General features: G+C 57.7%; 428 protein-coding genes, 4 tRNA genes and 6 pseudogenes. 253 read left to right on the forward strand and 185 right to left on the reverse strand.

All coding sequences use genetic code 11. The features are described from left to right. The 3 genes from ACR3EQ_RS00005 to ACR3EQ_RS00015 form a co-directional block, all read right to left on the reverse strand. On the reverse strand, positions 1-829 hold an 829-nt coding region (locus tag ACR3EQ_RS00005), incomplete at its 3' end, for an efflux RND transporter permease subunit (protein ID WP_480489527.1). Positions 830-832: 3 nt separating this feature from the next. Beyond that, positions 833-1,675 carry an efflux RND transporter periplasmic adaptor subunit gene (locus tag ACR3EQ_RS00010; protein ID WP_480491716.1) on the reverse strand — a complete coding sequence of 281 codons (843 nt, stop codon included), beginning with the start codon at positions 1,673-1,675 and terminating at the stop codon, positions 833-835. Beyond that, complete coding sequence (locus ACR3EQ_RS00015) at positions 1,596-1,853, reverse strand: hypothetical protein (RefSeq protein ID WP_480489528.1); 258 nt, start codon at positions 1,851-1,853, stop codon at positions 1,596-1,598. Before ACR3EQ_RS00015 ends, ACR3EQ_RS00010 begins: the two co-directional genes overlap by 80 nt. Positions 1,854-2,630: 777 nt before the next feature. Between ACR3EQ_RS00015 and ACR3EQ_RS00020 the strand changes: the two genes are divergently transcribed. The 6 genes from ACR3EQ_RS00020 to ACR3EQ_RS00045 all read left to right on the forward strand — a co-directional run bounded on the left by ACR3EQ_RS00020 (position 2,631) and on the right by ACR3EQ_RS00045 (position 7,077). Next, positions 2,631-3,731 (forward strand): MFS transporter, encoded by a 1,101-nt coding sequence (locus tag ACR3EQ_RS00020; RefSeq protein ID WP_480491717.1) that lies wholly within the window; start codon positions 2,631-2,633, stop codon positions 3,729-3,731. 388 nt (positions 3,732-4,119) lie between these two features. Further along, positions 4,120-5,031: a patatin-like phospholipase family protein gene (locus ACR3EQ_RS00025; RefSeq protein ID WP_480491719.1), complete on the forward strand. Its 912-nt coding sequence runs from the start codon at positions 4,120-4,122 to the stop codon at positions 5,029-5,031. Between the two features lie 88 nt (positions 5,032-5,119). After that, entirely contained in the window at positions 5,120-5,560 is a 441-nt protein-coding gene (locus ACR3EQ_RS00030) for a hypothetical protein (protein WP_170682580.1), read from the forward strand. 184 nt (positions 5,561-5,744) lie between these two features. Further along, entirely contained in the window at positions 5,745-5,858 is a 114-nt protein-coding gene (locus ACR3EQ_RS00035) for a hypothetical protein (RefSeq protein ID WP_480442377.1), read from the forward strand. Next, positions 5,843-6,523: a sodium/glutamate symporter gene (locus ACR3EQ_RS00040; protein ID WP_480489529.1), complete on the forward strand. Its 681-nt coding sequence runs from the start codon at positions 5,843-5,845 to the stop codon at positions 6,521-6,523. Before ACR3EQ_RS00035 ends, ACR3EQ_RS00040 begins: the two co-directional genes overlap by 16 nt. Next, the gene (locus tag ACR3EQ_RS00045) at positions 6,520-7,077 is read left to right on the forward strand and encodes a sodium/glutamate symporter (RefSeq protein ID WP_480489530.1); all 558 of its coding nucleotides are present in this window, start codon (positions 6,520-6,522) and stop codon (positions 7,075-7,077) included. The genes ACR3EQ_RS00040 and ACR3EQ_RS00045 overlap by 4 nt, the downstream gene beginning before the upstream one ends. An 82-nt stretch (positions 7,078-7,159) precedes the next feature. Here the strand turns inward: ACR3EQ_RS00045 and ACR3EQ_RS00050 are convergent, their stop codons facing one another. From ACR3EQ_RS00050 to ACR3EQ_RS00065, 4 genes are read right to left on the reverse strand one after another with little or no spacing between them, the layout of a single operon-like run. Further along, positions 7,160-7,519: a hypothetical protein gene (locus ACR3EQ_RS00050; RefSeq protein WP_480489531.1), complete on the reverse strand. Its 360-nt coding sequence runs from the start codon at positions 7,517-7,519 to the stop codon at positions 7,160-7,162. Beyond that, positions 7,507-8,385: a GntP family permease gene (locus ACR3EQ_RS00055; protein WP_480489532.1), complete on the reverse strand. Its 879-nt coding sequence runs from the start codon at positions 8,383-8,385 to the stop codon at positions 7,507-7,509. Before ACR3EQ_RS00055 ends, ACR3EQ_RS00050 begins: the two co-directional genes overlap by 13 nt. Then, positions 8,385-8,612 carry a hypothetical protein gene (locus ACR3EQ_RS00060; protein ID WP_480489533.1) on the reverse strand — a complete coding sequence of 76 codons (228 nt, stop codon included), beginning with the start codon at positions 8,610-8,612 and terminating at the stop codon, positions 8,385-8,387. The genes ACR3EQ_RS00055 and ACR3EQ_RS00060 overlap by 1 nt, the downstream gene beginning before the upstream one ends. Then, positions 8,609-9,676 carry a patatin-like phospholipase family protein gene (locus ACR3EQ_RS00065; RefSeq protein ID WP_480489534.1) on the reverse strand — a complete coding sequence of 356 codons (1,068 nt, stop codon included), beginning with the start codon at positions 9,674-9,676 and terminating at the stop codon, positions 8,609-8,611. The genes ACR3EQ_RS00060 and ACR3EQ_RS00065 overlap by 4 nt, the downstream gene beginning before the upstream one ends. A gap of 29 nt (positions 9,677-9,705) precedes the next feature. Here ACR3EQ_RS00065 and ACR3EQ_RS00070 point away from each other — a divergent pair, with 29 nt between their 5' ends. The 5 genes from ACR3EQ_RS00070 to ACR3EQ_RS00090 all read left to right on the forward strand — a co-directional run bounded on the left by ACR3EQ_RS00070 (position 9,706) and on the right by ACR3EQ_RS00090 (position 14,095). After that, the gene (locus ACR3EQ_RS00070; RefSeq protein WP_480489535.1) at positions 9,706-9,870 is read left to right on the forward strand and encodes a hypothetical protein; all 165 of its coding nucleotides are present in this window, start codon (positions 9,706-9,708) and stop codon (positions 9,868-9,870) included. Positions 9,871-9,922: 52 nt separating this feature from the next. Continuing rightward, positions 9,923-10,210: an ankyrin repeat domain-containing protein gene (locus tag ACR3EQ_RS00075; protein WP_170617665.1), complete on the forward strand. Its 288-nt coding sequence runs from the start codon at positions 9,923-9,925 to the stop codon at positions 10,208-10,210. Between the two features lie 21 nt (positions 10,211-10,231). Next, positions 10,232-10,771: an ankyrin repeat domain-containing protein gene (locus ACR3EQ_RS00080; RefSeq protein WP_480491721.1), complete on the forward strand. Its 540-nt coding sequence runs from the start codon at positions 10,232-10,234 to the stop codon at positions 10,769-10,771. Between the two features lie 174 nt (positions 10,772-10,945). Then, on the forward strand, positions 10,946-11,929 hold the full coding sequence (locus ACR3EQ_RS00085) for an adenylate/guanylate cyclase domain-containing protein (RefSeq protein WP_480489536.1): 984 nt from the start codon (positions 10,946-10,948) through the stop codon (positions 11,927-11,929). 63 nt (positions 11,930-11,992) lie between these two features. After that, entirely contained in the window at positions 11,993-14,095 is a 2,103-nt protein-coding gene (locus ACR3EQ_RS00090; RefSeq protein ID WP_480489537.1) for an ATP-binding protein, read from the forward strand. 195 nt (positions 14,096-14,290) lie between these two features. Here ACR3EQ_RS00090 and ACR3EQ_RS00095 read toward each other — a convergent pair whose 3' ends face one another. Continuing rightward, the gene (locus tag ACR3EQ_RS00095) at positions 14,291-15,223 is read right to left on the reverse strand and encodes a LysR family transcriptional regulator (protein WP_170615136.1); all 933 of its coding nucleotides are present in this window, start codon (positions 15,221-15,223) and stop codon (positions 14,291-14,293) included. 112 nt (positions 15,224-15,335) lie between these two features. Between ACR3EQ_RS00095 and ACR3EQ_RS00100 the strand changes: the two genes are divergently transcribed. The 4 genes from ACR3EQ_RS00100 to ACR3EQ_RS00115 all read left to right on the forward strand — a co-directional run bounded on the left by ACR3EQ_RS00100 (position 15,336) and on the right by ACR3EQ_RS00115 (position 17,301). Beyond that, on the forward strand, positions 15,336-15,458 hold the full coding sequence (locus ACR3EQ_RS00100) for a hypothetical protein (RefSeq protein ID WP_480489538.1): 123 nt from the start codon (positions 15,336-15,338) through the stop codon (positions 15,456-15,458). A 16-nt stretch (positions 15,459-15,474) separates the two neighbouring features. Continuing rightward, positions 15,475-15,777 (forward strand): cupin domain-containing protein, encoded by a 303-nt coding sequence (locus tag ACR3EQ_RS00105; protein ID WP_480489539.1) that lies wholly within the window; start codon positions 15,475-15,477, stop codon positions 15,775-15,777. Between the two features lie 4 nt (positions 15,778-15,781). After that, entirely contained in the window at positions 15,782-16,582 is an 801-nt protein-coding gene (locus tag ACR3EQ_RS00110; RefSeq protein ID WP_170615139.1) for a glutathione S-transferase family protein, read from the forward strand. Between the two features lie 407 nt (positions 16,583-16,989). After that, positions 16,990-17,301, forward strand: a complete 312-nt coding sequence (locus tag ACR3EQ_RS00115) for an ankyrin repeat domain-containing protein (protein WP_480441412.1) — start codon at positions 16,990-16,992, stop codon at positions 17,299-17,301. Between the two features lie 116 nt (positions 17,302-17,417). Here the strand turns inward: ACR3EQ_RS00115 and ACR3EQ_RS00120 are convergent, their stop codons facing one another. Together ACR3EQ_RS00120 and ACR3EQ_RS00125 are read right to left on the reverse strand one after the other, a co-directional pair. Next, the gene (locus ACR3EQ_RS00120) at positions 17,418-17,744 is read right to left on the reverse strand and encodes a hypothetical protein (RefSeq protein ID WP_170615141.1); all 327 of its coding nucleotides are present in this window, start codon (positions 17,742-17,744) and stop codon (positions 17,418-17,420) included. Positions 17,745-17,888: 144 nt separating this feature from the next. Next, complete coding sequence (locus tag ACR3EQ_RS00125; protein ID WP_170615143.1) at positions 17,889-18,809, reverse strand: LysR substrate-binding domain-containing protein; 921 nt, start codon at positions 18,807-18,809, stop codon at positions 17,889-17,891. 132 nt (positions 18,810-18,941) lie between these two features. On the opposite strand from ACR3EQ_RS00125, the gene ACR3EQ_RS00130 reads away from it, so the two are divergent. Together ACR3EQ_RS00130 and ACR3EQ_RS00135 are read left to right on the forward strand one after the other, a co-directional pair. Beyond that, on the forward strand, positions 18,942-20,099 hold the full coding sequence (locus ACR3EQ_RS00130; RefSeq protein WP_170615146.1) for an SRPBCC family protein: 1,158 nt from the start codon (positions 18,942-18,944) through the stop codon (positions 20,097-20,099). A gap of 43 nt (positions 20,100-20,142) precedes the next feature. Then, positions 20,143-21,156, forward strand: a pseudogene (locus ACR3EQ_RS00135) (aromatic ring-hydroxylating oxygenase subunit alpha); the annotation flags it as partial. Here ACR3EQ_RS00135 and ACR3EQ_RS00140 read toward each other — a convergent pair. Further along, positions 21,070-21,842 (reverse strand): annotated as a pseudogene (locus tag ACR3EQ_RS00140) (transposase). The pseudogenes ACR3EQ_RS00135 and ACR3EQ_RS00140 overlap by 87 nt on opposite strands. Positions 21,843-22,257: 415 nt before the next feature. On the opposite strand from ACR3EQ_RS00140, the gene ACR3EQ_RS00145 reads away from it, so the two are divergent. Continuing rightward, on the forward strand, positions 22,258-22,677 hold the full coding sequence (locus tag ACR3EQ_RS00145) for a hypothetical protein (protein WP_170615150.1): 420 nt from the start codon (positions 22,258-22,260) through the stop codon (positions 22,675-22,677). Positions 22,678-23,057: 380 nt separating this feature from the next. Continuing rightward, the gene (locus ACR3EQ_RS00150; protein ID WP_480489540.1) at positions 23,058-24,038 is read left to right on the forward strand and encodes a hypothetical protein; all 981 of its coding nucleotides are present in this window, start codon (positions 23,058-23,060) and stop codon (positions 24,036-24,038) included. Positions 24,039-24,237: 199 nt separating this feature from the next. Here the strand turns inward: ACR3EQ_RS00150 and ACR3EQ_RS00155 are convergent, their stop codons facing one another. Both ACR3EQ_RS00155 and ACR3EQ_RS00160 read right to left on the reverse strand, forming a co-directional pair. Further along, complete coding sequence (locus tag ACR3EQ_RS00155) at positions 24,238-25,128, reverse strand: DUF2950 family protein (protein WP_480489541.1); 891 nt, start codon at positions 25,126-25,128, stop codon at positions 24,238-24,240. 206 nt (positions 25,129-25,334) lie between these two features. Next, entirely contained in the window at positions 25,335-26,465 is a 1,131-nt protein-coding gene (locus ACR3EQ_RS00160) for a DUF3300 domain-containing protein (protein WP_480489542.1), read from the reverse strand. Between the two features lie 393 nt (positions 26,466-26,858). On the opposite strand from ACR3EQ_RS00160, the gene ACR3EQ_RS00165 reads away from it, so the two are divergent. The 6 genes from ACR3EQ_RS00165 (at position 26,859) to ACR3EQ_RS00190 (ending at position 30,689) form a co-directional block, all read left to right on the forward strand. Then, the gene (locus ACR3EQ_RS00165) at positions 26,859-27,185 is read left to right on the forward strand and encodes a hypothetical protein (protein WP_170615156.1); all 327 of its coding nucleotides are present in this window, start codon (positions 26,859-26,861) and stop codon (positions 27,183-27,185) included. Between the two features lie 95 nt (positions 27,186-27,280). Beyond that, positions 27,281-27,712: a c-type cytochrome gene (locus ACR3EQ_RS00170; RefSeq protein ID WP_170615158.1), complete on the forward strand. Its 432-nt coding sequence runs from the start codon at positions 27,281-27,283 to the stop codon at positions 27,710-27,712. A gap of 10 nt (positions 27,713-27,722) precedes the next feature. Next, the gene (locus ACR3EQ_RS00175) at positions 27,723-28,064 is read left to right on the forward strand and encodes a copper resistance CopC family protein (protein WP_480489543.1); all 342 of its coding nucleotides are present in this window, start codon (positions 27,723-27,725) and stop codon (positions 28,062-28,064) included. A 2-nt stretch (positions 28,065-28,066) separates the two neighbouring features. After that, entirely contained in the window at positions 28,067-28,933 is an 867-nt protein-coding gene (locus ACR3EQ_RS00180) for a CopD family protein (protein ID WP_170619695.1), read from the forward strand. A gap of 8 nt (positions 28,934-28,941) precedes the next feature. Then, positions 28,942-30,261 carry a multicopper oxidase family protein gene (locus ACR3EQ_RS00185; RefSeq protein ID WP_170615163.1) on the forward strand — a complete coding sequence of 440 codons (1,320 nt, stop codon included), beginning with the start codon at positions 28,942-28,944 and terminating at the stop codon, positions 30,259-30,261. Beyond that, positions 30,258-30,689, forward strand: coding sequence for a c-type cytochrome (locus ACR3EQ_RS00190; RefSeq protein WP_170615165.1), 432 nt, complete (start codon positions 30,258-30,260; stop codon positions 30,687-30,689). The genes ACR3EQ_RS00185 and ACR3EQ_RS00190 overlap by 4 nt, the downstream gene beginning before the upstream one ends. 85 nt (positions 30,690-30,774) lie before the next feature. Here the strand turns inward: ACR3EQ_RS00190 and ACR3EQ_RS00195 are convergent. After that, positions 30,775-30,858, reverse strand: a tRNA-Tyr gene (locus ACR3EQ_RS00195). A gap of 116 nt (positions 30,859-30,974) precedes the next feature. On the opposite strand from ACR3EQ_RS00195, the gene rlmB reads away from it, so the two are divergent. The 4 genes from rlmB to ACR3EQ_RS00215 all read left to right on the forward strand — a co-directional run bounded on the left by rlmB (position 30,975) and on the right by ACR3EQ_RS00215 (position 33,274). Next, positions 30,975-31,748, forward strand: a complete 774-nt coding sequence (gene rlmB, locus ACR3EQ_RS00200) for a 23S rRNA (guanosine(2251)-2'-O)-methyltransferase RlmB (protein ID WP_170615167.1) — start codon at positions 30,975-30,977, stop codon at positions 31,746-31,748. A gap of 12 nt (positions 31,749-31,760) precedes the next feature. Next, the gene (locus tag ACR3EQ_RS00205; RefSeq protein WP_170615442.1) at positions 31,761-32,042 is read left to right on the forward strand and encodes a hypothetical protein; all 282 of its coding nucleotides are present in this window, start codon (positions 31,761-31,763) and stop codon (positions 32,040-32,042) included. 107 nt (positions 32,043-32,149) lie between these two features. Then, complete coding sequence (locus tag ACR3EQ_RS00210) at positions 32,150-32,599, forward strand: YHS domain-containing (seleno)protein (RefSeq protein WP_170615169.1); 450 nt, start codon at positions 32,150-32,152, stop codon at positions 32,597-32,599. A 204-nt stretch (positions 32,600-32,803) separates the two neighbouring features. Then, positions 32,804-33,274, forward strand: a complete 471-nt coding sequence (locus tag ACR3EQ_RS00215; RefSeq protein ID WP_170615171.1) for a CoA-binding protein — start codon at positions 32,804-32,806, stop codon at positions 33,272-33,274. 3 nt (positions 33,275-33,277) lie between these two features. On the opposite strand, the gene ACR3EQ_RS00220 is transcribed toward ACR3EQ_RS00215, so the two are convergent. The 3 genes from ACR3EQ_RS00220 to hisF all read right to left on the reverse strand — a co-directional run bounded on the left by ACR3EQ_RS00220 (position 33,278) and on the right by hisF (position 34,993). Next, entirely contained in the window at positions 33,278-33,844 is a 567-nt protein-coding gene (locus ACR3EQ_RS00220; RefSeq protein ID WP_170615173.1) for a hypothetical protein, read from the reverse strand. Between the two features lie 73 nt (positions 33,845-33,917). Beyond that, positions 33,918-34,235, reverse strand: coding sequence for a phosphoribosyl-ATP diphosphatase (locus ACR3EQ_RS00225; protein ID WP_480489544.1), 318 nt, complete (start codon positions 34,233-34,235; stop codon positions 33,918-33,920). Continuing rightward, positions 34,232-34,993 (reverse strand): imidazole glycerol phosphate synthase subunit HisF, encoded by a 762-nt coding sequence (gene hisF / locus ACR3EQ_RS00230; protein ID WP_170615177.1) that lies wholly within the window; start codon positions 34,991-34,993, stop codon positions 34,232-34,234. The genes ACR3EQ_RS00225 and hisF overlap by 4 nt, the downstream gene beginning before the upstream one ends. Before the next feature lie 171 nt (positions 34,994-35,164). On the opposite strand from hisF, the gene ACR3EQ_RS00235 reads away from it, so the two are divergent. After that, positions 35,165-35,557 (forward strand): DUF302 domain-containing protein, encoded by a 393-nt coding sequence (locus ACR3EQ_RS00235; RefSeq protein WP_170615444.1) that lies wholly within the window; start codon positions 35,165-35,167, stop codon positions 35,555-35,557. Here the strand turns inward: ACR3EQ_RS00235 and hisA are convergent, their stop codons facing one another. Continuing rightward, positions 35,558-36,277, reverse strand: a complete 720-nt coding sequence (gene hisA / locus ACR3EQ_RS00240) for a 1-(5-phosphoribosyl)-5-[(5-phosphoribosylamino)methylideneamino]imidazole-4-carboxamide isomerase (RefSeq protein WP_170615179.1) — start codon at positions 36,275-36,277, stop codon at positions 35,558-35,560. Positions 36,278-36,411: 134 nt separating this feature from the next. Between hisA and ACR3EQ_RS00245 the strand changes: the two genes are divergently transcribed. Further along, entirely contained in the window at positions 36,412-36,813 is a 402-nt protein-coding gene (locus tag ACR3EQ_RS00245; RefSeq protein WP_170615181.1) for a DUF2147 domain-containing protein, read from the forward strand. Positions 36,814-36,817: 4 nt separating this feature from the next. Here the strand turns inward: ACR3EQ_RS00245 and hisH are convergent, their stop codons facing one another. Continuing rightward, on the reverse strand, positions 36,818-37,456 hold the full coding sequence (gene hisH / locus ACR3EQ_RS00250; protein WP_170817077.1) for an imidazole glycerol phosphate synthase subunit HisH: 639 nt from the start codon (positions 37,454-37,456) through the stop codon (positions 36,818-36,820). Further along, positions 37,457-38,044: an imidazoleglycerol-phosphate dehydratase HisB gene (hisB, locus tag ACR3EQ_RS00255; protein ID WP_170619696.1), complete on the reverse strand. Its 588-nt coding sequence runs from the start codon at positions 38,042-38,044 to the stop codon at positions 37,457-37,459. A 154-nt stretch (positions 38,045-38,198) separates the two neighbouring features. On the opposite strand from hisB, the gene ACR3EQ_RS00260 reads away from it, so the two are divergent. Next, positions 38,199-38,438: an Lrp/AsnC ligand binding domain-containing protein gene (locus ACR3EQ_RS00260; RefSeq protein ID WP_170615187.1), complete on the forward strand. Its 240-nt coding sequence runs from the start codon at positions 38,199-38,201 to the stop codon at positions 38,436-38,438. Positions 38,439-38,441: 3 nt separating this feature from the next. Here the strand turns inward: ACR3EQ_RS00260 and ACR3EQ_RS00265 are convergent, their stop codons facing one another. The 3 genes from ACR3EQ_RS00265 to ACR3EQ_RS00275 all read right to left on the reverse strand — a co-directional run bounded on the left by ACR3EQ_RS00265 (position 38,442) and on the right by ACR3EQ_RS00275 (position 39,575). Next, positions 38,442-39,308: a GNAT family N-acetyltransferase gene (locus ACR3EQ_RS00265; RefSeq protein WP_170677974.1), complete on the reverse strand. Its 867-nt coding sequence runs from the start codon at positions 39,306-39,308 to the stop codon at positions 38,442-38,444. Positions 39,309-39,392: 84 nt separating this feature from the next. After that, a tRNA-Gly gene (locus tag ACR3EQ_RS00270) sits at positions 39,393-39,467 on the reverse strand. Between the two features lie 33 nt (positions 39,468-39,500). Further along, a tRNA-Gly gene (locus ACR3EQ_RS00275) sits at positions 39,501-39,575 on the reverse strand. Between the two features lie 151 nt (positions 39,576-39,726). On the opposite strand from ACR3EQ_RS00275, the gene ACR3EQ_RS00280 reads away from it, so the two are divergent. Further along, the gene (locus ACR3EQ_RS00280; protein ID WP_170615191.1) at positions 39,727-39,879 is read left to right on the forward strand and encodes a hypothetical protein; all 153 of its coding nucleotides are present in this window, start codon (positions 39,727-39,729) and stop codon (positions 39,877-39,879) included. A 2-nt stretch (positions 39,880-39,881) separates the two neighbouring features. On the opposite strand, the gene ACR3EQ_RS00285 is transcribed toward ACR3EQ_RS00280, so the two are convergent. The 4 genes from ACR3EQ_RS00285 to ACR3EQ_RS00300 all read right to left on the reverse strand — a co-directional run bounded on the left by ACR3EQ_RS00285 (position 39,882) and on the right by ACR3EQ_RS00300 (position 45,450). After that, positions 39,882-40,265 carry an MAPEG family protein gene (locus ACR3EQ_RS00285; protein ID WP_170615194.1) on the reverse strand — a complete coding sequence of 128 codons (384 nt, stop codon included), beginning with the start codon at positions 40,263-40,265 and terminating at the stop codon, positions 39,882-39,884. Between the two features lie 78 nt (positions 40,266-40,343). Then, positions 40,344-43,781 (reverse strand): pyruvate carboxylase, encoded by a 3,438-nt coding sequence (locus tag ACR3EQ_RS00290; protein ID WP_170615196.1) that lies wholly within the window; start codon positions 43,779-43,781, stop codon positions 40,344-40,346. 124 nt (positions 43,782-43,905) lie between these two features. Next, entirely contained in the window at positions 43,906-45,063 is a 1,158-nt protein-coding gene (locus tag ACR3EQ_RS00295) for an alpha-hydroxy acid oxidase (protein ID WP_170615198.1), read from the reverse strand. Positions 45,064-45,222: 159 nt separating this feature from the next. Beyond that, a complete protein-coding gene (locus tag ACR3EQ_RS00300) occupies positions 45,223-45,450 on the reverse strand; it encodes a diguanylate cyclase domain-containing protein (RefSeq protein ID WP_170615200.1) in 228 nt (75 codons plus the stop codon). A 302-nt stretch (positions 45,451-45,752) separates the two neighbouring features. On the opposite strand from ACR3EQ_RS00300, the gene ACR3EQ_RS00305 reads away from it, so the two are divergent. Next, entirely contained in the window at positions 45,753-48,149 is a 2,397-nt protein-coding gene (locus tag ACR3EQ_RS00305; protein ID WP_170615202.1) for a UvrD-helicase domain-containing protein, read from the forward strand. On the opposite strand, the gene ACR3EQ_RS00310 is transcribed toward ACR3EQ_RS00305, so the two are convergent. Continuing rightward, positions 48,146-48,436: a DUF1330 domain-containing protein gene (locus ACR3EQ_RS00310; protein WP_170615204.1), complete on the reverse strand. Its 291-nt coding sequence runs from the start codon at positions 48,434-48,436 to the stop codon at positions 48,146-48,148. The genes ACR3EQ_RS00305 and ACR3EQ_RS00310 overlap by 4 nt on opposite strands. Before the next feature lie 375 nt (positions 48,437-48,811). After that, the gene (locus ACR3EQ_RS00315) at positions 48,812-49,036 is read right to left on the reverse strand and encodes a DUF1127 domain-containing protein (protein WP_170615206.1); all 225 of its coding nucleotides are present in this window, start codon (positions 49,034-49,036) and stop codon (positions 48,812-48,814) included. A gap of 896 nt (positions 49,037-49,932) precedes the next feature. Between ACR3EQ_RS00315 and mraZ the strand changes: the two genes are divergently transcribed. The 9 genes from mraZ (at position 49,933) to ACR3EQ_RS00360 (ending at position 59,629) form a co-directional block, all read left to right on the forward strand. Then, positions 49,933-50,436 carry a division/cell wall cluster transcriptional repressor MraZ gene (gene mraZ / locus ACR3EQ_RS00320; RefSeq protein WP_170615208.1) on the forward strand — a complete coding sequence of 168 codons (504 nt, stop codon included), beginning with the start codon at positions 49,933-49,935 and terminating at the stop codon, positions 50,434-50,436. Positions 50,437-50,440: 4 nt separating this feature from the next. Further along, positions 50,441-51,433, forward strand: a complete 993-nt coding sequence (gene rsmH, locus ACR3EQ_RS00325; protein ID WP_170615210.1) for a 16S rRNA (cytosine(1402)-N(4))-methyltransferase RsmH — start codon at positions 50,441-50,443, stop codon at positions 51,431-51,433. Further along, positions 51,430-51,798, forward strand: a complete 369-nt coding sequence (gene ftsL / locus ACR3EQ_RS00330) for a cell division protein FtsL (protein ID WP_170615212.1) — start codon at positions 51,430-51,432, stop codon at positions 51,796-51,798. Before rsmH ends, ftsL begins: the two co-directional genes overlap by 4 nt. Beyond that, positions 51,795-53,582 (forward strand): peptidoglycan D,D-transpeptidase FtsI family protein, encoded by a 1,788-nt coding sequence (locus tag ACR3EQ_RS00335; RefSeq protein ID WP_170817076.1) that lies wholly within the window; start codon positions 51,795-51,797, stop codon positions 53,580-53,582. Before ftsL ends, ACR3EQ_RS00335 begins: the two co-directional genes overlap by 4 nt. A gap of 22 nt (positions 53,583-53,604) precedes the next feature. Beyond that, on the forward strand, positions 53,605-55,086 hold the full coding sequence (locus tag ACR3EQ_RS00340; protein WP_480489545.1) for a UDP-N-acetylmuramoyl-L-alanyl-D-glutamate--2,6-diaminopimelate ligase: 1,482 nt from the start codon (positions 53,605-53,607) through the stop codon (positions 55,084-55,086). Continuing rightward, entirely contained in the window at positions 55,083-56,477 is a 1,395-nt protein-coding gene (locus tag ACR3EQ_RS00345) for a UDP-N-acetylmuramoyl-tripeptide--D-alanyl-D-alanine ligase (RefSeq protein WP_170615218.1), read from the forward strand. Before ACR3EQ_RS00340 ends, ACR3EQ_RS00345 begins: the two co-directional genes overlap by 4 nt. Before the next feature lie 40 nt (positions 56,478-56,517). Further along, positions 56,518-57,600, forward strand: coding sequence for a phospho-N-acetylmuramoyl-pentapeptide-transferase (gene mraY / locus ACR3EQ_RS00350; RefSeq protein ID WP_170615220.1), 1,083 nt, complete (start codon positions 56,518-56,520; stop codon positions 57,598-57,600). Positions 57,601-57,750: 150 nt separating this feature from the next. Further along, entirely contained in the window at positions 57,751-59,148 is a 1,398-nt protein-coding gene (gene murD / locus ACR3EQ_RS00355) for a UDP-N-acetylmuramoyl-L-alanine--D-glutamate ligase (RefSeq protein ID WP_170615222.1), read from the forward strand. A gap of 106 nt (positions 59,149-59,254) precedes the next feature. Next, positions 59,255-59,629, forward strand: a complete 375-nt coding sequence (locus tag ACR3EQ_RS00360) for a glycine zipper family protein (RefSeq protein WP_170615224.1) — start codon at positions 59,255-59,257, stop codon at positions 59,627-59,629. On the opposite strand, the gene ACR3EQ_RS00365 is transcribed toward ACR3EQ_RS00360, so the two are convergent. After that, a complete protein-coding gene (locus tag ACR3EQ_RS00365; protein ID WP_170615446.1) occupies positions 59,626-60,804 on the reverse strand; it encodes a BaiN/RdsA family NAD(P)/FAD-dependent oxidoreductase in 1,179 nt (392 codons plus the stop codon). The genes ACR3EQ_RS00360 and ACR3EQ_RS00365 overlap by 4 nt on opposite strands. Before the next feature lie 235 nt (positions 60,805-61,039). Between ACR3EQ_RS00365 and ACR3EQ_RS00370 the strand changes: the two genes are divergently transcribed. From ACR3EQ_RS00370 to ACR3EQ_RS00450, 17 genes are all read left to right on the forward strand, one after another. Beyond that, positions 61,040-62,092, forward strand: a complete 1,053-nt coding sequence (locus ACR3EQ_RS00370) for a Hint domain-containing protein (RefSeq protein WP_170615226.1) — start codon at positions 61,040-61,042, stop codon at positions 62,090-62,092. 165 nt (positions 62,093-62,257) lie between these two features. Next, complete coding sequence (ftsW, locus tag ACR3EQ_RS00375) at positions 62,258-63,421, forward strand: putative lipid II flippase FtsW (protein ID WP_170615228.1); 1,164 nt, start codon at positions 62,258-62,260, stop codon at positions 63,419-63,421. Continuing rightward, entirely contained in the window at positions 63,421-64,518 is a 1,098-nt protein-coding gene (locus tag ACR3EQ_RS00380; protein WP_170615230.1) for a UDP-N-acetylglucosamine--N-acetylmuramyl-(pentapeptide) pyrophosphoryl-undecaprenol N-acetylglucosamine transferase, read from the forward strand. The genes ftsW and ACR3EQ_RS00380 overlap by 1 nt, the downstream gene beginning before the upstream one ends. Beyond that, positions 64,515-65,924, forward strand: a complete 1,410-nt coding sequence (gene murC, locus ACR3EQ_RS00385) for a UDP-N-acetylmuramate--L-alanine ligase (protein ID WP_170615232.1) — start codon at positions 64,515-64,517, stop codon at positions 65,922-65,924. Before ACR3EQ_RS00380 ends, murC begins: the two co-directional genes overlap by 4 nt. Positions 65,925-66,000: 76 nt before the next feature. Further along, complete coding sequence (locus ACR3EQ_RS00390) at positions 66,001-66,249, forward strand: DUF2484 family protein (RefSeq protein ID WP_170615234.1); 249 nt, start codon at positions 66,001-66,003, stop codon at positions 66,247-66,249. Further along, entirely contained in the window at positions 66,246-66,512 is a 267-nt protein-coding gene (locus ACR3EQ_RS00395) for a DUF2484 family protein (RefSeq protein WP_170615236.1), read from the forward strand. The genes ACR3EQ_RS00390 and ACR3EQ_RS00395 overlap by 4 nt, the downstream gene beginning before the upstream one ends. 24 nt (positions 66,513-66,536) lie before the next feature. Next, entirely contained in the window at positions 66,537-66,830 is a 294-nt protein-coding gene (locus ACR3EQ_RS00400) for a hypothetical protein (protein ID WP_170615238.1), read from the forward strand. Next, positions 66,827-67,753 carry a UDP-N-acetylmuramate dehydrogenase gene (gene murB / locus ACR3EQ_RS00405; RefSeq protein ID WP_170615240.1) on the forward strand — a complete coding sequence of 309 codons (927 nt, stop codon included), beginning with the start codon at positions 66,827-66,829 and terminating at the stop codon, positions 67,751-67,753. Before ACR3EQ_RS00400 ends, murB begins: the two co-directional genes overlap by 4 nt. 104 nt (positions 67,754-67,857) lie before the next feature. Beyond that, positions 67,858-68,778 (forward strand): D-alanine--D-alanine ligase, encoded by a 921-nt coding sequence (locus ACR3EQ_RS00410; protein WP_170615242.1) that lies wholly within the window; start codon positions 67,858-67,860, stop codon positions 68,776-68,778. Next, positions 68,766-69,770 (forward strand): cell division protein FtsQ/DivIB, encoded by a 1,005-nt coding sequence (locus ACR3EQ_RS00415; RefSeq protein WP_170619697.1) that lies wholly within the window; start codon positions 68,766-68,768, stop codon positions 69,768-69,770. Before ACR3EQ_RS00410 ends, ACR3EQ_RS00415 begins: the two co-directional genes overlap by 13 nt. Before the next feature lie 8 nt (positions 69,771-69,778). Beyond that, the gene (gene ftsA / locus ACR3EQ_RS00420; RefSeq protein ID WP_170615246.1) at positions 69,779-71,113 is read left to right on the forward strand and encodes a cell division protein FtsA; all 1,335 of its coding nucleotides are present in this window, start codon (positions 69,779-69,781) and stop codon (positions 71,111-71,113) included. After that, positions 71,100-71,519: a hypothetical protein gene (locus ACR3EQ_RS00425; RefSeq protein ID WP_480489546.1), complete on the forward strand. Its 420-nt coding sequence runs from the start codon at positions 71,100-71,102 to the stop codon at positions 71,517-71,519. The genes ftsA and ACR3EQ_RS00425 overlap by 14 nt, the downstream gene beginning before the upstream one ends. Before the next feature lie 345 nt (positions 71,520-71,864). After that, positions 71,865-73,481: a cell division protein FtsZ gene (gene ftsZ, locus ACR3EQ_RS00430; protein WP_170615248.1), complete on the forward strand. Its 1,617-nt coding sequence runs from the start codon at positions 71,865-71,867 to the stop codon at positions 73,479-73,481. A gap of 213 nt (positions 73,482-73,694) precedes the next feature. After that, positions 73,695-74,615, forward strand: a complete 921-nt coding sequence (gene lpxC, locus ACR3EQ_RS00435; protein ID WP_170615250.1) for a UDP-3-O-acyl-N-acetylglucosamine deacetylase — start codon at positions 73,695-73,697, stop codon at positions 74,613-74,615. A gap of 148 nt (positions 74,616-74,763) precedes the next feature. After that, entirely contained in the window at positions 74,764-75,624 is an 861-nt protein-coding gene (locus ACR3EQ_RS00440; protein WP_170615252.1) for an outer membrane protein assembly factor BamD, read from the forward strand. Positions 75,625-75,659: 35 nt separating this feature from the next. Next, on the forward strand, positions 75,660-77,309 hold the full coding sequence (gene recN, locus ACR3EQ_RS00445; protein ID WP_480489547.1) for a DNA repair protein RecN: 1,650 nt from the start codon (positions 75,660-75,662) through the stop codon (positions 77,307-77,309). 100 nt (positions 77,310-77,409) lie between these two features. Continuing rightward, entirely contained in the window at positions 77,410-79,095 is a 1,686-nt protein-coding gene (locus tag ACR3EQ_RS00450) for a chloride channel protein (RefSeq protein WP_170615256.1), read from the forward strand. A 49-nt stretch (positions 79,096-79,144) separates the two neighbouring features. Here the strand turns inward: ACR3EQ_RS00450 and ACR3EQ_RS00455 are convergent, their stop codons facing one another. Further along, positions 79,145-80,062 carry a LysR family transcriptional regulator gene (locus ACR3EQ_RS00455; RefSeq protein ID WP_170615258.1) on the reverse strand — a complete coding sequence of 306 codons (918 nt, stop codon included), beginning with the start codon at positions 80,060-80,062 and terminating at the stop codon, positions 79,145-79,147. 137 nt (positions 80,063-80,199) lie between these two features. On the opposite strand from ACR3EQ_RS00455, the gene ACR3EQ_RS00460 reads away from it, so the two are divergent. Both ACR3EQ_RS00460 and ACR3EQ_RS00465 read left to right on the forward strand, forming a co-directional pair. Further along, positions 80,200-80,793 carry a sulfotransferase family protein gene (locus ACR3EQ_RS00460; protein WP_480489548.1) on the forward strand — a complete coding sequence of 198 codons (594 nt, stop codon included), beginning with the start codon at positions 80,200-80,202 and terminating at the stop codon, positions 80,791-80,793. 214 nt (positions 80,794-81,007) lie between these two features. Then, on the forward strand, positions 81,008-81,826 hold the full coding sequence (locus ACR3EQ_RS00465) for a DUF2189 domain-containing protein (protein ID WP_170615262.1): 819 nt from the start codon (positions 81,008-81,010) through the stop codon (positions 81,824-81,826). Between the two features lie 62 nt (positions 81,827-81,888). Here ACR3EQ_RS00465 and ACR3EQ_RS00470 read toward each other — a convergent pair whose 3' ends face one another. The 9 genes from ACR3EQ_RS00470 to ACR3EQ_RS00510 form a co-directional block, all read right to left on the reverse strand. Next, positions 81,889-82,233 carry a DUF427 domain-containing protein gene (locus ACR3EQ_RS00470; protein ID WP_480489549.1) on the reverse strand — a complete coding sequence of 115 codons (345 nt, stop codon included), beginning with the start codon at positions 82,231-82,233 and terminating at the stop codon, positions 81,889-81,891. A gap of 63 nt (positions 82,234-82,296) precedes the next feature. Then, positions 82,297-84,087: an aminopeptidase P family protein gene (locus tag ACR3EQ_RS00475; RefSeq protein WP_480489550.1), complete on the reverse strand. Its 1,791-nt coding sequence runs from the start codon at positions 84,085-84,087 to the stop codon at positions 82,297-82,299. A gap of 77 nt (positions 84,088-84,164) precedes the next feature. Further along, positions 84,165-85,379 carry an alpha/beta hydrolase gene (locus ACR3EQ_RS00480; RefSeq protein ID WP_170615268.1) on the reverse strand — a complete coding sequence of 405 codons (1,215 nt, stop codon included), beginning with the start codon at positions 85,377-85,379 and terminating at the stop codon, positions 84,165-84,167. Between the two features lie 246 nt (positions 85,380-85,625). Then, positions 85,626-87,503: a cobaltochelatase subunit CobT gene (gene cobT / locus ACR3EQ_RS00485; RefSeq protein ID WP_480489551.1), complete on the reverse strand. Its 1,878-nt coding sequence runs from the start codon at positions 87,501-87,503 to the stop codon at positions 85,626-85,628. A 121-nt stretch (positions 87,504-87,624) separates the two neighbouring features. Further along, positions 87,625-88,611 (reverse strand): cobaltochelatase subunit CobS, encoded by a 987-nt coding sequence (cobS, locus tag ACR3EQ_RS00490; protein ID WP_170615271.1) that lies wholly within the window; start codon positions 88,609-88,611, stop codon positions 87,625-87,627. 180 nt (positions 88,612-88,791) lie between these two features. Beyond that, complete coding sequence (locus ACR3EQ_RS00495; RefSeq protein WP_170615273.1) at positions 88,792-89,868, reverse strand: alginate O-acetyltransferase AlgX-related protein; 1,077 nt, start codon at positions 89,866-89,868, stop codon at positions 88,792-88,794. 12 nt (positions 89,869-89,880) lie between these two features. Continuing rightward, positions 89,881-91,272 (reverse strand): MBOAT family O-acyltransferase, encoded by a 1,392-nt coding sequence (locus tag ACR3EQ_RS00500; protein ID WP_480489552.1) that lies wholly within the window; start codon positions 91,270-91,272, stop codon positions 89,881-89,883. A gap of 175 nt (positions 91,273-91,447) precedes the next feature. Next, positions 91,448-92,041 (reverse strand): dimethylsulfonioproprionate lyase family protein, encoded by a 594-nt coding sequence (locus ACR3EQ_RS00505; protein ID WP_170615275.1) that lies wholly within the window; start codon positions 92,039-92,041, stop codon positions 91,448-91,450. 81 nt (positions 92,042-92,122) lie between these two features. Beyond that, the gene (locus ACR3EQ_RS00510; RefSeq protein WP_170615277.1) at positions 92,123-92,542 is read right to left on the reverse strand and encodes an Lrp/AsnC family transcriptional regulator; all 420 of its coding nucleotides are present in this window, start codon (positions 92,540-92,542) and stop codon (positions 92,123-92,125) included. Between the two features lie 137 nt (positions 92,543-92,679). Between ACR3EQ_RS00510 and ACR3EQ_RS00515 the strand changes: the two genes are divergently transcribed. After that, positions 92,680-93,456, forward strand: coding sequence for a carbon-nitrogen hydrolase family protein (locus tag ACR3EQ_RS00515; RefSeq protein WP_170615279.1), 777 nt, complete (start codon positions 92,680-92,682; stop codon positions 93,454-93,456). Positions 93,457-93,525: 69 nt separating this feature from the next. Here the strand turns inward: ACR3EQ_RS00515 and ACR3EQ_RS00520 are convergent, their stop codons facing one another. After that, positions 93,526-94,152 carry a J domain-containing protein gene (locus ACR3EQ_RS00520; RefSeq protein WP_170615281.1) on the reverse strand — a complete coding sequence of 209 codons (627 nt, stop codon included), beginning with the start codon at positions 94,150-94,152 and terminating at the stop codon, positions 93,526-93,528. A gap of 107 nt (positions 94,153-94,259) precedes the next feature. Between ACR3EQ_RS00520 and ACR3EQ_RS00525 the strand changes: the two genes are divergently transcribed. Then, the gene (locus tag ACR3EQ_RS00525; protein WP_170615283.1) at positions 94,260-94,514 is read left to right on the forward strand and encodes a BolA family protein; all 255 of its coding nucleotides are present in this window, start codon (positions 94,260-94,262) and stop codon (positions 94,512-94,514) included. Positions 94,515-94,520: 6 nt separating this feature from the next. On the opposite strand, the gene ACR3EQ_RS00530 is transcribed toward ACR3EQ_RS00525, so the two are convergent. The 7 genes from ACR3EQ_RS00530 to pepN form a co-directional block, all read right to left on the reverse strand. After that, positions 94,521-95,420, reverse strand: a complete 900-nt coding sequence (locus tag ACR3EQ_RS00530) for a hypothetical protein (RefSeq protein ID WP_480441381.1) — start codon at positions 95,418-95,420, stop codon at positions 94,521-94,523. A 144-nt stretch (positions 95,421-95,564) separates the two neighbouring features. Then, complete coding sequence (locus tag ACR3EQ_RS00535) at positions 95,565-95,999, reverse strand: DUF4177 domain-containing protein (protein ID WP_170615285.1); 435 nt, start codon at positions 95,997-95,999, stop codon at positions 95,565-95,567. An 81-nt stretch (positions 96,000-96,080) separates the two neighbouring features. After that, the gene (pepT, locus tag ACR3EQ_RS00540; RefSeq protein ID WP_480489553.1) at positions 96,081-97,337 is read right to left on the reverse strand and encodes a peptidase T; all 1,257 of its coding nucleotides are present in this window, start codon (positions 97,335-97,337) and stop codon (positions 96,081-96,083) included. Between the two features lie 149 nt (positions 97,338-97,486). After that, the gene (gatB, locus tag ACR3EQ_RS00545; protein ID WP_170615289.1) at positions 97,487-98,998 is read right to left on the reverse strand and encodes an Asp-tRNA(Asn)/Glu-tRNA(Gln) amidotransferase subunit GatB; all 1,512 of its coding nucleotides are present in this window, start codon (positions 98,996-98,998) and stop codon (positions 97,487-97,489) included. A 98-nt stretch (positions 98,999-99,096) separates the two neighbouring features. After that, the gene (locus tag ACR3EQ_RS00550; protein ID WP_480489554.1) at positions 99,097-100,284 is read right to left on the reverse strand and encodes a hypothetical protein; all 1,188 of its coding nucleotides are present in this window, start codon (positions 100,282-100,284) and stop codon (positions 99,097-99,099) included. Between the two features lie 204 nt (positions 100,285-100,488). Next, on the reverse strand, positions 100,489-100,917 hold the full coding sequence (locus ACR3EQ_RS00555) for a hypothetical protein (protein WP_170615291.1): 429 nt from the start codon (positions 100,915-100,917) through the stop codon (positions 100,489-100,491). Then, entirely contained in the window at positions 100,914-103,466 is a 2,553-nt protein-coding gene (gene pepN, locus ACR3EQ_RS00560) for an aminopeptidase N (protein WP_480489555.1), read from the reverse strand. The genes ACR3EQ_RS00555 and pepN overlap by 4 nt, the downstream gene beginning before the upstream one ends. A 223-nt stretch (positions 103,467-103,689) precedes the next feature. Between pepN and ACR3EQ_RS00565 the strand changes: the two genes are divergently transcribed. The 3 genes from ACR3EQ_RS00565 (at position 103,690) to ACR3EQ_RS00575 (ending at position 107,344) form a co-directional block, all read left to right on the forward strand. Next, complete coding sequence (locus ACR3EQ_RS00565) at positions 103,690-105,825, forward strand: malate synthase G (protein ID WP_170619699.1); 2,136 nt, start codon at positions 103,690-103,692, stop codon at positions 105,823-105,825. An 82-nt stretch (positions 105,826-105,907) separates the two neighbouring features. After that, a complete protein-coding gene (locus tag ACR3EQ_RS00570) occupies positions 105,908-106,333 on the forward strand; it encodes a GlcG/HbpS family heme-binding protein (RefSeq protein ID WP_170615294.1) in 426 nt (141 codons plus the stop codon). Between the two features lie 231 nt (positions 106,334-106,564). After that, positions 106,565-107,344: a gamma-glutamyl-gamma-aminobutyrate hydrolase family protein gene (locus tag ACR3EQ_RS00575; RefSeq protein ID WP_170615295.1), complete on the forward strand. Its 780-nt coding sequence runs from the start codon at positions 106,565-106,567 to the stop codon at positions 107,342-107,344. A gap of 39 nt (positions 107,345-107,383) precedes the next feature. On the opposite strand, the gene ACR3EQ_RS00580 is transcribed toward ACR3EQ_RS00575, so the two are convergent. Together ACR3EQ_RS00580 and ACR3EQ_RS00585 are read right to left on the reverse strand one after the other, a co-directional pair. Further along, positions 107,384-109,624, reverse strand: coding sequence for a molybdopterin cofactor-binding domain-containing protein (locus ACR3EQ_RS00580; protein ID WP_170619700.1), 2,241 nt, complete (start codon positions 109,622-109,624; stop codon positions 107,384-107,386). Positions 109,625-109,627: 3 nt separating this feature from the next. Then, on the reverse strand, positions 109,628-110,092 hold the full coding sequence (locus tag ACR3EQ_RS00585; protein ID WP_170615297.1) for a (2Fe-2S)-binding protein: 465 nt from the start codon (positions 110,090-110,092) through the stop codon (positions 109,628-109,630). Positions 110,093-110,190: 98 nt separating this feature from the next. On the opposite strand from ACR3EQ_RS00585, the gene ACR3EQ_RS00590 reads away from it, so the two are divergent. Beyond that, positions 110,191-110,769 (forward strand): TetR/AcrR family transcriptional regulator, encoded by a 579-nt coding sequence (locus ACR3EQ_RS00590; RefSeq protein WP_170615298.1) that lies wholly within the window; start codon positions 110,191-110,193, stop codon positions 110,767-110,769. Here ACR3EQ_RS00590 and kynU read toward each other — a convergent pair. Beyond that, complete coding sequence (gene kynU / locus ACR3EQ_RS00595; RefSeq protein ID WP_170615299.1) at positions 110,762-111,955, reverse strand: kynureninase; 1,194 nt, start codon at positions 111,953-111,955, stop codon at positions 110,762-110,764. The two genes, ACR3EQ_RS00590 and kynU, sit on opposite strands and share 8 nt — an antisense overlap. Positions 111,956-112,125: 170 nt before the next feature. Between kynU and ACR3EQ_RS00600 the strand changes: the two genes are divergently transcribed. The 6 genes from ACR3EQ_RS00600 to ACR3EQ_RS00625 all read left to right on the forward strand — a co-directional run bounded on the left by ACR3EQ_RS00600 (position 112,126) and on the right by ACR3EQ_RS00625 (position 118,855). Then, positions 112,126-112,575, forward strand: a complete 450-nt coding sequence (locus tag ACR3EQ_RS00600; RefSeq protein ID WP_480441370.1) for a methyltransferase family protein — start codon at positions 112,126-112,128, stop codon at positions 112,573-112,575. Positions 112,576-112,706: 131 nt separating this feature from the next. After that, positions 112,707-114,278 (forward strand): Re/Si-specific NAD(P)(+) transhydrogenase subunit alpha, encoded by a 1,572-nt coding sequence (locus tag ACR3EQ_RS00605; protein WP_170615301.1) that lies wholly within the window; start codon positions 112,707-112,709, stop codon positions 114,276-114,278. Between the two features lie 13 nt (positions 114,279-114,291). Beyond that, entirely contained in the window at positions 114,292-115,746 is a 1,455-nt protein-coding gene (locus tag ACR3EQ_RS00610) for an NAD(P)(+) transhydrogenase (Re/Si-specific) subunit beta (protein WP_170615302.1), read from the forward strand. A 160-nt stretch (positions 115,747-115,906) separates the two neighbouring features. Then, positions 115,907-116,263 carry a VOC family protein gene (locus ACR3EQ_RS00615; RefSeq protein WP_170615303.1) on the forward strand — a complete coding sequence of 119 codons (357 nt, stop codon included), beginning with the start codon at positions 115,907-115,909 and terminating at the stop codon, positions 116,261-116,263. Positions 116,264-116,369: 106 nt separating this feature from the next. Continuing rightward, positions 116,370-117,647, forward strand: coding sequence for a DUF3422 domain-containing protein (locus ACR3EQ_RS00620; protein WP_170615304.1), 1,278 nt, complete (start codon positions 116,370-116,372; stop codon positions 117,645-117,647). A gap of 71 nt (positions 117,648-117,718) precedes the next feature. Further along, positions 117,719-118,855, forward strand: a complete 1,137-nt coding sequence (locus ACR3EQ_RS00625) for an MFS transporter (protein ID WP_480489556.1) — start codon at positions 117,719-117,721, stop codon at positions 118,853-118,855. A gap of 6 nt (positions 118,856-118,861) precedes the next feature. On the opposite strand, the gene ACR3EQ_RS00630 is transcribed toward ACR3EQ_RS00625, so the two are convergent. The 3 genes from ACR3EQ_RS00630 to ACR3EQ_RS00640 all read right to left on the reverse strand — a co-directional run bounded on the left by ACR3EQ_RS00630 (position 118,862) and on the right by ACR3EQ_RS00640 (position 122,643). Continuing rightward, a complete protein-coding gene (locus tag ACR3EQ_RS00630; protein WP_170615305.1) occupies positions 118,862-119,842 on the reverse strand; it encodes an ABC transporter permease in 981 nt (326 codons plus the stop codon). After that, the gene (locus ACR3EQ_RS00635; protein ID WP_170615306.1) at positions 119,835-120,842 is read right to left on the reverse strand and encodes an ABC transporter permease; all 1,008 of its coding nucleotides are present in this window, start codon (positions 120,840-120,842) and stop codon (positions 119,835-119,837) included. The genes ACR3EQ_RS00630 and ACR3EQ_RS00635 overlap by 8 nt, the downstream gene beginning before the upstream one ends. A 94-nt stretch (positions 120,843-120,936) precedes the next feature. After that, entirely contained in the window at positions 120,937-122,643 is a 1,707-nt protein-coding gene (locus tag ACR3EQ_RS00640; RefSeq protein ID WP_170615308.1) for a peptide ABC transporter substrate-binding protein, read from the reverse strand. 285 nt (positions 122,644-122,928) lie between these two features. On the opposite strand from ACR3EQ_RS00640, the gene ACR3EQ_RS00645 reads away from it, so the two are divergent. Genes ACR3EQ_RS00645 through ACR3EQ_RS00660 form a run of 4 tightly spaced genes read left to right on the forward strand, consistent with a single transcriptional unit; the run spans position 122,929 to position 128,321 of the window. Next, positions 122,929-124,749: an ABC transporter ATP-binding protein gene (locus tag ACR3EQ_RS00645; protein ID WP_480489557.1), complete on the forward strand. Its 1,821-nt coding sequence runs from the start codon at positions 122,929-122,931 to the stop codon at positions 124,747-124,749. Between the two features lie 5 nt (positions 124,750-124,754). Beyond that, entirely contained in the window at positions 124,755-125,921 is a 1,167-nt protein-coding gene (argE, locus tag ACR3EQ_RS00650) for an acetylornithine deacetylase (protein ID WP_170615312.1), read from the forward strand. Positions 125,922-125,972: 51 nt separating this feature from the next. Further along, the gene (locus ACR3EQ_RS00655; protein ID WP_170615314.1) at positions 125,973-127,139 is read left to right on the forward strand and encodes a M20 aminoacylase family protein; all 1,167 of its coding nucleotides are present in this window, start codon (positions 125,973-125,975) and stop codon (positions 127,137-127,139) included. A gap of 18 nt (positions 127,140-127,157) precedes the next feature. Beyond that, on the forward strand, positions 127,158-128,321 hold the full coding sequence (locus ACR3EQ_RS00660; protein WP_170677864.1) for a M20 aminoacylase family protein: 1,164 nt from the start codon (positions 127,158-127,160) through the stop codon (positions 128,319-128,321). 94 nt (positions 128,322-128,415) lie between these two features. Here the strand turns inward: ACR3EQ_RS00660 and ACR3EQ_RS00665 are convergent, their stop codons facing one another. After that, positions 128,416-129,711: a 3-deoxy-D-manno-octulosonic acid transferase gene (locus tag ACR3EQ_RS00665; RefSeq protein ID WP_170615318.1), complete on the reverse strand. Its 1,296-nt coding sequence runs from the start codon at positions 129,709-129,711 to the stop codon at positions 128,416-128,418. 1 nt (position 129,712) lies between these two features. After that, positions 129,713-130,720, reverse strand: coding sequence for a GTP 3',8-cyclase MoaA (gene moaA / locus ACR3EQ_RS00670; protein WP_170817066.1), 1,008 nt, complete (start codon positions 130,718-130,720; stop codon positions 129,713-129,715). Between the two features lie 90 nt (positions 130,721-130,810). Here moaA and ACR3EQ_RS00675 point away from each other — a divergent pair, with 90 nt between their 5' ends. Next, the gene (locus tag ACR3EQ_RS00675) at positions 130,811-131,227 is read left to right on the forward strand and encodes a hypothetical protein (RefSeq protein ID WP_170615322.1); all 417 of its coding nucleotides are present in this window, start codon (positions 130,811-130,813) and stop codon (positions 131,225-131,227) included. Here ACR3EQ_RS00675 and ACR3EQ_RS00680 read toward each other — a convergent pair. Genes ACR3EQ_RS00680 through glmU form a run of 4 tightly spaced genes read right to left on the reverse strand, consistent with a single transcriptional unit; the run spans position 131,215 to position 135,634 of the window. Further along, entirely contained in the window at positions 131,215-131,901 is a 687-nt protein-coding gene (locus ACR3EQ_RS00680; RefSeq protein ID WP_170615324.1) for a DNA alkylation repair protein, read from the reverse strand. The two genes, ACR3EQ_RS00675 and ACR3EQ_RS00680, sit on opposite strands and share 13 nt — an antisense overlap. Beyond that, on the reverse strand, positions 131,891-132,451 hold the full coding sequence (locus tag ACR3EQ_RS00685) for a pyridoxamine 5'-phosphate oxidase family protein (RefSeq protein WP_170615326.1): 561 nt from the start codon (positions 132,449-132,451) through the stop codon (positions 131,891-131,893). The genes ACR3EQ_RS00680 and ACR3EQ_RS00685 overlap by 11 nt, the downstream gene beginning before the upstream one ends. 3 nt (positions 132,452-132,454) lie before the next feature. Then, positions 132,455-134,278 (reverse strand): glutamine--fructose-6-phosphate transaminase (isomerizing), encoded by a 1,824-nt coding sequence (gene glmS / locus ACR3EQ_RS00690; protein ID WP_480489558.1) that lies wholly within the window; start codon positions 134,276-134,278, stop codon positions 132,455-132,457. Positions 134,279-134,281: 3 nt separating this feature from the next. Continuing rightward, positions 134,282-135,634: a bifunctional UDP-N-acetylglucosamine diphosphorylase/glucosamine-1-phosphate N-acetyltransferase GlmU gene (glmU, locus tag ACR3EQ_RS00695; RefSeq protein WP_480489559.1), complete on the reverse strand. Its 1,353-nt coding sequence runs from the start codon at positions 135,632-135,634 to the stop codon at positions 134,282-134,284. Between the two features lie 134 nt (positions 135,635-135,768). On the opposite strand from glmU, the gene ACR3EQ_RS00700 reads away from it, so the two are divergent. From ACR3EQ_RS00700 to ACR3EQ_RS00710, 3 genes are all read left to right on the forward strand, one after another. Continuing rightward, positions 135,769-136,440 carry an HAD-IA family hydrolase gene (locus ACR3EQ_RS00700; protein ID WP_170615332.1) on the forward strand — a complete coding sequence of 224 codons (672 nt, stop codon included), beginning with the start codon at positions 135,769-135,771 and terminating at the stop codon, positions 136,438-136,440. 39 nt (positions 136,441-136,479) lie between these two features. Next, on the forward strand, positions 136,480-137,679 hold the full coding sequence (locus ACR3EQ_RS00705) for a DegT/DnrJ/EryC1/StrS family aminotransferase (protein WP_480489560.1): 1,200 nt from the start codon (positions 136,480-136,482) through the stop codon (positions 137,677-137,679). Positions 137,680-137,845: 166 nt separating this feature from the next. Further along, positions 137,846-139,009, forward strand: a complete 1,164-nt coding sequence (locus ACR3EQ_RS00710; protein WP_170615336.1) for an isovaleryl-CoA dehydrogenase — start codon at positions 137,846-137,848, stop codon at positions 139,007-139,009. Between the two features lie 51 nt (positions 139,010-139,060). Here ACR3EQ_RS00710 and ACR3EQ_RS00715 read toward each other — a convergent pair whose 3' ends face one another. Then, on the reverse strand, positions 139,061-139,663 hold the full coding sequence (locus ACR3EQ_RS00715; protein WP_170806557.1) for an OmpW family outer membrane protein: 603 nt from the start codon (positions 139,661-139,663) through the stop codon (positions 139,061-139,063). Between the two features lie 136 nt (positions 139,664-139,799). Here ACR3EQ_RS00715 and ACR3EQ_RS00720 point away from each other — a divergent pair, with 136 nt between their 5' ends. The 30 genes from ACR3EQ_RS00720 to ACR3EQ_RS00865 all read left to right on the forward strand — a co-directional run bounded on the left by ACR3EQ_RS00720 (position 139,800) and on the right by ACR3EQ_RS00865 (position 168,294). Next, on the forward strand, positions 139,800-141,326 hold the full coding sequence (locus tag ACR3EQ_RS00720; protein WP_480489561.1) for an AMP-binding protein: 1,527 nt from the start codon (positions 139,800-139,802) through the stop codon (positions 141,324-141,326). A gap of 379 nt (positions 141,327-141,705) precedes the next feature. Next, positions 141,706-143,310, forward strand: a complete 1,605-nt coding sequence (locus ACR3EQ_RS00725; RefSeq protein WP_170615342.1) for a carboxyl transferase domain-containing protein — start codon at positions 141,706-141,708, stop codon at positions 143,308-143,310. Positions 143,311-143,388: 78 nt separating this feature from the next. After that, on the forward strand, positions 143,389-145,320 hold the full coding sequence (locus tag ACR3EQ_RS00730; RefSeq protein ID WP_170619704.1) for an acetyl-CoA carboxylase biotin carboxylase subunit: 1,932 nt from the start codon (positions 143,389-143,391) through the stop codon (positions 145,318-145,320). Between the two features lie 79 nt (positions 145,321-145,399). Beyond that, positions 145,400-146,254, forward strand: a complete 855-nt coding sequence (locus ACR3EQ_RS00735) for a hydroxymethylglutaryl-CoA lyase (protein ID WP_170615346.1) — start codon at positions 145,400-145,402, stop codon at positions 146,252-146,254. Beyond that, positions 146,255-146,785 (forward strand): P-loop nucleotide/nucleoside kinase family protein, encoded by a 531-nt coding sequence (locus tag ACR3EQ_RS00740; protein WP_480489562.1) that lies wholly within the window; start codon positions 146,255-146,257, stop codon positions 146,783-146,785. After that, the gene (locus tag ACR3EQ_RS00745) at positions 146,778-147,566 is read left to right on the forward strand and encodes a crotonase/enoyl-CoA hydratase family protein (protein ID WP_170677832.1); all 789 of its coding nucleotides are present in this window, start codon (positions 146,778-146,780) and stop codon (positions 147,564-147,566) included. Before ACR3EQ_RS00740 ends, ACR3EQ_RS00745 begins: the two co-directional genes overlap by 8 nt. 186 nt (positions 147,567-147,752) lie before the next feature. Beyond that, positions 147,753-148,118, forward strand: coding sequence for an NADH-quinone oxidoreductase subunit A (locus ACR3EQ_RS00750; RefSeq protein WP_170615352.1), 366 nt, complete (start codon positions 147,753-147,755; stop codon positions 148,116-148,118). Then, positions 148,109-148,642, forward strand: a complete 534-nt coding sequence (locus ACR3EQ_RS00755; RefSeq protein WP_170615354.1) for a NuoB/complex I 20 kDa subunit family protein — start codon at positions 148,109-148,111, stop codon at positions 148,640-148,642. Before ACR3EQ_RS00750 ends, ACR3EQ_RS00755 begins: the two co-directional genes overlap by 10 nt. A gap of 11 nt (positions 148,643-148,653) precedes the next feature. After that, positions 148,654-149,256: an NADH-quinone oxidoreductase subunit C gene (locus ACR3EQ_RS00760; protein WP_170817061.1), complete on the forward strand. Its 603-nt coding sequence runs from the start codon at positions 148,654-148,656 to the stop codon at positions 149,254-149,256. Positions 149,257-149,258: 2 nt separating this feature from the next. Next, complete coding sequence (locus ACR3EQ_RS00765; protein ID WP_170615358.1) at positions 149,259-149,432, forward strand: hypothetical protein; 174 nt, start codon at positions 149,259-149,261, stop codon at positions 149,430-149,432. 1 nt (position 149,433) lies between these two features. After that, entirely contained in the window at positions 149,434-149,559 is a 126-nt protein-coding gene (locus tag ACR3EQ_RS00770) for a hypothetical protein (protein WP_475159136.1), read from the forward strand. Further along, positions 149,559-150,782 carry an NADH-quinone oxidoreductase subunit D gene (locus ACR3EQ_RS00775; protein WP_170817060.1) on the forward strand — a complete coding sequence of 408 codons (1,224 nt, stop codon included), beginning with the start codon at positions 149,559-149,561 and terminating at the stop codon, positions 150,780-150,782. The genes ACR3EQ_RS00770 and ACR3EQ_RS00775 overlap by 1 nt, the downstream gene beginning before the upstream one ends. After that, a complete protein-coding gene (gene nuoE, locus ACR3EQ_RS00780) occupies positions 150,782-151,879 on the forward strand; it encodes an NADH-quinone oxidoreductase subunit NuoE (protein WP_170615362.1) in 1,098 nt (365 codons plus the stop codon). The genes ACR3EQ_RS00775 and nuoE overlap by 1 nt, the downstream gene beginning before the upstream one ends. Before the next feature lie 32 nt (positions 151,880-151,911). Beyond that, positions 151,912-152,133 (forward strand): DUF5337 domain-containing protein, encoded by a 222-nt coding sequence (locus ACR3EQ_RS00785; protein ID WP_170615364.1) that lies wholly within the window; start codon positions 151,912-151,914, stop codon positions 152,131-152,133. A gap of 12 nt (positions 152,134-152,145) precedes the next feature. Beyond that, a complete protein-coding gene (gene nuoF / locus ACR3EQ_RS00790; protein WP_480491724.1) occupies positions 152,146-153,444 on the forward strand; it encodes an NADH-quinone oxidoreductase subunit NuoF in 1,299 nt (432 codons plus the stop codon). A 5-nt stretch (positions 153,445-153,449) separates the two neighbouring features. Continuing rightward, positions 153,450-153,866: an MAPEG family protein gene (locus tag ACR3EQ_RS00795; protein WP_170806545.1), complete on the forward strand. Its 417-nt coding sequence runs from the start codon at positions 153,450-153,452 to the stop codon at positions 153,864-153,866. Beyond that, a complete protein-coding gene (locus ACR3EQ_RS00800; RefSeq protein WP_480489563.1) occupies positions 153,866-154,255 on the forward strand; it encodes a hypothetical protein in 390 nt (129 codons plus the stop codon). Before ACR3EQ_RS00795 ends, ACR3EQ_RS00800 begins: the two co-directional genes overlap by 1 nt. Before the next feature lie 98 nt (positions 154,256-154,353). Further along, entirely contained in the window at positions 154,354-154,758 is a 405-nt protein-coding gene (locus ACR3EQ_RS00805; protein WP_480489564.1) for a DUF5333 domain-containing protein, read from the forward strand. Positions 154,759-154,761: 3 nt separating this feature from the next. Further along, positions 154,762-156,783, forward strand: a complete 2,022-nt coding sequence (gene nuoG / locus ACR3EQ_RS00810) for an NADH-quinone oxidoreductase subunit NuoG (protein ID WP_480489565.1) — start codon at positions 154,762-154,764, stop codon at positions 156,781-156,783. 204 nt (positions 156,784-156,987) lie between these two features. Continuing rightward, the gene (nuoH, locus tag ACR3EQ_RS00815; RefSeq protein WP_170615372.1) at positions 156,988-158,025 is read left to right on the forward strand and encodes an NADH-quinone oxidoreductase subunit NuoH; all 1,038 of its coding nucleotides are present in this window, start codon (positions 156,988-156,990) and stop codon (positions 158,023-158,025) included. Between the two features lies 1 nt (position 158,026). Continuing rightward, the gene (gene nuoI / locus ACR3EQ_RS00820) at positions 158,027-158,521 is read left to right on the forward strand and encodes an NADH-quinone oxidoreductase subunit NuoI (protein ID WP_480489566.1); all 495 of its coding nucleotides are present in this window, start codon (positions 158,027-158,029) and stop codon (positions 158,519-158,521) included. Then, positions 158,518-158,928 (forward strand): carboxymuconolactone decarboxylase family protein, encoded by a 411-nt coding sequence (locus ACR3EQ_RS00825; protein WP_480489567.1) that lies wholly within the window; start codon positions 158,518-158,520, stop codon positions 158,926-158,928. The genes nuoI and ACR3EQ_RS00825 overlap by 4 nt, the downstream gene beginning before the upstream one ends. After that, positions 158,925-159,527 carry an NADH-quinone oxidoreductase subunit J gene (locus tag ACR3EQ_RS00830; RefSeq protein ID WP_480489568.1) on the forward strand — a complete coding sequence of 201 codons (603 nt, stop codon included), beginning with the start codon at positions 158,925-158,927 and terminating at the stop codon, positions 159,525-159,527. The genes ACR3EQ_RS00825 and ACR3EQ_RS00830 overlap by 4 nt, the downstream gene beginning before the upstream one ends. A gap of 4 nt (positions 159,528-159,531) precedes the next feature. Next, complete coding sequence (nuoK, locus tag ACR3EQ_RS00835; protein WP_005984024.1) at positions 159,532-159,837, forward strand: NADH-quinone oxidoreductase subunit NuoK; 306 nt, start codon at positions 159,532-159,534, stop codon at positions 159,835-159,837. Between the two features lie 6 nt (positions 159,838-159,843). Next, a complete protein-coding gene (gene nuoL, locus ACR3EQ_RS00840; RefSeq protein WP_480489569.1) occupies positions 159,844-162,033 on the forward strand; it encodes an NADH-quinone oxidoreductase subunit L in 2,190 nt (729 codons plus the stop codon). Continuing rightward, positions 162,033-163,577, forward strand: coding sequence for an NADH-quinone oxidoreductase subunit M (locus ACR3EQ_RS00845; RefSeq protein ID WP_480489570.1), 1,545 nt, complete (start codon positions 162,033-162,035; stop codon positions 163,575-163,577). Before nuoL ends, ACR3EQ_RS00845 begins: the two co-directional genes overlap by 1 nt. Before the next feature lie 15 nt (positions 163,578-163,592). Beyond that, a complete protein-coding gene (gene nuoN / locus ACR3EQ_RS00850) occupies positions 163,593-165,035 on the forward strand; it encodes an NADH-quinone oxidoreductase subunit NuoN (protein WP_170615382.1) in 1,443 nt (480 codons plus the stop codon). A gap of 54 nt (positions 165,036-165,089) precedes the next feature. Next, positions 165,090-165,839 (forward strand): biotin--[acetyl-CoA-carboxylase] ligase, encoded by a 750-nt coding sequence (locus tag ACR3EQ_RS00855; RefSeq protein WP_480489571.1) that lies wholly within the window; start codon positions 165,090-165,092, stop codon positions 165,837-165,839. Between the two features lie 11 nt (positions 165,840-165,850). Further along, the gene (locus tag ACR3EQ_RS00860; RefSeq protein ID WP_170615386.1) at positions 165,851-166,630 is read left to right on the forward strand and encodes a type III pantothenate kinase; all 780 of its coding nucleotides are present in this window, start codon (positions 165,851-165,853) and stop codon (positions 166,628-166,630) included. After that, positions 166,627-168,294 (forward strand): ribonuclease J, encoded by a 1,668-nt coding sequence (locus ACR3EQ_RS00865; protein WP_170615388.1) that lies wholly within the window; start codon positions 166,627-166,629, stop codon positions 168,292-168,294. Before ACR3EQ_RS00860 ends, ACR3EQ_RS00865 begins: the two co-directional genes overlap by 4 nt. 9 nt (positions 168,295-168,303) lie before the next feature. Here ACR3EQ_RS00865 and ACR3EQ_RS00870 read toward each other — a convergent pair whose 3' ends face one another. Together ACR3EQ_RS00870 and ACR3EQ_RS00875 are read right to left on the reverse strand one after the other, a co-directional pair. Beyond that, on the reverse strand, positions 168,304-169,005 hold the full coding sequence (locus ACR3EQ_RS00870) for an NUDIX hydrolase (RefSeq protein ID WP_170615390.1): 702 nt from the start codon (positions 169,003-169,005) through the stop codon (positions 168,304-168,306). 9 nt (positions 169,006-169,014) lie between these two features. Beyond that, on the reverse strand, positions 169,015-169,413 hold the full coding sequence (locus tag ACR3EQ_RS00875) for a DUF983 domain-containing protein (protein WP_170615392.1): 399 nt from the start codon (positions 169,411-169,413) through the stop codon (positions 169,015-169,017). A 199-nt stretch (positions 169,414-169,612) separates the two neighbouring features. Here ACR3EQ_RS00875 and ACR3EQ_RS00880 point away from each other — a divergent pair, with 199 nt between their 5' ends. From ACR3EQ_RS00880 to ACR3EQ_RS00895, 4 genes are read left to right on the forward strand one after another with little or no spacing between them, the layout of a single operon-like run. Beyond that, positions 169,613-170,080 (forward strand): EF-hand domain-containing protein, encoded by a 468-nt coding sequence (locus ACR3EQ_RS00880; RefSeq protein ID WP_170615393.1) that lies wholly within the window; start codon positions 169,613-169,615, stop codon positions 170,078-170,080. Between the two features lie 6 nt (positions 170,081-170,086). Beyond that, positions 170,087-170,701 carry an RNA polymerase sigma factor gene (locus ACR3EQ_RS00885; protein ID WP_170615395.1) on the forward strand — a complete coding sequence of 205 codons (615 nt, stop codon included), beginning with the start codon at positions 170,087-170,089 and terminating at the stop codon, positions 170,699-170,701. Then, positions 170,694-171,041, forward strand: coding sequence for a hypothetical protein (locus ACR3EQ_RS00890; RefSeq protein ID WP_170615397.1), 348 nt, complete (start codon positions 170,694-170,696; stop codon positions 171,039-171,041). Before ACR3EQ_RS00885 ends, ACR3EQ_RS00890 begins: the two co-directional genes overlap by 8 nt. Continuing rightward, positions 171,038-171,511: a periplasmic heavy metal sensor gene (locus tag ACR3EQ_RS00895; RefSeq protein WP_170615399.1), complete on the forward strand. Its 474-nt coding sequence runs from the start codon at positions 171,038-171,040 to the stop codon at positions 171,509-171,511. Before ACR3EQ_RS00890 ends, ACR3EQ_RS00895 begins: the two co-directional genes overlap by 4 nt. Positions 171,512-171,529: 18 nt before the next feature. Here the strand turns inward: ACR3EQ_RS00895 and ACR3EQ_RS00900 are convergent, their stop codons facing one another. Further along, positions 171,530-172,930, reverse strand: a complete 1,401-nt coding sequence (locus ACR3EQ_RS00900) for a diguanylate cyclase (protein WP_480489572.1) — start codon at positions 172,928-172,930, stop codon at positions 171,530-171,532. A gap of 88 nt (positions 172,931-173,018) precedes the next feature. On the opposite strand from ACR3EQ_RS00900, the gene ACR3EQ_RS00905 reads away from it, so the two are divergent. From ACR3EQ_RS00905 to ACR3EQ_RS00925, 5 genes are all read left to right on the forward strand, one after another. Beyond that, complete coding sequence (locus ACR3EQ_RS00905; protein ID WP_170615403.1) at positions 173,019-173,303, forward strand: DUF3572 domain-containing protein; 285 nt, start codon at positions 173,019-173,021, stop codon at positions 173,301-173,303. Between the two features lie 24 nt (positions 173,304-173,327). After that, positions 173,328-174,029: an HAD family hydrolase gene (locus tag ACR3EQ_RS00910; protein WP_170615405.1), complete on the forward strand. Its 702-nt coding sequence runs from the start codon at positions 173,328-173,330 to the stop codon at positions 174,027-174,029. Between the two features lie 105 nt (positions 174,030-174,134). Further along, entirely contained in the window at positions 174,135-175,694 is a 1,560-nt protein-coding gene (locus ACR3EQ_RS00915; RefSeq protein ID WP_170615407.1) for a trimethylamine methyltransferase family protein, read from the forward strand. Positions 175,695-175,795: 101 nt separating this feature from the next. Then, positions 175,796-176,383 carry a heme NO-binding domain-containing protein gene (locus ACR3EQ_RS00920; RefSeq protein WP_480489573.1) on the forward strand — a complete coding sequence of 196 codons (588 nt, stop codon included), beginning with the start codon at positions 175,796-175,798 and terminating at the stop codon, positions 176,381-176,383. Next, the gene (locus ACR3EQ_RS00925) at positions 176,380-177,396 is read left to right on the forward strand and encodes a GGDEF domain-containing protein (RefSeq protein ID WP_170615411.1); all 1,017 of its coding nucleotides are present in this window, start codon (positions 176,380-176,382) and stop codon (positions 177,394-177,396) included. Before ACR3EQ_RS00920 ends, ACR3EQ_RS00925 begins: the two co-directional genes overlap by 4 nt. 99 nt (positions 177,397-177,495) lie before the next feature. Here ACR3EQ_RS00925 and ACR3EQ_RS00930 read toward each other — a convergent pair whose 3' ends face one another. The 8 genes from ACR3EQ_RS00930 to ACR3EQ_RS00965 form a co-directional block, all read right to left on the reverse strand. Next, positions 177,496-178,191, reverse strand: coding sequence for a CbiX/SirB N-terminal domain-containing protein (locus ACR3EQ_RS00930; RefSeq protein ID WP_170615413.1), 696 nt, complete (start codon positions 178,189-178,191; stop codon positions 177,496-177,498). A gap of 62 nt (positions 178,192-178,253) precedes the next feature. Next, positions 178,254-179,186: an AEC family transporter gene (locus ACR3EQ_RS00935; protein WP_170615415.1), complete on the reverse strand. Its 933-nt coding sequence runs from the start codon at positions 179,184-179,186 to the stop codon at positions 178,254-178,256. A 66-nt stretch (positions 179,187-179,252) separates the two neighbouring features. After that, complete coding sequence (locus ACR3EQ_RS00940; RefSeq protein ID WP_170615417.1) at positions 179,253-180,050, reverse strand: MBL fold metallo-hydrolase; 798 nt, start codon at positions 180,048-180,050, stop codon at positions 179,253-179,255. Then, positions 180,047-180,853, reverse strand: a complete 807-nt coding sequence (locus ACR3EQ_RS00945; RefSeq protein ID WP_170615419.1) for a TatD family hydrolase — start codon at positions 180,851-180,853, stop codon at positions 180,047-180,049. Before ACR3EQ_RS00945 ends, ACR3EQ_RS00940 begins: the two co-directional genes overlap by 4 nt. After that, positions 180,850-181,971 (reverse strand): DNA polymerase III subunit delta', encoded by a 1,122-nt coding sequence (locus ACR3EQ_RS00950; protein ID WP_480489574.1) that lies wholly within the window; start codon positions 181,969-181,971, stop codon positions 180,850-180,852. Before ACR3EQ_RS00950 ends, ACR3EQ_RS00945 begins: the two co-directional genes overlap by 4 nt. Positions 181,972-181,978: 7 nt before the next feature. Then, positions 181,979-182,605 (reverse strand): dTMP kinase, encoded by a 627-nt coding sequence (tmk, locus tag ACR3EQ_RS00955; protein WP_170615423.1) that lies wholly within the window; start codon positions 182,603-182,605, stop codon positions 181,979-181,981. Further along, positions 182,602-183,768 (reverse strand): D-alanyl-D-alanine carboxypeptidase family protein, encoded by a 1,167-nt coding sequence (locus tag ACR3EQ_RS00960; RefSeq protein WP_480489575.1) that lies wholly within the window; start codon positions 183,766-183,768, stop codon positions 182,602-182,604. The genes tmk and ACR3EQ_RS00960 overlap by 4 nt, the downstream gene beginning before the upstream one ends. Positions 183,769-183,787: 19 nt before the next feature. Beyond that, a complete protein-coding gene (locus ACR3EQ_RS00965; protein ID WP_170615427.1) occupies positions 183,788-184,969 on the reverse strand; it encodes an SPOR domain-containing protein in 1,182 nt (393 codons plus the stop codon). A 203-nt stretch (positions 184,970-185,172) separates the two neighbouring features. On the opposite strand from ACR3EQ_RS00965, the gene ACR3EQ_RS00970 reads away from it, so the two are divergent. From ACR3EQ_RS00970 to ACR3EQ_RS01000, 7 genes and pseudogenes are all read left to right on the forward strand, one after another. Beyond that, positions 185,173-185,262, forward strand: a tRNA-Ser gene (locus ACR3EQ_RS00970). 62 nt (positions 185,263-185,324) lie between these two features. Beyond that, a complete protein-coding gene (locus tag ACR3EQ_RS00975) occupies positions 185,325-185,438 on the forward strand; it encodes an aminopeptidase P family N-terminal domain-containing protein (RefSeq protein ID WP_170615429.1) in 114 nt (37 codons plus the stop codon). Beyond that, the gene (locus ACR3EQ_RS00980) at positions 185,428-186,090 is read left to right on the forward strand and encodes an MmgE/PrpD family protein (RefSeq protein ID WP_480489576.1); all 663 of its coding nucleotides are present in this window, start codon (positions 185,428-185,430) and stop codon (positions 186,088-186,090) included. The genes ACR3EQ_RS00975 and ACR3EQ_RS00980 overlap by 11 nt, the downstream gene beginning before the upstream one ends. A gap of 51 nt (positions 186,091-186,141) precedes the next feature. Continuing rightward, entirely contained in the window at positions 186,142-186,687 is a 546-nt protein-coding gene (locus ACR3EQ_RS00985) for a hypothetical protein (RefSeq protein ID WP_480489577.1), read from the forward strand. A 516-nt stretch (positions 186,688-187,203) separates the two neighbouring features. Next, positions 187,204-188,124 (forward strand): transcriptional regulator GcvA, encoded by a 921-nt coding sequence (gcvA, locus tag ACR3EQ_RS00990; protein ID WP_170615434.1) that lies wholly within the window; start codon positions 187,204-187,206, stop codon positions 188,122-188,124. A gap of 292 nt (positions 188,125-188,416) precedes the next feature. Beyond that, a complete protein-coding gene (locus ACR3EQ_RS00995) occupies positions 188,417-189,076 on the forward strand; it encodes an NAD(P)H-dependent oxidoreductase (RefSeq protein WP_170615436.1) in 660 nt (219 codons plus the stop codon). A 188-nt stretch (positions 189,077-189,264) separates the two neighbouring features. Beyond that, a pseudogene (locus ACR3EQ_RS01000) lies at positions 189,265-189,972 on the forward strand (IS6 family transposase). Positions 189,973-190,025: 53 nt separating this feature from the next. Here the strand turns inward: ACR3EQ_RS01000 and ACR3EQ_RS01005 are convergent. The 5 genes from ACR3EQ_RS01005 to ACR3EQ_RS01025 all read right to left on the reverse strand — a co-directional run bounded on the left by ACR3EQ_RS01005 (position 190,026) and on the right by ACR3EQ_RS01025 (position 196,270). Then, positions 190,026-191,114 carry an adenylate/guanylate cyclase domain-containing response regulator gene (locus tag ACR3EQ_RS01005; protein WP_170614461.1) on the reverse strand — a complete coding sequence of 363 codons (1,089 nt, stop codon included), beginning with the start codon at positions 191,112-191,114 and terminating at the stop codon, positions 190,026-190,028. Between the two features lie 8 nt (positions 191,115-191,122). Further along, positions 191,123-191,494, reverse strand: coding sequence for a response regulator (locus ACR3EQ_RS01010; RefSeq protein ID WP_170614462.1), 372 nt, complete (start codon positions 191,492-191,494; stop codon positions 191,123-191,125). 2 nt (positions 191,495-191,496) lie between these two features. Next, positions 191,497-193,074 carry a sensor histidine kinase gene (locus tag ACR3EQ_RS01015; RefSeq protein WP_480489578.1) on the reverse strand — a complete coding sequence of 526 codons (1,578 nt, stop codon included), beginning with the start codon at positions 193,072-193,074 and terminating at the stop codon, positions 191,497-191,499. A gap of 459 nt (positions 193,075-193,533) precedes the next feature. Then, a complete protein-coding gene (locus ACR3EQ_RS01020; protein WP_170614464.1) occupies positions 193,534-195,159 on the reverse strand; it encodes a GMC family oxidoreductase N-terminal domain-containing protein in 1,626 nt (541 codons plus the stop codon). A 10-nt stretch (positions 195,160-195,169) separates the two neighbouring features. Continuing rightward, positions 195,170-196,270: a LacI family DNA-binding transcriptional regulator gene (locus ACR3EQ_RS01025; RefSeq protein ID WP_480489579.1), complete on the reverse strand. Its 1,101-nt coding sequence runs from the start codon at positions 196,268-196,270 to the stop codon at positions 195,170-195,172. A gap of 165 nt (positions 196,271-196,435) precedes the next feature. Here ACR3EQ_RS01025 and ACR3EQ_RS01030 point away from each other — a divergent pair, with 165 nt between their 5' ends. The 8 genes from ACR3EQ_RS01030 (at position 196,436) to ACR3EQ_RS01065 (ending at position 205,399) form a co-directional block, all read left to right on the forward strand. Further along, positions 196,436-197,902 (forward strand): aldehyde dehydrogenase family protein, encoded by a 1,467-nt coding sequence (locus tag ACR3EQ_RS01030; protein ID WP_480489580.1) that lies wholly within the window; start codon positions 196,436-196,438, stop codon positions 197,900-197,902. A gap of 54 nt (positions 197,903-197,956) precedes the next feature. Beyond that, entirely contained in the window at positions 197,957-198,931 is a 975-nt protein-coding gene (locus ACR3EQ_RS01035) for an ABC transporter substrate-binding protein (RefSeq protein ID WP_480489581.1), read from the forward strand. A 67-nt stretch (positions 198,932-198,998) separates the two neighbouring features. Continuing rightward, entirely contained in the window at positions 198,999-200,534 is a 1,536-nt protein-coding gene (locus tag ACR3EQ_RS01040; protein WP_480489582.1) for a sugar ABC transporter ATP-binding protein, read from the forward strand. Further along, positions 200,519-201,496, forward strand: a complete 978-nt coding sequence (locus tag ACR3EQ_RS01045; RefSeq protein WP_170614466.1) for an ABC transporter permease — start codon at positions 200,519-200,521, stop codon at positions 201,494-201,496. The genes ACR3EQ_RS01040 and ACR3EQ_RS01045 overlap by 16 nt, the downstream gene beginning before the upstream one ends. Positions 201,497-201,499: 3 nt before the next feature. Then, positions 201,500-202,498 carry an ABC transporter permease gene (locus ACR3EQ_RS01050; protein ID WP_170815683.1) on the forward strand — a complete coding sequence of 333 codons (999 nt, stop codon included), beginning with the start codon at positions 201,500-201,502 and terminating at the stop codon, positions 202,496-202,498. Beyond that, positions 202,495-203,595 carry a mandelate racemase/muconate lactonizing enzyme family protein gene (locus ACR3EQ_RS01055; protein WP_170614468.1) on the forward strand — a complete coding sequence of 367 codons (1,101 nt, stop codon included), beginning with the start codon at positions 202,495-202,497 and terminating at the stop codon, positions 203,593-203,595. Before ACR3EQ_RS01050 ends, ACR3EQ_RS01055 begins: the two co-directional genes overlap by 4 nt. Next, on the forward strand, positions 203,592-204,632 hold the full coding sequence (locus ACR3EQ_RS01060; protein WP_170614469.1) for an alcohol dehydrogenase catalytic domain-containing protein: 1,041 nt from the start codon (positions 203,592-203,594) through the stop codon (positions 204,630-204,632). The genes ACR3EQ_RS01055 and ACR3EQ_RS01060 overlap by 4 nt, the downstream gene beginning before the upstream one ends. A gap of 2 nt (positions 204,633-204,634) precedes the next feature. Then, positions 204,635-205,399: an SDR family oxidoreductase gene (locus ACR3EQ_RS01065; protein ID WP_480491726.1), complete on the forward strand. Its 765-nt coding sequence runs from the start codon at positions 204,635-204,637 to the stop codon at positions 205,397-205,399. Between the two features lie 30 nt (positions 205,400-205,429). On the opposite strand, the gene ACR3EQ_RS01070 is transcribed toward ACR3EQ_RS01065, so the two are convergent. The 7 genes from ACR3EQ_RS01070 to ACR3EQ_RS01100 form a co-directional block, all read right to left on the reverse strand. Beyond that, on the reverse strand, positions 205,430-205,849 hold the full coding sequence (locus ACR3EQ_RS01070; RefSeq protein WP_170614470.1) for a secondary thiamine-phosphate synthase enzyme YjbQ: 420 nt from the start codon (positions 205,847-205,849) through the stop codon (positions 205,430-205,432). A 112-nt stretch (positions 205,850-205,961) separates the two neighbouring features. Next, positions 205,962-206,825, reverse strand: coding sequence for a sugar phosphate isomerase/epimerase family protein (locus tag ACR3EQ_RS01075; RefSeq protein ID WP_170614471.1), 864 nt, complete (start codon positions 206,823-206,825; stop codon positions 205,962-205,964). An 11-nt stretch (positions 206,826-206,836) separates the two neighbouring features. Beyond that, positions 206,837-207,727: an NAD(P)-dependent oxidoreductase gene (locus ACR3EQ_RS01080; protein ID WP_170614472.1), complete on the reverse strand. Its 891-nt coding sequence runs from the start codon at positions 207,725-207,727 to the stop codon at positions 206,837-206,839. A 223-nt stretch (positions 207,728-207,950) separates the two neighbouring features. Beyond that, on the reverse strand, positions 207,951-209,132 hold the full coding sequence (gene uxuA, locus ACR3EQ_RS01085; protein WP_170614473.1) for a mannonate dehydratase: 1,182 nt from the start codon (positions 209,130-209,132) through the stop codon (positions 207,951-207,953). Beyond that, entirely contained in the window at positions 209,129-210,181 is a 1,053-nt protein-coding gene (locus tag ACR3EQ_RS01090; RefSeq protein WP_170614474.1) for a Gfo/Idh/MocA family protein, read from the reverse strand. The genes uxuA and ACR3EQ_RS01090 overlap by 4 nt, the downstream gene beginning before the upstream one ends. Beyond that, positions 210,178-211,179, reverse strand: a complete 1,002-nt coding sequence (locus tag ACR3EQ_RS01095; RefSeq protein ID WP_480489583.1) for a Gfo/Idh/MocA family protein — start codon at positions 211,177-211,179, stop codon at positions 210,178-210,180. The genes ACR3EQ_RS01090 and ACR3EQ_RS01095 overlap by 4 nt, the downstream gene beginning before the upstream one ends. Further along, positions 211,176-212,192: a Gfo/Idh/MocA family protein gene (locus tag ACR3EQ_RS01100; protein ID WP_170614476.1), complete on the reverse strand. Its 1,017-nt coding sequence runs from the start codon at positions 212,190-212,192 to the stop codon at positions 211,176-211,178. Before ACR3EQ_RS01100 ends, ACR3EQ_RS01095 begins: the two co-directional genes overlap by 4 nt. A 123-nt stretch (positions 212,193-212,315) precedes the next feature. Here ACR3EQ_RS01100 and uxaC point away from each other — a divergent pair, with 123 nt between their 5' ends. Both uxaC and ACR3EQ_RS01110 read left to right on the forward strand, forming a co-directional pair. Then, the gene (uxaC, locus tag ACR3EQ_RS01105) at positions 212,316-213,659 is read left to right on the forward strand and encodes a glucuronate isomerase (protein ID WP_170614668.1); all 1,344 of its coding nucleotides are present in this window, start codon (positions 212,316-212,318) and stop codon (positions 213,657-213,659) included. Beyond that, the gene (locus tag ACR3EQ_RS01110; RefSeq protein WP_170614477.1) at positions 213,660-214,853 is read left to right on the forward strand and encodes a mannitol dehydrogenase family protein; all 1,194 of its coding nucleotides are present in this window, start codon (positions 213,660-213,662) and stop codon (positions 214,851-214,853) included. It begins immediately after the preceding gene. On the opposite strand, the gene ACR3EQ_RS01115 is transcribed toward ACR3EQ_RS01110, so the two are convergent. From ACR3EQ_RS01115 to ACR3EQ_RS01160, 10 genes and pseudogenes are all read right to left on the reverse strand, one after another. After that, positions 214,843-215,706: a sugar kinase gene (locus ACR3EQ_RS01115; protein WP_170614478.1), complete on the reverse strand. Its 864-nt coding sequence runs from the start codon at positions 215,704-215,706 to the stop codon at positions 214,843-214,845. The genes ACR3EQ_RS01110 and ACR3EQ_RS01115 overlap by 11 nt on opposite strands. Continuing rightward, a complete protein-coding gene (locus ACR3EQ_RS01120) occupies positions 215,703-216,584 on the reverse strand; it encodes a DMT family transporter (protein WP_170614479.1) in 882 nt (293 codons plus the stop codon). The genes ACR3EQ_RS01115 and ACR3EQ_RS01120 overlap by 4 nt, the downstream gene beginning before the upstream one ends. A 3-nt stretch (positions 216,585-216,587) precedes the next feature. Then, a pseudogene (locus ACR3EQ_RS01125) lies at positions 216,588-217,514 on the reverse strand (NAD(P)-dependent oxidoreductase); the annotation flags it as partial. A 100-nt stretch (positions 217,515-217,614) separates the two neighbouring features. Then, positions 217,615-218,619 (reverse strand): Gfo/Idh/MocA family protein, encoded by a 1,005-nt coding sequence (locus ACR3EQ_RS01130; protein WP_170614480.1) that lies wholly within the window; start codon positions 218,617-218,619, stop codon positions 217,615-217,617. Further along, a complete protein-coding gene (locus tag ACR3EQ_RS01135; protein ID WP_480489584.1) occupies positions 218,616-220,118 on the reverse strand; it encodes a UxaA family hydrolase in 1,503 nt (500 codons plus the stop codon). Before ACR3EQ_RS01135 ends, ACR3EQ_RS01130 begins: the two co-directional genes overlap by 4 nt. A gap of 24 nt (positions 220,119-220,142) precedes the next feature. Further along, positions 220,143-221,093 carry a phytanoyl-CoA dioxygenase family protein gene (locus tag ACR3EQ_RS01140; RefSeq protein ID WP_480489585.1) on the reverse strand — a complete coding sequence of 317 codons (951 nt, stop codon included), beginning with the start codon at positions 221,091-221,093 and terminating at the stop codon, positions 220,143-220,145. Between the two features lie 10 nt (positions 221,094-221,103). Continuing rightward, a complete protein-coding gene (locus ACR3EQ_RS01145) occupies positions 221,104-222,726 on the reverse strand; it encodes a TRAP transporter large permease subunit (RefSeq protein ID WP_170614483.1) in 1,623 nt (540 codons plus the stop codon). After that, complete coding sequence (locus tag ACR3EQ_RS01150) at positions 222,726-223,568, reverse strand: TRAP transporter small permease subunit (RefSeq protein WP_480489586.1); 843 nt, start codon at positions 223,566-223,568, stop codon at positions 222,726-222,728. The genes ACR3EQ_RS01145 and ACR3EQ_RS01150 overlap by 1 nt, the downstream gene beginning before the upstream one ends. A gap of 16 nt (positions 223,569-223,584) precedes the next feature. Further along, complete coding sequence (locus tag ACR3EQ_RS01155; RefSeq protein WP_170614484.1) at positions 223,585-224,754, reverse strand: mandelate racemase/muconate lactonizing enzyme family protein; 1,170 nt, start codon at positions 224,752-224,754, stop codon at positions 223,585-223,587. A gap of 79 nt (positions 224,755-224,833) precedes the next feature. Continuing rightward, positions 224,834-225,847 (reverse strand): TRAP transporter substrate-binding protein, encoded by a 1,014-nt coding sequence (locus ACR3EQ_RS01160; RefSeq protein ID WP_170376099.1) that lies wholly within the window; start codon positions 225,845-225,847, stop codon positions 224,834-224,836. A 198-nt stretch (positions 225,848-226,045) separates the two neighbouring features. Here ACR3EQ_RS01160 and ACR3EQ_RS01165 point away from each other — a divergent pair, with 198 nt between their 5' ends. Continuing rightward, positions 226,046-226,696, forward strand: a complete 651-nt coding sequence (locus ACR3EQ_RS01165) for a GntR family transcriptional regulator (protein WP_170815678.1) — start codon at positions 226,046-226,048, stop codon at positions 226,694-226,696. Here the strand turns inward: ACR3EQ_RS01165 and denD are convergent. Then, on the reverse strand, positions 226,693-227,628 hold the full coding sequence (gene denD, locus ACR3EQ_RS01170) for a D-erythronate dehydrogenase (protein ID WP_480489587.1): 936 nt from the start codon (positions 227,626-227,628) through the stop codon (positions 226,693-226,695). The genes ACR3EQ_RS01165 and denD overlap by 4 nt on opposite strands. 29 nt (positions 227,629-227,657) lie before the next feature. Further along, on the reverse strand, positions 227,658-228,545 hold the full coding sequence (locus ACR3EQ_RS01175; RefSeq protein WP_480489588.1) for an NAD(P)-dependent oxidoreductase: 888 nt from the start codon (positions 228,543-228,545) through the stop codon (positions 227,658-227,660). Between the two features lie 407 nt (positions 228,546-228,952). On the opposite strand from ACR3EQ_RS01175, the gene ACR3EQ_RS01180 reads away from it, so the two are divergent. Genes ACR3EQ_RS01180 through ACR3EQ_RS01200 form a run of 5 tightly spaced genes read left to right on the forward strand, consistent with a single transcriptional unit; the run spans position 228,953 to position 233,554 of the window. Continuing rightward, positions 228,953-229,378: an SDR family oxidoreductase gene (locus ACR3EQ_RS01180; RefSeq protein ID WP_480489589.1), complete on the forward strand. Its 426-nt coding sequence runs from the start codon at positions 228,953-228,955 to the stop codon at positions 229,376-229,378. Then, positions 229,375-231,171, forward strand: a complete 1,797-nt coding sequence (locus ACR3EQ_RS01185; protein ID WP_170614488.1) for an IlvD/Edd family dehydratase — start codon at positions 229,375-229,377, stop codon at positions 231,169-231,171. Before ACR3EQ_RS01180 ends, ACR3EQ_RS01185 begins: the two co-directional genes overlap by 4 nt. Before the next feature lie 11 nt (positions 231,172-231,182). Further along, positions 231,183-232,031, forward strand: a complete 849-nt coding sequence (locus tag ACR3EQ_RS01190) for a fumarylacetoacetate hydrolase family protein (protein ID WP_480489590.1) — start codon at positions 231,183-231,185, stop codon at positions 232,029-232,031. Beyond that, positions 232,024-232,947: a 2-hydroxyacid dehydrogenase gene (locus ACR3EQ_RS01195; protein ID WP_170417324.1), complete on the forward strand. Its 924-nt coding sequence runs from the start codon at positions 232,024-232,026 to the stop codon at positions 232,945-232,947. Before ACR3EQ_RS01190 ends, ACR3EQ_RS01195 begins: the two co-directional genes overlap by 8 nt. Positions 232,948-232,963: 16 nt before the next feature. Continuing rightward, a complete protein-coding gene (locus ACR3EQ_RS01200; RefSeq protein ID WP_170614491.1) occupies positions 232,964-233,554 on the forward strand; it encodes a LysE family translocator in 591 nt (196 codons plus the stop codon). 46 nt (positions 233,555-233,600) lie between these two features. Here ACR3EQ_RS01200 and ACR3EQ_RS01205 read toward each other — a convergent pair whose 3' ends face one another. After that, the gene (locus ACR3EQ_RS01205; protein WP_170815676.1) at positions 233,601-234,368 is read right to left on the reverse strand and encodes an SDR family oxidoreductase; all 768 of its coding nucleotides are present in this window, start codon (positions 234,366-234,368) and stop codon (positions 233,601-233,603) included. 69 nt (positions 234,369-234,437) lie between these two features. Here ACR3EQ_RS01205 and ACR3EQ_RS01210 point away from each other — a divergent pair, with 69 nt between their 5' ends. From ACR3EQ_RS01210 to ACR3EQ_RS01225, 4 genes and pseudogenes are all read left to right on the forward strand, one after another. Next, positions 234,438-235,496, forward strand: a complete 1,059-nt coding sequence (locus ACR3EQ_RS01210) for an L-idonate 5-dehydrogenase (protein ID WP_170614493.1) — start codon at positions 234,438-234,440, stop codon at positions 235,494-235,496. Further along, a complete protein-coding gene (locus ACR3EQ_RS01215; RefSeq protein WP_480489591.1) occupies positions 235,489-236,310 on the forward strand; it encodes a phytanoyl-CoA dioxygenase family protein in 822 nt (273 codons plus the stop codon). The genes ACR3EQ_RS01210 and ACR3EQ_RS01215 overlap by 8 nt, the downstream gene beginning before the upstream one ends. Before the next feature lie 78 nt (positions 236,311-236,388). Beyond that, positions 236,389-237,096: an IS6 family transposase gene (locus tag ACR3EQ_RS01220; RefSeq protein WP_480489592.1), complete on the forward strand. Its 708-nt coding sequence runs from the start codon at positions 236,389-236,391 to the stop codon at positions 237,094-237,096. Positions 237,097-237,546: 450 nt separating this feature from the next. Continuing rightward, positions 237,547-238,217, forward strand: a pseudogene (locus tag ACR3EQ_RS01225) (IS6 family transposase). 63 nt (positions 238,218-238,280) lie between these two features. Here the strand turns inward: ACR3EQ_RS01225 and ACR3EQ_RS01230 are convergent. Both ACR3EQ_RS01230 and ACR3EQ_RS01235 read right to left on the reverse strand, forming a co-directional pair. Then, positions 238,281-239,000 (reverse strand): glutathione S-transferase family protein, encoded by a 720-nt coding sequence (locus ACR3EQ_RS01230; protein WP_480489593.1) that lies wholly within the window; start codon positions 238,998-239,000, stop codon positions 238,281-238,283. After that, positions 238,987-239,595: an NAD(P)H-dependent oxidoreductase gene (locus ACR3EQ_RS01235; protein ID WP_170614497.1), complete on the reverse strand. Its 609-nt coding sequence runs from the start codon at positions 239,593-239,595 to the stop codon at positions 238,987-238,989. The genes ACR3EQ_RS01230 and ACR3EQ_RS01235 overlap by 14 nt, the downstream gene beginning before the upstream one ends. A gap of 214 nt (positions 239,596-239,809) precedes the next feature. Between ACR3EQ_RS01235 and ACR3EQ_RS01240 the strand changes: the two genes are divergently transcribed. The 18 genes and pseudogenes from ACR3EQ_RS01240 to ACR3EQ_RS01325 all read left to right on the forward strand — a co-directional run bounded on the left by ACR3EQ_RS01240 (position 239,810) and on the right by ACR3EQ_RS01325 (position 257,924). After that, positions 239,810-240,100, forward strand: coding sequence for a winged helix-turn-helix transcriptional regulator (locus ACR3EQ_RS01240; protein ID WP_480489594.1), 291 nt, complete (start codon positions 239,810-239,812; stop codon positions 240,098-240,100). 20 nt (positions 240,101-240,120) lie between these two features. After that, entirely contained in the window at positions 240,121-240,528 is a 408-nt protein-coding gene (gene gloA2 / locus ACR3EQ_RS01245) for an SMU1112c/YaeR family gloxylase I-like metalloprotein (RefSeq protein WP_480489595.1), read from the forward strand. A 43-nt stretch (positions 240,529-240,571) separates the two neighbouring features. Further along, on the forward strand, positions 240,572-241,396 hold the full coding sequence (locus tag ACR3EQ_RS01250) for a TauD/TfdA family dioxygenase (RefSeq protein ID WP_170614499.1): 825 nt from the start codon (positions 240,572-240,574) through the stop codon (positions 241,394-241,396). A gap of 218 nt (positions 241,397-241,614) precedes the next feature. Then, the gene (locus ACR3EQ_RS01255; RefSeq protein ID WP_170806518.1) at positions 241,615-242,616 is read left to right on the forward strand and encodes a Gfo/Idh/MocA family protein; all 1,002 of its coding nucleotides are present in this window, start codon (positions 241,615-241,617) and stop codon (positions 242,614-242,616) included. After that, on the forward strand, positions 242,616-244,187 hold the full coding sequence (locus ACR3EQ_RS01260) for an acyl CoA:acetate/3-ketoacid CoA transferase (protein WP_480489596.1): 1,572 nt from the start codon (positions 242,616-242,618) through the stop codon (positions 244,185-244,187). The genes ACR3EQ_RS01255 and ACR3EQ_RS01260 overlap by 1 nt, the downstream gene beginning before the upstream one ends. Further along, positions 244,184-244,951 (forward strand): enoyl-CoA hydratase/isomerase family protein, encoded by a 768-nt coding sequence (locus ACR3EQ_RS01265; RefSeq protein ID WP_480489597.1) that lies wholly within the window; start codon positions 244,184-244,186, stop codon positions 244,949-244,951. The genes ACR3EQ_RS01260 and ACR3EQ_RS01265 overlap by 4 nt, the downstream gene beginning before the upstream one ends. Positions 244,952-244,955: 4 nt before the next feature. After that, complete coding sequence (locus ACR3EQ_RS01270; RefSeq protein ID WP_480489598.1) at positions 244,956-246,479, forward strand: aldehyde dehydrogenase family protein; 1,524 nt, start codon at positions 244,956-244,958, stop codon at positions 246,477-246,479. Between the two features lie 56 nt (positions 246,480-246,535). Then, positions 246,536-247,786 carry an ABC transporter substrate-binding protein gene (locus ACR3EQ_RS01275; protein WP_170614504.1) on the forward strand — a complete coding sequence of 417 codons (1,251 nt, stop codon included), beginning with the start codon at positions 246,536-246,538 and terminating at the stop codon, positions 247,784-247,786. Between the two features lie 101 nt (positions 247,787-247,887). Then, on the forward strand, positions 247,888-248,781 hold the full coding sequence (locus tag ACR3EQ_RS01280; RefSeq protein WP_170614505.1) for a carbohydrate ABC transporter permease: 894 nt from the start codon (positions 247,888-247,890) through the stop codon (positions 248,779-248,781). Next, entirely contained in the window at positions 248,781-249,662 is an 882-nt protein-coding gene (locus ACR3EQ_RS01285; RefSeq protein ID WP_170614506.1) for a carbohydrate ABC transporter permease, read from the forward strand. The genes ACR3EQ_RS01280 and ACR3EQ_RS01285 overlap by 1 nt, the downstream gene beginning before the upstream one ends. A 6-nt stretch (positions 249,663-249,668) precedes the next feature. Continuing rightward, positions 249,669-250,781 (forward strand): sn-glycerol-3-phosphate ABC transporter ATP-binding protein UgpC, encoded by a 1,113-nt coding sequence (locus ACR3EQ_RS01290; RefSeq protein ID WP_170614507.1) that lies wholly within the window; start codon positions 249,669-249,671, stop codon positions 250,779-250,781. Continuing rightward, positions 250,778-252,268, forward strand: a complete 1,491-nt coding sequence (locus ACR3EQ_RS01295) for a GMC oxidoreductase (RefSeq protein WP_480489599.1) — start codon at positions 250,778-250,780, stop codon at positions 252,266-252,268. Before ACR3EQ_RS01290 ends, ACR3EQ_RS01295 begins: the two co-directional genes overlap by 4 nt. Continuing rightward, positions 252,265-253,023, forward strand: a complete 759-nt coding sequence (locus tag ACR3EQ_RS01300) for a 3-ketoacyl-ACP reductase (RefSeq protein WP_170614509.1) — start codon at positions 252,265-252,267, stop codon at positions 253,021-253,023. The genes ACR3EQ_RS01295 and ACR3EQ_RS01300 overlap by 4 nt, the downstream gene beginning before the upstream one ends. A gap of 16 nt (positions 253,024-253,039) precedes the next feature. Continuing rightward, positions 253,040-254,626 (forward strand): GMC family oxidoreductase, encoded by a 1,587-nt coding sequence (locus tag ACR3EQ_RS01305; protein WP_480489600.1) that lies wholly within the window; start codon positions 253,040-253,042, stop codon positions 254,624-254,626. A 2-nt stretch (positions 254,627-254,628) separates the two neighbouring features. Continuing rightward, the gene (locus ACR3EQ_RS01310) at positions 254,629-254,937 is read left to right on the forward strand and encodes a Dabb family protein (RefSeq protein ID WP_170614511.1); all 309 of its coding nucleotides are present in this window, start codon (positions 254,629-254,631) and stop codon (positions 254,935-254,937) included. Positions 254,938-254,941: 4 nt separating this feature from the next. Continuing rightward, complete coding sequence (locus ACR3EQ_RS01315; RefSeq protein WP_480489601.1) at positions 254,942-256,111, forward strand: dihydrodipicolinate synthase family protein; 1,170 nt, start codon at positions 254,942-254,944, stop codon at positions 256,109-256,111. A gap of 5 nt (positions 256,112-256,116) precedes the next feature. Next, positions 256,117-257,124, forward strand: a complete 1,008-nt coding sequence (locus ACR3EQ_RS01320; RefSeq protein WP_480441284.1) for a LacI family DNA-binding transcriptional regulator — start codon at positions 256,117-256,119, stop codon at positions 257,122-257,124. Between the two features lie 94 nt (positions 257,125-257,218). Next, positions 257,219-257,924: pseudogene (locus tag ACR3EQ_RS01325) on the forward strand (IS6 family transposase). A gap of 293 nt (positions 257,925-258,217) precedes the next feature. Here the strand turns inward: ACR3EQ_RS01325 and ACR3EQ_RS01330 are convergent. The 5 genes from ACR3EQ_RS01330 to ACR3EQ_RS01350 are packed head-to-tail and all read right to left on the reverse strand — an operon-like array spanning position 258,218 to position 263,017. Further along, positions 258,218-259,696 carry an aldehyde dehydrogenase gene (locus ACR3EQ_RS01330; protein ID WP_480489602.1) on the reverse strand — a complete coding sequence of 493 codons (1,479 nt, stop codon included), beginning with the start codon at positions 259,694-259,696 and terminating at the stop codon, positions 258,218-258,220. Positions 259,697-259,705: 9 nt separating this feature from the next. Then, positions 259,706-260,740, reverse strand: a complete 1,035-nt coding sequence (locus ACR3EQ_RS01335) for an LLM class flavin-dependent oxidoreductase (RefSeq protein ID WP_480491728.1) — start codon at positions 260,738-260,740, stop codon at positions 259,706-259,708. Between the two features lie 3 nt (positions 260,741-260,743). Continuing rightward, on the reverse strand, positions 260,744-261,661 hold the full coding sequence (locus ACR3EQ_RS01340; RefSeq protein WP_170614515.1) for a flavin reductase family protein: 918 nt from the start codon (positions 261,659-261,661) through the stop codon (positions 260,744-260,746). Beyond that, positions 261,658-262,446 carry an alpha/beta fold hydrolase gene (locus tag ACR3EQ_RS01345; RefSeq protein WP_170614516.1) on the reverse strand — a complete coding sequence of 263 codons (789 nt, stop codon included), beginning with the start codon at positions 262,444-262,446 and terminating at the stop codon, positions 261,658-261,660. The genes ACR3EQ_RS01340 and ACR3EQ_RS01345 overlap by 4 nt, the downstream gene beginning before the upstream one ends. Further along, the gene (locus tag ACR3EQ_RS01350; RefSeq protein WP_480489603.1) at positions 262,418-263,017 is read right to left on the reverse strand and encodes an amino acid synthesis family protein; all 600 of its coding nucleotides are present in this window, start codon (positions 263,015-263,017) and stop codon (positions 262,418-262,420) included. Before ACR3EQ_RS01350 ends, ACR3EQ_RS01345 begins: the two co-directional genes overlap by 29 nt. Positions 263,018-263,123: 106 nt before the next feature. Here ACR3EQ_RS01350 and ACR3EQ_RS01355 point away from each other — a divergent pair, with 106 nt between their 5' ends. Then, positions 263,124-263,966, forward strand: a complete 843-nt coding sequence (locus ACR3EQ_RS01355) for a LysR family transcriptional regulator (RefSeq protein ID WP_480489604.1) — start codon at positions 263,124-263,126, stop codon at positions 263,964-263,966. 33 nt (positions 263,967-263,999) lie between these two features. Here ACR3EQ_RS01355 and ACR3EQ_RS01360 read toward each other — a convergent pair whose 3' ends face one another. Continuing rightward, positions 264,000-265,184, reverse strand: coding sequence for a M24 family metallopeptidase (locus tag ACR3EQ_RS01360; RefSeq protein ID WP_170614519.1), 1,185 nt, complete (start codon positions 265,182-265,184; stop codon positions 264,000-264,002). Between the two features lie 192 nt (positions 265,185-265,376). On the opposite strand from ACR3EQ_RS01360, the gene ACR3EQ_RS01365 reads away from it, so the two are divergent. The 7 genes from ACR3EQ_RS01365 (at position 265,377) to ACR3EQ_RS01395 (ending at position 273,608) form a co-directional block, all read left to right on the forward strand. Then, on the forward strand, positions 265,377-266,522 hold the full coding sequence (locus ACR3EQ_RS01365; RefSeq protein WP_480489605.1) for a M24 family metallopeptidase: 1,146 nt from the start codon (positions 265,377-265,379) through the stop codon (positions 266,520-266,522). Beyond that, on the forward strand, positions 266,519-267,229 hold the full coding sequence (locus ACR3EQ_RS01370; RefSeq protein ID WP_170614521.1) for an aspartate racemase/maleate isomerase family protein: 711 nt from the start codon (positions 266,519-266,521) through the stop codon (positions 267,227-267,229). Before ACR3EQ_RS01365 ends, ACR3EQ_RS01370 begins: the two co-directional genes overlap by 4 nt. Positions 267,230-267,365: 136 nt before the next feature. Then, the gene (locus ACR3EQ_RS01375; protein ID WP_170614522.1) at positions 267,366-268,466 is read left to right on the forward strand and encodes an ABC transporter ATP-binding protein; all 1,101 of its coding nucleotides are present in this window, start codon (positions 267,366-267,368) and stop codon (positions 268,464-268,466) included. Positions 268,467-268,569: 103 nt separating this feature from the next. Next, a complete protein-coding gene (locus ACR3EQ_RS01380) occupies positions 268,570-269,661 on the forward strand; it encodes an extracellular solute-binding protein (RefSeq protein ID WP_170614523.1) in 1,092 nt (363 codons plus the stop codon). A gap of 72 nt (positions 269,662-269,733) precedes the next feature. Continuing rightward, a complete protein-coding gene (locus tag ACR3EQ_RS01385) occupies positions 269,734-271,008 on the forward strand; it encodes an ABC transporter permease (protein ID WP_170614524.1) in 1,275 nt (424 codons plus the stop codon). 5 nt (positions 271,009-271,013) lie between these two features. Continuing rightward, the gene (locus ACR3EQ_RS01390; RefSeq protein ID WP_170614525.1) at positions 271,014-272,225 is read left to right on the forward strand and encodes an ABC transporter permease; all 1,212 of its coding nucleotides are present in this window, start codon (positions 271,014-271,016) and stop codon (positions 272,223-272,225) included. Between the two features lie 162 nt (positions 272,226-272,387). Then, positions 272,388-273,608 (forward strand): aminopeptidase P family protein, encoded by a 1,221-nt coding sequence (locus ACR3EQ_RS01395; RefSeq protein WP_170614526.1) that lies wholly within the window; start codon positions 272,388-272,390, stop codon positions 273,606-273,608. A 218-nt stretch (positions 273,609-273,826) separates the two neighbouring features. On the opposite strand, the gene ACR3EQ_RS01400 is transcribed toward ACR3EQ_RS01395, so the two are convergent. The 6 genes from ACR3EQ_RS01400 to ACR3EQ_RS01425 are packed head-to-tail and all read right to left on the reverse strand — an operon-like array spanning position 273,827 to position 279,442. Continuing rightward, complete coding sequence (locus ACR3EQ_RS01400; protein WP_480489606.1) at positions 273,827-274,603, reverse strand: SDR family NAD(P)-dependent oxidoreductase; 777 nt, start codon at positions 274,601-274,603, stop codon at positions 273,827-273,829. Between the two features lie 16 nt (positions 274,604-274,619). Then, positions 274,620-275,378, reverse strand: coding sequence for an SDR family oxidoreductase (locus tag ACR3EQ_RS01405; RefSeq protein WP_170614672.1), 759 nt, complete (start codon positions 275,376-275,378; stop codon positions 274,620-274,622). 35 nt (positions 275,379-275,413) lie between these two features. Beyond that, positions 275,414-276,229 carry an ABC transporter permease gene (locus ACR3EQ_RS01410; protein WP_170614528.1) on the reverse strand — a complete coding sequence of 272 codons (816 nt, stop codon included), beginning with the start codon at positions 276,227-276,229 and terminating at the stop codon, positions 275,414-275,416. Between the two features lie 9 nt (positions 276,230-276,238). Then, positions 276,239-277,090 carry an ABC transporter permease gene (locus ACR3EQ_RS01415; RefSeq protein ID WP_170614529.1) on the reverse strand — a complete coding sequence of 284 codons (852 nt, stop codon included), beginning with the start codon at positions 277,088-277,090 and terminating at the stop codon, positions 276,239-276,241. Positions 277,091-277,117: 27 nt separating this feature from the next. After that, entirely contained in the window at positions 277,118-278,281 is a 1,164-nt protein-coding gene (locus tag ACR3EQ_RS01420; protein WP_170614530.1) for an extracellular solute-binding protein, read from the reverse strand. Between the two features lie 30 nt (positions 278,282-278,311). Beyond that, positions 278,312-279,442 (reverse strand): ABC transporter ATP-binding protein, encoded by a 1,131-nt coding sequence (locus ACR3EQ_RS01425; RefSeq protein ID WP_170614531.1) that lies wholly within the window; start codon positions 279,440-279,442, stop codon positions 278,312-278,314. A gap of 117 nt (positions 279,443-279,559) precedes the next feature. Here ACR3EQ_RS01425 and ACR3EQ_RS01430 point away from each other — a divergent pair, with 117 nt between their 5' ends. Beyond that, positions 279,560-280,354 (forward strand): helix-turn-helix transcriptional regulator, encoded by a 795-nt coding sequence (locus ACR3EQ_RS01430; protein ID WP_170680549.1) that lies wholly within the window; start codon positions 279,560-279,562, stop codon positions 280,352-280,354. A 108-nt stretch (positions 280,355-280,462) separates the two neighbouring features. Here the strand turns inward: ACR3EQ_RS01430 and ACR3EQ_RS01435 are convergent, their stop codons facing one another. The 3 genes from ACR3EQ_RS01435 to ACR3EQ_RS01445 all read right to left on the reverse strand — a co-directional run bounded on the left by ACR3EQ_RS01435 (position 280,463) and on the right by ACR3EQ_RS01445 (position 283,319). Then, positions 280,463-281,728, reverse strand: a complete 1,266-nt coding sequence (locus ACR3EQ_RS01435) for a flavin monoamine oxidase family protein (protein WP_480489607.1) — start codon at positions 281,726-281,728, stop codon at positions 280,463-280,465. 127 nt (positions 281,729-281,855) lie between these two features. Next, a complete protein-coding gene (locus ACR3EQ_RS01440; RefSeq protein WP_480489608.1) occupies positions 281,856-282,098 on the reverse strand; it encodes a hypothetical protein in 243 nt (80 codons plus the stop codon). A gap of 15 nt (positions 282,099-282,113) precedes the next feature. After that, positions 282,114-283,319, reverse strand: a complete 1,206-nt coding sequence (locus tag ACR3EQ_RS01445; RefSeq protein ID WP_480489609.1) for an aromatic ring-hydroxylating oxygenase subunit alpha — start codon at positions 283,317-283,319, stop codon at positions 282,114-282,116. Between the two features lie 471 nt (positions 283,320-283,790). Between ACR3EQ_RS01445 and ACR3EQ_RS01450 the strand changes: the two genes are divergently transcribed. From ACR3EQ_RS01450 to ACR3EQ_RS01470, 5 genes are all read left to right on the forward strand, one after another. Further along, positions 283,791-284,900 carry an extracellular solute-binding protein gene (locus tag ACR3EQ_RS01450; RefSeq protein WP_170614535.1) on the forward strand — a complete coding sequence of 370 codons (1,110 nt, stop codon included), beginning with the start codon at positions 283,791-283,793 and terminating at the stop codon, positions 284,898-284,900. A 164-nt stretch (positions 284,901-285,064) separates the two neighbouring features. After that, the gene (locus ACR3EQ_RS01455; protein WP_480489610.1) at positions 285,065-286,129 is read left to right on the forward strand and encodes an ABC transporter ATP-binding protein; all 1,065 of its coding nucleotides are present in this window, start codon (positions 285,065-285,067) and stop codon (positions 286,127-286,129) included. A 50-nt stretch (positions 286,130-286,179) separates the two neighbouring features. Continuing rightward, positions 286,180-287,088, forward strand: a complete 909-nt coding sequence (locus ACR3EQ_RS01460) for an ABC transporter permease subunit (protein ID WP_480489611.1) — start codon at positions 286,180-286,182, stop codon at positions 287,086-287,088. Continuing rightward, a complete protein-coding gene (locus tag ACR3EQ_RS01465; RefSeq protein WP_480489612.1) occupies positions 287,089-287,931 on the forward strand; it encodes an ABC transporter permease subunit in 843 nt (280 codons plus the stop codon). It abuts the gene before it with no gap. A gap of 70 nt (positions 287,932-288,001) precedes the next feature. After that, the gene (locus ACR3EQ_RS01470) at positions 288,002-288,565 is read left to right on the forward strand and encodes a TetR/AcrR family transcriptional regulator (RefSeq protein ID WP_170619664.1); all 564 of its coding nucleotides are present in this window, start codon (positions 288,002-288,004) and stop codon (positions 288,563-288,565) included. A gap of 24 nt (positions 288,566-288,589) precedes the next feature. Here the strand turns inward: ACR3EQ_RS01470 and ACR3EQ_RS01475 are convergent, their stop codons facing one another. Continuing rightward, positions 288,590-291,049 carry a GcvT family protein gene (locus ACR3EQ_RS01475; protein ID WP_480489613.1) on the reverse strand — a complete coding sequence of 820 codons (2,460 nt, stop codon included), beginning with the start codon at positions 291,047-291,049 and terminating at the stop codon, positions 288,590-288,592. 188 nt (positions 291,050-291,237) lie between these two features. Here ACR3EQ_RS01475 and ACR3EQ_RS01480 point away from each other — a divergent pair, with 188 nt between their 5' ends. Next, positions 291,238-292,017, forward strand: coding sequence for a class I SAM-dependent methyltransferase (locus ACR3EQ_RS01480; protein ID WP_480489614.1), 780 nt, complete (start codon positions 291,238-291,240; stop codon positions 292,015-292,017). A gap of 33 nt (positions 292,018-292,050) precedes the next feature. Here ACR3EQ_RS01480 and ACR3EQ_RS01485 read toward each other — a convergent pair whose 3' ends face one another. From ACR3EQ_RS01485 to ACR3EQ_RS01500, 4 genes are read right to left on the reverse strand one after another with little or no spacing between them, the layout of a single operon-like run. After that, a complete protein-coding gene (locus ACR3EQ_RS01485) occupies positions 292,051-293,430 on the reverse strand; it encodes an aminotransferase (RefSeq protein ID WP_480489615.1) in 1,380 nt (459 codons plus the stop codon). Positions 293,431-293,443: 13 nt separating this feature from the next. After that, positions 293,444-294,619 (reverse strand): aminomethyl transferase family protein, encoded by a 1,176-nt coding sequence (locus ACR3EQ_RS01490; RefSeq protein ID WP_170614543.1) that lies wholly within the window; start codon positions 294,617-294,619, stop codon positions 293,444-293,446. Next, positions 294,616-296,148 carry a phytoene desaturase family protein gene (locus ACR3EQ_RS01495; protein ID WP_170614544.1) on the reverse strand — a complete coding sequence of 511 codons (1,533 nt, stop codon included), beginning with the start codon at positions 296,146-296,148 and terminating at the stop codon, positions 294,616-294,618. Before ACR3EQ_RS01495 ends, ACR3EQ_RS01490 begins: the two co-directional genes overlap by 4 nt. After that, positions 296,145-297,791, reverse strand: coding sequence for a phytoene desaturase family protein (locus ACR3EQ_RS01500; RefSeq protein WP_170614545.1), 1,647 nt, complete (start codon positions 297,789-297,791; stop codon positions 296,145-296,147). The genes ACR3EQ_RS01495 and ACR3EQ_RS01500 overlap by 4 nt, the downstream gene beginning before the upstream one ends. Before the next feature lie 129 nt (positions 297,792-297,920). Here ACR3EQ_RS01500 and ACR3EQ_RS01505 point away from each other — a divergent pair, with 129 nt between their 5' ends. Further along, positions 297,921-298,559 (forward strand): TetR family transcriptional regulator C-terminal domain-containing protein, encoded by a 639-nt coding sequence (locus tag ACR3EQ_RS01505; protein WP_170614546.1) that lies wholly within the window; start codon positions 297,921-297,923, stop codon positions 298,557-298,559. A 79-nt stretch (positions 298,560-298,638) separates the two neighbouring features. Then, positions 298,639-299,940 (forward strand): MATE family efflux transporter, encoded by a 1,302-nt coding sequence (locus ACR3EQ_RS01510; RefSeq protein WP_480489616.1) that lies wholly within the window; start codon positions 298,639-298,641, stop codon positions 299,938-299,940. Between the two features lie 18 nt (positions 299,941-299,958). Here the strand turns inward: ACR3EQ_RS01510 and ACR3EQ_RS01515 are convergent, their stop codons facing one another. Continuing rightward, a complete protein-coding gene (locus ACR3EQ_RS01515) occupies positions 299,959-301,251 on the reverse strand; it encodes an NAD(P)/FAD-dependent oxidoreductase (RefSeq protein WP_480489617.1) in 1,293 nt (430 codons plus the stop codon). An 80-nt stretch (positions 301,252-301,331) separates the two neighbouring features. Between ACR3EQ_RS01515 and ACR3EQ_RS01520 the strand changes: the two genes are divergently transcribed. The 11 genes from ACR3EQ_RS01520 to ACR3EQ_RS01570 all read left to right on the forward strand — a co-directional run bounded on the left by ACR3EQ_RS01520 (position 301,332) and on the right by ACR3EQ_RS01570 (position 312,850). Next, on the forward strand, positions 301,332-301,661 hold the full coding sequence (locus ACR3EQ_RS01520; protein ID WP_480489618.1) for a DUF6614 family protein: 330 nt from the start codon (positions 301,332-301,334) through the stop codon (positions 301,659-301,661). A 169-nt stretch (positions 301,662-301,830) separates the two neighbouring features. Beyond that, positions 301,831-302,499 carry a TetR/AcrR family transcriptional regulator gene (locus tag ACR3EQ_RS01525; RefSeq protein ID WP_480489619.1) on the forward strand — a complete coding sequence of 223 codons (669 nt, stop codon included), beginning with the start codon at positions 301,831-301,833 and terminating at the stop codon, positions 302,497-302,499. Positions 302,500-302,574: 75 nt separating this feature from the next. After that, a complete protein-coding gene (locus tag ACR3EQ_RS01530) occupies positions 302,575-304,641 on the forward strand; it encodes an oxidoreductase (RefSeq protein WP_480489620.1) in 2,067 nt (688 codons plus the stop codon). 35 nt (positions 304,642-304,676) lie between these two features. Then, positions 304,677-305,147 (forward strand): N-acetyltransferase family protein, encoded by a 471-nt coding sequence (locus tag ACR3EQ_RS01535; RefSeq protein ID WP_480489621.1) that lies wholly within the window; start codon positions 304,677-304,679, stop codon positions 305,145-305,147. A gap of 201 nt (positions 305,148-305,348) precedes the next feature. Next, on the forward strand, positions 305,349-306,371 hold the full coding sequence (locus tag ACR3EQ_RS01540; RefSeq protein ID WP_480441254.1) for a BMP family protein: 1,023 nt from the start codon (positions 305,349-305,351) through the stop codon (positions 306,369-306,371). Next, positions 306,371-307,909 (forward strand): ABC transporter ATP-binding protein, encoded by a 1,539-nt coding sequence (locus ACR3EQ_RS01545; protein ID WP_480489622.1) that lies wholly within the window; start codon positions 306,371-306,373, stop codon positions 307,907-307,909. Before ACR3EQ_RS01540 ends, ACR3EQ_RS01545 begins: the two co-directional genes overlap by 1 nt. Continuing rightward, the gene (locus ACR3EQ_RS01550) at positions 307,899-308,948 is read left to right on the forward strand and encodes an ABC transporter permease (RefSeq protein ID WP_480489623.1); all 1,050 of its coding nucleotides are present in this window, start codon (positions 307,899-307,901) and stop codon (positions 308,946-308,948) included. The genes ACR3EQ_RS01545 and ACR3EQ_RS01550 overlap by 11 nt, the downstream gene beginning before the upstream one ends. Further along, positions 308,948-309,892 carry an ABC transporter permease gene (locus ACR3EQ_RS01555; protein WP_480489624.1) on the forward strand — a complete coding sequence of 315 codons (945 nt, stop codon included), beginning with the start codon at positions 308,948-308,950 and terminating at the stop codon, positions 309,890-309,892. Before ACR3EQ_RS01550 ends, ACR3EQ_RS01555 begins: the two co-directional genes overlap by 1 nt. After that, positions 309,892-311,166 carry an amidohydrolase family protein gene (locus ACR3EQ_RS01560; RefSeq protein WP_170614556.1) on the forward strand — a complete coding sequence of 425 codons (1,275 nt, stop codon included), beginning with the start codon at positions 309,892-309,894 and terminating at the stop codon, positions 311,164-311,166. The genes ACR3EQ_RS01555 and ACR3EQ_RS01560 overlap by 1 nt, the downstream gene beginning before the upstream one ends. Before the next feature lie 367 nt (positions 311,167-311,533). Then, positions 311,534-311,911 carry a nuclear transport factor 2 family protein gene (locus ACR3EQ_RS01565; protein ID WP_170614557.1) on the forward strand — a complete coding sequence of 126 codons (378 nt, stop codon included), beginning with the start codon at positions 311,534-311,536 and terminating at the stop codon, positions 311,909-311,911. Between the two features lie 93 nt (positions 311,912-312,004). Continuing rightward, positions 312,005-312,850, forward strand: coding sequence for a universal stress protein (locus tag ACR3EQ_RS01570; RefSeq protein ID WP_170614558.1), 846 nt, complete (start codon positions 312,005-312,007; stop codon positions 312,848-312,850). 83 nt (positions 312,851-312,933) lie between these two features. Here ACR3EQ_RS01570 and ACR3EQ_RS01575 read toward each other — a convergent pair whose 3' ends face one another. Together ACR3EQ_RS01575 and ACR3EQ_RS01580 are read right to left on the reverse strand one after the other, a co-directional pair. Further along, a complete protein-coding gene (locus tag ACR3EQ_RS01575; RefSeq protein ID WP_170614559.1) occupies positions 312,934-313,485 on the reverse strand; it encodes a flavodoxin domain-containing protein in 552 nt (183 codons plus the stop codon). 310 nt (positions 313,486-313,795) lie between these two features. Beyond that, the gene (locus ACR3EQ_RS01580; protein ID WP_480489625.1) at positions 313,796-315,100 is read right to left on the reverse strand and encodes a ferredoxin reductase family protein; all 1,305 of its coding nucleotides are present in this window, start codon (positions 315,098-315,100) and stop codon (positions 313,796-313,798) included. A 292-nt stretch (positions 315,101-315,392) separates the two neighbouring features. On the opposite strand from ACR3EQ_RS01580, the gene ACR3EQ_RS01585 reads away from it, so the two are divergent. Beyond that, the gene (locus ACR3EQ_RS01585) at positions 315,393-315,896 is read left to right on the forward strand and encodes an Hsp20/alpha crystallin family protein (RefSeq protein ID WP_480489626.1); all 504 of its coding nucleotides are present in this window, start codon (positions 315,393-315,395) and stop codon (positions 315,894-315,896) included. A gap of 276 nt (positions 315,897-316,172) precedes the next feature. Further along, positions 316,173-317,708, forward strand: coding sequence for a trypsin-like peptidase domain-containing protein (locus tag ACR3EQ_RS01590; protein ID WP_480489627.1), 1,536 nt, complete (start codon positions 316,173-316,175; stop codon positions 317,706-317,708). Here the strand turns inward: ACR3EQ_RS01590 and ACR3EQ_RS01595 are convergent, their stop codons facing one another. Both ACR3EQ_RS01595 and ACR3EQ_RS01600 read right to left on the reverse strand, forming a co-directional pair. Then, positions 317,709-319,325, reverse strand: coding sequence for an MFS transporter (locus tag ACR3EQ_RS01595; RefSeq protein ID WP_480489628.1), 1,617 nt, complete (start codon positions 319,323-319,325; stop codon positions 317,709-317,711). Between the two features lie 45 nt (positions 319,326-319,370). Next, positions 319,371-320,591, reverse strand: coding sequence for an amino acid permease (locus ACR3EQ_RS01600; protein ID WP_170614564.1), 1,221 nt, complete (start codon positions 320,589-320,591; stop codon positions 319,371-319,373). A 607-nt stretch (positions 320,592-321,198) separates the two neighbouring features. On the opposite strand from ACR3EQ_RS01600, the gene ACR3EQ_RS01605 reads away from it, so the two are divergent. From ACR3EQ_RS01605 to ACR3EQ_RS01640, 8 genes are all read left to right on the forward strand, one after another. Continuing rightward, positions 321,199-322,299, forward strand: a complete 1,101-nt coding sequence (locus tag ACR3EQ_RS01605; RefSeq protein ID WP_170614565.1) for an MHYT domain-containing protein — start codon at positions 321,199-321,201, stop codon at positions 322,297-322,299. A 140-nt stretch (positions 322,300-322,439) separates the two neighbouring features. Continuing rightward, complete coding sequence (locus ACR3EQ_RS01610; RefSeq protein ID WP_170614566.1) at positions 322,440-323,273, forward strand: FAD binding domain-containing protein; 834 nt, start codon at positions 322,440-322,442, stop codon at positions 323,271-323,273. A gap of 13 nt (positions 323,274-323,286) precedes the next feature. Then, entirely contained in the window at positions 323,287-323,781 is a 495-nt protein-coding gene (locus ACR3EQ_RS01615; RefSeq protein WP_093963851.1) for a (2Fe-2S)-binding protein, read from the forward strand. Beyond that, positions 323,778-326,195, forward strand: a complete 2,418-nt coding sequence (locus ACR3EQ_RS01620) for an aerobic carbon-monoxide dehydrogenase large subunit (protein WP_170614567.1) — start codon at positions 323,778-323,780, stop codon at positions 326,193-326,195. The genes ACR3EQ_RS01615 and ACR3EQ_RS01620 overlap by 4 nt, the downstream gene beginning before the upstream one ends. A gap of 53 nt (positions 326,196-326,248) precedes the next feature. Then, complete coding sequence (locus tag ACR3EQ_RS01625) at positions 326,249-327,115, forward strand: AAA family ATPase (protein WP_170614568.1); 867 nt, start codon at positions 326,249-326,251, stop codon at positions 327,113-327,115. Continuing rightward, complete coding sequence (locus ACR3EQ_RS01630) at positions 327,115-328,302, forward strand: VWA domain-containing protein (RefSeq protein ID WP_170614675.1); 1,188 nt, start codon at positions 327,115-327,117, stop codon at positions 328,300-328,302. Before ACR3EQ_RS01625 ends, ACR3EQ_RS01630 begins: the two co-directional genes overlap by 1 nt. A gap of 12 nt (positions 328,303-328,314) precedes the next feature. Beyond that, the gene (locus tag ACR3EQ_RS01635; protein WP_170614569.1) at positions 328,315-329,127 is read left to right on the forward strand and encodes an XdhC family protein; all 813 of its coding nucleotides are present in this window, start codon (positions 328,315-328,317) and stop codon (positions 329,125-329,127) included. A gap of 106 nt (positions 329,128-329,233) precedes the next feature. Continuing rightward, positions 329,234-329,686 (forward strand): SRPBCC family protein, encoded by a 453-nt coding sequence (locus tag ACR3EQ_RS01640; protein WP_170614570.1) that lies wholly within the window; start codon positions 329,234-329,236, stop codon positions 329,684-329,686. Between the two features lie 146 nt (positions 329,687-329,832). Here the strand turns inward: ACR3EQ_RS01640 and ACR3EQ_RS01645 are convergent, their stop codons facing one another. The 13 genes from ACR3EQ_RS01645 to ACR3EQ_RS01705 form a co-directional block, all read right to left on the reverse strand. Then, entirely contained in the window at positions 329,833-331,722 is a 1,890-nt protein-coding gene (locus ACR3EQ_RS01645; protein ID WP_480489629.1) for an amidohydrolase, read from the reverse strand. A 75-nt stretch (positions 331,723-331,797) separates the two neighbouring features. Next, complete coding sequence (locus ACR3EQ_RS01650; protein WP_170619667.1) at positions 331,798-333,192, reverse strand: alpha/beta fold hydrolase; 1,395 nt, start codon at positions 333,190-333,192, stop codon at positions 331,798-331,800. A gap of 168 nt (positions 333,193-333,360) precedes the next feature. Continuing rightward, the gene (locus ACR3EQ_RS01655; protein WP_170614573.1) at positions 333,361-333,726 is read right to left on the reverse strand and encodes a cupin domain-containing protein; all 366 of its coding nucleotides are present in this window, start codon (positions 333,724-333,726) and stop codon (positions 333,361-333,363) included. A 57-nt stretch (positions 333,727-333,783) separates the two neighbouring features. Further along, positions 333,784-335,316: a phospholipase D family protein gene (locus ACR3EQ_RS01660; RefSeq protein ID WP_170614574.1), complete on the reverse strand. Its 1,533-nt coding sequence runs from the start codon at positions 335,314-335,316 to the stop codon at positions 333,784-333,786. 232 nt (positions 335,317-335,548) lie between these two features. Further along, the gene (locus ACR3EQ_RS01665) at positions 335,549-336,664 is read right to left on the reverse strand and encodes a Gfo/Idh/MocA family protein (protein ID WP_480489630.1); all 1,116 of its coding nucleotides are present in this window, start codon (positions 336,662-336,664) and stop codon (positions 335,549-335,551) included. After that, positions 336,661-337,737 (reverse strand): Gfo/Idh/MocA family protein, encoded by a 1,077-nt coding sequence (locus tag ACR3EQ_RS01670; RefSeq protein ID WP_170614576.1) that lies wholly within the window; start codon positions 337,735-337,737, stop codon positions 336,661-336,663. The genes ACR3EQ_RS01665 and ACR3EQ_RS01670 overlap by 4 nt, the downstream gene beginning before the upstream one ends. Before the next feature lie 12 nt (positions 337,738-337,749). After that, positions 337,750-338,757 carry an ABC transporter permease gene (locus ACR3EQ_RS01675; RefSeq protein WP_170614577.1) on the reverse strand — a complete coding sequence of 336 codons (1,008 nt, stop codon included), beginning with the start codon at positions 338,755-338,757 and terminating at the stop codon, positions 337,750-337,752. Further along, entirely contained in the window at positions 338,754-339,695 is a 942-nt protein-coding gene (locus ACR3EQ_RS01680; protein ID WP_170614578.1) for an ABC transporter permease, read from the reverse strand. The genes ACR3EQ_RS01675 and ACR3EQ_RS01680 overlap by 4 nt, the downstream gene beginning before the upstream one ends. Next, a complete protein-coding gene (locus ACR3EQ_RS01685) occupies positions 339,692-341,176 on the reverse strand; it encodes a sugar ABC transporter ATP-binding protein (protein ID WP_170614579.1) in 1,485 nt (494 codons plus the stop codon). The genes ACR3EQ_RS01680 and ACR3EQ_RS01685 overlap by 4 nt, the downstream gene beginning before the upstream one ends. 75 nt (positions 341,177-341,251) lie before the next feature. Then, positions 341,252-342,289: an ABC transporter substrate-binding protein gene (locus ACR3EQ_RS01690; protein WP_480489631.1), complete on the reverse strand. Its 1,038-nt coding sequence runs from the start codon at positions 342,287-342,289 to the stop codon at positions 341,252-341,254. Between the two features lie 45 nt (positions 342,290-342,334). After that, the gene (locus tag ACR3EQ_RS01695) at positions 342,335-343,249 is read right to left on the reverse strand and encodes a sugar phosphate isomerase/epimerase family protein (RefSeq protein WP_480489632.1); all 915 of its coding nucleotides are present in this window, start codon (positions 343,247-343,249) and stop codon (positions 342,335-342,337) included. 10 nt (positions 343,250-343,259) lie between these two features. Beyond that, positions 343,260-344,414, reverse strand: coding sequence for a Gfo/Idh/MocA family protein (locus tag ACR3EQ_RS01700; protein WP_170614582.1), 1,155 nt, complete (start codon positions 344,412-344,414; stop codon positions 343,260-343,262). Positions 344,415-344,426: 12 nt separating this feature from the next. Then, a complete protein-coding gene (locus ACR3EQ_RS01705; protein ID WP_170614583.1) occupies positions 344,427-345,155 on the reverse strand; it encodes an SDR family oxidoreductase in 729 nt (242 codons plus the stop codon). A gap of 175 nt (positions 345,156-345,330) precedes the next feature. Here ACR3EQ_RS01705 and ACR3EQ_RS01710 point away from each other — a divergent pair, with 175 nt between their 5' ends. The 4 genes from ACR3EQ_RS01710 to ACR3EQ_RS01725 all read left to right on the forward strand — a co-directional run bounded on the left by ACR3EQ_RS01710 (position 345,331) and on the right by ACR3EQ_RS01725 (position 348,981). Further along, complete coding sequence (locus tag ACR3EQ_RS01710) at positions 345,331-346,359, forward strand: LacI family DNA-binding transcriptional regulator (RefSeq protein WP_170614584.1); 1,029 nt, start codon at positions 345,331-345,333, stop codon at positions 346,357-346,359. A gap of 78 nt (positions 346,360-346,437) precedes the next feature. Beyond that, the gene (locus tag ACR3EQ_RS01715; RefSeq protein WP_170614585.1) at positions 346,438-347,598 is read left to right on the forward strand and encodes a fatty acid desaturase family protein; all 1,161 of its coding nucleotides are present in this window, start codon (positions 346,438-346,440) and stop codon (positions 347,596-347,598) included. Further along, positions 347,598-347,909 carry a MocE family 2Fe-2S type ferredoxin gene (locus tag ACR3EQ_RS01720; protein WP_170614586.1) on the forward strand — a complete coding sequence of 104 codons (312 nt, stop codon included), beginning with the start codon at positions 347,598-347,600 and terminating at the stop codon, positions 347,907-347,909. Before ACR3EQ_RS01715 ends, ACR3EQ_RS01720 begins: the two co-directional genes overlap by 1 nt. A 22-nt stretch (positions 347,910-347,931) precedes the next feature. Beyond that, complete coding sequence (locus ACR3EQ_RS01725) at positions 347,932-348,981, forward strand: hypothetical protein (RefSeq protein ID WP_170619670.1); 1,050 nt, start codon at positions 347,932-347,934, stop codon at positions 348,979-348,981. A 504-nt stretch (positions 348,982-349,485) separates the two neighbouring features. Here ACR3EQ_RS01725 and ACR3EQ_RS01730 read toward each other — a convergent pair. Beyond that, entirely contained in the window at positions 349,486-350,520 is a 1,035-nt protein-coding gene (locus ACR3EQ_RS01730) for a LacI family DNA-binding transcriptional regulator (RefSeq protein ID WP_480489633.1), read from the reverse strand. Positions 350,521-350,650: 130 nt separating this feature from the next. On the opposite strand from ACR3EQ_RS01730, the gene ACR3EQ_RS01735 reads away from it, so the two are divergent. The 14 genes from ACR3EQ_RS01735 to ACR3EQ_RS01800 all read left to right on the forward strand — a co-directional run bounded on the left by ACR3EQ_RS01735 (position 350,651) and on the right by ACR3EQ_RS01800 (position 363,641). After that, complete coding sequence (locus ACR3EQ_RS01735; protein WP_170614589.1) at positions 350,651-350,836, forward strand: hypothetical protein; 186 nt, start codon at positions 350,651-350,653, stop codon at positions 350,834-350,836. A 22-nt stretch (positions 350,837-350,858) separates the two neighbouring features. Then, positions 350,859-352,004 carry a TRAP transporter substrate-binding protein gene (locus ACR3EQ_RS01740; RefSeq protein WP_170614590.1) on the forward strand — a complete coding sequence of 382 codons (1,146 nt, stop codon included), beginning with the start codon at positions 350,859-350,861 and terminating at the stop codon, positions 352,002-352,004. A 112-nt stretch (positions 352,005-352,116) separates the two neighbouring features. Further along, positions 352,117-352,629: a TRAP transporter small permease gene (locus ACR3EQ_RS01745; protein WP_170614591.1), complete on the forward strand. Its 513-nt coding sequence runs from the start codon at positions 352,117-352,119 to the stop codon at positions 352,627-352,629. Positions 352,630-352,640: 11 nt separating this feature from the next. Then, complete coding sequence (locus ACR3EQ_RS01750; protein WP_170614592.1) at positions 352,641-353,969, forward strand: TRAP transporter large permease; 1,329 nt, start codon at positions 352,641-352,643, stop codon at positions 353,967-353,969. Positions 353,970-353,981: 12 nt separating this feature from the next. Beyond that, positions 353,982-355,289 (forward strand): histidinol dehydrogenase, encoded by a 1,308-nt coding sequence (gene hisD, locus ACR3EQ_RS01755; protein WP_170614593.1) that lies wholly within the window; start codon positions 353,982-353,984, stop codon positions 355,287-355,289. Then, positions 355,282-356,043, forward strand: coding sequence for an SDR family oxidoreductase (locus ACR3EQ_RS01760; RefSeq protein ID WP_170614594.1), 762 nt, complete (start codon positions 355,282-355,284; stop codon positions 356,041-356,043). Before hisD ends, ACR3EQ_RS01760 begins: the two co-directional genes overlap by 8 nt. Further along, positions 356,040-357,020: an alcohol dehydrogenase catalytic domain-containing protein gene (locus ACR3EQ_RS01765; RefSeq protein ID WP_170614595.1), complete on the forward strand. Its 981-nt coding sequence runs from the start codon at positions 356,040-356,042 to the stop codon at positions 357,018-357,020. The genes ACR3EQ_RS01760 and ACR3EQ_RS01765 overlap by 4 nt, the downstream gene beginning before the upstream one ends. A gap of 27 nt (positions 357,021-357,047) precedes the next feature. Then, the gene (locus tag ACR3EQ_RS01770) at positions 357,048-357,458 is read left to right on the forward strand and encodes a universal stress protein (protein WP_170619671.1); all 411 of its coding nucleotides are present in this window, start codon (positions 357,048-357,050) and stop codon (positions 357,456-357,458) included. Positions 357,459-357,520: 62 nt separating this feature from the next. Further along, the gene (comD, locus tag ACR3EQ_RS01775; RefSeq protein ID WP_170614597.1) at positions 357,521-358,027 is read left to right on the forward strand and encodes a sulfopyruvate decarboxylase subunit alpha; all 507 of its coding nucleotides are present in this window, start codon (positions 357,521-357,523) and stop codon (positions 358,025-358,027) included. Further along, positions 358,024-358,578 carry a sulfopyruvate decarboxylase subunit beta gene (gene comE, locus ACR3EQ_RS01780; RefSeq protein WP_170614598.1) on the forward strand — a complete coding sequence of 185 codons (555 nt, stop codon included), beginning with the start codon at positions 358,024-358,026 and terminating at the stop codon, positions 358,576-358,578. Before comD ends, comE begins: the two co-directional genes overlap by 4 nt. Continuing rightward, complete coding sequence (locus ACR3EQ_RS01785; RefSeq protein ID WP_170614599.1) at positions 358,578-359,672, forward strand: alpha-hydroxy acid oxidase; 1,095 nt, start codon at positions 358,578-358,580, stop codon at positions 359,670-359,672. Before comE ends, ACR3EQ_RS01785 begins: the two co-directional genes overlap by 1 nt. Before the next feature lie 264 nt (positions 359,673-359,936). Beyond that, positions 359,937-361,394: a xylulokinase gene (gene xylB, locus ACR3EQ_RS01790; protein ID WP_480489634.1), complete on the forward strand. Its 1,458-nt coding sequence runs from the start codon at positions 359,937-359,939 to the stop codon at positions 361,392-361,394. Next, entirely contained in the window at positions 361,391-362,350 is a 960-nt protein-coding gene (locus ACR3EQ_RS01795; protein ID WP_170614601.1) for an aldose epimerase family protein, read from the forward strand. The genes xylB and ACR3EQ_RS01795 overlap by 4 nt, the downstream gene beginning before the upstream one ends. Further along, a complete protein-coding gene (locus ACR3EQ_RS01800) occupies positions 362,340-363,641 on the forward strand; it encodes a cytochrome c peroxidase (protein ID WP_170614602.1) in 1,302 nt (433 codons plus the stop codon). Before ACR3EQ_RS01795 ends, ACR3EQ_RS01800 begins: the two co-directional genes overlap by 11 nt. On the opposite strand, the gene ACR3EQ_RS01805 is transcribed toward ACR3EQ_RS01800, so the two are convergent. Then, positions 363,642-365,153: a CRTAC1 family protein gene (locus ACR3EQ_RS01805; protein ID WP_170816022.1), complete on the reverse strand. Its 1,512-nt coding sequence runs from the start codon at positions 365,151-365,153 to the stop codon at positions 363,642-363,644. Continuing rightward, complete coding sequence (locus tag ACR3EQ_RS01810; protein WP_170614604.1) at positions 365,143-366,360, reverse strand: ROK family transcriptional regulator; 1,218 nt, start codon at positions 366,358-366,360, stop codon at positions 365,143-365,145. The genes ACR3EQ_RS01805 and ACR3EQ_RS01810 overlap by 11 nt, the downstream gene beginning before the upstream one ends. Before the next feature lie 187 nt (positions 366,361-366,547). Here ACR3EQ_RS01810 and xylF point away from each other — a divergent pair, with 187 nt between their 5' ends. From xylF to ACR3EQ_RS01870, 12 genes are all read left to right on the forward strand, one after another. Next, positions 366,548-367,531: a D-xylose ABC transporter substrate-binding protein gene (xylF, locus tag ACR3EQ_RS01815; protein ID WP_480441309.1), complete on the forward strand. Its 984-nt coding sequence runs from the start codon at positions 366,548-366,550 to the stop codon at positions 367,529-367,531. A 62-nt stretch (positions 367,532-367,593) separates the two neighbouring features. Beyond that, positions 367,594-368,892: a sugar ABC transporter permease gene (locus ACR3EQ_RS01820; protein WP_170614606.1), complete on the forward strand. Its 1,299-nt coding sequence runs from the start codon at positions 367,594-367,596 to the stop codon at positions 368,890-368,892. Continuing rightward, on the forward strand, positions 368,892-369,695 hold the full coding sequence (locus ACR3EQ_RS01825) for an ATP-binding cassette domain-containing protein (RefSeq protein WP_170614607.1): 804 nt from the start codon (positions 368,892-368,894) through the stop codon (positions 369,693-369,695). Before ACR3EQ_RS01820 ends, ACR3EQ_RS01825 begins: the two co-directional genes overlap by 1 nt. Before the next feature lie 9 nt (positions 369,696-369,704). After that, on the forward strand, positions 369,705-371,012 hold the full coding sequence (gene xylA, locus ACR3EQ_RS01830; protein ID WP_170614608.1) for a xylose isomerase: 1,308 nt from the start codon (positions 369,705-369,707) through the stop codon (positions 371,010-371,012). A gap of 245 nt (positions 371,013-371,257) precedes the next feature. After that, complete coding sequence (locus tag ACR3EQ_RS01835; RefSeq protein ID WP_170614609.1) at positions 371,258-371,842, forward strand: ANTAR domain-containing protein; 585 nt, start codon at positions 371,258-371,260, stop codon at positions 371,840-371,842. Then, positions 371,839-373,008 (forward strand): ABC transporter substrate-binding protein, encoded by a 1,170-nt coding sequence (locus ACR3EQ_RS01840; protein ID WP_170614610.1) that lies wholly within the window; start codon positions 371,839-371,841, stop codon positions 373,006-373,008. The genes ACR3EQ_RS01835 and ACR3EQ_RS01840 overlap by 4 nt, the downstream gene beginning before the upstream one ends. Positions 373,009-373,300: 292 nt before the next feature. Beyond that, the gene (locus ACR3EQ_RS01845) at positions 373,301-374,665 is read left to right on the forward strand and encodes a CmpA/NrtA family ABC transporter substrate-binding protein (RefSeq protein WP_480489635.1); all 1,365 of its coding nucleotides are present in this window, start codon (positions 373,301-373,303) and stop codon (positions 374,663-374,665) included. A 73-nt stretch (positions 374,666-374,738) separates the two neighbouring features. Then, positions 374,739-375,821 carry an ABC transporter permease gene (locus ACR3EQ_RS01850; protein WP_170614612.1) on the forward strand — a complete coding sequence of 361 codons (1,083 nt, stop codon included), beginning with the start codon at positions 374,739-374,741 and terminating at the stop codon, positions 375,819-375,821. A gap of 5 nt (positions 375,822-375,826) precedes the next feature. Further along, complete coding sequence (locus ACR3EQ_RS01855; protein ID WP_170614613.1) at positions 375,827-377,506, forward strand: ABC transporter ATP-binding protein; 1,680 nt, start codon at positions 375,827-375,829, stop codon at positions 377,504-377,506. Positions 377,507-377,510: 4 nt separating this feature from the next. Further along, positions 377,511-379,946 carry a nitrite reductase large subunit NirB gene (nirB, locus tag ACR3EQ_RS01860; protein WP_170614614.1) on the forward strand — a complete coding sequence of 812 codons (2,436 nt, stop codon included), beginning with the start codon at positions 377,511-377,513 and terminating at the stop codon, positions 379,944-379,946. Next, positions 379,943-380,275, forward strand: coding sequence for a nitrite reductase small subunit NirD (gene nirD, locus ACR3EQ_RS01865; protein ID WP_170614615.1), 333 nt, complete (start codon positions 379,943-379,945; stop codon positions 380,273-380,275). The genes nirB and nirD overlap by 4 nt, the downstream gene beginning before the upstream one ends. Further along, the gene (locus ACR3EQ_RS01870) at positions 380,275-382,914 is read left to right on the forward strand and encodes a nitrate reductase (RefSeq protein WP_170614616.1); all 2,640 of its coding nucleotides are present in this window, start codon (positions 380,275-380,277) and stop codon (positions 382,912-382,914) included. The genes nirD and ACR3EQ_RS01870 overlap by 1 nt, the downstream gene beginning before the upstream one ends. Before the next feature lie 100 nt (positions 382,915-383,014). Here ACR3EQ_RS01870 and ACR3EQ_RS01875 read toward each other — a convergent pair whose 3' ends face one another. The 7 genes from ACR3EQ_RS01875 to ACR3EQ_RS01905 all read right to left on the reverse strand — a co-directional run bounded on the left by ACR3EQ_RS01875 (position 383,015) and on the right by ACR3EQ_RS01905 (position 390,556). Beyond that, positions 383,015-384,526: a mannitol dehydrogenase family protein gene (locus tag ACR3EQ_RS01875; RefSeq protein WP_170614617.1), complete on the reverse strand. Its 1,512-nt coding sequence runs from the start codon at positions 384,524-384,526 to the stop codon at positions 383,015-383,017. Further along, entirely contained in the window at positions 384,526-385,299 is a 774-nt protein-coding gene (locus ACR3EQ_RS01880) for an L-iditol 2-dehydrogenase (RefSeq protein ID WP_170806423.1), read from the reverse strand. The genes ACR3EQ_RS01875 and ACR3EQ_RS01880 overlap by 1 nt, the downstream gene beginning before the upstream one ends. Further along, on the reverse strand, positions 385,296-386,300 hold the full coding sequence (locus ACR3EQ_RS01885) for an ABC transporter ATP-binding protein (RefSeq protein ID WP_480489636.1): 1,005 nt from the start codon (positions 386,298-386,300) through the stop codon (positions 385,296-385,298). Before ACR3EQ_RS01885 ends, ACR3EQ_RS01880 begins: the two co-directional genes overlap by 4 nt. A gap of 12 nt (positions 386,301-386,312) precedes the next feature. Further along, the gene (locus tag ACR3EQ_RS01890; protein ID WP_170614620.1) at positions 386,313-387,143 is read right to left on the reverse strand and encodes a carbohydrate ABC transporter permease; all 831 of its coding nucleotides are present in this window, start codon (positions 387,141-387,143) and stop codon (positions 386,313-386,315) included. A 12-nt stretch (positions 387,144-387,155) separates the two neighbouring features. Beyond that, positions 387,156-388,022 carry a carbohydrate ABC transporter permease gene (locus ACR3EQ_RS01895; protein ID WP_170375757.1) on the reverse strand — a complete coding sequence of 289 codons (867 nt, stop codon included), beginning with the start codon at positions 388,020-388,022 and terminating at the stop codon, positions 387,156-387,158. Positions 388,023-388,130: 108 nt separating this feature from the next. Then, positions 388,131-389,435 (reverse strand): ABC transporter substrate-binding protein, encoded by a 1,305-nt coding sequence (locus tag ACR3EQ_RS01900; RefSeq protein ID WP_170614621.1) that lies wholly within the window; start codon positions 389,433-389,435, stop codon positions 388,131-388,133. A 95-nt stretch (positions 389,436-389,530) separates the two neighbouring features. Further along, positions 389,531-390,556, reverse strand: coding sequence for a LacI family DNA-binding transcriptional regulator (locus tag ACR3EQ_RS01905; protein ID WP_480489637.1), 1,026 nt, complete (start codon positions 390,554-390,556; stop codon positions 389,531-389,533). A gap of 161 nt (positions 390,557-390,717) precedes the next feature. Between ACR3EQ_RS01905 and ACR3EQ_RS01910 the strand changes: the two genes are divergently transcribed. Further along, positions 390,718-391,509 (forward strand): inositol monophosphatase family protein, encoded by a 792-nt coding sequence (locus ACR3EQ_RS01910; RefSeq protein ID WP_480489638.1) that lies wholly within the window; start codon positions 390,718-390,720, stop codon positions 391,507-391,509. Positions 391,510-391,512: 3 nt separating this feature from the next. On the opposite strand, the gene ACR3EQ_RS01915 is transcribed toward ACR3EQ_RS01910, so the two are convergent. The 5 genes from ACR3EQ_RS01915 to ACR3EQ_RS01935 all read right to left on the reverse strand — a co-directional run bounded on the left by ACR3EQ_RS01915 (position 391,513) and on the right by ACR3EQ_RS01935 (position 397,501). Continuing rightward, complete coding sequence (locus ACR3EQ_RS01915) at positions 391,513-392,079, reverse strand: histidine phosphatase family protein (protein ID WP_480489639.1); 567 nt, start codon at positions 392,077-392,079, stop codon at positions 391,513-391,515. Further along, entirely contained in the window at positions 392,080-393,141 is a 1,062-nt protein-coding gene (locus ACR3EQ_RS01920) for an ABC transporter ATP-binding protein (RefSeq protein ID WP_170614625.1), read from the reverse strand. A gap of 11 nt (positions 393,142-393,152) precedes the next feature. Then, entirely contained in the window at positions 393,153-395,366 is a 2,214-nt protein-coding gene (locus ACR3EQ_RS01925) for an ABC transporter permease (protein WP_170619676.1), read from the reverse strand. Further along, complete coding sequence (locus ACR3EQ_RS01930) at positions 395,367-396,392, reverse strand: ABC transporter substrate-binding protein (protein WP_170619677.1); 1,026 nt, start codon at positions 396,390-396,392, stop codon at positions 395,367-395,369. A gap of 680 nt (positions 396,393-397,072) precedes the next feature. Beyond that, a complete protein-coding gene (locus ACR3EQ_RS01935; protein ID WP_170614628.1) occupies positions 397,073-397,501 on the reverse strand; it encodes a VOC family protein in 429 nt (142 codons plus the stop codon). A 177-nt stretch (positions 397,502-397,678) separates the two neighbouring features. Between ACR3EQ_RS01935 and thyX the strand changes: the two genes are divergently transcribed. After that, positions 397,679-398,590, forward strand: coding sequence for an FAD-dependent thymidylate synthase (gene thyX / locus ACR3EQ_RS01940; protein WP_170614629.1), 912 nt, complete (start codon positions 397,679-397,681; stop codon positions 398,588-398,590). Between the two features lie 442 nt (positions 398,591-399,032). On the opposite strand, the gene ACR3EQ_RS01945 is transcribed toward thyX, so the two are convergent. Next, positions 399,033-399,239 (reverse strand): cold-shock protein, encoded by a 207-nt coding sequence (locus ACR3EQ_RS01945; protein WP_008758035.1) that lies wholly within the window; start codon positions 399,237-399,239, stop codon positions 399,033-399,035. A gap of 215 nt (positions 399,240-399,454) precedes the next feature. Here ACR3EQ_RS01945 and ACR3EQ_RS01950 point away from each other — a divergent pair, with 215 nt between their 5' ends. Together ACR3EQ_RS01950 and ACR3EQ_RS01955 are read left to right on the forward strand one after the other, a co-directional pair. Further along, the gene (locus ACR3EQ_RS01950; protein ID WP_170614630.1) at positions 399,455-399,772 is read left to right on the forward strand and encodes an ArsC/Spx/MgsR family protein; all 318 of its coding nucleotides are present in this window, start codon (positions 399,455-399,457) and stop codon (positions 399,770-399,772) included. 41 nt (positions 399,773-399,813) lie between these two features. After that, positions 399,814-400,182, forward strand: coding sequence for a hypothetical protein (locus tag ACR3EQ_RS01955; protein ID WP_170614631.1), 369 nt, complete (start codon positions 399,814-399,816; stop codon positions 400,180-400,182). A gap of 1 nt (position 400,183) precedes the next feature. On the opposite strand, the gene ACR3EQ_RS01960 is transcribed toward ACR3EQ_RS01955, so the two are convergent. From ACR3EQ_RS01960 to thrS, 5 genes are all read right to left on the reverse strand, one after another. Further along, complete coding sequence (locus ACR3EQ_RS01960) at positions 400,184-400,702, reverse strand: DoxX family protein (RefSeq protein WP_170614632.1); 519 nt, start codon at positions 400,700-400,702, stop codon at positions 400,184-400,186. Further along, positions 400,699-401,460, reverse strand: coding sequence for an HvfC/BufC family peptide modification chaperone (locus tag ACR3EQ_RS01965; protein WP_170614633.1), 762 nt, complete (start codon positions 401,458-401,460; stop codon positions 400,699-400,701). The genes ACR3EQ_RS01960 and ACR3EQ_RS01965 overlap by 4 nt, the downstream gene beginning before the upstream one ends. Next, entirely contained in the window at positions 401,457-402,314 is an 858-nt protein-coding gene (bufB, locus tag ACR3EQ_RS01970) for an MNIO family bufferin maturase (RefSeq protein ID WP_170614634.1), read from the reverse strand. The genes ACR3EQ_RS01965 and bufB overlap by 4 nt, the downstream gene beginning before the upstream one ends. Positions 402,315-402,385: 71 nt before the next feature. Continuing rightward, positions 402,386-402,688 (reverse strand): BufA1 family periplasmic bufferin-type metallophore, encoded by a 303-nt coding sequence (locus ACR3EQ_RS01975; RefSeq protein WP_170614635.1) that lies wholly within the window; start codon positions 402,686-402,688, stop codon positions 402,386-402,388. 221 nt (positions 402,689-402,909) lie between these two features. After that, entirely contained in the window at positions 402,910-404,868 is a 1,959-nt protein-coding gene (gene thrS, locus ACR3EQ_RS01980; RefSeq protein ID WP_170614636.1) for a threonine--tRNA ligase, read from the reverse strand. Positions 404,869-405,086: 218 nt separating this feature from the next. Here thrS and ACR3EQ_RS01985 point away from each other — a divergent pair, with 218 nt between their 5' ends. The 4 genes from ACR3EQ_RS01985 to ACR3EQ_RS02000 all read left to right on the forward strand — a co-directional run bounded on the left by ACR3EQ_RS01985 (position 405,087) and on the right by ACR3EQ_RS02000 (position 408,316). After that, positions 405,087-405,836: an alpha/beta hydrolase gene (locus ACR3EQ_RS01985; protein ID WP_480489640.1), complete on the forward strand. Its 750-nt coding sequence runs from the start codon at positions 405,087-405,089 to the stop codon at positions 405,834-405,836. After that, entirely contained in the window at positions 405,836-406,828 is a 993-nt protein-coding gene (locus ACR3EQ_RS01990) for an alpha/beta hydrolase (protein WP_480489641.1), read from the forward strand. The genes ACR3EQ_RS01985 and ACR3EQ_RS01990 overlap by 1 nt, the downstream gene beginning before the upstream one ends. Positions 406,829-406,901: 73 nt before the next feature. Then, positions 406,902-407,516 (forward strand): hypothetical protein, encoded by a 615-nt coding sequence (locus tag ACR3EQ_RS01995; protein ID WP_170614676.1) that lies wholly within the window; start codon positions 406,902-406,904, stop codon positions 407,514-407,516. An 83-nt stretch (positions 407,517-407,599) separates the two neighbouring features. Then, on the forward strand, positions 407,600-408,316 hold the full coding sequence (locus tag ACR3EQ_RS02000; protein ID WP_170614639.1) for an alpha/beta fold hydrolase: 717 nt from the start codon (positions 407,600-407,602) through the stop codon (positions 408,314-408,316). Positions 408,317-408,354: 38 nt separating this feature from the next. Here the strand turns inward: ACR3EQ_RS02000 and phaZ are convergent, their stop codons facing one another. After that, the gene (phaZ, locus tag ACR3EQ_RS02005; RefSeq protein ID WP_480489642.1) at positions 408,355-409,626 is read right to left on the reverse strand and encodes a polyhydroxyalkanoate depolymerase; all 1,272 of its coding nucleotides are present in this window, start codon (positions 409,624-409,626) and stop codon (positions 408,355-408,357) included. A gap of 111 nt (positions 409,627-409,737) precedes the next feature. On the opposite strand from phaZ, the gene ACR3EQ_RS02010 reads away from it, so the two are divergent. From ACR3EQ_RS02010 to phaR, 3 genes are all read left to right on the forward strand, one after another. Continuing rightward, entirely contained in the window at positions 409,738-411,540 is a 1,803-nt protein-coding gene (locus tag ACR3EQ_RS02010; protein WP_170614641.1) for a class I poly(R)-hydroxyalkanoic acid synthase, read from the forward strand. Positions 411,541-411,670: 130 nt separating this feature from the next. After that, the gene (locus ACR3EQ_RS02015) at positions 411,671-412,117 is read left to right on the forward strand and encodes a phasin family protein (protein WP_170614642.1); all 447 of its coding nucleotides are present in this window, start codon (positions 411,671-411,673) and stop codon (positions 412,115-412,117) included. Between the two features lie 134 nt (positions 412,118-412,251). Beyond that, a complete protein-coding gene (gene phaR / locus ACR3EQ_RS02020; RefSeq protein WP_170614643.1) occupies positions 412,252-412,806 on the forward strand; it encodes a polyhydroxyalkanoate synthesis repressor PhaR in 555 nt (184 codons plus the stop codon). Positions 412,807-412,858: 52 nt separating this feature from the next. Here phaR and ACR3EQ_RS02025 read toward each other — a convergent pair whose 3' ends face one another. The 7 genes from ACR3EQ_RS02025 to ACR3EQ_RS02055 all read right to left on the reverse strand — a co-directional run bounded on the left by ACR3EQ_RS02025 (position 412,859) and on the right by ACR3EQ_RS02055 (position 421,732). Beyond that, positions 412,859-414,073: an aminotransferase class I/II-fold pyridoxal phosphate-dependent enzyme gene (locus tag ACR3EQ_RS02025; protein ID WP_170614644.1), complete on the reverse strand. Its 1,215-nt coding sequence runs from the start codon at positions 414,071-414,073 to the stop codon at positions 412,859-412,861. A 131-nt stretch (positions 414,074-414,204) separates the two neighbouring features. Next, positions 414,205-415,509 carry an NAD(P)/FAD-dependent oxidoreductase gene (locus tag ACR3EQ_RS02030; protein WP_170614645.1) on the reverse strand — a complete coding sequence of 435 codons (1,305 nt, stop codon included), beginning with the start codon at positions 415,507-415,509 and terminating at the stop codon, positions 414,205-414,207. A gap of 12 nt (positions 415,510-415,521) precedes the next feature. Next, positions 415,522-416,880, reverse strand: coding sequence for a glutamine synthetase family protein (locus tag ACR3EQ_RS02035; protein WP_170614646.1), 1,359 nt, complete (start codon positions 416,878-416,880; stop codon positions 415,522-415,524). Then, positions 416,880-417,560 carry a type 1 glutamine amidotransferase gene (locus ACR3EQ_RS02040; protein WP_480489643.1) on the reverse strand — a complete coding sequence of 227 codons (681 nt, stop codon included), beginning with the start codon at positions 417,558-417,560 and terminating at the stop codon, positions 416,880-416,882. Before ACR3EQ_RS02040 ends, ACR3EQ_RS02035 begins: the two co-directional genes overlap by 1 nt. Before the next feature lie 59 nt (positions 417,561-417,619). Next, positions 417,620-418,939 (reverse strand): glutamine synthetase family protein, encoded by a 1,320-nt coding sequence (locus tag ACR3EQ_RS02045; RefSeq protein WP_170614648.1) that lies wholly within the window; start codon positions 418,937-418,939, stop codon positions 417,620-417,622. A gap of 138 nt (positions 418,940-419,077) precedes the next feature. After that, positions 419,078-421,264, reverse strand: a complete 2,187-nt coding sequence (locus tag ACR3EQ_RS02050; protein ID WP_170619681.1) for a xanthine dehydrogenase family protein molybdopterin-binding subunit — start codon at positions 421,262-421,264, stop codon at positions 419,078-419,080. A gap of 3 nt (positions 421,265-421,267) precedes the next feature. Next, on the reverse strand, positions 421,268-421,732 hold the full coding sequence (locus ACR3EQ_RS02055; RefSeq protein ID WP_170680341.1) for a (2Fe-2S)-binding protein: 465 nt from the start codon (positions 421,730-421,732) through the stop codon (positions 421,268-421,270). A gap of 137 nt (positions 421,733-421,869) precedes the next feature. Here ACR3EQ_RS02055 and ACR3EQ_RS02060 point away from each other — a divergent pair, with 137 nt between their 5' ends. Then, positions 421,870-422,493 (forward strand): TetR/AcrR family transcriptional regulator, encoded by a 624-nt coding sequence (locus tag ACR3EQ_RS02060; RefSeq protein WP_170614651.1) that lies wholly within the window; start codon positions 421,870-421,872, stop codon positions 422,491-422,493. Between the two features lie 30 nt (positions 422,494-422,523). On the opposite strand, the gene ACR3EQ_RS02065 is transcribed toward ACR3EQ_RS02060, so the two are convergent. Beyond that, positions 422,524-423,783, reverse strand: a complete 1,260-nt coding sequence (locus ACR3EQ_RS02065; RefSeq protein ID WP_170619687.1) for a cytochrome c peroxidase — start codon at positions 423,781-423,783, stop codon at positions 422,524-422,526. Positions 423,784-423,810: 27 nt separating this feature from the next. Here ACR3EQ_RS02065 and ACR3EQ_RS02070 point away from each other — a divergent pair, with 27 nt between their 5' ends. Then, entirely contained in the window at positions 423,811-424,281 is a 471-nt protein-coding gene (locus tag ACR3EQ_RS02070; protein WP_170614652.1) for a tetratricopeptide repeat protein, read from the forward strand. Positions 424,282-424,312: 31 nt separating this feature from the next. Here ACR3EQ_RS02070 and ACR3EQ_RS02075 read toward each other — a convergent pair whose 3' ends face one another. From ACR3EQ_RS02075 to ACR3EQ_RS02100, 6 genes are read right to left on the reverse strand one after another with little or no spacing between them, the layout of a single operon-like run. Beyond that, entirely contained in the window at positions 424,313-425,374 is a 1,062-nt protein-coding gene (locus tag ACR3EQ_RS02075; protein ID WP_170614653.1) for a TRAP transporter substrate-binding protein, read from the reverse strand. A 24-nt stretch (positions 425,375-425,398) separates the two neighbouring features. Beyond that, positions 425,399-426,688 carry a TRAP transporter large permease gene (locus ACR3EQ_RS02080; protein WP_170614654.1) on the reverse strand — a complete coding sequence of 430 codons (1,290 nt, stop codon included), beginning with the start codon at positions 426,686-426,688 and terminating at the stop codon, positions 425,399-425,401. Then, positions 426,689-427,276, reverse strand: a complete 588-nt coding sequence (locus tag ACR3EQ_RS02085; protein WP_170614655.1) for a TRAP transporter small permease — start codon at positions 427,274-427,276, stop codon at positions 426,689-426,691. 53 nt (positions 427,277-427,329) lie between these two features. Beyond that, positions 427,330-427,845: a flavin reductase family protein gene (locus ACR3EQ_RS02090; protein ID WP_170614656.1), complete on the reverse strand. Its 516-nt coding sequence runs from the start codon at positions 427,843-427,845 to the stop codon at positions 427,330-427,332. Further along, on the reverse strand, positions 427,845-428,735 hold the full coding sequence (locus tag ACR3EQ_RS02095) for an aldo/keto reductase (protein WP_170614657.1): 891 nt from the start codon (positions 428,733-428,735) through the stop codon (positions 427,845-427,847). Before ACR3EQ_RS02095 ends, ACR3EQ_RS02090 begins: the two co-directional genes overlap by 1 nt. After that, positions 428,735-429,889, reverse strand: coding sequence for an LLM class flavin-dependent oxidoreductase (locus tag ACR3EQ_RS02100; RefSeq protein ID WP_480489644.1), 1,155 nt, complete (start codon positions 429,887-429,889; stop codon positions 428,735-428,737). The genes ACR3EQ_RS02095 and ACR3EQ_RS02100 overlap by 1 nt, the downstream gene beginning before the upstream one ends. 91 nt (positions 429,890-429,980) lie before the next feature. Between ACR3EQ_RS02100 and ACR3EQ_RS02105 the strand changes: the two genes are divergently transcribed. Together ACR3EQ_RS02105 and ACR3EQ_RS02110 are read left to right on the forward strand one after the other, a co-directional pair. Then, positions 429,981-430,706, forward strand: a complete 726-nt coding sequence (locus tag ACR3EQ_RS02105; protein ID WP_170614659.1) for a GntR family transcriptional regulator — start codon at positions 429,981-429,983, stop codon at positions 430,704-430,706. A gap of 12 nt (positions 430,707-430,718) precedes the next feature. Continuing rightward, positions 430,719-431,816 (forward strand): Gfo/Idh/MocA family protein, encoded by a 1,098-nt coding sequence (locus ACR3EQ_RS02110; protein WP_480489645.1) that lies wholly within the window; start codon positions 430,719-430,721, stop codon positions 431,814-431,816. 310 nt (positions 431,817-432,126) lie between these two features. Here ACR3EQ_RS02110 and ACR3EQ_RS02115 read toward each other — a convergent pair whose 3' ends face one another. Next, positions 432,127-433,992, reverse strand: coding sequence for a CHASE2 domain-containing protein (locus ACR3EQ_RS02115; RefSeq protein ID WP_480489646.1), 1,866 nt, complete (start codon positions 433,990-433,992; stop codon positions 432,127-432,129). 38 nt (positions 433,993-434,030) lie between these two features. Beyond that, entirely contained in the window at positions 434,031-434,684 is a 654-nt protein-coding gene (locus tag ACR3EQ_RS02120; RefSeq protein WP_170614662.1) for a DUF928 domain-containing protein, read from the reverse strand. Between the two features lie 180 nt (positions 434,685-434,864). Between ACR3EQ_RS02120 and ACR3EQ_RS02125 the strand changes: the two genes are divergently transcribed. Then, on the forward strand, positions 434,865-436,673 hold the full coding sequence (locus tag ACR3EQ_RS02125) for a caspase family protein (protein WP_480441206.1): 1,809 nt from the start codon (positions 434,865-434,867) through the stop codon (positions 436,671-436,673). A gap of 208 nt (positions 436,674-436,881) precedes the next feature. On the opposite strand, the gene ACR3EQ_RS02130 is transcribed toward ACR3EQ_RS02125, so the two are convergent. The 6 genes from ACR3EQ_RS02130 to ACR3EQ_RS02155 all read right to left on the reverse strand — a co-directional run bounded on the left by ACR3EQ_RS02130 (position 436,882) and on the right by ACR3EQ_RS02155 (position 443,563). Further along, a complete protein-coding gene (locus ACR3EQ_RS02130; protein ID WP_170614663.1) occupies positions 436,882-437,859 on the reverse strand; it encodes an HpcH/HpaI aldolase/citrate lyase family protein in 978 nt (325 codons plus the stop codon). A gap of 18 nt (positions 437,860-437,877) precedes the next feature. Further along, positions 437,878-439,173 carry a serine hydroxymethyltransferase gene (glyA, locus tag ACR3EQ_RS02135; RefSeq protein WP_480489647.1) on the reverse strand — a complete coding sequence of 432 codons (1,296 nt, stop codon included), beginning with the start codon at positions 439,171-439,173 and terminating at the stop codon, positions 437,878-437,880. Positions 439,174-439,235: 62 nt separating this feature from the next. Then, positions 439,236-440,207 carry a 2-hydroxyacid dehydrogenase gene (locus ACR3EQ_RS02140; protein ID WP_480489648.1) on the reverse strand — a complete coding sequence of 324 codons (972 nt, stop codon included), beginning with the start codon at positions 440,205-440,207 and terminating at the stop codon, positions 439,236-439,238. Continuing rightward, positions 440,207-441,097, reverse strand: a complete 891-nt coding sequence (gene sucD, locus ACR3EQ_RS02145) for a succinate--CoA ligase subunit alpha (RefSeq protein ID WP_170616669.1) — start codon at positions 441,095-441,097, stop codon at positions 440,207-440,209. The genes ACR3EQ_RS02140 and sucD overlap by 1 nt, the downstream gene beginning before the upstream one ends. After that, positions 441,097-442,293: a malate--CoA ligase subunit beta gene (locus ACR3EQ_RS02150; RefSeq protein WP_170616667.1), complete on the reverse strand. Its 1,197-nt coding sequence runs from the start codon at positions 442,291-442,293 to the stop codon at positions 441,097-441,099. The genes sucD and ACR3EQ_RS02150 overlap by 1 nt, the downstream gene beginning before the upstream one ends. A gap of 28 nt (positions 442,294-442,321) precedes the next feature. After that, complete coding sequence (locus ACR3EQ_RS02155) at positions 442,322-443,563, reverse strand: pyridoxal-phosphate-dependent aminotransferase family protein (RefSeq protein WP_170619745.1); 1,242 nt, start codon at positions 443,561-443,563, stop codon at positions 442,322-442,324. A gap of 221 nt (positions 443,564-443,784) precedes the next feature. Here ACR3EQ_RS02155 and ACR3EQ_RS02160 point away from each other — a divergent pair, with 221 nt between their 5' ends. Further along, a complete protein-coding gene (locus ACR3EQ_RS02160) occupies positions 443,785-444,414 on the forward strand; it encodes a response regulator transcription factor (protein ID WP_321253760.1) in 630 nt (209 codons plus the stop codon). A gap of 154 nt (positions 444,415-444,568) precedes the next feature. On the opposite strand, the gene ACR3EQ_RS02165 is transcribed toward ACR3EQ_RS02160, so the two are convergent. Continuing rightward, positions 444,569-447,037, reverse strand: a complete 2,469-nt coding sequence (locus tag ACR3EQ_RS02165) for a GcvT family protein (protein WP_480489649.1) — start codon at positions 447,035-447,037, stop codon at positions 444,569-444,571. A gap of 134 nt (positions 447,038-447,171) precedes the next feature. After that, a complete protein-coding gene (locus ACR3EQ_RS02170; RefSeq protein ID WP_170616661.1) occupies positions 447,172-448,692 on the reverse strand; it encodes a trimethylamine methyltransferase family protein in 1,521 nt (506 codons plus the stop codon). A 94-nt stretch (positions 448,693-448,786) separates the two neighbouring features. On the opposite strand from ACR3EQ_RS02170, the gene ACR3EQ_RS02175 reads away from it, so the two are divergent. Continuing rightward, the gene (locus ACR3EQ_RS02175) at positions 448,787-449,695 is read left to right on the forward strand and encodes a LysR substrate-binding domain-containing protein (protein ID WP_170616659.1); all 909 of its coding nucleotides are present in this window, start codon (positions 448,787-448,789) and stop codon (positions 449,693-449,695) included. Positions 449,696-449,879: 184 nt separating this feature from the next. Further along, positions 449,880-451,283: an MATE family efflux transporter gene (locus tag ACR3EQ_RS02180; RefSeq protein WP_480489650.1), complete on the forward strand. Its 1,404-nt coding sequence runs from the start codon at positions 449,880-449,882 to the stop codon at positions 451,281-451,283. Between the two features lie 9 nt (positions 451,284-451,292). Here ACR3EQ_RS02180 and ACR3EQ_RS02185 read toward each other — a convergent pair whose 3' ends face one another. Both ACR3EQ_RS02185 and ACR3EQ_RS02190 read right to left on the reverse strand, forming a co-directional pair. Then, positions 451,293-452,390, reverse strand: a complete 1,098-nt coding sequence (locus tag ACR3EQ_RS02185; protein WP_170616656.1) for a M56 family metallopeptidase — start codon at positions 452,388-452,390, stop codon at positions 451,293-451,295. Next, a complete protein-coding gene (locus ACR3EQ_RS02190) occupies positions 452,377-452,772 on the reverse strand; it encodes a BlaI/MecI/CopY family transcriptional regulator (protein WP_170616654.1) in 396 nt (131 codons plus the stop codon). Before ACR3EQ_RS02190 ends, ACR3EQ_RS02185 begins: the two co-directional genes overlap by 14 nt. Between the last annotated feature and the right edge of the window lie 41 nt (positions 452,773-452,813).

Raw genomic sequence — 452,813 nt, forward strand, 5'->3', positions numbered from 1 at the left:
GTAGGGGGCTTGCGGGTTCAACGTAACCGCGGGACACGGTTGCGATATCTGAAAGTCGAAATGATGCACCGCTACTCGGCACAGAAACGACTAGGTCTTTGATAGCGTCAATTGAGTCGACTGCCGCCGACGGCCGTATCTCTATGCGACGCGAGTTGGACTTGATGGAACCCGCCGGCGCTACGAGGTTTTGCCCCTCCAGAACTTGCCCAATTTTTTGTGGTGATATTCCAAGTTCTATTAACCTTGCTGGTGCGTATTCTACAAAGATTGCTTCATTCTGTTCACCACTTAAGACCACCTTGGAAACACCGCTGACGGCAACCAACTCCCTCTGGAGCTCCTTCGCGTACTCGTGGAGCTCGGCTATAGAATAGCCATCACCAACAATCGCGAAATACAAGGCATACACATCGCCGAAGTCATCGTAGACTTGCGATTGGAGTGAGTTCGGCGGCAGGCTAGTTTGAGCGTCAAGTATCTTTGCGCGCAATTGGGCAAATCTTGCGTGAAGTGACGGAAAATCAGGAGTTGTGGGGATTGTAAATTCGACCGTCACAGTGCTGAGTCCGGGTGATGAAACTGACTTCACCTCTTTTACCCCTAGGAGCTCTTGTAGAGCATTCTCAATCACCTCGGTGACTTCTTCTGCGACTTCTTCTGCAGTGGCACCCGGATAAGGTGTTATGACCTGAGCTTGCCTGATGATAAACTCAGGATCTTCGAAACGAGGAAGAGTTAAGTATGCAAAATAGCCAGCGACCAAGATGAGAATAGTCACCAACGCCGAAATTAGGCGCTTCTCAATTGCAAACCTAGCGAGATCCATTTGCTACTCACCAACTTTTGAAATCGGGCGAACTACCATGTCATCCAGCAGTTCGCTCAAGCCTGCGGTTACAACCATGTGTCCTTCTTCAAGGCCATCTTTTACGACCACGAAGTCGTCAGATATTTCTCCCAATTCAACTGGTTGGCGCTTAACGGTGTTGCTGGATCCATCCAACAGCCAGACATAAGGGGAACCGTCGGGGCTTGCCGCTAATGCTGAAAGTGGAACCACAACATGCGTGTCGCTTTGCCCGTCCGCCCTAATAATCACGCGCGCTACCATCCCAGGCAGTACAACCAAGTCTTCAGGCGGGGTTACTGATAGACGACCACGATAGGTTTGTGTCGCTGCGTCTGCTTGCGTTGAAAACTCGACAAGGTCTGCGTTCAATTCTACGCCCGGCAACGAGTCAAACGTAACCATACTAACAACATTGTCGAAGCCAATTGACGACATTGCGATTATGTCAGTGCCGGGCAAGTCATAACTTACATCCACGGTCGAAAGATCTTGGATTAAGGCGATGGTTTCACCGGCTTGAACATTACGGAAGTTGTCCACGTTGCGCTTGGCAATCGTTCCATCGAACGGCGCTCGAAGCGTAGCATCAGAAAGATCGTTTTTTGCCGATTGAACCTGTGTTTTTAGGCCACGGATCGACGCTTCCGCTGCAATTATCTCTTCGGGCCTCCCACCGACTCGACCAATTGTCAGCTGCTCTTCTCGCGACACCAGTTCGGCCTCTGCCAGACGAAAGGCAGCTTCACGTTGCTGGTATTGGGCAGTAGGGATTACACCTCTCCAAAAGCTGAGCTGAGCGGATGTATTCTTCGCGAGCTTGATCTCGTTGAGCTTTAGCGGCCTGTACCGAGGCTTCCAAAGCTGTAATTTCTTCAGGGCGTGCGCCTGACCTCAGTACAATTAGATTCGCCTCTGCCTCTTCTAGTTGGCTATTAAGTCTTGCTACCTCGACTTCGAAGTCTCGTGTGTCTAGCTGCGCAACAACGCCTTCCTGCACCACATTGCTAGAGGCCCTAATTGGTAATTCTATTATTCGTCCACTGACTCGAAAAGAGAGTTCAACTTCCTCGAAGGGTAGACGATAGCGGGATAAATTCTTTCAAAATCAGATGAGGCTTTAAGAACAGTGAAGACTTTTGCTGGTCTTATCGCCGCGGAGGTATCTTGTGCTACAGCTACGATGGGAAAAGCACAAAATAAAACAGCCGCCAGTATCCCTAAGAAGTTCAGATGCATATTTTTCACCTTCTTATTCGAAGCTGCTCGCTTGTCGGGCATTTGCGATGGTCACAAGAAACTTCGCGAGAGAAGAGTTCGTTTGAACCAACTCTGCCTGCAACAGTAGACTTTCACAAATTTGGGTGAGCCAAAATGGCTCAGCGAAAATACCATGAATTGGAAACATTTTATTGTTGGATTACAAAGCGTAAGCTAAAATTCAACAAGAATGCTGCCGTCGCGAAACCCTGACCTGCCACTATGGTGTCAAGCGGTTTACGATTTCAGTAGAACTCAGAGCTACTGTTTTTGGGGTGCGGCGCATAATTCAGGGAGATACTGCGCGTCTACTTGAGTAGATGTGAGAAGTAGCAAAAACTTGAAGGTAGGGTGTGTTGGCAATTAGAAAACAAGTTCTCAATCTTCAGTCTCTCTTCATAGCAATGGCTGCTGTGCAATTGGCTACTGCTGGATCTGGTACTTTGGTTCCACTTGCGTTTTCTGAAATTGGGGCATCTCAAGAAGCTGCTTCCGTGGCGGCGTCGGCATATTCGGCGGGATTCTAGTCGGCTGCTTTGTCGTTGCCAGATCCATCGTTGATTTTGGCCATATCCGTGCATTTGCTTTTGGCGCAGCTATCGCGATCGCTGTGGCCATACTGTTTTCGGTTTCCACCAGTACGCCATTTCTTGTCTTCTTGCGTTTCCTTAGCGGTTTGGCGACTGCAGGGCTGTTTTCAATTGGCGACACTTGGTTGAATGAGACCGCAGCGGAAAAGACCCGTGGGAGTGTCCTCGCAGTCTATTCGATTGTCGTAGGCATAGTCGCGGTATTCAGTCAGTTCTTAGTCTTTGTAGTGCCTGGGGATATTCGAGAGGCATTCGTCTACGTCGCTTTGTTTTACTGCCTTTCAATTGCGGTTATCTCGACTACTCGATCAACGCCACCCAACAATGACACACCGGTACCCATTCGGGTGCGCGGTTTGTTCAAAGATGCACCAGCCGCGGCTGTGGGTGTTTTTGCTATTGGTATGGTATCTACAACGCTGTTGAGCGTAGTTCCCTACAGCGCTGCTCAGCTCGGGATCGAGATTATCAACGTGGCCATTATGGTCGCTTTAATCTATCTCGGGCGCGTTCTTTTTCAGTTTCCGCTTGGTCGGCTATCCGACAAGATGGATCGCCGGATAGTAATTTTGATCGCATCGACCACTGCAACACTAGTTCTATTTGCTATGGGGATTCTCGTCGATGTGGACTATGACCACAACGTCAATTCATTCGATTACAACTCAGTCGGTTTCCTAATCCTTTCCATCATACTGGTGTTACTGGGTGGTAGCTTGCTCACCCTTTATTCTTTGCTTGTAGCGCACGCGTTAGACAGAACGGTTCCGGTCTTTGTGTCTTCGGCGGCGGTGACTATGCTTTTGGTTTGGACTTTAGGATCCATCACCGGTCCTCTGATCGCGAATGTCGCTACAACCTTCTTCGGTGACATTGCGCTCTATTGGGTGAATTTTGCGGTCATGTTTTGTTTTGCTTTGTATTTGGGACAAAGGGTATGGTCAGTTGACCCTGTTTCGCGTGCTGAGCAGACGTCTCACACTGATGTCCTACCAACCAGTACAGAAATGGCGCCGTCCGAGAAACGCTAATACTATGAAAATCAAGTTTCTTATTTCTGGTATTTGTTTGAAGGCGACCAATGAGTTGGGAACAAACAATGTGCCCCAAAGGTTAGAACTGAGATTAAAAAAAATGGTCCATTTTGATGATTTGGGCGTTTGTCCTAGCCTATCCCAAGTCAGTTAGTCGCGGGGGAGACGGGACGCATGTATTGGAAAAAACTCTTTGTCTTCCTTTTACTTTTCCAAGTGGCTTGCTCAAATATTTCGAGGACTCCAGTAAGCGCTACGGAGGACCCACAAGTTCGGTATCGAAGGTGCTCGCTATTGGGCTGATGTTGCTCCGACAAATATCAGTGCGCTTCTAGAAACCTCGCTACGCCAGCGACAAGCATCGGGGGTTACTTCAGACTACACACTGACACTATCTGGTGGGGGCGAAGATGGAGCCTTCGCCGCTGGTATTCTTTCCGCATGGAGCGAAGCCGGTACTCGTCCAGAGTTTATGGCAGTTACAGGGGTTTCTACGGGCGCGTTGGCTGCGCCCTTCGCCTTTTTAGGAAGCGATTATGACGATGAACTCAAGAACCTGTACGGTGGGCTGCCACCGTCCCGAATTTTCAAAGGAAGGTTCATTACTGGGATTCTGAGTGGTGCTTCTGTGAAGAGTTCTGACCCATTAAGGCAACTCATCGAAAGTTACATTACTGACGACTTCCTAGCCAAGGTAGCTAACGAACATCGTCGTGGCCGACGCTTGTTGGTTCAATCGGTCAGCTTGGACGCGCAAAGGCCTGTGCTTTGGGACTTAGGCGCGATCGCAAACAGCGGGGCACCAAATGCAAAAAAGGTTTTCGTAGATGTGCTGTTAGCTTCAGCCGCAATACCAGGCGTTTTCCCTCCCGTTTTAATCGACGTCGAAACTCAGGATGGTGTTAGGGATGAACTTCATGTTGATGGTGGTGTCTATTCTCAAACCGCTTACGTTCCAGGATGGGATATCCCAAGAAAATATGCTCGCGGAGGCAAACTATATGCGATCCGAAACGGCAAAGTTGAGCCAGAACTAAGAGTAATAAAACCGGGGGTCTTCCAAGTGTCCGCACGATCGCTTTCTACACTTATCAAAGCACAAGGCGTAGATGATCTCACGATTGCGTACAAACTAAGCCTGCAGAGAGGCGCAGATTACCAAGCTACTTGGATCGGAACAGATTTCGACTACCCGCTGGCTGAACCTTTCGATCCAGACTACATGCGAGCGCTGTTCGACTACGGCTATCAGCGTTTTAAGTCGGGGACACTTTGGAGCGATCGTCCGCCACGGTAAACCACAGAGGCTTCATGTCGCTAACGGGAACCTTGCTTAAGTCGACTTGCCAGTTGAACTACAACCATTAAAGTATTTGACTATGTCGATGAGTGAAACTGAGCGCAATCGGTTGCGTCTTTGGCGCCGCTGGCAAGTTACGTTTGATCATTTCAAGTATCCTCCCCCTATGCAGAGGGTGCATCAAGCACTTGTTATTCACCCTCAACCTTGGACAACGCGCGGTTTAGCCAAATACACAAACCTGCCTCAGACCAGCGTAAGACGACAGTTAAAGCTCTTAGCTGACCCGAACTTGCAGCGTGTTGACGATGGGTTTCAAATCACTGAGTTGGGATTGGCTCTAAACTGGACCGTGCATCGCGAACTCAAAAAGTTCGTCCGAGGGGGGCATCGTTTCAGCCAAAAACTTATTTCTGCACACAAGCAATCAACTGGAATGAACGGTGCCGGTGGGGCTGATTATGAATGGCTCGCCACGCATGTCTGGTGGCCGGTAATAGAGGCGCCGGAAATTCTGGACGCGTAGGTTGTTGGTTTGTTTTGTCCCCAAGTCCTTTGCGGCGAACGAACTCACTCCAAGTGTGCTAAGAAAAAAAGCTACTTGTGGCAAAGAGGTGTTGGGAATGGCGAAGAATAAGAAGATCTCTAAATAGTGCTATGAGACAGAACTGAAAAGGCTGCAGGTAGAGCTTTGCCACCTCCAAGGTTGAGTGCAGCAAACCAAAGCGAGAGTTGTCGTAGTTTTCGAAGGACGCGATGCCGCTGCAAAAGGTGGGGTTAGTCGCGCAGCGAAGTTAGGAGGCTGTTCATGGCAGAACCGATAGTGGTTGATAGTTTTATTGCTGTGACACTGGGCATCGTCGTGTACTTTCTCGGTTCCAGGCTCACAGAGCAGTTTGAGTTTTTACGCAAGTACTCAATCCCCGAGCCGGTTTCAGGGGGCTTGCTGGCTGCACTTGTGACGCTAGGCGTGGTGACTGCGACAGGTCGAGAAGTAGTTTATGATTTGGCTTCGCGCGACTCTTTGCTGATCTATTTCTTCACCACAATTGGGCTTAATGCCAGGTTTTCGGACCTAATTAAAGGCGGACCGCTTCTGGGCCTTATGCTTGTACTGACCATTGGGTACATGTTTGTCCAAAACGGAATAGGCGTTGTTGGGGCTTCACTATTTGGGTTGCCATCCCAAGCTGGTGTGATGATGGGAACTACATCTCTAATTGGTGGTCACGGTACCGCGATAGCGTGGGGCCCAGTGGTAGAAGAGCAATATGCTGTAGCGGGCGCAGCGGAACTCGGTATAGCAGCGGCGACGATCGGATTGATCATGGCGAGCCTGATAGGTGGTCCAATCGCCAGCTACTTGATCGCCCGTGACCAACTAGAACCAAGTGCGAAGGAAAAACTGCGGCTACCAATTCCAACGAAGAAGGTAGTGGAGTGGTTGCTTCAAACGATCCAACCGGTGGTCCAACAAATCCTGGAATGATGAGAGCCATTCTTTGGACACATGTTGCAATTGTGATTGGTTACATTGCAGATGAATCGCTGGAGCTGACCGGAGCAAACTTGCCACTCTTCGTGCCATGCCTTCTTTCTGGTATTTTACTTGCAAACCTGACGCCCAGAGTTTTCCCAAAGATCAAAACACCAACGGGAACCGCTTCTTTGCAACTATTGCAAGACTTCTCGCTAGCGGTGTTTCTTTCAATGTCGCTGATGAGTATGCAACTTTGGACTTTGGCGGGTTCGGCTGGGGTTTTAGCCGTTACTATGACGCTTCAAGCTGCCGCTGCTGCTGTTTTTATCATTTTCGTTGTCTATCGAACGATGGGGCGAAACTACTTTGCTGGCGTGATGTCGGCTGGTTTCGCGGGTTTCGCTCTCGGAGCTACGCCAACGGCTATCGCAAACATGACTGCTGTGACGCACAAGTACGGCCCATCTCCGCTTGCCTTCATTGTGCTTCCGTTGGTTTCAGCTTTCTTTGTCGATATTGCTAATGCATTTATTATCCAAATGTTCGTTTCGAACCTACCTTAGGCTACGTAAAAGGCGTTCGGATGGGTGGCGATCTCTCCATCCGACGACGGCGCTGCGCCGAGTTTTCTGATCTTATCAGGCTTTAAAACCCGCCGAAAAGTGACCCAAGCAGGATGATTGCAATCAATGCAATCATCGGCACCAGAACAGCAACTACGAATATATCACCATATGCTTCTCGATGGGTCAGTCCACAAATACCGAGCACCGTGATCACCGCACCGTTATGGGGCAATGCGTCGAGAGCGCCCGAAGCGACAGATGTTACGCGATGCATGGCTTCCAACGAGGTATTGGTTGCGGCGGCAAGTTCGACAAATTGTGAACCTAATGCATCAAGAGCGATACTCATACCGCCAGAGGCAGAACCCGTGATCGCTGAGAGCGTCGTAACAGAAACCGCCACGGCAATAAGTGGATTGCCCTCACTCAAGCCCAGCATGGCATTTGTGATCGCCTGAAAACCGGTAGTGCCGCTATAACGGCGCCAAAACCCACGAGACTGGCTGTGTTGAAGATCGGCAATACGGCCGCATCAGCTCCCTTGTTGAGGCTTGTTTTGACGCTTACCAGACGGGTCCAATTTGCTGCGAGCAGAAACAGGATCGAAGTGGTAAGTGCGACAATGATTGACCAAACGCCACGTACAGCCTCAATGGTTGTCTGACCAAACAACGGTTCGGCAAGATAACTGGCATCAAAACGCGGAACGGCTACCTGGATGAAGAGGAAATTAACCACGACCACAAGCACTACCGGGGTGATGGCCAGCGCGAAGCTCGGTTCAATCGTTTGAGGTGTATTGCTTGGTTCAATTTCGTTCAAGTCGAAGCCTTCGCCCTGGGATCGCGTGCGCATCTCACTGTCCAGTTCGGGAAGCACCTCATCGTGTTGTCCATATCCTTCACCGGCAGCTTCTGCACGGGACGCGCGGCGGTTGAGCCACGCCATTCCTAGACCAGCCATGATGGCGGCCGCGATGATCCCAAGACCCGGTGCGGCGAAAGCCGTGGTTCCGAAGAATGGCATCGGGATGGCGTTCTGGATCGCAGGGGTGCCAGGTAGAGCCGACATCGTGAAAGTGAACGCGCCAAGCGCGAGCGCTCCGGGAATAAGCCGTTTGGGAATATCCGCGTCACGGAAGAGAGCGGCTGCGATCGGATAGATCGCGAATGCCACCACGAAGAGCGAAACCCCACCGTAGGTTAGTACGCCACAGCACAAGACGACCGCCAGAATGGCTTTGTCAGTGCCAAGCTTGGAGATCACCCAATGTGCGATCGAACGCGCCGAGCCGCTGTCGTCCATTAGCTTGCCGAAGATTGCACCAAGAAAGAACAGAGGAAAAACGAAATGATGAAATCGCCTGTATTCGTCATGAATATCTGCGTGAAGCTGGCCAGCAGCGGCAATGCGCCCGTCAAAGCAGCTGCCAGCAAAGCAAGGAGCGGCGCCAATATCAGCAGCGTGACACCGCGGAACGCAAAGTACATGAGCAAAAAGAGCGAGAGTAGAACAGAGGCTATATCCATCATTTCTTGGCCTCCCGATCGGTACCTTCGGCCAGATGCGCCGGCTGGAGGCTTTCTTCAAAAATCTCTCTAGGCCGCCATGTTGAGGTCTTTCCAACGTCTGGCCACTCTGAGTTCACCCACGCGTCAGCAGTTTTACGCCCGATTTCGAAAAGGTAGTCCAGAAAGGCCATCTCTGCGTTCATCTTGCTGGACACGCCGAGGTCACACATAGCCCCGGATGCATGGATCCTGTGCAAGCGCCCATCGCGGTAAGCCGCGCGATCCAGATTGTCGTGTTCTATAATCTCCCAAAGGAACCCTAGAGAGCGTAATTCTTTCATCAAGCTGGCGTTGAACGTAATTTCATTAAGGCGATTTTCGATCTCATAGGGCGTTGTGGGAATTTCCGCGCGTTCGAACGGATTAATTTGAACAATGACAATGTCTCGCGCCTCGGTCTCGTCCACCAAGGGGAAGAGCGGTGGATTACCCATGTAACCGCCATCCCAATACGCTTCTCCGTCAATTTCCACAGCTTTGAAGACATGTGGAAGGCAGGCCGACGCCATGACCGCATCTGCACTTAGATCGGGTTGGCGAAAGACTTTAGGGCGCCCAGTCCGCACATTTGTAGCGGACAGAAAGATGCGCGGCCCTTCTGCTGAATTGATGGCTTCAAAATCAAAACAGTTCCGCACAATGTCCCGTAAGGGATTAATGTTGAGCGGATTGAACTGGTACGGTGACGCCATTTGACGTGTAAACTGGGAAATGATGAAGCCGGGAGAATGCTCCAGGCTCCAATCGCCTCGTAACCTGTTCCACAAAGTTCGTTTGTATGGACTCGCCCTGCTGGCCCGACTCACCTGTGTCCAATAGTGCCTAAGCAAGTTGCGAGCACCCTCAGGCCCAGCCTGTGTTAGGCCCTGTGCCAGGGCGACGGCATTCATTGCCCCGGCACTGGTGCCAGAAATGCCTACTATTTCAAGATCTTCAAGCTGCAGCAATCGATCCAGAACGCCCCAAGTGAAAGCGCCATGCGATCCACCACCCTGAAGAGCGATATCTATTTTTTTCTTAGGCACAACCGAAGCTCCATGAGACTTTATCGCACATGCACCACCACTATGCCGCATTGCAGCAATTGCTTAAAGCAAAAGAAACGGAATGCTTTGTTTGTCGCATTTTAGTGACCGCTTCGGGCTCAGAGCGGTCGCCCGATGCGCCAAGCATGAACGTCGGCTTTGCGGACAAAGCGGCCACTCTTTGCAAGAAATGAAATTGACGACTAGTTGTGGTATTAAGGCTCCCACAACCGGGGGGATGCCGCAATGAACAGAACTTGTAAAACATTCCTCGCGGGCGTGGCTGCGCTATGCGCCACCATGTCGACAGGTTCCGCTGAAATGATCCACTTGATGGCTCGAAAAGGCGATGTCGCAAAAGTTATGTCAGAAATCGAAAAAGGAGTGCCGGTGGATCTGCCGAGCACCACAGGCGCTCGTTTTGAAGGTTCGTCACCACTCGTAGTCGCATCTCGGTTCGGTCGTACCGACGTGGTCGCGGCCCTGTTGGAGGCTGGGGCCGACCCAAACTACTCTCTTCCCAATGCGGAGTAAGAAAAAACTTTTGCATACCCAATCCATGCTGCATCAAGCAACGGACACACAGAAGTTGTTCGATTGCTTTTGGAAGCCGGCGCTGATCCAACTGTCGTGGATCCTTGGCTTGGGACAGCACTGCATTTCGCCTCGTTGCGTGGGCACGACGAAATCGTGACCATGCTATTGGATGCTGGCGTACCTACAAGTGCCAGTATCCCTAGTGTGAAGCACTTGATTGGTAATGCCGATAGGGGCCGAGGAGAAACTCTGGCAGGTGCCTGCAAAGCCTGTCACAGCTTGGAGAACCATGGGCAATTTCAAGCCAATGAAGGTCCGCCACTTTGGGGAGTTCTCGGGCGCACCATTGGCTCGTACGATGGCTACGAGTACTCGACGGCTTTCTCAGCGACTTCAGGTGTCTGGGACTACGACAATCTCAACTCGCTTCTTGGGCGTCCACGAGAATACATTCCGGGAACAAAGATGGACTTAGATGGAGTTTGGTTTGATCAGGATCGCGCAGACTTGATTTCTTACCTCCGGACACTCGATGAAAACCCGGTCGCATTGCCTTAACAACCAATCGAAATTGAGCGTAGGATACGCGTTGGTGAGGTAAGAAGCAGCCATCAGAAAGAGCTCGTTGGGCGTCTGCTTTGCGGACAAAGAAGACCTTTAGAAAATACAAATCGCGACAATCTTTTATATGCCTGCTAGTCTGGAGGGGTGGGACCTACCAAACACATCGGCATGTCGATCGACCGATTTCTGAAGGAGATTGGACTCGAAGAGTATATCGATGTTTTCCGGGATGAGGCTGTGGAGCTCGAAACACTCCGGGATCTTCGCGATGAAGATTTGCGCTTGCTTAAAATGCCTCTCGGGCACCGAAAGAAGCTCCTTCGGGCAGCTGCAGCATTCGCACATGTCGAGAACACCCATACTGATGAAAAGCCAGAAAACCGGCGTGTCACAGTATTGTTTTCCGATCTAGTTGATTCAACGCGCTTGGCTCAGAAAATGTCGACCGAAGATTTGCGCGATTTGTTGGCCTCGTTTCACATGGCCAGCGCGCAAGCTATCGAACGGCAAGGTGGCCATGTCGCCAAGTATCTTGGCGATGGGCTGATGGCTTACTTTGGGTATCCAAACGCGCATGAAGATGACGCACTTCGTGCAGTCGAAGCTGCTCTCGCACTTAGGCATGCAGCGCGTAGCATTCCGTTGCCTGAAGGCGACGCCTTGCAGGTGCGCATAGGGATTCACACCGGTCGAGTCGTGGCGGGTGAAATGGGAGCGGGCCGCACGCGGGAGAAGCATTCAATTGTTGGTGAAGCGCCAATTGTCGCATCGCGACTCGAACAATTGGCCGAGGCAGACGAGATTTATGTTAGTGGTGCAGTACGTCTACTGGCCGAGGGTTTTGTGAACACCGAAGCCATCGGCGAACAAAAGCTGAAAGGAATTGATCACCCGCTTCGGGTGTTTCGTGTATTGGGCCGAACCAATGCCAAAAGCCGTATCGAAGCGCGCAGCGAACGTGGCCTGACCAAAATTGTAGGTCGAGGCGCTGAAATCGCCCTGCTGCAATCTCGGTGGCAAAGTGTCTGCGAGGGTGAGGGGCAGACAATCCTTCTGAGTGGAGAACCCGGCATCGGAAAGTCTCGCCTAGCCGCGCATCTTCACGATCGACTGATGCAAAGCAATTCTACGTCAGTGATTACACAGTGCTAGGAGCAACACAGCACTAGTGCGCTTTATCCTTTCATCACGTTGCTCGAAACGACCGCCGAAGTTTTGGACAACGATTCAAAGAAAACCCGACTATCGAAGCTGTCGGGCCACGTTGATTCCTTGCTCGGCAGCGAGGCCGCCAAAAGCGTCGAAGACTACCTGTCGATCGAAGATACCCCCATGGTTAGCGGTCAGCCAACACAGAAGCGCCGAAATTTCATTGCGGCTTTGTTGGATTGGCTGTGCCGACCAGCAAAAAACGGATATGCCTGCCTGATTTTTGAAGATGCGCATTGGTCTGATCCCAGTTCGTTAAAATTGCTGACTCAACTGATTGCTCGCACACGCCAATTGCCAATACTTGTGGTCGTCACCTCGCGCCCTGGATTTGATCCCGAATGGGTTAGACAGCATAATGTGACAGCAATTTCACTGAACCGGTTGGGACGCAGAGCAAGCAGAGAAATTGTTCGCGAAAAACTACTCAGGGAACCAAGCTCCCGAGACCGCACCGAAGAAATTGTAACCAGGGCTGAGGGGGTACCTCTGTTCCTCGAAGAGTTCTGTCGGGCTTTGCGCGACGGAGGTGAGAGGAACGGCATTTCAACGATACCTGAAACGCTAGACGAGTCCTTATCCACTCGCCTTGACGGTTTAGGCCAAGCCAAACGTCTTGCTCAAGTTGGCGCAATGTTGGGGCGCCGGGTTCCACGAGATCTTCTGGCCAACGTTTTGGACACAGACCCTGCCGACATTGAGCAAAACATTTCCAAGTTGGTAGATGCCGCTATCTTTGCGCGCGAGGACCACGGAGGTAAAGTTGAATACATGTTCACTCACGCTCTGGTTCAAGACGCAGCGCTAGCTAGCCTGTTGAAGCGCGAGCGCGAAAAGTTGCATGGTAAAATCGCTGATGCGTTGATCGGCCTAAGTGGAGACAGCAGGTTCCCAGCTGAGGCAATTGCGCGTCACCTCTTTGAGGCCAGGCGCTTTGATGAAGCGGTGCATCTGTGGTTCCATGCTGGACGCCTGATGCAGCAACGGTCGGCGGATCATGAAGCGATTAAGCATTTTCGCGAAGGTCTCGCAGCACTCAATATGCTCCCTCAGTCTGACGAACGGGACAGAAGAGAGCTTGAGCTTGTCATGGCGCTCGCACCTCTAATACTTGTCGTCAATGGCTGGAGTGCAAAAGAGACATATGAGATCTACGCGAAGGCAAGGGCTCTTTGCGAAAAACTTCGCGATCGCAGAGGTTTACTGCCAGTTAACTACGGTGAGTATCTGATACATGTGTCTAGGGCGGAATATGGTAGTGCGCTCGCTTTAGCCCAAGAGCTGCTGGCGCTTGCGGAGGAACTGGAAGACGAGGCAGGGCTTTTGCAAGGTCACCGGGTCGTCGCTTGGTCTCTCTATTTGGGCAGATTGGCCGAGGCGGATACGCATGCTCAGAAGCTCCTTGCGATGTACGACCTGGATCGGCATCAGAAAGTCGCATTGGACTATGGCTATGATCCCCGCGTTGCTGGGCTGTCCATTCTGGCAATTATCTTTTCGTTGCGAGGAGAATGTGCAGAAGCAGAGCGACTTGGTGTTGAAGCGGTAGCCCACGCACGCAAGATTGGGCATGCAAGCAGCCTTGCGTACGCCCTGATGTTTGCATGCGCAATGTCGGCAGCAATGCGCGCAGACGCTGAGACGGCAAAGCATTACGGACAGCACCTGAAATCGTTAGCCGAAGAGCAGGAGAGTGAATTGTGGGCTGCTTATGCCGACGTGATACTTGGCTGGTCCGGTAAAAAAGGATCGGATGTCGTCCGCGCAGCTATCGACAGACTGTCTCTGACGGCCCGCAACCCATGGCTTCCGTTTTTCCAATCACTTTGCGCCGAACTCTTGATGTCTGAAGGAGAGCAGAGCACCGCACAGGATTTGCTACATGACGCTCTGTCATTCGTTGAGCGAAGCCAAGAGCGTAACTGGGAGCCGGAAATTTGTCGACTGCTTGCGCACACGTTGCCCGGTAAGAACGCAGGTCTTCGAGCTACAGAACGCGGCTGGCTGACGCGAGCAATCCAAGCCGCCACAAGAAATGGCGCAAGGGCCCTCGAACAGCGCGCTCGGCGTGATTTGTCGGAAGTCGATGACAGATTGCGAAGTGGATAGGCAAGTTTGCTGCTCGACTGTATTGGGATCGGGGCAGTCATTCGCTCAATGGCAACGAATGTCTAACTTGCGGACAAAGCTATCGCTCGCCGGGCATGAGCTAGTATCTGCATTGGCTGATAGAACCTATTTCGATTCTGTTATTCGAAACGTCAACTTGTATCTGCCATACGGGCGCTGCTTAGAACAGTTTGACTAACCGTCAAATTCCAAACCCTTCATTAATTCGAAGACTTGGCTACGCATCCACGCCGCCATCGGGGCGTTGTCAAAACGCTTGTGCCAGATGCCGATGATCAACGCCGGTTCAATATGCATCGGAGGTTCGAACACGTTCAGTTCGAATGTCTTGGCCACTTTCTTTGCAAGCTGCGCGGGTACAAGCGCGATGAGGTCGCTTTCGCTAACCGCACGGCAAACGCCACTAAAGACGGGCACTGTCATAGCAACCTGTCGCTGTTTTCCGACGCGATTAAGGGCAGCATCGCCCATCGCAGCCAGATTCCCTTCTGGGGAAAACAAGACGTGGTGGAGTGCGCAGAACGTATCCATGTGCATCTGCGTTCCTTTCTGAAGCTCCTCAAGCTTTGGATTTCCCTTGCGAGCTATCACGTGGAACGGCGAATGGAAGAGTGGCTCCCGATTGACCCAGTCCGGCAGGAGCAAATCTGGGATCAGTGCTATGTCAGCGTTGCGTCGTTCAAGACTGGCCACATAGTCATTCGGAACCAGATCAACCAGCTGCGCTCGTAGATTGGGCGCTGACTTTTGCAGGAGATCTCCTAAGGGTGGCATCAGGAGTTCCGCGAAAAAATCGCTGGCGGCGATCCGGAAAGTGCCTTCAGCGGTTCGCGGATCAAAGGTAGCTGGCGGAGCTAGCAGAGCCGCAAGACGTTCGAGTTCTTCGCGCAAACTGGATTCAATCCTGGACGCATAATCGGTAGCGACCAAACGGTTTCCCTGCCGGACAAAAAGGGGGTCGTCCAAAGCATGACGAAGACGCGACAATGCTCCGGAGACTGCGGATTGCGACATGCCGAGCTTGTCGGCCGCCTTGACAGTTGAGCCTTCGCTAAAGAGGGCGTCCAACACGCGCAAAAGATTGAGGTCCAATGTAGCAAAATTCACCTGACCGATATCCTATATTAGATATTGCGGTTTGCCTGATAGGTTGGCTTTCGGATAGGCTTCTGTCAACGGAAGCGCTTTCGTTTCAATCCGATGCTAATGGAGAGAAACGATGAAGGACATGGCCCAAATCGACGGAGCCATCGAATGGCTCGGCGTAAAATACAAAACCATCCTCGGCCCAGAACAGACAGGCGGCGATATGTCCATCGTCGACAGCTGGTCCCCTGCGTAGCGGACCTCCGCGCCATGTGCATCACAACGAAGACGAAACCTTCGTGATCCTCACCGGCGCATGCAAGTTCTGGTTGGAAGGCAAAGAGTTTACCGCAGGGGCCGGCGAAAGCGTATTCATCCCACGAGGCAAGGAGCATACCTTCAAGGTGACAGACGACGAACCTAGCCGCCATCTCGTGATCCTGACACCGGGCGGATTCGAAGGTTTCTTTTCCGACATGGCAGCCGGTCAGTGCCGTATTCCCGAGGACATGCCTGCTATCGAAGAGAGCGCCAAACGGCACAACATGGCCTTCACTGGCCCGCCGTTGGATTGATGCCATGACTGGGAAACACATCGTCTATCATATCCCCGTCTGTCCCTTTTCGCAGCGACTGGAAATCCTACTGGCGCTGCGCGGACTGACGGATGCCGTAGAGTTTCATGTAGTAGACATCACCAAGCCACGAGATCCAGAATTGCTAGCCAAGACCAGAGGGACGACAGCCTTGCCCGTGCTGGAAACCAGCGACGGCCGCATATTGAAGGAAAGTCTCGTGATCCTGCGCTATCTTGATGAGACACTACCAGGGACACCTTTGCGCCGCGGTAATCCTGCCGAGCACGCCATCGAGTCTATGCTGATTTCCCGCGAAGGACCCTTCACAATGGCGGGCTATCTCTTTGTCATGAATCAGGATCAGGCGCGCCGAGATGAGCATTTGAATAAACTTCTCGCGCTCTATCGAGACCTTGATGATTTCCTAGCTCATCATAATCCGACTGGCCCATTCTTGTTCGAGGACTTCGGTTTGGCAGAGGCTGTTTTTACCCCAATGTTCAAGCGGTTTTGGTTCCTTGACTACTACGAAGGGTTCACACTACCCGTTGGCAAAGACTATGACCGGGTACGAGCGTGGCGTGATGCATGCATGGCGCATCCAGAAACAGCGCAGGTGACCGAAGAAGAGATCGTCAAGCTTTACTACGACTACGCGCTCGGGGCCGGAAACGGTGCCTTGCCTAACGGCCGCAGCGTTTCAAGTTTCACCTTCGAACCGCCCTGGCAGTCAAGGCCCATGCCCCCGAGGGAAAAGTATGCGGTTACAGCCACCGACAAAGAGCTGGGCCTTGTCGCCTGACGATTGATTAGATGCCCAGTACCGGACATTAGTGCGCGGCGCGGCATTGGAAAAATGGGCTCCATGCGGTCATCTACGTGTTTCTGTCGGACAACAGCTTTGCCGGCTGACTGATCTTTGCGTGGTCAATTCCATTCTATGCCACATCGTGCTTAAATGTGGCAGGAGGATTGGCCATGTGGCATTTGCCCTGGCTCGACCAAGAGTATCTCAACCGCATTAGACACATATTTCCGAAGCTACGCGGGGTAGGGCGTGTCGATGACCACCGCGCTCCTAGCGGCATCATCCATGTCATTCGTAAAGGCCCACGATGTCCGGGTGCACTATTCAAGTATGGGTCGCATATGAACCACTGAACCGGTTTGTCTTGCGGTTACACCAAAGTGTCTTCAAAGACATCTGACATGTTAAGGTTTGCTAAGGTTTGCAAAGGTTGTGTAACGAAGAGCTGGGAAAGATCGCTCATCGGTCTCTTCGCAGCCGCTCATACCGATGATGACGAAATGTTCCGGCAGCTCGTGGCAGCGGGGACAAATGTCACCGCGAGGGACTCGCAAGGCCGCACACCAGCCCATGTGGCAGCCTTTGCTTCAGAGGACGAGGCATTGCGTGCGCTAGGCGAGAAGCGCGCCGATATGAATGCGCTTGACGGTCAGGCCAGCGACTTGGTCACGATTGCGGCCGTTCCATCAGTGAGCAGGGTTGCTCGATGGTGAGCGGTACCTCGTTCAGTGGGCACCGTTGAAAGCTGGCGCCGGAGCGGCTGGTTGGTCAGGATCGGTAGCCGAGTTCGCAAAGGCGCCGCGCGCGGCCAATATGGTGTCCAGACAGATCACGCCGTTAGCAAAAAGACAGTTTCGTCAGTGGGTGCTGGAACTGAAAGAACAAGAGAAACAGGTGGTCGCGTTTGAACCGTGTGGTTAGAAAACTGTGTGATCTGATGAAAAGGAGCGAGGCGGGTTTCAGTGGTTTTCCCGTCTTTCTTTTTCATTATGAACACACCAATGGCAGCAAGTAACGATGATCGGGCTGCAACACTGATCGAATCCCTCTCCGGCAAGTGGTTGAGGCAAGTCTGTTCAACGACGCCGATCTGTCTGATCGCATCCAGGCAGGTCATACCTGGCGCCATCAACACCTCAACCTGCTGCAACTTCAAGGTAATCTCTTCGGGCTTCAACCGCTGGTTTGCCGTTCTTGGTCCTCCGTATTCTAAACATAGCGGTGGACCAGTTCAGTTGCGGAGGCTTATACCCACTGTGCCAAAGGGCCTGACACCCAGCTGGAGGTTACAACACTTTTCTCATTCAGTTTGGTCCTCAGAACGGCCACCAAAGTGCTCACTCGCAAGTGCCTTAAAACCCATGATGAACTTGCTCTGAAGATCTCTGTGATACGCAAGTACAACGTTTAGGGGACGCAGGGTTTCGACCAACTGCAGCGCTTTTATCGTGCCTCCGCTATATGTCGTCGTCGACTCGGGCAGCATTATCAAAAACGAAAATCCGAACTCCTCAGCTACGGCACTGCGCACGGTTTCAAGAGAATTCGACGCATAGGCTATGTCTGGATAGAGGGCCGCCTCTCTCAGCAAATCTTCGAAATAGGTCCGGCTGCCTGGCCCGTCGAACATGACATATGGAATATCGCGCAAGTCAGATAGTCGAACCTCTTCATTTTGTGCCAGCGGATGGTTCGAAGAAATAATAACTTTCGGCTGCAAAGCGGCCAGTCTGACGATCTCCAGCCCATCCAGTGACCAGCCCCTGTCGTATGTCAGAGCCAGATCAATCTCTCCGTTTCGCAGCGCATCACCAAGTTCAGCCAGACCATACTCTTGTTGAAACACCCGGACATCCGGATAAGTGTGTTGGAATTTTCGAATGAGCGTCGGAAGGAAAAAGGGTGAAAGGGTCCGAAATGCGCCCAGCCGAAGTTCGCCCGCCGTTTCCGAAAGCAGTGCCTTTGCCTGAGTGCCGACACGTTCAGCCTGCGCTTCAAGTTCCTTGACATGTTCCAGAAACAGGCGCCCCTGAAGCGTGAGCGACAAGCCCCGAGCATGGTGGCGATTGAACAGGACCAACCCGGTGACATCTTCAAGCTTTTGTATCGCCTGCGCGACCGAAGGCTGCGAAATGTTCAGCACACGCGCGGCCTGTGCAATGCCGCCGTATTCGGCGACGGTTCGAAAATAGGTGCATTGGCGCAAAGTGAAGCGAACCATATTTTACCTTCTTAAAGGCCATCTTTTTTAAGTTTTTATATTTTTCAGTTCGAGTGCAACATGAAATCGTCCGAGGATGACAGGCTGTCTTAGCCTGCAAATCGGGGTCACCGCATGATTGAGGAGCCACCCATGTCGTTAGACCAGGCAGTTACTGAATTGTTGAATGCCGCTCATCGGCCGATGGAAGACGCGGTTGCCATGCCTCCTTCTGTCTACACAAGTCAGGATTTCCTGCGCAGTGAGTTGGACAATGTTTTTGGCAAGGACTGGGTCTGCGTTGGACGTTCCAGCCGATTGGCAAATCCCGGTGACTACATTGCCCTTGAAGTCGCGGAACAACCCATCGTCGTGCTTCGGGGCAAGTCCGAAGAGCTGAAAGCGTTTTCGAATGTTTGTTTGCACCGCATGTCGACGATCGTGGAAGGCGAAGGGAACGCCCGCGTTCTGGTCTGCCCGTATCATGCCTGGACCTACGATCTGGAAGGCAACCTGCGCGGCGCACCGTTCATGAAAGAGACGACGGGTTTTTGCAAAGAAAGCTACAAGCTCCCCAAAATCCGCTGCGAGGAATGGCTGGGCTGGATTTACGTGACCCTGAACCCGGATTCAGCCCCGGTGGCCCAGCAACTGTCCGAACTGGAAGAGATGGTGTCCCAGTACGGAATGGAGAACTATGTCGAGTGCTTCCGCGAGACCCATGTCTGGGACACGAACTGGAAGGTTCTGGCAGAGAACTTCATGGAGAGCTACCACCTGCCTGTGTGTCACGCCCAGACAGTTGGGGGCCATTCCAAACTGGAGGAGATGGATTGCCCGCCTGGGCTGAAGCACTTCAATTATCACTGGATCACCAAAGAGGCGTCGCTGCCGATGGGCAACGCCCATCCGGACAACACGCGCCTTGAGGGCGATTGGCGCAAGACCACCGCTCTGCTGACGCTTTACCCAAGTCACCTGATTACTCTGACGCCGGGATACTTCTGGTATCTTTCGTTGCACCCAAAAGGCACGGGCCAGGTCTCGATTGTCTATGGCGGCGGTTTGTCACCCGAATTCATGGCGGACCCGAAGGCGGATGAATATATCGCGACACTGAAGAAGCTGCTGGATGACGTGAATGACGAAGACCGCGGCTGTACGGAAAAAGTGTTCAAGGGTCTGAACTCCGGCGCGGCGCGGGCCGGACATCTCTCTTACCTCGAACGACCGATCTACGACTTCACGCAGTATCTGGCCGAGAAGACGGCCGGGTTCAACCGCGTCTTCGGACAGGAGGCCGCGCAGTAAAATGCAAATGGTTCGAAAGCAGCGGGTTGCTGAGATGGTGGGAATGCTCCATCAGGTCGCGGCCCTGCCAGAGTCGCAAGCGCAGTGCTTGCCCGGATGGTTTTACACGGATCCCGAGTTCTTTGATTTCGAGGTGAAAACATTCCTGAGCAAGGAGTGGCATTGCCTTGGCCGTGCCGACGAAATCCCAAGTGCCGGGGACTACTTTACAGCGCAGCTTTTCGACGAACCCCTGCTGGTCGTTCGCGGGGATGACGAGCAAGTCAGAATCTTGTCGAACCTGTGCCGCCATCGGGGCATGCCGATTGCCGAAGGGTCTGGTTCAACCCGTAAGTTTGTCTGCAGCTACCATGCGTGGAGCTATGCGCGAGACGGTGAGCTTTTGAACGCGCCGCGCATGCGAGACAAAGGCGTCAAAAAGGGCAGTTGCGCCTTACCGGAATTTCGCTGTGAGCAGTGGAACGGCTTTGTCTATGTCAATCTGGACGATGATGCAGAGCCGCTGGCGCCGCGCCTTGAGCAACTGGAAGTTCTGCTTGGCAACTATCAGACGGACAGGATGCGCCATGTTGCAACGTTTGAAGAAGACTGGCACACGAACTGGAAGTGCCTTGTCGAGAATTTCATGGAAGCGTACCACCTCTCGGTCGTGCATCCGGAAACGCTGCATCCCTACACGCCGACGGGTTTAAGCCGAAAGGCCTTATCCGACGACACGTTCACGGCTTATTGTGCCAACTACCCATCAAGCGCAGAATCCCGTGGCTTGGGCGCGCCAGGGCTGAGCGATGACGAACGCCGCCGCTCAACCTTGTTCAATGTCTTCCCCGCTCAGGTGGCCAGCCAGGCCGCGACATTGCTAGTTTCTTTGTCCATCAAACCTTTGTCCGTGGATTGCATCCGGGTGCGATGGACGATGTCGACCTATGGCGACGAGCTGACCCAGGATGAGTTGGAAGAACGCATCAAGTTATGGCACGAGGTAAATCGCGAGGATCGCGAGAAGCTGGAGAAAATGCAATCGGCGCTCAGTTCGCGCCACGCGCCGTCCGGCCATCTCGCGCCAAGCGACTATGAAGGAACCATATGGGATTTTTACCGTTACCTGTCGCGACAATTCCCTGCATGATAAAAAATGGAGGCCAGTGGATATACCTGTGTCTTTCAACATATCTCGGAACCTGTCGTCGTCGTGGTGGCGATCTCCGAGCAAACGGTCCACATTTGGTGGGCAACTGATCAGGACCCGAGCACCGATTTGATCGCTGATCTGCCCCGTCGGCAACGAACAGGTTGAGCGGGCGCCTATAGCTGTCGCAAATGGCATCAAGCTTGGTATTCAAGCCGCCTTTGGTTCTCCCGATCCGGCGACTAACCTTTATTGCGCGACCATGCTCGTCGCGGCGCGGAGTGACCTGAGATACTTGCGCAGGCTCAGCTGAACGCATGATGTTCGTCTGTTCCTATCGATCTTGACGGCCTTCTCTTTGCTGTGCTCGGCGGCAAGAACGGCCATCCTCCGGGCGAAAACACCGTCTTGTTCCAATGCTTCCACCGGCTGCAATGGGTCTTTTGCAGACCGTCGGATTCCGGATCGTCCCGCCATCCCAAACCGCCGCCATTGATGAAGATAATCTCGGCAAACACGCTTTTGGCATCTACCCGAGGCTTGCCCTGTGACTTCCGGAAATAAGGAGCGAGCTTGGCCATCTGCTCAATGGTCAGCCAATTCAGGTCGCTCATGTCGCGGCTCGGTTTTCGAACCGTGAACCTCCCATCGCAGGAAAAAATACATCCTGACCCTGGTGAGCCATTGCCCTGTTTGCCATCGGGATAATGGTTTCCGACGCAGGCGGGAAGTAGCCCACAGCACCTGAGTGGTTCCGATCCGTGTAATTTCACCCTTAACTGTAATCAATTTGCTGCTCTCACAGGAATTGTTGCCCGCATGCCAGGTAAACGGAAAGGCCAATATGGTTTTCTGGTCTTCGGGTTGAGGGTTTATCTGTCTGAAAGTTGAAATAATTACAGTAGCTTAACTTTCTTCGCGCGACTTTAGATCAGTACGCACTTTTGAAAGTGAACTATTTTACTTTCGCGAGGGCGATGTTCTGGCAGTGTTGTCGTGTGTGAATTTGTTAGTGTTGTGTGTAATCAGATGTACTTGGCCAAATTCGAAGAACAGTTCTGTATTGTCAGCGACATCCGCAAGGATGAGTTTTCCCGCAAGTTCCCTTTGCTCGACATGGGCGCGGTACACGCGCAGTGGAAGACAGGCTCGCGGCTGGTCACGCGGATTGGCGACATCTGGAAGCGAAGCGGAAAGGTTTTCTCCGTTCCATATGAAGGTATTGACGCGTATCCATCTTTTCAGTTTGCCGAAGATGGTACTCCGTTTCCGTTGATGGAAGATGTTTTGAAGGCGCTGCCCGTTGAAATGACCCCGTGGCAATGCGCGTTGTGGATGACCTCGCCCAAAAGTGAGCTGGGAGGCGAAGTTCCGGTCAGCTGTATTCAGTCTGGAGATGACCGTGTGGTCGACGTGGCAAGAAGTGCCACCGCAAACCGTCTCAACTAAACGACTGGCTTTCAGGACGTACGGTTAATTAGAGAACTACTTGCCAGGTTCGAATGTCATTCAAATTGCGGCAAGGCAGTTTGGTCAGCCTCAAAGTCACTCTGTCGCCCTTTTCGCCAAGCCGCGCCGCCAAGGCGGTTTCCGAAGCCTGTGAAGCCATAACTACGAAATCGGCACTTAATTCTAGACGGGCACTTCCAGATCAGTAGCCGTCAACGCATGAACCTCAGTGTTTTGGAAAATGAACTGCCAAGAGACCCCTTATTGCAAAAGTGGGATTTGCAGCAACAGGCGCCCTCCGTCGTTCCTTCGACAGACATCCCTGCACGCTAAAATTGTGGTAAGTTGGTCACGAGGACATTCTGGCAGGAGGTTTTCCGTTGAAACCGATATCGCTCCGTCTTGCAGTCACGTTCATGACAATTGCCGTCTCGGCAGGTTCGCTGCCTGATCGAGTTAATGCACTGTCATCGGATATCCCCGCCTGGTTGCAAAAGCATGTGGGCACGGGCGATGGCCAAATAGCTCCGATCGTCCTGAAAAGGGCGCGGGATTTGTATCAGGAAAAAGTGCGGCAGGGCGTGGTCAGAAACCCTTGCTACCTTGCAAAGGATGCAACCCGGCCCAGTACCGCGCGAAACGGCAATCCGGGACGTCGGTTTTATGTCATCTGCGAGTCTCGGAGATCTTTCCAGGCCGTCTCGTCCGGCTACGGGAATGGGCGCAAACTGCAACGCGCCAATTTCTCGAACGGTCGGCAATGCGCGAAGAATTTCAGCAACGCTGAGGGGTCGAAACTAACCGCTGGCGGATCCTACGTGACCGCCGAGACACGAACATCATTCAAAGGCTATTACAGTCATTCCGGTCAGACGAAACCGTTCTATCGGACGTTTCTTTTGTTTGATGGCGAAGGCGAAACGAGCAACGCACGGGAGCGCGCAATTGGCGGACATCCTGCCGTTTTCCTGAAGTGGCAATGCCGGTTCAAAAATCCGCAAAGCTCTCATGCGGATGATGACGGCTATGTCCCATACGGAAGGCTCGTGAACTATGCCGGGGGCCGCAGCAACGGGTGCACGACATGGTCGCAATCCGCCTCGAAAGAGATTCTGGCCCTGGTGGAAGGGAACCCGACAACCCTCTACATCTATCCGGAAGGCAAAGACATTAACGCCGTCGCAAAGGCGGTCAAAAAGGGCAAATCGTTATCTGGGGCGGGGGTTTACTGGAACGCCGCCTGTCTACAGGCAATCGGTGCTCCGAAGTTCTGGCCCAAGCGCAGCCTCCAACCCATCATAAACCAATGGAGGGATTCTTTGCCCAAGCAGCCTCCATTGGAGTTGCCGATCTGCAAGTAAGGCGGGCGGGACGAAGGCAACGATACATTGGTTTCGCGGGACAGCGCTGAAGTGCGCGATCCTTTCCCGTTTGTTCGATATGGTCCAGTTGGAGCAGGCTCGTCGCTTGACGCCATCCGGTCGGCATGGTCGCCCACTTTGGGCGACCATCACTTACCAATCGCTTTGCTGCGGCGGGAAGTGCGCCGGAGATCGGCGGCTACTCAACCGGCGACCAGTCCGGGCCGGGATCGTAGATGTTGATATCGGCAGTGGCATCGAGGGTCTCGGGGCCGAAATCGGCCTCGTAAACGATACCGTTTTCACCGACCATGAAGGAATGGATGCCTGTTTCTCCGTAATCCGAAGGCACTGCAAGCAAGGCATGTCCGGCCACGAAGCGATCCCCGACAAAGTACGAGTAGGCTCCGCCAGCCGCATTCGCCCCCTGTTCGTGAAGGATGGTGAAGTAATAGCCGAGGAATGGTTCCGCCTCATAGTCGGTCTCACCGTCGCTCCACCCCGAGGCGGCGGCTCGGGCAAGTGCCGCGCCGACAAAGCTGTCGTCTTCGGGCCAGAAAAGTCCGTTTCGCTCGCCCGGGTCGGAAATGATCGTCTGCGCAAATTCCATGACGCCGTCACCGTTGTGATCCACCAGCCGGAATGCCGCCTGTAGGTCGACATAAGCCTCCAGCAAATCAATCACTTCCAGCTCATTCAAGCCGATTTCCCGGGCCGAAAGTTCTTCGATCCCGGCCTCCAGGTCAAAACGCCAGCCGTCTTCCCCGCGCAGGATTGGAATCGGGAAAGGCCAACTGTCTTCACCCAGCAGAAGAACAACCCCATCATCCTCGGGCTGAAAGCGGTACCCTTCGGCGTACATGCCAAGAACTTCCTGCCTTCTTTGCTGGTCTTCTGCCGGATCTCCCGATCCGACCAAATCTTCGGCTTCAGGTCCGAAAATTTCAAGCAACTTACTCTGATCATTTGCTTTCAGAGCATCTGCGAACGCGTCCAGCGCGCTTTGCGGAGTATCAAACCGGGCGCCGTCAGAAAGCGCGACGCCTGCGGTCGCAGCGAGCAAAACAACTGAAAATACCGATATACGCATCTTACCGTCTCCGCTTGCCTTTGGCGGCGTGCCCTCGCTTGGACGCGCTGTGAGTTCTGCTTCCGGACGCCTTTTTCTTCATCGCTTGCCCCCTGGACGCACTGGGTTTGCGCTGCGCCGTTGCGGCCTTCTTCGCCTGCGGTTTTCTGGCTGTCTGCGGTTTTTGTGCGACAGGCCGTTTCGCCGCATCGGGTCGTTTGGTCCGATCAACGGCCTGTTGTTTTGCAGCGGCCTTGTCCCGGTCGACGTTGCCCCGGTTTATCTGCGGCAACGGTTTTCCCACCGCTCCGATTTGCCAGAGCACCACCGGCCACGGCCCCTGCACCTGCGCCAGCCGCAACGGCAGCCGCCGCACGGTCGCGGCTGATGTCCGCGGCGCCGGACTCGCGGCTCAGTTTTGACCGCAATTCATCCGTGCGACCCTCGGGGCGGTTGACCGGCAAATTGCCGCGACCCCCTTCTGGTCTTTTGTGATTGGCGATTTTGTCTCGGGCTTGCTGCTGACGGCCAGGATCGGGTTTCCATCCGATATCCGTGCGGTTGCCCAGATCAATGTTGTTGCCGATGTTGACGTTTCCATCGACGTCAATGTCGATGTTCGGGTTTCTGTAAATCGGGCCACCGCCCCAGCCACCGCAGTTCCGGCACCCCCAATAGCCATACCAATCGTCGTCGTCGTCAAAAATCTCGTCGATCAGGGCGACGGTGCCAAATGTCAGCAGGGCCGCGCCTGCAACGTCCCCCACCGACGGTCCCGTATAGACGGTCTCAGGGTTATACTGCGGGACGTATACGGTTTCCGGCTCTGTCGGTGTAATGACAACCGTGTCTTCTTCCGTCACCTCGACAGTTTGCGCGGGCCCGGACACAAGCGCTCCGCTGTCAATCGCCTGGTCCCGCATGACTTGAACCGCATCCAGCACATCATCGGACTGCGCCAGCATGGCCGTTCCCACCGTCTCGGTCCAATCGACATGGGTGGCCATCTGACCGACGACTTCGGGAAACGCTGTCGCCAACACACTGACCGAAGGATCCCAGCCCATGGCTTCAATTTCCGGACCAAGCTCGGAGGCGTCTCGGTCGGCGTTGTCCAGCAAATACCGTTCGGCCTTCACGATCTCCAACGGCTGCGTCGCCGCGACCAAAATCTGTATCAGCAGCGTATCAGGATAAAGAGCGACCGGAGCGACCAGGGTCTGCAACTCAGCATCAGTCAGAAGATCGGACGAAGTGGCCGAGGCGTTTTCCGTCGCAGCAGCGTCATCAGATGCCTCTTGTGCGAACAAGGTCGTAGATGCGCAAATACCGAGCGCAAATATTAGATATCTAAACATATTGCGATCCTTCAATTTCTTGAAGGATCACCCAAGACCGCGATTCTGGCAACCGGGCGGTCTTACAGACATTTGTTGGAGGCGAAACCGTTGCTGGAGGCATCCCCGTGCGCCGGGCCCTGCGACCGAAAGAATAGGGAAAATGTCGCAAACTCAACGAGCAAACGTTTGGCAATTGCCCCTTTCGCGGCATTTCGGCGCAAATTCTACCGTGATCGCGCGGTGGGGTGACAGAACCGCTTTGGTTTCCCATTTGCCACCAACCACTTTGTCGGCGAGACAGGCCAATTGATGACCCCCGTGTATGCCTGCGCCAAGGTCTATTCCTGTATTGTTTTGTTCCGATTTGCGTAATAGGTTTCCGCCGAAATGATTTTGCAGCGGATATTATCGGTGTTCCTGGCAGCAATTCTGGTCTTATTGACCGGGTTCGCAAGTGTTGCCCACGACATGCCGCTGCATTGCAACGATGGACATTGTGACGAGGTTCAGTCTTTGGAGCGATCTCCGCACTTGGATCGTTTGTCGCCGACCGGCCATCACGAAACGGACGGCGCAGACCATGATGGATGCAATCCTTTCCTCTGCAACCTGATGTTACTTGCCTCCGAGACGTCGGATGCATCACCAGACCAGTTCGAACAGGTATTGAATTGGCAGGTAAGCGAACTTTCTGCGCTGCGTGAGCCGGAACATCCGGACAGACCACCTAACTTCTGAAACGGCACTTCGACGCTAGGTGTACGCGCCTGGTGTTTTTGCTTGGCCGCCGCTCAGCGCGGTCAATATTCTGTTTCATAAAGTCAGGAAGAACCATGAACCGAAAGTATCTCGTTATCGGAGCGTGTGCCGTGGCGGTCGCTGCTGCCTACATTATGCTGCGGCCCGGTACGTCCGAAATTGCCACTCCGTCGTCCCCTGTAGAAGGGGATGCCATGGTGGCCATTCAAATGCCCCCGATCGAGGGCAACGCTGCCATTGGACAGCGCTTCTTCGATGAGGCTTGCGCCGCGTGCCACGGCACCAATGCTGTCGGAATTGAAGGTGCCGGACCTCCACTGATCCATGTTATCTATGAACCCAGCCATCACGCCGACGAATCCTTTCAGCGCGCAGTTGCGACAGGTGTAAGAAGCCATCACTGGTCGTTCGGAGATATGCCGCCGGTCGAAGGCTTAACCCGTGGCGACGTTGCCATGGTTGTCGCCTATATCCGCGAAATCCAGCGCGCCAACGGAATTAACTGAGGAACACTCTATGAAGACGCTCACGATCCTTGCTCTGCTTGCCGCGCTTGCCACGGTTGCGCTTGCGCATTCCCGCATGGACACGACGACGCCAGAAAACGGCGCGACGATTGCGGAAGTCCCGTCTGAAATCAGTTTCAACTTTGCGGACGACATCCGTCTGACCCGAGTGGAGATGACCCATCAGGATATTCATTCGGTCCCACTCGACATTGGGAACCAGACCAGTTTTGATCGTCTCTTCACCCTCCCGCTTCAGGATATGGGGACAGGCGCCTATCGCATAGAATGGCGCGGTCTGGGCGTGGACGGCCATGCGATGCAGGGCGAGTTTTCCTTTACGGTTGACTGAGGATGCCGGACGTCTGGGGCATTGCTGCGATCCTGTCAAAACTCCTGCTGTATGTTGGCATTGCAGGATCCAGCGGGCTGGTGATCATGCGCGCCGCCTTTGCTGATCTCCTCTCGTCGCTGAGCGGCCGGATGCGCGTCCATACTGCGTTCTTGGCTGGGCTTGCGATAGTCGCGTCTGTCATTGGGTTCATGCTGCGCGGGGCCGCCCTAACCGGCGGCGCTGATGGGATGAGCGATCCCGAGATGCTGAGGCTTTTGTGGCAAACACCGGTCGGTGATGTTCTGGTCTATCGACTGGTCGGCGCGACCATGATCCTTGTCGGGTTGTTCGTGCCATTTGCCGGTCAATGGATATCCCTTGGTGGCGGTGTGCTGGCGCTGTGGTCGTTTGCACAGATTGGGCATGTGCCCGGCCTGGAACAAAGCGGCGTAAGGCTTCTGCTGCTTTTGCATTTGCTTTGCCTTGCGTTCTGGATCGGCATTCTTGGTCCGTTACGGCGCTTGTCGTTACAGCCCGAACGCTTGGACGAGGCAGCAGCGCTGGGGGATCGTTTCGGGCAAGCCGCCTCGGTCATTGTCCCTGCGTTGATTTTGGCGGGCTTGCTGATGTCCTGGCTTCTGTTGGGTGATCTTCGAAGCCTTTTTGTTTCGGGCTACGGGCAGGCGCTTCTCATCAAACTGGGGCTGGTGGCGTTGGTGCTTGTGATGGCAGCCGCCAACAAGTTTCGGTTTGTTCCCGCCATGCAGGCAGGTGATCACGACGCAGCGCGTCATTTGGCACGCTCCATCGAAATAGAAACTGCGGTCATACTGGTCGTGTTCGCGGCAACAGCTACCCTTACCAGCGTCCTGACCCTTCCGAATTGAGGTTTAAGATGAACCGAAGAGAATTCCTGATCACGACAAGTGCAATGGCATTGGTTCCCGGCGTCGTCATCGCGGCGGCTCCATTGAACCTGATTGCACAGCCAGTCTCTGCGCAAATCCTGCCGGAAGGCGATCCGGCAACGCCGATGCTTGGCTTCAACGGCAGCACGCCCGGTCCGGTCCTTCGCGTCCGTCAGGACGAGGTTTTCGACATCCGTTTTCTCAACCAGATAGACGACGGCTCGGCGGTCCATTGGCACGGGTTGCGGACCGACAATGCGATGGACGGCGTGCCGGGCTTGACACAGGACGTTGTCGAAACGGGTGCAGAGTTCACCTATCGCTTTCGCGCGCCGGACGCCGGAACCTTCTGGTATCACTCGCATAACCGGTCCTGGGAACAGGTTGCAAGGGGGCTTTACGGCCCCCTGATCGTCGAGGAGCAATCCCCGCCTGATGTGGACCATGACGTGATCGTCATGATTGATGACTGGCGCCTGACCGAAGACGGCACACTCGCCGATGGCTTTGAGAACATGCACGATCAGGCGCATCAGGGTCGGCTTGGCAACTATGCCCGTGTGCTTTTCGAACCGGACGCGTCCGTTCGTCTTGGTGACCGTGTGCGCTTGAGGTTGATCAACGTCGCGACTGACAGGATTTTCCCGATTGAACTTGAAGGCATTGACGGCAAGACTGTTGCATTGGACGGTATGCCGCTTTCCGATCCGCAAGAGGTTTCTGACCTGGTTTTGGCCCCGGCCCAACGGGTTGATATCATAGCGGATGTCACTTCCGCTGAAACAATCGCTTTTATATTTCCGACCCGGGATGATCCTTACCTGCTGGGCGAAATCCCGGTTGAAGGCGAGAACACGGCGCGACAACCATCAGAGATATCCGCGCTGCCGCCAAACGCGACGGTGCAGCCCGACTTGGACAATGCCGTTTCCCTGACCTTGACCATGGAGGGCGGGGCCATGAGCCAAAGAATGATGCAGGGGCTGATGGAAGAGGGCATCTGGGCGTTCAACGGACAGTCCGGCCTTGCGGACACCCCTTTCCACAGCTTCCAACGCGGACAGACTGCGCGCATCCAACTAGTGAACGATACCCGCTTTCCCCATGGTATCCATCTGCACGGGCATCACTTTTTCGAGGTCGAAGCCGACGGCAATTTAGGTGCTTTCCGGGATACAACGCTGATTGATCCGGGTGAAACGCGAGAAATCGTTTGCGTGTTCGACAACCCCGGCAAATGGCTGATGCACTGTCACATGCTGGGCCATCAGGCGTCGGGCATGAAAACCTGGGTCGAGGTTGCATGAAACGCGTTCTGATCATCGCAGCCTTTAGCGTTGCAACCGGGGCAATCGCAGGTCACGAACTGGATGGCCGGGACTTGGCCAGCGGTCAGGCCCTTTACGCTGAACATTGCGCGTCCTGTCACGGTGCAAACCTCGAAGGACAACCGAACTGGCAAACGCCAGACGAAAACGGTGTCTTGCCCGCGCCTCCCCATGATGAGACGGGGCACACCTGGCATCACGATAACCTACTTCTTTTTGAATACACCCAATTAGGTGGAGAAAAAGCTTTGGCGGTACGCGGAATCAGCGACTTCGCAAGTGGAATGCCCGGGTTTGAGGAAGTAATATCCGACGATGATATCTGGGATATCTTAGCCTACATTCGATCAACCTGGTCTGAACGTGCGCAGGAAATTCAGGCCTCCAGAAACCCGCCGCACGACTGACACCGCTAATAGCCGGTTAACGCCGACGAACCGCGTCTGGACGTTTGCCGCACACAATGATCTAAATTTGAGTTGCTTGAAGAAGTGGTGGGCGACCCTGGAATCGAACCAGGCGTGCGTCTCCGCGAGGGAGTTACAGTCCCCTGCCACACCTTGCGGCCTGTCGCCCACTGTCAGGCGTTGCACCTGACGTGGAGGCGTGATTACTAGCGCCTTAAAGGAGCGTCAACAGGAAAATTCCGCTTTGGCGCAGGAAACCGAATTCCCGGCCCGGAGGCCCTTAAAATGAAGAAACCCAAATGGGTCGTCGAAAAGGAACAGGCGCGCAAAGCAGCCGCGTCCGAGACTGTCTGGTTGTTCGGACTGCACGCCGTCCGTGACGCGCTCATGAACCCGAAGCGTCAGAAATTGCGTCTGATCGTGACTCTGAACGCGCAGGCCAAGCTGGCGGAAGCCATTGAATTTTCAGGAATTGAAGCCGAGCTGGTTGATCCACGCAAATTCACCGCTCCGATCGATCCGGGGTCGGTGCATCAGGGCGCGGCGCTTGAGGTCAAGCCGCTGGACTGGGGTGGGCTGGCGGAAAACTGCATCGGTCGTGAACACCCGCGCGTCATTCTGCTGGACCGGGTCACCGACCCGCACAACGTCGGGGCGATTCTGCGCTCGGCTGAGGTGCTGGGTGCAAGCGCCGTTGTCGGCACACGCCACCATTCGGCGCCGGAAACCGGAGCGCTGGCGAAAACCGCCAGCGGCGCGCTCGAACGTCAGCCCTATCTGCGGGTGCGCAATCTGGCGGACGCAATCGTCGAGCTGCAGAATATGGGGTTTCTGGTGCTGGGGCTGGACGGCGAGGCGGATCAGACCATCGAAACCACGTTGGCGGGCAAGCTGGACCGACCGGTTGCACTGGTGTTGGGTGCCGAAGGTCCCGGTCTGCGGCAGAAAACCAAGGAAACCGTCGATCATCTGGTGAAAATTGACGCAGCCGGCGGTTTCGGGTCGCTCAACGTCTCAAATGCGGCGGCGATTGCCCTATATGCATCGAGGCACAAATAACAGGAGAGCGTCATTCCCAGCCCGTCGAAAATTGCCACTTGCTGTTACTGCGGCACGCGTGCCGCGCTGGTTCTGCAGGGAAAACAACGTCACGAGCTCAGCTGTTCCAGTTGTGGCGCCCCCCTGCACGACCTCAAGATGTTGCCCAAACGAAAGCTGACTGAAGAAAGGCAAGTGCGTCCGGCCAAGTCCAAGGCCCGAACGCCGAAATACAAATACAAGAAACGGAAAAAAGGTGTGTTCTCGCGCGTGCTGGATGAAGCCTGGGATGTGATCGAAGATATCTTCGACTGACTTGTTTCTTCGGCGACACGGGTGTTCACAACCGCGTCAAGGGGGGTTTCATGGCGCTGAAAAAGTTGCATTTTGACGGTCTCGAATTCTAACAACTCAGACCGACGATGCTGACCCGACGTTTCTTCATTGGCGCTATGGCCGCTATCATGTTCGCACCTGCCGTCCAGGCGCAGGATGCGCCCGTCTATTTTGCCACAGATGGTGCGGCAATGGCGGGCTATGATCCCGTGTCCTATTTCGTGGATGACGCGCCGGTGCTGGGCCATGCCGAGCATTCGTTGATGTGGAAAGGCGTCGAATGGCATTTCGCATCAGCCGAGAACCAGGAGCGGTTCGAGCGTGATCCGCGCGCCTTTGCGCCTCAGTTTGGCGGATACTGCGCCTATGCTATGGCCTTGGGCCTTCTGTCCAGCACCGACCCGATGGCGTGGAGGGTCGTGGATGGCAGGCTTTATTTGGTGCATTCGCTCGCGATCGAGAAAGTGTGGCAGGAAGACATGGCGCTGAATATCCGCATGGCCGAGGAGCACTGGCCATCGGTTCTGTACAAGTGACAGGCGAAACTTCGCGTTTTTTTTTGATCTGTCATCACAAAAGTGCGCGCGCCCTCTTTTTTTTGCCGAACTCATGCCTAAATGTCACAGTGACCGCGGAACGGAACTGCCGCGGGTCATTTCACTGTCCCTCGTTCCAACAACTGGCGCTCAGGTTCGACCTGGGCGCTTTTTTCTTTTGAACGCAGCGATTAGGGTGCCCTCATGGCAGATTATTTCGATGAGTTCCTGAAAGGCATCCTGCAACGCACCAAAGTTGTGGCGGTCGTTGGGGTGTCGATGAACCCGGTGCGGCCCAGTTATTACGTGGCGCGTTACCTTTCGCTGAAAGGATACCGGGTCATTCCGGTCAATCCGGGACATGTTGGGAAGCAATTGTTCGGTCAGACTGTTCATGCGTCGCTGTCGGATATTTCCGAACCTGTCGACATGGTGGACATATTTCGCCGATCCGAAGCCGTGCCACCGATTGTGGACGAAGCTTTGCAGGCTTTTCCAAAGCTCAGGACAGTCTGGATGCAGATCGGTGTCGCACATGAAGGCGCGGCAGCAGTCGCACAGGCCGAAGGTGTTGATGTGGTCATGAACCGATGCCCGAAGATCGAGTATCAGCGGCTTTTCGGGGAATTGCGCATGGGCGGGTTTGCCACCGGGATCATATCCTCAAAGCTGTGACCGTCAGCCGCCGCCTGCCGTTTTCAGCCGGGCAACCTGTTCCAGTCGCCGCTTTTCCAGAACCTGATCGCGCGGAACCCACTCGTAACGTGTGTCCTCGACCAAAGGTCCCCAGTACAGCACTCCACCATACCGCCACGGGTCCAGTACGATCCCTTCGTACATGGTTTCTCCCCGTCGGCTGATAATGGCGGTCGAGTGGTCGATTCGGAACGGATTGTCGGCATTGGCGATGGCGCGGTGCAGGGTCAGTGTTTCGAACTCTTCCTGTTTTAGGCGCCGTTCAATGTCTTCGGCCCAGTGCCAGCACAATCCGCGCGGACGCAGGCCCTTATTGACCTTTGCGTTATGGATCAGCGGCGGGTCGGTGATCTCATATTCCTCGACCAACTGCGCGGTGTAGCTGTAGGCGACCCGCGCCGCGCGCTGCGCTTCTGCGGGGTCGATATCGGGTCCGAGGCTTTGGATTTTCGCTGCCAGCCGTTGAACCTCGTCCCCGGTGGAACGGGGCGGCGCAGAACAGGCCGCCAGGATGGCAAGCGTCGCCACAAAAACCAATGCTCTGATCATCGCGCGCGTTCCCTGATCCGTGGCACCCTGACACAGCACTATAGCGGGCAGGAGCAGCGCACGAAACCCACGCTTAGCCCTTGGGACGCGCCGCTTTTTCGGCAATGCCGCCGATGCCCTGACGCTGGGCAAGCTCGTTCAGAACGTCATCCAGCGCCACATCACGGGCGGCCAGCATCACCAGCAGGTGATACAGCACATCAGCCGCCTCGGACGTCAGCCCGGCGCGATCACCCTTGATGGCTTCGATGATGGCCTCGACGGCTTCTTCGCCGAACTTCTCGGCACACTTTTCTGGGCCCTTGGCAAGCAGTTTGGCGGTCCAGCTCAACTCGGGGTCGGTTCCCTTGCGCGCTTCGATGGTTGCGGCCAGTTCGTGCAGAATACTCATGTCAGCCTCATCGGGATGCCTGCGGCGGCCATGTGTTCCTTGGCCTCGCGGATGGTGTATTCTCCGAAATGGAAGATCGAAGCCGCCAATACCGCGCTGGCACCGCCTTCGGTCACGCCTTCGACCAGATGATCCAGATTTCCGACCCCGCCCGATGCGATCACCGGTACATCCACCGCGTCCGAGATCGCGCGGGTCAGGGGCAGGTTGAACCCGGATTTGGTGCCGTCACGATCCATCGAAGTCAGCAGGATTTCCCCCGCGCCCTTGGCGACCACGGTTCTTGCAAACTCGACCGCGTCAATGCCGGTTGGTTTGCGTCCCCCGTGGGTAAAGATCTCCCACTTGCCGGGGCTGACGGTTTTGGCATCGATAGCGACCACGATGCACTGGCTGCCGAACTGATCGGCGGCCTCGGCCACAACATCCGGGTTCGCCACGGCGGCCGAGTTGAAACTGACCTTGTCGGCACCTGCCAGCAGCAGCGCGCGGACATCTTCCCTGGTGCGGACACCACCGCCCACCGTCAGCGGAACAAAACACTGTTCCGCCGTGCGCTGCACCACATCGAACATGGTGCCCCGGTTTTCATGGGTGGCGTGAATATCCAGAAAGCAGATTTCGTCCGCGCCGGCGGCATCATAGGCCTTGGCTGATTCCACCGGGTCGCCCGCGTCGCGCAAGCCGACGAAATTGACACCCTTAACCACGCGGCCATCGGCAACATCAAGGCAGGGAATTATCCGTGTTTTGAGCATGGCATGTCCTTTGTTGGCGCACCTCTACCGGCAAAGCCCCGCCGATGCCAGACTTGTGATTGCCACATCTCTCGAACCTGTGAAAACTGGTCCTTATTTCATCCGGAGATCAATGAGATGCGTAACCTCTTTTTGACGACCACATTCATATTCACAGGAGCTGTCGCCGCGATGGCTGACGATATCATCAAAGTAGAGACAGCCAAATCCGTGTCCGAGGCGATGGACGCGCTCGAGGCCGCAGTTGGCAACGCGGGTGCCACGGTCTTTGCGCGTGTCGATCACGCAGCGGGCGCCGAGAGGGTGGGCATGACCATCCCGGCAAATCAGGTGCTGATCTTCGGCAATCCAGCGCTGGGCACACCTGCCATGCAGGCCGACCCGCGCGCAGGTCTGTTTCTGCCGCTAAAAGTGCAGGCCTACGAGGACGAGAACGGGCAGGTCTGGCTGGCCTATGAAGACCCGAAAGAGACCATGGACGAACTAGATGCGGTCGAGAAATCCCCGGTCATCGAGAAGATGCGCGGGGCGCTGGCCAAGCTTACATCGGTCGCCGCCCAGTAGTCAGCTCAGGGCGCGAATGGCCTCGTTCAGATCGATCGCGCCGTCATAAAGCGCCCGGCCGGAGATTGCGCCGTTAAGTTCGACCCCGCAATCACGCAAGGCGATCAGGTCGTCCAGCGAGCTAACTCCGCCCGATGCGATGACCGGGATCGACACGGCGCGGGCCAGTGCCGCAGTGGCCTCGATATTGGGGCCCTGCATCGCTCCGTCGCGGTTGATGTCGGTGTAGATGATCGCGGCAACACCCGCATCCTCGAAGCTTCGGGCCAGATCCGTGACCTGCACATCGGTTTCTTCGGCCCAGCCCTTGGTGGCGACCATGCCATTGCGTGCGTCAATACCGACGGCTACATGGCCGGGGAACTCTTGTGCCGCTTGACGCACCAGATCGGGGTTCTCGACGGCGACAGTGCCCAGAATGACGCGCGCGAGCCCCTTGTCGAGCCATGTTTCGATTGTTGCCATGTCACGGATGCCGCCACCCAGTTGGGCGGGCACATCACAGGCTTTCAAAATCGCCTCGACCGGAGCGGCATTGACGGGTTCCCCTGCAAAGGCGCCATTCAGATCGACCAGATGCAGCCACTCGCAACCCGCTTCGACGAAGGCGCGGGCTTGCGCGGCAGGGTCTTCGTTGAACACCGTGGCCTTGTCCATTTCACCGCGCAGCAGGCGCACGGCCTGGCCGTCTTTTAGGTCGATGGCGGGGTAGAGGATCATGTCGGGCGGCCCTATATCAATGTTATCCGCGCGGGATATCGCACACACAGGGCAGGGGATGCAACGCGACGCAAAGTCAATCTTGCCCGATGGCGACCGGCGCGCCAGACTGCCTGCAAAACAGGGAGGATATCATGAAGAAATTCGTTCTGGCCGCAGGGTTTGCCGCCTTGGCAAGCAGCGCTTATGCGGCCGATCCGGTTGATGGCATCTGGAAGACCCAGCCCGGTGACACCGGCGGGTATCTGCATGTTTCCATCGGATCGTGCGGCAGTGCCGTCTGCGGCACCATCGACACGGCGTTTGACGCCAACGGCGATGAGCAGCTGGACTACGAGAATTTGGGCAAACAGATTATCTGGGACATGGTTCCGGAAGGTGGCGGGGCCTATGACAACGGCAAGATCTGGGCGCCGGACCGCGACAAGACCTACAACTCGAAAATGACGCTGGACAGCCAGAACCAACTGACCGTGAAAGGTTGCGTTGCCGGTGGCCTGATCTGCCGTGGGCAAACCTGGACACGCGTGCAATAGGCCGTCACGGAGCCCAGGTCAGGAAATTTCCGATCATACGCAGGCCGACATCCTGACTTTTCTCAGGGTGGAACTGCATCCCGACCATCGTGTCACGGCCAATCACGGCCGTGACCTCTTGGCCGTAATCCACATAGGCTAACCTCTGCGCCGGGTCCGTCACGCGGAAATGGTAGGAGTGCACGAAATAGGCGTGATCACCTGATTTCACCCCTTCAAACACCGGGTGTCTGCTTTCCAGAACCAGATCGTTCCAGCCCATATGTGGTACTTTCAACGCATGGTCTGACGGCTCGATCCGAACCACGTCGCCCGCGATCCAATCCAAACCATCGGTTTCACGGTATTCATGGCCTTTCGAGGCCATCAGCTGCATACCGACGCAGATACCCAGAAAAGGGCGGCCCTTTTGTTCGACCGCTTCGACCATCGCGTCATAGATACCCTTATGGCCGCGCAGTTCGGCCGCACAGGCTGGAAACGCACCATCGCCGGGCAGAACCAGCCGATCAGCCCGCGCGACAACATCTGCGTCCGAGGTCACGACGACCTCACCCGCATCCAGTTCACGTGCCATGCGCTGAAACGCCTTTTCAGCGGAATGCAGATTGCCGCTTTCGTAGTCGATGATGGCAGTCAGCATCTACAATGCGCCTTTGGTCGACGGAATCGCATCGGCCTTGCGCGGGTCGGTCTCAACCGCCAGCCGAAGGGCACGGGCAACCGCCTTGAAGGCCGCCTCGGCGATATGGTGGCTGTTGAAGCCGTGTAACTGATCTATATGCAGGGTGATACCACCATGGGTGCTGAGCGCCTGAAAGAACTCGCGCACCAGTTCGGTGTCGAAGGTCCCGATCTTGGGTGTCGGCAAATCCACGTTCCAGATCAGGAACGGACGGCCCGACAGATCCAGCGCACAGCGCACCTGAGCGTCATCCATCGGCAGGTGGCACTCGCCATAGCGGCGGATACCCTTCTTGTCGTCCAATGCCTGCGTCAGCGCCTGACCCAGTGCGATGCCTGTGTCCTCGACCGTGTGGTGATCGTCGATGTGATAATCGCCCTTGGCGCGGATCGTCATGTCGATAAGCGAATGGCGCGCCAGTTGGTCCAGCATGTGATCGAAGAAGCCAACGCCGGTCTGATTTTCATACTGGCCGGTGCCGTCCAGATTGACCTCAACCGTGATCTCGGTCTCGGCGGTCTGACGGCTGATCTTTGCGCTGCGCATGGGCGAATTCCTTTTGATACAAGCGCGCTTATAGACGGGGATCGCCGGGCATATCCAGACCAAGCATCACATGCGCGCGAAACTGTTGCAGGGGATTGCGCCCGGGCGCGGCCCATGCCAGCCTGCGCGCAACTCAACAAACAGGGTCAACCCCATGTCCACCTGCGTTTTCATCCAGATCCGCTGCAAACCCGGTTCCACGTACAAGGTCGCCGAAGAAATCGCCCTGCGCGAAATCCATTCCGAGCTTTACTCGACCAGCGGCGAATACGACCTGCTGCTGAAACTCTATATCCCCGAAACCGAGGATGTAGGGCACTTCATCAACGAAAACCTGCTGGTGATTCCCAATATCGAACGATCCCTGACCACGATGACGTTCAAGGCGTTCTGAACGTTACCCCAGCTCGAACGTCGTGATCCCATAGATACGGTGCAGATCAATTTCCGGCGCGTGGCTGGAATACATGCGGCCGGTTTCGAACACTTTGGTCAATCCCAGTTGTTGCGCCATCGCCATCGCCTGCGTGTTGGGGTTGGGCATGTCGATAAAGACCTCGGCATTCATCCGGTCAGCCGGAAGCGTCATCAGCAGCGACACCAAAAGCGCCTGCGCGATCTCGGGTGTGTCCGCAAACAATGGCCCGACCTTGTACCCGGCCAAACATCGGCGCAGCGTTGCATAGCCTCTGATCCGGCCGCCTGCCTCAAACACCCGCGAGGTATGGTTGGGTGCATCCAGCCAGGCCTGCAGGAACGTGTCGCGCGGGGCAGGGAACAGGCCCCGATCATAAGACTTCAGCTCATCCGTAAGTGTGTCGATCAGTGAAACCTGACCGTGGCCGGAACGGCCCAGGGCGTTGAGGATTTCACCCGCTGTGCCCGAAAAGCGGTAGTTGTCATAAGCCAGCTCGAACCCGAACTTCCGGTAATTGTCCTGCTGTTCGACGACCCCGTCCATGCCCATGTTCCGATGTTCGCAATGCGCCTTGACGGCCTCGGCAACCTGCATCCCGTAGCCCGATCCGCGATATTCGGGCAGGACGATGTAAAAGCCCAGGAACGAATAGGTGTCGTCGTAATTCACCGCCGAGGCCGACGCGATCATCTTGCCATCCAGAAATCCGCCCTTGAACCCTTCGGGATCGGAGCTGCGGAAACACACCGCGTCGTGAAGGCCGGGGTTCCAACCTTCGCGGGCGGCCCAATCAACAGCCGTCTGGACCTCATCCGCTGTCAGAGCGCGAATTACGTATTCTGGCATGGCGCATCTCCGTCGTGATTGCGTGCGACCCGAGAATGCCGCAGCAGATAACAAAGAACCAGAAATTTAAGGGAGGTTGGTATCTGGAGCGGGCGAGGCGATTCGAACGCCCGACCCTAACCTTGGCAAGGTTATGCTCTACCCCTGAGCTACGCCCGCATCAGATACATATGTGGTCCAAAGACCTCTCAATGGAGCGGGCGAGGCGATTCGAACGCCCGACCCTAACCTTGGCAAGGTTATGCTCTACCCCTGAGCTACGCCCGCGCCGTTGAGTGAGGCGTGAAGTATAAATTCTGGCGCAAAGCTGCAAGAGGAAAAACGCATCTTCCGCAAAATTTCTTTTCTGGCGACGGAAATCCGGACCCCATCCGTTCAACTGTCTGAACACGTCAGGAAAGAACGGCGGAGGTGACAGATGAACCCGAAAGAAACCCTGAAACTCTCGGTGCTGGTTGTTTCGATGTTCATGGCGGGCATCGTGGCGCAGGCCGGTGGCGACAAAGGGCAGACCGCCCAACAGATATGGCAGCCTGCATGCCCGGTTGAAGTCAAGGTGCTGGCCGGCTGATCCTAAAGTGCCAGCACGAGGTTGGTGACCGCAGCGACCAGAATGGCGGCAAATGTCAGCAACATTCCCGTCCGGCGCAGAATCACGATCTGAGGTGTACGCCCGAATCCGTAGGCATGCAGCAATCGTCCGGACAGAATCGCCAAACCCATCAGGTTGACCAGAACGCCCCCCGCACCTTGAATTTCGGCCATGGCGATCAGCAACAGCGTGAACGGCGCGTATTCGACGCAGTTGGAATGCGTGCGGATGGCCTTGATCAGCGCCTTGTTTCCGCCGTCGCCGACCGAGATTTGCCCCATAAACCGCTGCCGGATGACGTTAAGGCTGAGCGCGAGAAACAGGAGGGCAATCAGCGCGGCGTAGATCGGGGTAATGGTCAGCATGGCGTGGCTCCGCAGGGGCATGAAAAAGGGCCGCGCAGTATCCTGCGCGGCCCGGCTGACATTAACCTGTTTGTCGGCTTATTCCAGTTCGACCAAAAGGTCCTTTGCGTCAATCTGGCCGCCGGGCTGAATGTGAACCGCTTTGACCACCGCATCGCGTTCGGCATGGATGCCGGTTTCCATCTTCATCGCTTCGATGGTCAGCAGCAGGTCGCCTTCCTTGACCTCCTGACCGGCGGTGACTGAAACGGTCGCGACAACACCCGGCATCGGCGCGCCGATATGGTTGGGGTTGCCGGCCTCGGCCTTGGGCCGGGCCTGCGTGGTCGAAGTTACCAGACGGTTCGGCACCCGGATGACACGGGGCTGACCATTGAGTTCAAAGAAAACTTTGACCTCGCCCTTTTCATCGGTTTCACCAATCGCCTGACAGCGGATTTCAAGCGTTTTGCCCGGATCGATTTCGGCCGTGATTTCTTCGCCCGGCTCCATGCCGTAGAAGAAGGTGCGCGTTGGCAGGGTCCGGACCGGGCCGTAAACCCGGTGGCGGCCCATGTAGTCCAGGAAGACCTTGGGATACATGAGGTATCCGTTCAGATCCTCGTCATCGACCTCCTTGCCTTCCAGTTGCTTCGACAGTTCGGCGCGGGTAGCCTCAAGATCAACGGCGGGAACGTCCTTGCCGGGGCGCTGGGTGTTGGGCGCTTCGTCCTTGAGGACCTTCTTGATGATCGTATCGGGGAACCCGCCCGGAGGCTGACCCAGATTGCCGCGCATCATGTCGACGACAGAATCCGGGAAGGCCACATCAGTTTCGGGGCTTTCCACGTCGGCGCGGGTCAGCCCCTGGCTGACCATCATCAGCGCCATGTCACCGACCACCTTGGAGGACGGCGTCACCTTAACGATGTCCCCAAACATCTGGTTCACGTCGGCATACATCTGCGCCACCTCGTGCCAGCGTTCCTCCAGCCCAAGCGAACGCGCCTGCGCCTTGAGGTTGGTGAACTGGCCGCCGGGCATCTCGTGCAGGTACACTTCCGATGCAGGGGCCTGCAGGCTGGATTCAAAGGCCGCGTACTGGCCGCGAACGGCTTCGAAGTAATCGCTGATCTCGCGGATGGCCTTGATATCCAGTCCGGTGTCACGCTCGGTATGGCGCAGCGCCTCGACAACGGTGCCCAGCGTCGCCTGGCTGGTGTTGCCGCTGAAGCTGTCCATCGCGCAATCCACCGCGTCCACGCCCGCCTCGGACGCGGCCAGAATCGTGGCGCTGGCGATACCGGCGGTGTCGTGCGTGTGGAAGTGGATCGGCAAACCGACCTCTTCCTTCAGCGCGCGGATCAGGATTTTGGCCGAGGCCGGTTTCAGCAGGCCTGCCATGTCCTTCAGACCCAGAATATGCGCACCTGCGTCGCGCAGCTCTTTCGCCATGCCGACATAGTATTTCAGGTCATACTTGGCGCGATCGGGGTCCAGAATGTCACCGGTATAGCAGACGGTGCCTTCACAGATCTTGCCGTTTTCAACCACCGCATCCATGGCCACGCGCATGTTCTCGACCCAGTTCAGCGAGTCGAATACGCGGAAGACGTCGATATTCTTCGAGGCCTGACGCACGAACTCCTGCACCACGTTGTCGGGGTAGTTGGTATAGCCAACACCGTTCGCGCCGCGCAGAAGCATCTGTGTCATCAGGTTCGGCATCGCCTCGCGCAGGTCACGCAGACGCTGCCACGGGCATTCCTGAAGAAAGCGATAGGCCACGTCAAAGGTCGCGCCGCCCCAGCATTCAACACTGAACAGTTGCGGCAGGTTCGCCGCATAGGTCGGTGCCACCTTGATCATGTCGATTGACCGCATCCGGGTCGCCAGCAGGGATTGGTGGCCGTCGCGCATGGTGGTGTCGGTGATCAGCAACTGCCGCTGCGCCTTCATCCAGTCGGCCACGGCCTGCGGGCCCTTCTGCTCCAGCAGGTTGCGGGTGCCCATTTTGGGCTCACCCTTCAGGGCAGGGGGCCTGGCCTCTTTCAGATCGGCGCGCGGTTCGGGACGATCCTTGGTCTCGGGGTGCCCGTTCACGGTAATGTCCGCGATATAGGTCAGAACCTTGGTGCCCCGATCCCGACGGCGTTTGAACTGGAACAGGTCTGGCGTCGTGTCGATGAACTTGGTGGTGTATTCGTTCGACAGGAAGGTCGGGTGCTTCAGCAGGTTGATGACAAAGTCGATATTGGTGCTGACGCCGCGGATGCGGAATTCACGCAGCGCGCGGTCCATCCGATGGATCGCCTTGTCCGGCGTTGGTGCCCAAGCGGTCACCTTGGTCAGCAGCGAGTCGTAGTACCGCGTGATCACGCCGCCCGCATAGGCCGTGCCGCCGTCCAGACGGATGCCCATACCCGTGGCCGAGCGATAGGCGGTGATGCGGCCATAATCGGGGATGAAGTTATTCTGCGGGTCCTCGGTGGTGATCCGGGTTTGCAGGGCGTGGCCGTTCAGTTGAACGTCCGACTGGCTGGCGGCCCCGGTCGCCTCGGCCAGCGTCTTGCCCTCGGCGATCAGAATCTGGGCTTGTACGATGTCGATGCCGGTAACTTCCTCGGTGACGGTGTGTTCCACCTGAACGCGCGGGTTGACCTCGATGAAGTAGAACTTGCCGGTTTCCATATCCATCAGGAATTCGACCGTGCCCGCGCATTCATAGTTCACATGGGCACAGATCTTGCAGCCCAGCTCACAGATTTCGGCACGCTGCTCCTCGCTCAGGTAAGGGGCGGGGGCGCGTTCCACGACCTTCTGGTTCCGGCGCTGGACAGAACAGTCGCGTTCGTAGAGATGGTAGATCTCGCCATGCTTGTCGCCCAGAATCTGCACTTCGACATGCCGGGCGCGGGTGATCATCTTTTCCAGATAGCCCTCGCCATTGCCGAATGCGGCTTCGGCTTCGCGACGACCTTCCAGGACTTTCTCTTCCAGTTCGTCCTCGGACTCGATCGGGCGCATACCGCGCCCGCCGCCGCCCCAGGACGCCTTGAGCATCAGCGGATAGCCGATCTCGGCGGCTTCCTTGCGGATCGCGTCCATGTCATCGCCCAAAACCTCGGTCGCCGGGATCACCGGAACTCCTGCCTCGATGGCGACACGACGGGCACTGGCCTTGTCGCCAAGCGCGCGCATGGTCTCGGCCTTGGGACCGATGAAAGTGATGCCGTTCTGGACGCAGGCATCCACGAAGTCCGGGTTCTCCGATAGCAGGCCATAGCCCGGATGGATCGCATCCGCTCCGCATTCTTTGGCGACACGGATGATCTCGTCTATGCTCAGATAAGCGGCAACCGGCCCCATCCCCTCGCCAATGCGATATGCCTCATCCGCTTTAAAGCGATGCAGGCCAAGCTTGTCCTCCTCGGCAAAGACGGCAACGGTGCGTTTGCCCATCTCGTTGGCCGCGCGCATCACGCGAATAGCAATCTCGCCGCGATTGGCGATCAGGATCTTTTTGAAGTCGGTCATGTCAGGTCCCGGTCTTTATGGTGTGGCCGTGTTCATAGGCGGACAATACGCGCACGTATATCAGTCGTTCTGGGTAGAACCGGCATGTTATCGCTCGCAAACGCCGCCTGTTGGCGCAATCTACTTACACATGCTGCGATGCAGCATCAATATTTGTGATTGCAGATGTCACATTTTGTAAACTTGCGAGGCCCAACTGGCCCATATTGGCCTTCAGATCCTGCCGCAGGATGTCGATGACATGAGCGGGGCCGCGTTCGCCTAACGCCGCCAGACCAAAGAGAAACCCGCGCCCCAGCATGACAAAATCCGCGCCAAGGGCCAGCGCACGAAGGATATCCAGCCCACCTTCAATACCACTGTCAAAGATAATCGGCAGGTCCGTCGCTGCGCGTATGGCCGGTAGCGCATCGATACTGGCGGGCGCGCCGTCAAACTGACGGCCACCGTGATTCGACACCCATATGGCGTCAACGCCCGCCTTTTGCAGCGAAACGGCATCTTCCGGCCGCAGGACGCCTTTGACGACAAATGCACCATCCCAGTTGTCGCGCAGCCAGGATACGTACTCCATGTCCGGCGACGTTCTCAGAAGATACCCGATATGTGCCGTAGGAGGGAGGTTGAGGCTACTGTCCGAATACTTCTCGAGCGTGCGCATTCTGGGTGGTCCCTTACGCAGCATCCCCATGGCCCAGGCCGGGCATCGCGAAATCTGCGCCAGCAGGCGCGGCGTCAGCCTTGGCGGATGTGTCAACCCGGACCGCACCTGCCGTTCGCGCCGAGATGCAACCGGTACATCCGCAGTCAGCACCAGCGTCCGGAATCCCGCATCGCGCGCGCGGGCCAGCATATCGGTGCGGATGTCGGGATCCCGTGGCGGATACAATTGAAACCAGGCGTTTTCGCCGATGTGGCCGGCCAGATCTTCGGGCATCTGGCTGGCGACCGTAGACAAGGTGTAGGGAATGTTGGCCGTGGCCGCAGCGCGGGCCAGAATGCCTTCGGCATCCGGCCAGACTAACCCCGACATTCCAATGGGTGCGATACCGAACGGCAGGGCGCAATCGTGATCCAGCAGCTTCTTTCCTGTGTCGAACTCCAGTTCGCCATGCAGGATCGACGGGGTCAGTGTAACCCGGTCAAGCGCTTCGCGGTTGCGCCGGATCAGGGTTTCAGCGCCGGTGCCACTTTCCACAAATTCCCAGACAAAGCGGGGCAACCGACGCCGCGCAAGGCGTTTCAAATCGGCAATGCCGGGATATGTGCTGTGCAGGTCCATGAGGATTGATCCGATTTGCCGCGCGATTCGGCAAGTTTTTCAAGCGGCTGTCGAGGAAGACGGTTTGATTTTGGCCCCCTTGTTTCGAACCCGGCTGTCCCCGATGTCTGCGCCGCAGGACGCGGAGTTGGCAATCTGCACCTGATTTCGGGCCCGGTCCTAGGTTGTATAGAGGGTGTCATCCGCTGCGCGCAGAAGATCTTGTGGCATGGTTCCATGCGCCGGGTAATGGGCGACCCCCACCGAAGTCGCAATGCGGGGCAGGGATTTTTCACTATATCTGACCGCAACGAATTCAACCGCCTGCCGTACTTTTTCTGCGCGGGTCAAGGCATCGACGGACCTGCCAATTATCTTCGACAGTGGTATTGAAGGTGAGCTGGACATCCTTCGCGCGCGGGTACGGCGTTAATTCCCCAACCGGCTGCCGCCGATAGGGCGATCAGCATCAGCGTAACGCCTACCATTTTCAGCCGCGAACTTCGCACCGCCCATGTCGCCTGCTTCATCAGCTGCTCTCCCACAGCAATGGACCGGTCATCAGAAACAAACTTTTGCAGAAAGGTAAGATCGCCGGATGTACACAAAGGTTTAATCTGGAATCCAGTATATTATCTTCTGCGATTTCTTTGTGAACAAGCCGTGAACAAACCCTTTCCCTCGGGCCGCATCCGGCGTAGTTTGGGGGCATGAGCAGTTTTGACGAAATGGACGCCTTCGAGGGCGCATCGCTGTCCCAAAAGGCAATGACCGCGCGTGCCGTGCCTTATTTGGATGATCTCAACCCGGCGCAGCGCGATGCAGTTGAACGGCTTGACGGTCCGGTTCTGATGCTGGCCGGGGCAGGGACCGGCAAGACCAAGGCTCTCACGACCCGGATCGCGCACCTGCTGAATACCGGTCGCGCGCGTCCCAACGAGATCTTGTCGGTGACATTCACCAACAAGGCTGCGCGTGAAATGAAAGAGCGTGTCGGCCGCCTTCTCGGCCAGCCCGCCGAAGGGATGCCGTGGCTTGGCACGTTCCATTCGATTTGCGTCAAGCTGCTGCGACGCCACGCCGAACTTGCGGGGCTGAAATCGAACTTCACGATTCTGGACAGCGACGACCAGTTGCGCCTGCTCAAGCAACTGGTTCAGGCGGCCAATATTGATGACAAGCGCTGGCCTGCGCGGATGCTGGCGGGAATCATCGATGACTGGAAAAACCGTGCACTGACACCCGACAAGATACCTGCTGCTGATGCCGGAGCCTATAATAACAAGGGCGTCGACCTTTACGCCCAGTACCAGACCCGTCTGAGCGAGCTGAACGCGGTGGATTTCGGTGATCTGCTTTTGCACATGGTCACGATCTTTCAGACACATGCGGATGTGCTGGAACAATACCAGCGGTGGTTCCGTTACATTCTGGTGGACGAGTATCAGGACACCAACATCGCCCAGTACCTGTGGCTGCGGTTGCTGGCGGGCGGTCACAAGAACATCTGTTGCGTGGGCGATGATGACCAGTCGATCTATGGCTGGCGCGGGGCCGAGGTGGGCAACATTCTGCGGTTCGAGAAAGACTTCCCCGGCGCCTATGTCGTCCGGCTTGAACAGAACTACCGCTCGACCCCGCATATCCTCGCCGCCGCGTCGAATGTTATTCGCGGCAATGAAAATCGCCTGGGCAAAGAGCTTTGGACCGATGAGCAGGACGGCGAAAAGGTCCGGCTGATTGGCCACTGGGATGGCGAAGAAGAAGCGCGCTGGATTGGCGAGGAAATCGATGCGATGCAGGGCGGCACCCGTGGCGTGCGGCCGATGAACCTTGATGAAATCGCCATTCTCGTGCGCGCCAGCCACCAGATGCGTGCCTTCGAGGACCGGTTCCTGACCATTGGATTGCCCTACAAGGTCATCGGCGGTCCGCGATTCTATGAGCGGATGGAGATCCGCGATGCCATGGCCTATTTCCGGCTGGTCATCAGCCCCGAAGACGATTTGGCGTTCGAGCGGATCGTAAATACGCCCAAACGTGGCCTCGGCGACAAGGCGCAGCAGACGATTCAGGCGACCGCCCGACAGAATGGCGTCTCTTTGGTCGAAGGCGCGCGGGTCGCGGTCGAACAAGGGCTGATCAAAGGCAAGGGCGGCACGGCCTTGCGCCAGCTTGTCGATGGGCTGGCCCGCTGGAACGCAATGACCCGGGGTCCAAGGATCGAGGTTGACGACGATTCAGTCATTGATGATGGCACCGCTCCCACGCGCTTTGGCGAACCGGAACATACTCATATCGAACTGGCGCAGATTATCCTCGACGAATCCGGCTATACGGCGCACTGGCAGAACGACAAGAATCCAGATTCCCCGGGGCGGTTGGAAAACCTCAAGGAACTGGTCAACCAGCTGGACAATTTTGAAAACCTGCAGGGCTTTCTGGAACATGTCAGTCTGGTGATGGATAACGAGCAGGAATCGGATGGCGCGAAAGTGTCGATCATGACCCTGCATGCCGCCAAAGGTCTGGAATTTCCCGCCGTTTTCCTGCCGGGGTGGGAGGACGGGTTGTTCCCCTCGCAGCGGTCGATGGACGAAGCTGGCCTCAAGGGTCTCGAGGAGGAACGGCGGCTGGCCTATGTCGGCATCACCCGCGCGGAGGAGGTCTGCACGATATCCTTTGCCGCCAACAGGCGCGTTTTTGGTCAGTGGCAGAATTCGATGCCGTCCCGATTTATCGATGAATTGCCCGAAGATCATGTGGAGGTTCTGACGCCTCCGGGTCTCTACGGTGGCGGTCAGACCACGGCCGGGATCGAAACCCGCGCCGCCGAAGCAAACGTCTACAACTCACCCGGCTGGAAACGGATGCAGGCGCGGCAGGGTCAGTATGGCATGTCGCAACCGCGCGAAAGCCGCAACACCGTCATCGATGCGACCGCGGTGGCCAGTTTCACGCTGGGCGAACGGGTATTCCACCAGAAATTCGGCTATGGCGCAGTGATCGGTATCGAAGGGGACAAGGTCGAGGTCGATTTTGACAAGGCGGGCATGAAGAAGGTTGTCTCGCGCTTTCTGTCCGCCAAGGATGACGTTCCGTTTTAAAGGCCTTCGACCAGAACCATGTTTGCCGTCGCGGTCTTGTGCCGGATTTTCGCCAGTGCGACATAGTCGGGATCGTCTTTCCATGCCTTTGCGGCTTCGATCGACGGAAACTCCATAAGGACTATCCCTTCCTCAGCCCAGGTGCCCTCGATCACGTCCACTGGTTTGGATGATACTGTCAGAAGGCGACCTCCGTGCCTGTCAAAGACCGGCATGAACCCTTCAAGGTATTTCTGGTATCCGTCTGGGTCGTGAATTGTGATCTGGGCGATGAAATATGCAGCCATTGGAAACTCCTGAAACTTCGGTTCCGGCTTCACCTTACACACACAAGCACAAACAAAAAACGGCGGTTCCCAGGGAGGAGGAAGGGGAACCGCCGTTCTTTTCAACATCGAGGCAGGGAGGAGGAAGGCCCCGATGTATCCGAACCCGGGTCTGATCCCGGTATGAGGAAGACGCGGCGACACAAGGGAGGAGAATAAGTGTCGCCGCGTGCTTTCAACATCGGGGTAGGGAGGAGGAGAGCCCCGATGTGTCATGTCCCGGCTGTCAGGGCCGGTATTTGGGGCGGCAGCATCAGGGAGGAGGAGAGATGCCGCCGCCGAAATGCAGGTCCAAAGGGAGGAGGACGGACCTGATCTCGTTAAACTGTTGTGCGCTTACTGCGCGGTGTAATCCGCAGCGGCCTGCAGGGCCAGTTGACGGATCATCGAGCGTTGCAGGCCCAGATCGGCCAGTTCGCGGTTCGAAAGGCCTGACAGCTCGTTGAGTGTCTGGCGGTACAGGCGATAGCGAACAAAACGTGTTTTTACTGCTTCAAACAGTGCCACCAGCCCGGTTGCCGGTGCATTGCCAAGCGCGGAGTGGTTGGTTGCGACTGCCATTTTCAATGCCTCTGACTTGATCGTTTGCCGAAGTTTTCCGGCGTTTGCTTGAGGATGAAAATAGGCAAATGCTGCAGATGCACAATAGCGGGCGTTGTCAATGCCGCTATGCAGCAAATGCATAGATATCAAATTGTTGGGGCAGTCGCGCCCAGGGGTAGCGGGTGCCGTAGGGTCACCTTTGGGGCTTCGGCGGGTGTGCTTTTGGGTGAAGCTGTCCGGCGCATGGGCGTGATGGAGGAATGGAAATGGTGTCCAGGCCGATCGTTCGGCACATGCACATTCACATGTTAAGGGGCCCTTGCATTCCGGATGGGAATTCATGGGCTGCCGGTGTTCTTGCGATGTGTGTGGGGTAATTGCGCCATCCGACACGGTTGATTCGAGGCGGTGTTCGGCAAAATACCGATTTTTCACCAACCGAAGTAGGAGAATTTCAAATTTTCTGGGAAATCATGGGACAATTTGGCTGAGCAAATTCCGTGGATATGTTGTGTGTAGTCGACCGAGAGTGTCTATTTATGGTATCTACTGGTGAAGTTTATGTTGATTTTTCGCGCGTGGATTGCGTCCGGAATACGTCAGTGCCCAAAAAAATTGTTGATTTCCATGATTTCCCATGTCATCCCTAATACATCCGATGAGGACGAGGCAGATGGGGCACCAAACGACCCCGACCAAAAACAATCAGGTTTCATACAGGCATCTCGCTTTCATCACTTAACAGATCCGGCGCGCGGGCGAGCAGACATCCCCCCAGGTGGCGCGCGCAGCTGGACATCCCCGCACAGCGGGCGAATGCGGCGGGTTGATCAGTGGCAGCAGATCAACCCGCCGTTTTTCATCAGGGGGGAACGTAAAGATCAAGTGGGGCGCAAGCGAAAGGGACAGTCGTCTTGGCGCGCAGGTTCAGAGGTGAAAGCCACCACAAGGTGGATACGAAGGGCAGGGTTTCGATCCCGGCCTCGTTTCGCCGTGTGCTAGAGGCTTCGGACCCCAACTGGCAACCTGGAGATACCCCCGAACTGGTGATTGTCTACGGGGATCACCGCCGCAAGTTCCTTGAATGTTATACAATGCAGGCGATCGACGAGGTCGACGAAAAGATTAATGCACTGCCGCGCGGGTCGATGCAGCGCAAGATGCTGCAGCGTATGTTCCATGGCCAGTCCTTCCCGACAACGGTCGACGAAACCGGGCGTCTGGTCCTGCCGGCCAAGCTGCGCAACAAGATCGGGCTTGGGAATGAGGCCTTCTTTATCGCCGCTGGCGACACGTTCCAGATTTGGAAGCCCGAAACCTACGAGACCGAAGAACTGGCCGCGGCCGAAGACTGGCTGGACGATCAGCCCGAGGACTTTGATCCTCTGGAGTTCCTAGACGGCGTCGGGGACGCGTAACGGCATGGCCGGCGCCGGGTCCCCTTCCGACAAACCCCATATCCCCGTTTTGCTGCGTCCTTTGCTGGCCGCCGTTGCGCCCGTCTCGGGCGTTTGGCTGGACGGAACCTTTGGTGCGGGCGGGTACACGCGTGCGCTGCTCGAGGCTGGCGCCGACAAGGTTATCGGTGTCGATCGCGATCCTCTGGCTTTTGAGATGGCAGCCGGATGGGCAGGTGACTACGGCGACCGACTGGTGATGCAGCCCGGCGTTTTCTCGCAACTGGATGAATACGCTCAGGATCTGGACGGTGTCGTGCTGGATCTTGGTGTTTCGTCCATGCAGCTGGATCAGGCCGAGCGTGGATTTTCGTTCATGAAGGACGGTCCACTGGACATGCGGATGAGTCAGGATGGCGAAAGCGCAGCCGATCTGGTGAATACCGCAACCGAGGCGCAACTGGCCGACATCCTGTTTCACTATGGCGAAGAACGCGCCAGCCGCCGCATCGCCAAAGCGATTGCACGGGCGCGGACGGATGCTTCGATCACAACGACCCTGCGTCTGGTTGAAATCATCGAATCCTGCCTGCCGCGCCCGAAACCGGGGCAGTCGCACCCGGCGACCCGCAGCTTTCAGGGGCTGCGCATTGCCGTGAACGCCGAATACGAGGAATTGTTTCAGGGCCTCATGGCCGCCGAACGCGCGCTGAAACCGGGCGGGCAACTGGCCGTTGTGACGTTCCATTCCATCGAAGACCGGATGGTCAAGCGGTTCTTCCAGGCGCGCGCAGGGAAAACGGGCCGCGCCAATCGCTATGCGCCCGAGATGGAACAGGAACAGCCGCAATTCACCCTGAAAACCCGTAAAGCCGTCGGCCCGGATGATCAGGAATTGCTGGAAAACCCGCGCGCGCGCTCGGCCAAGCTGCGTGTGGCTGTACGAACCGAGGCGCCTGCAGGGGAAATTGACGCCCGTGCAATCGGCATGCCGCAACTGGGGGGAAGGGCAAGATGAAGAGTGTTCTGTATGTGTTGACTGCTCTGTCCGTGTTCGGACTGGCGTTGTGGGCCTATCAGGAGAATTACCGCACCCAGCAGGTGCTGAAGGAAACGCAGGGTCTGCAACGTGAAATTGGCATGGCGCAGGTTCGGCTGGCCGTGCTGAACGCCGAATGGGCCTATCTGAACCGACCCGACCGGCTGCGCGAACTGGCGGATTTGAACTTTGAACGGCTTGGTCTGCTGCCGCTGCGGGCCGAGCAGTTCGGGCGCGCCGACCAGATTGCCTATGCCGAAGACCCCGACCTGCCGATCGTTGATCCGATCGAACTGCAGGCCATCACAAGCATTCAGGCGCTGGGCGAGGTACAGTTTCCATGACCCGCACGCCTCTGCGCCCACTGGCGCGCATCCTTGACGCCCGCGCCCGGGGCGAAAACCCCAAGGCCATCGAGCGCGAGAACATTCGCCAACGTCACGAGGGCATGAAAGACCGCGCCCGCGCCCGTGCCGAAGGGCGTCTTCTGGTGCTGGGGCTGTTCTTCTTTTGCGCTTTTTCGGTCGTTGGCGTGCGGATGGGAATGCTTGCCACGTCCGAAGCGCAGGAGCCACTGGCCAGCGCCCCCGGTGCGGCCATCGCCATGCAGCGCGCCAATATTGTCGACCGCGACGGGCGCATTCTGGCGACCAATCTGGACACGTATTCGGTCTATGCACAGCCGCCGCTGATGATCGACCCGGTTGCCGCCGCCGATCAGCTTGTGGCCATCTTCCCCGATCTCGACAAGGATCGTCTGGTCAAGGATTTCACTGGCAACCGCAAGTTTCTGTGGATCAAGAAACGTATCTCGCCCGAGCAAAAGCAGGCGGTGCACGACATCGGCGACCCCGGCATCCTGTTCGGCCCGCGCGAGATGCGGCTGTATCCGAACGGCAGGCTGGCCGCGCATATCCTCGGTGGGTCGGGGTTTGGTCGCGAAGGCGTCAGCGCGGCTGAGGTGATTGGCGTTGCCGGTGTTGAAAAACAGTTTGACGACTATCTGCGCGATCCGGCCAACGGAAACAAGCCGCTGCAACTGTCGCTGGACCTGACCGTTCAGGCCGCGGTCGAACAGGTGCTTTACGGCGGCATGAAGATCATGAATGCCAAAGGTGCTTCGGCTGTCCTGATGAATGCCCACACGGGTGAGGTGATTTCGGCGGCCTCCCTGCCATCCTTTGACCCCAACGACCGTCCGCGCCCGCCGACTTCGGGGTTTGATCCCTCGGACAGCCCGCTGTTCAACCGTTATGTTCAGGGTGTCTACGAACTGGGATCGGTCTTCAAGATTTTCACCGCCGCGCAGGCGGTCCAGCTTGGGCTGGTGAATTCGAACACCATCATCGACACCTCGGGGCCGATGAAGATCGGGCGCTTTCCGATTGGTGAATTCAACGGCAAGAACTACGGCAAGATCAGCGTGGCGGACGTGATCGTCCACAGTTCGAACCGGGGCACCGGGCGTCTGGCCCTGCAAATTGGCGCACAGCGACAACAGGATTTCCTTGAATCGCTGGGCATGTTCGAACCCACCCCGTTCGAAATTGTCGAGGCCGCAGGTGGCGCGCCCCTGAAGCCCAAGAAATGGGGCGAATTGAGCACAGTGACCATCTCATATGGTCACGGTCTGTCGACCAGCCCCATGCATCTGGCGGCCGGGTATGCGTCGATCGCCAATGGCGGCCACTATGTCAGCCCCACGATCCTGCGAAAGAACGGTCCGCAATACGGGCCCCGTGTGCTGTCGCCAAATGCGGCGCAGCAGGCCCAGAAGATGTTGCGCAAGGTCGTGACGGACGGGACCGCCAGCTTTGGTGAAGTTGCAGGCTATGATGTTGCGGGCAAAACCGGCACCGCCGACAAGCCAAAACCGCGCGGAGGCTACTATGACGACAAGGTCATCGCCACCTTTGCGACGATCTTCCCGGCCTACGACCCGAAATACGTTCTGATCGTCACGCTCGATGAACCGTCGATCGTGGCCTATGGCGAAAAACGCCGCACGGCAGGCTGGACGGCCGTCCCGGTGGCTGCCGAACTGATCGGCCGGGTCGCACCTTTGCTGGGCCTCAGACCCCGGCTTGAGCCTGAGGCGCGCGCTGCTATAACGCTGACCTCGAACTAGGCCGTCGGACAAGAGGTGGGTCATGGGCGCAAGGTCAAAGAAACTAAGCCAACTGGCCCTGACCGCGCGGGGCGGCGCGAATCCCGACATCACCGGTCTGGCGGTTGACAGCCGCGAGGTCAAAGACGGTTTTCTCTTCGCAGCGCTTCCCGGGACACGCGTTCATGGGGGCGAATTCATCCAGTTCGCCCTGCGCATGGGAGCCGCCGCCATCCTGACCGATGCTAGGGGCGCTGAGATCGCGGCCAGCGAACTGGCTGCATCGGACGCGGCCCTGATTGTTGTCGAAGATCCGCGTCAGGCGCTGGCAGGCGCCGCAGCCCTGTGGTTCGGCGCGCAGCCGCAAACCATCGTGGCCGTCACTGGGACCAACGGCAAAACCTCGGTTGCCACGTTTGTCCGCCAGATCTGGACCGAGCTTGGCCACGCCGCCGTGAACCTCGGCACCACCGGTGTCGAAGGCGCATGGACCGCGCCGCTGGCCCACACCACGCCGGAACCTATCACCTTGCATCGCTGTCTGGCGGCGGCAGCGGGGAATGGCGTGACCCACGCCGCGATGGAGGCGTCCTCGCACGGACTGGAGCAGCGCCGCCTGGACGGTGTGCACCTTTCGGCCGCCGGATTCTCGAACTTCACGCAGGATCATCTGGATTACCACGAAACGTTCGAGGCGTATTTCACCGCGAAAATGGGCCTGTTCGACCGGGTTCTTCCGCAGGATGGAACAGCCGTCGTCAATCTGAGCGATCCCAAGGGGGCCCAGGTGCGCCGGATTGCCGAACAGCGCGGTCAGACCGTCCTGACAGTCGGGCTGGGCGATGCGGACCTTTGCCTGATGAACCAGCGCTTTGACGCGACCGGGCAGGATTTGCGGTTTTCGTGGCAGGGCAAAACGCATCTGACCCGCCTGAACCTGATCGGGGGGTTTCAGGCCGAAAACGTACTGCTGGCCGCCGGGCTGGTCATCGCGGCTGGCGATGAACCCGAGCGTGTGTTCGAAACCCTGCCGTACCTGACAACGGTTCGCGGGCGGATGCAGCTTGCCGCAACCCGCGAAAACGGGGCTGCGGTCTTTGTCGATTACGCCCACACGCCTGACGCGGTCGCCACGGCGCTGAAAGCGATGCGCCCGCATGTCATGGGTCGCCTGATCGCCATCGTCGGCGCGGGCGGGGACCGGGATGCCACCAAGCGCCCGCTGATGGGCAGGGCTGCGGCTGATCACGCTGACATCGTCTTTGTCACCGACGATAACCCGCGCAGCGAAGATCCGGCCACGATCCGTGCCGCCGTCATGGATGGCGCGCCGGAAGCCACCGAAGTGGGTGACCGCGCCGAAGCCATCCTGCGTGGCATCGACGCGCTTCAACCGGGTGACGCGCTGCTGATTGCGGGCAAAGGGCACGAGACGGGCCAGATTGTCGGCGATCAGGTTTTGCCGTTCGACGATGCGGAACAGGCCAGTATCGCCGTGGCCGCACTGGACGGGAGGGTGGCATGACGCTCTGGACAGCGACTGAGGCAGCCGCGGCAACCGGCGGGCGTGCGACCTCTGACTGGGAAGCAAACGGCGTGTCCATCGACACCCGCACCATCCAGCCGGGCGATCTGTTCGTCGCACTGAAGGCCGCGCGTGACGGGCACGACTTTGTGGCGCAGGCGCTTGAGAAGGGCGCAGGCGCAGCGCTGGTCTCGCGTATTCCGGATGGCGTGCCAGACGACGCGCCGTTGCTGATCGTCGACGATGTTCAGGCGGGGCTCGAAGCGCTGGGTCAGGCCGCACGCGCCCGGACAAATGCGAAAGTTGTCGGCGTGACCGGCAGCGTCGGCAAGACCTCGACCAAGGAAATGCTTGCAACGATTCTGGAAACGCAGGGCAGGACCCATGCCAGCGTTGCCAGTTACAACAACCACTGGGGAGTGCCGTTGACGCTGGCCCGGATGCCGCGCGACACCGAATTCGCGGTGATCGAGATCGGCATGAACCACCCGGGCGAGATTGCGCCGCTGGCGCGGCAGGCAAAGCCGCATGTGGCGCTGGTGACAACCGTGGCGGCGGTTCACCTCGAAGCCTTCGAGTCGGTAGCTGCTATCGCCCGGGAAAAGGCCGCGATTTTTGAGGGACTGACCGAAGGCGGCGCAGCCATCGTCAATGCGGACATCGAACACGCGCACATCCTGCGGGAATGTGCGCAGAAGCTCGGCCTGAAAACAGTCGAATTTGGCCGCGATGGGCAGGATTTCATTCTGGAAGGCGCGGCACAGGAGGTCGATTCGGTTTCCGCAACGGCAATGGTGGGCGGCAAAACGATCCGTTTTGGCGTCAGGTCCGCTGGTCTGCATTTTGCCATGAACGCATTGGGTGCATTGGCAGCTTGTGTCGAAATGGGTGTGGACCTTGATCAGGCGATCGCTGGACTGGGGCAATGGTCGCCGGTCAAAGGGCGCGGTGTGCGCGAGCAAGTCACATTGGCTGAAGGCGGCAATATCGAACTGCTCGACGACAGCTATAACGCCAACCCCACCTCGATGGAGGCGGCGCTGAATGTACTGGCCGCGTCGCGCGGCTCCCGCCGGATCGCATTTCTGGGCGATATGAAGGAGTTGGGCGCGCAGGAAATCGCCATGCACGCCGGTATGGCTGACCTGCCTGCCATGGGCGAGGTCGATCAGATCCATTGCATCGGCCCGCTGATGCAGTCGTTGCATCAGGCGTTGCCCGCAGAAAAACGGGGATTGTGGTTTGAGACAAGCGCCGAGATGGCCGACCGCCTGCCGGAACTGGTCCGGGATGGAGACACCGTTCTGGCCAAGGGCTCGCTGAGCATGGCGCTGGCCCGTATTGTTGACGGTTTGCGCAAAATGGGGCAAGTGGGCGCGCCCGGGTCATGAGCGTTTGCCCCCGTGACCACCGCGTGAGAAAGGTATCGCTATGTTGTATTGGCTGACCGGCCTGTCGGACGGAGGAGATTTCTGGAACCTCTTCCGGTATATCACCTTCCGTGCAGGCGGTGCCTTCATGACGGCGCTGATCTTCGGCTTCCTGTTCGGCAAACCGCTGATCAACGTGCTGCGCCGCAAGCAGGGCAAAGGTCAGCCGATCCGCGATGATGGCCCAGAGGGGCATTTTTCCAAGGCCGGAACGCCCACGATGGGTGGGTTGCTGATCGTTGGGGCGCTGGTGACATCGACGCTGATCTGGGCGCGATGGGATAACCCGTATGTCTGGATGGTACTGTTCGTCACTCTGGCTTATGCGGCCATAGGCTTTGCCGACGATTATGCCAAAGTGTCCAAGCAGAACACACAAGGCGTGTCCGGCCGAATGCGCATGGCGCTGGGCATCATCATTGCAGCCCTGGCGGCGCTTTGGGCAACGTTGAATCACCCCGAAATGCTGCAAAGCCAGCTGGCATTGCCGATCTTCAAGGACACGCTGATCAATCTGGGGATCTTTTATATTCCCTTCTCGATCGTGGTGATTGTCGGGGCCGCCAATGCGGTGAACCTGACCGATGGTCTGGACGGTCTGGCGATCATGCCCGCGATGATTGCGGCTTCGACGCTGGGCATCATCGCCTACGCGGTGGGGCGGGTCGACTTCACCGAATATCTGGATGTGCATTACGTGCCAGGCACAGGTGAGATTTTCATCTTCACCTCGGCGCTCTTTGGCGCGGGGCTTGGGTTCCTGTGGTACAACGCGCCGCCGGCTGCGGTTTTCATGGGTGACACCGGATCCTTGGCCTTGGGCGGGGCGCTGGGCGCAATTGCCGTGGCCACCAAACACGAGCTGGTACTGGCCGTTGTCGGCGGGCTGTTCGTGGTCGAGGCGCTGAGCGTGATCATTCAGGTGCTGTATTTCAAACGCACAGGTCGCCGCGTGTTCCTGATGGCGCCGATCCATCACCATTACGAGAAAAAGGGCTGGGCGGAACCCACCATCGTCATCCGCTTCTGGATCATCTCGCTGATCCTGGCAATGATCGGTCTGGCGACGCTCAAGGTCCGCTAACGCTCCCGCCAGGTTCGGCGGACCTGCGGTCCGCCTGCCACCTGTTGGGCCCGGCTCGCGCTGCCGCGCGAGCCTTTCCGGACCCTTGCCTTCGGTCAGGTCTTCTGCGCAGTGTGGCGGCCAATTGAAGGTCGTAGGAAGGGTGGCGGCATGATCCCGGTCAAAGGGTTTTCAGGGCAGAAAGTTGCGGTTCTGGGGCTGGGCCGGTCCGGTCTGACCACGGCGCGTGCGCTGCGGGCGGGTGGGGCCGATGCGATCTGCTGGGATGACAACCCGACGGCGCGTGACATAGCGTCAGGCGAAGGGTTCACCTGTGCCGATCTGCGGCGTCATGGGGCCTTCGATGACATCGCCACTCTGATCGTCTCCCCCGGCATTCCGCATCTCTATCCCGAACCCAACCCGGTCGTGGCGGCCGCGCTTGAGGCCGGTGTGCCGGTCGACAACGATATCGGCCTGTTCTTCCGGTCATTCGCGGATCAGACATGGAACAACTTTGACACCCCGCCACGTGTGATCGCCGTAACCGGGTCGAACGGCAAATCCACCACCGCAGCACTGATTCACCACATCCTGACCGAGGCCGGACGCGAGGCGCAGCTGGCCGGGAATATCGGACGCGGAGTGCTGGATATTGATCCCGGCGGTGATGGTTCGGTCGTGGTGCTTGAGCTTTCCAGCTATCAGACCGAACTTGCCCGTGCGCTGACGCCGGATGTGGCTGTGTTCACCAACCTCTCGCCCGACCATCTGGACCGCCATGGCGGCATGGGCGGGTATTTCGCCGCCAAGCGTCGCCTGTTTGCCGAAGGCGGACCGGATCGCGCGGTCATCGGCGTGGGTGAGGCCGAAGGCGCGTTTCTGGCCGGTCAGATGTCCGAAGGCCCTGCCGACGACCGCGTCATCCGGGTATCGGTTGCGCGCAAGCTGACCGGGCCGGGCTGGCAGGTTTTTGCCCGCAAGGGGTTTCTTTCGGAGTACCGCAAGGGGCGCCAGGCCGGATCAATCGACCTGCGTGGGATCAAGGGACTGCCAGGGGCGCATAACCACCAGAACGCCTGCGCCGCATATGCTGCCTGCCGGTCAGTGGGGCTTGCGCCAAAAATGATCGAGCAGGCCCTGCGCAGCTATCCCGGCCTGCCGCATCGCAGCCAGATCATCGCCGAAGCAAACGATGTGACCTATGTGAACGATTCCAAGGCGACCAATGTGGACAGCGCGGTAAAGGCGCTGAGCGCGTTCCGCAACATCCGCTGGATCTGTGGGGGGCTGGAAAAGGACGGCGGCCTGTCCGGCCTGAACGACGTGAAGGATCAGGTCCGCAAAGCCTACGTGATCGGGCGCGAGGCCGCAGGATTCGCCATGCAGCTTGAGGTCGAGACCGAAATCTGCACCACGATGGCCATGGCGGTCGAGCGCGCGATGCAGGACGCGCAGCCGGGTGAAACGGTATTGCTGGCTCCGGCAGCGGCCAGTTTCGACCAGTACGACAATTTCGAGCAGCGCGGAGATGACTTCACCGCGCAGGTGCGCCAACGGCTGGATTGAGCCGCGTTTGCAATAGACCGCCGGTTCGGGCAGGCTTGGACCCTGCCTGCTTGAAGACTGTCCCCGGCGGTATTACCTGCAGGTAAATCAATACGAGGTCACGAAAATGCTCAATCGCAAGTCACTTTTTGTCGTTCCCGCACTTGTTCTGGTGGGCGCCTGCGCCAACTCCGGTGCCAATTACCAACCGGTCATCGATGGCCCGGTTGGTCCGAACTACAATTCGGATCTGGCGCAATGCCAGCAGCTGGCGGCGTCGCAGGCCAGCGTTGACGGCTCGACCGCCGGCAACGCGGCGATCGGCGCGGCGGGTGCTGCCGCCACGACCGCCATCATTCAGGACAGCAGTTCCAACCTGGGCAGGGCCGCCGCCGCCGGGGCGGTGATCGGCGCGGGCGCGGATGTCATCGCGAAAAACCAGAACAAGGAAGTTATCGTGCGCAACTGCATGCGCGGACGCGGGTACAACGTCGTCGGCTAACGCCCCGCGATTGCAGTTCCGGCGGCGTAGCCCGAAGACCACGCCCATTGGAAATTGTAACCGCCCAGCCAGCCGGTGACATCCACAGCTTCGCCAATCGCATAGAGGCCGGGGACATCCCTGGCCTCCATCGTTCTGGACGACAGGCCGTCGGTGTCAATTCCGCCCAGCGTGACCTCGGCCGTGCGATAGCCTTCCGTGCCGGAAGGCGTCAGTTCCCAGTCGGACAGGGCAGCGATCAGGTCGTTCAGCGCGGCATCGGACTGATCCGCCAGATTGCCCTGCATCGAGATGTACTGTTTCAGGTAATCCACCAATCGCGCGGGAAGGAGGCGCGCCAGTTCCGTGGTCAGGGCCTTGCGGCCACCACTTTGCCGCTGGTCCCGCAGCATGTCGAACAGCGGCAGATCCGGGATCAGGTTCACTCTGATCGTCTCACCTTCGCGCCAATAGGACGACAATTGCAGCACCGATGGTCCGCTGAGGCCGCGATGGGTGAACAACAGTGCCTCGTCAAAACTGGTCCGCGCGTTTGACAACCGTGCGGGCAGGGACACGCCAGACAGGTCCCGGAACTTGCCGTCCGAAAAGGTAAAAGGCACCAGCGCCGCCTGCGTTTCCGTCAGCCTTAGCCCGAACTGCCGGGCAAGGTCATAGGCCAGCCCGGTCGCACCCATCTTGGGGATCGACTTGCCACCCGTGGCCAGCACCAGATTGGCGCAGGTCAGGCTCAGGCGTTTACCTTCACGCTCGACATCCAGTGCAAAGCCGCCTTCGGCCTTGCGCAGGTCCTTCAGTTCGGTTCGGATCCAAAGTTCGGCCCCCGCACGCTGCATCTCGTCCAGCAGCATCTGAATGATCTGCTTTGACGACCCGTCGCAGAACAGCTGACCCAGAGTTTTTTCATGCCAGGCGATGCCGTGGCGGTTTACCAGATCGATAAAATCCCACTGCGTATATCGCGCCAGCGCCGATTTGCAGAAATGGGGGTTTCGCGACAGGAAGTTCTGCGGCCCTGCATACATGTTGGTAAAGTTGCAGCGCCCACCACCCGAGATGCGGATTTTCTCACCGGGCGCCTTGGCGTGATCGACCACGAGAACACGCCCGCCACAGTGGGCAGCGCACATCATGCCGGCGGCTCCGGCACCAAGGATGATCGTGTCAAAGGTCATGTGCAAGCGCATGGCCCGGTTTTCCCGCAACCGCAAGGGCGAGATGTTTTCCAACGCCCCATTTTCTTTGGTTTCGGCCTTTCCAACAGGTGGGCGGCACGACGAGGACTTGCCTGCCGGTCACAACTTCGAAGTTTTCCCGCGGCGGCACTTGACCTGCACGAGCCTCAAATCCTACGAATTCTTCGGTAAAGTGACTATTTGTCTGCGTTAATAAATTTGGTGGAGGGGCCGCATGCCCACGAACGTATATGGTGCCTTTCGGTCTGACAGCACATTGTCCGATGCAGGGGCTTCATCCACTGTCGTGGGATCCACGTTCCAGATATCGGCCTACAGCCAGATCACGATCCAGGACGGCGCAGACGCCACGATTATCGATGGCGACAACATCTCAAACGAGACCGGCAACGACCCGACCCAGACCCTGAACGGAGAGATCATCTTCTGGGATTTCACCGTTTCGGTGACGGACGGCACGAATACTTACCAGATCGGCCTTTTCGACTATGACCTCGACGGGGATGGAAATTCGATCGGGGTCGACAGCGAGGACGGGTATTTTCTGGGCTTCATCGGCGGGACCATACCGCCCCTAAACACGACGCTGACCATCACCGCCATTATAGACAATGGCCCGGACATCGATGTCGACACTGTTGTCCCTTGCTTTGTGGAAGGGACAAGCATCCAGACGCCTGATGGTCCACGCCGGATCGAGACCTTGATTCCGGGCGATGTGGTCACGACCCTGGACAATGGGCCCCAGATAATCCGCTGGATCGGTTCGCGCGAACTGGACAGCATTGATCTGAGGGTCAAGCCAAAGCTGCGGCCGGTTCGGATCGCCAGGGGTGCGCTTGGGAATGGTCTGCCTAAAGACGACCTGCGAGTCTCCCGGCAGCATCGGATGCTGGTCCGATCCCCGATCGCGGCCAGAATGTTTTCCAAGCCCGAGGTTCTGGTGCCTGCGCACGAGCTGGTTGGGATGCCTGGTATTTCCATCGAAGAAGACGACCAGCAGGTGACGTATTTCCACATACTGTTTGATCGACATGAGGTGATTTTTGCCGAAGGGGCGCCGTCGGAAAGCCTGTTCACCGGACCACAGGCCCTCAAAGGCATAGGTGAAGAGGCCACCGCCGAAATCGCAGAACTGTTTCCCGAGATCATGTCCGAAACCTATGCGCCCGAAATGGCGCGGATCATCCCGCGGACCGGAGGGCAAACGCGGACACTGGTCAAGCGGCATCTGAAAAACAGCAAGCCGCTGGTTTCCGAGGCCTGAGTTCCACCCTCACCACAGTCTTGGGGGCACGGAGCCCCTGGCATTCTCGCGATGGGAATTCCGCTGACCGCCCTCATTCCACTGGCCCAAACGCAAAAATCGCGTTAGACTCTCAATCAGATCCCGAAAACGGGACGTGAACGAGGCAGAAAGTGGCGGTATCTCATGACTGAGATGGTGTATGGCGCGGTCCAGGACCAGCGCGGCGAACCGATTCTACCAAAGTGGTGGCGCACGATTGATCGCTGGACGATGTCCTGTGTTCTGATCCTGTTTGTCATCGGGCTTTTGCTGGGGCTTGCCTCATCACCGCCACTGGCGGGGCGCAACGGGTTCGACCCGTTCCACTATGTCGAACGTCAGGCGTTTTTCGGCGGATTGGCGTTGATCGCAATGCTGCTGACCTCGATGATGTCGCCGACATTGGTGCGACGTCTGGCGGTGCTGGGTTTTCTGGCTTCCTTTGTGGCGCTGGCCTTTCTGCCCGTCTTCGGCACCGATTTCGGCAAAGGCGCGGTGCGCTGGTATTCGCTCGGGTTTGCCTCGCTGCAGCCGTCCGAGTTTCTGAAACCCGGGTTTGTTGTCGTGGCTGCATGGCTTCTTGCCGCATCACAGGAAATCAACGGCCCGCCGGGGCGGTTGTGGTCTTTCGCGCTGTGCATGGCGATTGTCGGCATGCTGGTGATGCAACCCGATTTCGGGCAGGCGTGCCTGATCCTGTTTGGTTGGGGTGTTATGTACTTCGTGGCAGGCGCACCGATGCTGTTGCTGGTGGGGATGGCCGCATTTGTGGTTCTGGGCGGCATGTTCGCTTACTCGAACTCGGAACACTTCGCCCGCCGTATCGACGGTTTCCTCAACCAGGAGGTCGATCCGACCACCCAGTTGGGCTATGCCACCAACGCCATCCGCGAGGGTGGGCTTTTTGGTGTCGGCGTCGGTGAGGGGCAGGTGAAATGGTCGCTGCCCGACGCGCATACGGATTTCATCATCGCCGTGGCGGCCGAGGAGTACGGCCTGATCCTGGTGCTGATCATCATCGCGCTATACTCACTGATCGTCGTGCGGTCGCTGCTGCGCCTGATGCGCGAACGAGACATGTTCATCCGTCTGGCCGGAACCGGTCTGGCCTGCATGTTCGGCGTTCAGGCGATGATCAACATGGGCGTTGCCGTGCGCCTGTTGCCCGCCAAGGGCATGACGCTGCCGTTCGTCAGCTACGGCGGCTCATCGCTGATTGCAGGCGGCATTGCGGTCGGCATGCTTTTGGCGTTTACCCGCACCCGCCCACAGGGCGAACTGGGTGATATTCTGCGCGGACGAGGTTGATGAGCAAACCCTACCTTCTGATTGCGGCGGGCGGCACCGGGGGCCACATGTTCCCGGCGCAGGCGCTGGCCGAGGCGATGCTGCAAAAAGGATGGCGCGTGCGCCTGTCCACCGATGCCCGTGGCGCCCGGTACACCGGGGCCTTCCCCGACGCGACCGAGATTGTCGAGGCATCTTCGGCCACTTTCGCACGTGGTGGCTTGGCGGCCAAGGCGATGGTCGGGCCCCGGATCGCCGCCGGTGTAACGGGGATGGCGTTTCAGATGATGCGCGACCGCCCGGATGTGGTCGTGGGCTTTGGCGGCTATCCTTCGATTCCGGCGTTGGGTGCGGCGACCATGCTGAAAATCCCCCGCATGATCCATGAACAGAACGGGGTACTGGGCCGTGTGAACCAATTGTTCGCCACCCGTGTTGCACAAGTGGCCTGCGGCGTCTGGCCCACAGATCTGCCCGAAGGTGCACATGGCATCCATACCGGCAACCCGGTTCGCGCTGCTGTTCTGGATCGGGCCGCAGCAGGGTATATCCCGCCGGGTGATTACCCGATGTCGATCCTGGTGATGGGTGGCTCGCAGGGCGCACGCATCCTAAGCGATATGGTGCCCGGAGCCATCGCCGAACTGCCCGAAGATATCCGCAACCATATCCGCGTCTCTCATCAGGCGCGCGACGAAGATGGCGAACGGGTCACCGCGTTCTACAGCGACCACGGCATTCGCGCCGATGTTCAACCCTTTTTCGACGATGTGCCCCGCCGCATGTCAGATGCCCAACTGGTCATCAGCCGTTCGGGCGCATCCAGTGTCGCCGATATCTCAGTGATCGGCCGCCCCTCGATCTTGATCCCCTTTGCTGCCGCGGCAGGGGACCACCAGACCGCCAATGCGCGCGGACTGGTTCAGGCGGGTGGGGCGATCATGATCCCCGAAAATGCACTTGACGTTGCCTCGCTGACACAGCAAATCACCACGGTTCTGACCAACCCCGAAGCCGCGCAGAAAATGGCCCGTGCCGCCTTGTCCGCGGGGGCGCCGGACGCAACCGAGCGACTGACAGCCCTTGTCGAACATCTGGCGCAGAAGGAGACCGCATGACCCCAGCAACCAAACTGCCGCAGGACGTAGGGCCGATCCATTTCGTCGGGATCGGAGGGATCGGGATGTCTGGCATCGCCGAGGTGTTGCTGAACCTTGGCTACCGGGTGCAGGGCTCTGACCTGAAAGCTTCCAAAATCACGGATCGTCTGGCCAGTCTGGGGGCCGAGATATTCGTGGGGCAGCGCGCCGAGAACCTGAAGAACGCCGCTGTTGTCGTTGTCTCGACCGCGATCAAGCCGGGCAATCCCGAACTGGACGAAGCCCGTGCGCAGGGCCTGCCAGTTGTCCGCCGCGCCGACATGCTGGCCGAGCTGATGCGCCTGAAATCCAACATCGCCATCGCCGGAACCCACGGCAAGACGACGACAACCACCATGATGGCCGAACTGATGGTGGCGGGCGATTTCGACCCGACCGTCATCAATGGCGGCATCATCCATGCCTATGGTTCCAACGCGCGCATGGGGCAGGGCGAATGGATGGTGGTCGAGGCCGACGAATCCGATGGCTCGTTCAACCGACTGCCTGCAACTATCGCTATCGTCACCAATATCGACCCCGAGCATATGGAGCACTGGGGCGATTTCGACACACTGCGCGACGGGTTCTATGAATTCGTCACGAATCTGCCGTTCTACGGTCTGGCCGTTTGCTGCACGGACCATGCCGAAGTGCAGGCGCTGGTGGGCCGCATCACCGATCGCCGCGTCCGCACTTACGGTTTCAACGCGCAGGCGGACGTGCGGGCAGTGAACCTGACCTACAAGGGCGGTGTGGCGCATTTCGACATCCACCTGCAATACGAAGATAAGGTGATCGAAGGTTGCACCCTGCCGATGCCGGGCGACCACAACGTCTCGAACGCCTTGTCTGCAGTGGCTGTCGCCCGTCATCTGGGTATGAAGGCGTCGGAAATCCGCGAGGCGCTGGCGAATTTCGGCGGTGTCAACCGCCGCTTCACCAAGGTCGGGGAAGTCGACGGTGTCACCATCATCGACGACTACGGCCACCACCCGGTTGAAATCGCCGCCGTGCTAAAGGCGGCCCGTCAGGCCACCGACGGCCGTGTCATCGCCGTGCACCAGCCGCACCGTTATACCCGCCTGTCGAACCTGTTTGATGACTTCTGCACCTGCTTCAACGACGCCGACGTGGTCGCCATCGCCGAGGTGTTCGCGGCCGGGGAAGACCCGATCGAAGGCGCCTCGCGCGATGCTCTGGTGCAAGGCCTGATCCGCCATGGCCACCGCCATTCCCGTGCAATCCTGAGCGAGGACGATCTGGAGCGCCTTGTCCGGGAACAGGCCCGTCCAGGCGACATGGTCGTCTGCCTCGGTGCTGGTACAATCAGCGCTTGGGCCAATGGATTGCCCGAAAGATTGCAGCGAAAACAAGCTGTTTGACCCCCGCGCTCATTTGGCGCACAACCCAAAAGTGTGATATGCTGCGGGCGGCTTCCGCGCGTCCTTGGAGGGGCGAATGGATTATTCGATGATCTTCTCAGCGCTCTGGGTGATCTGCGCTACTATCGTGGCGTTGTTGCCGATGCGGCTGCAATTCCCTCCGGGTATCATTTTGCTGATCTGTGCGCCGGTGCTGATCGTTTGGCTGGGCTACGTACATGGCTGGCTTTGGTCGATGCTGGCTTTGGGCGGTTTTGTCTCGATGTTCCGCAACCCGATCCGCTATTACTGGCGCAAATGGGTGCGCGGGGAGGTCATGGAATGAACTGGTCCATTGCTCTCGCCGCTCTCTGGGGGGTTGCCGCGAATGTGCTGGCGATGATCCCCAGCAAGGACAATCACTGGACCCGCGCCTATTTCCTGATCGCGTTGGGTATCCCGATCCTGGGATTTGTGACCTATCAGAATGGCCCATGGGTCGGCCTGATCGTACTGGCCGCCGGCATGTCGGTGCTGCGCTGGCCGGTGATTTATCTGACCCGTTGGACAAAGGCGAAAATGCAGGGCATGAAGGCGGCTGACGAATAACCGGCCAACTTCACGAGGTCCGCCATGGCGACGATCACCACATTTGCCTATCTGCCGCTCATTTCCCTTGTTCTTGGTGCCGCCGCAGGGTTCACCGCAGGCCGCTGGATTGGACTGCGCGGTCTGTTGTGGCTGATTGGGCTGGCGTCTGCCGCCGGGCTGGTGCTGATCGTGATGCTGGCCAGCGTTGGAACGGGCGAAGAAGAGCAGGCATTCGGTCCGCTCGTCTGGCTGACCGCCGGTGTGCTTCCGTTTCTATTCGCCGCGATCATGGGCGGGGTCGGCGGGCGCAGCCTGGCTGCGCGTGCAGCCGAATGACAACCCTCCCCGCGACCCGAGGCCGCCTGTCCGAGGCCCGTCCGCTGGCCGACCTCACATGGCTTCGTGTCGGAGGACCGGCGGATTATTTGTTCCAGCCAGCCGACCTTGAAGATCTGCAATCGTTCCTGCGCGACCTGCCGGCGGATGTTCCGGTGTTCCCGATGGGCGTCGGTTCGAACCTGATTGTCCGCGACGGCGGCTTGCGGGCCATGGTGATCCGGCTGGGGCGCGGCTTCAACGGCATCTCGGTCAAGGGAAACACTGTTACCTCAGGCGCGGCGGCACTGGACGCGCATGTGGCGCGCAAGGCGGCGGACGCGGGGGTCGACCTGACCTTCCTGCGAACCATCCCCGGCTCCATCGGTGGTGCGGTGCGAATGAACGCAGGCTGTTACGGCAACTACACGGCGGATGTACTGCGCAAGGCCACCATCGTGACTCGGCAGGGCAGTGTTGTGGACCTGTCGCCCGACCAACTGAACTTCCGCTACCGCCAGACAGATCTGCCCGAAGGCGCGGTTCTGGTCTCGGCCACGTTCGAAGGCCCCCCGGGCGATCCCGAGGACCTTCATGCGCGCATGGCGGCGCAGTTGCAAAAGCGCGACGAGACACAGCCCACCAAGGATCGCAGCGCCGGTTCCACTTTCCGCAACCCTGCCGGTTTCTCCTCCACAGGCCGGGCCGATGACGTCCACGACCTGAAGGCGTGGAAAGTGATCGATGATGCGGGCATGCGCGGCGCGACACGTGGCGGGGCGCAGATGAGTCCAAAGCACTCGAACTTCCTGATTAACACCGGCACAGCCACCGCCGCCGACCTCGAAGGACTGGGCGAGGAGGTGCGAAAAAAGGTTTACGAAACAAGCGGCATCACGCTAGAGTGGGAAATCATGCGGGTCGGTGATCCGCTGACAGAATAAAGCCCCATCCGTCAGACCATAACAGGCAAATTCAGGCGGCGGATCAAAGGCATAAACAAGATACGGACCACCACATAAGGTCCGGGGACATTGAGGCGCACGAAGTGGGTAAGTCGAGCAGGACAAACCCCAAAGTGGCGGTATTGATGGGCGGCCCCTCGAAGGAACGCGAGGTCTCGCTCAGCAGCGGGCGCGAATGCGCAGCCGCCCTTAGGGAAGAAGGCTTTGAGGTGGTCGAACTGGACGCTGGTCCCGACCTTTACGCGCGTCTTCTGGATATCAGGCCTGATGTGGTTTTCAACGCCCTGCATGGCCGCTGGGGCGAGGATGGCTGTGTGCAGGGGATGCTCGAATGGATGCGTATCCCGTATACGCATTCCGGCGTTCTGGCTTCGGCCCTGGCCATGGACAAGCAGCGCAGCAAGGAAGCGTTCCGCGTCGAAGGCCTGCCCATCGCAGAAAGCATCATTGCCCCGAAGGTTGAGGTCGAAGCCGACCACGTCATGCCTGCGCCCTATGTGGTCAAACCCAACAACGAAGGCTCCAGCGTCGGTATCTATCTGGTGCACGAGGGTACCAACGGTCCCCCGAAACTGTCCGACGACATGCCGGATCAGGTAATGGTCGAGCAATATGTGGCGGGGCGCGAACTGACCGTGACCGTGATGGGCGACCGTGCCCTGACCGTAACCGAGATCATGACCGAAGGCTGGTACGACTACGACGCCAAGTACAAGCCCGGTGGCTCGTCGCACGAACTGCCTGCCAAGATTCCGGCTGACATTTTCGACATGTGCATGGACTATGCCGTGCGCGCTCATAAGGTGTTGGGGTGCAAGGGCGTCAGCCGCACCGACTTCCGCTGGGACGATGCACGGGGCGCGGATGGTCTGTTCCTGCTGGAAACCAATACCCAGCCCGGCATGACGCCGACCTCGCTGGCGCCAGAACAGGGCGCGCATCTGGGCATGAGTTTCGGCCAGTTTTGCGCCTGGATGGTGGAGGACGCCTCATGCGACCGTTGACCGCCACCCGCGCACCCGTGATCCATCGCAGCAAGCCTCTGGCCGGGCCGGATGCCGATTTCGCCACTGCCGAGCCGACCCCTCAGGCCAAGCCGAAACTGCAACTGCGCGGCGCCCGGTTTTTTGGTCGCAACGCCCGCCGCTCCGATCCCGCGCCGTCGCGGCTCAGCTACCGGTTCCAGCGCTGGATGCTGACACCGGGCATCCGGCTGAGCGTTCGTCTGGGCCTGCCGGTTTGCGTTGTTGCGGCGGCGGTCGGGCTCTATTTCGCGTCCGAAGACCGGCGCGAAGCGCTCAGCGCCTATATCGCCGACATCAAGACCTCGGTTCAGGAGCGCCCCGAATTCATGGTCAACCTGATGGCCATCGATGGTGCGGGGCCGGGCCTGTCCGACGACATCCGCGAAGTCGTGCCGTTGGACTTCCCGATCAGTTCCTGGGATCTGGATGTCGAACAGATGCGCGACACCATAACCGGACTGGACCCGGTGAAATCGGCCACCGTCCGCATTCGCCCGGGCGGCATTCTTCAGGTCGATGTGGTCGAGCGTCAGCCGGTCATCGTCTGGCGCACGCGCGACGGGATCGAATTGTTGGACGAAACTGGTGCCCATGTGGATCAGGTCGCCTCGCGCAAGGATCATGCGGATCTGCCGCTGATCGCGGGTCAGGGGGCGGATCAGCATGTCGGCGAAGCGCTGCGGATCCTGACCACAGCGCGCAGCCTTGGTGACCGCGTGCGCGGACTGGTACGCATCGGTGAACGCCGCTGGGACCTGGTCCTGGATCGTGGCCAGCGCATCATGCTGCCAACCGACCGCCCTGTACGCGCGCTCGAGCGGGTATTGGCGGTAAACGAGGTACAGGACCTTCTGGAACGTGATGTGGCCGTGGTCGACATGCGCCTCGGTCAGCGTCCGACCATCCGAATGACCAAAGCCGCCAGCGAAGACTGGTGGAATACAAAAGTGACAACGAGTAGCGGGCAGTAGCGACAATGATGACCGATCTTTACCAGTCCCAGCGGGCCATGCGGCAAATGCGCAGGCAAGCCATGCAAAGGGGCGTCATCGCCATTCTGGACGTAGGCAGTTCCAAGATCGCCTGTCTGGTGCTGCGCTTCGACGGCACCGGCCGGCTGAGCGATGACAACAGCATCGGCTCATTGGCTGGGCAGACCGGGTTCCGTGTCATCGGCGCCGCAACGACCCGCTCGCGCGGAGTGCAGTTCGGCGAAGTCACTGCCATGCAGGAAACCGAACGCGCCATCCGCACTGCCTTGCAGGCGGCGCAGAAGATGGCGGACATTCGCGTTGATCACGTCATCGCCAGTTTCTCGGGCGCGAACCCGCGCTCCTACGGTCTGGACGCGCAGGTCGATCTGGAAGGTCAGCTTGTGACCGAAGCCGAGGTCGGACGTGTGCTGAACGCCTGCGACGTGCCCGATTACGGGGCCGGGCGCGAGGTTCTGCATGCCCAGCCGGTGAACTTCGCGCTGGACAACCGGTCCGGCCTGATCGACCCGCGGGGACAAATGGGGCAGAGCCTTGCGGTCGATATGCACATGCTGACCGTTGATGCGGTGGCGATTCAGAACATCGTGCGGTGCATCAAACGTTGCGACCTGGAATTGGCGGGGATAGCGAATTCAGCCTATGTCTCGGGCATCTCGGCGCTGGTCGAGGACGAGCAGGAACTGGGCGCGGCCTGTATCGACATGGGCGGCGGCACGACCAGCGTGTCGATCTTCATGAAGAAACACATGATCTATGCCGATTGCGTGCGCATGGGTGGTGATCACGTGACCTCGGACATTTCCATGGGCCTCGGCGTTCCAGCGGCAGTGGCCGAGCGGATCAAGACGTTCAATGGCGGCGTGCATGCCACAGGGGCCGATGACCGCGATCTGATCGATATCGGTGGCGATACCGGCGACTGGGAACATGACCGTCGCACCGTCAGCCGTGCCGAACTGATCGGAATCATGCGCCCAAGGGTCGAGGAAATTCTCGAAGAGGTCCGTGTGCGGCTGGATGCAGCCGGGTTCGAACACATGCCCAGCCAGCAGATCGTCCTGACCGGCGGCGGCAGCCAGATCATGGGGCTGGACGGCCTCGCCACCCGTATCCTGGGTCAACGCGTCCGCCTTGGTCGCCCCTTGCGCGTTCACGGCCTGCCGCAATCGGCCACAGGGCCGAGCTTTTCGTCTGCTGTGGGCCTCAGCCTGTTCGCCGCCCATCCGCAGGACGAATGGTGGGATTTCGAGATCCCGGTCGACACCTACGCGGCGCGCCCCTTCAAACGCGCCGTGCGCTGGTTCCGTGACAACTGGTAGAAGGCTGCTTCGGGGGCTGATCGCCCCGTTGCTGTTGCCCGCCGGCGCGGTCGCTCAGACCGCCATCTCTCCCGACGCGTTTCTGGATGCGGTCATCGGCAAGACGGTCACGTTCTATGAGATCCGCAGCGGTCAGCTGGTCGGAACAGAGCAGTTTTTAAGTCGCAACACCTCGGTCTGGCGCGAGAATGGCCTGGGCTGCGTCTATGGTCAGATCACCACGCCAAACGGGCAGATCTGCTTCCTCTATGACAATGACACGGACGGGGTGCCAGTCTGTTGGTGGCCGTTTCTGCACCACGACCGGCTGCTGGTGCGCCTGGCCACCTTCATCGGCGGTGAAATTCAGGAGGTCCGCCGAATAAGCGAGGATAGCCTCAACTGTCCAAGTGCCCCTGTCAGTTGAAAAATCGGCTTGCGGCGCCCGAGAATATCCCTCAAGATATCCACAAGGCCCGACAGAGGCCCGGCGGCAGGACCCGAGCAGGTACCCGCAAAACAAGAATGGACCCGATTGTGACGCATCTTCTGGCTGGCGGCACGAATTGCGTATGCCTTGTGGCGCCTTGCGTCCGCTCCGCAATATCTGGCAGATCGCGCGAAATACCGCCTCTGGTTGCCTTATTTCCTCCATATTTTGTGGATTCCTGCGATTTTTGACGTGACGTTTGTGGATATGACCGGTAGAATTAAAGGCGGATAGGTAAGAAAAACACCGCTTTGGCGGGTTATAAGAACAGGCGGACAGAGCATGACATTGAATCTTTCGATGCCCGGGCACGACGAACTGAAGCCTCGGATCACAGTATTTGGCGTGGGCGGTGCAGGCGGCAATGCCGTCAATAACATGATTGAGAAACAGCTTGACGGCGTCGATTTCGTGGTCGCCAACACAGACGCGCAGGCGCTGCAGCAAAGCCAGTCCTCGGCAAGGGTGCAACTGGGTGTGAAAGTCACCGAAGGCCTGGGCGCTGGGGCGCGTCCGACCGTAGGCGCAGCCGCCGCCGAAGAAAGCATCGAACAGATCGTCGATCATCTGGCTGGCGCGCATATGTGTTTCATCACCGCTGGCATGGGGGGTGGCACCGGGACAGGCGCGGCTCCGATCATCGCGCAGGCCGCGCGCGAGCTGGGTGTGCTGACCGTCGGCGTCGTAACCAAACCCTTCCAGTTCGAAGGTGCCAAGCGGATGCGTCAGGCTGAAGACGGTGTTGAGGCGCTGCAGAAGGTTGTCGATACGCTGATCATCATCCCGAACCAGAACCTGTTCCGTCTGGCCAATGAAAAGACGACCTTTACCGAGGCGTTCTCGATGGCCGACGACGTTCTGTATCAGGGCGTCAAAGGCGTGACCGACCTGATGGTCCGTCCGGGCCTGATCAACCTCGACTTTGCCGATGTTCGCGCCGTCATGGACGAGATGGGCAAAGCGATGATGGGGACCGGCGAGGCAACCGGCGAAGATCGCGCGGTTCAGGCGGCCGAGAAGGCGATTGCCAACCCGCTGCTGGACGAAATCAGCCTTAAGGGTGCCAAAGGCGTGCTGATCAACATCACTGGCTCGCACGACCTGACCCTGTTCGAACTGGACGAAGCTGCCAACCGCATCCGCGAAGAAGTGGACCCCGAAGCCAACATCATCGTCGGGTCGACCCTCGATACCGCGATGGAAGGCGGCATGCGCGTGTCCGTCGTGGCCACCGGGATCGATGCAACCGACAAACAGGCCGAAATTCCGGTTGCGCGTCGTTCGATGTCGGCACCGCTGACCCGCACCGTTTCCGCGGAAGAGCAGGCGCAGGAAGAAGCGCAGACCGTTGCCGCAGAACAGCAGGCACCTGCTGAGGTAAACCCCGAACCTTCGCTGTTCGAAGCGGCTGACGAGCCGGTCCAGTCCCAGCCTCAGTTCCAGCCGCAGGCGGAACAGGATGATGATGACCTGCCGCCGCCCGCCTATCAGCCGCGCGTGGCCGAGTTTGAACCGCAGCCCGAGGTTGCGGAACCTGCGCCGGAAAGCTTTGTCGCACCGCGCGCCGCTGCTGCCGGCACTCCGTCCCCCGAGGCCCTGCAGCGACTGCAGGCAGCTGTTCAGAACGTGCCATCGGCAAAACAGCGCATGGCGGCAAGCCGCGCGGACGTCGAAGAAGCGGCCCCCGCACAGCGGGCGGAAGCTCATGACCGGCCCCGTTTCGGCTTCAACAGGCTGATCGACCGCATGACCGGTCATGCAGCCGATACACCCGCTCAACCGGCCCGCCAACAGCCGGTCATGCGCCAGGCTGACGCCACGGCACCTGCCCATGAAGAGGCAGATCCGGATCAGGAACGTATCGAAATTCCGGCCTTCTTGCGCCGTCAGGCCAACTGATCGCGGTAACAAAATGATGACAAAGGGTCGCCGTTTGGCGGCCCTTTTTCGTTTAAAATAAAGTGCTTATTGTAATGTAAGCAGGGTTTTGCCGATCTGTAACATCCATGTTTCAATCGGTTGCAAAGAGTGAGTTGAGCCTTATCGCCGGCTTCCTTAACTGAGTGTCCAACACAGCCCAAGCAGGCTGGACATCACCCACTGAGGTCAGTTTTGCAACACACGCTCAAATCATCGGTCACGTTTACAGGCACCGGGCTGCACAGCGGCAAGCCTGCGACGATGGTCCTGAAGCCGGCAGCCGCCGGTCACGGCATCTGGTTCAAGCGGACGGATATCGAATTGGGCAATGCGCTGATCCCGGCCATCTACGACATGGTGGACCGGACCCCGCTCTGCACCCGTCTGGTGAACGAGGCCGGCGTTTCCGTTTCAACCGTTGAACACATCATGGCGGCCCTTGCCGGTTGCGGCGTGCACAACGCGCTGGTCGAGATTGATGGTCCCGAAGTTCCGATCATGGACGGCTCGTCCATCGAATTCGTGCGTGGCATCATGGCCAAGGGCGTGCGCCGTCAGGCCAGCCCTGTTCTGGCTTACGAAGTGCTCAAACCGGTCACCGTCTCTCGCGAGGGCGCAAGCGCCTCGATCGCTCCGGCGAAAGGGCTGTTCATCGATTTCCACATCGATTTCGAAGATGACGCGATTGGCAACCAGACCAAGACGCTGGATATGCGCAACGGTTCGTTCGCGCGCGAACTCAGCGATTGCCGCACGTTCTGCCGCCGCACCGATGTCGAAGCCATGCGCGAAAACGGCCTGGCGCTGGGTGGTACGCTGGACAACGCAGTCGTTGTTCAGGGCACCGACGTTCTGACACCAGGCGGGTTCCGCCGCGCGGATGAGGCCGTACGCCACAAGATGCTGGATGCCCTGGGCGACCTGTATCTGGCAGGCGGTCCGATTCTGGGCCACTTCACCGGCGACAAGTCCGGTCATTCGATGACCAACACGCTGCTGCGCAAGCTGTTCGAGACGCCCGGCGCCGTGCGCCCCGTGCTGTGCACCCCCGAACAGGCGGCCCGACTGCCCGGTCAGGGCCTGATCTGGGCGGAAATCCCCGAAGTCGCCTGATCTGGGCGGTCCGCGAGATGCCGCGGATCACCACTGGCGACATTTCCGACAGAGAGCGTTAAAGACGTTTTGCACCGGAATTTTCTGTGCTAGACCATGGCACAATCCGGGTCAGAACCCGTTAAGCAAGACGACAAGGATGAGCGGAATGGTGGGCAGCAAGGCGGCAGTCAGGTTCGCAGGGGCGATTCTTCTGGCAGCAACTTTAGCAGCGTGCGGCAATGGCGGACTTTTCGGAAGAAGGGGCGCGGACCGCGACCAGAACCTGGAAGGCTTCACGCCGGAACAGATTTACACGCGCGGTGAATACGAACTGTCGCAGAACCGTTCTGACGACGCGGCGTGGTATTTCTCGGAAGTCGAACGGCTCTATCCCTATTCTGACTGGGCCAAACGGTCGCTGATCATGCAGGCCTTCGCGTTCCATACCGACGAGAACTATGAAGAAAGCCGGGCGGCAGCTCAGCGTTATATCGATTTTTATCCTACGGACGAAGATGCCGCCTATGCCCAGTATCTGCTGGCGCTCAGCTACTATGACCAGATCGACGAAGTGGGCCGCGACCAGGGCCTGACCTTTCAGGCGCTGCAGGCGCTGCGCACGGTGATTGAGGTCTATCCGGACAGTGAATACGCCACCTCTGCGGTGCTGAAATTCGATCTCGCCTTCGACCATCTGGCCGGAAAAGAGATGGAGATCGGACGCTATTACCTGCGTCAGGATCATTTTGCAGCCGCCATCAACCGCTTCCGCGTTGTGGTCGAGGATTTTCAGACCACCTCGCACACTGCCGAAGCGCTGTATCGTCTGGTCGAGGCGTACCTGTCGTTGGGCCTGGTGGATGAGGCGCAGTCGGCCGGTGCGATCCTGGGCTACAACTACCAGTCCTCGGAATGGTACGACAGTGCTTATACCCTGCTGACTTCGCGCGGCCTCAAACTCAAGAGCCGTGGCAACAACTGGCTCAGCCAGGTTTACCGTCAATCGATCAAAGGGCAGTGGTTGTAATCGCCATGACCATAGGGTTGGGACAGTAGGACCCGATGCTACGCGCCCTTGATATTCGCGACATGCTGATCATCGACCGGCTGGAACTGACCTTCCAGCCGGGTCTCAATGCGCTGACCGGTGAAACCGGTGCGGGCAAGTCGATCCTGCTGGATTCTCTGGGCTTTGTTCTGGGCTGGCGTGGTCGCGCCGAACTGGTGCGGCAGGGGGCTGCGCAGGGTGAAGTGCTGGCCGAGTTTGAACTGCCCGCCGATCATCCCGCCCATGCCGTTCTGGCCGAGGCCGGGCTGCCCGGCGGCGAAGAACTGATCCTGCGCCGCGTCAACACGGCCGAGGGCCGCAAAACCGCCTGGGTCAATGACCGCCGCTGCTCGGGAGAGGTGCTGCGTGCGCTGTCCGAGACATTGATCGAACTGCACGGCCAGCACGATGACCGCGGCCTGCTGAACCCGCGCGGGCATCGTGTTCTGCTGGACGACTATGCCGGGGCAGGGAACCAGCTTAGCGCCGTCCGAGCGGCCTGGTCACAGATGTCCCGCGCCCGCAAGGCGCTGACCGAGACCGAAGGCACGCAGGCCGCAATGCGCGCCGAAGAAGAGTTTCTGCGCCACGCCGTGTCGGAACTGGATCAGCTTGATCCTCAGCCGGGTGAAGATGCCGAACTCGACGCCCGCCGCCGCATGATGCAGGGGGCCGAACGGATCCGCGACGACGTGGCCCGTGCCTTTGCCCTGTTGGGGGGCGAGGGCGCCGAAGGCGCTTTGGCCGACGCGGTGCGCTGGCTTGAAGGTGTGTCGGACCATGCCGGCGGCCAGCTTGAAGAGCCCATCGCCGCACTCGGCCGCGCCATGATTGAACTGGGCGAAGCGCAGGATGGCGTCAACGCCTGCCTTCAGGCGCTGGATTTCGACCCGGCAGAACTGGAACAGACCGAAGAACGCCTGTTCGCCATTCGCGCGCTGGCCCGCAAACACGACGTCGCGCCTGACGATCTGGGCGCTTTCGCCGACACCCTGCGTGAGCGTCTGAACCGGCTGGACGCCGGAGATGCCGACCTTGCCGACAGGCGTGCCGCTGTCGAGGCCGCGCAGGCCGCCTACGATGCCGCCGCAGCCCAGCTCAGCAGCACGCGTCAGAATGCGGCGGGGCAACTCGACGCGGCCGTGATGGCTGAACTTGCACCGCTGAAAATGGAACGCGCGGTGTTTCGAACCGAAATCACACCAGCCGATCCCGGCCCCGAAGGCACCGATGCGGTGGCCTTCACCGTCGCCACCAATCCCGGCGCGCCCTCGGGACCGCTGAACAAGATCGCATCCGGCGGTGAACTCAGCCGCTTCCTGTTGGCGCTCAAGGTTTGCCTCAGCGGTGATGACAGCGCCCGCACGATGATCTTCGATGAAATCGACCGGGGTGTTGGCGGTGCCACTGCCGATGCCGTTGGCCGCCGTCTGGCCGCGCTGGCGCAGGGGGGGCAGGTGCTGGTCGTGACGCATTCGCCGCAGGTGGCCGCGCGGGCCGCGCATCACTGGCGTGTCCAGAAACAGGTTGCGGACGGGCAAACCCTGTCCACCGTCATCCCGCTGGCCGACCCGGACCGGGTGGATGAGATTGCCCGCATGGTCGCAGGCGACACCATAACGGACGAAGCCCGCGCCGCCGCACGCGCTTTGCTGCAGGCCTGAGACATATCTGCCGCTTTCCGGTTCTCAAACCGTCGCTATCCCACTTTTATAAGGACGCACCGTGGCTTACTAATGAGGGAACGATGACCTCCGAGGGCAAATGACCCAGTCGACCCGCACCGTTCTGCGCAATCAGCTCAATCAGGCACTGGCCGCGATCAAGGATGCATGGCGGGTGATGCTCCGTCGGGGACCCAGCCAGATTCAGTTCTGGTTCATCGCCCTGGCCATCGGTATCGCGGCGGGTTTCATGGCGCTGGGATTCCGCAAGGCCATCGCCGCACTTCAGGCGTATATCTACAACACCGAGGATATCCTTCTGCTGCACAGCCATGTGGAAAAGCTGCCTTGGGTCCTGATCCTGATCACGCCGATCATCGGTGGCCTGGTTGTCGGTATCATCCTGCACATTTTCACCGATGACGGGCGTGTCCGGTCCGTGGCGGACGTGATGGAAGGTTCTGCCGTCACCGATGGGAGGGTCGAGATCAAGGCAGGGATCGCGTCTTTCCTCGCCTCGCTCATCACGCTCAGCTCAGGCGGCTCGACGGGTCGTGAAGGGCCGGTGGTTCACATGGCGGGCGTCATTTCAACATGGGTCAGCAACCGCATCCACGCGGACGGCATCACCGGTCGCGACCTGCTGGGCTGTGCCGTGGCCGCCGCCGTCTCGGCCAGCTTCAACGCCCCCATTGCGGGTGCGCTTTTCGCGCTCGAAGTGGTTCTGCGCCACTTCGCGGTCCATGCCTTCGCCCCTATCGTTATTGCCTCGGTCGCGGGGACGGTTATCAACCGTCTGGCCTATGGTGACGTCACCGAGTTTGTCCTGGAGACCCCCGGATCGCTGCAATTCTATGTGGAGTTGCCCGCGTTCCTGATCCTCGGGCTGATCTGCGGGTTCGTCTCTCTGCTGCTGATGCGCTCGATCTTCTTTGCCGAGGATATCGGCAACCACATCCAGACCCGCCTGTCACTGCCGCGCTGGCTGCGGCCGGCGGTATCGGGGGCGATGCTGGGGCTGATGGCGATCTGGTTCCCGCATATCATCGGTGTCGGGTACGAGACCACGATCCGCGCCCTGACCGGCGACCTGCTGCTGACCACCGCAATCCTGTTTGCCGTTCTCAAGACCGTTGCGGTCGCCATTACCATGGGCGGCCGCATGGGTGGCGGTGTGTTCTCACCGTCGCTGATGATCGGCGCGCTGACCGGGCTGGCCTTTGGCCTGATCGCCACCGGCTTGCTGCCGGACGTATCGGGGACCCACACGCTCTATGCCTTTGCCGGAATGGGTGCCGTGGCCGCCGCAGTTCTGGGGGCACCCATCTCGACCACGCTGATCGTGTTCGAACTGACCGGAGACTGGCAGATCGGCCTTGCGGTGATGGTCTCGGTTTCGATGTCCACCGCGCTGGCTTCGCGCCTGGTGGACCGGTCCTTCTTCCTGACTCAACTGGAGCGCCGCAACGTGCATCTGGCCGCCGGGCCGCAGGCCTACCTGCTGGCCATGTTGCGCGCTGGCGCCGTGATGCGACCGCTCGGAGATCCGCGCTCGATCACCAGGGATGAGGCGCAGGAGTTGATTGAACAGGGCTTCTGCATTCAGGCCAGCGCCACGCTTGAGGCTGCGATGCCCTATTTCGACCGCGGTGACATCCCCTGCATTCCGGTGGTTCTGATCGAAGATAACGGTGTCGAAACCCCGGTCGGCGCGCTTTATCACATAGATGCGCTCAAGGCGTATAACCGTGCGCTGGCGGCGACAGCGGCCGAGGAGCATTCGTAGCGAGGCCGAAGCCGGCGCGTTGCACTGCGTCTTCTGAAACGGGAGCCGCTTAGCCGGTTGGCGCTTTCCTCGCTTCTTCCTTGATCACAGACCGGACCCAACGTGCCAGTTTCGACCGATCGGTTGCAGCAGTCCAGTACATATGCTCTGCCATGCCCGTGTCAAAATCGAAAGGCCGCAGAGCAAGCCTGTCCCTGAACCGGTTGGCCATCCGTGACGGCAACGCGGCCAGGAGGTCGGTGCCCACGATGATTTCGCCAAAGGATATAGCATCACTGCTGACGATCGAACGCCGCAGGCTGATGCCCTGTTCGGCGGCATAGCGAACCGGCGCCTGCTGCCAGCCGGGGCGCGGTTCGAAATGGACGAAATTCATCTCCTTGATGTCGTCCAGCCCCAGGACCTCTTTCTTTGCCAGCGGGTGTGACGGATCCATCATACAGACATGCTGCTCGCGGTTCAGGTATTCTTCGCCGTAAATCCCGCTGTCCGACACTTTCTGAGGCCCGAGGTAGATATCGGCGCTGCCACTCAGCAACAAGTCGCTGGCAAGGCCGTAGTTATAGTTCAGGATCAGCCGGATCGCCGGGGCTTCGCGCCGGAGCCGTCGAACAACTTGAGGCAAAACAAGCAACGTTTCGTAACTGGTGATATTGATCCGGATCTCTCCCTCGGACTGCTTCGGATCGAATGCCTCATCGTCGCGAAACTGCTCGGCTTCTTCCAACATGTGCTCCACTCGGTCCATGAGCCGGTGGCAATGGTGCGTAGGTGCTATCCCTCCGCCTTGTTTGACGAACAGGGGATCCTGCGCTGTCTTTCTGACACGTTCGATCGTGTAACTGACCGAAGACGGGTTCATGCCCAGCTCGGCCGCGGCCTTTGCGAATGAGCGGTGCGTGTACACCAGCTTCAGCGTACGAAGCGCCGCGAAATCCAGCGAGAGTATTTCTGGCGCTGTGGACATCGGAACCCTGTCTGAGTGTAATTGAAAATTTCAATGCAATGAAACGGATTGATCTGATTGTTCAATCTGACACATCCGGACATCCTTAGGCAAGCAGACCCGTCACGGGATGTATTGCAACAGACCGGAGGATGAACATGACTTTGAAAGTGATCGGAGCCGGATTTGGACGGACAGGAACGGAAAGCCTCAAGCGGGCGCTTAAAGCCCTTGGGCTCGGACCGATGCACCGCATGTACGAGGTCATGGACTGCAAAACGCAGCGGGAACGCTGGATCGCTTTCGCAAACGGGGCAACACCGGACTGGCCCTCGCTGTTTGAAGGATACAACAGCGCCGTGGACTGGCCATCAGCCGCCTACTGGCGTGAAACGATGGCCTTCTACCCGGATGCCAAAGTGGTGCTGACCCACCGGCCCGCCGAAGACTGGTGGAACAGTTTCACCAATACGATTCAGACAGCGCTGCTATCAGGCACGGATGTCGGCGGTCTGGGAACCAGCGTGATAACCGAAGGGGTTTTCGGTGGAAACATTCAGGACAAGGCGCATGTTCTGTCTGTTTACGAGGGCACGATCGCCAGGGTCCGAAACGAAGTGCCTGCGGAACGGCTTATCGACCTGCCGCTTGGCTCCGGCTGGGGGCCTTTGTGCAGGGGGCTGGGCTTGCCAGCACCCGACATGGACTATCCCAAAGGCAACACAAAGGCAGGATTCCGGGCGGTCGCATAGCCTTCCTGAATAACGCAGGCCTTGGGAACCGGCGTACTCTTGACGCGAAATTGCTGATTTTCCGCAGACCCTGCGAACACTTGGCCACAATACTCGCTTCTTGCCCTTGTGCCCCACCTGATGCAAACTTGATCGCAAAGGAGGGATGTCTGTTTCTCCGTTAGGTCTGTTTGAAAGCGGACCAGAACGGTGCAGCTGCTTTGGGAGGAGTGTCATGACATCCAAGACTGCGGGTTCCACGCCACCGAACAATCTGACGCCGCCGCCGCAGGCCATGCCCAGGATCAACAAGGTCACTGCGGATGATATCACCGCGTCCCTGAAGGCCGGCTTTTCCGATTTTCTGGCCCGCCCCTTCATGAGTGGCTTTTTTGGACTTTTCTATGCAGTCTTCGGCATCCTGTTTGTCTGGAGCCTGGTCTGGCTTGGCAAGATCTGGATGATCATTCCAGCGGTCGTCGGCTTCCCCCTGGTCGCGCCATTTGCTGCCGCCGGGCTGTATGAGATGTCCCGCCGGATTCAGAACAACGAGAGTTTCGGCTGGTCTGAAATCCTCACCGTCATGGCCAACCAGCGTAAGCGCGAAATGGGCTGGATGGCCTTTGTCACCCTGTTCATTTTCTGGGTGTGGATTTATCAGGTCCGTCTATGGCTGGCGATCATCCTACAGAATGTATCTTTCTCGGATTTCGACGGGTTTCTGAACACCGTGTTCTTCACACCGCAGGGCTGGACTTTCCTGGCCGTTGGCACCTGCGTCGGCGCATTTCTGTCGGCTGTACTGTTCTCGGTGACCGTCATCGCCATGCCCATGCTGCTTGACCGGGAAACCAATTTTGTCTCTGCCATGATCACGTCCATTCGCGTCGTCACGGAAAATCCGTTGGTCATGCTTGGCTGGGCGGCGATTATCTCGGTCACTATGCTGTTGTCGCTTGTCCCGGCGTTTCTGGGCCTGATCTTCACCCTGCCGATCCTTGGCCACACAACATGGCATCTCTATCAGCGGGCCGTGCAACCCGCCGAGGGGTGATCCGGCCTGCCATTACTTGGTGCAACTGTCGGCTTCGACTGACTTCTCAACATCGGATGGTTCTACAACTGTTCGACCGTCACCGAGTCCAGCGGATAGAACGCCAGATAGCCCTTGATTTCGGCCACCGCCGGGATCGGGTCTTCATAGCTCCACGCGGCGTTTTCGGTTGTCGAGGATTTGTTGACGATCGAGAAATGCGTGGCGTCGCCTTTGTGCGGGCAGTGGGTGACTTTATCCGTCTGGTCCAGAAAGGCCATCGCGATATCGGAGCGTGGGAAATAGATCACCGGATCCAGATTCCCCTCAAGCAACTCCAACGCACCCGTGGTTTCGCCCAGAATCGCGCCACCTGACCGGACGCTCCATTTTCCGGGCGCCTTGCGGATTGTTATGTTGTCGGTCATGTCTGCTCCTTCTTTTGTCGCGTCAGGGCCTTTCCTCTGCCCAATCTATGTAACAGCCGGATGTCACACCGGCGCGGTTGCGGCATCCAACCACAGTTGCGCGTCATGGCCCAGCCTTGGCCTGATTTTTTCCGCAACTTCGCGGTGATACTCGTTCAGCCATGCCCGTTCCTGCGGGGACAACATGTCGGCGACGATCAACCGGCGGTCAATGGGCACAAAGGTCAGCGTACGCCAGTTCAGCATCGCCCGCTCGGTATCGCCGCTGGGCAGCGAGGGGGCTTCTTCCACAACCACCAGATTCTCGATCCGGATACCAAAGGCACCTTCCCGGTAGTACCCCGGCTCATTTGACAGGATCATACCGGGTTCCAGCGCAACATGGCTGGCCTTCGACAGGCGCTGCGGGCCTTCGTGCACGCTCAGATAGGCACCGACGCCGTGGCCCACGCCGTGGTTAAAATCCTGCCCCGCGGACCACAGCGGCGCGCGCGCCACACATTCGATGTCGCGCCCGGACAGCCCGACGGGCCAGCGTAGCATGGACATGGCAATCATGCCTTTCAACACGCGCGTGAAGCAGGCGCTTTCCTCGTCACCGGCGGTGCCGATCGCAACGGTTCGGGTGATGTCCGTGGTGCCGTCCAGATATTGCCCTCCGCTGTCCAGAACCAGAATATGGCCATCCTTCAACAGGCTGTCTGTCTCGGTCGTCACCCGGTAATGCATGACCGCGCCGTTTGGCCCGGTGCCCGCAATGGTGTCGAACGAGATATCCCGCAGTGCCGCGTCCTGCCGCCGGTTTTCCTCCAGCCGGGTGACGACCTGCGTTTCGGTCAGGCTGCCTGGGGGCTGCGCGTCCAACCAGCACAGCGTTTCGATCACCGCGACCGCATCGCGCAGATGGGCCTCGGCGCTGCCCGCGATTTCCGCGGCGTTCTTGCAGGCTTTGGGCAGGGCGCAGGGGTCGCCTCCCTCGGCCATCCTGTCGCCCAGAGCGTCAGCAACAATCTGCGGCAGTGTCGCCGGATCGACCTGCACCGAACCAGCCAGCCCGCTTATGGCCTGCAAAAACGCATCCGGTTCGTGCTGGCGCACCCGGGGCCCCAAATGATCGGCAACATCGGACAGCTTTTTGGCGGCCATGAACAGGTCCACTCCGCCATCGGCATGCAAAATCGCAAACCCGTGCGCCACCGGGTTGTACCCGATATCCGATCCCCGGATATTCAGCAGCCACATGATCGAGTCCGGCAGCGTGATCACCGCAGCCGCATGTCCCGCTTTTTGCAGCGCTTCGGCCAGACGGCTGATCTTGCTTTCGGCGGATTCCCCTGCGAATTCAATCGGGTGCGCGCTAACTGGGTTCATCGGTGGCGCAGGCTGGTCCGCCCAGATCCGGTCCACCAGGTTCGGACAACGGACCAGTTCGATACCGCTGCCCTGCAGATCCTTCTGCGTGCTCGTGATCTGACCCACGGCATGCAGCCAGGGGTCGAACCCGACCTTGCCGCCTTGCGGTAGCTGTTCTTTCAGCCAGGCGGCCAACCCGATATCGGGCCAGGGAACCGGAGTATACACATCCGCGACCTGCGCCTTGACCTGCGTGCGATAGCGCCCGTCGATGAAGACACCCGCCACGTCTTTCAGCGCGGCACAGAACCCGGCCGATCCGGTGAACCCGGTCAACCAGGCCAGACGCTCATCACGCGGCGCGACATATTCCCCCTGATGCGCATCCGCGCGGGGAATCAGAAATCCGTCCAGCCCTTCCTGAACCACCTCGCCGCGCAAGGCCTGCAACCGGGTCGGCCCCTGTTCCGGGCGGGCGGTCACTTCGAATGTCTGGAACATGGAGCCCTCTTGCTTTTGTCTTGGTGCGGCGAAAAGTGGGGCGCGCGGCGGCAAATGTCCAGCACATCGCGACGACACTATTCGGTTGCGCCCAGAAAGCCTTTCAGCGTCTCGATGTAAGAGTCGTAAACGTCGTTTCCGGGCAGAGGAATGTGATTGGCGGTTTCCAGAATGACAAGCGAAGCGTCGGGAATACCGGCTGCCAGTTTTCGCGCCTCGGATAAGGGGTGGACGGCGCTGTTGCGCCCATGCAGGACCGGCGTCGGGCATTGCACTTGCGGCAAAAGATGCAGAACTGAGGCGGTATTTCCACTGTCGCGCTGATAAAGTTTCTGTTCGACGGAATAGAGCGTCTGCATCTCGTTCACAATTTCGCGCACGGCTTCCAAAGGTCCCTCGGGAAAGTAGCTCAACAGCGAGCCAACCGCATAACCGCTCCCGGGGTCTTTCCAGCCTTCGATGATCAGGTTGCGGATCGAATCCGGCCCCGCCACACCTTCACGATGATCGCGCCCTTCTGCCCAGCCGCCAACAATCGCCAGCCTGCTGACGTGCGCGGGATATTTCGTGGCGAATTGCAAGGCCGAGAATACGCCGCCGAATTCCGAGACAATGGCAAACCGGTCAAATCCTGCGGCCTGCGTCACCGCCAGAATGTCTTCAGCAACCCCTTCGTAATTGGCCCGGCAGGGGTCGCCCCAATGGGACTGGTGGCTTTTGTTGTAACGCAACATCGTGAACTTTGCGCCCATCGCTTCAAGGTAGGTCCGCTCTGAAGCCAGCCGCCACTCTGCCTCAAGATCATAAACGATGGAACCGACCCTCAGAACCGGAGGGCCTTTTCCGGACATGGCAAAGGCAATCGCCTGACCGTCATGTCCCCGGGCATATCTTAGCCGCTGGGTTCGATGTTCGCCGTTTTGTGCAGGCTCTGAATCACGGCTGACTTCAGCCGCCATCTGCAGGCCACGCCGCACAATTGTCCGGATGATCCGTTGCGTCTTGCCATCATCGCCTACTGCCTTGCGTGCTGCAGCGATGCGGGCGCTTATGGTCGATTCCGAGACAAACCGACCATGCCAGACCCGCTCGATGATCTCTTCGCGTGCAACCAGCTTGCCGGGGCTTTCAACCAGTAACTCCAGCAGATCAAAGACCTGAGGTTCAACCGGAACCGCTTCGCCCCCGCGCAACAGCACGTGGCGGTCAACGTCCAGAATACAATCTGCAAACTCATAGCGCATGGGCTGAATACACTCCGTTTCGATTGGGGCCACAAGGTTCAATGGCATTCCCAAAGGTTTCTCGGGGGTTTCTCAGGATTGTCTTCAAGCGAGAGGGCAGCGCCGTTGCCAAATTAGAGGCAACAAACAGGAGCTTCGGATGATGCCACCCTTCGATATCGCGTTATTGCACCACAAGGCCGTTCGCCACGGGCACATTAATACCCAGCCCCGAATTGCTCCGACAGCCGGATCGTCAATCTGGGGCTGGTTTCTTGGGATGCTATGCCGCCCGGCAGGGCGACGTCAACGGATCTAGCTGGCCCGCTTCATGCCCATGACCCGAGCCCGCGCCCGCGGGTCGCTGTCGAACAGAGCCGCCAGCTGCTCGGTCATGGCACCTGCCAACTGCTCGACATCCGTGATAGTTACGGCCCGGTCATAGTACCGGGTCACGTCATGGCCGATACCGATGGCCAGCAACTCGACCATCTTGCGTTTTTCCACCATCGCAATCACGTCACGCAGGTGTTTTTCCAGATAATTCGAAGGGTTAACGCTCAGAGTTGAATCATCAACCGGCGCACCGTCCGAAATCACCATCAGGATTTTGCGCTGTTCGCGCCGCGCCAGCATCCGGCGATGTGCCCATTCCAGGGCTTCGCCGTCGATGTTTTCCTTCAATAGGCCTTCTTTCATCATCAGACCCAAATTAGGTCGTGCACGACGCCAAGGGGCGTCCGCACCTTTGTAGATGATGTGGCGCAGGTCGTTCAGACGGCCGGGTTGCTGTGGGCGTCCATCGTTCAGCCAGGCCTCACGCGCCTGACCGCCTTTCCATGCCCGTGTGGTAAAGCCCAGAATTTCGACCTTGACGTTGCAGCGCTCCAGCGTCCGCGCCAGAACATCGGCACAGATGGCCGCGATTGAGATTGGACGCCCGCGCATCGAGCCCGAATTGTCCAAAAGCAGCGTCACCACGGTGTCGCGGAACTCGGTATCCTTCTCGACCTTGAAGCTTAGCGGCGTCGTGGGGTTCGCCACCACCCGCGCCAGACGGCCCGCGTCCAGAATGCCTTCCTCGCGGTCAAACTCCCAAGACCGGTTCTGCTGCGCCTGCAACCGGCGCTGCAGCTTGTTGGCCAGGCGCGAAACCGCCCCTTTCAAAGGCTCCAGCTGCTGATCCAGATAGGCCCGCAGCCGCTCCAACTCGGCCGGTTCCGCGAGATCCTCGGCGGCGATCTCCTCGTCATGGGTGCTCAGGTAAACCTTGTAGTCGGGATCCGCTTCAGACGCGGGCGGCGGGGCAGGCGGCTCCAGTGGGGCCTCGCCATCGGGCATCTCGGCCTCTTCGCCCATCTCATCCTCGGCCATCTCGTCCATCGAGACCTGCGCCTGAGACTGATCCTGCTGCTCTTCCTGCGTCTGTTCGGGGGTGGCGTCGGCGTCCTGCTCGTCCTGATCGTCCTGCCCGGTGCTGTCGGGGTCGGGCTGTTCCTCGGCGTCGTCTTCGGCCTGATCTTCCTGCTCGTCGTCCAGCTCGTCCGGGTCCTCGCCCAGCTGGTCGCCATAGCCCAGATCCTTGATCATCTGACGAGCAAACCTTGCGAATTCCGCCTGGTCCGACAGAACCTCTTCAAGGTTCTCCAGCACGCCACCCGCCTGTTCTTCGATGAACCCGCGCCAAAGGTTCATGATGTTCTCGGCCGCCGGCGGCAGATCCCGCCCGGTCGCCAGATGCCGGATCAGATAGCCCGCGGCCACTGCAAGCGGCGCATCTGCAGGCTGTTTGCACTGGTCATATCCGCGCCGGATCGCCTCGTGGCTGATCTTGACATCGATATTGCTGGCAGTCCCGGGCATGTCCCGTGCGCCCATCGCTTCACAACGGGCAACTTCCATCGCCTCATAAAGATCCCGCGCCATATCGCCCGGAGGCGCATAACGCGCATGGGTCGCATCGTCATGATACCGCCGCTGCAGCGCCAGAGCATCCGCCGTGCCGCGCGCCAGCAACACCTCTTCCCGTGTCATGCGACGAGAGACCTGCGGCAATCGCATCGATTCGCCGGACAGGCCCGACGGGTCGACCGTATAGCTGACCGAAAGCTCGGGATCGTCGGCCATCACCTTGGTGGCCTCGGCCAAGGCCTTCTTGAAAGGATCGGCGGGGTTGTCGTTCTTCTGTGCCATGTCCTTAAGCCCTCATCAAAGTGACCAGCCCGGCCTGGAAAACAATAACGGATCCGCCTTCATCTGGCCAAAAATATCCCCGCCGGAGGCATTGCGCCCGAAACGGGCGCAGTTCAGGTGCTTACCCCAGGCTCGCACTCGCCGCGCTCTCGGGCAGTTCCTCGTCGAAACAGCGCTGATAGAACTCGGCCACGGTCTGGCGCTCCAACTCATCGCACTTGTTCAGGAATGACAGGCGGAAAGCGTAACCCACATTGCGGAAAATCTCAGCGTTCTGGGCCCAGTTGATCACGGTCCGCGGGCTCATCACCGTGGACAGATCGCCATTCATGAAGGCCGTCCGGGTTAGGTCAGCAACGGTCACCATCTGGCTGACGGTCTTGCGGCCCTCGGCGGTGTTGTAGTGCGGTGCCTTTGACAGCACGATCATCGTTTCGGCATCATGGCTCAGATAGTTCAGGGTCGAAACCAGCGACCAGCGATCCATCTGCGCCTGGTTGATCTGTTGCGTGCCGTGATAAAGGCCGGTGGTATCGCCAAGACCCACGGTGTTGGCGGTCGCGAACAGGCGGAAGTTCGGGTTCGGTGTGATGATCTCGTTCTGGTCCAGCAGGGTCAGCTTGCCGTCATGTTCCAGAACACGCTGGATCACGAACATCACGTCGGCACGGCCCGCATCATATTCGTCGAAGACAATGGCGACGGGGTTGCGCAGCGCCCAGGGCAGGATGCCTTCGTGGAATTCGGTCACCTGTTTGCCGTCGCGCAGCTTGATCGCGTCCTTGCCGATCAGGTCGATCCGGCTGATGTGGCTGTCCAGGTTCACACGTACGGCAGGCCAGTTCAGACGCGCGGCGACCTGTTCGATATGGGTCGATTTCCCGGTGCCGTGATAACCTTGGATCATCACGCGGCGATTGTGCGAAAAACCCGCCAGGATCGCCAGCGTGGTTTCGGGGTCGAACTTGTAGGTCGGGTCGATTACCGGAACGCGGTCGCTGCGCTCGGCGAACCCCTTGACCGCCATATTGCTGTCAATTCCAAATACGTCACGGACCGAGATGTCTTCGGTTGGTTTTGCGTTGATATCGATCGATCCGTCAGCCATGCGCCTTGTCCTTATCCTTTGCCCCGCTCTCCGGGTTTGAACCCGTGTGTGGTGCAACATATTGCGGACAAGGGCAAGGGAAAGCCGCCCGTTCCTTTAGCTGGCCGGATGTTTCTTTGAAACTGACCATAAATCGTTGGTATCGCAATCCGGCGGCCCGTATCCGGCGGGCCTTTCAACCTATTGCAGGTGCAGGCGAGGCTCGAACAAGTTTCGTTCGACAAGTTGGATAATGACCACATCGGGCTGCAGGCGATCGATCTGTCCCGCCATGTCTCGATCTAAAAGATCCTGCCATTGTACCTTGTGAACGATCCGGAACGTGCGGCGATAAAGCGCGATGTTCGCCTCGCAGAATGAATCGCAGATTAGCAACGCGGTGCCGGGATTTATGGCGGCAGGCGCAAATGTCGTCTCAAAACCCCCTCCGTCGCCGGCTTCTGCCGTACAGATGTCAGGTACGATTCCGATGAACGGAGTTGCACCTGCGCAGACCACCAAATTCTCAAATCCGATTGCATAGTCCGTTTCATGGCGGTGGCCCAGCAAATCCCGAACTTTCAGCAGATTGGCCAGATCACCCGATGTGTGTTCCAGTTCCTCTGCCGTGTAGGCAATCGGATCATAGTAGGGCCCAAGGGCCTCCAAAGTCGCTTCATACCTTCGCGCGGCCCCCAGGTTTGTCCAATGCGTATCGGTTTTCAGGTAGGCCTGAGCGGTGGCCTTCAGTCCCGTCATCAGGGTGCGCAAATCCAGCAGCGGCAGATTTTGTTCACGCGCGGCCTCAATAAACATGTCCGTGCCGGTAATGTCCGCTGGTGCCACTTCGGGCGGCAGAAATTCCGGATAGATCGTATGCTTGTTCGGCGCGATCACAAGCAGGAAATCCGAACCCCGCGCCTGCAGCCCGTCCGAGAACTGCCGCAGATGATCCGCCCAGCCCGCAACATCTCTGGCATCGGGCATCTTCCGGCCCGACGTTCTGTCGAGCACACGATTGTGACCGTTGCCCAGAAACAGATAGCCCGATTGCCCGATCACCACCTGATCGGTGTTAAGTGAGACGCCGCAGCAGGACCACAACCCTAGCGCCAGCATGCCTTCGGCATTGTTCACGGACCATAATGCGCGACGGTCCTCCGGCACAAGCGGCCCGTCCTGCACCTGCAGGCGCGCCAACAGAGTGGTGATGGGCAGAAACAGGAACACAACCGCCGCGATGGCGCTGACCAGAAGGAAACGATTGCGGTACATCATCCGGCCCGTTCCTCAGAAGTTGAAATAAAGGAAAACGTCGCTGCGCGTGGCCAGCATCGCCGTACAGGCGGTGCCAAAGGCCATTCCGGCGAAAACGGTTTTCCATTGCGGGTTGAGGTTGCGCACAAACTGGTTCGTGTTGGGCAGGGCCAGCGCCACGAAGAACGCGGCAAGAATGGCAACCGCCGCAGTGTCGCTGTCGATGATCGCCACATGGCTGCTACCGGAGTTCGATGCACCCTGGCCAAACATTGTTCGAAGAATGCTGTTGGCCTGCGCCACGCTGTCGGCCCGGAAATAGACCCAGGCGCAATGCACGATCAAAAAGGTAATTGCCCAGCGGGCCGGATTCGGCAGGCGGACCTTCAGCCGGGCCAGATAGCGCTCGGCCACCAGAACAGCGCCGTGAACGGCACCCCAGATCACAAAGGTCCAGCCTGCGCCGTGCCAGATACCGCCAAGCAGAAAGGTTGTAAACAGGTTTGCCGACACCCGCGCGGACGACCGGCAGCCGCCGCCCAGCGGGATATAGACATAGTCGCGCAGAAAACTCGACAGCGTCATGTGCCACCTGCGCCAGAAATCCTGAACCGACAGGGATTTGTAGGGCGAGTTAAAGTTCTGCGGCAGGCGGATGCCGAACATCCGCGCTGCACCGATGGCCATATCTGTATAACCGCTGAAGTCGAAATACAGCTGGAAGGTGTAGGACAATGTCGCAATCCAGGTGTCCAGAACGGTCAGGTTGGCGTAATCGGCAAAACCCTGATCTGCATAGACCGCCAGTTGATCTGCGATGACCAGTTTCTTGAACAGCCCGATGCCAAAGATCACTATCCCGACATACAGGTTTTTCCATCGCAAGATCCCGATCGAAGGCGATTTGAACTGCGGCATCATCTCATGGTGATGCACGATGGGTCCCGCGATGAGCTGCGGGAAGAAGGTGACAAACACCAGATAGTTCAGAAACCGCGTCGGCCGCGCGATCCGCTTGTAGCTGTCCACCAGAAATGCGATTTGCTGAAAAGTGAAAAAGGAGATCGCCAGCGGCAACGCGATGCTCAGCGGCTGGATGAAGGACCCCGTGACGTCATTCAGGATACCGACGGCAAATCCAAGGTATTTGAAGAACCCAAGCAGACCAAGGTTGAACAGTATGCCCGCGACAAGCAGCCCCCGCGCCGCGCCGTCCTGCCCCTGCGCCGCCATCTTGTGCCGAATGGCCCGGGCCACAAGAAAGTTGACGCAGACCGATCCCAAGAGAATTGGCAGGTAATCCAGCCGCCAATAGGCATAGAAAAACAGCGAACAAGCCGCGATCCACAAGAGTTTCACATCCGCATTGCGCAGTCTTGCGGCTGCGTAGAACCCAAGAAGGCTCAGAGGCAGAAAAACAAACACAAACGGAACTGAATAGCATCTCAGCCTTTCAAAAGCGGCGGGTCACGACCTACTGCCTCAGTCCCGAAGCGCTTTCAAGCGAGGAGTTGCCCCACACCCGGTTTGCCCAAGCCCGATGCGCCAGAAAACCGAAGCCTCTGGCCGGAACCCTGCGCGTGATCAAGCCACACGGCTATCACTTCGAAGGCGTCAGAACAGGCGGTGTGTCGAACCCGTTTCGCCACGCGACAAGGCACAGGACCGGCGCGTCCAATGTCTCCATCGCGTGTGGCTGGTTGCTTTGATGCAGTACAGTACCGCCTTCGCGCAGGGTTTCGTCGGAGCATCCCCGCCGCTTGAAAACAGCCGACCCGGACACGACCAAATATGCCTCTTCCCCCGGATGATGGTGCCATGGATAATACAGCCCGGCTGGCATATGGACGATCCACAGCCACAACTGCCGCGAGGTGAATGGCCCGCCTTTGCCGATGATGGAATAGCATCCGAAATTTTGCAGGAACCGGTCCCCGATATTGGTGCCCTTGTAGGTTTCGCGCCAGACAGCCGCCGGACCGGCGGCAACGATGGCATCCTGCAGATCGGCATAGTTTTGGGATGACAAACCGGTTTCGTTGCGCAGAGCGTCACCGCAGGGGCGGTGTAATGGCGTGATCGGCTGCCGCTCGACGTCATCCGGAAACGCCGCAAAGGCCGTCAATTCACGATTGCCGCGATAGGCGTCGCGCGCAAGGCGCAGAAGTTTGTCGTAAAGGTGATCGTTGCCCATGCGGTGATCAGACGATCGAATCGGACCTTTAGGCTTGTCCACCTGCGACATCGGACAGGTATTTCGCTGCGGGCATTTGCTTCATTTGAAGTGATTAAGGCGGATGCAGCTGTTGGTTTCGGCCACCATCGGCATGCGGCGGATATCCATCAGGACCGTATCCAGACGCTGATGCGAGGAGGTGCGCAATTCCAGAACCAGATCGAACACACCGTTCACGGAGCCAAGCGACTGAACTTCGGGAATTCTCCTGAGTTGGTCGATGATCCGTCTGCTGTCCCCCGGTGCCAGCTTCAAAAGCACAAGTGCATCGACCAGCGCGTTTTCAACCTTGCCCCCAAGTTCCACCGTAAACCGCGCGATCGTGCCGTTCGCCTTCAGCTTGTCGATCCTGTTCTGAATTGTGGCCCGCGACACACCCAATTCGCGTGCCAGTTCGGCGGCCGAACGTCGGGCATCCCCGCTCAGAAGGCGCAGCAGTTCCCGATCGATATTGTCCATGCCTTGTGTTCGCTTTCGTCAAAATGGCTGTCAAATCGTTAAAGATCTATCGAAACGATACCATTCCCTGGCTGTTACGCCAATTCCGGTGCAGTCATGCTGATCCGCAATATCAACCATGTCCAAGGACCGCAGCCGTGAAAGTCACCGTTTGCCAACTCGACCCGCGCCCATCACAACTGGACCAGTACCTGTCGGGTCTGGCCGATCATGTCCAAGCTGCCGGAACAGATTTTTTGCTGCTGCCCGAGATGTGTTTTTTCGACTGGTTGGCGCATGACGCAACGCCGGATGCCGGGCGCTGGGCTGCCTCCGTTGCGGCGCATGACGACAGGATTTCGCAGCTTTCGAAACTGGGCGTTCGCGGCGCGATGGGAACCCGCCCGATTGTCAACGCCGCCGGCAGTCGCCGCAATCAGGCCTATGTCTGGACCGCTGAAACCGACAACGCAGCGCCGGTGCACGAGAAATACTATTTGCCGGATGAACCGGGTTATCATGAGCACAGCTGGTATGATCGCGGACCCAAGAGCTTTGATCTGGCCCGTGTTCTGGGGATGCGCGTCGGCGTCCAGATCTGTACCGAGATGTGGTTCTTTGAATGGGCCCGCCACTATGCGGCCTCGCGTGCCGATCTGTTGTGCGTGCCGCGTGCGACGCCGCACGGCTCTGTCGAAAAATGGCTGGCCGGCGGTCAGGCCTCGGCCGTGTGTTCCGGTGCTTATTGCCTGTCGTCCAACCTGTGGGCCCCTGTCGGAGATGCCCCCGACGCAGGCGGTCTGGCTTGGGTGATCGACCCCGAAGGGAACGTGCTGGCCACCACCGACCCTGACAATCCCTTTGCCACGGTCGAGATCGATCTGGACTTTGCCGCGCAAAGCAAATCGACCTATCCGCGCTACGTTCCGGAATGATTGTTTGACGCGCCAGATCCGTTCTGGTCCTGCTGTCATTGTTTGCGGCAGGGCCAACCGGATGCCGGTCTATTTGAAGTTCCGGCTGTCCTTGATCTGATCCCAGGCCCAGACAACCTCCTGCAGTTGCTCTTCCTGACTGCGGTCGCCGCCGTTCATATCCGGGTGCAGCACCTTGATCAGTTTCTTGTACGCCTTGCGCACCTCGGCCTTTGACCAGCTGTCATTGGCTTCCAGAATCTCGATTGCACGGCGCTCGGTCGGGGGCAGGCGGCGCCCGCCGCCACCTGATGTACGGCCCTTGTTCTGTGTACCGTTGGCGCCCAGCACCTGGTGGGGATCCTCGATGCCCAGCCGGGCCCAGGCGCGCGCCTCGGGGTCGCCCATGGGTTTGGTCTCACGCTCCCACACCTTGTCCTTGGACCGCTGCGCGTTCAGTTCGGCCTCGGTGGTGCCGTCGAAGAAATTCCACTTCTGATTATACTCGCGCACGTGCTGCTGGCAGAACCAGAAGAAGTCATCCAGAACGTCCGGCGCTTTTGGCGCCCGAAACTTGCCGGCCTCTTCACAACCCTCGTGATCGCAGATTCGCATCGAGGTCTCAGACGCACCCGACATGCCCCGACGCCCGCGCGGGTTCTTTTTCTTGGCGCTGGAAACGGACATATCGAATCCGAATGGGTCTGATTTCGTCATGCTCTGATCCTTACGAACACATCTTTTCGACTCGGAGGCAGCAGTTTAGTCTAAGCAGCCGAAAGTAGAAGAGGGGGGCGGCAAAAATTTTGCCGATGAGCATAAAAATGAGCGTGACCGAAGAAATCCGATCCCGCCTGCAGGCCGCGTTTGACCCGCGCGAGCTTGAAGTGGTTGATGACAGCGAAAGCCACCGGGGCCATGCCGGATACCAGGACGGGGGCGAGAGCCACTTCAACGTCCGCATCCGCGCAGGCGCGTTTGAAGGCCAATCCCGCGTTGCCCGCCACCGCGCTGTGCACAAGGCGCTGGGCGATGTGGTTCCGCGCATTCACGCGCTGGCTTTGGATATCGGTGTCTGATCGCGCTTAGAACCGCAGCCGGAAGGCGAGACCGACCAGAGGGGCCGTGTCATAGTTCTGACGGCTGATTTCGTTACCGTTCTCGTCCTCCAGCGTCAGTCGACCGTCGAACTCGGCCCCTGCAAAGACGGTTACTGACACGCCGGGATTCGGGTCATAGCTGAGGGACGCAACCACCGGGATGCTCTGATCTTCACCAATCCCGCTTGGAGCCAGCCCGTTGTCGTCTAGCCGGAAGCGGATTTTCTCGGAACGTGCCGAAAGCGAGAGGCTGAAAACTTCATTCACCGCATAGCTCAATGTCAGCCCCGGCCCTCGCGTAGCTCCGATTCCGGATCCGGTGTTCAAGTTCCAGCGATCATTGATGTCCCAATCCACCAACAACGCGGGAAAGACATCCACACCGCTATCTTCCAGTTGCGAGAAGGCCCCAAATGCCGGGCCGATGGTCAAGCTTTCGCTCATCTGCCATGCGACGCCCGCAAAAACACCATATGTGCGCCCATCCGAAGATGCGGCACCTCGTTGGTAGTCCCATCTGATCTGAGGCGATACGAACACGCTGGCCCGTCGCCCGGCCTGAAACCGAAGCGGGGTTGAAACTCGGATGTCGCGGATATCGTTCCACGGCTGGTTGTCCGCTGCGCTGAAATCGTAATCCAGTTGCCCGAAACTTACCGAAACACCAAGCGAAGTACCGCTGTCAAAATTATACAAACCCGTAGCCCGCAGGAACGACCGCGTCGCGCTGAAGTCGCCGCCCTGATCCAGATCGGCGCTGCCCTGATAGGCGGCCAGCCCGTCGATCTGGCTGACCCAGCCTAACCGTTGTTGTGCGACGGCGGGCAACGCGAACTGGCATGCGATGGCGGCAAAAAGACAAAGATAAGCTTTGCGGGGTTTCATCGCAGCACGGGGTCCTTCTGGGTGTCAAAAAAATATCTCCTAACGATACGACCGAAACCCTGAATCGGATGACCGTCTCAGTCCTGTCGGTCAAATCCGTGCCATCAAAAACACACCATTCGAACCGTCTGGTCTTGATGCTTGTTACTTGGAATCTTCGTCGGCTTTTTCGCCGGGTTGCAAGGTCAGGGGCGGCTCATCAACCTCGGCTGAAATAGGTCCCGGGGCCTGAACCGCATCCGGCTCGGGCGCCTTCACCTTATCCGGTCCCGGGATCGGGTGGGCCAGCGGAACGCCTTCGGGGGTCTCCGTCGGGCTCGGGACGGGAACCGGGGCGACCTCAGCCTCGAACGCGCGGCGGAACACCAGCACATTGCGCCAGTGGGTCGTCGATCCGGTCAGGCCCGAGCGTTCCTCGCTGGGCAGCAACTCGGCGCGCTGGTATTCCCAGCCGTCCTGACCCATCTGGTTCAGCAATTGTTCGACCGAATTGGCAAACCGCCCCTCGGGCGTTTTCACGCCCTTGGCCTTGGTGCCTTTTTGCGGGGCGGGGACAACCTTGTATTCGTAGCGCTGCATCAACCGTTCCTGAAATGCCTGTGGCGGACAGGTTATCACGTTGACCGCCGGGCGAAAGAGACGTCGACCCGATGCCTGATTTTACCCGCCACTGTTGCCCGGTTTCTGCGCTGCCCTGGTCGCCACGGACAGGCACAACTCGGTCGCGACGGCCATGTCCTGCACCGAAATCCATTCCAGCGGGCCGTGAATGCACTGCATCCCGGTAAAGATATTGGGGCATGGGGTGCCGAACTCGGTCAGGCGCGACCCGTCAGTGCCGCCCCGGATCGGAACAGATACAGGCTCGATCCCCATGTCGCGGCAGGCGTCGCGCGCCAGATCAACCGGGGTCATGTCCTTTTCCAGCCAATAGCGCATGTTGCGGTATTGCGGATAAATCTCGCACCTGATCACCGCGCGTGGCTCCGTGGCTTGCACGGCGGCGCAGACCTGTCGCACCAGATCGCCCTGCGCCTGCAATGCGTCCAGCTCGAAGTCGCGCAGGATCAGCTTGATCTCCATCTCGGAGGAGCCGCCATTCATATCGGTAATGTGAATGAACCCTTCGCGGTCATCTGTGACCTCGGGCGTCATCGTCGCCTGCGGCAAAGTCTGCACGATCTTAGCTGCCAGATGGGCTGCGTTGACCATTTTTCCCTTCGCAAGCCCGGGGTGGATCGAGACGCCCTCGATCCGGATCACGGCACGGTCGGCCGAAAAGCTTTCATATTCGATTTCGCCAACTTCCTGACCATCCAGAGTGTATGCGAAATCAGCGCCCAGATCCTTGGGTAGTTGTTCGGTAACACCGCGCCCGATCTCTTCATCGGGGGTAAAGGCGATGCGGATCGGCCCGTGCGGAATATCAGGATTTTCAACCAGATGCCGCGCCATGGTCATCAGGATCGAGACACCCGCCTTGTCATCCGCGCCCAGCAACGTGGTGCCCGATGCAGTAATCAGATCGTGCCCGATCTTTTCGGCGAGATAGGGGTGCTCCTCCGGCGACAGGACCAGATCGGGGTCGTCGGGAAAGGTGATCTCGCCACCATTGTACCCCTTGATCACGCGCGGCTTGACGCCGGTGGCATTGAACTGCGGGGCGGTGTCGACATGGGCCAGAAACCCGATCGTGGGGCCGGGAAGAGTTCCGGGGATAGTGGCGACAACAACGCTGTCACCTGTTAATTCAACATCCTGCGCGCCGATTTCGGTCAGTTCCTGGCGTAGCAGGTTCAGCATGTTCAGCTGGATGTCCGAACTTGGGGTCGAGGGCGACGTCTCATCGCTCTGACTGTCGATCGCCGCATACCGGACCAGCCGGTCCTCGAGTTCCTGATCAAATCTTTTCTGCATGTTACCTCACCTCTCTTGCCCGGAAGAAAGGGTGCAATCCGGCGGGGAGTCAAGCAGATGCTCAGCCCGAAATCGGGGCTGAGCGGTTAACTTTTCGTTATGTACAAAATGCACACCGTGGGCCGTGCGCGACGTGCAAACCCGAAGATTTACGAACCCAGCTTTTTGTTGACCAATTCGTTGACGGCCTTCGGGTTGGCCTTGCCACCGGTCGCCTTCATCACCTGACCGACAAACCATCCGGCCAGTTTCGGGTTCACTTTGGCCTTTTCGACCTGCGCTGGGTTGGCGGCGATGATCTGGTCCAGAGCCGTTTCAATCGCGCCGGTATCTGTCACCTGTTTCATGCCGCGTTCTTCGACAATCTGTGCCGGGTCACCGCCTTCGGTATAGACGATTTCAAACAGGTCCTTGGCGATTTTGCCCGAGATGGCGTCCGACGAAATCAGGTCGATGATACCGCCCAGCTGCGCTGGCGAAACCGGCGACTCGGTGATGTCGTGATCTTCTTTCTTCAATCGGCCGAACAGCTCGTTGATGACCCAGTTCGCGGCCAGTTTACCGCTGCGTCCCTTGGCGACTTCTTCGAAATACGCTGCCGATTCCACCTCGGCAGTCAGCACCGAGGCGTCATAATCAGTCAGCCCGAACTCGCTGATAAAGCGCGCTTTTTTGCCGTCCGGCAGTTCCGGCAGATTGGCGGCTATATCATCCACCCACGCCTGCTCGATCTCAAGCGGCAGCAGGTCGGGGTCCGGGAAATAGCGGTAATCATGCGCTTCTTCCTTGGACCGCATCGAGCGGGTCTCACCCTTGTCCGGGTCATACAGGCGGGTTTCCTGATCGATCTTGCCACCGGCCTCAACAATTGCGATCTGACGGCGGGCTTCGACCTCAATCGCCTGCTGGATAAAGCGCATCGAGTTCATGTTCTTGATCTCGCACCGTGTGCCCAGATGCGAGAAGTCCTGCGTTTCCTGATACTTCTCATACGCGCCCGGCAAGCAGATCGAGACGTTTACGTCCGCCCGCAGGTTGCCGTTCTGCATGTTGCCGTCGCAGGTACCCAGATAGCGCATGATCTGGCGCAGCTTGGCGATGTAAGCAGCGGCTTCTTCGGGGCCACGGATGTCGGGACGCGACACGATTTCCATCAGGCAAACGCCGGTCCGGTTCAGATCGACGAAGGACATATGCGGGTCCATGTCGTGGATCGATTTGCCCGCGTCCTGCTCCATGTGGATACGTTCGATCCGCACCTTGCGTGCGGTGCCGTCACCCATCTCGACCAGCACTTCGCCCTCACCCACAATCGGATGATAAAGCTGGGAAATCTGGTATCCCTGCGGCAGATCGGGGTAGAAATAGTTCTTGCGGTCAAAGGCCGATTTCAGATTGATGTCTGCCTTCAGGCCCAGCCCGGTCCGCACCGCCTGTTCCACGCAATACTCGTTGATCACCGGCAGCATGCCCGGCATTGCCGCGTCCACGAAAGCAACGTTTGCGTTCGGTTCAGCCCCGAATTTTGTCGACGCGCCCGAAAACAGTTTGGCATTGGACGAGACCTGCGCATGCACTTCCATCCCGATTACCAGTTCCCAGTCGTGCTTGGCCCCGGCAATGGTCTTGGGTTTGGGCATTTCGTATGTCAGGTCGAGCATGGCGCGCCTCATATCCGCAGAAGTCTAGGCCAGCGTATTAGGCCCGGCACGTCAGAGGAGCAAGGGGGAATGGCTGTGATTTCCAGTCTTTTGCCGGTTCAGTTCCGTGAAAGTTGCAGGCCCGACGAGGTAAATGTCACGTCCTTGCCGCTGTTGAGTTCCTCGCGAAACAGATCGGCGATGGCCCGCAATGCGTCCCGGTGCCCGCGCGCGGCGAACCGCTCGGGCGAAGGTACGCGGACCGAATTGTTGAACCCGGCGGCCGCATGGGCCCAGATCAGCGGATGCAGTTCGGTCAGATGATCGCGGATCAGCCAGTTTGCCGCCTCGCGCAGTTGCGAGCGGACAAGATCGGCTTTTTCGTTCAGGCCCACGCCGTTTTGCACGGTAATGGCGCAATAGGCCGACAGCATGTTGATGGTCTGCTGGTCCGGACGACGCTCCAAGATGTCGTGCAGCCCCTCCAGGAAGAACTCGATATCGACCCGAGCGCAGGCTTCCTCATCCAAGGCAATCGCATCGAATTGGACCCAGGTATATCCCCCGGCGCCCCATATTTTTTGCGTTCTGGCGGCGTTGCGCAGGGCCTGAACCTCAAGCTCTTCATAGCTGCCAAACCAGCGCGGCAGCAGATGGCTGCCCATGGCGCGCATGTGACGCTGGTTTTCGGGGTCCAGCGCGATCAGCCGCTCGTACTCGTCCGCTACCCGAACCGACGTGCGGCGTTGACCGGCCAGCAGGGCGCAGCCTGCGGCAGCAACCAACGGGCTGTCTGGCAACGCGGCCTTGCACTTGGGCAGAATAGCCGCCGCCCGGTCAAAATGCGCTGCGCAGCGCGACCGGTGCAGCGGTGGCAAGATCGCATCCAGCGCCGCTCCCCGCCATGCCCAGGCAAGATCGATATGTGCCAGTGCAACGATCAGGGCTATCATCGGGTTGCCGGGGTGTTCCTGCATCACGTCTTCCAGATCGGCGACGCCTCCTAGCAGATCATAGTCTGACAGGGCCTTGCCATCCGACAATGCATGTTCAGCGGCCAGAACCACATCCGAGCGTGCACCGAATGCCAGCAAATCAGCAATCGGCAACCCGTCGGGCGCGGTGTCGCGCGCTGCATCAGCTGCCCGCATTTCCGCGGACAGATCTTCCCACCGATCCTGCCGGGCCAGGTGACGGCCGCGTTCAATAGTGGTGCGTCCCACGAAGTCGCCAGCGTTTAGTTGTGCAACGGGAATGTTAAGCTGCCCCTGATCAGGCAGAACGGCGGCAACAGCATCTGCTGCCACCTTGTTTGGCGGCGCAATTTGCCGGGAAGGATTTGTGAAACGGGCAAGATGAGCCCTGAATGACCTGAACATGGCGAAACTCGGAACTGTAACAAAAAACGTAACTTACAGCGGAAGTCTGGCCGTAAATCAGCGTCAGTTCAAGTAAATTGCCTGAAACACTTCAGAATCCCGGGTCAATCCGGTCAGTGGCGGCTCATCGTTTCAGAAAGCTGTAAAATGATGCCGTTCGACCCGAAAGCCGGCGTTTTCCAAAGTGTTTTCAAAGGCCCGGTGCGGCGGGACCGACTCATCCGGCAGCCGGATACGCTTGCCCGATTTCAACATTAAAGAGACGCGAACCGAGAAGTCCCAACGTGTGTCGAAGCGGAAAAAATCGATCTCGTTCAGGTCGATTTCACCTTCGCGCCCGCCCGAATGCCACCTGAGGCAATCCCGGTCCAGCGTCAGCCCGGCGCTGGTGTCTTTCACGATGTCCCAGATGGCCGGCAGCGTGGCAAGCGCCAGCACCCCGACCAGCCATAGTGCGGCGTTGAAAAAGATCACGAGCGATATCAGCCCCGCAAAGACGCCGATCAGGATCAGTACAGTGCGGGGCGCGCGGTTTTGCCGGGTGAAGGTAAAGGGCGTCATGCGTCGAGTATGCGTGACACCATTTCCCCGGTGTCCCGCGACAGGTTTGGGGTATCCTGGATGCGTGTCAGTTGTGCGCGCATCAGGGCCTGACGGTCACTGTCATACCGCTTCCATGTCTGAAAGGCCGAGCACATACGCGCAGTGGTCTGCGGGTTGACCGGGTCAAGCCGGATCAGCCAGTCCGCCAGCAGGGCATAACCTGCGCCGTCGGCCTGATGGAACCCGGCGTGGTTCATTGCCAGCGCGCCCATTACTGCGCGGAACCTGTTGGGATTCTTCCAGTTGAAATCGGCATGTTCGGTCAGATTGCGCGCGGTGTCTGGCACCGCATCGGGCGCGGCCATCGCGACCTGCAGGCCGAACCATTTGTCCACGACCAGCCGGTCGTGCTGCCACTGCGTGTAAAATCCGGCCAGTTCCGTCTCACCTTTTCCGGCCCGCAAAAGACAGGCCAGGGCCGAGAGTTGAAGGGTCATGTTGTTGGCTGCGCCATACTCTTCTACTGCCTTGGCACCGCCGTCCAGGCGCGAAGTCAGCGACAGAGCGGCGCTGCCCAGTGCGCGTTTGCCGGATTGCTCCGCGTCGGGGCTGTAGGGGGTCTGAACCAGGGCTTCGCTGTGCAGGCGGGGCAGCAGGTCCTGCACATGTTGCGCTGTGGCTTGCCGCAATGTCTCGACCGCACTCCAGATCGCCATTGGATCTGGTGTTTCACCACGGTCGAACAAGGCGGCAGCGAGTTCCGATTGCGTTGGCAGTCCCAGCACCAGGGCGCGGTAAGCCGGATCAAGATCCCGGTTGCGCAGCACGGCCAGCAACCCGTCCAGATAATCGGAGTCCGGGGTGGCGTCTTCGGATATCATGCGCAGCAGTGTGTCCTGCGCCAGTGAGCGTCCCGCCTGCCAGCGGTTGAACGGGTCGGTGTCATGGGCCAGCAGGAAAGCGCGTTCGGCATTGGTCTGATCGTGCTCCAGGATCACTGGCGCCGAGAAATCACGCAGGATCGACGGCGTTGGCTTGGCGGCCAGACCGGTAAAGGCAAAGCTCTGTTCCGCTTCCGTCAATTCCAGCATTTCAGTTGCGCGCACCTCGTCGCCGTTCGGCTCCAAAAGGCCAACAGCAACGGGGATCACCTGCGGCAACTTCTCGGTCTGACCCGGTGTGGGTTCTGTCCGCTGGCTGAGGGTCAGCGTATAGGTGCCATCGGCCCAGTCCTCTGTTACGGCCACCCGCGGGGTTCCCGACTGGCTGTACCAGCGCTTGAACTGGCTCAGGTCGCGGCCAGCAGTGTCCTCGAACACCTGGATCCAGTCCTCGATGGTGCAGGCCTGCCCGTCATGGCGATCGAAATAGAGGTCGAGCGCCTTGGAATAGGCCTCATCCCCCACCAGCCGTTTCAGCATGCCGATTACCTCGGCGCCTTTTTCGTAGACGGTCGCGGTGTAGAAGTTGTTGATCTCCTGGAAGCTTTCGGGCCGGACGGGGTGCGATAGCGGCCCGTTATCCTCGGGGAACTGCCGTGCGCGCAGGTCTATGGCGTCGTGGATGCGCTTGACAGGGGCCGAGCGCATGTCGGACGTAAACTGCGCATCGCGGAAGACGGTCAGACCCTCTTTCAGGCACAATTGGAACCAGTCGCGGCAGGTGATCCGGTTTCCGGTCCAGTTGTGGAAGTACTCATGCGCGATGATCGCTTCGATCCGTTCGAAATTGGCGTCGGTCGAGGTTTCGGGGCTGGCCAGAACGGCGGAGGAGTTGAAGATGTTCAGCCCCTTGTTCTCCATCGCGCCCATGTTGAAATCATCGACGGCCACGATGTTGAACATATCCAGATCGTATTCGCGGCCATAGACATCTTCGTCCCATTTCATCGACTTCTTCAGCGCTTCCATGCCAAAGGCGCATTTGCCCTCGTCGCCCGGACGAACCCAAAGGTTCAGGTCCACGTCCCGGCCCGACATGGTGGTGAACCGGTCGGGATGGGCGATCAGGTCGCCCGCGACCAGTGCGAACAGATAGGCGGGTTTGGGCCATGGGTCGGTCCATTCGGCCCAGCCTTCGCCTTTGGCCGTGGGGTTGCCATTGGACAGAAGCACGGGCAGGTCGCCATTTATCCGCACGGTGAAGGTCGACATCACATCCGGGCGGTCGGGGTAGAAAGTGATCTTGCGGAACCCCTCGGCCTCGCACTGCGTGCAGTACATGCCGTTCGACATGTAAAGCCCCTCAAGCGCGGTGTTGTTGCCCGGGTCAATCTCGACTTCGGCCTCCCACACGAACGGCGCATCCGGTGCATCCGCAGTCAGGCCCTTGTCGGTGACCTGTGGCGCGATGTCCGCGCCATCAATGGCGGCGCGGATCAGTTTCAGATCCTCGCCGTGCAGGAAAAAGGTTCGGTCCGTTGCTTGGGGATTGGGGTGGAACGCGATGCGCGATGTGACGCGCGTGGCGTGTTCGGCCAGATCAAAGGTCAGATGCACACTGTCCACCAGATAGCCGAAGGGCGTGTAGTCTTTCAGATAGATTATGGTGGGGGCGGCGTCGCGCATCGGGGGCCTCGCATCGGTTCATGTCTGGCGCGACGTTATGGGTTGCGGCGATGCGCTGCAAGCGGTGCCGGGCACGTAAATCCGGCGTGCTTCTCCTGCGTGCTGACGCCACGCCAATCCGGCAGGTCCGCCGAAAAGCGATGGCGAATATGTTGCCTATCGGAAACTTCCGCTCTAATTGAAGCCGGCATACAGTGGCGTACAATTGCGGGAGATGTCGAATATGAGCAGTAGAGAAGCCCGGAACGGTTTGCAGATCGCCGTTGAACTGGCAGATTTCATCGAAAACCGGGCGCTGCCCGGAACGGGCGTTTCATCCGAGGATTTTTGGTCAGGCCTCTCCCGGATGGTTCAGGAGCTGGGGCCGAAGAACAAAGCGTTGCTGGCAAAGCGGGCCGAGATCCAAGGCCGGGTCGACGGCTGGCATCTGGCCCGAACAGGGCAGGATCATGATGCCGCCGCGTATCAGGCTTTCCTGCGAGAGATTGGATACCTTGTCGAGGAAGGTACCGATTTTCAGATCGAAACCGCCAGGGTCGATCCGGAGATTGCTCTGACACCCGGGCCTCAGCTGGTGGTGCCAATCACCAACGCCCGCTTTGCGCTGAACGCCGCCAACGCGCGATGGGGCAGCCTGTATGATGCGCTTTATGGCACTGATGCGATGGGCGATCTGCCCGAGGGTAAAGGATACGATACCGCTCGGGGCGCCCGCGTGATCGCGTGGGCCAAGGCATTTCTGGATGACGCGGTACCGCTGGAAAATGGCTCGTGGTCCGACGTTTCGGGCCTGAGCGTCGAAGGCGGTGCGCTGGTGCCGGCGCTGGCCGATCCCGCAGGTTTCGTTGGCTTTGGCGGTTCCGCTGACAAGCCTGAGTTCGTGCTGCTGAAGAATAACGGTCTTCACGTGCAGATCATGATCGACCCGTCCAGCAATATTGGTGCCTCCGACCCCGCAGGCATCGCTGATGTGCGCCTGGAATCGGCGCTGTCCACTATCATGGACTGCGAAGATTCGGTGGCTTGCGTGGATGCCGCCGACAAGGTTGTTGCCTACAGCAACTGGCTGGGTCTGATGAAGGGCGACCTGACCGAAGAGGTTTCGAAAGGTGGCCGGACATTCACCCGAAAGCTGGCTGGCGACGTTGAATACACCGCCGTTGGCGGCGAAACCGCGGCGCTGAAGGGCCGCTCGCTGATGTTGATCCGAAACGTCGGCCATCTGATGACCAACCCCGCCGTTCTGGATGGCGAGGGTAATGAGATCGGCGAGGGGTTGATGGATGCGCTTTGCACCACGCTGATCGCGATGCACGATCTGCGGCGCGAGGGGGGCAACTCGGTCGCAGGGTCGGTTTACGTGGTCAAGCCCAAGATGCACGGGCCGGAAGAAGTGGCGTTCTCGGTCGAAATTTTCGACATGGTCGAGGATATTCTGGGCTTGCCGCGAAACACCGTGAAACTGGGTATCATGGATGAGGAGCGCCGCACGTCGGTCAACCTAAAGGAATGTATCCGCGCTGCAAAATCGCGGGTGGCCTTTATCAATACCGGCTTTCTGGACCGCACCGGGGATGAGATTCACACCTCGATGGAGGCCGGCCCGATGCTGCCGAAAGGCGACATCAAGAACACGCCCTGGATTGCGTCCTATGAGGATCGCAACGTTGATATCGGTCTGGCCTGCGGCCTGAAGGGCAAGGCTCAGATCGGAAAGGGCATGTGGGCGATGCCCGACCGGATGGGCGACATGCTGGACCAAAAGATCGGCCACCCGAAATCCGGCGCGACCTGTGCCTGGGTGCCTTCCCCAACCGCCGCTACACTGCACGCGACCCACTATCACAAGGTTGATGTTCTGGCCCGTCAGGACGAACTGGCGGCCGGCGGCGCGCGCGGCACGCTTGAGGATCTGCTGACCGTGCCCCTGCTGGGCGGGCGCAACCTGAGCGAAGAGGAAATCACTCGTGAGGTCGAGAACAACGCGCAAGGCATTCTGGGTTATGTTGTGCGGTGGGTCGATCAGGGTGTCGGATGCTCGAAAGTGCCGGACATTCATGACATCGGCCTGATGGAGGACCGCGCGACCTGCCGGATTTCCTCGCAAGCGCTGGCCAACTGGCTGCACCATGATGTGATGGACGAAGGTCAGGTGATGGCCGCAATGCGCAAGATGGCGGCCGTGGTCGATCGCCAGAATGCGAATGATCCGGAATATTCTCCAATGGCGCCCGGTTTTGATGGTATCGCCTTTCAGGCGGCTTGCGATCTGGTTTTCAAGGGGCGGGTGCAGCCCTCGGGCTATACCGAGCCGGTTTTGCATGCACGGCGGCTGGAAAAGAAAGCCAGTTTGGGTTGAGCTGCACGGGCGGGAACGAGGGGGCTGTCTGCCCCCTCGCGCTCCCCCGAGGATACTTTGGGCCAGATGAAAGGGATCAGGGATGGCTATTTCCTTGCGCAAGGCGCGCACCATCATTCGAAAGTCGTTGGAAAAAGCGCATGAGATGGAGTTGAAGCCACTCTCGGTGGTTGTGTTGGATGCCGGCGGTCACGTCATCGCATTCGAGCGTGAGGACGGCGCGGCCCCGGGGCGCTTTGGAATAGCGCACGGCAAGGCTTATGGGGCGGTCATGTTGGGCATGGCGGGTACTGCGCAGATGCAGCGCGCCGAGGCTCAGGCCTATTTCATGGCGGCGGTAAATGGCGTTTATGGCGGTCAGGTCGTGCCTGTTCCGGGTGGCGTCCTGCTGCGCGACAAAAAGGGTGCCGTGATTGGTGCGGTTGGGGTGACGGGCGACACGTCGGACAACGACGCGGCGGCGGCCCTGGCTGGCATCGAAGCCGCAGGTCTGACGGGCGAGATCTGACACGCAACGTTATGTCGTGGCCGGTGTGGAGACTGAAGAACCGCCATTTGGAACTCCTTCCCGCTTCTAGTGATCTTGCTGGAACAATTTCCTGAATATTGATCGAAAATTGGGAAAAATTGTGCACTTGTGAACAGGAGCTTGCGCTGAGATGCAGGGTGTGTGCTATTGCACGTCTCATCTGCCGCCGATAGTTTTCAGCTAGATCTGGAAACGTTTTGGAAAACAACAATGTCACGACCCGTGGTTGGTATCATCGGAAACTCGTATCTGATGAACGATCAATACCCGACGCATGCCGGCGGTACGATGAATTCCGATGCGGTGGCGAATGTTTCGGGCTGCCTGCCGATGCTGATCCCGGCAGACCCCAGATATGTATCCGTCGATGAACTGCTTGAGGTCTGCGACGGCTTCCTGCTGACAGGTGGGCGCCCCAATGTTCACCCGGAGGAGTATGGCGAACTGGCCACTGAAGCGCATGGGGAATTCGACCGGGCGCGCGATGCGATAACTTTGCCACTGGTCCGGGCCTGTGTTGAGCGAGGTCAGCCGTTTTTTGGAATTTGCCGTGGGTTTCAGGAAGTCAACGTGGCATTGGGCGGGACGCTATACCCCGAAATCCGTGATCTGCCCGGGCGCATGAACCACCGGATGCCGCCCGACGGTACGTTGGAAGAGAAATTCGCCCTGCGCCATGTCGTGACACTGGCCGAGGGTGGTGTGTTCCACCGCCTGATGGGCGCGACCGAGGTGATGACCAACACGTTGCACGGGCAGGGGATCAAGACAGTCGGCCACAGGATCGAAATCGACGGCCATGCACCGGACGGCACGCCCGAGGCGATCTATGTCAAAGACGCCCCGGGATTTACCCTGTCCGTACAGTGGCATCCGGAATGGGATGCTGTGAATGATCCTGTGTCACGGCCATTGTTCGAAGCATTTGGAGCGGCGGTGCGGGCCTGGGCGACTGGATCGGAAGCTGGACTGTTTCAACAAACCGCGTGACTTGCGCCGGCCCCGCAAAACGGGACCGGTCGGGTTGCATCAAACCACCAGATTGAACTGATTGATCAGCGGCAGAGACCGAGCGCGTTCTCCGGTCAGGTCAAAAAGCGCGTTGCCCAGTGCCGGCATTGATGGCGGCGTGCCGGGTTCTCCTGCGCCGCCCAGGTGACGGTTGGTTTCCAGTACGCGCACTTCGACTTCCGGGGCCGTGTGCATACGCATGGCGTCATAGTCGGGGAAGTTGAACTGCTCGACCTCGCCATCGGCAAAGGTTATTGCACCAAAGCAGGCCGCTGACAGGCCGTACATCATGCCGCCGAACATCTGCGCCTTGATGTTATCGGGGTCCAGCGCAATGCCCATATCGCAGGCAATCCAAGCCTTGCTGATGCGGATGCTGCCGTCTTCGTCAACGACTTCGATCACTTGCGCTACCGGAGTGCCGAAGCTGTAGGTGAAGGCGACCCCGCGGCCAACTCCGTCCGGGGTCTGGCCGGTCCAGCCCGACATGTCGCGCACCGCTTCCAGACACCCGGCCGATGGCGCGTGTTCGTTCTTCATCAGCTCCAGCCGGAATTCCAGCGGGTCGCGGCCGGCGGCATGGGCCATTTCATCCATGAAAGTTTCGTGGAAGAACCCGTTGTGGCTGTTGCCGACCGAACGCCAGAAGCCGACGGGAATATCCAGATCGGCGATGTGGCCGCTGATGCGATAGTTCGGCACGGCATATGGCTGGTTGAACAGCCCTTCGACAAGTACCTTGTCGGGGCCGCCGCCGGCGAACCCGGTCACGCGAGACACGGCCTGATGTGTGCAGGATTGCGAGGCGACCCGACCGTCAATCAGGACCGCCTGACCGTCTTTGACCGCACCGCGCATCCGGGCTATTGCGCCGGGACGATAGAAGTCGTGGCGCATGTCCTCTTCCCGGCTCCAGGTCGTCAGAACCGGCGTGTTCGGCATGGCCAAGGCGATTTTTGTGGCGATGACCCCAAAGTCAAACTCCAGCCGACGGCCATAGCCCCCGCCCAGATAGGTGGTATGAACCTCAACAGCATCGGTTTCGAGATTGGCCGCCTCGGCAATTTTGATCTGCATGAAGGTCGGGGCCTGATTGCCGCCCCAGAATTCCAGTTTGTTGCCGGAAAACAGCGCGGCGGCCGTCATCGGTTCCATTGTCGCGTGGGCCAGATAAGGCACGGTGTATTCCGCGGATATCTCGGTGGCGCCGTCCGGCAGAGTGCTGACGTCGCCGTCATCGCGCATGGTCGAGTTCGGGTCGTTCTCGAACGCCTCGCTGATCCTGGCAAAGATTGCCTCTGTCCCGGGCGGATAGGGCGCGTCGCCCCAATCCACGTCAATGGCTTCGACTGCCTGATTGGCCAGCCATGTATTGGTGGCAATGACAGCAACGCCAGTGCCCAGATCGACGATTTTCTCGACCCCAGGCATTGACTTCGCGGCGGTGTCGTCAAAGCCGTTCATCTGGCCACCCAGTTTCGGGTTCATGCGGACCGAGGCGAACTTCATTCCGGGCAGGCGTACATCAATTGCGAATTCGGCGGTGCCGGTTGCCTTTTCGGCCATGTCCAGACGCGGTTGGGTCTGGCCAAGGTAACGCCATTCCGAGGGGTCACGCAGCGGTGCCTCGATCGGGTGGAGCTTGGCCACATCTTCGGCCAGTTCGGTGTAGGGTATCTTGTCGCCATTCGGGGCAATCACATGGCCCGAGGCCGTTTTCAGGGCACTGCGGTCCACGCCCAGACGGTCGGCGGCAGCCTGTTTCAGCGTTTCGCGGGCCGAGGCACCGGCTTCCCGCATCCGCTCGAACCCATCCTTCATCGAGGTCGAGCCGCCAGTCACATGCAGGCTGAGCACTTTGCCGATCCCGCCCAAAGCTTCACCCAGATTGTGCTGGAAATCAGAGATGTCGTAGCCCTTGTTCGGCAAGCCTTCACCGATCATGGCCGTGTTGTAATACGCTTGCGCCGCCGGGCCGTGCAGGACGGTGATCTGGTCCAGATCCACGTCCAGTTCTTCCGCGATCAGTGCGGCCCAGGTGGTTTTCACGCTCTGCCCCATCTCGGCGCGGGGTGCAAAGAGGGTAACGCCGTTCTGGTCGATCAGAACGAACGGGTTCAGCGCCGCCTCGCCTTTGCCAGGTTTGAGCGGATTGGCGACCGGGCGGCTGACATAGTAGGCGCCGAACGCCACGCCGCCGACAATTGCGGCTGAACCGATCAGGAACGTGCGGCGGAGGATTTTACCAACAGATGCCATAGTTTACGCCTCGTTTATCTTGGACGCCGCATCGTGAATCGCGGCGCGAATGCGGGGATAGGTGCCACAGCGGCACAGGTTGCCCTGCATCGCCTCGTGGATATCGCTGTCGCTTGGGACGGGGTTTTCCGCCAGCAGCGCAGCGGCCTGCATGATCTGGCCTGACTGGCAATAACCGCATTGCGCGACCTGATGATCGACCCAGGCCTGCTGTATGGTCGCCATCGCGTCCGGGGTGCCGATACCTTCTATTGTGGTCACGTCACCCCAAACGTCCGATAGCGCAACCTGGCACGAGCGTACCGCCTCGCCATCAATATGGACGGTGCAGGCCCCGCAGGCTGCCACGCCACAGCCGAATTTGGTCCCGGTCAGGCCGACCTCATCCCGCAAGACCCAAAGCAGGGGGACGTCATCGGGCAGGTCAATCTGATGCTGCTTTCCATTGATCTTAAGGGCGGTCGCCATGGCGCACCTCTCGTAGCTGTCGCGGTTTCTGACACAATTGTTGAAAAGTGTCAGGATGTCAATTGACAAAATAAACAAAAAATGTCACGAATTTGAGCATGACAGAAGCAGTTGGCGATATACGGCAAAAAGCGATCCTGGACTCGGCCTTTCAGGCATTTGCTACGTACGGATTTCGCAAGACATCAATGGACGACATAGCGCGGGGCGCGGGGATGTCCCGACCGGCCGTGTATCTGCACTACAAGAACAAAGAAGCGATCGTCAGAAAGCTGACCGAACTCTACTATGCGGAAAAAAGCGCAGCGGTTGCTGCCGCGCTGGCGTCGCCCGGTTCCGTGCCGGACGTGTTGAAGCGAGCAATACGGGCGCAGACCGAAGGAATGGCAGCCATTCTGGCGCTGCCGCACGGGCTTGAACTGCTGGATAACACCAAGTCCATGTCTTCCGAGATCATCTCGGAGGGGGAGGCCATGCTGGCGGGGCTTTACGCAGACTGGCTGTCACACCAACAACAAGCTGGGCGCGTTCGGTTGTTCGCGGACGCCGTTGAAACCGGCCGGACCATTTCAGCGACGCTCAAGGGATTGAAACTGACCGGAGCGGGTGCCGAGGTTTACGAACAACAGGTAGGCCAGGTGGCTGACCTGTTTGGCGCCGGGCTTGAGGTCAGGTGACGCGCTGGCGAATTTTGTATTCCGGCGCATCCCACAATCTGTTCTGCATGATATCTGCAAGGATTTCGACCGCGCGTTCGACATCCTGTTCATCGATGTAGAGCGGCGTGAAGCCAAAGCGCATAATGTCCGGGGCCCGGAAATCTCCGATCACGCCGCGCGCGATCAGGGCCTGCATCGCGGCATAGCCCTCGGTGAAATGGAATGAGACCTGACTGCCGCGCAGGTTCGGATCTCGCGGGCTGGCCAGATGCAGACCAGGGCAGGTGGCTTCGACGCGCGCAACGAAAAGCTCGGTCAGTTCGATGGACTTGGCCCGCACGTCGTTCATTTCTGCCAGATCCCAGACATCCATTGCTGATGCAAGCGCGCTCATCTGAATGACCGGGGGGGTGCCGACCCGCATTCTTTCGATCCCGCTGCCCGGACGGTAATCCAGATCAAAGGCAAATGGCGCTTCGTGACCCAGCCAGCCGGACAGTGCGGGCCTGACGCTGTCAGCCAGACGTGGTGCGACATAGATAAAGGCTGGCGCGCCCGGACCACCGTTGAGGTATTTGTATGTGCAGCCCACTGCAAAATCTGCGTTGCAGCCCGACAGGTCAACGGGGATTGCGCCCGCAGAATGAGCCAGGTCCCAGACCGTAACTGTGCCGTTCGAATGCGCCTGTTCCGTCAGCGCCTTCATGTCGTGCATGCGTCCCGAGCGATAGTCCACTTCCGTCAGCATCAGAACGGCAACGTCTTCGGTAATGTTCGCGGCCACGTCCTCAGGGGCGACCACACGCAATTCATAATCCGGTCCGAGTGAGCGCAGAAGCCCGTCCGCCATGTAAAGGTCCGAGGGGAAGTTTCCGTTGTCCGACAGAACAACCTTGCGGTTGGGGCACAGCTCCAGCGCGGAGGCCACGGCCTGATATACCTTGATCGACAATGTGTCGCCGACCACAACGCTGCCGGGTTCGGCCCCAATCAGCCGCCCGATACGATCACCCAGCCCGGTCGGCATTCCCATCCAACCTGCCTTGTTCCAGCCGGTGATCAGCATTTGCCCCCATTCGTTGGCCATCATGTCCTGCACATGTGCGCCAGCCGCCTTGGGCAAGGGACCGAGCGAATTGCCATCCAGATAAATCACGCCCTCAGGCAGGTCGAACATGGCTTTGGTTGCGGCAAAATCGGTCATTCAGGGCTCATCTTATTGTGCTTCGGATCAGTGTTTCCACGGGCCTATCTGATCGGAAACCGCCTGTCCATCGATGCGACATCCTGAGCTTTGCCATTTTGGCCCGAAAGCGGTAGGACGTCGTTCAGAAGCGACATAATCGCGCGTGTCGTCAATCACAGGAAATGTGCGTGCAACGGATCGATGTACCACCCGTCTGGCTTTTGGGATTCGCCGTGCTCGCGTGGCTGCAGGTACGTCATCTGTCGTTGGATCTGTCGCTGGAAAGCGGCCTGACCGATCTTTTGAGTGGCATCCTGATCGGAGGGGGCATCCTTCTGGCCGTGTTGGCCATCGTCGAATTCCGCCGCCACAAAACCACCGTTATTCCGCACGAAACACCAACCGCGATGGTGCGATCGGGCATCTACAAGCGCAGCCGCAATCCGATTTATCTGGGGGATGTTCTGATCCTGGCCGGTCTGATTCTGCGTTTTGATGCAGTGCTTTCTCTGGTTTTGGTGCCGGTCTTTGTCTGGGTCCTGGAACGCCGTTTTATCCTGCCGGAAGAAGACCGCCTGCGCCGGACATTCCGCGCCGATTTTGCCCGCTATGAACGGGAAACACGGCGGTGGATATGAGTGGGTTGCGGCCATGATCCAACGTCAAAAATGCTGCGCTTGCGAAATAATGTTGCGCAGGATACATGTTTGCTTATCAAACAATACCGACCACCTGCTCGGATTGAGTCAAAATTAGGGGGATAGCACCGGTGAAAATAGGCACACCGAAGGAAAGACTGGACGGAGAGAACCGGGTTGCGATGACGCCGGACTCTGCCGTGCAATTGCAGAAGCTGGGCTATGAGTGCCTGATCGAGAAGGGCGCGGGCGCCGCTGCCGGGTTCTCGGATGCGGCCTATGAGGCTGCGGGTGTCGAGGTGGTCAAGACTGCGGCGGCGCTATGGAAGGCGGCCGATATTGTCGCCAAGGTGCGCCAACCGACCGATGTGGAATTGAAGCGGCTGACCAAGGGCAAGACGCTGATCTCGTTCTTCAACCCTGCGGGCAACGAAGAAGGCATGGAACTGGCCAAATCCAAGGGCGCAAACGTGATCGCCATGGAAATGGTTCCGCGTATTTCGCGCGCGCAGAAGATGGACGCATTGTCGTCGATGGCCAATATCGCGGGTTACCGCGCCGTGATCGAGGCGGGCAACAACTTTGGTCGCTTTTTCACCGGTCAGGTGACGGCGGCGGGTAAAGTGCCGCCTGCAAAGGTGCTGATCGTTGGCGCCGGTGTGGCCGGTCTGGCGGCCATCGGGACCTCGACCTCGCTGGGCGCGATCACCTATGCGTTCGACGTGCGCCCGGAAGTGGCCGAGCAGGTCGAGTCCATGGGTGCTGAATTCGTCTATCTGGACTTTGAAGAAGACCAACAAGACGGCGCGGCCACCGGTGGCTATGCTTCGGTCCAGTCCGAAGAGTTCCGCAATGCGCAGTTGGCCAAATTCCGTGAACTTGCGCCGGAAATGGACATCGTCATCACCACCGCGCTGATCCCGAACCGCGAAGCGCCCGAGCTTTGGACCAAAGACATGGTCGAAAGCATGAAGCCCGGCTCGGTCATTGTCGATCTGGCGGCGGAAAAGGGCGGCAACTGCAAGCTGACCGTGGCGGACGAGAAGATCGTGACCGACAATGGCGTGACCATCATCGGCTACACCGACTTCCCCAGCCGGATGGCAGCACAGTCCTCGTCTTTGTATGCGACCAACATCCGTCACATGATGACCGACCTGACGCCCGAAAAGGACGGTCAGATTAATCATGACATGGAAGATGACGTGATTCGCGGCTCGACTGTGACATTCGAGGGCGAGATTACCTTCCCGCCGCCGCCGCCCAAAGTGCAGGCGATTGCGGCGCAGAAGAAACCGGAAGTCAAGGAACTGACCCCGGAAGAGAAGAAGGCGCAGGAGATTGCGGCCTTCAAGGCGCAGACCAAGCAGCAGTTTACCCTGTTGGGTGTGGGCGGCGCGCTGATGTTGCTGGTGGGGCTGATCGCTCCGGCCAGTTTCATGCAGCACTTCATCGTCTTTGTGCTGGCGATCTTTGTGGGCTTCCAGGTGATCTGGAATGTTTCGCACAGCTTGCACACTCCGCTGATGGCGATCACCAACGCGATCTCGTCGATCATCATCGTTGGGGCCTTGATGCAGATCGGATCAGGATCGTTCCTGGTCATTCTGCTGGCGGCGCTGTCCGTCTTCATGGCCGGGATCAACATCTTCGGTGGCTTCCTCGTAACCCGGCGCATGCTTGCCATGTTCCAGAAATCTTAAGGAGGCCGGGCACATGGAATTTGGCTTCACTACTGCTGCCTATGTCGTTGCGGCTGTTTTGTTCATCCTTTCGCTCGGCGGTCTGTCGAACCAGGAAAGCGCCAAGCGCGCGGTCTGGTATGGCATCGTCGGTATGGCGCTGGCGGTCTTCGCCACGCTGGTTGGTCCCGGTTCGGGACTGTGGCTGCTGTCGCTGCTGCTGATAGCCGGTGGTGGTTTCATCGGCCAGTACGTGGCGCAGCGCGTGCAGATGACCGAGATGCCGCAGCTTGTCGCGGCTATGCACTCGCTGGTGGGTCTGGCGGCTGTGTTCGTCGGCTTCAACGCTCATTTCGAAATCGGTAACGTGGCGCAGGTGATGGCGATTGCCGACAGTGCGTCTCAGGCGGATCTTTCCGATCTGGGCGCATTTGCCAAGCTGATCGCCAAGAAGACCGCGGCGGAACTGGCAATCCTGCATGTCGAATTGTACCTCGGCATCTTCATCGGTGCGATTACCTTTACCGGTTCGGTTGTCGCCTATGGCAAGCTGGCGGGTAAGGTGACGAGCGCCGCAACCAAACTGCCCGGCGGTCATGCGCTGAACGCGGCGGCTGCCGGTCTCTCGCTGATCTGCCTGATCTGGTACACCTCGTCGGGTGGCCTGTTCCCGCTGATCCTGATGACGCTGGCGGCGCTGTTCATCGGTTACCACCTGATCATGGGCATCGGAGGCGCTGACATGCCGGTGGTTGTGTCGATGCTGAACAGCTACTCGGGCTGGGCCGCTGCGGCGATCGGCTTCTCGCTGGGCAACGACCTGCTGATCGTGGTCGGTGCGCTGGTGGGCTCGTCCGGTGCGATCCTGTCCTATATCATGTGTAAGGCGATGAACCGTCACTTTGTCAGCGTAATCCTGGGCGGTTTTGGCGGTCCTCAGGGCGAGCAGATGGCTGTTGAAGGCGAGCAGGTGGCGATTGACGCAGATGGCGTTGCGGCCGCGCTGAACGACGCTGACAGCGTGATCATCATCCCGGGTTACGGGATGGCCGTGGCGCAGGCGCAGCAGTCCGTTTCCGAACTGGTCCGCAAGCTGCGCGCCAAGGGCAAAGAGGTGCGTTTTGCGATCCACCCCGTAGCCGGTCGTCTGCCGGGCCATATGAACGTTCTGCTGGCCGAAGCGAAAGTGCCGTATGATATTGTTCTGGAAATGGACGAGATCAACGATGACTTCCCGGATACGGATGTGGCCATCGTGATCGGCTCGAACGACATCGTGAACCCTGCGGCGCAGGAGGATCCCAACAGCCCCATCGCCGGTATGCCGGTTCTGGAATGCTGGAAGGCCAAGCAGGTGTTCGTGTCCAAGCGTGGTCAGGGTACTGGCTATTCGGGTATCGAAAACCCGCTGTTCTTCAAGGAAAACACCCGCATGTTCTATGGCGACGCCAAGGCGAGCCTGGACAAGCTGCTGCCCATGATCGACTGATCGGCAGGCTGTATCAAAATTGCAAAGGGCGCCAGACGGCGCCCTTTTCTTTTTTTGTATGCAGGGGGCTTTGCCTCCTGACCTCCATGATATTTTTGGTCAGATGAAGCAGGCGGGGCGTGCTAGGCTGGGCGGGCCAGGTTGTTGACAGGAGGCGTTGATGGAAAAGGTGAACGGCATCGGCGGTGTGTTTTTCCGCGCGCGTAATCCGAAAGCGCTGTCCGCGTGGTACGAGACCCATCTGGGGGTCAATCACTACGATCCTGTCCCCTGGAAACAGCGCGAGGGGCACACGGTGTTTGCGCCTTTCGATCAGAAGACCGAATATTTCGGCCGGTCAGAGCAACAGTGGATGATCAACTTCCGCGTCGATGATCTGGCAGCGTTAATCGCTCAGCTTGAGGCAGCAGGCATCCAGGTCGAAACCCGCGATGAGTGGGACAGTGAGGTCGGGAAGTTCGCTCGTATTTGCGACCCTGAAGGCAATCCGATCGAGCTCTGGCAGCCAAATCAATAGGATAGCGCCACTGTATGCGAAGGTATTCATGTAAGTATATGAAATAAAACAATAATTGATGTATTTTGAATGCGGGGTATAGTGGCCCGGAGTCAGGGAGCTAACAATGACGCCCATCCAGGATCATCCGCTGCGCTATGCGCTGGCCAATGAATTGCACGCGCGCCCGTTTCCGGTGGCGAAAACGCCCTGTACGGTGGTGTTTCTGGCCATCAAGAAGCCCGTTGCGGCGGCAGCGCGGGATCGTGATGAAGATGTTGCGCATCTGACGGATCTGCTGAACCGCCACGGGGCACCGCATCCGCAGCCCGGGGCCACGCATTATGCCGGACAGATCGGGCGCCACTGGCTCAAATGGGAACAGCACGCTGAATTCGTCACGTATACGGCCATTGCGCAGAATGTCAGTGACCGCCCGTTCAATCCGGCGGACTTCGAAATTTTTCCGCCCGACTGGCTGATGGCAAGCCCCGGTCAGCGCGTAACCTCGGCGATGCTGCGGGTGGTGGAATGCAAAGATGATGACTCCGTGAAGCCGATGCTTGCGGATTGGTTCGAACCGGAAAGCCTGGCGGTGGCCCGCGTTTTGGATGACGCCGCCATTTGCGCCAGCGATTTTCGCATCGACCCGGCGGGTCATATGCGCTTTGCCGTTTTTGTCCGTGACGGGACCAATCAGCGCCGGACTGGCCGTATCATTCAGCGTCTGTGTGAAATCGAGACCTATAAGGCAATGTCCATGCTGGGCTTTGCACGGGTGAAACAGCTGATGCCGCGCATAGGCGAACTGGACGGGAAGCTGACGGAGTTGATGAGGCAGATGACTGTCAGTTCGTCCAAGCCGGATGAGTTGTTGCCGCAACTGCTGTCCACGTCGATCGAACTGGAAACCCTGTCGGCCCAATCCTCTTTCCGCTTTGGAGCGTCGGGCGCCTATGAAGCCATCGTCAACCAACGGATCGAAATCCTGCGTGAGGAACGGTTCGAGGGCGGCCAGTCTTTTGCCGATTTCATGATGCGCCGCTATGACCCGGCTATGCGCACCGTAAAGTCGGCCGAGCGCCGCCTGCAAGCCTTGTCGGACCGGGCTATCCGCGCCGGCGACCTGCTGCGGACACGGGTGGATGTGGAACGAAGTGCGCAGAACCAGGCGCTGCTGGAAAGCATGGATCGTCGCGCGGATCTGGCCTTGCGACTTCAGCACACGGTAGAAGGTTTGTCGGTTGTTGCAATCAGCTATTATGCGGTGTCTTTGGTCAGCTATCTTTTGTATCCGCTGACGAGCGCGGGCATCAGCAAGGGGATGCTGACGGCCGCCGTGACATTGCCGGTTGTCGCAGGCGTTTGGGTCGGTGTTCGCCATATCCGCAAGCGGCTGTCCTAGATCACGTTTGCCAAAATCCATCAGGCCTGTAGAACGGGGCTGGCAGGTTTGCCCGGCAAGAGGGGTTTTTCGTGATCGGAATTGTGGTCGCATGGCGCGCCGTCGCGGCCATGTTCATCCTGAACGGTGCCTTGTTCGGCATCTGGGCATCGCGCATCCCCGCGGTGCGTGACAGGCTGGAGCTGACGCACGAGGCGTTGGGTTATGGCTTGCTGTTCATGGCGGCAGGGGCGGTGTGTTCATTTCCAGTGACGGGGCGTCTGACCGACCGTTTCGGAGCTGTCGTTATCACGCGTGTGATTGCCGTTCTCTACACGCTTTCGCTGATCCTTCTGGCTCTGGCAGGCGGTTTCTGGGCGCTGGCTGTGTTTCTGTTCATCTTTGGGGCATTCCACGGGTCGATGGACGTGGCGATGAACGCCTGGGCGGCCGAGGTAGAGCAGGCTTATGATAAACCCGTCATGTCCTCGTTTCACGCGATGTGGAGCCTTGGGGCCGGGCTGGGGGCGCTCAGCGGTTACATGGCGGTCCAGATGGGGCTGACCGTGATCACTCATTTCCTGCTGGCAGGTGGGATTGTCGTGGGCTTTGCGCTTGCCCTGTCATGGGTGCGCTGGACGTCAAAACTGTCGGAGAGCGCGGGCGGCGCCGTTTTTGCATGGCCGTCCGGTGCTTTGGTTCTTGTTGGAATTGCGGCCTTGTGTGGTGCGTTGGGCGAGGGAGCGGTCGCGGACTGGAGCGCGGTCTACCTGCGCGATGTCACGGAAGCGACCGAAGGTGTTGCGGCGTTGGGTTATGCGGTGTTTTCGGTCGCGATGGTTGCGCTCAGACTGGCGGGTGGTGTGTTCATAGCCCGGTTCGGGCCGGTCAGCATCGCAAGATTCGGAGGTGTCTGTGCGGCCATCGGGGTGTTTTGCGTGGTATCCGCTGCGGCGACCTCGCTGGCTTTGTTCGGCTTTGCTTTGATGGGGATCGGTTATGCCGTCATCATGCCCTTGGCATTCAGCCGCGCCGCGAATGACCCGCTGGTGCCCCCCGGACAGGCAATTGCCAGTGTTGCAACGCTTGGATATGGCGGGTTGCTGATCGGGCCGCCATTGATCGGGTTTCTGGCCGAATTGTTTGGCCTGAGAATGGCGTTTTCGGTGCTGATACCGCTGGCGGTACTGATCGTCGTGTTGGCCGGCGCGCTGAAACGCGCCGGCTGACTTGGTTCAACGTCCGCGAATACGCGGGTCCAGAGCGTCGCGCAGACCGTCACCCAGATAGTTGACGCTTAGCACCGTCAGCGAGATCGCAAGACCGGGCCAGAACACGCGTTCGGGGTATTGCTGCAGATAGTCGACACCGTCAAACAGCAACCGGCCCCAGGTCGGGAAGTCCGGCGGAAAGCCCAGGCCCAGGAAGGACAGTGCGCTTTCGGTGATGATCGCGGTGGCGATGCCCAGCGTGGCGGAGACCATGATCGGGGACAGCACATTGGGCAGGATGTGCCGCGTGATGATCTGTCCGTTGCTTGTCCCGATCGAGCGCGCGGCCAGAACGAACTCCCGCTCCTTGATCGCCAGAACATCTCCGCGCACGATCCGTGCGGTCGGCATCCACGACGTGACGCCGATTGCGGCGACGATCAGGATGAAAATCCCGCGCTCCAGCCCGAATGCCGCTGACAGCGGTTCTCGGAACAGCAGCATCATGACTAGAAGCAATGGCAGCAGGGGCAGGGCCAGGAACAGATCGGTCAGGCGCATCAACGGCCCGTCCAGCTGTTTGAAGAACCCGGCCAGAACGCCGATGAAAGATCCCAGGAACAACGCCAGCAACATCGCGGTGATGCCCACGGAGACCGAGGTTTGCCCGCCTGACATCATACGGGCCAGAATGTCACGGCCCAACTGGTCCGTTCCAAACGGATGCGACCAGCTTGGCCCCTGATTGCGGGACCGGATGTCGATCTGTGTCGGGTCGATGCTCCACAGATAAGGACCAATGTAGACGCCGGCCACGATGAAGATAAACAGGACGGCCCCGATCATCGCGCCCTTGTGGGTCTTGAACTGATCCCAGACATCGCGCCACTGACTGCGGGGCGGGGTGGCCAGTTCCTCCAGCACGTCTGCCGTTGGCAGGGCGGTCGAGGCCGGGGCAAGCCCTTCGTCCGGAACCAGAGAATCCGTGCGATCATGATCAGTCATAGCGAATCCTCGGGTCCAGAATGCCATACAGGACGTCTGCGATCAGGTTGAACAGCACGATCAGGACGGCGAAGATGAAGGTCAGGGTCTGCACCATCGGCAGGTCATTGGCCTGAATGGCCCCGATCAGCAACTGGCCGATGCCGTTCACCTTGAAGACCTGCTCGGTAATGATGGCGCCGCCGAAGATGGCCGGAATGCCCAGAGCAATCACGGTGACAACTGGAATCATCGAGTTGCGCAGCACGTGGACCATCACGACGGTGTATTCGCTGAGGCCCTTGGCGCGGGCGGTGCGGACGTAGTCCTGATTGAGGTTATCCAGCATCGAGGCGCGCATGAACCGGCTGAGTTGTGCGGTGATCTGAAGCGCCAGAACCATGACAGGCATGATCATCTGCTTCAGCTGCACGACAAAACTGTCCCAGCTATCGACCACATGTGTTGTGTCATAGATTGACGGGAACCAGCCAAGTTGGACTGAGAAGATCACGATCACCAGCACGCCCGAGAAGAAGGGCGGGACCGAGAAGCCGACCATCGACACGAATGTGCCCATCTGATCGAACCAGGAATACTGGCGGTATGCGGAATAGATGCCGATGGGCAGCGCGATAAGGATGGCGACCACATAAGCGGTGCCGACGACCCACAGGGTCTGCGGGATACGCTGAACGACGATGTCCATGACGGGCGAGCGGGTCTGCCACGAAATCACACGCAGATCGCCTTCGGAGAAGGTCGTGCCGAACATCGAGTCGATCAGCACCTGCGGTTCAATCCAGAAGAACTGCACGATCCATTTCCAGAACCGGATATGCATCGGCTGCCCGAGGCCAAGCGCCTCGCGCATCTTCTCTTTGACTTCGGGGGGGACGGTAAGCGGAACCTGCGCCATGGGATCGCCGGGTGCGAGTTCAAGCAGCAGGAAGATGACGAGACTGATGAACAGGAGCGTCGGAACGGCCAGAATCAGTCGTCTGATGGTGAAGTTGAGCATCAAAAGGCGCCTTTATTGTGCGTCTTCTTGTTGGAGTGGTGTGCAAATGACCGCGCCCCGATACAGATCGGGGCGCAGCTTTGCAACTTGATGTTTAGGATCCGGTCTTGCGGTACCAGTCTGCTGCATTCCACAGCTCGCTGTCCCAAACATTCAGGATCACGCCACCCAGGGTGTTTGCGTGCGCCGACAGACGGCCACGGTGCACCAGCGGGATCATACCGCCGTTTTCAACCATGATGTCGTTCAGACGACGGGCGATTTTCGCACGCTCTTCCGCACCGGCGGTTTCGGCCAGCTGACCATGCAGCTTGTCGAATTCTTCGTTGCAGAAGCGGCTGATGTTTTCACCCTGCCACTGCGATTCCGGCTTGGGAGCCTTGTCGCACAAGCCGTTGCCCAGATAGGACTGCGGGTCGGTGCCGTTGAAGGTGTTGGCGTACATTTCAACGTCCGCATAGAACTTCTGGAAGGTGTCGGGCGAGCCCGGGTCACCGCCGAAGAAGACCGACGCGTTGATGTTGCGCAGCTCAGTTTCGATACCGATCTGGCTCCACCATTCCTTGATCAGCGCCTGGAAGTCCTGACGGACGGCGTTGGTCGAGGTCTGGTAGACGATCTTCAGCGGAACGCCGTCTTTTTCACGCACGCCGTCGCCATCAGAGTCTACGATACCCGCGTCATCCAGCAGTTTCTTCGCACCTTCGATGTCCTGCGTGTCACAGGAAAAGGTGTCCGAATTCACGGCAGCCGGGGCCGGAACCCAGTTACAGGTGACCTGACCGGCCTGACCATAGCCGATTTCCACCAGCAGCGGACGGTCGATTGCCAGAGACATCGCCTTGTAAACCGCAGGATCCTGCAGGAACGGGTGCGGATGCGCAGCAGTCGAACGCTCGCCTTCCGGCAGATCGGGCGACGGGTTGGTCTGGTTCAGCATGATGCGCTCGACCAGCGGGCCGAAGCCTGCGACCGGAGTGCCCTTGCCGCCTTCCTGCATCTGCTGGATCACCTCGGGTGCCAGCTGCAGGTTCCAGGCATAGTCAAACTCGCCGGTTTCCATCACCGCGCGGCCCGCCGCAGTTGCGTCACCGCCACCTTTGAAGGTCAGCGTCGCAAAGGCAGGTTTTGCCGGATCACGGTAGTTGTCGTTGGCCTTCATGGTGATCACGTCGTTCGGCTTGAACTCGGTGACGACAAACGGGCCGGTGCCGATCGGGTTAAAGTTCTGCTCGGTGCATTCGGGGGCTTTCGCGCCCAGGCAGTCGGCAAACTGTGCGGCCTGAATGATCGGGCTTTCGCCGCCGACAAACGGACCATAGGGGAACGGGGTCGGTGCATCGAACGTGACCTTTACGGTCAGATCGTCCACGGCTTCGACCGATGTGACGCCTTCGAATTTGGTCACCTGCGCGCAGCCACCTTCGGGGTGCATGCAGTAGTCAGCGGTGAATTTCACGTCCGCAGAAGTAAACGGACTACCATCCGACCAGGTGATTCCCGGTGCGATTTTCCAGGTGATCGAGGTCAGATCTTCGCTGACACCGCCGTTTTCAACGGTTGGAATTTCCGATGCCAGATAAGGCACCATGTTGCCGTCCTGGTCGTAGCGGGCGAGCGGTTCGATCACCAGCGAGGCCGACTCCACATCCTTGGTGCCACCTGAAAGGAACGGGTTCAGGATCGACGGTGCCTGCCAGTAAATGATGCTGACATTGCCGTCCGATCCGCGCTCGGCAAAGGCCATCGGGGCCATCGCTGTGCTTGCAATCGCACCAAGCAAAAGGGTTTTGATTTTCATCATACACTCCATGTTGGACACATTCGTGTCTCGATTATCTCCGCAAGGCCTGCGGGTTTGGCGTTGCCGTGTGGGATTGTAAGGCGCTGAAAAGAAACATGTATGCAAGCCACGCTTCGCGAATTCCGCCATCTCCCAAAAACGGTTACGCGGCGTATCGAAACAGAGTTTTGGAAAATTGCAAGCCTTGCCTTAAGGAAAACCTGCAATGCGTTTGACTTTTCCCTTCCTGCCGCCTTAGCGTTTGGCATTCAAAAATAACAAGCCGCCAAGGGGAGCGTGCGCGTGCTGGATCAGCCTATTGCCCAGATCAAGAATCTCAGGGTCGAATTTCAGACCAAGGATGGTCCGGTGGTCGGGGTCGAAGATGTCTCGTTTTCGGTCAATCCCGGCGAAACCGTATGTATCGTTGGTGAATCGGGGTCGGGGAAATCGGTCTCGTCTCTGTCGTTAATGCGGTTGGTGGAATTCGGCGGCGGTGAGATCGCGGGTGGGCAACTGCTGTTTGACCGGCGCGACAAGACCGAAATGGACCTGTCTGGGGCCGATCAGAATCTGATGAAACAGATTCGCGGCAACGAGATCGGAATGATCTTTCAGGAGCCGATGACAGCGCTGAACCCCGTTTTTACCGTCGGCCGGCAGTTGACCGAAGGGTTGCGGATCCACAAGAACCTGTCCAAATCGCAGGCCGAGGACCGCGCGCTGGAACTGCTGCGTCAGGTCCGCATTCCAGAACCCGAACGGCGACTGAAGCAATACCCGCACGAATTGTCCGGCGGCATGCGCCAGCGGGTGGTGATCGCCATGGCCATGGCCTGTGAGCCGCGCCTGCTGATCGCGGATGAACCCACCACAGCGCTGGACGTGACAATTCAGGCCGAGATCCTCGCACTGATGGACCGGCTCAAGCGGGAAACCGGCACGGCGGTGATGTTCATCACGCATGACATGGCGGTTGTGGCACAGATGGCCGACCGCGTCGTGGTCATGTTCCGCGGCAACAAGGTCGAAGAGGGCACGGTCCAGGAGATCTTTGAGAATCCGCAGCACGACTACACCAAGGCGCTGCTGGCCGCTGTTCCGAAACTGGGCGAAATGCAGGGAAAATCGGCTCCGGAACCGATGAAGCTGCTGGGTGTCGAAGGGCAGAACATCGCGCCAATCCCCGGCACTGAAGAAGTTCTGCTGTCCGTCAAGAACCTGACCACCCGGTTCCCCGTCAAGGGGGGGCTGCTGCGTCGCACGATTTCCAATGTGCACGCGGTCGAAGACGTTTCGTTCACCCTGAACAAGGGCCAGACGCTGAGCCTTGTGGGCGAATCAGGGTGCGGCAAATCTTCGGCGGGTCGGTCGATCCTGCGGCTGGTCGAGCCGATGGCAGGTGAGGTCAATCTGGATGGCCTTGATATCATGAAACTGGATTCTGCGGGTCTGCGCAAAGCGCGGCTGGATATGCAGATGATCTTTCAGGACCCGTTCGCCTCGCTCAATCCGCAGATGCAGCTGATCGATCAGGTGGCCGAACCGATGCGCAACTACGGTGTCGCGTCCGGCTCGGAGTTGCAGGACCGTGTGGCGCAACTGTTCGACAAGGTACAGTTGCCGCGCAGCTTCATGCGTCGTTTCCCGCACGAGATGTCGGGTGGTCAGCGGCAGCGGATCGCGATTGCCCGAGCGCTGGCGCTGAACCCCAAACTGATCGTCGCGGACGAGGCGGTATCGGCGCTTGACGTATCGGTCCAGGCGCAGGTTCTGAACCTGATGATGGAGCTTCAGTCGGAACTTGGCCTCAGCTATCTGTTCATCAGCCACGACATGGCCGTGGTCGAGCGGGTCAGCCACCATGTCGGCGTCATGTATCTGGGCCGCATTGTCGAACTTGGCCCGCGTGCCCGGGTGTTCGAGAACCCGCAGCACGCCTATACTCAGGCGCTGATGAAGGCTGTTCCGATTGCCGATCCGAACCAGCGGAAATCGGAAAAGGATCTGAATTTCAAGCCGATCCCGTCGCCAATTCATCCAATCGGCTATAAACCCGAACCTTCAGAATACCGCGAGGTCGAGCCGAGTCACTTCGTCCTAACCACGGATAGCGGTTACTGATCCCCATGCCGCACCGCCTGACGCCGCTTGAGATCATGACGCGCCTGATCTCGTTCCCGACGGTGAGCCGTGAGACCAACCTGCCTCTGGTGGACTGGGTCGAAGCCTACTTGGCCAGCCACGGCATCACGTCGCATCGCTGGCCCGATCCGAACCAGCCACACAAAGCCGCCCTACTGGCCCATGTCGGCCCCTGGCAGGAAGGGGCGGTTGTCCTGTCCGGCCATACCGATGTCGTGCCCGTTGACGGGCAGCCATGGGACAGCGACCCGTTCACTGTTGTTGAAAGAGACGGCAAATATTTCGGGCGCGGAGCCTGCGACATGAAGGGCTTTGACGCACTGGCCATCTGGGCTTTGGTCGAGGCGCAATACGCGGATCTCAAACGACCTCTGCAACTGGCGCTGAGCTTTGATGAGGAGGTTGGCTGCACCGGAGCCCCGCCGATGATCGAAGCCATGCAGGAGGTTCTGCCCAAGGGATCCGCCGTGATCGTGGGCGAGCCGTCGATGATGCAGGCCGTCACGGGCCACAAGGGCAGCTTCGGGTATGATACACATGTTGTCGGGTTTGAGGTCCACAGCTCGATCATGCATACCGGGGTCAACGCGATCATGTCGGCGGCGCCGCTGATCGATTGGGCCAACGATCGTAATGCCGAGAACATGGCAGCCGAACCGAGTGATGTCGCCGCGATATTCGACCCGCCCTGGACCACCTGCCATGTCGGGATGATCGAAGGGGGAACAGCGCATAATATCACTGCCAAGGACTGCCGGTTCATGATGGACTTCCGAGTGGTGCCCGGTGAACAGGCATCGCACTGGAGAACGGACTATCTGAAGCAGGTGCGGCAGATCGAAGCCCGGATGCAGCAGGTCCACCCGGAAGCGCGCATCGACGTGGCCGAGGATTTTGCAGTACCGGCGCTGGTGCCCGAACCTGATGGAGAGGCCGAGGCCTTGGTGCGATCCCTGACGGGGGACAATGCCTCGCATGTTGTCAGCTACGGGACTGAAGCGGGGCAGTTTCAGGAAGCGGGCTATTCAGCGGTTATTTGCGGCCCCGGCGATATTGCAGAGGCCCATCAGCCGAACGAGTTCATAACGATTGCACAGTTCAATGAAGGTCACAGATTTATGGAGCGGCTGGTAAACAAGCTCGGCGCCTGAGATTTGTGGCCATTTGGTCGATATTGAAACTCTTGTCACAGGAGGATGAAAATGCCCGTCAAAAACAGGCTAGCCGAAATGCATGGCGAGATCACCAAATGGCGCCGCCATCTGCATGCCAATCCAGAATTGATGTATGACGTCCACGAAACGGCCGCCTTTGTAACAGAGCGCCTGAAAGCGTTTGGCGTAGATGAGATTACGCCCGGTATCGGCAAAACAGGCGTTGTTGGCGTGATCCGGGGGCGGACCGACACGAAGGGTCGTGTCGTGGGTCTGCGCGCCGATATGGATGCGCTGCCCATCGAAGAGGCAACCGGGCTCGACTATGCCTCGATCGTGCCGGGCAAGATGCATGCCTGCGGGCATGACGGCCATACCTCGATGCTGCTGGGGGCGGCACAGTATCTGGCTGAGACCCGGAATTTTGATGGGACCGTTGTTCTGATTTTCCAGCCCGCCGAAGAAGGCGGCGCGGGCGGATTGGCGATGTGTCAGGATGGCCTGATGGAACGATGGGGCATTCAGGAAGTATACGGCATGCACAATATGCCGGGTCTTCCGGTGGGAGAGTTCGCCATTCGACCTGGTGCCTTGCTGGCCTCGTCCGACGAGTTCGAGATTGTTGTGATGGGCAAGGGCGGGCACGCCGCCGCGCCGCATGATGCGGTGGACACAACACTTGTCGCATCTCATATAGTCGTGGCTTTGCAGTCGGTTGTGTCGCGCACCGTCGATCCGATCAAGCGTGTGGTGCTGACGGTCGGTACCTTCGTGACTGATAGCGTTGCGTCAAACGTGATCGCGCACACGGTGCGGCTGCAGGGCACGGTGCGAACGCTGGATCCCGAGTATCGCGCCATCGCGGAAGAGCGGGTGCGCCGGATCGCCGAGGACACGGCCTCGGCCTTTGGTGCAACGGCAAAAGTGATCTGGACGCCGGGGTACCCGGCGACTGTCAATACCGATGCGGAAACAGGCTATGCTGCCGAAGCTGCGGCGGCTGTTGCCGGCAAGGTGAATGATAGCGTCGATCCGATCATGCCGTCGGAAGATTTCGCCTACATGCTTGAAGAACGGCCGGGCGCCTACATCTTTGTTGGCAATGGGGACACCGCCATGTGCCACCATCCTGAATATAACTTTGATGACGAAGCCATACCCGCGGGCTGCAGTTGGTACGCGGAAGTGGTGGAACGACGAATGCCTGTCGCATGACACACAGGGGAGAATGACATGCCTATCAAGAACCGCCTTGCCGAGATGCAGGAAGAAATCACCGCTTGGCGACGGGATCTTCATGAAAATCCGGAAATACTGTTCGAAACGCATCGCACCAGCGCGGTGGTCGCCGACAAGCTGAAGGAATTCGGCTGTGACGAGATTGTAACCGGCATCGGGCGAACCGGCGTTGTTGGCGTGATCAAGGGCAAGTCGGATACCAAAGGCAAGGTCATCGGACTTCGGGCGGATATGGATGCGCTACCGATCCATGAGGCGACCGGGCTGGACTATGCATCGAAAACTCCGGGTGCCATGCATGCCTGTGGCCATGACGGGCATACGGCGATGTTGTTGGGGGCCGCAAAATATCTGGCTGAAACCCGCAATTTCGATGGAACGGTTGTGGTCATCTTCCAACCTGCCGAAGAAGGCGGCGGCGGCGGGCGCGAGATGTGCGAAGATGGCATGATGGATCGCTGGAATATTCAGGAAGTCTATGGAATGCACAACTGGCCTGGTAAGCCCGTAGGGTCGTTTGCGATCCGTCCGGGTGCGTTCTTTGCAGCTACTGACCAGTTCGACATCACGTTCGAAGGCCTTGGCGGCCACGCGGCCAAACCACATGAAACTGTTGATACGACCGTCCTGGCCGCCAATGCAGTTTTGGCGTTGCAGACCATCGCTTCGCGTAATGCCGATCCGGTCGATCAGATTGTGGTATCCGTAACCTCGTTCGAAACCTCCTCCAAGGCTTTCAACGTGATCCCTCAGACGGTTCAGATCAAGGGAACCGTGCGCACCATGAGCAATGCTATGCGGGATCTGGCTGAGCGACGGATCAACGAAATCTGCAACGGCGTTGCCGCGACTTACGGTGGGACCGCTGATGTGACCTATATCCGAGGCTATCCGGTCATGGTGAACAGCGACGAGCAGACCGATTTTGCGGCGGACGTGGCGCGTTCAGTCTCAGGCGCTTGCGAGGAGGCACCTCTGGTCATGGGCGGCGAGGATTTTGCCTTTATGCTGGAAGAACGTCCGGGCGCTTATATTCTGGTTGGCAACGGCGACACGGCGATGGTGCATCACCCGCAATACAACTTCAATGATGAGGCCATTCCGGCAGGATGCAGTTGGTGGGCCGAGATTGTCGAGCAAAGGATGCCGGCCGCCTGACGGCAAAGGCGATGGGGGCTCTGCCCCCGTCGCGCCCATGGCGCGCCTCCCCCGGGATATTTTTAGCCAGATGAAGCGTGGACCCCGCGGGCGATCACGTGAGAGAAAGATACTTGCAGAGTGTATCTGTGACGTCGTCCAGCGCCGATTTTTGAGTGTTCACGCAGGATTTGACGGCGCTTTGGGCTTCCGCTAATGCCACTTTGTCGCTCAGCCAAGTGGTAACGGCCGTGGCAAGGTCTTGTGCTGTCCGCACCTCGATTGTGCCGCCACTTTCGATCAGAGGCGCAAATGTTTCGGCAAAGTTGAAATACCCCGGCCCGGTAATGACGGCCGCGCCGGCCTGTGCCGGTTCAAACGGATTGTGACCGCCGATTTCCTTGAGCGAGCCGCCCAAAAATACGATCGGACACAAGGCATACCATGTTCCGGTTTCGCCGAGGGTATCGGCGACGTAGACCTGCGTGTCTGCCGTGATCGGCATGTCGGCAGAGCGCAGCGACATGGAAAAGCCGGCCTGCTGGATCAATGCGCCGAAATCTGCGCGCCGTTCAGGATGGCGGGGGATCAGCAGGAGTAGCAGGTCGGGCCAGCTTTCCAGCAATTGCGCGTGGGCCGCCAGCACGATTTCCTCTTCTCCGGCATGGGTGGAACTGGCGATCCAGACCGGCCGCCCGGCAATCTGGCTGCGGATGCTGGTCAGCGTTTCCTTGTTCACGGGCAGGGGGTCGGACATCGACTTGAGGTTGGTCCCGGGCTTGACCCGGTCAGCTTGGGCCCCCATGGCCAGCAGGTTGGCCGCCGCCTTGTCGTTCTGGGTCAAAAACAAGCGAAACTGTTCAAGGATGAACCGTGCTGTTCGCGGACGCTTTTTCCAGCCAGCGACCGATTTATCCGACAGTCGGGCATTGAGCAGGGCAAGCGGCATTCCCAGGTGCGAGGCCTCGACAATCAGGTGCGGCCAGATTTCGCTTTCGACGAAGATCCCGGCATCGGGCTTCCAATGGGCCAGAAACCGTCTGACGGGGCCGCCTGTGTCCAGCGGCGGGTACTGGTGGCGCGTTCTGGGCGGAAGCCGCTTTTCGATAAGGGCCGCCGAGGTCGGAGTGCCGGATGTGATCAGGAAATGCGCATCTGGCAGCTTCTCCGCCAGCCGATTGATCAGGCTGAGAACGGACAGGCTTTCTCCGACGCTGGCGGCGTGAAACCAGACCAGGCGGCCATCTGGACGGGGCTGGCTTGCGTGGCCGAGGCGTTCCTGTTGCCGTGCCTGGGGAACCCCTGCAGCCTGCAGCTTGTTGCGCACGGTACGCCAGACAAGCGGTGCGGCAATTGAGGTCAGGCCGCAATACAATCGATAAAGCAGTGTCTGGCCGTTCCGGCGCGGCATGTCAGCCGCCTGTGTGGCTCATGTGGCGGCTCATCCGGCCATCTACCGCCTGACGGGAATAGTCGAAATCATGCCCCTTGGGTTTGAGGTTGATCGCAGCGCGGATCGCGTCTTCGAGCGGTTGTTCCGTATCCGGATGATCCCGCAGCGGATCGCGCAGATCGGCCATGTCTTCCTGGCCCAGGCACATGTACAGCTCGCCCGTACAGGTCAGCCGCACGCGGTTGCAGCTTTCGCAGAAATTGTGGCTGAGCGGCGTGATGAAGCCGATCTTCTGCCCCGTTTCCTCGAGCCGGACGTAGCGCGCAGGGCCGCCGGTCCGCTCGGCCAGATCGGTGACCCGGTATTGGTTTTCGTATTCGGCCCGTACATCCTTGAGTGACCAGTACTGATCCAGACGATCTTCGTTGCCGATGTCCCCCATCGGCATGACCTCGATCCAGGTCAGGTCCATGTCACGCTCGGTGCACCATTGCGTGATGCGCGGCAGTTCTTCCTCGTTGAAGCCTTTCAGAGCCACGGCATTGATCTTGATCCGCAATCCGGCTTTTTGTGCGGCATCAATGCCGTTCAGCACTTGTTTCAGGCGTCCCCAACGGGTGATGCGGGCGAATTTGTCGTCATCCAGCGTATCCAGCGACACGTTGATCCTGCGCACGCCCGCGGCATACAGATCCTCGGAAAAACGGTTTAGCTGTGATCCGTTGGTTGTCAGTGTCAGCTCTTTCAGCGCGCCGCTGTCCAGATGCCGGGTCATGGCGTTGAAAAAGCTCATGATGTTACGGCGCACCAGTGGTTCCCCGCCGGTTATGCGCAGCTTTTCGACGCCCAGCCGGACAAATGTCGAACACATGCGATCCAGCTCCTCGAGAGTCAGCAGGTCCTTCTTGGGCAGGAACGTCATGTTTTCGGACATGCAATAGACGCAGCGGAAATCGCAGCGATCCGTGACGGAAACACGGAGATAGGTGATGGCGCGCGCAAACGGGTCGATAAGAGGAGCTGTCATGCGACATAGGTAAAGCTGCGGCCTGCCCGCGACAAGGGTGAAGTTTCCTTTGCGCTGGCATAGATGGGCACAGATCGATAGGTTGTGGCCATGAGATATGCGGTTTTGGTGTTTTGCGCTTTGCTGGCGGGATGTGACGCGGTTCGGTCAACGACGGACCGGGTTTTTGGCGGTGGCGATGGCGCTGCCGAACAGGATGCTGCGACTGCCGGGGACGCGGTCGAACCGGAACCTGTTGCGGCCACTGCGGCTGGTTGGATCGGCGCCAGAACGACCGTCGCCGCGCTGGGTGATCCCACGACGCCGGGACGCTGGATGGAAACCCCTTTGGTCGAGACCGAGTTTACGGGCCGTGTTCTGGTCCCAAGTACGGGGGCGCAGGCCTATATTGCGCTGGTTCCGGCACCGGGACCTGAAAGCGGGGGCAGCCGTCTGTCGCTGGATGCAATGCGGGCACTTTTGTTGCCGCTCGACGCTCTGGTCGAACTTGAAGTCTATTCCAACTGATCTTTCAGGTATTTTCCGGCCTCGCGGCGGGCAAACGGCTTCATCTGGCTGCCATGCGCGGACAGAAACGCAATGACGCGGGACGGATCGTGTTTGGACAGTTCGCGCAGCCACCAGGCGACAGATTTCTGAATGAACCAGTCACGATCGGGAACATAACCCGCAGCCCAACCCAGAATACGGTCGCGGCGTTGCAGATCGTCGGGTTTGGGGTGGTTTTGCTTGGTCCAGGGCAGGGTGGCGACCAGAGCAGCCCTGCGGGTCCACATGTGGTCTGAGGTGGTCCAGAGCTCCACCTGATCCAGCCGTTCGGGGTCTGCTGTAAGGCGCTTTTGCATTGCCATGCAGGCGTGATCGGCCACCGCCCAGGCGTCAAAATCCGGCAACCAGCTGTGCAGCAGTTCCCAGACCGCCTGATCTGGCCGGATACGGGCCTGCGTCAGCAGTTTGGCAGCAGCAAGACGAGCCTCGTGAATGTTGCTCTGCCACAGAGCGTCCGCCACTTCTACGCGATCAGAAACATCCAGCTCTTGCCGCCACGACTTGGTGAGGTCGTTCAAAACCGGATTGGCAACCCCCAGATAAGGACGCTCGACCTTGTGATAGGCCGCAATCTGGTCTGCGCGCTCGGGGTCGGCATGAGCCTTGATCTGGTTGAGATAGCTATCCGGCATCGCCGCCCTTTTCCAAGGCACGGGTGGGGTGGCCGTCAATCGTGGAGTGGTTCTTGTCGACCCAATAGGCACGGATGTCCTCGTCGGATTTTCCGTCGACCCACTTTTGCATCGTGTCGCGGTCCGATTGGAATTCCATGAACGGAACCGCGTAGCCACAGGATGTTTGCACCATGTCGAGGCTGAGGTCATAGATCTGCCGCGCGCTGCGATGAGTGGGGAACAGGGCGGCCAGTTCGTCCCAGCCATCGTCGCCGACGTGCAGGGTATGTGCAGTGCCATAGGTGCGCAGGATCAGCGGGCGCGTGGTGAAGGAACACCACATCAGCGTCATGCGATTGGTCTGCAGCAAATGACCGGCGGTTTCGTTGCCACTGCCGGTCAGGTTCATCCAGACGATCCGGTTGGGCCCAAGAACACGTAATGAATCCATGCCCTTGGGCGAGATATTGACGCGACCTTCAGGCCCTGCGGTGCCAACGAAGAACATGTGCTGGTCTTCGATGAACTTGCGTTGGGCGGCGTCCAGTTCCGGGAATTGTTTGGACATTGTTCACTCCACCGTTACGGATTTGGCCAGGTTGCGCGGCTGATCCACATCCGTGCCCTTTGCGACAGCGGTGTGATAGGCCAGCAACTGGGCCGGCACCGAATACAGGATTGGCGCCAGGCTTGTATGGACATGCGGCATGCGGATCGTGTTCCAGACGCCGTCTTCCGCGTCGGTAATGCCGTCATCGTCCGAGATGAGAATGACCTTGCCCTTGCGCGCCATGACCTCCTGCATGTTCGAAACTGTCTTGTCGAAAACGGCGTCGCGCGGGGCCATGACAACCACCGGCATATGCTTGTCGATCAGGGCGATGGGCCCGTGTTTCAATTCACCCGAGGCATAACCTTCCGCATGGATATAGCTGATTTCCTTGAGCTTTAGCGCCCCCTCCATGGCCAGTGGATACATCAGCCCCCGGCCCAGAAACAACACGTCGCGCGCCTCGGACAGGCGCTGAGCGGATTTGCGGATGGCTTGGCTTTGATCCAGCGCCGCGTTCAGGATTGTGGGCAGACCGCGCAAAGCTGCGGCGTGATCGGCCAGTTCTTCGTCGCTGAGCGTGCCCCGATCGGCGGCAGCTTTGAGCGCAAGCATCAGCAACACGCTCAACTGACACGTGAACGCCTTCGTCGATGCCACGCCGATTTCCACGCCGGCGTGGATCGGCAGGGCAATGTCACTTTCGCGGGCAATCGAGCTTTCGGGGACATTGACAACCGAAACGATCTTGTCCGCCTTGCCCTCGCAATAGCGCAGCGCGGCCAGTGTGTCGGCCGTTTCGCCTGACTGACTGACGAACAGGGCCAGTGTCCGATCAGTGATCGGTGGTTCGCGGTAGCGGAACTCGCTGGCGATATCGACTTCGACCGGCATTTTGGCCAGTTGTTCGAACCAGTATTTTGCGGTCAGGCAGGCATAGAAGGCTGTGCCGCAGGCCACCATGGTCAGCCGATCCAGTTTCGTGAAATCCAGATCCGCATCGGGCAACACGACCCGGTCGCCACCTGTCGGCAGATAGGACCGGATCGCCTCGGCCACCACGATCGGCTGTTCGGCGATTTCCTTGGCCATATAATGTTTGTGCCCGCCCTTGTCGGTTCGGGTGTGATCCAGTTTAATCCGGCGCGTTTCCCGGTTGGCCAGGTCACCCTTTTCATTGCGGATTTCCAGCGACGTGCGGGTCAGGACGGCGCGGTCGCCTTCCTCGAGATATGTGATCCTGTCTGTCAGCGGGGCCAGCGCAATGGCGTCCGAGCCAACGAACATCTCGCCATCGCCATGACCAATCGCCAGCGGAGAGCCTTTGCGGGCGGCAATGATCAGGTCATCCTCTCCATCGAACAGGAATGCTAGGGCAAAGGCACCTTCCAGCCGGTCGATCGTTTTAAAGGCGGCTTGAACCGCGTTCAGACCGGTTTTCATGTAGTGTTCGGTCATCAGGGCGACGGTTTCAGTATCGGTTTCGGTCTGGAAATCGATCCCGTTTTCTGCCAGCTCCGCACGCAATTCGCGGTAGTTTTCGACGATGCCGTTATGGACAACGGCCACCGGGCCCGCCCTGTGCGGATGGGCGTTGGTGACCGAAGGCGCGCCATGCGTGGCCCAGCGGGTGTGGCCGATACCCGATTTGCCGGGCAATGGGTCGTGCACCAGCAGATCGCTTAGGTTGACCAGCTTTCCAACGGCCCGCCGACGCCCCAGCGCGCCGTTGTTGACCGTTGCAATCCCCGCACTGTCGTAACCGCGATATTCCAGCCGCTTCAGCGCCTCGACCAGAATAGGGGCGGCTTCGTGCTGTCCCAGTACGCCAACAATACCACACATATTCTAGGCTCCTTTGTCGCGGCGAGCCTTCTTCGCCTTTAACATTTCAAACAATTTACGCGCATAACCCGGTTTGTTTTCCTGGCGTGAACGAGCCACGGCCAGTGCGTCGGGATCGACATTCCTGGTGACCACCGTGCCAGTGGCCGTCATTGCGCCGTCGCCCAGCGTGACCGGTGCCACCAACATAGTGTTGGAGCCGATGAAGACATCGTCACCAATCGTTGTTCGGTGCTTCATGACGCCGTCATAGTTGCAGGTGATGGTTCCGGCGCCGATATTGGTTCTGGCCCCGACCGAGGCATCGCCGACATAGCTGAGGTGATTGACCTTGGCACCTTCACCGATTTCTGCATTCTTGATTTCGACGAAATTTCCGATACGCGCATCTTCGGCCAATTCGGCGCCCTGACGCAGGCGGGCAAAGGGGCCAACGATGGCACCGCGGCTGACATGGCATCCTTCAAGATGCGAAAAGGCGCGGATCGTTGCGCCGCTTTCCACGGTAACGCCGGGGCCAAAAACCACATTTGGTTCAATCACGGTATCGCGCCCGATCACTGTGTCAGCAGCCAGGTACACGGTCTGCGGGTCCATCAGCGTGACGCCCAAATCCATCAGTTCTGCACGAGCGCGGGTTTGATAAACGGCATCTGCCGCCGCCAGATCGGCGCGGGAATTGACACCCAGTGTCTGGGCCTCATCACAGGCAACAGCGGTGACCTTCAGTCCGCGATTTCCGGCGATTTCAACAACATCGGTAAGGTAGTACTCGCCGGATGCATTGCCATTCCCGACCGCGTCGATCAGCGAGAACAGGGTCTGGGCATCGCAGGCCAAAAGGCCCGAATTGCAAAAGGTGATCGCGCGCTCCTCCTCGGAGGCGTCCTTGAATTCAACGATCCGTTCCAGTGTGTCGCCCTTCATGACCAGTCGGCCATAACGGGCGGGATCGGCCGCCTCGAACCCGAGAATGACAAGATCGTTCTCGGCCCGCGCGGCTACCATCCGTTCCAGAGTGTCCGGTTGCAGAAAGGGTGTGTCGCCATACAGAACCACGATATCGCCGGAAAACCTGTCCAACGCGCCGCGTGCCTGCGCGACCGCGTGGGCGGTACCCAGTTGCTCCTCCTGCATGGCGATATGCACGTCTTCATCCTCGGCCCGCGCGGCTTTGGCGACCGCCTCGGAACCGTGCCCGGTGACGATGACAGTGCGTTCGGGGGACAGAATTGCGCCGGCGCGCATGGCGTGAACCAGCATCGGGGCCTGCGCGATGGGATGCAGAACTTTTGGTATCTCCGAATTCATCCTGGTGCCTTTTCCGGCGGCGAGGATGACAAGGGCAGTGGTCATGAAATCGTTTTCTCTTTGTGTTTTGTTGTCGTCCGTTTTATCCGCTGGTTTCAAAGGCGCAAGCGGTTCGCCCATCAAACAAGATTGCCGTTTGCAACATCTCATGGCGGGTTTCTGCCGAGCAAGGAGGCAAAATGCGTACGGTCATCTTCGATCTGGACGGCACTTTGGCGGATACTTCAGGCGATTTGCTGGCGGCGGCAAATCATTGTTTTCGTGAAATGGGGCATGGCGATGTTCTGACGCGGGAACAGGACGCCGGTGTTGCCTTGCGTGGCGGACGCATGATGCTGAGCCACGGGCTGAAACGGGTCGGAGCGTATGACGAGGCAACAGTGCTGGCGTATTATCCAATTCTGCTCGAGGCCTATTCGGAAGCCATTGACATCCACACCAAATTCTACCCCGGCGCGCTTGAGGCAGTCGATACGTTGAAAGCCACAGGGTACGGTGTGGGTATCTGCACCAACAAACCCGAGGCTCTGGCCGATCTGCTTTTGATGCGTCTTGGGGTGCGGGATCGTTTCGCCTCGCTGGTTGGGGCCGATACGCTGGCGGTGCGAAAGCCCGATCCCGAACCCCTGCGCGAGGCCGCGCGCCGTGCTGGCGGGCACCCCGACCAGTGCGTTCTGATTGGAGACTCGGATACCGACCACAACACGGCACGCGCCGCCGGGGTGCCGTCGGTCCTGGTGACGTTCGGGCCTTCCGGCGAAGATATGGCCGCGTTGGAACCGGACGCCCTGCTGCATCATTTCAATGATCTGCCCGACGTCGTGAATGACCTGATCGGCGTGACGGCGTAAGCTCTTGACCGGAACCTTTTGCAGGATCAGAACTGGCACATGACCGAAACATTCTCTGGCAGCTTCACGCAGCAGGAACCCATCCCCGAAGACGCAATCGAAGCCGCGTTAGCCGTCCTCCGGCACGGCCGGCTGCATCGCTATAACGTGGTGCCCGGGGAACTGGGCGAGACTGCATTGCTGGAACAGGAATTTGCCGCGCAGACCGGCGCGAAATACTGTCTCGCCGTGTCCTCGGGGGGGTATGCGCTGGCGACCGCCTTACGGGCCGTCGGGGTTCAGCCGGGTGATCCGGTTCTGACGAATGCCTTCACGCTGGCTCCGGTGCCGGGGTCAATCGCCTCGGTCGGTGCCCGCCCGGTGTTTGTCGGGGTGACGGAAAGCCTGACGATCGATCTGGACGATCTGGAAGGAAAGTTGGGTCAGGCACGCGTTCTGATGCTAAGCCATATGCGCGGACATCTGTGCGACATGGACCGGCTGATGCAGATGTGTGATGCGGCCGGTGTCACGGTGATCGAGGACTGCGCCCACACGATGGGTGCGGCATGGCGGGGGCAATTGTCGGGCCGTCAGGGCGCCATCGGGTGCTATTCCTGTCAGACCTACAAGCATGTCAATTCCGGTGAAGGCGGGCTGCTGATCACCGATAATGAGGAACTGGCCGCCAAGGCCACGATGCTGTCGGGATCCTACATGCTGTATGAGCGGCATCTGGCCGCCCCGGGGCCGGAGGTTTTCGAGCGCATCAAATACACCACGCCTAACGTTTCTGGCCGCATGGATAATCTGCGGGCCGCGATTCTGCGCCCGCAACTGCGGGATCTCGACCGTCAGGTGCAGCGCTGGAACGAACGTTACAGAGAAGTTGAGGCAGGTTTGCGCCAAACGCCCGGGTTGACGATTGTCGAACGCCCGGAGGCCGAGACCTATGTCGGGTCTTCGATCCAGTTTCTGCTGCTGGACTGGCCCCCTGACCGCATCGCAGAGGTCATTGCTCGCTGTGCCGCGCGAGGGGTGGAACTGAAGTGGTTTGGCGGGGCGGAACCGGCCGGTTTTACCTCGCGCTATGACAGCTGGCGCTATGCGGAAAGCACCCGGATGCCAGCGAGTGACCGTATCCTGGCCGGCATCATGGATATGCGGGTGCCTTTGACGTTTTCGCTTGAAGACTGTCGCGTCATTGCGCGGATTATCCGATCCGAAGTCGGTGCAGTCTATCAGGCGCAATCCGATTGAGTGCGCCTGCGGCGCACGCTTGATTTCTCAAACAAACCGCCGCCTGCCAACAGGCGGCGGTTTTTTCGTTTTGGCAGATCGTGAAACCGTAACGTTGACCGGCCGGATGCAAGCTGGTATGTCGTTATTGAACAACTGTTCATTAAACCGGCAAGGGAGGCCCCGGATGTTCACCGCAACAATGCAATTTGATCTGGGCGAAGATGTGAATGCCCTGCGCGATATGGTGCATCGCTGGGCGCAGGAGCGGGTCAAACCGATGGCCGCCGAGATCGATTCCTCGAACGCGTTTCCAAATGATCTTTGGACGGAAATGGGGGAACTGGGCCTGCTGGGCATTACCGTGCCCGAGGAATACGGCGGAGCCGGAATGTCCTATCTGGCGCACACGGTCGCGGTCGAGGAAATCGCTCGCGCGTCCGCTTCGGTGTCTTTGTCTTATGGCGCCCATTCGAACCTGTGTGTGAACCAGATCAAGCTGAACGGCAACGCGGAACAGAAACAGAAATACCTGCCACGTTTGATTTCCGGTGAGCATGTCGGCGCGTTGGCGATGTCCGAACCTTCGGCCGGATCCGATGTTGTGTCGATGAAGCTGCGGGCCGAGAAACGGAACGATCATTATCGGCTGAATGGCAACAAATACTGGATCACCAACGGCCCGGATGCCGATACGCTGGTTGTCTACGCCAAGACTGATCCGGATGCAGGATCCAAGGGCATCACCGCCTTTCTGATCGAAAAGGAGATGACCGGGTTTTCGACCTCACCCCATTTCGACAAGCTGGGGATGCGCGGGTCGAATACGGCCGAACTGATCTTCGAAGATGTCGAAGTGCCCTTCGAGAATGTTCTGGGCGAGGAGGGCAAAGGCGTTGCGGTGCTGATGTCCGGGTTGGATTACGAACGCGTCGTTCTTGCGGGGATTGGAACCGGTATCATGGCGGCCTGTCTGGATGAGGTTATGCCTTATCTGGCCGAGCGCAAGCAGTTTGGCAAACCAATCGGTACCTTTCAGCTGATGCAGGGCAAGATCGCCGATATGTACACCGCGATGAACTCGGCCAGAGCTTATATCTACGAGGTCGCAAAGGCCTGTGACCGGGGCGACGTGACCCGTCAGGACGCGGCGGCTTGCTGCCTCTATGCGTCGGAGCAGGCCATGACGCAGGCTCATCAGGCAGTGCAGGCAATGGGCGGGGCCGGGTTCCTGTCCGACGCTGCGGTCAGTCGCATCTTCCGGGATGCAAAGCTGATGGAGATTGGTGCCGGGACCAGTGAAATCCGTCGGATGCTGATCGGGCGCGAAATGATGAACAAGATGCTCTGAGATAATTCGCCCCGCAGGCCAATGGACCAGCGGGGCGGGATTGCGAACGGATCAGAAGCGATGGACGTAGGACACACCGACCAGCCACGGATCGATTTCGGCTTTGCCGATTTTGGCGCCATCCAGCGTGACGTCCGAGTCGATGTCGAACCAGCGCACGTTCAGCCGCACCGAGCCTTGTTCGGTGACCATGTAGTCCAGGCCGGCCTGCAGCGAGACGCCAAGGGAATTGTCGATGTCGAGATCGCCCAAGGCGGACTTTTCGTCAAAGAAGATCGTGTAGTTCAGACCGGCACCAACATAGGGCTTCCAGGCGCTGTTGGTCGGGAAGTGATAGTTAAGGGACAGGGTCGGCGGCAGTTGCTTGGTGCTGGCGGCATCAACGCCACCCAGTGCGATGGTGTGGCTGAACGGGGTCGCGGCCAGAAGTTCGATACCAAGATTGTCGCGGACGAAGTACTCGGCGGTAAAGATCGGGCGGGTGCTGGACCCGACTTCGGCATCCAGCGTGGCCAGAGTGCCATTGTCGGATTTCGGGTCGAGGTAGCCAACACCGATACCCACGGTCCAGTCCCCTTGCGATTGTGCAAAAGCTGGCGCGGCCAGCGCAACCAGTGCAGTAGACAAGGTCAAAGCGGCGAGTTTCTTGGTCATATTCATGCCTTTGGTTATGTTGATAAGGCTGTGGTGCCGGATCAAAGGCTGGCGGACTCTGATCTGAGTCAAATCCGTGTCGGAATGCCAAATGAGGTAGCGGCGGTAAAGCGCAGTAAAATAATGGAAAAAACCCATGCGTCCCACTGAGGTCATACCGGGTTTGCGCGCCGATCACAGCTGGGATTGTCCGGCGCAATTGAACATGGCCCAGCAGTGCTTGGCGCAGGCCCCGGACAAATTGGCGTTGCTGGATCTGACCGGAGAAGAAACCTCATCCGTGACATACGGGCAACTCAGCGCTCTGGCGGACGGTTTGGCGCGGGCGCTGTTGCGCCGGGTGCGGACCGGGGACAGGGTTGGTGTGTTGCTGGGGCAGTCTGTCTGGTGCGCTGCGGCACATCTGGCAATCTGGAAAATCGGGGCCATTTCAGTGCCGCTGTTCAAGCTGTTCCGCCGCGATGCTCTGTCTTCGCGAGTCGGGGATTCCGGGGCGCGGATTGTGCTGACCGACGCCGAAGGGGCCGCGCTGCTGGGCGATCTGGCCGAACCTTTGCTGGCACACCAGATCGGAGAACCAGGTGATCCGGTGCCTTTTGCCGACACGGGCCCCGACAACCCTGCGGTTTTGATCTATACCTCTGGTACAACAGGGACTCCGAAAGGGGCTTTGCACGGGCATCGGGTGTTGACCGGCCATCTGCCGGGCGTGTCGATAAGCCACAATCATCTGCGGGACGGTGATTGCCTTTGGACACCTGCGGACTGGGCCTGGATTGGCGGACTGTTCGACGTGTTGATGCCGGGGTTGGCATTGGGAATTCCGGTGGTTGCCGCGCGGCTTGAGAAGTTTTCGCCCGAAGGGTGCGCCGACTTGATTTCGCGGGGTGGAGTACGGAACGTCTTCTTCCCGCCGACCGCGCTGCGGATGCTGAAAGCGGCGGATCAGAGCATTTCCGGCCTGCGCTCTGTCGCCTCGGGAGGAGAGCCTTTGGGCGCGGAAATGCTGGCCTGGGGGGAAAAGGCGTTTGGCCTGATCATCAACGAATTCTACGGTCAGACCGAATGCAACATGGTCGTGTCTTCCTGCGCCGAGGACTATCCGGTCCGTCCCGGATGCATCGGCAAACCGGTGCCGGGGCATGAGGTCGCGGTGATTGACGAGTATGGTGTTCCGACGGACGAGGAAGGCGACGTAGCGATCAGGCGGGGGTCGGCCTCAATGATGCTGGAGTACTGGAACCGGCCCCAGGCCACGACCGAGAAGTTTCGCGGCGATTGGCTGATCACTGGCGACCGCGGCGTGTGGGACGGGGAATACCTGCGTTTTGTCGGCCGCGAAGATGACGTGATCACTTCGGCTGGCTACCGCATTGGCCCCGCCGAGATCGAAGACTGCCTGCTGACCCATCCGGCGGTGGCGACCGTGGGCGTAGTCGGCAAGCCTGACGCGCTGCGGACCGAGATCGTCAAGGCTTATGTCGTGCTGAAACCCGGCGCCGAGGCGTCGGGGGCCGAGTTGCAGGATTGGGTCAAGGACCGTCTGGCGCATTACTCCTATCCGCGCGAGGTGGCGTTTCTGAAGGAACTGCCGATGACCGTGACGGGAAAAGTTATTCGGAAAGAGTTGAAGCACTTGGCTGCAGAGGAAACAAACAATTGATTGGGCTTTTTCGACGACTGGCTGGCCTAAAGTGCCCGAATTGTTGTGAACCGCTTCCTCTATGGGTGTCTTGGATGCTTGCGGGGAGTGTTGATATTGTTGAAGGCCATTTGCCCGCAGGTAAATGCGCGAAATGTAACAGCGTTCTAAGAGTTAGGCTTGGTAACGCGCTGAGCTTTTTCTTGGTTTCACTTATCTTGATGTTTGTCCCGATTTTCTTCCTAATTTCGCAGGGAATACTAGACGTGCTAGCAGACAGTATAACGTCAATGGCACCTTTCGTTTCATCGGGCGTCGCCAAATTCATTCCCTTTCTGATTTATGTGTTCCTTGTTGCAATGCCGCTGAGTAATCAAATGCTGAAATTAGAGGTCAAGGTATGAAACTCACATCCAAAGCCATGCCCACCTCCGAGGGCTTCAAACAAAACCGCGCTGCTCATCTCGAGGCATTGGCACAAATCTCCGCTGCTGCGGAAGCGGCCCGTATGGGGGGCGGTGAAAAGTCCCGTGCACGGCATGAATCTCGGGGTAAGATGCTGCCGCGCCGCCGGGTGGCGAACTTGCTCGATCCGGGCTCTCCTTTCCTTGAAATCGGTGCAACGGCGGCCCATGGGATGTACGGAGATGCCGCGCCGTCTGCCGGGGCCATTGCGGGCATTGGCCGGGTGCAGGGGCGCGAGGTCATGGTGGTGTGTAACGACGCCACCGTGAAGGGCGGCACCTACTACCCGATGACGGTCAAGAAACACCTTCGCGCGCAGGAGATCGCCGAGGAAAATCATTTGCCCTGCATCTATCTGGTCGACAGTGGCGGCGCGAACCTGCCCAATCAGGATGAGGTCTTTCCCGACCGCGACCACTTTGGTCGCATCTTCTACAATCAGGCGCGGATGAGCGCGAAGGGGATCCCTCAGATTGCGGTGGTCATGGGGTCGTGCACGGCGGGTGGCGCCTATGTGCCTGCGATGTCGGACGTGACGATCATCGTGAAAGAGCAGGGGACGATCTTTCTGGCCGGACCGCCTCTGGTCAAGGCCGCAACAGGCGAGGTGGTCAGTTCCGAGGATCTGGGCGGTGGTGACGTTCATACCCGCCTGTCCGGCGTAGCCGACTATCTGGCCGAGGATGATGCCCATGCGCTGGCGTTGGCGCGCCGGGCCGTCGCATCGCTGAACCTGCGCAAGCCGCAGACCGTGGATTGGGCGAACCCGGAAGATCCCGCTTATGATCCTGAAGAGATTCTGGGTGTGGTCCCCGCCGATCTGCGCACGCCCTATGACATTCGCGAGGTAATCGCGCGGCTGGTGGATGGCTCGCGTTTTGACGAGTTCAAACCGCGGTTCGGGGAAACGCTGGTGACTGGGTTCGCCCATGTCAAAGGCTGCCCCGTCGGGATCATCGCCAATAACGGGGTGCTGTTCTCAGAGGCAGCCCAGAAGGGCGCGCATTTCGTTGAACTCTGTTCACAACGCAAAATCCCTCTGGTTTTCCTGCAAAACATCACCGGCTTTATGGTCGGGCGGAAATACGAGAACGAAGGCATCGCACGGCACGGGGCCAAGATGGTGACGGCAGTGGCGACGACCTCGGTTCCGAAGATTACGATGCTTGTCGGTGGCTCGTTCGGGGCCGGGAACTATGGCATGGCGGGCCGCGCCTACCAGCCACGCTTCCTTTGGACCTGGCCGAACTCGCGCATCTCGGTCATGGGTGGCGAACAGGCGGCGGGTGTTCTGGCCACGGTCAAGCGCGACGGGATCGAACGGCAGGGCGGCACATGGTCGGCTGAAGAAGAAGCGGAATTCAAGCGGCCCACGCTGGACATGTTCGAGGAGCAGTCGCATCCGCTCTATGCCTCGGCGCGGTTGTGGGACGACGGCATCATCGACCCGCGCAAAAGCCGCGAAGTGCTGGCCCTCTCGCTGAGCGCTGCGTTGAATGCCCCGATCGAGGAGACGCGCTTCGGCGTGTTCAGGATGTGATGGCAGAGAAGTTTCTGCGAAAATTCTTGGGAAGAAATCCTTCGTCGAGGGATTTTTGTTCAGAGAGGAACTGGGCTTGTGTTCACTAAAATTCTGATTGCCAACCGGGGTGAGATTGCCTGTCGAGTGATGGAAACCGCGCAAAAGCTGGGGGTTTCCTGCGTTGCCGTCTATTCGGACGCCGATATCGGGTCCAAGCACGTCCAGATGGCCGATGAGGCGGTGCATATCGGTGGCGCGGCCCCTGCGGACAGCTACCTCAAAGGGAACGTGATCATCGAGGCGGCGTTAAAAACCGGCGCGCAAGCGATCCATCCCGGCTATGGATTCCTGTCCGAAAACCCCGATTTCGTGGATGCAGTCGAAGCTGCCGGTCTGACGTTCATAGGACCGTCCGCCGATGCGATCCGCAAGATGGGATTGAAGGATGCGGCGAAGGTTCTGATGGAGGAGGCCGGTGTGCCGGTTGTTCCCGGCTATCACGGCGAAAACCAGGACCCGGAACACCTTGCCGGGGCTGCGGATACCATTGGCTACCCGGTTCTGATCAAAGCGGTTGCCGGTGGCGGCGGCAAAGGCATGCGCTTGGTCGAAAAGCCGCAGGACTTCGACGCCGCGCTGGACAGCGCGCGCAGCGAGGCGCGGACGGCGTTTGGCAATGACGCGGTTCTGGTCGAGAAATTCGTCGCCAAACCCCGCCATATCGAGGTGCAGGTGTTCGGCGACGGAACCCATGCCGTGCATTTGTTCGAAAGGGACTGCTCGTTACAGCGGCGCCATCAGAAGGTCATCGAGGAAGCGCCAGCGCCGGGGATGACGTCCGAGATGCGCGAGGCGATGGGGCAGGCAGGTGTCCGGGCCGCCGAAGCGATCGGCTACAAGGGCGCAGGGACCGTTGAGTTCATTGTAGATGCCTCGGAGGGGCTGCGCCCGGACCGGTTCTGGTTCATGGAAATGAACACACGTTTGCAGGTTGAACATCCCGTGACAGAAGCGATCACTGGCGTTGATCTGGTCGAATGGCAATTGCGGGTCGCGTCCGGGGAAAAGCTGCCCGCCGGTCAAGAAGATCTGTCGATCAGCGGGCATGCCTTCGAGGCGCGGCTTTACGCTGAAGACGTACCAAAAGGGTTTCTGCCCGCGACCGGACAGCTTTCTCATCTTCGGTTTCCAGATGATTGCCGCGCCGACAGTGGTGTGCGTGCCGGTGACATAATCAGCCCGTGGTACGATCCGATGATTGCCAAGGTCATCGTGCATGGACCAACCCGATCGGCGGCGCTGGAGCAATTGCACCGTGCGTTGCAGCAAACCGAGGTCGCTGGAACGGTGACGAACCTTGCATTTCTGGGCGCGCTGACGCGGCATGCAGGATTTGCCGCAGGTGATGTGGATACTGGGTTGATTGGCCGGGAGTTGCCGGGGCTGACTTCGGAAACAGAACCCTCTGCCGGACATTCCGTGGCCGCCGCTATGGCGGCCCTGGGCCTTGTCGACACGGATTACGAGACCGGTTTCACGCTGTGGGAGCCGCTGCGTCGTGCGGTCCACCTGCAGCACCGGGGCGATGTCATCGATCTGGACGTGCAGGTCGATGGGCGTGACCGGCAACTGTGGTATGTAAACCAGAAACAGATCGAGGCACGGCGGCGCGATGGCCTCTGGCGTCTGGACGGTCAGCCCATGCCTCGCGTTGCCATCAACGGAGCCGTCATCACGGTTTTTGACGATTACGGCCACGCGTTTGAACTAATCGATCCGCTGGATCGCGATACGACAGCATCCGGCAACACAAACGTGATCGAGGCGCCCATGCCCGGTCTGGTCAAGGCCGTGTTCGCCGAGGCTGGTCAGTCCGTATCGGAGGGCGACCGCTTGGCCATTCTGGAAGCGATGAAAATGGAGCACGCCTTGCTGGCCGCACGTGACGGCATCGTTGCCGAAGTTCTGGCCGCACCCGGATCGCAGGTCGAAGCCGGTGCCGCGCTTGTTCGGCTGGAAGAGGAGTAGCCTATCCCTGTGATGCATCGCATGCCATTGTCGGGGCAGGTTCAGCCGTTGATCGGAACAACACAGGAGAGGCGCAGGAATGGGTGACAGAGTCGAAATCTTTGAGGTCGGGCCCCGGGACGGTCTGCAGAATGAACAGCGCCAGATCCCCGTGGCCGAGAAAGTGGCGCTGGTGAATCGCCTGAGCGATGCCGGCTTCAATCGCATCGAAGTTGCGAGTTTTGTGTCGCCGAAATGGGTGCCGCAAATGGCAGACAGTGCAGCGGTTTTGGCAGGCATTACCCGCGCGGCTGGCGTTCGCTACGCTGCCTTGACGCCGAATATGCGCGGCTATGAGGACGCTATTGCCGCACATGCGGACGAAATCGCCATATTCGCGTCGGCATCCGAAGGGTTTTCGAAGGCAAACATTAATGCGTCTATTGCGGAATCCATCGCGCGGTTCGAGCCGATTCTGGAGGAAGCGCGCCATATCGACTTGCCGGTGCGCGGGTATATTTCCTGCGTGACCGACTGCCCCTATGACGGACCGACAGCGCCGGAGAAAGTCGCCGAAGTGGCTGATGTGCTGTTTTCGCACGGCTGCTATGAGATTTCATTGGGCGATACCATCGGGCAGGGCACGCCCGACAAGATCGCGCGCATGATCCTTGCTGTTCGCGAGCAGGTGCCGGTCACAAGGTTGGCGGGGCATTTTCATGACACGAATGGCCGGGCGATGGATAATATCGATGCCGCTCTGGCACTTGGGGTGCGTGTCTTCGATGCGGCGGTCGGCGGTTTGGGCGGCTGCCCATACGCGCCGGGGGCGGCGGGGAACGTGGCGACCGAGGCGGTTGCGGCGCATCTTGAACGGTTGGGCTATGACACGGGTCTGGACGCCGTGATCCTGCAGGAAGCGGCAGAGATGGCCCGTTCGATGCGGGGCACCTGAGTGCCGGTTTTGATGTGTCTGTCCGGTTTGCCGGGTGTTGGCAAAACGACAATTGCCCGAATGGTTGCGGAGCGGACAGGCGCGTTGTGGCTTTGGATTGATCAGATCGAAACCGCCATGCAGTCGTCGCATATGAAGGTCGATGATCTTGCAGATGGCGGTTATGCCGCAGCACAAGCCGTTGCCACTGGTGCCTTGCAGCAGGGGTTTGACGTGATAGCCGACTGTTTGAACCCAATCAGCCTGACGCGAGACGCTTGGCGCGGTGTGTCGGGGAAAGCCCAAGCGCGGCATCTTGATGTGGAATTCTGGTGCTCAGACAAGACCGAACATCAAAAACGTGTCGAACATCGCACAGTCGAGTTGCCCAATTGGTCACCGCCGACCTGGCAGGCCGTTGAGAGGCGCAGATACGACCCGTTTCCAAATCCCGATGTCAGGATCGACACAGCGCAGACAGATCCGGCCGAGGCGGCGACCTTGTTGGCGGCTGCGATCCGTGAAGACCCACAGGAGAAAAACGATGTTTGAAACGATCGATATTGCAGTTGATCAGCGTGGTGTCGCCAGGTTGACCCTGAACCGCCCCGAAAAGCACAACGCCATGTCGGCGCAAATGATTGCGGAACTGACCAGCGCGGCAGCGGCGCTGGGCAAGGATGAAAACGTGCGCTTGGTTGTTCTGACCGGGGCAGGAAAGAGCTTTTGCGCCGGGGGCGACCTTGGTTGGATGCAGGACCAGATGGCAGCGGATCCCGCCACACGGTTCACCGAAGCACGCAAGCTGGCCGAAATGCTGAACGCCCTGAATACCCTGCCCAAGCCGTTGATTGGCGCCTTGCAGGGCAACGCGTTCGGGGGCGGTGTGGGCATGGCGGCCGTCTGCGATATTGCGATCGGTGTGAACAGCCTGAAGATGGGCCTGACGGAAACCCGCCTAGGTCTGATCCCGGCAACGATCGGGCCATACGTCGTTGCTCGCATGGGCGAAGCGCGAGCGCGCCGTGTCTTCATGTCCGCGCGCCTGTTTGATGCGAGCGAGGCTGTGGATCTTGGGCTGCTGGCTGAGACTGTGCCCGCCGAAGGTCTGGAGGACGCGGTGGAAGCCCATGTGGAACCTTATCTGTCCTGCGCGCCCGGGGCTGTCGCGTCCGCCAAAAGCCTTGTTCAGGCGTTGGGCCCGAAAATCGACGATGCCGTTATTGATCACACGATCAACGCCCTGGTCCAAAGGTGGGAAACACAAGAGGCGCAAGAGGGAATCAGTGCGTTCTTCGAGAAACGAAAACCTGCATGGAATAGTAAAGTTTAGCAGCATGTTCCCGTTTGTTGGATAAAGCGAAATCCGGGCGGTGTATCGGGGTCAGGCATGCAGATTAATACGGCATTCGCCGCCTGTGCTTGGTTGACCCTCTGACCCCGCACGGATAGAGAATGTCCAGTCAACACGCCAATTGACGGCGCGCCCGGGACCGGACGCGCAGGAAAGGAGCCACTCGTGGAAGAGCTGTTGCGGGAGTATCTCCCGATCCTGGTGTTTCTGGCCGTCGCCGTAGGCCTTGGAATCGTCCTTATTCTTGCGGCTGTGGTGCTTGCTGTTCGCAATCCTGATCCTGAAAAAGTCAGCGCATATGAATGTGGCTTCAATGCCTTCGACGATGCGCGGATGAAATTCGACGTCCGATTCTATCTGGTCTCGATTCTCTTCATCATCTTCGATCTGGAAATCGCCTTCCTGTTTCCGTGGGCCGTGGGCTTCCGCGACATCAGCGATGTGGGTTTCTGGTCCATGATGGTATTCCTGGCGGTGCTGACGATCGGCTTTGCCTATGAATGGAAGAAGGGGGCCCTGGAATGGGAGTGATGACGGGCGCAAACACCGCCGGCGTCGACAAGGAAGTCGCCACCCAGGCCCTCAATGCCGAGTTGCAGGACAAGGGCTTCCTGCTGACCTCGAGCGAAGACATCATCAACTGGGCGCGTACCGGGTCGCTGCACTGGATGACATTCGGTCTGGCCTGCTGCGCGGTTGAGATGATGCACACCTCGATGCCGCGCTACGATGCCGAACGGTTTGGCATTGCTCCGCGCGCTTCTCCGCGTCAGTCCGACGTGATGATCGTCGCGGGGACGCTGACCAACAAGATGGCACCGGCGCTGCGCAAGGTGTATGACCAGATGCCGGAACCGCGTTACGTGATCTCGATGGGGTCCTGCGCCAATGGCGGTGGGTACTATCACTATTCCTATTCTGTCGTTCGCGGCTGTGACCGGATTGTTCCTGTGGACATCTACGTCCCCGGCTGCCCTCCGACGGCTGAGGCGCTGCTTTACGGGCTGATGCAGTTGCAGCGCAAAATCCGCCGCACCGGCACCATCGTACGCTGAGGAGAGAGCTGATGAGCGAAGCACTCAAGGAACTCGGCATGCAGTTAGAGCTGAAACGGGCTGATTGCGTCCTGTCATGGGACGTAACTCACGGCGAGCTAAACGTTGATGTGGCCCCGTCGAACCTTGTGGAATTTGTCGAATTCCTGACGTCCGATCCGAACTGCAAGTTTTCGACGCTGGTGGACATCACCGGTGTGGACTACCCGGAACGGGCCAAGCGCTTCGACGTGGTGTACCACTTCCTGTCGATGTACCAGAATCAGCGCATCCGCCTGCGGGTCTCGATCCGCGAGGAAGACATGGTGCCCTCGATCGTGGGCGTTCACCCCTCGGCCAACTGGTTCGAGCGTGAGGTGTTCGACATGTTCGGCATCCTGTTCTCGGGCCATCCGGACCTGCGGCGTATTCTGACCGACTATGGCTTCCGCGGCTATCCGCTGCGCAAGGATTTTCCGACCACCGGCTATACCGAGGTACGGTACGACGAGGCGCAGAAGCGCGTGGTCTACGAACCCGTGTCGCTGGTTCAGGAATATCGTCAATTCGATTTCATGTCCCCATGGGAAGGTGCGAACTACATTCTGCCAGGGGACGAAAAACAGGAGACGTAATCATGGAGTTCTTGATCTGGATTATCGTGGTGGTTGCAACGGTCATTCCGATGACCAAGCTGTTGCCGCATTTCGGGATCAACAAGAACTGGGCGTTCGCTTGCGTGATTTCGCCAGTGGTCATTGTCCTTTTGTGGATGATGGCCATGAAGCTGCAAGAGATGGAGCGACGCTGACATGATGGGCGAACTGATCGTTTTAGGCGCCTTGGGCGTCTTGCTTGCGGGGGCTGCAGCGAAAGCGGCCGAAGCCGAAAAGGTCCGGGTCCGGGCTGAGGCGAAAAAGAAGAAACGAGGGCGTTGATGGACGGCTCAAGATACGATGACGGCAGCACGGACGCGCTGAGCGGAGAACAGAAGATCCGCAACTTCAACATCAACTTCGGCCCGCAACACCCTGCGGCGCACGGAGTTTTGCGTTTGGTGCTTGAGCTCGACGGCGAGATCGTCGAACGCTGCGATCCGCATATAGGCCTGCTACACCGTGGCACCGAAAAGCTGATGGAAAGTCGGACGTATCTGCAGAACTTGCCGTATTTCGACCGTCTGGACTATGTGGCCCCGATGAACCAGGAGCACGCCTGGTGTCTGGCCATCGAAAAGCTGACCGGTGTGGAAGTGCCGCGTCGCGGCTCGCTGATCCGGGTTCTGTATTCCGAGATCGGGCGCATCCTGAACCACCTGCTGAACGTGACCACGCAGGCGATGGATGTTGGCGCGCTGACCCCGCCGCTGTGGGGCTTTGAAGAGCGCGAAAAGCTGATGGTGTTCTATGAGCGTGCCTGTGGCGCCCGCCTGCACGCCGCCTATTTCCGCCCCGGCGGTGTACATCAGGATCTGCCGCCGGAATTGCTGGACGATATCGAAGCGTGGAGCCATGAGTTCCCCTCAGTTCTCGATGACATTGACGGCCTGCTGACCGAAAACCGCATCTTCAAACAGCGCAACGCCGATATTGGTGTCGTGACCGAGGATGACATCCAGAAATACGGTTTCTCGGGCGTGATGGTGCGCGGATCGGGCCTCGCTTGGGACCTGCGCCGCGCGCAGCCCTATGAATGCTACGACGAGTTCGAGTTCCAGATCCCTGTTGGCAAGAACGGCGACTGCTATGACCGTTATCTCTGCCGCATGGAAGAGATGCGCCAGTCGCTACACATCATCCGTCAGGCCATCTCGAAAATCCGTGATTGCCCCGGCGATGTTCTGGCGCGCGGCAAGATCACCCCGCCGAAACGCTCGGACATGAAGACCTCGATGGAGAGTCTGATCCATCACTTCAAACTGTATACCGAAGGTTTCCACGTCCCCGCCGGTGAGGTCTACGCTGCAGTCGAAGCCCCCAAGGGTGAGTTCGGCGTTTATCTGGTCGCCGACGGCACCAACAAACCCTACCGCGCCAAGCTGCGCGCTCCGGGTTATCTGCACCTGCAAGCCATGGACCACGTTGCCAAGGGCCATCAACTGGCCGACGTCGCCGCCATCATTGGCACTATGGACGTCGTATTTGGAGAGATTGACCGCTAATGCTTCGCCGTCTTCACCCCGAACAACCCGAAAGCTTTGCCTTCACTGCTGCGAACCAGCAATGGGCCGAAGCGCAGATCACAAAATACCCCGAGGGGCGTCAGGCCAGCGCGGTGATCCCGCTGCTGTGGCGTGCGCAGGAACAAGAGGGCTGGCTGAGCCGTCCGGCGATTGAATCCGTCGCCGACATGCTGGGTATGGCCTATATCCGCGTTCTTGAGGTTGCGTCTTTCTACTTCATGTTCCAGCTGCAACCGGTTGGATCAGTTGCGCACATTCAGGTCTGCGGCACGACGTCGTGCATGATCTGCGGGGCCGAAGATCTGATTGCGGTCTGCAAAGAAAAGATCGCCGCCAAGCCGCATAAACTGTCCGCCGATGGCAAGCTGAGCTGGGAAGAGGTCGAATGCCTCGGCTCCTGCACCAATGCTCCGATGGCGCAGATCGGCAAGGATTACTATGAGGATCTGACCGCCGAGAGCTTTGGCCAGATCATTGACGATCTGGCGGCGGGCAAAGTGCCGACACCGGGTCCGCAGAACGGGCGCTATGCGGCGGAACCCCTGATAGGGCTGACCAGCCTGACCGAGTATGACAGTGGCAGAACGCAGTATAACGCCAGCGTCGCATTGGCGACGGATCTGGGTGATACAGTCAAGCGGATCGACGGAACCGAAGTGCCGATCCTGACGCCCTGGCTGGGCAAGGATGGCAAGGCTGCTGCGACCAAGGCGGCTCCGAACCCTCCCAAAGCACCTGCGCCGGCTAAGCCTGCAGTGAAACAAGCGGCTGAGGCGAAGGCCAAGGAAAATGCGCCTGAAACGCTATCGGCTGCGCGGGATGGCAAGGCAGATGATCTCAAGCTGCTGAAAGGCGTTGGGCCGAAGCTGGAGCAAACGCTGAACGAGCTGGGATTCTACCACTTTGACCAGATCGCCGCCTGGACGCCTGATCAGGTGGCTTGGGTCGACGCGCGTTTGAAGTTCAAGGGCCGGATCGAACGGGATGGCTGGATCGAGCAGGCGGGCAAGCTGGCGGCTGGTGAAGAAACCGAGTTTGCGAAACGTGCCAAGAAAGACGGCACATACGAAGAGTGATAGCCGGTGCCCATCCGGGGCATCAATGTGTGATGGACAAGGACAAAGAACAGGCCATAGCCCGAAAGGGCCGACATATCGGTATCGTCATCGCAGTGACGATGACGATTTGGCTTGCCATGAACTTGTTTGTCGGCCCCGCGTTGGGATTGACGGCGCGACACGCGCTGCTGTTTGACTTTGCTGCGTTGGCGGCATTCATCTATGCGGGCGTGAACATTTTTCAACTCTGGCGCATGCGTCAGGAAAGCTGAAGGTAACGAATGATGCTGAAGGATCAGGACAGGATCTTTACCAACATCTACGGGATGCATGAGCGCACGCTGAAAGGCGCGCAAGCCCGGGGGCATTGGGACGGCACCGCTGGCCTGATCGAGAAGGGGCGCGACTGGATCATCCAGACCATGAAGGACTCGGGCCTGCGTGGTCGTGGTGGTGCGGGCTTTCCGACCGGTCTGAAATGGTCGTTCATGCCAAAGGAAAGCGATGGACGCCCGGCCTATCTGGTTGTGAACGCAGATGAATCCGAGCCCGGCACATGCAAGGACCGCGAGATCATGCGCCACGATCCGCATACGCTGATCGAAGGCTGCCTGATCGCGTCCTTCGCAATGAACGCGCACACCTGCTACATCTACCTGCGTGGCGAATATATCCGCGAGCGTGAGGCGCTGCAGGCCGCGATTGACGAAGCCTATGACGCTGGCTTGCTGGGAAAGAACGCCGCTGGTTCGGGCTGGGATTTCGACCTGTTCCTGCATCACGGTGCCGGGGCCTATATCTGCGGTGAAGAAACCGCCCTGATCGAAAGCCTTGAGGGCAAGAAGGGTATGCCGCGGATGAAACCTCCGTTCCCGGCAGGTGCGGGTCTTTACGGCTGTCCGACCACGGTGAACAACGTGGAATCGATTGCTGTGGTGCCGACGATACTGCGCCGTGGGGCCGACTGGTTCGCGGGCTTCGGCCGCCAGAACAACGCGGGCACCAAGCTGTTTGCGATCTCTGGCCATGTGAACAACCCCTGCGTGGTTGAAGAGGCCATGTCGATCCCGTTCGAACAGTTGATCGACTCCCATTGCGGCGGCATTCGCGGCGGCTGGAACAATCTTCTGGCGGTTATCCCGGGCGGTTCGTCCGTTCCCTGTGTGCGCGGTGAGAACATGCGCGATGCGATCATGGATTTCGATCACCTGCGCAACGATCTGGGATCTGGCCTGGGCACGGCGGCCGTGATCGTGATGGACAAGTCCACCGACATCATCAAGGCGATCTGGCGTCTGTCAAAGTTTTACAAGCACGAAAGCTGCGGTCAGTGCACGCCCTGCCGCGAAGGTACCGGCTGGATGATGCGCGTCATGGACCGCCTGGTCCGAGGCGAGGCGGAACTGGAAGAGATCGATATGCTGTTCGACGTGACCAAACAGGTCGAAGGTCACACGATCTGCGCCCTTGGCGACGCGGCGGCCTGGCCGATCCAGGGCCTGATCCGCAACTTCCGTGAAGAAATCGAGGATCGCATCAAGGCTCAGAAATCGGGCCGCATGGGTGCGATGGCTGCGGAGTGAACTCAATGGAAATCTATGCCGAATATTCCCACGCAATCGCCGCATTGGTGATTTTCACCCTGGTTGTTCTGTTTCTGTCACCGTTCACCGCGCTGGCCAAACAGGGAAAAGGGCTGGCTCCGGGGGCGACACCGGATCAGGATTATTCGGACAAGGCTTACCGCCTGAACCGGGCCTATCTGAATGGTACCGAGACGCTGCCTGCGTTTCTGGCTGTTACAGTGGCCGCAATATTGATGGGTGTCAGCCCGTTCTGGGTCAACCTTTTTGCATCGGTGGCTTTGGTTGCCAGACTGGTCATGTTGTTCGTCCATATTCGCGGCGTCGGCAAACCCAACAGCGGTTTGCGTTCCGTGCTGTACGTCGTGGCATGGGCCTGCATGTTCCTTACCGGTCTCATGGCATTGGTGGCGGCGTTCTGATGTCGACAGGTGCGCGCGAAAATACGACCCGCAAGCCAAGGGCTGCATCGATGCTGACAGTGGCGGTTGCGGCTTTGTCGCTTGTGACGGCATGCGGCCTCGTCAAACCTCCGGATGACCGGGTCACGTTCGATGGCAAATCCTTCCGGGCCAAGGCGAAAGCGGTAAACAAAAAGGCCATGCCGGCCGAGTTCACCGTGACCGTGAAAGGTGTTTCCGCGTCGTTGGACGGCGCGCTCGAAGCCGGCCGTTATGAAGGTACCAAGTTCTGTATTCAGAACTTCGGATCGTCCAGAATCGCCTGGAAAGTCGGACCTGATACGGAACCCCAGAATCTGCGGATCGCGGATGACAAACTGACATTTGCAGGAACCTGCCAGAGACCATGAAGCAGGGTTTTGCATATCGCGGCGGATTGACCGGGCAGCTATTGCATAGCGCCCGGAGAAAACTTCGTTGTGGACCTTCCAAACCGAACGGAAGGGTCATGCCCGGCGCGAAGGCAGTTGCCCTGATTTCAGTGTTAACCTTCCCGATAATGGCAGAGGCCAAGCCGCCTTTGAGGGATGTCAAAAAGATCGACAACGAACTCTACTACATCGCCATCGCAAACGAGATTTCGGAATACTGCCCGTCGATCAGCGGGCGCCGGATGAAGGCGATCGGAGTGATGTGGGGATTGCGATCCAAAGCGAACAAACTGGGGTACTCGGATCAGGAAATCCGCGCCTATGTGGACTCGGATTCCGAAAAGGACCGGATGCGCGCCAAGGGCGAGGCGTATCTGGCCCAGAACGGTGTGTCTTATGACAACCCCAAGTCCTTCTGCTCACTGGGGCAGACGGAAATCGAAAGAAACAGCGCCATTGGCGTGTATTTGAGGGCGAACTAGAGAATGTCTGACCTCCGCAAGATCAATATCGACGGGCAGGATATCGAAGTCGATGGTGCGATGACACTGATCCAGGCCTGTGAACAGGCCGGAGTCGAAGTGCCGCGCTTCTGCTATCATGAGCGCCTGTCGATTGCCGGAAACTGCCGGATGTGTCTGGTCGAGGTTGTTGGCGGCCCGCCGAAACCGGCTGCCTCCTGCGCGATGCAGGTGCGCGATCTGCGCCCGGGGCCGGAAGGACAGCCGCCGGTAGTCAAGACCAACTCGCCCATGGTCAAGAAGGCCCGTGAAGGCGTAATGGAGTTCCTGCTGATCAACCACCCGCTGGATTGCCCGATCTGCGATCAGGGTGGCGAGTGCGACCTGCAGGATCAGGCGATGGCTTATGGTCTGTCGGGCACGCGCTTCAAGGAAGCCAAGCGGGCGGTGGATGATCTGGATCTTGGACCGCTGGTCGGCACCGCGATGACGCGCTGCATCAGTTGTACCCGCTGCGTACGCTTCACCACCGAAGTCGCCGGGATCACCCAGATGGGCCAGACCGGACGTGGTGAGGATGCCGAGATCACGTCGTACCTGAACCAGACGCTGAATTCGAACCTGCAGGGCAACATCATCGATCTGTGCCCGGTCGGGGCGCTGACGTCGAAGCCCTATGCCTTCACTGCGCGGCCGTGGGAGCTGACCAAGACCGAGAGCATCGACGTTATGGATGCATTGGGTTCGAACATCCGCGTGGATACCAAGGGCCGTGAAGTCATGCGCTTTCTGCCGCGCAACCATGACGCGGTGAACGAGGAATGGATCAGCGATAAAACCCGCTTCGTCTGGGACGGCCTGCGCCGTCAGCGTCTGGACAAGCCTTATGTGCGCGAGAACGGCAAGCTGCGCCCGGCCTCATGGTCTGAGGCGCTGACCAAGGCCGCCGAGGCGCTGAAAGGGGCCGAGAAACCGGCTGGGATCGTCGGTGATCTGGCTCCGGTCGAGGCTGCGTTTGCTCTGAAACAGATGATCGAAGGGCAGGGTGGTGTTGTTGAATGCCGCACCGACGGGGCCAAACTGCCTGCGGGCAATCGTGCGGCCTATGCCGGGACTGCGGCGATCGAGGATATTGACGCTGCCGAACGCATTCTGCTGATCGGCACAAACCCGCGTGACGAGGCGCCGGTTCTGAACGCCCGGATCCGCAGGGCCTGGGCGCACGGGGCCGAGGTTGCACTGGTAGGTCCCGCTGTGGACCTGACCTATGAGTATCACCATGTGGGTGATGACCGCACGGCGCTGCAAAAGGTCGTGGACATGGGTGGCGACGATACGATCAAGGGCAAACGCTCGCTGGTCATTGTTGGCCAAGGTGCGTTGCAAGAGGCGGACGGCGCCGCCGTTCTGGCCGCCGCACAAACCATTGCTGCAAACACGGAAAGCGGCCTGATCGTTCTGCATACTGCCGCCTCGCGCGTAGGTGCGATGGACGTGGATGCGACCAACGAAAGTGGCATGGATGCCGTTTCAGCGGCGGACGTGATCTACAACCTCGGCGCGGACGAGGTCGAGATCGGTGAGGGCGCCTTCGTGATCTATCAGGGCAGCCATGGTGATCGCGGCGCGCATCGCGCCGACGTGATCCTGCCGGGTGCCGCTTATACCGAGGAAAACGGCCTGTTCGTGAACACCGAAGGCCGCCCGCAACTGGCCATGCGCGCCGGGTTCGCGCCCGGTGAGGCGAAAGAGAACTGGGCGATCCTGCGGGCCTTGTCGGCTGAGTTGGGCGCAACTTTGCCCTACGACTCGCTGGCGCAACTGCGCACCGCGCTTGTCGAAGCGGTTCCGCACCTGGCCCAGATCGATCAGGTGGTCGAAAATGAAGTTCAGCCGCTGGATGCCGGCCCGTTGGGCACGGCGACCTTCCGCAACGCGGTCAAGGATTTCTACCTGACCAACCCGATTGCGCGGGCCTCGCAGCTGATGGCCGAACTGTCGGCGCAGGCGCAGGCACGCAAGGCCGAGAAGATCGCGGCGGAATGAACCAGAGCTGTTTCATATCGCGGGCAAACGCGACTGCCGGGTGGCAGTATGCTGCGCCTGATTTGTGTGTGAAACCCAAGATTAAGGGTGGCGCATGGGCGGCGGATGCTGTTTACACCAACGCGCCGACCCAGCCGCAGTTTGCGCAGGCACGTGGCCTTTGCATCGTTCGCGGAAAACGGAATACCCACGGTGTGAGGACCAATGGCTGATTTCTTTAACACCCCAGGCGGAATAGCCATCATCATTCTGGCGCAAGTGCTTGCAGTCGTTGCCTTTGTGATGATTTCGCTGTTGTTCCTTGTCTACGGCGACCGCAAGATCTGGGCTGCTGTCCAGATGCGCCGCGGCCCCAACGTGGTCGGCGTCTATGGCCTTCTGCAATCGGTGGCGGATGCGCTGAAATATGTGGTGAAAGAGGTCGTGATCCCGGCAGGCGCTGACCGCACGGTTTTCATCCTTGCGCCGCTGACGTCCTTCGTTCTGGCAATGATCGCCTGGGCCGTGATCCCGTTCAACGATGGCTGGGTTCTGTCGGATATCAACGTCGCCATCCTCTACGTCTTCGCCGTGTCTTCGCTGGAAGTTTATGGCGTGATCATGGGCGGTTGGGCGTCGAACTCAAAGTACCCGTTCCTGGGCTCGCTGCGGTCCGCCGCGCAGATGATCTCCTATGAGGTCTCGATCGGCCTGATAATTATCGGCATCATCATTTCGACCGGTTCGATGAATTTCGGTGATATCGTTCGGGCGCAGGATGGCTCGTTCGGCTTCTTCAGCTGGTACTGGCTGCCGCATTTCCCGATGGTGTTCCTGTTCTTTATCTCGGCGCTGGCCGAAACCAACCGCCCGCCCTTCGACCTGCCCGAGGCGGAATCGGAACTGGTTGCCGGCTATCAGGTCGAATACTCGGCCACGCCCTTCCTGCTGTTCATGGCGGGAGAGTACATCGCCATCTTCCTGATGTGCGCGCTGACTTCGCTGCTGTTCTTCGGCGGCTGGCTGTCCCCGATCCCGGGTCTTCCGGACGGCGTGTTGTGGATGGTCGCCAAGATGGCGTTCTTCTTCTTCATCTTCGCGATGGTCAAGGCCATCACGCCCCGCTACCGCTATGACCAGCTGATGCGGCTGGGCTGGAAAGTGTTCCTGCCGTTCTCACTGGCTTGGGTGGTCTTCGTGGCTTTTGCGGCGAAATTCGACTGGTTCTGGGGTGCATTCGCCCGTTGGAGCGTAGGAGGCTGATATGACAAACATCGACTACACCCGCGCTGCCAAGTATTTCCTGCTGCAGGATTTCTGGGTCGGTATGAAACTGGGGCTGAAGTACTTCTTCGCCCCCAAGGCCACCCTGAATTACCCGCATGAAAAGGGCCCTCTGTCCCCACGTTTCCGCGGTGAGCATGCCCTGCGCCGTTATCCGAATGGCGAGGAACGCTGCATCGCCTGCAAACTGTGTGAAGCGATCTGTCCGGCGCAAGCCATCACCATCGATGCCGAACCGCGCGAGGACGGCAGCCGCCGCACGACACGCTATGACATCGACATGACCAAGTGCATCTATTGCGGCTTCTGCCAAGAGGCCTGCCCGGTCGATGCAATCGTCGAAGGCCCGAACTTCGAATTCGCCACGGAAACCCGGGAAGAGCTGTTCTACGACAAAGAAAAACTGCTCGACAACGGTGAACGTTGGGAGGCCGAGATCGCCCGCAATCTGGAAATGGATGCGCCGTACCGATGAGTGACAGCCCGACTAATCCGTTCGAGCTGATGATGAAGCAGGCTCAGGACATGGCCAAGGCGATGAACCCGGCGATGGAGAGTTTCTCGCCCAAAGGGTTTGAGGCGCTGTGGCCGACCATGCCGAAAGAGGTCATGGAGATGATGTTTGGCAACACCGTCAACAAGGACGGGCTGGATGCCAAAACCCGCCTTCTGCTGACGCTGGCCGGGCTGACCTGTCAGGGCGCGCATGCGGATTCGGCTGTACGTCAGACTGTGCGTCATGCGCTTGAGGCTGGTGCCAAGAAACAAGAGATCGTGGAAACGATCGGTCAGATGTCGGTCTTTGCCGGCATCCCGGCCATGACCCGCGCGCTGGATTTGGCGCAAGAGGTCATGGGCGATAACGAGGATGAGGATCAATGACCGTCTTTGCCTTCTATCTGTTTGCTATCAGCGCCATCACCGGCGGGCTTTTCACGGTGATCAGCCGCCAGCCTGTGCATTCGGTGCTGTGGCTGATCCTGTCTTTCCTGTCCTCGGCGGGGCTGTTCGTGCTGCTGGGGGCTGAGTTCGTGGCGATGCTGCTGATCATCGTATATGTCGGCGCGGTCGCGGTGCTGTTCCTGTTCGTTGTGATGATGCTGGACGTGGACTTTGCCGAGCTGAAGGCCGAGATGGCGCGCTATATGCCTCTGGCCTTGTTGATCGGTCTGGTCATCTTGATGCAGTTTGTCATGGCCTTCGGTGCCTGGGACAGCGCTCAGGGTGCGGCGGCCAATTTGGCACAGCCGGTCCCGACGGACCGCCACAACACCGAGGCGCTCGGTGTCATTCTTTACGATCAATACTTCCTTCTGTTCCAACTGGCAGGCCTGATCCTGCTGGTGGCCATGATCGGCGCTATCGTGCTGACGCTGCGCCACCGTCAGGACATCAAGCGTCAGGACATCGTCGGCCAGATGATGCGCGACCCGGCCAAGGCGATGGAGTTGAAGGACGTGAAACCGGGGCAGGGACTTTGAGACGATGATCGGACTTGAACACTATCTTACGGTCGCGGCGACGCTGTTCGTCATCGGCATCTTCGGTCTCTTCCTGAACCGTAAGAACGTCATCATCCTGCTGATGAGCATCGAGTTGATGCTTCTGGCGGTGAATATCAACCTCGTGGCGTTCTCCAGCTTCCTCGGCGATCTGGTCGGGCAGGTGTTTACGCTGTTCGTTCTGACCGTGGCGGCGGCCGAGGCGGCGATCGGGCTGGCCATTCTGGTCTGCTTCTTCCGCAACCGCGGCACCATCGCGGTTGAAGACGTCAATATGATGAAGGGGTAAGAGAACATGGAAACCACCATCCTCTTTGCCCCGCTGGTGGGCGCGTTGCTTTGCGGGTTCGGCTGGAAGTTCATTGGCGAGAAAGCCGCCATGTGGACCGCGACGGGCCTGCTGTTTCTGGCCTGTCTGCTGTCGTGGATTGTTTTCTTCACCTTTGACGGTGTGACCCAGCAGATCGAGATCATGCGCTGGATCGAGAGCGGTTCGCTGTCGACAAGCTGGGCCATACGTCTGGACCGCCTGACCGCGATCATGCTGATTGTGGTGACGACGGTCTCGGCGCTGGTTCACCTCTATTCCGTTGGCTACATGGATCACGATCCGCAATGGCGCGAGGGTGAAAGCTATAAGCCGCGCTTCTTTGCCTATCTGTCGTTCTTTACCTTCGCCATGCTGATGCTGGTGACGGCGGACAATCTGGTTCAGATGTTCTTTGGCTGGGAAGGCGTGGGCGTCGCTTCCTATCTGCTGATCGGGTTCTATTATCGCAAATCCAGCGCCAATGCGGCCGCGATGAAAGCCTTTATCGTCAACCGAGTGGGTGACTTTGGCTTTGCGCTGGGGATTTTCGCGCTGTTTTTCCTGACCGACAGCATCAACTTCTCGGACATCTTTGCATCAGCTCCGGCTTTGGCCGAAGAAAAGCTGCATTTCCTGTGGGGCGAATGGACTGCAATCGAAGTGATCTGTGTCCTGCTGTTCATCGGCGCGATGGGCAAGTCGGCGCAGTTGATCCTGCACACCTGGTTGCCGGACGCGATGGAAGGCCCGACGCCGGTGTCGGCGCTGATCCATGCCGCGACCATGGTGACGGCGGGTGTGTTCCTGGTCTGCCGCATGTCGCCGCTGATGGAGTTCGCGCCGGGTGCGACCGGGTTCATCACCTTCCTTGGGGCCTCGACCGCATTCTTTGCGGCGACCGTGGGTCTGGTGCAGACCGACATCAAACGCGTTATCGCCTATTCGACCTGTTCGCAGCTGGGCTATATGTTCGTGGCCGCTGGTGTCGGCATGTATTCCGCTGCGATGTTCCACCTGCTGACGCACGCGTTCTTCAAGGCGCTGCTGTTCCTTGGGGCCGGTTCGGTGATCCACGCGATGCATCACGAGCAGGAGATGACGGAATACGGCGGTCTGCGGAAAAAGATTCCCTATACCTTCTGGGCGATGATGATTGGTACGCTGGCCATTACCGGCGTGGGCATCCCGCTGACGACATTCGGCTTTGCCGGCTTCCTGTCCAAGGATGCCATCATTGAAAGCGCCTATGCGGGCGGTACGGGTTATGCCTTCTGGATGCTGGTTATTGCGGCGATGTTCACCTCGTTCTACAGCTGGCGTCTGATCTTCCTGACCTTCTATGGCAACCCGCGCGGCGACAAGCATACGCATGATCACGCGCATGAAAGCCCGATGACAATGCTGGTGCCGCTTGGGGTTCTGTCACTTGGTGCGGTTTTTGCCGGGATGCTCTGGTACAGCCCCTTCTTTGGGCATACCGACAAGGTCGGCAAGTTCTACGGCATCCCCGTGGCCGAAGCCTCGGAGCATGCGGAAGGTCACGACGCCGAAACGCATTCCGAGCATGTGGCTGATGGTACCGCCGAGGAGCATCACGGTGACGAAGCTGAAGAAGCTCATGCGGACACAGCGCACGCGGATGAAGGGCATGGCGAGGATGCCGTTCATGGTGACAAGGACGCAAAAGGCGGCGATCACCACTATGTCTTTGCCGGAGAACCAGGTGAGGGCGCCTTGTATATCGGACCGGACAACCATGTGCTGGACGATGCACATGCGGCGCCGAAATGGGTCAAGGTTTCGCCTTTCATCGCAATGCTGCTGGGCTTTGTCGTGGCCTATTGGTTCTACATTGTGAACACATCGTTGCCTGCGCGACTGGCTGCAAACCAGCGTCCGCTGTACCTGTTCCTGCTGAACAAATGGTACTTTGACGAGATCTACGACGCGATCTTCGTCAAACCCACCGTGGCTTTGGGGCGGTTCCTTTGGAAACGCGGTGACGGCAACACGATTGACGGCTTCCTGAATGGGGTTGCCATGGGCGTAGTTCCCTTCTTTACCCGCCTCGCAGGCAAGGCGCAGACGGGGTACATCTTTACTTACGCCTTCTGGATGGTACTGGGCATCGCAGCCCTGATCACCTGGATGTCGATTGGCGGGGGCGCACACTAATGGATAACATCCTCTCCATCGTCACCTTCATCCCCGCAGCGGCGGCCGGTATTCTGGCACTGTTCCTGCAAGGCGATGATGCCGCGGCACAGCGCAATGCGAAATGGATCGCACTCCTGGCGACCACCGTCACCTTCCTGGTGTCGATCGGCATCTATACCGGCTTTGATCCGTCCAACACCGGCTTCCAGATGGTGGAAGAGGGTGAATGGCTGATGGGCCTGAAATACAAGATGGGCGTGGATGGCATCAGCGTGTTGTTCGTGCTGCTGACCACCTTCATCATGCCGCTGACCATTCTGGCCAGCTGGAATGTGACGACCCGCGTCAAGGAATACATGGTTGCCTTCCTGATGCTGGAAACCCTGATGCTGGGCGTGTTCATGGCGCTGGATCTGGTGCTGTTCTACCTGTTCTTCGAGGCAGGTCTGATCCCGATGTTCCTGATCATCGGCATCTGGGGCGGCAAGGACCGCATTTACGCCAGTTTCAAGTTCTTCCTCTACACCTTCCTTGGTTCCGTGTTGATGCTGGTGGCGATGGTCGCGATGTATTCGGATGCGGGAACCACGGATATCGAGGCGCTGATGACGCATCAGTTCTCGTCCGAAGGGTTCAGCGTTCTGGGCATCTACATTGTCGGCGGAATGCAGACGCTGATGTTTCTGGCGTTCTTTGCGTCATTTGCCGTGAAGATGCCGATGTGGCCGGTCCACACCTGGCTGCCGGACGCGCACGTGCAGGCCCCGACTGCGGGCTCGGTCGTGCTGGCGGCGATCCTGCTGAAGATGGGCGGCTACGGTTTCCTGCGGTTCAGCCTGCCGATGTTCCCCGTGGGCTCGGCGGTGATGACCGATCTGGTGCTGTGGATGTCGGCCATCGCGGTTGTCTACACCTCGCTGGTTGCGCTGGTGCAGGAGGACATGAAGAAGCTGATTGCCTATTCATCCGTTGCGCACATGGGCTTTGTGACTATGGGGATTTTCGCGGCGAACCAGCAGGGTATTGACGGTGCGATCTTCCAGATGCTCAGCCACGGGTTCATCTCGGCGGCGCTCTTCCTTTGCGTTGGAGTAATCTATGACCGGATGCACACCCGCGACATCGAAGCGTACGGAGGTCTGGTGATCCGGATGCCCGCCTATGCGCTGGTCTTCATGCTGTTCACCATGGCCAATGTCGGCTTGCCGGGCACCTCCGGGTTCATTGGCGAATTCCTGACCCTGATGGGTGCATTCCAAGTCAACACCTGGGTGACTGCGGTCGCCGCAAGCGGTGTAATCTTCTCGGCCGGATATGCGCTGTGGCTGTATCGCCGTGTTGTCTTTGGCGACCTGACCAAGGAAAGCCTGAAGGCAATGACAGACATGAGCTCGCGCGAGCGGCTGATCTTTGCGCCGCTGATCGTGATGACCATCCTGCTGGGTGTCTACCCGTCGCTGGTGACAGATGTGATCGGCCAATCGACCGCTGCATTGATTTCGAACTATGACACGGCTCTGGCCGCGGCTGAGGCCGCGACCCAGACGGCCGCCTCGCATTAAGGGAGCTTTGGAGACATGATCCAGGCTGATCTGACAATAATCCTGCCGGAAATCGTTCTGGCCGTGTATGCGATGGCTGCTCTGATCGGGGCTGTCTATACGACGAAAGACGGGCTGGCGCCGGTTCTGGTCTGGGCGACGGCAGGTCTGATGGCGCTGCTGTCCTTCTGGATTGCCACAAATGGCGACGGCACCAATGTCGCGTTCAACGGCATGTTCGTGGATGACGGGTTCTCGCGCTTTGCCAAGGTTGCAATCCTGTTGTCGGCCGCTGCCGTTCTGGTGATGAGCCAGGATTACATGACCCGCCGCGGTCTGCTGCGGTTTGAATACCCCTTGCTGGTGGCCCTGGCCGCTGTTGGCATGATGATGATGGTCAGTGCCGGCGACCTGATGTCCCTTTACATGGGATTGGAACTGCAATCGCTGTCGCTTTATGTGGTGGCCGCCCTGCGTCGTGACAGTGCAAAGTCTACCGAAGCCGGTTTGAAATACTTCGTTCTGGGCGCGCTGAGTTCGGGCTTGCTGCTCTACGGTGCGTCGCTGGTCTATGGTTTCACCGGCACCACGCTGTTCTCGGGCATTATCCAGACGGTTCACCACGGCGACGTCTCGATTGGCCTTCTGTTTGGTCTGATCTTCCTGATCTCGGGGCTTGCGTTCAAAGTGTCGGCCGTGCCGTTCCACATGTGGACACCGGACGTTTACGAAGGGTCGCCCACGCCGATCACGGCCTTCTTTGCCACCGCGCCGAAAGTGGCCGCTATGGCGCTGTTTGCCCGACTGATGCACGACGCCTTTGGTGGTGTGGTGAAAGACTGGCAGCAGGTGATCGTGCTGCTTTCGGTCCTGTCGATGCTGTTGGGTGCGGTTGCCGCGATTGGTCAACGCAACATCAAGCGACTGATGGCGTTTTCATCAATCGCCCATATGGGTTATGCGATGATCGGCCTGGCTGCAGGCACGGAAATGGGCGTCAAGGCGATGCTGATGTATCTGGCAATCTATGTGACCATGAACATCGGCACGTTTGCCTTCATCCTGATGATGGAGCGTGACGGCAAACCGGTCACCGACATTGACGCTCTGAGGCAATACTCCAAGCGCGATCCGGGCAAGGCGCTGGCCGTTCTGATCCTGATGTTCAGCCTGGCCGGGGTGCCGCCGATGCTGGGCTTCTTCGCAAAGTTCGGCGTCTGGCAGGCCGGTGTCGGCGCGGGGTTGACCGGGTTGGTCATTGTGTCGGCCATCGCTTCGGTCATTGGTGCCTTCTATTATCTGCGGATCGTGTTCTACATGTACTTCGGTGATGAGAACGAAGAACCGATCGAGACACATTCCACACCGGTTCTGTGGGTCGCTCTGATGGGGTCGGCGGCACTCATGCTGATCGGCGTGTTCTACCAGTTCGGGATCGAGGGGGCGGCTGCGGCTGCGGCGGCGACACTTGTCAACTGATCTTCCCTTTCGCAACATTCAGGAGGCTCGGTCTTGTGACCGGGCCTTTTTGACATGAGCGGTTGGCCCGCCGGATACGGCCTGCATGTTGTGCAGGAGGTGGACAGCACCCTGAACGAAGCGGCCCGGATCGCTCCGACTGCGCAGGGGCCTGTCTGGATCATGGCCCATCGCCAGACGGCGGCGCGGGGCAGACGGGGACGGGTTTGGGCCAATCCGAAAGGTAATCTGGCGGCGACCTTGCTGATGCGCCCACAGGGCAACCCGGAACAATCCGCCCTGCGGAGCTTTGTGGCTGCTCTGGCCCTGTTCGATGCATGCGTCGCTGTTTCAGGCCGGGCGACCGGTTTGTCGTTGAAATGGCCCAATGACGTTCTGCTGAACGGCGGTAAAATGGCCGGCATATTGCTGGAAAGCAACGGCCACGGGCGCGAGGTGTCGCATCTGGCGATCGGCATCGGCGTCAACCTGACCGAAGCTCCGGGAGCGGATATGGTCGAACCGGGCGCTGTTCGGCCCGTATCGTTGTTGTCGGAAACAGGGGCGCAGGTGTCGCCCGAAGATTTCCTGACGGAAATGGCCGCGGCCTATGCGCGGTACGAAACGCAGTTTGTCACATTTGGGTTTGATCCGATCCGAAAGGCATGGTTGTCCCGTGCGGCCCGGTTGGGCGAGGTTATTACCGCCCGGACCGCAGCGTCAGAAACGGTTGGAACCTTCGAAACTGTAGACGCGACAGGAAACCTTGTCTTAAACACCGCGAAAGGCCGGGTGAGCATTCCTGCGGCCGATGTGTTTTTCTGAGGGAGGCGTACATGCTTCTGGCTATCGACTGCGGCAACACGAATACCGTTTTCTCGATCTGGGATGGCGAGAAGTTCCTGTGCACCCTGCGCACATCGACCCATCACGCCCGTACGGCTGATGCGTATTTCACCTGGTACTCGACCTTGGTGAAACACTATGGGATCGAAGCGGAAATCACCGATGTCATCATCGCTTCGACCGTACCGCGTGTGGTGTTCAACCTGCGGGTTTTTGCGGACCGTTTCTTTGATTGCCGCCCGCTGGTCGTGGGCCGGCCGGACTGTCTGCTGCCCGTGCCCCCACGCGTGGATGAGGGGACGGTTCCAGGGCCGGACAGGCTGGCGAATGCCGTCGGTGCCTTTGATCGGCATGGCGGCAATGTCGTTGTGGTGGACTTCGGCACTGCGACCAATTTCGACGTGGTGGCCGCAGATGGTGCCTATGTCGGCGGCATCATCGCCCCCGGTGTGAACCTGAGTCTTGAGGCATTGCATCAGGGCGCGGCGGCATTGCCGCATATCGACATAACCCGCCCGGAAAAAGTGATCGGGACAAATACGGTTGGCTGTATCCAGTCCGGCGTGTATTGGGGCTATTCCGGGCTGATCGAAGGGCTGATTTCCCGGATCAAGGCTGAATACGGAATGCCGATGAAAGTCGTTGGAACCGGTGGGCTTGCGCCTCTGTTCGATCAGGCCGACGTGGGGTTCGACGCAATCGAGGATGATCTGACGATGCACGGTCTGACTGTGATACATCGCTACAACAAGGAAAACGGCTCGGCATGAGCAGCGAAAGATTGATCTATTTGCCGCTGGGCGGCGCGGGCGAGATTGGCATGAACGCCTATGTCTACGGGTATGGCAAACCGGGGCAGGAACGGCTGATCCTTGTGGATCTGGGCGTGACGTTTCCGGATATGGATACCACCCCGGGCGTTGACCTGATCCATGCCGATATCTCATGGCTGCGGGAACGTGCGGACCGGCTGGACGCGGTATTCGTGACCCACGCGCACGAAGACCATGTTGGTGCGGTTGCGCATTGTTATGACGCGCTGAACGCGCCGATCTATGCGCGGGCCTTCACCGCCAATATCGCGCGCCGCAAGATGGAGGAATACGGCCATCCGGAGGACGCGGTGCGCACAGCGTCTGCCTGGCCCGAACAGATTCAGGTGGGTCCGTTTACGGTCGGATTTTTGCCGGTCTCACACTCCATCCCCGAAAGTGCGGCGCTGGTGATCGACACCCCGGCTGGCCGGATCGTGCATACGGGCGATTTCAAACTGGATGCCAACCCTGTTGTCGGCGAAGCCTTCGATCCCGATCTGTGGGCCGAAGTAGCCAATCCCGGCGTCAAGGCGCTGGTCTGTGACAGTACAAACGTATTCTCTGACCATCCCGGACGCTCGGAAAGTGAAGTCGGGCCCGAAATCACACGACTGGTCGAAGAGGCCGACGGAATGGTCGTCGCGACCACATTCGCCTCAAACGTCGCGCGGGTCAAAACCCTGGCCGAGGCCGGTCAACGGGCCGGGCGGTCTGTTGTTCTGTTGGGGCGCGCCATGCGCCGCATGATCGAGGCCGCGACGGAAACCGGCATCCTTTCGGACTTCCCCCGCGTCGTCAGCGCCGAAGAGGCGGTGGATATGCCACGTCAGAACCTCATGCTGATCGTGACCGGCAGCCAGGGTGAACGCCGCGCCGCAAGCGCACAGCTGGCGCGTGGCAAGTATCGCGGACTTGAGTTGAAAGACGGCGACCTGTTTCTGTTTTCCTCCAAAACCATTCCCGGCAACGAGCGGGGCGTGATTTTCATCATGAACCAGCTGAGCGAAAAGGGCGTGGACGTGGTGGACGACAGTTCGGGTCTGTATCACGTTTCAGGCCACGCCAACCGCCCTGACCTTGAGCGGGTGCACGAGTTGATGAACCCAAAGATGGTCATCCCGATGCACGGTGAACACCGGCATCTGCGCGAACATGCGAAACTGGCCGAGGCGGGCGGCCGAACCGGTATGCTGGCCGTGAACGGGACCATGCTGGACTTGACCGGGGATACGCCCGAGGTTGCGGACTACGTGGAAACCGGTCGAACCTATCTGGACGGAACCGTCAAGATTGGCGCGCTGGATGGGGTTGTGCGAGACCGGATTCGCATGGCGCTGAATGGCCACGTGACTGTGACGGTTATTCTGGATGAAGAAGATGAACCGCTGGGCGAGCCCTGGTGTGACACCATGGGCCTGCCGGAGCTTGGGTCGTCACGCGCGGCGCTGGTCGAGGTGCTGGAGGAGGATCTGAACCAGTTCCTGATGCGGGCCGAGGCCAAAACCCTGCGCGATGATGACAAGCTGGAAGAAGCGATGCGACGGATCGTTCGTCAGAGCACAAAAACGGAGATCGGGAAAAAGCCCGAAGTTACCGTTGTCATCAGCCGGATGAAATAAGCGGACGGGTCAGTCTGCTTCGGGCATGGGATAGCCCTTGAGACGCAGAAACAGGCTGGCCTCTTCGTTGTTCAGGAAAAACGGCACAGAGGCCGGGGGTGATGTGTCCGCGACCCGTGCAGCGATCTCGGCCAGAACAACTTCGGTGATGAAGGGCAGGTCAAAATCACGCGCCTGATCCAGCCTGACCCATTGCAGGTGCGACAGCTCGTCCGAGGCATGGCTGAAATCGTCCAGATCGCCTTGTACCTCATCGGCATCAACCAGAAAGAACCGCGCATCAAAGCGACGGGGGCGGCCCGGCGGCGTCAGTGCGCGAAACACGAACTGCAGGCCTTGCGCAGAGGGCCGAAAACCCATCTCGGCAAAGCCCTGCCAGTCTTCAGGGATATCTCCCGGCCAGGTGCCCGGTTGCCCCAGGATCAGGCCGGTTTCTTCCCACAACTCGCGGATCGCGGCGGAAGCCAGCGCATTCTGCAAATTTGTCTCTGCCCGCTCGGCCAGACGGCCGTGGCACTTTGAAGTCAGCGGCGTGGCAAGCGGAACATCACCATCCGCGGCATCGACTGCACCGCCAGGAAAAACGAACTTGTTCGGCATGAAAGCCGCTTTGGCCCCGCGCTGGCCCATCAGAATTGATGGCTCGGTCATTCTGTCCCGCAGGACAATTACGGTTGCCGCGTTGCGAATTGCAGTTTTGTCTGTGGTCATGCCTGTCCGTCACCGGGCCCGTTCGAACCCATGCATCCGCCGCGCCCACTGATAGGCCACGACGGCCCCCTTCATCCTGGGCAGCAAGGCAAGGGTCAGAACCGTACAGCCAATGGCGAAAACCAGGGCCATCGTCAGCGGATCAGGGCGCCAGTGCACATATGAGACGTGCAGCGCGGGCGCGAGCAAGTGGCCTACAATCAGAATGGTCAGGTATGCAGGGCCATCATCCGCCCGGTGGTGGTGCAGTTCCTGCCCGCAATTGCCGCAGCTGTCGTTGACCTTGAGGTAGCTGTACAGCAGCTTGCCTTGTCCGCATTTCGGGCAACGGCAACGAAAGCCTCTGACCAGTGCGGGCCAGGTCTCACGATCCTGAGGAGTTGTGGTGTCGATCGTATGATCCGTCATGATGAAAACTCGCGCATTCGAATGTCGCATATATTGCGCATCTTTGGGTCTGCTTGAAAGGGGGGTGCGTCGCAATGACCGCATCCGGCGAAAAATGGTCTGAAAAATTTTTTGGTTTCCTGCGACGGAAATCTGCGGCTGTCCCGTTTTAACACCATAAGCAGCGGCAATGGGGTCGCGCGAAAAAAGGAAACACGACATGCACAGCGCAAAGTTCATTTCGGCAATTGTAGTTGCGGCAGTTGCGATTACAGGCACAACGGCTTTGGCCGCAGGGTCGAAAAACCGGGAACCGGTGTCGTTTCAGGAACTGGATGCGAATGGTGACGGGCAGGTTACGAAAGACGAAATGCTGGCCCATCGCAATCAGCGATTTACCGATGCGGATGCCAACGGGGACGGCCAGTTGAGCGTCGAAGAGATGCAGGCGGCAGTGCAGAAAAAGACCAGCGACCGCATTGCAAGTATGTTTGAAGAACACGATGCCAATAACGATGGTTTCCTGACCACGGATGAGTTGCCGAAACCGCGCCGGGCTGACAAGATGTTTGACCGGATCGATGCGAATGATGACGGAACGATCTCGGAGCAGGAATTTGCGGATGCAAAAGGCAGAATGGGTCGGCACCACAAGAAGCGTGGCAAGGCAGACTCTGACGACAGCTGATGCGGGATGGAGGATCTGACCTCCTCAACGCAAGACGTTCGCGGCGGGACTTGCGCCGCGGACGCAATCGGTGACGATGCGTTGCTGGAGCGGTTTGCCGCCGGCGACGCAGCGGCGGCGCGTGTTTTGACCGACCGGCTTGGCCCGCGCTGTTTTTCCGTCGCCCTGCGGATGCTGGGCAACCGAGCCGAAGCCGAAGATGTCACGCAGGACGCGATGATGCGCCTTTGGCAGATGGCGCCGGATTGGATGCCGGGGCAGGCAAAGGTTTCAACGTGGCTGTATCGCGTGGTCCTGAACCTGTGCGTTGACTTGCGCCGCAAGAAACAGCCTGACAGGCTGGCCGAAGGTGTCGATCCCGAGGATGCCAGCGCAAGCGTGTTTGAACGCATGCAGGACGAGGCCCGAAAAGACGCGCTGCAATCCGCCCTGTCTCATCTGCCCGAACGGCAGCGACAGGCAGTTGTATTGCGGCATATCGAAGAGCTGCCCAACCCCGAGATTGCCGGGATCATGGGCATATCTGTAGAAGCGGTCGAAAGCCTGACGGCACGCGGAAAACGCGCCTTGGCGGGATATCTTGCCGGGCGTCGGGACGAACTGGGGTATGACGATGGCTGATGATGATACCGAGCTGAATCAACTGTTTGCGCAGGCCAGAGCCGGGCGTCGACACCTGCCGGACGATCTGGCGGTTCGGATTATGACGGACGCAGAACAAGTTCGACTGGATCGGCTTGCCAAACCTGTCCCGCCGGGGCGCAGCACGTGGCAACGCCTTCTGGACGGTATCGGTGGTTGGCAGGGCCTTGGCGGGCTGGTCGCGGCCAGTGCGGCGGGTGTCTGGATCGGGTTCTCGGCTCCGGCCTTTCTGCCGGACCCGGCGACGTATCTGTTCTCGCAGGACGCAACCTATGAAGTGGCGGACCTGGATGCAGTGTTCCTGGAGGATACGGAATGAGCGAAACACCCAAGCCAAAACGCCGTTGGATGCCGATACTTCTGGCTGCGTCCCTGGCCCTTAACTTGCTGATTGTCGGTGTCGCTTTGGGGACCTTCATGAGGGTCAAGGGCAGCGATCATGCCAAGGCGCCGCCGGGGTTCGGATCGGCCCTTTACCGGGCATTGCCCAAATCAGAGCGAACTGCGATGCGGTCGGACCTGTCCGGTTTGCGCAAAGAGGGATCGCAGCACAGGTCAAAGGATTTCGCAGCTCTCAGCCAGGCCTTGCGAACCGTGCCATTCGATCCGGCCGCCGTCGAGGTTTTGCTGACGCAGCAGGCGCGGGCTTCGGCGAAATTGCAGGGTGCCCTGCAAGGGCAGTGGCTGGCGCGTGTCATCGCAATGAGCGATGCAGAACGGGCAGTGTATGCCGACCGGCTGGACGAAGTGACAAAACGCGGTCGGCATTGGCACAAGAAAAAGGACTAAAGCGCGCTGAAACCGGTGTTACGCCGCGCTTTGCCGGGTGCTGATCTGGTTGCGACCGGCTTTTTTCGCATCATAAAGAGCTTTGTCTGCGGATTTGATCAAACTGTCCAGAAGCGCGTGTTCGGTTTGGTATTGCGGGTAAGGGGGCCGAAACACGTTCAGGCCAATGCTGGTCGTGACTTGGGTGAACCCGTTCTGGTCCGGCAGCGAAAAGGGCCTTTCGCGAATCGATCTGCACATCGCATCTGCCAGGTTCAATGCCTGCGCATTGGTTGCGTCAGGCACCCCGATCATAAACTCTTCACCTCCGAAACGGGCGACAAAGCCGCGGGGGCCAAGCGCGTTTCGCATGCGTCTGGCCGCTTCGGTCAGAACATGATCTCCGGCGGCATGACCATACCGGTCATTGATTGCCTTGAAGTGATCAAGGTCGGCCAGCATCAGAGCGCACCCACGGCCGGTGTGCCGGGATCGCCGGACGATATGGCCAACGGCCTGCATCGCAAACCGGCGGTTGTTTAGACCTGTCAGCGGGTCGACCCATGAGTCAGCAAGTCCGCGACGCAATGAGGCGCGCATCTGATCGGTGCGGGACTTGCGGGCAATCAGACTGTCCAGTCGCAGCGCAATCTCACGTGCGCAGAAGTCGCCCAGGCAAACTGCGTCGGCCCCACGATCCAGCGCTTCGGCTGCATTGGGCGCGTGTTCTTTGTCCAGAACGCCGATCAGGACGGTGTGTCGTGTGGCGCTGCGCGATCTCAGGTCTGCCAGAACGTTGAGGGAAGAAGGCGCGGTGTTCAGGTCCACGACAATTGCATCCGGAACAGGGCCTGACAGGATGTCTTTCAGGTTCGATTGGGTGTGCTTGGAAAGGTAATGATGCGTCTGCTGCTGCAGAGCCCGGCACCACGACGCACCTGTGCGGTGGGACGGGGCCAGAATTGCGACCCGCGATGGCGCGGTTGGTGCGATCAATGTGGCGGGAGGTTCGGCGAAGCCGATGGGAAGCGTATCTTCCTTGAACTGAAGGTCCTGCACGTCCGCGCGCATGCGCAGCAGGCTGCGAACCCGCGCCATCAGCAAATTGTCCTTGAACGGATGGGCCAGAACGTCGTCCAACCCGGCAGACAGCGCCTCAAGCCGGGCCGCTTTGTCATTCTGCGGGGCGATGGCGACAACGGGGATGTCTCCAAGATCCGGAATGTTCTGAATCAACCGCTTTACATCTGCGGCGGTTCCATCTGCCAGCGCGAGCGCCGTCAGCACCAGATCCGGCCGCACACGGCGCAATAGGGGTGTCAGCCCCTCAAGCTTCTCACCCTGAACGACGTGATACCATGCCGCCGTAGGCTGAACCTTCAGCATGATGCGATTGGTCGAGGCCCCGTCTAGGACAAGGATCGTTCCTTGCACGGACATATTCGTTCACCGTTGATTGCATGTGCTGCCAAAGTGTTTATGAGTCTGGTTAACAAACCCTTTCCAAGTTCTGATCCGAGGCTTGAATATGGCAATCTCCGGCAATTCGGCGGAAACTCTGGCGCTGAATGTGCTGACCTGGCTTGTCGGTAACGAGGAACTTCTACCGGTGTTTCTGGGTTCGACCGGTGCATCGGTCGGCGATCTGCGCGCCCGCGCTGGCGAGCCGGATTTCATGGCGTCGGTTCTTGAGTTTCTGATGCTTGACGATTCGTGGGTGATCGCTTTTTGTGATGCCAATTCGGTCCCTTATGACTTGCCGGGTCAGGCGCGCGCCGCGTTGTCCGGCGAAGCCGATGTTCACTGGACCTGAGACGACTTTTTTGCAGGAGCCCCAATGCCAATAAACGCCATCGTGTTCGACAAGGACGGTACCTTGTTTGACTTTGCAAACACCTGGGGCACATTTGGGCGCAGTCTGCTGCTGCGTCTGTCATCGGGTGACAAATCAAAAGCGGAGGAACTTGCGCTGGTGATCGGGTTTGATCCCGAGAAGGGGGCCTATTCGGATGACAGCATCGTAATTGCCGCAAGCGTTGTGGAAATTGCAGAAGCGCTTCTTCCCTATTTGCCCGAGATGACCTGCGAGGCCCTGATCGAGTTGATCGACGAGGAATCCGCCGCGGCCCCACAGGCACCGGCCGTTCCGCTTGTGCCTTTTCTGGAACAGCTACGGGAAGCCGGCTTCAAGCTGGGCGTTGCCACCAATGACAGTGAAAGACCCGCGCTGGAGCATTTGTCATCCGTTGGAATCCGGGATCATTTCGACTTTGTCGCGGGATATGACAGCGGCCACGGCTGCAAACCGGGACCGGGCCAGTTGCTGGCTTTTGCCGCACAAGTGTGTGTGGACCCGGCGAATGTGGTCATGGTTGGCGACAGCCTGCATGACCTGCAGGCAGGCCGCGCCGCCGGCATGACCACCATCGGGGTTTTGACCGGTCTTGCAGGCCCTGAAACGCTCGCGCCGATGGCCGATGTTGTATTGCCGGATATCGGACATATTCCTGCTTGGCTGGCGGAAAATCGGTCGATCTGAGCGGATTTCGGCGGTTTGGAATAAGAAACCGACACAACCTGTCGCAGACAGAGCGGCCATGTTCCAGACTTCGGGGCTTTTTGATAAAAAGCCTCGGAGGAACAAATGGCCGACAGCAATACGCGCAGACGCAGAAGTGGTGGACGTTCGGGAGCCGCAGCTCGCCGGGGCAGCGCAGTCATCGATCAGATGCCGTGGAACCCACCCGTCAATATCGACAGACCCACCGAGCCGCTGGATCAGGCCGGGATCGAGGCGATCCACGAGGGCGCGATGCGAATACTCGAAGAGATCGGTATCGAGTTCTACAACAAGGAGGCGCTGGGCATTCTGCGCGAAGCAGGATGTACCATCAACGGTGACAATGTGCGCATGGGGCGCGACTTTGTCATGGAAATGATCGCCAAAGCGCCGTCAAGCTTTACCATCACGCCTAGAAACCCGGACAAAACGATCGAAGTCGGCGGCAAGACCATGCTGTTCGGGAACGTCTCTTCGCCGCCGAACTACTGGGATATGGAGATCGGCACCAAGGTTTCGGGGAATCGCGAGATGTGCCGGAACCTGCTGAAGCTGACGCAGTACTTCAACTGTATCCATTTTGCTGGCGGCTATCCGGTCGAGCCGGTGGATATTCACGCCAGTGTGCGACATCTGGACGTGCTGTATGACAAGCTGACCCTGACCGACAAGGCCATGCACGCCTATTCGCTGGGTAAGGAGCGCGTGGAAGATGTCATGGAAATGGTGCGCATCGCCAGCGGCCTCAGCCATGAGGAGTTCGAGTCGAAGCCGCGGATGTACACCAACATCAACTCGACATCACCTCTCAAGCACGATTTCCCGATGATTGATGGCTGTCTGCGACTGGCCCGTCGGGGGCAGGCGATTGTGGTAACGCCATTTACCCTGGCGGGGGCCATGGCGCCCGTGACCATGGCCGGGGCAGTCGCGCAGTCGCTGGCCGAAGCACTGTGTGCCATTGCGTTGTTTCAGTATGTACGTCCTGGTATTCCCTGTGTGATCGGAACCTTCACCTCAAATGTAGACATGAAGTCCGGCGCTCCGGCCTTCGGGACGCCGGAGTACATGCGGTCGACGCAAATGACCGGGCAGATGGCACGTTTCTACGGACTGCCGATGCGCTCATCAGGTGTTTGTGCTGCAAACGTCCCGGATGGGCAGGCGATATGGGAGACATCGAACTCGCTGTGGGCGGCGGTGCAGTCGGGAACGAACATGGTCTACCATGCTGCAGGCTGGCTTGAGGGCGGCCTTATCGCGAGCCCTGAAAAATTCATCATGGATTGCGAGATTCTGCAGCAGATCCAAAGATATATGCAGCCAGAAATCAGCGCCACAGGGCCGGACGAGATCGCGCTGGATGCGATCAGGGCGGTTGGTAACGACGGGCATTTCTTTGGTATCCAGCACACACAGGACCGGTACTCGACCGCGTTCTACCAGCCGTTTCTGAGTGATTGGAAGAACTATGAAGGCTGGGCGGCGGCCGGTGGCATCTGGACAGCCGAGCGCGCGCATCACATGTTCAAGGAAATCATCACAAGCTTTGAACCACCTGCATTGGATGAGGGCATTCGCGAAGAATTGGCCGACTTTGTCGCGCGGCGTAAATCTGAAGGTGGCGCGCCCACGGATTTCTAGGAATTCGAATGGCTGCACTATTTCCGGTTTCGCAGCGGGTATTGGGTATTTGTTAAGGATTATCTGGCCAGATTGAACGCGAAATCAATCCGGGGCAATTGATGCATGGTCTGATCAACCGGGCGGTACAGTCCTTCGTATGCGCGACCTATGGGCAGGCATGCTGGCTGCGCGTTGCCGCGGCGGCTGAACTCGGGTTTGTCGAGTTCGAAGCGATGCTTGTCTATGATACGGGCACGCCGCTGCGGGTTTTGGATGCGCTGTGCGCCGATCGGAACCGCACGCGTGCCGAAATGCTTGAAGATCTTGGGACATATCTTGTCTCGCATCCGAATACCGAAGGGTTGCGGCGCCTGCTGCGTTTTGGCGGCGTGACGTACGTGGAGTTTCTGCATTCCCTGGACGACTTGTCCGACCGGGTCAGGCTGGCGGTATCCGACCTGTCTCTGCCCGCGCTTGAATTGCGTGAACTGTCCGGCGCTGAATACCAGTTGCACTGTTTTCCGGGCTTGCCGGGATACTCCAGTGTCATGGTCGGAGTTTTGCGAGCCATGGCGGATGACTACGGCGCTTTGGTGATACTGTCCCATGACGGCGTACAGGGGGACGCTGATGTCATTACAATTGCCCTGGTGGAGAGTTCCTTTGCCGAAGGGCGTCAATTTGAACTTGGGGCGCGAAGACCATGATGGATGTGCGGGGTCTGGGCGTCTTGCTTGAAACTCTTTGCCCGATGTTCTTGTTGTTGGACAATGACGGGCGGATTGTTCAGGTCGGACCGACGCTGCAAAAGTTCCGGCCGGAACGCGCAATGGCCGGGCAGAATTTTCTAGACTTGTTTGAATTGGTCCGCCCCCGGACCGTGTCGACCGTTCCCGTTCTGATGTCCATGGCGGGTGCAAAGCTGCACCTGCGGTTTCACGATGAACCACGCACGGCTTTGAAAGGGCTGATAACCCCGCTGCCGGATCAAGGTGGCGCGGTGATCAACCTTTCGTTTGGTATTTCGATCCTAGATGCTGTTCGCGACTACGCGCTGACCAGCGCAGATTTTTCCGGTGCTGAACTTGCGATTGAGCTTCTTTATTTGGTCGAGGCCAAGTCCGCAGCGATGGAGGCGTCGCGATCGTTGAACCGGCGCCTTCAGGACGCCAGGGTGGCGGCGGAAGAACAGGCCTTTACCGATACGTTGACCGGCCTGAAAAACCGTCGCGCGATGGATCACATACTGGGCCAGATGGCATCGACGCAAACCGATTTTGCCCTGATGCACCTTGATCTGGACTTCTTCAAGTCCGTGAACGACAAGTTGGGACACGCGGCCGGTGACTTTGTTCTGCAAGAGGCCGCGCGGATCATGGTTGAAGAGACACGCAGCGATGATGCGGTTGTCAGAATGGGTGGGGATGAGTTTGTTATTGTTTTTAGGGACCTGACGGATGAAAAGAAGCTGTCGGCGATTGCAGGCCGTTTGATCGGCAGGCTTCGCGAGCCGATGAGTTTCGATCAGAACCCCTGTCGGATTTCAGCCAGCATTGGAACGGCGATTTCCACACAGTTTGATATCCTCAAGTCTGCCGAAATACTGCATGCCGCTGATCAGGCCTTGTACGAGGCCAAGCGAAACGGCAAGTCCCGTCATCACCTTTATTCCGACCTTGCCAACGCGGCCCAATGCGAACACATGGCCAAACCGCAATAGCTGAGGCGTCACTCGGCTTTTTTAGCTTTGTATCGGACAACAGTTGTTCGGCAGATGTGCGTTGAAACCGAAACGGTGCAGATTTTTTGAACAGGCCTGTCATGCGGCGCATTCGCGGGTCAGAACATCCGCGATATGAGACTGAATTTCAGGCAGCTCTCCGATCACGGGCAATGTAACACCTTGGAAACCGGCTTGCTGCAATTGTTCTGGAACGTCCTGCAGAACATGACCACCGGTGCAGGCAAAAAACGGAAGACACAGCGCACGTTCGCCCAGTCCGGTTGCGGATTCGGCAATAGAGGGCGGTTCCTCGACAAATCCAACACGGACAGAGCGGAAGGGCAAATGCGCCCTCAACTGATCAGCAAAACTGTTTGTCACGGCAGAAGGGTTGCGGCTGCGTCCGGAACCATGGGCCGCAATCACCAAATCCGTCGTGCTGGTTTCCCAGTTCTTCCCCGACATCGTCGCAAGCAGCGACCTGGCGGTCAGTTCGGGCAAGTCCGGATCAATGCCCAGAGGGTCCAGAATACGGGCACTGCGCTCGCCGATCCGCCTCGGCAGGGCACTCGTTACAAACCAGCCTTTGGCCATGAACAGGGGGTAAATCGCAACATCTTCAGGCAGCTCGGCCAACCGCGACTCCAATGCCCCCGGGGCGGCCAATGTCGCCGATCGGACCGTGACGCCTTGCGCCAGCCTGTCGACCTGATCAGCAAACGCCGCGAGCGCGGCCTCGGCCGGGGGCGGGTCCGATGGTTGGCCATGAGCGACGATAAGAGCATGAGGCATTGCCGGGTCTCCTGTGTGATATCGCGATAGGTGTTTTCCGGGTGCGGATTGTCAATGCCGGATCACCCTAAAAGGGTCAGCCACATCCAGACTGTCAGGATCGAAACCGCGGTGCCAATCAGAACCGACGACGCGGCAACACGTTTGGCGCGACCATACATGTTTGCAAAGATATACGCGTTGAAGCCCGGTGCCATCGCAGCATTCAGAACGCCCGAGCGGAACAGATCCTGCGGCAGGCCAACCGCTGAGCCGAACAGCCAGACAAGCCCCGGATGCAGGGCCAGAGAAATGCAGCAGACAAAACCGATTGTACGAAAGTCACCTTCTGGTTTGTATTTTACCAGCACCCCGCCCAGAGCGAAAAGCGCGCCGGGCAGAGCGGCGCGGGTGATCAGCCCCAAAGCCTCGTCCACGACCGCCGGAACGGCAAACCCGGACAGATTAACCACAAAGCCAAGTGCAATCCCAAGAATCAGCGCGTTGCGGAACATGGCCGTGAGAACGGACCGGGCCATATGCGCACCACCGTTCCCACGGTTGCGGATGATCTCCATGACCGTGATGCCAACCCCGTAACAGAAGGGCGAATGAAACGCGATGATGGCGTAGTTGCCAGTCAGGTTCTCGGGGCCATATGCGCGCTCGGTGATTGGCAGGCCCAACAGCACCGAGTTCGAAAACAGACAGCAAAACCCGATGGCGACGCAATCCTCCCACTTGCGGCCAAAGATCAGACGTGCGCCAAAAAGTCCGGCCGTAAAGCACAAAGCGGCGGCGGTATAGAAACTGACCAACAACCGGGGATCAAAGCTGGCGCTCAGGTCAAGGTGGGCAATTGCCAGAAACAGCAGGCAGGGGATGGCAAACCCTTGGGTGAACTTCATCAACCCGTCGATGTGGATTTCCTTGAAGTAACCCAATCGGGTCGACGCATAGCCTGCACCAATCACCAGAAAGACCGGCAGAATGACGTTGATCAGGCTTTGCAGCATTCTAGCGTCCCGCCTGCGAGATCGGGGATGGCCCGAAGGGCGATATCGCAGGCGCCGGTAACAGGGTTAGAGCGCCTGCCGGATCACCATGCCGTCAAAAGCAGGCGTAATGTGATCGGGGGTTTCCGTATCAACCGTTTCATAATCCAGATCGATATGCATGTTGGTCAGAATGGCGCGCTGTGGTTGCAGCTTTTTGATCCAGCCCAGGGTCTTTTCCAGGTGGGCATGTGTCGGATGCGGCGACCGGCGCAAGGCGTCGATAACAAGGCAATCCAGACCCAGCATGTCGGTCCATGCATCGTCGTAAATCTCTGCAACATCAGGTAGATAGGCCAGTTTTCCCAATCGAAACCCCAGCGAGTCGATCGAGCCGTGATTGACCTTGAACGGATGAAACGGGATCGGGCCGCCGGGGCCGTCCACCTCGAACGGGCCATCTATTGATTTGAGGTCCAGAATAGGCGGGTAAGGAGAGCCTTCGGGCTGAATGAACGCATACCCGAACCGGCCCAGCAGGGCGTTCTGCGTGTCGCCATCCGCCCATACCGGAACCCGGGTGCGCATGTTGAACACGATCATCCGCAAATCATCGATGCCGTGCACATGATCGGCGTGTGAATGGGTATAGACCACGCCATCCAGCCGCCCGGTTCCCGAATCCAGCAGTTGGCTGCGCATATCCGGCGAAGTATCGATAAGGACCGAAGTCGTACCCTCGGGGCCGTCCCGTTCGACCAGCATGGAACAGCGGCGGCGAACATTCTTGGGGTTTTCAGGGTCGCAATCACCCCAATGCCCGCCCAGCCGGGGCACACCACCCGACGATCCGCAGCCCAGGATGGTGCAGCGCAGTTCGGTCATGCAGCCGCCTGTGATGTCGCCGCCTTGGTGAACAGACGGTCAAAATTGGCCTGTGTGCGCGCCGCGAACTCGGTGTAGCCCATGCCGAAAACCTCGGCACCTTTGCGGGCGGTGTGGGCGGTATAGGCCGGTTCATTGCGCCTGCCCCTGTACGGCGGCGGAGCGAGATAGGGCGCATCGGTTTCGACCATAATACGGTCGACCGGAGCGCTGGCGAAAATGTCACGCAACTCCTGGCTTTTGGGAAATGCCGCGATGCCGGACATCGACAGATAGAACCCCAAATCCAGCGCCGCCTTGGCCAGTTCAGCGGACGAAGAAAAGCAATGCATCACGCAGGAATAGGGCGCATTGCGGTATTCCTCGGACAAGATCCGAGCCATGTCGTCATCTGCGGCGCGCGCGTGGATGATCAGGGGCAGATTGGTGCGCTGCGCGGCTTCGATATGAATACGCAGTGACTTCTTCTGAATCTCGGCGCTTTCGGCGGTGTAATGATAATCGAGCCCGGTTTCGCCGATGCCAACGAATTTCGGATGGCGCGAGAGGGCGACAAGTTGGTCGACACTTGCCAGGGGTTCGTCCGCCGCACTCATGGGGTGCGTTCCCGCAGCGTAAAACACCGGTGCGTGTGCTTCAGCAATCGCGCGCACGATGTGCTCGTTACGCAGCCGGGTACAGATCGTAACCATGCGGGTCACGCCTGCTTCGGCAGCGCGTGAAATGATTTCGTCAAGTTGCCCGTCGAAATCGGGGAAATCCAGATGGCAATGGCTGTCGGTGATCGTAGGGTGGGTGCTCATCTGCTCTGACCGGCGGTTTCCTGTATCTTGAACACCGTATCTAGGACCAGAGCGGCAGGGTCAAGGTTCACCGCCTGTCCATGACGTGCACGTGCCGTGATCACTACCGCGGCTTCGGACCATTGCCGCGCCTGATGCGGTGATCCTGACAATCGCGACAGTGTTTGCGCCTCATTCGGGGCAGCTTCGGGACTTGGCGGTTCGCCTTTTGCGCCGGTCAGCGCCAGTCGGGACAGGGCCAAATCAATCAGGGTCAGCAACAGATCGAACCGGTCTGCCGCACCCCGTTGTGCGGCGGCTTCGGCCAAAGCAAGGGTGCGCTGCCGGTCAAGCCGGGGCAGTGTGCCCAGAATGCCGATCAGTTCGGCATAGATCTCCAGCCCGCCCAGATTGATCAGGCGGACCGCATCCCCGACCGACCCTGCGGACAGCGCCGCCAGATGGTCGGGTTGTGCCGGCAGTTCAGCCCCGGTCTGCGTCAGCGCCGCCTGCATGTCTTCGGGTCCCAACGGAGAAAGGCGCAATGTTCGGCATCGGGACCGGATCGTCGGCAGCAGCCGCGATGGCTGATGGGAAACCAGAAGCAACGTTGTCTGCGCCGGAGGCTCTTCCAGCATTTTCAGCAACGCGTTTGCCGCGCTGACATTCATTTCATCCGCCGAATCCACAATCACCACGCGCCGACCGCCATCCGCAGAGGACAGGCCAAAGAACCGACCGAGTTTGCGGATGTCGTCGACCACGATCTCATTGCGCAGCCGACCCTGATCGTTCAGCGACCGGGTGATTGTCGCAAGGCCGGGTTCCGCTCCGGCCAGCATGCGATGCGCGACAGGATGTTCGGGGTCGATATCCAGCGTTTCCGGGGCAGGGGGGGCGCCAAACAACCCGCCATCATCTGCTGGCGGTGATGCAAGCAAAAACCGGGCGATACGCCACGCCAGTGTTGCCTTACCAACCCCATGTGGACCAGTCAGCAACCAGCCATGGTGCAAACGATCAGAAGTATAGGCAGACAGAAAGGCCTGTTCAGCCTCGTCCTGACCAAAAAGGCGGGCTGTTTCACGCGGGTGCGGTGCACCGGGCGCCTGATCCGGTAAAGTGATGTCGTCGCTCATCGTTCGTCTATGGCAAGGCTTGCATGACGATTTCTGTCACATCCTGCGCGACACTGTCCATGTTTCGGTTACCATCCACGACGCGAAAACGGGTAGCATATTCATCCGCCAGCGCAAGAAAGCCCGCGCGCATCTGTTGTTGCAGGGCAGGGCCAAAATCTTCGAACCGCTCTTCGGTGCCCTGCCGCCCTTTGGCGCGAGACAGGCCGGTGTTGGGGTCCATGTCGATCAGCAGTGTCAGATCCGGCTCGCGCCCGATCATCAAGCTGTGCAATTGGTCTACCAGGCCCCGCAGATCGCCACGGGACAGGCCCTGATACATGCGCGTGCTGTCGGCAAAACGGTCGCAGATCACCACCTTTCCCGCAGCCAAGGCGGGTTCGATGGTGCGCTCAAGATGATCGCGCCGGGCTGCTGTGAACAGCAGGATTTCAGTTTCGGCCGACCATCGGTCGGGGTCCCCTTCAAGCACCAGTTTCCGGATTTCTTCCGCCCCGGCTGAGCCGCCGGGTTCGCGGGTCAGGACAACCTCATGACCAGCTTCGCGCAGGCGTTCTGCAAGCTTGCGCGCCTGAGTCGATTTGCCTGATCCGTCAATCCCTTCAAAAGTGACAAACAATCCGCGCCGCGTCACATTGCACCCAGCGGGCCGTTGATCACGTCCTTCAGAACAATTCCGCCCACTGTCATCATGCGAACCACAAAGCCACCGAGCGGCACGTTTTCGGATGCAACCAGCGGGCGGCGGAATTCCGGCAGACCTTCAGGTTTGATCACCAGTTCCGCCAGTTGCTGCCCCTTTGCGACGGGCGCATTGATCGGGCCGTCATAAACCACTTCGGCCTGCACGTCCTGATCGCCCAGAACCGGGAACAGCAGGGTCAGATCGCCCTCGGGGACCAATCCCACCGTCTTCTGTGCGCCCATCCACAATTTGGCTTCGGCTATCGGCGTTTCCGGGTTGGCAACCGTCCTCTCGACAAAATTTCGAAACGACCAGTTAACCACGGCCTCAGCCTCCTCTGCGCGGCGGGCCGTGCTGTCGAGGCCGGACAGAACAAAGATCACACGCCGATCACCCTGCTTGGCCGAACCGACCAGACCATAGCCCGCCTCCTGGGTGTGCCCGGTTTTCAACCCGTCCGCGCCAATATCCAATTTCAGAAGCGGGTTGCGGTTGCGTGCATTCGAAGGTGCGCGGCCGTCGAATTCAAATTCCTCTTCGGCGAACAAAGGATAGTATTCCGGAAAATCGGCAATGAGGCGGTCCGCAAGAACGGCAAGGTCATGTACGGACATCATATGCCCGGCGGCGGGCCAGCCGTTGGAATTGGCGAAGTTCGACGTGTTCATGCCCATCTGCTTGGCGCGTTGGGTCATGTAGCGGGCAAATCCGGCTTCGGTTCCATCCGGGCTGAGCGCTTCGGCGATGACGACGCAAGCATCGTTGCCAGAAAGAACGATGATACCGCGCAGCAGATCTTCGACCCGCACGCGGTCCTGCGTATTCAGGAACATGGTCGAGCCGCCATAGCTCATCGCGTGTTCCGACACCGGCAGTTTTTCATCCAGTGTCAGGCGCCCGTCCCGCAGCGCCTCAAACGCAACATAGAGCGTCATCAGCTTGGACATCGATGCCGGTGGCAGCGGCAGGTCGGCTTCCTTGGAAAGCAAAACCGTGCCTGTCGTCTGGTCGATGACATAAGCGGCACGCGCGGTCGTATCATAGGCGCTTGCAGGCAGGGCCAGTACGGCAAGCCCAAGCGTTAAGACAGATGTTCGCAGAGAGGATAGCACGTAGGGGCCCTCCTTGATTCTAGTTGCTTGTGGTGAACGCGTCGGTGAACCCCAAGTCCCGGACATCGCCAAGCAGGGCTTTGCGTTCCGACCGGGTCATGGCAGGGCCAACCAGGACGCGCCAAACCGTGTTTTCAGCGGTTTTCAGTTCCCGAACTTCGGCTGCCATTCCGTTCCGCCGGATTTTTTCTGCCGCACTGTTGGCGTTCTTTTCAACGCTGTACGTGCCGATCTGGATGTAGGGTTTGGTCAAGGACGAAACCTTCGCAGTGCCGGTTGTCGCGGCCACCGGAGTAGGTTCCGCCGCATCAATCGCTGCTTCTGCACCGGCAATCGGATCCAGAGGCGTCTGTGTTATTTCGTCAGGATCTTTCTTTTGCCACCATTTTCGTTTGGCGGGCTTTTCAGTGGGTGCCTGCACCGGAGCGTCGGACAGTCCGGGGGTCGAAGCCGCCTGAACCGCTGCATCCGCAGTGCTTTCGGTGGCTTCGGCGGTAACGTCAGACCCGGTTTCGGCTGTTGCGACAGCCGCGGCTGCTCCGGCAGTGGCGGCTGCGGCAGGGGCCTTCTTTTGCCACCACTTCCGTTTTGCCGGTTTTTCGGATTGCGTTTCCGCGGTTTCCGAAACTTCCTTGGTTTCTTCCGAAGCCTCGGTCGCATCAGCGACAGCCTGATCCTCCGAAGCGGCCTCTGCCGGTGCCTCGTCCGTTTCCGCGGGCGCTTCTTCAACTGTTTCGCGCCGTAGCGCCACTACGTAGATGCTGGTAGGCGCGCCAGCCAGAAGGCCAAGTTTTTCAGCGGCCGCCGATGAAACCTGCAGGGCTGGGCCCGGCAAATCGCGCTCGCGGCGAAACAGGGCGCCTGTCACTGACCTATTATTGGATTTGTTCTTGATTACAACGCGTTCAGGTTGTGCAGCGTCTGGATGTGCGACCCATATTCCGCCCAGTGACGGACGACCATCCCAAAGACCCGCTTCGGTCACTTCAAAGACATCCGGGGCTTCGACATCGCGTTGCGAGCCGCTTGCAACCTGCGGTAGCAATTCGACTTTCCCATCGTTATCCGATGCGCTTGTGTCCCCATCCGGCGAAGCGCCGGAATTTAACAACGCCTCGTCACAGCCGGACAGTAACCCCAAAGTCACAGCCAGAACCGCAAATCCCAGCGGTTTTGCGCGTGTCCCAGTCGCTCGATTCATCGCGTATTCCCTTGCCTGAAGGGGCTTGGTTCGCCGTGCCCCGACGCCGATCTGCCAGTTCTGTTTTGCTGGCATTATTTGGTCTTTCCAGCAGATCATAACCCGCGCGTGATGCCATGGAAAGACCACTGCTTGGGCTTCGGCAAGATTTCCCTCTTTTGACTTGCCACCGTTTCAACTTGGCCTTAGACCCTGCTTTCGACGGGGAGGTGGCAGAGTGGTCGAATGCGGCGGTCTTGAAAACCGTTGGGCGTGAGAGCGTCCCCAGGGTTCGAATCCCTGTCTCCCCGCCACTCATACCCGTCTCAATCCAGTTGTATTTTCTGACCCGGAATTGTGCCGCAGTTCCCGCGCGTTGAACCGAACACGCGAGTTGCTGGCCCAGTTCAAGATAGATGCGGCGGTACTGTTCGATCCTCTCAACCTGCGCTACGCCACCGGTTACGGGGGCACCTGCCATGACCGTTGAGGCGGCCGAAGTCGACGCCATCTGGAGCGACCTCAGCGCAAACTGGCGGATCCTTGAAAGTAATTTCAAAGCTTACCCGGTTTGCCGGTGGGCACATCCGCCGGTCGAGGCGATCCTATCCGTCCTGCGCGACCATGACATTCCGCGAGACGAGATCACAAAGATAACGGTGCCAACCTTCTATGAAGCAACAAAACTGGCGACACGTCGCCCCGAAGACAGCGATGCTGCTCAGTACAGCCTGCCGCTTGCGGTGGCACTTGTTATGCGATTTGGCACGATCCAGCCTGATCACTTGTTGCCAGACCACTATGATCAACCGGAAATCTGGCGTCTCGTCGACATGGTGAGCTTAGAAGAGGACGACAAATGCAATTCAGCCTTTCCGGCCGAGCGCTATGCACGTGTGACACTGACGTTAAAAGATGGCAGCCAATTGGGTTCCGACTTCAAGGCCGCACGGGGGAACCATGACGCGCCTCTCACCGATCAGGAATTGATCGAAAAACTGGAGCATTTTGCGGGGCCTGTTCTTGATGCTGAGGCACGCAAAAGTATTTCAAGGATTCTGTCCAATCCCAGCGAAGCCACTTCACCGTCTGACTTGATGAAGCTGTTGCAGCGGTCGCAATCAGGCAAGCTCGGCGACTGAAGTTCGTTTTGGATGGTAGCAACAGACAAATGGTTAGTGGGGAGTAGTCATATGGCAAAGCAAACATTGGAAGAACTTGCCGGGACCATCCGCGAGGCTGCCGCGTCTCCAGACCATACAGCGGCCATTCGCGAGGCGCTGCAAGACAGCCAGTCGCGCAAAGACGATCTGGCCGATGCCATCGCCAAATTGGACGAAGACGAGGTGATGGTGTTCGAGGATGAAACCTGTTCGATCTGGACGTGCCGCTACAATTCAGATGTGGTTTTCGCCCCTCACGAACATTGCATGGGGGTGCACATCGCCGTTTATCGTGGCGCCGAGGTCGAGGTGCTGTACAAGCGCGAACCCGGCAAGCTGCGCCATGGCGGCAACAAAATTGTCAGGGCGGGTGACGTCGTGCGCCTTGGTCCAGATGCGATCCACGCGATCACGGCAGACGACGAGCAAAGCCTGGCCATCCATGTATACGAAGGCCCGTTGATGCAGGTCCAACGCTCTCTTTTTGACTGGGCCACCGGTGAGGAGGTGGAGTTCACCATGGAGAATTTCCATGCCATGGCCCGCCGTAAGGTGGATATGACAGAGTTCAACTAATCCTGATTAACAGAAGTGGCACCATGAAGATCACCTCGATCGGCGTCCGTCCCTTGATGCCGGAGACCCGCGTTTGAATGCCCAATCCGCTTGTCCGCCGCATTCACACCGATAAAGGCATTTTTGGTGATGGCGAGGCCGGGACCGGCCGTGTGTTAAGTCTCGGAGCATTCTGCCGTCGAATTAATTCGAACAGCAACTCTGCATCGCGGACGTTGGTGAGAAGCGCGGCGAATGACCGCTTTCCGCCCGCCATTGGGTTGAGCATGTCCGCTTTGGGCTGCGACCGGTCCTCAACAACCATTGAGATTACGGCGGCTTCGTCCGCATTGCAGACACAGTCCGCACGCAGGAGATTTCAGACATGAAGAACCGAATGCTCTACCTTGGTCTTCTATCTTCTCAAATTAGATGTTTTCACCTCACAGGTGAGAATTTCGCCCACATGTCGACTGGCAATCGGGTTAGAGTAGAGTGGTGAAATAGAGTAACATCAGGAAAGCAAAGCCACGCGTCATGGCGAAGATACCGTCGTTGAAAAGCATTCAGGCCTTCGAAGCAGCCTGCCGGCATCTGAGTTTCAAGGATGCCGCCGATGAATTATGCGTCACTCCGACTGCCATTTCCCATCAGATCAAATCGCTGGAGGATCAACTTGGGGTGCCCCTGTTTCACCGGCTGACCCGCGCATTGAAACTGACGGAGGATGGGGCAAATTATGCGCCCCACATTATTGAGGCCTTCAAGAACATTGAAGCCGCCTCTCTCGCGCTGGAGGAAGACGACCTTGCGGGCACATTGACAGTCTCAACAACCGGGTCCTTTGCCGCCAACTGGCTTAGCCCGCGGCTGCGAGGCTTTTACGAGAAATACCCGGAGATTTCGGTAAGGGTTCTGTCAAGCGATCAACTGGTGGAATTCAAATCCACCGATGTGGATGTGGCTATTCGGTACGGCTTTGGGGATTATCCGGACAGCAATGTGGCTTGGGTCTTGAATGACTGGGTAGCCCCTGTCTGCAGCGTAGTAAAGGCAAAGTCACTGAGCTCCCCCGAAGATCTTCTGACGTCTCGCCTGATCGAATACAAATGGAGCGGGTTTTCCGATGCGGATCCGAGTTGGGAGCGCTGGATGGACGCGGCTGGCTTGCAGACGGGGGATGTCGAGCCCTATGTCACATATTCCGAGGAACACATCTGCTTGCTCACGGCAAGCGATGGTCATGGTGTGGCCCTGGTCAGCCTTTTGGCCGCCGCGCGTTTTCTGGAACGCAATGTGCTGGTCGCCCCCTTTGACACTGCATTGAAGAACAAGAGCTATTTTCTCGTCTGTCCGGAAACGTACGCCAATCGTGCACGCGTTCGTGTGTTCCGGGAATGGCTATTGGACCAAGCAGATGAGTTTCGCGACAGCGCTGTTGGTCAAAGATTTTTTTGAAGATTAGCGCGTCCGCAACGATCTAATCCGTCGCTTGAATTTTTGTCATTTCTAAATTGCCGAGAAGCATGCGTTTCTGAACCCGTGGGCAGGAGTTCTTGCGCATGTAAGTTTTAACACTTCCCAACAAGGACTCGGATGTACTTGCGACGGGGTCTTACCTGGAGAAGATTTTTTCAGCGACTAGAGATGGCTGAGGTCAGTTCATTCTATTCAGAATTCTCTTCATTTGTACCTGCACGTTACTGCCTTCACGTTTGAATGGTTCATTGCAAACTGACTAGGTGACAAGATGACCACAATCCTGAGAATTGACGCCAGCGTACGCCGCACCGACAACCCCGTTTCGGTCTATAACTCCATTTCCCGCGCATTGGCGGACAGTTTCGTAGAGGAATGGAAAACGGTTGATCCGGACGTCGAAATTATTCTGCGTGATGTCGGAATGGCACCACCAGATTTCATTTCCAACGATTGGATCGCGTCTGTCTTTACAGCAGAAAAAGAACGCACTCGTGAACAGAGCGCTTTGGTCAGCTTGTCTGACACGCTGATTGACGAACTCGACCGCTCCGACATCCTGCTGATTTCGACGCCCATGTACAACTATGGCATGCCCGCAGCCCTGAAGGCTTGGTTTGATCAGATCATCCGGATCAATAAGACATTTACGTTTGATTTGGCGCGTGGCGACTTCCCTCTGGAACCGATCATGTCAGGCAAAACCCTGGTGCTGCTGACATCGGCTGGCGAATTCGGTTTTGAGGACGGTGGGATTCGCAATGACTCGGGTCACCTTTCTGCGCATATCAGCACATTGCGCAAGTACCTGGGCGCAGAACGCATGTTCGAAGCTGCGGCCGAGTATCAGGAATTTGCCGATGAGCGTCACAAAGCTTCGGTTGCCTCAGCTCAGGCCCGGGCACGTCATATTGCGCGTGAGCTTGCCTAACCGTTAGCAGACCGGCAACTGGAGATGTCTATGGCCACGAATACAATTCCCGGGGACGCTTCACCGGAGCGTTGCTTGCTCGACTGATCGAAAAACCTGACGCGCATTACTTTTTGTGCGGACCATTCAGTGGTCTTGTCAGAAGAACTTGGGTTGAGCGGGGCAGGGCGGTTGCGTAGCTTTTTCCCATGACTAATCCTGCCTCTTTCAAGTATTTTAAAACCAGCCCCGAAATCATCCGCCTTGCAGTGATGTTATACATCCGTTTCCCGCTCTCGCTTCGGAACGTCGAAGATCTGCTGCATGAGAGAGGCATCGACGTGAGCCACGAAACTGTTCGATATTGGTGGAACAGGTTTGGTCCAATGTTTGCAGCTGAGATCCGACGGAAGCGTGTTCAGCAACTGCGCGTATTCTCCAAATGGAAGTGGCACGTTGACGAGGTTTTCGTGAAGGTGAATGGCAAGCGGCATTGTCTTTGACGGGCTGTTGATCACGAAGGTGAGGTGCTGGAAGCCGTTGTCACCAAACGCCGAAATAAAGCTGCAGCACTGAAATTCCTAAAGAAATTGATGAAGCGACACGGTTGCGCCGAGGAGGTCGTCACAGATCGCTTCGCTTCCTACAAGGCAGCGCTCAGAGAAATGGGCGCGCTCGATAAACAACAGACGGGCAGGTGGTTCAACAACCGCGTCGAAAATTCGCACCTGCCGTTTCGACGACACGAACGCGCGATGCTGCGTTTCAGGCGCATGCGAAGTTTACAGAAATTCGCCTCCGTCCATTCCTCTGTCTACAACCACTTCAACCAGGAAAGATCGCTAGCCAGTCGAGACACCTTCAAGCTGACCCGCGCCGCCGCTCTTAGCGAGTGGCGTCAACTTTGTTCCGGATAGGTTCGCGGTTTCCGCGGCAAACTGAGACTGGTTCGAATTCGTCTGACAGCAACTTAAATCAGTAGCCGAAACACAGGAACCTTACCTGCCAGTCCTTTGAATTCCTGATCCCTCAAAAATTGTGTTTTCTTGGATGTTCCTAACGCTTCAACAATCGACGCATCGACTAGTGTTTCGGCAGCCTCCGCGTGTTCACATAGGCGAGCTGCAAGGTTTGGTACTTCTCCAATGGCCGCATAGTCGAACCGACCTTCAAATCCGATACAGCCAATAGTGGTTTCACCCTTGGCGATACCTATTCCGAGACCTAAGCCCGATCCCCCCTTTTGAAAGGGACCAAGCGCGTTTGCGACAGCGACATGCAGCTCGCTCGCAAAGATGACAGCCTGGCCCGTAGGATCGCGTGCCGGCAGCGGGGCATTAAATAGAACAACGATGCCGTCGCCTAAGAAACGCTCAAGTGTGCCCTGATGTCGTTCAATCAATGGTCCAGCGCAATTGTGAAATACGTTGAGGGCTTCCAGCACAACTCGAGGTTCAGAGGCTTCCGTAAAAGCCGAGAATCCCCTTAGATCAGCAAACAAAACGACGATGTCCGCTCTTCGGTTCTTAAGAATAGCACTGTCGTCACCAACCGAAATAATTTCTTCTGCCACTTGCCTTGGTAGGAAACGGCGCAAGCGATTGAACCGCTCAATCTGATTAATCTGTTGATTTACTCGTTTTTCGAGTTCCTTGTTCCAGCTCTGCACCTCGTCATGCAAAGCTTTTATTCGAAGCATTGAACGTACACGAGCAATGAGAGCGATGGTGTCGACTGGTTTGGTGAGATAGTCATTTGCACCAGCCTCAAGCCCTTGCACCATATCTTCAGTGTTCGAACGAGCTGTTACCAGAACTACCGGAATAAAGGGGATTAGGGGGTCCATTCTCAACCTTCGACAGACTTCGAAACCGTCCATCTTAGGCATCATTACGTCTAGCAAGATCAAGTCGGGCAAAAAATCAATAACTTTTTCTAGAGCGTCTTCGCCATCTATGGCCTCGGCGGTACTATAACCATTCGCGTTAAGGCGCATTGTCAGCTGGTTGCGATTGTCTTGCTGGTCATCGACAATCAAAATGAGTGGTGGGTCTTTCATTTTATCATTCAGACCTCTCCAACGAACGTTATGACTTTGGCTAGCAGAGCACGCGGACTGTAGGGCTTGGCAACATAATCATCGCATCCGGCTTCCCGTGCTTTTGTTTCGTCGCCAGACAAAGCAAAGGATGTTACCGCGATGATTGGAATGTTCGCGCCTTTGGGATGCTTCTTTATCCGGCGAGTGGCATCGTAACCGTCTAATTCTGGCATCTGAATATCCATTAAGATTAGATCGGGCTTTTCAGCAATCGCTCGATCTATTCCTTGCGCTCCGTTTTCGGCCTCTAGAACTTCGAAGCCGTGACTGCCTAGAAGGTCTCGAAGTATGCGTCTGTTGTCGGTCTGGTCTTCTATAACAAGTATTCTTTTAGACATGCTCAGCTCCTCGTAACCTGGACGGGGAGTACAACAGTGAATGTCGAACCGTTGCCAGGGCTGCTGGCGACTTCAATTCCCCCACCGTGCATTTCTGCGATCTTTCGAGAGATAGACAGACCAAGGCCAGTACCCCCGGCGGCACGCGTAGATGAAGCGTCAGCTTGCTTGAATTCCAGGAAAACCTCATCAATTTGCTCAACGGCAATTCCAACTCCCGTATCAATTACGGTTACTACAAACCGCCGATTATGGCGTGCCAAGTTTATTTCGACGTAACCCTTGTCAGTGAACTTTACGGCATTTCCGACGATGTTAAGTAAGACCTGTCTAATGCGCCCAGCGTCGCCATGCCCAGCGGGAAGTCCGCTTTCTAATTTGGTTCGGATTTCCAGTTCCTTGCTTGCTGCGATGGGTTTAATCGTGGAAACAACGTCTTTGAGGACCTCAGACATCGAATATGTGCCCAGTGTCAGTTCGAGTGCTCCGGCTTCAATCTTTGAAATATCAAGAACATCGTTGATCAATGACAGCAGGATTTTACCATTCACTTCCACCCGATGCAGCGGATCGTCGATTTTTTTGGGCACCGGGCCATAAATTCCATCCCGGATCATTTCTGTGTATCCGAGGATCGAATTCATCGGAGTTCGCAATTCATGACTCATATTGGCGAGAAATTGCGACTTATGCAGGTTTGCAGTCTCAAGCTCATCGTACAGCGTGCCCAAACGCTCTGTCATACGATCGGCGCTGCGAGCGAGATCACCAAGCTCGTCGGTGCTATTAATACTTGCACGGGCGGTAAAATCGCCTTGAGCAACTTTTCTTAGCGTGACCCGGATTCGCTCAATCGTACGGATCAAAGATTTGCTGATCAGGAAACCAAGCGAAATAGCAATAACGACTGCAATCCCAGCTGAGACAAGCACAATTCGCCGTGATTGATAAAACGCGTTTTGGTTAACTAATGCTTTCGAGCGCATACCGTCGCGCAAAAGCAGGTATCGTTTCTCTATGAGATTGTCCAAAGACATAATTATTGGGACCAGTTGCAACTCGAATATTGATTTGGCAACTACAATCTGTCCAGCTTCATATTGCTCAACGATATCAAGGCCTATTCGTTTTATTTCTTGAGTTTTTCGCGACACTTCCGCGGTTTCATCGTTCGAAAAGAGGCTGAGGTCCGGTCGGTCCCTTGTCTCGATGAGATGGCCAAGCGACTGAATAACATGCAGCTTATCTTTAAAAAAGCGTGCACTGTCGCCAAGCATGGTGTTGCCTCCAGTCTCGGCAAATATCGCTGTTCCATTCAACCAGATTTCTTGCAGACTGCTATCAAACACCTTTAGATTTGATAGCCGTACCTGATCTTGAAGCAACTCAGCAGTTCGAAGGTTCGCTTTGCGCAACTCAGATAGCCCGGTGAACGCCAAAATTAGCATTAACCCGACAATTCCAAGTAATGCGACCAGCAACTTGGTTCTTATCTTTATGTGAAGCCCGCTGGGTGAACTGGCAGAGGTTACATTTGGGCTATCTGCGGCTTTCACGAAATCAGAAGTTTTGGCAGTCATACAATCGGTCCCGACAGTATTGATCGGATATGCAATTGATTAATTATGCATCAGAATTGCCAGAACGCAAAACCATTGAAAAAACTCAGGAAAGTTGAATGGTTATGCCTATGGGGAAAAGCGTCTTGTGAATTGGAACTTTCGGCTCGTTACCGACACTTGCTTCTACAAGTATGAAATCCCGCTGTTGGAAGATACACCTTACAACGCTGCGGTGTTTCCATATCTGGTAGCCACTTTTGGGTTGAGGTCGATGGCACTCAATATGCGTCCGAAAGTGCTGGAAGCCATTTTAAAGAAACGCCCAAACAGTAGCCCAAAAACAAATGGCTAGACAATTGGGTGAGTATCGGTGTGCAGCCAGCCTTTAAAGAAGTCTCGAGCGCAAACTCATCTATCGTAATAGTTTTTGTCGCTTGGGCCAAAGCGAAACCGCAGCTACAACCTAGGTCGCTTTAGTCACCTCAACTTTTCGCAAATTCCTAGGATCAGGTCAGCGCACCGTTCGCCCAGCATCATGGCAGGTGCGTTTGTGTTGCCGGCGTTGATGTCGGGCACGGCTGACATGTCGCACACCCGCAGTCTCTCGATCCCGCGCACACGCATCCTGGCGTCCAGCACCGCCATTCTGTCGCCGTCCCGGCCCATTTTGGCGGTGCCCGCCGGGTGATAGTTGGTTTTTACGAACCGCTTGCAGTGTGCTCGCAGCGTTTGGTCGTCATCCCCTGTCGGAATGACGATTTCGCGGATCCTTTGTGCGAGCGGGCCCGACGCGAATGCTTGACGAAAGAACCGCTGCCCCTGGATCATCTCCTGCATGTCGTCTTCATGCTTCAGAAGGTTGGGCGAGACCACCGGCATAGCGAGAGGATCGATCGAGCGAAGCCGAACCTCTCCGCGTGATTTCGGTTTGACTACGACGGTCGTAACGGTCAGGCCAAAGTCATCCTGCACCTCGTCCAGCGCGTCGCGATCCAGATAGACGATGGGCACGCAAAAGGCTTGAATGGTCGGTTCTCCATCGGGGTTAGACGGATTGACGAAGGCACCAGCTTCGACCCCGGCCGAAGTCACCGGGCCGCTGCCGAACAGTTTGAACTGGATGCCGTTGCGAAGCATCCGCCAGCCCTCACCTTGTTTGAAATATCCGTATGGACCGTTGGCAAAGGCAGTGATGGGAACTTCGGGGTGGTCGATCAGGTTCTGACCGACCCCGGGCAGTGGGCAGGCCACGGGAATGCCGTATTCGGCAAGATGTGCATCCGGCCCGATACCCGACAGCATTAGAATTTTCGGTGTGACCAGAGCGCCCGCCGCAAGGACAACCTCACCATCACACCGCACGGTGTGCGACCCGCGTTTGTCGCGATACTGCACCCCGACGGCCCTTTCGTTTTCGATGATGACTTTGCTGACCGTTGCGCCAAGCCGGATGGTCAAGTTCGGGTTTGTCTCAAGTGGGGCGAGGAAAGCATAGGCTGACGAGCTGCGCTTTCCGGCACGATTGGTGAACTGATAGAACCCGACACCGCGCTGCGTTGCGCCATTGAAGTCCGTGTTGAATGGTTCACCAAGTGCCTGCACCGATTGAACGAACCAACGGGACATGTCGTCGATATACCCCGGATCCGAGACCTGCACCGGACCGTCGCTGCCATGCAGGTCATTGTGAAGCCTGTTGTTGTCTTCCATCCTGCGGAAATAGGGCAGCACATCGTCCCATCCCCAACCGACCCCGTCGTTGGTCCGTCGCAGCAGGTCGTCCCACGCGTCATAGTCGGAAGGGCGACCGCGCATGTAGACCTGCGCATTCACTGACGACCCGCCGCCCAGTACGTTGGCTTGCGGAATGTCATGCACCCGGCCGTCTAGGTGGTCTTGCGGTTCGGTCTGGTGGTAGGTCATGAACTTGGACCCGTTGATCATCTTGAAAATACCCGGCGGCATGTCCAGCAACGGATGGCGGTGCGAATGCCCGGCCTCCAGCACCAGAACCCTGCACTTGCCCTGGTTGACCAGTCGCGCGGCAGCTGAGGCACCGGCAGAGCCGCCGCCGATGACGATGTGATCGAAAGTTTCCGTCATGATGTCGCCTTCAGGTCCGGCGTTTGGGTTTGCTGATCGAGTCGCGCTCGACCAGTTCGCATTCAAGTTTCACGAGTGGGTGCCTCCGACCATCTGTCGGCCCATGGAACAGCTGTTCGACGACCCAGCGTCCCATCGCCCGGGTGGGAAGGATCATCGAGGTTAGAGGCGGCGACAGGTGTCGCGCGGTTTCGTCATCGTCAAATCCGATGACCGAGATGTCCTCGGGGATGGACAGGCCAAGCTCCTTGAGCGCCTCATAGCAACCGATTGCCATGCGGTCATTCTGACAGAAAATGGCGGTTGGCGGAGAGGGCAGGTCCATCAATTCACGCGTGGCGGCATATCCGGCGCTGGGCAACCAATTGCCTTCGACAACCAAGTCCTCGTCGAATGGAATGTCCGCGGAAGCCAAGGCGTTTCTGTACCCGGTGGTTCGTCCCGCGGCGCATTCCATGAACGGCTCGCCAGTGATAGTGGCGATCCGTTTGTGCCCGGCCTTGATCAGAGCGTTGGTCGCCGTATGTCCGGCAGCGACTTCGCCGGGGATCACCGCAGGAAAAGAGAGGTCGTCGCAAAAGCAGTTCAGCAGCAGAACTGGGGTTGCGGTTTGCGTGAGGATTTCCGGAACGACCACCCGCCGGGTGAAAACGGTTGCGTAAATGATGCCCGCAACCTGTTGGTCGAGGAAATACCGGAGCGTATTGGGCTCGATCTCGGGGTCGTTTTGGGTTTCTGCCAGCAATACAAGATTTCCGGTGTCCCGAACGGCTTGTTTCACGCCGTTAAACGCGTTTACCATTTCAGGGCTCGACGCCAGATCATCCACGACAAAAGCTATGGTGCCGCCTAGTGCCGAGGGTCGACGCGCGCTGTCCTGGGGTTTCCTGATTTGAGGGGGCATGGCGTATCCAAGCGTGTTTGCGGCATCCAGTACTCGTTGCTTTGTGTCCTCGGAGATTTTGACGGAATCGTTTTTGTTGAGAACCAGCGATACTGTCGTCTGCGAGCATCCGGCGACGCGCGCAATGTCGTGCATCGTTACGCGCTGCCGGCCCGCGACTCGCCCCACACCCCTGTGCTGCCCGGCTTTGTTCGCTTGATCGTTCATCGTTCAACCTTTTTGTTCGCATTCTTTTTATCGACTATGCGGGGGGCGTGCAACTAATATTAGTCAGAGTTAACTAATATTAGTGTTGACGAAATAATATTATTAGTGTTTTGATCGCAGTGCGGTCACCGTTGTGGTCTGGCCGAGCAGGTGCGGGAGGCGAAATTGCGGTCTGTAGTGGGGGAGTTGGGTCAAGTCGTTCGGCATTCGATGTTCATCGATGGCCGCTTTACCGACTTTGACGCGGACACGGTTGGTGTCGAGAACCCTGCAAATGAAGAGATCGTTGCGCAAGTTCCAGATGGCGCCGCCGCTCATGCGGATGCGGCGGTCGACGCGGCCCATCGGGCATTTGGCTCATGGTCCTCGCGCCCGGCGATCGAGCGGGCGCGGCTGGTCCTGAAGCTCGCCGAGGCCGTCCGGGTCGACGCCACGCGCCTGGCAGCCCTGATCACGACCGAGCAGGGCAAGCCGATCTCGCAAGCTCGAGGTGAAGTGGATGCCGCCGTTACTTTTCTTTGTCATGCGGCTGAAGAGGCCCGGAGGATTTCGGGTGACATAGTGGCATCGGACAACAAGTCCGAGGAAATTCAGATCCGGCGTCATCCTTATGGTGTTGTTGTTGCGTTGACGGCCTGGAACTATCCGTTGGCATTGGCCGCCAGGAAAATCGGGCCTTCGCTGGTCGCGGGCAACACCGTTGTTCTGTTGGGGCACGAAATCACGCCGCTGTCCGGTCTTGCGATCGCCGAGCTTGCCGACAAGGTCGGGTTTCCGCCGGGTGTTCTGAATGTTCTGACAGGCAAGGGGCCGGTGGTAGGGCAGCGGTTGGTCGAACACCCCGATACGTCACTAATCACGATGACCGGCAGCACACGCGCCGGGAAAGAGATTTTTCGCGCAGCGGCCAACCGGATCAAGGTTGTCCGGCTCGAGCTTGGCGGTAAGGCTCCGCTCATTGTGATGGAGGATGCGGATATTGACGCCGCCGTTTCGGCCGCCGTTGCCGCCCGGTTTGCCAATTGCGGCCAGATTTGCACCTGCAACGAGCGTATGTATCTGCATCGCGGCATTGCGGATCAGTTCTTGGAAAAATTCGTGTCCGCGGCCCGCGCTTTGTCGATCGGGGATCCGATTGAAGACTGCGATTTGGGTCCCAAAGTCAGCAAGGTCGAAGTGACCAAGGTCGCCGAGATCATCCAGCGCAGCATCGACGAAGGAGCCACGGTTCATCTTGCAGGCGGGCCCCTGATGGACGGGGCGCACCATAAGGGGCACTGGATGTCCCCGACGGTTCTTGAGGTCTCAGACAACGGCAATGCCGCGATGCAAGAGGAGGTCTTTGGCCCCGTGGCGACAGCCATGCGAGTCGAGGATTTTGATCAGGCGATAGACTTTGCGAATGACACATTATTCGGGCTGTCTGCCTATCTCTTTACGGCATCGCACCGGCGATTGATGGAGGCCCCGAACCGTTTGAATTTTGGCGAATTGTACCTGAACCGCTCCAATGGCGAGGCCGTGCAGGGATTTCACACCGGTTGGGGTCTGTCCGGGGTTGGGGGCGAAGACGGCGCTTATGGCTTCGATGGGTATCTGAGGAAACAAACGACTTACATGAATTGGGCATGACCTAAAACTCGCGGTCAAAACGGAGGCGACCGCACCAATGGAGGAGGAATAAACATGAAACGCAGAACTCTTTTGATCTCGACGGTTGTGGCGGGTGCACTTTTGGGCACCACGGTGATCGCGCAGGATCTGCCACCGCTTGAGCAGAAGGATCGCTACAAAGTCGGCTTTGCGCAGATGGAGTCGAACAACCCGTGGCGCATTGCCGAGACCAAATCGTTCCATGACACGGCCGAAGCCTGTGGCTGGGATCTGATCGCGACGGATGCGGCCGGTTCTGCGGCAAAGCAGGTTGCGGATGTGGACAGCATGATCGCCCAAGGCATCGACGTTCTGTTCCTTCCCCCGCGGGAAGAAAAGCCTTTGATCCCAGCCGTTATGAAGGCCCGTGCTGCGGGAATCCCGACCTTTTTGGTGGACCGCTCGGTTGATCCGGCCGTAGCCAAGCCTGGCGAGCATTTCGTAGCGTTCCTGGGGTCGGATTTCATCGATCAGGGCAACCGGGCGGCACAATGGCTGATGGAGAATTTCGACGGCGACAAGGGCGTCATCGTCCAGTTGGAAGGCACGACTGGTTCTTCGCCTGCAAATGACCGCAAAAAGGGTTTCGACGACGCGATTGCAGAGGATGACCGCTTTGCGATTGTGGCTTCTCAGACCGGTGACTTTGCGCGCGACCTGGGTCGTCAGGTGATGGAGACCCTGCTGCAGGCGCATCCCGACGTGAACGTGGTCTACGCCCACAATGACGAAATGGCGATTGGCGCGATCCAGGCTCTGGAACTGGCCGGCCGCAAGCCCGGCGAGGACGTGACCATTGTTTCGATCGATGGGACACGCGATGCGCTTCAGGCTATCATCGATGGCAAGATGGGGGTCACGGTGGAAAGCTCGCCCTTCTTCGGTCCTCTGGCTTGTGAAGTCATGAACAAATACGCGGCTGGCGAGACGATCCCGGAATGGGTGAAAGTCGAAGATCGCATCTTTACCAAGGATAACGCGGCCGATCACATCGACGAAGCCTATTGATTCTCCCTGGCGGGTGGTGCTGGCCTGTGGTTGGCGCCGCCTGCAAGCAATCGGAGGAAGACATCTCATGAATGCGCTCGTCTCGATGTCGGGAGTTGAAAAGTCTTTTGCCGGCGTACCGGCACTGAGTCAGGCCAGCCTGAAGATCGCAGCTGGCGAGGTTCACGCGCTGATCGGCCAGAACGGTGCCGGTAAATCGACGATGATCAAAGTTCTGACCGGAGTTTACGACCGGGATGCCGGCGACGTCCATCTGGCGGGTGTGCCAAGCCGCATTTCTACCCCACGCGAAGCGCAGGAATCCGGAATTGCCACGATCTATCAAGAGCTCAACCTGGTGCCGCTGCGGTCAGTGACCGAGAACATCATCATGGGGTATGAGCCCAAACGTCTCGGCTTTCTGGTCGACTGGCGCGAGGGCAACAGGCGCGCACGCGAGGTTCTTGCGCGCTTTGGCATAGATATTGACGTGACCGAGCCGCTTGGAAATTTCTCGACAGCGATCCAGCAGTTGGTTGCGATTGCGCGGGCTGTTTCTCTGGACGCGAAACTTGTCATCATGGACGAACCCACGTCGTCGCTGGATGCCAGCGAGGTCGAGGTTTTGTTCGGTGTGGTGCGCGAGTTGAAGAAACAGGGCGTGTCTGTTCTGTATGTCTCGCATTTCCTCGATGAGCTGTTCCAAATCTGCGATCGGGTTACAACGATGCGTGACGGGCGCACCGTCAGCACGCGTACCGTCAAGGACACGACCAAACTGGAAATGATCGCGGACATGCTGGGCCGCAACACGGATGAGATCGCGGCGGACGGTCTAACTGACTTTGCGGGTGCCAAGGCCAAGAAAGGAGATATCGTTTTGCGGGCTGACTCTGTTTCGACAGGCCCGCGATTGACGCATTTCGACCTTACGCTCCATCGCGGCGAAATCGTTGGGCTGGGCGGGTTGCTGGGCTCTGGCCGGACCGAGGCGGCGCGCGCTTTGTTTGGAGTGGACGGGGCCCGCAGTGGCGCGATCGAGTTGCATGGCACGGTCGGGCAACCGCCCGGACCGGGTGACGCGATTGCAAACGGGGTCGGCTTTCTGACCGAAGATCGCAAGGCCGAAGGGATCATTCCTGACATGTCCGTTCGCGAAAATATGACGCTGGCCCTGCTGCCGAAACTGGCCAGTCGTGGTCAAATCGACTTTGCCCGCGAGTGCGAGATCGTTCAGGCCTTCATCGACGATCTGGGCATCAAGGCGGCGCATATGGACCAACCCATTCGCGAATTGTCCGGCGGCAACCAGCAGAAGGTGCTGCTTGCCCGTTGGCTGGCGACGCAACCCGACATCCTGATACTCGACGAGCCGACCCGAGGCGTGGATGTCGGCGCCAAGCGAGAGATCCAATCGTTTATTCGGTCTTACGTCGAGAAGGGGTTCGGCGTCGTACTCATCAGTTCGGAATTCGAAGAACTGGTGGAAGGCGCCGACCGCATCGTAGTCATGCACGAGGGGCGCTCGGTCAAGGAACTGACCAACCCCGGGATTACCGAGAACATACTGGTGCGCGCGCTTGCGCATCATGAAGAAGGAACTGGTTCATGGACCGCGCAATGAAGTTGCCGCAACGGGTCGCATCGATGCCCTTCCGCTTTCACGGCGGTATCGCCGCGTTGGTCGCCCTGCTGGTGTTCAACGCGTTTTTCACCCCCAATTTCCTGCAGTTGCAGACCCTGTTTGTGAATATCAGCCAGGTTGCCACTATCGCCATCGTGGCCATGGGCATGACGCTGGTAATCGCCACGGGTGGGATCGATCTGTCGGTTGGTGCGGTCATGGCACTGGCGGGGGCGCTGGCCCCGCTGATCTTTCTGTCGGATCTGGGCGCCGCTAATCCGATGCTAGGCGTAACTTTGGCCATTGTCCTGCCGCTGTTCGTCGCGGGGCTATGCGGGGTGTTCAACGGCGTGATGGTTGCCTTATTGAACGTGCAGCCCATTGTGGCAACGCTCATTCTCTTCATCTCTGGTCGCGGTATTGCCCAGGTTTTGACGAACGGAAACCTGCAGACATTTTCAAACCCTTCATTCAGTTATCTTGGAACCGGCAAGGTGTTTGGCTTGCCGTTCCAAGGTTGGCTGGCGCTGGCCATTGCCTGTGTGCTGTTTTGGGTGATCACCAGAACCACATGGGGCCGTTACCTGCTAACCATCGGCGGCAATGAACGCGCGGCCTATCTGTCGGGTGGTCCTGTCCGACGGGTCAAGATCGGGGCTTATGCCATCTGCGCGGTGCTTGCGGGCCTGGCCGGTCTGATCGTGGTTGCTATCAACTCGGCCTCGGACGCTGCGCGCAACGGCAATCTGATGGAGCTTGATGCCATCGCGGCCGCGGTTGTTGGCGGTGCTCTTTTACAAGGCGGGCGGGCGCCGATCTTTGGTGCCATACTGGGAGCCGTCATCATCCAATTGGTCAAATATACGTTGTTGGCCAACGGGGTAGAGGACGAAGTTGCATTAATCGCTAAGGCCGTTATCATTATCCTGGCCGTTTGGGTCCAGCAGTTCCGGAGGGCTTGACTGATGTTGGATGAAACGGCTTTTGACCTGCGAAAGTACCTTCGGCGCAATTCGGCTTCGGTGACGGTGTGGCTCGCACTGCTGGCTTTGATCCTGTTCGGGCTGATGCGCTATGAAAACTTTGGCAGCGCCTACAATTTCTCGTCTTTCCTGAATTACAACGCGATGTTCATTGCGATCGCACTGGGCATGTGTTTCGTGATCATGACCGGCGGGATTGATCTATCGGTCGGATCCGTTGCGGCCTTTACGTCGGTTGTTGCGGCCTATCTCAGCCCCTACGGGATTCAGGTTGCCTTGCCGGGGGCCGTTCTTGCCGGGGTTGGTTTCGGGGCGATCAACGCCTTTTGTATAATCATCCTTCGAATCCCGCCCTTCATCGCCACATTGGCGACCATGTTGGCCGCCAAAGGCGGCGCATTGGTGATTTCGGGCGCCCAGACAATTTCGGTCGATTGGGGGTCGAACTTCACCAAGCTTGGCATGGGGCAGGCGTTCGGCCTGTTTCCATGGACAATCGTCATCGTGGCCGGACTGACCCTGGCACTTTGGTTGGTGCTGGAAAGGACAACCATCGGGCGGACCGTCTTGGCGATCGGTGGCAGCGAGGATGCCTCGAACCTAATGGGCCTGAAAGTCAATCGCGCCAAGGCTTTCGTCTACCTGCTGTCGGGGGGCTGCGCGGGGCTGGCCGGAGTCTTTTTGGCCTCGGGTTTTGGAGCCGGACAACCCCTTGAGGGTATCGGATGGGAATTGTCGGCCATCGCGTCCGTCGTGGTGGGCGGCACTTTGTTGACGGGTGGGATGGGTTCGATCCCTGCGACGGTGGCCGGTGCGCTGTTGCTGGGGCTGGTCTTCAACGTTCTGAACTTTGAAAACGGTCAGGGCACAATCAGTTTCAGTGCCTATTGGCAGATGGTCATACGTGGAGGCTTTCTATTTGCGGTCATCCTTTTACAGTCTCGGGTTATTGCCAGGCAGCAGAAGGTCTTGGGTTCATGAATCGTATAGAAAGTGTTTCAGCGCGGTTGTTCAACGTTCCGCTCGCTGAGGTCCTGGTCGATGCCAAACATGGGGATCACACGTTTTTTCAATTGATCACAGTCACCATTCAAACCTCGGATGGGGTCGAGGGGGTCGGGTATACCTATACGGGGGGCAAGGGTGGTCATGCCATCCTAGCGATGATCCAGCATGACCTGGCGCCGTTCCTTGTAGGACAAGACGCCGAACAGATCGAAAGCCTGTACGACGCCATGCAGTGGCATGTGCACTACGTCGCACGGGGCGGGATCGCCTCGTTTGCGATCTCGGCCGTGGATATTGCATTGTGGGACATTCGCGGCAGAACGCAGAATGCGCCATTGTGGCAGATGGCCGGCGGAGCGTCCAAACGTTGTAACGCCTACGCCGGCGGGATCGACCTGAATTTCTCGTTAGAGAAACTGCTGCACCAGACCGAAGGGTACCTTGCGCGTGGGTTCAACGCAGTCAAGATCAAAGTCGGTCAACCAGACCTGGCCGACGATCTTGCACGTGCCCGGGCGGTGCGCGAGATGCTGGGCCCGGACCGGTTCTTCATGGTCGACGCGAATTACTCTATGAGCGTCGAAGAGGCCATCGTGGCTGCCAGAGGGTTTACCGACTGCGATATTCTGTGGTTCGAGGAACCGACCATTCCAGACGACTACAAAGGTTATGGCCGAATTGTCGAAGCGACGGGCGTACCCCTTGCCATGGGTGAAAACCTACACACCATACACGAATTCGAATACGCTTTTGATGACGCGAAGCTGAGTTTCATCCAGCCCGATGCCTCAAACTGCGGTGGGATCACCGGCTGGCTGCGCGTGGCCGCGCTAAGCGCACAGCACGGCATTCCGGTTTGCAGTCATGGGATGCAAGAACTGCACGTCAGCCTTGTTTCTGCACAACCCAACGCAGGGTGGCTAGAAGTACACTCATTCCCGATAGACCAGTACACGACCCGTCCGCTGGTTGTGGAAGAATGTCTGGCCGTGGCCCCGGATACCCCAGGAACGGGAGTGGAATTCGACTGGGACAAATTGAATGCGGAACACAAGGAGATGCATAAATGACGACCCAGACGATCTCTGCGGCATACTACAGGGGCAATAAGAGCTTTGCTGTAGAGCAAGCCCAAGCGACAGATCCGGGCTCCGGCGAGGCTGCCATTCGCGTTGCCTATTGTGGGATTTGCGGGACGGATATGCACGTCTACCACGGCAACATGGATGCTCGTGTCGGCCTGAACCGGGTGATTGGGCATGAGATGTCAGGTGTCGTCGAAGCGGTGGGCGAGGGCGTCGATACGGTCGTACCCGGCCAGAAGGTCGTTGTCCGACCGCTTGATCACTGCGGAGGATGTCCAGCTTGTAAACGGGGGCATCAGCATATCTGTCAGAACCTCAAGTTTCTCGGCCTCGACACAGATGGCGCCATGCAAGAAATCTGGACCGTTCCGGCCCACACGTTGCACGTTCTGCCGGATGACTTGCGCATGGATCATGCAGCACTGATCGAGCCGGTCGCCGTTGCTTGCCACGATGTGCGCTTGTCTGGCCTGCAACCTGGCGAGGACGTCGTCGTCATCGGCGGCGGCCCGATCGGCATCCTGGTTGCCATGGTTGCACGGGACGCGGGCGGAAACGTCGTGATTTCCGAAGTGAACCAAAACCGTCTGGCGATTGCCGAAAAGCTTGGTTTCGACACGATCAACCCAACCGAAACCGATCTGGTGTCCACAATCAACGCGCGCACGGGCGACAAAGGGGCAGATGTGGTTTTCGAAGTGTCGGGAACGCAGCCCGGTGTCGATGCGATGACCGCCGTTGCCGCGACGCGGGCTCGGATCGTAATGGTCGCGATCCATGCCCAAAAGCCCCAGATCGACCTGTTCCAGTTCTTCTGGCGAGAGCTGCAACTGATCGGTGCGCGGGTCTATGAGCCAGAGGATTACGAGAAAGCCATCGCAGTTGTCGCCTCGGGCGGAGTGGACGCGGATGTTGTGATTACTGACGTCAGCCCTCTGGCAGACATTCAGGCCGCGTTTGAAGCACTGGATCGCAGTCCAACCGCAATGAAAAGCCTGATCGAAGTAGGACCGCGTTCATGAGTATTTTGCAAAGTTTCGACCTGACGGGAAAGACGGCTCTTGTGACTGGGTGCAAACGCGGTATCGGGCGCGGCATGGCCGAGGCATTGGCATCGGCCGGAGCCGATATCATCGGAGTGTCGGCCTCGCTCGAGCTGTCCGGGTCGGATGTCGAAAAAGCTGTGACTGCGATCGGGCGCAATTTCCGGGCTTACCAATGCGACTTCTCGGATCGCGCCGCGCTGCACGGGTTCATTGATCAGTTGAGGGCCGACGGACAAACCCCTGATATCCTTGTCAACAATGCCGGCACGATCAAACGCAAACCCGCCGCTGAACACCCGGACGACTGGTGGGACGAAGTGATTGAGGTGAACCTGTCCTCGCAGTTCGTTCTGTCTCGCGAGATCGGCAAGGACATGCTGACGCGCGGATCGGGTAAGATCATTTTCACAGCTTCGCTGCTGACATTTCAGGGCGGCATTACCGTGCCGGGATATGCGGCCTCGAAAGGTGGGATTGGACAGCTGACCAAGGCTTTGGCCAACGAATGGGCCGGGCGGGGCGTGAATGTGAATGCGATCGCGCCTGGCTACATCGCGACCGACAACACTCAAGCCCTGCGGGATGATCCGGTCCGATCGAAGTCGATCCTTGAACGAACACCCCAAGGCCGTTGGGGTACGCCTGATGACTTTGCCGGACCGGTGGTCTTTCTGGCCTCTGCCGCGTCGGACTTCGTCAACGGTGAAATCCTTGTCGTCGACGGGGGCTGGATGGGGCGGTAGCACTGCCAACGCCCCATTTAATTCAAAGTCTCATGTCCCGATGTAGTGCACCTTCAATCGGCGGGTTCTTGGCGCCTCTCGATGTTCGAACAGGTATAGGCTTTGTACGCGGCCCAGAGAAAGCTGCCCCTGTTCGACCGGGACGGATATCTGAGTTTGCGTCAACAGCGCCCGCAGATGCGACGGAGCGTTGTCGTCCTCGGTCGGGCGGTGATGATACCTCCCTGGTGACTTGGGCACGAGTTTCTCGAAGAACGTCTCGATATCCTTGCGAACGTCGGGATCGGCATTGGCCTGCACCAACAGCGCAGCACCCGTGTGGACGCACCAAAGGGTCAGCAGACCCGAGACAAATACACGTTCGGACACCGCACCCTGAACCATCCCGCTGATGTCGGTGAGGGATTTGCCGGGCGTTTCAATGGACAGGTCAAAAAACTCTTGCTTCATCCAGCTGGCCTTTTCCTTGATTTAACGCGAACGCGCCCAGTTTTCTACACTCCGCTTGGCGTTCAGTAGCGGGGTTCAAACATATGATTTTGAACGCATATTGACTGTAACCTTATGCAAACAGGCTTTTGAACTTGTCCACACACAGACGAAAACCATCTTCGAAGTTTCCGTTGCCGGGGTGATAAACACTCTCGAAGGAAATGACGCCATCGTAGCCATCGGATCTAAGCGAGTCCGCGATGGGTCGGAACAGAGGCGCAAGCTGACCTTCCCCAATACGGCGCACTTCCAGCGTTGCCCTCGGCGTGTCGACCTTTACGTCCTTGATGTGAATGTGACCCAAGTAGCCGCCGCGCAGTTCTTCGTAACCGTCCGGGTACGCCAGTTCATGGCACCAGCAATTATTTCCGGGGTCCCACAGCACTTTCAAAGTGTCTTTTGCGTCTAACTCGTCGATCAGCTTGCGGGCTGTATAGTTGGAATTGACCAGCGTGCCGTTTCCGGTTTCCACGACGAGAGTCGCGCCCTCAGCTCTTGCCAGTTCAACCGCCGGCGCGATGAGAGGCAGCATCGTGTCCCATACGCCATGCGCCACGTTCCACTTTTCGGCGCCGTTTTTTCCCCAGAGTATCTGCTCTTTTCTTTGGGTCATGATCCGAACGAGCGGAGACCCAACAACATGCGCCATGTCGATTACGCGTTTCAAAGCGTCCATATGCCGAGTGTGCAGGTCGTCGCCGGGTCTGTTGGCAGCTGTCATCCCCGCAAAGATATGGCGCGAGAGACATGACACCGGCTTGCCCCGGTCGCGCAAGAGCGCGTCGATCTCGGCAATTTCTTGCGGGGAATGGTCTCCGACCTCTGTATCGCCAACGAATTGAAGCTCTGCATAGTCCAGACCGAACTCGTCCATTACATCCACGGTATGCCGCAGATCGCGGGAAATGCCGTCGCAAATCACACCTAATTTCATGTTCGACCCCCTCAGCGATGCAATTCTGCGCCAACGATCTCTTCGATGACGCGGGTACACACCCAGTTGTCGCCGTTTGGGTATTTGGTTTTCCCGGCGTGAAAGATCTGCATCGCGGATGACGCTGTATGCATAGGAACGCCCAACGCACCGGCCAGTGCCAGAGAGATCGTCAGGTCCTTGTGCATGGTTGCGATATGGCTGCCGGTAGCCTCGAACTTGCGATCAATGATGTTTTCAAGGGCGGTATTCACGACTCCGCACCCTGCGCTGGAGGACGAGAACACATCAAGCAATGCCTGACCGCTGACACCGGCTTTGGCCGCTAAGGCTGCAGCCTCGAATGTGGCGGAAAAGATCGATCCGATAAGGGATTGTAGGCAGGCTTTCACGGTTTGCCCGTCGCCGGCGTTTTCTCCGACCCGATGAATGGTTGCCGACACTGCCTGCATGACTTCGGCATTTCGATCCAGAACATCCGAAGCTCCGGCAGCCATCATCGTCAATGTGCCGTTCTGCGCGCCGGGAAAACCACCCGAAACCGGAGTGTCGATCAGGTGGATGCCCGAACCTTCCATGTCTTGCCCGATAGCGCTTGCTTCGGCCGGGTTAATGGTCGCCGACAGGATGACCGTTCCGCCTTTGGCCATGTTCGCAACCAGCCCGTTTTCACCCAAAATGACATCGCGGGCCTGATCTCCGTTCATCACCATGACAAAAACAGCGGCTGCGTGACGGCCGACCTGTCCCACGCTGTCCTCGGCCAGGCCGCCCATGTCGGTAAATGCCGTCATGCGTGTCTCGCTCAGGTCGAAACCGGATGTTTCAAAGCCATTCTTGATCAGGTTCTTGGCAAGGCCGCTGCCCATGTCGCCAAGACCAATTACGCCTGCTGTTTTCATTTGGAATCCTCCCGTTTTTCTGCCATTTCCGTATGGCAGACGTTTCGAAAATGATGCCCAATCGCATCGGTTTTCGCGGGAGTTTCACGCGTCTTGAGCAGACGTCGGGCGAGTCCGGAAGACACCCCGCTGCCCGTTTACGTTCCGTAAGTAAACGAAGAATGCAGCGCTCAGGCAAGCAAAGAAGTGTTGCGTGTGGAAAGAAACTGTCTGATCCGACGCGTTACGAGAATGCCGCCATTATGCCGCGTAGTTCCGCCAGCCCGCGCATTCGTCCGATCAGCGGATAGCCAGGAGTGCTGTGTCCGCCCAGATCGCTCAGCAGTTCTTGTCCGTGGTCGGGCCGCATCGGAATTTGCCAATCGTCACGTCCTTGGGATTTGCGGCGGCGCTGTTCGTTCATCAACTCGCGAATGGTGCCGACCATGTCGGTGTCGCCCTCCAGATGCGGGGCCTCAAAGAAATCCGGCTTCTGGCTGTCTGATCCGGCGATGCGTTGGGTATTCCGCAGATGGACAAAGTGAATCCGGTCGCCATGCCTACGCACGAAGTCCGGCCCATTGAATTCGGGGGACACTCCCAGCGATCCGGTACACAAGGTTGCGCCGTTCGCCTGCAAATCAACCGCATCCAGAACGGTGCCGTAGTCATCGGTGCTTGACATGATCCGCGGCAGACCGAGCAACGAGAACGGCGGATCATCCGGATGACAGCACAAGCGCAGGTCCAGGTCTTGGGCCACTGGGGCGACCTCAGACAGGAAGTCGATGAGGTTTGCGCGAAGCCGGTCACGGTCTATATGCGCATATGTCTGCAACAAAGCGCGCACGTCCTGCACGCTCCACTGATCATTGGCGCCGGGCAGCCCCGCAGTGACATTGTGTTGCAACTGGGCCTTGGATTCATCCGACATGCGCAAGAAGCGATCCTTGGCCGTTTGCTGGACATCGCTGGAATAGTCTTCGGACGCGCCCGGACGTTCGAGAATATATATGTCGAAAGCAGCAAAATCGGTCAGGTCGAACAGCATGGCCGTTCCGCCATGCGGCTGCGGGGCGCGAAGGGCGGTGCGGGTCCAATCTAGGATCGGCATGAAGTTGTAGCAAACGACTTTGACGCCACGGGCGGACAGGGCCCTGAGGCTGGACTTGTACGCCTGCAGATGCTCGGCCATGTCTACGGATTGCGTCTTGATCGCCTCCGAGACGGGCAGGCTTTCGACAACGTCCCAACTGTACCCAGCAGCAGCCAGAACTGCTTGCCGGTCGGCGATGTTCGGTTCGTCCCAAGGCTGTCCCGGCGGGATGTGATGCAGTGCGGTAACGATGCCCTGAACCCCGACTTGATGGAGATTGGCCAGGGCGATCGGATCATCGGGTCCGAACCAACGCCAGCATTGTTTCATGGCAGCCATCCTTCATACAGCGGGTGATCGGGCTTGATGGGAAGGGCAACACGCTGCCCGGTGCGCGCCGCGTAATAAATCGCCGTCACAAGGCCAATGGACGCAGCGCCGTCCTGCAGCGTAACGGCAGAATTTGCCTCGGACCGCAACGCCTTGCCGACTTCGGTAAAGAACCCTTCGAAGCCTGTTGGTTCGGCAGCGGCGGCTGCAAGGGCCTCGTCGATAGTGGCTTGATCCACCGGGTCCCGCGCAACGAATGTCCAGGGCGTTTGACCCGGGGCATAGGGTTCCGTGCCAGAAGTGGCGGTCACCTTTTCAAAGACGAACCGCAGGCGGGTTTCGTCCGTGGCGGCGCCCAGTGTGATATTGCTTGTGCACAAGGCTCCGGAAGACATGCCAAAGCAGATCGCGGCGCAGTCTTCGGTCTCGATCGGGTTGACCCGCGTTGTGGCCATTGCAGACACCCAGGCGATATCACCCGCGATATTCGTCAGCAGATCATGGTTGTGGATGGCATGGCCCAGTACTGCGCCGCCGCGTTCACCAGCCCATGTTCCGCGCCACGGAATGGCGTAGTAGTCTGCACCTCGGGACCAATGGGTTTCAAGCGCGGCAGTTTGAACCGCTCCGGTCAGGCCTGCGCGTTGCAGGTGGCGCAATTGGGCCAGTGACGGCCCCCACCGGTATTGAAAAACTGGAAACACATGCTTGCTCGCGCTGCTTGCGGCTGCCGTGATCCGATCCACATCCTGCATCGAGGTCGCAACAGGCTTTTCGCAGACAACGTGTTTTCCTGCGGCCAGTGCCTCTAGAGTGGTCGGTACATGCAGATGGGGCGGCAGGCAGATGTCGATGACATCAATCGCCGGATCATCCAGCGCGTCTTGAATGTTGGTCAGTGCTCGAAAATTCGCGTTCTGTCGAATCTGTTCGATCCGGTCCGTATTCTGGTCGACCATGGCGGCTACGCGGAAGTCGCGGTCAAGCCGTTTCAGTGCGCTCAGATGTTGCGCACCGATACCTGCGCCAAGGATCGCAACGTTGATCATCTGCGTTCCGCCATTTCCTGCGCGCGCAGCGCGAGTTCCAAGACCGTAAAGCAGTGGGTCTGCGTCATCGCGGTTTCGGTCCGGTTGCGGATGTCATCGGCGAGGCGCGAAAAGTAGGGAAGGCCGGCGTCGGTCGCGTTGATCTTTTGGCAGGTTTCGCTGTTGACGAAGATCAGATGGTCTGTTCCCGAGGCTCCACCCACATCGACGTATTTCCGCAACTCGATATATCCTTCGGTGCCCAGGATCGTCAGGCGACCATCCCCCCAGTTTGGCAAGGCATCCGGAGTAAACCAGTCAACCCGGATGTACCCGGTGCCATTCTCGCTGCGCAGATTTAGCTCTCCGAAATCCTGCAATCCGGGATCCTTGGAGTTTGCGTAGTTCGCCACATAGGCGTTTGTGATTTTAGCGGTTTCTGAACCTGTGTAATGCAAGAACTGATCGATCTGATGCGAGGCGATGTCGGTCAGAATGCCACCGTAGCGATCACGCTGAAAAAACCATTCGGGCCGGGTTGCCCGGTTCAATCGGTGCGGGCCAAGTCCGACCGTCTGGATCACGCGCCCGATGGCACCGGCCTCGACCAACTCGGTCGCTCGGGTGCTGACGGGCGTTTCAAATCGTTCAGAAAAATTAACCGACCAGATGCGACCGGTGTCCACGACTGTTCGCTTGATCTGGTCGAGTTGCTCGAACGTCGTGCAACCTGGCTTGTCGCTCATGACATCCATGCCGTTTTGCATGGCACGGATAGTCAACGCAACCCTATCTGCCGGTATTGCCGAAATCAGCGCTAGATCCGCCCCGCATGTTAGGGCGTCTTCCAGTCGGGCCAGCCGCGGAATGTCGGGAAACCTTTTGACGTAGCCCGCCAGCGTTTCGGGATCGCCTTGTGTCCAATAGCCAACGCAGTCCACTCCGACTTTGCGCATGTTTTCCGTCATGCCATAGATATGGCGGTGGTCCAGGCCAAGGGCGACGCAGGTCAGGCTCATGAGGCGACTCGTGTTTTCTGGCCGGTTCGATCGGCGATCTGCATCGCGTCGATGACGGCGTGGGTCAAAAGGGCACTGCGCCCGGTGGCCATCGGCCGCGTTCTACCGGCAACAGCCTTGGCGAAATCCTCGATAACTGCCTGGTGCCATTCATGGGTGAACGCCATGGGATCCGCCCCTCCGCCTGTGGCGGACGTTTCGCCAACAGTGGATTTCTGACCATCGAAAGTGGTCAAGGTCAGGACACCTGACTCCAGATGCGCTTTGGCGCGGGTGCCCTGGATCGTGATAGATTCAGCGGCCCCAGGATATTCTGCAGTAGTCGCCATCAAAGTACCCACTGCGCCGCTATCCATTTCAAAGATTGCACCTGCCCAATCCTCGGCCTCGAGATCGTGTAGTGGAGTTTTTCTCATCACAGCCTGAATGTCCGAGATTGGCCCCAGCAGCCACATCCCAAGGTCAAGCGTGTGGATTGCCTGCGAGATCATGACACCGCCTCCGTCGCGTGCATAGGTGCCTCGACCTGGCTCGTCATAGTAGCTCTGATCGCGCCACCAGGGGACACGGATCTCCACTGTGGCGATCGCGCCCAGCTCACCCTGTTTAATGGCTGATTTCAGCGCCTGCGAGGCGGCGCGGGCGCGGTGCTGAAAGACGATACCCAGCGGCACACCAGACACCTCGCACTGCTCGACAATGGCTGTCGCGGCGTCCAGCGTTCTTTCGATAGGCTTTTCCATCAGGATCGGTTTCGAAGCGGTCGCAAGAACCCGCACCAACTCTGTGCGCTGATCGGGCGGGGTTGCGATGATCGCAAAGTCGACGTTTGGGTCGTTGGCGATTTCCTCGACCGAGCTGTACGCGCGGGTGTCGTTTCGCTGCGCGAACTCAGCTGCTTTTTCAGGATTGCGCCCGAGGACGCCGGCAAGATTGAGGCCTTGCTCCGATGCCCGAATTGCAGCGACATGCGTGCCCGAAACCATCCCTAAACCAATCAGCGCAATATTCATTCATTCCCCCGGATAACTCGTTCAGTCTGCGGGTTCGAACGGGAAAGATGCAACCATTAAAAACTGTGTTTACAATTGCGGGCAGCAGTATCGGAGGCAGAATTGACTGGTAATTTGAATGGGATGGCAGAAGACCTGTACCTGGGCATCAAGGACCTCCCGATCGTGTCTCCGCATGGTCACTGCGATCCGGGGTGGTTCGCAACCGATGAGCCGTTTCCCAACCCGGCAGAGCTGCTGGTGGTTCCCGACCATTACGTGTTTCGTATGCTCTATTCGCAGGGCGTTCCCTTGTCCGAACTTGGCGTTGGGGAAGAGGGGCGAAAGAAGGATCCTCGCGCCGTTTTTCGCACCTTTGCCGAGCACTGGCATCTGTTTCTGGGAACGCCATCCCGGATCTGGATGAACTATGTGTTGCATGAAACGCTGGGCGTGTCAGAGGAGTTGTCTCCGCGCACGGCAGACCAGGTTTACGATAAGATCTCAGAAAAGCTGGCGCGACCCGAATTTCGCCCGAGGGCTTTGTTCGACAAGTTTGGAATTGAGGTTCTGGCCACCACGGATTCTGCTCTCGACGGTCTCGAGGAGCATCGGGATATCCGTGCAAGCGGTTGGGGCGGGCGGGTTGTTCCGACGTTCCGCCCAGACGGGGTTTTGGATGGGGCGGACCCGGATTTCGTACAGAATCTGAACAAGTTGGCCGAGCTGACAGGCTGCGATCTGGGCAGCTATGATGGCTACCTCAACGCGCTGCGAATGCGGCGGGCTTATTTCATCCAGCTGGGCTGTACGGCTACCGACCACGGTATCGAACGCGTGCAGTCCGAGTGGCTGGAAGACCCGGATGCGCTGTACAAACGGCTCAGACGGCGGGAAGGGACCGAACAGGACGCTCGCCGGTTCTATGGTCATATGCTGATCGAAATGGCGCAGATGTCTGTCGACGATGGTCTGACCATGCAGATACATGCAGGCAGCAAGCGCAACACGAACGACGCGGTAATGCGGGACTTCGGACGGGACAAGGGGGCCGACATTCCAGTTGCGATGGATTGGGTCACGGGCCTTGAGGCGCTGTTGAAACGGGTCGGAAACTCGCCGGAACTGCGGATCATACTCTTCACATTGGACGAAAGCACCTATGCCCGTGAACTTGCCCCTATGGCGGGACATTGGCCGTGCCTTCGGATCGGACCGCCTTGGTGGTTCCACGACAGCCCGGCCGGGATTGCGCGGTATTTCGACCGGGTGGTTGAAACGGCCGGATATTACAACCTGGCCGGGTTCAATGACGACACGCGGGCTTTTCTGTCCATTCCTGCACGACACGACCTCTGGCGGCGGGGAGTGGCGATTCATTTGGCCGAGCAGGTTGCTCGCGGCTATTTCGGTCGGGACAGTGCCGAGCATTTGGCGCGGTTGCTCGCGGTCGACCTGGCGAAACAGGTTTACGGGTTGCAAAGCTAGATGGGTACAATTCTTCACTTCGGCCTTGGAAACTTTGCCCGGGCGCATTTGCTGGACTACACCGATCAAGCGGGCGGATGGGACGTTGTCGGCGTCAGCCTGCGTTCATCCTCGGTTCGGGATGGATTGGCCCGACAGGGTTTTGAGTACGATCTGTGCGTACAGGGGCAGGGCGTCCGGCGCATCAAAGCTCTGCGGGACGTTCTGGTCGCGCCCGTGGATCGCGCGGCGATTTTCGATGTGATGGCGGATGCCGAGATCATCTCGGCGACCGTCACCGAGAAAGGCTATCACTTGGACGCCTTCGGCAAGCTGAACCTTCAGGACCCTGCGATCGCCGCCGATCTGGCGGGGCAAGGGCCTGCGACGCTGATCGGGTTTTTGGCTTCTGGCCTTGCGGAACGGCGCAAGCCTGTGACGGTGCTAAGCTGCGACAATCGCATGGAAAACGGCAATACGCTCGAAACGGCAGTCGCCGATTTTTCGGAAGCAGCCGGTCTGGACGTGGATTGGGGCGCCGTTCGCTTCCCCAACGCGATGGTCGACCGGATTACCCCGGCCACAACGGACGCCGTTCGCGCAATCAGCGGCGACCCAATGGCCGTTCCGACCGAGGCGTTCTCGGAGTGGGTGATCGAAGACAGTTTCGCCGGTCCGCAGCCCGATTGGCCGGGCGTGCAACTGGTCGATGACGTAGCCCCGCACGAGATGCGAAAGCTGCGCATGTTGAACGGTGCCCATTCCCTGTTGGCTTATGCCGGGTTGGAACGAGGCCTGACCTGCGTCCACGAAGCGGTTCGAGACCCGGTTTTGCGCCCGCTGGTTTCCGAGTTGATGAAGGATGCGGGCGCAACGCTGCCCGCTGCACTGCAAGCACAAGTTCCAGACTATGCAGAGGCTCTATTGCGCCGTTTCGAAAACCCCGAGCTGGCACACCGTCTGGACCAAATCGCGATGGATGGCAGCCAGAAGCTGCCGTATCGGTTTGTTCCTACGCTCCGTGAGACCGGCTCTCAGGCGGTGATTGCAGGGATGCGGGCCTGGATCTCCTATTGCATGTCCGAGACCGCTAAGGGCAGGGCGCTGAACGATCCTTGTGCGTTGGAAATCGCCTCGGCTGTCAAGCAGCCAGATCCGGTAGTACCGCTTTTGGGCCTTGTCGGTGCTGAGGATCTCGCGCCACTTATCCAGTAATGATCGCGCCGCGGAACTGAACAACGGTGGACGCCAGATTGTGTCCGGCCATCAGGGCCTCGGCCTGTGATTTGCCCGTCAGCAAGGCCCCGAGGTACCCACCGTTGAAACTGTCGCCCGCCGCTGTGGTATCCAGCACGTTTTTGGCAGGTTCATAGGTTTGGTCAATGTTCTGGCCGATAGACAGAGGGCCATTCTCTCCGCGTTTCAAGGCACCGACACCGTGATGATCGGCAAAGCGTGCCGCCACCTGATCCGCGCTTTCCCCGAACAGCGCCATCTCGTCGTCAATGGATGGTAGGGCAATATTTGCACGCTGCCAAAGCCGTTGGTTGATCTGCCGGGCGTGCTCGGCGCTGTCCCAAAGACGTGGACGAAAGTTGCTGTCATAGACCAACCGGGCTGAAGTGCCTTCGAGCCAGTCCAGTAGCGCAAGCCTCACCGAATGCGGAAGAATGGCCACGGAAATCCCCGACAAGTAAAGCACGTCGTAACCTTTCAGCGAGCTGAAGTCGTGATCAGCAAAAAGCTGGCGAGCGGCCGCCTCGCTGCGCCAATAGGTAAAGCTGCGTTCACCGTCCGCAGATGTCGTGATCGCGTATAGTCCCGGACAAGCGTTGGGAATGATGCGGATGCCAGATGTCCCGATGCCATGACTGGCGATAAAGTCGGCGATGCGCCCTGAGAACGGGTCGTCGCCCAGACATGTCACATATTCCACCTGCAGATCAGGAGCGGCGCGGTGCATGTAGATTGCCGTGTTCAGCGTATCCCCCGCGACGCCCACCTTTGCGCCGGTTTCCAGCATGGACAATTCGATCATTGCTTCGCCGATGCAGGCAATTCGCGTCATTTCTTTTCTCTTTTCCAGATGATGAGCCCGGCGACCATGATCAGCGCAGCCCCTGCCAACGTGAATGCGTCCGGTACCGTGTCAAAGAACAGATAGCCCCAGATCGCAACGTAGATCAGGAACGAATAGGTGAATGGCATCAACTGGTTCGCCGTTCCGAATCGATGCGCGTTCGTCAGCAGTTGATGCCCGCACCAACCAAAGACGCCAAGGCTTATCAGGACTATCAGGCTCCAAGTGTTTTCCGGCTGGACCCAAAACCAGATGGCGAAGGGCAGCAGGACCACCGTCCCGGTAAGCCCGAGGTAGAATTGCATGGTGTCCACCGCAACAACTCCGGACAGCCTGCGCGTCATGATCGAGTACAAAGCCAACGCGGTGGCATTGTAAACGATCAGAAGCATGGTCGGATGAAAGGCCGAACCAAACGGCCGCACGACAACCAACACCCCCAGAAAGCCCAGTATGATGGCCGCCCAACGCCATGGACCCACGCTCTCTTTCAACACGAAGACGGACAGGAAGCACACGATGACCGGGCTTGAGAACATGATTGCCGACACAACGGTTAGAGGCAAAAACCGCAGGGCATAAAAATTGAAAACGGTTGCCGAGATCAGCAGCAAGGCCCGGCTAATGACCTGCCATGGATGGTCAGTCTTGAAGCGGCTGGCCTCAATCCCTCCTTTGGCGATCACCCCCACAGAGATCACAAAGTGCCCCGCATAGCGCATGAACGCCAACTGAAATGCCGGCACGCCAGCCAACGCCAACCACTTGGCCCCAAGGTCCACCAGCGAAAAGAACAGCCACGCTGTCAGCATCAGCACGATGCCAAGGCGCGGCAGGTCCGCATTGGGGTTGGCGGTGACAGCCATCGATCAGGTGTTGAAACGCTTGACGTAGTAGTCAACCATCTGGCTAACCATGTCATCCGCCTGACCGTGGTCGCGCGCGTCATTTAGCGCCGAAAGCGCGCACTGCGACATCACGCTGGTGACGCCTGCATCGCGTGCCATACGGTCATAATACCCGAGGTCTTTTGCCGCGTTCTTGATGGCAAAGGCCAGCTGGTTTGGATCATTCTCGACTCCGTAGGCTTTGACGAAATCCATCATTCCGGAATGCAGCGGCCCTGCGGCCATAACGTCATACACCTGCTTGCGGTCAACTCCGGTGATATCTGCCATGGCAAACGCTTCGGCCATCGCGTTCGCAACGGTCATTCCGAAGAAGTTGTTGATCAGCTTGATCGTGTGTCCGGACCCAACGGGGCCAAGGTAAAAGACGTTTTCACCCAAATCCTTCAGTGTCGGCTCGGCCTTGTCGAAGGCAGCCTTGTTGCCGGACGTCATAATGTTGAGCTTGCCTTCGAGCGCGTGCGATGGCGTCCGGCCAAGCGGCGCATCCAGATAGCTTCCGCCAGCAGCGGCAACCTCCTCGGCCAAGGCGCGTGTGCTGCCTGGAAGCGAGGTGCCAAAGTCGATGACGATTGCTCCGGGTTTCAATCCCGCAATCACTCCATCTGCGCCGCGCATCCGGCTCTCGACCTGTTCGGAGGTGCCCATGCACAGCATCACGATGTCGCTGGCCTCAGCCAGCTCTTGGGCGTTTCGCATCTCGCGGGCGCCCCGGTCTATCGCGGCGTCCAGGTATGTGCGGTCGCGGTTTCCCAATACAGCGACCGAGTATCCTTGGTCCAACAGTCGGCTCACCATGGCTCCGCCCATTAGTCCCAAGCCGATAAACCCGATTGATGGTTTGCTCATTGGTTTCCCTTTCCGTGAATGTGTCTGGTTTTCATTCTTGTGTCTGGCGCGGGCGGCTTTGCAGTTTGAATGCTCACATTGCCCGGCGGATAATCATTGGTTTTTGAGTGGTCCGGAATTTTGCCGGGCCGCATGGCCATCACGCCGGTGCCCGCGCTCGAGCTGTTCGCGCCTTGAGCTCATGTTCGATCCATGATGTGACCTCGAGCGTCCGGGCTGCATCCTCCACGTCGATTAGTGGAGGGGCGCCGTTGATCACGTCAAGGAAGTGATCCAGTTGCGCTTCAAGCGGTGCGCGTTGTTGTTCCGGTCGTGTAAGTTGGTCTTTCTGGGCCGGAGTGCCCCAATCCTTTCCACGCCACAGGGTCATGGAGGGAAAACTGACAGCGCCGCTGGTTCCCGTGATCCACATCATGTCCTGGTGGGTCGTGCCGATATTCGGGTTCTCGCCGGTTCCGGCCTCAAACCCCCAAGGGCTAGGTGCGGTGTCGGCAAAGCTTATCGTGCCCGTCGCACCGTTTTCGAACGCGATCGCAACAGCCCCGCTCTCTATGCGATCTGATCCGCGGATTGACGCGCCGGGCAGGGCGACGACATCTGAGATTTCACCGATCACAAAGCGCAAGACATCGATATCATGCACCAGATTGATCATGACTGGACTGCCATCAGACGTCCGCCAGTTCTGTTCAAAATAGCTCTCGGGTTTGCGCATGGCCCACAGCAACGAGACGTTGATGACTTGTCCGATCGTACCTTGCACGATCACCTCTTTCAGGCGCTGCAAGGTTGTGTGATACCGCCGATGGTGGCCTACAAGGCTGCGGACATCGGCCTGGCGAACGGCCGTTCTAAGGCGCTGGGCATCATCGATAGATGCGGCAACTGGCTTTTCGATCAGCATGTGCCAACCGCGGGATGCGGCCAGAATGCCATGTTCGGCATGCAGGCGGGTCGGCGTCGCGATGATGACGCCATCTACCGGGCCCTTCACCTCGTCCATACTGGAAAAACGCGGCGCGTCGATCTGGATCGAGCCGTCTGGATCGGCCAATCCGACCAACATGCAGCCGGGATGCTCAATCACGGCGCGGAGGTGGCGGATTCCGATTAATCCGCCGCCAGCTACAAGGATCCGTTTCACATCACCGCTCCGATTTGCCAGGGAACAAATTCGTAGTCACCCAGGCCTTGCGCCTCGGGCTTGGTTCGCGCGCCCGAGGCGACTTGGAGCAGCCGTCGGTATATTTCCTGTCCTTTCTCTTCGACGCTGGCACCTTTGGTCAGAATGTCGCCCGCATCCACGTCCATGTCTTCGGCCATGCGCGCTGCCAACTCAGAGTTGGTAGCGATCTTCAGCGTAGGCGCCGGTTTGGACCCAAAGGCAGAACCGCGCCCCGTGGTGAAGCACACAAGGTTGCATCCGGCCGCGATCTGCCCGGTCACCGAGGCCGGGTCATATCCGGGGCTGTCCATGAAGGTGAAGCCTTTGGCGGTGATGGGTTCGGCGTATTTGAATACACCGGTCAATGGGGTGGTTCCGCCCTTCGCCGCTGCCCCCAGCGACTTCTCAAGGATGGTCGTCAGACCGGCTTGCTTGTTGCCGGGGCTTGGGTTGTTGTCCATCGAACCGTGATTGCGGGCGGTATAGTCCTGCCACCAATCGATCAGTCCGATCAGTTTTTCCCCAGTTGCACGACCAAGGGCGCGGCGGGTCAAAAGGTGTTCGGCTCCGTAGATTTCGGGCGTTTCCGCAAGGACTCCTGTGCCTCCTTGGGCAACCAACAGGTCGCAGGCATGCCCGAGCGCCGGGTTAGCGGTCACACCTGACCAAGCGTCCGATCCACCGCATTGCAACGCAACCATCAGTTCGGACGCAGGGGCTTCGCTGCGCCGCGCCTCATTGGCAATGGGTAGTATCTGGTTGATCTTGCTGATGCCCATTTCCACGGTCCGGCGCAATCCCGCGACGTTCTGGATGTTCATCGTCTGGAAGGTTGGACTCTGCTTCAGCCCATACGCGTCCAGTAGCCAGTCGATCTGGTTCATCTCGCAGCCCAGACCGACCATCAGAACGGCAGCGTGGTTGGGATGTTTCGCAAACCCCCACATGACCCGTTGAAGAGCTTCGAAACCGTCGCCGGAATCGGCCATTCCGCAGCCCGTTCCGTGGACAAAGGCCACCACGCCGTCGACGTTCGGAAACTCGGCCAGCTTGTCCGGCGTGAAGTGGTTGGCAATCATGCGGGCCGCAGTCGCCGAACAGTTCACGGTGGTCAGAACCGCGATGTAGTTGCGTGTGCCGACGCGACCGCTGTCCCGGTGGTAGCCCATGAACGTATCGACCGAGGTGGCAGGTTTCGTGGGTCTGTGATCCGTCGCAAACTCGTAGTCCACGCTGATGTTGCGGAACTCGATATTGTGGGTGTGCACATGGTCGCCGGGTTCGATCGGCTGGGTGGCGTAACCGATGATCTGGGCGTATTTTCTGACGGGATCGCCGGGTGCAACATTCCGCGTGGCGACCTTGTGTCCCGAGGGGATGCGCGCATTGGTCGTGACATCTTCGACCATACTGCCGACCTCCAGGGGCCGAGTTGCAACCACCACGCTATCCGTTCGATCTAAACGTACAAATGTCATAGTCAGCTTTCCTGGAGGCAGCAGCTAGGCGCAGAACGGCGAGTCCGATGTCCACCGGTGAATATCTATATGCGGCTGTCCGGACAGCCTTGCCCGCGCCGCCTCCCAATTTGCCTTGCAGACACGCCAATCTCGCAGCTCGGTTTCGGGGCGCGATCTGGATCTTGCGATGAAGCTGGGGAAATGATCTCGACCGGTGGGTTGGCCCGCCGCACTGAAGCGGATGTCGAACGACCAGCGGAACCGGTCCGTTTCATTGACCAGCGAAGCATGTGGCGTCAGAGGGTGAAACAGGATGATCCCGCCCGCCTTGACAGGAAGGGGCACAGCTCGGCCTTCGTCGATGAACCCGTCGGCAATGCCTGTCTGCGTTCGCGCGCAATGCGGCAGAATGGATTGGTCCTGTGCCTTTGGCAACACTTGTAGGCAGCCGTTTTCGACCGTTGCATCGTTGACGGCAATCCACACAGTGACCATGTCGGTCTGGTCCGCATCCTCTAGCGCAACCGCCCGGTCCTGATGCCAGTCTGTTGCGGTGATATGCGCGCGAACCTCGTCCTTGGACAGCTTGAGGGCAGGGGGCTTCAACCGAACGTGCTGGATCGGATTGCTAACCAGCTCTGGCCCGATCAACTGCTCGACAATGTCAAGCATGGGCCGGGCCGTCAGCAAGTCGAACACTGCGGGCCCGATATGGAACGGTGTTTTCGCCATGATCCGATCGCCGGGCAACGAGATGTCCAGCGGCTGGAAATAGTCGCAACCGGCTTGATAGGCGCACAGGAGTTTGTCCCAAAAAGTCATTCCTGAAGGTTCGTCCTTGACCAGCCCTTTTTCGTACCAACCGTCATAGAGCCGGTTCAGGACATCCGAGTATTCGGCCTGTACCCGATCCAGCACATCGCTGGGAATTACATCCTCGACCACGAGGTGTCCGTCCGTCTGGAACTTGCCAATCTGATCTTGTGTCAGCATGGGTGCGACCTCACAACAGCAGCGCGATGATGCCCGGCCAGATCAGAAGGACGGAAAGCGCCAGCAACTGGATCCCGATGAATGGCAGGAAGCCGCGGAAGATATCCGTCAGACTGATATGCGGCGGGGCCACCGACTTCAGGTAGAACGCGGCCGGGCCAAAAGGGGGCGAGAGAAAGCTGACCTGCATGTTCATACAGAACACGACACCGAACCAGATGGCGACATGACTCGGCTCCAACTGGCCAAAGATTCCGATTTCCTCGATGGGAAGGCGCAGGACGATCGGCAGAAAGACCGGAATGATCAACAGCACAATGCCGACCCAATCCATGAATGCGCCCATGAACAGCAAGATCAGCATCATCACCAGAATGACCAGCATGGTCGGCAGCTCCTGGCCGACGATCAGGTCGGCCACGTATTGGGGGCCGCCAGCTATGGTGTAGGCACCCGCCAGCGCGGCGGCCCCGATCGTAACCCAGATGATGGTGCCTGTGGATTTGAGCGTCCGCATCAAGCTGTCCCAAACCAGCTCTAACGATCCCTCACCCCGCAGGATGGCGATGATCAGAACGGCGAAGGCGCCCATGCCAGCAGCCTCGGTGATGCCTGTGATCCCGCCATAGATCGAGCCGAGCACGACGCCGATGACGACCAGCGGCGCGACGAGGCCTTTGCCCATTTCCCACCCGATTTTAGCGCGCGCTCTGCCAAAGACGAAGAATATCAGCAGAAGGGCGACGATCGTGATGCCGGCAAACCAGGGCAGGTAGTCAGCCGTTCCCAGCCTCGCTGGCTCGCCCTGGCTGGCAGCGTTCGAGCCTGAGAGCTCGAAAAACGCGGCCCGGACAAACAGAACGGTGGAAAATCCGGCGACAACGATGCTCATGAAGGCCCCAAACAATTTGCGTTTTTCGGCCGGTTCTGGGTCGTTTGGGTCCGGTTCCGGCAGCGGAGCGTGATGAGGATTCAACTGCGTGCGGATGATGATGTACAGGATGATCATCGAGGCCAGCATGAAACCGGGAATGAAAGACGCGGTGAACAGCGATTTGATCGAGGTTTCGGTGATCAGCCCATAGATGATCAGAACGATCGAGGGAGGGATCATGGTCCCCAGCGACCCCGAGGCGCAGATGACGCCGATGGCGAGATTCTGATCATAGCCAAGGCGCAGCATCTGGGGCAGGGCGATAAGGCCCAGCAGGACAACTTCACCACCGATGATACCGGACATGGCCGCCATGATCACCGCCATGATCGAGGTCACGATTGCGATGCCGCCGCGTGTTCTGGACAGCCAGACATTCAACGACGAATACATGTCACGCGCGATCCCGGATCGCTCTAGCAGCGACGCCATAAAGATAAACAATGGCACTGATATGAGCACGTAGTCCGTTAAGAGCCCGTATATCTTCTGCGCCAATATATAGAGCGGCCCAGTGCCTGGCCGACCGGTGAGAACCCCGTCGCCGAATGAAAACGGGTTCAAAAGCAGTGTCGGCTCGAACTTCAGGACAAGAACCAGAACCGCAAGAGAAGCAGAGGCCAGACCCAAGGGCATTCCGATCGCCAGGAGCACGATCAGGGCGACCATCAGGATGAGCGAGATTGTTCCAATATCCATCAGTCTTGTCCCACCGCTCGTTTGATCATTTCAATTTCGTCTTCGTCCGGTTCATCTGTGTGGATTTCCGGTTCTTTGTTCCAATCCGCGATCAAGTTCAAAATTGCTTGCATTGCGACGAGCGTAATCACGATCAGCACCATCGGCTGCAACGTCGCAGGGATCGGAGGGTTGAATGCAGAGCCATAAAGCTCCCATTTATAGAGCTTGTTGACGAACACCTGATTGTAGCTGCCGTAGACCAAAAAGAAGGCAAACAGCACGATCAGTATTGTCGAAACCGTATCAAAAACACGCTGAAGCCATCGTGGAACTGCGTCGTAAAGCAGGAATATTCGAATGTGACTGCGTTGCTGCATGGCGTAGTAGCCAGACATCAAAAACACAAAGCTGGCGAACCAGAGTGTCATTTCATTCGCCCACTCGGTCGGCTTTTCCAGGATATAGCGCATGAAAACTTCGTAGAGCATGACGACCGTCATGATTGCGACCATCATCATCGTCACTCGGCCTATGAACAGGGCGAAACGATCCATAAACGTCGAGCCTTCGAACTCCATCGTCGCTGGGCGCACGGTCTTGGTACCTATCACTGCAAGAAACGGCAGAAGGACGAGCGCGGCCACGTCGATGATGTCGACATACCCACTGAACACGCCAGACAATTCAGGCGTGATGTCGCTGCGCAGATATATTTCTGTTACCTGACTTTTGAGGGATTCAGAGGTGTAAGGTAGCCAATCCAATAGGAACGCTGGAAGGTGCCAAACAAGCCAACTGGCAGTCGCGACGAAGGCCAACGGTATGAGCCATTCAATTGGTCCGCCTGAATTCTTGTGCATCGCGTAACCCTCGTCCCTATCCTTCGATCCTGTAGTGATCGATAAAGTCTCGATCCGGCTCGACACCCAGTCCGGGGCCAGTCGGGATCATTACACGGCCGTTGTTGGCCTTGACCTGATTTTGAATTTCCAGCGGTACGGTCAGCAGATCGTCCCGAAACTTGTTGTCCGTTGTGTCGAACTCCAGCATCGGCTCCCATGGGTGCAAGCCGCCTGGAATTGCGGGCATGGCCGCCAGTAAATGCAGATTAGTTGTGACAGCGATGGCGCTACCCCAGACGTGATTTACGACTGGAGTGAAATGGGCGTGGCATAGGGCCAGTACCCTGAGATACTCTGAAACACCGCCCAAAGCGCATACTTCTGGCTGCGCTATATCGATGCCGCGATTTTCAAGAAGATTGCGCCAGGCCCAGCGATTGAATACCGCCTCACCGCCCGAGATGTTGACTTTCAGCGAAGTACGCAGTTCGCGGTATCCGCCCATGTCTTCTGGCGCGACGGGTTCTTCAAACCAGTATGCGTCCAGTTCTTCCAGCGCCCGACCGACAAAAAATGCGTCCGAAGTCGTATAGGCATGGTTTGCATCGACCATGAATGGAAAGTCATCACCAACCCCGCGTCGAACTGCTTCGCACAGCTTCACATCAGGCTTCGGGCCAAAGCCCGTTTTCATTTTGGTGGCGGTGAATCCTATCTCCTTGATCTTTGAGGCTTCATCCTCAAAACGGCTGGCCAGATTGGCAATCGGTTCATCCCGGAGCATCATGCCGTAGCCGTAGCAAGGAACGCTTGTGCGATGCGCGCCGCCGACAAGCTTATGGAGGGGGAGGCCAGAGACTTTGCCGGTGATGTCCCAAAGTGCGATGTCCACACCGGACAAAGCCTGTATTGGCATTCCGCTTTGGCCATGGTCTCGCAAAAGGTTGTACACCTTGTGCCAGATCACGTCTTTGTCCAAAGGGTCCATGCCAAGGACCATTGGCTGGATTACCTTTTCCACGATGGATTTGTTGGCAATAGCTACGTTTCCGGGGCCGAAGCACTCCCCCCAACCGGTTACCCCTTCATCTGTCTGAACCTCAACCAGATGGGTTGTGCGCTTGTCATAATACTGTTGCGAGTAGCCCAGAACTTCCGGCATTTCGTATTGTAGTACGTGACTTATTATTCTGGTGATTTTCATGAAGCTCTGGATCCCGGCACCGATCCGGAGAGGCCGCTAGTGCGGCCTTTCCGTGTGTCGTAAGTCGGTCGCGGCCTAACTACTGCATTGCGCCCAGGTCACGCAGGAAGTTGATGTGGCTTTCCAGCAGCGCCTGTGCTTCAGGGGTCGTTGCGAACTCAGTCCAACCGACCTGAACGGCCGCGCGATAGGCTGCCAGATCTTCAGGCGTCCATTCGTACAACTGAACACCCTTTGCTTTCAGGTCTTTTGCAGTCTGAGCGTTCTGCACTTCGTTGATGGTCGCATTGTGCAATGCCAAGCTATCCATTGCGACTTCCATGATCTTCTTATGGTGCGCAGGCATCGCTTCCCAAACGTCTTTGCGACAGGCGAGGTGATCTGCGGGCATCGAGTGGAAACCGGGATAGTTTGTGTGACCTGCGATCTCGTACAGACCCAGACCCACGTTGTTCGTCAGGTTCGCAGCATCCGCACCATCAATGATGCCGGTTTCCAAAGCCGTGAAGATTTCGTTGAAGTCCATCACGATCGGAGAAGCACCAAGTTCCGCGAATACCTTGGTTGCTAGGCCTGGAGGCGAGCGGAACTTCCAATCTTTGAAGTCTTCCACTTTTGCAATTGGCTTGGTCGAAGACAGCGACTCTGGCCCGGGAATCCACCATCCGATGAATTCCATATCGTAGCCGTTGTATAGATCATTTACAGCTTCTCTTCCGCCGCCATGAAGAAGCCAAGCCATTTGCTGATATGGGTTCTGATACCCGCCGAGCAGGTCGCCCGCAAACTGAAAGGCAGGATTTTTACCGGTCTGGTAGCCACCGCCTGTCATGTCGCAATCCAGAATTCCGGTAGCTGCGGCATCGAAGGTTTCAACTGATTTGACCACCGAAGAGGAATAGAACATCTCAACTTCGATTTCGCCGTTCGACATCTCCTGAATGTCTTCAACGAATTTTGCAGCCATCTGGCCAGACAGAGTTTCGGGCGAAAAATGGGTTTGAATTCTAAGCTTCGTGGTTTCAGCCATCGCGAAACCGGCTGCCATTGTCGTGGCTACGGCCGCCACGGCCGCTGTCTTGACTATTTTCATATTGTCCTCCCAGACGTTGAGCGTTGCGCGGAGAGGGAGATCTTGCCGCCTCCTTTGCCGTCACGCAGATAAACGTTAAGCCGACGAATCGAATGCAACAAGAAGAATTTGAAATTTCTAAAAATTTCGAGATTCTTGCGTAAATTCGAAAATAGGCTTAGTACCCTACTTGGACAAAATTTGAAGGCGCATACCGGGATGAAAGAAGAAGTCGATATTTATCAAAATCTTAAGATGCGTCTCATCTCGAATGGATTCGAGCATGGAGCCAAGGTGCGGGCCGAAGAATTACGTAAAGAGTATGGCTGTTCTGCGAGTGCAGTTCGCGAAGTCCTTTTTCGTTTGTCCGCTGTTGGATTGGTGGACTTTCAGGAACAAAAAGGTTTCCGCGTGCCAATGCGTTCGCCGCAGAAGCTTATCGAATTGACACATGTCCGTGTTTTGTTAGAGGCCGAAGGTACCGCGATGTCGATCCGTAGTGGCGGGGTGGATTGGGAAGCAAGACTGACGGCCGCGCATCACAAACTTAGCCATATCGAAAAACGCATACACGCCGCAAATGACCCGAGCGGCCTTATCGAGATATGGTTTGCCTCGGAGAGGGAGTTTCACCAAACGCTTATTTCCGCCTGCGGCTCGGAAACCTTAAAACAAATGCATAGCCGAGTTTACGCGCAGTTCAGACAGCAATTGATGGTGGCAGACCGGAACTTTGAGTTCATTTCTCAGAACATAAGACACCATGCCGATATCCTGGAGGCAGCATTGTCAGGGGATGAGCATTTAACACGCGAGAAAATTCACGATCATCTGAAACGCCACCTAACTGGAAAGACGATGGGCGACTAAAGCCGAAAATCGTCTTCCAAGTACACCTGAATGATCTCGTCGAAGCTTGTTTCCGCCTCGAACCCCAACTCCAGAGCGCGATCCGTTTGAAAGTCGCGGGGCCAATTCTTGACTATCCGTTCGATTGCCTCGTCGGGTTCTCGCTTGATTAGGCCAACTGCATCTTTGCCGGCCACGGCGCGCAGCGCTTCGATTTGTTCGGCGACGGTGCAACTTACGCCCGGCATGTTCAACGCGCGTCTGTCATCCAAAAGCTGCGTGTCCATTGTTGCAGCATGGGTCAAAAAAGTCGCGGCGGCGCAGGGGCTGGCGTGCCAGTGGCGAACAGTTTCGGCAACAGGCAAGACAGCCTCAACCCCATTCAATGGCTCGCGGATTATACCTGAAAAGAAGGACGAAGCGGCAGCGTTCGCTTTGCCTGGGCGTACACACAAGGTGGGCAAGCGCAAGGAAATACCGTCGAAGTATCCTTTCCTGCTGAAATCCGTGATCATCAATTCAGAGGCCGCTTTCTGCGCTCCGTAACTGGTCAAAGGTGCCGAGAGGAACTCATCGCTTATCTTGTCCGGGAACGGTGCCCCGAAAACTGCTATGGACGAGGCAAAAACCAGACGAGGCGTGTACTCGCCTCCTGATGCCTCGTGTTCATCCTTGAGTGCGTTCAGCAGTGCCCAGGTCGCCATAAGATTGACATCCCAGCCCAACGCAAAGTCTGTTTCAGCTTGGCCTGAAACGATGGCTGCAAGGTGGAATATGACGTCCGGACGCTGAGCTGCAATGGACCTGGCGGTGCCTGACGCAGCCAAGTTCCCCACAATTTGCTTACCTGGCGCACTGTCGTGCGGGAATGAGAGATCGAACAGTGAGATTTGGGCATCTGCTCCAAAAGTTTCTTGGGTCGAAATGCGATGGGCCAGTTTCTGGCCCAGCATTCCTCCACCGCCTATAACAAGTACCCGCGTCACAGCATTCCATTCCGTTTTTTGAGTTCCAGATACAAAGCCGAATGATCCAGCTCGGCCCCATCCATTTCGTTTATCAAATAATCGAAACGATCGCGCACAGATTGGGTGCTGGGTAGCTCAACGCCAAGGCTGTGCGCTTCCTCTAGTGTGTTGTCCAAATCCTTTATTTGCAACTTAGACAAACCTCCGGGTGCAAAATTTCCATCAGACATGCGTTCGCCATGTTGTTGTAATATAACGCTATCCGCAAAGCCCCCCTTAAGTGCGGCCCTCAACGCGGTGGGGTCTGCACCGCCTTGTTGAGCCAGTAGTGTCGCTTCGGCGACAGCCGATATCGTCACAGCGACAATTGTTTGATTGGCCAATTTGCACAATTGACCAGAACCACTTGGGCCAACATGCACAGGGCGGCCCATTGCTGTCAGAACCGGTCGCACACGCTCCATAACGCCCTGATCGCCACCGACCATGATCGCGAGGGTGCCAGCTTCTGCACCCATGGTGCCGCCGGAAACCGGGGCATCCAGATGCTGCACCCCCATCGAGGACAATTGCGCGGATTGCTCTCTGGCGTGTTCGGGTTTGGCGCTGGACATATCAATCCAGATCATCCCCGGTTTGAGTTGTTCGCGGAAAGCCTCATCAGAAAGTAGCGCGCCGGCCGCGTATCCATCCGAGAGCATGGTTATTATTACGTCTGCACCCGAAATCGCCAGCGGCGCAGTTTCCGCCAATTTCGCGCCTTCTGCTGTCAACGGTTTTGCCTTTTCCAAGCTGCGGTTCCAAACAGTGAGCGGAAATTCGGCGCGCAAAATATTCCGCGCCATGGGGGCACCCATCAGGCCGGTTCCCAACAGAGCCACTTTGAACTGCTTGCTCATCATCTACGTCCTTCCCAAGGTGCGCCACGCATGGTTATGGCCAAACCAAAATCTCTGTCATACGCTAACGGCTCTGGGCCCACATGCCAGAAGTCGTTGCTAAACCGCCAAGGTTTCTTTGCTTTCCGGTTGATCTGTGGAACGAAATAACACGTGTTCAACCGCCACCTTATGAGTCGGAATATTTATATGTTAGAAAGACTTAAGGAGAAGCACGACCTAGCCATAGCCACCTCACAAAGGATCAGAATTGCAAGCACGATTGCATCGGCAAGAAGGGGTGCGAAAGACTATGCGACGGATATAAACTCCAAAAATCTAAATTCGATTCGCGGTCAGAATCTCGAAAATCACGAAATTTTCGAGATGAATGTGGCGCTAATAGCAGTATTCATCATGGGGTCGCGCGATTGAAGCCAGATGTTTTGTTCAACGGCGACGGGCTCGTGCATCACGGAACTATTCTTGATGCAGCGGATGGTGAAAGGGATTTCGCCATGGACCACAATCTGCGCTCAATGGTGCGCACGACAAAGGCTGCCGTTGTTGGGGTGACGAAATCGGTGACGGTGGATTTAATAGTGCGAGAAATTCGGTGCAATTGTACTTGCCCTGGAACAGTCGAGAGTCCCAGCAGGCGTGACCGCGTAGATGCGCTGGGAGAGCAGCTGGGCAGCAGAGAAGAAGCGCTTGCTCAATTCGTGGCGCCTCAGTCTGCCGGGCGTGTAGCGAAAGCGGAAGAGATTGCTGCATTGATCGTCTATCCGGCATGGGTTGAGAGTGCATGCACCACAGTACAGACACATAAAATTGACGGAGGTTGGTCAGCCCAATGACAAAAGTATCAAAGGACGATCTGCGATCTCGCAAGTGGTTTATGAATTCCGAGAACCTTGAAATGACTGCATTGTATCTGGAAAGATACCTGAATTACGGGTTGACCCGTGCAGAGCTGCAATCAGGCAAACCGATCATTGGCATTGCTCAGACTGGCAGTGATTTGAGCCCCTGCAACCGGCATCATATCGAGTTGTCCAAACGCGTTCGCGACGGAATCATCGCCGCCGGGGGAACGTGCATCGAAATACCGGTCCACCCGATACAAGAGACCGGCAAACGGCCAACGGCCTCACTTGACCGCAATCTGGCTTATCTCTCCTTGGTTGAGAGTCTATTTGGGTATCCGATTGATGGCGTTGTTCTGAACATTGGTTGCGACAAGACTACTCCCGCACTTCTCATGGCCGCTGCGACTGTCAACATCCCAGCGATTGCCTTGTCAGTTGGTCCAATGCTGAACGGTTGGTGGAAAGGTGAACGCGCCGGATCGGGCACGGTTATCTGGAAAGCGCGCGAAGACCTTGCGGCTGACGAAATCGACACCGACGAGTTCATGGAAATTGCAGCCGCCGCAGCACCTTCGGTGGGTTATTGCAATACGATGGGAACAGCAACGACCATGAATTCGCTTGCTGAAGCCTTGGGTATGCAATTGCCTGGATCAGCAGCCATACCAGCCCCGTATAGAGAGCGCGGTCAAATCAGCTATGAAACCGGTAAACGTATTGTGGACATGGTCTGGGAGGATCTACGCCCCAGCGATGTCATGACACGTCAGGCTTTTGAGAATGCGATTGTTATCAACTCTGCGATTGGTGGATCGACGAACGCGCCAATCCACCTGAATGCAATCGCCCGGCATCTTGATGTTCCATTGAACAACGACGACTGGCAGAAACTTGGCCACGACGTTCCACTGTTGGTTAACATGCAGCCTGCGGGTGAGTATCTGGGCGAAGATTACCAACAGGCTGGGGGTGTTCCCGCGGTCGTCGGAGAGCTTCTTGATGCTGGATTGCTGCCGCATCCCGATGCGATAACGGTGAACGGCAATACAATGGGCAATAATTGCTCGGCGCGCCGGTCGCTGGATAGCGAAGTAATCAAGCCAGTCGGTAACCCGGTTAAGCAACAGGCGGGGTTCATCAATCTCTCGGGCAACCTGTTCGAAAGCGCGATTATGAAGACATCTGTGATCTCAAAGGCATTTCGAGAGACCTACCTGTCGAACCCGAATGATCCTAATGCATTTGAGGGTAGGGCAGTTGTGTTTGATGGGCCTGAGGACTTTCACCATCGGATCGATGATCCCGCAGAAAACATCGACGCAAACTGTATTCTGATTATGCGCGGAGCAGGACCAAAAGGATACCCAGGTGCTGCAGAGGTCGTGAACATGCGGCCGCCCGCATATTTGTTGAAGCAAGGCATCGAAGCCCTTCCTTGCATCGGTGATGGACGGCAATCCGGTACATCAGGAAGCCCGTCTATCCTGAATGCTTCACCCGAGGCTGCAGAGGGTGGTGGGTTGGCCTTGGTGCGAAATGGCGACCGACTGCGCATCGATCTTGGCAAAGGCACTGCAGATATGCTGGTTTCGCTTGAAGAACTGCATGAACGCGCCCGCGATCTGGAGGCAAAGGGTGGGTATGCAATGCCGCCCAACCAATCCCCGTGGCAGGAAATATTCCGCGAAAAAGTAGATCGTTTGGATCGCGGTATGACGCTCAAGGGTGCAGAAAACTACCGCGATATCGCGCGAGGCTTCATGCCACGCGACAATCACTAAAAGGAACAGAAATGAAACTTGTTCGTTACGGAGCCGAGGGCTCGGAAAAGGCGGCCCTGGTCGACTCTGAGGGTCAATTGCGGGATCTGTCCGCCCATATCAACGATATCACGGGTGACGTGCTGGATGATGGAACGCTTGACAATTTGCGTTCATTGGATTCGAACAACCTGCCAATTGTGGAGGGTGATCCTCGTATCGCACCATGTGTCGGTGACATCGGTAAATTTCTTTGCATCGGTTTGAACTACTCGGACCATGCTGCAGAAACCGGCGCAGATATTCCCGAGCATCCGATACTTTTTTTCAAGGCCAACTCAGCCGTCATAGGTGCCTATGACGACGTTGTCATGCCGCGGGGATCTACACACACCGACTGGGAATGCGAACTGGGTGTGGTCATCGGTAAGACGGCCAAATACGTTTCCAAGGCCGATGCGCTCGAACATATTGCGGGCTATTGCATCGTAAACGACGTTTCGGAAAGACATTTTCAAACTCAACTGACCGGTCAATGGACCAAAGGTAAGTCTTGCGACACATTTGGCCCTACTGGTCCTTGGCTCGTGACCAGGGATGAGGTGCCGGATCCTCAAAGCCTTGGAATGTCACTGGATGTAAACGGTCAGCGCATGCAAACCGGGAATACTGCTACGATGATCTTTTCCGTTGCCGAGATCATTGAGCATCTAAGTCAACTTTTCACACTGCACCCTGGTGACGTCATTTCAACGGGAACACCGCCCGGCGTTGGAATGGGGATCAAACCGGAACCAGTTTATCTGAAAAAAGGCGACGTCATGGAGCTTCGCATCGATGGACTTGGTGTTCAGCGGCAAAAGGTCGGCCAAGATGACTGACTTGTTGCAAATCGGAGGGATCACTGAACGGATGCGAGAGCGCCTGTCTGCAGCGTTCGACATTCATCAATTGGACGATTTCAACGCGGAAAGTGTTACGCATATCGTTACAAACGGGCATGATGGTGTTCCGCACGACCTGATGACATCACTCAGTAACCTGAAGATGATCAGTGTCTATGGGGTCGGTTACGACGCTGTCGACGCAAATGCTGCGGCTGAGCGCGGGATTGTTGTGACGCACACGCCCAATGTTTTGAACAAAGAAGTCGCAACCACCGCCGTTCTGCTGTTTCTGTCATGTTATCGAGAACTCATACGTGACGATGATTACGTTCGGTCCGGACGGTGGGAAGTTGAAGGAAATGCCCCTTTGACGCGATCAGCCGACAATCAAAAAATAGGCATTCTTGGTCTTGGTCGCATTGGTCAGGCGATCGTTGATAAGTTGGAGCCGTGGGCACCCGAAATCTCTTATCACACCCGCAATCAAAAGGATGTCCCGTACCGATATTTCGATAATTTGGTTGAGATGGCAGAACATGTGGACGTCCTCATATGCATCACGCCCGGCGGCCTGTCGACCAATAAGCTGGTCAACGCTGAGGTGTTACGCGCGTTGGGGGCAGGCGGCACTCTAATAAACGTTAGCCGAGGTTCGGTCGTCGACGAAACTGCCCTCATCAATGCATTGCAAAACGGTGAGCTAGGGTGCGCGGGGCTCGATGTCTTCGAGGACGAACCTCGTGTTCCAAAGGCATTGCGAGAGCTGTCCAATGTCGTTCTGCTCCCTCACGCTGGTAGCGCGACTATTGAGACACGAGCAGCAATGGGTGACCTAACCGTCGACAATCTCCTGCAACACCTTAAGGACGGATCTGTGATCACAGCGGTGCCGGAATGCAGAGATCTGTAAAAGGTCAATCTGAAAAGTGTTTGAGTTTGCTGTTGCGGTTTTCCTTTTGCTGATTACGCCGGGCCCAGGTGTTTTAACAACTGCAGGCATTGGATCCGCATTTGGTTTTCGAGCTGGACTCGCCTTCGTCGCTGGTTTGATGCTGGGCGGGTTCATCAACATGATGTTGGTTGTCTCTGGAGTCGCTGCGGTAGCTTTGGCTATACCGGTGCTTAGAACTTTCCTGCTATTTGCCTCTGTCGGGTATTTGGGATTTCTCGCCTGGCGTATTGCCAGCGCTGGCTCAAAGGTTGGGTTTTCCCCTGCGGTTTCGCCACTTGGATTTGCGAACGGGCTGACACTTCAGTTCATTAATCCCAAGGCTTATGTGGTCGGCACAGCATTGTTTTCAGGGTTTGCCTTTTTGCCGGATGCGCCGGTTTGGGAGGTCGTCATAAAAATTATAGTTTTCAATATGATTTGGGTGCCAGTGCACATGATCTGGCTGGGGGCTGGCGCAAAGCTGGGTAGCCTTGATTTAAGCGAGAGATCGCATCAAAGGATCAACCTTGCGATGGCGGCTTCATTGATGGTTGTTGTGGTGATTGCTTTGGCGTCGGCGCTTTAAACAAGTGTACGTAAGTCGTACCTAGCAGACGATTGAACGCCAAAAATCAAAGTGACGCCGTTATCCCGCCATCGACGTAGAGCGTATGTCCATTGACGAAACTGGATGCAGGGGACGCAAGGAAAATGGCGGCACCGACAAGTTCTTCTACATTGCCCCAGCGACCGGCCGGGGTACGTTTCTCCAGCCATGCACTGAACTCTGGGTCAGCAACCAATGCGGCGTTCAAAGGTGTATCGAAATATCCAGGCGCAATGGCATTGCAGTTTAGACCATACTTGGCCCAATCAGTTGCCATACCTTTTGTCAGGTTCGTTACGGCACCTTTTGTTGCCGTGTAGGGCGCAATACCTGGTCGTGCCAATGCGGATTGCACCGACGCAATGTTGATGATCTTACCTGACTTTCTTTCAATCATGTGCCGTGCTACAGCCTGACCGACGTGAAAGACGGACGCGACATTTGTCTGCAATAGGCGCTCGAAGGCATCAGCAGGGAAATCCTGTAACTCAGTCCTGTGTTGCATGCCGGCGTTGTTTACCAAGATGTCTATGGGGCCGACGTTCTCTTCAAAGTTGTCCACGGCAGATCGGACACCTTCATGATCGGTTGCATCGAACGAAAGTTCACGTATCGAGGCGCCTGTTTCACTCAACTCGGATGCTGCTGCCGCTAATTTCGCGGTGTCGCGCCCGTTCAAAACGACCTGCGCGCCGGCGGCAGCCAAGCCACGAGCCAACGCAAATCCAATGCCTTGGCTAGAGCCTGTTACCAGTGCGCGCGTTCCCTTTAGGTTGAACATTTCAAGCGTCATGCAAAAATCCCTTGGTTGTCAGCACCGACTATCCGTATCTTTTGGCAATCTGTATAGGGAGTCCGTGCAATGTCTTCGGCCAGTGTTGCTGTTGTTATCCATGCCGCAAAAGATCTGAGGTTGGAAAACCGGGACGTTCAAGACGTGGGGCCAGACGAAGTCTTGATTGCCATGCGCGCGGGTGGGATTTGCGGCTCTGACCTGCATTATTTTAACCACGGTGGTTTCGGTGCGATAAAGTTGCGTCAGCCGATGGTGCTAGGACACGAAGTCGCCGGGGAAATCGTGAAAGTTGGGTCAAGTGTAGATGGGCTACACCTAGGTCAACTCGTTGCAGTTTCTCCATCCCGCCCTTGCCAAGCCTGCATTTATTGTCTGATCGGGCAGCAAAACCACTGTCTTGATATGAAGTTCTATGGCAGCGCGATGCCGTTTCCGCATATCCAAGGCGCATTTCAAAGCAAACTCGTGGCACAAGCCGGTCAATGCGTTCCGGCAGATGGGTTGAGTCCTGCCCAGGCCGCCACGGCCGAACCTCTGGCGGTCTGTTTGCACGCGATTAAACAAGCCGGGAGCCTCCTAGGTAAAACGGTACTTATCACGGGATGTGGTCCGATCGGATGCCTCACGATCTTGGCGGTGCGTCGTTCTGGGGCGGCCAGAATAGTGGCGACAGATATCTCGGACCAGACCCTCGCTCTAGCGCTTGAATGCGGGGCAGACGATGTCATCAACACCTACGCCGATCCGCAAAAACTGGAGCAGTTTGAAAAGGACAAGGGCCAAGTTGATGTCCAACTGGAGTGTTCCGGGGCTCAATCGGCTCTGGCTTCTGGTGTCGCTTGCTTGCGACCGGGTGGAACATTGGTTCAGCTTGGTCTGGGCGGAGATATGACAGTGCCGATGCAGGCGTTGACTGCAAAAGAGATACTGCTTCGCGGGTCTTTCCGTTTCCATTCCGAGTTCTCAGTCGCAGTCGAGATGATGCGAAGTGGACTAATAAATGTCGACCAGTTGGTGACGCATTCCTTCGAGGTTGGCGAGGCCGTCACTGCTTTCGAGGTCGCGTCTGATCGAAGCCAATCAATGAAGGTGCAGTTGACTTTTCCGGATAATGACGATGGATAGACGCACGCGCGATATTGCAAAGACTTATGAACGAGATGGTTTCGTAGCTCCGCTGGATATCCTGACAGCTTCTGAGGTCCAAACGCTGCGCGATGATTTTGAGAAAGCAGAGCGCATTCTCAGAGACGACCCAGAGAAACTCAAGCTTCTATATTCTTATCCGGACAGGCTGATACCATCATTCGATGCACTTCTTCGCCATCCGAAGCTGATTGAGGCTGCTTCAACTGTGTTGGGGTCGGACCTCATGGTTTGGAGCGGTGCACTTTTCGTAAAAGAAGCGCGATCATCGAAGATAGTCTCGTGGCACCAAGACTTGACCTATTGGGGATTGGATGATGCTGAAGAGGTTACGTGCTGGGTTGCGATTTCAGAAGCGTCTGAGCAAAGCGGGTGTATGAAATTTGTTCCTGGCAGCCACAAAAGCCGTATCGTGCCTCACGTGGACACCTTCAGCGAAAACAATCTGTTGTCACGTGGGCAGGAAATCGCAGTCGATGTGAACGAAAGAGATGCAGTCGCTGCCGAATTGCGTGCGGGGCAAGCATCTATGCATCACGGGCATCTTTTCCACGCATCAGGACCCAATAACACAGACGATAGACGCATTGGTGCGGCGTTGCGTTTCATAAAGCCCTCAATGAAACAGCAAAACGGCGTGAAAACTTTGGTTGCGCTAGTCGCAGGGCGAGACGATTTTGGGCATTTTTTAGTTGCGTCCTCCCCTCAGGGCTTTTTGCATGAGGAGGATTTCGTTGTGTGTCAAAGGGATGCAGACCGCAAAAAACAAATACTCTTCGCCGGAGTGAAGTGAATCCCTTCATAAGCTCAGAACGGTCTTGTCAGAAGAACTTGGGTTGAGACGGGCAGGGGGCTTTCGTAGCTTTTGCTCATGACCAAATCTGCCTCTTTCAAGTATTTCAATACCAGCCCCGAGATCATCCGCTTGGCGGTAGTGCTGTACATCCGTTTCCCGCTCTCGCTTCGGGATGTCGAAGATTTGTTGCACGAGCGAGGCATCGACGTGAGCCACGAAACTGTCCGGTATTGGTGGAACAGGTTTGGTCCAATTTTTGCTGCTGAGATCCGAAGAAAGCGTGTTCAGCAATTGAGAGCATACTCCAAATGGAAGTGGCACGTGGACGAGGTTTTCGTGAAGGTGAATGGCAAGCGGCATTATCTTTGGCGGGCCGTTGATCATGAGGGCGAGGTGCTGGAAGCCATTGTCACCAATCGCCGAAACAAGGCTGCAGCACTGAAATTCCTCAGTAAATTTATGAAGCGGCACGGTAAAGCTGAAGAAGTAGTCACCGATCGTTTCGCGTCGTATCGGGCTGCTCTCAGAGAACTCGGCGCTACCGGAAAACAGCAGACGGGCAGGTGGCTCAATAACCGCGTCGAGAATTCGCACCTGCCGTTTCGACGACGTGAGCGCGCGATGCAGCGTTTCAGGCGCATGCGAAGTTTGCAGAAATTCGCCTCCGTCCATTCCTCCGTATACAACCACTTCAACCAGGAAAGATCGCTAGCCAGTCGAGACACCTTCAAGCTGACCCGCGCCGCCGCTCTTAGCGAGTGGCGTCAACTTTGTTCCGGATAGGTTCGCGGTTTCCGCGGCAAACTGAGACTGGTTCGAATTCGTCTGACAGCACCGCCACTCATACCTGTCTCACTTCAGTCGTGTTTTCTGATCCGGAATTGTGACGCAATTCCCGCGAGTTGGCGCATGCGTTTTCAATCTGAGAGGGAGCAGACCGTACACTCGGAGCACGATTCAAGCCTCAGTCTCAGTGCCGCATTTTGGCGGGGTCGCTTTGGGCTGGATTTCCCTGATAGTCTGCAATTTACAGGAAATTATCGTGAGATGGGTTCGAGTACAGGCATTTTTCGTGTCAGAATTGTATGTTTTTCAGCGGCTTATGTCGCACACATCCCTGGATGTTGGAGCAGGGAATTTTCTTGTGGGAACAGGGAATTGTTTCATCGTTCTTGTCAGAAGAGCTTTGCTTGAGCGAGTCAGGGAGCTTTCGTGGCTTTTACTCATACAAAGATGATCCCCCAGTATTTCAAAACCAGCCCCGAGATCATCCGCCTTGCTGTGATGCTGTACATCCGTTTCCCGCTCTCACTTCGAAATGTCGAAGATCTGTTGCACGAGCGAGGCATCGACGTGAGCCACGAAACTGTCCGATATTGGTGGAACAGGTTTGGCCCGATGTTTGCTGCTGAGAAAAGACGGAGGCGTGTGCAGCAACTGCGCGTTCTCCAAATGGAATTGGCACGTGGACGAGGTTTTCGCGAAGGTGAATAGCATGCGGAATTTTCTTTGGCGGGCTGTTGATCACGAAGGCGAGGTGCTGGAAGCCGTTGTCACCAAACATCGAAACAAGCAGGCGGTATTGAAACTCCTTAAGAAAATGATGAAGTGACACGGATCGTTTAGCATCCTGTAAGGCTGCGCTCAGACAATTGGGTGTTCTCGAAAAACAAAGGACGGGCAGGTGGCCCAACAACCGGGTTGAGGATGCGCACCGCCCGTTTCAACGACGCGAACGCGCCATGCAACGTTTCAGGCGCATGCGAAGCTTACAGAAATGCGCCTCCGTCCATTCCTCCGTTTGCAACCACTTCAACCGGGCAAGATCGCTGACCAGCCGTGACACCTTCAAGCTGACACACACCGCCGCTCTCGCTGAGTGGCGCGAACCTGGCGCCGTGTAAAGAGCAGTTCTACTGACCCAGCTGAGACTGGTTCGAAATTGTCTGACAACGTCTCTTACCGGTTCAGGTTCCTTTCACATCACTGGAGAACCGCGCCGCGTTTTCCTTTGCAAAGGCGCTGGCATCCGCGTCGGCGTCCCAGAACTGCGGGTTTGCCTTGGGTATCGTCAGCGCGCGCTGCACGGCGGGCCGGGCATCAATACGGTGGAACCACGAATTCAGATGCGGCAAGTCCGACACTCCTACCCGCGCCCAGACATAAGCGCGTGCCCATGGGTACAGCATCATGTCAGCGATGGTGTATTCGTCCGCGGCGATCCATTCATGCCCATCCAGGCGCGTGTTCATCACCTCCATCAAGCGGCGGCTTTCGTCCACGTAGCGGCGGATTGAGAACGGCTCTTCGTGGCCGTTTGGTGCGGCGATGTGCTGGAAGTACATCGCCTGTCCCATCATTGGGCCTATATGGCCGACCTGAAAGAACATCCACTGCATGACCTCTGACCGTTTGACCGGATCCGAAGGCAGGAATTTTCCGTATTTTTCGGCGAGATGCCACAGGATCGCACCGGATTCGAAGATGGCGCGCCTCTCCGAACGATCCTCGATTGTCGGGATCTTTCCATTTGGGTTCAGCGCCAGATAATCCGGCGCCTTCTGTTCCTGCTTGGAAAAATTGATATGTGTCAGGTCGTAGGGGACGCCTGCCTCCTCCAGGAAGATAACCGGCTTGTACCCGTTCATTGTTCCAGCGGTGTAGAGATGGATATCAGGCTGGGACATGTTCAAGCTCGGCAAATGTGGTTTTTAGATGCGCGTCAAATCGAGCGAAATCGGCCTCGATTTCCGGGTCCTTCATAACATCGAATGCAGCAAAAGTCGGAAGGGGTTGCATGGCAAAGAACTTTGCGTTCAGGTGCATCGGCGCTAACAGGTCGTCGACGCTGGAGCCCGCAAAGAAAGGCTCCGACGCATCATCGAACGCTTCTTTTGGGGCGTTGAACGTAACCGACAGCATGTAATTCTTACCGTCTAGTGTGCCCCCGGTACCGTAATTGGCTTTGGGCGCGTCGGTCGTTCGACCGTCACCTGCGCACATGCGGCCATCCATGCCAGCCGTATATACCTCATCCATGTATTTTTTGAATATCCACGGTACCCCCATCCAGTTCACCGGGAACTGCATGATGACTGTATCGGCCCACAGATGCGTCTCGACCTCAGCATTTGCATCATAGCCGTCGGCGACGGTGGTCACACGCACGTCGTGACCCATTGCGGTCAGCGTGTCACGTGCGCGTTTGGCGAGGCTGGCGTTCAACTGTCCGGGGGCGAATTCGTAGGGCTGGGTGCCGTTGACGATCAGGATTTTGCTCATGTCCATATCCTATAGGTACTATCTCTGAACCCTTGACTTTCAGCGGGTTCAGAGAGCATTTGATTGCGAGGGTGTGATAAATCAACTAGTATACTTTTAGTAACCTAGATGTCTGAGCGAAGGGACGACGATGCGGGCGCGAATTGATGAGGATGCCAAAGGGCGCCGAAAGGTCTCAGAGGCCTGTCAGGAACCATGTGCAATCGAACGCGGTATGCGGATTATTGGCGGAAAGTGGACGGGGTCGATCTTGTGGCACCTTAGAGATGGCCCAGTGCGCTTCAACGATCTGTCGCGCATGATCGGCGGTGCCAGCAAGAAGATGATCACTGAAAGACTACGTCAACTTGAGGGGCAGGGTCTGGTTCGCCGGCAGGTAATGGATACCGCTCCTGTTTCCGTGCAATATTCGGTTACCGAATTTGGCCAGACAGCTCTTGGTTTTCTCGAAGAGCTTCGAAAGTGGAGCGAAGAATTACCTCAGGAGTTGGATCGAACCACCTGATAATATGAGGGAATGAGTCTGTGGGTAGTTTGAAAGCAATCCACCATGCTGCGGTCATTTGTTCGGACTATGAGCAGTCCAAGGCATTTTATTCAGAAACGCTTGGGTTGGAGATAGTTGCGGAAAATCTCCGGGCCGAGCGGCAATCTTGGAAGCTGGACTTGGCTTTGCCGGATGGTACTCAGATTGAGTTGTTTTCCTTTCCCAACCCGCCCAAACGCACGTCCCGCCCCGAGGCGCTGGGTCTGCGGCATCTTGCGTTTGTTGTAGACGATATCGAGAAGTTGAAAGACAGATTGGAACAGAAGGGTGTTCCCGTCGAAGACATCCGTGTCGATGAATATACCGGACGCCGTTTTACCTTTTTCAGTGATCCGGACGATCTTCCTTTGGAATTGTATGAAGCCGCGCCGACTGCGTTGAAGTGATGTTTCCCGTTCTTTAGGCTGAGCAAAGCAGGGAGGAATGCGCATGGAAGTAAAACCTCTCACCGGTGGATTGGGTGCTGAAATCGTCGGGGCGGACATCCGGCATGAAGATCAATTCGACGCGATTAAGTCAGCCTTCGCAAAGTATTCCGTAGTCGTACTGAGGGGCCAAAACGTTAGACCGCAAGAGCATCTGTCCTTTGCGCGAAGGTTCGGCCCGATTAACGTGAACCGCTTTTTCAAACCTGTCGACGGCTATCCCGAGATCGCCACAGTTTTGAAAGAGAAAGATCAGAAAGAGGCTGTGGGAGAGGGCTGGCATACCGACCACTCCTATGATCAGGAACCGGCCATGGGCTCAATTCTGCACGCCCTGGAAGTCCCGCCGCACGGCGGCGACACGCTGTTTGTGTCAATGGCTGCTGCCTATGAGGCTCTGTCGCCCACGATGCGTGGTTTTCTGAATGGCCTGTGGGCGGTGCATTCCTCTCGCCATGTCTTTGGCTCCAGCAACATGGAATCAGAGGCCGCAAAAAGCGGCAGGCTGGGTAATGCCGAAGCTGCCACGCAAGACGCCTTGCACCCCGTTGTCATCACGCATCCGCTTAGTGGCAGGCGTGGGCTGTTCGTAAATCCTGTGTTCACCACCGAAATCAAGGGGTTGAGCGCAGATGAGTCTGCGGCCGTGCTTGGGATGCTCTATGATCATTGCAAGCAGCCCGAATTCCAATGCCGCCTTCGTTGGCAGGCAGGGGATATCGCCATTTGGGATAACCGAGCCACGTGGCACAAGGCAATCAACGACTACCACGGTTTTCGACGCCTTATGCACCGGGTGACGGTTGAAGGGATTGCCTTGAAGCCGTGAGGCAAGTGGCACAAGGCGGACCTCTGCGACTCAGTTTGGGCGCGACGACGCTGTAACACCCCCCCCCTCGATTCCCGGTGCACTATTTAAAAAAAGGGCGATCGGTATCGAAATTTCTGTTTATTTTCTTGTGCATATAATGCCTGTCGAATTTTCTCTTGTCACAATTGGAACGTTCCATTAAAGATTTTGGAACGTTCCAATTGCGGAGTAAGAGGATGAATTGGGCATTTGTCGGAGCGAGCACAATAGCTTCGCAATACATGTTGGACGCGGTGCGCCGGCAGGCAGGCAACAACGTGACCTGGGTCGTCAGTCATTCTCCAGATCGGGTTCAGACCTGGGCCAAGGAACACGGAATTCCCAACGCAACGACGGACGTGGACGCTGCGCTTTCTGACGAGAACATTCAGGCTGTTTATGTTTCCTCGACCAATGAGAAGCACCACGGTCAGGCCATGGCAGCCATTTTGGCTGGTAAGCATGTTCTATGTGAAAAGCCGCTTGGGATGACTCAGGAGGAAGGTGTCGAAATGGTGCGCGCAGCCGAAGCGGCTGGCGTAACTTTTGGTACAAATCACCACCTGCGATGCTCTGGCAGCCATCGTGCCATTCGTGACCTCATTGCAGACGGGCGCGTCGGCGACGTTCTTTCGCTGCGTATACATCACGCGGTACATTTGCCAGGAAACCTACAGGGGTGGCGCATCAACTCAGCAGATGCCGGCGGCGGCGTGATCCCCGACATCGTCGTTCATGATGCGGATGTTACGCGGTTCCTGCTTAATGAGGACCCGGTTTCTGTCGTTGCGCAAATGGCCAGCTCTGGGATGGGGCAGGGGGTCGAAGACTCGTGCATGTCCGTCTGGACGATGCCTTCGGGCGCGATGGTCATGACGCACGAGAGCTTTACGCACCCATTTGCAGGTTCGGGCCTGCAAGTGCACGGGACCAAGGGCTCGATTTTTGCGGATGGCGTCATGACGCAGCGCCCAGTCGGGGCAATAAAACTGGTGACAGAAGCCGGAAGCGAAGAAATCCCGTTTTCGGAGCATTCGCTCTACATTCAGGGCGTTTCCGAATTTGTCGCCGCAGCAGCGGGTCAGGGCCGTCCAGCTGCGGATGGAACTGATGGAGTGAAATCGCTGTCCGTCGCGCTGAGCGTTCGTGAGGCCGCAGCGTCAGGTAAGCGCATCAACGTAGACTATGGTGGCTTCTGATGACCAAGCTCGTTTCCGTTTCCGAGGCCGTTTCTCGCATTCCCGACAATGCTGTTGTCACCGTTTCGTCGTCCTCGGCACTGGGGTGCCCTGACCTTGTGTTGAAGGCGCTAGGAGAGCGGTTTCGCGCGGAGGGGCATCCGCGCAACATTACAACGCTGCACCCTATCGCCGCCGGGGATATGTATGGCGTGAAGGGCATGGATTACCTGGCGCAGGATGGATTGCTAAACCGTGTTCTCGCCGGATCATACCCGTCGGGCCCTTCCAGCCTTGAGATGCCGGAAATCTGGAAAATGATCGTCGAGGATCGGGTCGCCGCATATAACGTGCCTTCGGGAATTCTGTTCGACATGCATCGCGAGGCCGCAGCGCATCGGCCCGGTGTTCTGACGCAGGTCGGGCTTGAGACTTTCGTGGATCCTGTCCGCGAAGGGTGCGCGATGAATACGCGTGGCGCGGCAGCGCCTATCGTGAACCGGAGAGAATTCGACGGTCAGACGTGGCTGCATTTCCCGAACATCAACCCGAACGTCTGTGTTTTGCGCGCAACAACGGCGGATGAGTTCGGCAACCTGACCTATGAACACGAAGGTGCTTATCTGGGCGGGCTGGAGCAAGCGATCTGTGTACGCAACCACGGTGGGATCGTGATCGCACAGGTTCAACGTGTGACTGCCGCCGGAAGCTTGCGCCCCCATGACGTGCGCGTGCCGGGGCATCTGGTCGATCTGACCGTTGAAGACCCGAAGCAGATGCAAACGACGGAAACGTCGTACGACCCTGCGATCTCTGGCCAGATTATGCGCCCTTGGGACAGCTTTTCACTGGCCGAGCATGGCGTCGAAAAGGTCATCGCCCGCCGCGCCGCGCAAGAGCTGCGCACAGGCATGAGCGCCAATCTGGGCTTTGGAATCAGCGCCATGGTCCCGCGTGTCTTGTTGGAAGAGGGGCATACTCAGGCTGTGACATGGGCAATCGAGCAAGGGGCCGTTGGAGGCGTCCCATTGACCGGCTTTGCCTTTGGCTGCGCGTCCAACGCACATGCTTTCGTGCCGTCCCCACAGCAATTCATCTATTTCCAGGGCGGCGGCTTCGACATGTCGTTCCTTTCTTTCCTTGAGGTCGATGTCGAAGGCAATGTGAACGTCTCCAAACTTGGTAAGAAGCCCTATCTGACTGCAGGGTGCGGTGGCTTTGTCGATATTACCGCGCGCGCCAAGAAGATCGTGTTCTCGGGCTGGTTCGAAGCCGGCGCCAAGATTGATCTGGCGGATGACGGTATCCGTGTGAAGGCCCCCGGAAAATTCACCAAGATGGTGGATCAGGTCGAGCATGTCACATTCTCCGGCCGCCGTGCCCGGGAAACCGGTCAGGACGTGCTGTATGTAACCGAGCGCTGCGTTATTCGCCTGTCAGATCAAGGTCTGGTTGCGACGGAAATCATGCCCGGAATTGAGGCGCAGCGCGACATTGTCGAAGCTTCGGGCGGTCGCGTCAAAGTCGCGGAGAACGCGGTTCAGATGTCCAAATCTCTGTTCGCAGTTGGCCCGATGGGGATGACGCTGTGAGCAAGCTTGGGTTTCATATCGAGGGTGCGACCGCTGTGCTGACATTGGACAACGTGTCCAAGCTCAATGCTCTGACAGTGGACATGCTGAATGCGCTGGAGGCTCGTCTGCAAGAGGTCGAGCGTGACGCATCCATTCGTGCGCTTGTTCTGACCGGTGCAGGGGAAAAAGCGTTCTGTTGCGGGGCCGATATTGGCGCATGGGGTGGTCTGAGTCCCGCCGAATTCGCGCGCCGTTGGGTCCGTGACGGCCATCGGATCTTTGACCGTCTGGCGCGGATCGGCAAACCGACAATTGCAGCGATCAACGGTCACGCCTTCGGCGGCGGGCTGGAGTTGGCCAGTTGCTGCGATTTGCGCCTGATGACCCCGCGGTCCACGCTGGCTTTGCCGGAAGCTCGGGTTGGAATCGTGCCGGGCTGGTCCGGGACGCAACGGTTGACCCGGCTGATCCCCGAGGCTGCGGTGAAGGAGATGGCACTCTTCGGGCGCCGTATTGGTGCCGACCGCGCGCTGGCTTTAGGGTATGCGACCGAGGTGATTGACGAGGTTCTGGCGCGCGCGCTTGAGATCACAGTTGATCTTGACGACCTGTCGCCCCGCGCCACCGAAATCTCGAAAAACATGATCCACGCTGCGGTCGGTGAGGACAGCCATGCTGCGGTCGAAGCCCTCGGCAGTGCAGCAATTGCCGCCTCGGCGGACCGCGAAGAAGGCGTCGCAGCGTTCATGGAAAAACGAAACCCAACATTTTCGGGCCTTTGAAATTATGAAAGACATCGCAATCAACCCTGCCATCCCCTTCGAGCTGCCGCCTCTCTTTGAAGGCCGGCACCTCATCAATGGCATATGGCAGGACAGCGCCTCGGGTGAGACGTTCGAGCGCCGCTCTCCTTCGCACGGCCACATCGTCAGCCGTTCGGCCATGGGGGGAGAGGTTGAGACCCAGGCCGCGATCCAGGCGGCGCGCAAAGCGTTCGACAGCCGTGCCTGGAGCCGTGCTTCGGGCAAGGAACGCGCCTCCGTCTTGCTGAAAGTCGCCGATTTGATCGAGCAGAACGTTGACCGGATTGCCCTGATCGAAACACTGGAAAGCGGCAAGCCGATCAGTCAATCCAAGGGCGAAGTTGGCGGTGCCGCAGATCTGTGGCGCTATGCGGCCTCATTGGCACGCAGCACCCACGGCGACAGTCACAATACTCTTGGCATGGATATGATGGGTGTCGTGTTGAAAGAACCCATCGGTGTCGTGTCGATCATCACGCCTTGGAACTTTCCGTTCTGGATCCTCAGCCAGAAACTGCCATTTGCACTGGCCGCAGGGTGTACTGTCGTCGTGAAGCCATCCGAGATGACGCCGTCGACGACCTTGATGCTGGGCGAGTTGCTGGTCGAAGCAGGATTGCCCGCCGGTGTCTGCAATATCGTGCTTGGTTATGGCGTTCCCGTCGGGAGCTTGATGTCCGGTCACAGGAGCGTGGATATGGTCAGCTTTACCGGCTCGACAGCCGTGGGCAAGACGATCAGCGCAGTTGCGTCTGGTACGCTCAAAAAGGTCGCGCTCGAACTTGGGGGCAAAAACCCGCAGGTCATCTTTCCCGATGCCGATCTGGATGCAGCGGCGGATGCCGTTGTGTTTGGCATCTATTTCAATGTCGGCCAGTGCTGCAATTCAAGCAGTCGCATCATTGTGCACGAAGACATCGCCGACGATTTCCGAGGGCGTGTCGTTGCCTTGTCGCGCAAGGTCAAATTTGGCGATCCATTGGACCCGACGACGCAAGTCGGAGCTATCGTAACGCCCGAGCACAACTCAAAGATAGACGCTTATGTCAAACAAGCGAAAGCGTGCGGCGCGACTATAGACTTGGGTGGTAAGCCGCTAGAGGTCGATGGTCTGGGTGATCAGTTCTACCAGCCGACAGTGATTTCTGGCGTCTCGCCAGAAATGCCCATCGCCCGCGATGAGGTATTTGGACCGGTTCTGTCCGTTTTGACCTTCAAAACACTGGACGAAGCAATCGCGCTAACCAATGATAGCGCTTACGGTCTGTCGGCAGGGGTCTGGAGCCAAAACGTTCACACCTGCCTTGAGTTCGCCCGTCGTGCAGAAACGGGAACGGTCTGGACCAACACCTGGATGGACGGATTCCCGGAGGTCGCCTTCGGTGGGTTCAAACAATCCGGGCAGGGGCGGGAAATCGGACGTTACGGGTTCGAGGAATTCTTCGAAGTGAAATCAGTAGTCATGCGCATCGGCAACAGCCGAGCGCCATGGGTTCCGCAAGATTAAGATCGGGCACCGGATTGGTCCCGAATAAGAAGAACGCATTAAGGGAGGAAACAAGAATGCGTAAACTGCTGAAGACAAAATCGCTGTTTGTGGCCGGTCTGCTCTGCACGACCAGCCTTGCGCACGCGGAAGACGTGGAAGTTCTGCACTGGTGGACTTCAGGTGGCGAGGCCGCAGCGTTGAATGTTCTCAAGGAAGACCTGTCCGGGCAGGGAATCGGTTGGACCGATATGCCCGTTGCGGGTGGTGGTGGCGAACAGGCGATGACCGTTCTGAGGGCTCGTGTGACTGCCGGTAACGCGCCGACTGCTGTTCAGGCTTTGGGCTTCGACATTCTGGACTGGGCCAATCAGGGCGCGCTGGCTGATCTGAATGAGGTCGCAGCGAAAGAAGGATGGGATGATGTCGTCCCGGATGCTTTGAAGGCGTTTGCCAAGCATGACGGCAAATGGGTCTCGGCACCAGTCAATGTGCACTCGACTAACTGGGTCTGGGCAAACAAAGCGGTGCTGGACGCCAACGGTATTGCACAGCCCACCAACTGGGACGAATTCGTCGCGGCGGTTGAGGCGTTGAAAGCTGCCGGTGTCACACCGATCGCGCATGGTGGTCAGGCCTGGCAGGATGCGACCATCTTCGATGCTGTGGCGATGTCGACACTTGGGCCCGATGGCTACAAAGCAGCCTTCGTTGACCTGGACGAGGAAACACTTGGTGGCGACGCCATGAAGGAAGCGTTCGACCGTATGGCGTTCATTCGCGACAACGTGGATGAGAATTTCTCGGGCCGCGACTGGAACTTGGCGACTGCAATGGTCATCAACGGTGAAGCCGGTTTCCAGATGATGGGTGACTGGGCCAAAGGCGAATTCCTGAACGCGGGCAAAGTGCCGGGTGAGGACTTTTTGTGCTTCCGCTTCCCGGGTACTCAGGATCAGGTCACCTTCAATGCTGACCAGTTCATGATGTTCGATCAGGGCGGTTCGGTGTCGGCTGAACAGGCCGCGCTGGCCAGCGCGATCCTTTCACCATCCTTCCAGATTGCTTTCAACAAGGTGAAGGGCTCTGTCCCGGCTCGTACTGACGTGGATGGCAGTGATCTGGATGCTTGCGGCCAACAGGGCATGAAGGATCTGGCAGCAGCGGCTTCGTCGGGCAACTTGTTTGGTTCGATGGCGCACGGCCATGCCGCGCCGGCATCAGTGAAGAATGCGGTCTATGACGTCGTCACAGCCCATTTCAACGGCGAGTATGACAGCGAGACTGCAGTGGTTGAACTGGTCGACGCAGTTTCGATCGCCAAGTGATCTTATCGTGATCCTCCCGATGGGGCGGCAGGTTGGCCGCCCTGTCACCAAGTGGGCGCAATCGCTCCGACCTACAACTACCCGAACGAGGAGGGCGCGCCATGGCTGGTTCAGCTGACGCGGATTTCAAGACACGCCTTCAGAACTGGATTCCCAAGCTGGTCCTGTCCCCATCGATCGCGATGATGACGGTCTTTGTCTACGGTTTCATTCTGTTTTCGGTCTACCTGTCCTTTACTGACAGCCGCATTCTGCCGACCTTTGGTTGGGTCGGGTGGGAAAACTACGATAAGCTGTGGCGGCTCAGCCACTGGGAAACATCGCTGATCAATATGGGCATCTACGCCAGCCTGTATATCGTGATCTGCACCTGCCTCGGGCTGGGTTTGGCAATCGTCCTTGATCAGAAAATCCGCGGCGAGGGGCTGTTGCGCCCGATCTACCTGTATCCGATGGCGCTAAGTTTCATTGTCACGGGTACCGCCTGGAAATGGTTTCTTGACCCGGGTATCGGCCTTGAGAATGTGATGCACACCTGGGGTTGGACCAGCTTCGAGTTCGACTGGATCAAGAACCGGGATTACGCAATCTACACGGTTGTTCTGGCGGCCGTATGGCAGACCAGCGGTTTCGTGATGGCGATGTTTCTGGCCGGCCTGCGTGGTATCGACAATGAAATCCTTCGGGCCGCGCAGATGGATGGGGCCTCGAACTGGAACCTCTATCGCCGGATCATCATCCCGCAACTGCGCCCTGCATTCTTGTCAGCCTTCGTGATCCTCAGCCACCTGGCGATCAAGACCTTTGACCTTGTGATTGCGTTGACGGGAGGCGGACCGGGCCGTGCGACCGAACTGCCCGCGACCTTTATGTATTCCTACACCTTTACGCGGAACCAGATGGGGATCGGCGCGGCCTCGGCCACGATCATGCTGATGACCATCGCGGCGATCATGATCCCCTATCTTTATGCCGAATTGCGGGAGAAACGCTGATGTCCCAAGCAACTCAGGATACCGCAATCCGCACTGGCCGCGTCACGCGCACCTTGATCTATCTGGTGCTGCTGCTGTTCGGTCTGTTCTACCTGCTACCGCTTTACGTCATGCTGGTAAACTCGGTGAAACCGCTAGAGGAGATCACCGGCGGTGGCATGATGAACCTGCCACAGGTGTTCACGTTGGAGCCTTGGTTCAAGGCATGGTCCTCGGCTCAGATCGGTGTCGATCCTACGGGGTTGAAGCCCTACTTCTGGAACTCGATCAAGATGGTTGTTCCGGCGGTGATCGTTTCGACCATCCTTGGCGCGCTGAACGGCTATGTACTGACCAAGTGGCGCTTCAAATATGACACCATCCTATTCGGTCTGATGCTGTTTGCCTGCTTCATTCCGTTCCAGATCGTGCTGATCCCGATGGCGCGGATGCTGGGTATCATCGGGCTGGCGGGTACCACTTGGGGTCTGGCACTGGTGCACGTGGTCTATGGGATTGGCTTCACCACGCTGTATTTCCGCAACTACTACGCCGTGTTCCCGACCGAGCTTATCCGGGCTGCCCAGATTGATGGGGCCGGGTTCTTCCAGATCTTCTGGCGCATCCTTCTGCCCAGTTCCGGGCCGATCGCAGTGGTGTCGATCATCTGGCAGTTCACCAACATCTGGAATGACTTCCTGTTCGGTGCATCCTTTGCCGATGCCAACAGCCAACCGATGACCGTTGCGCTGAACAACCTCGTGCAGTCTTCCACCGGTGTGAAGGAATACAACGTTCATTTTGCAGGCGCCATTCTGGCCGCCATGCCAACTCTGCTCGTCTACATCGTGGCCGGACGGTACTTCGTCCGCGGCCTGATGGCGGGTTCGGTGAAAGGATAAAGTCCCATGGGATTTCTGGACATAGACAACGCGACCAAATCCTACGGGGCGGTCGAGGTTCTGCACAAGGTCGATATTTCGGTGCAGGAGGGTGAGTTCCTGGTGCTGGTCGGTCCGTCGGGCTGCGGCAAGTCGACCCTGCTGAACATGATCGCGGGGCTGGAAGAGATCACCAGCGGCGAAATCCGTATCAAAGATCAAGTTATGAACGGGGTGCACCCGTCGAACCGCAACATCGCTATGGTTTTCCAAAGCTATGCGCTTTATCCCAACATGACTGTGGGGCAAAACATCACCTTCGGGCTTGAGATGCACGGGGTGCCCAAGCCTGAGCGCGAGAAAGCGATGCAAGAAGTCGCCAAGCTGTTGCAAATCGAGCAATTGCTGGATCGCAAGCCCGGGCAGTTGTCGGGTGGTCAGCGTCAGCGGGTTGCAATGGGTCGCGCGCTGGTGCGAAACCCTGATGTCTTCCTGTTCGATGAGCCGCTTTCGAACCTTGATGCCAAGCTTCGGGTCGACATGCGAACTGAGATCAAGAAGCTGCATCAGAACCTCGGGACCACCATCGTCTACGTGACCCACGACCAGATCGAGGCGATGACTCTTTCAAGCCGCATCGCTGTGATGAACGGCGGCTACGTGCAGCAACTGGGCACGCCGCAGGAAATCTATGACACGCCCTCGAATATCTTCGTCGCGACGTTTATGGGCTCGCCCGCAATGAACGTGGTACCGGCCAAGGTCACGGTATTGAATGGTCGCCCTCACGCAGAGGTCGCCGTTCACGACGGATCTACGGCGCAATTGCCGTTCAGTCAGGACAATCTGGCCGCTTGGGACGGTCGTGATATCCTGCTGGGCATCCGGCCTGAGACGATCACTGACATGGATGGTGCGGACAGAAAGTCGTCGAACATCGCGCAGATGACCAACCGTATCGTGGTGACAGAACCTGCCGGATCGGACACCTTCGTCTCGATGCAATTGGGCGGCCGAGATGTGATCGCGCGCATGCGCTCGGATGCCGAGGTTGCACCGGGACAGGATTTCAACTTTGCGGTGAACATGGAAAAGGCAGTGGCCTTTGATCCGGAAAGCGAGATGCGGATCCTTCCATGAAAAGGGCTGACGTTATAATCATTGGGTCGGGTATCGGGGGGGCAACGCTGGCTGCAGCGTTGGCTCCGTCTGGCCGTCGTATTCTGATCCTTGAAAGGGGAGAGCGGTTGCAGCCCTCACCTCAGGATCGAGACCCAAGGGCGATCTTTGCCAATGGGCACTTCCGCCCCGATGAAACATGGCTGGATGGAGCAGGCAAGCCTTTCAACCCCGGAAACTACTACTGCGTTGGTGGCAATTCCAAGTTCTACGGCGCAGCTTTGATCCGCTATCGGAAAGAGGATTTTGCGCCGCGTCAGCACATGGGGGGGCATTCGCTCGGCTGGCCCATTTCCTACGAAGTGCTGGAGACGGATTACTCCACCGCAGAACAGCTTTACGACGCGCGTGGCACCACTAAAGAAGACCCCACCGAACCGCCGCACAGTAGGGGTTACCCGCACCCACCTGTGCCGGATGAGGTTGATATTGCAGACCTGAGAAACCGGCTAAGCCACGCAGGCCTGACGCCATCCTCAGTACCGTTGGGCGTGGATATCGATACCTGGTTGCAGGCCGGGCAAACGACTTGGGATGCGTTTCCCAATACATGCAGTGGCAAAATGGATGCCGAAACCTGTGCGATCGCCAAGGCAATGAAGCACGGGAATGTCGAACTGTTGACTGGTGCGCGTGTCCGAAAACTAACGGTTGGTGACGATGGTCGCGTTACGAGTGTCGAGGTTGACGGCCACGGTACCCTGCGCGCGCCGGTCATCGCGCTTGCAGCAGGCGCGGTTCAGTCCTCGGTCCTGTTGCTGCAGTCCGCGAATGACAATTGCCCAACCGGTCTTGCCAATCGGTCCGATCAAGTCGGGCGGAATTTTATGAACCACAATTGTTCGGCGGTGCTGGCCCTTCATCCGTTGCGTCGAAACAGAGCAGTCTATCAGAAAACGTTGATGTTTAACGATTATTACAACAGCGACGGGCAGGGTGGTTTGCCATTGGGCAATATTCAGATGCTGGGAAAGATCACCGGGCCGATCCTTTCGTCGCAATCTCACCTACCGGGGCCGATTGCAGCGCTAATCGCCGATCGCAGTTTTGATTTCTATGCCATGTCCGAGGACCTGCCGAACCCGGACAGCCGGGTTACGGTCGAAGGAGACCAGATCACACTGGACTGGAAACGCTCGAATTGGGCAGCGCACGAGGCCCTTGTCGAACGGTTAAAGGCGCATCTGAAACAGGCAGGGTTTCCTGTGATACTTTCTCGACCATTTGATCGGCGCACACCGTCGCATCAATGCGGCACGGCCCGGATGGGCAACGACCCGGACAGCAGTGTCGTCGACACGTTTTGCCGAAGCCACGACCACAAGAACCTATTCATTGTCGACGCTTCTGTCCTTCCGACGTCTGCTGCGGTTAACCCGGCCCTTACGATAGCCGCGCTGGCGCTCAGGGCGGGTCGTCACATTATTGAAACGGAGTTTTCCGTATGACCGGAACAGCATTGGTGACCGGAGGACAGCAGGGTATTGGCCTTGGGGTGGCCCGCGCTTTGATTGCGGCGGGGTACAGGGTCGCGGTGGCCTCTAGATCGGCACCTGAAAAACCGGCTGTGCAGGCGGCTTTGGCCGAGCTTGGCCCAAACGCGATTTATGTGCAGCACGACGTGTCTGACATTGATCACGTACCGGTGTTGCTGGACCAGATCGAAGCCGAGTTGGGGCCGATCACAGCCCTGATCAACAATGCTGGTGTCGGGGCACCGGTACGTGGCGACATGCTGGATCTGACGCCTGAAAACTGGGACTTCGTGCAAAATATCAACCTGCGCGGCGCGTTCTTTCTGGCGCAGGATGTGGCCCGGCGCATGTTGGAGCAGCCGCAAGCCACCTATCGTTCGATAACCTTTGTAACCTCAGTCAGTGCCACGATGGTGTCGATTGAACGGGCCGAGTACTGCGTGTCCAAAGCGGCCGCGGCGATGATGGCCCAGCTATTCGCGGTGCGCATGGCCCCCCATGGCATCGGCGTTTTTGAACTGCGACCGGGCATCATCGCGACTGAGATGACGGCGGGCGTGCGCGACAAGTACACCGACCGTATCGAAGGCGGTCTTGTTCCCGCAGCACGCTGGGGTAAGCCCGAGGACATCGGGGCCGTCGTTGTCCCGCTGGTTCAGGGGCAGATGCATTTTGCCAACGGCGCCGCCATCCCGGTGGACGGCGGTCTGTCGATCTCACGTCTTTAACGCAGGGCACATCAGAATGTCTGAAGGATTTGATTTCATTGTTGCCGGAGGCGGCTCGGCAGGTTCGGTTATCGCCGCGCGCCTTTCCGAAGAACCGTCGGCGAAAGTGCTGTTGTTAGAGGCCGGCTCAACCGACCGCCACCCGTTCTTTCACCTGCCCGCCGGGTTTGCAAAAATGACCAAGGGCATCGGCAGCTGGGGTTGGTCCACGGTTCCGCAAAAGCATATGCAGAACAAGGTTTTCACCTACACGCAGGCCAAGGTGATTGGCGGCGGGTCGGCAATTAACGCGCAGATCTACACACGAGGCGCGGCGCAGGACTACGATGACTGGCGACAGATGGGGTGCGAGGGGTGGAGCTATGCTGACGTGCTGCCCTATTTCAAAAAGTCCGAAGACAATGACACTTATGAAGACGAATTCCACGGCAAGGGCGGACCGCTGGGCGTGTCCATGCCCGCAGCACCTCTGCCAATCTGCGACGCCTATATTAAGGCCGCCGGGGAATTGGGGATTCCTGAAACACGCGATGTGAATGGCGCGAAACAGGATGGCGCGGGGTACTATCAGTTGACCCAGCGCAACGCGCGGCGCTCATCTACCGCGATGGCGTTTATTGCGCCCAACCGCAGCCGCCCGAACCTGACGGTGCGCACCGGCGCACAAGTCCGCCGCATCATTGTGGACAAGGGCAGGGCGACTGGAGTCGAGATGGTGAACGGGGACAAGATCTCCGCCGCGAAAGAAGTCATTCTTTCCTCGGGTGCCATCGGTTCACCGCGCTTGTTGCAACTATCGGGCATTGGGCCAGCGGATCATTTGGACAGTCTTGGTATCGACGCGGTTTATCATCAACCTCAGGTCGGCGCGAACCTGCAAGACCATTTGGACTTGTACTCGATCTGCGAAGTGACCGGCCCGCACACCTACGACCGTTACGCTAAGCTGCACCTTTCAGCCTTCGCAGGCCTGCAATATCTTTTCACCCGCAAGGGACCGGTCGCGTCCAGTCTGTTTGAAACGGGTGGGTTCTGGTACGCCGATCCGGATGCGCGCTCACCTGACCTTCAAATGCATCTGGGGCTTGGCACCGGAATCGAGGCAGGGGTCGAGGCGATGCCCAATGGTGGAGTTACCCTGAACGCCTGTTTCCTGCGCCCAAGGTCACGCGGAACCGTCCGGTTGCAAAGCTCAGACCCCGCGGTCATGCCGCTGATCGATCCCAACTATCTGGCGGATTCTTATGATCGCGAGATGTCCATTCGGGGTCTAAAGCTGGTGCAGAACATCCTCGCACAGGATGCGCTGAAGCCGTACATCTTGGCCGAACGCTTGCCGGGTCCGGATGTGAAGACCAAGCAGGAGTATTTCGACTTTATCTGCGTACATTCCAAAACCTCGCACCACTGCGCTGGAACCTGCCGAATGGGCAGTGATGCCGAATCGGTGCTGGATCCGCGTCTGCGCTTCAACGGGATCGAAAGGCTGCGCGTCGCGGACGCGTCGATCATGCCGACGGTCAATTCATCGAATACCAACGCACCGACAATTATGATCGGCGAAAAGGCTGCTGACATGATCAAAAAAGATCAAGGCTTCTGAAAATGATCCGCCACATCGTACTGACCAAATTTCGCCCCGACGTGACCGAAAAGACCATCGGAGTCATCTACAAGGGCCTCGCAGCAGTATCTGAGGCCCTTCCCGGCGCCAGCGGGTTCACCGGGGGGCGCAGTAAAAGTCCCGAGCAGATCGAACGCGGATACATGCATGGGTTCGTAATCGATTTCGACGATTGGGCGGCGCTGGAGACGTATCAGAACAACGAAAAACACAAGGCGTTGGGCGCGCAACTTGTCGAGAACGCCGTAGGCGGTATCGACGGTATTCTGGTTCTGGATTTGGAGGTTTGAAACAATGAAACTGATTTTGCCAAATCCCGAAGGGAAGCTTGAACCCTATGCGCTGACTGGGACGCCATTGGTGCCGCGTGCGCCGCAAGTGCCTCTGACGCGGACGGCCTTTGCAGCAGCGCATGTGGTTTCAGACCCGCTGGCAGAACGTAGCCCTTGGGATGGACGCCCGGCCGTTGACTGGGACGCGACCTTGAGTTTTCGTCAGGGGCTTTGGGATCAGGGGTTGGGCCTGGCCGAGGCGATGGATACCGCGCAACGGGGTATGGGGGTCGATTGGGAGACCGCGTTGGAATTGATCCAACGCACGATGAAGGCTGCGCAGGTACACCCGTTGTCGCCTCGGGTGGCTTGTGGGGCAGGGACCGATCACTTGCCGCTGAGCGCGTTGAACACAGCGGGTGAAATCCTGTCAGCCTACGAGCATCAGGCCGAGGCGATTGAAGCCGTCGGAGGGCAATTGATCCTTATGGCGTCACGCGCCTTCCCAGCTATCGATGCGGGTCCGGACACCTACCATGATGTTTATCGCACGCTGATCGATGGGGCTGCGGTACCCATAATTCTCCATTGGTTGGGGGACATGTTCGATCCTGCGCTCAAGGGCTATTGGGGCAGTGCGGATGTTGATACGGCCAGTGATTTTGTGCTGTCCTTGATCAAGGAAAACCCTGCCAAAGTTGACGGAATCAAGATCTCTTTGCTGGACCAAGCGCACGAAGAAGCCTTCCGCGCTCGGCTGCCGGAAGGTGTACGCCTTTATACCGGGGACGATTTTAACTATGCGGACCTAATTGTCGGGGATGGAACACATTTTTCCCATGCTCTTCTTGGGATTTTCGCTGCTATCGCTCCAGCCGCCAGCCAAGCGCTTGAGGCGCTTGCGATGAATGACATGGATCGCTACAGTGCTCTGTTCGCGCCGACGGTGCCACTCAGCCGTGAGATTTTCCGCGCACCAACCCGGTTCTACAAGGCCGGTATTACGTACTTGGCGTGGCTGAACGGGTCGCAGTCCCATTTCATCATGCCGGGTGGCTTCCAATCCAGCCGCGACATCTGCCACTACGCGCAGGTCTTCAGGCTGGCGGATCAGGCCGGTTTGCTCTCGGATCCGGAACTGGCTAAAGCACGGATGACCACGCTTCTCAACCTGCATGGAGTTGAACAATAGCCTAAATGCGCAGACCCACGATCATAGATGTCGCCAACTCGGCGGGCGTTTCCAAGTCGACGGTCAGCCTTGTTTTGCAGGGCAGTCCGCAGGTGAAGCCAGAGACACGCAAGCTGGTTCATGCCGCCATGAAAGAGATTGGGTATGTCTACAACCGGTCGGCGGCAAATCTGCGATCCACGGGAACGGCGCTCATAGGCTTGGTTATCAACGACCTGAACAACCCATTTTTTACTGAGTTTGCGACTTCCTTGCAGATGGCACTGGGGTCCCGAGGCTATGCGGTTGTTGTGGCTAATACAAACGAAGACCCCGAGCTTCAGGATCAGGTGGTGGGCGCGATGCTGGAGCATGGGGTTTCCGCCTTGATCCTATCGCCTGCTTACGGCGATGTCTCAAACACCCTGTCTGCGGTCGAGCGAGCTGGCATCCCTTTGATGCAGGTCTTGCGACAGGTTGAAAGCGAAACGGGCAGATTTCCCTTTATCGCTCCTGATTACGCAGAAGGAGGACGCGCGGCAACGCAGTACCTGATCGAAACGGGCGCGCGGAACATCGCCTTCATCGGTGGTCTGGATGGCGCCGAAGTCACTCAGGAAAGACTGTCCGGCTATATCAGAGCAATGAAAGACAACCACTTGCAGCCTGTTGTTAAAACCGGGGAATCCAGCCGATCATTTGGACATAAGGCAACAGTCAGCCTCTTCAAGGAGCAACCGGCGTGCGATGCCGCGGTTTGTTTCAATGATCTTGTTGCTTTTGGGATGATTAATGCCTGCCATGAAGCTCAGGTAAAGATTGGCACGGAGTTTCAGATAGTCGGTTTCGACGACATCAAGGAAGCATCAGAATGCTGGCCAGCTTTGTCTACAGTACGTTGCGGCGTATCCGAGTTTGGAGAAAAAGTCGCGGACACTGTTTTGCTGTGGCTGCAGGATGGAGTCGCGCCAGCGCGGCACACGCGCACTTCAACGCGCTTGGTTTTGCGGCAAACCACGAAAGACACAGTATAGCAGAAGGTTATACCGGCCCTTGTCGAGAAGCTCCTAGCGTCTTGTCAGAATAACTTGGGTTGTGGTGGGTCGGGTGCTCTCGTAGCTTTCGCGCATGATTAAACAGTCGCCATTCAATTACTTCAAGACCAGTCCAGAGGTCATTCGTTTGGCTGTAATGCTATACGTTCGGTTCCCATTGCCGCTTCAAACGTGAAAGATCTAGTGCGTGTACAGGGAATTGAGGTGAGCCACGAAACCGTCCGATTTTAGTGGAACAAGTTCGGCCCGATGTTTGCCTCCGAGACCAGGCAAGAGCGAGCCCAGCAACTGCTCGCATTCTCGAAACAGAAGCAGCACGTGGATGAGGTCTTTGTGAAGGTGAATGGCAAGAGACACAACCTTTGGCGGGCCGTTTATCACGAAGGCAAGGTGCTGGAAGCCGCTTTCACCAAACGCCGAAACAAAGCTGCAGCATTGATATTCCTCAAGAAGTTATTGAAGCGCCATAGTTGTGTCGATGAGATCGTGACCGACTGTTTTGCACCCTATTAGGCTGCGCTCAGACAATTGGGTGCTCTCAAAAACAAAGGACGGGCAGGTGGCCCAACAACTGCGTCGAGAAATCACTTCTCCCGTTTCAACGACGCGAACGCGCCATGCAACGTTTCAGGCGCATGCGAAGCTTACAGAAATGCGCCTCCGTCCACTCCTGCATCTATAACCACTTCAACCCGGAAAAATCGCTAGCCAGCCGTGACACCTTCATGCTGACGCGCGCCGCCGCTCTGGCCGAGTGGCGCGAAATTGGCGCGAGATAAAAGACAGTGTCACCGGCTTATCAGAGACACGTTCGAATTCGTCTGACAGCTCCGCCACCAGAACAGGTTATAACTCGGAACTGCTCTGCGAATCCTTCTTATTGTTTTGTTTGCTCTGGGGGTGGGGTCTTTCTTAGCCTCTATCGATGATTTGGAAGTCACCATTCATGTGCCTCAACGCCGGTCCCAAGATCGTTCGGCTTCGCGTCATATCAAACGGCCCTCTGAGTACTCGGTGCGCAGGAAAAGCAAAAATAAGGATCCCTTCGACCAAAACGTGAAGCAGAGTCTGGTCAGCGCATGACAAATGGGTTCGACATTGGCTGGTCTGACGTATTCAGCCAGACAGTTTTGGTCCGGGTATAGTCGTGAATAGCCTCGACGCCCGCCTCCCTGCCATAACCGGATTGATTATAGCCACCGAAGGGCGCGATTGGGGATACGGCGCGGTAGGTGTTGATCCAGCAGATTCCCGATTTCAATCGCGATGACACACGATGGGCACGGGCGACATTTTCGGTGAAAACGCCGGACCCAAGCCCAAACTGCGAGTCGTTGGCCAATGCGATGGCTTCATCTTCCGTTTCGAAAGGCAAAAGGGACATCACAGGACCGAACATTTCGACCTTCAGGGTCTCTGTCTCGGCACTTGTGCATTCAACCAGCGTCGGGGCCATGTAGTTTCCTGGCCGGTCCAGTGGCGTACCACCAAAACGGATGCGCGCGCCTTGTTCTGTGGCCTTTGCCAAAGTCGCCTGAATTCTGGCAATCTGGGCGTCGGTACAAAGCGGGCCGATATGGGTGGCTTGTTCCAAAGGATCCCCGATAACGACGCCCTTCATCTTCTCTTCGATCTTTTCGGCCAGGGCATCCAGCACCGGACGATGTATCAGCCCGCGTGACCCAGCCACGCAGCTTTGGCCTGAGGCACCAAAGTTTCCTGCAATCAGGCCGTTTGCCGCGCCATCCAGGTTGGCATCATCAAAAACTATGATCGGAGACTTGCCGCCCAACTCCAACGTGGTTACCGCAAAGTTTTCAGCCGAGTTGCGCACCACGTGGCGTGCTGTCTGCGGTCCGCCAGTGAACGCGATCCGGTCGACCTCGGGATGCCGGGTGAGGGGGATCGAACAATTCTCGGCGTCGCCTGTAATGACGGAAACAACACCGGGCGGAAAACCCGCTTCATCGATCAGCCGCGCAAACTCCAGCATCGGAGCAGGCGCAATTTCTGATGCTTTCAGAACGACCGAACACCCTGCCGCAAGAGCCGGTCCAAGCTTGGTTGCGGTCAGGAACATCTGTGCATTCCAAGGCACGATCGCGACCACTACGCCAATGGGTTCGCGCCTGGTAAAGACATGCATATCCGGTTTGTCGATCGGCAGGACCGCACCTTCGATCTTGTCTGCGAGCCCTGCATAGTATCGATAATAATCACCGACATAGGCTGTCTGGCTTGCGGTTTCGGCCAGTAGCTTTCCGCTGTCCTTTGTCTCGAGCTCGCCCAGGAGTTTGGCGTTCTGTTCGATCAGGTCCGCAAGCCTGTACAGGAGTTTGCCGCGTCCGGTTTGCGTCATGTCGCGCCACGCTGGGTCATCAAGGGACCGGCGCGCCGCAGAAATGGCGCGGTCCACGTCATCTTTAGAAGCGCAGGCGAAACTGGACCATCCCTCACCCGTTGCGGGGTTTTGCGAACTCATCACCTGTCCGCGCGATCCTTCGGTCCATTCGCCGTCAATATAGAGTTGAAAGTGTGGTTTCTGGTTCATGATCGAGCCTCACTGAAACTTTGGCATTACGTCGTCGATGAAACGCGCCAGCGACGCGCGCTTGCGCTCGAAGCTCATGCCGCTGTCGATCCAGTACGAATACTCATCATAGCCAAGGTCTTCGTAGCGTTTCAGACGGTCCGTGACCCCATCCGCAGTACCGACGGTCAGATCACGAGCCAGGTTTTCCGGGGCCATCATAGCATTGGCCGCCATCTCTTCGTCCGTCAATTCCTGGATCAAGCCCTGTTGGACTGGCCGCTTGTTTTGGAACCAGGCCCCGAAGTAATTGTAGAAGCGGGATAAATCCTTTGCGGCCTGACCCAGGTCAGCATCATCGCGGCCAACATAGGTGTGGTGCAACAGCATGATTTTGGGGCGCGGGCCTTCGTAATTTGTGCAGGCGTCTTCAAAGCGACCCATCAGCGTTTCTATTTCCTCCATGCCCTGCCACAGCGGCGTAACCTGGATGTTAAAGCCGTTCTGTACGCCGAACTCATGGCTGTTTGGATCCCGCGCCGCGATCCAGATGGGCGGCCCGCCGGGTTGTACGGGCTTGGGGGCCGAGGTGGTGGCCGGGAATTGAAAGAACACTCCGTCATGCGCACAGTCACCGTCCCAAAGCTTGGGCAGGAGGGGGGCGATTTCGCGCATACGCTGGCCGGCTTCCCACGCATCCATGCCGGGCATCATCCGTTCATACTCGTAGGAATAGGCACCGCGCGCGATGCCCAGCTCAATTCGACCGCCCGTCATAAGGTCGGCCGCTGCCGCTTCGCCGGCCAGCTTGATCGGATGCCAGAATGGCGCAATCACTGTACCGGTGCCAAGCCGCACGTTTTTGGTGTGATGTGCAATATCCACCAGTGACATCAGCGGGTTGGGCGCGATGGTGAAGTCCATGCCATGGTGCTCGCCAGTCCAGACAGCGCGCATTCCGGCCTCATCGGCCATCTTGCACAGCTCAGTGAATTCTTCATACAGCTTCTCATGGGGCTGATCGGGGCTCAGCCGCTCCATGTGTGCAAATAGAGAAAACTCCATCATTCAGGTCCTTTCCGAGAGGCTGTGCGTGTCGCCCTGCTGCGCGTTGCCCAGATAAAGTGAGAAGTCGCGGGTTCGGCTTTCCAGTGCATAACGAGACATCATGGTGGCGATTGGAGGCGTCGCGTAAGAAAGGGTCGCCAAATCCTTGATTGCGACCGCCTCGAGATTGCCGTGCCGTGGAAGTTCCGCCGCATTGGCAAGTATGTAGACATGGTGCGTCGTGGCATCGTCATAGACCGAGTAGGCAACGCCCAGACGCGCGTCTATTCCACGAGCGTGCAGGTCTTGCCGAAGGCCGTTTCGCAATTGGCTCCGGTCTGAAAGCGTGACCTGGGGCGGTCTGAAACCAGCATCGTTTTTCTCCAGCAACATATGCCCTTCATGTTCGATGATTGCGCCGCAGACGACCTTTCGCCCTGTGGGTTCAAGCGCACCGCGTTCCAGACCGAGACTGAAATACCGTCCGTTCGCAAAGCCAAGCGCTGGGGTTTCGTTGTGGGAATACGCCTCGACCTGCCCGATCAAAACGCAATGGTCGCCTGCCTCGACCACCTGATGGGTCCGGCAGGAGAACGTCGCGACCGCGCCGTCGATCAGTGGAATGCCGCGCGCGTCGAGGGTGTGGCCAGCTTTGGCAAATCGATCACCTTTGAACCCGGCGAATGTGTTGGACACTTCTTCCTGCCCTTCGGCCAGAATATTCACCGCAAAATAGTTGCATGCTGAGAACTCGTCGTATGAAGACAGGCTTTTGCCGGGGCAGACCAAGATTAGCGGCGGGCCAAGCGAAACCGATGTGAAGGAATTTGCCGTGAAGCCCACGGCAGCGCCAGAGGCATTTCGTGTGGTAACGACTGTCACGCCGGTCATGAAGCTGCCAAAAGCGCGCCGGAGGTCACTGGGGTCGAGTTTGGTCATGGTTGCACCTCGCTCAGAAAGCTGGAAATGGCGGCGTTGACCTGAATTGCATGTGTCATCGGCATCATATGTGCCGCACCGTCAATGACCTGCGCCCGCCCGTTCGGTGTGGCATCTGCCATGTTTCGGGACATGTCGGGGGTGGAGTTCGGCTCCAGACTGCCGGTCAGAAAAAGCGCTGGGCAGGCAAGTTTCACCAACTCGTCGCGCCGCGGACTTTGGCTTTGGGCAAAAACCGTATAGGCCAACTTGTAGGCTGCTGGATCCATGGCCATCAGCCATTCACGACAGGCATCGCGTTCAGGTGAGGCGGCATCGCCGAACCACCGGCGCAACGTGCCCGTCGGATCGGCCTGTGTTTCGCCGTCCAGTTCCGAGGCCCGATCCTGTACCGCCTGCGCTGCTTTTGCACTGCGTTCAAAAATGGCATTCAATGCCACGACGCCACGGACCTGATCCGGTGCTTTGGCGGCAAGTTCCAGCGCGATCATGGCGCCCATCGAGTGGCCGACCAAAACGACCGGCCCATTCAGACAACCCAGAACACTCAATGCCGCATTGATGTAGTCCGACAGCTCGCCGCCTGAATCACCAAGCGGGCTTTCTCCGTGACCGGGCATGTCCGGAGCGGTCAGGCGGCTCGCAGAGGCAAGTGCGTCCAACTGAGCGCCCCAGGCTTCAGCCCGCAAGCCAACGCCATGCAGCAACAGAACGTCCGGTCCTGAGCCAGCTTGAATTGCGGCCAACCCGCCGATCTCAGACCGCGGCCGGGTTGTCCACGTCATGGCCCAAGTCCTTAAGGTCCTGATAACGGTCGCCGATGCGGTGATGCGGTCTGCCCGAGGTTGCCGCGCCCAGTACAACGACAATCTCGTCGTCGCGTGGCGCGTCCGGGATCGAGAATTGAATGGTCAGGTAGTGAGAACGCCGACCGGCATCGTTCTTGTCCATCAATGGCGCCATGATCGGCGCATTCGCCGGGCCACGTGTGTTTGTAAACGCCAGATAGGATTTAGCGGCAACCGCCTGCCGGTAATGATTGCCGAACCGCAGAGTATGAATAAGGCCCGAAGCATGCTCGACCTCGCCATTCAGCCCGACGACGGCTGCCTTGCCATAAGCTTCGATTGCGTCACCACTCCCGGCCAATGCAATCATGCGGTCTGTCATCATCTTGCCAAGAACGGGGCCATAGGCCTGAATTTCAGGTTTAAGGTCTTCGACGTACCGACCGGCCCATGGATTGGTGACTATTGCGGCCACGGCAAACATGCGCCACGGGGTTTCCACGGGGCGAAACCCTTCGACAAGAACCTCCTCGTCGTAGGTTACAATCTTGCGTATCTCTGGCTGCATCTTAACCCTCCTGTCGCGCTGGCAGAGGTTAGAAATGGCCGTGGATTTTGACAAATGATTGAATTATGTGCTTTTACATTAAAAAGACTAATGGCCAGCTTGACCAATGGGGAAATCACTTCCGCCTCTGACCTGGTTCCGATCCTTTGAGGCTGCGGCTCGCACCCTGAGCTTTACGGCGGCGGCGGAAGAAATCGGGCTGACGCAATCGGCAGTTAGTCAGCAGGTAAAATCTCTTGAGATGCGATTGGGGACCGCACTTTTTGTCCGGCATCCGCGCAGTCTGGCCCTGACAGATGCCGGGCGAAAACTGTTGCCCGAAGTTGGCAGCGCGCTTGAAGTCCTGGCCGCTGCCGCCGGAAGGGCCGATGCCAGCGCACCAGGCGATGTTTTGACGGTGGCGACATCTGTCAGCATCGCACAATGGGTCATCGCCCCGCATCTTTCGGACTTCGCCACGCGCCATCCCGACATTAGCGTGCGGCTGTTAAGTGCAATCTGGCCTGACGATTTTCACGCGTCCCAGGCTGACGTTCAGGTCCGGTTTGGGTCAGAAAAACAAGTGGGGCAGGGGTCCGAGCGCTTAAGGCCGGACGGCCTGGTTGCATTCAAGGCGCCGACACTTGCCGGAGACCCGTTTGACCTTCCCCTGATTGAGGCAGTCGGTACGTCAAGCGGTTGGAATACATGGTTCGAAAAGCAGGACGTGCGGCGTCAGCCAACCGTTTTTGTCGATACATTCGGCATGGCGCTTCAACTGGCCGTTCATGGCAGCGGGGTCGCTCTGGTCAGCGAATTTCTGGCGAAACACGCGATTGCGTCCGGTTTGGTCGAACGCGCGCATAGCTGCTCTGTCGAATGCAACGAGGGATATTACCTTTCCGCCGATACCTCCAATCCCGCAGCCGTGTTGTTTCATGACTGGTTGCTTGAACAGATTAGCGATTGATCAGGCATCGACACTTAATAGTCCGTGCCGTTCTTAGGGTTTCACGAACATTTTTCGTGGTCGTTGGCACAAACACTCGGCTGGTCCGCTTTCCCCGATCAGGATCGACTCGGTAATCGCAAGACCCCAATCATCCATCCAAAGTCCCGGCATAAAATGAAACGTCATGCCAGCTTCGAGGATCGTATTGTCTTCGTCCCGCAGCGAAATCGTGCGTTCGCCCCAATCCGGAGGATAGCTGAGGCCGATGGGATAGCCGCAGCGAGCACCGCGTTCGATACCGGCGCGTTCGAGCGGTGCCGCCAGCGCCTTGGCGATGTCACTCGCGCGATTGCCGGGTCTTGCGGCCTCCAGACCCGCCTCCAGTCCTTCAACCAAAGCTTCCTCGGCTCTTTTGAGGTGATCAGGTGGCTGACCCAGAAATACCGATCGACAGAAAGGCGCGTGATAGCGGCGATAGCACCCTGAAAGCTCAAAGAACGTGCATTCACCCGACTTGAAAACATCACCATTCCAGGTCAGATGCGGCGCGGCGGCGTCAGATCCCGACGGCAGAAGTGGCACGATGGCGGCGTAGTCCCCCCAATCATCACCGACGCCGGTAATCGCATCATGATATATCTGCGCGACCAGTTCATTCTTGCGCAACCCGGGTTCAACGCGTTCAAGGACGCCGTCAGTAACAAACTCCGATATTCGGGCCGCCTTGCGCATCAGGGTGATTTCTTCGTCGGATTTCACGGCTCGTTGCCAGTTTACCAAAGCCGTTGCATCAATCACTGTTGCCTCAGGCAATTCGGACGTCAGCGCAATATGGGCTTTGGCCGAATAGTAGTAGTTGTCCAGTTCCACCCCAATTCGGCTAGCGCCATGCCCGCATTTGACAATCAGCTGCGCCAAATCCTGCATCGGATGCCGTGTGGTCGATTGCACGAAATGATCCGCGTATCCGAAAACCCGATCGTCCCCCATCCACACTGTGCGTAGCGCACCGTTTGTGTCCTGACGGCGTCCCCACCAGATCGGGTCCGCATCAAGAAAGATCAGGGCGCCCTGGTGAACGTAAAAAGACCAACCCTCGTACCCGGTGAGCCACCCGATGTTCGAGGGATCTTCGACAAACAGGCAGTCTATTCCTTTTGCGACCATCGCCTCTCGGGTCTTGGCAAGACGGCGATCATACTCGGCCTGACTGAAGGCTGGATCGGAATGGGTCATGGGCGTCTCCAGTTAGCAACAGACTTTGGTTGACAGAACCCTACCGATCGGCTCACGTCAACGAACCAAAATTGGGGGGGGCATGAAGACCGATATCAATCCACACCGATTGGACCGAAGAACTGCGCCAACTGTGCCGTATCGTTCCAACGTTTCGGCCTGCACGTGGGACACCAGCGCTGTGGTCGCCGAATGAGGGGGTTCGAGCCAACGGAATTCGCGAATCGTACCAAACGCGCGCAGGCGTTGATGGATGACGCAGGTTTGTCCGCGCTGTTGCTTACCACGGAAACCGACGTGCGGTACTTTACCGGATACCTGACCAGGTTCTGGGAAAGCCCGACCCGCCCCTGGTTCCTGATCTTGCCTGCGGCCGGTAAACCTGTCGCTGTTATTCCCTCCATCGGTGCTTCGCTGATGGGGCAGACTTGGATTGATGATATCCGAACGTGGAGTTCACCCGACCTGCAGGACGACGGCGTCTCGCTTCTGGCCGATGCCCTGAGGGAGTTGACGCCAGCCGACGGTCGTATCGGAATGCCCGATGGTCACGAGACCCACGCGCGTATGCCCATGTCGGATATTGAACGTCTGCGTATCAGTCTTGGCTCGCGCCGTGTCACAGGAGACCACGGTATTTTGCGCCAACTGCGCACGGTCAAATCCGAGGCAGAGATCACCAAAATCGAAACCGCATGCGGCATAGCCGGTCGGGCATTCGCCCGAGTTCCCGAGATTGCCCGGGTCGGCGTGCCTTTGGATGAGGTTTTTCGTCGTTTCCAGATACTCTGTCTGGAGGAAGGTGCCGACTGGGTGCCGTATCTCGCGGGTGGGGCAGAGCAGGGCGGTTACTCTGACGTGATTTCGCCTGCCTCTTCGTCGCCTTTGGCGATTGGCGATGTACTGATGCTTGACACCGGCCTGGTCTGGGATGGGTATTTCAGCGATTTCGACCGCAACTGGTCTGTGGGTCCTGCAAATCCCGACGTGAAATCTGCTTACGCTAGGCTGATTGAAGCGTCCGACGCTGCGTTCGAAATCGCGCGGCCCGGCGCGACCGCGGCGGACTTGTTTCATGCCATGAATACGGTGCTGACCAAGGACTCTGAAGGCACGGATGCAGGGCGATTGGGACACGGATTGGGAATGTCGCTGACCGAATGGCCGTCTCTTATCCCGACGGACCAAACCGTCCTTGAACCTGGTATGGTGCTGACGTTGGAGCCGGGTATTGCGGTTGGTGACAAGATATTGGTTCACGAAGAAAACATCGTTGTAACAGCCGACGCCCCGCGGTTTATCAGCCCGCGCATCGGGCCGGAGATGATCGAGCTATGACCCACGTTCCCTACACGCTTGACGAAGACGACCCGCAGGCTTCGCCGCTTGGGTTGATTGTTCTGCAAGTCGACGAAACGATTGAGCCGGAATTCAGTGCGTATTTCTCAGACCGGAAGAACCCGCTTTACATAACGCGAATACCCAGTGGAATCGAGGTAACAACCGAGAGCCTTGCGGAAATGGAGAAAGCCCTGCCGGCGGCGGCGGGGTTGTTGCCAGGCGCGCGGCCTTTTCGGGTGGTTGGATATGGCTGCACGTCGGCCAGTTCGGTCATTGGATCAGAGCGTGTGGCAGAGCTTGTAAAGCAGGCGTGCAATACAGATGAAGTGACAAATCCATTGCGTGCCGCTACGGCCTGCGCTGCGCACCTGGGTGTTTCGAAATTCGCGCTGCTTTCTCCTTACATCGAGGAGGTCAACGCACCGCTGCGAAACGCGTTCTCGGAAAACGGAATAACCATGGATGTATTTGGAACCTTCGGGCAGGCCGAAGAGGCAAAGGTTGCGCGGATTTCGGTCCAATCCGTGGTTGAAGCCGCAACTGAACTGGGATCTGATCCGTCGGTTGAAGCCGTCTTCCTTAGCTGCACGAACCTTCGCACCCTTGATGCTATCCCCGAGATTCGTGAGCAGATCGGCAAGCCGGTTCTTTCGAGTAATCAAAGCCTTGCATGGCATATGCGTCGCCTCAACGGTGTTCACTGAGCGGTAAAGTTAAATTCAAAATGCGGAAATGCGCTATATATTGTTGCCAAGTGCCTACTGCATGGTCTTAACTGCTGCTTACAGATCAATGAAATCCGATACTCTCGGATAATCATTTGACGAAACAGGGGGTCTTGTGACCGGTACATTGAACGACGCCGCGTTTGTCGAATTCCAACGCGTTCAGAAGTCTTATGATGGCGAGAACCTCGTCGTTAAAGATCTAAATCTTGCGATGCCCAAGGGTGAGTTTCTGACAATGCTCGGGCCGTCAGGTTCGGGTAAGACGACATGTCTTATGATGCTCGCAGGGTTTGAAACCGCCACCCACGGTGAAATCCTGCTTGATGGCAAGCCCATCAACAATATTCCACCGCACAAGCGCGGAATCGGTATGGTTTTCCAGAACTATGCTCTGTTTCCGCACATGACAGTGGCCGAAAACCTTTCGTTCCCGTTGGAGGTCCGCAAGCTGGGCAAGTCCGAGCGGGAGGAAAAGGTTCAGCGCGCTTTGGATATGGTTCAGATGGGCCAATTTGGAGGTCGACGTCCGGCTCAGTTGTCCGGTGGCCAACAACAGCGGATCGCCTTGGCGCGCGCCCTGGTTTTCGAACCCGAACTGGTTTTGATGGACGAACCCCTGGGCGCATTGGACAAACAGCTGCGCGAGCATATGCAGTTCGAAATCACGCGCCTTGCGCATGAACTGGGAATCACCACGGTCTACGTTACTCACGACCAGACCGAGGCCCTGACCATGTCAGATCGTGTTGCCGTGTTTGACGATGGCCGCATTCAGCAGCTTGCGCCGCCTGATCAGCTGTACGAAGAACCGGAAAACAGCTTTGTTGCGCAATTCATCGGGGAAAACAACACCTTGGAAGGTGTCGTTAAATCGATTGGTGGTGGCACATGTGTTGTCCAACTGGATGATGGCTCTGAAATCGACGCGGTTCCGATCAATGTTCACAAACCGGGTGAACGGACCAAGGTGTCGATCCGGCCTGAGCGGGTAGAATTCAACAAGAATCGCCTGCACGCGGATGCGCATACTCTGAAGGCAACCGTCGAAGAGTTCATTTATATGGGCGACGTTTTCCGGTTCCGGATGTCCGTCGCAGGAAACGATGACTTCATAGTCAAAACCCGGAACGCACCAGACGCAATCCGCCTGTCCCCGGGGCAGGAGATCGAGATTGGTTGGCTGGCTCAGGATTGTCGTGCGCTCGACGCATAGACCAAGTCGCGCGGAACAAGCGCGACCTCACTGAGGGACTGGCTGGTGAATACCCGTGCATCAGCCGACCACACACATAAACGGGAAGAACTGGGAGTTATACATGAAAACAACCAAAACATTGTTGACAGCAGCGGCACTCGGGGTGGTTGCTGGCGGTGCCTTCGCACAGGAAATGACCATCGTTTCCTGGGGCGGGGCCTATTCCAAGTCGCAGCTGAAGGCCTATCACGAGCCCTATTCCGAGAAGACCGGGGTGACCATCCTGAACGATGACAGCTCGAACGAAGCTGTGGCCAAGCTGCGTGCGATGAACGAAGCGGGCAACATCACCTGGGATGTGGTTGACGTTGTCGCTGCGGATGCAATTCGTCTGTGCGATGAAGGGCTTGCGCTTGAAATCGACTTTGACACCCAACTCGCTCCGGCGCCCGATGGAACACCGGCCTCCGAGGATTTCGGCGACCTGCTGGTCAGCGACTGCTTTATCCCGCAGATCGTCTACTCCACCACCTTCGGTTACCGCACCGATCTGGTGGGCGATACTCCACCGACCGACATCTGCGCCGTGTTCGATCTGGAAACCTATCCCGGCAAGCGTTCGCTGGAAAAACGCCCGATCAACAATATGGAATGGGCGCTGCTTTGTGATGGCGTGGCCAAAGATGACGTCTATGACGTCTTGGCCACTGCCGATGGTCAGGACCAGGCGCTGGCCAAGCTGGACACCATTAAAGACAGCGTTGTCTGGTGGTCCGCCGGTGCGGACACACCGCAGTTGCTGGCCGATGGCGAGGTTGTGATGGGTTCGACCTATAACGGCCGTTTGTTCAGCGTGATCGAAGAGCAGAAGCAGCCCGTCGCCATGCTTTGGGACGCGCAGGTGTTCGATCTGGACGGCTGGATCATCCCGGCCGGCCTGAGCGAAGAGCGTCAGCAGCGTGCGCTGGACTACATTATGTTCGCGACCGATACGCAGCGTCTGGCGGATCAGGCCAAGTACATCTCGTACGGCCCGGCACGCGCTTCGTCGGCTCCGTTGGTTGGTCAGCACGCCGATCTGGGTATCGACATGGCACCGCACATGCCGACCGATCCGGAGAACGCCAAGAACACGTTCCTTTACAACTACGAGTTCTGGGCTGACTACCGCGACGATATCGACGCCAAATTCCAGGCGTGGCTGGCGCAATAAGCAGCCGTTGAATTGGTGACACTGTCAGGGGCGGATTCCTGCCCCTGACCCAGAAAAAGCCAAGGGACAACAATGACTGACGCAACCCAAAACGCGGGCCCCATGCTGGCCGCTGATGGAACACCGCTTAAGCAGTCGCTGGCGCGTTCGCTACGACGGCAAAAGCTCCGGGCGTTGATGTTGGTTGCGCCGCTTCTTCTGTTTGTCCTGTTTTCATTCCTTGTTCCCATTGCATCGATGCTGTTCCGGTCGGTTGAAAACAGCATCGTGTCCGACACTCTTCCATTGACTGTTGAGGCCCTGAACAACTGGGACGAACAATCAGGAGAGTTGCCGGGCGAGGATGTGTATGACGCATTCGTGCGCGACATGATTGTTGCGATTGACAACAAAGAGCACACAAAGCTCGGCACGCGTTTGAACTATGAAGAGACTGGTATGTCCTCGATGTTCCGCAAATCCGGGCGTCAGATCAAAAAACTGGATCCTGAAACGGACGGGCCGTTCAAGGAGAAGTTGATCGAGATCCACGACGGCTGGGGGGATCCACAAACCTGGCGGGTGATGAAAACCCATTCACCGACGATCACCAACGGTTACTTCCTGAATGCCGTCGATATGCGCAGAACGCCGGAAGGGGCGCAGGCCCAACCGGAAGACAAGCAGATCCTCATCAAGCTTTTCGGACGCACGCTGTTCATGTCGCTCGTCATTACGGGTGCCTGTATCTTGCTTGCGTACCCTGTCAGCTATCTATTGGCGACGCTTCCGATGCGGGTGTCGAACCTGTTGATGATCCTGGTGCTGCTGCCATTCTGGACATCCCTTCTGGTTCGGACATCGGCCTGGAAAGTCATGTTGCAACAACAGGGGGTCATAAACGATACACTTGTTTGGTTGGGGCTGGTAGCGGACGACTCTCGACTGATCATCATCAACAACCAGATCGGCACAATCGTCGCGATGACGCATATCTTGCTGCCGTTTATGATCCTGCCAATGTATTCAGTGATGCAGACCATTCCGGCCACTTACACGCGCGCGGCCAAATCCATGGGTGCGACGAACTGGACGACTTTCTGGCGTATCTACTTCCCGCAATCCATTCCGGGGATCGGCGCCGGGTCGATCCTCGTGTTCATTCTGGCGATCGGTTACTACATTACGCCCGAGATCGTGGGCGGAACCAAAGGCGTCTTTATTTCGAACCGGATCGCCTATCACATCTCGTCCTCATTGAACTGGGGGCTTGCCGCGGCCTTGGGTACGATCCTTCTGGGGGTCGTGCTGCTGCTCTACTGGGTCTACGACAAGATCGTGGGCATCGATAACGTGAAGTTGGGATAATCAAGATGGCTGCACTGACACCGATATCCCGCAAACCCATGTCCATGGTTCTGCCCAGTGTCGCACTGGCAGGGGCTTTTGCCGGCATCTTTGTCGGCGCAGGAAATGGCTCGGTTTTTCTTGGCATTCTGGGTGGAGCTGTCCTGATTACGGGGCTGGCCTGGGTCTACATAAATCTTGTTAAGAATGAAAAACTCGCACGGTGGATCAACATCGTCGGATTCGGCGTCATAGGGTTTTTGGTGGCCGGCCTGATGGGCGGCGTCTTGGGTTTACTCGGCGGCTGGTTTTTCGTCTGGTTTATCTACTGGCTGTACGAGGGGCGCTATCGGCGCAAGCTTTTGCCGTACCTGACAGCGCAACAGGTGTTTTACCACTATCTGTTTCGCGTGATCTGTGGTGCGATCTTCGTCTTCCTGATCACGCCGATCCTTGTGGTGCTGCCGCTGTCGTTCAACGCGCAGGACTTCTTCACCTTTACGCCCGAGATGCTGCGGCTGGACCCGGAAGGCTATTCGCTCAAGCACTATCGGGACTTCTTCACCAACAACGAATGGCAGCGCAGCTTCAAGAACTCGCTCATCATTGCGCCGATTGCGACGGTTATTTCGGTATCGCTGGGAACTCTGGCCGCCATTGGTCTTAGCCAGTCCCACGTTCCCGGGCGCCGCGCGATCATGGGTATTCTGATTTCCCCGATGATTGTCCCGCTGATCATCTCGGCGACGGGCATGTTCTTTTTCTACAGCGATATCGGACGGTTCCTTGAAGGCACGCTGGGCATGAACAAGAACTTCGTGGGCTATCTGAAAGTGATTTTGGCCCACGCCGTGCTGGGTATTCCCTTTGTGATCATAACCGTGACGGCGACTCTGGTCGGTTTTGACCGGTCCCTGACCCGGGCTGCGGCCAATATGGGCGCGGGGCCGGTGCGGACCTTCTTCAAGATCCAGATGCCGCTGATCCTGCCCGGCGTCATCTCGGGTGGTCTGTTTGCCTTCATCACGTCATTCGACGAAGTGGTCGTGGTACTGTTTGTCGGTTCCGCCAGCCAGAAGACCTTGCCGTGGCAGATGTTCACCGGCCTGCGTGAGCAGATCAGCCCGACCATTCTGGCGGTTGCGACAATCCTGGTGGTCTTGTCGATTGCCCTGTTGACCACGGTCGAACTGTTGCGGCGCCGTTCCGAACGGTTGCGGGGTCTTTCGCCCGCTTGACGTAGCAAACAGTCTGATCTATCGATTCACCTGTTCATCTCCGCCGCGATGGCGTCGCGGCGTCTAAGGAGGTGATCGGCTCTCGGACCCCGAGACCGCCTGTCCTGAACGCCGGGACATGTGGCCGGGGATTGCACACCCGGCAAGGATGAGAGACCAAAGATGACTGACATTTCAAACCGCCCCGAGTTCTTCACCTGCCACAATGGTGACAAGGCCCCGTTGCCGTTCAGCAAGGCCGAGTATGACCGCCGTCTTGGCAAGCTGCGCGCCATCATGGCCAAGCGGGATATCCCCGTCGTGCTGCTGACGTCGATGCAGAACATCGCCTACTACTCGGGCTTTCTGTATTGTTCCTTCGGTCGCCCGTATGGCTGCGTTGTGACCCAAGACAACTGCACTACCGTGTCCGCCAATATCGATGCCGGGCAACCGTGGCGCCGGTCGGTTGAAGACAACGTGATCTACACCGACTGGAAGCGCGACAACTACTGGCGTGCCGTTGCAAGTCTGATCGGAAACGCCAAGCGGGTCGGGATCGAAAGCGACCACATGACCATTGCGGCGCGTGAAACTGCCCTGCGCATGCTGGGTGCCCCCGAGTTGGTCGATGTCGCGCCCGATACGATGGCGGCTCGTATGGTCAAATCCGCAGAGGAAATTGAACTGATCAAGGGCGGCGCGCGCACTGCGGATGTTGGCGGTGCGGCCATTCACGCGGCCATCCGCGAAGGCGTAACCGAGATCGAAGTTGCAATGGCGGGTCGAGACGCGATGGAAGAGGAAATCGCGCGTGCCTATCCGGATGCCGAATACCGCGACACCTGGGTTTGGTTCCAATCCGGTCTGAACACCGATGGCGCACATAACCCGGTGACAAAACGCGCGCTGCAAAAGGGCGATATCCTGTCCCTGAACACCTTCCCGATGATCTCGGGCTATTATACCGCACTGGAACGGACCCTGTTTCTGGGCGAGCCGGATGCCGACAGCCTGCGCCTTTGGAAGGCAAACGTGGCCGCGCACGAACTTGGCCTCAGCCTGATCAAGCCAGGCGCCACCTGTTCCGGCATCACTGCCGAGATCAACCGGTTCTTTGCCGACGAAGGCCTGCTTCAGTATCGTTCTTTCGGCTATGGCCACTCTTTTGGTGTTCTGAGTCATTACTATGGTCGTGAGGCCGGTCTGGAATTGCGTGAGGACATCGACACTGTGCTGGAACCCGGAATGGTCGTATCGATCGAGCCGATGCTGTGGATTCCCGAAGGCCAGCCCGGTGCGGGCGGTTACCGGGAACACGATATTCTGGTGGTGGGTGAAGACGGGGCCGAAAACATCACCGGTTTCCCATACGGACCGGGTCACAACATTATCGGTGCCTGATGATCAAGGGGGTGGAGCTTTGGCTCCACCCTTTTATGGATGCGCGCCGAGCAGGTATACATCGGCAATAATAGTGTTCCGGTTTTCGACGTATGGAGATTTCCCGAAAGTCGAAATTCCCTCGAGATGTAGATTTAGTCAGCCAGAAGCGGGCAGGGCGGCCGTCCTTCTGGGAATGCCAAGCCTTCGGAAATCAGTTTCCACCCGCTCTCCAGTCTTCAACCCTTCGCGTGCCAGCCGTTGTCGACATAGGTGGCTGTTCCATTGACGAAACTCGCATCATCCGAGGCGAGGAATACCACGGTTCTGGCCACTTCTTCAGGGTAGCAGATGCGCCCCTGCGTTGCGGCCATGCCGCTGTCCTCCCATTCCTGGCCGGCGGCGTCCAGTTCAGCAATTTCCTTCAGCCCATGTGCTGTTTCAACAAATCCGGGACAGACCGCGTTGCAGCGTATTCCGGCGTCCCGATACTCGGTCGAGATCGTGCGGGACAGTTGCAGGACGGCGGCCTTGGACATGCAGTAGACGGACTCCAGCGCGTACCCCAACTCGGCAGCGATCGACGAGGTGATGACGATCGAACCACCGCCGTTCTCGGCCATCTCTTTCACCGCACGTCTGCAAACAAGGAAAGCAGATTTCACGTTCAGGTCCATCAGCCAATCGTATTCTTCTTCCGATGTCTCATGCAGTGATTTTACGATGATCGAGCCTGCATGATTGAACAACACATTGTATGCCCCGAACTCGGCGACGCTGGCATCAAATGCGGTGTCGATATCACGGGCGCTGGTGACGTCGCAGTGAAAGAACTTAGCTTTGCCGCCCTGATCACGGATCATCTGAGCTGTTTTCTGACCCTCGTTATCGTTGATATCGAAGATCGAAACAGTTGCGCCTTCCTGCGCGAACAACAGGGCCGTTGCACGCCCCATCCCTGTTGCTCCGCCGGCGATGACAGCCGTCTTTCCTTCCAGTCTTGCCCGGTGTGCCATCAATCCCTCCCGTTTTTCAGATACACTCACCCCCGTCGATCACCAACGCGTGGCCCGTTATGAAGGTGGACATGTCAGAGGCCAAAAACACGACCGCGTCGGCGATTTCATCGGCCTTTGCCCAACGCCCCATGGGGATGCTGTTCGCGATATAACTTTCCAAAGCCACCCGCCCGCCCATCTGGGTTTCAAAGCCAGCGTTGAATGGTGTGTCGACCCAACCGGGGCACAGCGCATTGAACCTGATATTGTCCTTGGCATAGTCCGCAGCCATCTGGCGCACCATCGCCACAACTGCGTGCTTCGTGGTCGCATAGGCAATCATTTCGCGGTCATACTGCACCCCAGAATTGGACGAAGTGATGATGACGCTGCCGCCGCCCTGCGCACGCATCTGCCCGACCACCGCCCGTGCCGCAACGAAATGCGCCCGTACGTTCAACCGCCAGCTTTCATCCATGCCTTCGGGGCTGACCTGTTCCAACGTGCCCTCGACCTGAATACCTGCGTGCGAATGCAGTATGTCCAGTCGGCCTAGTTTTTCGATTGTCGTCCGGAGTGCGCCAACAACGGCGCCGTCATCCGTCATGTCCAGCGCAATGCTGTCGGCACTGCCGCCATTTTCCATGATTTCTTGGGCCGTCGCTTCGGCCAGTTCACCGACAAGATCGGTTACGACAACGTGCGCCCCGCACTCAGCCATCGAGATGGCACTTGCCCTTCCGATACCGGATCCTGCCCCGGTCACAAAGGCAATGCGACCGTCGAGAGAGATCTTTTCAAAACGTGTCTTCATGAGCTTAACAGCTGTCATTTCTTCTTGTCTCCCCTCCGCAGAAGGACCTGGGCTGTGATCAATAGGACCAATGACGCGGCCAGAACCATTGTGCCTATGGCGTTGATCTCTGGCGTGACACCGCGGCGGATTGACGAAAAAACGTAAATTGGAAGCGTTGTCTCGGACCCTGCGACAAAGAATGCGATGATGAAGTCGTCAAAGCTGAAGGTGAAGCTTAATAGAAACCCGGCCAAAATCGCTGGAAAGATCAATGGCAAGGTGACCTGTCTAAACGTGCCAAATGGCGTCGCATAGAGATCCGACGACGCCTCGGTCAGGGTGGCGTCCATGCCGGAAAGTCTTGCGCGAACAATGATCACGACAAGGGCCATCGTGAACATGGTGTGCGCTGCAATGAGAGAGCCCATACCCATGTTGAGCTTTGGCGGCTCAGCCCCTTCGGGCCAGAGCGCTGCAATGCCCGGGTTCACGAAGTTGAACACAGTGACAAGTGCGATCAGGGTCGCAATTCCGATGACGATGCCGGGTATCATGATGGCCACGTAGATCAAACCGTCGAAGGCCGTGCGCATCGGCCCGCGGATACCTTGCAGACCCACAGCCGCCATTGTTCCGAACAAAGAGGCCAGAGTGGCCGATACAAGTGCCACGATAAGGCTGGTTTCCAACGCATCCATAACGAACGGGTTGTTCAGCGCCTTGCCGTACCATTGCGTGGACAAACCTTGCAGCTGGCTGGCATGGCGTCCGGCATTAAAACTAAAGAGCGCTATGACCCCGATTGGGATATAGAGAAACAAGTAAACGCACAGAGCATACAGTCGCATTTCATCCCCCTACATCAACGATACGTCTTCGCGCTGGGTCCCCAGTCGCGAGATCAGGCGCATGTAGATCGTGACCGAGATCAGCATGATGAACACCAGCGTCGCTGCCACCGCCGATCCATAAGCCCAGTTGCGCGATTGCAGGAACAGATCGACCAGCGCGTTGCCAACAAAGAACACTTTGCCTCCGCCCAGCAGCGCCGGGATCAGGAATTCCCCCATCAGGAGTATAAACACGAGCAGACAGCCCGTGGCCACGCCGGGCACCGACAATGGCAAAGTCACTTGCAGGAAGGTCCGCATAGGTGTGGCACCAAGGTCTGAAGAGGCTTCGAGCAGACGCTTGTCCAGCCGGTCGAGACTGACGAAGATCGGAAACACCATCAGCGGAAGGTAGCCATAGATGATACCAATCAAGACCGCGAAAGGTGTATTGATAAGACGTGGCTTTGCGAACCCGATAAAGTCGATCAGTTCTGGAATTCCGCGACCGCCCAGCAGGAATATCCACGCATAGCTGCGGATCAGGATCGAGGTCCAGAACGGAACGATCACCAGAACCAGCAGGATGGTTTTCCATTTAGGATCAGCCCTGACGGCCAGAAAATACGCCAGCGGATAGGCTATGAACAAGGCGGCAATGGTGCCGACCGGGGCAAGCACCATCGTGTTTTTGAACGCCGTCCAACGTGCCGGAAGGTTGGCGTATTGTTCCAGCGTGAAAGCCGGCACATATCCGCCAGCCGGGCCGCGTTCCCCAAAGCTGAAGATAAGAACGACCGTCAACGGCAGCACAAGCATCACCAGGAACCAGGTCCCGGCCGGGGCCAGCAAGAGCCAGTTGCGCGTTCTCGCATTCATGTCGTTCTCATCTCCGGTTTGCGGACTTTAGGCAGATTTGAACCGGGCCATAAGTTCAGCGCGGTTCGGGTCGGTCAGCGTTACCGCCGCACCGAATTCAAGCGCGTCCAGAAGTTCCTGCGCCGGATACAGGATCGGGTCGTTCTGCAACTCCTCAGGCAACATCGCGATCGATTTCGCATCTGCTGTCGGGTAGCCGTGCGCCAGCACCTCTTTAACGTTCACGGCGGGATCCAGCAGGTAGTTGATCAGCGCATAGGCTGCATCTATGTGGGGCGCCCCTTTCGGGATGGCGTAGTAATCGCTCCACAACTCGCCGCCTTCCTTGCCGAGGATGTACATGATCTCGGGCATGTCGGTGTTCAGCTGTTTGCCGTCACCAGACCAGGCCATCGCCAGTGTCGCGTCTCCGCTGCGCATGGACGGCTGGATGTCCGATGAAATTGCAAACAGGTGCGGCTTTGCGTCAATGAGCAGTTTCTCGGCGTCGGCCAGTTCCTTCTCGTCGACCGAGTTGAAGGAATAGCCAAAGTATTTCAGCGCGTTCCCGATCGTTGTCAGCTGATAGTCATGTACGATTGTACCGCCAGACAGATCTCCCATCGTCAAATCAAAGAATTCTTTCCAGCTCGACGGCGTGGGCGCACCGTTGAGTTGGCTGGTATTGGCGACAAAACCGGTCGAGCCCCAGTTTTTGGGAACGGCGTAGAGCTTGCCATCGACCGAGCCGGCCTCGGCATAACGCGGGTCATAGGCGGACGCGTCGTAGTTCGGCAGCCGCGATGTATCGAGCGGTTCGATCAGGTCTTCACTGACATAGGTGGTGATGGTGTAGTTGGTCGGGACGTACACGTCCCAGCCGGTTGCCCCGGCCTGAAGCTTGGCCAACATCTCTTCGTTCGACCCAAAGACGTTGACCTGAACATTGGCACCGGTCGCTTCGGCAAAGGCGTCGAAATTGGCGGTGTCGTGGTAGTTCGGCCAGGTGGCGAGAACCACGCGATCCCCAATATCGCCGGATGCCCAGGCGGGACCCGGCCGAAGACCCGGCACGGCCGAGCCAAGCACAGCCGTCGCCGCCCCCAGACCCGTCACACCGAGAAAGTGCCGGCGTGTGACCGAACCGCGCTTGTAGCGGTACAGCTCTTCCATGAATTTCTGCTTCGAGATGTGATCCGGTGTTTTTGTCATGAGTTTTCCCCTGTTGGCTGGATCGTTAGGTTAGTCTCCGGAAAGGATGAGCGCTCCGCTGGCGTTCCAGGACGCAAAGAGCGGCTCATCCACTTTGAACGATCCCTCGTTCAATTCTGACTGGCGTGGCGACAACACCAGGAACTCTCCCAGTGTGTCATGCCTGACCAGGTATTCGGTATGTTCCCCCAGAAAGATGCGATTGAGGACTGTGACCCCAAGGTCGGTTTCTGCCTTTGATGTCCTGCTGAGGTGGATTTGTTCAGGCCGAACGCTCAGGCCGACGGCTTCTCCCAAATTCAGATTGAATGGGTTCTGTCCCGTGACGGATTGCCCGGTAACCAGCTGCACATCGGCATTTTGGTTACTTGTTGCAGTGATCGAACCGTTGAAGATGTTGGTCGTGCCAACAAAACCAGCCACATATCGGTTTGCTGGCCGGTCGTACAGGTCCTGTGGGCTGCCAACCTGCTCGATCCGGCCGTCGCGCATGATGCAGATCCTGTCACTCATCGACAACGCTTCTTCCTGATCGTGGGTTACTAGGACAAAGGTGATGCCCAGGCGGCGCTGGATGTTTTGCAGCTCGATCTGCATTTCCTTGCGCAATTTTCTGTCCAGCGCCGCCAGCGGTTCATCAAGCAGCAGCAGCTTGGGTTCGTTCACGATAGCTCGGGCAAGTGCTACGCGTTGTTGCTGTCCACCGGACATTTCCCAAATTCGGCGCGCTTCGTACCCTTCGAGCCGAACAATTTCCAATGCCTTGCTGACCTTTTGCGCGATCGTCGCTTTGGGCAGCTTCGGGCGCCGCTGTTTCAGACCGTATCCAATATTCTGTGCAACGGTCAGGTGCGGGAACAGTGCGTAATGCTGAAACACCATGTTGACCGGACGCAGATGGGCATCCAGCGAGTTCACCACCTCTCCGTCCAGCAAAACATCGCCTTCCGACGGGCTTTCAAAACCTGCCAGCATTCTAAGAGCCGTTGTCTTGCCGCACCCGGACGGACCTAGAAACGACAGAAACTCTCCTTCTGCGATTTTAAGGTTTAGATCATTGGCCGCCAACACGTCCCCAAACCTTTTGGACACGCCGCGAAGCTCGGCGATAGTGCTTCCTGTCGATCTGTCCGATTGTTGGGTATATTCACCGTTTGGCATTTTTTCGGGACATATCCTCATTTTTAAAATACCACTTGTTTCAGGTAAACGGTAAAAAATTTGTCGATTCTTGTATATATCACGAATGTGGTATTCAAATTTGAGTAGGAGGCGGCCGTGACAGATTGGTTGACCGAAGCAGGCGCAGTAATAGCTGCTATCGGAACAGACGATTTCTCCCAGACGCTTTCGAAATCTCTGCAGGAAATCAGTGGGTTCGACTATACTGTTATATTTGGGTATCTCGGATCAGCGCGCCCGATCGACCTGTTTGACGATTTCCCAAAATCGAAGCGGAAGATCATGGTTGAGGATTATCAGGAGGGTCCATATCTTCTGGATCCGTTTTACCTGGCCAGCGCAAACTCCATTGATCCAGGTCTGTACCGGTTACGTGATCTGGCACCAGATCGGTTTTATCAGGGTGAGTACTTTCGAAATTACTATGTTCAGACCGGTTTGGCCGAAGAGATTTGCTATGTTGTTGACCTGCCTGACGAGGCAACCGTTTGTGTTTCGTTGATGCGGGCAGAAAAGGCATTTAGCGCCAAGGACTTCCGGGAACTGGGAAAGGCCTGGCCTGTGGTCAGTGAAACCTGCAGGCATCACTGGAACGGATTGGCCGGAGAGTTTGGGCAGAAACCGGCAAATACGCGGCGAAGGGGGCGGGTGCTGAATGTGGACGAGGCATTTGAAAAGTTTGACGAGGGCCTTCTGACGCCTCGCGAAAAGGAGGTTGTCGAGTTTACCCTCAAAGGCCATTCCGCTGACGCCGTTGGCCGAATACTGGGTATTTCTCCGGGAACTGTTCGTATTCACCGCCGGAACATATACTCCAAGCTTAGAATCCGTTCCCAGGGAGAGTTGTTTTCGCGGTTCATCGACGCGCTGTTGGGGCCGGAGGAAAAGTGAAGCCTTCAGTGACGTGTCGTTTGGCGCTTTCCAGTAACTGTTCCAAACGGTGGGATGTTTGGCAGGCATAACTATTGCGCTTGCTGGGCCGGAATGGTTCCCGGTTTGTCAAAGCAACTGAGCCACCACATCTTCCGCCGCTCGCAAACCTTCCAGGTGGGCGCCACTGACAGAGCATTGTTGGTTGGGATGTGTCGCTTCGCCAGCAAAGTGAACCCATTCTGCATGGGATTGTCGCAAAACGGCACGTTGGCCATAGCCCCCCGGCTGCGATCCTGCGTAAGACCCAAGCACGTATGGTTCATGTCGCCAGGCGGTTGCGTGTCCCTTGATGAATTTTTCTCTGATGGCCGAGCCGAAGAAACCAACCAGCGTCTCGAGCGCATGTTCGATGGCGCTTTCAGGTCCTGCGTTCTGCAAGTCTCTGGAAAGGCTTCCGGAACTTTCAAAGCTGGTGAGGCCGGTGCTTGAGATGTTGCAAAGAAAGCCGCCACCGCGGGCTACTCCGGACGCGTCGGGTTCTAAGTGGTAGGTCAGCCATGTGTCGGGTTGCACGGGTAATGCACCGGGGTGAAAAAGAAGGCCTGCGTGATTGTAGTCTCCCATAGTAATGAGTTCGAGCGCTGCGCGCCGGTCGGATTCAAGGGGAGGATCAAAACGGATGACGTCTTCGGCCAGCACCCCGACGGATACTGTTACGACCACGGTGCGCGCTTTGGTTTTGCCAGTCGCCATGGTTACCTGCACACCGTCACTCAGGGCTTCGATTTCTGTGACCGGACTGGACAGTTTGATCGGAAGACCCTGCGCCGTGCACGCGATGAGGTGCCCGAAACCTTCACGGCAAAACCAGTCGTCGCCCCCCTCCCAGGCAACGATGTCTCGCAGGGATGTGTCCGGCAAATCCCTGGCAAGTGACAGCGCGAATGTCATGGCTGCCGTAAATGACCAAGGCCCCTTGTCTTCCCAGATGTCAGCCAAAGACCGGTCGGTCGGAACTCCGGTACTTGTTTCAATTTCTGCATCGATGCGCGCCGCTTCAGCTATGTCTTTGTGGATGTCCTCTACTTCGTTCCAAAGGACGGCATCATTTTTCAGGCCGTATGTCATTGCGTTATCCGGGGCCGCGTAAAGGTCAAGGCCAAGCGCAAGACCCGGCGCTTTCAGAGCGTTGGCATGTTCGGCGTGCATCCAATGCGCCCCCACGTCGAAAGGGACGCCAAAGATTTCGGTGTCCGTGTGGGTGCGCCCCCCGACGCGGTTCGATGCCTCGACACAGATAACTGACAGACCTGCCGACATAAGAGCCCGGGTCGCTGCGAGTCCCGCTGCGCCAGCACCCACAACAACGACGTCATAGTCATACGCGTTCACTTTGTTTCCTCCGGCGCATTGAGTGGCTTGTAGGGTGAATTCAAAGATTGCACTTCGATTGCTCGCCGTCGCGACGCCCAACAATCATCAGAAGCTTTCTGAGGTGTGATCCTAATCGCAGGCGTTATCATGCCTCTGTGCATTCATTTGAAAAACCAACCAATTCTGGCACTGAAACCCCCTCGTAGCTGGCCAGATAAAGCGGGTCTTCGGCGTCAAACTTGCTGCACCTCCGGTAAATTTCCAGCATCTCGGTAGACATTCTGCCGTTCTGATAAAAGTACATTGCGGCCGCATACCTTGTGGCGCCGGAGCCTTGGATTCCGACTTCCGTCACAAGAAGTTGCTTTTGAAGTTCTGCTTCCGACATAGAACGCGCCCTTGTTCACGTCTTGGGCGCAGCCGACATGGCGGTATTGAGCGACACAACTTCATCTTCACGTGGCGCGGTTTCTGAATTGTAGACTGGCAGTATTTTGCGGAGGTGGTCGTGATGTGACCGGACACCATATTCGAGGTCCGAAAGGTAGAAACCCTCGAACGATTCCGAAGCCATGGATTCGTTCGACCAGATCGTCAGCTGAATATCTTCCTCCACGGTTTCGCGATCAATCCGGGCGGCGAGATACCGGGCTGCCCTTTGTTGGCGATCTTCGTGCGGATTTCGATATGTTGCGCTCCGCAGCACGGACTTTTTCGTCGTGATTGGAAACTCCTGATAAAACAACATTGTCTCGGGAGTGACAGCAATTACTGCATTAGGGAAAATGCCATAGTAGAGCCAGGTTTTGTGCAAGTGTTCGGGCAGGTGGGGCTGGGGCTTTGTGAACTTCTTGTAGTTGCGAACAGCCCATCTACGCCCTTTCGTCGGTGTGAAACTTGCATCAGAACGTGAGACACCATCGACATAAGGTTCGTCGGAATAGGTTGAACCGTACAAATCCTGCAGGGCAGGGTGCGCAAGCGGTACGTGGTAGCCTTCGTTGTCCACGTCTCTGATTGATTTCCAGTTGACCGGCGTCTCCTCCGTCCAGATCCCGTCTGTCGGAACATGTTCGGCCATTTTGTAGGCTGAGATTTCCTGTTCAATCGGGGCCAGAAGTTCCGCCACAGATGGCTGGGGGCCCGGTTTGAAGCGAATAAACACAAGACCGTGCCAGATTTCCATTTCAAGTTCTTTCAGGCCGAACTTGTGCTTGTCCAGGTCCGGAAAGGACTCTGGCCGGGCGGCACCACGCAGCGTTCCATCAAGATTGTAAACCCAGCCATGAAATGGGCAAACCAAGGCGTTTTCACACTTTCCTTGATCTTTGGGAACGAGCCGAGACCCGCGATGACGACAAACATTAAGAAACGCTCGAATGTCCGAGTTGTTGTCTCGTACGATCAGTGCGCGCTCGCCGCACATGTCGAAACAAAGGAAGCTGCCGGGTTCCGGAACATCCGAAACGTGACATGCTATTTGCCAATGTGTTTTGAACAGATTGCTCTTTTCAAGGTCCAGAAGAGCGGTGCTGTGATAGCACCAGCCCGGCAGTCCACGTCTGTCCCAATTGGCTGGAACTTCGATGTTCCGGGGTTCGTCATGCATCAGTTCAATCCGCGTAGTTTTGACTTGATCAGCCAGTGTTTTGGTCGGTTCGGCCAAACCAAGCCTGCGATCTTGGTTTTCAGTAGGATCAGCCATCGTTCGATTGATTGTAGATTTTGCCCAATTTGGTCCGTTCGTCAATCGTTTCTGACTGAATGATCATTCAAAGATAGATCCAAAATGGTTCCCTGCGACCCAATTGAGGTTGATGCGTGCGCGGAAAGTTAGAAATTTTTCTGTCAATTAAGCGACTTGTCGGCTTTTGATCAAAATTGGATCAGCTTTGCTTGACAGCGGCGATTTCATCAGACTACCGTTTTGAATGGCCAGTCAGATAAATTCATGATGATTGGAGGGCAATGGGGTGCAAGATGAGCAAACCTGTCAAAAGGGGGGCTCATAAAAACAGTGTTCAGCAGACAAAGTAAGCAAAATTGCTGCAGCCACCACTCAGGGAGAGGAAGCGAAATTATGAACTCAATCAGGAAAGTCGCCGGGGTTACCGTTCTCGCAGTAACGGCTACTGCAATTTCCGGGTCGGTACTTGCACAAGAGCGTGTATTGAAAGTCACAAACTGGGGGGAATACATCGCTGAAGACACGATCGAGAACTTCGAAAAAGAGTACGGCATCAAGGTAATTTACGATCCGTACGACTCGGCTGAAGCAATCGATGCCAAGCTGCTGGCAGGAAACAGCGGCTATGATGTGGTCAGCCATGCAGGCAGTGATACGGCGCGGCTGATTAAGGCCGGCATCGTCGCGGAGCTTGATATGTCGAAGCTGGACAACGTTCAGCACATTGATCCGGCTATCATGGAGCAACTGGCTAGTGAGTGGGACCCGGGCAACAAGCATTTCATTCCGTATATGTGGGGAACACACGGGGTCACTTATAACGAAGAATTGGTGAAAGAGACGTATCCGGACGCGCCCATCGGTTCGATGGACATGGTGTTTGATCCCGTGCACATGAAAGAGCTGTCCAAGTGCGGTGTTTCTTTCCTGGATTCTCCGGGCGACATCATACCGATGGCTTTGGCGCACATGGGGTTGGATCCGAATTCCACGAACGCAGAAGACTATGAAAAGGTCGGAGAAATGCTGGCCGCAGTCCGCCCGTACATCAAAACCTTCGACAACTACGCGTACCAAAGAATGCCTCAGAAAGAGTTCTGCGTCTCAACCACTTGGGGACCGGATGGCCTTCTTGCGATGTCCGGGGCAGCCGAAGCCGACACTGGGGTTGTGCTGGACTTCTTCCTGCCTGAAGGCGAGCGCACCGCGCAGTTGTGGATCGACGGTTGGCTTATACCGGAAGACGCAGCCAACAAGGAAGACGCGCATCTTTTCTTGAACTATATGATGCGCCCTGAAGTTGCGGCCAATGACAGTAACTTCACCTGGTATGCGACTGCCAACCTGTCAGCCAAGCCAATGGTTGACGAAGCCGTCACATCCAGCCCGGCCGCATTCCCGACGTCTGATCAGGTTGCCAAGATGTACACAACTGCGGTTCTTCCTCCCAAGGTCGAGCGTTTGCAGACCCGTACCTGGACGGACTTCAAAGCCGGTAACTAATCCACTCTCACCGGCAAGTGCAGTAGCGAACCTATTCGGATCGCTACTGCACTTCGGATCCATACAGGCAGACTGCGAGGCCCAAATTGACCGTTTCCAAAGCTGTCAGTGCAGCACCTTGGCTAGACCAAACAGAACAACAACCATTGGTTCAGATCAGAGGTGTGACAAAGAAGTACGGTGAAGTAACGGCCGTCGATAACGTCGATCTGGATATCTACAAGGGTGAGTTGTTCTGTCTGCTGGGCGGATCAGGGTGCGGAAAGTCCACTCTGCTGCGAATGCTCGCGGGATTTGAGGAGTTGAACGCCGGCTCAATCATCATTGATGGCGTCGATATGGCTGACGTTCCTGCCTACGAACGCCCAACCAACATGATGTTCCAGAGTTATGCGCTGTTTCCGCATATGACTGTCGAAAAGAACGTATCTTTCGGGTTGGAACAAGACCATGTCCCAAAATTTGACATAGCCGACAGGGTGCACGACATCCTCAAGCTTGTTGAACTGGAAGACTTCAAAAAAAGGAAACCCAAGCAATTGTCAGGCGGGCAACGCCAGCGCGTTGCGCTGGCTCGTGCGTTGGTCAAACGCCCAAAGCTGCTGCTTTTGGATGAGCCTTTGGCTGCGCTTGACAAGAAGCTGCGCAAGCAAACGCAGTTTGAGCTTGCCAATATTCAGGACAAGGTCGGTGTCACGTTTATTGTGGTGACCCACGATCAGGAAGAAGCGATGACGTTGTCGTCCCGAATGGCGGTCATGGACGCCGGGCGGTTCAAGCAGATTGGAACGCCGACAGAAATATACGAGTTTCCCGCGTCTCGCTTTGTCGCCGACTTCATCGGGTCAGCGAATATTTTTGAGGGCAGGGTAACCGAGGAAGGTGCAGATCATGTTCGGGTCGAGACTGAATTCTGCGAGGTTTTCATAGATCACGGTCACTCCGTGAAAGTTGGCAGCAAGATCTGGGTGGCTTTGAGGCCCGAAAAAATCCGTCTTTCGAAATCCGATGAAGTTGCTCCAGGCCCCAACCAGACGTCAGCTATCATCGACGATGTTGGTTATTTGGGAGAGACGTCGATCTACAAGGTGAGGCTTCCCAATGGGGAGATATTTGATGTCACCAGGCCCAACCAGTCACGCCCAACGCATGCCACTCAGCGCATTACGTGGGAGGACAAGGTGAATATCAGCTGGGATCCGTCCAGTGCCATGTTGCTCCACTCATGACGGACTTCACGGGAGATAGGCCTGAACCGTTACAGGTTGAACGACAGCCGATGCTTGGTCTCTTTATGCGGCGCTTGCAAAGCAAGTGGCGACAGATCGTTACCGTCATACCGTTCTTCTGGCTTCTGGTTTTCTTCCTGGCACCGTTCTTTATTGTCGCCAAAATCAGCTTGGCTGAACTTGCCATTGCAAGCCCTCCATTCACCAGTTTGATCGAGTGGTCGGACAGCGGGATCATGACGATCCGTCTGGTGTTCGACAATTTTATCTACATCTGGGAAGACAGCCTTTATTTTGACACCTACGTCAACTCGCTCAAGATTTCGGTGACATCGACGTTCCTGTGCCTGTTGTTTGGCTACCCCATTGCCTATGCAATCGTGCGATCAGGCCCAGTCGCCAAGCCGCTGTTGCTTTTCGCAATAATCCTGCCGTTCTGGACGTCGTTCCTGCTGCGCGTCTACGCGTGGATGGGATTGCTTGCAGATCAGGGTACGATCAATAACCTGTTGATCGCAATTGGTATAATCGATGAACCGATCCGGATGCTGTACACGGAATTCGCTGTCTATATTGGCATCGTCTACACCTACATGCCCTTCATGATCCTGCCGCTCTACGCGAACATGGAAAAGCTGGATGACAGCCTGAACGAAGCCGCAGCCGATCTCGGATCCCGACCAACAAACACGTTCTTCAAAATCACATTGCCTTTGACGATGCCCGGCATCATCGCGGGCTCACTGCTGGTCTTTATTCCTGCGACCGGGGAGTATGTTATTCCCGATCTGTTAGGGGGTGGAAACGTGCAAATGATTGGCCGCGTTCTCTATAACGAGTTCTCCAGAAACAGTGATTGGCCGGTTGCTGCTGCGGTTGCAATTGTTCTGCTGGTTATTCTGGTGCTGCCCATCATGGTGTTCCAACACTACCAGGGCAAAGCGTCGGAGGAGCAATAGATGTACAGCAAACGCTCCCGTTTCCTGACGATCATGCTGACGCTGGGGTTGGCATTTTTCTATATCCCGATGATTTTGCTGATCATTTATTCGTTCAACTACTCCAAGCTGGTTCCGGTCTGGGGGGGATGGTCCTTACGATGGTACAAGGAACTTTTTCAATCTGCAGAAGTCTGGAGCGCGGTTTCCCTTAGCCTTCAGATCGCTGTCGTAAACGCAACCTTTGCAACAGCGCTTGGCACCCTGGCAGGACTTGCGATGGTGCGATTTGGCCGGTTCAAAGGCCGGACTTTGTTTGGTGGCATGTTGGTCGCGCCGTTGGTGATGCCCGAGGTGATAACCGGATTGTCCTTGCTGGTTTTCTTTATTTCTTTGAACCAACTAATAGGATGGCCCGCCGAGCGCGGCTTTGCGACGATTACGATCGCGCATATCACCTTTTCCATGGCCTATGTGGCCGTAACAATTCAGGCACGCTTGACCGGCGTGGGTCAAACTCTGGAAGAAGCGGCTGCCGATCTGGGTGCCAAGCCTTTCAAAGTTTTAACTGCCATCACTATCCCACAGCTTACGCCGGCTCTAATTTCAGGTTGGCTGCTGGCGTTTACTCTGTCTCTTGATGACCTGGTCATAGCCAGTTTTGTTACAGGTCCGGGGGCAAATACCTTGCCAATCCTGATCTTTTCGCGCATTCGACTGGGCCTCAGGCCGGATATCAATGCGCTTGCGACAATAATGATCCTCGTGATCGCCATTTGCGTCGCTATCGCTGCTATCGTTATATTCCGGCAACAAAGGGCGGATCTGCTGGACAGACAAATGGCTGAACGAGAGGAAGGATAAATTGGAGTCGCACGAGCTTCAGAAAAAACGACGCACCGAACCTCCGGAAGTTCGCCGCCTGCAGTTGATAATGGCGGCCATAGACTCGATTTCGAGGCGCGGGTTTTCTGACACAACGCTGAAACACGTGACCGAAGCTGCCAATCTGTCGCATGGGGTTGTGAATTACCATTTCGACAGCAAGGAAGCATTGTATGACGCCGCGCTGGGTTTTCTGGCACAAGAGCACTACGAAAACTGGCTAAGGTATTATGACGACGCGGAACCTACGGCCGCACATCGGCTTGCGGCCATTATCCGCGCGGATTTTGACAAAAGCATCTGCACGCACAAGCGCTTGGCTGTCTGGTTTGCATTCTGGGGGCAAGCAAAGTACCGGCCGAATTACCTGAAGATTCACAATAAATTTGACAACGAGAGATACGACCGAATTCTGCGTCTATGTGGAGAGTTGATCGCCGACGGCGATTACGACGATCTTGAGGCCGAAAAAACTGCCCGAGCTGTTGAGGCGATGTCTGACGGCGCCTGGCTCAGCCTGATGTTGTATCCCAAGGTGGCTGACCGGCGAGAGTTCAGGGATGTTTGTCTGCTTTCGCTGTCGCGGTTCTTTCCAAAACACTTTCCGGTTTAAACCGCAATACCCTGTAATTGTGCTTCAGCACTTTATCTTCTTCATTTGGGGGTCGTAGAGCGGCTTTAGCGAAGCAGCAGCGTCGAATTTCTCGTCGGCAATTTCGATCTGCCAGTGTCCCTCTGCGACGATGTCTGCCGTCAGAGGTTTTTCGGTTTCTGCAAAACCAATCCCGACAGCCGCGCCAAGCGTGTGCCCATACCCGCCAACCTGAATGTACCCGACTTCCTTGCCGTTCAGATAAATCATCTCGTTGCCATACATCAGGGGCTCAGCGTCTTTCAGCAGAAACTGTAGCATTCGGTTTTTGGGTGTGCCTTTTGCTTTTATTGCAGCCAGCGCTTCCCTGCCGATGAATCCTCCGGGTTTGTCCAGTTTGATGGCAAAACCAAGCCCGGCCTCAATGGGGTTGTCCGTGTTGTCCACATCGATTCCGAAATCACGATAGGCCTTTTCGAGTCGCAGGGAGTTTAGGGTTTGCATGCCCGCGTTTCGAACCCCCAAGTCACGACCCGCTTCCATTATCAGATCATATGTTTGAACGGCCTGAATGGCAGGCACATGAAGCTCCCAGCCAAGTTCTCCGATAAAGGTCACGCGATAGGCCAGAACAACGGCATACCCGACATCAATCTCTCGGGCCGTCATGAATGGGAAGCCTTCGTCCGACAAATCAGCGCCGGATATTCTGCTCAGAAGATCGCGTGACTTTGGGCCGTGAACGTTGATTTGGCAGCGCGCAGCAGTGATGTCTGTGATGACCACATTCTCATCGTTCAGAATGTGCCGCCGCATGCGCATTTCGGTATGACCTGCCGAGTTTTCGCCGACAATAACCCAGTACTTCCGCTCGGACAGTCGAGTAACCGTAAGGTCGGCCTCAAACCCACCTTGTTCATTCACCCAGGCAGTGTAGACCACGTGGCCAGGCTCAACATCAACCTCATTGCAGGAAAGGCGCGAGAGAAGGGCGCATGCATCTGGACCTTCGACGCTGAAACACGCCATTGATGTCATGTCCATGACGATGACTTCCTCGCGCGCTGCCTTGTGTTCTTCGGCGTGCCATTCAAACCAGTTTTGGCGATACCAACTGTATTTCTCGACCTTGGCCTGTTCCGGTGTCGGGGCAAACCAATCAGGTTGTTCCCAACCACTTCCTTCGCCGAAAAACGCCCCTGCATCCTTCAGGCGGTCATACAGCACGGAACGCTTTACGTTTCTGGCCGTCTTGTAATTCTCATTGTGGTAATGCTGGCCAAAGAGCTTGCCCAGCAGCTCCGGCGTTCTGTCGCGCCGGAACGCCGGTGTGGCCATTTCACGCGAAAAGCGATTGACGTTGATGCCCGTGACATCGATTGGGGGCAAGCCATCCACAATCCAATGGGCCAGAACCATACCGGTACCGGCGCCATTGAGGATGCCCAAAGAGTTCATCCCGCATGCAACCCAGAGGTTGCGAAGTTCCGGTGTCGGGCCAACAAGCGGTGCAAGATCGGGCGTAAAGCTCTCCGGTCCGCAGAACAGTTTCTTGACGCCATAATTCATCGTGTCAGGCACGCGCGAATAGGCTTTTTCAAGGTCGGGGCCAACACGTTCCCAGTCTGGCTCGATCTCTCCGAATTGCCATTCGTCGGGGATACCACCCAGCTTCCACGCCGCAGCACCTGGTTCGAAAAGACCCAACATCATCCCCCCAACTTCTTCGCGGTAATAAGTGTACGTGGAAGGGTCTTCGAGAACGGGCAGATCGCGGGGCAAGCCCGGGATGCTCTCGGTAATCAGGTAGTAGTGCTCAGCCGCTTGAAGGGGCAGGTTGACGCCATGCTTGGCCCCTAACTGGCGGGACCACATGCCACCGCATATCACAACGTTTTCAGCCGTGATGGCGTGACCGTTCGCAGTGCGGATTCCAGTCGCGGTGCCGTTCTCGACCAAAATCTCGTCGACCCGAACACCTTCGAAGAAGCGGGCGCCTCTGCTTCTGGCCCCCTTTGCCAGCGACATTGTCACGTCCACCGGGTTGGCGCGCCCGTCCTCGGGTATCAGGAACGCACCAACGACGTCCGACAGGTCACCAATAGGGAACAAATCCTGCGCTTCTTTTACTGAAACTTCGTGATTGTTTATCCCGAAACGGCGCATGAAGGCTGCGACACGGCGCATTTCATGCAGGCGTTCTTTGTTGGTCGCAATCTGCAGATATCCAACGTCCCGAAAACCAGTGGAAATACCGGTTTCTTTCTCAAGGTTGGCGTATAGATCGCGTCCATGCGTGTAGATTGCACATTCCGCTTCCGACTTGAGCAGGCCGGCCACGATAAGGCCCGCGGCATGCCAAGTCGTTCCGGATGTCAGTTGCCCCTGCTCAAGAACCACAACATCGGTATGGCCAAGCTTGGTCAGGTGATAGGCCGTATTCGCGCCAATGGAACCTCCCCCGATGATGACGGTCCGGGCGTGCGTCGGTAGGGTGTCAGCCATGGCGAGAATGTCCTTTCGTGGCGTTCATTTTCTCGCATATCAGTCATGGCGCTCAATGTCTACTGACTGAATGATCATTCAATAGTTAATTTTGAGCATCGCCTTCCTATCTGGAAAAGGGCTTGCCAGGGCAGCGCGATCAGGCTTCACTGTGTCGGTGAACTGGCAATCAGATGCGGGGGAAGCTTGTGTCAGACGATATCCTTTACGACCGTCAGGTGATCAACTTCCTGGAAGAGCTTTGGGGGGAGGGGTTCCTTTCGCCAGGAGGCCCCGAGGAAGTTGCTCGGGTTGTTGAGGGGATCGATCTCAAAGGCAAGCATATCCTTGATATTGGGTGTGGATCAGGGGCAATTGCAGTGCTGATGGCGCAGAAGTTCGGTGCGGGGAAAGTGACAGGCATTGATGTGGAGGCTCCCGTCTGCGCGGCGGCGAGAGAGCGAGTGAAGCGGGCCGGGTTGGAAGAAAGGGTGGAAATCCTTCAGGTCACTCCGGGCCCAATGCCTTTCGAAGATGGTACTTTTGACGTCGTGTTCTCAAAAGACTCGATCATCCACTTTCCCGACAAAGCCGCGATGGCTGCCGAGGCCTTTCGGGTGTTGAAGCCGGGTGGTCGGTTTGCCGCTTCTGACTGGCTGACCAATCATGACGGGGACATGTCACCTGAGATGGCGCATTATGTGAAGATGGAAGCTTTGGAATTTCAAATGGCGTCGCCTTCCAAGTATCGCACCGCGATGGAGGCGGCCGGCTTCGAAGGCGTGGAATTGGTTAACCGCAATCCATGGTATGCGGAAGTTTCCGCCGCAGAACTTGCGGATTTGACCGGGCCGAACCGCGCTGGCTGGGAAGCCCGGCATGGTGCCGAGTTTATCGAACACCAAATCGAGATCTGGGACGCGATGCAGCCTGTGCTTAAATCCGGAGAGCACTGCCCGCATCACATCCGAGGTCGAAAGCCAGCATGACTTTGCCGGCGCCAAGTTGTGGCGTCGTGGCCGCTATTCGCCGTAGTCCTTACTGACCTGCGCCATTCCTGCCTCCATGATGTCGAACATGTCGTCTATCTGGGAAGGAGTGATGATCAGAGGAGGAGAGAACACGGCCATGTTTCCAAATGGTCGCAAAAGCAAACCCAACTCTTCACATGCGTCGTCCAGTTTCTGCCCAAACTTGACGTGTGCTTCATAGCTTTCGACCTTCAGCCCGGGGCGGCATTCGATACACCCCAGAAGACCGTCGCCGCGCACGTCCCCGACGATCGGGAACTTTTCCTTGATCTGGCGCAGGCGTTCTTGAAATTGCGGTGTTACGCGTTGAACGTGCCCAAGAATATCCTCCCGCTCCATGATCTCGATGTTTTTGATTGCTGCAACACAGCTCACCGGGTGCCCTGAATAGGTATAGCCATTGTAGAAGACATCGCCGCCCGGAGCGTCAGAGATGCGTTGCATTACAGCGTCCGAGATGATGCAAGCGCCAAGTGGCAGATACCCGGAAGTCAGGCCTTTTGCGCATGTAATAATGTCTGGAACGATGCCAAAAACGTCTTCTGATGCGAACCAATGTCCCAGCCTGCCAAAGCCGGTTACGACCTCATCCGAGATGTACAGAATGTCGTTTGCACGGCATATTTCGAGTGTGCGCTTGTGGTAGCCCGGAGGCGGGACAATCACGCCGCCAGAACACAGGATCGGTTCGGCGATAAATGCGGCAATACGGTCGGCACCTACCTCGGCAATCAGGTTTTCAAGGTCGGCGACCTTGGCGTCGCACCAGGCATCGACACTCATTCCCTCGGGCCGGTGATAAGGGTTCACGTCGGGTAGGAAACGCACCAAATCCTGCGCCTTTTCAAAGCTTGTTTCGAAGCGTTCTTTCCCGGTGACCGTTGCAGCCAGAAAAGTCGATCCGTGATAGCCTTTCTCCCGGCCGATCACGATTTTCTTTTCTGGCCTGCCAAGCCGTTTGTTCATGAAAAGCGCGGTTCTAAGTGCGGTATCGACGGCCGTGGACCCGCCGGTTGTAAAGTGCACTGTATTCAGGTCGCCTGGAGTGCGTTCTGCGATCATACGGGCCAAAACGGCCGCGGGCTCAGTCGTAAATGACCAGGGCGACGCGTAGGGCATCGTCATGACCTGCTGCGAAATGGCGTCGGCCATCTCCCGGCGGCCGTAACCGATCTGTGTGCACCACATACCGCCCGGGCCATCGATATAGCGCTTTCCGGCAGCATCCCAAAGGTAGATACCATCCGCTGTGTTGACCCGCATGTACTCATCGGAACCAAAGCCTTCGGTCCCGGCCCAAGGGTGTAGATGATGGTCGCGATCCCAGGTGACAAGATCGCCATCGGTTGGAGTGTTGACAAGTGTGCTCACGTCTTCTTCTCCTTTAGGTGCGGGCGGGCGGTGTCGCACGTGCGCGCGGCGGTGCGAAAAAGGCTTTGGTGACGGGCGTGAGACGCGCCATTCTGGTATCCCATTTGCCTTCCTGCAGTGTGTAGATTTCCGCCATCAAACTGGATGAGCGGCTTGCATCCGGCATACGAACATGTGCCAGTGCGATGTTACGTTTGGCGGTGGGGGACCAAATTCCGGAGGTCACGTGCCCAACTTCTTTTCTGCGCCGGTTGTAGACCAATGACCCTTCCGAGGGTTTGAAGCCTTCGACATCGAAACGCATGAGGAGGCTTCTGGGAGCATCGCGTTTCGACAGCAACGCACGGCGACCATTGAAGTGGTCTTTCTCGAAGTCGACCAGCCGTCCTAGGCCGAGTTCGAATGGCGTTTGGCCCCGGTGCAACCGCTCGGTCGCATGAACGGGCTGAAAGTCCACCCCTGCGGTCAGAAATCCCGCCTCGATGCGTGCGATATTGACAGCATCGTACCCAATGGCGCGCAGTCCCTGATGCAAGCCACCTTTCCAAATTCTGTCCCAGAGATCTTCTGCCTTGTCCCAGTCGCACCAAAGCTCATAGCCGAGGTCACCGGTAAAGCCCGTCCGTGAAATCATGAGGTCAGGTTCGATCTGGACCAGATCGAATGGTTTTAGCGCGCCAACATCTAGTCCCGCAGCTTCCAACACCGCATAGGACGTCGGACCTTGCAACGAAAGGCCGGCAACGCTGTGAGTTTCATCCCGAACCGCAACATCGAAACCCCATGCCGCGTCCAGCAACCACGTCAGCATCGGTTCCTGACAGCACAAGCGCCAATCGTTGTCGCCGAGATGGAAAAGAGTCCCGTCATCGATGACCATGCCCTCTTCATCGCACCAGATTGCGTATCCAACGCGGCCCGCTGCGATCTTGCGGACGTCACGCGTGACCAGGCGATTGAGCATTGCGGTCGTGTCAGGACCTGTCAGCCTGTATTTGTGCATCGGTGAGATATCGAACACAGAGGCCTGATTGCGCAGCGCGAAATACTCGAACTCGACACTGTCGAGAACTCCGGGGGCAGCGTAACCCGCCCAGTCATACCAGTTTTGAGCGCGATTCTGCTCTTCGAGCTTCTTGTGAAAGGCGGCGGGGATTAAGCCAAGTTTCGGGTCGGTGAAGATGCTCATGGCTGCTCCTCCAGCGCCGCCAGGGCCGCATTGCGACCGGCGAGGCCCATGACATCGCCTCCGGGGTGGGTTCCAGCGCCGCACAGGTACAGCCCCTTGGGACCCATGGAATAGCGGCACATTCCGTTTGCGGGGCGAAGTGTCAGAAGCTGGTCCAGGGACATTTCCGCGTGGTGCCAGTGGCCCCCGGGCGCTCCGGTTGCGCTTTCGATTTGATCCGGTGTTATGACTTGTCTGCCTGCGATGTGATTCTTCAGGCCGGGCAAGGCGCGGCCCAGTGTATCTACGGCGATTTGCGCAAGCTGATCTTTCGCGGCTTCAGTCCAGCCGCCTTCTAGGTCGGATGGCGCGTATTGCATTATGGTCGACAACCAGCCTGATCCATCGGCTGTCTGCATCTTGAAGGCTTCGATCACCGGGGCCTTGGACATTTGTCGATATTTTGCTGGATTGAACGCAGCTTCCACGTATTCTGCGGAGGGGGCATAGATCAGACGACTATTTGCCAACCCTTCAGGCAAGCCGGGCAGTGGCATGTTGTCCTTTAATTTTAGGTTGACCTTGGCTGCTGTTCCTCGTGCCCGGATGTTCCGAATGCGCCGCATCGTTTCGATGTCAAAAACAGATGGCCCGGTCATACGGCTTGTTGGCTTAGGTGCGAGGTTGCTCAGCACGAGAGGTGCGGTCAAAGTTTGCCCATCGTTGGTTATGACGCCAGAGACGGCATCCTTGTCCACGAGAACGCGGGAAACCTCGGTTCCCGGCATCAGGACGCACCCCGCCTTTTGCGCTGCTTCAACGATTAAATCTGTCAGCGCAGACACTCCGTCCGCAGGTTGGGTAATGGTGCCCCCGTGACCCATCCGGTAGATCAGGTTGAACACGGTTCCCGAAGATCTTGGACCGGCGGCTGCCCCCCAGATTGCATCAGCAGCAAGCATCCCAGCCGCCGGTCCGTCCGACAAGTCATCAAGGACAATGTCATAGACATTGGACAGAACGACCTGCAGGAAGCGCCGCATTTCCGATTTACCCAGCCTTTTCAGTCCGATGCCCAATTTCGCCAGGCGCAGAACCTCAGCCATTCCGCCCCGCGAAAGCACAGCTTTGTGACCGCCGGGTGGTGGGGCTTCGGCGAGTTGGCGCAACAAGCCGCCATACGTAATCAACTGTTGCGTCAGATCGGACCAGGCTTTGGAGTCCGGGTGCGCTGTCCCGTCACTCCAGCAGACGCCTTCGTCACTGAAGACGATGTGCCGACCATCTTCAGCCAATGAGACCGTGGAGGTCGGTTTCCCGGCCAAAACAGGGTGTTGCAGGTCCAAACCGATGTCACTCAGGGCGCGCGGGCTGAGGTTGTAAAGCGAGTGGGCCAATGTTGGCCCCCCGTCCACGGAGTAGGACGCCATTCCACCAAAACTGTCAGATTTTTCAACGATGCAGACATTCTTGCCGCGCCGACCGAGAAGCGTTCCGGCAATCAACCCGTTGACGCCGCCACCCACGACAATTGCATCAAACTGGTTCATGCGGCATACCCCTTCATTCGGCCATGCCGTGTTTCGTTCCTCAGGATTGCGCGGGCCGCGTTGGCGCCGGGCGCACCCATAACTCCGCCACCCGGATGTGCGGACGAACCGCACAGATACAGCCCCTGGATTGGCAGGCTGTACTGCGACCACCCCGGGACCGGGCGATTGAAGAAAAGCTGGTCAAAGGTCAGTTCGCCTTGGAAAATGTTGCCTTCGGTCAAACCGACCTCGCGTTCGATTTCCAGCGGTGAACGGACTTCCATGTGCACAACGCGCTCGCGAATGTCAGGGCAAGCCACAGCCATCTGGTCCAGTACAGTTTCAGACATTGCCTTGCGCTGTTGGTCGTCCCAGTTGTCTGCCGACCGGACGCCGCCGACTTCCAGATCATATGGGGCGTACTGAACAAACACCGTCATCATATGCGCACCTGTCGGAGCCATCGTTGGGTCGATCTGGCTGGGGATCAGCATGTCAATGTACGGCTTTTCCGACCAGCGCCCCAGCTTCCAATCATCATAAGCCTTTTCCAGTTCAAAGAGGCTCTGCGACACATGCAGATCGCCCCTCAGAAAACTGGTGTGGTCTGGTGCGGCAGGAAAGTTTGGAAAGCGGTCAAGGGCGATGTTGAGTTTCGCCGAAGACCCGCGAATTTTGAAGTTCCGCACCGCTTTGGTGAAGTCATCCGGCAGATCGGCGGTATCAACGTGGTGTAAAATGGTGCGCTTGATATCCATGTTGGATGCGACGACTGGGGCATGGAAAACCTTGCCGTCTTCCAGCGCCACGCCTTCCACGCGTCCATCTTTGCTAAGGATTCTCTCGACCCCTGCACCTGTATGGATCGTACCGCCGTGATCTTTGAAAGACGCCGCAATAGCATTGGAAATCGCGCCCATGCCGCCGCGGGCGAAACCCCAGGCTCCGATGCCACCATCGATATCGCCCATGTAGTGGTGCAGCAGAACATAGGCGGTTCCGGGCGAATATACCCCAAGACCAGTACCGATAATTCCCGATCCAGCCAAATGTGCCTTGATCAGGTCGTTCTCGAAATGCTCATCCAGAAAGTCGCCAATGGACATTGTCCAGAATTTCAGCGTTTCACCAAGTTCGCGACTTCCCAGTCCGTGGGCCTTTTTGACAAGGTAAGCCATTTCGCCCAGGTCACGTGGGCGGAGCGAAGCAGGGTCCGGTGCGTCTCGAAGCAGAAACGGTCGGATAAAGCGGCATTGCCGCATGATAGATTGCGAATAGCGACGATAAGCGTCTGCATCACGTGCAGAATGGCGCGCCATCTCGCGCTTTAGGGCGTTGTGATCGGAGTAGTAGGCGAAGTAATCTCCGTCGCGTGTGAAGCTCGCACCACCTTCGTAGGGGATAACCTGAAGCCCGTATTTCGGGAGTTCGAGGTCTCTGGCGATTTCGCGCCGCAAAAGAGAGCAGACATAAGAGCAGTTCGAGTAAGTCCAGCCTTCGTGCAGCGAACGGCTGACTGCTGCGCCACCAATCCAGTCATTCTTTTCGACGACCAAAACACGCATGCCCGCACGGGACAAATAAGCGGCGGCTGTCAATCCGTTATGACCGGCACCGGCCACAATCACGTCGTATCTGTTCTCAGTCGTCAAATTTTTCATCCCTTTCCTCTCCGTTTACAGACCGGACATGATTCCGTAAAGTTTATTTGAGCGCTCAAATAAATTTTAGACCATTGACGCGTGTTTTTCGCGCACTGTAGATGGCGGTAATTCTAGGAGGAGCGGCAATTGGTCGACGCAGAGCGGAAACGCCCCCGCAAAGAGCGGAAGGAAAACGCAGATCGCCGCCGCCGGCAGCTGCTGGACGCGGCGTGCCGTTCCATACTGGCGCATGGATTGGCGAAAACGACACTTGCGACGGTCGCGTCCGAAGCCGAGCTGTCTCAGGGCGTTGCAGCCTTTTATTTCAAATCAAAGGGTGGCCTTCTCACCGAAACGCTTCGCGACTTGTACCGACGCTATGAGGAGCACTGGACGACCTCTCTGGAACAGGCAGGGGATAAGCCAGCGGAAAAGATAAGGGCACTCATCAATGCGGACTTCCACCCTGATGCATGTGGTCCGAACGTCCTGCCTTTGTGGTATGCGTTTTGGGGGGAACTCAGATTCCAGCAGCACTATGATGAGGTTGCGGAACACTTTGAAGCGCGGCGGCGCGAAACTTTGTATGCGATCTGGCAAGAATTGCTGGCCGAGGATGATGTTGCCTCTCCGGATCAAATGACGGAATGGATGGAGACGTTGACGGATGGTTATTGGCAGCGCCTGCATCTTGCGCCGGAAAACCTGAGCCGAGAAGAGGCGGAACAAGCTGCATGGGGATGCCTCGTGCGCCTGGTGCCGGGCCTGCTGACTGAAACGCCATAGCCACTTTCGGCTGAGAGGCCCCGATGTCATGACGCGAGTGCGGATCTCACAACAGCCGCTGCCGCCCAGGGCTGCGATAGTGCAGGAAGCGCGTGATGTTGCGCGACTTGCCCTGCCAATAGTCATTTCCCTTGCCGCCGCTGCTTTGATTGGCGTTGTGGATACCGTGATGGTGGCCCCATTGGGAACGCTTCCTCTGGCAGCAGTGTCGATAACGGCCTCGGTGCTGATCATCTTTTACTCTGCGCTTTATGGCTTTGTGTCCGCAATTGGCGTGCGAATGGCGGAAGCCTTCGGCAAGTCCAGCGAGGAAGGGCTTGCTTCGGCCACAACTGCCGGGCTTTTGGTTTCTCTGCTCGTCGGGGTTGTCGGTGCGAGCGTAATGATCTGCCTGAAACCGGCTCTTTCCTGGATCGGACAGCCCCCGGAAGTCGTAGGCTTGCTTGGCGGCTACTGGAACGCGATGAGCCTTCTTTTGGTTCCATTCACTGTTTTCTACGCGTTAAAAGCTCTGTTTGACGCCATGAACCAACCTTGGATTGGCGTTGGGCTTGCGTTTCTTGCGGTCGGTTTCAACATTCCTTCGAATTATGTGTTGATCCACGGTGTTGCTGGCTGGCCTGGTCTGGGTCTTGTTGGGGCAGGGATCGCAAGTCTGTTGTCTCAGACGGTGCCTTTGATTGCGGCATTTGTGATTTTGGGCGCAAGGAAACGGAAATGGGACCTTCTGAGGACCGAAGGTTTTGACTGGTCTGAGTTCAAGGCGCAGATCAAAGAAGGGATCGTCATCTCCGTCGGTTACCTGGGGGAGGGGGCCGCTTACGCCGTAGCAGGCCTGATGCTTGGGTGGTTCAGCGCCGCCGCGCTTGCAGCACATCAAATCGTTTCTGCGGTCAGCGACGTTATTTACATGGTGCCGTTGGGCGTTTCGATTGCAATCTCAATACGCGTGGCTCAGGCAATCGGTGCCGGTGATAAGGACAGGCTGAAGCCAATTGTATTAGCGTCGCTTCTGGTCGTTGTGAGTTGGATGACAGTCGTTATCCTGGGTATTTTGGTTGGCCGTATTCCTCTGGCGAACAGCTTGTCAGATGATCCGAATGTCGTTTCTCTCGCGATTTCGATGTTCCTTGTGATCGCCGCAATGCAGATCGCAGATGGCGTTCAGGGGACAATGCTGGGCGCATTTCGGGGCATGATGGACAATCATGTTCCGGTTGCCATTACCCTGATTGCCTATTGGATCGTTGCTTTGCCGCTTGGATATGGATTGGGCTTTTGGCTCGGGTTCGGACCCAACGGTGTTTGGATTGGGTACGGCACGGGCCTCTCACTGGCCGCGATCGCATTGACCTATCGCTTCTTCTCCAAAAACCGTTAACCAGCGCGGTTTTCTGTCTCAAAGACCCAACTTGTCCAGGAGTTTCAGGCGCAGGATTTCTGCTTCGACAAGGGTCTCTCGGGCAAACGAAAAAGGTAGAGGTTTGAGGGGGGTAACCGGAAACTCAAGCTCATCGACTTTGATCCCGGCCGCCCACCGGGCCAGGACCCGCCCCATTGCGGTGGCGATGGCAACGCCGCGACCGTTGTAGCCCAGACCTGTCATTACGCCCGGGGTGAGTTCATGCAGGTGGGGATAGTGATCCCTCGTCAGCGCCACATACCCGCCCCACTCATATTCCCACTGAACTCCGGACAATTGGGGGAAAAGTTCAACGGAAATGCGTTTCAGTCGCTCAATTTGTTTGATGGTGGAATTGTCATAGTAGGTGCCGCGACCGCCCATCAGGAACCGGCCGTCTGCATCTTGCCTGAAGTACAAAAGAAGGCGTCTTGCGTCGGACAAGGCGTTGCCTTCTGGCAGAATTGTTTGGCGGATATTGTCGGACAATGGCGCCGTCGCCACCTGAACTGACCGAACGGGCAGGACGGATTGCGCCAGGCGCGGATGCAGATCACCAGAATAGGCGTTTGTGCAAATAAGGACCTTGTCCGAAAAGACAGCTCCGTTAGGTGTCTCAACCCGAAAGCGGCTGCCCTCTGACGAGAGCCGGTTGGCGGGCGTTTCTCCGAAGATTTCCACGCCATTGCGACGGGCTGCTTCGGCCAGTCCAAGTGCATAGTTCAGTGGGTGCAAAACTCCGCTGCGTCGGTCCAGAACTCCACCCAGATAGGCTTCTGTCCCGGTCAGACGCTGCATTCCGCCTTGATCAAGCTGAACCATGCCGCCGCCGTGATTGTCCCAATCCTCAGCAAGTTTGTGCAATTCGTTGAGTGTTTTGGTCGTATGCGCCGCGCGCAGCCATCCCGGGCGGTTTGCATCGCACTTAATGTCGTGCCGAGCGATCAAATCGAAAACAAGATCGGCCGCGTCACCGGCCATTCGGATCATTCTGTTTCCCCAGAAATCTCCAAACTTGGCCTTGATACCGGTTGGCCCGTGCTTGAGGCCTACATTGATCTGCCCACCGTTGCGCCCAGACGCGCCCCAGCCCGGGTGTTGGGCGTCGATCAGAACAACTTTGATGCCTTCCTCGGCCAGGTGAAGCGCTGCCGAAAGGCCAGTGAACCCGGCGCCAATCACCGTTACGTCTGATTGTTGCTCGGTAGCGAGTTGCGGGTAATCGGTTGAATAACCTGCCGTTGCTGACCACAGGCTGTTTGCAATAACGGGGTTTTCGTTGCGGATCATCTATTGGTCTCGCGCGCTTGCCTTGCGGGGGGAATTGCATAGGTTTGGCTGGTGACGCCTTTCCGGACAGTATGTGAAGAATGCCAAGACTTTTGAACCAATTCGAACTGAAACCGGCCGCCGACCTCGATGCGTTCGAACAGGCCTGGAACGCGTTTGTCGGACATTTGGTTGCGGCGGGTCTGGCAACGAACGGAACGCCTTTGTGTAAACGCATTCCAGCAAGCGGTTACGATACTGACCAACAACGTGACCATTCGCTTATGGCTGTGATCGAGTTCAGGGATCAAATGCAGGCCGACGCGGCTTGGTCCGCCATCGAGGATCGCATTGAGCCACTGGGAGAATTGCATCGCAGTGTCATTTCTATGGTGCACGACCCGGTTTTCACCTTTTGGTCGGAGCTGTAGATCCATGATTGCGAACATTCGTATTGTTTTCACATCATTTATCTTCATCATTGAATGATTATTCAATCAATGGCATAAACTTTGCGAATGTCAATCAGCCTCTCGCCGGCACGGCTTGGCAGTGAGCGCGGGCAAGATTGAAGTACCTGAGAAGATGGGAGGTGTGCGAGTGAGTCAGACGCCAGGCGATAACTCAAAACCGACAGGGCGCCGGCGTACCGAGTCCAAGGAGGTGCGGCGCCAACAGCTGATCAACGCCACAATCGACTCGATCGCACAAAACGGAATTGGTGGAACAACCATGTCCACCGTGACCGAGATTGCCGGCTTGTCGCTGGGCATCGTCAACTTCCACTTCAAAAGCAAACAGAACTTGCTGGAAGAAACGCTGTTGTTTCTTGCAAAGGAACACCATGAACAGTGGTTGGACGCTTTTGACAATGCAGGTTTACCGGCGCCCGAAAAGCTGTTGGCCATCGTCGATGCGCATTTTCACCCGCGGATTTGCTCGCCGAAGAAACTGGCCGTCTGGTTTGCGTTTTTTGGAGAAGCGGGGCGGCGCAAAGTTTACCGCAAGCTGATCAATGACATCGATCTGGAGCGTTACAGCATCGCGCTGCGCCTGTGTTCGGAAATTGCTGAGGATGGCGGGTATGACGACATGCCGCCAAGGCAAGTCGCCAATATCCTGGAGGCTCTGTACGACGGAATCTGGCTGGAGCTTTTGACCTACCCGGAAAACTTTCGACGTATCGAAGCCCGGGATCAAATCGTCGCCTTCCTGTCCAAGGTCTACCCGGATCATTTTCGAATGCCAGAGTTCAAGAGCGGCAGTTGAAACAGTGCTGGTCAAAAATCTGGTTTTTCAGACAAGACGGGCCTGCGCACAGCGCAGCAAACAAAAGGCAAACGAATGAAAAGGGATCCTCGCTACGACATCCTTTTCGAACCAATGCAAATGGGACCAGTCACTGCGCCAAACCGGTTCTATCAGGTTCCGCACTGCACAGGCATGGGCTGGCAATACCCCCGTACCCTTGCGGCCATGCGCAAGGTGAAAGCGCAAGGTGGATGGGGCGTCATATGTACGGAATACAACTCGATCCATCCATCATCTGACGACCTGCCGCATCCTTACGCGTCCCTTTGGGATGACAGCGATGTTCGGGCGCACGCTTTGATGACGGACGCGGTGCACGAATATGGCAGCCTTGCGGGTGCTGAGCTATGGTACGGAGGCGCCAACTCGAACAACCTGTTTTCCCGGTTGCCGAGCATGGACGTCGACAGCCGGCCCAACGTTAAAGGGCATCCCTATCAAACCCGTGCAATGGACAAGCAGGACATCCGGGATTTGCGCCGGTGGCACCGCAAGGCCGCCTTGCGGGCGCGAGACGCGGGCTTTGACATTGTCTATGTTTACGCGACGCACGGATACCTTATCTCGAACTTTTTGCATCCACGGGTGAACACGCGCAGCGACGAATATGGCGGCAGCCTGGAAAACAGGGTGCGCCTGACCCGTGAACTGATCCAGGAAACCAAGGACGCCGTTGGGGACCGGTGCGCTGTGGCGGTCCGTTTCTCAGCAGACGAAGAGATCGGTGAGGATGGCCAGCCCATCTATGGTGAGCGTCGCGAGATGTTCGAGATGCTCGCTGATCTTCCGGATTTGTGGGATATCAACATCGCAGATTACTCGGTCGAGATGGGCGTTTCCCGTTTTACCAAAGAGGCAGCTCTTGAACCCTACATGCATTGGGTCAAGTCCGTGACGGATAAGCCCGTCGTGACTGTGGGCCGCTTCACGTCACCCGATACAATGGCCTCGCAGGTCAGGCGCGGAATTACGGATTTTATCGGTGCAGCGCGCCCGTCGATTGCTGACCCTTACCTTCCCAAGAAAATCGAGGAAGGGCGCCTGTCTGCGATCCGTGAATGCATCGGGTGCAATGTCTGCTATGCCAGCGACACGATTGGCGTGCCAATTCGTTGCACGCAAAACCCGACAATGGGAGAGGAATGGCGCAAGGACTGGCATCCCGAAATCATTCGAAAGAAAGCTTCAGATGCACGCGTTCTGATTGTCGGGGCAGGGGCGGCTGGTCTTGAAGCCGCGCGGGCGCTTGGGGCGCGTGGGTATGATGTCCTGCTGGCAGAGGCTTCTCGTGAAATAGGCGGTCGGGTTGTGCGCGAAGCGGCACTTCCGGGCATGAGCGAGTACATTCGCGTCAGGGACTATCGCGAGCAGCAATTGATCGAAATGCCTAATGTTGAAATCTACCGGGAAAGCCCGCTGACAGTTGACGATATCTTCGCGGTTGAAGCTGACCACGTTGCAATCGCCACGGGCGCGACCTGGCGAAATGATTACCATGATGAGGAACGTTTCGTCCCGGTCGCGGAAGGAGCCGCCTTGAACTGCGTTTACACTCCCGATGACATCATGGATGGAAGGATTCCCGATGGGCCAACTCTCGTTTTTGACAGTGATGGCTACTACATGGCCAGCGTCATTGCCGAAAAAATTAGGGCGCGAGGTCACGCCGTAACGTTTGTCACACCGTCCGACAGTGTGGCTGATTGGGCTGGAAAAACGTCCGAGCGTTGGCGCATCCGAACACATTTGCTTCGCCTGGGGATCGAGATCATGCCGTCAAAGACGCTGAGACAATTCGATGGCGAATTGGCGCATTTGGATTGTCTCTACGGCGGATCAGGTAAAACCTTGCCCGCTGCCAACATTGTGATGGTGACAACCCGGAAACCAAATGACGGCTTGTATCGGGAATTGAGCAGTCGGACGAAAACTGCGGAATTGCCATTCAGCCTCCGCCGCATTGGCGATTGCGATGCACCAGCGATTATCGCGGCGGCAGTCTATGCCGGGCATAGATACGCCCAGGAATTGGATGGTTCCGTGGATGTGGACGTGCCGCTCAAACACGATCGTGTCGATGTCGGGCAACAGCTCATTTGACCGCTCGGTGCGGCCATCTCGATAAGCACCTTGAAATGCAGGAGAAATCTGTGATGCCGGAAGGTCTGGTTATCCGCCCGCTTGAGTCGAAAGACAAGGAAGAGTGGCGCCGCTTGTGGACTGCCTATCTGGAGTTCTACGAGACCACCGTCCCGGAAGAAGTCTACGAGATTTCTTTCAGCAGGCTGTTGTCAACAGATACAGGTGAATACAACTGCCTCATTGCTGAACTGGACGGACAACCGGTTGGATTGGCACATTACCTGTTTCACAGGTTTATGTGGTCCGTCGAGGATACCTGCTATCTGATGGATCTGTTTGCAGACCCCGAGGTCCGAGGAAAGGGTGTCGGCCGTGCTCTGATCGAGGCCGTTTTTCAAACCGCAAAGCAGCATGGTGTTCCAACAACTTACTGGACCACTCAGGAGTTCAACTACAAGGGCCGAATGCTATACGACGAAGTGGCAAAACGAACGCCATTCATTGTCTACGAAAAAGACGAATAGTCAGCAGCGTCATTTCTGAAGGCCTTGGGCTGAGGAGGGCGGGTGTCTTTGACCACCTCGTTCAATGATCAAACCCAGCGCATTTGCTTGATTCAAGACCAGTGCCGAGATCATTCGCCCAATATTCGGCACGTTTTCTTTGCGTTACACGGCGTTCTTGCTACTGTCGGCTGACAACAAGGTCGATAGGGGGAATATGTCATGAAACGCGCCGAACTGCTTTACTCTGGAATTGATCGTCGGAGCCTGCTTTTGGGCGCGAGCGCCGCAGCCAGCCTCGCGACATTTCCCAAACGCCTCATTGCGCAAGAGCCTTTGAGTGTTGCGGGCATTTACACCGTTCCAGTTGAACAGCAATGGGTCAGCCGCATCCACATTGCGGCGGAAGCGGCGAAAGATGCGGGCCAGATAACTTATGCCTTTACCGAGAACACGGCCAATACCGACTATACCCGGGTCATGCGGGAATACGCCGAAGGCGGCGCCAAGCTGATCGTGGGCGAGATTTTCGGGGTCGAGGCAGAAGCACGGGAGGTGGTTCTGGATTACCCCGATACCGCGTTCCTGTTGGGTTCGTCTTTCCTTGAAGATCCGGCCCATCCCAATCTGGCCGTTTTCGACAACTATATTCAGGACGCTGCCTATCTTACCGGTATCATCGCCGGCGCCATGAGCGAGTCTGGCAATATCGGAATGGTTGGCGGTTTCCCGATACCAGAGGTCAATCGGCTCATGCACGCATTCATGGCAGGCGTGCGCGAAATGAAACCCGACGCGACCTTCCAGGTTTCGTTCATCGGCTCGTGGTTCGATCCGCCCAAAGCGAAAGAGACGGCTTTTGCGATGATCGAAAATGGTGCAGACGTTATGTATGCCGAACGCTTCGGCGTTTCCGATGCGGCGCAGGAGCGCGGCGTTCTGGCAATCGGCAATGTCATCGACACTCAGGCGGACTATCCGGATACGGTGGTTGCCTCGGCGCTCTGGCATTTTGAGCCTACGATGCAAGCGGCTCTCGCGGCGGTCGCCGACGGCAGCTTTACGGCGGCCAATTACGGGCTTTATTCCTACATGAAGGAAGGCGGCTGCTCGCTCGCGCCTCTGGGCACATTCGAGGGCAAGGTGCCTGCCGATGCGATGGCGCTTGTTGCTGAACGAGAGGCTGCAATTCGGGCGGGTACTTATGTTGTGGAAGTGGACGATTCAGAGCCTGTGTCCTCCTGATGTCCAAAGATAGTTCGGCGCAGGAGGTTGTCCTGCGCCTTAATGGCATCACCAAGCGATTTGGCAATTTGACGGCCAATGACTCGGTTGACGTGACGCTTCACCGGGGCGAGGTCATCGCGCTTCTTGGTGAGAACGGCGCTGGCAAGACAACGCTCATGAACATCCTGTTCGGGCACTACACTGCGGACGAAGGAACCGTAGAGGTATTTGGTCAAGTCCTGCCTGCCGGTGCAACCGGTGCAGCGCTGCGGGCCGGTGTCGGCATGGTGCACCAGCATTTCACGCTTGCCAATAACCTTACTGTTCTCGAAAATATCCTTCTGGGCACTTCTTCCCTTTGGTCGTTCGGCCGTGGCCGCCAGAAGGCGCAGTCACGCGTGATGAAACTGGCCGAAGAATTCGGGCTGGCCGTCGACCCATCGGCTAAGACAGGGCAGTTGTCGGTCGGCGAGCGGCAGCGCGTGGAAATCCTGAAGGCACTGTATCGCGATGCCCGCATCTTGATTTTGGATGAGCCGACAGCGGTGCTGACACCACAGGAAGCTGACGCTCTGTTCGAGACGCTGCGCCGCGCCGTCGATCAGGGCCTTTCCGTCATCTTTATTTCCCATAAGCTGCACGAGGTTATGGCAATCTCGGACCGGGTTCTTGTGCTGCGCCATGGCAAGCTGGTCGGGGAAACGCGTACAGACGAAACGACACCTCATGCCCTTGCTGAGCTTATGGTCGGGGAAGAGATTACCCAACCCGTTCCATCCGTGGCCAAGCCCGGTGCCGTTCTCCTAAGCTTGCGCGGTGTCTCTGCGCATCCGCCTGGGCACCGAACCGGCCTTCGAAACATCGATCTGGATCTGCGTGCAGGCCAGATAATGGGCCTTGCCGGTGTGTCCGGAAACGGGCAGGGCGCATTGGCCGATTTGCTGTCGGGCGAGGCCAGGCCAGAGAGCGGAGAGATGTGGCTTGGTCAGGAAAAGGCGCCACCCTGGTCACCTCGCGCGTCCCTTGCGGCCCGGATCGGGCGCATTCCCGAGGATCGCCACAGCACTGGCAGCATTGCAGATTTCTCGTTGACCGAAAATGCCATCCTCGAAAGCTACAGGAATCCGGGGATCAGCCGAGCAGGTTGGATGCGCTGGGCCGCGGCACAAGCCTTCGCGCAGAAGGTGATCGCGCGATACGATGTGCGTTGTCCCGGTCCGGATACGCGAATTCGTCTGCTTTCGGGCGGCAATATGCAGAAACTCATCCTCGGGCGGGTTCTTGAATCCGATCCGGAAATCATCCTCGCCAACCAGCCCGTGAGAGGGCTTGATATCGGGGCCGTGACCTACGTTCAGGAGCGTCTGATAGCAGCCAGAGATGCGGGCGCGGCGATCCTGTTGATTTCGGAAGACTTGGACGAAATCATGGGGCTTGCGGATGTGATCCGGGTGATGTCCGACGGCCGGCTCTCGCCTGAGTTTCCCCGTGGAACGATAACCCCCGCCGAGCTTGGGCGGTGGATGGCCGGGGAGGGGTTTGAACGTGCGGCTTGAACCGATTGCCAACCCGTCCCTCGCCCGATCTGTGGGATTTCCAGCGGTGGCACTGGGGCTGTCGATCGTTGTGGTATCGTTTCTCGTTCTACTTGCAGGAGCCAATCCTTTCGCCACGTTGGGACTGATACTGAAAGGAGCCGCAGGTTCGAAGTTCGCCGCGCTTGAGACCCTGAACCGGGCAACACCTTTGATCTTCACAGGTCTGGCGGTAGCCGTCGCCTTTCGCGCAAAGCTGTGGAACATCGGGGCGGAAGCACAGCTTTACATCGGCGCGCTTGTGACAGTCCTCTTCGGGACGTCGGCGTTGGGCCTGCCGGGGCCGCAACCACTGATACTGGTCGGTCTCGCCTCGATGCTAGGAGGGGCGCTGATGCTGCTGGGTCCGGTCATTCTCAAGACGCGTTTCGGCGTTGATGAAGTGGTGACGACATTGCTGCTCAACTTCATCGTGCTTCTTTTCATCTCGCTTCTGCTGGAGGGACCGCTGAAGGATCCCATGGGGATGGGGTGGCCGAAATCGCCTAGGCTGGATGCAGAAGCGCGCCTTCCTCGGATTGTCGAAGGGCTTCGTCTGCACTGGGGCTTTGCGCTGGCACTGATCTGTGCCGTGGTCGTCTGGGTGATTGAGACCCGGACCACGCTTGGCTACGAAATCCGGGCTGTGGGTCAGAACCCGACGGCTGCCCGTTTTGCGGGTATCCCTGTAAATCTTGTGCTCTTGAAAACCGCGTTTCTTTCGGGCGGGCTTGCGGCTCTGGCAGGTTTTTCGGAAGTCGCGGGGCTCAAGGGGTCCCTTACGCTGGATCTGAGTCCGGGCTTTGGCTACACAGGCATTATCGTCGCCATGCTTGCGCTACTTCACCCTCTTGGCGTCGTTCTTTCGGCGATTTTCGTAGCGGGCGTATTCGTCGGTGCCGACGGTATGAGCCGCGCCGCGAGCGTTCCCACCTATATCGCAGACCTTCTATTGGCGACCGCACTTTTGTTCATGGTCCTCGCCATCTTGCTGACGCGGTTCAGGATCGTGAGGGGCTGATGGAGATCTTCGAAATCCTCCTCTCTGCCAGTTTTTGGGCAGCTGCTGTGCGCATTGCTTCTCCGTTGATCTTTGCGACGATGGGAGAGTTGATCTGCGAACGCGCGGGGGTTCTGAACCTTGGGATCGAAGGGATCATGGTGGCCGGCGCCTTTGCCGGTTGGATGGCGGTCTATGCCGGTACCGGACTGTGGGCCGGTGTTTTCATTGCGATGCTGGCAGGTATGCTTTTCGGGCTTTTGCATGCGACGCTCACGGTACCGTTTGGGCTGTCGCAGCATGTCGTGGGGCTTGGGATTACGCTTCTGGCGACATCAGCCGCCTATTATGCGTATCGCCTGGCCCTGCCGGAAGTCTCAAGCCCCCCGCGGATCAAACCCTTTCAACCACTTGAGGTTCCGATACTGTCGAAGATACCCGTTCTGGGGCAGGCGCTGTTCAACCAAACCCCGTTAACCTATCTGGCTTTTGTTATCGTTGGCGTAACTGCCTTCGTACTGTACCGGACGCCGCTGGGACTGGCCCTTCGGGCAGCCGGAGAGAATCCCTCTGCTGTAGAGGCTCAGGGTCTGTCTGTAACCGCGCTTAGAATGGGGGCGGTCATCATGGGGTCTGGTCTGATGGCTGTCGGGGGCGCGTTCCTCACCATGTCGGCCTTTGACAGCTTTTTCTTTGAGATGGTCAACGGGCGCGGCTGGATCTGTATCGCATTGGTGGTTTTCGGTGCTTGGCGGCCAGGCAAGGCATTGTTGGGTGCGCTACTTTTCGCTGCCTTCGATGCCCTGCAAATCCGCCTGCAGCAGACGGGGCTGGGGGCCCTCGTTCCCTACCAGATCTTCTTGATGATCCCTTACATCCTTTCGATCCTTGCATTGATCCTGATGTCGCGTCGTGCCGAAGTGCCAGCGGCGCTGATGATACCCTACAACCGCGGAGAACGCTGATGGCAAGCTTCGATATTCTTGTGAAGGGCGGGCGGCTGCCCGACGGAAACGTCGCCGATATCGGAATAACAGGCGACCGTATCACGGCAATCGGGCAGTTGGACGGCGCCGAGGCTGGTGCAATCATCGACGCGACCGGCGACCTGGTCTCGCCGCCTTTTGTCGACCCCCATTTTCATTTGGATGCAACGCTTAGCTATGGCATCCCTCGGATAAACGCATCGGGTACGCTGCTGGACGGGATCGGCCTTTGGGGCGAACTCAAGCAGGTGACAACGGTCGATGAAATGGTCGACCGAGCGCTTTCATACTGCGACTGGGCGGTCTCTATGGGCCTGCTTGCGATCCGGAGCCATGTGGACACCTGCGATGACAGCCTGAAGGGCGTCGAGGCCATGTTGCATGTGCGCGAAGTCGTTCGGCCTTACCTGGATCTTCAGCTTGTCGCCTTTCCCCAAGACGGTCTGCTGCGTGACCCCACAGCCCATGCCAATACATTGCGGGCGCTCGACATGGGGGTCGATGTCGTCGGCGGTATCCCACATTTTGAGAGGACCATGGCGGATGGCGCTGCCTCGGTCCGCATCTTGTGCGAAATCGCCGCTGAACGGGGCCTTCCGGTCGACATGCATTGTGACGAAACCGACGATCCTCATTCTCGGCATATCGAAACATTGGCCTATGAAACGACGCGACTGGGATTGCAGGGGCGGGTGGCAGGGTCTCACCTGACCTCAATGCATTCCATGGACAACTACTATGTCTCAAAGCTGCTTCCTCTGATCGCCGAGGCCGAAATCAGCGCCATTCCGAACCCACTGATCAACATTATGCTTCAGGGTCGGCATGACACTTTCCCGAAACGGCGCGGGCTGACCCGGGTGAAGGAAATGCAGGCTGAAGGTATCCGAGTTGGCTGGGGGCAGGATTGTGTGCGCGACCCCTGGTATTCGCTGGGAACCGCAGACATGCTTGACGTTGCTTTCATGGGGTTGCACGTCGCTCAGATGTCGTCTCCAGAAGATATGAGGCGGTGTTTTGACATGGTCACGGTTGAAAATGCTGCAATCCTCGGACTTGAAGACTATGGCCTTTACGAGGGCGCCATGGCCTCGCTTTTGGTTCTGGACGCCGGGGACCCCATTGAAGCTGTCCGCCTGAGACCTGACCGGTTGGTGGTGATCTCAAAGGGAAATGTGGTTTCCAAAAAGCAACGTAACGATAGCCGCCTCGCCCTTCCTGATCGGCCGAAAAGCGTGCGTAGGCGGCACTAGGGTTTCTGTGACGGTCTCGTCATGATTTTTCTTTGAAGGGTCGGGGGCTTTCGTAGCCTCACTCAATGGTTTTACGATTGGACTGGACGAACTATAGCCCGGTCTAGTCTGCGTTCTGTTTTGCGTACAAGCTACTGTTAATAAATAAAAAGTGGAAACGCGACATTTGCGTGAATCCCGTTTTGAAACCACTATCTGGATCGATGAACCGTAGCTGAAAATCATGAAATAGCTGGGTGTGCCTTGACCCGTTTACCAAGGCGGACCGCAGGAAATGCTGGCGAACAGGGTCTCTGACCTCATTGATCTTTGTCAATATTGGCAAGGGTCAGAAGTGGTACAATCGGCGATAACAAAGGGGGTTCCCATGGAAGACTTAGTCCAAATTGGAAGAGCATTCGTTCAGGCCATGCGTGATCGCAGGGGGCTTATAAGCGTTGACGAAATGTACGCCGAAAACGCCCAGTCGATTGAGGCGGTTGTGCCGCCGGTTCGACAGTTTCGTATCACAAAGGGCCGGGACGCCATCAAGGGAAAGAGAGAGGATTGGCTGGCAGCGCATGAATTCCACGAACTCGATGTAGACGGACCCTATGTGCATCCACCCAACCGCTTTGCAGTGCGATTTAGTGCCGAAGTAACCCAGAAGGCCACAGGAAAACGTATGACCCTGAGCGAGATCGCCGTCTATTCTGTGGCAGAAGGCAAGATCGTAATGGAAGAGTTCTTCATGTTGCCGAAGTAGGAAGAACAACCATCATCTAAGTGGCTGCTTTTGTTGGGTTTGTGCGCTCGGCGAGTTTCCTGCCCGCAGTGACATCCTGGAGGGAGATCCGGAATGCAACGCAGAACTTCGACGTATTTCATTGGCGCGGATACTAGCGATGTATCGATACTTGAATGCGCCGATGCTGCCCAACGTCAGCGCGGCCATTTGACTTGCCTTCTGATCGCGGCGCTACCGAACCTGCCTTACTTGAAGTACGGATCCAGCAAATTCGTCGAGGCGGGTTTGCCTGCAAACTGGTTGGATCAATTGGAAGAGAAAAAGGCGACCTTAAAGTCCCGTGCGCGTGAAGTTGAAGCACTGCTTGCGCGCTCGGGCGCATCGGCGAGCGTCACGGTTTTCATGGGTTCCGGTGCGGACTTTAAGACTCTGGCGGCGCGCCAATCGTACTGCTGTGATGTCGCATACCTGGACCCGGAACTGCGCAATGACCCCGAAGTGTTTCACGAGGTTTGCCATGGCGTCTTGTTCCATTCGCCAGTCGCCATGATGATCAACGGAGACCCATATACCCAACGCGAGCGCATTTTTCTGGCGTGGAACGATAGTCTTGCTGCATCCAGAGCGGCCCATTTGGCTTTACCCTATTTTCTGGAAGCCAAGGAAGTTGTGATTGGTTGTTTCGATCCGCCGTTAGCACATGACCCGGAAAGTCAGGACCCCGGTACGGACATCGCCGCATGGCTCAGACACCACGGCTGTAGCGTGACCGTAGCGCATTTCCCGAGCGGCGGACTACCGATCGAACAGTGCATACAGGAACGTGCGAAGGAGGCCGGCTCTGACCTTATTGTTATGGGCGCTTACGGGCAGTCATACCTACGCGAGTCGATTTTTGGTGGAACTACAAGGGCCATGCTGCAACAAACCGGTCTTCCGGTTCTATTTGCGCACTGACTGACGCAAGTGGACGTCCAGTGTTTGTCTGGGTTCGATGGTCAGGTCCAAACACTATGAAAGAATGGGTTCAGTGTATTGAGTTAGGAATTGTCTGATATTGTCCGGTAGTTCCCATCCAGAAACCCCTTCACAATCGACGTGAGTTCGTCCCAGTCTGTGAATTCCCGCACGCCATCTCTCGGATCGATTTTCCGACCCAACAAGACGACGTGTTTAACGATCTCTTTCTCAAAATATCCGTAGCTGTCGGGTCTCACCGCGCCTGCGACCAATGCTGACGCATCTGGTTCGAAACTCGTTCGCAACAACATCTCGGTGAGGTAGTCGCGGGCTTCCTCGCGCCCCGATGCAAAGGCCGCCTTTAGACCCACAGAAAGCACGAGTGTTTTTCGTTTCACCAACTCGTCTTTAAACGACGCGATGAAAGCTTCGAATGAGGCAGGGTGTCGACGTTCGTGAACAGGAGCCAACAGAACAACGCGATCCACATCGTCCAGTTTTACCTGACCGGGAAGTTGATCGGTATTGATCAGTCTTGTGTCAAAGCCGGATTTCTTCGCGACATTGCTGATAAAATGCGCAATTTTGGCCGTCTGGCCCTCAACAGTGGCAAAGACGATAAGTACTGTCATTCCGATCCTCCCACAAATCGGTCTGAGAAGCGTTTCAAGTATTATGAATTGGCGTGAGTTCGCCTTTGATCTTAATCAAAGGCGCAAGTTGAGGCTGGCGATTCCAATACATTGAACGTGTTTCTGAAATTTGCATGACGACGCCTTACGCGGGGAAGAATTTCTGCTGTGATGGCTGGTCTTCTCTGCACTACCCAGTGGACGTCCGCGCTATCTCAGGGCAAATAATAAGATTGCGACGCAAACAGTAACATTGATGGACCACACTGCCAGTTTGACCCGTCGGCGCGCGGACAGGTTTCTAAACGGATCAATCATAGTCAAACCTTTCAGACAGAACCCGATGCGAAGGTGTTCCCCGGGCAACAAGGTGATCTTCGACAGTGTCCATCATGGCAGTGGGGCCGCAGAGTACGAAAAGCCAGTTGTCATAATGTTCTGAAGAAAGCGTTCGGTCCAAGAGGGCGCCGTCGATCCAACCTGTTTCACCGCTCCAGTTCTTCGGGGGCTCGGATAGAACAAATACAGTATCTTCCCTGGTCAGTTCTTCCCGATAAACAATCTGCTCCTCGATCCGGTTTCCATAGATGAGCTTGATATCGCGTCGCTCTGCGCTCAGACGAACTTGGCGCAGTATGCTGAGCAAAGGGGCGATGCCGACACCACCTGCGATAAGAACAATGCCTTGTTCAGCGCGTTTGCCGACCGAAAGGTTCCCGTGGGGGCCATCGAGATAGGCCAGCGTATCCGGCGCGATCTGCCCGAGACTGCCTGTGAAATCCCCAAGCTCTTTTATCACGAATGAAACTTCAGGACCTTCACCCGGTGCCGAGCTAATCGAAAACGGGTTCTCGCGCTGTGAAAAGACGTTGTGCCCCACATTGAGCCAGGCAAACTGCCCCGCTTCAAAGCTGAGGCCCTGGTGACCGACCGGTTTGAGGCGCAATTCCCATTGCTTCGGTGTCAGACGAGTGACCGAGGAAACACGCCACGGTTTCCGCATCTTAAACAAGGGGCGGGCGAAATAGACATAAAGCAGAGTACCAACGACAATGCCGGTCATTGCGAACCACAGATATGTCAGTGACGGATGCCCACCGTAGCGACCTGCATAGATTGTGTGATGAAGAAGCAAACCGGCCAATGCCAGAGCTCCGAGACCGTGCAAAAGACGCCATGTTTCGTATTTGTTTCCAAGGCTTTTTCGGGCGACCGCCGAGGCGACCAGAACGACGACTAGGAAATAGGCAGCGACGCCCGAGGCCAGCGCCGGAAAGTCTGTCGTAATCGTCAGTTGGCGCGATACGTCCCACGGGCGATGTCCGCCAGAAGGCGTGCCCTGGTAAAGAAGCGGGTGTATCAACGCAAAAACGAGTGCCGCTCGCGCCATCAGCTGATGCATGCGCATGGTCACATCCATACCCACACCGGAAGAAATGAACCTGAAGCGCCCGGAGAGCAGGAACTCCACCAGAATGATCGAAAGTCCAATCATTCCCAGCCCTGATGCGAGTTCTTGGTGAAAAGATCGCGGTGGCCAGCCAAGTGACCAGGAAAAGCCCAACGGCGCCAAGATCAGCAGAACATAGATCAGCGCCAGATAGGGCCATTTCATATGGTTTTGCTCCACTGCGCCAGAGTTGGGACATTCCCGCTGTCTCAAGGGGCTAGGCTAGGCGAGCCCCGGTTGGCGATCAAGCTTCCTGTGATCGGATGTTTTCCCGTCCGGAACGCTATGCCTGTTGGAGTGCTGTCATGTTCCGAAATGGTGGCAGAAGACTGGCCGGTCCGAACGGCCAGGCGGGAAAAAGATGCGAGCATTCCCTTGCGCAAGATCAAGGTTCTTGACCGGGGTTTCTGCGATAATACGGCGTCCGTATAGCCGGACAAAAGGAGGAGATTTAGAAATGCTTGAAGACAAAAAGTCCCCGCAACTTTTCAGCGGAACGCATCCGCTCTCCGACAACTTTCGACGTGAAATGGAAACCCTGATGTCGCGGTTCTTAGGAGGCGGCTCTCCGTTTTTACCGCTGGAAACGGCTGCGCAGCGCACGGGTCTGCCATCTCTTGATATGTCCGGCGCAATTTCCCCGGCCATTGATGTTCAAGAGACGGATACGGCAATTGTTCTGACGGCGGAATTGCCCGGTCTGGAAGAAGACGATGTTGAAATCGAAATCAAGGATCGCCGCCTCACCCTGCGAGGCCAGAAGAAGATCACACATGATGAGACGGGCGACCTGCGTGTCAGCGAAAGAAGCTATGGCAGCTTTTCACGGGCAATGACGCTGCCGGACACTGTTGATGTCGAGAATATCTCGGCCACCTTCGACAAGGGCGTTCTGAGCATCAACATGCCGAAAACCGAACCTCGGGATCCCAGCCGCAAGATCAAGGTTTCATCCAAATAGGTGGCATTTCGGCTGGGGCTTGAAACTGAAGGCCGATCATCGGTCGGCCTTCTTTGATTTGCAATCCAAGGAGTGTGCGGTTTGGTGAACCTGCTGGCACGGATTTGATGCTAAACTGACAGAGAAATCCAATCCTTCCTAGCGCCCAAAACGAAGCAATAGGTTTTGTACAGCCGTGTGCTAAAGTACCTCTGCTTGGCCTTTGAAAAGGGGGCTAAATTGCGGAACTCAGACGCGGCTGACACAAGCTCATCGCCGTGCCCCGACGAGGGGGGCGTGCGTGCCCTCCTTGAAAATTTGACCGGACCGTCGCGCGGGAACGTGAGCTGGTTGGCCGACAATGCCCTTACTGTTTCGGTTGGTGAAAGCCGGGCGTTGAGTCTTCGCCCCAAAGACGACATGCCTCCGCACGACAACGATATCGCAACTCTTCAGTGGGCGGACGGTGGCTATTCAATAACTGCGTCGTCTGGGCGTAATGTCTGGGTGAATGGGCGCAAAATATCGTCCGCGAGTCTCGGGCACGGCGACATGATCGAGTTCGGCGAAAAGGGCCCAATGTCCCGGTACAGGTTATGTAGCAAAACCTACCCGGCGCGTCATACGGTCGAAGAAATCCTAAGTGACGCCTACGCTTACGCCCGAACAAGCCGGCGGCCGTTTGCCAAAAGGATGTCCGGCGCGCTGCGCGACAGCAGTCGTCGGCTAGCGTCTCAGACGACAGTTCTGTTCAGGATCACGGTCGTCGCTGCACTTCTGCTGATCGCGGGCCTTGTGTTTCTGCTTTATCAAAACGATCAAAGGCTGGCGGACAGTATCCAACAGGAATCTCGCAAAATCGAAGCGGTTGCGGTGATGCTTGCGCAGACACGTGAAAATGCGCTGACCCCGGACGATCTGGCCTCGTTGCGGGATGCCTTTGAAAACCAAGTCACGTCGACCGAGCAGCGTCTCGGAACCCTTGAACAGCGAGCAGGCGCATCGACACGGGTAATTACCGCCTCATCTAGTTCTGTCGCATTCATTCAGGGTGCCTACGGGTTGCGTCATCTGGAAAGCGGGAAGCTCTTGCGGCACATGTTGGGGCCGGACGGAGAAAACCTGAAAACCCCGTTTGGGCAGCCCTGGATCGAACCGGACGGCACGGGCGAACCAGCTGAATTCCAGTTCACGGGAACCGGTTTTCTGCTGGAAGGTGTTCCGCTTATGGCCACCAATCGCCATGTTGCCTTGCCGTGGACGTCCCGCGACCGGGTGGACGCTTTGAAAAGTGCGGGGTTGGAAGCGGAAATGCTGAGGCTGCTGGCCTATTTGCCAGGTCAACCGGATCCGATTGAGGCCAAGTTGGAGAAGTTCAGCGAAACGGCCGATGTCGCGCTTTTGTCAGTAGCTCCTGATCGGGTTCAGGGGCTGGGCGTGCCGTTGGCGGATGAACCGCCAAACGCAGGCGAAGAAGTCTACCTGTTGGGATATCCGACGGGCTTGAAGGCGCTGATTGCGCAGGCGGGGCCGGGCTTTCTTCAAACGCTGGAGAAGGAAGGTTCGGTTAATTTCTGGTCCGTAGCTTCCCGATTGTCCGAGCAAAGCAAGATTCATCCGCTGGCCAGCCGGGGGATCGTTGCCAGAGCAAGCCCAGGTTCCATCGTTTACGACGCCGAAACCACAACCGGCGGAAGCGGAGGACCCGCCTTGAACCGGCGAGGTGAGGTAGTCGCCATCAACGCCGCGATCCTGCCTGAGTTTGGCGGCTCCAACATTGGCGTTCCGGTTGCGCACCTCAAAGAACTGTTGAGCGAGGCAGAAGGCCTGTAGTCAGTCGCTTGTTCGGAAGCGGGACTTCTGTACAAGGAAAACCGCCGCCAGCGGGACCGTGACAGTGATCAGGGCGGCTGCAATCAGCAGATACCCGAGTTGGCTGTAGTCGGCAGTCGAGGTAACGACACCCGTTTCCGGATTGGTCACCGCGCGTGTAACGACGAATGTTTGGTTCAGGTATTTTGTTCCGAGACTGGCCGCCGACAACGCCATGTTGGTGAACGATGCCATCACCGCAAAAAAGGTCGCTTTCAGTTGGACCGGGGCGTTGCGTGCGATCCAGGCCAGCAACGGGACCATGGCAATTTGCCCAAGAGGCGATTCAACAGCCGTGTCGAGAATGGCAATGAATCTGGCGTCGACAACTCCGCCTGTACGCGCTGCCGTCCATTCGTGAACGCCGTAGTAAAGGGCAAGGTTTGGAAGAGAGAGCAGACCAGCCGCGATCGTAAGCACCACCACCACGTGGGCGATTGAGCGTTTCGCCATGAATGGCCGCAGGACGATCAATCCAAGCAATGCCAGCAAGGACGTCAGCAGAGCCAGGATTGCCAAAAACTGCTCGTCGAACCCCAATTCGTCAATTTCAAACCACGTCAGTCCCGGCCCCGGCAGAGGAACTGCACGGAACACGAAAATGATTATTGCCGTACCGACCAGGGCTTTCGCCTGGGCGGGTTCCAGTTCTTTCTGAAGACGGGACATGAGGTACAGGATCACCGTGAGAGAAACGGTAAACACCACCTCTTGTGCGAACTCGAATTCCGCGGTTCCCAACACTATGCTGAACACAACAAACGCGAAGCCACCCAGCAATATGGACCATTTGACCTCGGTCACCTCATCCGGGGTATGCAGTGGGTGACCCTGACGAAGCCGCTGACGTTGTATCAGTGAGTGCAGCACCACACCGCTGACGGACAGCACAGGGATGATCAACGCAATCAGGTAAACCTGGCCGTAGAGAGCAAGCCGGTCAGATTTTTGCAGATCTTCCGTTCCTGAGAATATCCAGATGTTGACGGCCGCAACCGCTGCAAACCCTGAGATGATCGAAACTCTGCCCAAGGTCTGCATTGTCGTGTGCTGGGCGCGGGTTTCTTCAGGCGTAAACGCAAGGCCGTCCTGGTCGACCTTGGGAACCGCCTCGACCGTCATGGCGTCGGCGACAACATCCTGAATGGCATAGCCGGAAGGCGCCAGAAGCAGGGCGACAACATACCAGTCTTCCAGCGGCATGACGCCGGCCATCCGAGTGGGCGCGGTCACAAGCCCGTACATTGTGAGCAGGGAAAGGGTAATCAGGGACGCGCCAAACAGGATCAACAGGGATTTCCAGCGCCAGAACAGATCCACGATGTGGCCCAGCGGCATTTTGAGAATCCAGGGAAGACCGGCCCAAAATGCCAGACCTGCGACAAAAGACGCTGATAAATCGAGGTAATCCTTCAGAAAAAAAGCACCGACAACCGAGGTCAAACCGGAGACGCCAGCCGCGAAGTAGACCATCAAAGGCGGCAGGTAGGACCATTGCAACTGCTGAGCCAGATCCACAAAGGTTCTGTGCCACCAATCTGAGAGCTGCGTTCCTGTCGAAGATCGGTCAGTGGTCATATGCCAACCTGGAATTGCTGATGGCCCGTTTGCCTTTGCATTTAGTTAGAGAAATCCAGCTCCGAAAAGCAATGCACTGGTGATCACGCCAAGGATCGGAACGAAAAGAGGCACCCGGAAGTGTTCTTCAGACCCGTTCGGTTTCACCTTCAGAAGGATCAGCGAGACATTGACGAGGACAAAAACCCCCAGAACAATCTGTGATGTGCGCTCCGCCAAGATCCCAATCGGTACGGTTTGGGTCAGAAGAAGGATTGTTGCGACAACGAGCAGTGTGGCAACCACAGGCGTCTGGGTTGCTTTAGGCACAATGGCCAAGGCTTTCGGCAAATGGTCCCTGTCAGCCAGCCCATAGATCACCCGCGATGCCATGATCATCTGGATCAGGACTCCATTAACAGTCGCCACGATCGCAACTGCAGAAAAACCCTGTTTGATCACCTCGGGGGCATTTGCAAAAACAAGTGCAAGCGGCGCAGCAGACGCTGATAGAACATCAATCGGGACAACCAGCAGCACCGTCAGCGATGTTCCAAGATACAGTACCGTCGCCAGTATGAGCGTCAGCAAAATTGCTTTCGGGATGGTACGAACAGGGTCAATTACTTCTTCGGCGACATTTGCCATGTCCTCAAAACCGACAAATGCAAAAAAAGCGAGAAGAGATGCAGCGAAGATGCCTCGCCACGCTTCAAGCTCAAGTGGAGGGAGCATGGAGCTGACATTATATCCCTGCGGGTCCTGAACCGACATGCCCCAGCCGATCACAAAGAGAAGCCCCGCAATCTCGATGATCGTGATGGCCGCAGCAACAAGCACCGATTCTGTAATCCCCCACAGCGCGATAAGCCCCATAATCAACACAACGCTGACAGTCAGAAGCGGTATTGCCAGACCCGTTAATGCGTGAAGATAGGAGGCTGCGCCTATCGCGACGGCAGAGGCCGAGATAACGCCCGAGGCCGCAACCGCCAGACCGACCAGCATTGCCATCCAGTTTTTCTGAAATCCCGCCTCGACATAGGCTGCCTCTCCTGCGCTGACCGGAAATCGCGTTGCGAGTTCTGCATATGAAAGTGCGGTCAGCGAGACGACGAGTGCTGCTACGACAAACGAAAATGCGGCATACGGGCCGGCTATGTCCGCCGTCGCGCCGACGAGCACATAAATTCCTGCTCCGACCGTTACGCCCAGGCCATAAAGCGTAAGCAACGGTGCTGTAAGGGCCCGTTTGAGTTTCTGTTCTGGCGGTTCAACGGTGCTCATCAGAGTTTATACCGAATGTCTTGCTGGCACGTCGCCAGCGGTGTCGTTGTTGTCACCGTCCGCATTTGGCGGTGCGGCCAGGTCTTGCGATCCAATTCGCGCCGTATTCCTTGCGTCTCAACGTTCAGGCTCTTTGGCGGCTTGTGAACAAAGAGGGGGCTCGCCACCACTCCTGCCGAGCCCCCGTGTGGAACGTCCACGCTATTCAAATTCCGCTCACTGTCATGTTTGCTTGGGGACAGGTCAGTGAACGTAGATCATGATTAATATTCGTATTTCACTATATGAAGGTTGCAAGTGCATTGATCTGTGTCAATCGGTACGTTCTGCGGGCCTCGTTTGGTTGCTTTGGAAAAGACAGTGATCTCCAGTGACTTTAGAGTTGATATGGTGCTTTGGTTGTGAAGTTCTGGAAATGTGAGGTGCCATTGGTGGCGGTCGCCAAACGTCGAAATTACCGGCCAGCACGAAACAGAATGCTTTCGTTGAATCCCGTCTTAGTCACAGGTTCCAAAAAGATTTGACTGATGGATCAGTCGAGCCGATTGTGCCAATAAAACAGGTTTGTTAACGTCGTCCCTGCGCCAGGGAGGGCGCATGTACCTACATGTTGGACTATTCGCATAACGGCTGGCTTGTGGCGGCATCGCTTGCCGTGGCATTGATGGCCGGTTTTACCGGGCTCTATCTGACGCATGGAGCCTCAAAGCTGAACGACCAAAGACGCAAGTTCATCGTCGCTCTGGCTGCGATCATACTGGGTGGCGGCATCTGGTCCATGCACTTTGTGGCAATGCTGGGTTTGCAACTGCCAATTCTGTTTTATTACGACGCGCTGATCACATTGATTTCAGCTTTGGTGGCAATTCTGATGGTCGGTCTGGCCCTGCTGCTTTTGCATTTCCGTCCCCGGACAGTGCAAACAATGATCGGCGCCGGTGTCATCGTCGGCCTTGGAATTGTGGTAATGCATTACGTGGGCATGTCAGGGATGCAGCTTTGCCGCCCAGTCTACAATGCTTGGGATGTGGCAATTGCAACGCTTGCGTCGGTTGTGCTCTCCGTTGCCGCCATTTGGGTTGCGTACGACAATCGAACCCAGCGCAATATCCTGCTGGGCACGGCCTGTTTTGGCCTGGCTGTATTCACGATGCACTTCGTGGCAACCGGCCTGACCGACTTTGTCGCGACGGACAACGCAGGCGGAGCCGGACCGGCCCTGAACAATCAGGTCCTGGCGATGGGTGTGACTGTTTCGGTGTTTCTGATTTGTGGTGCCTTTCTGCTGACCGGCATTTCGTTTGTCGGCCCCGAGACGGCCACCGGCGCTGCGCCTTCTGTGGAACCCGAACCGGAACCGGCGCCGGTCGTACCGCGTGCAGGTGTTCCGTACGAGCGGGACGGCCAAACCTTCTTTGCCCAACCCGGAAAAATAGCCGCAATCCGGGCCGAGGGGCATTACACCGTGCTGTATATGGATGCCGATAAGCTTTTCTGCCCCTGGTCGATTACCGAGGCCGAAAGCCGGCTAAAACCAGATGGTTTCCTGCGGGCGCATCGTAGCTATCTTGTCAATCCCGAACATGTCTCAAGCTTTGAGAGGCACAAGGACAACGGCACCTGCTACTTCGACGGGGTTGACGCGTTGGCCAAGGTTCCGGTCAGCCGATCCCGCCTGACGGACATTCGCGAGGCGCTGGGCCTTTAGTCGCAACTCGTGCAGCTAATTCGCGTTTCGTGAAACAAGCTGCGCGCCCCGTTTCCACCCGCTGGAATGGCTGCCCCCAGTGTTCTTTCCTTCCCCGCAGGTCCCCCAAGGCATACCGCTCGGACCCAGGGAGGAAAAACATGATACCAGCCGGTTTTGAGTATCACCGGCCAGGCGACATCGCCTCGGCCATTGGCATCTTACAGGAACACGGAGATGAGGCGCGTGTGATCGCAGGCGGCCACAGCCTGATCCCGATGATGAAGCTTCGCATGGCCGAAATGGGCCATCTGGTTGATCTGCAGGCCATTGATGAACTGAAAGGCATCGAGATCGGGGCTGATACCGTCTCGCTGGGCGCGATGGTCACTCAGCATGAGTTGATCACGCATGACGGTCTGGCATCGGCCGTTCCCTTGATCCGCGAGGCCGCGTTGCAGATCGCTGATCCTCAGGTGCGTTATATGGGTACCGTTGGCGGCAACGTCGCAAACGGTGATCCGGGTAATGACATGCCGGGCCTGATGCAGTGTCTGAACGCGACGTTCGAACTGTCTGGTCCTGATGGCAACCGCAGCGTGGCAGCCCGCGATTTCTATGAGGCTGCCTATTTTACCGCGCGCGAGGATGAGGAAATCCTGACCCGGATTTCGATCCCGGTACCGGGTGCGGGCGTCGGACAGGCGTATGAAAAGCAGAAGCGCAAGATCGGCGATTACGCGACCGCTGCGGCCGCGGTGATGGTTGGCAACGGCCAGGCCTCGGTCGCTATGACCAATCTGGCGGATACGCCCATCTGGTCTGAGGCGGCCAGTAGAGCGTTGGCCGGCGGCGACGTCGACGGCTGCGTCGCAGCAATGCTCGAAGCGATTGATCCAGTGGCTGACAATCGCGGCCCCGTCGAATTCAAGAAACACGTGGCCGCCGTGATGCTGCGCCGCGCCATAGACCGTGCGCAAAGCCGCGCGGGCTGAGGGAGGAACACTTATGTCGAAAATGCACGTCAAACTCACCGTGAACGGCAAGCAGGTCGAAGGTCTGGCCGAGCCGCGCACGCTGCTGATCCACTTCCTGCGGGAAGATCTGAAAATCACCGGTCCTCATATCGGGTGCGAGACTAGTCATTGCGGTGCCTGCACCGTGGATATCGATGGCAAGTCCGTCAAATCCTGCACCACCTTTGTGGCGCAGGTGAACGGCGCCGATATCACCACTGTCGAAGGGTTGACCAATGACGATGGCAGCCTTGGTGTTCTGCAAGAGATGTTCCGGGAACATCACGGGCTGCAATGCGGATTCTGCACGCCGGGCATGATTACCCGCGCGCATCGCTTGCTGCAGGAAAACCCGAACCCGACTGAGGAAGAAATTCGATTCGGTATGGCTGGGAACCTGTGCCGTTGCACCGGGTATCAGAACATCGTCAAGGCGATCTCGGCCTCGGCTGACATGCTGAACGCTCAGAAGGAGGCCGCGGAATGAACGATCAAACCATGACCCCCGAAGAACGCGCCGCCAATCTCAAAGGGATGGGCTGCGCCCGAAAGCGCGTCGAGGATGTGCGCTTTACCCAAGGCAAGGGCAACTACGTCGATGACATCAAGCTGGACGGGATGCTGTTCGGCGCATTCGTCCGTTCGCCTTACGCCCACGCCCGCGTTGTCAGTGTAAACAAAGACGCCGCGATGGCCGTGCCCGGTGTTGTTGCTGTGTTGACGGCCGAGGATCTGGCTCCGCTAGGCTTGCATTGGATGCCGACGCTGGCAGGTGACAAGCAGATGGTGTTGGCCGATGGCAAGGTTCTGTTCCAGGGCCAGGAAGTCGCTTATGTCGTCGCCGAAAACCGCTATATCGCGGCGGATGCGGCTGAGCTGGTCGAGGTTGACTACGAAGAACTGCCCGTTCTGACCGACCCGTTCGAGGCGCTGAAATCGGACGTTGTCCTACGTGAAGACCTTGCGGGTCAGACCGAGGGCGCACACGGACCGCGCAAGCATCACAACCACATCTTCACCTGGGAACAGGGCGACAAGGACGCGACCGAAGCCGTTCTGGGAGAGGCCGATGTCGTGGCCGAAGAAATGGTCTATTACCACCGCACCCATCCCTGTCCGTTGGAGACCTGCGGCTGTGTGGCGTCGATGGACAAGGTAAACGGCAAGCTGACGCTGTATGGCACCTTCCAGGCCCCCCACGCGATCCGAACCGTTGTGTCGCTGATCTCGGGTCTGGCCGAGCACAACATTCGCGTGATCAGCCCTGATATCGGTGGTGGCTTTGGCAACAAGGTTGGCGCTTATGCGGGCTATGTCTGCTCGGTCGTTGCCTCGATTGTCACCGGCCAGCCGGTAAAATGGGTCGAGAACCGGATGGAAAACCTGATGTCCACCGCCTTTGCCCGCGATTATTGGATGCAGGGCAAGATCGCTGCGACCAAGGATGGCAAGATCACTGGCCTGTGGTGTCACACCACGGCGGATCATGGCGGGTTCGACGCCTGCGCCGACCCGACCAAATTCCCGGCCGGTTTCATGAACATCTGCACCGGGTCGTATGACATCCCCACCGCTTATCTGGCTGTGGATGGTGTCTACACCAACAAGGCACCGGGTGGTGTCGCCTATCGCTGTTCGTTCCGGGTGACCGAGGCCGCCTATTTCATCGAACGGATGATCGAGGTTCTGGCCATCAAGCTGAACATGGACGCGGCTGAACTGCGCCGGATCAACTTTATCCGCAAAGATCAGTTCCCGTATCAATCGGCGCTCGGCTGGGAGTATGACTCGGGCGATTACCACACCGCTTGGGATAAGGCATTGAAGGCCGTGGGCTACGAAGACCTGCGCGCCGAACAGGCGCAGCGGATTGAGGACTTCAAATCGGGCAAGACCCGCAAGTTGTTGGGTATTGGGCTGACGCACTTCACTGAAATCGTAGGCGCGGGACCGGTGAAGAACTGCGATATTCTCGGGCTCGGCATGTTCGATTCCTGCGAAATTCGAATCCACCCGACTGGGTCGGCCATCGCGCGGTTGGGGACGATCAGTCAGGGTCAGGGCCATGCCACGACCTTTGCCCAGATCATCGCCAGTGAGATCGGCTTGCCTGCCGACGATATCACGCTGGAGGAAGGTGACACGGACACCGCGCCTTATGGACTTGGCACCTATGGCTCTCGATCCACGCCTGTGGCGGGTGCAGCGACGGCAATGGCTGCACGTAAAATCCGTGCCAAAGCGCAGATGATCGCCGCCTACCTGTTGGAAGTCCATGACGACGACGTTGAATGGGACGTGGATCGGTTCTCAGTCAAAGGCGCGCCCGAGCGGTTCAAGACCATGAAGGAAATCGCCTTTGCCGCCTACAATAAGGCGATCCCAGGACTGGAACCCGGTCTTGAGGCCGTCAGCTACTATGACCCGCCGAACATGACCTATCCGTTCGGAGCTTATATCTGCGTCATGGAGATCGACGTGGATACAGGCGAATGGGACGTTCGGCAATTCTATGCGCTGGACGATTGCGGCACCCGGATCAACCCGATGATCATCGAAGGTCAGGTCCACGGTGGCGTGACCGAGGCGCTGGCCATCGCGATGGGTCAGGAAATCGCCTATGATGAGATGGGCAATGTGAAGACCGGTACTCTGATGGACTTCTTCCTGCCCACGGCATGGGAGACGCCCAATTACACCACTGATCACACGGTGACGCCATCTCCGCATCACCCGATTGGTGCCAAGGGCGTGGGCGAGAGCCCCAATGTGGGCGGCGTGCCCGCGTTCTCGAACGCGGTGCATGATGCATTCCGCCCATTTGGCCTTGTTCAGAGCCATATGCCGCATGACCACTGGCGTATCTGGAAGATCGCCAACGGTCTGGGAATGCACGGCTAACAGGAAAAGCCGCCGCGCTACATCCCAACGCGGCGGCAATCCGGGAGAATGGCATGAGCTTGCAGGACATACAGCAAGGCCTCGCCGAGGTGGGCTATGTTGCCGACGACCGGTTGGCGATGGCACTGCATCTGGCGCAGACGCTTGGGCGTCCACTGCTGCTGGAAGGCCCGGCTGGGGTCGGCAAAACCGAGGTCGCCAAGGCGCTGGCAGCACAGCGCGCGGCGCGGTTGATACGGTTGCAGTGCTATGAAGGGCTGGATGCCAGCCACGCGATTTATGAGTGGAATTACCAGCGCCAGTTGCTGGCCATTCGTGCAAGCGAAGCACAGGGCGGAACCAGCGAGGCCCAGCTATTTACTGATGACTATCTGCTGAAGCGACCATTGCTGGAAGCAATCAGCGAAGAAGTGCCACCTGTTCTGCTGATCGATGAAATCGACCGCGCGGATGAGGAGTTTGAGGCCTATCTGCTGGAAATCTTATCCGACTTTCAGATCACCATTCCGGAACTCGGAACGATCAAGGCGCGTTCGCGGCCTATTGTGATCCTGACTGCGAATGGGACTCGGGACTTGTCGGACGCGCTGCGGCGTCGGTGCCTGTACAGCTTCCTCGATTACCCATCGCGTGAAACGGAAATGGCTATCCTGAAAGCCCGCATGCCCGAAGTCGAAGGGCTATTGGCGCGCCAGATTGTTGGCGTGGTGCAGGCGCTGCGCAAAGAAGACTTGGAGAAGACTCCCGGTATTGCCGAAATGTTGGACTGGGCGGCGGCCCTTTCGGGGCTGGGTGTAAATGACATGGCGCAATCCCGCGAAGAGGTTCAGGCGACGCTTGTCTGCCTTCTAAAAACTGCCGCCGACTATGACGCTGCCCCGCCCGAAGTGATGGATCGCCTGATAGGAAAGGTGGCGTGATGCAAGTCACCCGGTTCCCCACTCGCGCATCTGGTTTGGCGGATCGCATGTCCGGCTTCATCGCACATCTGCGTATGAACGGAATGCGTGTGGGACCGGCTGAAACGGGGGACGCATTGGCCGCGCTGGCGGCGGTTGAGGCAACGGATATCAGACAGGCCCAGCGGGCGCTTTGCGTGTTACTGGCCGGCGACGCCGACGATTGGCGGCGCTTCGATGACCTGTTCGAAGCCTATTGGTTCAATGCAGGAAAGCAGCGCGCGGGAACAGCCCAAACGGCGCATGTGCGGGTTCAATCCGCCAAGCCGATGATCTGGCAGCAGGAAAGCCAGGCTGCTCAGGAAACGGAAACCGGCACGGATCAGGCTACTGCGCCTGATCCCGGCGACGGGGAGGCCGTGGGGAGGAACGGGAAGCTGATTGCAACCCGTACGGCCAACCTGTCGCGTCAGGATTTGCGCGAGCTGATGGACGAAGACGCGCTGCGGCAAGCGGAACTGGCCGCAACTGCCATCGCGCGCGCCATCCGCGACCGCCGCTCGCGCCGGCGGAAACAAGCGCTGCGCGGCCCATCGCTTGATATGCGCCGGATCCAACGCGCCAGCCTTGCAAGGGGCGGAGAACCGATGGACCTGTATCGCCGCGCTCGTCCACCACGCCCGATGCGGATTGTGGCCTTGTGTGACGTAAGCGGTTCGATGACGGTTTATTCGCGGGTTTTTCTGGCCTTCCTCAAAGGTCTGATCGGCAGTGGCACAGAGGCGGACGCCTATCTCTTCCATACCCGTCTGATGCGCGTCACGGATGCGCTGCGCGACCACGACTCCTTGCGCGCGGCCGGGCGGCTGTCGTTGATGGCCGAAGGGTTTGGCGGCGGCACGGATATCTCGGGCAGTCTTGAGCATTTTCTGAATGGATACGGCGCGCGGTCTTTGAACGGGCGGACCATCGCGCTGATCTTGTCCGATGGATATTGCAGTTCCGACCCGCAGGCGCTGGGCGATGCGCTGGCGCGCATCCGACGTAAAGCGCGGCGGATCGTATGGCTGAACCCCTTGAAAGGCTGGCGTGACTATCAGCCGATTGCTGCCGCGATGCAGGCGGCGGAACCCTATCTGGATGCACATTTGCCAGCCAACACGCTGGAAGCGCTGGCGGCGTTGGAACCGCAGTTTCGTAAGCTGTGAAAGGAGTCTGAAATGGCTAACTTCGACATATTCGACACGATTGAACAGCTGCGCAAAACCGGTGAGGCCTTTTGTGTGGCAACGGTCCTGCGCACGGCGGATGCAACGTCCGCAAAGGCCGGAGGAAAAGCTGCGATCACCAAAGACGGACGCCTTCTTGGACATCTCGGAGGGGCTTGCGTGCAGCGCGCCGTCCGAACCTCGGCCCGGACGGCGCTGACCACCGGTGAGCCGCAGATGATCCGTGTCAAACCTTCGAACAAGGTGGTGAGCATGACAGATCCCGACGGAGTGCAGACCTTCAAAAGCGGCTGCCCCTCGGGCGGCACTGTCGATCTGTTGGTCGAGCCGTATCAGCACACCCCGCGTCTGGTGATCTTTGGGACGTCTCCGATTGCCACAGCGCTGGCAGCGCATGGGGCGCTGGCCGGCTTTCGCATCTGCCTTGGTGACGAGGCAGAAACAGACGGCGACTACGATAGGTTTACGCTGGAAACCATCGACCATTTGGACATCGAATCGCAGGATTTCGTTGTTGTTGCCTCGCAGGGTCGCGGAGACGCTGACGCCCTGAAAGCGGCGCTGCAAACCGAGGCGGCCCATGTCTCCATGGTGGCCAGCCGCCGAAAGGCTGATGCGCTTACGGCAAAACTCATCGCTCAAGGTTTGGCGCCGGAGCGCGCGGCGCAGCTCAAATCCCCGGCCGGGCTGGATATCCATGCGATCGATCCGCATGAAATCGCCCTGTCGATCCTGGCCGAGATCGTGCTGTGGCGAAACACGAACAAATCCAGAGAGGCATCTGATGATGAAAAACGTGCTTAATCGCCTGCGGCGTTTGTGGCTGGTGCGCCCGGACGTAACGCCGGAAGAGGCTACCGAGACCGCACTTCTGGTCTATCCAAGATGTTGTTGAACAAAGGAAACATGAATGGAACTCAGTGACGAAATCCACATTGCCACCCCGCGCGACGTCGTTTACCGCGCTTTGAACGATCCGGATGTCCTGCGCGAGTGCATTCCCGGCTGCGAGGAGTTGATCCAGCATTCGCCAGAGCACCTTGAGGCCAAGGTTGTCCTCAAGATCGGCCCGGTCAAAGCGCGGTTCTCGGGTGAGGTGACGCTGAATACTTCAAATGCACCTGAAGGTTTTTCCCTGACCGGGGAAGGCAAAGGCGGCGCGGCCGGGTTTGCCAAAGGTGGTGCCGACGTAACGCTTACCTCAAATGGGGATGAGACCATTCTTGCATACACCGCTAAAGTTGAAGTCGGCGGAAAGATTGCGCAATTGGGTAGTCGATTGATTGCTGGCACCGCGAAAAAGCTCTCGGGCAAGTTCTTTACGCGTTTTGGCGAGATCGTCTCGGAGCAATCGGTTTCTTAGAACCAGTATCAGTAGAACTTGGGATTGAGTGGCTGGGAATTGATCATCGTTCAGAGGTGACAAAACCCAGCTCATTTGCGTGCCCATTTGGCCTAACCCTGCCTTAATGCGACCGGTTCGAGTTGTCCTGCAGTGCGATTCAAACTTCAAAGATGCGCGTGAACAACGGAAAGGGCGTGGGTTAACGCCCTCTCGGCGAAATCTATATTGCCTGTGAAGTCGCTGCCCTTTCGGCTTGCGTCTTCCTGCAAGTTTTCTCCGACTTTCTGAATGCGTCCCTCCGCAATCGTGCCCCAAACCGCGATATCCTTGATCTTCATCGGGTCGACGGTCAGGGGGTTCTCTGCCAAAATCGTGAAGTTGGCGAGCTTGCCCGGTTTGATGCTGCCCCGTTCTTCTTCAAGGCGGTGAGAATACGCCGCATTGATCGTGACCCCGCGCAGGGCCTGTTCGGCAGAGATCTTTTGGTCGCTGCCGGCTACGCGACCGGAACTCGTGACCCGGTTTACCGCGCACCACATCAGGAACAGCGGGTCGCCCGGTGCCATGGGCATGTCAGAGTGCAACGACCACGAGATACCCGATTTGTCCAGATCGCCCAGCCGCACCATCTGGTCCGCGCGCTCGGGTCCCAGGCCGGTTTCGCTGTAGCGATCTGATAGCGCGGTGACGTAGTAAGGATTAGCGCTGACGATCGCGCCGAGGCGTTTGATACGCTCGACCTGGTCGGGTGCGCTGACGGCGAAGTGGACAATCACCGTACGATGATCAAAACGCGGGTTGCGCAATAGGTTATCTTCCAGCGTGTTCAGAACACGGTCGAGACCGGCATCGCCGTTGACGTGCACATGCACCTGATAACCGGCGTCCCAATAGATCCGGAAAGCACGTTCGAAAGCATCCTGATCCATCATCCATTCACCGTGATAGTCACCGATGGCGGGGTCGCGAAGTTGGATTGCGAGGGAATATATGGCGCCGTCAGAGAACAGTTTTACGCTGCCCTTTGCCATGCTGGTCATGCCGCCGTACCAGTCGACCAAAGCCTCGGTTTGGCGGATCACGTCGGTATCCTGATCGTAAGTAGCAACCAGGCTTTTGCCATCGGGAATGAACGTCCATCGGAAGGGCATCGATGGCGCCGACATCACCGCATTGACCGCATCCTGAATGGGCTTTGCAAGAATACCGCCCGGTTCGTTTCCGAAGGTCACACCCTTGGCGTGCATATAGTCGCGCATGGTCAGCAGGCCGGAACGGAACTTTTCAGGGTTTGCGACCATCGGCGCTATACTCGGCAAAACGGCAAACAAACCCTGTTCCCAGAAGTGACCATCTTCGAAACTGGATTGCGATTTTTCTGTCTCTGACCAGCTGGCGATCAGGTCTTCGGTGACGCCCGCGGCGTTCATCGCGGCTGTATTCAGGATGAACTCATGGCAGGATCTGGCCCACGCGAATATCGGCCGCTCGGCGCTGATCGTGTCGAGGTCGGCGCGGGTCAGAGGGCCATAGAACGCGGCATGATACCCCCAAGTGAGCAGCGGTTCAGCCGGATCATCCAGCCGGGTCTCGGCTGCCGCAAGGCGCGTCATGAAGTCATCCTTGTCATTGAGGGCAATCGCGGTGCCGTCGGGCAGTTCCCAATCCTCGATGGACAGGATCAGGGATGACATTGTCAATCCTGCCAGGATCGGATGGTCGTGCTGCGCAATGAAACCGGGAACGATAACGTGGTCGTCGAATGTTGTGTCCAGATCGTACGGTTTATCTCCAAGGATGCCCTTGACATCGTCCAGCGTTCCGGTTGCAAGGATCCGATCTTTTATCACCGCAACGGCCTGAGCTGACGGTTGATCCGGGTCGAGCGTCACGATCTCGCGCGCAGTGAAAATCGTGGCGGTCTCCAAACCCAACATCGCAGCGCCAACGTCCGAAAGAGAGGTCGCTTGAGCCATTGCCTGTCCGGCCAAAGCCAGGGCAGTTGAGTTGATCAGGGCGAATTTTAGGAAACGCCTTCTGGAAATATCAGTCATTACGTTCTCCGGAAATCACGTTGTTGAGGAAACAGCGGGTACAAATAACGTCAGCACCATTAAAGCGTAAGGTACTCAAAAATCACCATGTTCTTTCAGAAACGGTCCGATTTCCTGAAAGAACTCATCGAACCCCGGATGGCCGCGTATCATGCAATGATTGGCCCCGGGCAGTTCAACGAACTCAGCCGTCGGGATTTCCCGGGCTGTCTCACGGCCTTCACTGATGGGTGCTGCCATGTCGCCTTGGGCATGCAACACCAAAGTCGGAACACTCACGCGCTGCGCATCTGTGCGTACGTCCATGTAGCTGTTCATTTCCATGATCCGCAAGGCCGTTTCCGGGCTGGCGGAGATGCGTTGCATTTCGTCGAAACTTGCCCCTTCTTCCGGTGTGGCATCCGGCATGTAGCAAGACGTGAAGAAATGGCGGTACACCGGGTTGGGGGAGCCCCAGCCGGCCGATACCATGGCGCGAGATGCTTGATAAAACTGTTCGGCTTCGGCGTCCCCGCGCATCATGCGCCCGCGCAAATAGCCCCCCAGCAGGATAAGAAATTTCACACGCTCGGGGTGTCTTGCCGCAAATCGAATTGAAAATGCAGACCCCTGACTGATGCCGAACAGGCCAAAACGATCCAGCCCGGCCGCATCGGCCACGGCAATCATGTCGTCGATCATACGATCTTCTGAAATGTCCTCAACTTCCCAGTCTGAAAGCCCGTTTCCCCGTTGGTCGAACCGGACCAATCGACAGAGTTTGGACATCTCGGACAGGAAATCCCCCCAGACCGGGCTGGTCCACTCATACTCGATGTGATTAAGCCAATTCGGGGCTTTCAGCACAGGTGTACCTTCTCCGGTCGAGGCCCAGGCAAGATTTACGCCGTCTGCCGATTTGCAGAACTTCACGCGCTGTTGCAGTGAAATCTCAGGAGCCGCACGCACGGGCGCCGCCTGAGGGGACCATTGCCAGACACGAATGGGTCGAGTGATGTTCTTGACGCGTTGGCCGCCCATGTCGCGAAATGGAGCGTCGACCCGGTCCTGAATTGCCTGATGCACGATATCCGAAACGCACACGCCGCCGGGTTCTGCCAATCCTTCGAGCCGCGCGGCGACGTTCACCCCATCTCCGAAGATGTCACCGTCGTCGAAAATGACATCGCCCAGATTGATGCCGACGCGAAATCGGATTCTCTTGTCGTCCTCCAGTTCGGTTTCCCGAAGGCTCATCGCTTGCTGAATGCTGACGGCGCATTGAACCGCGTCCTGAACGGATTCAAATGAGGCCAGCATGCCGTCTCCGGTCGTTTTGATGATGCTTCCTCGGCGCCGGGTTATTTCCGGATCGATCAATTCGCGCCGGTGTTTCTTTTGACGTGACAGAACACCCAACTCGTCCACTTCCATCAAGCGCGAGTACCCGACCATATCGGCCGCCATAATGGCTGAGAGGCGTTGTTCCATGGCAATCCCCCCTCTGCGCCAGCGGTGGTTTGATCGCTGTCAATCAGGTTCTGGCGCGAAACAATGACCCCAGTATAGCCGGAAATCTTCAGGCCGTAACGGTGCTCTCAAATGTAGGCTGTTGATGGGGCTGGTGAAGGTTTGAAGAGATCGTGGAATTTTCCGACTTCACTCGAACTGAATAATGACCGCCTCAAAATCCTCGAAGCTTGTAACTTTGGTATGATGACCGCGTCCGAACTTGTCTGCCATGTGCCAAACGTCCCCGGGTCCTATGTCCCGAAAATTGCCATCGCTTGCGGTAACGCGGATCTTTCCGGCAAGGCACCCCAGCCTTTGCGCCACTGGCGTCGGGTGGATCGGTTCGTTCCAACCTGATCGAAGCCTCAGGAACATGGTCTGTTTAACATGCTCCGGCTCGGAGACCTCAATTGCCTTTGCTGGTGGCGCAAAGCTTCGCTCTGCCAGCGGAACTTCGATCTCGGACCAACGGCTTTCGCCTGCGGCGTCGGCATACAGGTTGTAGTACTTCACGATCAAAACCCTTCCGGAGATTTGCCAAAGCCAGGCTGATTGTCAAAATCATCAACCCTAAAGCTGTGAACCAATTGGCAAGATGCTCAAAAAGCCGGCGACGATGTGATCCCATGCCGTACCTGTCGGCTCGGAGTCATATTCCAGGATCGTGCCATCCTCGTTCCGGGTCCGCCACTTAAGTTGGCCTGCACGCTCCAACGTCACGTGATAGGTGTAGGCTGGCAGCGCTTGGTCCAAGGCAGCCATGGTTTGACTGGCCAAAGCGGGCGAATCCATCAGAATCCCCATTTCGGTATTGATGTGGACCGAACGCGGGTCCCAGTTGAACGACCCGACGAACAGATATCGGTCATCCACCGCGAAAGCCTTGGAATGGAGGCCGGATCGGGATTGCGCCCAGTTGATGCCGCGACGTTGGACTTGATAGGCATCGGGCCTCAGTTCATACAGGTCGACCCCGCCGCGCAGCATTGCCCGACGTTTCTTAGCGTAGTGGGCGTAGACCGGTGCGACGTCGTTCGAGGCCAATGAGTTGGTGACAACTTTGACCTCGACCCCGCGGTTTTCCAGTTCGGTCATCCATCTCACGCCATTGTTGCGCGGTACAAAATAGGCCGAAATAATGTTCACTTCGCTTTTGGCATTTTCGAAGTAGGGCAGAAGTTGGGATGCGAGAATTGGATCCGAGTTTTCCAGGCCTGCCGCCTTGGACGGCGGGTCCGCATACAATCGGGCAGGAAGCCAATCCAGTGACAGCGCGCCGTCTGCAAAATTCTCTTCGGCTGATCGTCGCAGGGCGGCGCCGTATTGCGTTTGCTTCGCCTCTTCCACCAGCGCGTTGAGCCTGCCTCGCGCGTCGCTCAGGCTGAAGGCCTCCGGTTCACCGACGACCACGCGGGCAGGAACGGCAAATTCGCTGTTCCAGTATGCGTCGAAGCTTTTGGAGACCTCTTTTACAACAGGACCTGCGGCCAGAACGTCCAGATCGGCATAGTTCATTTCTTTACGGGCCAGAAAGTACTCGGCACCGATGTTTCGCCCACCGACAATCGTGAACACGTTGTCCGCCGTCATGGATTTGTTGTGCATTCGTCGATTGATGCGTTTGAAATCAGTCAGCCCCGCAACCAGCAGGCTTTGATCGCGCCAAAAGGGGTTAAACAGCCGGATTTCGATGTTGTCGTGGTAATCAAGCGCAGCGGTCATCGCGTCGTAGCCGGATGTATCCATGTCATCCAACAGCAACCGGACACGCACCCCCCGATCTGCCGCTTGTAAAAGACTGGCCGCAAAGAGATGCCCGGTCGGATCGTTGTGCAAAAGATAGTATTGGGCGTCGATCGTTTGCTCTGCCGCTGCGGCCATCAATAGCCTTGAGACCAGAGCTTCTTCGCCGTCGCTGATCAGCTTTACACCCGAACGACCGTCTTTTGGGTCTCCGAGACGGTTGACGGTCTGCGCAAGATTGCTGCCCGAGCTTGCAGGAACAGCACTTGATACCGTCTTTTCATAGGTTCGAACCCGGGGAGAGCAAGCGACAAGGCCCAACGTGCAAACGACACAAACCACGATAGCCCATGGTTTCATAGTCTTCCTCCAACCATCCGTTACCAAGTGACTACGTATCAGGGCGCGAATGCAAGTTTCTTCTTTGCAGTGTCTGGTTGTTTCGCATCTGTCCCCGGGCGGTGTGTGGTAGGGATCGCAGTATGGCGACCATTAAAAGCCACCTATTAGCGTGTTGGACTAGGGGGCGAGGCTGGTCGAAGGATATTGGCAAAGGCCTGAATTCGTACCCGTTTTGCCTGAAAATACCCGTTCAGGCGTCGACTGTTCTGATGCTTCCGATCTCGATTTCTCGATCTTGTTTGGACGAGGCAATTGCCGCAAAAACGATGGCCAACGACTTTAGGTTGTTCTTTGCGGATACCGAGGGCACTCGGTCCTCTTCTATCGCACAAAGAAGCTCGCCCATGGTTCCGCGAAACCCGTCGTTGAACCATTGTCCCTTGAGCGCTGGGCGCGCGATGCCCTGCGCTGTCTCAAGCGTCACAGATTGCGATGAAAGATCCGGTCCCCTTGATGTAAGGCTTCCGGTTGTGCCAGCCACATATGTTGTGTCACGCGGGCCAAAAGGAACGCCCCCGTCAAAAATCAGGCTTGCTTGGCCTTGGTCCAAACGCACCAGCGCCTGTGACATCAAAGGGACCTTGTTGGCCTGGCCACGTGCCGGTGTCGCGGTTGCAAAGACGCTTTCCGCCCTGTCGCCAACAAGAGACGCAAGAAAGTCGAACCAATGCACACCAAAATCATAAAGGATCAGGTGCTCCATTTCGTCAAACGGCGTACCTGCGGTCCAGCCGTGATCCCAGTGAATTGAAACATGTGCAGACAGAACGTCGCCGATCAACCCAGCTGAAACCGCCTCGCGCATCCAGGACAGGTGCGGAGCCCAGCGACCATTTTGGTTTACCGCGAGTTTAACACCCTGATCATCTGCCAACTTCACAAGGTCATTGCCAAGATCGAGGTCTGTAACAAACGGCTTCTGGCTGAGCACGTGTTTGCCCGCCTGCAAAGCAGCCTTGAGGATTGGCACGCGTTGTTCCGGATGAAGCGTGACGTCGACAACGTCGATTTCATTGTCGGAAAGAAGCGCCTGCCAATCATCTTCGATGCGCGCCGACGGGCAGTATTCGGAAGCCTTTTCTTCGGCTTTCGCGCGCGTCCGGTTCCAGATTGCGGCAATGTCCCAGCCGGCCGTTCGGTAGGCATCCAGATGGCTTACGGAAATTCCGCCCGTACCAATTATTCCGATCCTAGGCCTGTAGTTTTGAGGCACCGGTGGAGAATACGGCAGGTCCGGGGCAGGGACTTCGGGCAACTGGGCTGACTTTAAGGCATACTGGTCGGTTTTGGCACTGTCCTCGCTCATGACAGCAACCTGAGAGTTTGTTTTTCGCGGGCTGAACGGAGCGCGGTATCGACGATCCGCTGTGCTGTCAGACACAGGGCCGGATCAAGCGGCCCTTCGACCCGGGTTCCATTGGACAAGCAGCCAAGGACGTATTCGATGGCATTTCGTTCGCCAGCAGCCAACGGGGTCACCGGTATCTCGTGCCGTTCGGGTTTTGCGCGGGTCTGAACCGTTATGTGGCTGGCATAGTCGGGCGACGAAATGGTGCCGTCGGTGCCGACAAAAACAAACCCGCAAGTGGGTTGCGGCTGCGTTGTCCAAGGATCGGTGAACGTACCCCAGCGCGTTTCCATCTTCGACAGGCCTGTTTCGTAACGGCACACGGCGATTGCATGCTGATCGACCTCGATACCTGGTGTTTCGTCAACCGTGCATGTGACCTCGATCGGTGCACGGCCGCCCATGAACCAGGTTCCAAGCGTCGCGCCGTATCCCAGGTAATCAAGCAGCGAACCGCCGCCTGATGACCGTTTGTACCACCAGGAGTCCGGCTTTTGACGCTCGACTTCCTCGGGGGTTACTTCGACCTTGTCGGCCAGATGGTACAACGGTCCGCGATTTCCGTCATAGAAATGAACCTCACACAAATCGCCGATCATGCCTTCGTCGATCAACCGCTTGGCCGTCACGTGGCTTTCGACCCATCGCAAGGGCCAGTTGATGACCAGCTGATTTCCGGTTTCGTTCATTGCCGTCATCATCCGGCGGGCATCGTCAACGGATGCGGCAAAGGGTTTTTCGACAAAAACATGCATGTCATGAGGAGCCAGCCGTTCCGTGTAGTCCGCATGTTGCGCTGTCGCCACGCATAGAATGGCCATATCGTAAGGACCCGCCGTCATACATGCGTCGAATTCCGTAAATACCCGATCTTCCGGAATATCGAATGCCTTCACTGCCGCCTGCATTTTGTCCTGATCCGGATCGAAGATCGCGGCGATTTCGGCGTCAGGATGCTCGTGCACCATCCGAAGCAAATCACCCATATGCATGTGATCGAAACTGACGCCGACGATCCGGAATTTTGCCATTGGAAACCTCCTTTAGCGTGTGCCGGTGATCCTGACGTAGAGCGCAGTAACCGCGAGGATGATCAGCCCAAACAGGGCCGTGCGTGCGCCTTCCGGCATCTGCATCAAGGTTAGCATGGTATCCAGCACACGCAGAATAAGTGCGCCCACAATTGCACCCGCGAAGCTGCCACGCCCCCCAAAGATTGATGTGCCGCCGATCACCGCCGCGGCGACCGAGGGCAACAACAACGGATTTGCCAGGCTCAGTGAGGTTTGACGGATCATGCCGAGATAGAGCAAACCAGCCAGTGCGGCGATAAAGCTGGATAGCACGTAGAGCGCCAGATAGACCTGCCAGGCCCGTACACCGGATAATTTGGCGGCCTGTTCGTTGGAACCTAGTGCAAACAGCAACCGGCCAAACCCGGTATAGCGCATCAGCCACAGGATAAAGAGCGCGAACGGAACGAATACAAAAAGTCCGTTCGGCATTCCTGCGGTTCGACCGGTCCCGAGCCATGAAAGGAAAGCGGGAATCTCGGTGCCCGCATTGATGACGAGGCGTTGGTAGACCTGCAGGCATCCGGTGGCGATCAATCCCGTTCCAAGCGTCATGATCAAAGGATGGACACGCACCAGTCCAACCCCGATGCCATTTACAACGCCAACAATAAGGCCTGCGGACAAAGCAATCAGGACTGCGGGCGTTACGCCCCATATTGCGCTGAGTGTCGCGCAGACGAAGGCTGAAACGGTGGCGACCACTCCGACCGACAGGTCAATTCCTGCGGTCAGCATCGTCAGTACCTGACAAGCGGCAAGCATCGCCAGAGGAATTGCGAACTTGATCAGGTTGCCGACCCAAAAGGTCGAGATCAGCCCGTCCCGACCGGCCCGGAACGGGGTGACGATACCCGGCCGCAAGACTTCGAGCACAGCGATCATCAGGAACAGGAAGACCAATAGGGGGATGATCGGGTTGTCACGAAGATACCGCGCAAAGCGGACCATTGGCAGGTCAGTGGTGTCCATGCTCATCGGCGGGCCCCCCTTAGTGACGCCGCAGTGCCCAGCATGACAACGAGGACCATGATTGTTCCTTCGATAATGGTTGTCACGTTTGGATCGACGGCCAGCAAAGTCAGGATCGTTCGGATGATCCGCAGAATGAAAACGGCGATGATCGGGCCAAGAAGGCCGCCTTTGCCACCACCCAGAACGACACCGCCAAGAACCACCGCTGCGACAGAGGCCATAAGATACGGACCAGGCACCGGCTCTCCTATTCCGGTCAGGGCGGCCAGGCTTAATCCGCCCATGGCGCAAAACAGACCGCATAGGGCGTAGGCGATAACTTTCGTTCTTCCGACCCCAACGCCTGAACGGAAGGCAGCCAGTTCGTCCGACCCGGTTGCATAGATCGAAAGGCCAAGTTTGGAGCGCCGGATCGGCAGCCAGACCACCGCGATGCCGACAGCGATGACGACAAGCGCCTTTGGCAGCCCGTCGAACAGAAAATGCCCTCGGATCGATTGTTCCAGCCAGTCCGCCGTCGCGCCACCGGGTGTTTCAAGGATCAGCAACGCAGCGCCTTCCCAAACAAAAAGCATGGCGAGTGTAACGACGATGTCGGGTACACGCGTCACGACAATCAGTAGCCCGTTGATCAGCCCCATCAAAAGCCCGACACCCAGAACTAGGAGGAGGGCGGGCACACCGGCCATGCGTTCCATCAAAACGGCAGCCGTCACGGCGCATACCGCCATCATCGACGCAACGGACAAATCGATGCCGCCGACGATCACGACGATGGCCATACCGGCGGTTGCAAAAGCAAAGGGCAGGGCGGCACGGGCGATACTCTCAAGCCCGGACGCGCCGAAAGTGGGTTGTATCACCTTTGTGATGGTCAGAAGAACCACAAGAAGTAAAACAAGCCCCATTACCCAGGAGTGTTTTCGGATGGTCCCGCTCACGCTGCGCCCTCCGCTTCGGTCAGGCCATAAGCCGCGCGCATCAGTGTTTGTTCATCGGCGTTGGCAGCGTCTATCACGTCAACCACCCGCCCGTTGAAGATTACGACCGCACGATCGCAGGCCAGAGGGATTTCTTCCAACTCGGATGTGTAGAACAGAACCGCCGCGCCCTGATCAGCCAACTCGCGAACCAGTGGGTAAATCTGGCGTTTCGTGCGGACATCAATGCCACGGGTCGGGTCGAACAAAAGCAAGGTTTCGACACCGGTCGCCAGCCAGCGACCAATGGTGACTTTCTGCTGGTTGCCACCTGAAAGTCGTTGCACTTCGCCCTGCGCGCGTGTGTCGATCTGCAGCTTTTCGACCGCATAAGCGACCCGGTCCCGCTCGTGGCGGAGTTTTATCGGCCCCCAGTTTCTAAGACGTGCCGAGAATGGTAGGGCAATGTTTTCCCTGACGGACCTTTGCGCCATCAAAGCATCAGAACGGTCGCCCGGCACGAAGGTCAGCCCGGCCGCAATGGCGTCGGCGGGGTGGGCGAAATGAACAGGCTTTCCGTCCACTTCCATTGACCCTGACGTTGGTCGGTCAAAACCCGCGAGTACCTCGAAAAGCTCATCCTGTCCCTGACCTTCAAGCGCGACTACCCCCAGTACTTCGCCGGGGTGCAAGTCGAACGAGACGTCCGAGAAACTGGGCTCGAACGCAAGCGACTGAACGTGCAATCGGGGTGTCTGTGTTTGTGGTCCGTTTGCTTGAAGTATCTGGCGCTGTCCGATGTCTATCTTTTGACCCAGCATCAACTCGACAACGCGTTCTTCGACACCGGGTTCAATGTCCAGATCCCCGACGGACATGCCATCCCGCAACACCGTCGCCCGATCGCACAGTTCCGAAATCTCGGTGAAGCGGTGGGAAACATAGATCACCCCCATCCCGTCATTTGCCTTGCGTCGTACGGTTTTCAAAACACGTTCAACCAAATCTGTGGGCAGTGCAGCGGTCATTTCGTCCAGCAGGAGAACGTCAGGTTCAACTGCCAACGCGCGGGCCAGATCGAGAATGCGAAGCGTGGCGAGCGGCAGGTCGCCGATCATCGCTGACAACTTCAGGTCTTTGATCCCAAGTTCTGAAACCCAGTCACGGAACTGATCGACCGGTGTGTCGGTCAGCCTGAGATTGTCGGACACGTCGAGATCAGGAATAAGCGACGGTTCCTGGTAAACGGGCACCAGACCGGAACGGCGCGCCTCGGCCGGGTTTCCGACATGCGCCGGTTTCCCCCGGATCAGCACCTGGCCAGCATCAGGTTTCAGGGCGCCCGTTATGATTTTGACAAATGTGGACTTCCCGGCACCATTTGCCCCCATCAAGGCAACAATCTCGCCTTCTGCGACCGTAAGCTGGGCTTTGGTCAGGGCATGTACGGCGCCAAAACTTTTGGCCACGTCAGACGCGTCTAGTAGTGCTGTGCGGCTCATGGAATTCCTTGAATGCTGGAGATGCACTGTGTGTGCCCTCCGCCCCGCCGGGGGCGGAAGGCCAGTCTGTTGGGATCAGCCTTCGCCGGGTCCCTTGCAGTCGATGATCTGTTCCATCGTGTAGTCAGTCCATCCAGGAACCGTCACGGAAACGGGCCATTCAGGATCCAGATTGGGATTCTGAGCGGCCTTGATCGTTTCGCGGCCAGCATCTGTCGCGTTTTCCCAAAGCACGGGGTCGACAAGGACAGTGTTACTGTCAGGGGCCTCACCGTTCAGGATGTCGACGGCCAAAGCGATGCCCGCGCCGCCAACCGACCCGGGGTTTGTCACCGCTGCGCCATTCAATCCCTCAACCTCGGTCAGATATTGAACAAAGCCCGCATTGTCCGCTCCGACGATCGGTACCAAAGGTGCGCCGGATTCCGTAAAGGCGTCGACGATCACATTGTCGATGCCGCTGGTCCAGACACCGTCAAACGAGATGCCGGTGGCTAGGAAATCAAAAATCTGTTGCTTGCCCTGGTCCTGCTGCCATCCGGTGAACACCTCGTGCACCACGTTGATCTCGGGATGTTCAGCCAGTGCGCGCTTGAAGCCGTTGTCGCGGTCCGTATCCGCCGAAACCCCGGCGATACCGCGCATGTAAACGACGTCACCTTTCCCGCCGAGCTGCTCGAAAAGCCACTTGGCACCAAGGTAGGCGTATTCTTCCTGATTGTTCGACAGAATGTACGCGCCGTCAGCCGAAACGCCGGCATCCACGGCCACAACGACGATATCTTGCGCCATCGCCTTTTCTAGCGCCGAGTTCAAGGCGTCAGGATTGGATGGGTTCAGAACAATCGCGTCAACACCCGCTTCGATCAGATTGTTGATGTCTTCCAGTTGCCCGGCAGAATCCGTGTTGCGATGCGCAACGATCAGGTTTGTGACATCGGCTTCAACCAAAGCCTGCGCACGCATGGCGCAGATCATCTGTTCACGCCAGCCGTTTCCCTGAACGGTGTTGGACACGCCGATAGTGTATTGCTTGTGCCCGTCCGCAATCGCCACAGTTGCAAGAGAAGCAGATACTGCTATCGCAGCAACGCCATAAAGTAGGTTTTTCATTTCGTTTTCCTCCCAGTTTTCAGTCGTTTCACGTTCGATGTTGCTTCATTTGATGAATGGCGACAGGACATCCCGGGCCAGCAGGAACCCCCGCTTGACCTTTTCGTCTGTGCCTTCGAACAGCCTGTCTTCATGCTCGATGATGATGGGACCGTCGTATCCGACGCGGTAGAGTCCGGAGAAGAAACCAGACCAGTCCACGTCACCCAGCCCGCAAAGCCGGGGGACTTGCCACCCCATGCCGGTTGACATCACCCCGTTCTCATACAGCCCGTCCTGATCAACCATCACATCCTTGGCGTGGACATGGGCCATGTGAGGGCCGAACTCCTTGATAAAGCGCGCCTGATCGATGAATTGCCAAATCAGATGCGAAGGATCGAAATTCATGCCAACCGCATCGCCCCACTGCTCGAATATCCGTCGCCAGATCTTGGGCGAATAGGCGATGTTGTGACCCCCGGGCCATTCGTCATAGCTGAAGATCATCGGGCAGTTCTCAAAACACAGGCGCACGCCAGAGTTTTGTGCGTGCTTGACGATCGGATCGAAAATTTCCGTCGCGCGTTCCCAGTTCGCGTCGAGGTTCAGCGTCCGGACACCGCCCACGAATGTGTTGACGACGTTGATGCCCATCACCCCAGCAGCAGTGATGACGTTCATGAGGTGCCCGATAACTTCTGCCCGATGATCCGCATCGGCATGGAGTGGGTTGGGGTAGTATCCCAGAGCGGAAATCTCGACCCCATGACCTCCAAGTTCCGCGATAATCTCATTCCCCTGATCTGCAGAAAGGCCGTCCACGTTGATGTGGCTGGTTCCCGCATAGCGCCGTTGCTCGCCGCCTGATGCAGGCCAGCAGGCGACCTCCATCGCTGAAAACCCATTGGCACCGGCCCAGGCCGCCACATCGGCCAGTTGAGAGTCTTCGAATGGTGCAGTCAGTAAGCCCAGTTTCATGTCATCGCCCTCAAATCTCGCTCAAATCCACCCAGCGGCTTTCTTTTGCCGATTTCACGACAGCGTCGCAGAACCGCATCTCGTAATGGCCGTCCTCGAATGTGGCCCATGTGCTGCCTTGCTGACGCCCGCCTGCGATGACATCGGCATAGACGGCCCGAAAAAAGTTGAAGAAGGAATCCGCGAAGCCCTCGACATGTCCGGGTGGCAATGTGGCGGCGGCAACCCCGGGGCCGTTCATCAATGTAAAGTCGCGCATCAGAGTCTGGTTCGGTGCGTCACGGTGCCCAATGAACAGATGGTCAGGGGTTTCACTGTCCCAGGCGGCGCTGGCCTTTGCCCCGGCGATATCCCATTGCAATGAATTCTTTCGGCCCATGTTCACCTGAGACGTGCTCATCACACCGCGTGCGCCGTTTTCATAACGGATGAGGATCATCGCCGCGTCGTCGGTATCGATAGGGACAGTTTCGGTTTCGCCGGTTCCGCTGGAAAACGTCTCGACCGAGCCGAGAGGTTTCTGGCGTTCCGGAATGAAGGTTGTCAGCTCTGCAAACACAGAAGCAGCTTTCAACCCGGTGACGAAACTTGTCAGATCAACCCAGTGCGTTCCAATGTCACCGACTGAACGCAGCGCTCCGCCCATTTCGCTTTCCAGCCGCCAGTTCCAGTCATCTGATTTTGCCAGCCAGTCCTGGTGGTAATGCCCTGTTATGAAACGAATATCACCAAGATCGCCTGTTTGAACCATGCCATGAGCTTGCTGGTTCAGCGGGTAAAACCGGATGTTGTAACAAACCGCCGCGACCTTTCCTGACGCATTGGCCAGGTCCACCATTTCAGCGCTTTCGGCGGACGTCATGGCAAGGGGCTTTTCACAGATGACGTGTTTGCCTGCCGCCAGAATCGACTTCACCTGCGGATAATGTGCGTGGTTCGGGGTCGTTACGTGCACCACATCGACGCTTTCATCCGCCAGCAGGTCGTCCAGAGATGCGTAAGCGTGCGTCACGCTCATCGCTTGGGCCCGATCCCGGCCGCGCTCTGGCGATGATCCAAGAACGCCTCTTACGTCCACGCCCAGACGCCGAAGGGCCTGAACGTGCGCCGTTCCAATGAATCCAGTCCCGATCACTGCCGCGCCAATTTTTGCGAAGTCACTCATCGTGTGCTCCAGTCAAACAACCGAATACCCTCCGTCCACGGTCAGGCATGTACCCGTCACAAAAGCCGAGGCATCTGATGCAAGAAACATGGCTGATCCTGCGATATCTTCCGGCTGACCCCAGCGCGCCAACGGTGTGCGGGTTTCGACCGCTGTTGTGAAATTTGCATCTTCCCTCGCCCGGGCCGATTGTTCGGTCACGATGAACCCCGGTGCGATCGCATTCACCCGAATACCGTCCTTGGCCCAGGCGATTGCCAGCGATTTTGTCAGTTGTTCCACACCGGCTTTCGAGGCGCCGTAAGCCGGGTTTTGCGGTGAACCAAATCGCGCATACATCGAGGCCACATTGATGACGCGTCCTTTTGCGGCCGAAAGGGCAGGGTGCAACGCCTCGGCGCAGCGAAACGACCCGGTCAGATTGACGTCCAGCACGTGTGAGAAGAAGTCGGGCTCCATCTCCTCGCCGCGCCGTGTGATCGCGGCACAATTGATCAGCACATCAATATGGTTCCGTGCTCCAGCGAATTTGTAGACTTCGTCCGTGTTGGTTACATCCAACTGACTGTAGCCAAACCGGGTTGCGTCCTCTTCGATGCAATCCGGTTCCACGCCGGTAATTTCCACTTCGGCGCCCGCGTCCTGAAATGCTCTGGCAACAGCTGCGCCAATACCGCCCCGGCTGGCGCCAATCACCAGGACCTTTGCCCCGGTAAAGTCGAAGGAGGTCTTCGAAGTCATCAAAGAGCCCGGCTTCTGCTGCTTTTGAATTCGGATGCCATCACTTCCCTCAATCGGCGAGTTTCCTCTGCAATCGATTACATTTTCGAAAAAACCTGCTTTTCAAAAGTTGTAATCGATTACATAATCGGCATCACAATAGATTCGAGTCAAGCTGGAAATTTTCTGACTGGTCATGAACAAGAAGCCCAAACCTGCCACGATACAGGATGTTGCCCGTTCCGCGATGGTGTCTACGGCCACGGTCAGTCGTGTTTTGTCCAATCCTGGTCTGGTGTCGGAAACAACGCGTTTGGCAGTGCAGGAAGCCATTCATGAGACAGGTTACCGCGTCAACCAGGCCGCCAGAAACCTGCGCATGCAAAGGGCGGGCGCTGTACTGATCCTGGTCCCCAATCTAGGCAAACCTTTCTACTCGGGCATCTTGGCAGGTATTAGCGAGGGGTTTGCCGGATCGGACTACGCGGTTCTGATCGCTGACACCGAAAGCAATCCATTGCAGGATGAAACTCTTGCCGGGTACTTTCGGGATGGCCGGATCGACGGTGCAATTTCGTTGGACGGCGGGATATCGTCGGCCGCGTTGCAGCAATGCATCAGGTACGGGGCGGGTGACCGAATTGTCTTTTTGTGTGAATGGGTCGAGGGCGCGTCCTTTCCGGTGATTTCCAGTGATAACGCCGAAGGTGCGCGATTGGCGATCAGGCATCTGCATAATTTGGGCCACAAGAAAATCGCGCATGTGACCGGCCCCGACGGGAATGTTCTGACAACGGCCCGGCGTGAGGGCATGGTCGAAGAACGGACGCGGCTGGGGCTTCCGGCGAGGCCCGAGTGGATCATCAGGGGCGATTTCTCGCTGGAATCAGGACATGAGGCCGCCAGAAGAATACTCGCGATGGATGACCGCCCAACGGCTGTATTCTGCGCGGCGGACATGGTTGCCTTTGGGTTGATTTCCGGGCTGGTCGAAGGCGGGCTGAAGGTGCCCGAAGACATTTCGGTTGTCGGTTTTGACGATATCGAAATGTCAGGTTCTTACGTTCCCGCGCTGACAACAATCCGACAAGACCGGCATCAACTGGGACGCCGTGCAGCCGAGGTGTTGCTGGGCCAGTTGGCGAATACAAGCCGGAACCTTCCGACAAAAACGGCAGTCTCCGTGGAACTTGTCACACGGGCGAGCACTGCGCCGCCCAGTTGACAGGCCAAAATTCGAGGCGACTTTGCTATGGTCAAGGAAGCCGCGTAAGAACTGCTATGAGCGATGAAGAGAGGGGATATGAGTAAGTCGACCGCATCCACTGGCTCGGATTTTGCTGTTCGGGACTATTCCCTGACCGGTACGAGTACGCGCCAGGCGATAGAGGCCGGTCTGTCGGCCGCCGAGTGGTATCATAGCGAGGTTCCCCGAAAGAAGCTGAAGTCTCTAATGAAGCGTCGGGATGCGCCTGCCATGCGTGACACAGTGATCTGGATCGCCTTGCATTTTGTGTTTGCGGCTGGCGGGCTTTACTTTTGGGGCAGCTGGCTTTGCGTGCCTTTCTGGTTTGCTTACGGGGTTGTGTACGGTTCGGCCTGCGACAGCCGTTGGCACGAATGTGGTCACGGAACAGCGTTTCGAACCCGCTGGATGAACGACTTCGTTTACCACATCGCGTCCTTCCAGATCATGCGAAACCCGGTCAATTGGCGCTGGAGCCACGCGCGGCATCACACCGACACACTTATTGTTGGCCGCGATCCCGAAATAGCGTGGATGCATCCGATCAACCTGATCCTTAAGACGCTTGCATTTGTAGGGATTGTTGAGACCTGGACTTCGCTCAAAGTTCTGATGCGAAATGCCATGGGGAACCTGTCGCAGGAAGAGCGGGACTACATTCCGGAAAGCCAGTGGCCGAAAGCAGTATTCTGGGCACGGGTTCACGTCGCAATCTACGCCGCTGTTTTATTGGTCTCATCGGTATTGTTTGTCTCTGGGGCAGCTTGGAAGTCCCTGATCCCGATACTCCTGATCGGCGGCCCCCGGGTCTATGGATGCTGGCATTTTGTAATGACGGGGCTGCTTCAGCATGGAGGATTGGCCGAGAACGTTCTTGATCACCGGTTGAACTCCCGAACGCTCTACATGAACCCGATCAGCCGCTGGGTTTACTGGAACATGAATTACCACATCGAACATCATATGTTCCCGATGGTGCCCTATTACTCACTTCCAGCGCTTCATGAGTTGATCAAGGATGACCTGCCGCCGCCGAACACTTCAATTTGGGATGGCTACAAAGAAATGATGGGCTCCGTCATGAAGCAACGCATTGATCCGAAATATGCAATTCGAAAAACACTTCCAACGACGGCGCGACCTTATCGAGAGCATTTGCACATGGCTGTTCCCGAGCGAAAAACGAGACCTGCAAGCAGCGACCGGGAGGGAGTGTAATGCCTTGGGTCGACGCGTGCGCCGTAGACGATGTTGACGAAGAGGACGTCATTCGTTGGGATCACGAGGGCCGTACATACGCAATTTTCCGTAGTCAGGATAATGAGTTCTACTGCACTGATGGTCTCTGTACACACGAACAGGTGCACTTATCGGACGGCCTGGTGATGGACTATGAGATCGAGTGCCCCAAGCACAACGGGCTATTCGACTACCGCTCGGGCAAAGCTCTACGAGCGCCTGCATGTAAAGACCTTCGTACCTACGAAACCAAAGTCGGAAATGGTCGTGTGATGGTTCTGGTGGAATGATGTTTTGGGTGAGGTATCAATTGTGATCAACCTGTCCGCTACTGGTATCCGGCTTTCCTTCGATTTGCAGTTGGGGTTGATCGAGAGCTTTTGCGTAAATGACGGCGGTACCGAGATCTCGCCGCTGCATCGCGCGCCTTGGGTCGGAACGGGCGAAGCCATGCCTGAGGGTATTGCGCCTCATCTGGAAAAGCTCGGTGGTGATTTTTTCTGCGCGCCTTTCGGGGCAACCGAGGGCGCGTCGCCGCTGCATGGATGGCCGCCCAATTCACGCTGGGTATTGAAGGAAAAGACCGAAAACTACTTACGAGCCGAGCTCGAAAAAACGGTCTATGGGGCAAGGCTGCAGAAAGAGATCACACTGCGCCCGGGGCATCCATTTGTCTATCAGCGACATACGTTCATTGGTGGCGACGGGTTGGTGCCGGTAGCCAATCACGCGAACGTATCTTTGCCAAATGGCGGGATCATTCAAACCTCTCGAAAGCAGTGCTGGAGAACACCTGAGACTCCGCTGGAAGTTGATCCGTCATTGGGCCATTCAGCGCTAAAATACCCGGCTGAAAGTGATACGTTGACGTCTTTCCCTGGTATGGGAGACGAATTGGACCTGTCACACTATCCATGGTCTTCGAAAAGCGAAGATTTTGTTGTTGGGCTGGAGCCCCCTGAATTGAAACTGGGGTGGACTGCGGTTATTCGCCCGGTGGAGGGTGACATTTTCCTGTCACTCAAATCGGCACAGGCTTTGCCGATGACAATGTTGTGGCATTCCAACGGAGGTCGCTACTATGCTCCGTGGTCGGGCAGGCACTTTGCCTGCCTTGGGGTCGAGGAGGGGGCTGCGTCGACCGTTCTGGGCGCTGATGAAAACGGTTTTCCCAAAGGTCGTGGAGTCATTCTACTGGACCCCGACGGCCAAGTTGAGATTAGTCATGTCGTCGGTGCGTTTCGTTGGCGTGATGGGAGCGGGGTGAGCGCCATTGAGATCAAGAAAGACCAACTTTTGATCCGAAACACGAAGAACGAGGAGTTCTTTTTGTCGTTTGACCTGCAAGCACTCGGCATTTGATTGGACTAAAGCTGCGCATCCACACAATTGATGCACGACATCAAAGGCGCCACTCAATGCTTCACTCTCTACGCCTGCTTCATCCGCATTGCGGCGAGCCGGCCTTTTTGACCGAGCGTCCGCACTGATCCCTAAAGGCTTTGCACTGGTCCGGCATGAGGCTTTGCGTTCGACCATCCAGAAACTCGCCAGAGTTCGAGCGGTATAGATGGCAAGGCGGTGCACCACGATTTCCAGAATACGGCACCAAGATGATAGCGATTATTTCTTATCTATTTTAGGGTGTTAGGGTGACGCGTCAAAACCGGCGCAGGCAAAGCTCTCTGAATGCAGACCCAGATCGAACTGCGGCGACAGACTGCGCCCATCACTGCCGGTCAAGTTGACGTTGCTGGGAAGGTTGCCGACCGTGCTTTGGGTACAGTGCGCTTTGGTCGGGCAGTTGGCTATCCGCAAATGTCTGACTTCACTGGGGCGAAAACGGAGGATGCAAACCCCACGCGTCTATTGCGATTTGTGGCAGTCGGGTTCTGCCAGCGAATGTCGGCTGACCAGCCTTGTATTGATGCAGATTGAATGGCCTTCCGATTTGCCCTCAACCATTGCAGTCAATTCACGCGCGGCCTTGCGACCCATTTCCCGGTGGGGAACATGTACGGTCGTCAAGGCCGGGCTGACGATCTCGGCCAATTCTATGTCATCGAAACCCGTTACCGAAACTTGTTCCGGCACCTGTATTCCAAGTCGTCGGGCCTCGCACAGTGCACCTGCGGCCAGAACATCGTTGCCGCACATGACCACTGTTGGCCTTGGGGTGAGGGCCATCAGTTGCCGAAAGGCTTCAGCGCCCTTGTCAATTTCGTAAGTGGTTTCGATCAAGGTCAAGGCATCGGCGTCGAGGTTGCTCTGTGACATAGCCTGCCTGACACCTTCGACGCGGTTTTGCGCCCGATCGTTTCCTTTTGTCTTGCCCGAAATCATGGCGATCCGCCGGTGGCCTGCTGCAATCACGGTTCGCGCCAGTTCCCCCATAGCATCCTTGTTGCTGAAACCGACGGACGGCCGCTTGACGTCCGGGTCATAGGACCAGGCAACAAGTGATGGAACCTGGTGGCGCTCCAGATACTCATAAATGTCTGCGTCACGCTCATGTCCGATAAGAAGCAACCCGTCCGCACCGCGGGCGACAAGCGTGCGGATCTGCTCTCTCTCCACCTCGGGGTCGTAAGCGGAACTGGATACCAGAAGGGTATATCCGCTTTCACGAAGCTGGTCCTGAAACTCCTGCAATCCGCGGGCGAAGATTGCGTTGTCCATTGTGGGAATAATCGCACCGATGGTGAAGCTGCGATTCGCAGCCATAACACGGGCTGCAAAATTCGGCGTATAGCCCAACGATTCGACCGCTTGCATGACCCGACGCCGGGTTTGCTCGATTACCCGTTCCGGCGAATTCAGGCATCGCGACACAGTGGCGGTGGAAACGCCGGCCGCCTTTGCAACGTCGTTAAGTGTCGGAGCTGTACGGGTTTTTCCCATGCGGAGCCTGCTGTTGCTTTGGCACCGTCTTACCACAAAAAACCGGTCTTGCCATCTGTTGATGTAAGCGCTTGCATTATTGATGTAAGCGCTTACAAATAGATTTGAGAAAACAATCCGGGGTTTTGCGATGTTCCTTTGGGCTGCTGCTGTCGTCTTTGCCGTATTTTTCACAAATGTGGCGCTGGGCGCATTTGGAGGCGGCGGATTCCTGGGGGATGTCGGTGAGATGCTGGTTCTGTTTGCTGCCTCGATCCTGTTCGTGGCGGCCATTCTCAAGCGAGAGGCTGACCAAGAAAACAACAACGGCAGCTGACGGATTCAATGGGAGGAAGAAAATGACGAATGGCAAGGATGGCCTCAAATCTGCTGAGCGCCGGAATTTTCTGAAGCTGGCTTCAACTGGCTCGTTCACAGCGGCGGTGGTGGCCGGAGCTGGCGGCGTCTTGTGGTCTTCGGAGGCCGCAGCGCAAACCGCCAAAGAAGAGAAAGAACGCGAGAATGCAGCCGAGCATGTGATGACCGTCGCCACGGCTTACGTACTGGGCGCATCGCGCAGTTATCCGATCATGCAGCTGGATCTGAAGGAAAATATCCAGAACGCGACCAATGGCAAGATCTACGTCAAGCTGGCCCCCGGCGGGCAGTTGGGTGCGGGCGGCGCGCTGGTTCAGAAGGTTCAGGGCGGCACAATTCAGGCAGCACAGCATTCGCTGTCGAACTTTGCGCCTTTTGCCTCGACCGTCGATCTGATCAACATGCCGTATCTGTGCGGCTCGAACCAGCGGTTTACCAATCTGGTGCATTCCGACACTTGGAAGAACGAAGTGCATCCCAAGGTCGAAGCCGCCGGGTTCAAGGCGCTTTTCTACGTTGTGATTGATCCACGGGTTGTCGCCGTGCGTCAGGGCGGAAACGCCATTCTTACCCCGTCGGACATGAGCGGTGTGAAATTCCGCGTGCCGGGTTCGAAGATGCTGCAGCAATACTATCGGATGGTCGGTGCCAACCCGACACCTGTCGCATGGGGCGAGACGCCATCGGCGATCAAGCAGGGTGTGGCCGATGCGCTGGATCCGTCGGTCGGTGCGTTGTATGTCTTTGGCTTCAAGGACATTCTCAGCAACGTCACCTTCACGCAGGCCGTGCCGGACAGTCAGGTCTATTCCTGTAATCTGGAATGGTTCAATTCACTGCCATCCGATGTGCAGGAGGGGATCATGTGGGGGTCGGAAATGACCAGCCACCAGAACCTGTCCAAAGTACCGTCGGCGCGGGCCTATGCCATGGCGGAACTGAACAAGGCAGGCGTGCAATTCCATTCGCTGTCCGATGATCAACTGGCCGAGTGGAAGGATGCCGGTGGCTATCAGCGTTCGGAATGGGATCCGTTCAAAACCGAACTTGCTGGCTCGATGGACAATTTCGAAAAACTGGTCGAGGCGGCTGGAACGCAGGGCAAGTACTACGTCCACGACGCATAAGATCCGACGGGCGAGGGGGCTGACCTCTCTCGCCCGTTTTACCACGTGCAACCAGATGGCGGCGGTCCAAGCGGACCGGCAGGTCTAATGTTGCCAGGGACCGGGGCCGGAAATGACCATATTGCAAAAAATCGACCGAGACGCCGAGCGCTGGCTGCTACTGGTGTTCTACGTGATGCTTGTCATCACCATGGCGATCGAGGTGTTGCGGCGGGAAGTGTTCGCCTTTTCCTCGATCTGGGGCGAAGAGATCGTCCGCTATTCCTTCATATATCTCGCCTGGATCGGCGCGGCGGCGGCCGTCAAGGAACGCGCCCATATCCGCATCGACGTGATCATGCATTACCTGGGGCCACGCCCTAAGGCGGCTTTGTACATCTTCGGCGATTTGGTGATGTTCGTGGTGGCCGTTATCGCGCTCTACTGGTCGTATGAGGCGGTTCATGTCTCGGCCAAGTTCGGTTCGGTCACGGACGGGTTGCGGGTCTCCAAGGTCTGGTTCCTAATGGCTGTGCCGACCGGATTTGCGCTGATGATATGGCGGCTGATCCAATCCCTTTTGCGCGACCTGAAATCCCTTCGCGACGGCACGCCCGTCTTCGAAGGCGACAAGCTGTTTGACTGAGGAGAACTCGAATGCTCTGGAACTCCCTCAATCAGACTGTTGAGCTTGGATGGGATTTTTACCTGCCGGTGATCCTGTTCGTGGGCCTGATCGCTTTGGCGGTGCCGGTCTGGGCCGCCATTGGCACCGCGGCGATTGTCATGCTGATTATGTCGGGCGACCTGCCGCTGAGCGCCATCGGTGAAAGCCTGTTCACCGGTATCGACGCATTTGCACTGACAGCTGTGCCGCTGTTCATCCTGACCGGCGATGTGCTTGTGCGAACCGGCCTCAGTAAGAAATTTCTGGATGTGGCCGAGGCGCTGACCTGCTGGACGCGCGGCGGTTTCGGATCAGCGACCGTTCTGGTCTGCGGGATGTTTGCGGCGATCTCGGGCTCGGACGCGGCGGGTGCCGCTGCCGTGGGGCGGATGACAATCGCGCGGCTTGTCGAAAGCGGTTACCCCCGACCCTATGCCTGCGCCCTGGTGGCGGCTGGCGCCTGTACCGGCATCCTTATCCCACCTTCAATCGCGTATATCATTATCGGCCTCGTGCTGGGCATCTCAGCGTCAACACTGTTTCTGGCGGCGCTTATCCCGGGTCTTGCGATCCTGGTGTCGATCCTGATCACCAACATCATCATGAACCGCCTTTATACCTATGAGACCGGCGGCAATATGGGGCTGAGCGAGTGGATGGGCAATCTGGGTCAATCGTTGAAATCCGGCTGGTATGCCTTCATCGTGCCGGGAATCATTTTCTACGGCATCTTTTCGGGCCGACTGACGCCGACCGAAGCCGGTGCAACGGCGGTGGTCGTAACCATCGTGATGGGTTTCATACTGGGCACCCTGAAGCTGTCGGACTTTCCGGCGATGCTTGTCAGCTCTGCCAAAGTGAACGGGGTGATCCTGCCGATCATCGCATTTTCAGCCCCGCTGGCCGAGGCGCTGGCAATCATGGGCGTGCCGCAGGGCTTTGTCACGGCCGTAACCGGGCTGACCGATGATCCGGCCATGCTGATCCTGTTGATGATCTGCATCCTGATCGCAGCGGGCTGCGTTATGGAGACGACGCCCAACATCGTGATCCTGGCGCCAATCCTGAAACCCCTGGCCGACAACATCGGCATGAACGAGATCCAGTTCTGCATCATGATGATCACCGCGCTGGGCGTTGGCTTCATCACACCGCCCCTGGGGCTGAACCTCTTTGTTGTCTCCGGCATTACCGGCGAGTCGATCCTGAAAATCGCAGCCCGTGCCGTTCCCTTTGTTCTGACAATGCTGATCGTCGTGCTGCTGATCGCCTATTTCCCGCCGATCTCGACCACTTTGCTTCCTGATATCTACAAGTAGGACCCCCTGGAAATGACCCGTGAATATCTGAAAAAGGCCACCCTGACTCCCAAGTCGGACGCGTCTGAAACTCATAAGATCGTGCAGGGCATCCTCGACGACATTGAGACTGGAGGCGATGCCAAGGCTCTGGAATATGCCGCAAAGTTTGACCAGTACGAGGGCAACGTGCTGCTGACGCCGGAAGAGATCGAAGCGGCTTGTGCACTGGTCCCGGAGAAACTGAAGGCCGATATTCGGTTTTCCCATGACAATGTTCGTCGCTTTGCCCAGCTGCAAAAAGGCACCGTGCATGACGTGGAAATGGAAATCTCGCCCGGTTTCGTGACCGGGCAAAAGGCGATCCCGGTGGATGCGGCCGGATGCTACGTGCCGGGCGGGCGCTACAGCCATATTGCAAGCGCCATCATGACTGTGACCACCGCCAAGGTGGCAGGGTGCAAGCATATCACCGCCTGTTCGCCGCCGCGCCCCGGCGTCGGTGTGGCCCCGGCCATCATTTATGCCGCCCACATCTGCGGCGCGGATAAAATCATGGCAATGGGTGGTGTTCAGGGGGTTGCGGCAATGACATTCGGTCTGTTTGGCTTGCCCAAGGCAAACATCCTGGTAGGCCCCGGAAATCAGTTTGTTGCCGAGGCGAAGCGTATTCTGTTTGGCCGCGTTGGCATCGACATGATCGCAGGCCCGACAGACAGCCTGATCCTGGCTGACGGCACAGCGGACGCCCACATCGTCGCCACCGATCTGGTGAGCCAGGCAGAGCATGGCTACAACTCTCCGGTCTGGCTGGTTACCGACAACCGCGCCCTGGCGGAAGACGTGATGCGGCTGGTGCCGGATTACATCAACGACCTGCCCGAGGTGAACCGCGAGAACGCCGCAGCGGCCTGGCGTGACTATGCCGAGGTGATCCTTTGTGCGGATCGCGAGGACATGGCCGCCTGTTCCGACGAATACGCGCCCGAGCACCTGACCGTGCAGGCAGAGGATCTGGATTGGTGGCTTGAGCGGCTGACATGCTACGGCTCATTGTTCCTGGGTGAAGAGACTACAGTTTCCTACGGCGACAAGGCCGCAGGGACCAACCATGTGCTGCCGACTTCGCGCGCGGCAAGCTACACTGGCGGGCTGTCGGTTCACAAATACATGAAGATCGTCACATGGCAGCGCGCAACCCGCGAGGGTTCGAAACCAGTGGCCGAGGCCACCGCGCGGATTGCCCGGCTGGAAGGGATGGAGGGGCACGCGCGTGCCGCCGACGTCCGGTTGGCCAAGTACTTCCCGGACGAAGTCTTTGATCTGACCGCAAATGGCTGACCCGCGAGCCCTGTTCGATCTGACAGGCCGAACTGCCTGCGTAACCGGTGCCAGTTCCGGTTTGGGACGGCAAGCGGCAGTGACGCTCGCTGCCGCCGGAGCGCAGGTTGTGGCGGTCGCACGGCGTGCCGAGGCATTGGAAGGTCTGTGTGCGGAAATCGGGACTGGCGCTGCCCATGTGGTGGCGGATGTGGCGGACCGCAGCGGGCTGAAGGCGCTGGCAGAAGCGATTTCGGCCCCCTTCGGAATGCCGGATATTCTGGTGCATGCGGCCGGGATCAATACACGGCAGCCAGCGGACGAAGTGACGATTGCGGATTGGGACCAGACGCTGGCTTTGAACCTTTCAGCGCCGTTCTTTATCAGCCAGGCATTTGTGCCTGCGATGAAGGAACGGGGGTGGGGGCGGATCGTCAATTTCGCGTCGCTCCAGACCTTTCGGGCTTTTCCCGGGGGCATCGCATACGGAGCCAGCAAGGGCGGGGTCGGTCAGATGACCCGCGCCATGGCTGAAGCCTGGTCGCCCCACGGCATCACCGCCAACGCGATCGGGCCCGGGTTCTTCCCGACCGAGCTGACACAGGCCGTGTTCAGCGACAAGGCGCGCGCTGCGGGCAATGCGGCGCAAACCTGTATCGGCCGCAATGGCCGGCTTGAGGATATCGACGGACCGCTGTTGTTTCTGTGTTCCGAAGCGTCGGGTTATGTCACCGGGCAAGTCCTGATGGTTGACGGAGGGTTCACGGCAAAATGAAAGCGCTTGTCTATGAAGGGGTTGAGAAGCTTGGCTTTCGCGATGTGCCGATGGCTGCGGCCCAGGCAGGCGAACACCTGATCCGCATCCATGCCTCGGGCATCTGCGGGTCCGACATGCATGCCTATATGGGTCATGACGCCCGGCGTCCTGCGCCGCTCATATTGGGGCACGAGGCGGCTGGAGTAACCGTCGGCGGGCCGCGTGATGGTCAACGGGTAGCGATCAATCCGTTGGTCACCTGTGAAGAGTGTGCCGCCTGTGTGTCCGGGTGCGAAAACCTCTGCGCCCGCCGCGAGATCATTTCAATGCCCCCGCGCGAGGGTGCCTTTGCGCAGTTCGTGGCAATCCCCGAGCGCAATCTGGTAACGGTGCCGGATGACGTGCCGCTGGAAAAGGCGGCGCTGAGTGAACCGCTGGCCGTAAGCTGGCATGCCGCCCGACTTGCGCTCGAAGCGCTGAATCCACAGATGGAGCGTCGGGCGCTTGTCATCGGCGGCGGAGCGATCGGGCTGGCGGCTGCCTTGGCGTTTCGCGCCATGGGTGTGGATGATGTAACGATACAGGAACCCAACGCCGCCCGCCGTGCCTTTCTGATAGAGCGCTGCGGCCAACAGACAATCGACGCGTTTCAGGGCATGGTGCCGCTGGTGGTGGATGCGGTGGGATATGCTGCCACCCGTGCCGCAGCCTCGGCGATTGCAATGCCGGGCGGAGTAATTGCGCATGTTGGTCTGGGTGAGGATACAGGCGGTCTGGATATCCGCCGCATGACCTTGCAGGAAATCACATTCATCGGCACTTATACCTATACCGCGCAGGATTTCCGTGACACCGCACAGGCAATTTTTGAAGGTCGCCTGGGCCCGCTCGACTGGCCCGAACTGCGCCCGTTGTCTGACGGCGCTGCCGCTTTTCACGACCTGCGGTCCGGCTTGGTGGCCGCACCCAAGATTATCCTCGACCCGTGGGCCTGAACGCCTGCGATAAAACGGAGAGAACCCATGTATGACAAAGTCCTGGTTCCCATGGCCCTGGATCACGGAGTTTCCGGCACCACCCTCAGGGCCGCCACGACATTATGCAATCGGGGTGGGCAGATCATCGCTCTGCACGTCTACGAAGCGCCGCATGGCTCAGTCGGCACTTATTTGGACGAAGACGTCGTGCGCGAAGGGTTTGAAACGGCCCGCCGCCAGTTGGCCCAGAAAACGTCAGACCATGACAACGTAACAGCCGAGATCGTGAAGGGCCGTTCGTATCGCGGCATCGTCGAATACGCGGAAAAACACGGCGTGGACTGCATTGTCGTTGGTTCTCACAAGCCCGGCCTCAGCGACTATTTTCTGGGCACAACGGCAGCCCGTGTTGTTCGCCATGCTCCGTGCGCGGTGCATGTCTGCCGCACCGCCTGAACTCCGATACTGACACATCCAACCGCGCGTTATGCGCCACAGACAGGACTGATATCCCGGATATGGACATAGACAAAAAGATAACAGACGACCTGGTTGCGAACGATGTTTCGTTCGTAACCACCGTCCCTTGCAAGCAATTGGCGGGCGTGATCGAAGAAATCGACCAGCGCGACGGCATCTATCACATACCTTCGAACAAGGAAGACGAAGGCATGGGCCTGTGCGCCGGGGCATGGATGGGCGGCAAGCGCCCTGCGATTATCATGCAGAACACCGCCATCGGCGTTACGATCAACACGTTGGCCACACTGATCCAGTACTACCGGATGCCACTGCCCATGCTGATCTCGTATCGCGGTGAGTTGCGCGAACCCATCGCCTGTCAGGTCGAGATGGCGGTGCACACCAAGGCACTGTTGGCCCAGCTCAATATTCCGACCTATCATTTCCACCATCAGTCGGATGTCGAGGAACTGGACGCGATCCTGAAATATACCTTCATGTGCAACAAGCCGGTCGCCATCCTGACCGACGCCAACTTCTGGGGAGGCTACGGCGACCAATGATCCGTTCTGAAATCTTGAAGGAAATCGCTCCGATCCTGCGTAATCAGCTGGTTGTCTGCAATATCGGCATTCCCAGCCAGGAACTGCACGCCATCGACGATCAGCCGACCAACTTCTACATGCTGGGCACCATGGGACTGGCCTCGAGCATCGGTCTGGGGCTCGCCCTGTCGCAGCCGAAGCCGGTGATCGTCATCGATGGTGACGGCTCGATCTTGACCAATCTTGGTACTTTGCCCACCATCGCCAACAACGTGGCCGACAACTATATCCTGCTGATCGTGGACAATGGCTCATACGGGTCGACCGGGGATCAGCCGACCTATGCCGGGCAGAAAACGTCCCTGACGAAAATGGCCGAGGCCGCCGGCTGCGAGCGGGTGATCGAATGTGCCGCCCAGGACACGGGCCGTGTGCTGCAAGAGGCACTGGATGCCAAACAGATGACCATCATCGTCAGCAAATGCGAAAGCGGAAATGCCAAGATGCCGCCGATCACCATGGACCCGGTCGTCATCCGCGACCGCTTCATGAAGGCCGTACAGGCCTGATGGCCGCAGGCACCATCCATAGCGCCGAAGACGCCCGCCGTCTGGCTCGGCGGCGTCTGCCGTGGATGGTGTTCGATTATATCGACGGCTCCGCCGGGGCCGAAACCGGCGCGGCGCGCAACCGTGCCGCATTGGACGCCATAACCTTGCGACCCCGTATCCTGCGCGATGTCAGTCAACGGTCGATGGCGTCTCGGGTCTTTGATGTCGAGGCAGACAGGCCCTTCGGTATCGCCCCCATGGGGATGTGCAACCTTGCCGCCCCGGGCGCTGATTTGATGCTTGCGAGGCTTGCGGCGCGCTACAGCGTGCCACATGTCGTATCGACCGTGGCCTCGACGCCGATGGAAGAGATCATTACCGAGGCCGAAGGTAATGCCTGGTTTCAGTTGTATTTCAGCGGAGACGGGACGGGATCTTTCAAACTGGCCGAGCGTGCGAAACAGGCCGGGTATGACGTCCTTGTCCTGACCGTCGATGTCCCCGAGGTCGGCCGTCGCCCGCGCGAATTGCGCCATGGGTTCAAGATGCCGTTCCGCATTGGCCCGCGCCAGTTCATCGACTTCGCGCTGCACCCGTACTGGTCATTGAACACCCTTCTGAAGGGCAAGCCTGTGATGGCCAATTTCGAGATGGAAGGCTATGACTTCGATCGCACCGAAAGCCGGGCGCGTGCCACATGGGACACTTTGGTGCAATTGCGCGAGCTTTGGCCTGGAAAACTTGTCGTCAAGGGCGTGCTGGACGTCGAAGATGCCCGCAGCCTGATGTCGGCAGGCGTGGATGCCATCCAGGTTTCAAGCCATGGCGCGCGTCAGCTGGATTCCGCGCCTGCGCCGATTGACATGCTTGCAAGGATCCGTGCCGATCTTGGGCCAGACTTTCCCGTGTTCTACGACAGCGGCGTCCGGTCAGGCGAAGATGTTCTCAAGGCATTGTCGGTCGGGGCGGATTTCGTATTTATCGGAAGGATCCTGCAGTATGCCATTGCGGCCGCGGGTGAATCCGGTCTGGAGCAATTGTGGGACGCGCTTAGCGAAGAACTGAGCATTGCCATGGCGCAGACCGGGAAGACCTCTCTGACCGGACCCTGACTGCGAGCACTGCGCGCCTAAAACACCCGACAATCCGGCCGAAATAGCGGTCGCTTACGGCTTGACCTATTTTGCGGAGCTGCGACGCTTGGGGGAGGCCGTTGAGTTCGGCTCGGGCCGGCGCTGCACCACCTCTTTTGCGGAACTGCGGGACAGAAGGGACTTCATATCGTGCCCCACACGGAGTGGTTTGATCAGCGCCTTGACAAGATCTCGGGTTCAATTAATTTTATCAACTAAAATAAAAACGGGGATTTGCGTCGAATGTACCTTGGGTTGGATTTGGGAACATCTGGTCTCAGAGGGATTTTGGTAGATGAAAACGGCTTGGTCGTAAGCAGCGCCGAGGTCAGTGTTTCAACTTCGACGCCGAAGCCTGGATGGTCCGAACAGAACCCATCAGATTGGATCGATGCGTGCGAAGAAGTTGTCAGGCAAATCCGCGTCAGCAACGAAAGTGCCTTCGCAAAACTGCTGGGTATCGGTCTTAGCGGACATATGCACGGTGCCACCCTTCTGGATAAAGCCGGCAATGTTTTGCGACCATGTATTCTTTGGAACGACACACGGTCCGCTGATGAAGCGAGGATGTTGGATCAGACACCGCAGATGCGCGCCATATCAGGGAATATCGTGTTCCCGGGGTTCACAGCGCCAAAATTGGAATGGGTGCGCTCACATGAGCCGGAGGTATTCGCAAAGACCGCTAAAGTTCTGCTGCCAAAAGACTATTTGCGATTCTGGCTGACGGGCGAATATGTCTCGGATGTGTCAGACAGTGCGGGGACCTCCTGGTTGGATGTTGGCGCTCGGCAATGGTCGGAAACCGCGCTGGCCGCTGGCCACATGCGCACGGACCAAATGCCTCGATTGGTTGAAGGCAGTGAGCCCGGTGGAGAGTTGAAAGCCGAGTTGCGGCAGGAGTGGGGGCTTTCCGGGCGTGTTGTCGTAGCCGGAGGAGCCGGGGACAACGCCGCAGCTGCCTGTGGTATTGGCAGCATTCGGGACGGGGCAGGCTTTGTCTCACTGGGAACCTCCGGCGTTTTGCTTGTTGCCAGGGATACCTATGCGCCTGCACCTGAAACTGCTGTGCACTGCTTTTGCCATGCTATCCCGGACAAGTGGATACAAATGGGGGTTATCCTGTCGGCCACAAACAGCATGAACTGGCTGTCACGGAACCTCGGCAAACCAGTGGAAGAACTGGTTGCGACGTTGCCTGACGGGGTGACTGGCCCTTCGTCGGTTACGTTCCTTCCCTTCCTGTCCGGCGAACGAACCCCGCACAACGACAGCAAGATCCGGGGCGCATTTCTGGGCGTGGACGTGGCATCCGAACCTGTCGATCTGACCCGGGCGGTGATGGAGGGTGTTGCATTTGCGATGAGAGATTGCCTTGAAGCCCTGAAAAGTACGGGGACAGAACCAAACAGCCTGATGGCCGTAGGAGGGGGAGCGCGGTCGAGGTTTTGGTTGGAAACACTCGCCACCGTTTTGCAGGTGCCGCTGGACGTGCCCAAAGGCAGTGAGTTCGGAGCGGCCATGGGAGCCGCGCGCCTTGCCATCTGTGCTGCGAACAACGCCGAACCGGCAGATGTCATGACGCCGCCGGACATCGAGGAAACTATCGAACCGCGTAGTGATCTGATCGACCTTTATGAAAGCGAATACGGGCGATACCGGCAATTCTACAAGGCGCTCGCGCCGTTGGCGGCAAGATGACGCTGGACACGGACAAGCTCTCTCGGGTCGAAACAGCTGTGTTGACGGATGGGGAAATGCGGGCCTCGGTCCTGAATTACGGCGCAATCACGCAAGAGTGGTTGTACAAGGACAGGCCGCTCATTCTGGGGTTCAATGACCTGTCCGCGTACTTCAAAGATACAAGTTATACGGGTGCAATTGTCGGACGCGTCGCAAACCGGATTGGCGGTGCGCGCTTTGATCTGGAAGGCACTGGTTTTGAACTGAGCGCCAATGAAGGTGAAAACACCCTTCATGGTGGAGAGAGGGGACTTTCCAGTCAATTCTGGGATCTCAAGAAGATGGCGCCAAACGAGGTCTTGCTGAGCTATCTTTCACGCGACGGGGAAAGCGGCTTTCCGGGGGAGGTTAGGTTCGAAGTCCGGATCTCGCTGCAGTTTCCGCGATTGATTTATTCGTTCACGGCGCATCCGGACCGGCCCACGCCCATTAGCTTGACGCAACACAACTACTACACCTTGGGAAGCTCAGACGGGGTCGACGCGCACAAGTTGAAACTTGCTTCAAACCAGTATCTGGAAATCGACCATCAAGGAATTCCTTCCGGTCGGGTCTGTTCGACCGCGGAAAACGAGTTGGACTTTCAAGAGTCAAAATCGATCGGAAGTATTTCTGCAGGGATCGATCACTACTTTTGCTTCGACCACACCCGTGATCCAAAGGCTCCGGTAGCGGTATTTTCGGCACCTTCTGGTCTTGCTTTGACAGTCTATTCTGACCAGCCTGGGGCGCAGGTTTATTCAAGGGCGAAGATGGCAAAACCGTTTCGTGGTTCGTCTGGTCTCTGTATTGAGCCATCGGGATACCCCAACGCCCCAAATATCCCGTCGTTTCCGTCGATTATCTGTACACCTGAGAACCCGTACCGTCAGGTGCTTGCCTTAGAGATCTCTGAGGGTTGGCATGAGGGCTAAGTCGCTAATCACAGTTTTCAGCCTGTCCATGTGGGGCGCCGGTGGCATAAGTGCTCAAGAGCTTGGGCCGAGGCCGGAGTTCCTTGAGCCTGATTTCGACAGCGTCGAGTTGGGACGGTTTCTGTTCTACGACCCGATCTTGTCGGGCAACAAGAACATCAGTTGCGCGACCTGTCATCATCCCAGGCTGGGTACGTCAGATGGTCTTTCCCTTGGCATCGGGGAAGGGGGAATAGGGCTGGGTACGGATCGCACGCTGGATCCCCTGAACACGCCCGAACAACGAATTCCGCGAAACTCGCCAGGTCTTTGGAACCTCGGAGCCATTGAGTTCACGACGTTCTTTCATGACGGGCGGCTTGAGACGGACCCAAGCCAAGTCAATGGCATCAGGACGCCGCTGGGAACGCACATGAGGCCCGGCTTCCAGTCGGCTCTGGCGGCACAAGCCATGTTCCCGGTTTTGTCGGCGGACGAAATGGCAGGTCATTATTCCGAGAATGACGTCAGCAAAGCGGTGCGACTTGGTTTTTTGACACAACCAGGCGGCGCATGGGATCTGATTGCAGCCCGTGTCGCGGCTGTTCCGGAGTACCGGCAAAGGTTCGATGAGATCACGCCGGGCAAAGAGATCACATTCACGGATATTGCCAACGCAGTCGCGGATTTCATCGCATTTGAGTGGCGCGCGGATAACAGCCCGTTCGACCGCGCGATGAGAGGTGAAGGTGAGTTGTCGGAAAAGGCCACATTCGGCATGAGCCTGTTTTACGGCAAGGCTGAGTGCAGCAGTTGCCACTCGGGCTGGTTCCAGACGGATCATCAGTTTCATTCAATCGCGATGCCCCAAATCGGCCCCGGAAAAGCGGCGCGGTTTGAGAGCCACACGCGGGACGACGGGCGTCTCCGCGTGACTGGTCGCGTTGAGGATACATTCGCTTTTCGAACGCCCTCACTGCGTAACGTGACACTGACTGCTCCGTATGGACATAACGGAGCTTTTGCCCGTCTTGAGGACATGGTGCGCCACCATCTGGATCCGGTGACGTCCTTGAAAAACTACTCGATTGAAATGGCCCGGTTGCCAGACTTCCCGGGTTCCGAAGATCAAAATCCAATGCTGGACCAGCAAAATGTGGATGCGATTGCCGAAAGTAACGGCTTGCCGAAAATCACCCTGACAGATCAAGAGATTGAGGCGCTGCTGAGCTTTCTGGCAAGCCTTGAACATCCGGCGGAGCGGCTCGGAGTGCCCAATCAGGTCCCCAGCGGTCTGCCCATTGACAAGTGACTAACGCTGAATTCGGAAGATCTGGTTGGCGGGGGGTTCCAGCCACTCGCTTGTCTTTCCATCCGGCCAGATCACACGAACCTGCACGCGGTCCTCATTCCCCAGGCCAAAATGATGGAACCCGGCTATGCCCCCGGCATGACCGCCGCCAACTGTTATTTCGCGGGTCTGAACACCTTGCGAAGTTCTGAGTTCGACAAACCCTCCTATCGCTGCTCGATTAGATTGGTCCTGGGCAAGATCAATCAACAGCCAATTGCCACCCTGCGAGATGTTCTGGCTGACTTCGAGTGCCGAACCACGGTTCACGACCACCAGATCCAATCTTCCATCGTTGTTCAAATCTGCCATGGCCGCACCGCGAGACTTTGCCATCGACGCCACCCCGGCATCGACTGAGGCTTCGACGAACTGACCTTCCGGGGTTTGCATGAGCAGGTTGTTGGGATCGTTCAGGGCGGCGTCGGGCATTTGCTCGACATTGCCTTTCGCAACGAAGATGTCGTCCTTACCATCGTTGTTGACGTCGCCAAATTGAGCGTGCCAGCCGGTCGACGGTCTTCCGTCACCGCCACTATGCGGTCTGTGGGCTGTTGTTCCCTTTTCGTAGGTCGCATCGCGCCAAGTCGGGCCGTTGGCGCTTGGGTCGAAAACCTGAAGCTTCTGATCGCCCATGGACGTCAGATAAACCTCCGGAAAGCCGTCCCCGGTAAGATCCCTTGATGCGATCCCCATTCCCCAGATCGAATAGGGTAACCAGCCTTCGTTAGAGCCATACAATCGCGGTTCGGCTTCCATGGCCCACAATTGCTCTTGTCCACCCCTGACGTAGTAATGGCGGTCATTGCTGACGCGAAGGTCCGCGCGTCCGGTCCGGGCCCAGTCGGAAAACATAATTGAAAGCGAACAGTGACCGGGTTCAAGGTGCAGCGGCTGCTGGTAGCCGCTGCCATGGGGGCGGTAGAGGAGGGTAGGTCCGCAAGTTTCAAAAGGGCCGTCGGGATCGAACCGATCAACATAAGCCCCGAATGCCAGCGTCGGCAAGGACTGCCCATCTTCCCAAGTGGCTGAAAAACCTGTGGTCCAGTGGTCTTCCGACAAGAAGCCAAGGTTATCAAAAGGGCCGAACCGACAATTTGGGCGGCCTTTGAGAAGAAGGTCCGGACCAACACGCAAAACCGCCAGATCCATCAAACCGTCGCTGTCGATATCCAGCGGATACGCGCCGGTTACGCCGGTCAGAGACAATTCATCGGGCGTCTCGACCTTAAAAGAAATCGTGCCCTGCGAGGTGTTGTGGAACAGTTGCGACCGGTTCGATCCGCCGGCCACGAACAGTTCGGGTAAAGAATCTCCGTTGCAATCGAACACGGCGACACCGCCGCCGACAAAATGCTCCCAGCCGCCATCGTAAATATGTTCAGGCACCTCGATGCCAACGAACTCGGGGGCGTTCGGCCCGGCATTTGCTGTGGTGACAAGAACCACAAGGGCAGCAAACTCAGGACGCATTCGCCGAGAGTTCCTTGACCTTTAGGATCGAAATCTGTTCGATCCCGTATGCTGCGGCGCCTTTGGCCCACATCAAATCGCCCCAATGGTGAACTTTGATATCCGGCAAGGGCGCATCGACTTTAACGACGCCGCTTCGGATGCGGGTCATAACCTCGCTTGAACACAGATGCTCAAAGCTTTTTTGCGTGCCCGAGACGATAATGCATTCTGGGTCAAAAAGGTTGATCAGATTGGAAACCCCAAGTCCAAACATCTGACCAGCACGGGCCAACACGGAAGACGCTCTTTCATCTCCAGAGTCGGCCAGATCATGAATGTCGGAAACAGCCTTCATTTCATTGGAATGGCCTGTGACCGTCATTTCACGGATCAGTGCATAATCTCCGACATAGGCTTCCAGACATCCGCGTTGACCGCATTGGCACAATGCGCCGTCAAGCTGTACCTTGGTGTGCCCAAACTCAGCTCCGCAGCCGCGCTCTCCTCGATATAGCTTTCCGTCCAGAACAATACCCAGACCGACCCCATGTTCGATCGTGACAACAAGGAAGTTGCTCAGCCCCTTACCAAGTCCGAACAACTGTTCAGCCTTTGCAACAAGGTTCGCGTCGTTATCCACGAAAGCAGGGCAGGACAGTTCTTTGGACAGCAGGCGATTGAAATCGATGTTTCTTTCGGCAATCGAAGATGACCAGTGCACGAAGTTTCCTCTGGCATCAACAAGACCAGCCACCCCGATTGAGACGCCAGCAAGGTCGCCGACAGAGGCATCAATCTTTCCGCAGGTCTCCTCGAGTGCCTCGCGGATCGCCAGCACAAAATCCGTCGACGACATTCTGGCGGATTCCAGCGCATACTTGTGTGAAGCCACCTCATTGCCTTGGAAGTCGACCAGAATGACCGAGATCACCTGACGCGCGACCTTGAGCCCTGCCACAAGGTAAGACTGACCGTCCAATTGCAGCAAAACCCTTGGTCTGCCTCTTTTCCCGGATTTCAGCTGCGCTTCGCTTTGGGTTTCTTTGATCAATCCGGCCGAGATGAGATCTGCCGTCGCCGCCGTTACCGTAGCAGGGCTGGTTTGCAAGGCCGAAGCGATATCGATCCGCGAGACGGATCCTTTTGTTCTGATGTGCTCCAACACCCGTAGCCGGGTTGCATTTCTTTGTTCCAAAGAAACCGGAGAGGCTTTGCTTTTCAGCATCTTGTCCTCGCGAATCTCACCGTTGGCTCAACTTATTTGAATTTCAGTTCGTCTAATAGAGTAAATATTTTACCGGCTGAAATAAATATGCTATTCAAAATTGTGAGAGCCGCGAATCGAGAAGCGATGGCTCGGCATATGGGAGGAAATCATGAAACGAATTCTCAGCTTTTCGGCTGCGGCCACTATGCTGGCCACGGTTGCATTCGCAGAGCCGGTGGTCGGTGTAAGCTGGTCCAACTTTCAGGAAGAACGCTGGAAGACGGACGAAGCGGCCATCAAATCGGCGCTGGAAGCAGGGGGCGCCGAATACATTTCGGCAGATGCGCAATCGTCTTCCGCAAAGCAGCTTTCGGACATCGAAAGCCTGATCGCCCAGGGTGTGGACGCCCTTATCATTCTGGCGCAGGACGCACAGGCTATCGGACCGGCGGTTCAGGCGGCGGCTGACGAAGGCATCCCGGTCATTGCTTATGACCGCCTTATCGAGGACGACCGTGCGTTTTACCTGACCTTTGACAACGTCGAGGTTGGCAGAATGCAGGCCCGGGCCGTTTTTGCGGCCATGCCCAAGGGCAACTACGTCATGATCAAAGGTTCGCCGACCGATCCGAACGCTGACTTCCTGCGGGGCGGCCAACAAGAAATCATCGGAGCAGCCGTCGACAGTGGTGACATCGTAATTGTCGGCGAGGCCTATACGGATGGCTGGCTTCCCGCGAACGCACAGCGGAACATGGAGCAGATTTTGACCGCAAATGAAAACAAGGTGGACGCGGTTGTCGCTTCGAATGACGGAACTGCAGGCGGTGTTGTTGCGGCCCTGACGGCACAGGGCATGGAAGGCATTCCGGTGTCGGGTCAGGATGGCGACCACGCAGCGCTGAACCGGGTTGCACTGGGCACTCAAACCGTTTCGGTTTGGAAAGATGCCCGTGAATTGGGCAAAGCGGCTGGTGAAATCGCATTGGCGCTGAGCGGTGGTACAAGTCCTGCAGATGTTGAAGGCGCGGTCAGCTGGACTTCGCCGGGTGGCACTGCGATGAACTCGGTCTTCCTGGCGCCGGTACCGATCACCAAAGACAACCTGACTGTTGTGGTGGATGCCGGATGGATTCCGCTGGAAGACTTGTGCCAGGGCGTCGAAAACGGCCCGGCCCCCTGTAACTAAAACCTAAAGTCCCTGGCCCTTTTTGGGGGCCGGGGACTATTGCTGACTATGAAAGATCGGAAATGACCGAAACTTCGTCTCAGCCGGTACCTGAAAAAGCGAAACCCAGCCTGTTCCAGCAATTGGAACTGGATATGCGGCTTTTGGGAATGATCGGCGCGTTTGTCATCCTGTGCATCGGGTTCAACATCGTCACCGATGGGCGGTTCCTGACACCTCGCAACCTGTTCAACCTGTCAATTCAGACGGTTTCGGTGGCAATCATGGCCTGCGGGATGGTGTTCATAATCGTCACGCGTCACATTGATCTGTCGGTCGGCGCGTTGCTGGCAACGACTTCGGCCGTGATGGCAATGACGCAAACCGAACTTTTGCCACAGGTCCTCGGGATGGGTTTGAACAACCCGGCAACCTGGGCGATTACCATAGTCGTGGGGTTGTTTGTCGGCACATTGATCGGTGCTTTTCACGGCTGGATGGTCGGGTACCTGACGATACCGGCCTTCATCGTCACTCTAGGCGGGTTTCTGGTCTGGAGGAACGTGGCATGGTATTTGACCAGCGGCCAGACCATTGGTCCTCTGGACAGTAAGTTCCTGATGTTTGGCGGAACCAACGGAACCTTGGGGGCAACGACAAGCTGGCTGTTTGGCTTGTTTGCCACCGGGATCGCCATCTGGGCCTTGTGGAGCGGCCGTCGCGCAAAAGCCGCGCATGGCTTCCCCGTTAAGCCTGTTTGGGCCGAGGCCACCCTGGCCGGGATAATCGCAATTGCCATCCTTGGCTACGTCTACATCGTCAACAGCTACGCCATTCCGACGCGCCGATTGCAGCGGATGTTCGAGGCGCGCGGAGAGACGATGCCCGAAGGGCTGGTCGTCGGGTACGGCATACCGATTTCTGTCCTCATCCTGATCATCGTGGCGGTGACACTTACGGTCGTGGCGCGAAAAACCCGGTTCGGGCGCTACATCTTTGCCACTGGTGGCAACCCGGATGCGGCAGAACTTTCGGGCATCAATACACGTCTGCTGACCGTGAAGATTTTTGCACTGATGGGCTTTCTGTGCGCTGTTTCGGCCGTGGTCGCCTCGGCCCGCCTTGCAAACCATTCGAACGACATTGGCACGCTGGATGAACTGAGGGTCATTGCCGCTGCCGTCATCGGTGGAACCGCGTTGTCTGGCGGCATCGGCACCATATACGGCGCGATCCTTGGCGCATTGATCATGCAAGCGCTGCAATCTGGCATGGCCATGGTTGGCGTCGATGCACCGTTTCAGAACATCGTGGTCGGTAGCGTTCTTGTACTGGCCGTCTATATCGACATCGTCTATCGCAAGCGACTGGGGGCAAAGTGATGCAAGCTCAGGACACGCAGAAAACACCAACCAATGCTGGCCGCGGATCTGGCACGCCGCCATTGGTCGAGATGCGCGATATCTCGATCTCCTTCGGCGGGATCAAGGCCGTCGACCATGTGTCTGTCGATCTCTATCCCGGTGAGGTGGTTGGTTTGCTCGGGCATAACGGGGCCGGGAAATCCACTTTGATAAAGGTCCTGTCCGGTGCCTATCAAATGGATCAGGGCGAAATTTTGATCGACGGCAAACGTGTCGAGATCGGAAACCCCCGTGATGCCCGCGCGAACAACATCGAAACGATCTACCAAACGCTCGCCTTGGCCGACAATCTGGATGCAACGTCGAACCTTTTCCTGGGGCGCGAGATGACGACGCCTTTCGGGTTGGTCAACGATGCAGCCATGGAGGCTGAGTGCCGCAAGATCATGGCGCAGCTGAACCCCAATTTTCAGAAGTTCAATGACCCGGTTTCCGCGTTGTCGGGGGGGCAAAGACAATCCGTGGCAATTGCCCGGGCTGTCTACTTCAATGCGCGCATTCTGATTATGGACGAGCCGACAGCGGCTCTTGGGCCGCATGAAACGCAGATGGTGGCGGATCTGATCCACCAGCTAAAGGCGCAAGGTATCGGTATCTTCCTGATCGATCACGATGTTCATGCCGTTATGGAGCTGTGTGACCGCGCCTCGGTCATGAAGAATGGGAAACTGGTCGGAACGGTCGATATCGCAGATGTCACCGATGACGACCTTCTGTCGATGATCATTCTCGGCAAGCAGCCAGAACAAAAAGCAGAGTAGGGGGCAGAAATGCCAAGCGGATTTTTTGAAGGGATCGAGCGGATCCGGTTTGAAGGCGCGGACAGCAAAAACCCGCTGGCCTTCCGGCACTATGATCCAGACGAGATTGTCATGGGCAAACGCATGGAAGATCATCTGAGGTTTGCAGTCGCCTGGTGGCACTCATTCGCGTGGGAGGGCGGAGACCCCTTCGGTGGTCCAACTTTTGAACGCCTGTGGCATCCTCAGGATGATATGGGGCGGGCTCGTTTGAAGGCAGATATTGCTTTTGAGATGTTCGAAGTGCTCGGCCAGCCCTACTTCTGCTGGCACGACGCTGACATCCGGCCCGAACAGGGAAATTTTGCGGAAAACCTGAGAACTCTGGAAGAAATCACGGATTACATAGGCCAAAAGATGCAGGTGTCCGGCACAAAGTTGCTTTGGGGCACGGCCAATATGTTCAGCCATCGCCGCTGGATGGCCGGCGCCAGCACCAATCCTGATCCCGACGTTTTTGCCTTTGCAGCGGCCACGGTGAAATCCTGCCTGGACGCGACCCACAAGCTCGGTGGTGAAAACTATGTACTTTGGGGCGGGCGCGAAGGGTACGAGACCCTGCTGAACACGGATATGAAAACCGAACTGGACCACATGGGTCGGTTTCTGAATATGGTCGTGGAGTATAAAAACAAGATCGGGTTCAAGGGCACCATTCTGGTAGAACCCAAACCACAGGAGCCGTCCAAACACCAATACGACTATGACGCGGCAACCTGCATCGGGTTCCTCAGGAAATACGGTCTGGAGAACGAGGTGAAACTAAATCTCGAGCAGGGGCATGCGATCCTTGCAGGGCACAGCTTTGAGCATGAAATTGCAGTGGCCGCAGCCGAGGGAATGCTGGGCTCGATCGATATGAACCGCAACGACTACCAGTCGGGTTGGGACACTGACCAGTTCCCAAATAACACGCCGGAAGTAGCCTTGGCTTATTATTACATATTGAAGGCCGGCGGCTTTACCACCGGAGGCACAAATTTCGACGCAAAAATCCGACGCCAGTCCATTGATGCAAAAGATCTGGTGGCTGCCCATGTCGGGGGAATGGATATCTGCGCCCGGGGTTTGAAGGCCGCTGCCGCCATGATTGAAGATGGCGGTTTGGAAGCTGAGCTGTCGAAGCGTTACTCGGGCTGGAACACGCCTTCAGCGGCGACGATGCTGGATAGCGGTCTGGAAGAGATTGCTGCGCGCGTTTTGCGTGAGAACATAAATCCGAGGCCGCAATCGGGACATCAGGAAATCCTGGAGAACTATGTAAACAGGTTTGTCTGAACAGGGGCTGCATTCAATAAGCGGGTACTGAGAGATTGACACATTTGGCAGTCCATAGCGCTTGCGGGACCTGTCCAACAAATTGATCCGCAGAACAATTCGACATGCCGACATGTCAGTCAATCTGCCCTGTATCTTTGCATAGCGCCAATGATCGCTGAATAATTGAGCAATTCTGCCGCCGAAGGAAGGGGTGGAGGACTTTCCAATTGTGGTTGAGGTGGGCAGAGCTCAGTTGACTAGTCATGAGCCAAAACCTGACCGTCGTTGTGGTCGAGCAGAACCACGACCGCGCTTTCGCTATAGTTGACGCCTTGAAAGCGTATGGGGATGTAGATGTCTTTGTGATCGGCAATGTTTCGGGCCTGGCGCGCAAGATTGCCACCCACGACCCGGATATTGTGTTGATTGATATCGACAATCCGTCCCGCGATATGCTGGAGGAACTGACGGTCGCGTCCGGCCCGTTGGAGCGCCCGGTTGCGATGTTCGTGTCCGGCGCGGCAGGGGGATTGGCAAGGGCAGCGGTCGAGGCCGGAGTGTCGGCTTATGTCGTGGATGGATTGCAGGCCGACCGCATCAAGCCAGTGATGGATATTGCAATCGCCAGGTTCCAGGTCCTGCGCCAAATTCGCGTGGAACTGGCGGAAACGCGCCGCGCCTTGGAAGAGCGCAAGGTGATTGACAAGGCCAAAGGCTTGATAATGAAGTCCAGAGGCGTGCCGGAAGATGAAGCTTACGCCCTGTTACGAAAGACGGCCATGAATCAAAACCGTCGGGTGGCCGAAGTGGCCGACGCACTGGTGACGGCGTCGGGGTTGTTGTCATGAGAACCGTGACGCTCCCGGTTGCTTATATGCCTTTGGTGGATGCTGCCCCCTTGGTTGTCGCCCGCGAGATGGGCTTTGACCACGCCGAAGGGATCTCGCTGGATCTTCGTCCCGCACCGTCCTGGTCTTCGTTGCGCGACATGTTGGCTTTTGGGCACGTCGATGCTGCACATTTATTATCTCCGATCCCTGTCGCAATAGCACTTGGGCTGGGTGGGATCACGACCCCGATATCCGCTGTTTCCGTTCTGTCGCTGAATGGCAATGTCGTCGGAGTTGGCGCACAACTGGCCCGGAAGTTGGTGGATCAGGGATATGGTTTCGACTTCATCGATGCAAAAGCTGCCGGCGCTGCACTCGCAAAGGCCGCCGACGACACTCTGATCTTCGGGGTGCCGTTTCCATTTTCAATGCATGTCGAGTTGCTGCGATATTGGGTGGCCGGAACCGAGCTGGCTTCAAAAAACGTCGAGATCCGTACTGTTCCTCCACCTTTGATGGCGCAGGCGCTTGCTGCACGAGAGATTGATGCGTTCTGCGTTGGGGAACCCTGGGGGTCGTTTGCTGTCGAGGACCAGTTTGGGGCTTTGCTGTTGCCCGGTCGGGCAATCTGGAATTGCGCGCCGGAAAAGGTGCTGGCCGTCAGAAACGATTGGGCCCAGACCGAACCACATCTTCTGGGCAGCCTTATGCGCGCGGTTTGGCGTGCCGGGCGGTGGTTGTCCAATCCCGACAGCCGTTCTACGGCGTCCGAGATGTTGGCGCGCAAAGCCTATCTGAATGTGTCCCCGGAACTGGTCGATCGCGCCTTGATGGGGGAATTTGCGATCTCTCCAAGTGGAGAACACCGCCATGTTGAGGGGTTCGTAGAGTTTTTTGAAGGCGCGGCAACTTTTCCGTGGCGCAGTCAGGCCAAGTGGATTGCACATCAAATGGCGAAGCGAAACGGCCTTGAAGTTGGTGCTGCCGAACATGCAGCAGCCAAGGTCTTTCGGAGCGACTTGTACCGTCAAGCGATGCATCGATCAGGAATTGAGACCCCGGGTGCGTCCGAGAAACTGGAAGGTGCCTTGCCGGAACCAATGGCAGTTGCATCAGCCAAGGGCAGCCTGATTCTGTCTCGGAATGTCTTCTTTGATCGACGTATTTTCGAGCCTTCCGAGTAGGTGTGCACATTTTTTCCGCATTGCAGCATCGCGCAATGCTGCAATGCGGAAAAATTTCAGCCATCCTTCAAAATACAGATGACGCGACCACGTTTTGTCGGCTTACTGAAGCCATCGGCAGGCAACGGAGCCATCCGACAGAATGCGCCCATGTCCATGGGCATCTATCAAGAGCAAAGCCGCTCGACCAACCGCCAACTCCTCCCGGCGGTGTGTGTCGGCGGCTTTTTTTGTGCCCGAAGGCAAACGGGCAGCCACGCGCCCTGATTGGGCCGAACCGAAGGGAAATGTGATGAAGAAACTGATCTTGAGCTTTGCGGCAACTACCGCGCTTGTTTCTCCCGCTCTGGCCGAACTTGAACTGGAAAAAGATGAACTGACCTTTGGTTTTATCAAGTTGACGGACATGGCACCGTTGGCAGTGGCCTATGAGCAGGGATATTTCCTGGACGAAGGTTTGTTCGTCACGCTTGAGGCGCAGGCCAACTGGAAAGTGCTGTTGGACGGTGTGATCGACGGGCAGCTGGACGGCGCGCATATGCTGGCGGGGCAGCCACTGGCTGCGACCATCGGATACGGGACCGAGGCGCATATCATCACGCCATTTTCGATGGATCTGAACGGCAACGGCATCACCGTGTCCAACGAAATCTGGGAAGAAATGAAACCGAATATCCCGGTGATGGAGGATGGTCGCCCGCAGCATCCGATCAGTGCCGAGGCTCTGGCCCCGGTGGTAGAGAAGTACAAATCCGAAGGCAAGCCCTTCAACATGGGCATGGTTTTCCCAGTTTCGACGCACAATTACGAATTACGCTACTGGCTCGCCGCTGGCGGTCTGCACCCCGGCTACTACAGCCCCGAGAACGTAACTGGCCAGATTGGCGCGGATGTGTTCCTGTCCGTAACCCCTCCGCCGCAGATGCCTGCGACGCTCGAGGCTGGTACGATCTATGGTTACTGCGTGGGGGAGCCGTGGAACCAGCAGGCCGTGTTCAAGGGCATCGGCGTTCCGGTCATCACCGACTATGAGCTCTGGAAGAACAACCCCGAAAAAGTTTTTGGCATCACCGCCGAATTTGCGGAGGGGTATCCGAACACCACGCTGGCCGTGACCAAGGCCTTGATCCGCGCCGCCATGTGGTTGGATGAAAACGATAACGCCAACCGCCCCGAGGCCGTCGAAATCCTCAGCCGTCCAGAATATGTCGGCGCGGATTACGACGTTATCGCGAACTCGATGACCGGCACATTTGAATACGAGAAGGGTGACAAGCGCGAAGTTCCTGATTTCAACGTGTTTTTCCGCTACAACGCGACTTACCCGTTCTACTCGGACGCTGTCTGGTACCTGACCCAGATGCGCCGATGGGGTCAGATCGCCGACGCAAAACCGGACAGTTGGTATGACGAGGTCGCCAAGTCCGTCTACAAACCCAAGATCTATCTGGAAGCCGCGCGCCTGCTGGTCGACGAGGGCTTGGCCAATGAGGCTGACTTCCCTTGGAACAGCGACGGTTACAAGGCGCCGACCCCGGTCGAGGATATCATTGACGGCATCGCCTATGACGGCCGCACCCCCAACGCCTACCTCGAAAGTCTGTCCATTGGTCTGAAGGGCGATCAGAAGATCGTCGGTTCGGACGTGCAAGGCTAACCCCGCAACACTGCGCCCGGCTTGGGTCAGGCGCGACGCTCACAAGTGCCCCGCCATCGCAAGGACACATCAGATGACAACGGTCGATCCAGAATTCAATGCAGACGCCGCCCGAGAGGACCGCCGCGCCCGCCTTTTTACCCGTATTAATGCCGCCGATAAATGGTTTCAGGTCCTTGGCCTCAGTTGGGCCACCCCGGTGCTGAAAGCAGCAGCGGGGGACAACCCGCGCGCGCAGATGACCGAGATCTGGCGGTTGCTGGTGGTCCCCCTTTTGTCGATTTGCGCATTTCTGCTGCTGTGGGCGACTTTGGCCCCCAAGGTGCAGACCTCTTTGGGTGCGGTCCCCGGACCGGCTCAGGTTTGGGCGGAAATGGTCAATCTGAACGAGGACGCGCAAGCCAAAGCCGCCAAACGCGCCAAGTTCGAGGCGATGGTCGAGAAGCGAAACCAAAAGCTGATCGACGCCGGCCGCGCGGAAGAGGTCAAGCAGGTCGCTTACACGGGCGCGCCATCCTACTACCAGCAGATCTGGACCTCGATCAAAACCGTGTTCTTCGGGTTTCTGATCGCAACGGTGGTGGCCGTCCCGCTTGGCATTGCGGCGGGTCTGTCGCCAACAGCAAACGCTGCGCTGAACCCGCTGATCCAGATATTCAAACCCGTGTCTCCACTGGCATGGCTGCCGATCGTCACCATGATCGTCTCGGCAGTTTATGTCACCAATGACGGGTGGTTTGCCAAGTCCTTCCTGATCTCGGCTATCACCGTGACCTTGTGTTCGCTGTGGCCAACGCTGATCAACACTTCACTGGGTGTAGCCTCTATCGACAAGGACCTGGTTAACGTCTCCAAGGTACTGAAAATGAACACCTATACCAAGATCACTAAGCTGGTGCTGCCTTCGGCCCTGCCGTTGATCTTTACCGGTCTGCGCCTGTCGCTTGGTGTTGGCTGGATGGTCTTGATCGCGGCTGAAATGCTGGCGCAGAACCCCGGTCTTGGCAAGTTTGTCTGGGATGAATTCCAGAATGGCTCGTCCAGCTCTCTGGCCAAGATCATGGTTGCGGTTTTCACCATCGGCATCATCGGCTTCTTGCTGGACCGGGTGATGTACGCGCTGCAATCCCTCTTTACCTTTACGAATAACCGGTGATCGAGATGAGCATTCTGAGCTTCAAGAACGCCTCGAAATCCTTTGGTGAAGGCACCGCGCGGACCGTTGTTCTGAAAGGGATCGATCTGGATGTGCAAGAGGGCGAGTTTCTGGTGATCCTCGGCTTCTCGGGTACCGGCAAGACGACGCTGATCAATTTGATGGCCGGCCTGGATATGCCGACCAAGGGCGAGGTCACGTTCAAAGGCACTCCGATCAAGGGGCCGGGCCCGGAACGTGGCGTGATCTTCCAGAACTACTCGCTGATGCCGTGGTTGACGGTCAGCGGCAATGTGGGTCTGGCGGTGGATACGGTCTTTCCTGGCCTAAGCAAGGCCGAGAAAGCCGAAAAAGTGGCGGATTACGTCAAGATGGTTGGACTCAGCCACGCCGCCTCGCGCCGCCCGGCGGAGTTGTCCGGCGGGATGCGCCAGCGGGTTAACGTGGCGCGCGCGCTGTCGATGAACCCCGAAGTTCTTCTGCTTGATGAGCCTTTGTCGGCGCTGGATGCGCTGACCCGCGCCAATCTGGCCGATGAGATCGAACATATCTGGGAAGCCGACAAAAAGACCTGTGTCCTTATCACCAATGATGTGGATGAGGCGATCATCCTGGCCGACCGGATCATCGCTCTGAACCCGGACGGGACTTTGGGGCAGGAGTTCCGCGTGTCGATCCCGCGTCCACGGGATCGGGGCGCGATGAACAACGACGAGACCTTCAAACGTCTGCGTGCAGACGTCACCAAGTATCTCATGGATGTGGGTATCGAGGCCAAAGTCGAAGGCTCGCGCATCCTGCCCGATGTCACGCCAATCCACGGAGTCCCCACTGCTGTTGCCGAGGCACAGAAAGGAATGATCGAGAACCGCTTTCTCGATTTCTCGCAACTGCACAAGGTCTACCCGACGCCCAAAGGTCCGCTGACCGTGGTTGAGGATTTCGATCTGAAGATCGACAAGGGCGAGTTCATCTCACTGATCGGCCACTCCGGCTGTGGCAAGTCCACGGTTCTGACTATGGCTGCCGGGCTAAACGAAATCTCGAAGGGTGCGATCAAGTTGGATGGCCGCCACGTCGAAGGCGCCGATCCCGAGCGCGCCGTGGTGTTCCAGTCGCCCAACCTGTTCCCCTGGCTTAGCGCCAAGGAAAATGTCGCCATTGGCGTCGACAAGGTCTACCCCAAGGCCAGCATGGCCGAGCGGCAAGATGTGGTCGAATACTATCTGGAACGTGTCGGTCTAGCTGACGCGATGGACAAGTCTGCCTCCGATCTGTCGAACGGCATGAAACAACGCGTCGGCATCGCCCGCGCCTTTGCGCTGTCGCCCAAACTGCTACTGCTGGATGAGCCCTTTGGGATGCTCGACAGCCTGACGCGCTGGGAATTGCAGGAAGTCCTGATGGAGGTCTGGTCCCGTACCAAGGTCACCGCGATCTGTGTGACCCATGACGTGGACGAGGCGATCCTTCTGGCCGATCGCGTGGTGATGATGACCAATGGTCCGCAAGCGACCATCGGGAAAATCACCGAGGTCGACCTGCCGCGCCCAAGGACCCGTAAGGCATTGTTGGAACACCCCGATTACTACGCCTACCGGCAGGAAGTTCTGGACTTCCTTGAAGAATACGAACACGGCGCCAAGCCGAAATCGCCTGCCCCCAAGGCGATTGCAGCGGAGTGAAACCATGAAACAAAGACTAGTTGTCATAGGCGCAGGCATGGCTTCGGGCCGGGTGCTGGAGCACCTGACCGATGCTGCACCAGATGCGTTCGATATCACCCTGTTCAACGCGGAACCGCGCGGAAACTACAACCGCATCATGCTCAGCCCGGTTCTGTCGGGTGAGAAGACCTATGAAGAGATCGTCACCCATGACGACGCTTGGTACGCCGAGCGAAGGATCACCTGTCGCTTTGGCGAAAAGGTGGCCAGGATCGACCGCGAGATGAAGGTGGTCGAAGGGGCGAACGGCCATGTTCCATACGACAAGCTGTTGATCGCGACGGGGTCAAACCCGTTCATGATCCCTCTGCCTGGGCATGATCTGGATGGCGTGATCGCTTATCGCGATCTGGAAGATACCCGGCAGATGATGGGTATGGGCCCGGGCAACAAGGTCGTTGTGATCGGTGGCGGTTTGCTGGGTCTTGAGGCGGCTGCAGGCATGGCCGCCCACGGCGTGGACGTTACCGTCGTTCACATCATGGGCCACCTGATGGAGCGCCAGCTGGACGAAGCAGCCGGGTATTTGCTGAAGAAGTCGCTGGAGGACAAAGGCATCAGGATTTGCCTGCAGGCGAACTCCAAGGAAATCCTCGGACAGGATGGCAAGGTCCGCGCGCTTTTGTTGGACGATGGGACCGAGTTGCCCTGCGACCTGCTGGTCATGGCAGTTGGAATCCGCCCCAATACGGCACTGGCGCAGGAGGCCGGTCTGGCCACTGGGCGCGGCATTCATGTGGATGACCAGATGCTGACCTCGGACCCGGACGTTTTTGCCGTGGGCGAATGCGTCGAACATGACGGAGAAATCTTTGGCCTTGTCGCGCCGCTTTACGATCAGGCGAAGGTGGCAGCGCAGTCGTTGCTGGCGGAAGACGCTGCATTCGCACAGAAAACCCTCTCGACCAAGTTGAAAGTCACCGGCTGCGACCTGTTCAGCGCAGGCGATTTTGCCGAAGGCCCCGAGCGCGAGGATATTGTGTTCCGAGACCCCTCGCGCGGGGTCTATAAACGGCTTGTGATCGAAGAAGATCGTCTGGTTGGCGCCGTGATGTATGGCGACACTGCCGATGGCAGCTGGTTCTTCGGGCTAATCAAAGACGGCACCAGCATCGAAGAGATGCGCGAGACGCTGATCTTCGGCCCTGCCTATCAGGGGGGTGACACTGCGGACCCTCTCTCAGCCGTTGCAGCATTGCCGCTTGAGGCGGAGATTTGCGGCTGCAACGGCGTATGCAAGGGCAACATCGTCGAGGCGATCAATGCAGGGGCCGGCGATCTGGGCGCGGTGCGCGCTAGCACCAAGGCCAGTGCCTCCTGCGGCACATGCACGGGTTTGGTCGAACAGGTCTTGCAAGTCACTTTGGGTGATGACTTCCAAATGCCAACGGCGCAACCCGTCTGCCGCTGCACGGATCTGACCCATGAGGATGTGCGCCGCCTGATCAAAGGGCAGGAGTTGAAAAGCCAGGCTGCCGTCTGGCAGGAGCTTGGATGGAACACGCCCAACGGCTGCCATGTCTGCCGCCCCGCGATCAACTATTACTTGCTGGCTGATTGGCCGCTTGAGTATCAGGACGACCCGCAAAGCCGGTTTGTCAACGAACGCAAGCACGCAAACATCCAAAAGGATGGCACGTTCAGCGTGGTGCCCCGTATGTGGGGTGGGATTACCACACCAGAAGAACTGCGCGCCATCGCGGATGCGGCGGATAAATACGACGTGCCAACCGTCAAGGTCACTGGTGGCCAGCGGATCGACCTTCTGGGCGTGAAGGGTGAGGACCTGCCCGCGATCTGGTCGGATCTGAACAAGGCGGGTCTGGTCTCGGGCCATGCTTATTCCAAGGGTTTGCGCACGGTGAAGACCTGTGTCGGAACAGATCATTGTCGGTTTGGAACGCAGAACAGCAGCGGGCTTGGGATCAAGCTTGAGAAAATCCTGTGGGGGTCGTGGACGCCTCACAAGCTGAAGCTGGCCGTGTCGGGCTGCCCGCGCAACTGTGCCGAGGCCACCTGCAAGGATATCGGCGTGGTTTGCGTGGACTCTGGGTTTCAGATCAGCATCGGCGGAGCTGCCGGAATGGATGTGAAAGAGACCGAATTGCTGTGCCAGGTGCCAACCGAAGACGAAGCAATCGAGGTTGTGATGGCCGTCACTCAGGCCTATCGGGAAGGCGGCAAGTACTTGGATCGTTTGTATAAATGGATGGGCAAAGTCGGCATGGGTTGGATCAGGGGGCATGTGGTCGACGATCTGGAAAACCGCGCGGCTCTGGTCGAAAGGTTCGAGCTGTCTCAAAGCATCTACCGCAAGGACCCGTGGGCCGAACATGTGCGGGACAAGGCGCAAACCTACGCGCCGATTGCAGATTTCACATTGGAGGCCGCAGAATGAGCTGGATCGACGTCGGGCATATCGATGAGGTGCCACTGCGCGGGGCGCGCCTGATAAAAACTCATATCGGCTGCATTGCGATTTTCCGAACTGCCGAGGCCGAAGTCTTCGCAGCTACCAATAATTGTCCCCATAAGGGCGGCCCGCTGTCCGAAGGCATCGTGCATGGTCAGTCGGTGACTTGTCCCTTGCACAATTGGGTCTTCGATCTGAACACGGGCGAGGCTCAGGGCGCGGATGATGGTCGCATCACCACCTATCCGGTGCGGCTGGAAGGCAGTCGTATCCTGCTGGACGACAAAGCGGCAACCCGGCGGAGTGCGGCCTGATGGACGGAACCGGGCTGCCTGAAATCCGGTCCACCTGCGCTTATTGCGGTGTTGGTTGCGGTGTTCTGTTGCGCCCTGATGGCGCCGGCGGTTTGGCGGTACGCGGCGATCCGGATCATCCGGCGAACCATGGGCGTTTATGCTCAAAGGGATTGGCTTTGGGTGAAACGGTCGGACTGGATCAACGCCTTCTGGCCCCGCAAGCATTTGGAAAGGATGTGCCGTGGGACGAAGCCCTGCAACTGGTCGCCGATCGCTTTTTGTCCACTATCGAGGCCTACGGACCGGACAGTGTCGCGTTCTACGTGTCAGGGCAGATGCTGACCGAGGATTACTATGTCGCCAACAAGCTGATGAAAGGGTTCATCGGTTCGGCCAATATCGATACGAATTCCAGGCTCTGCATGGCCTCAACCGTGGCTGGCCACAAACGCGCCTTTGGGTCAGACACTGTGCCGGGTACCTACGAGGATATTGATCAGGCCGACCTGGTGGTTCTGGTCGGGTCCAACCTCGCCTGGTGTCATCCGGTTTTATACCAGCGCGTTCTGGCGGCGCGACAGTCACGTGGGACAAGGATCGTTGTTGTCGACCCGCGCCGTACAGCAAGCTGCGATCAGGCCGACCTTCATCTGGCTTTGCATCCGGGCAGCGATGTTGCTTTGTTCAACAGATTGCTTGTCAGCATTCACGAAGGCGGACACGTCGTGCCTGAATTTCTGGAGCAGACTGTCGGCTTTGATGAGGCGCTTAGAACGGCGCAGCGGGACGACCCGACAGTTACGGGCCTGACCACCGAAGAGATCGAGACATTTTGTGATCTTTGGACCGGGACCGAGCGTGTGGTCACCATCTTCAGTCAGGGCGTGAACCAATCCTCTAGCGGGACGGACAAAGTGAACGCGATCCTCAATTGTCATCTGGCGACGGGTCGGATCGGGCGCGAAGGGATGGGCCCGTTTTCCGTTACCGGTCAGCCCAATGCCATGGGTGGCCGAGAGGTGGGTGGATTGGCCAACATGCTGGCCTGTCACCTGGATATCGAGAATGAAAGCCACCGCACGGCCGTTCAACATTTCTGGAACGCGCCGAAGATCTGTGAAAAACAGGGGCTTAAGGCAGTGGACCTGTTTCGTGCCGTGAAAGAGGGTCAGATCAGGGCGCTTTGGGTCATTCACAGCAATCCTGCGGTTTCAATGCCTGATGCGGATAGCGTGCGACAAGCCATTGAGAAATGTCCCTTCACCGTTGTCAGTGACCTGACGGTCCGGACGGATACGGCACGTCTTGCGGATGTGCTGTTGCCAGCGACAGGCTGGGCGGAAAAAAGTGGCACCGTAACCAATTCGGATCGCACAATCAGCAGACAGCGCGCCGTTCTGGCACCTCCCGGGCAGGCACGTGCAGACTGGGATATCCTTTCGGACGTCGGTCGTCGCATGGGGTGGAAAACGCCATTCAGCTACGACTCTCCGGCGCAGATTTTTCGGGAATACGCGGCGTTGTCCTCAGTGGCTAAATCTTTTGGCAGGGATTTTGACGTCTCAAAGCTCGCGGATATTACGGAGGAAGAATACAATGAACTAAGCCCGACGCGATGGCCGGTGATACCTGGTGGAACGGACGGACGGTTCTTTGGTGACGGTCAGTTTTTCCATCCTGATAGGAAAGCACGTTTTGTGCCCGTTTCCCATAAGCCACCGGTTGCGAAAACATCAACGCAATACCCATTTCTTTTGAATACGGGGCGAATTCGGGACCAGTGGCACACGATGACCCGGTCCGGATTGTCACCTCGTCTATCGGCTCATCTCGCCGAACCTTATGTGGAAGTGAACCCCGAGGACGCGCGCCATCTGAACCTCGGCTCTGCCGATTTGGTCGAGATCAATAGTTCGGTCGGAACTGGGATATTTCGACTTCGCATCACCGACACCGTCGCGCCCGGCCAAGTGTTCGCGCCGATTCACTGGACGGGGGAAACGGCCCCGGCGGCCCGTGTGGATGCGCTGATTCCAACTGTGACGGACCCCATCTCGGGACAACCGGAGAGCAAGGCAACGGCCGTGTCTGTTCGGCGCATGAATGCTGCCTGGTACGGGTTTGCAGTCTCTGTTGGGGCCCCATCGCCAAAGTCGGAGTATTGGGCGATTGCAAAGACGGACAAAGGTTACAGGCTGGAACTGGCAGGATACCATGTTGCCGAGGATTGGGAGAGTACTGCCCGAGAATGGTTCGGCCTGCCCGATGCCGTGTCTACTTTGATAGAAGATCAAAGGCGCGGGTCATTCAGAATTGCGTTCTCAGAGGGGCAACGCCTGTTGGCGGTGCTGTTTGTATCTTCTGAGCCGGTCACGCTGATGCGAGACTATCTTGCAGCTTTGCCCGAGGTCGCACCACACCAGATTTTGTCCGGTCGGTCATCAGCGGAACTGGAAGACTGCGGCCCGATGATTTGTTCGTGTTTCGGCGTCGGGCTAAAAGCCATAATCCGCGCAATTCACGACGAAAAACTGGTTGATGTGGATGAAATCGGAGACGCCCTTCAAGCTGGAACGAATTGTGGTTCGTGTCGGCCGGAGCTTGCCGATTTGGTCGTTGAACATTCGGAACGGCTTTGCCAGACGAACTTGGCGTGAGGTGGAGTAGGGGGCTGTCCAGCGTCTGGAAACAGCGAAGCCAAGTTCTATTTTCTACGTCCATTTGGCTTGAGAGGGCCCCCTTTTTTTCGGTGCCGGATCAGTCTGGAGAGGGAGTCGAAGCCAGATACTCAGCTATCGCTGCCCGGCATCCCCGCTGCCAGATCGCGGTCAGCCAGCGGGCGAAATCGTTGGCGAAGGGAGTGTCTCGACCAAACGCACCACAGTACTGGCTTTGTTCGATCCACAGTTGCGGATTGGCCCTTGATGCCAGCGCCGTTTTTTTTAAGTCCTCCCAGTGAGGGTCGTTTGGGGCTATTTCGGATCCATTCTCGCGAACCCCCGCGCACATCCGGCACCAGAAAGCTTGGGACAGCGCAAGCCCGTTCAGGGATGAACCGGCCGCAAGCGCATCGCGCATCGAGGGTAGCAAGAACCCCGGATGGCGTGATGATCCGTCGAACGCAACCCGACGCGTCGAATCGTGGATTGCGGTATTCGAAAAACGCCCCTCGACCAATCCAAGATATTCAGTCGCGGTTGTTCCGGGGACAGGTTTGACATGGGGAAGAATTTCTTCGGCCTGAACTTTGCGGAAAAACGACACGATGTCGGGGTCCTGCATGCAATCTGCAATCGTGGGGACATTCAGAATTTCCCCGGCATTTGCCAGCAATTGGTGGCCGCCATTCAGTATGCGCAGTTTCATTGTCTCGTAACTATGGACATCTTGGGTCAGCGTCACGCCAACCTCATCCAGCGGCGGCCGCCCGTCACAAAAATCGTCCTCGATCACCCACTGGCGAAAGTTTTCATGCGAGACCGGCGCGCGGTCGTCGATGCCGAGGTTGCGGCATTGCGATATTAATTGTTCCGTCGTCGCGGGCACAATGCAGTCCACCATCGAGTTCGGAAATGCGCCATTCCGGTCAATCCAATCGGCCAGATCGGGGTCGGACATACGGGCCAATCCAACGATACAGTTTCGCAAAATCGCACCGTTGCCCTGAAGGTTATCGCAGCTGAGCGCGGTAAAGGGTTTCAGACCGTTCGCCCGGCGCTGCCCGAGCGCGGCAACAATGGCGCCAAAAGCGGTGCGGAGCTGGTTGGGATTTGCCGCGTCATGGCGAATATCATCGTGGTTCAGGTTGAACGCACCGGTCTTGGCGTCCAGAAAATACCCGCCTTCGGTCACGGTCAGCGATACGATCCGGATGGCCGGATCAGCCATCTTGCGGATCAGAGATGCGTTGCCATTCTGAATCGGAAGGTAGTCGATCATAGGGCCGATCACCTCGGCAGATATTCCCTCGGGGTCCAGTTCGATCAATGTTGTCAGGCAGTCCTGCGCCAGCAGTTTCTTTCGCATATCGGCGTCGTAGCTTCGCACACCCGCCCCGATAATCGCCCAGTCCAATGCCTGACCCCGCTGCATCAACTCGTGGATATACCAGGCCTGATGCGCCCGATGAAAATTACCCAAACCTATATGAACGATGCCCGGTCTCAGGTCCGCGCTATTATAACCCGGTGTTCTGACGGATGCCGGCAGGCCTTCAAGGCTGTCGCGCCGCACCCGAACCGGAGGTTTTGCGTTCGCCATGGGGTCCATCAGCTCATCCAGTTTCCGCCATCGACATTGTAGGTTTGAGCGACGATGTACTTGGCCTCGTCAGAGGCCAGAAACACCGCCATCCCGGTCAGATCTTCGGCGCGGCCCATCCGGCCATACGGAACGGCGGCCGCCACTTCGCGCTTTTTCTGACCGGGGACCTTGCCTTCGTGTTTTGCAAAAAACGCATCCACACCGTCCCAATGTTCCCCGTCGACAACGCCCGGAGCGATGGCATTCACGTTGATCCCATGGGAAATCAGGTTCAGGCCGGCTGATTGAGTCAGCGATATGATCGCGGCCTTGCTGGCACAATACACAGCGACCAAAGGCTCGCCCCTTCGCCCAGCCTGCGATGCCATGTTGATGATCCGGCCCTTGATCCCGTGTTCGATCATGTGGCGCGCAACAGCCTGCATCGTGAAGAGCACACCAGAAACGTTGATGTCAAAGACACGATTGTAGTCGGCACGCTCAATCTCAACGATTGGTGCGGCAGTGAAGATGGCCGCGTTGTTGATCAGAATGTCGATCGGACCGAAATGTGCGGCTGTTCGCGCGACGGCGTCATCTATGCTGTTCTGGCGGGTCACGTCCATCTCGACGGCCAGGGCAGCTTCGCCGATTTCACCGGCCGCCTCCTGCGCACGTTTGCTGTCAATGTCGGCGATTGCGACCCGCGCGCCTTCTGCCACATAGGCTTTGGCAAAGGCCAGCCCGATGCCACGCGCGGCCCCGGTGATCAGGGCGGTTTTGCCTGCCAGACGTGTCATTCGATCCGCAGGCCTTGCGCGTCAAACCGGTGGATCACATCTGCACGCGGGGTCAGGTGGATGCGGTCTCCGTGGCGGAACCCGACCTCGCCATCTGCTCGGACCGTGATTGTTTCAGCCAGACCGGTTTCGTGGACGTGAAAGAAGGTGTCCGAGCCCAAATGTTCGGAGACGCTGACGACCCCGGACCATTCTCCTTCGGTCTCGGAAACGCCTATGTGTTCGGGGCGAATTCCGATGGTTCGCGCGCCATGTTTTGCGGCCTCCGGGCCTTCGATAAAGTTCATCCTGGGTGAACCGATGAACCCTGCCACAAACAGATTGCGTGGCGTGCGATACAGTTCCAGCGGGGTGCCGACCTGTTCGATCACTCCGGCCTGAAGAACGACGATCTTGTCGGCCATTGTCATGGCTTCAACCTGATCGTGGGTCACGTATATCATTGTTGTCGCCAGGCGTTCGTGCAGTTCGCTGATCTCAAGCCGCATGCCGACGCGCAACGCGGCGTCAAGATTCGACAGGGGTTCATCAAACAGAAACGCTGCCGGCTCGCGTACGATGGCGCGACCAATGGCAACGCGCTGGCGCTGCCCGCCGGATAACTGCCCGGGGCGGCGGTCCAGATAGTCGCTCAGGTTCAGAACACTTGCCGCGCCTTCGACGCGTTTGTCGATCTCGGCTTGATCCAGCTTGGCCATGCGCAGGGGAAAGGCGATGTTCTTTCGTACAGTCATGTGCGGGTACAAGGCGTAGGACTGGAACACCATCGCCAGCCCCCGCTTGGCAGGTGGGACATCGGTGGCATCCGATCCGTCAATATCGATGGAACCCGACGTGATATCCTCCAACCCCGCGATCAGGCGTAATAGGGTAGACTTGCCACACCCCGACGGACCGACGAAGACGGTGAACTCACCATCCTCGATGGTCAGGTCCAGCGGGGGGATGACCTGTACGTCGCCGAAGCTTTTGGTCACGGACTTGAGTTGAATACGTCCCATGTGTCGTGTTCCTTATTTCACAGCGCCGAAGGTCAGGCCGCGGACAAGTTGTTTCTGGCTGAACCAGCCAAGGATCAGGATTGGTGCAATCGCCATGGTCGAGGCCGCGCTGAGCTTGGCAAAGAACAGGCCTTCGGGGCTGGAATAGCTGGCGATAAACGCGGTGAGCGGAGCCGCGTCGACGGCGGTCAGGTTGAGGGTCCAGAACGCCTCGTTCCAAGCCAGGATGAAGTTCAGCAGAACCGTCGAGGCGATGCCCGGGATGGCCATGGGCGTGAGGACATAGAGGATTTCCTCTTTCAGCGTCGCGCCATCCATCCGCGCTGCTTCCAGAATTTCACCCGGGATCTCGCGGAAATAGGTGTAGAGCATCCAGACGATGATCGGCAGGTTGATCAACATCAGAACCACGACCAGCCCCCCGCGCGTGTCCAGCAGACCCAACCGGATGAACAGCAGGTAGATCGGGTAAAGCACGCCAACGGCAGGCAACATCTTGGTGGACAGCATCCACAGCAGAATGTCCTTGGTGCGTTTCGAGGGGACAAATGCCATGGCCCAGGCGGCGGGCACTGCGATTATCACGCCCAGAATGGTTGATCCGCCCGCGATGATAACCGAATTCCACAGGAACCGCATGTAGTCTGAGCGCTCCTGTACGATCGCGTAGTTCTCCAGCGTCCAGTCGAAATTCAGGAACAGCGGCGGGCTGGCGATCGCCTGCGCCTCGGTCTTGAAGCTTGTCAGGATGGTCCAGAGGATCGGGAAGAAGATCAGCAAACCGACGGCCCATGCAAGGGCAGTGTTCAGCGATTTGCGGCGGGTTGTGACGGCGCGGGCCATGGTCTTACCTCCTCACGCGTCCAGGTTCTTGCCAACGATGCGCATCAGGAAGATCGCAACGATGTTGGCTAGGATGATGGCGTAAACACCTCCGGCTGATCCGAGGCCGACATTCTGGCTTTCCAAAACGCGCTGGAAGATCAGGTAGGTGAGTGTGCGGGTGCCGAACGCGCCGCCGGTGGTCACGAAGATTTCGGCGAAGATCGACAGAAGGAAGATCGTCTGGATCAGGATCACGATGGTAATCGCGCGGCTGAGGTGCGGCAGGATGATGTGATAGAACCGCTTCAGCACCGGCGCGCCGTCCATCTCGGCCGCTTCCAGTTGTTCACTGTCCAGCGACTGGATTGCGGTCAGCAGGATCAGCGTCGCAAAAGGCAGCCACTGCCACGACACGATCATGATGATCGAGGTCATCGACGCCTCGGACAGCCACGAAATTGGTTCGGCCCCGAAAAAGCGCCACAAGTGGGCAAGCAAGCCATTGACCGGGTCCATGAACATGTTCTTCCAGACCAGCGCGGACACAGTGGGCATGACAAAAAACGGTGCGATCACGAGGATCCGAACGACGCCTTGTCCCCACATTGGCTGGTCCAGCAACATCGCCAATAGAATGCCCAGAATAACCGTGATCACCAGAACGCCGCCGACAATAACCAGCGTTGCTTGCACCGCGGGCCAGAACGAACTGGATGAGACGAACCGGACATAGTTGTCGAAACCAACCCAGCCCAGATCACCGCCGCGCAGCGGCAGATACTTCTTGAAGGAAAAATACAGTGTCATCGTCAGAGGCACGAGCATCCAGCCAAGCAGAAGGACCACGGCAGGTGCCATCATCAGGCGCGCAACGGATCGGGAGTGTTGAGTAGCCATGATGCAAGACCTCTCTGTTCAGGCGTAAGTATAGCCTGCGAGAAAAACGGGAATTGTGGAAGTCAGAGTGGCGGGTGGGACATTGCCCACCCACCGGGGAGGGATGCCTCAGTATCCTGCGGCTTCCATTTCTTCAGCCGTGAAGGCCTGCGCTTTGGCAAGGGCCTCGTCCACTGTCTGCTGCCCGGCATAGACTGCCGAGAACTCCTGGCTTACCTGAGTGGCGATACCCGCAAATTCCGGGATCGCGACAAACTGGATGCCGGTATAGGGCGTCGGCTGTGCGCAGCAATTCTGCGGGTCGGCCATCAGGATCGATTCCAGCGTCATTTTTGCGAACGGGACCGCCTTGTAGTTGTCGTTCTCATAAAGCGACGTCCGCGCGCCCGGAGGCACATTGGCCCAGCCTTCATTTTCGGCCACCAGCTCGATGTAGTCTTTCGAGGTCGCCCATTCGATAAACTGTTTGGCAGCGTCTTCCTGCTGAGTGCCTGCCGGAATCGCAAGGGCCCAAGCCCAAAGCCAATTGGCGCGTTTGTCCACGCCTTCCGAATTGGGCGCCAGTGCGAAGCCCACCTTGTCGGCGACTGTGGAATCGTCGGGGTTGGTCACGAAAGAAGCGGCGACCGTTGCGTCAATCCACATGCCGCATTTGCCCTGCTGGAACAGCGACAGGTTTTCGTTGAAGCCGTTGGTGGCATAGCCAGCGGGGCCGGACTCACCCATCATATCGACAAAGAAGGTCAGGGCCTCTTTCCATTCAGGCTGATCGAACTGAGGTTTCCAGTTTTCGTCAAACCACCGCGCACCGAATGAGTTTCCGGTCACGGTGATGAAGGCGCCGCCTTCACCCCAACCCGCCTTGCCGCGCAGGCAGATGCCGTTGATGTCGTTGTCGCGGTCGGTCATTGCCGCCGCCGCTTCGCGAATGAATTGCCAGGTCGGTGCCTCGGGCATTTCCAGACCTGCCTTTTCCATCAGGTCCGTACGATACATGATCATCGAGCTTTCGCCATAGAACGGCGCCGCATAAAGCGTCCCTTCATGGCTCAGGCCACCGGCCATCGCGGGCAGAATGTCGTCGACGTCATATTCCGCGGACATTCCGTCCAACGGCACCAGCCAACCATTCGCACCCCAGATCGGCGTCTCGTACATGCCGATGGTCATGATGTCGAACTGACCGCCTTTGGTGGTGATGTCGGTGGTCACGCGCTGACGCAGGACGTTTTCCTCGAGCGTCACCCACTCCACATCGATCCCGGTCGCTTCGGTGAATTTGTCGGTATAGCCCTGCATCCGGATCATGTCGCCGTTGTTCACTGTAGCGATCGTGATGGATTGCGCGTGGGCTGCTGCCGTGGCGACGAAAGTCAGTGCAGTCGCCGCACGAAGTGCGTTCTTCAGATACATCCCTGTCCTCCCTGAGCTTGGATGTCGTGCAGAGAGGTTAGAGCGTAAATTGTCGCGGCGTCAATAAAAACTTTACGCGCGTTAAAAAGTTGCGACTAAGCAGAATCCCTTAAAACAAGCCTTGCAGGGAACAGCGTCTCTGTCCTCGTTTCAAATTTCCCGCCACTTTCAATGAGTTCGAACAGCGTCTCGACGCTGCGCCCGGCAACATTGTCATAGTCATGCGCGGCTGTTGTCAGGGATGGGCACGTAAACTTTGCGAAAGGATGGTCGTCATTCGAGGCCACGCGAAGCGCGCAATCATCCTTGCGACCAACCCGAATCCCCTGTTCGTAGCAGGCCGCAAGAAAGCCGATGGCCAGCCGGTCATTGCTGCATAACACCGAGTCGCTCGGCAACATGCGCTCCTCCAGAACCTTCAGTGCACCCCTGTGGCCAATTTCTTCAAACGCCCAGCCCGTGCCGTCGACCTTGATGATATGTGGCTCAAACCCGAGACGCTCCATGACCTCAACATAGGCCTTGCGTCTCTTGTTGGCGTTCGGGTTGGCAGGCGTCCGCATTTCGAAGAACGAGGGCGGTTCGCCTGTGCGCGTCAAGTATTCCACAGTTTGCGAGACAAAACTGAAATTGTCCGACCCGACGAATGCTGCACCAAGGCCATCAAGGTTACTGTCAAACAGAACTGTCGGCACATTGGCGCAGAACTTTTCGATCGCCGAACGGTCTGAAATCCGCCCCAATGGCGCCAGCAAAACCCCGGCGGGTTTCAGGGATTGCAGCCCGTCCAGGATTTCATTTTCAAGCTTCTGTTCGCCATGAGAGCTGAACAGGGAAGGGCGATACCCGGCCGCGATACAGCTTTGTTCCAGATAACGCGCGATTTCGGCAAAGAACGGATCGGCCAGATAGGGAACGACAATGCCGATATTCTTGGTCAGCTTCCGGTTCTGGTTCACCGCAAAGATATTGGGGCGATAGTCAAACCGTTCCAGCGCTTCTTCGATGCGGGCCCGTGTCGTTGGGCGAACACTATCGGGGTCGTGAAAGTACTTGGATACCGTCGGTCGCGAAATCCCGCTGAGGGCCGCGAACTCTTCCATATTCTTTATTTTGGTCATGCTAGTCTGCCTGCGGGTATTGTCCACCTTGATCTTATCATAGCTTTACATATTCTTTGCGCGCGCTAAAAAATCAATAGCCCGGCTGGCAACTGGTGTTGACAGCGTGCTGGCCATTGCCGAACTTGCGCAACAGTCTCTCAACTGGAAAAGGAATGGCCATGTCTCGACTATCGGAACGCCGGGATTTTGCCGTTGCGGTTTGTAAAGAAGCTGGGGCAATCGCCAAAAAATACTTTGCGGACAGGGGTGATCTTGTCGTTGACCAAAAGGGCGCTCAGGACTGGGTCAGTGAAGCGGACAGGAACGTCGAGACATTCATCCGTCAGAGGATCGCGGAATTCTGGCCCGAGGATGGAGTGTTCGGTGAAGAGCATGGTGCGACCGAAGGGAAAAGTGGCTTCGATTGGGTAATAGACCCCATCGACGGGACAACGAATTTTGTCAACGGCATTCCGGCTTATACCATTGTTCTGGCCGGCGTCGCCAAAGGGCGCACGATGGTCGGGGTGATCCATGAACCAAATGTCGACGAGACATTTGTGGCAACGCGCGGAGAGGGGGCGACCTTGAACGGTACGCCGATTCACGTCGCATCCGGAGTGGCGTTGCGGGATGGAACCGTAGCCGTAGGATACTCGAACCGGGTCGAAACACGCCATGTCCTGCCTGTCGTTGCAGAACTGATCGAACGTGGGGCCATGTTCCACCGGAACGCCAGCGGGGCGCTGTCTCTTGCTTATGTCGCCGCCGGTAGACTTCTGGGTTATGTGGAAGAGCACATGAACGCCTGGGATTGTCTGGCCGGGCAATTGCTGGTCGCGGAGGCTGGTGGCGCAATCGAAGATCAGGACGCAGATGCAATGATCCGGGACGGAGGGCGCGTCATTGTGGGCACGCCAGATGTCTTCGAGACCTTGCTTGAGATCGCCGAGGACGCGTGGAGTTCTTGACCTCTAGGTAAATGCGACCCACCCGGACTGAGGTTTGAGTGTCAAAAGATCTGCCTGCCAGAAATGACCCTGTGAAGGCTGATCGTAACGGCGGTCAATTGAACGGCCAGAAAGTGCGCACCATAATAGTGTTCTGACCGCCCCATGAGTGACTATGGCCAGGTCTTTACCCCGGTGCATTCCTACAATCTCGGTCACCGTCCGATGAATGCGCGCCTGCGCTTCGACCGCTGTTTCCCAACCGCGATAGCTGGTTTCCGGTCGGGCAAAAAATGCGTCAGCGGCGGTTTCGAACTCCTCCCTGGGTAGGAATCCGGTTGCACTGCGGTCGTTTTCGCCAAGGCCCGCGTGTTGTTTCGGGCGCAGGTTTCGAGCGGCGGCAAGGATCTCGCCCGTTTCGCGGGCCTTCTGCTCGTTGCTGGTCCAAATCTGGGTGACATTCGCCAGAGCGCCATTCACAGCGAATGCTGTAGCACGATCACGGCCGACGGCACTCAGACCCCAATCCGTGATCGGGATGCCCGGATCGATAGAAACCTCGGGATGTGTGATGATCAGAAGTTTCGGCATCTAATCGGGCAATAGCACTGGCCCCTTATCGGCAAAACTCATCCTGACCTCAGCGCCCGGCTCAAGTGGTGCGTCGACGTCATCGTGAACAGCAAAGGCCTGACCGAAAGTGCCAGTCAGCGTGTATTCCATCCGGACGCCGACATATGTCGCCTTGGCCACGGTAGCGGGGATACCCTGATCAGAGCCGATCACCAGACGCGAGGGTCGGACGGCAATGGTGGCGCCACCCGGCGTCAAACCACGGCGCGGCAGCGTATGGCGATAGCCTTCGATTTCGATTGTGGCGGTGTCACCATCTGTACCAACGATCTGGCAATCAAGCAGGTTTGCCTCGCCTATGAAGTCTGCGACGAAACGGTCGTTCGGCGCATCATATAGCTCGCGCGGGGTGCCCATCTGAGCGATGGCCGCGTTACGCATCACGACGATCTCATCCGAAACCGCCAGAGCCTCTTCCTGATCGTGCGTGACGTAGACGACAGTCAGGCCAAGGTCTTGCTGGATGGCCCGGATGTCCTCACGCACCTGACGACGAAGCTTGGCGTCGAGGTTGGACAGCGGCTCATCAAACAGCAGCACCTGAGGCTCAAGAACCAGCGCCCGGGCGACGGCGACACGCTGTTGCTGACCGCCGGACAGTTCGGACGGAAGACGACTGTCGAACCCTTTGAGGCCAACCAGTTCCAGGCCGTTCAGGGCGCGACTTCGGGCTTCGTCCTTCGCGAAGCCGGAAAACGTCAGGCCGTACATCACGTTCTCCAACACACTCATGTGCGGAAAAAGCGCGTAGGATTGGAATACCATCGACACGTCGCGGTCGGTCGCAGGCAGTCTGGTCACGTCCCGGTCACCGATCAGAATCGTGCCCGAGCTTGCCATTTCCAACCCTGCGATCATGCGCAAGGTCGTGGTTTTCCCGCACCCGGAAGGACCCAGCAGCGTAACCAGCTTGCCAGCCTCGACATGCAGATTGATGTTGTCAACGGCGACCACATCCTTGCCGAACATTTTTGTAACGGATTCGAACCGAACCGGCGCGGCTTTGGACTGCAGGCTCATGTCATTCTCTCCTAAACATTAGTGCGCGACTGGGTCATTCGCCGTCCGATCTGTGTCCGCCCGACAATCAACTGCATCAGCGCAACAACCGACAGCATCACGAAAATCAGTGTGGTCGAATAGGCGATGGCAAGACCATAGTCGTTGTTTTCGACCCGCCCGATAATATAGCTGGTTGCCATGTCATATTCCGCGCTGACCAGAAAGATAACGGCAGAAATCGCCGTCATGGCCCGCACAAAACTGTAGACCAGCGCGGCCAGTATCGCGGGGCGCAGCAACGGCAGAATGATACGCCGGAACGTTTGCCACGAGTTTGCCCCAAGCGTCAGCGAGGATTCGTCCAGGCTGCGGTCAAGCTGCGACATGCTGGCAATGCCCGCGCGAACGCCGACCGGCATGTTGCGGAAGATGAAGCTTACAATGAGGATGACGCCCGTGCCTGTGATTTCGATAGGAGGGACGTTAAACGCAAGGATGTAGCTGACACCGATCACCGTTCCGGGGATCGCGAACGACAGCATGGTTCCGAACTCAAAAGCGTTCTTGCCCGCAAAGCTTTGCCGGGTCAGCAGATATGCCGTTACCAATCCTACGGCTGCAGTCAGCGGCGCGGCAATGGCGGCGATTGTAATGGTGGTCCAGAAGCTGTCCCAAGCTGCACCGGTCCAGCGAATGCCTTCTTCTTCGAAACGCACAGAAAAGGCGGTCACATAGTGCTTAAGGGTCAATGAATTGTTGACGCCCCACAACTCGACCACGCTGCCGTATACGATCATTGCATAAACGATGACGGTGAACAGCGCCCAGCCAAGCGCGACAACCAACACCGGGACAGACAGGCCGGTCGGCATCAATGGGTGCACTCCTGCGTCACCTTTTCCGGTTACAGTGGTATAGCTTTTCTTGCCCAGCCAGACCCGCTGCGCGTAGAAGGCTGACAAGGTGAAAAACAGAAGCACCATGGCCAGAACGGCAGCGCGACCCTGATCATATTGAGCGCCGACGATTGCGAAGAAAATCTCGGTCGACAGAACGTCGAAGTTTCCGCCCAGCACAAGCGGGTTTCCGAAATCGGCCATGCTTTCGATGAAACCCAGAAGAAAGGCATTGGCAAGACCCGGGCGCATCAGGGGCAGGGAGACCGTCTTGAACGTCTGCCATCTGCTGGCGCGGAGTGTTTGGGCTGCTTCCTCCATCGAAGGAGAGACGCCTTCCACCACGCCGATCAGAACGAGAAAGGCAATGGGCGTGAACGCCAGCGTCTGCGCGATCAGAATGCCGGGCATTCCGTACAGCCACCGTGTTGGTTGCGTGCCCAACAGATCAGCAATGAAGCGGGTAACAGACCCGGACAGGCCAAACAGCAGGATGAGGGCAAGGCCGATCACAAAGGGCGGCGTGATGATCGGCAGAACGGTCAAGGCCCGCAATGCGCGCTTGTAGCGGAAGCCCGAGCGCGTCACGACCAAAGCGAAACACAGGCCCAGGATCGTAGTGACGAAGCCGACCACGATGGCAAGGAACAGGGAATTCCAGGCCGCGCCGCACTTGGCCCCATAAAAACAACCCAATCCCCAAAGCCGGTCATCGAAGAATTTTGAAAAGAACACCGAAATTGAATAGGCGCCATCTTCGGTGACGAAGGCGGCAAACAACATCTTTGCGATAGGGAAAAAGACAAAGGCGGTGACGATGGTGATCACGCCTCCGATTGCGCTGACGACGAAGACATCGCCGTTGATGGCGCCTCTTGCCGCGATGCCCTGGGTCAGCAGGAACAAAAAGCTCGATGCGCATATCATCGCGCCATAGCCCATGCCGAACTGGCGATCGCCGAGTTCACCAAAAAACGCTTCCATCCAATCGAAGTTGAAACCTCTGATGCCGATGCTGAACCCCTGAGCAATCAGCCAGCCGAAGCCGAGTGCGCCGGACAGGATCAAAATGCGAGCATAAAGCGGGTCGGATTTGACGCGCCCCAGTGCAAGCAAAGGCAGCAAAAGGGCAATCACAAGCGGTGCAAGCCAGAGCTTCTCGCCTTGTCCGATCAGAAATGCTGCGGGTGCATAATCTTCGTCGAACGGGTAGCCGTCAAAAAGCCATTCGAACGACCACAGGCCGCCGTCAACCATGTACCAGGGTAACAGGCAGAATCCGACCCAACCGGCAATGATCCAAAAGATCAGGACCGGATGGGTCGTTTTTGTCGTCTTGTCAGTCATTTATTGTGGCAGAACTGAAACCTCTTCATCCCATTTCTGCAACAACCGCTTCCGTTCGTCTGACGAGCCATACTTTTTGAAATCATAGTCGATCAGCTTGATCTGGCTCATGTCAGGCGCGCTTTCCGAGGTTTCGGCGCTTTTGTTCGATGGAACCTGGAACGCGTTGACCTGAAGGGCAAGGTTCTGAGCTTCGGGCGACAGCGCCCAATCATAGAACTTCTTCGCCTCTTCCACGTTGCGGGCACCTTCGATGATCGACATCGAGCCAATTTCGTAACCGGTACCCTCGCAAGGCGCCACGACCTTGATCGGGAAACCTGAAACAGCCTGTTTCACGGCGTCATGCATGAATACAATACCGATGGTGTTTTCACCGCGCCCCGCGGCCTTGATCGGGGCCGAGCCTGACTTGGTGTACTGGTTGATGTTCGAGTGCAGGCCCTTCATGAATTCAAAGCCTTCATCCTCGCCGAAGATCTGTACCATCGAGGCCAGCGTCGTATAGGCCGTGCCCGATGAGTTTGGGTTCGCCATCTGAACGTGGCCCTTGTACTCAGGCTTCAGAAGGTCTTTCCAACAGGCAGGTTCGGGCAGATTGTTCGCCGCGACAAGATCTGCGTTGTAACCATAACCAAGCGCACCTGAATAGATACCGATCGTCCGGTTGCCGGCGCTTTCAGCCTGGGAAATCGCCCAGTCGTGCAGTTGGTCGCGCATTGGAGACACGTATTCCATTGTCAGCCCTTCTTCGGCGGCCTGAAGGTGCGGGTCGCCCGTGCCACCCCACCACACGTCGCCTTTCGGGTTCGAGCTTTCGGCGCGAATTTGCGCAAAGGTTTCACCCGACGATTTCCGGGTCATGTTTACATCGATGCCTGTCGCATCTTCGAAGCTGCGTGCCATGAGTTGACACCAATCTTCCTGGGCCGAGCAATAGAAGGTCAGCTTGTCTGCCTGCGCCGCCGACATGGAGGCAGCTAGGGCAATCAGCGACCCGACGGCCGTGGATGTCAATTTCTTCATTATACGTTCCTCCCTTTGAGAATAATTTGTCCGGGTTTCCCGGTTCTTTTAAGCTCTTCCTCATGCGGTGTTTCGTAGACCCTGAAGCGCCAATTCGTACTCAATGACAACCTGCGCTGGATTTCTGGTGGCGCCAGTTGCCGGGCGGTTTCGTGAGCGGGGTCAATCGTTGAATAATGTGTCTTGCTTCCAGATCTCCGTGCAGCCTTCTGAATTCTCACAATGAAATGTGCTTTGTGCAACAAAAAAGGTCTGCCCAGAAGAACTTGGCCCGGATCGGGCAAGGTCTGGTTTCGGTACAAGAGCGATCAATTGGATGGCTTCGGGCTGCATCCGGTCACGCAGATTGGTCAGTTGGGTGACAGGGTAACGATTTCGAAAGACATTTGGATCAGTCGTTCCAAGCCCTGTCGCTTCATTCGAAAGGGTGGCGCGATGGTTATTGGCCTCGACCAGCGCGCCCGTTGTTACAAGGAACGGGTAATGCGGAAGTCTTGAAGTAGCTGGAAACTGAGCCAGCGTATCAGCTACGTCGGAGGCGAGATTTCAGATCTGTGGGAGCGCATGAGGCGGACCGCGCGAATGAGCCTGATGCCCCTGTCCTGCGGTTGGCAGATTAACCAGCGTCACACTGAGTGGGGCGGGCCGCTAAGGCCGGCCCCCGATTGAGCATCTGTCGATCACCAGTGGCCGGTGCTTTCCATGCTTGCCCAGGGTTCGGCCGGCTCAAGGGCATTGCCGTTTTGCAGCAATTCAACCGAGATGTTGTCAGGCGAGCGGACAAAGGCCATGCGTCCGTCGCGGGGCGGGCGGTTGATGATTACTCCGTTGTCCTGCAGGTGCTGGCACGTCTCATAGATGTTGTCGACGCCGTAGGCCAGATGCCCGAAATGGCGGCTGTCGCTGGGCAGTGCATCATCGCCATCCCAATTATACGTCAGCTCGATCGGTGCATCTTCCTGACCCGGTGGTGCCAGAAATATCAGGGTAAAACGCCCTGCTTCGCTTTCATAACGTCGCGTTTCCTTCAGTCCCAGCAGCTCGTAGAAAGCCAGTGATTTTTCCAGATCTTTCACGCGGACCATGGTGTGAAGATAAGTCAGCCCCATCGTGCCATCCTTTTTTGTGCAGGTGATGCGCTGCAGCTTAGCGCGCCAAGGCAAGGTGTCGAGGGGCAGAGGGCAAACAATTGTGCGTTTGGGCAATTGGGCACACATATCGCGGTTCCTGTGCCTGATCTACCGATATATAGTGGGCGGCGACTCATTGCTGGAAAGGACCAATTCATGCCGCTGTCTTCTGACCAACTGGCCGAGATCGAAGCGCAACGCGCGCAATCGCATCCCACACGCCGCGTCGTCGCAGCGGGAATGGAGGAGCATCTGTATACGGCCCATCAGGTGCTGGATCATGGATTTGTCCGCGTCATCGACTATATGGGCGATGATGCCGCGATTTGTCAGGCCGCGCGTGTGTCTTATGGCAAAGGCACCAAATCGGTGCAGAATGACGAGGGGCTGATCCGCTATCTGATGCGGCACTGGCATTCGACCCCGTTCGAGATGTGCGAGATCAAGCTGCACGTAAAACTTCCGGTCTTTGTGGCCCGCCAGTGGATTCGTCATCGTACGGCCAATGTGAACGAATACTCGGCGCGGTACTCCATTCTGGATCGCGAATTCTATATCCCGGCCCCCGACCATGTGGCGGCCCAGTCCGAGGTGAACAACCAGGGGCGGGGCTCAGCCTTGGAGGGCGAAGAAGCGGCGCGTGTATTGGAAATTCTCAAAGCCGACAGCACGCGGTGCTATGACAATTACGAAGCCATGATCAGCCAGGACGGGCAGCAGGGGCTGGCGCGTGAACTTGCGCGGATGAACCTACCCGCCAATGTTTACACGCAATGGTACTGGAAGGTCGATCTACACAACCTGTTCCACTTCCTGCGGCTGCGCGCTGACCCGCATGCCCAGTACGAGATTCGGGTTTATGCCGACACAATGTGCAAAATCGTGGCGGACTGGGTGCCGTTTGCCTACAGGGCCTTCGAAGACTACCGCCTGGGTGCCGTGAACCTGTCGGCGCAGATGGTCGGCAGCTTGCGCAGAATGCTGGCGGGTGAGACCGTTACACAGGAAAACTCTGGCATGACAGCGCGTGAATGGCGCGAATTCGAGGACGTGATCCGGCAAGGTTGATGTAAGTCTCCTAACTGTCGGTTGTCCATAAATCATGCCATGCGGCTGTCACGCTGGCCGCATGTTATGTGCAGTATGCTTTTTTGGGCTTTGCCTGTTATGGGCCAGACCCGCACCTGCAAAAACTCCGATCGCCGAGGTGATTTGCTAGCCCACAACAAAAATGCACTCGAAACCCGAGCGTCAGTGCGGTGCAAGCCGTGCAGCCTCTGGGGTGCAGGCGCCCGAGTTGATCATGGAAGTCTGGGTCAGCAAATCAGGTGACTGAACCATGGTTGTTACCCATTCCAGCGGCACGTCCTGTATCGTTGCGATGGGACAAGACGAGCACACTCATGCCGGAGCGAAATCGGCGCGAGGGGAAGGATTGGGACCTTTTGAAACGGCCGGCGGCCTGAAATTGGCCGCCGACCTTATTGATCTTCCCACACTTGGCGGGGGGTTAAAGAGGCTTCAAATCAGCTGCCATCTGGCGGCCGTCACGTCCGTCTTGTAACTCGTACGAGACCTTCTGATTGTCAGCAAGCCCGGTCAGACCGGATCGTTCTACGGCCGAGATGTGAACAAAAACGTCCTTGCCGCCCTCATCGGGAGCAATAAATCCATAGCCTTTGGTCGTATTGAACCATTTCACGGTGCCAGTTGGCATTTCCCGTGTCTCCTTCTACTTTCACGTTGTCCCACAAATTGGTGGGGGCAGTGGTTGACGTAACCGCAACACATCACTGTTTCGCCCAAACGATACGGCCCGAATTGCGTGTTTCGTCTTTTTCAACATTGCACGGTGAAGTAAAAAATCAAGAATTACCGAAGAAAACCGGTGATTTTGCCTAAATCCCAAGCAGAAACAGGAACAGAAGTAAGATGCGCCTTTATGGTTTGAAGACTTGCGATACGTGCCGTAAGGCGTTGAAATCAATGCCAGATGCAGAGTTTGTGGATGTCCGGACCCAAGGTGTCCCGGCCTCGGTGCTGTCTCAGGCACTAGAGCAATTCGGCGATGCCTTGCTGAACACCCGTTCGACAACGTGGCGGGGATTGGACCAAGAACAGCGGTCACGCCCTGCGCAGGAGCTTCTCGCCGATTACCCGACGTTGATGAAACGCCCGTTGATCGAATCCGGGGGGGCTTTGTTGCTGGGCTGGACGCCGGAAACACGTACGGCACTTGGAGTTGCGTGATCGGATGACTATCTGCTCAAGCGCAGACAGAAGGGAAGATTATGCGTAACGCTGCAATGATCTTGGGTGTTATCGCCGGGCTTATCGGAATGGTCGTGGGCTTTTTCGGCTATGGCTACGTCGAACTGGTCAACCGGTTTGGCGAAATCGAAGGTGTTGCTGAGCAGGTCGAAAACGCCACTTTGGTGCAGACCACTTCGATCTTTGCGCCGTTGCTCGCCATAGCGGGCGGAGCCATGGCCCATGCCCGTGCTCTGATCGCCGGCGTCTTGCTGCTGCTGTCGGCCGTCGGGATGTACTATGCCTTTGGTTTCAACGCGTTTACGATGTTCCCGGTCGCTTTTGCAGCAGTTGCCGGCCTGTTTGGGCTGGCTGCGGGAAAACCTGACCAGCCCAAGGCTCATTTCTAGTTCACTTCAGTCGCAACAGCCGATCCAGCGATATTGGACCTGCGCCGTTGATGACAATGACCAGGAACATGAAGGTCCACATCACACGCTGATCCATCAGCGAGATGGCGTTGTCGAACAGGCTGCCCAACGGAACGTTATGGCCCGTTACGTCGGTCAGGGTTTGCACCCAGACAAACCCGATCATGCCAAGTGCGGCCAGGCGTGTGAACAGCCCGACCAGCAACAATGCTGGCAGAACGAACTCGGCGACGGTTCCAAAGAAGATCACGATACGCTGTAAAAAGGTCATCTGGCTGACATCATACAGAACGGCTTCGGCCGCCTTGGGGAAAATCTGGCCAAAGGCACCTGCGGATGGCGAAAAGATCGAGCCATCGATCTTCAGCATCGCTGAGTTCCAGTAATAAACCAGAAGGACGGCGACAAACACCAGTCGTGCCAGCGTCGGTGTCAGCCAATTGGATGCCAAGTCCACCTTTTCCATCGTGTTGTTGTAGGTTGAGATCAGAGCAGTCATGTCTCCAGCCTTTCAATAGTCACAGAGGTTATTGCGCCGCCCTGCAATAGGATGGCCAGTGTGGTTCCAAGATCGAACTCGGGCCAGGTTTCAGCCGTTTTTTCATACGCTTCACCGATTGTGCCGCCTGTTTGAAGATGGCTGATCCACTTGGCGCCGCCCACGGGCAAAAGATGCGGAATCGGGTCATATTCGGGACGCGTAATCAGAACGTCTTGCGGGCCGGGTTCGGGTTTTGGGGCATTGTCTTCAGTATTGAATCGCCAGATCGCGTGTACCGGCCAGTCCGATTGCATGATCTGCATCGCAGGAGCAAAGCTCAGCCGCGATTGCATAATGTCTTCGGGTGACAAATTCAGGGCGTCAGCTGGCGCAGGTGTGCAGTCGGCGGCGTGGTATGATCGGCGCAGAGCCAGTTCCAGGCGCGCCATGTCCGGCAGATATCCCAGATGCGCAAGTTGCGGCAGATCAGCCAGAAAACCGGGGAACGCTTCGCCATAGAACATCATCAACGGGGAAGACGGGGGGTGCTGTCTCAAGAAAATCCCGGCAAGACCGTCCATGTTCTGCGCGCCCAGCAACTTGGCGATGACGGGAAAAGCCTGATGTAACGCTTCGGTCAACGAGACGGCGACATTATTGCGATAGACGCTGAACCTGCGCCCGGCGGGCTGGTCCGCCGCGTCAAGCAACCCGTCGGGAACCGGAACAGACGCATCCAGCAACGCGGAATGGAAGACCGACTGAGAAACGCTCATGCCGGAACCCGGTCCAGCGCTGACTGCGCGCGTTCGGCTTCGGCGCGCAAAACGGGCCATTCGGGGACGTCGGTATCCCATTCTATCAGAACGGGTTTCGGGCCCGAACGCTCCAGAACATAATCCAGCAGTGCCCAGACCGGATCGACCACTTCGCGCCCATGGCTGTCGATCAACAGCGGGTGCCCGTGATCGTCTTCATCCTCATCATGTCCGCCTAGATGGATCTCGCCGACCTTGTTCAGCGGATAGGCATCGATATAGCCCTGAGGCGAGAAATCCAGGTTTGTGGCAGATACAAATACGTTGTTCACATCCAGCAGCAGGCCACAGCCTGTGCGACGCGAAATTTCGCGCAGGAAATCGGGTTCGGACCATGTGCTTTCTTCGAACGCGAGGTAGCTGGACGGGTTCTCGAGCAGCATCTGGCGGCCAACGGTTTCCTGCACCTGATCGATGTGGTCGCAAACGCGATCCAGCGTCGCATCAGTATAGGGCAGGGGCAGCAGGTCGTTCAGAAAGTGACTGTCGTGCGTGGACCAGGCCAGATGTTCGGAAAAGCTGGCGGGGTTCAGCCAGCCGATCAGATGTTTAAGGCGGGCCAGATGATCCGGGTCCAGCGGCGTTTCGCCACCGATGGATAGGCCAACGCCATGAACGGAAACGGGAAATTGTTCGGACAGGTGACGCAACTGCGCCAGCGGGCGACCGCCGTCGCCCATATAATTCTCGGCATGGATTTCCAGCCACGCCACCGGTTTCGCGTGTTCAAGGATTTGCGCAAAATGTTGCGGTTTGTAGCCAACACCGGGTGCCGCAGGCAACCGGTTTGATCTGAGTGCATCATCCAGCATGAGCATTTTTCCTGATCACGACGAAAAGGGCGGGCGACATTGCCCGCCCCGGTAATCTCGTGTGGCTGGCCTTATGCCGGCAGATCACGCTCGAGCGGTTCCAGCGAACCTTTGCGGGCCGCGCCATCAGCGGCTTTGGGCAGCTCGATATCGGCGCAGGTGCCTGCGTCAACCAAGGTCCATGCGTTGCCCTGATAATCTACGGTCGAGGTGCCCGCGCAGGTGGTGCCGGGTCCTGCGGCGCAGTCATTCTGACCGGCCAGCGAAACGCCATAGCATTTCTCTTTCGCTTGCGCTGTTGCGGTGGTTGCGGCACCAGAAACAGCGGCTGCGACTGCGCTTGCGATGACAAGGGTTTTTGCGGTGTTCGACATCTCGTTAATCCTTTTAGTGACTGCGTATGTCTGTGTTCGACAATGACAAAGGTAGTGGCTTGAAGCTCATAGTTGAATTCACGAGCCCGTGTCTCACAACCCCGTCAAAGAGCGTCATGCCCTCTTGCAGGTTAACAAATTGTTTTTGAAATGAAAATTAGATTTTGTTTCAATCCGGCCCCGGATGTGGGGCCGGATTCAAGGCGAATTGCCGCCGAATGTTACAGCAGGTCGGGCGCGGTTGCGGCCTGAGCCAGCTCTTTTGTTACAGCATCAAGTGACTGTACCTGCGTTTGTTTTTCACCCAGGCGCCGGACGCTGACAGTACGCTCATCAACTTCCCGGTGTCCGACGGCCAGAATGACCGGCACCTTGCCGACCGAATGCTCGCGGACCTTGTAGTTGATCTTTTCATTGCGGATGTCGGCTTCGGCGCGGACCCCGGCGGCTTTCAGCGTTTCGACAACTTCCAGGACATAATCGTCCGCATCGGAAGTAATCGAGGCCACGACGACCTGACGTGGCGCCAGCCAGAACGGCAGCTTGCCCGCATGTTCCTCAATCAGGATGCCGATGAAACGTTCGAACGATCCGAGGCAGGCACGGTGCAGCATGACCGGCGTGTGCCGTTCACCATCCGCCGCAATATAGGTCGCGCCCAGACGTTCGGGGATGATGAAGTCCACCTGCAGGGTGCCGCACTGCCAGTCGCGTCCGATGGCGTCTGTCAGAACGAACTCCAGCTTCGGTCCATAGAACGCGCCTTCGCCCGGGTTCAGGTCATAGGCACAACCTGCGGCATCGCAGGCGGCTTTCAGCAACTCGTCGGCCTTGTCCCATTGTTCATCCGTGCCCGCACGCACCTCGGGACGATCCGAGAACTTGACCTTGAAATTCTCGAACCCGAGATCCCTGTAGACATTCGACAGGAAGTCGAGGAACCGCTTGGTCTCGTCCGCGATCATCTCTTCGGTGCAGAAGATATGCGCGTCATCCTGGGTGAAGCCGCGTACCCGCATGATGCCATGCAGCGCGCCCGACGGTTCGTACCGGTTGCACGACCCGAATTCGGCCATGCGCAGCGGCAGGTCGCGATAGGATTTGAGGCCCTGTTTGAAGATCTCCACGTGGCAGGGGCAGTTCATCGGCTTGAGCGCGTTGATCGCCTTGTCGCGCGCGTGCTCCTCGTCCACTTCGACGATGAACATGTTTTCCTGATATTTGTCCCAGTGGCCGGAGGCTTCCCAAAGCTTGCGGTCCACAACCTGCGGCGTGTTCACCTCGACATAGCCGCCGCGTTTTTGCTGACGGCGCATGTAGTCCTGCAACTGGGTATAGATGGTCCAGCCATTCGGATGCCAGAAGATCTGGCCCGGTGCTTCGGGTTGCAGATGGAACAGGTCCATCTCCTTGCCCAGCTTGCGGTGGTCCCGCTTGGCGGCTTCTTCCAGCATATGCAGGTGGGCCTTGAGCTTTTCCTTGCCGGTGAAGGCCACGCCATAAATGCGCTGCAACATCGCGCGGCTGCTGTCGCCGCGCCAATAGGCGCCCGCGATGGACATCAGCTTGAACGCGTCACCCGGCACCTGCCCGGTGTGTTGCAGATGCGGGCCACGGCACAGGTCCTGCCAGTCGCCGTGCCAGTACATGCGCAGCGGTTCGTCGCCCGGAATGGCGTCGATCAGTTCGACCTTATAGGGCTCGTCATTGGCGGTGTAGAAATCGATCGCACGCTGACGATCCCAGACCTCGGTGGTCACGGGGTCGCGCTTGTTGATGATTTCCTTCATCTTTTTCTCGATCAGGCCAAGGTCTTCGGGCGTGAACGGCTCGGTCCTGTCAAAGTCATAGTACCAGCCGTTTTCAATGACAGGGCCGATGGTGACCTTGGTGTCGGGCCAGATTTCCTGCACGGCGCGGGCCATGATATGCGCCAGATCGTGACGGATCAGTTCATTGGCCTGAATCTCGTCCTTCATGGTGTGGATGGCGATGTCGGCATCCGCTTCGATGGGCCATTGCAGGTCCCAGTGCTGGCCGTTCACAGTGGCCGAGATGGCCTTTTTTGCCAGTGAGGTTGAGATATCGGCAGCCACCTGCGCGGGCGTTACGCCTGCGTCATAAGAACGTGCATTGCCATCGGGAAAGGTGAGTGAGACGGATTGGGAATCCAGGGCCATGATCTGGCTCTCCTCGTCGGTTTGGCGCCCACTGAACGCCCGGTTGCGGGTTATGTGTGTGCGGATGCTTTGGCAGGTGCAAGGCAGAGTGTCAAGCACCGCGCAGGCGAGGGGCCAGCCCCTCGCGCTCCCCGGAGTATTTTCAAAAAGATGAAATGGTCAGGGAATTGCGCTTGGGCGAGCGGCGTGCATGATGCTGACAAGGAAGCGAGGATTTCATGGCAGCGACGGAATTTCTTGAAACGGCGCAAGGTCGCCGACTGGCCTATCACAAGAGCGAGGGCGCGGAGCCGACCGTAGTTTTTCTGGGCGGGCTCAAGTCGGATATGGAGGGCACCAAGGCCGTTCATCTGGAGGCATGGGCGCGCGCGCGGGGGCAGTCCTTTCTGCGGTTCGACTATTCCGGGCATGGGGAAAGCTCCGGCTCGTTCGAGGAGGGATGTATTGGCGACTGGCATCAGGATACCGTGGCCGCGGTTTCCGCATTGACCGATGGACCGTTAATTGTTGTTGGATCTTCAATGGGGGGCTGGCAGGCCCTGCTGCTGGCGCGCATTTTGCCTGACCGGATCGCCGGGATGGTTACAATCGCGGCCGCGCCGGATTTCACCGAGGACGGGTACTGGGCCTCATTCTCTGCCGAACAGAAAACGGCGCTTGAGACGGTTGGGCACGTCGAACTGCCGTCGGACTACATGGAGCCATATGTCATCACCAAGCGGATGATCGTGGATGGTAGGGAACATCTGGTTTTGCGCGATCCGTTGCGTTTACCTTTTCCGGTTCGTTTTTTGCAGGGAACGGCAGACACTGCCGTATCGACCGAAACCGCCGTGCGTCTGCTGGAGCGTGCGGAAAGTCCGGACATGCGTTTGTTGCTGGTTAAGGACGCCGATCACAGGTTCTCGGATGATCGTTGTCTGGGGTTGATTGAAGACGCGGTGCTGGATGTGATGGGGGATCGCTGATGCGGCGTTTTGGCTGGTTTCTGGGACGTTTTCTGATTGTGGTGCTTTTGGCCGGCGGGGTGATCTATTGGTTCGGTCCCCGCGAAGAGGTCAATCTGCACCCAGACTTTGATGCGAGGAAATTCGGCGAAGGCGTGCAGGTCTATTTCGAAAGCACTGAGTCTGCGTTTGACGACATCGTGCCGGGTGTTGAAAAGAGGGTGATCTGGCAGGACGGATATAAGGAGCAGCGAACGCCTGTTTCCGTGCTTTACGTTCACGGGTTTTCGGCATCGTCCGAAGAAATTCGCCCGGTGCCGGATATGGTGGCCGATGCGCTGGGGGCCAATCTGGTCTACACGCGTCTGCAAGGTCACGGGCGGAGCGGCGACGCCATGGCCGAAGGTACGGCTTCGGGATGGATGCAGGACTACGCCGAAGGTTTGGCGGCGGCGCGGGCGGTGGGCGACCGGGTGGTGGTGATCTCGACCTCGACCGGTGGCACCTTGGCCGCGGCGGCCGCATTGGATGAGGATCTGAGCCGCGATGTAGTGGGTCTGGTCTTTGTCTCACCTAATTTTGGCGTTAACACGACGGCGGCTTGGCTTCCCGGCCTGCCTTGGGCCCGGCATTGGTTGCCGCTGATCATGGGGCAGGACAGGGATGTGTCAGGGCCGAACCCGGAAAAGAACAAACACTGGTCGACAGTCTACCCGTGGGAGGCGGTGGTGCCGTTGACCGTGCTGGTCGAGGCTGTTAATGAATTGGACTTCGCAGAAGCAAAAACTCCTGCTCTGTTTTGGTTTTCAGATGACGATAAGGTGGTGCGGCCTGACCGAACACATAGGGTTGCAGAAGCCTGGGGCGCGCCCGCGACAGTACATCTTGTGACGATGGGGCCGGGGGACGATCCGTCTTCGCACGTGATTGCCGGACGTCCGAAGTCACCCGGGCAGACCGATGTAACCGTCGCAGGCATACTGGGCTGGCTAAAGGAGCTGGGTGTGGAATGATGCCGGGAGAAGCACCAAGTCGGTACAGGCGCGATGCCTTGGGCGGAGGTTGAGAATGCGCAAGCCGGGCAGCATGTGGAGCCTTGAGACCCTAGGCCGAGTGCGCCTGTCCCGGCATTTTTTCATGCGTGACTTCCTGTATTCCGAAATCGGTAATTTCCACGAAAAACAGAACCTGCCAGAAAACCCGAACCTGGCCATCGAGACTGGCCGGGCGTTTTGCCAGTCCCTGTTGGACCCGTTGGAAGAAACATTTGGCCGGGTGGCCGTTCGGTCGGGATACCGGTCGCCGTCTCTGAACAGATTCGGGAACGAAAACCGGCTGAATTGCGCGCGGAACGACCATCCGTTGGAGTGCCACATCTGGGATCGTGGAACCGGGGATGCCAGAATAGCCGGGGCGTCCATCGTCATTCCATGGTTTGCGGATCAATATGACGCAGGGCGGGACTGGCGCGATCTAGCCTGGTGGATGCATGATCATCTGGATTATTCGGAGATCTGGTTTTTCCCGAAACTGTGCGCCTTTAACCTGGTTTGGCGACCAAAGCCGCAAAGGCGGATCGACAGTTACATCGCGCCGCGCGGATGTCTGTTGCGGCCCGGTGCAGAGCCAGAAGATGATGCCGAAACACGACGCCGGCGTTACAGTGATTTCCCCGGGTTCCGGGCCATCCGATACCCCTGAAAAACGGCTTGTCGGCCACTTGCAAAACTTCCATCCTGAAAGAAACGGGGACGCCGGGATTGGCGGAAGGGTGGAGGCCCCGCGTGATCGAGCCGCTGGTATTCTTGCCTGGATTGATGTGCGACGCTCGGCTGTTTCAGTCGCAAATGACTGTCCTGTCGCAAGAGCGTGCGGTGACCGTGGCCCCGGTCTCGACCGGTGAGCGGATTGAGGAGATAGCCTCTTCGCTTCTGGATGTGTTGCCTCGGTGTTTTGCGCTGGCAGGGTTCAGCATGGGCGGCGTCGTTGCGCTTGAGGTTATACGCCGCGCGCCCGAGCGAGTCTCGCGCCTGTGTTTGATGTCGACCGATGCGCAGGCAGACACCCCGCAATTGGCCGCAGCGCGCGAGGATCTGATAGTGGGTGCGCAGGCCGGGCGACTTGAAGACATCATGCGCGATGTTATCGGTTCGGACGCGCTGGCCCCGGGACCCGACCGCATCCCGATTCTGAATGAACTTCTGACGATGGCGGTAGAATTGGGTCCTGACCTGTTCGTGCGCCAGTTGCGCGCCCTTCAGCGCCGCCCGGATCAGCAGGGTGCATTGCGGCGGATCAATGTCCCGACGCTGATCCTGTGTGGGGTGCATGATACGCTGACACCGGTGCGAAAACATGCCTTTATGACCGAGCTCATTCCGAATGCCGAGTTGCAGGTGATTGACGACGCCGGGCATGTACCAATGCTGGAATCGCCACAAGCCGTGACGGATGCACTGAAGCGCTGGCTTTCCCGTCCGGCGCGGCTCAGTCACGTATAACGCTGTTTGGAAAAAGGCGGCCCGCCTGAAATTAAGGATCAGGCCACTTTGTTCTTGTTTGCGGCCGTGCGTTGCGGTTTGCGGCTGTTGGCGTTCATGAAGTCGATCACCAGGGGCCGGATATTGTCGCGCCAGCTGCGCCCGGCAAAGATGCCGTAGTGACCGGCCCCGGGTTCGACATGGCTGGCCTTCTTGCCGTCCGGCAAACCGGTGCACAGGTTCAGTGCCGCAATGCACTGGCCGGGGGCCGAGATGTCGTCATTGGCCCCTTCAACGGATTTGACCGCGACATCGGTGATTTTCCCGATATCCACCTTGTGGCCGGCCACAATGAACTCATTTCGGGCAATTTCGCGGTTTTTGAAAACACGTTCCACAGTGGACAGGTAGAATTCGGCCGTCATGTCCATGACTGCGAGGTATTCATCATAGAACCGGTTATGGGCGTCGTGGTCTGAGGCTTCGTTGCGCATAACGCGCTGAATCTGATCCGAAAACGCCTTGGAGTGACGCTCCGCGTTCATCGACATGAACGACGCCAGTTGCAACAGGCCGGGATAGACCATGCGGCCGACGCCCTTGTATTTGAAACCGACGCGCTGGATCATTGTCTCTTCCAGCTGGCCCATTGTCACCCTTCGCCCGAAATCGGTAACTTCGGTCGGGGTGGCATCCGGATCGACCGGACCGCCGATCAGCGTCAAGGTGCTGGGCTGCGCCTTCGGATCATATTCCGCCAGATAGGCTGTTGCGGCCAGTGTCAGCGGCGCGGGCTGACACACGGCAACGACATGCGTGTCCGGACCCAGTTCCTTCATGAAATCGACAAGGTAAAGCGTGTAATCCTCGACATCGAATTTGCCTTCGGACACCGGGATATCACGCGCGTTATGCCAATCGGTTATGTAGACTTCGCAATTTACAAGCAGGCTCTTGACGGTCGAGCGCAACAGAGTGGCGTAGTGCCCGGACATCGGTGCCACCAGCAAAACCTTGCGTGGCTGTTCTTCGCGACCGTTGACCCGAAAATGGATCAGATCGCCAAAAGGGCGTTCGACGACGGTTGTGATGTCGACAAGGTGATCCTTGCCATCTTCGCAGGTGAAGGTCCGAATACCCCAGTCCGGCTTGACGACCATGCGCTGAAACGTCCGTTCGGTAACCTCTCCCCAGGCTGCCATCATGCTGAACGCAGGGCTCGGGGCCATTGCGAAAAGCGGATAAGAGGCCATGGCGCTGGCGGTTGCACCCAACCATTGGTTGGTATTGCGCATGGTTTCCATCAGGTCATACGTCATCATATAGCGCATGTATTCGGGCCTCCTGAGTATTATCCTGAGATTTCGGACCATTCGCCGCTTTGCGCTACGCGTTCACGACGTTATTCTGCATAGCAGCGACGTTAGGGGGGAATCCTTATAATGACAACTACCGAAGACAATACGCCGGACCTGTCGGACGAACATATTGAACGTCTTAAGGAAAATTTGTCCAAAGTCGAAGACCTCTCGAAACGGCTTGTTGAAGTGATGGCTGGAAAAAAGTCGCACACTCCCGCTCTGGATGGTCCGAATCAAGAGCTTTTTGCAAAAGCAGCAACGGCCTATTGGGCCGAAGCGATGCAAAATCCGGCCAAGCTTCTTGAGCATCAGATTGAGTTCTGGGGCAAGTCGGTTCTGAACTTTGCCGAAGCACAGCAGGTATTGTCTAAAGGTGAGCCTGATACCGAAGACAAACTGCCCGAAGACCGGCGGTTTTCTAACCCGATGTGGGAAAACAACCCCTATTTCCGCTTTATCCGTCAACAGTATCAGACCAATGCCGAAGCGATCTCGCAAGCCGTAGCCTCGGTTGAAGACCTTGAAGACAAGGACAAGCGCAGACTGGCCTACTTCTCTCGTCAGATCATCGACATGATGGCCCCGACCAACTTTCTGGCCACCAACCCGGACGCACTCGAGAAAGCCATCGAAACCGACGGACAGTCGCTGATCCAGGGGTTGGAGAACCTGGTTGCGGATCTTGAGGCCAACGACGGCGAACTTGTGGTTCGGCTGGCGGACGAGAGCGCGTTTGAGATCGGTGGAAACATCGCCACCACGCCCGGCGATGTGGTGTTTCGCAACCGCATGATGGAGCTTATCCAGTACAAGCCATCGACCGAAACAGTCCATGAAACGCCCATTGTCCTGTTCCCGCCCTGGATCAACAAGTTTTATATCCTGGACCTGAAAGCGCAGAACAGCCTGATCAAGTGGGTGACAGAGCAGGGCTATACCCTGTTTGTCGTCAGTTGGGTCAACGCAGACAGTTCACATGCCGATATCGGACTTGAGGACTATATCGAAGAAGGGTTTCTGGCCGCGATCGAAGAGGCCAAGAATATCTGCAAGGTCAAACAGGTCAACGCCGTGGGCTATTGCATTGCCGGCACCACGCTTAGCCTGACGCTTTCGTTGTTGAAGAAACGTGGTGATAAATCGGTCAAATCGGCCACGTTTTTTACAACGCTGACCGATTTCGGAGAGCAGGGCGAGTTCACGCCTTTCCTGCAGAACGATTTTGTGGACGGGATCGAGGATCAGGTGTCAAAGGATGGCATCCTAAAGGCCTGGATTATCGGACGCACAATGTCCTTCCTGCGGTCGCGGGATCTGATCTATACACCTGCAATCCGCAGCTACATGATGGGTGAAACACCGCCGGCATTCGATTTGCTGTATTGGAACGGAGATGGCGCAAACCTTCCGGGCCGAATGGCAATCCAATACCTGCGCGGGCTTTGTCAGAACAATGAATTTGTTACTGATGGGTTCAAACTGCTGGGCGAAAATCTGCATATCAGCGACGTAGATGTCCCGTTGATGGCCATCACGTGCGAGACGGACCACATAGCAGCCTGGAAGGATTGTTATCGCGGTGTTCAGCAGATGGGATCGCGCTCGAAAGCCTTTGTTGTTTCGGAATCCGGTCATATTGCCGGAATTGTGAACCCGCCCAGCAAGAAGAAATACGGGCACTATACGAACCCGGACCTGAAGACGGACGCGGACACCTGGTTGAAAGAAGCGGATTTTCACGAAGGATCCTGGTGGCCGATGTGGGAAGCCTGGCTAAAAAAGCGGTCTGGCAAACAGATACCGGCCCGCGAAACGGGCGATTCGAAACATCCGAGCCTGTGTCCGGCCCCAGGGACCTATGTTCTGGTCAAGGCAAATCGCTGATTTCATTCTGAAACTAAATTTTTTCTGCATCGCAGCAAAAAGAACTTGAAATGCTGCGATGCAGAAAGCATATTGTCCTCAAGCTGACGAACGCCGGGGTGGGCCCGGTCCAGCAAAGAGGATTAAGACAATGGCAAAGACTCAGGATTTTACCGCCGTCATGAAAGACATGATGGGTGCATTCCCGGTTGACACAACCGCACTGGAAGACGCGTTCAAATCGACCGCTTCGCTGAACGAAAAGCTGTCGGGCGTTGCTCTGGAAGCTGCTGAAAAATCGGCAGAAATCTCCAGCAAATGGACCAAAGACACTCTGGCCAAACTGACCGAAATGTCGAAAGCAAAGGCAGAGCCTGCCGACTACGCAAAAGCCGCAACCGATTTCGCCAGCGCTTCGGCTGAAGTTGCTGCTGAAAACATGGCTGCTTTCGCTGAAATCGCCAAGAAACTGCAGAGCGAAACCGTCGAACTGCTGATGGCTGCCGGCAAAGAAGCTGCTGAAGAAGCAAGCTCGGCTGTCAAGAAAGCCACCAACGACGTGACTGCTGCCGCCAAAAAGGCAACCGCTGCCAAGTAAGAACGTCCGCGAGGCGCACCCTCTCCTCCCATTTGGTGCCATCGCGCTGGGCAGGTCGATTGACCTGCCCTTTCTTTTTGTGCTGCACTCGCATAACCTGTGCTGCAACGCATCATCCTTGGGGAGGGTAAAGGGTGTCGGACCAAGAAAAACCGTTATTGATCAAGCGCTATGCCAGTCGCCGGCTGTATAACACCGAGACCAGCGACTACGTAACACTTGAAGATATCGCCGGATTTATCCGGGATGGCCGCGAAGTTCAGATAATCGACCTGAAATCCGGGGACGACCTGACGCGGCAATACCTGCTGCAAATCATCGCTGAACATGAAAGCCGGGGTGAAAACGTTCTGCCGGTAAACGTGCTGAACGATCTTGTGCGCAGCTACATGGTGCCCGGTGGGGGCATGATGCCGCAATTTCTGCAAAGCTCGTTCGAAATGCTGCGCGAAAGCCAAAGCAAGATGATGGAAAACATGAACGCCATGAACCCCATGAGCAACATGCCAGGGTTTGAGGCGATGCAGGCGCAGCAGCAGGCTTTCCTGAAGGCGATGACCAGCGGATTGTCGGGCGGGTGGTCGGCGCCGACCCAGGACGACGAGGCGAAGGAAGAGCCTAAAGAAGACCTGGATGAGATCAAAAAGCAGCTGGCTGAGCTGCAGAAAAAACTATCCAAACTGAACTGAGGGTGAAGACCCGAAGCTAACAAGGCCCGCCAGAGGCGGGCCTTTTGGTTTTTCAGGTTCCAAAGGCCATCGCCGGCGCTGTCACGTCACCGACCGAAGCCAGCAGGATATCCGCGATCACATCCAGTTCTTCACGGGTCAGGCGCACGGGCAGTCGAACATCGCAAGCTTTCATCAGCATTGCCCGGGTTTCCGGCAGGTCGAACGTTTCCGGCAAGAACTGCCAGTTCCAGAACGCGCGCGCGTTGTCCTCGCTCAGGCCAAAAACCTGCACTTTCACACCGCGAGACTCTGCTGCGGTTGCAAAGGCGCGGATCTCGTCCTCGTTCATGCCGACAAGGTTGAACTGAATTGAATCCGGTGCGCGCTTTTCAGGATCAAGCGGGGCGGGCACGGAAATGTTGGGTGACGCGTTCAGACGATCCGCCACGTAGTCGTGATTTGCCAGACCGTCCCGGACACGACGGGCCAGTTCCGGAATTTGCGGGCGGATAACGGCGGCGCTGAGGTTGCTCATGCGCAGGTTGTATAGCGGCAACCGGTTCTGCCAACGTGCAAAGGCTAGTTCCAACTCGGGCGAGTTGTCGCCATGCGGGGTTTTATGCTTTTTCCAGTTATGCTCATAGGCACCCGACATGATAACGGCCTGCGCCACCAGATCGGCATCATCGGTGATCAGAATACCGCCTTCGCCCGCGTTGATCATCTTGTAGGACTGGAACGAGAAACAGCCCATCTTGCCGATCGTTCCGATGTTGCGGCCGTGCCAGGTGGTGCCAAGCGAGTGGGCCGCATCCTCGATTACAGGGATGTCGCGGGCATCGCACAGCTCCATAATGGCATCCATATCCGAGGTATGGCCGCGCATGTGGCTGATGATGACCGCCTGAACTCCGTCCAGCTTGGCCTCAAAATCCTTTAGGTCTATGCGGTAGTTTTCTCCAACCTCGCACAGGACAGGGACGCAGTCGGCATGAACGATGGAAGATGGCACTGCGGCAAAGGTGAAGCCGGGTATCAGCACCCGCGCGTCCCGTGGCAAACCCAGCGCCTTCAGGGACAGGAACAGTGCGGCCGAGCAGGATGAAACCGCCAAAGCGTATTTGGATCCCAAAAGCGCGGCAAATTCCGCTTCTAGCAGTGCGACGGGCGAATCCTGGGGTGCTGTGTAGCGAAACAGGTCACCGGATTGCATCAGCGCATCAATCGCTTCGCGCGCGGCTGCGGGGATGGGTTCGGCTTCGTGAACATTGGGTGGCAGCGACATATTTGGTTTTCCTGAATTCTAACTTTTGTAAATATAAATTCACAACGCCGGCAAGCCAAGAGCGTAATCGCCCGTCGGCGAAATTTCACCAAATTGTCGCAAGTTTAGTCGGTCCTGACCCCCAGATCAGACTAAAGGCCCAGACGGTCGCGCAAGGCGAACCACGTCATGGCAAGAACCAGTAGCGGGCTACGCAGGGCAGGGCCGCCGGGAAACGGTTGGGCGGGAACGCGCGCCATCGTATCGAATCCTTCGGCCTGTCCCTGAATGGCTAGAGCCATCAGCTGACCAGCATGGGTGGCCGTGCCTACCCCGTGACCTGAGTAGCCTGAGGCAGACAGGATATTCGGGGCAAGGCGCGCCAGATAAGGCATCCGACGCATCGTTATGGCCAGTGTTCCACCCCAGGCGTAATCGATCCTGACATCTTTCAGATGCGGGAAGATCTCGACCATCGGTTTGCGGACTTTTGCTGCAATATCAGTGGGAAAGCGATAGCCATAGCTTTCGCCGCCGCCAAACAAAAGGCGGCCATCCGCGCTGAGGCGGAAATAGTTCACCACGAATTTTGTGTCGGCAACGGCCACATCCTGCGTCAGGACGCGCGCGGCGTTGTCTCCCAGCGGTTCGGTGGCCGCTATGAAATTGTTGATGGGCATGACACGTTCGGCAACCTTGCGATTCAGATCACCGAGATAGCCATTACAGGCCAGTATGACGTGGTCAGCCTTGACTGTTCCCTCTGCCGTCCGAAGACTTACGCCATTACCATCCGAGATATTAAGGACTTCGGTCCCCTCGTGGATGCGAACACCCGCTTTTCGGGCCGCCTGCGCAAGTCCCAAGGCGTAGTTCAGGGGGTGCAGATGCGCGGCGCCCATATCCAGATACCCGCCCTGATAAGTCGGAGAAGGGCAGAGCGTATGGCCCGCCTCGCGGTCCAGCAACTGTATCTCGTCATAACCATACCGCTTGGACAGGTGTTCCGCATGAGAATGCAGTCCGGCCCGATCTGATTTGCTTAGCCCCAGATTGGCGATGCCGGGCTTCAGGTCGCATTGAATCCGGTGTTTGGAGATCAGGGACTTGACCAGATCCTTGGCGTCTTCGGCAAGATCCCAAAGCTTGGCGGCGTCATCATCGCCAACCAGGCGCTCCAGATCTTCCTGATCCATTCGCTGCGCGCTGCCCAACTGGCCGCCGTTGCGCCCCGAGGCACCAAAGCCAACGCGATGCGCTTCCAGCAGAACGACGTCAAATCCGGCTTCAGCCAGATGCAGCGCTGCGGACAGGCCGGTGTATCCGCCACCGACAACACAGACATCCGCGGTGCAATCGCCGGTCAGGGCAGGGCTAGGATCAGCCGCATGTGCGGTCGCGGCATACCAGCTAGGCGGGTATTCCGCCTTGCGGTCATTGGAATAGAGCAGGTTCATCGCGCAAGTACCTTAGACGTTCAGCAGAAGATGCTCGCGCTCCCACGGGGAAATCACCTGCAGAAATTCTTCGTATTCCGCCCGTTTGACGATGCTGTAGACGCGGGCGAATTCCGGTCCCAAAACCTCGTGCAGGGCTGTGGCCTCGTCAAACAGATCCAGGGCGCTGCCCATGACCTGCGGGATGTCACCGTCGCCTTCATAGGCGTCGCCGTAGAACTGGCGCCGGGGCCGTTCCTGCTGTGTCAGTCCCAGATACCCACAGGCCAAAGACAGGGCGATGCCCAGGTAGGGGTTGCAATCCATACCCGCGATGCGGTTCTCAACGCGACGCGCTTCGGGGCTGGACAGCGGAACACGGATGCCCGTCGTCCGATTGTCGCGCGCCCATTCCAGATTGATCGGGGCGGCGTGGTCCTTCACATAACGGCGATAGGAATTCACATAAGGCGCCATGACGGCCAGACCGGCGGGCAGGTGGTTCTGCAATCCGGCGATGTAATGATAGAACGCGTCCGTCTCGCCCCCCTGCGGCCCGGAAAAGATGTTCTGACCGGTTTCGATATCAATGATCGAGTGGTGGATATGCATCGCCGAGCCCGGTTCGTCCTCGATGGGTTTGGCCATGAAGGTCGCAAAGCAGTTGTGGCGCAGTGCAGCTTCGCGGATCAGGCGTTTGAAGTAGAAAACCTCATCGGCCAGTTTCACCGGGCTGCCGTGGCGCAGGTTGATCTCTAGCTGGCCCGCGCCGCCTTCTTGCGTGATGCCGTCGATTTCGAACCCCTGATGTTCGGCAAAGTCATAGATGTCGTCGATCACCGGGCCGAACTCGTCCACCGCAGTCATCGAATATGCCTGCCGCGCTGCAGCCGGACGGCCCGAACGGCCCATCATCGGCTTGATTTCCTGCGCCGGATCGACGTTGGGGGCGACCAGAAAGAACTCCATCTCGGGTGCGACGACCGGCTTCCAGCCCCGGTCATGATAAAGCTGCACGACGCGTTTCAGCACATTGCGCGGGCTGAACGGGATCGGATTGTCGTCCCGGTCATAGGCGTCATGGATAACCTGTAGGGTCCAGTCACCCGTCCAGGGCGCCGCCGAAGCGGTCGAGAAATCCGGCTTGAGGATCATGTCGCGTTCGATGAAGCCATCTTCGCCCGCTGCCTCGCCCCAGTCACCCGTGATCGTCTGATAGAAGATACTGTCGGGCAGATGAAAATAGGATTGCTTGGCAAATTTTGATGCAGGCACGGCCTTGCCGCGGGCAATCCCCGGCAGATCCGAGATAATGCACTCGACCTCATCCAGACGTTGGCCTTCAATATACTCGCGCGCTGCCTCTGGCAGCTGTTTTTTCCAGTCGGCCATCAGGCCCTCTCTTTCTTCAGGAATTCTGCCATCTGACGGCCAATTGCGGGATTATCGATCGGTCCGCGCGTGCGGTTGGCCGCATCCTGCAAAATGGGGTCCGGGACCACGCCTTTTCCACGCGTCCTCATCAGGCCCTCGATAAAGTCATCGGAGTATTCGGGATGCGCCTGCACCGTCCAGATCGTGTCTCCGTAAGCGATCATTGCGTTGCGGCAGAACCCGTTCTGACCAACCAGGCGTGCGCCTTCGGGCAACCGGGTTACCTGATCCTGATGCCAGGCGTTCAGAGAAACCGTCTCGCCGTCCAGTTCATAATCCGTGCGTCCGACAGCCCAGCCGCCCTGGAACTTTTCTACCGTTCCACCCAGCGCCTGGGCGATGATCTGGTGGCCAAAGCACACGCCGATCAGCGGCTTTCCGGAATTCTGGATTTCCCTGATAAGGTCCTCAAGCGGGGGTATCCACGGATGATCTTCGTAAGCGCCGTGACGCGATCCCGTGATGATCCAACCGTCAGCCTGAGAGACGTCCTTCGGGAACTGATTGTCGACCACCTGGAAGGTCACGAATTCGAAGTCATGACCATCCAGCAGGGCGCGAAACATCGCATCATATTCGCCGAAGTCGTCAGCCAGCTGTTCAGGTGCGTGGCCGGTAACTAGGATTCCGATTTTCATGATTCACCAAATTTGATCAAATTTTATTCTACGCGAGTCCTTGGTCGCGGGCAAGGGGGTCATACGGCCTCGAGGTAACTGAGCCAGTGCGTCTCTGGTGCGCGCTCGGAAAACCGCGCGATCTCCTGCCGTTTTGTCATGACCAGATTACGGATCAGTTCAGCGTGAAAGATCCGCCGGATCATCGGGTCGGCCTCGAACGCGGATATGGCCGAGGACCAGTCGCCTGCCAATTGCGGTAGCCCGGCAATTTCATAGGCATTTCCGGTAATCGGCGGGGGCGGCTGCAACCCGTCATCGATACCGGCCAATGCTGCCCCCAACACAGCTGTCAGCATCAGGTAGGGGTTGATGTCGCCACCAGCCACGCGATGTTCAATTCGACGGGCCGCCGGTGCGCCGCCGGGAATGCGGATGGCAGCGGTTCGGTTCTCATAAGCCCAGCTTGCCCCGGTTGGAGCGTGCGCCCCGGGCACGAGGCGCGTGTAAGAGTTTCCGTGAGGGGCAAAAACCAGCGTACTGCCCGGCATCGCGGCAAGACAGCCTGCAACAGCCGCGTGCAACTCATGGCTGCCATCGGGGCCACCATTGTCAAACACATTGCGGCCCGATGAATCGACCACGGAAAAATGGACATGCATTCCGTTGCCCGCGTCCTGCGGATAGGGTTTTGCCATGAATGTCGCCGTAAAGCCGTGTTTGCGGGCCAGTCCACGGGTCAAGGCCTTGAACAGCCACGTGTCATCGGCGCAGCGCATGGCCTCCTGATGGTTCAGGTTGATCTCGAACTGGCCGATTCCGCTTTCGGAAATGGCGGTTTGGGCAGGGATGTCCATGGCCACGCAACCGTCATAGAGCTCGGTAAAGAACGCATCAAAGGCGTCCAGTTCCGCAAGGGACAGGACAGCCTCGTCGCACAATCGGCGCCCTGTGACCGGATTGGCAGGCGCTCCGGGTTGTGATCCCGATGCATCAAGCAGCGTGAACTCCAGTTCAGTTGCCGCGATCACGGACCAGCCGCGCTTTGCATAGTCGGCCAGAACTGCGGCAAGCGCATGTCTGGGATCCCCTGCGTATGGCTCGGACTTGTCATTATATAATGACATCGGGACCAGCGCGGTTTCGGCATCAAGCCAGGGCATGGGAATCGGTCCGCGATCGGTCGGCAGAAGCATCCCATCGGCATCGCCGGATTCAAATACTAGCGGACTGCCTTCGATATCCGCGCCCCAAAGATCGACATTCAGCGCCGAAAACGGCATGCGGACCGCGCCTTTGTTCAGCTTTTCTGCGTAAGAGGACGGCACGCGCTTGCCGCGCATCTGACCGTTAAGGTCACAGGCAGCAACACGAAAACCGGGCAGGGCGCTCAGGTCCATTTTGGTCTCCAATACTCTCGTTTCCCGAGATGTAGTCGAGACCGCGCGTCTTGTCACGGAATTTGATCAAATTTTTCCTGTAGGCGGAGAAGGCTTTGAGCCCCGCGCCAACCAACGCTGGCGCGGGACCACAGGACGTCAGACGAAGTTGACGCCGTTTTCCGCCATCGGCAACGAGGTCACCTTGATGCCCGAAAGCGCGCGGATCGCGTTGGCAAGGGCCGGGGCCGAGGGGGGGGTGCCAGGCTCACCGACACCGGTCGGTGCCTCGGCGGAAGGTACGATATGAACTTCGATCTCCGCGATGTCGCCGATGCGCAAAGGCTCGTAGTCCGGGAAGTTGTACTGGTCCACGACACCTCCGGTCAGCGTGATCTGATCCCGCATGACATGACCGATACCGTAGCCGATACCACCCTCCATCTGGGCGCGCACCACATCGGGGTTCACCGCAATCCCGCAATCCACGGCGCAAGTGACCTTTTCGATCTTGATGCCGTTCTCTGGATCGCCCGAAACCTCGACGACCTGAGCCGCGTAGGATCCGAAGGATTTGTGCACGGCAATCCCTTGCGCGCGACCTGCCGGTGCGTTGCCCCAGCCAGCTTTTTCAACGGCAAGTTTCAGGACGCCTGCTTTGCGCTGTTGATCGGCGTCGCTGGTATCTGCCAGATGTGCCAGACGGAACTCCACCGGATCACGGCCCGCTGTTTCGGCTACAAGGTCAATCATGGCCTCCATCACGTAGCCGGTGTGGGTGTGACCGACCGAGCGCCACCATAGAACGGTTGTAGCTTTGGGCGTGTCGGTCAGACCCAGAGCCATGCCGGGGATTGTGTACGGGCTGTCAGCAATCCCCTCGATCGAACTGTGGTCGATCCCGTCTTTTACCAGAACGGCTTCGAACGGCGTGCCTTTGATCACCGATTGTCCGGCCACCTGATGCTGCCAGCCAACGATGTTGCCTTCTCCATCCAGACCCACACGCACCTTGTGGCCAAATGCAGGGCGGTAATAACCGCTGCGAATGTCATCCTCTCGTGTCCAGACCAGTTTCACAGGGCGCGAACGGTCGGTGATCACAAAAGCCAGCGCGGCCTCGACCTGATAATCCGCATCAGGCGTTGCGCGACGGCCGAACGAGCCACCGGCCAGCATCGTCTTGATGTGGATCTTCTCAGGCGGCAGTTGGAAGATCTGCTGATAGGCCATATGCGGGCCGGTTGGCATCTGCGCCCCGTCATGCAGGACGATGTCGCCTTCGGCCGTCTGTTCGATGGTGCAGTTCAGCGGCTCCATCGGCGCATGCGCCAGCAGCGGGAAGTAGAAGGTCTTTTCGACTACCTTTTCCGCGCCTTCGATGGCCGCCGCCACAGCCGCAACGTCTGCCTTGTTCACGTTGTACGTGGGTTCAGCGTCCAGGGCGGCCATGATCTCGGTCCTGATCTGATCCGAGTCGCGGGTTTCGGCACCCGACATGTCCCATTCGACCTCAAGCGCGTCGCGTGCCTGAATCGCGGCCCAGGTGTTTTCGGCATAAACCGCTACGCCCGCCTCGTTGGGCAGGACGGCGGCGTTGATGTAGCCCTTAACCTCTTTCGACGCGCTGTCGTCAAAACCAAGCGCGACGCCGCCCTTCGACTCCGGGCGCTTGATCATGGCAACCATCTGGTTGGGCAGGTGAACGTCCATGGCATACATAGCCTGACCATTGCCCTTGATGGCCGAGTCCTTGCGGCGCACCGCTTCGTTGCCGATCAGACGGAACTCTGACGGGTCTTTCAGGCGCGGCTCGGCCGGAGCCTCTAACTGAGAGGCCGCCGCAACGAATTCCGCAATCGGTGCGGAGTTGTCGCCCGCCTTGACGATGCCTTCCTCGATAGTGATACCCGACGCATCCAAACCCCAGCTTTGGGCTGCCGCAGTGATCAGCATTTCACGCGCAGCAGCCCCAGCCTGACGGTATTGCAGCCACGAGTTCGCCATTGCGGTCGACCCGCCGGTTCCCTGGAAGGGGCCAAACAGAAGGTTGTTGTAGACCTGCGGATTGGATGGGGCGAATTCGTATGCGATCTGGTCCATGGTCAGGCCGATTTCCTCGGCGATCAGCGTTGGCAGACCGGTTGCAGGGCCCTGACCCTTTTCAAAGTGCTTGACGATGGCGGTCACGGTGCCATCGGCGTCAATTTTCACGAACGGGTTGAACTGCGCAGTCTCGGATGAGGCCGTAGCCAGAACGCCATCGGGGCGGGCGCCAACCAGCAGGACGGCACCAGCGGCAGCAGCGCCTTTCAGAAATCCACGGCGAGAAGTGTTGATGGTCATGGATCAGGCCTCCAGAATTTCAGAAGCGCGCTGAATACCGGCGCGGATGCGTTGGTAAGTGGCGCAACGGCAGGCGTTGCCGGACATGTAGTCATCAATCTCTTCGACACTGGGCTTTGGGTTTTCTGACAGAAGTCCGACCGCCGACATCACCTGACCGGACTGGCAATAACCGCACTGGACCACGTCCAGTTCGACCCAGGCTTGTTGCACTGCTGCGCCGATCTTTCCGTCGCCAACGGCTTCAATTGTGGTGATTTCTGCGTCTTCAATGTCTTCTACAAAGGTCTGGCACGAACGAACTGGTTCGCCGTTCACGTGTACGGTGCAGGCACCGCACGATGCGACACCGCACCCGAACTTGGTGCCGGTCAGCTTGAGTTCGTCCCGGATCACCCAGAGCAGAGGCGTGCCGGGTTCGGCGTCGACCGTGTGGGTTTCACCGTTTAACTTCAATGTCAGAGCCATGAGGGGTTCTCCTGTTGGGCTGGATACCTGAATCGGTAAACTGGCGCGTTTACCTTAAGTGTCAAATCAGCTTGTGTAAACTCTCAAGTTTACACTGTTGTTTGACCGGCCGGACGTGATGGGTCTATAGGTGGAACATGAACGAATGCAATTCACCGAATGAGTCCAAATACGCCCAGATCATTGAGGCCGCCGTGGCCGAGTTTCAAGATAAGGGCTTTGCTTCTGCCAGTATGGATCGCATTTCGGCGCGGGCCGAAGTGTCAAAGCGCACGCTTTACAAGTACTTTGAAAGTAAGGAAAATCTCTTTCGTTCAATTGTAGCCGAACTGTCCGGCCGTTTTGCCGAGGTTCTGGAGATCCGGTATCAGCCGGGGCGCGATATTCGCGAGCAGTTGACGGATCTGGCCTGGGCTGAGGGCCGTATTCTGATGCGCCCGGACGTGATCGCGATGTCGCGGATGATTATCAGCGAAACTTTGCGCAACCCGGATCTGGCGGCGGCGGCACAGGGCAAGCTGGACAAGACCTCGACATTCATCGCCATGCTGAAAGACGCCGCCGAGGACGGTCAGTTGCAGATCGAAGACGCTGATCAGGCGGGCAAGGAATTTATCGGACTGATCAAGGCAAAGGCGTTCTGGCCCATGATGTTCAGCGGCGGCGTGCTCAGCCACGCGGAAATGACCGAAACCATCGAAAGCAGCGTCGATATGATGCTGTGCCGTTATGGTCCGGGAGCCGCGGCGTCTAGACCCTGAGAACCCTTTCTTTGTTTTGAAAAAGATGCGCTAGGGAACGAACCCTGCTGGTACGCCAAAGGGCGGGGCGTCTACGCTGACACCCGTCAAGGAATGCAGAAAGGCCACGAGGTTGTCGATTTCCGCGTCGGTCAATGTGACTTGGGCAATATCGACCTTGTTGCGCTGACGTTCCATTTCAAACCGGTCGTCCCAAACGACAAAGTCCGCATCCTGAAGCCAGGGAACCGGGGGCAGAGCCGCCATGTCGCGTGTCCAGTTTGCCAGACTGGTTTGTGGGTCCAGATGATGGCGGATCATGCTTTTAAGGTCCGGGAATGCGCCGTTATGGCCGTAGGGTGCGGTCAGGGCAACGTTGCGCAGCATCGGGGTGCGGAAACGGTAGGCGTCCTCCAGCCGGTCACTTTCTCCCATTCGGCCCACGTCGCGCACAAAAGGATCCCACTGTCGGGTACGACCGGGTCCGAAGGGTGGCAGGCCCAACGCGTGAAACTTCTGATCTGACATTAAAGGCCCGGAATGGCAGGTGGCGCATTTTGCCTTTCCATAAAACAGGTTCATGCCGTTTTTCTGCTTAAGTGAAAGGGCATCGGCATCGCCCGCCAGAAATTGGTCGAACGGGCTGTCCGTGCTGCGCCATTCGATGGCCATAAAGGCTGCCAGCGCATTGGCGATGTGGATGATCGTGATTTCTTCGGTGGTTTCGATTTCTTCGAAGGCCGCGACCATGGCAGGGCCATACCGAGGCTCGGTACGAACACGCTTGGCTAGGATCGGCCAGCCTTTGTCGATCCGGTCATGTACCGCTCCGGTGACCTGATTTTCAGCTACGTTCCCGGCCATTTCGAATTGTGATGTCAGCGGAAAAAGCGCCTGCGCGGCCAGAAGGGAGTTCAACCCCTCCGGCAGCCATTCCTGCGCAGGGGAGTTGAAGCCGTTGCCGTAGATTTCGGAAACACTGAGCCGTCCATCGTGAAAAACCGTGTGAATGTCTTTCGCGCCAAGGTTCCACAGACCCGGAGAATTGCGCGGGATACGTTTGCGGATTCTGTCGGCTCCGGTTCCGGGGGTACGCTTCGGTCCCAGCCCTTGTCCGCCCTCACCAATACCCAACGATAACCCGTCAGAGGTGCCGAAATCCGGGTGGTGACAATGGGCGCAGGCGATGTTCCGGTTGCCCGACAGGATCGGATCGTAAAACAGTTGATGACCAATGGCGGCCTGTTTCATATCAAAAGAAATGAAGTCATCGTCGGTCAATGGGCGCGGCAAGTCCTGCGCTGCCGCCATCCCGCCCCAAAGGAGAGCAGCCACCCCATGCGCCAGTTTGTATTTGCCCTTTTCTGTCTTGCGACGCCTGCGCTGGCCGAGTTGGAACAGGCCCGCGACATGATGGAGGCGGGAGAGTTCGAAGCTGCGCGCGAGGAATTGTTGCCAGCAGCCCGATCGGGCAATGCCGAAGCCGAAGAGTTGATCGGTGTGATGTACGGGTTGGGTCTTGGAGTCGCGCAGGATTACGAACGGGCGTTCGAATGGTACCTGCGCGCCTCGATGAAAGGGCATCCCGGGGCGCAGTCTGGTGTGGGCTGGTACTATGAGCTGGGTCTTGGCATGCCCGCGCCCGATCTGGTGCGGGCCTACATGTGGTACACGCTCAGCGCTATTGGCGGTGATCCCGACGCGGCGATCAGCCTTGAGGAAGTTATCAAGAAAATGACGCCGGAGCAGATCGAAAAGGCGCATGTCCTGGTCAACGACTACAAAGGGTGGATGTACCCGTTTCGGTAGGGGCCGGGCCACAAGGCCCAGCCCCCAAAGCTTAGTTCAGGTCCGCGTCACGCGCGGCGTTCACATCGGCCTCGGCCGCAGCAACGGCTTCGGTCAGTGCAGTGAAAACCTCATCCCCGCGCGCCACGTTGGACTGGAACCACTCGTAGACCGGGGTAGCGGCGTCCTTGAACGCAGCCTTCTGCTCGGGGCTTGGGACATAGAGGTCACCGCCACCGGCAACAAAGTCTTCGTACGCCTGAATCGATTTGCGCTTAGGCGAGGCAAAGGTGGCCTGCTGTAGGGCGTAGAATCCATCGACAACCACGCGGCGCAGGTCTTCGGGCATCTCCTGGAATTTGGCGTTGTTCATCCACCACATGGCCCCCATGTAGGCATGGCCATCCAATGTCAGGAATTGCAGACCGGCATCGGGAAATTTCATCCCCATGATATCGGTGATGCCGTTCTTCGATCCCTCAACCACACCGGTCTGGAAGCTGGTAAACAACTCGGGCCACGGGATCGGCGTGGGTGACGCGCCAAGTGCCTTGACCAGTTCCTGCGGCAGGTCGGCAACCACGGTGCGGATTTTCAAACCCTCCATATCGGCAGGCTCGGCAATCCGGCGCTGTGTGTTGGCGAAGTTGCGCCAGCCACCGGTGTTGCCGATGGTCATCAGCCGGATTGCGCCGCCTGAATCCTCCAACGCCATGTCGCGCATTTTGCGGGTGAAATCGCCAGTCAGCACGTGCTCGGCAATACGGTCATCCGCCATCAAATAGGGCAGGTCCAGAACCTGCACGTAGGGAAAGATACCCGCAGCACCGCTGGAGGTTGAGATGAATATGTCGATTGTGCCGTCGGCCACGCCCTGCAGGCATTCCGCCCCGTTCGAACACAGCTGCGTGCCGATGAACAACTCGACCTCGATAGCGCCGTTCGACGCCGCCTCGACATAGTTCTTGAAAACGATCAGGCCATCGTAGTCTTCGTCGTTTTCATTCGAGTTCGCAGTTGCCCGCAGTGTATAGTCTGCGGCCACAGCGGCCATGGCGGACGCGGCCACAAGCGATGTGGCCACCGCAGCGGTTTTGATGAATTGTCTGAGCATGCGTTTCCTCCCTGTGGTACTCAGTCAGTTTGCAAATCCCGTTATCCTCGGGATCGTCATGGATAGTGCGGGGATATAGGTGATCAGGAAGATCACTATGATTTCGACGGCCAGGAACGGCAGGATCGCCTTGGCGATGGTTTCAACCCGTTCCCGCGACACGGCGGCGGCCACGAACAGAACCAGCCCCATGGGTGGCGTGGCGAGACCAACAGTCAGGTTGACGCTCATGATAATGGCGAAATGGATCGGATCGACGCCTAGGCTGGTGAAGATGGGGCCAAGGATCGGGCCAAGGATGATGATCGCGGGACCTGCATCCAGAAACATGCCGACGATGAACAGAAGCAGGTTGATCAGAAACAGCAGGATCAACGGATTTTCGGACAGGCTGAGGATCAGCGAGGCCAGCTGTTCGGGCGCGTGGCTGAGGCTGACCACCGTCTTGAATGCCATAGCGGCGCCGACCAGCAGCAACACAACGGCCGAGGTCATGCCCGCATTACTGAGAACCTCAGGCACTTCCTTCAGTGTCAGCGTGCGCAGGACGAAAAAACCGATGATGAACGCATAGCCGACCGCGACAGCAGCGGCTTCGGTCGGCGTGAAGATGCCGCCCAGAATGCCGCCGAGAATGATCACGGGTGTCATCAGCGGAAAGAACGCCTTGAGGCTGGCCTGGCGGCGTTCATCCCAGGTGTATTTCCGGCTGGCGACCGGGAAATCATAGCGATCAGCCATGAACTTGATCATCACCATCAGACCGACGCCGACCATGATCCCGGGTACAATTCCGGCCAGAAACAGGGCGGCGACGCTTTCACCCATGACATAGGCATAGATGATCATGATGCCCGAGGGCGGGATGATCGGCCCGATAACCGAACTGGCCGCCGTAATCGCCGCGGCGAATTTGCGGGTATAGCCCTGTTTCTCCATCGCTGGGATCAGCATTGACCCTAAGGCGGATGTGTCGGCCACGGCAGAGCCCGAGAGGCCGGCGAACAGGATCGAGCTCAGCACGTTCACATGTGCCAGTCCACCGCGAAGGTGCCCCATCAGGGCCTGCGAGAACTCGACAAGGCGAATGGTGATGCCGCCCCGGTTCATCAGTTCTCCGGCGAGCATGAAGAAGGGGATGGCCATCAGCGGAAAGCTGTCCATGCCATTATAGACATTGCGATAGAGCAGCGTAATGTCATTCGTTTGGCCGTTGAGCCACAGCAGGATACCCGGCGCGGCCAGCAGCGCGAAAAAGACCGGCAGGCCAATCAACAGGAAAACCAGGAAAGTGGGCAGGAACCAGATCAGCATCTATTCGGCCCCCACGGCTGCTTCGGGAATTTCCGGCAGAAGATGTGCGCCGCCCAGCATGGTGATCAGGGATCGCAGGATCAGCTCGATATTCACCGAGATCAGCAGGATGATCCCTACCAGCAGCGAGGCCATCATCCAACTGCGGGGAATACGGTACCATTCATCGAAACCGAACGATGTTGGCAGGTACAAAGCAGCAGTGGCAAATCTGCCGCCAAAGCCCGTGACTTCAGACCAACCGATATTGACGGCGACCAGCAGGACGATCAGCGAGATCAGCAACAAGAACAGATTGAGGGACTGGCCCAGCAGGCGTGGCAAGAACCGTTGCAACATGTCAATCGCCACGAAGCCGCCACGCCGAAAAGCCGTCGGAGCCATCAGGCCGGTCATCCAGAGCATGCAGAACCGGGCGGCTTCATCCGGCCAGGGCAGAGCGTTGCCCAGGACATATCGGAAGAACACCTGAATCAGGATTGCGATCACCATCAATGCAATCGCAACAACGCCAACCGCGCGGCCCAGACGCAGCACGGTTTCGTTCACGAATGCAATCGGTGCAAGCACCGATGCCAGTCCGCCCATGCGGATCCTCCCAAGTTCAGCTGCGGGTTCGTCCCGCAGTCGTCAGAACGCGCTTATTTCTTCGCGAATTGGCCGAGTTTTCCGGCATAGAAGGTCAGTGCGTCTCCATCGCTCATGCTGGCCTTCAGGACTTTGCCCACCACGATCACGTGATCGCCTGCATCGTGATAGGCGTGCTGCTCGCATTCAAAACGTGCCAGACAATCCGGCAACAGCGGCGTTCCGTTTGTGCACCGCTCATGCCGGATGTCACGCAGTGCATGGGCGTCCTTGGAACAGCCAAAGCAAAGCGCGTCCTGTTCAGACGATAACACGTGAACGGTGAAATGCCGCGCCTTGTGGAAATAGGGGAACCGGCGCGAGTTGCGGTCTGCAGCCCACATGATCAGAGGCGGATCCAGTGACAAGGACGAGAAGCTGTTCGCCGTGATGCATATCGGTCCGTCTTCGCTGTCACAGGTGACGATGGTAACACCGGTGGCAAAGCGGCCAAAGGCGTCGCGCAGGGTACGGGTGTCGTCCTTGTGCGGAACGAAGGTGCGTGTCAGGTCCTTTGAAATTGCGTTCATCATGGTACCTCATGCCCCAGTGCCGCCTCGTACAGGCGGAACCAGCTTTCACGTTCCAGATTGACCTTCAGTGCGTCCGAGATGCGCTTGATCCGTTCTAGGTTGTTGGTGCCCAGCACCGGCAGAATGCCCGCCGGATGCGCCAGCAGGAAAGCCACCGCCACAGCGGCCCGGTCCACCCCGAACTCTTGCGCGATTTCGTCTGCCACTACTCCGACCGGAGGGTTCCCGGCCATCAACATTCCGCCGCCCAACGGCGACCACGCCATGACCGGTTGCCCATGCTGCTGATGGAACGCCAGATCGCCATTGGTGAAGGGACTGATCTCGCCTAAAGAAATCTCGATCTGGTTGGTGGCCAGTTTGGTCTTCATCGCAGATTGCAACAGTGTCCAGTCCCAAGGTCGAAAGTTGGACACGCCGACCGCGCGCACTTTGCCGCTGGTGACAACTTCATCCAGTGCTGCGCCCGTTTCATGATGGTCCATCAGCGGGTCGGGGCGGTGGATCAGCAGCAAGTCGATATGGTCGATGGCCATTTCCGAAAGCGAGGTGTCTACCGACTGCAGGATATGCGCGCGCGAGGTGTCATAGTATTTGACCTTCGCATCCGAATACCGCCCGACAGGTGCGATGATGTCGCATTTGGTAACGATTTCCATCCGCTGGCGCAGGCCGGGATTGGCACGCAGCGCAGCACCCAGCACAGCTTCGGCTGCGTAGCCGCCATAGATGTCAGCCTGATCGAAGGTGGTGATGCCCTGATCCAGGCAGGACTGGATCTTGGCTTCGACATGGTCCGCCGAAGTATCACTGTCATCGCCCAGCCGCCACATTCCGTAGACAAGGCGGCTCAATTCCAGCGTGTCCGATAGTTTTACACGTTGCATCAGCGGCGAACTCCGTTGCCCAGCGGTGTGGCCGGGGTCGTCTTGGGCACGCGCCCGTATTCTTCGGGAAGCGAGCAGGTTTTCAGGTTGGGCAAAACGCGGGCGCCAAAGTGCCTGGCTTCATCCATGTGCGGATAACCCGAGAAGATGAACGCGCGGATGCCCATTTTCTGATACTTCTCGATCTTGGACATAACCTGATCGGTCGACCCGACCAGCGCGGCTCCGCAACCGGACCTTGCGCGGCCAACGCCAGTCCACAGACCGGGCTCGACATAGCCGTATTCATCCGCCAGATCGCGGTTCTTGGCCTGATGCGCCACACCCAGCGAGGTTGCATCCAGCGCGCGTTCACGAATGGCGCGCCCATATTCATCGTCGAGTTTCGAGACGATGTAGTCCGCGTATTCCTGCGCTTCGGCCTCGGTATCGCGGACGATCATGTGCACGCGCAGGCCGTAATCCAGTGTTCGGTTGTAGTTCTCGGCAACCGCATGGACGGCTTTCATCCGTTCGGCCAGTTGATCCTTGGTTTCCGGCCACATCAGATAGACGTCACAGTGCTCGCCGCAAAGTTCCAGGGCCGACGGAGAATAGCCGCCGAAGTACAGCAACGGACCACCGGTCTGATAGGGCCTGGCCGGATCGGTCGTCAGGCCTAAGAAGTTATAGACTTCGCCCGCATGATTGATCTCATCCTGGGTCCAGGCCTGTTTTAGAATTTCCACCACCTCGCGAGAGCGCTGATAACGATAGGCGCTTTCAGCCTTTTCGCCGGGAAAATCGGACGAGATGATATTGACCGTCAGCCGCCCCTTCAGCATGTGATCCAGCGTTGCGATGGTACGAGCCAGCATGACTGGCTGCATTTCGCCACAGCGAACCGCGGCCAGCAAATTGATCCTATCGGTGATTGGTGCACAGCCCGCCACAAAGCTCAGCGTGTCCTGCCCGACCTGATAGGACGAGGGGCACAGAATGTTTCGAAACCCTTGCGCTTCAGCTTCTTTCACGATGCCGGAGCAATGTTCCCAGCTGGACCGCAGATTGCCATCCGGCACGCCCAGAAACTGATAATCGTCCGAGCACAGCGCCGCGAACCACGATACTTCTGCCGCGTCCAGATCGGGCGAAGTGATGGGGACGATGGTCATCTGAGTCATTCTCCGCGCGGTTTCCACTTTCCTCTTGCGTAGCAACCGCATTGATGTAGATCAATAGTGTATCAATTTTTCCTGCGACCGAATGAAGCGCCCAGACGTGTCCCCAACCAGCCGAAACCCAAACGCATTGCCGATCTATGTTCAGATCGCGGAACTTCTGATCCGCGACATCGCGGCGGGTCGTCTTATCGACGGGGAACGCCTGCCGCCAGAACGGGATATGGCGGCCGAACTTCAGGTCTCGGTCGGGACGCTGCGAAAATCGCTATCAGAGCTTGAGAAAAAGGGGATGCTGGAACGCATTCAGGGTTCGGGAAACTATGTTCGCGAGACGGGAACCCAGAACAGCGTTTACGCGATGTTCCGGCTGGAACTGCCCGAAGGCGGCGGCCTGCCACGGGCGGACATCCTGTCGGTCGACTATCTGCGCAAGCCGTCTGATCTGCCAAATTTCGGTACCGCCGAAACCGGGTCCCGCGTGCGCCGGATGCGTTATCTGAATGACACAATTATCGCGGTCGAGGAAATCTGGCTGGACGAATCAGCCGGTCGGATTGATCGCAACCTGCTGTCGGATTCTCTCTACCGGTATTACCAGCACCATTTGGGGTTTTGGATCACCCGGGCCGAGGACCGTGTTTCGATCGGTGCGCTGCCCGACTGGACGCCACCTGACTTCACCAAGCCCGCCGGTCAGATCGTAGGGTATATCGAGCGGTTCAGCTGGTCTGAAGGGGCGGCGCCCGTTGAGTTCTCAAAAACATGGTTCGATCCCGATCGGGCCACCTATGTCCAACGTTTGAAGTAAAAGGAAACGCGCATGACCCGGGTCATCAATTACGGGCTGATCGGATGCGGCATGATGGGGCAGGAACACCTGCACAATATCGGCTTGTTGGAAGGCGCGCGCGTTGCGGCGATTTTCGAACCTGACCCGGCAATGGCAAATGCCGCGAAAACCATCGCGCCGGATGCGGTGCTGTTGGGGTCCGTGCAGGAGTTGCTGGCGGTCAACGAACTGGACTGCCTGGTTATCGCCAGCCCGAACCACCTGCATGTCGAGCAGATCTGCGAGATCGCTCAGACGCGCCCGCTGCCGCTGTTGGTAGAAAAACCCCTGTTCACCGACCCGCAGGATGCGGCGCGGATGGAGCGTTTGCAGCGCGATTATCCGCATCCGATCTGGGTCGCGATGGAATATCGCTATATGCCGCCCATAGCTGCGATGATCGAGAAGACCGGGGAAACGGGTGGGGTCCGTATGCTGACGATCCGCGAACATCGTTTTCCGTTTCTGGAGAAGGTCGGCAACTGGAACCGGTTCAATCGCAACACCGGTGGAACCTTTGTCGAGAAATGTTGCCATTTCTTCGATCTGATGCGCCTGATCCTGCACTCTGACCCAGTGCGCATCTCGGCCAGTGGTGGACAGGCCGTGAATCATCTGAACGAGAGCTATGACGGTGAGGTGCCTGATATTCTTGATCACGGCTATGTGCTTGTCGACTTTGCCAATGGCGCACGAGCCATGCTGGAATTGTGCATGTTTGCGGAAGGCTCTCGCTATCAGGAAGAAATCTCGGCCGTGGGCCCGGAGGCCAAAATCGAAGCGCTGGTGCCGGGACCGGGCCGGTTCTGGCCAAAGCATCTGGGCGAGCCGCCGGTGCCGCAGGTTATTCTAAGCCCGCGGGATCCGAAGGGACCTGTCGCGCAGGAAATCCCCGTCGATCCCCGTCTTCTGGCAGTGGGGGATCACAACGGGTCGACATTCTACCAGCACAAGGGGTTCCTGGATCTGTTGCACGGCAAAAAGGCGGGCCCGGATGTGAGTTTGCATGATGGTATCTGGGCCGTGAAGATGGGGCTTGCTGCCCAGAAGGCGCTGGAAACGGGCGAGACTGTTCGCTTGTTGGAGTGAGGTGTTGCGACACAGAGTGTCGAAAATTCAATGCTTTGCTTGACCATCTTAACGAAGTTTGGGTTTGCTGAAAACCGTAATACCGATTTTGGTTCTTCACACTAAACGTATCGTCGCTATGCCCCCTCCAAGGGCAATCCGCTGGCGTTTGACATAGCGGAAAGTCCTGTGTGCAAAAGACAGCCTGGCCCCCTGCGTTCAGTAATGCCCTTGTTTCCGTGGAGGGGTGCGCAGGCACCAATGCAATTGCGGAGGTTGAGTGCCCACGACGCTCTGCCAGCACGGCACATTTTTCAGAAGGCCGTACTCGCTATTCCATTTCGACGGCGACGACCTGAATATCGGTAACCCCATCGTCGTGAAGGAATGAGGACAGCACGGGCCATTCACGATTGGGGTCAATGGTGCGCGCAGTGGCCATGGTCATGCACACAGGGCGGAACCCGCCGCTGTCGCGATCAAGGGATTTTGTCCAGCTTTCCAGTCTTGCGGCCACGTTGATTGTGTCACCGATCACATTGTAGTGCAGCGAGCCGCTCACGCCCAGCGTTCCGCCCAATGTCTCGCCGCTGTTCAGTGCAATTCGCAGATTGTATTTCGGCTGATCGTTCAATTCTGCATTCAGTGCGATCGCGGCCCGGCGCATGGCGCGCGCACATTGCAGGGCTGACTGGGCGTCGACCTGCCGTTGGCTTTCTGTCTCGCTTGGTATCGGAGCGCCGAAAACGACGAGGATTCCATCTCCGGTGAACTTTTCGACAAACCCGCCATGTTCGCGTGCGATTTCACCCAACCTGTCCAATATGCGCGATACCCACACCATGAAATCTTCCGCATCCATCGAATTGCCGACCCGCGTTGAACCTTCGATATCGGCCAGCAGTGCGGTGACGAACAGACGGCGGGATCTTGGCTTGCCACCGGACAGCAGTCTTTTTCGCTGCTGCCATATTTCGGCGGAAAGCTCCTCGGACAGGTGTGATGAAAACACCTGAACGATGGCGCGTCTTTGGTTGCGTGAAATTCCGGCGATAACGGCGAACCCGATGAGAAACCCAATAGACCAGCCCAACAACGTGGTCGCTGCAGGCGCCAGCAGGGCTGCCGCTTGAAGGGCGGACAGACCGACAAACAAGACCGCCCCGCCCACCGTCGCCAAACCGATGGCCCGCGAAGTCATTCGAACGAATACAGCCACACATGCGCCGGCAAATGTTGAAAGCAGGATGATGATAGAGGAGGCAAGGTCGCTCAGAGAGCTCAACGGAGAACGCGAACCATTCGAATAGTCGATCAACTGTTGCGCAATGGCTGCGTGAACTTCCGCGCCGAAAGTGAAACTGGCCCCGGTTGCCCGATTGAGGGGAGTCGAGAAATAGTCCTTAACCGAGTGGCTGGTAACACCGATGATGACCGTCTTTCCGTCGAATTGCGCCAGCTCTTTCCCAGCCAGTACATCTGCTGCGGGGACACGGTGTGCAATCGGAAGATCATTCAGATAATCGATCATGATCTGATAACCAGCAGCATCGGCATTGCGAAACAAGTTCTGCCCTTCGGCCAATGGCTCTGCGGTCGTTGTCCCAAAGGCCAGAAAACGTGGGTTATCCGGGGCGCTTTGCAATGTGGGCCTTGATGAAAAAACCGCCGCCAGTTCCATTGACAGCGACGCTGCGATCCCATCCGGCGTGTTGACCAGCAGAAGGGCGCGCCGAACGACGCCATCGGGATCAATCGGAATGTCCGAAAACCCGGTTTTTGCCCCTGCGGGTGCGTCGATACCTGTCCCGCCTGCGTCGGCCAGTTTCGAGATCACGACAACTCTGGGATCGTTCAGTATGTTGATCAGCCTGTCCCGGCCATCGCCCGCAGGAACATCCCGGTATATATCGATCCCGACTGCGGTCGCGCCGGCAGCCAGCAAGGTTTCCGTCAGCTGTGCGATCTGCGCGTCGGGGACTGGCCAACCCCATTGCCCGAGATCGTCGTCGGAAATGGCGACAAGAAGGACATCTTTCGTTTGTTCAGAGGTTGCAAGCACCGACGTGGTCCAGTCGTATTGGGCACGTTGGAGAGGCTCAAGCAGACCCTTCAACCGCAATTCGACCAATAGACCTCCGACAACAAGGGTGATCAAGCCGACCAGTGCCCAGCTTTGCCAGACTGGCATCAGCATCGACGGTCTCAGCCATGCCTGTCTTTGACCTTCTGATTTCAACGGCCCACACCGGCTGTTTCTAGAAGCTGCCCGAACCCGGTTGCGTCAGTGGCCCTCACGCGACCGCTGAGGCCAATTTCAACCAGTTGCGCAAGCGCGTCGAACCAAAGACCTGCCGCCGCGGGGTTCTGAGCCTTCATCTGATCCGGAAACCGCTCGATCAAAGCTGTCGCTCGCTCCAGAACAGCGCCAGATTGCTGGTCGATCAGCGCCACATGCCATTCGTAGATGCGGCCGGTTTCCAGCGTGTAATCGGACCTGCCAAGATCCAGCCCGTAGTCGCCCGGCGGAAATGGGCCCTGTAATTGCAACTCCACGCCCAATGATCCAAGTGGATTGAGGCCGATGATCAGGTTTCCCCGGTGGCCGTGTGCCAAACGCCAGACCAATGGGGGGGATGAAAGAGTTGTCAGGCCGCCACCTTCCGGCACCAACAACGTCAGCATTTCTGTGTCATCGCCCGAAAGTGTGCCGCGTGTGCCGGCCCCCATTCGGTCTCCGGGCGCACCAATCTCAGGGGGGACAAACACAACGTCGTTGGACCCGTTGGTGACTTGTTCTTCGCTTGCCGCCAAAGCGCCAGTGTCAAAGAACACCGGCAGTGCCAGCGTGAACAACAGTGCGAATTTTGTAACCCTGATCGACGGCACCCGAAGCCTCGCGCAGTAAACCCTTAATAAAACAGAACATTCAAAAGCAACGGTAAGCATGATCTAAGTCAGAGTCCAGTTTGGGACGCGTCTGTGTCCCGTTGCCCTGGCGGATTCTGAGGTTGAGCAGAGTTGTGCTAAAGTCCTCAGCGCTGTTTGAATGAGTTCGGGTGAGTGCGCATGTCTTCTGGTCGCTGTTGGAGAACTGGCATCTGGCTTCTGTCCTTTGGCCTGCTTGTCCTGCTGATGCCATTGCGGCTTGAAGCCCTGGAAAACCGGGTCGCGCTTGTAATCGGTAATTCCGCGTATCAGCATGTATCGGACTTGAGTAACCCGGCCAATGACGCCGAAGATATCTCGGCATCTCTCAGGCGCATTGGGTTTGAAGTCACCGAAAGCCTGAACCTCGACTACAACGGTATGCGCATCGCACTGCGCGACTTTGCGGAAACCGCCGCGGCCGCTGACGTGGCCTTGGTTTATTTTGCCGGCCACGGGATCGAGATCGAAAACACGAACTACCTGATACCGGTAAACGCAACGCTGAAAAGCGATCGGGACGTCGAGTTCGAGGCCATTCGTCTGGATGCGATCGTGAACGCCATTGCAGATGCCCCCGGGCTGAAAATCGTGCTGGTCGACGCCTGTCGGAACAATCCGTTCCTGGCGCAGATGACACGCGTTTCGGCGACCCGGTCGGTCGGGCGCGGGCTGGCTGCGGTGGAACCGGGCGGTGTGGTGGTGGGATATGCCGCCCGCGGAGGCACACTGGCGCAGGATGGCGAAGGCCGGAACAGCCCTTACGCGCAGGCGCTTTTGGAGCAAATCGAACAGCCGGGGTTGGAGCTGGGTAAGCTGTTCCGCCGGGTGAGAGACCGGGTGTTTGAACTGACGGACGGTTTTCAAGAGCCTTTCATCTATGGATCGCTTCCGGGTCAGGACATTTTTCTGGTCCCTGGCCTGGAAACGGCGGCATTACAGGCACCCGCTACACCTGTTCCGTTGGCACCGACTGTAACTCGCAAAGACGAAATGGAAGCAGCGATGACGGTCAACACGATGCGGGGCTGGAGTCTGATTAGCCAGAAATACCGCGCGGCGTCGATCGCCGAACCGGAAGTGCTGAACCGTATGGCCGAAATAACACCAAATTGGGTCAAAAAAGATGGGCGTATCGGTGTGTTGGAAGACATGTTGCTGCCGGATCGAGAAATGAAAATGCGTTTGCAGCAAGAACTCAATAAAGCAGGTTTTGATGTTGGGACGCCTGATGGCGCTATTGGCCCAAGGACACGCGCTGGAATACGGTCTTTTCAGGCAGAGAATGGTTTTGTGCAGACCGGATACGTAGATCTTGCCGTGCTGGCCAGTCTGGGGATCGGTTTGCAAAAAGGGGCGGACGACAGTTTCATCAGCAACCCGTTCGCAGTTCGTCAGAACGTCGAAGAGCTGGAATTGCTCGGCGAATCTGAAGAAATCACGTCGATCCTGGGCTGTCTTGGGCTGAGAAAGAGCATCTACGGTACGTTTCGCGACAGCCTTTACATTGTGATGGTTTTCTCGGGCAACATTCGGAATGCTCGCGGCGAAGCCCAGAAATGCGGTGTCGATCTTGCCGCAATAACGTCAGCCGAAGAGAATGCGTTTATTGTTCGAATGATTGCCAATGACCCGTCCTTTTTTGACGTCGGATACGACAGCAGGACGAATTACAGTTACAAGGCGGGGCCGTATTTCGGTTTCAGGAAGGACCCCGGTGAAGGCAATGCAATAATCGGCTGGCGCTGGTATAGCGGTGAGCCGGTCAAATACACAAACTGGTTGCCGTCAAAACCCAACACGACGCACGGCAAAGGTAACAAGGCTTTCGCCCAGTTTCAGTATGAGCAGCGCGGCAGGCGGGATCTGAGCAATGTCGTGCCTTCCAAATGGTTCGATGGCTCGGGTGGGTACGTGCGTTCGGTCGTTTTGGAGGCAAGATTGAACTGACGACCGCCAGCGGGCGGAATCCCGAATCCTTGACCTGGTCAGGTTTTGAAGCTTCCGGAATTGTCAGGCGTCAGGCCGCACATTTCCGAAACGTTGAGCCGCGTCTGTTCGCCTGTCTGCGTGGAGATTGGGACCGGGCTTGCATCCGCCAATGCGATCTTATTGGCGGATGCGTGGAGGTCCGAAGTGAGACCTGAATTTAGTGGCGTCAGGCAGCGGCGATCTGACGGGCTTTCGCCACCATCACTTCGGCCTGCCGGATCGAGGCATAGTCGATCAGCCGGCCATCCAGCGAAACCGCGCCTTTTCCGGCAGCTTCGGCTTCGGCCATGGCTTCCAGAATGCGCTGGGCCTTTGTCACTTCGGCATCACCGGGCGACATCACCTCGTTCGCAAGTGCGATCTGGCTGGGGTGGATGGCCCATTTTCCTTCGCAACCCAGAACAGCGGCGCGCTTGGCGGCGGCCTTGTATCCCTCGGGGTCCTGGAAGTCCCCAAATGGCCCGTCGATGGGGCGCAGACCATTTGCACGGGCCGCCACGACCATGCGCGCCAATGCATAGTGCCACATGTCACCCCAATGCGTTGCCCGGTTGGCCCCGGCGTCAGGATCGGTCAGAACCGAATAGTCCGGGTTCACGCCACCAATGATCGTGGTCCGTGCGCGGGTCGAAGCCGCATAATCCGCGACCCCGAAATGCAGGCTTTCGTTGCGCTTCGAGGCTGCTGCAATCTCGCTGACATTCTGCATTCCCAGCGCGGTTTCGATGATATGTTCGAAACCGATCCGTTTCTTGTAGCCTTTCGCGTCTTCGATCTGCGTGACCATCATGTCGACGGCATAGACATCAGCGGCGGTGCCAACCTTGGGGATCATGATCAGGTCCAGCCGCTCTCCAGCCTGTTCGACCACATCCACCACATCGCGGTACATATAGTGAGTATCCAGACCATTGATCCGCACCGACATGGTCTTGTTGCCCCAGTCGATATCGTTCAGCGCCTCGACGATGTTTCTGCGCGCTTGTTCCTTTTCGTCCGGTGCGACTGCGTCTTCCAGATCAAGAAAGATGACGTCCACATCGGACTTGGCCGCCTTTTCGAACATGCCGGGCTGGCTGCCGGGGACGGCCAGTTCGCTGCGGTTCAGGCGGGCGGGGGCCTGTTCAATGGAATGGAAGCTCATGGGTTTGGGTCCTTCGTCTTACAGGTTCGGGTAGATCGGGAATCGTGCGCAGAGGTCTGCGACTTCGGCTTTGACCTTGGCCTCGACCGCGCTGTTGCCGTCTTCGCCATTGGCGGCCAGACCGTCGACGACCTCGATGATCCAGTCCGCGATCTGGCGGAATTCGACCTCGCCAAAGCCGCGGGTGGTGCCGGCGGGGCTGCCCAGACGGATGCCCGACGTGATGGTCGGCTTTTCCGGGTCAAACGGTACGCCGTTCTTGTTGCAGGTGATATGCGCGCGGCCCAGAGCCTTTTCGGTGGCGTTGCCCTTGACGCCCTTGGGGCGCAGGTCGACCAGCACCACATGGGTGTCGGTGCCATGGGTCACCGTGTCCAGACCGCCCTTGATCAGCTGATCCGACAGGGCCTGCGAATTGACGACAACCTGCTTGATGTAGTCCTTGAAGGCCGGTTGCAGCGCCTCGCCGAAGGCCACGGCCTTGGCCGCGATCACGTGCATCAGCGGGCCGCCCTGAATGCCGGGGAAGATGGCCGAGTTCACTTTCTTTGCGATATCTTCATCATTGGTCAGGATCATGCCGCCACGCGGGCCGCGCAGGGTCTTGTGCGTCGTGGTCGTGGCCACATGCGCATGCGGGAAGGGGCTGGGGTGTTCACCTGCGGCGACCAGACCGGCGAAATGCGCCATGTCGACATGCAGATAGGCGCCGACCATGTCGGCGATCTCGCGCATGCGGGCAAAGTCGATCTGGCGCGGGATGGCCGAGCCGCCGGCGATGATCAGCTTGGGCTGGTGCTCTTTCGCCAGCGCCTCGACCTGATCGTAGTCCAGCATGTTGTCTTCCTTGCGGACGCCGTACTGCACCGCGTGGAACCACTTGCCCGACTGGTTCGGGCGCGCGCCATGGGTCAGGTGACCACCGGCATCCAGGCTCATCCCCAGAATGGTGTCACCGGGTTTGATCAGCGCCTGGAACACGCCCTGGTTGGCCTGAGAGCCCGAGTTCGGCTGCACGTTGGCGAAACCGCAGCCAAACAGCTGCTTGGCGCGGTCGATGGCCAGGTTCTCGGCAATGTCCACGAACTGGCAGCCGCCATAATAGCGCCGCCCGGGATAGCCTTCGGCGTATTTGTTGGTCATCACCGAGCCCTGCGCCTCCATCACTGCGGCGCTGACGATGTTTTCGGACGCAATCAGCTCGATTTCATCGCGCTGGCGCCCCAACTCGGACCGGATCGAGCCGAAAAGCTCAGGATCACGATCCGAAAGAGACTGGGTGAAAAAACCATTTGTGCGGTGGGGGGCGTTCACGTGGAAACCTCCTGAAAAGGCCTCCCGACGGGATCACCGGCGGGAGGAAGTGAGGGAAAAGGTCAGATTACACGGTCCCGGGGCGGGCGGCCGGCAAAGAAGTCACTGAGATTGTCGAGAACCCTGAACCCCATGGCTTCACGCGCTTCGCGGGTGGCGCTGCCAAGGTGCGGCAGCATCACCAGATTGTCGCATTGCAGAAGGTCCGGGCTGATACGTGGTTCGCCGTCGAACACATCCAGCGCAGCACCGCCGATCATGTCGAACATCAGGGCCTGAATAAGCGCCCATTCGTCAATCACCTCGCCGCGCGCGGTGTTGATCAGGAAGGCGTCCTGTTTCATCAGGCTCAGCCTGCGCGAGTTGATCAGGTGGCGGTTCGCCGCGCCGCCAGGGCAGTGCAGTGAGACGAAATCGCAGTGCGGCAGCAGTTCGTCCACCGTGTCCACCTGAACGGCGTTGCATTGGCCCAGAACGTCCGGCGATACCTGGCTGCGGTTCTGCACGATGATCTTCATGCCGAATCCGTGATGGGCGCGGCGGGCCATTTCCTGACCGATGCGGCCAAAACCGATAATGCCCAGTGTCTTGCCACTGACCTTGGTGCCAACCAGATGGGTAGGGCGCCAGCCGGACCAACCTCCGGCGCGCAGTTCCCGTTCGCCTTCACCTGCACGACGGGCCACCATCAGCAGCAAGGTCATGGCCAGATCGGCGGTGCATTCGGACAGCACGTCGGGCGTGTTGGTGACAGTCATACCCAGATCGCGGGCTGCAGGTTCGCAGATGTGACTGTAGCCGACACCATAATTGGCCAAGATCCTGGTCTGCGCGGCAGGCACATCCAGCGCCTCGGCGCTGAGTGTGTCGGTCACGGTCGGCAACACCGCGTCATACCGTTTCAGCGCATCGCGTATTTCGGCCGGAGACATGGGTTTGTCTCCGGTGTTCAGCACGGTGTCATAGCTTTCGGCCAGTTGCGCCTCGACCGCAGCTGGCCAGCGGCGTGTTACAAGGACTGAAGGTTTAACCATCACGCGGCCTTTCCCATGACGCGGGCGATCGTTTCGCCGATGACTGCGGGGTTTTCCGCCACGGTCACACCTGCGGCAGAAAGGATTTCAACCTTTTCCGAGGCACTTTCGCCAAAGGCCGAAATGATCGCACCTGCATGGCCCATGGTCCGGCCCTTGGGGGCTGTCAGACCCGCGACATAAGCCACCACGGGCTTGGTGATGTGGTCACGGATATACTCCGCCGCTTCGGCCTCTTGCGGGCCGCCGATCTCTCCGATCATGGCAATGACCTCGGTGTCTTCGTCCTGTTCGAACCGTTCAAGGATGTCACGGAAGGACGAACCGTTGATCGGGTCGCCACCGATGCCGACGCTGGTAGACACACCGATTCCGCGTTCTTTGAGCTGCGCTGCAGCCTCGTAGCCCAGCGTGCCCGAGCGCCCGATGATTCCCACGTTGCCCGGCAGGTAGATATGGCCGGGCATGATACCCAGCAGCGCCTTGCCCGGGCTGATTGTTCCGGCGCAGTTCGGCCCGGTCAGCACCATGCGCTTGTCGCGCGGGTAGCGGTACATGTAGCGTTTGACCCGGATCATGTCCTGGGCCGGGATGCCGTCGGTGATGCAGACGCAATAGCGGATGCCGGCATCCGCCGCTTCCATGATCGAATCCGCTGCAAACGGTGGCGGAACGAAGACAAGGCTGGCATCGGCACCCGTGGCCTCGACGGCCTGTTTGACGGTGTCAAAAACCGGCACGCCTTCGACGGTTTCGCCACCTTTGCCGGGGACAACGCCGCCGACAACATTGGTGCCGTATTCCAACATGTCCTTGGTGTGAAAACGCGCCATGCGTCCGGTGATACCCTGAACGATAACGCGGCTGTCGCGGTCGAGAAGAATGCTCATTACACAGCCCTCATCTTGGTGTTTTGGGACAGGTCGTTGCGCCATGCGCCAACGGCGCGTTCGGCGGCTTCCATCAGGGTGGTTGCACGGATGATCGGCAAACCGGATTTGGCCAGAATCTTCTGACCCTCTTCGACATTCGTACCGGCCAGACGCACGATGACAGGAATGTCGATGTCCAGTTCGCGCAATGCCTGCACGACACCTTCTGCAACCCAGTCACAGCGGTTGATTCCAGCAAAGATGTTGACCAGAACCGCCTGAACATTGCTGTCCGACAAAACCAGGCGGAAGGCCTTGGCGACCCGCTCGGGTGAAGCACCGCCGCCGATATCGAGGAAGTTCGCAGGCTCCCCATCGGCCAGCTTAATGGTGTCCATCGTGGCCATGGCCAGACCGGCACCGTTCACGATGCAGCCGATATTGCCTTCGAGGCCGACATAGGACAGGCCACGATCAGCCGCGCGGCTTTCACGGGGGTCTTCCTGGCTTTTGTCGCGCAGTTCAGCAATCTGCGGGTGACGGAACAGGGCGTTGTCGTCAAAGCTCATCTTGGCGTCCAGCGCCAGAACGCGATCATCGCCGGTTATGACTAGAGGGTTGATCTCGACCATGGTCGCGTCCAATTCGCTGAATGCGGCATAGCAGCCCTGAAGGGTGCGGACCATTTGCTGTACCAGACGAGGCTCCAGACCCAGTTCGAAGGCGATCTCGCGCGCCTGGAATTCCTGCAACCCTACAGCCGGTTCCACGATTGAGCGTACGATGCTGTCCGGGCGTTCGGCCGAGATTTCCTCGATCTCCATTCCGCCTTCGGACGACGCGACAATCATCACCCGCTGGCTGGAGCGATCAAGCACGAAACCCAGGTAAATCTCGCGGTCGATGGGCACGGCGGCCTCTACATATACGCGGTAGACGCCTTTGCCTTCCGGGCCGGTCTGATGCGTAACCAGCTTGCGCCCGAACAGGTTGTCACAGGCCTCGTAGATCTCGCTTTCAGTGTTGCACAGCTTGACGCCGCCAGCCTTGCCGCGCCCGCCTGCATGCACCTGCGCCTTGACGATCCACTTGTCGCCGCCAAGCTCGCGAGCGCGGTAGGCGGCTTGCTCGGGGCTGTAGGCCAGTGCACCTGGCGGGACATCGACCCCAAACTTCGAAAGGACCTCTTTGGCCTGATATTCATGAATATCCATCTGCATTCCTCCCGTTCATGCAGTGCGATTACGCGGCAATCGATGTGCCGTAGCGGCTTTCCAGCAGCGCCTCGATTTCTTCGAAATCGACGGTGCCTCCCAACTCATGCAGAGCTTCGGAGAACAGGCGCACGATGCGGCTGACGGCCTGATGGTTGAGCTGGTTCAGAATGCCGATCCGAACCTGCACCGGGGCGCTGAGCGTGGGCCAGATGCCAAACCCGCGCGCCCGACAATTCTGAACAAGTTCCATTTCACGACCTGCCAGTTCTGTCGGCAGATTGAGCACGACAAGGCTGGGCATGTCCGAGGTCACTTCGCAGCCAAGCGCGGTCACAGCGTCGCGCAATACGCATTCGTGTGTGCGATATGATGCGGATCGCTTGGCCAGCCCCTCCTGAAGGGTCAGGCGCAGCGACTCGTGAAACGCGGCAACGGCGTAGCCCGAATGTGTGCGGTGATAGGTTCCCTTTTCGACATCCTGCCCGTCGACGATGCCCCAGTGGCGGGCTTCGAAAATCGGGTTGTGGACATAGGTATATGCACCCGTCGCCTTCAGCGAATTGATATACGAGTCGGTGAAGCTGACCGGCGCGTAGGTCAGTGGCAGGCAGCACAGGCCTTTCTGCGGGCAGGATGCCCAGCCTGCGATACCGGGAAAATCATCAATCCGGAAATCCTCGACGCCCAAGGAAGAAACCGCGTCGATCAGGCCCATGGCCCCATGCCGTTCGCAGGCATTCGAGAAACCGCGCAGATCGTTGATGCGCCCCGATCCGGTTTCCCAATGCGCCATGAAGGCCCATTTCGGTTTATGGCGAGCCAGGGCCTTTTCGACCATTTCACCCGTAACCGGTTGCCCATGAGGCACTTCGATCACGACGACGCTTGCCGCCTGCGGGTCCAGCGGGCTGGAGGCGTGTTCCTGCGGTGTCGCGGCCTTGATCCGCAGGGTCAGCGAGTCGATGCCCGAAAACGTACCGTTCGAAAAGGCGACCACCTTGTCGCCCGGCATCACGGCCGAGAACATGGTGTCCAGCGCGCTCCAACCGGTGCCGGCGACGGCGAAGGTATAGGCGTTGTCGGTACCCCAGATTTCGCGCAGCATGTATTTGCATTCGACCATTCCGCGCAAAACATCGCCTTGCATGTGGTCTGCAACACCCGCGCTGGAAAACGCCTGCAGAACGCGGGCGTCTGTATTGCCGGGGCCGGGTCCGGCCGCCAGGGTCTCGGGGATTTCCAGCGGGGGATAAACCTGGAACGTCATTTGTGATCCTCCTCAGCTACGGGATGATTGGCAGAGCCCGTGTGTCGCGTTGGCGATCAGCAAAACTGAAACTTGCCCGAACGCGCAACGTAACTTAATACTGCTTTTGGGCATCTAATTGGGTGGGCAAAAACCTACCCATTAGTGTAATAATACAAAGGTGTACTGAGATCGAACCTACCGGAATGGGTAGGTTTTGAGAATTTTGGGCGGAAAATCAAATGACTGAAAAACCCCGATACCCGATTGACGTCATGCTGGCCGACAACAATCCGCTCGTCCTGTCTGCGATGTCGGAGATTTTTGAACGTGATCCGCGATTCTCTTTGGTGGCCACGTCCGCCACAGCCGAGGGGTTTCTGGGCGCGGTGATGCGGGTGCCTGTGCAGGTCTGCGTCGTGGCGTGGAACCTGCCGATTTTGGGTGCTGCCAAACTGATCGAGGTGCTGCGTGAACAGCAAAACGCACCCCGTTTCATTGTGTATGGCGACGAGGCCGGCGACGTTCCCAGGTTGGCCATGCAGGCCGGGGCCGCAGGGTTTGCCCCACGGTCAGGTGAAGTGGAGGGTTTGCTTGAAACCTGCGCCGACGTTGCTGCCGGCAAGATGGTGTTTCCCTTCATCGATGTCAGGAAGATGCATCAGGATCCGATTCATGGCCTGTCACGCAAAGAACGCGCGATCCTGGAGGCTTTGGCCAAAGGACTGTCAAATCGTGACCTGTCGAAAGAGCTGCAAATATCGACGAATACGGTCAAATTTCATCTGTCCAATATTTATGAAAAACTGTCCGTCAAAAACCGCGCTCAGGCGATCGCATATTACTATTCTTCGAAGTCAGCGCCTGAATGAGTGAGGCTCGTTTTGCGGCTGATCGTATGGCGTTCGCCGGATAATCCGGCGACGAAACACAGCCATTGCTGCGATGGAGTTCAGGGACCACCTGAACTCCGCTGGTTCCGTCAGAATTGCGAAGGGCGCCCAGGCGGGCGCCCCGTACAAAATTTCAGCATCGCATATTGGCGCCGTTGGGATCGTAAAGCGGGCCGCCAAGCACTTCGGCATCGTAGAACTCGCCGAGGATTTCCACCTGAAGGACCGTTCCGGGCGCTGCGTGCTCCGACGCGACATAGCCCATCGCCATGGATTTACCCATCCGGTGCGCATATCCGCCTGAGCTGACGTAACCTACCGCCGCGCCATCCTTCAGGATTGCTTCGTCGCTGGAGACATCGATCCCTTCGACGTCGATTGTTATGGTCACAAGCTTTTGTTTCACACCCTCGGCACGGAAACCTTCGGTCGCCTGCTTGCCGACGAAATCTTTCTTCCAGTTGATGAAGACATCCATTCCGCTTTCCACTGCATTGAAATCCGGCCGGAATTCCGTGGTCCAGACACCCCAGCCTTTTTCAAGCCGCATCGACATGAGCGCACGTGCGCCATACCAGCGATAGCCCAGATCAGCCCCGGCACCCTCGATCGTTTCGGCAAGCCGCAACAGGTATTGGGGGCGGCAGTAGATTTCAAAACCAAGCTCGCCCGAAAAACTGATACGGTTCAAAATGACCGGAACCCCGCCCACGAAGGTTTGTCGCAGATCGCGGAATTTCACGGCGTCGGCGCTGACATCGGTGCGGGTGATACGCGACAACAGCTCTCGTGACTTGGGACCGGACAGCGCTATCCCGTGCCAGTCGTCTGAAACATTGGCATAAGCGACATCGTCCGGCAGATCCGTTTCGAACCAGCGGCGGTGCGCTTCCTGCATCGCGCCCGACCCAAACAGCATAAAGTGATCCTCGGCCAGGCAGGCAACGGTCAGGTCACCGTACAGCTTGCCTTTTGGGGTCAGCATCGGTGTCAGGGTCAGGCGGCCGGGTTTAGGAACATAGCCCGCCACAATACGGTCCAGATAAGCGCGCGCGCCTTTGCCTTTGAACTCGTGCTTGGCGAAGTTGGCAATCTCGATGCCGCCGACGGCATTCTGCACGGCGTCCACCTCGCGTTTGACATAATCGAACGAGCGGTTGCGCTCGAAAGTCGGATCCTCGTGGGCGTCCTCGGGACCGTCCGCAAACCACTGGGCGTTTTCAAGTCCAAAGCCCTGATCCATCAAGGCACCCTGCGCGACCAGACGATCGTAAAGCGCGGTGGTTTTCTGCATCCGGCCCTTGGGAAGGGTCTCGTTGGGGAAGGTCATGACAAAGCGGCGTTCGTAGTTTTCAGCCGATTTGACGGTTCCCCAATCCGGCGTCGCAAACTCGCCAAACCGCGCGACGTCCATGGCCCAGACATCGATCGAGGGTTCTCCGTCGATCATCCATTCCGCCATGGTCAGACCAACGCCGCCGCCCTGACAGAACCCCGCCATGACACCCACCGCGACCCAATAGTTCTTCATCCCCGGAACCGGGCCGATCATCGGGTTGCCGTCCGGGCCGAAAGTGAATGGCCCGTTAATCGTGTCCTTGAGGCCAGCCTCGCCGATTGCCGGTATCCGTTCGAACGACATTTCGAGTCGTTCGGCGATGCGGTCGAGATCGGGCTGCAGCAACTCGTGGCCGAAATCCCACGGGGTCCCGCCGACTTTCCAGGGGGTCGACTTTGGCTCATAGGTGCCCAGCAACATGCCCTGCCGTTCCTGCCGGAAATAGATGTTGGCCTCATAATCGATACCCGCGGGCAGGCGACCGGCTTCGCCCATGCTTTCCATGCGCTCGGCGATCATCGGGATCTTGTCGGTGATCAGGTAGTGATGCTCCATCGGCTGTACCGGAAGGTGAATGCCGGACATCTGGCCGACTTCGCGGGCCCAGAGGCCACCGCAATTGACCACCTGTTCCGCATTGATCGTGCCTTTCGGCGTCGTCAGATCCCAGCTTCCGTCCGGGCGCTGGCTCATCGCGGTCACACCGCAATGGGTAAAGTACTGCGCGCCGTGTAAACGGGCCGATTTGGCAAAGGCATAGGTCGCGCCCGAAGGGTCAAGATCACCGTCCTGATCGTCCCAAAGGGCTGCGTGGTAATGCTTGGGGTCGATCAGCGGATGGCGCTCGGCCAGTTCCCTTGGACTTATGAATTCCTGATTGAGCCCCATGTACCGCGCCTTTGAGCGTTCGCGTTTGAGGTAATCGTACCATTCCTTGGTCGACGCGGCGTAGAAGCCCCCAGTGATATGCAGGCCAACCGAGTGGCCCGATGTCTCTTCGATTTCCTTGTACAGATCAATCGTATAGCTTTGCAGGCGGCTTATGTTGGGGTCCGAACTGATTGTGTGTATCTGCCCGGCGGCATGCCAGCTTGAACCGGAAGTCAGTTCATCGCGTTCCAGCAGTACGACATCCTTCCACCCGAACTTGGCAAGGTGAAAAAGGATCGAACATCCGACGACGCCGCCGCCAATGACGACAACCTTGGCGTGGGAAGGAAGCGGTTTGCCTGTGGCTGTATCGTCTTTTTGAATTTCGGGCATTGAAGGTGTCCTTGGTTAAGCTTTCAGCGTTTCAAGAAAGGCCGGGTTGGGCCCGAAGTGTTCTTTGCGTAGCCCACGCGATCATTGCGGTTACGGTCACGACGTTGGCAGGGGGGGTCGCGGTGGCTGTTTTCCTAGTACCAGGCATCGGGCAGTTCCTCTTTGCGTCTGGCGACAAATGCCTCCAGTTCTTCGCGCAGCGCGGCGTCGATCGGAGGTTCCTCATATTCTTTCAGCATCTGCTTCCAGCGACTGTGGGCGCGCTGGCGCATGTCTTCCGAACCGTTTTCTTCCCAGCTTTCGACATTCTCGCTGTCGCTGAGCCTGGGTTCGTAGAATGCTGTCTGGTAGTGGCGCATCGTGTGGCCGCATCCCAGAAAATGCCCGCCTGGGGCGACTTCGTCGTATGCGTCCCGAGCCAGCGCGTCGTCTGAAGTGTCCAGCCCCTGGCACAGGACTTTCTGATAGGATCCAAGCCGGTCCGCATCCATGATCAGCTTCTCGAAACCGGTGCACAATCCGCCTTCCAGCCAGCCTGCCGAGTGCAAGACAAAATTTGCCCCTGCCAGCATAGTGGAATGCATGGAATCCGCGCTTTCGTATGCCGCTTGGGCGTCCTCGATCTTCGATGCTGTCAGGGACCCGCCGCACCGCAACGGCAACCCGGCGCGGCGTGCCAGTTGACCAATAGCATAGTTCGACATGACAGGTTCGGGCATTCCAAAAGTGGGTGCGCCCGATTTCAACGACATCGACGACAGGAAGTTGCCCAGCACAAAAGGCGCGCCCGGGCGGATTAGCTGAATATACGCACAGACCATCATCGCTTCGGCCATGGCCTGTGCCACGGACGCCGCGGTTGAGACCGGCCCCATTGCCCCCGAAAGGATAAAGGGCACCACGACCATGCCTTGCCCGCGGGTTGAATACACCCGTGCCGCTTCGGTCACCACACGGTCCACCAAAAGTGGAGAGTTCGTGTTCACGTTCCCCATGATGACGCAGTTATCGGCCATTACCTCAGCGCCGAACACGATTTCGGCCATGTCGACGCTGTCCTGCGCGCGGCTCATTTCCGTAATCGCGCCCAGATGCGGTTTGTCGCTGAGGTTCATGTGCGCGAACAGCATGTCGAGATGCCGTTTGCTGACCGGAACGTCACAAGGCTCACAGGTGACGAAGCCACCGTGATGCAGGTTCGGGTGCAGATAAGTTAGTCGCACGAGATCCCGGAAGGCGGCCATATCGCCATATCGGCGCCCACCTTCGAGGTCGCGTACAAAAGGGGCGCCGTAAATCGGCGCGAAAACCTGATGCTTGCCGCCAATAGTGACTGATCGGTCCGGGTTTCGGGCCAGTTGTGTGAACTCGGCCGGAGCTTGAGAGCACAGGTTGCGAATCCAATCGGCCGGCGCGCGCACGATGTCGCCGTCAACCTTTGCACCTTCGCGCTTCCAAAGCGCAAGCGCCTCGGGGTCGTCGCGAAAGGCGATGCCCACGTCTTGCAGGATCCAGTCGACCTGTTCCTCAAGCCGAACGATCTGATCCTCATCAAGCACATCGAAATGCGGGATGATGCGGCGAATATAGGGTGAGGGCGGTGCGCCAGTTGGCGCATTTCCCCGTGTTCTTGAACTGCGTGCCCGGCGCGCCATGAATGCCCTCTCTGAATCTGTCTGTCCTGAAATTATCGTCTGGGTGGGCCTTTGTGACGTTTGAAAATTTCGATGAATTAGATAAACACAGCTTATGCAAAAGCTTTGGTCACATCTGTCCTCACCGCGCCACCTCGTCTTTTTCGAGGCCGCAGCAAGGACTGGATCGTTCACACATGCGGCGCAGGAATTGAACGTTCAACAACCAGCGGTCAGTATGGCGATCAAGCAACTTGAAAGCTCGCTTGGTGTTCTTCTGTTCCAGCGTAGCCATCGTAAGATCAGCCTGACAAATGCTGGAAGCAAGTTGTTTGCCGACGTGACACGCGCGTTTGAACAGCTTGCGCAGTCCGCCGAATCCATCCGGCAATTTGCCAGCAATGATCACGTGACACTCAGCGCGTCTTCGGCATTCAACAACTATTGGCTTTTGCCGCGCATCGGGTCCTTTCAGCGCATCCATCCGGATATCGACCTGCGCCTGCAATCCAGCGATCGAGAGCCTGATCTGAATGTTGAAACGATCAGCCTGGCCATTCGACTTGGGGCCGGAGACTGGCCGGATTGCGAATGTGCGTTGATCGCCGAGGAAGTGATCTATCCCGTCGCGTCGCCCCGGGTGATGGCGGCAGCGGTAAATCTCAGAAATGTGCCGGGGCTTCTCAGCCAGCGCTTGATCCATCTTGAGGAACCAATTCGTGAACGCCCTTCGTGGCGGCAATGGTTCTGGGAGTTCGGGGTGACGGAAATACCTCCGCGCAGCGGTCTGCGCCTGAATGACTACGCGCTGGTGCTTCAGGCCGCGATTGCGGGCGAGGGGTTCGCCTTTGGGTGGGACCATCTTGTTGCCCCATTGGTTCAGCAGGGCCTGCTTGCTGCGCGGTCGGAGTGGACCTGGAAAACAGGGAAGGGGATCTACCTGGTCTGGTCGAAGTCCCGGGAGCTGACACCCAAGGCCGAAATCGTGCGGGATTGGATATTGTCTGTGAAGCAAGGTGCCTGACGAGAGGGTCGCTGGCGGCCATGCAGAGCGTTTTCCGCTACCGGTGACGGGTTTTGGAATGGCTGCCGACTGAGCCCCGTTGCAACCGTTCCTGATCTGCGCCGCCCGGGTGAATTGGGGTTGCCGCCCCTTCCCAAACGGCTGCAAGGTGACACAAAGCGCCTGAACAGGAGCAACGAACAACATGGCAGGTCAGTCCGGCAACGATGCCGTTTTTCTGAACGGCAGCCTGATGCGGCACGTGACGCGCATGTCCTTGACCACCAGCATTGGTCTGATGGCAATTTTCGCGGTCGACTTTGTGGACATGATATTCATCTCGATGCTGGGCAATGACGCTCTGGCTGCGGCGGTCGGCTATGCGGGGACATTGTTGTTCTTTACCAACGCCATCAATATCGGGCTGTCGATCTCCGCCGGGGCGCTCGTTGCACGTGAACTGGGCGCGGGCAGGCCAGAGCAGGCGCGCCACTACGCATCCAGCGTCGCGGTTCTGGGGCTGATTGGTGGTATCCTGATTTCGGCTCTGGTTCTGATGAACCTGACCTTTCTACTGTCGCTTCTGGGCGCCGAGGGCGAGGTGCTGCGGCTTTCGGTCCGCTATGTTTCGATCATCCTGCCGACCATGTGCGTCATGTCCATTGCCATGACGGCGATGGCTGTATTGCGCGCGCATGGTGATGCGCGACGTTCGATGATGGCTACGATCTACGGCGGTGTGGTGAATGCCGTCCTGGATCCTGTGCTGATCTTCGCGGTGGGGCTTGGACTGGATGGCGCCGCAATTGCATCGGTTTTGGCAAGGCTTTGTATGCTGGCAGCCGCGATACTGCCGGCGCTGCGTGTGCACCGGGGCTTTACGCGGCCGTCTCTGTCAAAGGTTGCGCACGACCTGCGCCCTGTGCGAACCATCGCAATTCCAGCGGTTCTGACCAATGTCGCAACGCCGATTGGAAACGCCATCGTAGTTCGGGAAATTGCTCAATATGGAACTGACGCGGTGGCGGGGATGGCCGTGATCGGCCGCCTGATGCCGGTGGCGTTTTCTGTGGTGTTTGCTTTGTCAGGCTCGATCGGTCCGATCATCGGGCAGAACTTCGGGGCCGAACGATATGATCGTGTGCGGGCCGCCTTTTGGGCCGGAATCCGGTTTACCGGGATATACGTCGTGGCAATGGCGGCTATCCTGTTTCTTCTGCGTGCACCAATCGCGGATTTGTTTGCAGCGCAAGGCGAAACACGGACGCTGATCTACCTGTTTTGCGGACCGCTGGCGCTGGCTTCGTTTTTTAACGGAGTGATTTTTGTCGCGAACGCCAGTTTCAACAATCTTGGGCACCCGGTCTATTCGACCTGGATCAACTGGGGGCGACATACCGTTGGAACTTGGGTCTTTGTCGTTATCGGATCCAAGCTGGCGGGCGCTTCTGGCGTGCTGCTGGGACAGGCCTTTGGTGGGGTAATCTTTGCCCTGGTAGGATGGGTTCTGGTCGAGCGCGTCGTCGCAGGGCTGGCACACCCGCAGAAGATCGACCCGTTTACAGGGCAAAACCGTATCCATTCGCTGTTCGGGCGTCGCGGTTGGTGATCTGAGGGATCAGTTACCCTGGTTACGGGCCTCCAGCCGTTCCAGATTGACAACCGTCGACAGCATCAGCCGATCATGGCTCCAGTCATGTGTCTGGCGAAGCGAGGCTGATCCAAGCGCAAGCAAGGTTGCAAAAGTCAGCGTCAGACCCAAAAACAGAACCGGCAGCGGAGCCGTAGCCACCTGCGTGTCGGTCAGCGCGATCACACGCTGCTGCAATACCCGCTTGGCCTTTCCACCGGAAACCAGCGCTACATTCAGAACCTTCGGGTTCCGCATCGCGACTGTGCGGGCGCAATAATCCAGCAGGCAGGACGTATAGTCGCGCGCGTCGATCCCTTTGCGGGCAACAACCGACTGATCACAGGCCAGTTCCCGTAACCGGTCGAACTGATATTTCAGAAGCTGATAGGCCGGGTTCCAGAAAAGAACGGGGCGCAACAGTTCGAACCCAAGTTCCCATTCCACGTCGCCTGCGCGGATGTGCTGAAACTCATGGGCCAGAGCAAACCGCATTTCACGCGGCGTATTCAGCAAGTGACTGGGTAAAACCACGTGACGGCGGCGCAGACCGCGCACCGCGAAGGGCACCGTGATGCGGTCCGACAGGCGAATGTCCACTTTGCGAGAGCGGCGCCACAGAAAACTTGTCCCGATCGTGTTGCGAATGGAAATCGCATCACGCACAGCGCGGACAAGATACAGCGCCGAGATCATCGCCAGAGCTATCAGGACAATAATCAAAGCCAGAGACTCACCCGAAACGATATGATCGATCCAGCGTTCGCGGGTGTTGAGCAATGCCTCGAACTGGACCGCTGGCATCGCGATTTCGCCGCGCAGATAAGCGGCAACCGCAATGTCACCCAGCGCCACTGCGCGACCGGGCCATGCCAGCCCCGCCAATGCCGAAGCGCCAAGCGCCAGCAGAGGACTGAGTACCACGCAAACGCACAGCGTTTTGAGCGCGCGCAACTGCGCGACAAAGCTGTTTCGCATCGGAGTCTTCGCCAATGTCGCGCGGGCCAGCAGCCAGATAAGGGCGGACAGGCCAAGCACGATGTTCAATTCGAGATATGTATCGAGAACCGGTTTAACCGCTGTCATTTTGCAGTCTCCTCTCTACCAGTGCCCGAATTTCCTCCAGATCGGCTTCGCTCAGCCCCGCGTCATCGACCAGACGCGCCACCAGCGTGGCGGGTGTGTCGTCGAACAATGTGCGGGACAGGTTCTGAAGCGAACGCGCCTGATACCTGTCTTTTTCCAGAAGCGGTCTATAGATCAGCGTTTTTCCGTCCTTGCGGCTTTCGACGAAACCTTTCTCGTCGAGAATGCGCAGGATGGTCGCGCCGGACGTATAGGCCAGATTGCGTTCTGGTGGCAGACAATCAAGCACGTCACGGACCGAGCCCTGACCCAGCGCCCAGAGTTCGTTCATGAACTCGAGTTCTACTTCGGTCAGGAGGTTTGTTGTTTTTTTCTTTCGCATCGGTCTTTCGTGTCGCATTTTTTAGTATGCCTGACAGACAA

It is taken from the genome of Ruegeria sp. AN11, assembly GCF_056536005.1.

What these genes read in the sequence shown, in the direction of transcription:
- ACR3EQ_RS00030 (WP_170682580.1), top strand. Translation starts at nt 5,120, where the DNA reads ATGAGTGAAACTGAGCGCAATCGGTTGCGTCTTTGGCGCCGCTGGCAA.
- ACR3EQ_RS00040 (WP_480489529.1), top strand. Translation starts at nt 5,843, where the DNA reads ATGGCAGAACCGATAGTGGTTGATAGTTTTATTGCTGTGACACTGGGC.
- ACR3EQ_RS00045 (WP_480489530.1), top strand. Translation starts at nt 6,520, where the DNA reads ATGATGAGAGCCATTCTTTGGACACATGTTGCAATTGTGATTGGTTAC.
- ACR3EQ_RS00050 (WP_480489531.1), bottom strand. Translation starts at nt 7,519, where the DNA reads ATGCTGGGCTTGAGTGAGGGCAATCCACTTATTGCCGTGGCGGTTTCT.
- ACR3EQ_RS00055 (WP_480489532.1), bottom strand. Translation starts at nt 8,385, where the DNA reads ATGGACGACAGCGGCTCGGCGCGTTCGATCGCACATTGGGTGATCTCC.
- ACR3EQ_RS00060 (WP_480489533.1), bottom strand. Translation starts at nt 8,612, where the DNA reads ATGATGGATATAGCCTCTGTTCTACTCTCGCTCTTTTTGCTCATGTAC.
- ACR3EQ_RS00070 (WP_480489535.1), top strand. Translation starts at nt 9,706, where the DNA reads ATGCACCACCACTATGCCGCATTGCAGCAATTGCTTAAAGCAAAAGAA.
- ACR3EQ_RS00075 (WP_170617665.1), top strand. Translation starts at nt 9,923, where the DNA reads ATGAACAGAACTTGTAAAACATTCCTCGCGGGCGTGGCTGCGCTATGC.
- ACR3EQ_RS00085 (WP_480489536.1), top strand. Translation starts at nt 10,946, where the DNA reads ATGTCGATCGACCGATTTCTGAAGGAGATTGGACTCGAAGAGTATATC.
- ACR3EQ_RS00100 (WP_480489538.1), top strand. Translation starts at nt 15,336, where the DNA reads ATGAAGGACATGGCCCAAATCGACGGAGCCATCGAATGGCTCGGCGTA.
- ACR3EQ_RS00110 (WP_170615139.1), top strand. Translation starts at nt 15,782, where the DNA reads ATGACTGGGAAACACATCGTCTATCATATCCCCGTCTGTCCCTTTTCG.
- ACR3EQ_RS00115 (WP_480441412.1), top strand. Translation starts at nt 16,990, where the DNA reads ATGTTAAGGTTTGCTAAGGTTTGCAAAGGTTGTGTAACGAAGAGCTGG.
- ACR3EQ_RS00125 (WP_170615143.1), bottom strand. Translation starts at nt 18,809, where the DNA reads ATGGTTCGCTTCACTTTGCGCCAATGCACCTATTTTCGAACCGTCGCC.
- ACR3EQ_RS00130 (WP_170615146.1), top strand. Translation starts at nt 18,942, where the DNA reads ATGTCGTTAGACCAGGCAGTTACTGAATTGTTGAATGCCGCTCATCGG.
- ACR3EQ_RS00145 (WP_170615150.1), top strand. Translation starts at nt 22,258, where the DNA reads ATGTACTTGGCCAAATTCGAAGAACAGTTCTGTATTGTCAGCGACATC.
- ACR3EQ_RS00155 (WP_480489541.1), bottom strand. Translation starts at nt 25,128, where the DNA reads ATGCGTATATCGGTATTTTCAGTTGTTTTGCTCGCTGCGACCGCAGGC.
- ACR3EQ_RS00160 (WP_480489542.1), bottom strand. Translation starts at nt 26,465, where the DNA reads ATGTTTAGATATCTAATATTTGCGCTCGGTATTTGCGCATCTACGACC.
- ACR3EQ_RS00170 (WP_170615158.1), top strand. Translation starts at nt 27,281, where the DNA reads ATGAACCGAAAGTATCTCGTTATCGGAGCGTGTGCCGTGGCGGTCGCT.
- ACR3EQ_RS00175 (WP_480489543.1), top strand. Translation starts at nt 27,723, where the DNA reads ATGAAGACGCTCACGATCCTTGCTCTGCTTGCCGCGCTTGCCACGGTT.
- ACR3EQ_RS00180 (WP_170619695.1), top strand. Translation starts at nt 28,067, where the DNA reads ATGCCGGACGTCTGGGGCATTGCTGCGATCCTGTCAAAACTCCTGCTG.
- ACR3EQ_RS00185 (WP_170615163.1), top strand. Translation starts at nt 28,942, where the DNA reads ATGAACCGAAGAGAATTCCTGATCACGACAAGTGCAATGGCATTGGTT.
- ACR3EQ_RS00190 (WP_170615165.1), top strand. Translation starts at nt 30,258, where the DNA reads ATGAAACGCGTTCTGATCATCGCAGCCTTTAGCGTTGCAACCGGGGCA.
- rlmB (WP_170615167.1), top strand. Translation starts at nt 30,975, where the DNA reads ATGAAGAAACCCAAATGGGTCGTCGAAAAGGAACAGGCGCGCAAAGCA.
- ACR3EQ_RS00210 (WP_170615169.1), top strand. Translation starts at nt 32,150, where the DNA reads ATGCTGACCCGACGTTTCTTCATTGGCGCTATGGCCGCTATCATGTTC.
- ACR3EQ_RS00215 (WP_170615171.1), top strand. Translation starts at nt 32,804, where the DNA reads ATGGCAGATTATTTCGATGAGTTCCTGAAAGGCATCCTGCAACGCACC.
- ACR3EQ_RS00220 (WP_170615173.1), bottom strand. Translation starts at nt 33,844, where the DNA reads ATGATCAGAGCATTGGTTTTTGTGGCGACGCTTGCCATCCTGGCGGCC.
- ACR3EQ_RS00225 (WP_480489544.1), bottom strand. Translation starts at nt 34,235, where the DNA reads ATGAGTATTCTGCACGAACTGGCCGCAACCATCGAAGCGCGCAAGGGA.
- hisF (WP_170615177.1), bottom strand. Translation starts at nt 34,993, where the DNA reads ATGCTCAAAACACGGATAATTCCCTGCCTTGATGTTGCCGATGGCCGC.
- ACR3EQ_RS00235 (WP_170615444.1), top strand. Translation starts at nt 35,165, where the DNA reads ATGGCTGACGATATCATCAAAGTAGAGACAGCCAAATCCGTGTCCGAG.
- hisA (WP_170615179.1), bottom strand. Translation starts at nt 36,277, where the DNA reads ATGATCCTCTACCCCGCCATCGACCTAAAAGACGGCCAGGCCGTGCGC.
- ACR3EQ_RS00245 (WP_170615181.1), top strand. Translation starts at nt 36,412, where the DNA reads ATGAAGAAATTCGTTCTGGCCGCAGGGTTTGCCGCCTTGGCAAGCAGC.
- hisH (WP_170817077.1), bottom strand. Translation starts at nt 37,456, where the DNA reads ATGCTGACTGCCATCATCGACTACGAAAGCGGCAATCTGCATTCCGCT.
- hisB (WP_170619696.1), bottom strand. Translation starts at nt 38,044, where the DNA reads ATGCGCAGCGCAAAGATCAGCCGTCAGACCGCCGAGACCGAGATCACG.
- ACR3EQ_RS00260 (WP_170615187.1), top strand. Translation starts at nt 38,199, where the DNA reads ATGTCCACCTGCGTTTTCATCCAGATCCGCTGCAAACCCGGTTCCACG.
- ACR3EQ_RS00265 (WP_170677974.1), bottom strand. Translation starts at nt 39,308, where the DNA reads ATGCCAGAATACGTAATTCGCGCTCTGACAGCGGATGAGGTCCAGACG.
- ACR3EQ_RS00280 (WP_170615191.1), top strand. Translation starts at nt 39,727, where the DNA reads ATGAACCCGAAAGAAACCCTGAAACTCTCGGTGCTGGTTGTTTCGATG.
- ACR3EQ_RS00285 (WP_170615194.1), bottom strand. Translation starts at nt 40,265, where the DNA reads ATGCTGACCATTACCCCGATCTACGCCGCGCTGATTGCCCTCCTGTTT.
- ACR3EQ_RS00290 (WP_170615196.1), bottom strand. Translation starts at nt 43,781, where the DNA reads ATGACCGACTTCAAAAAGATCCTGATCGCCAATCGCGGCGAGATTGCT.
- ACR3EQ_RS00295 (WP_170615198.1), bottom strand. Translation starts at nt 45,063, where the DNA reads ATGGACCTGCACAGCACATATCCCGGCATTGCCGATTTGAAACGCCTT.
- ACR3EQ_RS00300 (WP_170615200.1), bottom strand. Translation starts at nt 45,450, where the DNA reads ATGTCCAGCTCACCTTCAATACCACTGTCGAAGATAATTGGCAGGTCC.
- ACR3EQ_RS00305 (WP_170615202.1), top strand. Translation starts at nt 45,753, where the DNA reads ATGAGCAGTTTTGACGAAATGGACGCCTTCGAGGGCGCATCGCTGTCC.
- ACR3EQ_RS00310 (WP_170615204.1), bottom strand. Translation starts at nt 48,436, where the DNA reads ATGGCTGCATATTTCATCGCCCAGATCACAATTCACGACCCAGACGGA.
- ACR3EQ_RS00315 (WP_170615206.1), bottom strand. Translation starts at nt 49,036, where the DNA reads ATGGCAGTCGCAACCAACCACTCCGCGCTTGGCAATGCACCGGCAACC.
- rsmH (WP_170615210.1), top strand. Translation starts at nt 50,441, where the DNA reads ATGGCCGGCGCCGGGTCCCCTTCCGACAAACCCCATATCCCCGTTTTG.
- ftsL (WP_170615212.1), top strand. Translation starts at nt 51,430, where the DNA reads ATGAAGAGTGTTCTGTATGTGTTGACTGCTCTGTCCGTGTTCGGACTG.
- ACR3EQ_RS00335 (WP_170817076.1), top strand. Translation starts at nt 51,795, where the DNA reads ATGACCCGCACGCCTCTGCGCCCACTGGCGCGCATCCTTGACGCCCGC.
- ACR3EQ_RS00340 (WP_480489545.1), top strand. Translation starts at nt 53,605, where the DNA reads ATGGGCGCAAGGTCAAAGAAACTAAGCCAACTGGCCCTGACCGCGCGG.
- ACR3EQ_RS00345 (WP_170615218.1), top strand. Translation starts at nt 55,083, where the DNA reads ATGACGCTCTGGACAGCGACTGAGGCAGCCGCGGCAACCGGCGGGCGT.
- mraY (WP_170615220.1), top strand. Translation starts at nt 56,518, where the DNA reads ATGTTGTATTGGCTGACCGGCCTGTCGGACGGAGGAGATTTCTGGAAC.
- murD (WP_170615222.1), top strand. Translation starts at nt 57,751, where the DNA reads ATGATCCCGGTCAAAGGGTTTTCAGGGCAGAAAGTTGCGGTTCTGGGG.
- ACR3EQ_RS00360 (WP_170615224.1), top strand. Translation starts at nt 59,255, where the DNA reads ATGCTCAATCGCAAGTCACTTTTTGTCGTTCCCGCACTTGTTCTGGTG.
- ACR3EQ_RS00365 (WP_170615446.1), bottom strand. Translation starts at nt 60,804, where the DNA reads ATGACCTTTGACACGATCATCCTTGGTGCCGGAGCCGCCGGCATGATG.
- ACR3EQ_RS00370 (WP_170615226.1), top strand. Translation starts at nt 61,040, where the DNA reads ATGCCCACGAACGTATATGGTGCCTTTCGGTCTGACAGCACATTGTCC.
- ftsW (WP_170615228.1), top strand. Translation starts at nt 62,258, where the DNA reads ATGACTGAGATGGTGTATGGCGCGGTCCAGGACCAGCGCGGCGAACCG.
- ACR3EQ_RS00380 (WP_170615230.1), top strand. Translation starts at nt 63,421, where the DNA reads ATGAGCAAACCCTACCTTCTGATTGCGGCGGGCGGCACCGGGGGCCAC.
- murC (WP_170615232.1), top strand. Translation starts at nt 64,515, where the DNA reads ATGACCCCAGCAACCAAACTGCCGCAGGACGTAGGGCCGATCCATTTC.
- ACR3EQ_RS00390 (WP_170615234.1), top strand. Translation starts at nt 66,001, where the DNA reads ATGGATTATTCGATGATCTTCTCAGCGCTCTGGGTGATCTGCGCTACT.
- ACR3EQ_RS00395 (WP_170615236.1), top strand. Translation starts at nt 66,246, where the DNA reads ATGAACTGGTCCATTGCTCTCGCCGCTCTCTGGGGGGTTGCCGCGAAT.
- ACR3EQ_RS00400 (WP_170615238.1), top strand. Translation starts at nt 66,537, where the DNA reads ATGGCGACGATCACCACATTTGCCTATCTGCCGCTCATTTCCCTTGTT.
- murB (WP_170615240.1), top strand. Translation starts at nt 66,827, where the DNA reads ATGACAACCCTCCCCGCGACCCGAGGCCGCCTGTCCGAGGCCCGTCCG.
- ACR3EQ_RS00415 (WP_170619697.1), top strand. Translation starts at nt 68,766, where the DNA reads ATGCGACCGTTGACCGCCACCCGCGCACCCGTGATCCATCGCAGCAAG.
- ftsA (WP_170615246.1), top strand. Translation starts at nt 69,779, where the DNA reads ATGACCGATCTTTACCAGTCCCAGCGGGCCATGCGGCAAATGCGCAGG.
- ftsZ (WP_170615248.1), top strand. Translation starts at nt 71,865, where the DNA reads ATGACATTGAATCTTTCGATGCCCGGGCACGACGAACTGAAGCCTCGG.
- ACR3EQ_RS00440 (WP_170615252.1), top strand. Translation starts at nt 74,764, where the DNA reads ATGGTGGGCAGCAAGGCGGCAGTCAGGTTCGCAGGGGCGATTCTTCTG.
- recN (WP_480489547.1), top strand. Translation starts at nt 75,660, where the DNA reads ATGCTACGCGCCCTTGATATTCGCGACATGCTGATCATCGACCGGCTG.
- ACR3EQ_RS00450 (WP_170615256.1), top strand. Translation starts at nt 77,410, where the DNA reads ATGACCCAGTCGACCCGCACCGTTCTGCGCAATCAGCTCAATCAGGCA.
- ACR3EQ_RS00455 (WP_170615258.1), bottom strand. Translation starts at nt 80,062, where the DNA reads ATGTCCACAGCGCCAGAAATACTCTCGCTGGATTTCGCGGCGCTTCGT.
- ACR3EQ_RS00460 (WP_480489548.1), top strand. Translation starts at nt 80,200, where the DNA reads ATGACTTTGAAAGTGATCGGAGCCGGATTTGGACGGACAGGAACGGAA.
- ACR3EQ_RS00465 (WP_170615262.1), top strand. Translation starts at nt 81,008, where the DNA reads ATGACATCCAAGACTGCGGGTTCCACGCCACCGAACAATCTGACGCCG.
- ACR3EQ_RS00470 (WP_480489549.1), bottom strand. Translation starts at nt 82,233, where the DNA reads ATGACCGACAACATAACAATCCGCAAGGCGCCCGGAAAATGGAGCGTC.
- ACR3EQ_RS00475 (WP_480489550.1), bottom strand. Translation starts at nt 84,087, where the DNA reads ATGTTCCAGACATTCGAAGTGACCGCCCGCCCGGAACAGGGGCCGACC.
- ACR3EQ_RS00480 (WP_170615268.1), bottom strand. Translation starts at nt 85,379, where the DNA reads ATGCCATTGAACCTTGTGGCCCCAATCGAAACGGAGTGTATTCAGCCC.
- cobT (WP_480489551.1), bottom strand. Translation starts at nt 87,503, where the DNA reads ATGGCACAGAAGAACGACAACCCCGCCGATCCTTTCAAGAAGGCCTTG.
- cobS (WP_170615271.1), bottom strand. Translation starts at nt 88,611, where the DNA reads ATGGCTGACGGATCGATCGATATCAACGCAAAACCAACCGAAGACATC.
- ACR3EQ_RS00495 (WP_170615273.1), bottom strand. Translation starts at nt 89,868, where the DNA reads ATGATGTACCGCAATCGTTTCCTTCTGGTCAGCGCCATCGCGGCGGTT.
- ACR3EQ_RS00505 (WP_170615275.1), bottom strand. Translation starts at nt 92,041, where the DNA reads ATGGGCAACGATCACCTTTACGACAAACTTCTGCGCCTTGCGCGCGAC.
- ACR3EQ_RS00510 (WP_170615277.1), bottom strand. Translation starts at nt 92,542, where the DNA reads ATGGACAATATCGATCGGGAACTGCTGCGCCTTCTGAGCGGGGATGCC.
- ACR3EQ_RS00520 (WP_170615281.1), bottom strand. Translation starts at nt 94,152, where the DNA reads ATGACGAAATCAGACCCATTCGGATTCGATATGTCCGTTTCCAGCGCC.
- ACR3EQ_RS00525 (WP_170615283.1), top strand. Translation starts at nt 94,260, where the DNA reads ATGAGCGTGACCGAAGAAATCCGATCCCGCCTGCAGGCCGCGTTTGAC.
- ACR3EQ_RS00530 (WP_480441381.1), bottom strand. Translation starts at nt 95,420, where the DNA reads ATGAAACCCCGCAAAGCTTATCTTTGTCTTTTTGCCGCCATCGCATGC.
- ACR3EQ_RS00535 (WP_170615285.1), bottom strand. Translation starts at nt 95,999, where the DNA reads ATGCAGCGCTACGAATACAAGGTTGTCCCCGCCCCGCAAAAAGGCACC.
- pepT (WP_480489553.1), bottom strand. Translation starts at nt 97,337, where the DNA reads ATGCAGAAAAGATTTGATCAGGAACTCGAGGACCGGCTGGTCCGGTAT.
- gatB (WP_170615289.1), bottom strand. Translation starts at nt 98,998, where the DNA reads ATGCTCGACCTGACATACGAAATGCCCAAACCCAAGACCATTGCCGGG.
- ACR3EQ_RS00555 (WP_170615291.1), bottom strand. Translation starts at nt 100,917, where the DNA reads ATGACGCCCTTTACCTTCACCCGGCAAAACCGCGCGCCCCGCACTGTA.
- pepN (WP_480489555.1), bottom strand. Translation starts at nt 103,466, where the DNA reads ATGCGCGACGCCGCCCCCACCATAATCTATCTGAAAGACTACACGCCC.
- ACR3EQ_RS00565 (WP_170619699.1), top strand. Translation starts at nt 103,690, where the DNA reads ATGAGCAGTAGAGAAGCCCGGAACGGTTTGCAGATCGCCGTTGAACTG.
- ACR3EQ_RS00570 (WP_170615294.1), top strand. Translation starts at nt 105,908, where the DNA reads ATGGCTATTTCCTTGCGCAAGGCGCGCACCATCATTCGAAAGTCGTTG.
- ACR3EQ_RS00575 (WP_170615295.1), top strand. Translation starts at nt 106,565, where the DNA reads ATGTCACGACCCGTGGTTGGTATCATCGGAAACTCGTATCTGATGAAC.
- ACR3EQ_RS00580 (WP_170619700.1), bottom strand. Translation starts at nt 109,624, where the DNA reads ATGGCATCTGTTGGTAAAATCCTCCGCCGCACGTTCCTGATCGGTTCA.
- ACR3EQ_RS00585 (WP_170615297.1), bottom strand. Translation starts at nt 110,092, where the DNA reads ATGGCGACCGCCCTTAAGATCAATGGAAAGCAGCATCAGATTGACCTG.
- ACR3EQ_RS00590 (WP_170615298.1), top strand. Translation starts at nt 110,191, where the DNA reads ATGACAGAAGCAGTTGGCGATATACGGCAAAAAGCGATCCTGGACTCG.
- kynU (WP_170615299.1), bottom strand. Translation starts at nt 111,955, where the DNA reads ATGACCGATTTTGCCGCAACCAAAGCCATGTTCGACCTGCCTGAGGGC.
- ACR3EQ_RS00610 (WP_170615302.1), top strand. Translation starts at nt 114,292, where the DNA reads ATGGAATTTGGCTTCACTACTGCTGCCTATGTCGTTGCGGCTGTTTTG.
- ACR3EQ_RS00615 (WP_170615303.1), top strand. Translation starts at nt 115,907, where the DNA reads ATGGAAAAGGTGAACGGCATCGGCGGTGTGTTTTTCCGCGCGCGTAAT.
- ACR3EQ_RS00620 (WP_170615304.1), top strand. Translation starts at nt 116,370, where the DNA reads ATGACGCCCATCCAGGATCATCCGCTGCGCTATGCGCTGGCCAATGAA.
- ACR3EQ_RS00630 (WP_170615305.1), bottom strand. Translation starts at nt 119,842, where the DNA reads ATGACTGATCATGATCGCACGGATTCTCTGGTTCCGGACGAAGGGCTT.
- ACR3EQ_RS00635 (WP_170615306.1), bottom strand. Translation starts at nt 120,842, where the DNA reads ATGCTCAACTTCACCATCAGACGACTGATTCTGGCCGTTCCGACGCTC.
- ACR3EQ_RS00640 (WP_170615308.1), bottom strand. Translation starts at nt 122,643, where the DNA reads ATGAAAATCAAAACCCTTTTGCTTGGTGCGATTGCAAGCACAGCGATG.
- argE (WP_170615312.1), top strand. Translation starts at nt 124,755, where the DNA reads ATGCCGCACCGCCTGACGCCGCTTGAGATCATGACGCGCCTGATCTCG.
- ACR3EQ_RS00655 (WP_170615314.1), top strand. Translation starts at nt 125,973, where the DNA reads ATGCCCGTCAAAAACAGGCTAGCCGAAATGCATGGCGAGATCACCAAA.
- ACR3EQ_RS00660 (WP_170677864.1), top strand. Translation starts at nt 127,158, where the DNA reads ATGCCTATCAAGAACCGCCTTGCCGAGATGCAGGAAGAAATCACCGCT.
- ACR3EQ_RS00665 (WP_170615318.1), bottom strand. Translation starts at nt 129,711, where the DNA reads ATGCCGCGCCGGAACGGCCAGACACTGCTTTATCGATTGTATTGCGGC.
- moaA (WP_170817066.1), bottom strand. Translation starts at nt 130,720, where the DNA reads ATGACAGCTCCTCTTATCGACCCGTTTGCGCGCGCCATCACCTATCTC.
- ACR3EQ_RS00675 (WP_170615322.1), top strand. Translation starts at nt 130,811, where the DNA reads ATGAGATATGCGGTTTTGGTGTTTTGCGCTTTGCTGGCGGGATGTGAC.
- ACR3EQ_RS00680 (WP_170615324.1), bottom strand. Translation starts at nt 131,901, where the DNA reads ATGCCGGATAGCTATCTCAACCAGATCAAGGCTCATGCCGACCCCGAG.
- ACR3EQ_RS00685 (WP_170615326.1), bottom strand. Translation starts at nt 132,451, where the DNA reads ATGTCCAAACAATTCCCGGAACTGGACGCCGCCCAACGCAAGTTCATC.
- glmS (WP_480489558.1), bottom strand. Translation starts at nt 134,278, where the DNA reads ATGTGTGGTATTGTTGGCGTACTGGGACAGCACGAAGCCGCCCCTATT.
- glmU (WP_480489559.1), bottom strand. Translation starts at nt 135,634, where the DNA reads ATGACCACTGCCCTTGTCATCCTCGCCGCCGGAAAAGGCACCAGGATG.
- ACR3EQ_RS00700 (WP_170615332.1), top strand. Translation starts at nt 135,769, where the DNA reads ATGCGTACGGTCATCTTCGATCTGGACGGCACTTTGGCGGATACTTCA.
- ACR3EQ_RS00705 (WP_480489560.1), top strand. Translation starts at nt 136,480, where the DNA reads ATGACCGAAACATTCTCTGGCAGCTTCACGCAGCAGGAACCCATCCCC.
- ACR3EQ_RS00710 (WP_170615336.1), top strand. Translation starts at nt 137,846, where the DNA reads ATGTTCACCGCAACAATGCAATTTGATCTGGGCGAAGATGTGAATGCC.
- ACR3EQ_RS00715 (WP_170806557.1), bottom strand. Translation starts at nt 139,663, where the DNA reads ATGACCAAGAAACTCGCCGCTTTGACCTTGTCTACTGCACTGGTTGCG.
- ACR3EQ_RS00720 (WP_480489561.1), top strand. Translation starts at nt 139,800, where the DNA reads ATGCGTCCCACTGAGGTCATACCGGGTTTGCGCGCCGATCACAGCTGG.
- ACR3EQ_RS00725 (WP_170615342.1), top strand. Translation starts at nt 141,706, where the DNA reads ATGAAACTCACATCCAAAGCCATGCCCACCTCCGAGGGCTTCAAACAA.
- ACR3EQ_RS00735 (WP_170615346.1), top strand. Translation starts at nt 145,400, where the DNA reads ATGGGTGACAGAGTCGAAATCTTTGAGGTCGGGCCCCGGGACGGTCTG.
- ACR3EQ_RS00745 (WP_170677832.1), top strand. Translation starts at nt 146,778, where the DNA reads ATGTTTGAAACGATCGATATTGCAGTTGATCAGCGTGGTGTCGCCAGG.
- ACR3EQ_RS00755 (WP_170615354.1), top strand. Translation starts at nt 148,109, where the DNA reads ATGGGAGTGATGACGGGCGCAAACACCGCCGGCGTCGACAAGGAAGTC.
- ACR3EQ_RS00760 (WP_170817061.1), top strand. Translation starts at nt 148,654, where the DNA reads ATGAGCGAAGCACTCAAGGAACTCGGCATGCAGTTAGAGCTGAAACGG.
- ACR3EQ_RS00765 (WP_170615358.1), top strand. Translation starts at nt 149,259, where the DNA reads ATGGAGTTCTTGATCTGGATTATCGTGGTGGTTGCAACGGTCATTCCG.
- ACR3EQ_RS00770 (WP_475159136.1), top strand. Translation starts at nt 149,434, where the DNA reads ATGATGGGCGAACTGATCGTTTTAGGCGCCTTGGGCGTCTTGCTTGCG.
- ACR3EQ_RS00775 (WP_170817060.1), top strand. Translation starts at nt 149,559, where the DNA reads ATGGACGGCTCAAGATACGATGACGGCAGCACGGACGCGCTGAGCGGA.
- nuoE (WP_170615362.1), top strand. Translation starts at nt 150,782, where the DNA reads ATGCTTCGCCGTCTTCACCCCGAACAACCCGAAAGCTTTGCCTTCACT.
- ACR3EQ_RS00785 (WP_170615364.1), top strand. Translation starts at nt 151,912, where the DNA reads ATGGACAAGGACAAAGAACAGGCCATAGCCCGAAAGGGCCGACATATC.
- nuoF (WP_480491724.1), top strand. Translation starts at nt 152,146, where the DNA reads ATGCTGAAGGATCAGGACAGGATCTTTACCAACATCTACGGGATGCAT.
- ACR3EQ_RS00795 (WP_170806545.1), top strand. Translation starts at nt 153,450, where the DNA reads ATGGAAATCTATGCCGAATATTCCCACGCAATCGCCGCATTGGTGATT.
- ACR3EQ_RS00800 (WP_480489563.1), top strand. Translation starts at nt 153,866, where the DNA reads ATGTCGACAGGTGCGCGCGAAAATACGACCCGCAAGCCAAGGGCTGCA.
- ACR3EQ_RS00805 (WP_480489564.1), top strand. Translation starts at nt 154,354, where the DNA reads ATGCCCGGCGCGAAGGCAGTTGCCCTGATTTCAGTGTTAACCTTCCCG.
- nuoG (WP_480489565.1), top strand. Translation starts at nt 154,762, where the DNA reads ATGTCTGACCTCCGCAAGATCAATATCGACGGGCAGGATATCGAAGTC.
- nuoH (WP_170615372.1), top strand. Translation starts at nt 156,988, where the DNA reads ATGGCTGATTTCTTTAACACCCCAGGCGGAATAGCCATCATCATTCTG.
- nuoI (WP_480489566.1), top strand. Translation starts at nt 158,027, where the DNA reads ATGACAAACATCGACTACACCCGCGCTGCCAAGTATTTCCTGCTGCAG.
- ACR3EQ_RS00825 (WP_480489567.1), top strand. Translation starts at nt 158,518, where the DNA reads ATGAGTGACAGCCCGACTAATCCGTTCGAGCTGATGATGAAGCAGGCT.
- ACR3EQ_RS00830 (WP_480489568.1), top strand. Translation starts at nt 158,925, where the DNA reads ATGACCGTCTTTGCCTTCTATCTGTTTGCTATCAGCGCCATCACCGGC.
- nuoK (WP_005984024.1), top strand. Translation starts at nt 159,532, where the DNA reads ATGATCGGACTTGAACACTATCTTACGGTCGCGGCGACGCTGTTCGTC.
- nuoL (WP_480489569.1), top strand. Translation starts at nt 159,844, where the DNA reads ATGGAAACCACCATCCTCTTTGCCCCGCTGGTGGGCGCGTTGCTTTGC.
- ACR3EQ_RS00845 (WP_480489570.1), top strand. Translation starts at nt 162,033, where the DNA reads ATGGATAACATCCTCTCCATCGTCACCTTCATCCCCGCAGCGGCGGCC.
- nuoN (WP_170615382.1), top strand. Translation starts at nt 163,593, where the DNA reads ATGATCCAGGCTGATCTGACAATAATCCTGCCGGAAATCGTTCTGGCC.
- ACR3EQ_RS00855 (WP_480489571.1), top strand. Translation starts at nt 165,090, where the DNA reads ATGAGCGGTTGGCCCGCCGGATACGGCCTGCATGTTGTGCAGGAGGTG.
- ACR3EQ_RS00860 (WP_170615386.1), top strand. Translation starts at nt 165,851, where the DNA reads ATGCTTCTGGCTATCGACTGCGGCAACACGAATACCGTTTTCTCGATC.
- ACR3EQ_RS00865 (WP_170615388.1), top strand. Translation starts at nt 166,627, where the DNA reads ATGAGCAGCGAAAGATTGATCTATTTGCCGCTGGGCGGCGCGGGCGAG.
- ACR3EQ_RS00870 (WP_170615390.1), bottom strand. Translation starts at nt 169,005, where the DNA reads ATGACCACAGACAAAACTGCAATTCGCAACGCGGCAACCGTAATTGTC.
- ACR3EQ_RS00875 (WP_170615392.1), bottom strand. Translation starts at nt 169,413, where the DNA reads ATGACGGATCATACGATCGACACCACAACTCCTCAGGATCGTGAGACC.
- ACR3EQ_RS00880 (WP_170615393.1), top strand. Translation starts at nt 169,613, where the DNA reads ATGCACAGCGCAAAGTTCATTTCGGCAATTGTAGTTGCGGCAGTTGCG.
- ACR3EQ_RS00885 (WP_170615395.1), top strand. Translation starts at nt 170,087, where the DNA reads ATGGAGGATCTGACCTCCTCAACGCAAGACGTTCGCGGCGGGACTTGC.
- ACR3EQ_RS00890 (WP_170615397.1), top strand. Translation starts at nt 170,694, where the DNA reads ATGGCTGATGATGATACCGAGCTGAATCAACTGTTTGCGCAGGCCAGA.
- ACR3EQ_RS00895 (WP_170615399.1), top strand. Translation starts at nt 171,038, where the DNA reads ATGAGCGAAACACCCAAGCCAAAACGCCGTTGGATGCCGATACTTCTG.
- ACR3EQ_RS00900 (WP_480489572.1), bottom strand. Translation starts at nt 172,930, where the DNA reads ATGTCCGTGCAAGGAACGATCCTTGTCCTAGACGGGGCCTCGACCAAT.
- ACR3EQ_RS00905 (WP_170615403.1), top strand. Translation starts at nt 173,019, where the DNA reads ATGGCAATCTCCGGCAATTCGGCGGAAACTCTGGCGCTGAATGTGCTG.
- ACR3EQ_RS00910 (WP_170615405.1), top strand. Translation starts at nt 173,328, where the DNA reads ATGCCAATAAACGCCATCGTGTTCGACAAGGACGGTACCTTGTTTGAC.
- ACR3EQ_RS00915 (WP_170615407.1), top strand. Translation starts at nt 174,135, where the DNA reads ATGGCCGACAGCAATACGCGCAGACGCAGAAGTGGTGGACGTTCGGGA.
- ACR3EQ_RS00920 (WP_480489573.1), top strand. Translation starts at nt 175,796, where the DNA reads ATGCATGGTCTGATCAACCGGGCGGTACAGTCCTTCGTATGCGCGACC.
- ACR3EQ_RS00925 (WP_170615411.1), top strand. Translation starts at nt 176,380, where the DNA reads ATGATGGATGTGCGGGGTCTGGGCGTCTTGCTTGAAACTCTTTGCCCG.
- ACR3EQ_RS00930 (WP_170615413.1), bottom strand. Translation starts at nt 178,191, where the DNA reads ATGCCTCATGCTCTTATCGTCGCTCATGGCCAACCATCGGACCCGCCC.
- ACR3EQ_RS00935 (WP_170615415.1), bottom strand. Translation starts at nt 179,186, where the DNA reads ATGCTGCAAAGCCTGATCAACGTCATTCTGCCGGTCTTTCTGGTGATT.
- ACR3EQ_RS00940 (WP_170615417.1), bottom strand. Translation starts at nt 180,050, where the DNA reads ATGACCGAACTGCGCTGCACCATCCTGGGCTGCGGATCGTCGGGTGGT.
- ACR3EQ_RS00945 (WP_170615419.1), bottom strand. Translation starts at nt 180,853, where the DNA reads ATGAGCACCCACCCTACGATCACCGACAGCCATTGCCATCTGGATTTC.
- ACR3EQ_RS00950 (WP_480489574.1), bottom strand. Translation starts at nt 181,971, where the DNA reads ATGAGCGACGACATCACTTTACCGGATCAGGCGCCCGGTGCACCGCAC.
- ACR3EQ_RS00965 (WP_170615427.1), bottom strand. Translation starts at nt 184,969, where the DNA reads ATGAATCGAGCGACTGGGACACGCGCAAAACCGCTGGGATTTGCGGTT.
- ACR3EQ_RS00980 (WP_480489576.1), top strand. Translation starts at nt 185,428, where the DNA reads ATGACCGTTGAGGCGGCCGAAGTCGACGCCATCTGGAGCGACCTCAGC.
- ACR3EQ_RS00985 (WP_480489577.1), top strand. Translation starts at nt 186,142, where the DNA reads ATGGCAAAGCAAACATTGGAAGAACTTGCCGGGACCATCCGCGAGGCT.
- gcvA (WP_170615434.1), top strand. Translation starts at nt 187,204, where the DNA reads ATGGCGAAGATACCGTCGTTGAAAAGCATTCAGGCCTTCGAAGCAGCC.
- ACR3EQ_RS00995 (WP_170615436.1), top strand. Translation starts at nt 188,417, where the DNA reads ATGACCACAATCCTGAGAATTGACGCCAGCGTACGCCGCACCGACAAC.
- ACR3EQ_RS01005 (WP_170614461.1), bottom strand. Translation starts at nt 191,114, where the DNA reads ATGAAAGACCCACCACTCATTTTGATTGTCGATGACCAGCAAGACAAT.
- ACR3EQ_RS01010 (WP_170614462.1), bottom strand. Translation starts at nt 191,494, where the DNA reads ATGTCTAAAAGAATACTTGTTATAGAAGACCAGACCGACAACAGACGC.
- ACR3EQ_RS01015 (WP_480489578.1), bottom strand. Translation starts at nt 193,074, where the DNA reads ATGACTGCCAAAACTTCTGATTTCGTGAAAGCCGCAGATAGCCCAAAT.
- ACR3EQ_RS01020 (WP_170614464.1), bottom strand. Translation starts at nt 195,159, where the DNA reads ATGACGGAAACTTTCGATCACATCGTCATCGGCGGCGGCTCTGCCGGT.
- ACR3EQ_RS01025 (WP_480489579.1), bottom strand. Translation starts at nt 196,270, where the DNA reads ATGAACGATCAAGCGAACAAAGCCGGGCAGCACAGGGGTGTGGGGCGA.
- ACR3EQ_RS01035 (WP_480489581.1), top strand. Translation starts at nt 197,957, where the DNA reads ATGAAACGCAGAACTCTTTTGATCTCGACGGTTGTGGCGGGTGCACTT.
- ACR3EQ_RS01040 (WP_480489582.1), top strand. Translation starts at nt 198,999, where the DNA reads ATGAATGCGCTCGTCTCGATGTCGGGAGTTGAAAAGTCTTTTGCCGGC.
- ACR3EQ_RS01045 (WP_170614466.1), top strand. Translation starts at nt 200,519, where the DNA reads ATGGACCGCGCAATGAAGTTGCCGCAACGGGTCGCATCGATGCCCTTC.
- ACR3EQ_RS01050 (WP_170815683.1), top strand. Translation starts at nt 201,500, where the DNA reads ATGTTGGATGAAACGGCTTTTGACCTGCGAAAGTACCTTCGGCGCAAT.
- ACR3EQ_RS01055 (WP_170614468.1), top strand. Translation starts at nt 202,495, where the DNA reads ATGAATCGTATAGAAAGTGTTTCAGCGCGGTTGTTCAACGTTCCGCTC.
- ACR3EQ_RS01060 (WP_170614469.1), top strand. Translation starts at nt 203,592, where the DNA reads ATGACGACCCAGACGATCTCTGCGGCATACTACAGGGGCAATAAGAGC.
- ACR3EQ_RS01070 (WP_170614470.1), bottom strand. Translation starts at nt 205,849, where the DNA reads ATGAAGCAAGAGTTTTTTGACCTGTCCATTGAAACGCCCGGCAAATCC.
- ACR3EQ_RS01075 (WP_170614471.1), bottom strand. Translation starts at nt 206,825, where the DNA reads ATGAAATTAGGTGTGATTTGCGACGGCATTTCCCGCGATCTGCGGCAT.
- ACR3EQ_RS01080 (WP_170614472.1), bottom strand. Translation starts at nt 207,727, where the DNA reads ATGAAAACAGCAGGCGTAATTGGTCTTGGCGACATGGGCAGCGGCCTT.
- uxuA (WP_170614473.1), bottom strand. Translation starts at nt 209,132, where the DNA reads ATGAAACAATGCTGGCGTTGGTTCGGACCCGATGATCCGATCGCCCTG.
- ACR3EQ_RS01090 (WP_170614474.1), bottom strand. Translation starts at nt 210,181, where the DNA reads ATGATCAACGTTGCGATCCTTGGCGCAGGTATCGGTGCGCAACATCTG.
- ACR3EQ_RS01095 (WP_480489583.1), bottom strand. Translation starts at nt 211,179, where the DNA reads ATGAGCCTGACCTGCGTCGCCCTTGGCCTGGACCACCGCCATATCTAT.
- ACR3EQ_RS01100 (WP_170614476.1), bottom strand. Translation starts at nt 212,192, where the DNA reads ATGAATATTGCGCTGATTGGTTTAGGGATGGTTTCGGGCACGCATGTC.
- uxaC (WP_170614668.1), top strand. Translation starts at nt 212,316, where the DNA reads ATGGCAGAAGACCTGTACCTGGGCATCAAGGACCTCCCGATCGTGTCT.
- ACR3EQ_RS01110 (WP_170614477.1), top strand. Translation starts at nt 213,660, where the DNA reads ATGGGTACAATTCTTCACTTCGGCCTTGGAAACTTTGCCCGGGCGCAT.
- ACR3EQ_RS01115 (WP_170614478.1), bottom strand. Translation starts at nt 215,706, where the DNA reads ATGACGCGAATTGCCTGCATCGGCGAAGCAATGATCGAATTGTCCATG.
- ACR3EQ_RS01120 (WP_170614479.1), bottom strand. Translation starts at nt 216,584, where the DNA reads ATGGCTGTCACCGCCAACCCCAATGCGGACCTGCCGCGCCTTGGCATC.
- ACR3EQ_RS01135 (WP_480489584.1), bottom strand. Translation starts at nt 220,118, where the DNA reads ATGACATTTGTACGTTTAGATCGAACGGATAGCGTGGTGGTTGCAACT.
- ACR3EQ_RS01140 (WP_480489585.1), bottom strand. Translation starts at nt 221,093, where the DNA reads ATGCTGACACAAGATCAGATTGGCAAGTTCCAGACGGACGGACACCTC.
- ACR3EQ_RS01145 (WP_170614483.1), bottom strand. Translation starts at nt 222,726, where the DNA reads ATGGATATTGGAACAATCTCGCTCATCCTGATGGTCGCCCTGATCGTG.
- ACR3EQ_RS01150 (WP_480489586.1), bottom strand. Translation starts at nt 223,568, where the DNA reads ATGCACAAGAATTCAGGCGGACCAATTGAATGGCTCATACCGTTGGCC.
- ACR3EQ_RS01155 (WP_170614484.1), bottom strand. Translation starts at nt 224,754, where the DNA reads ATGAAAATCACCAGAATAATAAGTCACGTACTACAATACGAAATGCCG.
- ACR3EQ_RS01160 (WP_170376099.1), bottom strand. Translation starts at nt 225,847, where the DNA reads ATGAAAATAGTCAAGACAGCGGCCGTGGCGGCCGTAGCCACGACAATG.
- ACR3EQ_RS01165 (WP_170815678.1), top strand. Translation starts at nt 226,046, where the DNA reads ATGAAAGAAGAAGTCGATATTTATCAAAATCTTAAGATGCGTCTCATC.
- denD (WP_480489587.1), bottom strand. Translation starts at nt 227,628, where the DNA reads ATGCTGGGCCAGAAACTGGCCCATCGCATTTCGACCCAAGAAACTTTT.
- ACR3EQ_RS01175 (WP_480489588.1), bottom strand. Translation starts at nt 228,545, where the DNA reads ATGATGAGCAAGCAGTTCAAAGTGGCTCTGTTGGGAACCGGCCTGATG.
- ACR3EQ_RS01185 (WP_170614488.1), top strand. Translation starts at nt 229,375, where the DNA reads ATGACAAAAGTATCAAAGGACGATCTGCGATCTCGCAAGTGGTTTATG.
- ACR3EQ_RS01190 (WP_480489590.1), top strand. Translation starts at nt 231,183, where the DNA reads ATGAAACTTGTTCGTTACGGAGCCGAGGGCTCGGAAAAGGCGGCCCTG.
- ACR3EQ_RS01195 (WP_170417324.1), top strand. Translation starts at nt 232,024, where the DNA reads ATGACTGACTTGTTGCAAATCGGAGGGATCACTGAACGGATGCGAGAG.
- ACR3EQ_RS01205 (WP_170815676.1), bottom strand. Translation starts at nt 234,368, where the DNA reads ATGACGCTTGAAATGTTCAACCTAAAGGGAACGCGCGCACTGGTAACA.
- ACR3EQ_RS01210 (WP_170614493.1), top strand. Translation starts at nt 234,438, where the DNA reads ATGTCTTCGGCCAGTGTTGCTGTTGTTATCCATGCCGCAAAAGATCTG.
- ACR3EQ_RS01215 (WP_480489591.1), top strand. Translation starts at nt 235,489, where the DNA reads ATGGATAGACGCACGCGCGATATTGCAAAGACTTATGAACGAGATGGT.
- ACR3EQ_RS01220 (WP_480489592.1), top strand. Translation starts at nt 236,389, where the DNA reads ATGACCAAATCTGCCTCTTTCAAGTATTTCAATACCAGCCCCGAGATC.
- ACR3EQ_RS01230 (WP_480489593.1), bottom strand. Translation starts at nt 239,000, where the DNA reads ATGTCCCAGCCTGATATCCATCTCTACACCGCTGGAACAATGAACGGG.
- ACR3EQ_RS01235 (WP_170614497.1), bottom strand. Translation starts at nt 239,595, where the DNA reads ATGAGCAAAATCCTGATCGTCAACGGCACCCAGCCCTACGAATTCGCC.
- ACR3EQ_RS01240 (WP_480489594.1), top strand. Translation starts at nt 239,810, where the DNA reads ATGCGGATTATTGGCGGAAAGTGGACGGGGTCGATCTTGTGGCACCTT.
- ACR3EQ_RS01250 (WP_170614499.1), top strand. Translation starts at nt 240,572, where the DNA reads ATGGAAGTAAAACCTCTCACCGGTGGATTGGGTGCTGAAATCGTCGGG.
- ACR3EQ_RS01255 (WP_170806518.1), top strand. Translation starts at nt 241,615, where the DNA reads ATGAATTGGGCATTTGTCGGAGCGAGCACAATAGCTTCGCAATACATG.
- ACR3EQ_RS01260 (WP_480489596.1), top strand. Translation starts at nt 242,616, where the DNA reads ATGACCAAGCTCGTTTCCGTTTCCGAGGCCGTTTCTCGCATTCCCGAC.
- ACR3EQ_RS01270 (WP_480489598.1), top strand. Translation starts at nt 244,956, where the DNA reads ATGAAAGACATCGCAATCAACCCTGCCATCCCCTTCGAGCTGCCGCCT.
- ACR3EQ_RS01275 (WP_170614504.1), top strand. Translation starts at nt 246,536, where the DNA reads ATGCGTAAACTGCTGAAGACAAAATCGCTGTTTGTGGCCGGTCTGCTC.
- ACR3EQ_RS01280 (WP_170614505.1), top strand. Translation starts at nt 247,888, where the DNA reads ATGGCTGGTTCAGCTGACGCGGATTTCAAGACACGCCTTCAGAACTGG.
- ACR3EQ_RS01285 (WP_170614506.1), top strand. Translation starts at nt 248,781, where the DNA reads ATGTCCCAAGCAACTCAGGATACCGCAATCCGCACTGGCCGCGTCACG.
- ACR3EQ_RS01290 (WP_170614507.1), top strand. Translation starts at nt 249,669, where the DNA reads ATGGGATTTCTGGACATAGACAACGCGACCAAATCCTACGGGGCGGTC.
- ACR3EQ_RS01295 (WP_480489599.1), top strand. Translation starts at nt 250,778, where the DNA reads ATGAAAAGGGCTGACGTTATAATCATTGGGTCGGGTATCGGGGGGGCA.
- ACR3EQ_RS01300 (WP_170614509.1), top strand. Translation starts at nt 252,265, where the DNA reads ATGACCGGAACAGCATTGGTGACCGGAGGACAGCAGGGTATTGGCCTT.
- ACR3EQ_RS01305 (WP_480489600.1), top strand. Translation starts at nt 253,040, where the DNA reads ATGTCTGAAGGATTTGATTTCATTGTTGCCGGAGGCGGCTCGGCAGGT.
- ACR3EQ_RS01310 (WP_170614511.1), top strand. Translation starts at nt 254,629, where the DNA reads ATGATCCGCCACATCGTACTGACCAAATTTCGCCCCGACGTGACCGAA.
- ACR3EQ_RS01315 (WP_480489601.1), top strand. Translation starts at nt 254,942, where the DNA reads ATGAAACTGATTTTGCCAAATCCCGAAGGGAAGCTTGAACCCTATGCG.
- ACR3EQ_RS01320 (WP_480441284.1), top strand. Translation starts at nt 256,117, where the DNA reads ATGCGCAGACCCACGATCATAGATGTCGCCAACTCGGCGGGCGTTTCC.
- ACR3EQ_RS01330 (WP_480489602.1), bottom strand. Translation starts at nt 259,696, where the DNA reads ATGAACCAGAAACCACACTTTCAACTCTATATTGACGGCGAATGGACC.
- ACR3EQ_RS01335 (WP_480491728.1), bottom strand. Translation starts at nt 260,740, where the DNA reads ATGGAGTTTTCTCTATTTGCACACATGGAGCGGCTGAGCCCCGATCAG.
- ACR3EQ_RS01340 (WP_170614515.1), bottom strand. Translation starts at nt 261,661, where the DNA reads ATGACCAAACTCGACCCCAGTGACCTCCGGCGCGCTTTTGGCAGCTTC.
- ACR3EQ_RS01345 (WP_170614516.1), bottom strand. Translation starts at nt 262,446, where the DNA reads ATGACGTGGACAACCCGGCCGCGGTCTGAGATCGGCGGGTTGGCCGCA.
- ACR3EQ_RS01350 (WP_480489603.1), bottom strand. Translation starts at nt 263,017, where the DNA reads ATGCAGCCAGAGATACGCAAGATTGTAACCTACGACGAGGAGGTTCTT.
- ACR3EQ_RS01355 (WP_480489604.1), top strand. Translation starts at nt 263,124, where the DNA reads ATGGGGAAATCACTTCCGCCTCTGACCTGGTTCCGATCCTTTGAGGCT.
- ACR3EQ_RS01360 (WP_170614519.1), bottom strand. Translation starts at nt 265,184, where the DNA reads ATGACCCATTCCGATCCAGCCTTCAGTCAGGCCGAGTATGATCGCCGT.
- ACR3EQ_RS01365 (WP_480489605.1), top strand. Translation starts at nt 265,377, where the DNA reads ATGAGGGGGTTCGAGCCAACGGAATTCGCGAATCGTACCAAACGCGCG.
- ACR3EQ_RS01370 (WP_170614521.1), top strand. Translation starts at nt 266,519, where the DNA reads ATGACCCACGTTCCCTACACGCTTGACGAAGACGACCCGCAGGCTTCG.
- ACR3EQ_RS01380 (WP_170614523.1), top strand. Translation starts at nt 268,570, where the DNA reads ATGAAAACAACCAAAACATTGTTGACAGCAGCGGCACTCGGGGTGGTT.
- ACR3EQ_RS01385 (WP_170614524.1), top strand. Translation starts at nt 269,734, where the DNA reads ATGACTGACGCAACCCAAAACGCGGGCCCCATGCTGGCCGCTGATGGA.
- ACR3EQ_RS01390 (WP_170614525.1), top strand. Translation starts at nt 271,014, where the DNA reads ATGGCTGCACTGACACCGATATCCCGCAAACCCATGTCCATGGTTCTG.
- ACR3EQ_RS01395 (WP_170614526.1), top strand. Translation starts at nt 272,388, where the DNA reads ATGACTGACATTTCAAACCGCCCCGAGTTCTTCACCTGCCACAATGGT.
- ACR3EQ_RS01400 (WP_480489606.1), bottom strand. Translation starts at nt 274,603, where the DNA reads ATGGCACACCGGGCAAGACTGGAAGGAAAGACGGCTGTCATCGCCGGC.
- ACR3EQ_RS01410 (WP_170614528.1), bottom strand. Translation starts at nt 276,229, where the DNA reads ATGCGACTGTATGCTCTGTGCGTTTACTTGTTTCTCTATATCCCAATC.
- ACR3EQ_RS01415 (WP_170614529.1), bottom strand. Translation starts at nt 277,090, where the DNA reads ATGAATGCGAGAACGCGCAACTGGCTCTTGCTGGCCCCGGCCGGGACC.
- ACR3EQ_RS01420 (WP_170614530.1), bottom strand. Translation starts at nt 278,281, where the DNA reads ATGACAAAAACACCGGATCACATCTCGAAGCAGAAATTCATGGAAGAG.
- ACR3EQ_RS01425 (WP_170614531.1), bottom strand. Translation starts at nt 279,442, where the DNA reads ATGCCAAACGGTGAATATACCCAACAATCGGACAGATCGACAGGAAGC.
- ACR3EQ_RS01440 (WP_480489608.1), bottom strand. Translation starts at nt 282,098, where the DNA reads ATGTCGGAAGCAGAACTTCAAAAGCAACTTCTTGTGACGGAAGTCGGA.
- ACR3EQ_RS01445 (WP_480489609.1), bottom strand. Translation starts at nt 283,319, where the DNA reads ATGCATGACGAACCCCGGAACATCGAAGTTCCAGCCAATTGGGACAGA.
- ACR3EQ_RS01450 (WP_170614535.1), top strand. Translation starts at nt 283,791, where the DNA reads ATGAACTCAATCAGGAAAGTCGCCGGGGTTACCGTTCTCGCAGTAACG.
- ACR3EQ_RS01460 (WP_480489611.1), top strand. Translation starts at nt 286,180, where the DNA reads ATGCTTGGTCTCTTTATGCGGCGCTTGCAAAGCAAGTGGCGACAGATC.
- ACR3EQ_RS01465 (WP_480489612.1), top strand. Translation starts at nt 287,089, where the DNA reads ATGTACAGCAAACGCTCCCGTTTCCTGACGATCATGCTGACGCTGGGG.
- ACR3EQ_RS01470 (WP_170619664.1), top strand. Translation starts at nt 288,002, where the DNA reads ATGGCGGCCATAGACTCGATTTCGAGGCGCGGGTTTTCTGACACAACG.
- ACR3EQ_RS01475 (WP_480489613.1), bottom strand. Translation starts at nt 291,049, where the DNA reads ATGGCTGACACCCTACCGACGCACGCCCGGACCGTCATCATCGGGGGA.
- ACR3EQ_RS01490 (WP_170614543.1), bottom strand. Translation starts at nt 294,619, where the DNA reads ATGAGCATCTTCACCGACCCGAAACTTGGCTTAATCCCCGCCGCCTTT.
- ACR3EQ_RS01495 (WP_170614544.1), bottom strand. Translation starts at nt 296,148, where the DNA reads ATGAACCAGTTTGATGCAATTGTCGTGGGTGGCGGCGTCAACGGGTTG.
- ACR3EQ_RS01500 (WP_170614545.1), bottom strand. Translation starts at nt 297,791, where the DNA reads ATGAAAAATTTGACGACTGAGAACAGATACGACGTGATTGTGGCCGGT.
- ACR3EQ_RS01515 (WP_480489617.1), bottom strand. Translation starts at nt 301,251, where the DNA reads ATGATCCGCAACGAAAACCCCGTTATTGCAAACAGCCTGTGGTCAGCA.
- ACR3EQ_RS01520 (WP_480489618.1), top strand. Translation starts at nt 301,332, where the DNA reads ATGCCAAGACTTTTGAACCAATTCGAACTGAAACCGGCCGCCGACCTC.
- ACR3EQ_RS01530 (WP_480489620.1), top strand. Translation starts at nt 302,575, where the DNA reads ATGAAAAGGGATCCTCGCTACGACATCCTTTTCGAACCAATGCAAATG.
- ACR3EQ_RS01535 (WP_480489621.1), top strand. Translation starts at nt 304,677, where the DNA reads ATGCAGGAGAAATCTGTGATGCCGGAAGGTCTGGTTATCCGCCCGCTT.
- ACR3EQ_RS01540 (WP_480441254.1), top strand. Translation starts at nt 305,349, where the DNA reads ATGAAACGCGCCGAACTGCTTTACTCTGGAATTGATCGTCGGAGCCTG.
- ACR3EQ_RS01545 (WP_480489622.1), top strand. Translation starts at nt 306,371, where the DNA reads ATGTCCAAAGATAGTTCGGCGCAGGAGGTTGTCCTGCGCCTTAATGGC.
- ACR3EQ_RS01555 (WP_480489624.1), top strand. Translation starts at nt 308,948, where the DNA reads ATGGAGATCTTCGAAATCCTCCTCTCTGCCAGTTTTTGGGCAGCTGCT.
- ACR3EQ_RS01560 (WP_170614556.1), top strand. Translation starts at nt 309,892, where the DNA reads ATGGCAAGCTTCGATATTCTTGTGAAGGGCGGGCGGCTGCCCGACGGA.
- ACR3EQ_RS01565 (WP_170614557.1), top strand. Translation starts at nt 311,534, where the DNA reads ATGGAAGACTTAGTCCAAATTGGAAGAGCATTCGTTCAGGCCATGCGT.
- ACR3EQ_RS01570 (WP_170614558.1), top strand. Translation starts at nt 312,005, where the DNA reads ATGCAACGCAGAACTTCGACGTATTTCATTGGCGCGGATACTAGCGAT.
- ACR3EQ_RS01575 (WP_170614559.1), bottom strand. Translation starts at nt 313,485, where the DNA reads ATGACAGTACTTATCGTCTTTGCCACTGTTGAGGGCCAGACGGCCAAA.
- ACR3EQ_RS01580 (WP_480489625.1), bottom strand. Translation starts at nt 315,100, where the DNA reads ATGAAATGGCCCTATCTGGCGCTGATCTATGTTCTGCTGATCTTGGCG.
- ACR3EQ_RS01585 (WP_480489626.1), top strand. Translation starts at nt 315,393, where the DNA reads ATGCTTGAAGACAAAAAGTCCCCGCAACTTTTCAGCGGAACGCATCCG.
- ACR3EQ_RS01595 (WP_480489628.1), bottom strand. Translation starts at nt 319,325, where the DNA reads ATGACCACTGACCGATCTTCGACAGGAACGCAGCTCTCAGATTGGTGG.
- ACR3EQ_RS01600 (WP_170614564.1), bottom strand. Translation starts at nt 320,591, where the DNA reads ATGAGCACCGTTGAACCGCCAGAACAGAAACTCAAACGGGCCCTTACA.
- ACR3EQ_RS01605 (WP_170614565.1), top strand. Translation starts at nt 321,199, where the DNA reads ATGTTGGACTATTCGCATAACGGCTGGCTTGTGGCGGCATCGCTTGCC.
- ACR3EQ_RS01610 (WP_170614566.1), top strand. Translation starts at nt 322,440, where the DNA reads ATGATACCAGCCGGTTTTGAGTATCACCGGCCAGGCGACATCGCCTCG.
- ACR3EQ_RS01615 (WP_093963851.1), top strand. Translation starts at nt 323,287, where the DNA reads ATGTCGAAAATGCACGTCAAACTCACCGTGAACGGCAAGCAGGTCGAA.
- ACR3EQ_RS01620 (WP_170614567.1), top strand. Translation starts at nt 323,778, where the DNA reads ATGAACGATCAAACCATGACCCCCGAAGAACGCGCCGCCAATCTCAAA.
- ACR3EQ_RS01625 (WP_170614568.1), top strand. Translation starts at nt 326,249, where the DNA reads ATGAGCTTGCAGGACATACAGCAAGGCCTCGCCGAGGTGGGCTATGTT.
- ACR3EQ_RS01630 (WP_170614675.1), top strand. Translation starts at nt 327,115, where the DNA reads ATGCAAGTCACCCGGTTCCCCACTCGCGCATCTGGTTTGGCGGATCGC.
- ACR3EQ_RS01635 (WP_170614569.1), top strand. Translation starts at nt 328,315, where the DNA reads ATGGCTAACTTCGACATATTCGACACGATTGAACAGCTGCGCAAAACC.
- ACR3EQ_RS01640 (WP_170614570.1), top strand. Translation starts at nt 329,234, where the DNA reads ATGGAACTCAGTGACGAAATCCACATTGCCACCCCGCGCGACGTCGTT.
- ACR3EQ_RS01645 (WP_480489629.1), bottom strand. Translation starts at nt 331,722, where the DNA reads ATGACTGATATTTCCAGAAGGCGTTTCCTAAAATTCGCCCTGATCAAC.
- ACR3EQ_RS01650 (WP_170619667.1), bottom strand. Translation starts at nt 333,192, where the DNA reads ATGGAACAACGCCTCTCAGCCATTATGGCGGCCGATATGGTCGGGTAC.
- ACR3EQ_RS01660 (WP_170614574.1), bottom strand. Translation starts at nt 335,316, where the DNA reads ATGAAACCATGGGCTATCGTGGTTTGTGTCGTTTGCACGTTGGGCCTT.
- ACR3EQ_RS01665 (WP_480489630.1), bottom strand. Translation starts at nt 336,664, where the DNA reads ATGAGCGAGGACAGTGCCAAAACCGACCAGTATGCCTTAAAGTCAGCC.
- ACR3EQ_RS01670 (WP_170614576.1), bottom strand. Translation starts at nt 337,737, where the DNA reads ATGGCAAAATTCCGGATCGTCGGCGTCAGTTTCGATCACATGCATATG.
- ACR3EQ_RS01675 (WP_170614577.1), bottom strand. Translation starts at nt 338,757, where the DNA reads ATGAGCATGGACACCACTGACCTGCCAATGGTCCGCTTTGCGCGGTAT.
- ACR3EQ_RS01685 (WP_170614579.1), bottom strand. Translation starts at nt 341,176, where the DNA reads ATGAGCCGCACAGCACTACTAGACGCGTCTGACGTGGCCAAAAGTTTT.
- ACR3EQ_RS01690 (WP_480489631.1), bottom strand. Translation starts at nt 342,289, where the DNA reads ATGAAAAACCTACTTTATGGCGTTGCTGCGATAGCAGTATCTGCTTCT.
- ACR3EQ_RS01695 (WP_480489632.1), bottom strand. Translation starts at nt 343,249, where the DNA reads ATGAAACTGGGCTTACTGACTGCACCATTCGAAGACTCTCAACTGGCC.
- ACR3EQ_RS01700 (WP_170614582.1), bottom strand. Translation starts at nt 344,414, where the DNA reads ATGAGTGACTTCGCAAAAATTGGCGCGGCAGTGATCGGGACTGGATTC.
- ACR3EQ_RS01705 (WP_170614583.1), bottom strand. Translation starts at nt 345,155, where the DNA reads ATGACTTCGAAGACCTCCTTCGACTTTACCGGGGCAAAGGTCCTGGTG.
- ACR3EQ_RS01710 (WP_170614584.1), top strand. Translation starts at nt 345,331, where the DNA reads ATGAACAAGAAGCCCAAACCTGCCACGATACAGGATGTTGCCCGTTCC.
- ACR3EQ_RS01715 (WP_170614585.1), top strand. Translation starts at nt 346,438, where the DNA reads ATGAGTAAGTCGACCGCATCCACTGGCTCGGATTTTGCTGTTCGGGAC.
- ACR3EQ_RS01720 (WP_170614586.1), top strand. Translation starts at nt 347,598, where the DNA reads ATGCCTTGGGTCGACGCGTGCGCCGTAGACGATGTTGACGAAGAGGAC.
- ACR3EQ_RS01730 (WP_480489633.1), bottom strand. Translation starts at nt 350,520, where the DNA reads ATGGGAAAAACCCGTACAGCTCCGACACTTAACGACGTTGCAAAGGCG.
- ACR3EQ_RS01735 (WP_170614589.1), top strand. Translation starts at nt 350,651, where the DNA reads ATGTTCCTTTGGGCTGCTGCTGTCGTCTTTGCCGTATTTTTCACAAAT.
- ACR3EQ_RS01740 (WP_170614590.1), top strand. Translation starts at nt 350,859, where the DNA reads ATGACGAATGGCAAGGATGGCCTCAAATCTGCTGAGCGCCGGAATTTT.
- ACR3EQ_RS01745 (WP_170614591.1), top strand. Translation starts at nt 352,117, where the DNA reads ATGACCATATTGCAAAAAATCGACCGAGACGCCGAGCGCTGGCTGCTA.
- ACR3EQ_RS01750 (WP_170614592.1), top strand. Translation starts at nt 352,641, where the DNA reads ATGCTCTGGAACTCCCTCAATCAGACTGTTGAGCTTGGATGGGATTTT.
- hisD (WP_170614593.1), top strand. Translation starts at nt 353,982, where the DNA reads ATGACCCGTGAATATCTGAAAAAGGCCACCCTGACTCCCAAGTCGGAC.
- ACR3EQ_RS01760 (WP_170614594.1), top strand. Translation starts at nt 355,282, where the DNA reads ATGGCTGACCCGCGAGCCCTGTTCGATCTGACAGGCCGAACTGCCTGC.
- ACR3EQ_RS01765 (WP_170614595.1), top strand. Translation starts at nt 356,040, where the DNA reads ATGAAAGCGCTTGTCTATGAAGGGGTTGAGAAGCTTGGCTTTCGCGAT.
- ACR3EQ_RS01770 (WP_170619671.1), top strand. Translation starts at nt 357,048, where the DNA reads ATGTATGACAAAGTCCTGGTTCCCATGGCCCTGGATCACGGAGTTTCC.
- comD (WP_170614597.1), top strand. Translation starts at nt 357,521, where the DNA reads ATGGACATAGACAAAAAGATAACAGACGACCTGGTTGCGAACGATGTT.
- comE (WP_170614598.1), top strand. Translation starts at nt 358,024, where the DNA reads ATGATCCGTTCTGAAATCTTGAAGGAAATCGCTCCGATCCTGCGTAAT.
- ACR3EQ_RS01785 (WP_170614599.1), top strand. Translation starts at nt 358,578, where the DNA reads ATGGCCGCAGGCACCATCCATAGCGCCGAAGACGCCCGCCGTCTGGCT.
- xylB (WP_480489634.1), top strand. Translation starts at nt 359,937, where the DNA reads ATGTACCTTGGGTTGGATTTGGGAACATCTGGTCTCAGAGGGATTTTG.
- ACR3EQ_RS01795 (WP_170614601.1), top strand. Translation starts at nt 361,391, where the DNA reads ATGACGCTGGACACGGACAAGCTCTCTCGGGTCGAAACAGCTGTGTTG.
- ACR3EQ_RS01800 (WP_170614602.1), top strand. Translation starts at nt 362,340, where the DNA reads ATGAGGGCTAAGTCGCTAATCACAGTTTTCAGCCTGTCCATGTGGGGC.
- ACR3EQ_RS01805 (WP_170816022.1), bottom strand. Translation starts at nt 365,153, where the DNA reads ATGCGTCCTGAGTTTGCTGCCCTTGTGGTTCTTGTCACCACAGCAAAT.
- ACR3EQ_RS01810 (WP_170614604.1), bottom strand. Translation starts at nt 366,360, where the DNA reads ATGCTGAAAAGCAAAGCCTCTCCGGTTTCTTTGGAACAAAGAAATGCA.
- xylF (WP_480441309.1), top strand. Translation starts at nt 366,548, where the DNA reads ATGCTGGCCACGGTTGCATTCGCAGAGCCGGTGGTCGGTGTAAGCTGG.
- ACR3EQ_RS01820 (WP_170614606.1), top strand. Translation starts at nt 367,594, where the DNA reads ATGACCGAAACTTCGTCTCAGCCGGTACCTGAAAAAGCGAAACCCAGC.
- ACR3EQ_RS01825 (WP_170614607.1), top strand. Translation starts at nt 368,892, where the DNA reads ATGCAAGCTCAGGACACGCAGAAAACACCAACCAATGCTGGCCGCGGA.
- xylA (WP_170614608.1), top strand. Translation starts at nt 369,705, where the DNA reads ATGCCAAGCGGATTTTTTGAAGGGATCGAGCGGATCCGGTTTGAAGGC.
- ACR3EQ_RS01835 (WP_170614609.1), top strand. Translation starts at nt 371,258, where the DNA reads ATGAGCCAAAACCTGACCGTCGTTGTGGTCGAGCAGAACCACGACCGC.
- ACR3EQ_RS01840 (WP_170614610.1), top strand. Translation starts at nt 371,839, where the DNA reads ATGAGAACCGTGACGCTCCCGGTTGCTTATATGCCTTTGGTGGATGCT.
- ACR3EQ_RS01845 (WP_480489635.1), top strand. Translation starts at nt 373,301, where the DNA reads ATGAAGAAACTGATCTTGAGCTTTGCGGCAACTACCGCGCTTGTTTCT.
- ACR3EQ_RS01850 (WP_170614612.1), top strand. Translation starts at nt 374,739, where the DNA reads ATGACAACGGTCGATCCAGAATTCAATGCAGACGCCGCCCGAGAGGAC.
- ACR3EQ_RS01855 (WP_170614613.1), top strand. Translation starts at nt 375,827, where the DNA reads ATGAGCATTCTGAGCTTCAAGAACGCCTCGAAATCCTTTGGTGAAGGC.
- nirB (WP_170614614.1), top strand. Translation starts at nt 377,511, where the DNA reads ATGAAACAAAGACTAGTTGTCATAGGCGCAGGCATGGCTTCGGGCCGG.
- nirD (WP_170614615.1), top strand. Translation starts at nt 379,943, where the DNA reads ATGAGCTGGATCGACGTCGGGCATATCGATGAGGTGCCACTGCGCGGG.
- ACR3EQ_RS01870 (WP_170614616.1), top strand. Translation starts at nt 380,275, where the DNA reads ATGGACGGAACCGGGCTGCCTGAAATCCGGTCCACCTGCGCTTATTGC.
- ACR3EQ_RS01875 (WP_170614617.1), bottom strand. Translation starts at nt 384,526, where the DNA reads ATGGACCCCATGGCGAACGCAAAACCTCCGGTTCGGGTGCGGCGCGAC.
- ACR3EQ_RS01880 (WP_170806423.1), bottom strand. Translation starts at nt 385,299, where the DNA reads ATGACACGTCTGGCAGGCAAAACCGCCCTGATCACCGGGGCCGCGCGT.
- ACR3EQ_RS01885 (WP_480489636.1), bottom strand. Translation starts at nt 386,300, where the DNA reads ATGGGACGTATTCAACTCAAGTCCGTGACCAAAAGCTTCGGCGACGTA.
- ACR3EQ_RS01890 (WP_170614620.1), bottom strand. Translation starts at nt 387,143, where the DNA reads ATGGCCCGCGCCGTCACAACCCGCCGCAAATCGCTGAACACTGCCCTT.
- ACR3EQ_RS01895 (WP_170375757.1), bottom strand. Translation starts at nt 388,022, where the DNA reads ATGGCTACTCAACACTCCCGATCCGTTGCGCGCCTGATGATGGCACCT.
- ACR3EQ_RS01900 (WP_170614621.1), bottom strand. Translation starts at nt 389,435, where the DNA reads ATGTATCTGAAGAACGCACTTCGTGCGGCGACTGCACTGACTTTCGTC.
- ACR3EQ_RS01905 (WP_480489637.1), bottom strand. Translation starts at nt 390,556, where the DNA reads ATGACCAAAATAAAGAATATGGAAGAGTTCGCGGCCCTCAGCGGGATT.
- ACR3EQ_RS01910 (WP_480489638.1), top strand. Translation starts at nt 390,718, where the DNA reads ATGTCTCGACTATCGGAACGCCGGGATTTTGCCGTTGCGGTTTGTAAA.
- ACR3EQ_RS01915 (WP_480489639.1), bottom strand. Translation starts at nt 392,079, where the DNA reads ATGCCGAAACTTCTGATCATCACACATCCCGAGGTTTCTATCGATCCG.
- ACR3EQ_RS01920 (WP_170614625.1), bottom strand. Translation starts at nt 393,141, where the DNA reads ATGAGCCTGCAGTCCAAAGCCGCGCCGGTTCGGTTCGAATCCGTTACA.
- ACR3EQ_RS01925 (WP_170619676.1), bottom strand. Translation starts at nt 395,366, where the DNA reads ATGACTGACAAGACGACAAAAACGACCCATCCGGTCCTGATCTTTTGG.
- ACR3EQ_RS01930 (WP_170619677.1), bottom strand. Translation starts at nt 396,392, where the DNA reads ATGAAGAAATTGACATCCACGGCCGTCGGGTCGCTGATTGCCCTAGCT.
- ACR3EQ_RS01935 (WP_170614628.1), bottom strand. Translation starts at nt 397,501, where the DNA reads ATGGGGCTGACTTATCTTCACACCATGGTCCGCGTGAAAGATCTGGAA.
- thyX (WP_170614629.1), top strand. Translation starts at nt 397,679, where the DNA reads ATGCCGCTGTCTTCTGACCAACTGGCCGAGATCGAAGCGCAACGCGCG.
- ACR3EQ_RS01945 (WP_008758035.1), bottom strand. Translation starts at nt 399,239, where the DNA reads ATGCCAACTGGCACCGTGAAATGGTTCAATACGACCAAAGGCTATGGA.
- ACR3EQ_RS01950 (WP_170614630.1), top strand. Translation starts at nt 399,455, where the DNA reads ATGCGCCTTTATGGTTTGAAGACTTGCGATACGTGCCGTAAGGCGTTG.
- ACR3EQ_RS01955 (WP_170614631.1), top strand. Translation starts at nt 399,814, where the DNA reads ATGCGTAACGCTGCAATGATCTTGGGTGTTATCGCCGGGCTTATCGGA.
- ACR3EQ_RS01960 (WP_170614632.1), bottom strand. Translation starts at nt 400,702, where the DNA reads ATGACTGCTCTGATCTCAACCTACAACAACACGATGGAAAAGGTGGAC.
- ACR3EQ_RS01965 (WP_170614633.1), bottom strand. Translation starts at nt 401,460, where the DNA reads ATGAGCGTTTCTCAGTCGGTCTTCCATTCCGCGTTGCTGGATGCGTCT.
- bufB (WP_170614634.1), bottom strand. Translation starts at nt 402,314, where the DNA reads ATGCTGGATGATGCACTCAGATCAAACCGGTTGCCTGCGGCACCCGGT.
- ACR3EQ_RS01975 (WP_170614635.1), bottom strand. Translation starts at nt 402,688, where the DNA reads ATGTCGAACACCGCAAAAACCCTTGTCATCGCAAGCGCAGTCGCAGCC.
- thrS (WP_170614636.1), bottom strand. Translation starts at nt 404,868, where the DNA reads ATGGCCCTGGATTCCCAATCCGTCTCACTCACCTTTCCCGATGGCAAT.
- ACR3EQ_RS01985 (WP_480489640.1), top strand. Translation starts at nt 405,087, where the DNA reads ATGGCAGCGACGGAATTTCTTGAAACGGCGCAAGGTCGCCGACTGGCC.
- ACR3EQ_RS01990 (WP_480489641.1), top strand. Translation starts at nt 405,836, where the DNA reads ATGCGGCGTTTTGGCTGGTTTCTGGGACGTTTTCTGATTGTGGTGCTT.
- ACR3EQ_RS01995 (WP_170614676.1), top strand. Translation starts at nt 406,902, where the DNA reads ATGTGGAGCCTTGAGACCCTAGGCCGAGTGCGCCTGTCCCGGCATTTT.
- phaZ (WP_480489642.1), bottom strand. Translation starts at nt 409,626, where the DNA reads ATGCGCTATATGATGACGTATGACCTGATGGAAACCATGCGCAATACC.
- ACR3EQ_RS02010 (WP_170614641.1), top strand. Translation starts at nt 409,738, where the DNA reads ATGACAACTACCGAAGACAATACGCCGGACCTGTCGGACGAACATATT.
- ACR3EQ_RS02015 (WP_170614642.1), top strand. Translation starts at nt 411,671, where the DNA reads ATGGCAAAGACTCAGGATTTTACCGCCGTCATGAAAGACATGATGGGT.
- ACR3EQ_RS02025 (WP_170614644.1), bottom strand. Translation starts at nt 414,073, where the DNA reads ATGTCGCTGCCACCCAATGTTCACGAAGCCGAACCCATCCCCGCAGCC.
- ACR3EQ_RS02030 (WP_170614645.1), bottom strand. Translation starts at nt 415,509, where the DNA reads ATGAACCTGCTCTATTCCAATGACCGCAAGGCGGAATACCCGCCTAGC.
- ACR3EQ_RS02035 (WP_170614646.1), bottom strand. Translation starts at nt 416,880, where the DNA reads ATGGCCGACTGGAAAAAACAGCTGCCAGAGGCAGCGCGCGAGTATATT.
- ACR3EQ_RS02040 (WP_480489643.1), bottom strand. Translation starts at nt 417,560, where the DNA reads ATGAAAATCGGAATCCTAGTTACCGGCCACGCACCTGAACAGCTGGCT.
- ACR3EQ_RS02045 (WP_170614648.1), bottom strand. Translation starts at nt 418,939, where the DNA reads ATGGACCTGAGCGCCCTGCCCGGTTTTCGTGTTGCTGCCTGTGACCTT.
- ACR3EQ_RS02050 (WP_170619681.1), bottom strand. Translation starts at nt 421,264, where the DNA reads ATGACCATCAACACTTCTCGCCGTGGATTTCTGAAAGGCGCTGCTGCC.
- ACR3EQ_RS02055 (WP_170680341.1), bottom strand. Translation starts at nt 421,732, where the DNA reads ATGGCTCTGACATTGAAGTTAAACGGTGAAACCCACACGGTCGACGCC.
- ACR3EQ_RS02060 (WP_170614651.1), top strand. Translation starts at nt 421,870, where the DNA reads ATGAACGAATGCAATTCACCGAATGAGTCCAAATACGCCCAGATCATT.
- ACR3EQ_RS02065 (WP_170619687.1), bottom strand. Translation starts at nt 423,783, where the DNA reads ATGGCGGCAGCGCAGGACTTGCCGCGCCCATTGACCGACGATGACTTC.
- ACR3EQ_RS02070 (WP_170614652.1), top strand. Translation starts at nt 423,811, where the DNA reads ATGCGCCAGTTTGTATTTGCCCTTTTCTGTCTTGCGACGCCTGCGCTG.
- ACR3EQ_RS02075 (WP_170614653.1), bottom strand. Translation starts at nt 425,374, where the DNA reads ATGCTCAGACAATTCATCAAAACCGCTGCGGTGGCCACATCGCTTGTG.
- ACR3EQ_RS02080 (WP_170614654.1), bottom strand. Translation starts at nt 426,688, where the DNA reads ATGCTGATCTGGTTCCTGCCCACTTTCCTGGTTTTCCTGTTGATTGGC.
- ACR3EQ_RS02085 (WP_170614655.1), bottom strand. Translation starts at nt 427,276, where the DNA reads ATGGGCGGACTGGCATCGGTGCTTGCACCGATTGCATTCGTGAACGAA.
- ACR3EQ_RS02090 (WP_170614656.1), bottom strand. Translation starts at nt 427,845, where the DNA reads ATGAACGCAATTTCAAAGGACCTGACACGCACCTTCGTTCCGCACAAG.
- ACR3EQ_RS02095 (WP_170614657.1), bottom strand. Translation starts at nt 428,735, where the DNA reads ATGCAACGTGTAAAACTATCGGACACGCTGGAATTGAGCCGCCTTGTC.
- ACR3EQ_RS02100 (WP_480489644.1), bottom strand. Translation starts at nt 429,889, where the DNA reads ATGACCATCGTCCCCATCACTTCGCCCGATCTGGACGCGGCAGAAGTA.
- ACR3EQ_RS02105 (WP_170614659.1), top strand. Translation starts at nt 429,981, where the DNA reads ATGAAGCGCCCAGACGTGTCCCCAACCAGCCGAAACCCAAACGCATTG.
- ACR3EQ_RS02110 (WP_480489645.1), top strand. Translation starts at nt 430,719, where the DNA reads ATGACCCGGGTCATCAATTACGGGCTGATCGGATGCGGCATGATGGGG.
- ACR3EQ_RS02115 (WP_480489646.1), bottom strand. Translation starts at nt 433,992, where the DNA reads ATGCTGATGCCAGTCTGGCAAAGCTGGGCACTGGTCGGCTTGATCACC.
- ACR3EQ_RS02125 (WP_480441206.1), top strand. Translation starts at nt 434,865, where the DNA reads ATGTCTTCTGGTCGCTGTTGGAGAACTGGCATCTGGCTTCTGTCCTTT.
- ACR3EQ_RS02130 (WP_170614663.1), bottom strand. Translation starts at nt 437,859, where the DNA reads ATGAGCTTCCATTCCATTGAACAGGCCCCCGCCCGCCTGAACCGCAGC.
- ACR3EQ_RS02140 (WP_480489648.1), bottom strand. Translation starts at nt 440,207, where the DNA reads ATGGTTAAACCTTCAGTCCTTGTAACACGCCGCTGGCCAGCTGCGGTC.
- sucD (WP_170616669.1), bottom strand. Translation starts at nt 441,097, where the DNA reads ATGAGCATTCTTCTCGACCGCGACAGCCGCGTTATCGTTCAGGGTATC.
- ACR3EQ_RS02150 (WP_170616667.1), bottom strand. Translation starts at nt 442,293, where the DNA reads ATGGATATTCATGAATATCAGGCCAAAGAGGTCCTTTCGAAGTTTGGG.
- ACR3EQ_RS02155 (WP_170619745.1), bottom strand. Translation starts at nt 443,563, where the DNA reads ATGACGTTCCAGGTTTATCCCCCGCTGGAAATCCCCGAGACCCTGGCG.
- ACR3EQ_RS02160 (WP_321253760.1), top strand. Translation starts at nt 443,785, where the DNA reads ATGACTGAAAAACCCCGATACCCGATTGACGTCATGCTGGCCGACAAC.
- ACR3EQ_RS02165 (WP_480489649.1), bottom strand. Translation starts at nt 447,037, where the DNA reads ATGCCCGAAATTCAAAAAGACGATACAGCCACAGGCAAACCGCTTCCT.
- ACR3EQ_RS02170 (WP_170616661.1), bottom strand. Translation starts at nt 448,692, where the DNA reads ATGGCGCGCCGGGCACGCAGTTCAAGAACACGGGGAAATGCGCCAACT.
- ACR3EQ_RS02175 (WP_170616659.1), top strand. Translation starts at nt 448,787, where the DNA reads ATGCAAAAGCTTTGGTCACATCTGTCCTCACCGCGCCACCTCGTCTTT.
- ACR3EQ_RS02180 (WP_480489650.1), top strand. Translation starts at nt 449,880, where the DNA reads ATGGCAGGTCAGTCCGGCAACGATGCCGTTTTTCTGAACGGCAGCCTG.
- ACR3EQ_RS02185 (WP_170616656.1), bottom strand. Translation starts at nt 452,390, where the DNA reads ATGACAGCGGTTAAACCGGTTCTCGATACATATCTCGAATTGAACATC.
- ACR3EQ_RS02190 (WP_170616654.1), bottom strand. Translation starts at nt 452,772, where the DNA reads ATGCGAAAGAAAAAAACAACAAACCTCCTGACCGAAGTAGAACTCGAG.